Source organism: Chitinophaga arvensicola (assembly GCF_900110835.1).
In the GTDB taxonomy this organism is placed as follows: Bacteria; Bacteroidota; Bacteroidia; order Chitinophagales; family Chitinophagaceae; genus Chitinophaga; species Chitinophaga arvensicola.
The window spans coordinates 115,344-576,716 of record NZ_FOJG01000001.1; the positions used below are offsets into that span (position 1 = coordinate 115,344).

394 protein-coding genes and 2 tRNA genes (2 of these 396 running past the window's edge) are annotated in these 461,373 nt (G+C 45.9%); 157 read left to right on the plus strand and 239 right to left on the minus strand.

The features are described 5' to 3' along the window. On the plus strand, positions 1–187 hold the 3' portion of the coding sequence (gene leuS, locus BMW79_RS00510) for a leucine--tRNA ligase (protein WP_089889100.1). 2,579 nt of this gene lie to the left of the window's left edge; 187 of the gene's 2,766 nt are visible here — the last part of the coding sequence; its start codon lies beyond the left edge, outside the window; its stop codon occupies positions 185–187. A 55-nt stretch (positions 188–242) separates the two neighbouring features. Here the strand turns inward: leuS and BMW79_RS00515 are convergent, their stop codons facing one another. Further along, complete coding sequence (locus tag BMW79_RS00515) at positions 243–1,049, minus strand: sugar phosphate isomerase/epimerase family protein (RefSeq protein WP_177191998.1); 807 nt, start codon at positions 1,047–1,049, stop codon at positions 243–245. A gap of 19 nt (positions 1,050–1,068) precedes the next feature. Further along, positions 1,069–3,231, minus strand: a complete 2,163-nt coding sequence (locus tag BMW79_RS00520; protein WP_089889104.1) for an outer membrane protein assembly factor BamB family protein — start codon at positions 3,229–3,231, stop codon at positions 1,069–1,071. A gap of 153 nt (positions 3,232–3,384) precedes the next feature. Between BMW79_RS00520 and BMW79_RS00525 the strand changes: the two genes are divergently transcribed. Continuing rightward, a complete protein-coding gene (locus tag BMW79_RS00525) occupies positions 3,385–4,251 on the plus strand; it encodes an AraC family transcriptional regulator (RefSeq protein ID WP_089889106.1) in 867 nt (288 codons plus the stop codon). A 3-nt stretch (positions 4,252–4,254) separates the two neighbouring features. Here the strand turns inward: BMW79_RS00525 and BMW79_RS00530 are convergent, their stop codons facing one another. The 4 genes from BMW79_RS00530 to BMW79_RS00545 form a co-directional block, all read right to left on the minus strand. Next, on the minus strand, positions 4,255–4,515 hold the full coding sequence (locus tag BMW79_RS00530; protein ID WP_143059037.1) for a hypothetical protein: 261 nt from the start codon (positions 4,513–4,515) through the stop codon (positions 4,255–4,257). Between the two features lie 75 nt (positions 4,516–4,590). Then, on the minus strand, positions 4,591–4,857 hold the full coding sequence (locus BMW79_RS00535; protein ID WP_089889112.1) for a hypothetical protein: 267 nt from the start codon (positions 4,855–4,857) through the stop codon (positions 4,591–4,593). A gap of 9 nt (positions 4,858–4,866) precedes the next feature. After that, positions 4,867–6,276 (minus strand): radical SAM protein, encoded by a 1,410-nt coding sequence (locus tag BMW79_RS00540; RefSeq protein WP_089889115.1) that lies wholly within the window; start codon positions 6,274–6,276, stop codon positions 4,867–4,869. Continuing rightward, positions 6,269–7,027 (minus strand): prolipoprotein diacylglyceryl transferase, encoded by a 759-nt coding sequence (locus BMW79_RS00545; protein ID WP_089889118.1) that lies wholly within the window; start codon positions 7,025–7,027, stop codon positions 6,269–6,271. Before BMW79_RS00545 ends, BMW79_RS00540 begins: the two co-directional genes overlap by 8 nt. Before the next feature lie 66 nt (positions 7,028–7,093). On the opposite strand from BMW79_RS00545, the gene BMW79_RS00550 reads away from it, so the two are divergent. After that, positions 7,094–7,780, plus strand: coding sequence for a peptidoglycan DD-metalloendopeptidase family protein (locus BMW79_RS00550; protein ID WP_089889121.1), 687 nt, complete (start codon positions 7,094–7,096; stop codon positions 7,778–7,780). A gap of 59 nt (positions 7,781–7,839) precedes the next feature. Here BMW79_RS00550 and BMW79_RS00555 read toward each other — a convergent pair whose 3' ends face one another. From BMW79_RS00555 to BMW79_RS00565, 3 genes are read right to left on the minus strand one after another with little or no spacing between them, the layout of a single operon-like run. Then, a complete protein-coding gene (locus tag BMW79_RS00555; protein WP_089889123.1) occupies positions 7,840–9,234 on the minus strand; it encodes a RagB/SusD family nutrient uptake outer membrane protein in 1,395 nt (464 codons plus the stop codon). A 25-nt stretch (positions 9,235–9,259) separates the two neighbouring features. Then, positions 9,260–12,844 carry a SusC/RagA family TonB-linked outer membrane protein gene (locus BMW79_RS00560; protein ID WP_089889127.1) on the minus strand — a complete coding sequence of 1,195 codons (3,585 nt, stop codon included), beginning with the start codon at positions 12,842–12,844 and terminating at the stop codon, positions 9,260–9,262. Between the two features lie 26 nt (positions 12,845–12,870). After that, positions 12,871–13,875 (minus strand): FecR family protein, encoded by a 1,005-nt coding sequence (locus BMW79_RS00565; protein ID WP_089889131.1) that lies wholly within the window; start codon positions 13,873–13,875, stop codon positions 12,871–12,873. Between the two features lie 261 nt (positions 13,876–14,136). On the opposite strand from BMW79_RS00565, the gene BMW79_RS00570 reads away from it, so the two are divergent. Both BMW79_RS00570 and BMW79_RS00575 read left to right on the plus strand, forming a co-directional pair. Further along, complete coding sequence (locus BMW79_RS00570) at positions 14,137–14,751, plus strand: RNA polymerase sigma factor (protein WP_089889133.1); 615 nt, start codon at positions 14,137–14,139, stop codon at positions 14,749–14,751. Between the two features lie 65 nt (positions 14,752–14,816). Next, complete coding sequence (locus BMW79_RS00575) at positions 14,817–15,668, plus strand: endonuclease/exonuclease/phosphatase family protein (protein WP_177191999.1); 852 nt, start codon at positions 14,817–14,819, stop codon at positions 15,666–15,668. Positions 15,669–15,747: 79 nt separating this feature from the next. Here BMW79_RS00575 and BMW79_RS00580 read toward each other — a convergent pair whose 3' ends face one another. The 3 genes from BMW79_RS00580 to BMW79_RS00590 all read right to left on the minus strand — a co-directional run bounded on the left by BMW79_RS00580 (position 15,748) and on the right by BMW79_RS00590 (position 20,331). Continuing rightward, on the minus strand, positions 15,748–16,506 hold the full coding sequence (locus tag BMW79_RS00580; protein ID WP_089889139.1) for a hypothetical protein: 759 nt from the start codon (positions 16,504–16,506) through the stop codon (positions 15,748–15,750). Positions 16,507–16,651: 145 nt separating this feature from the next. Next, positions 16,652–17,962 carry a M20/M25/M40 family metallo-hydrolase gene (locus BMW79_RS00585; protein WP_089889141.1) on the minus strand — a complete coding sequence of 437 codons (1,311 nt, stop codon included), beginning with the start codon at positions 17,960–17,962 and terminating at the stop codon, positions 16,652–16,654. An 8-nt stretch (positions 17,963–17,970) separates the two neighbouring features. Next, the gene (locus BMW79_RS00590) at positions 17,971–20,331 is read right to left on the minus strand and encodes a TlpA family protein disulfide reductase (protein WP_089889144.1); all 2,361 of its coding nucleotides are present in this window, start codon (positions 20,329–20,331) and stop codon (positions 17,971–17,973) included. A gap of 87 nt (positions 20,332–20,418) precedes the next feature. Here BMW79_RS00590 and ruvB point away from each other — a divergent pair, with 87 nt between their 5' ends. Continuing rightward, positions 20,419–21,462 (plus strand): Holliday junction branch migration DNA helicase RuvB, encoded by a 1,044-nt coding sequence (gene ruvB, locus BMW79_RS00595; protein ID WP_317042863.1) that lies wholly within the window; start codon positions 20,419–20,421, stop codon positions 21,460–21,462. 75 nt (positions 21,463–21,537) lie between these two features. On the opposite strand, the gene BMW79_RS00600 is transcribed toward ruvB, so the two are convergent. From BMW79_RS00600 to BMW79_RS00610, 3 genes are all read right to left on the minus strand, one after another. Continuing rightward, positions 21,538–22,239, minus strand: a complete 702-nt coding sequence (locus BMW79_RS00600; RefSeq protein WP_089896729.1) for a response regulator transcription factor — start codon at positions 22,237–22,239, stop codon at positions 21,538–21,540. Positions 22,240–22,362: 123 nt separating this feature from the next. After that, positions 22,363–23,154 (minus strand): DUF3108 domain-containing protein, encoded by a 792-nt coding sequence (locus BMW79_RS00605; protein WP_089889147.1) that lies wholly within the window; start codon positions 23,152–23,154, stop codon positions 22,363–22,365. 9 nt (positions 23,155–23,163) lie between these two features. Then, complete coding sequence (locus BMW79_RS00610) at positions 23,164–24,171, minus strand: lysylphosphatidylglycerol synthase domain-containing protein (protein WP_177192000.1); 1,008 nt, start codon at positions 24,169–24,171, stop codon at positions 23,164–23,166. 13 nt (positions 24,172–24,184) lie between these two features. Between BMW79_RS00610 and ruvC the strand changes: the two genes are divergently transcribed. Both ruvC and BMW79_RS00620 read left to right on the plus strand, forming a co-directional pair. Next, on the plus strand, positions 24,185–24,745 hold the full coding sequence (ruvC, locus tag BMW79_RS00615; RefSeq protein ID WP_089889152.1) for a crossover junction endodeoxyribonuclease RuvC: 561 nt from the start codon (positions 24,185–24,187) through the stop codon (positions 24,743–24,745). A gap of 187 nt (positions 24,746–24,932) precedes the next feature. Further along, positions 24,933–25,628, plus strand: coding sequence for a response regulator transcription factor (locus BMW79_RS00620; RefSeq protein ID WP_089896730.1), 696 nt, complete (start codon positions 24,933–24,935; stop codon positions 25,626–25,628). 3 nt (positions 25,629–25,631) lie between these two features. Here BMW79_RS00620 and BMW79_RS00625 read toward each other — a convergent pair whose 3' ends face one another. The 4 genes from BMW79_RS00625 to rsmA all read right to left on the minus strand — a co-directional run bounded on the left by BMW79_RS00625 (position 25,632) and on the right by rsmA (position 28,453). Further along, the gene (locus BMW79_RS00625) at positions 25,632–26,021 is read right to left on the minus strand and encodes an HIT family protein (RefSeq protein ID WP_089889154.1); all 390 of its coding nucleotides are present in this window, start codon (positions 26,019–26,021) and stop codon (positions 25,632–25,634) included. A gap of 91 nt (positions 26,022–26,112) precedes the next feature. Further along, positions 26,113–26,586 carry a transcription elongation factor GreA gene (greA, locus tag BMW79_RS00630; RefSeq protein ID WP_089889157.1) on the minus strand — a complete coding sequence of 158 codons (474 nt, stop codon included), beginning with the start codon at positions 26,584–26,586 and terminating at the stop codon, positions 26,113–26,115. A 185-nt stretch (positions 26,587–26,771) separates the two neighbouring features. Continuing rightward, a complete protein-coding gene (locus BMW79_RS00635) occupies positions 26,772–27,701 on the minus strand; it encodes an NAD(P)-dependent oxidoreductase (protein ID WP_089889160.1) in 930 nt (309 codons plus the stop codon). After that, positions 27,698–28,453, minus strand: a complete 756-nt coding sequence (gene rsmA, locus BMW79_RS00640) for a 16S rRNA (adenine(1518)-N(6)/adenine(1519)-N(6))-dimethyltransferase RsmA (protein WP_089889163.1) — start codon at positions 28,451–28,453, stop codon at positions 27,698–27,700. The genes BMW79_RS00635 and rsmA overlap by 4 nt, the downstream gene beginning before the upstream one ends. A gap of 114 nt (positions 28,454–28,567) precedes the next feature. Here rsmA and pdxA point away from each other — a divergent pair, with 114 nt between their 5' ends. Further along, positions 28,568–29,644 carry a 4-hydroxythreonine-4-phosphate dehydrogenase PdxA gene (pdxA, locus tag BMW79_RS00645; protein WP_245752340.1) on the plus strand — a complete coding sequence of 359 codons (1,077 nt, stop codon included), beginning with the start codon at positions 28,568–28,570 and terminating at the stop codon, positions 29,642–29,644. Between the two features lie 2 nt (positions 29,645–29,646). Here the strand turns inward: pdxA and BMW79_RS00650 are convergent, their stop codons facing one another. The 10 genes from BMW79_RS00650 to BMW79_RS00695 form a co-directional block, all read right to left on the minus strand. Further along, positions 29,647–29,943, minus strand: coding sequence for a winged helix-turn-helix domain-containing protein (locus BMW79_RS00650; RefSeq protein ID WP_089889170.1), 297 nt, complete (start codon positions 29,941–29,943; stop codon positions 29,647–29,649). 106 nt (positions 29,944–30,049) lie between these two features. Continuing rightward, a complete protein-coding gene (locus tag BMW79_RS00655) occupies positions 30,050–30,700 on the minus strand; it encodes a hypothetical protein (protein WP_089889173.1) in 651 nt (216 codons plus the stop codon). Positions 30,701–30,711: 11 nt separating this feature from the next. Then, positions 30,712–32,868, minus strand: a complete 2,157-nt coding sequence (locus BMW79_RS00660) for a TonB-dependent receptor (protein ID WP_089889176.1) — start codon at positions 32,866–32,868, stop codon at positions 30,712–30,714. Positions 32,869–33,130: 262 nt separating this feature from the next. Beyond that, positions 33,131–34,708, minus strand: coding sequence for a F0F1 ATP synthase subunit alpha (atpA, locus tag BMW79_RS00665; protein ID WP_089889179.1), 1,578 nt, complete (start codon positions 34,706–34,708; stop codon positions 33,131–33,133). Between the two features lie 83 nt (positions 34,709–34,791). After that, the gene (gene atpH, locus BMW79_RS00670) at positions 34,792–35,352 is read right to left on the minus strand and encodes an ATP synthase F1 subunit delta (protein WP_089889182.1); all 561 of its coding nucleotides are present in this window, start codon (positions 35,350–35,352) and stop codon (positions 34,792–34,794) included. A gap of 67 nt (positions 35,353–35,419) precedes the next feature. Further along, positions 35,420–35,914 (minus strand): F0F1 ATP synthase subunit B, encoded by a 495-nt coding sequence (atpF, locus tag BMW79_RS00675; protein WP_089889186.1) that lies wholly within the window; start codon positions 35,912–35,914, stop codon positions 35,420–35,422. A 125-nt stretch (positions 35,915–36,039) separates the two neighbouring features. After that, entirely contained in the window at positions 36,040–36,297 is a 258-nt protein-coding gene (gene atpE / locus BMW79_RS00680) for an ATP synthase F0 subunit C (protein ID WP_079471016.1), read from the minus strand. Between the two features lie 90 nt (positions 36,298–36,387). After that, complete coding sequence (gene atpB / locus BMW79_RS00685; RefSeq protein WP_245752341.1) at positions 36,388–37,533, minus strand: F0F1 ATP synthase subunit A; 1,146 nt, start codon at positions 37,531–37,533, stop codon at positions 36,388–36,390. Positions 37,534–37,899: 366 nt separating this feature from the next. Beyond that, the gene (locus BMW79_RS00690) at positions 37,900–39,660 is read right to left on the minus strand and encodes an ABC transporter ATP-binding protein (RefSeq protein ID WP_089889191.1); all 1,761 of its coding nucleotides are present in this window, start codon (positions 39,658–39,660) and stop codon (positions 37,900–37,902) included. Between the two features lie 127 nt (positions 39,661–39,787). Then, positions 39,788–41,986, minus strand: coding sequence for a hypothetical protein (locus BMW79_RS00695; RefSeq protein ID WP_143059038.1), 2,199 nt, complete (start codon positions 41,984–41,986; stop codon positions 39,788–39,790). Positions 41,987–42,365: 379 nt separating this feature from the next. Between BMW79_RS00695 and BMW79_RS00700 the strand changes: the two genes are divergently transcribed. Both BMW79_RS00700 and BMW79_RS00705 read left to right on the plus strand, forming a co-directional pair. Then, entirely contained in the window at positions 42,366–43,049 is a 684-nt protein-coding gene (locus BMW79_RS00700) for a response regulator transcription factor (protein ID WP_079471020.1), read from the plus strand. Between the two features lie 208 nt (positions 43,050–43,257). Continuing rightward, positions 43,258–44,307 carry a sensor histidine kinase gene (locus BMW79_RS00705; RefSeq protein WP_177192001.1) on the plus strand — a complete coding sequence of 350 codons (1,050 nt, stop codon included), beginning with the start codon at positions 43,258–43,260 and terminating at the stop codon, positions 44,305–44,307. Between the two features lie 74 nt (positions 44,308–44,381). Here the strand turns inward: BMW79_RS00705 and BMW79_RS00710 are convergent, their stop codons facing one another. Continuing rightward, positions 44,382–45,710: a porin gene (locus tag BMW79_RS00710; protein ID WP_218150262.1), complete on the minus strand. Its 1,329-nt coding sequence runs from the start codon at positions 45,708–45,710 to the stop codon at positions 44,382–44,384. Between the two features lie 173 nt (positions 45,711–45,883). On the opposite strand from BMW79_RS00710, the gene BMW79_RS00715 reads away from it, so the two are divergent. Continuing rightward, the gene (locus tag BMW79_RS00715) at positions 45,884–46,804 is read left to right on the plus strand and encodes a helix-turn-helix transcriptional regulator (protein ID WP_089889198.1); all 921 of its coding nucleotides are present in this window, start codon (positions 45,884–45,886) and stop codon (positions 46,802–46,804) included. Here BMW79_RS00715 and BMW79_RS00720 read toward each other — a convergent pair. The 12 genes from BMW79_RS00720 to BMW79_RS00775 form a co-directional block, all read right to left on the minus strand. After that, complete coding sequence (locus BMW79_RS00720) at positions 46,801–48,285, minus strand: MBOAT family O-acyltransferase (protein WP_089889201.1); 1,485 nt, start codon at positions 48,283–48,285, stop codon at positions 46,801–46,803. The two genes, BMW79_RS00715 and BMW79_RS00720, sit on opposite strands and share 4 nt — an antisense overlap. After that, complete coding sequence (locus tag BMW79_RS00725; protein WP_089889204.1) at positions 48,272–49,561, minus strand: GDSL-type esterase/lipase family protein; 1,290 nt, start codon at positions 49,559–49,561, stop codon at positions 48,272–48,274. Before BMW79_RS00725 ends, BMW79_RS00720 begins: the two co-directional genes overlap by 14 nt. Next, the gene (locus tag BMW79_RS00730; RefSeq protein WP_089889207.1) at positions 49,533–50,942 is read right to left on the minus strand and encodes an SGNH/GDSL hydrolase family protein; all 1,410 of its coding nucleotides are present in this window, start codon (positions 50,940–50,942) and stop codon (positions 49,533–49,535) included. Before BMW79_RS00730 ends, BMW79_RS00725 begins: the two co-directional genes overlap by 29 nt. Positions 50,943–50,963: 21 nt before the next feature. After that, complete coding sequence (locus BMW79_RS00735) at positions 50,964–51,434, minus strand: glucosaminidase domain-containing protein (protein WP_177192002.1); 471 nt, start codon at positions 51,432–51,434, stop codon at positions 50,964–50,966. A gap of 435 nt (positions 51,435–51,869) precedes the next feature. Beyond that, positions 51,870–53,618, minus strand: coding sequence for an aspartate--tRNA ligase (gene aspS, locus BMW79_RS00740; protein ID WP_089889212.1), 1,749 nt, complete (start codon positions 53,616–53,618; stop codon positions 51,870–51,872). A 144-nt stretch (positions 53,619–53,762) separates the two neighbouring features. Further along, positions 53,763–54,797, minus strand: coding sequence for an NAD(P)/FAD-dependent oxidoreductase (locus BMW79_RS00745; protein ID WP_089889215.1), 1,035 nt, complete (start codon positions 54,795–54,797; stop codon positions 53,763–53,765). 177 nt (positions 54,798–54,974) lie between these two features. Next, positions 54,975–60,995, minus strand: a complete 6,021-nt coding sequence (locus BMW79_RS00750; RefSeq protein ID WP_089889217.1) for an alpha-2-macroglobulin family protein — start codon at positions 60,993–60,995, stop codon at positions 54,975–54,977. Positions 60,996–61,144: 149 nt separating this feature from the next. After that, positions 61,145–62,032 (minus strand): succinate--CoA ligase subunit alpha, encoded by an 888-nt coding sequence (gene sucD / locus BMW79_RS00755; RefSeq protein WP_089889220.1) that lies wholly within the window; start codon positions 62,030–62,032, stop codon positions 61,145–61,147. A 294-nt stretch (positions 62,033–62,326) separates the two neighbouring features. Next, a complete protein-coding gene (locus BMW79_RS00760; protein ID WP_089889223.1) occupies positions 62,327–63,142 on the minus strand; it encodes an ABC transporter ATP-binding protein in 816 nt (271 codons plus the stop codon). A gap of 2 nt (positions 63,143–63,144) precedes the next feature. Further along, positions 63,145–63,888, minus strand: coding sequence for an MlaE family ABC transporter permease (locus BMW79_RS00765; protein WP_089889226.1), 744 nt, complete (start codon positions 63,886–63,888; stop codon positions 63,145–63,147). Positions 63,889–63,950: 62 nt separating this feature from the next. After that, positions 63,951–64,982 (minus strand): hypothetical protein, encoded by a 1,032-nt coding sequence (locus BMW79_RS00770; protein ID WP_089889228.1) that lies wholly within the window; start codon positions 64,980–64,982, stop codon positions 63,951–63,953. 90 nt (positions 64,983–65,072) lie between these two features. Further along, entirely contained in the window at positions 65,073–67,388 is a 2,316-nt protein-coding gene (locus tag BMW79_RS00775) for an NADP-dependent malic enzyme (RefSeq protein ID WP_089889233.1), read from the minus strand. A gap of 145 nt (positions 67,389–67,533) precedes the next feature. Here BMW79_RS00775 and BMW79_RS00780 point away from each other — a divergent pair, with 145 nt between their 5' ends. After that, the gene (locus tag BMW79_RS00780) at positions 67,534–67,974 is read left to right on the plus strand and encodes a DUF4293 domain-containing protein (protein ID WP_089889235.1); all 441 of its coding nucleotides are present in this window, start codon (positions 67,534–67,536) and stop codon (positions 67,972–67,974) included. An 83-nt stretch (positions 67,975–68,057) separates the two neighbouring features. On the opposite strand, the gene uvrA is transcribed toward BMW79_RS00780, so the two are convergent. Further along, on the minus strand, positions 68,058–70,874 hold the full coding sequence (gene uvrA, locus BMW79_RS00785; protein WP_177192003.1) for an excinuclease ABC subunit UvrA: 2,817 nt from the start codon (positions 70,872–70,874) through the stop codon (positions 68,058–68,060). A 286-nt stretch (positions 70,875–71,160) separates the two neighbouring features. On the opposite strand from uvrA, the gene BMW79_RS00790 reads away from it, so the two are divergent. Next, positions 71,161–71,742 (plus strand): RNA polymerase sigma factor, encoded by a 582-nt coding sequence (locus tag BMW79_RS00790; RefSeq protein ID WP_235015960.1) that lies wholly within the window; start codon positions 71,161–71,163, stop codon positions 71,740–71,742. Between the two features lie 95 nt (positions 71,743–71,837). Here the strand turns inward: BMW79_RS00790 and BMW79_RS00795 are convergent, their stop codons facing one another. Next, a complete protein-coding gene (locus tag BMW79_RS00795) occupies positions 71,838–73,040 on the minus strand; it encodes a thiolase family protein (RefSeq protein WP_089889238.1) in 1,203 nt (400 codons plus the stop codon). 207 nt (positions 73,041–73,247) lie between these two features. Between BMW79_RS00795 and BMW79_RS00800 the strand changes: the two genes are divergently transcribed. Then, the gene (locus BMW79_RS00800) at positions 73,248–75,173 is read left to right on the plus strand and encodes a M23 family metallopeptidase (protein WP_089889241.1); all 1,926 of its coding nucleotides are present in this window, start codon (positions 73,248–73,250) and stop codon (positions 75,171–75,173) included. A 14-nt stretch (positions 75,174–75,187) separates the two neighbouring features. Here the strand turns inward: BMW79_RS00800 and BMW79_RS00805 are convergent, their stop codons facing one another. Then, on the minus strand, positions 75,188–75,418 hold the full coding sequence (locus tag BMW79_RS00805) for a hypothetical protein (RefSeq protein WP_089889243.1): 231 nt from the start codon (positions 75,416–75,418) through the stop codon (positions 75,188–75,190). A 13-nt stretch (positions 75,419–75,431) separates the two neighbouring features. Here BMW79_RS00805 and rlmN point away from each other — a divergent pair, with 13 nt between their 5' ends. Genes rlmN through BMW79_RS00820 form a run of 3 tightly spaced genes read left to right on the plus strand, consistent with a single transcriptional unit; the run spans position 75,432 to position 78,983 of the window. Beyond that, positions 75,432–76,475 (plus strand): 23S rRNA (adenine(2503)-C(2))-methyltransferase RlmN, encoded by a 1,044-nt coding sequence (rlmN, locus tag BMW79_RS00810; protein ID WP_089889246.1) that lies wholly within the window; start codon positions 75,432–75,434, stop codon positions 76,473–76,475. A 57-nt stretch (positions 76,476–76,532) separates the two neighbouring features. Further along, positions 76,533–78,224 (plus strand): pseudouridine synthase, encoded by a 1,692-nt coding sequence (locus BMW79_RS34195; protein WP_245752342.1) that lies wholly within the window; start codon positions 76,533–76,535, stop codon positions 78,222–78,224. A 15-nt stretch (positions 78,225–78,239) separates the two neighbouring features. Next, on the plus strand, positions 78,240–78,983 hold the full coding sequence (locus tag BMW79_RS00820) for an RluA family pseudouridine synthase (RefSeq protein ID WP_089889248.1): 744 nt from the start codon (positions 78,240–78,242) through the stop codon (positions 78,981–78,983). A gap of 177 nt (positions 78,984–79,160) precedes the next feature. On the opposite strand, the gene BMW79_RS00825 is transcribed toward BMW79_RS00820, so the two are convergent. Together BMW79_RS00825 and BMW79_RS00830 are read right to left on the minus strand one after the other, a co-directional pair. Next, on the minus strand, positions 79,161–79,796 hold the full coding sequence (locus tag BMW79_RS00825) for a peroxiredoxin (RefSeq protein WP_089889251.1): 636 nt from the start codon (positions 79,794–79,796) through the stop codon (positions 79,161–79,163). Between the two features lie 543 nt (positions 79,797–80,339). Then, on the minus strand, positions 80,340–80,960 hold the full coding sequence (locus tag BMW79_RS00830) for a hypothetical protein (RefSeq protein WP_089889254.1): 621 nt from the start codon (positions 80,958–80,960) through the stop codon (positions 80,340–80,342). A gap of 139 nt (positions 80,961–81,099) precedes the next feature. Between BMW79_RS00830 and BMW79_RS00835 the strand changes: the two genes are divergently transcribed. Next, complete coding sequence (locus tag BMW79_RS00835) at positions 81,100–82,104, plus strand: helix-turn-helix transcriptional regulator (protein ID WP_089889257.1); 1,005 nt, start codon at positions 81,100–81,102, stop codon at positions 82,102–82,104. A gap of 59 nt (positions 82,105–82,163) precedes the next feature. Here BMW79_RS00835 and BMW79_RS00840 read toward each other — a convergent pair whose 3' ends face one another. Further along, on the minus strand, positions 82,164–82,886 hold the full coding sequence (locus BMW79_RS00840) for a LolA family protein (RefSeq protein ID WP_089889260.1): 723 nt from the start codon (positions 82,884–82,886) through the stop codon (positions 82,164–82,166). A 107-nt stretch (positions 82,887–82,993) separates the two neighbouring features. Between BMW79_RS00840 and ade the strand changes: the two genes are divergently transcribed. Beyond that, positions 82,994–84,637, plus strand: coding sequence for an adenine deaminase (gene ade / locus BMW79_RS00845; protein ID WP_089889263.1), 1,644 nt, complete (start codon positions 82,994–82,996; stop codon positions 84,635–84,637). A gap of 59 nt (positions 84,638–84,696) precedes the next feature. On the opposite strand, the gene BMW79_RS00850 is transcribed toward ade, so the two are convergent. Continuing rightward, the gene (locus BMW79_RS00850; protein ID WP_245752343.1) at positions 84,697–85,806 is read right to left on the minus strand and encodes an anhydro-N-acetylmuramic acid kinase; all 1,110 of its coding nucleotides are present in this window, start codon (positions 85,804–85,806) and stop codon (positions 84,697–84,699) included. Between the two features lie 81 nt (positions 85,807–85,887). Between BMW79_RS00850 and BMW79_RS00855 the strand changes: the two genes are divergently transcribed. The 5 genes from BMW79_RS00855 to BMW79_RS00875 all read left to right on the plus strand — a co-directional run bounded on the left by BMW79_RS00855 (position 85,888) and on the right by BMW79_RS00875 (position 91,310). Further along, complete coding sequence (locus BMW79_RS00855; RefSeq protein WP_089889269.1) at positions 85,888–87,759, plus strand: vWA domain-containing protein; 1,872 nt, start codon at positions 85,888–85,890, stop codon at positions 87,757–87,759. A 42-nt stretch (positions 87,760–87,801) separates the two neighbouring features. Beyond that, a complete protein-coding gene (gene upp, locus BMW79_RS00860; protein ID WP_089889272.1) occupies positions 87,802–88,455 on the plus strand; it encodes a uracil phosphoribosyltransferase in 654 nt (217 codons plus the stop codon). 167 nt (positions 88,456–88,622) lie between these two features. Continuing rightward, the gene (locus BMW79_RS00865; RefSeq protein ID WP_089889275.1) at positions 88,623–89,636 is read left to right on the plus strand and encodes a PorP/SprF family type IX secretion system membrane protein; all 1,014 of its coding nucleotides are present in this window, start codon (positions 88,623–88,625) and stop codon (positions 89,634–89,636) included. A gap of 193 nt (positions 89,637–89,829) precedes the next feature. After that, the gene (locus tag BMW79_RS00870; RefSeq protein ID WP_089889278.1) at positions 89,830–90,594 is read left to right on the plus strand and encodes an EI24 domain-containing protein; all 765 of its coding nucleotides are present in this window, start codon (positions 89,830–89,832) and stop codon (positions 90,592–90,594) included. After that, positions 90,594–91,310, plus strand: a complete 717-nt coding sequence (locus tag BMW79_RS00875) for an SAM-dependent methyltransferase (protein ID WP_089889281.1) — start codon at positions 90,594–90,596, stop codon at positions 91,308–91,310. Before BMW79_RS00870 ends, BMW79_RS00875 begins: the two co-directional genes overlap by 1 nt. A 42-nt stretch (positions 91,311–91,352) precedes the next feature. On the opposite strand, the gene BMW79_RS00880 is transcribed toward BMW79_RS00875, so the two are convergent. Together BMW79_RS00880 and BMW79_RS00885 are read right to left on the minus strand one after the other, a co-directional pair. After that, positions 91,353–91,742 carry a hypothetical protein gene (locus tag BMW79_RS00880; RefSeq protein ID WP_089889284.1) on the minus strand — a complete coding sequence of 130 codons (390 nt, stop codon included), beginning with the start codon at positions 91,740–91,742 and terminating at the stop codon, positions 91,353–91,355. A gap of 23 nt (positions 91,743–91,765) precedes the next feature. Beyond that, positions 91,766–93,139, minus strand: coding sequence for a M20/M25/M40 family metallo-hydrolase (locus BMW79_RS00885; protein ID WP_089889287.1), 1,374 nt, complete (start codon positions 93,137–93,139; stop codon positions 91,766–91,768). A gap of 177 nt (positions 93,140–93,316) precedes the next feature. Between BMW79_RS00885 and bshA the strand changes: the two genes are divergently transcribed. Next, positions 93,317–94,456 (plus strand): N-acetyl-alpha-D-glucosaminyl L-malate synthase BshA, encoded by a 1,140-nt coding sequence (gene bshA / locus BMW79_RS00890; RefSeq protein WP_089889289.1) that lies wholly within the window; start codon positions 93,317–93,319, stop codon positions 94,454–94,456. Here the strand turns inward: bshA and BMW79_RS00895 are convergent. The 8 genes from BMW79_RS00895 to porU form a co-directional block, all read right to left on the minus strand. Beyond that, entirely contained in the window at positions 94,453–95,838 is a 1,386-nt protein-coding gene (locus tag BMW79_RS00895) for a murein hydrolase activator EnvC family protein (RefSeq protein ID WP_143059039.1), read from the minus strand. The two genes, bshA and BMW79_RS00895, sit on opposite strands and share 4 nt — an antisense overlap. An 86-nt stretch (positions 95,839–95,924) precedes the next feature. Then, complete coding sequence (locus BMW79_RS00900; RefSeq protein ID WP_177192004.1) at positions 95,925–97,382, minus strand: murein hydrolase activator EnvC family protein; 1,458 nt, start codon at positions 97,380–97,382, stop codon at positions 95,925–95,927. 90 nt (positions 97,383–97,472) lie between these two features. Beyond that, positions 97,473–98,309 carry a DUF4292 domain-containing protein gene (locus BMW79_RS00905; protein ID WP_089889298.1) on the minus strand — a complete coding sequence of 279 codons (837 nt, stop codon included), beginning with the start codon at positions 98,307–98,309 and terminating at the stop codon, positions 97,473–97,475. Between the two features lie 24 nt (positions 98,310–98,333). Continuing rightward, positions 98,334–100,070, minus strand: coding sequence for a tetratricopeptide repeat protein (locus BMW79_RS00910; protein ID WP_089889301.1), 1,737 nt, complete (start codon positions 100,068–100,070; stop codon positions 98,334–98,336). A 3-nt stretch (positions 100,071–100,073) separates the two neighbouring features. Continuing rightward, positions 100,074–100,517 carry a dUTP diphosphatase gene (gene dut, locus BMW79_RS00915; protein ID WP_089889304.1) on the minus strand — a complete coding sequence of 148 codons (444 nt, stop codon included), beginning with the start codon at positions 100,515–100,517 and terminating at the stop codon, positions 100,074–100,076. A 37-nt stretch (positions 100,518–100,554) separates the two neighbouring features. Continuing rightward, the gene (gene ispF, locus BMW79_RS00920; protein WP_089889307.1) at positions 100,555–101,043 is read right to left on the minus strand and encodes a 2-C-methyl-D-erythritol 2,4-cyclodiphosphate synthase; all 489 of its coding nucleotides are present in this window, start codon (positions 101,041–101,043) and stop codon (positions 100,555–100,557) included. A 138-nt stretch (positions 101,044–101,181) separates the two neighbouring features. Then, the gene (gene porV / locus BMW79_RS00925) at positions 101,182–102,357 is read right to left on the minus strand and encodes a type IX secretion system outer membrane channel protein PorV (protein ID WP_089889308.1); all 1,176 of its coding nucleotides are present in this window, start codon (positions 102,355–102,357) and stop codon (positions 101,182–101,184) included. 103 nt (positions 102,358–102,460) lie between these two features. After that, a complete protein-coding gene (gene porU / locus BMW79_RS00930; protein WP_089889311.1) occupies positions 102,461–105,871 on the minus strand; it encodes a type IX secretion system sortase PorU in 3,411 nt (1,136 codons plus the stop codon). Between the two features lie 155 nt (positions 105,872–106,026). Here porU and BMW79_RS00935 point away from each other — a divergent pair, with 155 nt between their 5' ends. Then, a complete protein-coding gene (locus tag BMW79_RS00935) occupies positions 106,027–107,577 on the plus strand; it encodes an SUMF1/EgtB/PvdO family nonheme iron enzyme (protein WP_089889314.1) in 1,551 nt (516 codons plus the stop codon). Positions 107,578–107,647: 70 nt separating this feature from the next. On the opposite strand, the gene bcp is transcribed toward BMW79_RS00935, so the two are convergent. Together bcp and BMW79_RS00945 are read right to left on the minus strand one after the other, a co-directional pair. Continuing rightward, complete coding sequence (bcp, locus tag BMW79_RS00940; protein ID WP_089889317.1) at positions 107,648–108,109, minus strand: thioredoxin-dependent thiol peroxidase; 462 nt, start codon at positions 108,107–108,109, stop codon at positions 107,648–107,650. Positions 108,110–108,141: 32 nt separating this feature from the next. After that, the gene (locus BMW79_RS00945) at positions 108,142–109,830 is read right to left on the minus strand and encodes a peptidoglycan DD-metalloendopeptidase family protein (protein WP_089889320.1); all 1,689 of its coding nucleotides are present in this window, start codon (positions 109,828–109,830) and stop codon (positions 108,142–108,144) included. Between the two features lie 312 nt (positions 109,831–110,142). Here BMW79_RS00945 and gldA point away from each other — a divergent pair, with 312 nt between their 5' ends. The 8 genes from gldA (at position 110,143) to BMW79_RS00985 (ending at position 117,103) form a co-directional block, all read left to right on the plus strand. After that, positions 110,143–111,063: a gliding motility-associated ABC transporter ATP-binding subunit GldA gene (gene gldA, locus BMW79_RS00950; RefSeq protein WP_089889324.1), complete on the plus strand. Its 921-nt coding sequence runs from the start codon at positions 110,143–110,145 to the stop codon at positions 111,061–111,063. 95 nt (positions 111,064–111,158) lie between these two features. Further along, positions 111,159–112,448: a phosphopyruvate hydratase gene (gene eno, locus BMW79_RS00955; protein WP_089889325.1), complete on the plus strand. Its 1,290-nt coding sequence runs from the start codon at positions 111,159–111,161 to the stop codon at positions 112,446–112,448. A 66-nt stretch (positions 112,449–112,514) separates the two neighbouring features. Further along, on the plus strand, positions 112,515–112,826 hold the full coding sequence (locus BMW79_RS00960; protein ID WP_089889328.1) for an FtsB family cell division protein: 312 nt from the start codon (positions 112,515–112,517) through the stop codon (positions 112,824–112,826). Positions 112,827–112,936: 110 nt separating this feature from the next. Next, positions 112,937–113,155, plus strand: coding sequence for a hypothetical protein (locus BMW79_RS00965; RefSeq protein WP_089889329.1), 219 nt, complete (start codon positions 112,937–112,939; stop codon positions 113,153–113,155). Between the two features lie 39 nt (positions 113,156–113,194). Then, positions 113,195–113,842: an endonuclease III gene (gene nth, locus BMW79_RS00970; RefSeq protein WP_089889332.1), complete on the plus strand. Its 648-nt coding sequence runs from the start codon at positions 113,195–113,197 to the stop codon at positions 113,840–113,842. Position 113,843: 1 nt separating this feature from the next. After that, on the plus strand, positions 113,844–114,572 hold the full coding sequence (locus tag BMW79_RS00975) for a YqjF family protein (protein ID WP_089889335.1): 729 nt from the start codon (positions 113,844–113,846) through the stop codon (positions 114,570–114,572). Positions 114,573–114,676: 104 nt separating this feature from the next. Further along, a complete protein-coding gene (locus BMW79_RS00980) occupies positions 114,677–115,891 on the plus strand; it encodes a nucleoside permease (protein ID WP_089889338.1) in 1,215 nt (404 codons plus the stop codon). A 21-nt stretch (positions 115,892–115,912) separates the two neighbouring features. Continuing rightward, positions 115,913–117,103 carry a Gfo/Idh/MocA family protein gene (locus BMW79_RS00985; RefSeq protein ID WP_089889342.1) on the plus strand — a complete coding sequence of 397 codons (1,191 nt, stop codon included), beginning with the start codon at positions 115,913–115,915 and terminating at the stop codon, positions 117,101–117,103. A gap of 82 nt (positions 117,104–117,185) precedes the next feature. On the opposite strand, the gene BMW79_RS00990 is transcribed toward BMW79_RS00985, so the two are convergent. Together BMW79_RS00990 and BMW79_RS00995 are read right to left on the minus strand one after the other, a co-directional pair. Further along, positions 117,186–117,776, minus strand: coding sequence for a DUF6134 family protein (locus tag BMW79_RS00990; protein ID WP_143059040.1), 591 nt, complete (start codon positions 117,774–117,776; stop codon positions 117,186–117,188). 141 nt (positions 117,777–117,917) lie between these two features. Then, positions 117,918–119,768, minus strand: a complete 1,851-nt coding sequence (locus BMW79_RS00995; protein WP_089889347.1) for a 2-oxoacid:acceptor oxidoreductase subunit alpha — start codon at positions 119,766–119,768, stop codon at positions 117,918–117,920. A gap of 281 nt (positions 119,769–120,049) precedes the next feature. On the opposite strand from BMW79_RS00995, the gene BMW79_RS01000 reads away from it, so the two are divergent. The 3 genes from BMW79_RS01000 (at position 120,050) to BMW79_RS01010 (ending at position 122,287) form a co-directional block, all read left to right on the plus strand. Beyond that, on the plus strand, positions 120,050–120,796 hold the full coding sequence (locus BMW79_RS01000) for a Bax inhibitor-1/YccA family protein (protein ID WP_089889350.1): 747 nt from the start codon (positions 120,050–120,052) through the stop codon (positions 120,794–120,796). A 252-nt stretch (positions 120,797–121,048) separates the two neighbouring features. After that, complete coding sequence (locus tag BMW79_RS01005; protein ID WP_089889354.1) at positions 121,049–121,366, plus strand: carboxypeptidase-like regulatory domain-containing protein; 318 nt, start codon at positions 121,049–121,051, stop codon at positions 121,364–121,366. A gap of 174 nt (positions 121,367–121,540) precedes the next feature. Further along, positions 121,541–122,287, plus strand: coding sequence for a head GIN domain-containing protein (locus tag BMW79_RS01010; protein WP_177192005.1), 747 nt, complete (start codon positions 121,541–121,543; stop codon positions 122,285–122,287). 108 nt (positions 122,288–122,395) lie between these two features. Here BMW79_RS01010 and BMW79_RS34200 read toward each other — a convergent pair whose 3' ends face one another. From BMW79_RS34200 to BMW79_RS01045, 6 genes are all read right to left on the minus strand, one after another. Then, positions 122,396–123,793: a 2'-5' RNA ligase family protein gene (locus BMW79_RS34200; RefSeq protein ID WP_245752344.1), complete on the minus strand. Its 1,398-nt coding sequence runs from the start codon at positions 123,791–123,793 to the stop codon at positions 122,396–122,398. 9 nt (positions 123,794–123,802) lie between these two features. Next, complete coding sequence (gene kynU, locus BMW79_RS01025; RefSeq protein ID WP_089889367.1) at positions 123,803–125,071, minus strand: kynureninase; 1,269 nt, start codon at positions 125,069–125,071, stop codon at positions 123,803–123,805. 385 nt (positions 125,072–125,456) lie between these two features. Then, a complete protein-coding gene (locus tag BMW79_RS01030) occupies positions 125,457–129,017 on the minus strand; it encodes an efflux RND transporter permease subunit (RefSeq protein ID WP_089889370.1) in 3,561 nt (1,186 codons plus the stop codon). A 27-nt stretch (positions 129,018–129,044) separates the two neighbouring features. Beyond that, positions 129,045–130,169, minus strand: coding sequence for an efflux RND transporter periplasmic adaptor subunit (locus BMW79_RS01035; protein ID WP_089889373.1), 1,125 nt, complete (start codon positions 130,167–130,169; stop codon positions 129,045–129,047). A gap of 36 nt (positions 130,170–130,205) precedes the next feature. Beyond that, positions 130,206–131,564, minus strand: a complete 1,359-nt coding sequence (locus BMW79_RS01040; RefSeq protein WP_089889376.1) for a TolC family protein — start codon at positions 131,562–131,564, stop codon at positions 130,206–130,208. 4 nt (positions 131,565–131,568) lie between these two features. Then, positions 131,569–132,180, minus strand: a complete 612-nt coding sequence (locus tag BMW79_RS01045) for a TetR/AcrR family transcriptional regulator (RefSeq protein ID WP_089889379.1) — start codon at positions 132,178–132,180, stop codon at positions 131,569–131,571. A 165-nt stretch (positions 132,181–132,345) separates the two neighbouring features. Here BMW79_RS01045 and BMW79_RS01050 point away from each other — a divergent pair, with 165 nt between their 5' ends. The 19 genes from BMW79_RS01050 (at position 132,346) to BMW79_RS01140 (ending at position 155,569) form a co-directional block, all read left to right on the plus strand. Next, entirely contained in the window at positions 132,346–132,954 is a 609-nt protein-coding gene (locus BMW79_RS01050) for a DUF502 domain-containing protein (RefSeq protein ID WP_089889381.1), read from the plus strand. Between the two features lie 239 nt (positions 132,955–133,193). Continuing rightward, positions 133,194–134,135: a zinc dependent phospholipase C family protein gene (locus BMW79_RS01055; protein WP_089896734.1), complete on the plus strand. Its 942-nt coding sequence runs from the start codon at positions 133,194–133,196 to the stop codon at positions 134,133–134,135. Between the two features lie 154 nt (positions 134,136–134,289). Continuing rightward, the gene (serC, locus tag BMW79_RS01060) at positions 134,290–135,399 is read left to right on the plus strand and encodes a 3-phosphoserine/phosphohydroxythreonine transaminase (RefSeq protein WP_245752345.1); all 1,110 of its coding nucleotides are present in this window, start codon (positions 134,290–134,292) and stop codon (positions 135,397–135,399) included. 340 nt (positions 135,400–135,739) lie between these two features. Further along, positions 135,740–136,336 (plus strand): RNA polymerase sigma-70 factor, encoded by a 597-nt coding sequence (locus tag BMW79_RS01065; protein WP_089889387.1) that lies wholly within the window; start codon positions 135,740–135,742, stop codon positions 136,334–136,336. A 57-nt stretch (positions 136,337–136,393) separates the two neighbouring features. Further along, the gene (locus tag BMW79_RS01070) at positions 136,394–137,614 is read left to right on the plus strand and encodes a FecR domain-containing protein (protein ID WP_089889390.1); all 1,221 of its coding nucleotides are present in this window, start codon (positions 136,394–136,396) and stop codon (positions 137,612–137,614) included. Positions 137,615–137,844: 230 nt separating this feature from the next. After that, positions 137,845–141,420, plus strand: a complete 3,576-nt coding sequence (locus BMW79_RS01075) for a SusC/RagA family TonB-linked outer membrane protein (RefSeq protein WP_177192006.1) — start codon at positions 137,845–137,847, stop codon at positions 141,418–141,420. Positions 141,421–141,430: 10 nt separating this feature from the next. Then, positions 141,431–142,765: a RagB/SusD family nutrient uptake outer membrane protein gene (locus BMW79_RS01080; protein ID WP_177192007.1), complete on the plus strand. Its 1,335-nt coding sequence runs from the start codon at positions 141,431–141,433 to the stop codon at positions 142,763–142,765. A 12-nt stretch (positions 142,766–142,777) separates the two neighbouring features. After that, positions 142,778–143,971 (plus strand): TlpA family protein disulfide reductase, encoded by a 1,194-nt coding sequence (locus BMW79_RS01085; RefSeq protein WP_218150263.1) that lies wholly within the window; start codon positions 142,778–142,780, stop codon positions 143,969–143,971. Between the two features lie 162 nt (positions 143,972–144,133). Beyond that, a complete protein-coding gene (locus tag BMW79_RS01090; RefSeq protein ID WP_089889398.1) occupies positions 144,134–145,378 on the plus strand; it encodes a DUF1015 domain-containing protein in 1,245 nt (414 codons plus the stop codon). A gap of 77 nt (positions 145,379–145,455) precedes the next feature. Then, positions 145,456–146,322 (plus strand): CPBP family intramembrane glutamic endopeptidase, encoded by an 867-nt coding sequence (locus tag BMW79_RS01095; protein ID WP_089889401.1) that lies wholly within the window; start codon positions 145,456–145,458, stop codon positions 146,320–146,322. Positions 146,323–146,417: 95 nt separating this feature from the next. Then, on the plus strand, positions 146,418–147,491 hold the full coding sequence (locus tag BMW79_RS01100; RefSeq protein ID WP_089889404.1) for a tetratricopeptide repeat protein: 1,074 nt from the start codon (positions 146,418–146,420) through the stop codon (positions 147,489–147,491). Between the two features lie 94 nt (positions 147,492–147,585). Then, the gene (gene paaN, locus BMW79_RS01105) at positions 147,586–149,241 is read left to right on the plus strand and encodes a phenylacetic acid degradation protein PaaN (protein WP_089889408.1); all 1,656 of its coding nucleotides are present in this window, start codon (positions 147,586–147,588) and stop codon (positions 149,239–149,241) included. A gap of 61 nt (positions 149,242–149,302) precedes the next feature. Beyond that, entirely contained in the window at positions 149,303–149,968 is a 666-nt protein-coding gene (locus BMW79_RS01110) for a YceI family protein (protein ID WP_089889411.1), read from the plus strand. Between the two features lie 84 nt (positions 149,969–150,052). Beyond that, positions 150,053–150,340: a 2TM domain-containing protein gene (locus BMW79_RS01115; protein ID WP_089889414.1), complete on the plus strand. Its 288-nt coding sequence runs from the start codon at positions 150,053–150,055 to the stop codon at positions 150,338–150,340. 31 nt (positions 150,341–150,371) lie between these two features. After that, positions 150,372–152,195: an AMP-dependent synthetase/ligase gene (locus BMW79_RS01120; protein ID WP_245752346.1), complete on the plus strand. Its 1,824-nt coding sequence runs from the start codon at positions 150,372–150,374 to the stop codon at positions 152,193–152,195. A gap of 60 nt (positions 152,196–152,255) precedes the next feature. After that, positions 152,256–152,327: transfer RNA gene (locus BMW79_RS01125), tRNA-Arg, on the plus strand. A 191-nt stretch (positions 152,328–152,518) separates the two neighbouring features. Further along, positions 152,519–153,421, plus strand: coding sequence for a hypothetical protein (locus BMW79_RS01130; RefSeq protein ID WP_089889417.1), 903 nt, complete (start codon positions 152,519–152,521; stop codon positions 153,419–153,421). 279 nt (positions 153,422–153,700) lie between these two features. Then, positions 153,701–154,549: a geranylgeranylglycerol-phosphate geranylgeranyltransferase gene (locus BMW79_RS01135; protein ID WP_177192008.1), complete on the plus strand. Its 849-nt coding sequence runs from the start codon at positions 153,701–153,703 to the stop codon at positions 154,547–154,549. Positions 154,550–154,567: 18 nt separating this feature from the next. Beyond that, a complete protein-coding gene (locus BMW79_RS01140) occupies positions 154,568–155,569 on the plus strand; it encodes a class 1 isoprenoid biosynthesis enzyme (RefSeq protein WP_143059041.1) in 1,002 nt (333 codons plus the stop codon). Here BMW79_RS01140 and BMW79_RS01145 read toward each other — a convergent pair whose 3' ends face one another. Then, positions 155,570–156,214, minus strand: coding sequence for an XAC2610-related protein (locus BMW79_RS01145; RefSeq protein WP_143059042.1), 645 nt, complete (start codon positions 156,212–156,214; stop codon positions 155,570–155,572). A 357-nt stretch (positions 156,215–156,571) separates the two neighbouring features. On the opposite strand from BMW79_RS01145, the gene BMW79_RS01150 reads away from it, so the two are divergent. From BMW79_RS01150 to BMW79_RS01195, 10 genes are all read left to right on the plus strand, one after another. Then, positions 156,572–157,156, plus strand: coding sequence for a 2'-5' RNA ligase family protein (locus BMW79_RS01150; protein WP_089889430.1), 585 nt, complete (start codon positions 156,572–156,574; stop codon positions 157,154–157,156). A 97-nt stretch (positions 157,157–157,253) separates the two neighbouring features. Next, entirely contained in the window at positions 157,254–157,868 is a 615-nt protein-coding gene (locus BMW79_RS01155) for an RNA polymerase sigma factor (RefSeq protein WP_089889434.1), read from the plus strand. Between the two features lie 54 nt (positions 157,869–157,922). After that, a complete protein-coding gene (locus BMW79_RS01160) occupies positions 157,923–159,107 on the plus strand; it encodes a FecR family protein (RefSeq protein WP_089889436.1) in 1,185 nt (394 codons plus the stop codon). A gap of 133 nt (positions 159,108–159,240) precedes the next feature. Then, on the plus strand, positions 159,241–162,744 hold the full coding sequence (locus BMW79_RS01165; protein WP_218150264.1) for a SusC/RagA family TonB-linked outer membrane protein: 3,504 nt from the start codon (positions 159,241–159,243) through the stop codon (positions 162,742–162,744). A 10-nt stretch (positions 162,745–162,754) separates the two neighbouring features. After that, positions 162,755–164,197, plus strand: coding sequence for a RagB/SusD family nutrient uptake outer membrane protein (locus BMW79_RS01170; RefSeq protein WP_089889438.1), 1,443 nt, complete (start codon positions 162,755–162,757; stop codon positions 164,195–164,197). Between the two features lie 28 nt (positions 164,198–164,225). Then, positions 164,226–164,930 (plus strand): DUF4843 domain-containing protein, encoded by a 705-nt coding sequence (locus BMW79_RS01175; protein ID WP_089889441.1) that lies wholly within the window; start codon positions 164,226–164,228, stop codon positions 164,928–164,930. Between the two features lie 33 nt (positions 164,931–164,963). Then, entirely contained in the window at positions 164,964–166,466 is a 1,503-nt protein-coding gene (locus BMW79_RS01180) for a PKD-like family lipoprotein (RefSeq protein ID WP_089889444.1), read from the plus strand. Positions 166,467–166,490: 24 nt separating this feature from the next. Next, positions 166,491–167,429, plus strand: coding sequence for an ABC transporter ATP-binding protein (locus BMW79_RS01185; protein WP_089889447.1), 939 nt, complete (start codon positions 166,491–166,493; stop codon positions 167,427–167,429). Between the two features lie 18 nt (positions 167,430–167,447). Next, on the plus strand, positions 167,448–169,733 hold the full coding sequence (locus BMW79_RS01190) for a Gldg family protein (RefSeq protein WP_089889449.1): 2,286 nt from the start codon (positions 167,448–167,450) through the stop codon (positions 169,731–169,733). A gap of 11 nt (positions 169,734–169,744) precedes the next feature. Further along, complete coding sequence (locus BMW79_RS01195; RefSeq protein ID WP_089889451.1) at positions 169,745–172,411, plus strand: MutS-related protein; 2,667 nt, start codon at positions 169,745–169,747, stop codon at positions 172,409–172,411. 34 nt (positions 172,412–172,445) lie between these two features. On the opposite strand, the gene BMW79_RS01200 is transcribed toward BMW79_RS01195, so the two are convergent. From BMW79_RS01200 to BMW79_RS01215, 4 genes are all read right to left on the minus strand, one after another. Then, the gene (locus BMW79_RS01200; protein ID WP_089889453.1) at positions 172,446–172,793 is read right to left on the minus strand and encodes a DoxX family protein; all 348 of its coding nucleotides are present in this window, start codon (positions 172,791–172,793) and stop codon (positions 172,446–172,448) included. A gap of 11 nt (positions 172,794–172,804) precedes the next feature. After that, positions 172,805–173,557, minus strand: a complete 753-nt coding sequence (locus BMW79_RS01205) for an SDR family oxidoreductase (RefSeq protein ID WP_089889456.1) — start codon at positions 173,555–173,557, stop codon at positions 172,805–172,807. Positions 173,558–173,604: 47 nt separating this feature from the next. Continuing rightward, positions 173,605–174,345, minus strand: coding sequence for an SDR family oxidoreductase (locus BMW79_RS01210; protein WP_089889459.1), 741 nt, complete (start codon positions 174,343–174,345; stop codon positions 173,605–173,607). Between the two features lie 86 nt (positions 174,346–174,431). Beyond that, complete coding sequence (locus BMW79_RS01215) at positions 174,432–175,364, minus strand: helix-turn-helix domain-containing protein (RefSeq protein WP_089889462.1); 933 nt, start codon at positions 175,362–175,364, stop codon at positions 174,432–174,434. 82 nt (positions 175,365–175,446) lie between these two features. Here BMW79_RS01215 and BMW79_RS01220 point away from each other — a divergent pair, with 82 nt between their 5' ends. Next, positions 175,447–176,301, plus strand: a complete 855-nt coding sequence (locus tag BMW79_RS01220; RefSeq protein ID WP_089889464.1) for an alpha/beta fold hydrolase — start codon at positions 175,447–175,449, stop codon at positions 176,299–176,301. 70 nt (positions 176,302–176,371) lie between these two features. Here BMW79_RS01220 and BMW79_RS01225 read toward each other — a convergent pair whose 3' ends face one another. Both BMW79_RS01225 and BMW79_RS01230 read right to left on the minus strand, forming a co-directional pair. Further along, on the minus strand, positions 176,372–177,313 hold the full coding sequence (locus BMW79_RS01225; protein WP_089889467.1) for a polysaccharide deacetylase family protein: 942 nt from the start codon (positions 177,311–177,313) through the stop codon (positions 176,372–176,374). Next, positions 177,313–177,711 carry a DoxX family membrane protein gene (locus tag BMW79_RS01230; protein WP_089889470.1) on the minus strand — a complete coding sequence of 133 codons (399 nt, stop codon included), beginning with the start codon at positions 177,709–177,711 and terminating at the stop codon, positions 177,313–177,315. The genes BMW79_RS01225 and BMW79_RS01230 overlap by 1 nt, the downstream gene beginning before the upstream one ends. An 85-nt stretch (positions 177,712–177,796) precedes the next feature. On the opposite strand from BMW79_RS01230, the gene BMW79_RS01235 reads away from it, so the two are divergent. Next, positions 177,797–178,642, plus strand: a complete 846-nt coding sequence (locus BMW79_RS01235; protein WP_089896738.1) for an AraC family transcriptional regulator — start codon at positions 177,797–177,799, stop codon at positions 178,640–178,642. Positions 178,643–178,699: 57 nt separating this feature from the next. Here the strand turns inward: BMW79_RS01235 and BMW79_RS01240 are convergent, their stop codons facing one another. Then, entirely contained in the window at positions 178,700–178,981 is a 282-nt protein-coding gene (locus BMW79_RS01240) for a hypothetical protein (protein WP_089889473.1), read from the minus strand. Positions 178,982–179,127: 146 nt separating this feature from the next. Here BMW79_RS01240 and BMW79_RS01245 point away from each other — a divergent pair, with 146 nt between their 5' ends. Further along, positions 179,128–179,715, plus strand: a complete 588-nt coding sequence (locus BMW79_RS01245) for an SMI1/KNR4 family protein (RefSeq protein ID WP_089889476.1) — start codon at positions 179,128–179,130, stop codon at positions 179,713–179,715. On the opposite strand, the gene BMW79_RS01250 is transcribed toward BMW79_RS01245, so the two are convergent. After that, a complete protein-coding gene (locus BMW79_RS01250; RefSeq protein ID WP_089889479.1) occupies positions 179,703–180,698 on the minus strand; it encodes an AraC family transcriptional regulator in 996 nt (331 codons plus the stop codon). The genes BMW79_RS01245 and BMW79_RS01250 overlap by 13 nt on opposite strands. A gap of 142 nt (positions 180,699–180,840) precedes the next feature. On the opposite strand from BMW79_RS01250, the gene BMW79_RS34055 reads away from it, so the two are divergent. Both BMW79_RS34055 and BMW79_RS34060 read left to right on the plus strand, forming a co-directional pair. After that, positions 180,841–181,008, plus strand: coding sequence for a hypothetical protein (locus BMW79_RS34055; RefSeq protein ID WP_218150265.1), 168 nt, complete (start codon positions 180,841–180,843; stop codon positions 181,006–181,008). A 5-nt stretch (positions 181,009–181,013) separates the two neighbouring features. Beyond that, positions 181,014–181,235 carry a nuclear transport factor 2 family protein gene (locus BMW79_RS34060; protein ID WP_218150266.1) on the plus strand — a complete coding sequence of 74 codons (222 nt, stop codon included), beginning with the start codon at positions 181,014–181,016 and terminating at the stop codon, positions 181,233–181,235. A gap of 206 nt (positions 181,236–181,441) precedes the next feature. On the opposite strand, the gene BMW79_RS33670 is transcribed toward BMW79_RS34060, so the two are convergent. Continuing rightward, positions 181,442–181,798: a hypothetical protein gene (locus BMW79_RS33670; protein WP_143059043.1), complete on the minus strand. Its 357-nt coding sequence runs from the start codon at positions 181,796–181,798 to the stop codon at positions 181,442–181,444. Between the two features lie 448 nt (positions 181,799–182,246). Between BMW79_RS33670 and BMW79_RS01265 the strand changes: the two genes are divergently transcribed. Next, positions 182,247–182,540, plus strand: a complete 294-nt coding sequence (locus BMW79_RS01265; RefSeq protein WP_089889485.1) for a hypothetical protein — start codon at positions 182,247–182,249, stop codon at positions 182,538–182,540. 37 nt (positions 182,541–182,577) lie between these two features. On the opposite strand, the gene BMW79_RS01270 is transcribed toward BMW79_RS01265, so the two are convergent. Next, a complete protein-coding gene (locus BMW79_RS01270) occupies positions 182,578–183,114 on the minus strand; it encodes a GNAT family N-acetyltransferase (protein ID WP_089889487.1) in 537 nt (178 codons plus the stop codon). 54 nt (positions 183,115–183,168) lie between these two features. Here BMW79_RS01270 and BMW79_RS01275 point away from each other — a divergent pair, with 54 nt between their 5' ends. Continuing rightward, complete coding sequence (locus BMW79_RS01275) at positions 183,169–183,489, plus strand: hypothetical protein (protein WP_089889490.1); 321 nt, start codon at positions 183,169–183,171, stop codon at positions 183,487–183,489. Between the two features lie 20 nt (positions 183,490–183,509). Here BMW79_RS01275 and BMW79_RS01280 read toward each other — a convergent pair whose 3' ends face one another. From BMW79_RS01280 to BMW79_RS01315, 8 genes are all read right to left on the minus strand, one after another. Beyond that, the gene (locus tag BMW79_RS01280; protein WP_089889493.1) at positions 183,510–184,730 is read right to left on the minus strand and encodes an ABC transporter permease; all 1,221 of its coding nucleotides are present in this window, start codon (positions 184,728–184,730) and stop codon (positions 183,510–183,512) included. Between the two features lie 13 nt (positions 184,731–184,743). Further along, positions 184,744–185,496, minus strand: coding sequence for an ABC transporter ATP-binding protein (locus BMW79_RS01285; RefSeq protein WP_089889495.1), 753 nt, complete (start codon positions 185,494–185,496; stop codon positions 184,744–184,746). After that, on the minus strand, positions 185,493–186,728 hold the full coding sequence (locus BMW79_RS01290; protein ID WP_089889498.1) for an efflux RND transporter periplasmic adaptor subunit: 1,236 nt from the start codon (positions 186,726–186,728) through the stop codon (positions 185,493–185,495). Before BMW79_RS01290 ends, BMW79_RS01285 begins: the two co-directional genes overlap by 4 nt. 13 nt (positions 186,729–186,741) lie before the next feature. Beyond that, entirely contained in the window at positions 186,742–188,034 is a 1,293-nt protein-coding gene (locus tag BMW79_RS01295) for a TolC family protein (RefSeq protein WP_245752347.1), read from the minus strand. A gap of 130 nt (positions 188,035–188,164) precedes the next feature. After that, positions 188,165–188,950 carry a DUF2490 domain-containing protein gene (locus BMW79_RS01300; RefSeq protein WP_089889501.1) on the minus strand — a complete coding sequence of 262 codons (786 nt, stop codon included), beginning with the start codon at positions 188,948–188,950 and terminating at the stop codon, positions 188,165–188,167. Between the two features lie 102 nt (positions 188,951–189,052). Further along, the gene (locus tag BMW79_RS01305; RefSeq protein ID WP_089889504.1) at positions 189,053–189,514 is read right to left on the minus strand and encodes a DUF983 domain-containing protein; all 462 of its coding nucleotides are present in this window, start codon (positions 189,512–189,514) and stop codon (positions 189,053–189,055) included. Positions 189,515–189,528: 14 nt separating this feature from the next. Then, positions 189,529–190,407: a helix-turn-helix domain-containing protein gene (locus BMW79_RS01310; RefSeq protein WP_089889507.1), complete on the minus strand. Its 879-nt coding sequence runs from the start codon at positions 190,405–190,407 to the stop codon at positions 189,529–189,531. A gap of 131 nt (positions 190,408–190,538) precedes the next feature. Further along, positions 190,539–192,935, minus strand: a complete 2,397-nt coding sequence (locus BMW79_RS01315; protein ID WP_089889510.1) for a S9 family peptidase — start codon at positions 192,933–192,935, stop codon at positions 190,539–190,541. 212 nt (positions 192,936–193,147) lie between these two features. On the opposite strand from BMW79_RS01315, the gene BMW79_RS01320 reads away from it, so the two are divergent. The 12 genes from BMW79_RS01320 (at position 193,148) to tatA (ending at position 204,274) form a co-directional block, all read left to right on the plus strand. After that, positions 193,148–193,822, plus strand: coding sequence for a FadR/GntR family transcriptional regulator (locus BMW79_RS01320; RefSeq protein WP_089889513.1), 675 nt, complete (start codon positions 193,148–193,150; stop codon positions 193,820–193,822). A 47-nt stretch (positions 193,823–193,869) separates the two neighbouring features. Then, the gene (locus BMW79_RS01325) at positions 193,870–195,093 is read left to right on the plus strand and encodes an MFS transporter (protein ID WP_089889516.1); all 1,224 of its coding nucleotides are present in this window, start codon (positions 193,870–193,872) and stop codon (positions 195,091–195,093) included. A gap of 82 nt (positions 195,094–195,175) precedes the next feature. Next, positions 195,176–196,048, plus strand: a complete 873-nt coding sequence (locus tag BMW79_RS01330; RefSeq protein ID WP_089889519.1) for an EamA family transporter — start codon at positions 195,176–195,178, stop codon at positions 196,046–196,048. A gap of 67 nt (positions 196,049–196,115) precedes the next feature. Continuing rightward, the gene (locus tag BMW79_RS01335; RefSeq protein WP_089889521.1) at positions 196,116–196,766 is read left to right on the plus strand and encodes a tetratricopeptide repeat protein; all 651 of its coding nucleotides are present in this window, start codon (positions 196,116–196,118) and stop codon (positions 196,764–196,766) included. Between the two features lie 102 nt (positions 196,767–196,868). After that, on the plus strand, positions 196,869–198,827 hold the full coding sequence (locus BMW79_RS01340; protein ID WP_089889524.1) for a TonB-dependent receptor: 1,959 nt from the start codon (positions 196,869–196,871) through the stop codon (positions 198,825–198,827). A 17-nt stretch (positions 198,828–198,844) separates the two neighbouring features. Beyond that, positions 198,845–199,438 carry a DUF6580 family putative transport protein gene (locus tag BMW79_RS01345; RefSeq protein ID WP_089889527.1) on the plus strand — a complete coding sequence of 198 codons (594 nt, stop codon included), beginning with the start codon at positions 198,845–198,847 and terminating at the stop codon, positions 199,436–199,438. A 190-nt stretch (positions 199,439–199,628) separates the two neighbouring features. Beyond that, positions 199,629–200,957 (plus strand): DUF5074 domain-containing protein, encoded by a 1,329-nt coding sequence (locus tag BMW79_RS01350; protein WP_089889530.1) that lies wholly within the window; start codon positions 199,629–199,631, stop codon positions 200,955–200,957. A gap of 84 nt (positions 200,958–201,041) precedes the next feature. Then, complete coding sequence (gene cobU, locus BMW79_RS01355) at positions 201,042–201,554, plus strand: bifunctional adenosylcobinamide kinase/adenosylcobinamide-phosphate guanylyltransferase (RefSeq protein WP_089889533.1); 513 nt, start codon at positions 201,042–201,044, stop codon at positions 201,552–201,554. A gap of 13 nt (positions 201,555–201,567) precedes the next feature. After that, entirely contained in the window at positions 201,568–202,614 is a 1,047-nt protein-coding gene (cobT, locus tag BMW79_RS01360) for a nicotinate-nucleotide--dimethylbenzimidazole phosphoribosyltransferase (RefSeq protein ID WP_089889536.1), read from the plus strand. After that, a complete protein-coding gene (locus BMW79_RS01365) occupies positions 202,611–203,387 on the plus strand; it encodes an adenosylcobinamide-GDP ribazoletransferase (protein WP_089889541.1) in 777 nt (258 codons plus the stop codon). The genes cobT and BMW79_RS01365 overlap by 4 nt, the downstream gene beginning before the upstream one ends. Continuing rightward, a complete protein-coding gene (gene cobC / locus BMW79_RS01370; protein ID WP_177192009.1) occupies positions 203,372–203,929 on the plus strand; it encodes an alpha-ribazole phosphatase in 558 nt (185 codons plus the stop codon). The genes BMW79_RS01365 and cobC overlap by 16 nt, the downstream gene beginning before the upstream one ends. A 129-nt stretch (positions 203,930–204,058) precedes the next feature. Beyond that, complete coding sequence (gene tatA / locus BMW79_RS01375) at positions 204,059–204,274, plus strand: twin-arginine translocase TatA/TatE family subunit (protein WP_089889546.1); 216 nt, start codon at positions 204,059–204,061, stop codon at positions 204,272–204,274. A 79-nt stretch (positions 204,275–204,353) separates the two neighbouring features. On the opposite strand, the gene BMW79_RS01380 is transcribed toward tatA, so the two are convergent. The 4 genes from BMW79_RS01380 to BMW79_RS01395 all read right to left on the minus strand — a co-directional run bounded on the left by BMW79_RS01380 (position 204,354) and on the right by BMW79_RS01395 (position 211,352). After that, on the minus strand, positions 204,354–205,667 hold the full coding sequence (locus BMW79_RS01380) for a DUF5690 family protein (RefSeq protein WP_089889549.1): 1,314 nt from the start codon (positions 205,665–205,667) through the stop codon (positions 204,354–204,356). Between the two features lie 171 nt (positions 205,668–205,838). After that, on the minus strand, positions 205,839–207,425 hold the full coding sequence (locus BMW79_RS01385) for a SusD/RagB family nutrient-binding outer membrane lipoprotein (protein WP_089889552.1): 1,587 nt from the start codon (positions 207,423–207,425) through the stop codon (positions 205,839–205,841). Positions 207,426–207,452: 27 nt separating this feature from the next. Beyond that, the gene (locus BMW79_RS01390; RefSeq protein ID WP_089889554.1) at positions 207,453–210,665 is read right to left on the minus strand and encodes a SusC/RagA family TonB-linked outer membrane protein; all 3,213 of its coding nucleotides are present in this window, start codon (positions 210,663–210,665) and stop codon (positions 207,453–207,455) included. Between the two features lie 102 nt (positions 210,666–210,767). Continuing rightward, the gene (locus BMW79_RS01395; RefSeq protein WP_089889557.1) at positions 210,768–211,352 is read right to left on the minus strand and encodes a helix-turn-helix domain-containing protein; all 585 of its coding nucleotides are present in this window, start codon (positions 211,350–211,352) and stop codon (positions 210,768–210,770) included. Between the two features lie 63 nt (positions 211,353–211,415). On the opposite strand from BMW79_RS01395, the gene BMW79_RS01400 reads away from it, so the two are divergent. Continuing rightward, entirely contained in the window at positions 211,416–211,982 is a 567-nt protein-coding gene (locus BMW79_RS01400) for a MarC family protein (RefSeq protein WP_089889560.1), read from the plus strand. Positions 211,983–212,031: 49 nt separating this feature from the next. Next, a tRNA-Arg gene (locus BMW79_RS01405) sits at positions 212,032–212,106 on the plus strand. 306 nt (positions 212,107–212,412) lie between these two features. Here the strand turns inward: BMW79_RS01405 and BMW79_RS01410 are convergent. From BMW79_RS01410 to BMW79_RS01550, 29 genes are all read right to left on the minus strand, one after another. After that, positions 212,413–213,084, minus strand: coding sequence for an acyltransferase (locus tag BMW79_RS01410; RefSeq protein WP_089889563.1), 672 nt, complete (start codon positions 213,082–213,084; stop codon positions 212,413–212,415). Between the two features lie 63 nt (positions 213,085–213,147). Further along, a complete protein-coding gene (locus BMW79_RS01415) occupies positions 213,148–215,049 on the minus strand; it encodes an ABC-F family ATP-binding cassette domain-containing protein (RefSeq protein WP_089889565.1) in 1,902 nt (633 codons plus the stop codon). 205 nt (positions 215,050–215,254) lie between these two features. Continuing rightward, positions 215,255–216,841, minus strand: coding sequence for a hypothetical protein (locus BMW79_RS01420; RefSeq protein ID WP_089889568.1), 1,587 nt, complete (start codon positions 216,839–216,841; stop codon positions 215,255–215,257). Positions 216,842–217,034: 193 nt separating this feature from the next. Continuing rightward, positions 217,035–217,970, minus strand: a complete 936-nt coding sequence (gene fcl, locus BMW79_RS01425; RefSeq protein ID WP_089889571.1) for a GDP-L-fucose synthase — start codon at positions 217,968–217,970, stop codon at positions 217,035–217,037. Position 217,971: 1 nt separating this feature from the next. Continuing rightward, a complete protein-coding gene (gmd, locus tag BMW79_RS01430) occupies positions 217,972–219,084 on the minus strand; it encodes a GDP-mannose 4,6-dehydratase (RefSeq protein WP_089889574.1) in 1,113 nt (370 codons plus the stop codon). Between the two features lie 80 nt (positions 219,085–219,164). Further along, positions 219,165–219,827: a sugar transferase gene (locus tag BMW79_RS01435; protein WP_089889577.1), complete on the minus strand. Its 663-nt coding sequence runs from the start codon at positions 219,825–219,827 to the stop codon at positions 219,165–219,167. Positions 219,828–219,830: 3 nt separating this feature from the next. Further along, the gene (locus BMW79_RS01440) at positions 219,831–221,054 is read right to left on the minus strand and encodes a polysaccharide biosynthesis protein (RefSeq protein ID WP_218150267.1); all 1,224 of its coding nucleotides are present in this window, start codon (positions 221,052–221,054) and stop codon (positions 219,831–219,833) included. Between the two features lie 31 nt (positions 221,055–221,085). Further along, positions 221,086–221,982, minus strand: coding sequence for an NAD-dependent epimerase/dehydratase family protein (locus BMW79_RS01445; protein ID WP_089889580.1), 897 nt, complete (start codon positions 221,980–221,982; stop codon positions 221,086–221,088). 106 nt (positions 221,983–222,088) lie between these two features. Further along, positions 222,089–223,084: a CgeB family protein gene (locus BMW79_RS01450; RefSeq protein WP_089889582.1), complete on the minus strand. Its 996-nt coding sequence runs from the start codon at positions 223,082–223,084 to the stop codon at positions 222,089–222,091. A gap of 2 nt (positions 223,085–223,086) precedes the next feature. Then, on the minus strand, positions 223,087–224,226 hold the full coding sequence (locus BMW79_RS01455) for an NAD-dependent epimerase/dehydratase family protein (RefSeq protein WP_089896741.1): 1,140 nt from the start codon (positions 224,224–224,226) through the stop codon (positions 223,087–223,089). Further along, a complete protein-coding gene (locus BMW79_RS01460; RefSeq protein ID WP_089889586.1) occupies positions 224,223–224,774 on the minus strand; it encodes an LbetaH domain-containing protein in 552 nt (183 codons plus the stop codon). The genes BMW79_RS01455 and BMW79_RS01460 overlap by 4 nt, the downstream gene beginning before the upstream one ends. 58 nt (positions 224,775–224,832) lie before the next feature. After that, on the minus strand, positions 224,833–225,840 hold the full coding sequence (locus tag BMW79_RS01465; protein ID WP_089889590.1) for a glycosyltransferase family 2 protein: 1,008 nt from the start codon (positions 225,838–225,840) through the stop codon (positions 224,833–224,835). Then, positions 225,821–227,026, minus strand: a complete 1,206-nt coding sequence (locus BMW79_RS01470; RefSeq protein WP_089889592.1) for an O-antigen polymerase — start codon at positions 227,024–227,026, stop codon at positions 225,821–225,823. The genes BMW79_RS01465 and BMW79_RS01470 overlap by 20 nt, the downstream gene beginning before the upstream one ends. Then, complete coding sequence (locus BMW79_RS01475) at positions 227,027–228,019, minus strand: glycosyltransferase family protein (RefSeq protein ID WP_089889595.1); 993 nt, start codon at positions 228,017–228,019, stop codon at positions 227,027–227,029. A gap of 20 nt (positions 228,020–228,039) precedes the next feature. Next, positions 228,040–229,116, minus strand: a complete 1,077-nt coding sequence (locus BMW79_RS01480; protein WP_089889596.1) for a polysialyltransferase family glycosyltransferase — start codon at positions 229,114–229,116, stop codon at positions 228,040–228,042. A gap of 13 nt (positions 229,117–229,129) precedes the next feature. After that, a complete protein-coding gene (locus tag BMW79_RS01485; protein ID WP_089889599.1) occupies positions 229,130–230,551 on the minus strand; it encodes an oligosaccharide flippase family protein in 1,422 nt (473 codons plus the stop codon). Between the two features lie 13 nt (positions 230,552–230,564). Further along, positions 230,565–231,614, minus strand: a complete 1,050-nt coding sequence (locus BMW79_RS01490; protein ID WP_143059045.1) for a hypothetical protein — start codon at positions 231,612–231,614, stop codon at positions 230,565–230,567. 291 nt (positions 231,615–231,905) lie between these two features. Then, positions 231,906–232,958 (minus strand): pseudaminic acid synthase, encoded by a 1,053-nt coding sequence (gene pseI / locus BMW79_RS01495; RefSeq protein ID WP_089889604.1) that lies wholly within the window; start codon positions 232,956–232,958, stop codon positions 231,906–231,908. A gap of 26 nt (positions 232,959–232,984) precedes the next feature. Continuing rightward, complete coding sequence (locus BMW79_RS01500) at positions 232,985–233,695, minus strand: PIG-L deacetylase family protein (protein WP_089889606.1); 711 nt, start codon at positions 233,693–233,695, stop codon at positions 232,985–232,987. Continuing rightward, complete coding sequence (locus BMW79_RS01505; protein ID WP_089889609.1) at positions 233,673–234,335, minus strand: formyltransferase family protein; 663 nt, start codon at positions 234,333–234,335, stop codon at positions 233,673–233,675. Before BMW79_RS01505 ends, BMW79_RS01500 begins: the two co-directional genes overlap by 23 nt. 10 nt (positions 234,336–234,345) lie before the next feature. Then, positions 234,346–235,803, minus strand: a complete 1,458-nt coding sequence (gene pseG, locus BMW79_RS01510; protein ID WP_089889612.1) for a UDP-2,4-diacetamido-2,4,6-trideoxy-beta-L-altropyranose hydrolase — start codon at positions 235,801–235,803, stop codon at positions 234,346–234,348. 142 nt (positions 235,804–235,945) lie between these two features. Then, entirely contained in the window at positions 235,946–237,265 is a 1,320-nt protein-coding gene (locus BMW79_RS01515) for a glutamate-1-semialdehyde 2,1-aminomutase (RefSeq protein WP_089889615.1), read from the minus strand. Between the two features lie 3 nt (positions 237,266–237,268). Next, the gene (locus BMW79_RS01520; RefSeq protein WP_089889618.1) at positions 237,269–238,030 is read right to left on the minus strand and encodes a cytidylyltransferase domain-containing protein; all 762 of its coding nucleotides are present in this window, start codon (positions 238,028–238,030) and stop codon (positions 237,269–237,271) included. After that, on the minus strand, positions 238,027–238,899 hold the full coding sequence (locus BMW79_RS01525) for an aldo/keto reductase (protein ID WP_089889621.1): 873 nt from the start codon (positions 238,897–238,899) through the stop codon (positions 238,027–238,029). Before BMW79_RS01525 ends, BMW79_RS01520 begins: the two co-directional genes overlap by 4 nt. 93 nt (positions 238,900–238,992) lie before the next feature. Then, complete coding sequence (pseF, locus tag BMW79_RS01530; RefSeq protein WP_089889624.1) at positions 238,993–239,691, minus strand: pseudaminic acid cytidylyltransferase; 699 nt, start codon at positions 239,689–239,691, stop codon at positions 238,993–238,995. Between the two features lie 206 nt (positions 239,692–239,897). Continuing rightward, complete coding sequence (gene pseC, locus BMW79_RS01535; protein WP_089889626.1) at positions 239,898–241,106, minus strand: UDP-4-amino-4,6-dideoxy-N-acetyl-beta-L-altrosamine transaminase; 1,209 nt, start codon at positions 241,104–241,106, stop codon at positions 239,898–239,900. A gap of 9 nt (positions 241,107–241,115) precedes the next feature. Continuing rightward, complete coding sequence (pseB, locus tag BMW79_RS01540) at positions 241,116–242,132, minus strand: UDP-N-acetylglucosamine 4,6-dehydratase (inverting) (RefSeq protein ID WP_089889628.1); 1,017 nt, start codon at positions 242,130–242,132, stop codon at positions 241,116–241,118. Positions 242,133–242,181: 49 nt separating this feature from the next. Beyond that, positions 242,182–243,258, minus strand: a complete 1,077-nt coding sequence (locus tag BMW79_RS01545) for a hypothetical protein (RefSeq protein WP_089889631.1) — start codon at positions 243,256–243,258, stop codon at positions 242,182–242,184. 40 nt (positions 243,259–243,298) lie between these two features. Continuing rightward, a complete protein-coding gene (locus BMW79_RS01550; RefSeq protein ID WP_089889633.1) occupies positions 243,299–245,767 on the minus strand; it encodes an SLBB domain-containing protein in 2,469 nt (822 codons plus the stop codon). A 537-nt stretch (positions 245,768–246,304) separates the two neighbouring features. On the opposite strand from BMW79_RS01550, the gene BMW79_RS01555 reads away from it, so the two are divergent. Continuing rightward, complete coding sequence (locus BMW79_RS01555) at positions 246,305–246,805, plus strand: RNA polymerase sigma factor (RefSeq protein ID WP_089889635.1); 501 nt, start codon at positions 246,305–246,307, stop codon at positions 246,803–246,805. Between the two features lie 71 nt (positions 246,806–246,876). Here the strand turns inward: BMW79_RS01555 and BMW79_RS01560 are convergent, their stop codons facing one another. The 10 genes from BMW79_RS01560 to BMW79_RS01605 form a co-directional block, all read right to left on the minus strand. Next, on the minus strand, positions 246,877–248,094 hold the full coding sequence (locus tag BMW79_RS01560; RefSeq protein WP_089889636.1) for a sterol desaturase family protein: 1,218 nt from the start codon (positions 248,092–248,094) through the stop codon (positions 246,877–246,879). A gap of 223 nt (positions 248,095–248,317) precedes the next feature. Then, positions 248,318–249,730: an RtcB family protein gene (locus BMW79_RS01565; RefSeq protein WP_089889638.1), complete on the minus strand. Its 1,413-nt coding sequence runs from the start codon at positions 249,728–249,730 to the stop codon at positions 248,318–248,320. A 13-nt stretch (positions 249,731–249,743) separates the two neighbouring features. Next, complete coding sequence (locus BMW79_RS01570) at positions 249,744–250,481, minus strand: hypothetical protein (protein ID WP_089889641.1); 738 nt, start codon at positions 250,479–250,481, stop codon at positions 249,744–249,746. 123 nt (positions 250,482–250,604) lie between these two features. Continuing rightward, positions 250,605–251,669, minus strand: a complete 1,065-nt coding sequence (locus tag BMW79_RS01575) for an AAA family ATPase (protein ID WP_089889642.1) — start codon at positions 251,667–251,669, stop codon at positions 250,605–250,607. 868 nt (positions 251,670–252,537) lie between these two features. After that, the gene (locus BMW79_RS01580; protein ID WP_218150268.1) at positions 252,538–253,104 is read right to left on the minus strand and encodes a DinB family protein; all 567 of its coding nucleotides are present in this window, start codon (positions 253,102–253,104) and stop codon (positions 252,538–252,540) included. A 577-nt stretch (positions 253,105–253,681) separates the two neighbouring features. Further along, entirely contained in the window at positions 253,682–254,764 is a 1,083-nt protein-coding gene (locus BMW79_RS01585; protein ID WP_089889648.1) for a PA0069 family radical SAM protein, read from the minus strand. A gap of 40 nt (positions 254,765–254,804) precedes the next feature. After that, positions 254,805–256,586 (minus strand): MutS-related protein, encoded by a 1,782-nt coding sequence (locus BMW79_RS01590; protein WP_089889650.1) that lies wholly within the window; start codon positions 256,584–256,586, stop codon positions 254,805–254,807. Between the two features lie 106 nt (positions 256,587–256,692). Next, positions 256,693–258,123: a glycoside hydrolase family 125 protein gene (locus BMW79_RS01595; protein ID WP_089889653.1), complete on the minus strand. Its 1,431-nt coding sequence runs from the start codon at positions 258,121–258,123 to the stop codon at positions 256,693–256,695. Between the two features lie 185 nt (positions 258,124–258,308). After that, a complete protein-coding gene (locus tag BMW79_RS01600) occupies positions 258,309–261,710 on the minus strand; it encodes a methylmalonyl-CoA mutase family protein (protein ID WP_089889655.1) in 3,402 nt (1,133 codons plus the stop codon). 635 nt (positions 261,711–262,345) lie between these two features. Then, complete coding sequence (locus BMW79_RS01605) at positions 262,346–263,065, minus strand: NUDIX hydrolase (RefSeq protein WP_089889658.1); 720 nt, start codon at positions 263,063–263,065, stop codon at positions 262,346–262,348. Positions 263,066–263,230: 165 nt separating this feature from the next. Here BMW79_RS01605 and ligA point away from each other — a divergent pair, with 165 nt between their 5' ends. Further along, on the plus strand, positions 263,231–265,348 hold the full coding sequence (ligA, locus tag BMW79_RS01610; RefSeq protein ID WP_089889661.1) for an NAD-dependent DNA ligase LigA: 2,118 nt from the start codon (positions 263,231–263,233) through the stop codon (positions 265,346–265,348). Between the two features lie 104 nt (positions 265,349–265,452). After that, a complete protein-coding gene (locus tag BMW79_RS01615; RefSeq protein ID WP_089889663.1) occupies positions 265,453–265,890 on the plus strand; it encodes a nucleoside deaminase in 438 nt (145 codons plus the stop codon). Here BMW79_RS01615 and BMW79_RS01620 read toward each other — a convergent pair whose 3' ends face one another. The 3 genes from BMW79_RS01620 to BMW79_RS01630 all read right to left on the minus strand — a co-directional run bounded on the left by BMW79_RS01620 (position 265,891) and on the right by BMW79_RS01630 (position 268,226). Continuing rightward, positions 265,891–266,820 (minus strand): SPFH domain-containing protein, encoded by a 930-nt coding sequence (locus BMW79_RS01620; RefSeq protein ID WP_089889666.1) that lies wholly within the window; start codon positions 266,818–266,820, stop codon positions 265,891–265,893. Between the two features lie 198 nt (positions 266,821–267,018). Next, on the minus strand, positions 267,019–267,234 hold the full coding sequence (locus BMW79_RS01625; protein ID WP_089889668.1) for a hypothetical protein: 216 nt from the start codon (positions 267,232–267,234) through the stop codon (positions 267,019–267,021). Positions 267,235–267,521: 287 nt separating this feature from the next. Further along, positions 267,522–268,226 (minus strand): LuxR C-terminal-related transcriptional regulator, encoded by a 705-nt coding sequence (locus tag BMW79_RS01630; RefSeq protein ID WP_089889671.1) that lies wholly within the window; start codon positions 268,224–268,226, stop codon positions 267,522–267,524. Positions 268,227–268,525: 299 nt separating this feature from the next. On the opposite strand from BMW79_RS01630, the gene BMW79_RS01635 reads away from it, so the two are divergent. After that, positions 268,526–269,131, plus strand: a complete 606-nt coding sequence (locus BMW79_RS01635) for a superoxide dismutase (protein WP_089889674.1) — start codon at positions 268,526–268,528, stop codon at positions 269,129–269,131. Positions 269,132–269,209: 78 nt separating this feature from the next. On the opposite strand, the gene BMW79_RS01640 is transcribed toward BMW79_RS01635, so the two are convergent. The 22 genes from BMW79_RS01640 to BMW79_RS01745 form a co-directional block, all read right to left on the minus strand. Beyond that, complete coding sequence (locus BMW79_RS01640) at positions 269,210–270,598, minus strand: Gfo/Idh/MocA family protein (protein WP_089889677.1); 1,389 nt, start codon at positions 270,596–270,598, stop codon at positions 269,210–269,212. A 188-nt stretch (positions 270,599–270,786) separates the two neighbouring features. Then, positions 270,787–272,460, minus strand: coding sequence for a S41 family peptidase (locus BMW79_RS01645; protein ID WP_089889680.1), 1,674 nt, complete (start codon positions 272,458–272,460; stop codon positions 270,787–270,789). A 46-nt stretch (positions 272,461–272,506) separates the two neighbouring features. Continuing rightward, a complete protein-coding gene (gene yidD / locus BMW79_RS01650) occupies positions 272,507–272,737 on the minus strand; it encodes a membrane protein insertion efficiency factor YidD (RefSeq protein WP_089889683.1) in 231 nt (76 codons plus the stop codon). A 97-nt stretch (positions 272,738–272,834) separates the two neighbouring features. Next, on the minus strand, positions 272,835–273,227 hold the full coding sequence (locus BMW79_RS01655; protein ID WP_317042891.1) for a ribonuclease P protein component: 393 nt from the start codon (positions 273,225–273,227) through the stop codon (positions 272,835–272,837). A 13-nt stretch (positions 273,228–273,240) separates the two neighbouring features. Further along, complete coding sequence (rpmH, locus tag BMW79_RS01660; RefSeq protein ID WP_012788729.1) at positions 273,241–273,396, minus strand: 50S ribosomal protein L34; 156 nt, start codon at positions 273,394–273,396, stop codon at positions 273,241–273,243. Positions 273,397–273,577: 181 nt separating this feature from the next. Next, the gene (locus tag BMW79_RS01665; protein ID WP_089889689.1) at positions 273,578–274,087 is read right to left on the minus strand and encodes an OmpH family outer membrane protein; all 510 of its coding nucleotides are present in this window, start codon (positions 274,085–274,087) and stop codon (positions 273,578–273,580) included. A 57-nt stretch (positions 274,088–274,144) separates the two neighbouring features. Continuing rightward, complete coding sequence (locus tag BMW79_RS01670; RefSeq protein ID WP_089889692.1) at positions 274,145–274,660, minus strand: OmpH family outer membrane protein; 516 nt, start codon at positions 274,658–274,660, stop codon at positions 274,145–274,147. 65 nt (positions 274,661–274,725) lie between these two features. Then, positions 274,726–277,482, minus strand: a complete 2,757-nt coding sequence (locus BMW79_RS01675; RefSeq protein WP_089889695.1) for a BamA/OMP85 family outer membrane protein — start codon at positions 277,480–277,482, stop codon at positions 274,726–274,728. Beyond that, positions 277,463–278,224, minus strand: a complete 762-nt coding sequence (locus BMW79_RS01680) for an isoprenyl transferase (RefSeq protein ID WP_177192010.1) — start codon at positions 278,222–278,224, stop codon at positions 277,463–277,465. Before BMW79_RS01680 ends, BMW79_RS01675 begins: the two co-directional genes overlap by 20 nt. A 218-nt stretch (positions 278,225–278,442) precedes the next feature. After that, entirely contained in the window at positions 278,443–279,309 is an 867-nt protein-coding gene (gene porG, locus BMW79_RS01685; protein ID WP_089889697.1) for a type IX secretion system protein PorG, read from the minus strand. A gap of 156 nt (positions 279,310–279,465) precedes the next feature. Further along, positions 279,466–280,356 (minus strand): NAD kinase, encoded by an 891-nt coding sequence (locus BMW79_RS01690; protein WP_089889699.1) that lies wholly within the window; start codon positions 280,354–280,356, stop codon positions 279,466–279,468. A gap of 91 nt (positions 280,357–280,447) precedes the next feature. After that, positions 280,448–281,860 (minus strand): POTRA domain-containing protein, encoded by a 1,413-nt coding sequence (locus tag BMW79_RS01695; RefSeq protein WP_089889703.1) that lies wholly within the window; start codon positions 281,858–281,860, stop codon positions 280,448–280,450. Positions 281,861–281,943: 83 nt separating this feature from the next. Beyond that, positions 281,944–282,603 carry a CBS domain-containing protein gene (locus tag BMW79_RS01700; RefSeq protein ID WP_089889706.1) on the minus strand — a complete coding sequence of 220 codons (660 nt, stop codon included), beginning with the start codon at positions 282,601–282,603 and terminating at the stop codon, positions 281,944–281,946. Positions 282,604–282,720: 117 nt separating this feature from the next. After that, positions 282,721–283,497, minus strand: coding sequence for an alpha/beta fold hydrolase (locus tag BMW79_RS01705; protein WP_089889709.1), 777 nt, complete (start codon positions 283,495–283,497; stop codon positions 282,721–282,723). A gap of 71 nt (positions 283,498–283,568) precedes the next feature. Continuing rightward, complete coding sequence (locus BMW79_RS01710) at positions 283,569–284,111, minus strand: CvpA family protein (protein ID WP_089889711.1); 543 nt, start codon at positions 284,109–284,111, stop codon at positions 283,569–283,571. A 106-nt stretch (positions 284,112–284,217) separates the two neighbouring features. Further along, positions 284,218–284,670 carry a GatB/YqeY domain-containing protein gene (locus BMW79_RS01715; RefSeq protein ID WP_089889714.1) on the minus strand — a complete coding sequence of 151 codons (453 nt, stop codon included), beginning with the start codon at positions 284,668–284,670 and terminating at the stop codon, positions 284,218–284,220. 18 nt (positions 284,671–284,688) lie between these two features. Further along, positions 284,689–285,039 carry a gliding motility protein GldC gene (gldC, locus tag BMW79_RS01720; RefSeq protein ID WP_089889717.1) on the minus strand — a complete coding sequence of 117 codons (351 nt, stop codon included), beginning with the start codon at positions 285,037–285,039 and terminating at the stop codon, positions 284,689–284,691. Between the two features lie 29 nt (positions 285,040–285,068). Further along, complete coding sequence (locus tag BMW79_RS01725) at positions 285,069–286,208, minus strand: glycosyltransferase family 4 protein (RefSeq protein ID WP_089889720.1); 1,140 nt, start codon at positions 286,206–286,208, stop codon at positions 285,069–285,071. A gap of 76 nt (positions 286,209–286,284) precedes the next feature. After that, positions 286,285–286,716, minus strand: a complete 432-nt coding sequence (locus BMW79_RS01730) for a hypothetical protein (RefSeq protein ID WP_089889723.1) — start codon at positions 286,714–286,716, stop codon at positions 286,285–286,287. A 48-nt stretch (positions 286,717–286,764) separates the two neighbouring features. After that, the gene (locus BMW79_RS01735) at positions 286,765–287,883 is read right to left on the minus strand and encodes an ABC transporter permease (RefSeq protein WP_089889726.1); all 1,119 of its coding nucleotides are present in this window, start codon (positions 287,881–287,883) and stop codon (positions 286,765–286,767) included. Positions 287,884–287,903: 20 nt separating this feature from the next. After that, the gene (locus BMW79_RS01740; RefSeq protein ID WP_089889729.1) at positions 287,904–289,049 is read right to left on the minus strand and encodes a glycosyltransferase; all 1,146 of its coding nucleotides are present in this window, start codon (positions 289,047–289,049) and stop codon (positions 287,904–287,906) included. Positions 289,050–289,054: 5 nt separating this feature from the next. Continuing rightward, positions 289,055–289,855 (minus strand): alpha/beta fold hydrolase, encoded by an 801-nt coding sequence (locus BMW79_RS01745; RefSeq protein ID WP_143059046.1) that lies wholly within the window; start codon positions 289,853–289,855, stop codon positions 289,055–289,057. A gap of 454 nt (positions 289,856–290,309) precedes the next feature. Here BMW79_RS01745 and BMW79_RS01750 point away from each other — a divergent pair, with 454 nt between their 5' ends. Continuing rightward, positions 290,310–292,103 (plus strand): acyl-CoA dehydrogenase family protein, encoded by a 1,794-nt coding sequence (locus tag BMW79_RS01750; protein ID WP_089896743.1) that lies wholly within the window; start codon positions 290,310–290,312, stop codon positions 292,101–292,103. Positions 292,104–292,233: 130 nt separating this feature from the next. Then, the gene (locus BMW79_RS01755) at positions 292,234–293,982 is read left to right on the plus strand and encodes an N-acetylmuramoyl-L-alanine amidase (protein WP_089889734.1); all 1,749 of its coding nucleotides are present in this window, start codon (positions 292,234–292,236) and stop codon (positions 293,980–293,982) included. 259 nt (positions 293,983–294,241) lie between these two features. Here BMW79_RS01755 and BMW79_RS01760 read toward each other — a convergent pair whose 3' ends face one another. Further along, entirely contained in the window at positions 294,242–296,449 is a 2,208-nt protein-coding gene (locus BMW79_RS01760) for a transferrin receptor-like dimerization domain-containing protein (protein ID WP_089889736.1), read from the minus strand. A 237-nt stretch (positions 296,450–296,686) separates the two neighbouring features. On the opposite strand from BMW79_RS01760, the gene BMW79_RS01765 reads away from it, so the two are divergent. Both BMW79_RS01765 and BMW79_RS01770 read left to right on the plus strand, forming a co-directional pair. Further along, positions 296,687–297,031 carry a carboxymuconolactone decarboxylase family protein gene (locus BMW79_RS01765; RefSeq protein ID WP_089889739.1) on the plus strand — a complete coding sequence of 115 codons (345 nt, stop codon included), beginning with the start codon at positions 296,687–296,689 and terminating at the stop codon, positions 297,029–297,031. A gap of 67 nt (positions 297,032–297,098) precedes the next feature. Next, positions 297,099–298,139 carry a 2-oxoacid:ferredoxin oxidoreductase subunit beta gene (locus BMW79_RS01770; protein WP_089889740.1) on the plus strand — a complete coding sequence of 347 codons (1,041 nt, stop codon included), beginning with the start codon at positions 297,099–297,101 and terminating at the stop codon, positions 298,137–298,139. Positions 298,140–298,206: 67 nt separating this feature from the next. Here BMW79_RS01770 and BMW79_RS01775 read toward each other — a convergent pair whose 3' ends face one another. Both BMW79_RS01775 and BMW79_RS01780 read right to left on the minus strand, forming a co-directional pair. Then, a complete protein-coding gene (locus BMW79_RS01775) occupies positions 298,207–298,845 on the minus strand; it encodes a LysE family translocator (RefSeq protein ID WP_089889743.1) in 639 nt (212 codons plus the stop codon). Between the two features lie 29 nt (positions 298,846–298,874). Then, positions 298,875–300,413 (minus strand): GH3 family domain-containing protein, encoded by a 1,539-nt coding sequence (locus BMW79_RS01780; RefSeq protein WP_089889745.1) that lies wholly within the window; start codon positions 300,411–300,413, stop codon positions 298,875–298,877. A 180-nt stretch (positions 300,414–300,593) separates the two neighbouring features. Between BMW79_RS01780 and BMW79_RS01785 the strand changes: the two genes are divergently transcribed. Then, a complete protein-coding gene (locus BMW79_RS01785; protein ID WP_089889748.1) occupies positions 300,594–301,364 on the plus strand; it encodes an inositol monophosphatase family protein in 771 nt (256 codons plus the stop codon). Between the two features lie 12 nt (positions 301,365–301,376). After that, positions 301,377–302,411, plus strand: a complete 1,035-nt coding sequence (gene thiL / locus BMW79_RS01790; RefSeq protein WP_089889750.1) for a thiamine-phosphate kinase — start codon at positions 301,377–301,379, stop codon at positions 302,409–302,411. Between the two features lie 78 nt (positions 302,412–302,489). Here the strand turns inward: thiL and BMW79_RS01795 are convergent, their stop codons facing one another. The 16 genes from BMW79_RS01795 to BMW79_RS01870 all read right to left on the minus strand — a co-directional run bounded on the left by BMW79_RS01795 (position 302,490) and on the right by BMW79_RS01870 (position 320,633). Further along, positions 302,490–304,169, minus strand: coding sequence for an ArnT family glycosyltransferase (locus BMW79_RS01795; RefSeq protein ID WP_089889752.1), 1,680 nt, complete (start codon positions 304,167–304,169; stop codon positions 302,490–302,492). 41 nt (positions 304,170–304,210) lie between these two features. Then, a complete protein-coding gene (gene nagA / locus BMW79_RS01800) occupies positions 304,211–305,308 on the minus strand; it encodes an N-acetylglucosamine-6-phosphate deacetylase (RefSeq protein ID WP_089889754.1) in 1,098 nt (365 codons plus the stop codon). Between the two features lie 21 nt (positions 305,309–305,329). Beyond that, entirely contained in the window at positions 305,330–305,716 is a 387-nt protein-coding gene (locus tag BMW79_RS01805; RefSeq protein WP_089889757.1) for a VOC family protein, read from the minus strand. A 21-nt stretch (positions 305,717–305,737) separates the two neighbouring features. Next, positions 305,738–306,541 carry an amidohydrolase gene (locus BMW79_RS01810; RefSeq protein ID WP_089889759.1) on the minus strand — a complete coding sequence of 268 codons (804 nt, stop codon included), beginning with the start codon at positions 306,539–306,541 and terminating at the stop codon, positions 305,738–305,740. Positions 306,542–306,606: 65 nt separating this feature from the next. Then, positions 306,607–307,065, minus strand: coding sequence for a regulatory protein RecX (locus BMW79_RS01815; protein WP_089889761.1), 459 nt, complete (start codon positions 307,063–307,065; stop codon positions 306,607–306,609). A 5-nt stretch (positions 307,066–307,070) separates the two neighbouring features. Continuing rightward, complete coding sequence (locus BMW79_RS01820) at positions 307,071–309,407, minus strand: ATP-dependent helicase (protein WP_089889764.1); 2,337 nt, start codon at positions 309,405–309,407, stop codon at positions 307,071–307,073. A gap of 226 nt (positions 309,408–309,633) precedes the next feature. After that, positions 309,634–310,704, minus strand: a complete 1,071-nt coding sequence (locus BMW79_RS01825) for a fatty acid desaturase family protein (protein WP_089889767.1) — start codon at positions 310,702–310,704, stop codon at positions 309,634–309,636. Positions 310,705–311,122: 418 nt separating this feature from the next. After that, a complete protein-coding gene (locus tag BMW79_RS01830; protein ID WP_079471211.1) occupies positions 311,123–311,623 on the minus strand; it encodes an RNA polymerase sigma factor in 501 nt (166 codons plus the stop codon). A 301-nt stretch (positions 311,624–311,924) separates the two neighbouring features. Continuing rightward, positions 311,925–312,458 carry an HdeD family acid-resistance protein gene (locus tag BMW79_RS01835; RefSeq protein ID WP_089889770.1) on the minus strand — a complete coding sequence of 178 codons (534 nt, stop codon included), beginning with the start codon at positions 312,456–312,458 and terminating at the stop codon, positions 311,925–311,927. Between the two features lie 579 nt (positions 312,459–313,037). After that, positions 313,038–314,531, minus strand: a complete 1,494-nt coding sequence (locus tag BMW79_RS01840; protein ID WP_089889773.1) for a M28 family peptidase — start codon at positions 314,529–314,531, stop codon at positions 313,038–313,040. Positions 314,532–314,661: 130 nt separating this feature from the next. After that, entirely contained in the window at positions 314,662–315,123 is a 462-nt protein-coding gene (gene rpiB, locus BMW79_RS01845; RefSeq protein ID WP_089889776.1) for a ribose 5-phosphate isomerase B, read from the minus strand. Positions 315,124–315,154: 31 nt separating this feature from the next. Beyond that, positions 315,155–316,012, minus strand: coding sequence for a twin-arginine translocase subunit TatC (gene tatC / locus BMW79_RS01850; RefSeq protein WP_089889779.1), 858 nt, complete (start codon positions 316,010–316,012; stop codon positions 315,155–315,157). 603 nt (positions 316,013–316,615) lie between these two features. Further along, a complete protein-coding gene (locus tag BMW79_RS01855) occupies positions 316,616–317,887 on the minus strand; it encodes a hemolysin family protein (protein WP_089889781.1) in 1,272 nt (423 codons plus the stop codon). A 42-nt stretch (positions 317,888–317,929) separates the two neighbouring features. Then, entirely contained in the window at positions 317,930–318,499 is a 570-nt protein-coding gene (gene gmk / locus BMW79_RS01860; RefSeq protein ID WP_089889784.1) for a guanylate kinase, read from the minus strand. A 101-nt stretch (positions 318,500–318,600) separates the two neighbouring features. Further along, the gene (gene murA, locus BMW79_RS01865) at positions 318,601–319,911 is read right to left on the minus strand and encodes a UDP-N-acetylglucosamine 1-carboxyvinyltransferase (RefSeq protein WP_089889786.1); all 1,311 of its coding nucleotides are present in this window, start codon (positions 319,909–319,911) and stop codon (positions 318,601–318,603) included. Next, a complete protein-coding gene (locus tag BMW79_RS01870) occupies positions 319,908–320,633 on the minus strand; it encodes a DUF4290 domain-containing protein (RefSeq protein WP_089889788.1) in 726 nt (241 codons plus the stop codon). Before BMW79_RS01870 ends, murA begins: the two co-directional genes overlap by 4 nt. 143 nt (positions 320,634–320,776) lie before the next feature. On the opposite strand from BMW79_RS01870, the gene BMW79_RS01875 reads away from it, so the two are divergent. Together BMW79_RS01875 and BMW79_RS01880 are read left to right on the plus strand one after the other, a co-directional pair. Beyond that, complete coding sequence (locus BMW79_RS01875) at positions 320,777–321,529, plus strand: SDR family NAD(P)-dependent oxidoreductase (protein ID WP_089889790.1); 753 nt, start codon at positions 320,777–320,779, stop codon at positions 321,527–321,529. 108 nt (positions 321,530–321,637) lie between these two features. Continuing rightward, on the plus strand, positions 321,638–322,345 hold the full coding sequence (locus BMW79_RS01880; protein ID WP_089889793.1) for an alpha/beta fold hydrolase: 708 nt from the start codon (positions 321,638–321,640) through the stop codon (positions 322,343–322,345). 5 nt (positions 322,346–322,350) lie between these two features. On the opposite strand, the gene BMW79_RS01885 is transcribed toward BMW79_RS01880, so the two are convergent. Together BMW79_RS01885 and BMW79_RS01890 are read right to left on the minus strand one after the other, a co-directional pair. Further along, positions 322,351–323,280: a tryptophan 2,3-dioxygenase family protein gene (locus BMW79_RS01885; protein ID WP_089889794.1), complete on the minus strand. Its 930-nt coding sequence runs from the start codon at positions 323,278–323,280 to the stop codon at positions 322,351–322,353. Between the two features lie 64 nt (positions 323,281–323,344). After that, positions 323,345–323,812 carry an Lrp/AsnC ligand binding domain-containing protein gene (locus tag BMW79_RS01890; RefSeq protein ID WP_079471223.1) on the minus strand — a complete coding sequence of 156 codons (468 nt, stop codon included), beginning with the start codon at positions 323,810–323,812 and terminating at the stop codon, positions 323,345–323,347. Positions 323,813–324,235: 423 nt separating this feature from the next. On the opposite strand from BMW79_RS01890, the gene BMW79_RS01895 reads away from it, so the two are divergent. The 10 genes from BMW79_RS01895 to BMW79_RS01940 all read left to right on the plus strand — a co-directional run bounded on the left by BMW79_RS01895 (position 324,236) and on the right by BMW79_RS01940 (position 331,334). Beyond that, on the plus strand, positions 324,236–324,676 hold the full coding sequence (locus tag BMW79_RS01895) for a hypothetical protein (RefSeq protein ID WP_089889796.1): 441 nt from the start codon (positions 324,236–324,238) through the stop codon (positions 324,674–324,676). Between the two features lie 179 nt (positions 324,677–324,855). Continuing rightward, positions 324,856–325,563 (plus strand): tRNA (guanosine(46)-N7)-methyltransferase TrmB, encoded by a 708-nt coding sequence (gene trmB, locus BMW79_RS01900; RefSeq protein ID WP_089889799.1) that lies wholly within the window; start codon positions 324,856–324,858, stop codon positions 325,561–325,563. Further along, positions 325,535–325,735 carry a DUF5522 domain-containing protein gene (locus BMW79_RS01905; RefSeq protein ID WP_089889801.1) on the plus strand — a complete coding sequence of 67 codons (201 nt, stop codon included), beginning with the start codon at positions 325,535–325,537 and terminating at the stop codon, positions 325,733–325,735. The genes trmB and BMW79_RS01905 overlap by 29 nt, the downstream gene beginning before the upstream one ends. Continuing rightward, positions 325,665–326,087, plus strand: coding sequence for an MGMT family protein (locus BMW79_RS01910; RefSeq protein ID WP_089889803.1), 423 nt, complete (start codon positions 325,665–325,667; stop codon positions 326,085–326,087). The genes BMW79_RS01905 and BMW79_RS01910 overlap by 71 nt, the downstream gene beginning before the upstream one ends. Positions 326,088–326,132: 45 nt before the next feature. Beyond that, positions 326,133–326,576 (plus strand): IPExxxVDY family protein, encoded by a 444-nt coding sequence (locus BMW79_RS01915; RefSeq protein ID WP_089889805.1) that lies wholly within the window; start codon positions 326,133–326,135, stop codon positions 326,574–326,576. A gap of 88 nt (positions 326,577–326,664) precedes the next feature. Continuing rightward, complete coding sequence (locus BMW79_RS01920) at positions 326,665–326,895, plus strand: 4a-hydroxytetrahydrobiopterin dehydratase (protein WP_089889808.1); 231 nt, start codon at positions 326,665–326,667, stop codon at positions 326,893–326,895. A gap of 20 nt (positions 326,896–326,915) precedes the next feature. Then, entirely contained in the window at positions 326,916–329,000 is a 2,085-nt protein-coding gene (locus tag BMW79_RS01925; protein WP_143059047.1) for a histidine kinase, read from the plus strand. Positions 329,001–329,027: 27 nt separating this feature from the next. After that, positions 329,028–329,780 carry a LytR/AlgR family response regulator transcription factor gene (locus tag BMW79_RS01930; protein ID WP_089889813.1) on the plus strand — a complete coding sequence of 251 codons (753 nt, stop codon included), beginning with the start codon at positions 329,028–329,030 and terminating at the stop codon, positions 329,778–329,780. Positions 329,781–330,027: 247 nt separating this feature from the next. Then, the gene (locus tag BMW79_RS01935) at positions 330,028–330,663 is read left to right on the plus strand and encodes a TetR/AcrR family transcriptional regulator (protein ID WP_089889816.1); all 636 of its coding nucleotides are present in this window, start codon (positions 330,028–330,030) and stop codon (positions 330,661–330,663) included. Positions 330,664–330,725: 62 nt separating this feature from the next. Further along, a complete protein-coding gene (locus BMW79_RS01940) occupies positions 330,726–331,334 on the plus strand; it encodes an outer membrane beta-barrel protein (protein WP_089889818.1) in 609 nt (202 codons plus the stop codon). Positions 331,335–331,516: 182 nt separating this feature from the next. On the opposite strand, the gene rho is transcribed toward BMW79_RS01940, so the two are convergent. Further along, a complete protein-coding gene (gene rho, locus BMW79_RS01945) occupies positions 331,517–333,235 on the minus strand; it encodes a transcription termination factor Rho (protein WP_089896744.1) in 1,719 nt (572 codons plus the stop codon). 446 nt (positions 333,236–333,681) lie between these two features. On the opposite strand from rho, the gene asnS reads away from it, so the two are divergent. From asnS to chrA, 4 genes are all read left to right on the plus strand, one after another. After that, positions 333,682–335,121 carry an asparagine--tRNA ligase gene (gene asnS, locus BMW79_RS01950; RefSeq protein ID WP_177192011.1) on the plus strand — a complete coding sequence of 480 codons (1,440 nt, stop codon included), beginning with the start codon at positions 333,682–333,684 and terminating at the stop codon, positions 335,119–335,121. 171 nt (positions 335,122–335,292) lie between these two features. Next, positions 335,293–335,814 (plus strand): ExbD/TolR family protein, encoded by a 522-nt coding sequence (locus BMW79_RS01955; RefSeq protein WP_089889822.1) that lies wholly within the window; start codon positions 335,293–335,295, stop codon positions 335,812–335,814. 72 nt (positions 335,815–335,886) lie between these two features. Further along, complete coding sequence (locus BMW79_RS01960) at positions 335,887–336,843, plus strand: isopenicillin N synthase family dioxygenase (RefSeq protein ID WP_089889825.1); 957 nt, start codon at positions 335,887–335,889, stop codon at positions 336,841–336,843. A 325-nt stretch (positions 336,844–337,168) separates the two neighbouring features. Then, positions 337,169–338,362, plus strand: a complete 1,194-nt coding sequence (chrA, locus tag BMW79_RS01965; RefSeq protein WP_089889827.1) for a chromate efflux transporter — start codon at positions 337,169–337,171, stop codon at positions 338,360–338,362. Here the strand turns inward: chrA and BMW79_RS01970 are convergent. The 4 genes from BMW79_RS01970 to ku are packed head-to-tail and all read right to left on the minus strand — an operon-like array spanning position 338,357 to position 343,568. Beyond that, positions 338,357–339,700, minus strand: a complete 1,344-nt coding sequence (locus tag BMW79_RS01970) for a sigma-54-dependent transcriptional regulator (RefSeq protein ID WP_089889830.1) — start codon at positions 339,698–339,700, stop codon at positions 338,357–338,359. The genes chrA and BMW79_RS01970 overlap by 6 nt on opposite strands. A gap of 22 nt (positions 339,701–339,722) precedes the next feature. Beyond that, on the minus strand, positions 339,723–340,187 hold the full coding sequence (locus BMW79_RS01975; protein ID WP_089889833.1) for a DUF4199 domain-containing protein: 465 nt from the start codon (positions 340,185–340,187) through the stop codon (positions 339,723–339,725). Between the two features lie 28 nt (positions 340,188–340,215). After that, positions 340,216–342,786 carry a DNA ligase D gene (gene ligD, locus BMW79_RS01980; RefSeq protein WP_089889836.1) on the minus strand — a complete coding sequence of 857 codons (2,571 nt, stop codon included), beginning with the start codon at positions 342,784–342,786 and terminating at the stop codon, positions 340,216–340,218. Then, complete coding sequence (ku, locus tag BMW79_RS01985) at positions 342,783–343,568, minus strand: non-homologous end joining protein Ku (protein ID WP_089889838.1); 786 nt, start codon at positions 343,566–343,568, stop codon at positions 342,783–342,785. The genes ligD and ku overlap by 4 nt, the downstream gene beginning before the upstream one ends. A 108-nt stretch (positions 343,569–343,676) precedes the next feature. Here ku and BMW79_RS01990 point away from each other — a divergent pair, with 108 nt between their 5' ends. Next, positions 343,677–344,024 carry a hypothetical protein gene (locus tag BMW79_RS01990; RefSeq protein WP_089889841.1) on the plus strand — a complete coding sequence of 116 codons (348 nt, stop codon included), beginning with the start codon at positions 343,677–343,679 and terminating at the stop codon, positions 344,022–344,024. Positions 344,025–344,051: 27 nt separating this feature from the next. Here BMW79_RS01990 and BMW79_RS01995 read toward each other — a convergent pair whose 3' ends face one another. The 4 genes from BMW79_RS01995 to BMW79_RS02010 form a co-directional block, all read right to left on the minus strand. Then, a complete protein-coding gene (locus tag BMW79_RS01995) occupies positions 344,052–345,113 on the minus strand; it encodes a DNA topoisomerase IB (RefSeq protein WP_089889844.1) in 1,062 nt (353 codons plus the stop codon). After that, positions 345,106–345,972, minus strand: a complete 867-nt coding sequence (locus BMW79_RS02000) for an SDR family oxidoreductase (protein ID WP_089889847.1) — start codon at positions 345,970–345,972, stop codon at positions 345,106–345,108. Before BMW79_RS02000 ends, BMW79_RS01995 begins: the two co-directional genes overlap by 8 nt. Positions 345,973–346,054: 82 nt before the next feature. Next, positions 346,055–346,609: a YciE/YciF ferroxidase family protein gene (locus tag BMW79_RS02005; protein WP_089889851.1), complete on the minus strand. Its 555-nt coding sequence runs from the start codon at positions 346,607–346,609 to the stop codon at positions 346,055–346,057. Positions 346,610–346,640: 31 nt separating this feature from the next. Continuing rightward, positions 346,641–346,868, minus strand: a complete 228-nt coding sequence (locus BMW79_RS02010) for a hypothetical protein (RefSeq protein WP_089889854.1) — start codon at positions 346,866–346,868, stop codon at positions 346,641–346,643. 307 nt (positions 346,869–347,175) lie between these two features. Here BMW79_RS02010 and BMW79_RS02015 point away from each other — a divergent pair, with 307 nt between their 5' ends. Both BMW79_RS02015 and BMW79_RS02020 read left to right on the plus strand, forming a co-directional pair. Continuing rightward, positions 347,176–348,615, plus strand: a complete 1,440-nt coding sequence (locus tag BMW79_RS02015; RefSeq protein WP_177192012.1) for a sensor histidine kinase — start codon at positions 347,176–347,178, stop codon at positions 348,613–348,615. An 88-nt stretch (positions 348,616–348,703) separates the two neighbouring features. After that, complete coding sequence (locus BMW79_RS02020) at positions 348,704–350,119, plus strand: hybrid sensor histidine kinase/response regulator (protein ID WP_177192013.1); 1,416 nt, start codon at positions 348,704–348,706, stop codon at positions 350,117–350,119. Positions 350,120–350,181: 62 nt separating this feature from the next. Here the strand turns inward: BMW79_RS02020 and BMW79_RS02025 are convergent, their stop codons facing one another. The 3 genes from BMW79_RS02025 to BMW79_RS02035 form a co-directional block, all read right to left on the minus strand. Further along, positions 350,182–351,615: a sigma-54-dependent transcriptional regulator gene (locus BMW79_RS02025; protein WP_089889861.1), complete on the minus strand. Its 1,434-nt coding sequence runs from the start codon at positions 351,613–351,615 to the stop codon at positions 350,182–350,184. Positions 351,616–351,686: 71 nt separating this feature from the next. Beyond that, positions 351,687–352,055, minus strand: a complete 369-nt coding sequence (locus tag BMW79_RS02030; protein ID WP_245752350.1) for a response regulator — start codon at positions 352,053–352,055, stop codon at positions 351,687–351,689. 7 nt (positions 352,056–352,062) lie between these two features. Continuing rightward, the gene (locus BMW79_RS02035) at positions 352,063–354,336 is read right to left on the minus strand and encodes a glycosyltransferase (protein WP_089889867.1); all 2,274 of its coding nucleotides are present in this window, start codon (positions 354,334–354,336) and stop codon (positions 352,063–352,065) included. A 421-nt stretch (positions 354,337–354,757) separates the two neighbouring features. Between BMW79_RS02035 and BMW79_RS02040 the strand changes: the two genes are divergently transcribed. Next, positions 354,758–355,036, plus strand: a complete 279-nt coding sequence (locus BMW79_RS02040) for a hypothetical protein (RefSeq protein WP_089889870.1) — start codon at positions 354,758–354,760, stop codon at positions 355,034–355,036. 56 nt (positions 355,037–355,092) lie between these two features. Here BMW79_RS02040 and BMW79_RS02045 read toward each other — a convergent pair whose 3' ends face one another. From BMW79_RS02045 to BMW79_RS02105, 13 genes are all read right to left on the minus strand, one after another. After that, the gene (locus tag BMW79_RS02045; protein WP_089889873.1) at positions 355,093–356,115 is read right to left on the minus strand and encodes an NAD(P)H-dependent glycerol-3-phosphate dehydrogenase; all 1,023 of its coding nucleotides are present in this window, start codon (positions 356,113–356,115) and stop codon (positions 355,093–355,095) included. A 118-nt stretch (positions 356,116–356,233) separates the two neighbouring features. Further along, complete coding sequence (locus BMW79_RS02050) at positions 356,234–357,616, minus strand: efflux RND transporter periplasmic adaptor subunit (RefSeq protein WP_089889875.1); 1,383 nt, start codon at positions 357,614–357,616, stop codon at positions 356,234–356,236. Positions 357,617–357,643: 27 nt separating this feature from the next. Next, complete coding sequence (locus BMW79_RS02055; protein WP_177192014.1) at positions 357,644–359,089, minus strand: TolC family protein; 1,446 nt, start codon at positions 359,087–359,089, stop codon at positions 357,644–357,646. Positions 359,090–359,238: 149 nt separating this feature from the next. Next, a complete protein-coding gene (locus BMW79_RS02060) occupies positions 359,239–359,904 on the minus strand; it encodes an ABC transporter ATP-binding protein (RefSeq protein ID WP_089889880.1) in 666 nt (221 codons plus the stop codon). 82 nt (positions 359,905–359,986) lie between these two features. Continuing rightward, positions 359,987–362,395, minus strand: a complete 2,409-nt coding sequence (locus tag BMW79_RS02065) for an ABC transporter permease (protein ID WP_089889884.1) — start codon at positions 362,393–362,395, stop codon at positions 359,987–359,989. 10 nt (positions 362,396–362,405) lie between these two features. Then, positions 362,406–364,787, minus strand: a complete 2,382-nt coding sequence (locus BMW79_RS02070; protein WP_089889887.1) for an ABC transporter permease — start codon at positions 364,785–364,787, stop codon at positions 362,406–362,408. A gap of 19 nt (positions 364,788–364,806) precedes the next feature. Then, entirely contained in the window at positions 364,807–367,209 is a 2,403-nt protein-coding gene (locus tag BMW79_RS02075) for an ABC transporter permease (protein ID WP_089889890.1), read from the minus strand. A gap of 72 nt (positions 367,210–367,281) precedes the next feature. Beyond that, the gene (locus tag BMW79_RS02080; protein WP_089889893.1) at positions 367,282–369,675 is read right to left on the minus strand and encodes an ABC transporter permease; all 2,394 of its coding nucleotides are present in this window, start codon (positions 369,673–369,675) and stop codon (positions 367,282–367,284) included. 4 nt (positions 369,676–369,679) lie between these two features. After that, entirely contained in the window at positions 369,680–372,067 is a 2,388-nt protein-coding gene (locus BMW79_RS02085) for an ABC transporter permease (protein ID WP_089889896.1), read from the minus strand. Positions 372,068–372,072: 5 nt separating this feature from the next. Continuing rightward, positions 372,073–374,430: an ABC transporter permease gene (locus tag BMW79_RS02090; protein ID WP_089889898.1), complete on the minus strand. Its 2,358-nt coding sequence runs from the start codon at positions 374,428–374,430 to the stop codon at positions 372,073–372,075. Positions 374,431–374,432: 2 nt separating this feature from the next. Beyond that, positions 374,433–376,838: an ABC transporter permease gene (locus BMW79_RS02095; RefSeq protein ID WP_089889901.1), complete on the minus strand. Its 2,406-nt coding sequence runs from the start codon at positions 376,836–376,838 to the stop codon at positions 374,433–374,435. Between the two features lie 29 nt (positions 376,839–376,867). Next, positions 376,868–377,557, minus strand: a complete 690-nt coding sequence (locus BMW79_RS02100) for an ABC transporter ATP-binding protein (protein WP_089889904.1) — start codon at positions 377,555–377,557, stop codon at positions 376,868–376,870. A 47-nt stretch (positions 377,558–377,604) separates the two neighbouring features. Next, positions 377,605–378,852 (minus strand): efflux RND transporter periplasmic adaptor subunit, encoded by a 1,248-nt coding sequence (locus BMW79_RS02105; protein ID WP_089889906.1) that lies wholly within the window; start codon positions 378,850–378,852, stop codon positions 377,605–377,607. Positions 378,853–379,078: 226 nt separating this feature from the next. Here BMW79_RS02105 and BMW79_RS02115 point away from each other — a divergent pair, with 226 nt between their 5' ends. Genes BMW79_RS02115 through BMW79_RS02135 form a run of 5 tightly spaced genes read left to right on the plus strand, consistent with a single transcriptional unit; the run spans position 379,079 to position 385,062 of the window. Beyond that, complete coding sequence (locus BMW79_RS02115) at positions 379,079–380,419, plus strand: sigma-54-dependent transcriptional regulator (RefSeq protein WP_177192015.1); 1,341 nt, start codon at positions 379,079–379,081, stop codon at positions 380,417–380,419. 51 nt (positions 380,420–380,470) lie between these two features. After that, the gene (locus tag BMW79_RS02120; RefSeq protein ID WP_089889915.1) at positions 380,471–381,811 is read left to right on the plus strand and encodes a sensor histidine kinase; all 1,341 of its coding nucleotides are present in this window, start codon (positions 380,471–380,473) and stop codon (positions 381,809–381,811) included. Between the two features lie 38 nt (positions 381,812–381,849). Beyond that, a complete protein-coding gene (locus BMW79_RS02125; protein ID WP_089889918.1) occupies positions 381,850–382,524 on the plus strand; it encodes a lysoplasmalogenase in 675 nt (224 codons plus the stop codon). A 19-nt stretch (positions 382,525–382,543) separates the two neighbouring features. After that, on the plus strand, positions 382,544–384,142 hold the full coding sequence (gene nadB / locus BMW79_RS02130; protein ID WP_089889921.1) for an L-aspartate oxidase: 1,599 nt from the start codon (positions 382,544–382,546) through the stop codon (positions 384,140–384,142). 53 nt (positions 384,143–384,195) lie between these two features. Continuing rightward, positions 384,196–385,062, plus strand: a complete 867-nt coding sequence (locus BMW79_RS02135) for a lysophospholipid acyltransferase family protein (protein ID WP_089889924.1) — start codon at positions 384,196–384,198, stop codon at positions 385,060–385,062. A 119-nt stretch (positions 385,063–385,181) separates the two neighbouring features. Here BMW79_RS02135 and BMW79_RS02140 read toward each other — a convergent pair whose 3' ends face one another. From BMW79_RS02140 to BMW79_RS02160, 5 genes are all read right to left on the minus strand, one after another. Next, on the minus strand, positions 385,182–385,670 hold the full coding sequence (locus BMW79_RS02140; protein WP_177192016.1) for a BON domain-containing protein: 489 nt from the start codon (positions 385,668–385,670) through the stop codon (positions 385,182–385,184). A gap of 132 nt (positions 385,671–385,802) precedes the next feature. Then, entirely contained in the window at positions 385,803–387,206 is a 1,404-nt protein-coding gene (locus BMW79_RS02145; protein ID WP_089889933.1) for an MBL fold metallo-hydrolase, read from the minus strand. 132 nt (positions 387,207–387,338) lie between these two features. After that, positions 387,339–387,698: an ArsR/SmtB family transcription factor gene (locus BMW79_RS02150; RefSeq protein ID WP_012788619.1), complete on the minus strand. Its 360-nt coding sequence runs from the start codon at positions 387,696–387,698 to the stop codon at positions 387,339–387,341. A gap of 213 nt (positions 387,699–387,911) precedes the next feature. Next, positions 387,912–388,589, minus strand: coding sequence for a tRNA (adenosine(37)-N6)-threonylcarbamoyltransferase complex dimerization subunit type 1 TsaB (gene tsaB / locus BMW79_RS02155; protein ID WP_089889936.1), 678 nt, complete (start codon positions 388,587–388,589; stop codon positions 387,912–387,914). Between the two features lie 3 nt (positions 388,590–388,592). Then, complete coding sequence (locus BMW79_RS02160; protein ID WP_218150269.1) at positions 388,593–389,258, minus strand: 3-hydroxyacyl-CoA dehydrogenase family protein; 666 nt, start codon at positions 389,256–389,258, stop codon at positions 388,593–388,595. Positions 389,259–389,357: 99 nt separating this feature from the next. Between BMW79_RS02160 and BMW79_RS02165 the strand changes: the two genes are divergently transcribed. Further along, the gene (locus tag BMW79_RS02165; protein ID WP_089889940.1) at positions 389,358–389,738 is read left to right on the plus strand and encodes a RidA family protein; all 381 of its coding nucleotides are present in this window, start codon (positions 389,358–389,360) and stop codon (positions 389,736–389,738) included. 147 nt (positions 389,739–389,885) lie between these two features. Here the strand turns inward: BMW79_RS02165 and BMW79_RS02170 are convergent, their stop codons facing one another. Next, positions 389,886–391,553: a L,D-transpeptidase family protein gene (locus tag BMW79_RS02170; RefSeq protein ID WP_089889943.1), complete on the minus strand. Its 1,668-nt coding sequence runs from the start codon at positions 391,551–391,553 to the stop codon at positions 389,886–389,888. 167 nt (positions 391,554–391,720) lie between these two features. On the opposite strand from BMW79_RS02170, the gene BMW79_RS02175 reads away from it, so the two are divergent. Further along, positions 391,721–392,047 (plus strand): cupin domain-containing protein, encoded by a 327-nt coding sequence (locus tag BMW79_RS02175; RefSeq protein WP_089889946.1) that lies wholly within the window; start codon positions 391,721–391,723, stop codon positions 392,045–392,047. Between the two features lie 154 nt (positions 392,048–392,201). Here BMW79_RS02175 and BMW79_RS02180 read toward each other — a convergent pair whose 3' ends face one another. The 3 genes from BMW79_RS02180 to BMW79_RS02190 all read right to left on the minus strand — a co-directional run bounded on the left by BMW79_RS02180 (position 392,202) and on the right by BMW79_RS02190 (position 395,362). Continuing rightward, positions 392,202–393,752, minus strand: coding sequence for an Rne/Rng family ribonuclease (locus BMW79_RS02180; protein WP_089889948.1), 1,551 nt, complete (start codon positions 393,750–393,752; stop codon positions 392,202–392,204). Between the two features lie 455 nt (positions 393,753–394,207). Further along, the gene (locus BMW79_RS02185) at positions 394,208–395,050 is read right to left on the minus strand and encodes a tetratricopeptide repeat protein (protein WP_089889951.1); all 843 of its coding nucleotides are present in this window, start codon (positions 395,048–395,050) and stop codon (positions 394,208–394,210) included. A 24-nt stretch (positions 395,051–395,074) separates the two neighbouring features. Beyond that, positions 395,075–395,362 (minus strand): HU family DNA-binding protein, encoded by a 288-nt coding sequence (locus tag BMW79_RS02190; protein WP_073084475.1) that lies wholly within the window; start codon positions 395,360–395,362, stop codon positions 395,075–395,077. Positions 395,363–395,582: 220 nt separating this feature from the next. Between BMW79_RS02190 and mutY the strand changes: the two genes are divergently transcribed. The 6 genes from mutY to BMW79_RS02220 all read left to right on the plus strand — a co-directional run bounded on the left by mutY (position 395,583) and on the right by BMW79_RS02220 (position 401,473). Next, entirely contained in the window at positions 395,583–396,656 is a 1,074-nt protein-coding gene (gene mutY, locus BMW79_RS02195) for an A/G-specific adenine glycosylase (RefSeq protein WP_089889954.1), read from the plus strand. Positions 396,657–396,854: 198 nt separating this feature from the next. Continuing rightward, complete coding sequence (locus tag BMW79_RS02200) at positions 396,855–397,313, plus strand: single-stranded DNA-binding protein (RefSeq protein WP_089889957.1); 459 nt, start codon at positions 396,855–396,857, stop codon at positions 397,311–397,313. 132 nt (positions 397,314–397,445) lie between these two features. Next, the gene (gene gldE / locus BMW79_RS02205) at positions 397,446–398,783 is read left to right on the plus strand and encodes a gliding motility-associated protein GldE (RefSeq protein ID WP_245752351.1); all 1,338 of its coding nucleotides are present in this window, start codon (positions 397,446–397,448) and stop codon (positions 398,781–398,783) included. A 28-nt stretch (positions 398,784–398,811) separates the two neighbouring features. Further along, positions 398,812–399,414, plus strand: a complete 603-nt coding sequence (gene gldD / locus BMW79_RS02210) for a gliding motility lipoprotein GldD (protein WP_089896746.1) — start codon at positions 398,812–398,814, stop codon at positions 399,412–399,414. Between the two features lie 71 nt (positions 399,415–399,485). Beyond that, positions 399,486–400,055 (plus strand): DUF3109 family protein, encoded by a 570-nt coding sequence (locus tag BMW79_RS02215; RefSeq protein ID WP_089889964.1) that lies wholly within the window; start codon positions 399,486–399,488, stop codon positions 400,053–400,055. A gap of 44 nt (positions 400,056–400,099) precedes the next feature. Then, complete coding sequence (locus BMW79_RS02220) at positions 400,100–401,473, plus strand: LutB/LldF family L-lactate oxidation iron-sulfur protein (RefSeq protein ID WP_089889967.1); 1,374 nt, start codon at positions 400,100–400,102, stop codon at positions 401,471–401,473. Here BMW79_RS02220 and BMW79_RS02225 read toward each other — a convergent pair whose 3' ends face one another. From BMW79_RS02225 to carB, 5 genes are all read right to left on the minus strand, one after another. Continuing rightward, positions 401,474–402,778, minus strand: a complete 1,305-nt coding sequence (locus BMW79_RS02225; RefSeq protein WP_089889970.1) for an energy transducer TonB — start codon at positions 402,776–402,778, stop codon at positions 401,474–401,476. Beyond that, positions 402,771–403,328: an RNA polymerase sigma factor gene (locus BMW79_RS02230; protein WP_245752352.1), complete on the minus strand. Its 558-nt coding sequence runs from the start codon at positions 403,326–403,328 to the stop codon at positions 402,771–402,773. The genes BMW79_RS02225 and BMW79_RS02230 overlap by 8 nt, the downstream gene beginning before the upstream one ends. A 174-nt stretch (positions 403,329–403,502) precedes the next feature. Next, on the minus strand, positions 403,503–405,017 hold the full coding sequence (gene purH, locus BMW79_RS02235) for a bifunctional phosphoribosylaminoimidazolecarboxamide formyltransferase/IMP cyclohydrolase (RefSeq protein WP_089889974.1): 1,515 nt from the start codon (positions 405,015–405,017) through the stop codon (positions 403,503–403,505). A 12-nt stretch (positions 405,018–405,029) separates the two neighbouring features. After that, the gene (locus BMW79_RS02240) at positions 405,030–407,126 is read right to left on the minus strand and encodes a ComEC/Rec2 family competence protein (RefSeq protein WP_089889977.1); all 2,097 of its coding nucleotides are present in this window, start codon (positions 407,124–407,126) and stop codon (positions 405,030–405,032) included. Positions 407,127–407,570: 444 nt separating this feature from the next. Beyond that, entirely contained in the window at positions 407,571–410,387 is a 2,817-nt protein-coding gene (gene carB / locus BMW79_RS02245) for a carbamoyl-phosphate synthase large subunit (RefSeq protein ID WP_089889979.1), read from the minus strand. Between the two features lie 199 nt (positions 410,388–410,586). Here carB and BMW79_RS02250 point away from each other — a divergent pair, with 199 nt between their 5' ends. The 4 genes from BMW79_RS02250 (at position 410,587) to BMW79_RS02265 (ending at position 413,298) form a co-directional block, all read left to right on the plus strand. Then, positions 410,587–411,198 (plus strand): hypothetical protein, encoded by a 612-nt coding sequence (locus BMW79_RS02250; protein WP_089889982.1) that lies wholly within the window; start codon positions 410,587–410,589, stop codon positions 411,196–411,198. 224 nt (positions 411,199–411,422) lie between these two features. Beyond that, positions 411,423–411,662: a hypothetical protein gene (locus BMW79_RS02255; RefSeq protein ID WP_089889984.1), complete on the plus strand. Its 240-nt coding sequence runs from the start codon at positions 411,423–411,425 to the stop codon at positions 411,660–411,662. A gap of 50 nt (positions 411,663–411,712) precedes the next feature. Further along, complete coding sequence (locus tag BMW79_RS02260; protein WP_089889986.1) at positions 411,713–412,639, plus strand: DUF692 domain-containing protein; 927 nt, start codon at positions 411,713–411,715, stop codon at positions 412,637–412,639. 5 nt (positions 412,640–412,644) lie between these two features. Next, positions 412,645–413,298, plus strand: coding sequence for a hypothetical protein (locus tag BMW79_RS02265; RefSeq protein WP_089889989.1), 654 nt, complete (start codon positions 412,645–412,647; stop codon positions 413,296–413,298). 3 nt (positions 413,299–413,301) lie between these two features. On the opposite strand, the gene BMW79_RS02270 is transcribed toward BMW79_RS02265, so the two are convergent. Beyond that, positions 413,302–414,459 carry an MFS transporter gene (locus tag BMW79_RS02270; protein ID WP_089889992.1) on the minus strand — a complete coding sequence of 386 codons (1,158 nt, stop codon included), beginning with the start codon at positions 414,457–414,459 and terminating at the stop codon, positions 413,302–413,304. Positions 414,460–414,485: 26 nt separating this feature from the next. Further along, on the minus strand, positions 414,486–415,232 hold the full coding sequence (locus BMW79_RS02275; RefSeq protein ID WP_089889995.1) for a DeoR/GlpR family DNA-binding transcription regulator: 747 nt from the start codon (positions 415,230–415,232) through the stop codon (positions 414,486–414,488). 83 nt (positions 415,233–415,315) lie between these two features. Here BMW79_RS02275 and BMW79_RS02280 point away from each other — a divergent pair, with 83 nt between their 5' ends. Further along, the gene (locus BMW79_RS02280; RefSeq protein ID WP_089889998.1) at positions 415,316–415,873 is read left to right on the plus strand and encodes a 5' nucleotidase, NT5C type; all 558 of its coding nucleotides are present in this window, start codon (positions 415,316–415,318) and stop codon (positions 415,871–415,873) included. 13 nt (positions 415,874–415,886) lie between these two features. Here the strand turns inward: BMW79_RS02280 and BMW79_RS02285 are convergent, their stop codons facing one another. Both BMW79_RS02285 and BMW79_RS02290 read right to left on the minus strand, forming a co-directional pair. After that, positions 415,887–416,426, minus strand: a complete 540-nt coding sequence (locus tag BMW79_RS02285; protein ID WP_089890001.1) for a helix-turn-helix domain-containing protein — start codon at positions 416,424–416,426, stop codon at positions 415,887–415,889. Positions 416,427–416,572: 146 nt separating this feature from the next. After that, positions 416,573–417,172 carry a helix-turn-helix domain-containing protein gene (locus tag BMW79_RS02290; protein ID WP_089890003.1) on the minus strand — a complete coding sequence of 200 codons (600 nt, stop codon included), beginning with the start codon at positions 417,170–417,172 and terminating at the stop codon, positions 416,573–416,575. 481 nt (positions 417,173–417,653) lie between these two features. On the opposite strand from BMW79_RS02290, the gene BMW79_RS02295 reads away from it, so the two are divergent. The 4 genes from BMW79_RS02295 to BMW79_RS02310 all read left to right on the plus strand — a co-directional run bounded on the left by BMW79_RS02295 (position 417,654) and on the right by BMW79_RS02310 (position 422,423). Next, positions 417,654–417,929: a hypothetical protein gene (locus tag BMW79_RS02295; protein ID WP_089890006.1), complete on the plus strand. Its 276-nt coding sequence runs from the start codon at positions 417,654–417,656 to the stop codon at positions 417,927–417,929. 304 nt (positions 417,930–418,233) lie between these two features. Next, on the plus strand, positions 418,234–419,373 hold the full coding sequence (locus BMW79_RS02300; protein WP_089890009.1) for a tetratricopeptide repeat protein: 1,140 nt from the start codon (positions 418,234–418,236) through the stop codon (positions 419,371–419,373). Between the two features lie 112 nt (positions 419,374–419,485). Next, positions 419,486–421,399, plus strand: coding sequence for an acetate--CoA ligase (acs, locus tag BMW79_RS02305; RefSeq protein ID WP_089890012.1), 1,914 nt, complete (start codon positions 419,486–419,488; stop codon positions 421,397–421,399). 79 nt (positions 421,400–421,478) lie between these two features. After that, on the plus strand, positions 421,479–422,423 hold the full coding sequence (locus BMW79_RS02310; RefSeq protein WP_177192017.1) for an alpha/beta hydrolase: 945 nt from the start codon (positions 421,479–421,481) through the stop codon (positions 422,421–422,423). 201 nt (positions 422,424–422,624) lie between these two features. Here BMW79_RS02310 and BMW79_RS02315 read toward each other — a convergent pair whose 3' ends face one another. From BMW79_RS02315 to BMW79_RS02335, 6 genes are all read right to left on the minus strand, one after another. Continuing rightward, on the minus strand, positions 422,625–423,191 hold the full coding sequence (locus BMW79_RS02315; RefSeq protein ID WP_089890018.1) for a L,D-transpeptidase family protein: 567 nt from the start codon (positions 423,189–423,191) through the stop codon (positions 422,625–422,627). Between the two features lie 129 nt (positions 423,192–423,320). After that, positions 423,321–426,260: a M16 family metallopeptidase gene (locus tag BMW79_RS02320; protein WP_089890020.1), complete on the minus strand. Its 2,940-nt coding sequence runs from the start codon at positions 426,258–426,260 to the stop codon at positions 423,321–423,323. Between the two features lie 158 nt (positions 426,261–426,418). Then, positions 426,419–426,757 (minus strand): hypothetical protein, encoded by a 339-nt coding sequence (locus BMW79_RS33675; RefSeq protein WP_143059048.1) that lies wholly within the window; start codon positions 426,755–426,757, stop codon positions 426,419–426,421. Between the two features lie 28 nt (positions 426,758–426,785). After that, positions 426,786–427,733, minus strand: coding sequence for an outer membrane beta-barrel protein (locus tag BMW79_RS02325; RefSeq protein ID WP_089890023.1), 948 nt, complete (start codon positions 427,731–427,733; stop codon positions 426,786–426,788). Positions 427,734–427,752: 19 nt separating this feature from the next. Beyond that, positions 427,753–428,826 carry a hypothetical protein gene (locus BMW79_RS02330; RefSeq protein WP_089890025.1) on the minus strand — a complete coding sequence of 358 codons (1,074 nt, stop codon included), beginning with the start codon at positions 428,824–428,826 and terminating at the stop codon, positions 427,753–427,755. Positions 428,827–428,867: 41 nt separating this feature from the next. Then, positions 428,868–429,353 (minus strand): RNA polymerase sigma factor, encoded by a 486-nt coding sequence (locus BMW79_RS02335; RefSeq protein WP_089890027.1) that lies wholly within the window; start codon positions 429,351–429,353, stop codon positions 428,868–428,870. A gap of 380 nt (positions 429,354–429,733) precedes the next feature. Between BMW79_RS02335 and kbl the strand changes: the two genes are divergently transcribed. The 4 genes from kbl (at position 429,734) to BMW79_RS02355 (ending at position 434,028) form a co-directional block, all read left to right on the plus strand. Continuing rightward, positions 429,734–430,921, plus strand: coding sequence for a glycine C-acetyltransferase (gene kbl / locus BMW79_RS02340; RefSeq protein ID WP_089890030.1), 1,188 nt, complete (start codon positions 429,734–429,736; stop codon positions 430,919–430,921). Between the two features lie 164 nt (positions 430,922–431,085). Further along, the gene (locus BMW79_RS02345; protein ID WP_245752353.1) at positions 431,086–431,895 is read left to right on the plus strand and encodes a penicillin-binding transpeptidase domain-containing protein; all 810 of its coding nucleotides are present in this window, start codon (positions 431,086–431,088) and stop codon (positions 431,893–431,895) included. Positions 431,896–432,195: 300 nt separating this feature from the next. Beyond that, positions 432,196–433,215, plus strand: a complete 1,020-nt coding sequence (locus tag BMW79_RS02350; RefSeq protein ID WP_089890033.1) for a VWA domain-containing protein — start codon at positions 432,196–432,198, stop codon at positions 433,213–433,215. Between the two features lie 12 nt (positions 433,216–433,227). Continuing rightward, on the plus strand, positions 433,228–434,028 hold the full coding sequence (locus tag BMW79_RS02355) for a tetratricopeptide repeat protein (RefSeq protein ID WP_089890036.1): 801 nt from the start codon (positions 433,228–433,230) through the stop codon (positions 434,026–434,028). A gap of 383 nt (positions 434,029–434,411) precedes the next feature. On the opposite strand, the gene BMW79_RS02360 is transcribed toward BMW79_RS02355, so the two are convergent. The 4 genes from BMW79_RS02360 to BMW79_RS02375 all read right to left on the minus strand — a co-directional run bounded on the left by BMW79_RS02360 (position 434,412) and on the right by BMW79_RS02375 (position 441,244). Then, positions 434,412–435,536: an efflux RND transporter periplasmic adaptor subunit gene (locus BMW79_RS02360; RefSeq protein WP_177192018.1), complete on the minus strand. Its 1,125-nt coding sequence runs from the start codon at positions 435,534–435,536 to the stop codon at positions 434,412–434,414. Positions 435,537–435,576: 40 nt separating this feature from the next. After that, positions 435,577–438,819, minus strand: coding sequence for an efflux RND transporter permease subunit (locus BMW79_RS02365; protein ID WP_089890042.1), 3,243 nt, complete (start codon positions 438,817–438,819; stop codon positions 435,577–435,579). 35 nt (positions 438,820–438,854) lie between these two features. Further along, positions 438,855–440,267, minus strand: a complete 1,413-nt coding sequence (locus tag BMW79_RS02370; protein WP_089890045.1) for a TolC family protein — start codon at positions 440,265–440,267, stop codon at positions 438,855–438,857. 113 nt (positions 440,268–440,380) lie between these two features. Then, the gene (locus BMW79_RS02375) at positions 440,381–441,244 is read right to left on the minus strand and encodes a helix-turn-helix domain-containing protein (RefSeq protein ID WP_089890048.1); all 864 of its coding nucleotides are present in this window, start codon (positions 441,242–441,244) and stop codon (positions 440,381–440,383) included. A gap of 144 nt (positions 441,245–441,388) precedes the next feature. Between BMW79_RS02375 and ispG the strand changes: the two genes are divergently transcribed. The 6 genes from ispG to BMW79_RS02405 all read left to right on the plus strand — a co-directional run bounded on the left by ispG (position 441,389) and on the right by BMW79_RS02405 (position 447,322). After that, positions 441,389–443,350 (plus strand): (E)-4-hydroxy-3-methylbut-2-enyl-diphosphate synthase, encoded by a 1,962-nt coding sequence (gene ispG, locus BMW79_RS02380; RefSeq protein WP_089890051.1) that lies wholly within the window; start codon positions 441,389–441,391, stop codon positions 443,348–443,350. Positions 443,351–443,432: 82 nt separating this feature from the next. Continuing rightward, on the plus strand, positions 443,433–443,738 hold the full coding sequence (locus BMW79_RS02385; RefSeq protein ID WP_089890054.1) for a hypothetical protein: 306 nt from the start codon (positions 443,433–443,435) through the stop codon (positions 443,736–443,738). A gap of 310 nt (positions 443,739–444,048) precedes the next feature. Beyond that, positions 444,049–445,050 (plus strand): c-type cytochrome, encoded by a 1,002-nt coding sequence (locus BMW79_RS02390; RefSeq protein WP_089890057.1) that lies wholly within the window; start codon positions 444,049–444,051, stop codon positions 445,048–445,050. Between the two features lie 11 nt (positions 445,051–445,061). Beyond that, positions 445,062–445,481 (plus strand): DsrE family protein, encoded by a 420-nt coding sequence (locus BMW79_RS02395; RefSeq protein ID WP_089890060.1) that lies wholly within the window; start codon positions 445,062–445,064, stop codon positions 445,479–445,481. A gap of 10 nt (positions 445,482–445,491) precedes the next feature. Beyond that, the gene (locus BMW79_RS02400) at positions 445,492–446,406 is read left to right on the plus strand and encodes a molybdate ABC transporter substrate-binding protein (protein ID WP_089890063.1); all 915 of its coding nucleotides are present in this window, start codon (positions 445,492–445,494) and stop codon (positions 446,404–446,406) included. A 22-nt stretch (positions 446,407–446,428) separates the two neighbouring features. Beyond that, positions 446,429–447,322, plus strand: coding sequence for a LysR family transcriptional regulator (locus BMW79_RS02405; protein ID WP_089890066.1), 894 nt, complete (start codon positions 446,429–446,431; stop codon positions 447,320–447,322). A 58-nt stretch (positions 447,323–447,380) separates the two neighbouring features. Here BMW79_RS02405 and BMW79_RS02410 read toward each other — a convergent pair whose 3' ends face one another. From BMW79_RS02410 to BMW79_RS02440, 7 genes are all read right to left on the minus strand, one after another. Continuing rightward, positions 447,381–447,887, minus strand: coding sequence for a GNAT family N-acetyltransferase (locus BMW79_RS02410; protein WP_089890069.1), 507 nt, complete (start codon positions 447,885–447,887; stop codon positions 447,381–447,383). 32 nt (positions 447,888–447,919) lie between these two features. After that, entirely contained in the window at positions 447,920–448,669 is a 750-nt protein-coding gene (locus BMW79_RS02415; protein WP_089890072.1) for a metal-dependent hydrolase, read from the minus strand. A gap of 127 nt (positions 448,670–448,796) precedes the next feature. Next, positions 448,797–449,288 (minus strand): lipocalin family protein, encoded by a 492-nt coding sequence (locus BMW79_RS02420; RefSeq protein ID WP_089890075.1) that lies wholly within the window; start codon positions 449,286–449,288, stop codon positions 448,797–448,799. 128 nt (positions 449,289–449,416) lie between these two features. Beyond that, complete coding sequence (locus BMW79_RS02425) at positions 449,417–449,908, minus strand: hypothetical protein (RefSeq protein WP_089890078.1); 492 nt, start codon at positions 449,906–449,908, stop codon at positions 449,417–449,419. 127 nt (positions 449,909–450,035) lie between these two features. After that, positions 450,036–450,506, minus strand: coding sequence for a hypothetical protein (locus BMW79_RS02430; RefSeq protein ID WP_089890081.1), 471 nt, complete (start codon positions 450,504–450,506; stop codon positions 450,036–450,038). Continuing rightward, complete coding sequence (locus tag BMW79_RS02435) at positions 450,497–450,976, minus strand: RNA polymerase sigma factor (protein WP_143059049.1); 480 nt, start codon at positions 450,974–450,976, stop codon at positions 450,497–450,499. The genes BMW79_RS02430 and BMW79_RS02435 overlap by 10 nt, the downstream gene beginning before the upstream one ends. A gap of 138 nt (positions 450,977–451,114) precedes the next feature. Beyond that, complete coding sequence (locus BMW79_RS02440) at positions 451,115–451,621, minus strand: GNAT family N-acetyltransferase (protein ID WP_089890086.1); 507 nt, start codon at positions 451,619–451,621, stop codon at positions 451,115–451,117. A 147-nt stretch (positions 451,622–451,768) separates the two neighbouring features. On the opposite strand from BMW79_RS02440, the gene BMW79_RS02445 reads away from it, so the two are divergent. From BMW79_RS02445 to BMW79_RS02455, 3 genes are read left to right on the plus strand one after another with little or no spacing between them, the layout of a single operon-like run. Continuing rightward, positions 451,769–453,040, plus strand: a complete 1,272-nt coding sequence (locus BMW79_RS02445) for an acetyl-CoA hydrolase/transferase family protein (RefSeq protein WP_089890089.1) — start codon at positions 451,769–451,771, stop codon at positions 453,038–453,040. Between the two features lie 16 nt (positions 453,041–453,056). Beyond that, the gene (locus tag BMW79_RS02450; protein WP_089890092.1) at positions 453,057–454,064 is read left to right on the plus strand and encodes a lipid A deacylase LpxR family protein; all 1,008 of its coding nucleotides are present in this window, start codon (positions 453,057–453,059) and stop codon (positions 454,062–454,064) included. Positions 454,065–454,089: 25 nt separating this feature from the next. Beyond that, entirely contained in the window at positions 454,090–454,638 is a 549-nt protein-coding gene (locus BMW79_RS02455) for a hypothetical protein (RefSeq protein ID WP_089890094.1), read from the plus strand. A gap of 27 nt (positions 454,639–454,665) precedes the next feature. On the opposite strand, the gene BMW79_RS02460 is transcribed toward BMW79_RS02455, so the two are convergent. Continuing rightward, positions 454,666–455,136 carry an SRPBCC family protein gene (locus tag BMW79_RS02460; RefSeq protein ID WP_089890095.1) on the minus strand — a complete coding sequence of 157 codons (471 nt, stop codon included), beginning with the start codon at positions 455,134–455,136 and terminating at the stop codon, positions 454,666–454,668. Between the two features lie 95 nt (positions 455,137–455,231). On the opposite strand from BMW79_RS02460, the gene BMW79_RS02465 reads away from it, so the two are divergent. Then, positions 455,232–456,689, plus strand: a complete 1,458-nt coding sequence (locus BMW79_RS02465; protein ID WP_089890097.1) for an Ig-like domain-containing protein — start codon at positions 455,232–455,234, stop codon at positions 456,687–456,689. Positions 456,690–456,747: 58 nt separating this feature from the next. Next, positions 456,748–457,368: a recombination mediator RecR gene (gene recR / locus BMW79_RS02470; RefSeq protein ID WP_089890099.1), complete on the plus strand. Its 621-nt coding sequence runs from the start codon at positions 456,748–456,750 to the stop codon at positions 457,366–457,368. 90 nt (positions 457,369–457,458) lie between these two features. Here recR and BMW79_RS02475 read toward each other — a convergent pair whose 3' ends face one another. Next, positions 457,459–457,680, minus strand: a complete 222-nt coding sequence (locus tag BMW79_RS02475) for a hypothetical protein (protein ID WP_089890101.1) — start codon at positions 457,678–457,680, stop codon at positions 457,459–457,461. A 412-nt stretch (positions 457,681–458,092) separates the two neighbouring features. Here BMW79_RS02475 and BMW79_RS02480 point away from each other — a divergent pair, with 412 nt between their 5' ends. Together BMW79_RS02480 and metH are read left to right on the plus strand one after the other, a co-directional pair. Further along, positions 458,093–459,109: a homocysteine S-methyltransferase family protein gene (locus BMW79_RS02480; RefSeq protein WP_089890104.1), complete on the plus strand. Its 1,017-nt coding sequence runs from the start codon at positions 458,093–458,095 to the stop codon at positions 459,107–459,109. 44 nt (positions 459,110–459,153) lie between these two features. Continuing rightward, positions 459,154–461,373, plus strand: partial view of a methionine synthase gene (gene metH / locus BMW79_RS02485; RefSeq protein ID WP_089890105.1) — the 5' portion only. Its footprint extends 546 nt past the window's final position; the window shows 2,220 of its 2,766 coding nt (coding positions 1–2,220); it begins with the start codon at positions 459,154–459,156; its stop codon lies off the right edge, out of view.

A 461,373-nucleotide genomic window follows, 5' to 3' on the forward strand; every position in this document is an offset into this window, starting at 1 on the left:
CGCGTTCAATTACCCGATTGCGATCAATGGTAAAACCCGCTCTGAAATGGGCTTCTCACTGGATGCCGCTATTCCGGACATCGAGAAGGAAGTACTGGCCAGTGAAGTAGTGCAGAAATGGCTGGAAGGGAAAGCACCGAAGAAAGTGATTATCGTAAAGGGAAAGATGATTAATGTAGTGATTTAACATCTCACCAAAGATAAAAAAAGGGCCACCGGAATATCCTGGTGGCCCTTTTACATTATTTGATCTTATTGAAATCGTTCAGTTCTTTTTTCACGCCTTGCACATTATTCTCAAAATCATGCTCGTATTCCACGTAGATCCTGCCGTTGAATCCCTGGCGCTTTAACTCTTTCACTACTGCCGGGTAATCGATGATCCCCTCTCCTACATTCACATCTTCACCTGCCGCATTAATATCTTTCAGGTGAATTTCCAGGATATGTCCCTGCAGCTTTTTGAGGCAGTCTACTACATCAAGACCGCTTCTGGCCCAATGTCCCAGATCTGCACAGGCGCCGATATTGCGGTGGCCTTTAATGGCCGCCAGCACACTATCCGGATGCCAGTAAATGCTTTCGCCTTTTTTATGTTCGTGGATCGCCACCTTCATCTGATGTCTGCCTGCTACGCTATCGATGGTATGCCACTGATCTTTGGCAGGTTCACAAGTGATAATGCTGCCGCCCAATGCTTTTGCCAGTAAAAAGCGCTGTTCCCATGCTTTGGGATCATCTGCATTTCCCACAAAAAGGGAGGTCATTTTAATGCCTTTTGCATCCAGCAGTTTCCTTGTGCCTTTTATTTCTTCGGGAGATAAGGCATCCAGGTTCTTTGCGTATTTGGCAACCGGCTGCCAGGCAAAGCCCTGTACGTCACGGCATCCGGCGCTATCCGTTTTCGCCAGTGCGGTTTCAAGCGGAAAGAGGTGGAAAGAATACAGGGCAATCCCCATCTTCCAGACGGGCGCCACGGCACTTTTGCCGAAGCATAACAGACTGCAGGCAAGAATAACCGGCAAACAGTAGTAACTGATCTTTTTCATACGTTGTTGTTTTTCCGTGTTAATGTTTTTCAGGGAGTGCAAATGCGACATAGGCATCTCCGTTCTGACCACCCCATTTCGAACCGCCACAGGCGATCACGATGTATTGTTTTCCGTTTAACGAGTATACAGCAGGTGTAGCTACGCCCGGCGCAGGCAGATCTGTTTCCCATAAGACCTTTCCATTGCGCTTGTTAATAGCCCTGAATTTACCATCGGCGGTGGCGCCAATGAAGAGCAGTCCTCCGGCTGTAACTACCGGACCGCCGTAATTTTCCCTGCCGGTTACAGGAATGCCTTTGGCGGTTAATTCCTTGAATTCTCCAAAAGGTATCTGCCATTCGAACTGGCCCGTGTTCAGGTTAATGGCGCTGAGTGTGCCCCATGGCGGCTTTATACCGGGGTATCCCTCTCTCGTTAAAAATTTATTATACCCGGTAAACCCATATAACTCCGGTGGCGCAGCGCTGGTATCGGTTACTTTAAAGGCTGTTTGCTGCTCTGATTTGAGATTCAGGATAAAAGAGGCCAGCGCATCTTTCTGCTCTTTGTTAAACTGGTTAAAACCGGGCATCATCCTTCTGCCGGTAGTTACCAGTTCCAGGAACTTCTGTTTATTATACTTCGTATCCACATTTACAATCGACGGATAATCGCCGCCACCTTTTCTATCGGGTCCATGACAAGCCATGCAATGCTGTGTATAGATCGCTTTACCGGCTTCCATATTGGTAGTGTTCACCTGTGGTTTGGGTTTGTTCTTCACCATGGTAAGCACCCAGGCCATTTCATTGGCGTTGACATACATCATACCCGTTGCCGGATCAAATGCAGGACCACCCCATTCTCCGCCGCCATCATAACCCGGAAGTACCAACGTACCTTCTTCTGAAGGCGGTGTAAATGGCGTACCGGAACGCATCTTCGCAAACCGGGCTTTCAATTCCAGTTGCTCGCTGTCGCTCACTAAATTATTCAGTTCATCGGCTGTTACTGATTGACGGGCAAACGGCTTTGGCAAAGAAGGCACTGGTTGTGTTTCCCATAGTTTTTCCCCTTCTAAAGCGGTATTGGTAGGAAAAGGCGTTTCGTTTATTTCGTATACCGGCTTTCCGGTAGTTCTTTCAAATACAAAAATGAATCCCTGCTTTGTAGTTTGCGCCACCGCTTCTATTTTCTTTCCATCTTTCTCTATCGTTACCAATGCCGGCGGCGTAGGCAGATCGCGGTCCCACACATCATGATGAACCAGTTGATGATGCCATATCTTTTTCCCGGTAAGCGCCTCGAAAGCTATGATACAATTGCCGTACAACCCTGCTCCCAGCCTGCCACCACCATAGAAATCATTCGTTGGATTACCCGTCACTGCAAAGAGAATTCCTCTTTTTTCATCCATACTGAATCCTGCCCAACCATTGGTAGATCCCATGAATTTATAGGCGTTCTTATCTTCCCAGGTTTCATATCCCGGCTCACCCGGATGAGGAATGGTATGAAAAATCCATTGCTGCTTTCCTGTTTTTACATCAAAAGCCATAATATGGCCCGGTGTATTTTCTCCCACCAGTCCACTTACAAAAAACAGGTTTTTATATACCATCACCGGAGATGTGGGCGCAATAAACATCTCTTCTGGTTTATCCTTGCCCAGTTCATACCTCAGATCAATACCCCCATCTTTTCCAAAGGAAGATTCCAGTTTGCCGGTAACGGCATTAACGGAAAACACGATAGGCCCTACGGTGTAGATAATGCGCTTATCTGCTCCTTCTGCCCAGTAAGCAACGCCACGGTTCATGTTCACACTGTTGCGGTGCCATGTTTTATTCATCAAGGAATCTGCCGGATCAAAGCTCCACTTCTCCTGCCCGGTTGCTGCATCAATAGCAAATAATTTGAGCTTTGGGGAAACCCCGTATAAAGTACCGTCAATAATCACCGGATTACACTCCATCGGCCCGAAACGGGTGGCATCGCCTTTTTCTGCATGATATACCCAGGCCACCTGAAGCTGGCTTACATTGGAAGTATCTATCTCCGTAAGACTTGAATAACGGTTATTCATTTTACTCCCCCCGGTTACTTCCCAGGTGGTGCCAGCACTGGGACCGCTGTTGCAGGCTGCCATACCCGCTAACGCATGCGCGATAACGACAACGTGGAATCTGATTGCTTTCATAAATATATATCTCCTAAAGACAATTTAGCTATCCGCAAACTTATTTAACCTTTCCCTTGCATAAAAGAACATGATTTGCCATATTTGATACAATATTTACATTTTTCCATCACTATGCACACTGAAAAAGAATAGCGTATTAATTACACCAGCATGAAAAGTGCCTACCAACAGCTCAATATCCCTGCTGACAGGAGTTTTATCATAAAATCTTACTATCAGCCACAGTTTACGGCGTCGTTCCATTTCCATCATGCGTATGAAGTGATCCTGATCGTTAAAAGCTATGGTAAAATCTATGGGGGTAATAAGATCATGAACTTCCGGGAAGGGGATATTTATTTATTTGGCCCAGGGCTCGGGCACTGCTTCTACAACGACAAATCATTTATAGACACCGGTGAAATGGCACATGCCATCGTGATCCAGTTTACCGAAGACTTTATAGGGAAAGACTTCTTCGATAAACCAGAACTACGGAAAATAAAGAAAATGCTGCAACTGTCGCCGGCAGGCATAAAATTCGATGCCGCTTCTGCTGCCGTAAAAGCATTGTTTTTCCAGTTCCGCGAAAAACAACCCATGCCCAATCTCATCCTGCTTTTACAACTGATGGACGGACTTTCCAGGCAACGGAAAGAAGATCTGCTGTTACTCAATGATACCCCTGGAAAAATCTATTACCATCAACAGGACTCTTCACGGATCGAACTGGTGTTCAAGTATGTGATAGAAAATTTCAAAACGGCGGTCAACAGCAGAACTGCGGCTGCATTGGTTTTCCTCAACGAAGCTGCATTCTGCCGCTATTTTAAAAGACGCACCCGCAAAACATTTTCACAGTTTGTAAATGATGTCAGGATCACACATGCTACCAAATTGCTCCGGGAAAAAGAACACAGCATTGCCGCCATCTGCTATGCCTGCGGCTACAGTAACGTTTCTTATTTCAACCGGCAGTTCAGGCTGCTGCAAGGGAAAACGCCCAAAGCATTCAGGGATGAATTCGCAGAAGGATAAAGCTCAACAAGGGATGTTTCTCATCGCGATGAGAAATGTAATCAACGTAAAAAACATCACGATCCCTGTAGCCATCAGTAAAATTTTGCCCGCCTGCTGATATTTTGTAAAAAGCAGGATCACGCCTGTTACAACAAAACTTCCCGGCATTATCATCAGCACATTTTTTAAATCCAGTGATCCTTCCGGGAAATAGTGAACCGTCAGGCCCAGGCTGGTGAACATGAGAACGGCAATAAGAAGGGCATAAAGAAAAGGTTTCATGGTATATAGTCAAAGGAATAAATAGTAAGTCGCTTATCAGCACATCATGTTATCAACATTTTTTTATCGCAAAGTTCAATGAAAATTCATTCCATTCATCATCATGCCACAGGTAGACAATCCCACCAGTAAAATAATCCCGGACGATAATAACAGCACCTTTCCGAGATGCGCATTATTTGCCACCAGCAGTACAAGTCCCAGGATAAAATATACCGCCACCAGCAGTAACAGGAGGATACCTGCACCTAAAATGCCTTCATCTCCCGTGAGACAGATCAGGAGAAATATCCCCAGGGGAATCAATGTGTACAGCAATACTTCTTTAAATGTTTTATTCATAACAAAGCATTAAACAATGGGCGTAAAAGTACGTTCTTCCTGCAATTGTTTCAGGTAAGCTTCTTTATCATCCCGGTAAAACAGGTTCATGGTTTCGAACGGAATAATGCGCCCATCTTTATGAACAATATGCACGCAGGATTTCTTGATGGCGCGTACGTCGAAATCGTATGCATCGAGGAAGCGCATGATCACGATGCGGAACAGGTTCGTATAGTCGAGACCGGGCGCCTGTACCTGCGGCAGGCAGCAGAGGAGCGATTGCATATCATTCACAGCAGCATCTGTGGAGATACCGGTACTGAATATTTTCAGGATGTGCTGATGCAGTCTTTCGTCCTGCTCATATACGATGGTATTCTTTGAGTTATTCAGTAATACCGCCGGATCTACATAGCGGGTCAGCGGATACACCTGTCCTTCTATTTTCAGGGCGTAAGCCATGGCCAGCGCATCCGGATTACAGGGTACTGGAATAATATCGTTGGCGTTCCAGATAGGTGATTGCTCCAGGATACGCTGACGTACTTCCGTTAACGTGATACGATCTGTTGCCGGATCAAAATCATCGGTTCTGCCGGCCACCTGTACCGGCTGAAAAGTAACGCCTCTTACACAGGGTTGCTGGAGTGCATAGTCGATGATGGCGCCCATTTCATCTTCGTTTATACCGCGTTGCAGGGTTACCACCAGGGTGGTACTGAGATTCACTTCATTCAGGTTTTCAAGTGCCTGCTTTCTTGTATCCGTAAGATCCTTACCCCGCATACGTTCCAGCGCTTCCGGCTTGAAGCTGTCGAACTGAAGATATACTTCAAAATCGGGCATATAGGTGGCGAGGCGGGCAGTAAATTCTTTGTCCTTTGCAATGCGGATACCATTGGTATTGATCATGAGATGCCGGATCGGCTTTGTTTTAGCGATGTCCAGTATTTCAAAGAACTGTGGATGAATAGTAGGTTCTCCGCCGCTGAGTTGAACTACATCCGGCTGACCTTCATTTTCCACGATGATATCCAGCATCTGTTCTATTTCTTCGAGCGTGCGGTGCCGGCCGTAATGTGGCGACGACATCGCATAACAGGTGGGACAGGTCAGGTTGCAGCGGTCTGTTACTTCGATCACACTCAAACAGGAATGTTGTTCATGATCTGCACAGAGGCCACAATCGTAAGGGCAACCGTAATGGGTGCTGGTATTCGTTTTCAGTGGCGCTTCTGAAGGTTTGTTATAGTTGCGGGTATTCTTGTAGTAGTCGATATCTGTGGCGATCAGCACTTTTTCTTTTCCGTGATGCGGGCAATGCTTGATCATGAAAACCTTTTCATCTTCGAAGATCACTTTCGCGTCTACCCGGCGCAGGCAGGTACTACAAATGCTCAGCGTGAAATCGTAATAGGTGTAATTCTTTTCAGGCATATTGTTTTTGAGTTAGTCGTGACGGAAACAAAATAACGGGTGAATAATAGAGCAATCCGGCCAGGCAGGCCAGCTGTATAGATCCCAGCCCAAAGGCGTACCGGTATCCGGGTTTGATAAAATCGAGCCCGAAGCGGAACAACAGGTAGGCAATCATGAAAAGTTTAAACCTCGCCCCGTTGACCAGCGCATAGCGGCGGCCAATGAAAACCAGCATCTGCCATAATAATATTAAAAAAATAATTTCATAGAGAGATACCGGGTGACGGGGAATACCGTCGCCCAGGTTTAAGCCCCATGGCAATGAAGTGGGTAATCCGTAGGTTTCTTCATAAATCCCCATGGAGAAACAGCCGATTCTTCCGATCATCATGGCCAGGATGAGGGGGTAAACGAACAGGTCGCCGGTAGAATGGGTTTCCCCGATCACTTTTTTGATGAGTTCTACGCCTATCAGTCCACCCAGCAAGCCTCCTACAATGGTTTTATTCTGGTAGATGTAAAACAAGAGGTTATCTGCCTGAAAAAGCCCGGGAGGGTTCTCGATGGCACCCAACAGCCGGCTGCCGAACAAAGCGCCGAAAATAGCGCCTATAATGGCCCATATGCGGTTATTACTCTCTATCCGGTCGCCCTGCCGCTTACGCAGGTATAAAAAATAACGGAAGCCGATAAACATACCCAGGGTTTCCGTAACGGCGTGTAGCGGAAGATGTAAGGAAAACAAATCGATATAGACGGGGAACTGCAAAGTACCAGCATTATTGAATACACAAATTAATATTTATATTTAGACGAAAGTCAAGCACTACAAAATATGTTACAGGAGGTATTAAAGAAATATCAGTCCACCTTTAAGCCGGTGATACCGCTTTTGGGCGATCATGAATCCCTGCTGGTAATGGATTTTACGGCTAACAATACGACCCTTACTAAAAACGTACTGCAGGATATCAACCGTTTTTCCAGGTATATCGATAATACCCTGGAGCAGAGCGGTTGCCGGCTGGGCATCGGCGGTTATGCGGAGCACCGTACCATTTACGCGGTCAGCCCTCATTTCGATGCCGGAGAAGAGCCCCGGCGTTTACACCTGGGCATCGACGTATGGGGAGAAACCGGTACGAAGATCTATGCACCGATGAATGCACATGTACACAGCTTCCGCTTCAATGATCATTTCGGTGATTATGGCGCGACCATCATTTTGCAGCATCAACTGGACGGCTATACGTTTTATACGCTGTACGGTCACCTGAGCATTTCCAATCTCCAGGGATTATATGAGAATATGCCCATCACCGCCGGGCAGGCACTGGCGCACTTCGGCACACCCGCTGAAAACGGCGGCTGGCCGCCGCATCTGCACTTTCAGCTGATTGAGGATATGCAGGGCTTCCGGGGCGATTATCCCGGCGTATGCCGCTACAGCGAAAAAGAAAAATACCTGCAAAACTGTCCTGATCCTGATCTGATTCTTCAACTTAACCAGTATACCCACTAAAATAAAAAAGGCTGCCGGCATGCACCGGCAACCCCAGGGTTAATGATTGGTCTTAATGGTTATTTGGAATTCTGTATTAATCCTTCGCTATGCGCCATCGCATTCAATGAAAATGGCATGATCCAGATATGCGATTCCGGCGTAATGGAATAAGTAACTTCTCCTTCCTTCTTGGTAACAGTCGCCTTAAACTGCAGGTCATTATTGAACCTGCGTAAATCCAGGTATACCATACCTGTACCACGGTATTCACATTTAAACTCGCGGCGGATCAATGCAATGGCATCATTCAGATTGGAAGCCGTAACATCCGTATAAAAAGCCGGAATAATACGTTTTCTACGTACGGTGTTTAATGCGCTCATCGCATCGGCGTACTTACCGGCACGGGCCAGGCATTCCGCCTTGATGTAATACATTTCAGGGGTGCGGATACCTGCTGCGTTCACATCGTCCAACCTGCGGTAAGCCCATATTTTTTCTATTCCAAACATCACATTCACATAATTCACTTTCAGGCGGGCATCTCCTTTATCGTACTGTGTAGAGTCGCTATTCCGCAACATCGACAGATACATGCCCTGACTACGCATATACTGACTACCATAATTGAAATTATAGTTTTCCGGATTTTTAAATTCATATCTCGGAATATTAATGGAAGTAGCGCTACCATCCGCTAATACTTTATTCTCATTATAATAATTCACATAGTCGAACAAGGCACTATTCTGTTTCAGCGCTTCTTCTGCAAAGGTGGCAGCGGAAGCATAGTCTTTCATAAATAAGTGTACCCTCGACAACAAAGCATACCCTGCTCCTTTCCCTGCAAAAAACGCATCTACGGGCTTCTCAGGCAGGAAAGGCAACGCCTCATTCAGGTCATTCAGGATAAAGTCATACATCTCTTTTACAGATACCTGTTTCATGGTGGCTTCCATATTATCGGAAGTATTTAAAAACACACCGGGATCGGTAGCTGCCGTAGCCGGGTCGTACATTTTCGCATAGCTGGTAATCAGATAGAAGTACAACATACTTCTGCCTACTTTCGCCTGGGCAATCAAACGATCTTTGTCTGCCTGTGTACCGGTAGTGGCATTCTTTACATTGTTCACCAATACATTGTAAACAAAGATGCCTTTGTAGGCGGCGTTATAACCACCATCATCCACAGTATACTGCACTCTGTCGGATGCTTCCTTCCAGTTAAAATTAATGCTGCTCAGGTTTACCGTGATCTGGGCGCTGGCGAGCAGATAGAAATCGTTGGCGATCATATTCTGCTTATCGTAGTCAAAAACATGTGCATCACTACTTTCTACCAATGCCTGATAGTCTTCAAAAGTTTGCGGGATTTTTTGCCCTTTCGGTACTATTTCCAGGTACTTCTTACAGCTGACAGTGCCTGTTATCACCAATCCGCATAATATAAAATGAATCAATCTTTTCATATACAAATCTTTACAACCAGGTGAATTAAAGTGAAATATTAAATCCAAGATTATAGGTAGGCATAATCGGTAACGTACGACCTGTTCCCATAAGTGAAGTAGCTTCCGGATCAATACCCTGTCCGTTGAATCCTATATAGAACAGGTTATCTGCCTGTAAGCGAATCCTGGCATCAGCAATTTTTACACGCTGTAACCAGCTTTTAGGAAGAGAATAGCTCACTGCCAGGTTTCTTGCTTTGATATAGGAAGCGCTGACAATGTTCTGGCTTCCGTACTGGTAATAACTGTTTCTATAATTGTTGTTGTTCTTGTCGTAGTCCCATGCAATACGTGGTACATTGGTAAACAGTTCGTCACCCGGCTTCTTCCAGGCATTGTTGTTACCAGCTGGCATCACAATATTCGCAAAACCGCTTGTGATATAAGGTACATCCATCCGCATCACATGACCTGCGTTGTAAACAAACAGGAAGGAAAACTGGAATTGCTTATACCTGAAATCATTGATCAACGCACCACTGAATTTAGGTACATAAGTACCGCTGTAATGCACTACATCCGGGGTGCTGATCAGTTTATCTGTCAATTCGCCTTTCTGATTGTAGATCTGGGGATCTCCTTTACTGTTCAATCCTCCGAAATCAAAGCTGTACAAGCTCTTATAAGGATCGCCCTGTAAAAAGTAGCCGCTTACGTTATTCACCAGTTCACCTGTAGTTTTTGGTGAGTAATCTACCCGCGTTACTTTATTTTTATTGAAAGATGAATTGACGGTCACACTCCAGTCAAAATCCCGCTGACGAATCACCTGTCCTTTTAACATCAGTTCGATCCCGGTATTCAGCATAGCGCCGTTATTCACATACGCATTGGTAAAGCCCAATGCAGGGTTGATGGTTACACTGCTTAACAGGTCGTTGCTTAACTTGTGGTACGCATCTACTGAACCGGATAACCTGCTTTTTAATATGCTGAAATCAACACCCACGTTCGTGGTGGTCGTTTTTTCCCAGCGCAGGTTGGGATTTGGAGGATTGCTGATGCCACCGGTTGTATTACCGGTCAGCGTGCTCAGTCCGTAAGAAGCCACCATAAATGGTCCCGCATTCTTTGCCACATTTCCGTTAATACCATACGAAGCCCGGAGTTTCAGGATATCCAGCCAGGAAATATCTTCCATAAACTGCTCTCTGCTCATGATCCAGCTGGCGCCAGCAGACCATAAAGGCCGGTACTGGTAGGTAGGATTAGTCCCAAACAGGTTAGAGAGATCATACCGGATACTTCCATTCAGCATATACTTATTGTTGTAGGTATATGCAGCATTACCGTAAAAGGAAAAATAACGGTTGGTTACCTCCTGCAGGTAAGCCAGTTCTGAGGGAGATAAAGAAGTTGTTTTCCTGTTCAGACCTGTAAAGCGGTTACTGAGTTCCAGCGCGTTTACCGGCATGTAATTCATTGTTAACGGATCATAGCCAAACATCGCCATGTAATCACGGTTGTTTTTCACTTCCCTTGTTTCAGATCCCGCAATAGCTACTACTTCATGCTGTTCGTTAAATGTTTTGCTAAAGTTCAACTGGTTGCGGAACGTATAGGCGCGCAGGTAATCACTGGTATTACGGAGAGAGTTGCCCACAGGCAGTTTATAAACGGTATTGCCTTTGGTATCCAGGGCAGAGAAGGTGTTAAATTTATCACGCATGTAAAACGATGCGGCATCCATTAGCTGTTCTGTTTTCCCACTGTTCTTTTCGTACTGAAACATCACATCGTAGTTCAGCCAGGAAGTGATTTTCGCATTTACCTTTGCATAGGCACGTGTTTTCAGGGAACGTGTATAAATCAGGTTCATGTTCAATTCCTGTTCCGGAATTTTATCGTAGGAAAAGAGTTTGTATTTTTCATACAGGGCTTTGTCATCCGGTGTCTGGCGATTCCTTATTGGCAGGGCATTTCCCTGATCATCATAAATAGATTCAAAAGGCAGCGCTGCATTGATCATATCGCTGGCGGACATTCCCTGGCCACTCGCACCAGGACGGGTAACATCTCCATAATTCAGGTACACTCCTGTAGTCGCCGTCAGCCATTTATTGATGGTTAAAGCGTTGGACAGATTTAAACCAAGCGATTTATTCACATCTTTTTTATCGTATCCCTGTTGGTTAATGAAGGTGGCAGAGAAGTTAAAAGCATTGCCCGCAGTAGCTTTGGCAACAGAGAGATTATACTGCTGATTGGATTTCACCCGCATCAGGTGATCCAGTATCTGTTGGTTGTATATATTCTGATGACGCAACACGTTCAGTTTGGCATCTGCATCTGCCCGTGTCATTTTTCCTTCTGCCACCTGCAACAGGTACTCCATGGCAGGCGTTACCAGGCCGGCGCCTGAACGTATACGTGCGGCTTCCGTCAGGGGCGCGGTTTTAAATGCAGGATCGTTGTCGAAATAATCATAGGTAAGATCCACCATTTCATTGGCGTCTGCCTTATTCAGATAAGACAGATCATATTTCGGTGTGAGGGAAAAGTCACCGGAAAAGGTAACCCTGGCTGGACCTGATTTTGCTTTTTTAGTCGTAATAACGATCACCCCATTTGCCGCCCTGGCACCATAGATAGAGGCGGCTGCTGCATCTTTCAGCACAGTAATATTTTCAATGTCTTCCGGGTTTATATTCGGTACATAATCTCTCAGGTAACCGTTATCATCAAAAGCCGTATTTTCTACCGGGAACCCATCAATAACATACAATGGTGCGCTGGTAGCGTTAAAGGTGCTGGTACCTCTTACATTGATACTGCCTTTGTAGCTTACTACACCAGGCAGTGTACCTTCCAATACCTGCGACAGGCTGGAGATACGGCGCTTTTCGAGATCTGCTGCCTTTACCGTGGAGAAGGCTCCGGTAGCGCGTTCTTTGGATAGGGTCTGGTAACCGGTTACCACTACTTCGCTCAACACTTTGTTCTCCATGACCACCTGCAGCGTATTGCTTTTGCCAAGCGTCATTTTCTTTACTTCCATACCGGAGTAAGAAAATAACAGGGTACCTGTTTCCGCAGGAACGGTGATGATAAAGTATCCGTTATTATCTGTTATGGCCCATTTCTTTTGTCCTTCCAGTTGGATGGTAACGCCCGGAAGAGCGCTACCACTCTGGTCTTTCACTGTTCCATTCACCGTACGGATATCTGTTTCCACGGTGGAAACCCCGCTGGCCGCCGGTGACGACGGTACCAGGTTACTGGCTGGCATATCTTTTTTCTGACGGGCGACAATGGTATAGTGATTTTTATCTACATACAGGAACAACAGTTCACCGGGATACAGGATACTCTTCAGTACATCCTCTACCGGCTTATCTTTCATGGCCTCTACATTAACAGTAGTGGTTTTATTTTTCAATAACACCCCTTCATACATAAAGGTGGTGCCATACAACGCCGTTACTTTATCCAACGCCTCTTTCACCGTAATAGTGGAGGAACGTTTGCCGGCAGTTTGTTTTTGCTGCGCTACAGTACGGGAACTACCCAGTAACAGCACGCATAGGTACAGGAAGCCACACAGGCTTTGTCTGATACAAATCCTCATTGATCTTGGTTTTTGATAATATGTGTTTAATAACCCTGCTGACCGGTACTCTTAAAAGTCAGCGTATCATTACTCTTTTCAATTTTTACATTCAGGATGGCAGATAATTCAAACAGTACATTGTTCACATTTTTCAATGGCAGTACACCATCTATTGTACGGTTGGCGATAGCTGTGTCTTCCAGCATAATGGTAAATCCATATATATCATGCAGTGTATTGATAATGTCTTTTACAGCGGTATGTTGCAATTGCATTTTATGTGCTGTCCATGCCAGCACCATTTCTTTTTTAGCCGGCACTTTTTGTAATCCGCCTACCCCGTCATACACCGCCTGTTCTTCCGGTTGCAGCACCAGCGCGCTTTTCGCTGTAGTTACCTTTACCTTACCTTCTTTCAGGTAGATGACTACCTGCTCTCTTCTTTCCTTTACGTTAAACGTGGTACCCAGTACCTCTATCTGCACTTTCCCTGCGTGTACCGTGAAATGGCCCGCAACGGGCGTTATCCGGTGATGTACGTCGAACAGCGCTTCTCCCTGTAGCCACACTTCTCTTTTTCCATCTTTCCAGTTGTTATAACGTAATTCAGAATGTGCATTCAATACCACCACCGAGGAATCAGGTAAAAGTACCCGGACCTGTTGTCCGTAACCACTAATAACTGTATTCATGCGCTCCGGCCGGAACAGCCACCAGGCGCTGATTGCTATCAGGGGTACTAATACAGCAGCCACCTTATACCAGCGTCTGTTTCGTGTAAGCGGCACCACTCGCGCGGCCTGCAACTCTTCCTGGATCTTTTGCCATACCAACGCTTTCATACCTGCGGGCGGCGTAATCCGTTCCAGGCTGAGAATAGCCTCCAGCGCCGCAATCGCCTGCTGAAATGCTTCTATATTTGGAGGCACACTATCCCTGTAGCCAGTCCAGAATGCCGTGGCAGCTGGCGTGGCATACTTCACCCACTCCTGAAAGAACGCATCTTCCAGGAATTCCTCCTTCGTAAATAAATGATAGTTGCTCTCCAATTATATGTCCATTAGCTCCTCAAAAATCATCACAGGAAAGTAAAAAGGACTTTGCTGCTCCCATACAGAACACAAAGAATTTGCAAAACACCCCACTTTTTTTCAATTATTTTATAATTTTTTAATTAAAACTTATAGAACCATTGATTCTATTGATTTTATATGCAGATAAATTTTTCATATTTAATAAGGAGGCATCATTAAAGCAGTTTGTCCGGGCAGCTATACTATTTTTTGTACATTTAGCCAATCAACTGGGAGATGGATTTTTCTGCAACTACCGACGCCACACTCTGGGAAGCACTACAACAAGGCAGTCAACAAGCCTTTGCTGCTATTTATGATCGTTACTTTCAACGGTTATATGAGTATGGCATGCGCCTTCATCCTGATGAAGACCTGGTGAAAGACGCCATACAGGAGCTTTTCATTAAACTATGGACTAATAAAGAAACTCTCAGCACCAGTGTAAACCCGCGCCCATACCTGCTGGTGGCTTTGCGCAGCACTATTTATAACCGGCTGCGTCCACGAAAAAACACCGTGGTCATTTCTTTCGACCAGGAGCAGCACGATTTCCTGGCAAACTTCTCTGCAGAATCGGCGTATATAAAAAAGGAACAACTACAGGCACAACATCAGCAATTATTGCATGCACTCAACCAGCTCAATGCAAGACAAAAGGAAATACTGTACCTCCGCTTTTTTGAAGAACTTGACTACGACAGCATCGCTGCCATCATGAACCTCTCCGTGAAAGGCGCGTATAAACTCTCTGCCCGCGCCTTACAGAATATGCGGGATATCCTGCAGGTGTCTTCTGCGGTGCTCATTACGCTCCTCACCAATTTCCGCATGGAAATGATGAAATCATAAATTATTCCGGCTTCCGTAGGATTTGTCCGCCACCGTACTATTTTTACAGACTAAAATGAATGGATATGAGACATCTATGGCTAACTGCTGTTTGCTGCCTGCTGGTAAGCGCCCTGGCCGCACAGGTACCGTTGAAGGTAATGAGCTTCAACATCCGCTACAATAATCCGGATGATAGTTTAAATGCATGGCCACTGCGTAAAGACAAAGCCGCCTCCGAAATTCAGTTTCTCGGCGCACATACACTTGGTGTGCAGGAAGCACTGTACGACCAGATGCAGGACCTGCAACAACGGCTACCACAATATAAAAGCATTGGCGTAGGCAGAGACGATGGTAAAACCAAAGGAGAGTTTTCGGCCATATTTTACGATACCACCCGCCTGCAATTATTGAACAGTCAGACTTTCTGGTTATCTGAAACACCCACCGTAGCCGGGCATATCGGATGGGATGGCGCCTGCACACGCATCGTCACCTGGGGAAAATTCAAGGATAAAAAAACGAACAAAGTGTTTTATCATTTCAATACACACTTTGACCACATGGGCAAAATTGCCCGCAGGGAAAGTGCGAAGTTCCTGCTGCAACAGGTACATCAGATTGCCGGTCAGCAGCCCGCCATTATCACGGGCGATTTCAACGCCATACCAACCGATGAACCCATACAGATCATCATGAACCCTAATGATCCATTGCACTTAACAGATAGCAAAGCAATCAGTCAAACGCCACATTTCGGGCCCACCGGCACTTTCAACGGATGGAATATCGCAGAAGTGGATGATCAGCCGATCGACTATATTTTTCTGAAAGGAAAGTTCGACATCTTAAAACATGCCAGCATTTCTGAAACATGGGGAGGAAGATATGCTTCAGATCATTTTGCAGTATACGCTGAGATACAGCTAAAATAAAAAACGAATGACGGATCTGCGGAGAGAAACTTACCCCTAAGCCCTCCTCAAATCCGTCATCGCCATTGTCTTTTACAGATTAGTCGTGGGTATGTTCCACAGACATGCTGTTTTCCAATGCATCCACCACTTTATTATGGAGATTGCCATTGATGTCTACGCTGATCTGTAATTTACCATTTGCGAAAGAGCCGGTAAAGTCACCGATCTGCAGTTTGGTAAGAATCAGGTCCATGGAGATTTTCAGCGAACCTTTCCAATCGATCTTGGTATCTGTTACCACCACGTCTTTTCCTTTTGCCTGCAGTTCAATTTTACCGGAGAGCAGAATTTCAACGGGAATTTTTTTGCTGTCCCAGGTAATAAAGCCTTTCAGTCTTACTGCGGGATCCTTCTTATCGCCTTCTACACGGGCGTAAACTTTTACCTGCTGATAAGTACCTTTTGGAATTTTGATAGCACCCAATGCGGCGGGTACTTGTTTCAGATCTACCTGTCTGTCTGTTTTCAGTTTAAACTCCATTTCATCTTTGCCGCGTTTTGCATCGAAGCGGATTTCTCTTAAACGGGCGGTCGCAGTGTCCCAGGTGATGTCGAAACCACCAGACGCTGCTTTAGCCATAGCCGCATCTCCGGTGATAGCGGATAAGCGTCCTGAAGCATCAGGTGATAAAGTGGAGGTTGGATTGACTGCTGAGATTTCGTAATTCACACTCGCGGTTTGTGAATCGTCGATTGGTTGATTGGTATCTGGCTTCGCCATGTCCGTAGAACAGGAGGATAGCAAGATGCTCGCAATGCCTACAGCACCGCAGAATTGAAGGATTCCGGTTTTCATTATCGATATGGTTTTAAATGACTAATTGGGGAAATTCGTGTGGTAAATTTAACAAAGAATTTGGGAAAACAAATAGGTTCACTGTTAATTAAAAAAGAATGATCCGGTAGCACTGCGCGCCACCGGATCATTTTTTATGAGTCCGCTATTTCAGTAAAGCTTTTTCTATTCGTGTAGGCGTGTCCGTTCCATTCACAATGGTACCGGCGCTGATGGCAATCGCCTTAATAATATCTGTAATATTTTTCACATCCAAAGTCGACAGTTCATCTTTCACGGTGTGATAATACTGGTCTTTATCGATCTGGGTGGTAGAAATGGTATGTGCCGGAACTCCTTGTCTGGCGAGGGTGGCATTGTCTGACCGGTAAAAAAGATCCTGCTCCGGATAAGGGTCAGGGTGGAAGCTGAAGGTAGACCCTTTCAGGTTGCGTTGCAGGATAGGTCCGAAGTCGGAACGTTCAAAGCCGGTAATAAAGGCGCTGTTCTTTCCAAATTTGGATTCCTTACCGATCATCTCAATATTGAACATCGCCACTACTTTATCAGGATCCTGGTGCTCGGAGAAATAGCGGGAGCCATGACCGCCGGATTCCTCTGCGGTGAAAGCCACAAAAATCAGGGAGCGCACCGGTGGATGCTTTTTGAAATATTTCGACAGCATGATCACAGCGGTGGTACCGGAGGCATCATCATCTGCACCATTGGCGATGCTGTCGCCCGCCTGTGCAGGCAATATACCCAGGTGATCATAGTGCCCGGAAAACACCACATACTCATCCGGTTTGGCGCTGCCTTTGATCATACAGGCCACATTGGCAAAATGCTGTGTGTTTACTTCCCGGCGCACATGCAAACTCCAGGAGGCGGTATCCGGTACTGCCTGTTTTTCAAATACCAGGACAATCTGTTTTGCGGGAACAGGTGTTGCATCCAGTTCTTCCCGCGTATCATAACTACGTTCGGAAAACGAAGTGGAGATATGCATAATATATGGAGATAGTGAAGCGCTGATCCATACCAGTGTATTTTTCTCTACTGCACCGGGATTACGTAACAGCTTCATCAGCGTACCCGGATCTCCGATATGCAATACGTTATAACTGCTGTCTTTTTCCCAGTCAAAATTTTTGCCGGTCCCCACCGGCAACACGGGCCAGTCTTTCTCTTCCCCACTAACAGTCAGGGATACACTGGTAGTTTGCATACGGTATTTACCGAATTCCTGCAGGAAGTTTTTTTCACCAGGCAATGGCTGCAGACCAGCTTTGGCAAACTCTTTACTGATAAAGGCGGCGGCTTTCTCGATGCCGGGAGTGCCGGGATAGCGGCCCTGCATATCATCTGCAGCCAATGTGCCTACAATGCGTGCTACTTCTTTTTCTTTAATCTCCTGTGCATAGCCGGTCACAGAAAGGCTGCCGGCAGCCAGGAATAATAACAGTGATTTCTTCATATAAGCGGTTAATCCTTTTTGTTGTTTGCTTTAACGGATGGCATTTGCTCCGGGGCCTGCCTGAAATACATAGCGGTATATGCCTGGAGAATAGCGGAATAATCTGCACCAAACTGCAATGCTAGCATTTTCCCCTCAGGTGAAACTAACACTTTGGTAGGATACCCCCTTATTTTGTAGGATTTTTCTATTTCTCCATCAGAGTGAGCCGTTGCAAAAACATACTTGTTATCGGCCACAAAATCACGGGCTGTTTCCAGTGGCTCCAGACAGGAAACAGCCAGGATGGCGTTTCCCGGGTGCTGTCCCGCATTCATTTCCACGGCTAGTTTATTCAGATGCGGCAGATCAGCCCGGCAGGGACTGCACCAGGTACCCCAGAAATCCATCAGCAACCATTTTCCTTTATAATCGGCCAAACGGATCGTTTCTTTATTCATACCTGTTACGGTGAAATCGGGCGCTTGCTCCCATCCGTTCAACAATACCTCACGGAAGTACCGGGGAAATGATTTACCGGGAAAATGCGCTTCAAAATAGGCCTTTGTGCTATCAAGCATCTCCGGTTGCACCAGCAATTGTTTTGACAATACTTTCATCGCTTCTTCCGGCTGGCCCAATGCCTCCAGTTCCTGTGCCAACCGGCCGCTGTAAGTCTCTTTCGCCTGAAGCATGTGCTGATCCGTTCTGCTTTCAAACACTTTCTCCGCATTGGTTTTCGGGCTGCTGCCGGCAGCCAGTGCCAGGTAGTGCAGGGCTGCCTTTTTATCATGTGGCAAAGTGCGCTGGTATTGGAGAAACCAGGCATGTGCAAGCAGGTATTTATTGGCCAGCTTCCTCTTTTTCAACTCCGGGTGCACGCCCCAAAAGGTCGTGTCATTCAGGTTGGCATCCAGGTCTGATACGGTTTTAGCCAATAGGCTGTCTGCAGAGGCATTCATGCCGGCTTTGCGGAGAATACCTACAGTAAGTAATTCATACCTGGCAGCTTTCCCCCAGGTCATCTCTTCCGTGCTTACCTGCTGAAATGCAGCAGCGATTTTTTTTAGTATAGCCGTATCCGTTGTGTGCAGTGCTTTAGTCCACAGGAACATAGGTCTCACGGATGCCTGTATCAGGGAGTCTTTCTCCAGCATCAATCTTCTTAAAAGCTCCAGGTTATTGTCCGGTTCTTTCCGGCTGTCTGCCAGCATCTCCTCCAGAACGGCATCGCTGACACCTTGCTGCTTCAATAATTTCAAAGTAGCTGCCGTATCTATTACAATATCCTGTAATTGCGGAGCGAAGATATCGTCCAGCCAGTAATTGAGCGTCATTGGACTACCAGTCATAATTTTCGCTACAGCTACCATCGAATCTACGTTATCCAGGACGCCGAGTTGTAACTTATTAATCAGATGACTGGAATAGGGAGGCAATAAATTGGCAGGCACCTCCTTTAGTGCTTTTTGATATTGCAAACTCATAAATTCTGACCCGAAACCATACACGTCGAGCCGCGCCAGTTCAAAGGCTGCACGGTCGCCGTACCTTGGCATATTTTCAGCCAGGAAGGACATCACCCTGGCTGAATCAGGTTCTTTATTGATCCTAAGGTAACTGCTCGTGCGGCTCATGCGCACCAGCGTATGATAATAGGCGGTATCTGCTGCAGGGCCTTCTTCTTCTGGCGCCAGCACATTGACAAACCCTATTCTGGTACCTTTCTCCGATTTAAGCATCATCACATTTCCTGATTCATGGTACAGGAAATAGGTGACTTCTCCTTTATCGTCGGAACGGCCAACAATGGCGATTACTTCTTTCTGGCGCATTCCTACACGATACTGCCCGTGACTTGTTCTCCACATATACCCTGCCTTGAATTTTTCCGGGACGGCGGGAAAAAGATATTTCAACTCTACGGCCAACGCATTCCAGTTGGTGATCAGCAGCGATTTCATGTCTTCCTGCAAACCGAGGGAAGCAGCCACAGTATCGGCAATGGCTGCTGCGTTGGTGGGATTACCGATGCTGTCGTTAGGAAAAATCCGGAATGCCAGCGGGTGATGTAACAGGAGCATACAGCTCATGGATCCCAGGTCTGGTGTATAGGTAGCAGGATCTTTTGAATTGAGGAAAATGCCCGTTCTCTTCACTTTCGCGCTTTCCAGTATGCTTACTGCATCGGCGCTGCCATCGGGATTAACAGCGGTAATAGTGATGCGCATTACCTTATCGGTGATTTGCACATCTGTTGTTGATGTACTGTCTTTTACCTCCAGGTGATACCTCCAGGTATCATCTTTTTTAAATTTCAGCTGGGCGAAGGTTTTATAGGGGCTGCAACAAATGATGATCAGGGCAAGCAGCAACAGGCGCTTATGCATATAGGGTAATGATTTTGGTCTATTAAAATAATCATATAAACAAGAAGAAACAATAGCTGCCTGCTACCTTTGAATATTTGTGTATTTTTGGCCTATACAATTATGTCCAATCAGCCTTTAAGACCAGAAGAGAATAAGCTCAGCGCCGCTGAGAAAGAGTTCGAGAATAGCATCCGGCCCCGGGAGATCGTTGACTTTTCCGGCCAGGATCAAATTATCGAGAACCTGAAAATATTCATCAAAGCGGCCAAAATGCGTGGGGAAGCGCTGGATCACGTGCTGTTCCATGGTCCTCCGGGCCTTGGCAAAACGACACTGTCGCGCATTGTAGCCAATGAACTGGGCGTGAATATCCGGGAAACTTCCGGGCCGGTGATCGAAAAACCGGGCGATCTGGCCGGGTTGCTCACCAACCTGGAAGATAAAGATGTGTTGTTCATTGATGAAATTCACCGGCTGAGCACCGTAGTGGAAGAGTACCTGTATTCCGCGATGGAAGACTACCGTATCGATATTATGATTGATACAGGTCCCAGTGCCAGAGCCATCCAGATTAACCTGCTTCCGTTTACGCTGATCGGCGCTACTACGCGTTCCGGGTTGCTTACGGCTCCCCTGTTATCACGTTTCGGGATTAAGTCAAGACTGGAATACTATAACTCCGCTACCCTGTATAAGATCATCTGGCGTGCCGCCGGACTGCTGCATACAAAGATCACTTCCGATGCTGCCAATGAAATAGCCAGGCGTTCCCGTGGTACACCGCGTATCGCGAACGGATTGCTGCGCCGGGTGCGCGACTTTGCCCAGGTAGTAGGCAATGGCGTGATAGACATGGAAATAGCGCTGTTAAGCCTGAAAGCATTGAATGTAGATGAATATGGGCTGGACGAAATGGATAACCGTATCCTCAACGTCATCATAGAAAATTTTAAAGGAGGCCCGGTAGGTATCACTACCATTGCCACCGCAGTGGGAGAAGAAGCCGGTACGCTCGAAGAGGTATATGAGCCTTTCCTGATCCAGGAAGGATTTATCAAGCGTACTCCGAGAGGAAGGGAAGTAACCGAGAAAGCGTATGTTCATCTGGGGAAGACTTCCTACAGAGGCGGTTCCAACCTGTTGTTTTAACGGAGTATGCTATAAAAAAGCAGCGGAGATCATTACGATCTCCGCTGCTTTTTTATGTCAGATAAGTTTGGGCTGTTATTCTTTCACCACCAGTCTGAAGCCGTTACCGTGAATATTCACGATTTCGATATTGGCATCGTCTTTCAGGTACTTGCGCAGTTTCGCAATGTAAACGTCCATACTGCGGCCATTGAAGTAGGTATCGCTACCCCATATTTTTTTCAGGGCCAGTTCCCTTGGTAAGAGATCGTTTTTATGTTCACACAGCATGTGCAGTAACTCGTTTTCCTTTGGCGATAAGGTGTGCGTATCGCCACCATGCGCCAGCGTACGCAGGCGGGAGTTAAAGCTATAGGAGCCGATCACGAATTCGTGTACTTCTTCCTCCTTGCTGTTAAGTTCCTGGTTACGTTTCAGGATGGCTTTGATTTTCAGCAGCAGCAGTTCGCTGTCGAAAGGCTTGGAGATGTAATCGTCTGCACCGAGTTTATACCCCTGGATGATATCTTCCTTCATGGTTTTGGCAGAGAGGAAGAACAGTGGAATATCGGGGTCTACGTCCCTGATTTCTTCTGCCAGTTTAAATCCGTCCATATTGGGCATCATAATGTCCAGCAGACAGATGTCAAATTTTTCGCGGCGGAAGGCTGCCAGGGCCAGGATACCATCGCGGCATAATTCCACATCATAGTCGTTCAGCTCCAGGTAGTTTTTAAGTACCATACCAAGATTGGTATCATCTTCTGCCAGTAATATTTTCGGTTTACGTTCTTCCATAATCATAAAAGATTGATTATAACAAATATAAAGTTTTCTGAGGCACGAAAGGTCGGTAAAATTTGGGCGCCAGCCCTGAAATAAATTGTTAAAACTAGGGCAATGGGGGCGGCGATAGCCGCATTACTTCTTACTTAACAGCGAAGTGAAGGGGTAACGGAGGTTACTGTAATTGACCATGTCTACCACAATATTCCCTACGGAGATGGGGCTTTCGATCCTCAACGGCACTTTGTTGGCATCGTCGCTGACCCATACGGTCATCTTTTCCCCGCCTTCAAAGATAGTCCCCTTAATGAGGAGGGGCTTGAATTTGATAGCCCTGAACTTGCCGAATTTGGTGTTAATTTCTTCCTTGCCCATATACCGGATGTAGATGTTGTATACCTGGTCGTCCAGGAACATGGCAAAAGGTATTTTATCTCCGGAGTTGTATTTGTTGAAGTCGATGTTACGGGCATAATAGATAGCGCTGATCACATCCTGTACACAGGGAGGCACGGTAAAGGTACCATTGGTACTGATGGCCTGATGACCCGCCTGGTTAAAGATCACGTTGTTATAGATCTTATAGCCGCCTTCATTTACATTACGGATAAACTTGAGAGGTTGAAGGGTGGCAGTATCTATGTAGCTTTCGTATTTATCGCGTACTTTAAAGATCCAGTCGTATGCCCTGTAAGTTTTGCCATCGCCTACCACATGATAAACATCGCGGTTGGCGAATCGTTCGAGGCCTACATTAAATGTAGCTTCCCCGGCGCCAACATACATTTTGCCGAGGTTGTAGAATACTTTCAGGGTAATGCTTTCGCCGGTATTGAAACTGGAGTTACGGATGGAGCAGAAATCGGCTTGCGCTTCAACGGGTTGAATACAGGAAAGTCCTAAAATTATGAGTAGCAAATACTTCATTGATGGAAGCTATTTTTCCTTAAAAATTTTTACTCCTAACAACAGCACACTTCCTAAAACGGCCGGTATTACCAGGTTTATCAGCCATATACCTACAGTGGCAGCTATGATAGCCATTGTATTGGAGCTAAGCAACCCAAGAAAAAAGATACTTACTTTTCCCCGAACACCCAGTTCTGCAATAGCAATGGTGGGTACGCCAGCCATTACGAGATAGATGACACTGTTTAGTAAAAAGGCCTGCCACCACAGAAATTCCATGCCAAGTGCGTCCAACAAAATCAAATACTGTGCCGAGAAGACGATGTACCGGAGGGCTGAAAGCAGCAACAGGTAACGTAAATCGCCGGATGAGTATTTAACGATGATCTGCACAAATACCTTCGCTTTACGAAGGAACGGTATCTTTTCAAATACAGACAGAATTATTTGTAACCGAAAATATAACAATATCGTCAGGCCACAAATTACTATACCGGCAATCAGCAGTATTTTCTGCCAGACAGAAGGGGTGAGAAACGCGCTTTCTTTTGCCAGCGCGTAGTTGTTGATATAATAGAGCAAACCAATTAACCCAAAAATAATAGTGACGATCAGCTGGCTGAAGCTCCCTACAATAGTCGCCGCAATGGCTTTCAGCTTGTTATGGTTTTTCAGGTAAAGGATGCGTCCACCGTATTCGCCTACACGATTTGGGGTGTTGATGGAGAGCGATACACCGGAAAGGATGGCACTGAATGACCGCAGAAAAGATACTTCTTCCAATGGTTTCACCAGTTTCTGCCACTTCCGGGCTTCCAGTCCCCAGTTAAAAAGCATCAGTACCATAACGAGGAAGATGCCCACCCAGCCTTTCTCCTGAAGGGTACCCCACATGTGTTGTACCGACTCCTGCAGATTGTCGCGATGGATCAACTGTGAGTAAATAGAGTATGCCAGCCATGTAAAAAGCCCCGCCCCTAGTAAGTAATTGAGAATTATTTTGGTACTTTTGTTCAGATAGTCAAATTTTGGCAAAAATAAACTGTGGTTGGCAAACAAGTCAAAAATAATTCTCGGCATTGACCCCGGTACCCTCGTAATGGGCTATGGGCTTATACTTATCGAAGGAAAAAAAGCCAGTCTCCTGGAGATGGATGTCCTGAAGCTATCCAAATTGAAAGACCACTACGACAGACTACAGCTGATTCACTGCAGGGTGCAGGAACTCATTCAGCAGCATAAGCCCACCAGTTTTGCTATTGAAGCGCCCTTTTTTGGTAAGAACGTACAGAGTATGCTGAAGCTGGGCCGCGCCCAGGGAGTGGCCATTGCAGCCGCTATACAGGGAGGTCTGGCAGTAACGGAATATTCCCCGAAAAAAGTAAAACAATCTGTTACGGGTAATGGTAATGCAGACAAAGAGCAGGTATGGCTGATGCTGCAACGCATACTCAGTATAGCTGAACGTCCTGATTACCTTGATGCTACAGATGCCCTTGCTGTGGCAGTGTGTCACTTTTACCAGGAAAGTAATCCGCTTGCGGGAATCAGTAAGGCAAAAGGCTGGGACAAGTTCCTACAGCAGCACCCCGACAGGATTTCCAGATAAAAAATACCGGACACAAAGGTTATTTTATAAATCCGTAAATTGTAGTTACTTTGGTTGAAATTCAACAACCCATTTAAAAAGCTAACGGCTATATGTCCGTACAAAGGCTAACTATGAAAAGTGACCATCATTTGTTATACAGGACATGTATAACAAGCTTTTTTATATTAATCAGCATCAGGCAGATATGAAAGCAAGAATCCTATTGGTGGAAGATGATCAAAATATTGGTGCGGTTACGAAGAAACGATTGGAAGAAGCGGGCTATGATGTAGTGCACAGTATAGACGGCCAGGCAGCGTGGGAGCAGTTCCAGTTACGCTCATTCGATATCTGCTTACTGGACGTGGTAATGCCCAAAAAAGACGGCCTACAACTCGCACAACAGATCCGCGAACTCAATGACCACGTTCCTATATTATTCCTCACTTCTAAAAATGAAAAAGAAGACCGGATAGCCGGACTCCGAACCGGTGCAGACGATTACATCAGCAAACCTTTCAGCATGCAGGAACTCATCCTGCGCATTGAAGTTTTCCTGAAACGCACCATGAGTCGCGGGAAAGATAAGTCAAACCTGTTCACCATCGGACAGCTGACCTTCGATTATGAAGACCTTCGTCTCTATACTTCCAATGGCGACGTATCTATCTCTGTTACCCAAAAAGAAGCAGACCTCCTGAAATATTTCTGTAATAATCCCAATAAAACACTGAAAAGAGAAGACATCCTTTCCAATGTATGGGGGAAAGATGACTATTTCCTCGGACGCAGCATGGATGTATTCATTACCAAGCTGCGGAAACACTTCAAATCAGATCCGCAAATCAAACTGGAAACAGTACATGGCGTAGGATTCCGGTTTAACATCCCTTCGAAGTAGCGATTACAATGCAGCAACAATCTCCGCCTGTATTGCTTTAAACTCTTCTACAGACAGCTTTAGCTTACTGCGGGAAAAATTCATATCATCTGCCGAGTTAATCGGGATCAGATGCATATGTGCGTGCGGCACTTCCAGCCCCACCACACTAACGCCTATACGATTACATGGAATAACTTTTTCTATCGCCTGCGCTATCGGCTTGGCAAACAACAGCCACTCCTGCAGCAGGTTGTCTGCTACATCAAAAAATTTATCTGTTTCATTTTTACAGATAACCAGGGTATGCCCTTTTACCAGCGGGAAAATATCCAGGAAAGCATAAAAATGTTCGTTCTCCGCTATCTTATAGCTCGGAATCTCACCATTGATAATTTTCGTGAAGATGGTCATAGTATGTGGTTCTTAATAGCAAGATAAAAAATAAAAAAGGGTTGCAACTCAATGCAACCCTGCAAATATCATTAAAAAGTGCCAGCGGCCCTTACGCAGTTATATTGTCAATCTTGAATTTGATCTGTCCGTTAGGCGCCTGCACCTCTGCTACCTCGCCTACTGCCTTACCCAGCAACCCTTTACCGATCGGGGAAGTCACCGATATTTTGCCCGCCTTCAGATCCGCTTCTGTTTCAGAAACAATCTGATAGGTAACCGTCTTCTTATTCGCTACATTCGTAATAGTTACCTTACAAAGGATGGATACTTTAGAAGTATCAATAGCATCTGCACTCACAATACGGGAAACCGCAATCGCATTTTCCAGTATGGCAATCTTCGCTTCATGTAACCCCTGCGCTTCTTTGGCGGCATCATATTCGGCATTTTCCTTTAAGTCACCCTTTTCCCTGGCTTCTGAAATAGCACGCGCAATCTCTGCCCTTCCTTTCGTTTTAAGTAAGGTCAGCTCGTTCATCATTTGATCAAGGGTTTCTTTCGTAACGTAATTTATGCCAGACATAACCTGTTGTGTTTTTTTGGTTATAAGAAAAAAAAATCAACGCCTCCATTTGCACGGAAGCGTTGTTTACTGGTATTATCGCAAATATAGTGAAATTTGTATAAAGAAAAAACACCCTTATTTCGGGGGTAAATAAATTGATAATCAATCATTTACCCCCGAAACACGTCCCTGATGGGATCCGTTTAAAGAATATTTAATTTCTCTAATACAATCCTCGCCATCTTGATGCTGGCCTGATGAGAGTACCCTGCAATATGCGGGGTTACCACTACATTATCAGCCTTCAGCAACCAGGCCAGTTGTTCTTTTTCTTCTTCGTTATAACTAGCTAACTTTTCATTCTCCAGCACATCCAGGCAGGCACCCGCCAATACACCACTATCCAACGCTGCAATCAGGTCCCGGTTATTCACCAGCTTGCCCCTCGCCACATTCATAAACCACACCGGCCGCGCGAAAGACGCAAAGAAAGCGCTGCTGCCCAGGTGTTTCGTTTCCGCCGTCAGCGGCAGGTGTAAACTCACCACATCCGCTTCTCTGAAAATCTCTTCCATCGTGGATTCTTTCACTGCATCAGTGCCAAAACCCGTTTTATATTTATCGTACGCCAGGATATTAACGTCGAACCCCTGCAGCTTATGCGCAAAGGTGCTACCCGTATTACCATAGCCGATAATAGCCACTGTTTTGCCATTCAGCTCGTATCCACGGTTACCGTCCCGCTCCCAGATGCCTTGTCTCAGCTCCAGGCTGCTCTTCAGCACATTGTTCAACAGGCACAGCAACATACCCACGGCCTGCTCTCCCACTGCATCCCGGTTACCTTCCGGACTGCTTACACAACGGATGCCCTTACTCTCTGCATAAGGCACATCTATCAGCTCCATTCCGGAACCCAGGCGGCCAATCCATTGCAGTTGTTTCGCCTGGTCAATCAGGCGCTTGTCCACATGGATCCTGGTGGTCACAATGAGTCCGGTACAATCCCCGATCTCACGATATACTTCATCATAGGTAACAGCTGGCAGGTACGTCACTTCATAACCTTTGCTTTCCAACTGTTCCACTAAATACGGATGTGTTTTTGCCGTAACTAATACTTTCCTGCTCATATCATCTTATGGGATAATGCTGCAAAATCAGCCACACTCAACTCTTCAGCTCTTTTTGTAAAGATGGGATCCTGCGCAAGCAGTTCCTTGTCGAACATCGTCTTCAGCGGATTACGCAATTGCTTGCGCCGCTGTCCGAAGGCGGTTTTCACCAGTACAAAAAATTTGCGCTCAGAGGCAATATCTACGGGGTGTTCCAGCCGGGTGAGGCGGATCACGGCAGATTTCACTTTGGGCGGCGGATTGAAGCAGTTTTCATGTACTTCAAACAAATATTCGATCTTATAATAGGCCTGCAGCAATACGCTGAGGATACCATATTCCTTGTTGCCATGCGGGGCTGCAATACGCTGCGCCACTTCCTTCTGGAACATTCCTACTACCACATCCACCTGCTGGCGCCAGTCGAGCACCTTAAACATGATCTGGGTAGAAATATTATAGGGAAAATTGCCGATCAGGCGGAAAGGCCCTTCAAAAGGGAGTGCCGCATCGAGGATGCTCTCATTGATCAGCTTACCCTGAATAGCCGGGTAGGTCTTTTCAAGAAACTGCACCTTTTCAGTATCCAGCTCTATCGCCTTAAATTGAATGCCTGGCAACTGCAACAGGTATTTCGTGATGGCGCCCCCGCCGGGACCCACCTCCAGCACTTGCTGGCCTTCGTTTACAGGTATCGACTCCACAATTTTCCTGGAGATGTTTTCATCTGTCAGGAAATGCTGGCCGAGTGATTTTTTTAGTGTATACATTGTGAAGCGCAAATATACGCTTTTACCTTTTAGCCATGCGCTTTTAGGAATGCTCCCCTGCCCCGGACCTAAAAGCTGAAAGCAAACCACTAAATACTTTATATTTGCCTTTCATTGAGGCAATTCAGCATGAGTACTACCCAGATCAACAAACCGGTAATCGGCATCACCATAGGTGATATCAACAGTATTGGCGCAGAAATTATCATCAAAACGTTTATGGACACACGTATGATGGAATTTTGCACGCCGGTGATTTTTGCATCCAACAAAACCATCAACTTTTACCGGAAGCTGATGAATGAAAACAACTTCAACTACCAGAGCATCAAAGACTTCACCCGCCTTAATCATAAGCAGGTGAACGTTTACAATTGCTGGGAAGAAGAAGTACAGATCACTCCCGGAGTACTGAATGAAACCGGCGGTAAATACGCTGCCCGGGCACTGGAAGTAGCCATTAAATGCCTGAAAGACGGGTATATCACCGGTCTGGTGACTGCCCCCATCCATAAAAACAATATCCAGAGCGCTAATTTCAATTATACCGGTCATACCCCTTATCTGAGAGATTCCTTCAATGCCAAAGATGTACTGATGTTTATGACTGCCGATAACATGCGCGTAGGTCTGCTCACAGAACATGTGCCCCTGGCAGATGTAGCAAAATATGTGACCAAGGATAATATCCTCGGTAAACTGCACATGATGAGAGATAGCTTAGTGAAGGACTTTGGTATCGACCAGCCACGTATCGCTGTATTGGGTCTCAATCCACATGCAGGCGATGAAGGCCTGATCGGCCGCGAAGAAATTGAACAGATCGCACCCGCCATCAGACATGCCAAAGGCAATGGTATCCTCTGCTTTGGTCCTTACAGCGCAGATGCCTTCTTTGCCCGTGAAATGTTTAAACAATTCGACGGCGTACTCGCCATGTATCATGATCAGGGCCTGATCCCCTTTAAATCACTGGCCAGCGGCAACGGTATTAACTATACCGCCGGACTGGGCATCGTACGCACCTCTCCCGACCATGGCACCGCATTCGATATTGCCGGTAAAAATGTGGCTGATCCTGATTCTTTCAGACAAGCCATCTTTACCTGTCTCGAAATACTCGAACAACGGGAACGCTATGCCGATAACACCCGGAACCCATTAAAGAAAACAGAACTGGCGTCGGAATAGCCTTATGGCTTGCCGGCTTTCAGGTATGATTGTATCGAAGTAACGTAATTCTCAAAGGCTTTTTTGCCGGTAGGGGTTATTTTGCAGATGGTTTGCGGATAGTTTTCCTTGAACTGTTTCACTACGGATATATATTCCGCGTCCCGGAGTTTATTGATCTGTACACTCAGATTACCAGCGGTAGCATTTGTTTTCTCCTTCAGCAGCGTAAATTCTGCTTCCTCTTCACTGATCAATACTGACATAACAGCCAACCTCAACTGTGAATGTAATACCGGATCCAGATCTTTAAAGTCCATGGGCTTGATTTTCGTATAACGCTATTGATATTTAGCTATTCTGTTTCTATGATTTAATAACCAGGGAAACAAAATAACTAAATATCTGAATAATATAACTATCTGATTATTTCTGACTTGCCTGCAGCATCATGCGGGTATACCCTTCACCCCAATGAGGCGCAATGGTACTTTCCGGCTTAAAGGCTGCAAACTTTGCAAGTGCCAGTTCAAGTGTAGTTTTTGCCTGCGACTTGCTACCACCGAACTGCTCCGGCGTATACAATAATGATTGTCCCTGTAACATGTAAACGCGCGGATTCTCCGGGTTCAATGCCTTCGCCTGTTGCAGCTGTGCAGCAGCATCTGCGCCGTACTTCTGACCACGGGTCATCGGATCTACCGTTAACCTGGCAGTAGCAATCAATGATCGGATGCAGGCTATTTCTGAATTCTTCGGGCTCAACGCTTCTGCCTTGTCCAGGTTGGCTTCCGACCTGTCGGCAATCGGGTCTACCTGGCTCTTATCTTTCAGCATCAGCGCCTGCATCACCTGTGTGTAGGCAGCATAATAGTAAGGCAGCCATTGGCTTTTCTCTGCGTCTGCAATGCGTTCAAATGTATTCCCTTTCTGTTGCAGCGCATCCGGGTTGAAGGTGCTGCTGCTGTCCAGGTCGGAAGTTTGTTTGGTCATAGCGTCCGTGTACTGGGCACTCTGCGCCATGGCTGCGGTAGCCATTGTACCGGTTAATAAAAAGGCAAGAAAGAAACGTTTCATATTTATTGTGATTAGAGGTTATTAATAACATCCTGTCTTCTGTCGATACCAAAGTTCATGAACATACCCAGGTAAATAAATCTCGGTACATTCGGTACCACCTCATCCCTGCGTAAGCCATCCGTAGAATAGTGATAGCCAAATACCTGTTTATTTCCCAACGCATTGCTTACTGACAACACAAAGATGGTAAACGCTTTACGGATACTGGTCAGGTAACTGGCGCTCACACCTACCGCATTGTAAGTGATGGTACGGTCGCTCATAAATTTATCAGCAGGCTGATTTGGATTATAGTAAGGACGACCGGAGGCAAAGGAATATGTTAAGCCGAGATTGGTGGTGATCTTTGGCAGATAGTGCTTGTAAACGATGCTGGCCGTATGATTGGCAGCAAAGTCCGGTTGCACCCGGTAGGGATAATTCAGGTAATCGCGTTTGGTATCCAGGTAAGAGTAGGAAATCCAATAGTCCACGTTCTTAAAGGTTTTCCGGTCGCGCCAGAATAATTCCACTCCCTGCGCATAGCCATCACCGTTATTGTTATAATAAGGCACCGTCTTTACCAGGTCTTTATACTTCTTGTAAAACAGTTCTGTACGGAACGTATAATCGGCGGCTACCCGTTGATAGCTGACGATGTAGTGCGTGGCTTTCATATAGCCCAGGTTGCGGTCGAAACGGATATACTGCGGCTCCGGCTTCTGATAATAATCGCCATAGGCCACGGAAAACTGGCTGTAGTTGTTCAACTTATACGCCAGGGATACCCGGGGTGCAAAGTCCATTTTTGCCAACACAGAACTGTATTCCGCGCGGCCTCCTACCCTTCCTACAAAGCTGGGTGTAAAGTAAATATCGCCTTCTGCAAAAGCGGCGGTATAGTTATCTGAATAGTTGGCTTTATTCTGATTAAAAGCAGATTTCTCTTCCACATACTGATACTCTCCGCCTAAGCGCAATACGGAAAAGCGACCCAGGTTTTTATAAAACATCACCCGGCTCTGGCTCAGATTGGAAGTCACTTTAATCAGGCTGGGCGCGGGATTCTTTAGTAATGTATCTGCATCAATGTTATCGGTATTGGAACTGAAAGATGCGCCGAGGTACAGGTGCCAGTCGTGCCCTATATTTTCCCGGTAAGTCAGGTTCGTGTATACGTTATTGTTACGCAGTTTAAATGACTCTGTATATCCCGGATATTCCAGGCTGTTGGAGTTAAAGCCCATCTTTGTCCAGTTGCCATAGCCGTAAAATTTGAGCATACCGGTACGGGAAGTTTTATGGCGGAAATTGGCGGAAGTTCCAATGATTTCTGGTCCCAGGTTAGGCGAATTCTTTGGCTTCACGATATTAAAATAAGGAGCCAGGTTCGTATAGTCGGCCTCGATACCATAGGACGTTTTCTTATCCTTGGAAAGATTGTCTACGCCTGCGTTTACACCTATTACAGATACCCCCACAGAAGAAGAAGATCTTTCTGGCAGGTCAATGGATTCCAGGATGAGTGCAGACGATAGTCCTTGTCCGTATTGGGCGGAATAGCCACCGCTGCTGAAAGTGGTTCCTTTAAACAGGAACGGGGAGAAGCGGCCGCGTCCCGGGATATCCGGCAGGCTGCTATAGAAAGGATTCCTTACAAGCATCCCATCGATCAGGGTTTGTGTTTCGTAGCCGGTGCCGCCGCGTACAAACAGGCCTTCGCGGTCGTTGGTTTGTTGGGCGCCGGGTAAGGTTTTGATGGCGTTGGCAATATCTGCTCCGGCGCCAGCAGTGGTAACGATATCGAGCGGTTTAAGTACCGTTCCTTTTTTATCATCGCTGGCTTCAAAGCTGCCGGCGGAAATGGTGACTACCCGCAGTGCATTCACTGCGTTTTTCAGTACGATGTTGAGCTGTTCGCCGGAGCCGGTGTTGATCTTCAGTTCCAGTGGCTGGTAGTTGGTCAGTGTAGCGGATAACACCTGGTCGCCGGTGGCGCTGGTGGTAAAAGAAAAGGAACCATCTGCGGTAGTGGTAGCTCCATCGTAGGAGCCTTTCAGGGCGATATTTACACCGGGTAAAGGATGCTTTTTGGAATCCGTTACTTTTCCACTGATTTTACTCTGTGCCAGGGAGAATAACGGGGTGAACATTAAAAGACATAGATAGCGGCTGATGCTGGACATATAAGGGGATTAATTGACAGAACAAACCTAAACTAGTTTATACTATAAACCAAACAATATGTTAAAAAACTCGGTGAAATACCCTGTTTTTTCCGGTAAACGTGGTTATTAATATCTCCTGTGAGGGGAAATACAAGTTTAAAAATAGATGGGCTTCTCTTTCCGTACCGCCTGTACAGTTATTTAATGATATATCTCCAGAGAAAAAAAACGCCCTTTGCCGGATGGCAAAGGGCGTCTATATGTTAGGCGTTTAAAACGCCTATGCGAATCTTGGTTTCAGTTCGTTCGCCAGGGTCACCATTTTCTTGATGCCATCTTCCGGCAGGTTACCTTTTTTGAACTCAGCCAGTACTTCTGGTAAACGTACCTGCATTTCATTCAGGAACGCTTCTTCGAAAGCACGAACTTGTTTAACAGGCACATCACGCAGCAAACCGTTGGTACCCAGGTAAATCATTGCTACCTGTTTTTCCACGGCGTACGGGCTGAACTGTGCTTGTTTCAGGATTTCCACGTTACGGGCACCTTTGTCGATAACTGCTTTGGTAGCAGCATCCAGGTCACCACCGAATTTGGAGAAGGCCTCCATTTCACGGTATTGTGCCTGATCGAGTTTCAGGGTACCAGATACTTTCTTCATGGATTTGATCTGAGCGTTACCACCTACGCGGCTTACAGAGATACCTACGTTGATCGCAGGACGGATACCGGCGTTGAACAGGTTACCTTCCAGGAAGATCTGACCATCGGTGATGGAGATTACGTTGGTAGGGATGTAGGCAGATACGTCACTCGCCTGTGTTTCGATGATAGGCAATGCTGTCAGGGAACCACCACCTTTTACCAGGTGTCTGATAGATTCAGGTAAGTCGTTCATCTGTTGTGCGATCGCATCGTTGTTGATGATTTTCGCAGCACGCTCAAGCAAACGGCTATGCAGGTAGAATACGTCACCTGGATAAGCTTCACGGCCTGGAGGACGTTTCAGCAGCAGGGATACTTCACGGTAAGCAACGGCCTGTTTGGACAGATCATCATAAACGATCAGTGCAGGACGACCTGAGTCACGGAAGAATTCACCGATAGCAGCGCCGGCAAACGGAGCGTAGAACTGCAGCGGAGCAGGATCAGCAGCGTTTGCAGCTACGATGGTAGTGTAAGCCATAGCACCTGCTTCCTGTAATGTTTTCATTACACCGGCAACAGTGGATGCTTTCTGACCAATCGCTACGTATATGCAATAAACAGGTTTACCTGCTTCATAAAATTCTTTCTGGTTGATGATGGTATCAATACAGATAGCTGTTTTACCTGTCTGACGGTCACCAATTACCAGCTCACGCTGACCACGACCAACAGGAATCATCGCATCAATTGCTTTTACACCTGTTTGCAGTGGTTCTTTTACCGGCTCACGATACAACACACCTGGTGCTTTACGCTCCAGTGGCATTTCGTACAGTTCACCTTTCAGCGGGCCTTTACCATCGATAGGCTCGCCCAGTGTATTGATAACGCGACCAACCACACCTTCACCCACTTTAATGGAAGCGATCTGTTTGGTACGACGTACTTTATCACCTTCTTTAATACCTGCTGACTGACCCATCAATACCACACCCACGTTGTCTTCTTCCAGGTTCAGTGCAATTGCTTTTACGCCATTGCTGAATTCTACCAGTTCACCGTAACCTACGTTACCTAAACCGTATATGCGGGCAATACCATCACCCACCGATAATACAGTACCTACCTCTTCCAGGTCGGCAGAAGCATTGAAGTTGCTCAACTGCTGGCGTAATATCGCCGAAATTTCATCAGGTTTAATATCAACCATAATTATGATTTTAAAAAAAAGTCGTTAAAGAAAATTAGTATAACGACAACAGCTTTGCGTGTACGCAGCGGCTGCTGTATAGATTAACGTAAGTCAGATACGTAAACGTTCTTGTTAAACTGTTGTTTGATATCTTTCAGATCACGCAGGATAGAAGCATCGAACAACTGATCATTTGCTTCCAGTACAAAGCCACCGATCAGTTCAGCATCTACGGCTGTTTCCAGCTGGATCTGCTGAGTTGTTTCGCTGGCAATTTTCTGTTTGATCACGTCCAGTGTGGCAGCATCAAGCGCAACAGCCGTGGTGATTTTCACCGGGCTGATGTTTTTCAGCACCATATACTGACGGGTAAATTCAGTGGTCATTTCAGCGAGTGCGCTTTCACGTCCTTTGCTTACCAGCAGGTTTATAAAGGAAATGGTAGTTGCACTGACACGGCCTTCCAGTATGGCGGCCAGTATCTTCTGCTTTTTATCGGCCTTTATGATCGGGCTTTTAAGCAAACTCACCACATCGGGGTTGCTTTTCATCACCTGTTGTAAGAGCAGCATGTCAGTATGCACCACTTCCAGCTGGTTCAGTTCCTGAGCCAGGCTTATCAATGATTTTGCATACCGGGATGCTAAACGGGGATTCTGCATATTAAAAAGCTTTTAGCTTTTAGCATAAGCTCCCGACTGAAGACAGCCAGGAGCCCGCGCTAATATCTTAGTTCAATTTGATTTCTCCTGCCAGTTGTTTTACGTAGCCTTCCTGCGCTGTTTTATCAGCCAGTTCTCTTCTCAGTACTTTCTCTGCTACTTCAATCACGAGGTTACCCACCTGATTTTTTACATCCGTTAACGCAGCCATTTTCTGGTTTTCGATAGCGGTGTAAGCTTCACTGATGATCTTCTTTGCTTCTGCCTGAGCCTGTGTTTTGGCTTCGCTGATGATCATGTCTTTCGCGTCTTTCGCTTCTTTCAGGATCTTGCTTCTTTCAGCTTTAGCTTCCGCCAGCACATGTTCATGTTCTGCTTTCATCTGGGCCATTTCTTCCTTCACTCTTTCTGCAGTAGCGATAGAGTCAGTGATAGAACCTTCTCTTTCTTTCAGGGTAGCGAGGATGGGAGTCCAGGCAAATTTTTTCAGTATCCAGAATACAATGAGGAAAATAAATAATGAAATAAGAAACAAGCCTAACGCGGGTTGCAACAGATCCATATAATTAGAATTTTATTATTTTTTTGATATGATATTTTTCTGATTCAGGTAGTGTGGTGGTTTGTCTGTAACAAAAGATTACTGCATCCATTGCCCTGTGCGCCGGATGCAGTAAAAAGTTTGGCTTACAGAACTACCGCCAACAGACCAGCGATTACACCGAAGAGAGCAACACCCTCAACCAGCGCAGCAGCCAGGATCATGTTTGCACGGATGTCGTTCGCAGCTTCTGGCTGACGAGCGATAGACTCCAGCGCGCTCTTACCGATGTTACCAACACCAATACCAGCAGCGATAGCCGCGATACCAGCACCAACAGCACCACCAGCTTTAGCCAGACCAGATGCAGCAGCAGCCTGCAATAAAATAGACAAAAGTGCCATAATGAATATGTATTTGAATTATAAAAAATTTCGATTTAATAACGCCGTCAGCCTGTTCACTTTCAGCTGAAAAACAATTCCCTTCCGGAATTAGTGATGCGCCTCATCATGTGCACCTTCCATCGCCTGACCGATAAATACCGCTGTCAGGTTAGCAAAGATGAACGCCTGGATAAATGCTACCAGCAGTTCCAGCATCATCATGACAATGTTAAAGGCTACAGTAATAGGCAGGAAGCCATAACCAGCTACCTTATTCAATGACCCGAATATGAACACCAGGGAGATAATACTCAGGATGATAATGTGACCTGCCAGGATGTTGGCAAACAACCTGATCATCAACGATACCGGTTTGGTAAATACACCGATCAGCTCCACAGGCGCCAGGATGAACTTCACACCAAAAGGAACCGGAGGATTGAAAATGTGACCCCAGAAATGTTTGTTGGTGCTGAACATGGTAGCAATAAAGCTGATGATAGCCAGCGCTGCTGTTACCGCCAGGTTACCCGTTACGTTGGCAGAGCCAGGTAACAGACCAAACAGGTTGTTGATAAGGATAAAAAAGAATATAGTCAGAATGAAAGGCGTAAACCTTTCTGCATGTTTACCGGGAATATTAGGCTTTACCACCTCGTCACGCATAAAAATGATTACCGGCTCCACCAGTCCCTGGAAACCTTTAGGCGCTTTCTTGGAGCCACGTACTTTGTACGCCTTGGCCACATTCAGCATCAGGATCACCAGCAATGCAGAGGCAACGATCATGAAGGTGATGTTCTTGGTGATGGAGAAGTCGTAGATCTTCTCATCGGTTGGATTACCGTCTCCGTCAACAGCAATTACTTTACCGTCTACATATTTAGCCGGGTCCAGTCCTTTTTCATGCAGGTAATGTGCATTCACCAGCTGATAACCTTCGTAAGCCTTATGGCCGTGTTCGAATTTAGCAGAGGAAAATACAGATGTACCACGGGCAGGATTGTAAATGATCACAGGCAACGGCACTGTGTAATGGCTTTCACCAATACTGAAAATGTGCCAGTCATGCGCATCTTTTACGTGTCCAAGAATTACTTCCTTAGCATCAAATTTTTTAGGCTCAGCCGCTTCTCCCCCATGTCCTTCTTCGCCACCAGCAACAACCTTAGCTGTTTCTTCGTGATGAGCTTCCTGTGCAAAGGAAAAATTACTAAAACTGTGAAGGCCTAAAACCATCACAAGTGCTACCATTCTATGTTTGAACCAATTGAAAGAAATCACCGTTTTCTGAAATTTTGCGCAAAGATACTCGTTTTTATCTTCAAAATTAAGCGACTACGGAAAAAAAGTAGTATATATTGCAATTATATTGATAACCAGCGCATTGTGTTTAAAAAATAAGCCGCTTTTTTTGGGCAAAACAACTTCAAAATTAAACCACCTGGAAAAGTATTTCATATTATCTTTTTTCTCATTTATCTACCGGTAGATGAACACGCCCGAAGGTAAAAGCACCTGCCATTGCATAGCAAAGGCAACCATAATGGCTGCCCCTGAAAAAATATGCCGGGAGATAGATCCGTAGTTAGTCCACCATATTGACGAACTCATCCCGATTTACACCTTGCTCACATTAAACTGCATACTGTGCAACTTGAAGTAAAAACCTTCCAGCTTTAATAACTCCTCATGCGTACCCATCTCCTTGATCTCCCCTTTATCCAGCACGATAATTTTATCGGCCTTGCTGATGGTCGACAGGCGGTGAGCGATAATAATCGCCGTACGATCGGCAATGAGCTTATCAATCGCCCGCTGGATCATCATTTCAGATTCTGTATCCACTGAAGAAGTAGCCTCATCCAGCACCAGGATAGCCGGATCATACAGCAGCGCCCTCACAAATGAAATCAGCTGTCGCTGACCGAGCGACAAGGTACTACCCCGCTCCATCACCTGGTAATCGTAGCCGCCGGGCAATTGCATGATAAAATCGTGGATCCCGATCAAACGGGAAGCCTCTTCCACCTTTGCCCGGCTGATATTGGAATTGTGCAGCGTAATGTTATCGTAAATAGAGCCGGCAAACAGGAACACATCCTGCAACACCACACCAATTTTACTGCGCAACGATTCCAGCGAATATGCCGGCAGCTCAATATCATCGATCTTAATGCTTCCTTTCTGAATTTCGTATAACCGGTTCAGGATACTGATGATGGTGGTTTTGCCGGAGCCGGTATGCCCCACAATAGCCACTGTATCTCCGGGCTTTGCATGAAAACTGATGTTTTTCAGTACATAACGGTCATCTACATACGCGAAGCTCACATTCTCAAAGGTAATAGCCCCCTTCATCCCTGCGGCACTCTGATGCCCCCTGTCCGGGATATAATCCTGGTTATCCAGCACTTTGAAAACGCGCTCACTCGCCACCATTCCCATCTGCAGGGTATTAAACTTATCTGCCAGCATACGGAGCGGGCGAAACAGCATATTCAGGTACATGATAAAGGCAATCATCACCCCTTGCGTCACTTCGTAATTCAATACCTTGTTGGCGCCCCACCATACCATCAGTCCCAGCGATATTGCCAGGATAATTTCCACTACCGGGAAAAAGACGGAATACGCAAAGATGGCGTCGATATTGGCCTTGCGGTGTTCCTTGTTGATATGCTTGAAACGGGCAAACTCCCTTTTTTCAGCAGTAAAGGCCTGTACTACTACCATTCCCGTGAGATGCTCCTGCACAAAGGCATTCAGGGCAGAAACAGCGTTACGTACCCGGTAAAAGGATTTATTGACGCTCTCCTTGAAAATATAAGTGGCAAAAATCAGGATAGGAAAGGGCGACAGGCTGATCAGCGTAAGCCGCCAGTCTTCCATAAACATCACCACCAGGATGGCAATGATCATCAACAGATCCGCCACAATAGAAATAATCCCTTCTGAAAACACATCGTTGATGGCTTCAATGTCGTTGATGGTGCGGGTTGTAAGCGTACCGATCGGGGTTTTATCAAAAAAAGCCAGGTTCAGGTGTACAATCTTCTTGTACACTGTTACACGCAGGTCTTTCACCACCGACTGCCCCAGCCAGTTGGTCAGGTACGAAAAGAAGAACCGCACCACCGTTTCCAGCAGCAATAATCCTATCTGCACAACCGTCACCAGGATCAGCATCTGTACCAGCTGATTGGCAATATACTTATCTACAGTGACCTGGATCAGGTATGGACGCAAAGGGGAAATAGCGGCCAATATCACCGTTAATATCATCGAGATGTAGAAGGATCGTTTGTAAGGGGCCGCGAATGAGAATATGCGCCGTAATAAACTAAAATCAAATACTTTCTTTACCGCAAGATTTTCCAATGTGCCAGGTTTAAACTACACAACAAACCTACGATAAAAAATATTCAGGGGGATATTTCCGGCACTACCTGCCTGCTAATAAACGAAGAAGGCGTCCCGTAGAGACGCCTTCCGCATTTATACCTAATTATTTCTTTTCGTCTTTCATGATCTGCTTGTAAGCCTTGATGAAAATGGCGCCGAGATTTTTGTGAGGCGGCACATAATCACTGAACAGATCTTTGTTCCGGGCATCACCTGCAAACCGTTTGGTCAGCTGCGCCCACATAATCACCCAGTCTACATTTTTACCGGACCTAACCTGGTCTTCCAGGCTATGAATAATCGGTTCATTTACGAAACGGGTACCTACCTGTTTGGAAGAAATGATATGCGCTTCCGGTGATTTTTCCAGTACAGTAGCCAGGTTATGATAACCGCCACAGGAGCCCAGCACCACTATTTTAGCAGAGCTTTGCAGATTCTCCAGGGTAGTATTGATATGATAACTGTGACCACGGTGAATAAAGATCGTCGGGTGAATATCGTTTTCATCCAGGTAATCAGACAGTTTGGAAATGGCTTCTTTATCGCCCGGCTCATCTACCGGCAGGTTCGCATAAATAGTAGTGGGTTTACCTTTCACCGAAGTGATGGTGGCCCAGTATTTATTTTTGCTTACTCTCCAGTCGGACGAAGGGAAATTGGTCATGAAGCTGGCGAAAGACTCCTGGCCATCCTTATCTCCGTAAAAGAATACCTGTTGGTATACCCTGCCACTGTCACTTTCCAGTGTATTGAAAGTAACGAAATTAATAGGCGGCAGTTGCAATTTGGCAGCCATATCGGAAGCTTTGGAAGAATCATTTTCGGCTTTCGATTCTGTTTCAAACAGGCTGCTCAGCAACTGGTAGATAACAGTACCCCGTGTATCATTGTGTTTCCTGACATAGGCCAGGTTCTTTTTTACTTCTGCCCGCAGGAAGTCCAGCAGTTTTTCATCACGGATGCTACCAAAGGAGTTGGCCACGTCTACTGCATCTTCCAGGTCTTCCGTTTTTTCCAGGTTCTGCACATACTTCTGCATGAGATAATTGGAATTTTCCGGCGCCATGGATTTCAGGAAATGATCCAGGGTATTGAAACCGGCAGCCATGGCGATAAACTTCTTGAAGCGGTCAAAATTTACCATCATCAGTAAGCTATCCCCGCGCGGAGGTTTCATCCGGAGCATCATCTGGTCATATAAACCTGCGTTGTTATGGTTGGTATAACTGGAAGTATACAGTTCTTCCTGACCGTTTATGATGAGGTAGTAAAGTTCTTCCGGTGTAAAATTCTTCACGATGGCAAAGCGGACAGGCGCTGGTTCTTCATGCAGATCGTTCACCGTGCGGATATACAGCAGTGATTTTGCCAGCATATTTTCCATCATGGCTTTGAGGCCAAAAGGATTTTGTCCGTCATTTTTCATCTTTTGCAGGGCGATGGTGGACTTCACCATCTGTTTGTAGTACTGGTAGTCGTTATCTACGATAGGTTCCAGTTTATCTACGGTGGTGGTACCTGCAATCAGTTCGTCTATAAAAGGCAATATCTTGGTGCTTTGCGGCGATTGGCCGATGCGTACAATCTGCTGTACGATCGGGTCCTGGTTGCGCTTGATGGCATTGGCCATCGGCGTATAGGAAGTAGCGTAGGTTAATACCTGGTTGGGGTATTTCCGGGCTACGGCGGCTACGATAGAATCGGTACCAGGGTAGTTGAGATAGTCACCCAGTTTGGGCATTACTGTTTCCAGGTTGTTGAAGGCAAATTTTGTAAACACCTGTCCACGGGCTTCTTTATAACCGGGATTATCCTGGAATGATTCAATCAGTCTTTCAGAGGCTTCGTAAGAAAGATTCTGGATATAGGGCAGAATGCTCTGGCCTTTGATATCGGCGTGCATCATATTGCGGAAAGCAGCTACAATAGCGGGTGCTTCTTCCGGATCAATATTGTGATGGGCGCGTTTCTGGTTATAGTCTTTCAGCATCACATAGATGGCGGAGAGGTATTTTACCTTTAACCGGTGATCCAGTGCGTCGTTATCCTCAATTTCCTGCTGCATATCATCCACTTCCTTGATCAGGGCGTTTGTCACCTGCAGATTGGTAGTCTGGTCATCAGACACCTTCACAAGGTCATCCGCCTTGCCGTCGAATTTGGCGGCAGCGGCCTGTTCTTTATCAATATTGTCATGAAATCCCTGTCTGCTGATTGGAATTGGATGGTGGCTGCTTTGTGCCTGCATTCCACTAACGGCAAACACCGTCAGCGATAATATTATTAGAAATCTTCTCATACTAAAGTGATCTTTTCCCGAGGACCAGATAGCAAATTTACAACCAAAATACAGAGTTTGCCAGCACCTGGTTACTATCTTTTGTTTTTTAAGATGAAATATATATAATTATTCCATCTATAACTCAAACTGTCATTCGAAAGCCGCCAGTGCATCAAAATGGCAGCGCTCCCGTGGAGTTTCCTTCAGTTAGATAATAATCACTCCTCTATGGATGCCGAATAATTTACATATCGCAAGCGCATTGTTATTTGATGTAACTTGCTGAAGTAGGCGGAAAACCAGTCTGATATTGAATTAACAATTTCATAATGTTAATTTTCCATTAATCACGGGGTTGGCTTTATAATTTTGTCCCGTCTTTTTAAAAGCAAAATTTATGATAGACCAAGCGGTTGCAGGAAAAATACTGGTAGTAGATGACGAATTGGATATTCTGGAAATTATCAGCTACAATCTAAAAACAGCGGGTTATGATACCGTAACCGCGAAAGACGGCAGCGAGGCTATCCAGAAAGCAAAAATATTCAGACCGGATCTGATTATGCTGGATATCATGATGCCGAATAAGAACGGAATCGATACCTGCCGCGAAATCAGGAAAATCCCTGAATTCAAAGACACCATGGTATTATTTTTAACCGCGCTGAATGATGAGAAATCAGAAGTGGACGGTTTAAACATGGGCGCCGACGATTACATTGCAAAGCCTATCAAACCCAAATTACTGGTAAGCAGAATCAATGCGTTGTTCCGCCGCTTACACAAACCGGAAGAAACCCGCGTTACCCTGGGCGACCTGATCATTGACCGCGAAAAGTTCACGGTTACCTACAAAGGTCAGGAAATCATTCTCGCTAAGAAAGAGTTTGAATTACTGCAGTTACTGGCATCCAAACCCGGCCGTGTATTTCTGCGGAATGAAATCCTCAACCAGGTTTGGGGTACAGAAGTGATTGTAGGAGACCGTACGATTGACGTGCATATCCGTAAAATCCGTCAGAAAATAGGCATCGACTTAATTACCACTGTAAAAGGCGTAGGCTACAAGTTCGAGATGTAGTAGCCCTGCCGGATTTATAGCTTGCGGCATTTCGCCGTTAGCTATCTGCCGGGCGGACAACAACTTCCGTGTTGTCATTTTCTTATTCAAATCCCACCAAAACACCCGTCGCTAACAGCTAAAGGCTAGCGGATAAAAGCTATTACTGTTGTCAAGTAAAAAATTTAAAGTAATTTCCCATTATTACATCAATTACTCACTTTGGAGTATGTTTAAAGCTAAAAATCTATCCCCGCAAAAATTAGCGGGTTTTACAGCCCTGGTTATATCAGCCATCATCGCATTGGGCAGCTTCGTGGTGGATGGTAACTGGAAAGTAGTGGTGGGAGCCTTTGTACTGACTTTCCTGGTATCTTACTACCTGTACCTTTATACCCTGCAGAATTTTATTTACAGGAAAATAAAGCTGATCTATAAATTCATTTACCAGACCAAAGCGTCCAAGCGGGAAGAGTTTTTTCAGAAAAATATCCTTCCCCTGAAAACCATTGAAGAGGTAAGTGAAGATGTGGAAAAATGGGCCAGCCAGAAGAAAGAAGAACTGGAAAACCTACGCCGGAACGAAGAGTTCCGCAAAGAATTCCTGCTCAACCTTTCCCATGAACTGAAAACACCCATTTTCGCAGTACAGGGCTATATCCACACCCTGCTGGATGGCGCCCTGGAAGATCCTAACGTCAATAAACTATTCCTGAAAAACGCTACCAAGAACATCGACCGGCTTTGCCGCCTGATCGATGACCTGGATGAAATTTCCAAACTGGAAAGCGGGGAAATGACGGTCAACGCAGAAGTATTTGTGATCCAGGATCTCATCAAGGATGTATTTGATACCCTCTCCCTGAAAGCCAATACAAAAGGCATCAAGTTCAGCATCAAGAAAGGCTGCGAAGCGCCCCAGCCGGTGCATGCCGACAAGGAAAAAATCCGCCAGGTACTCATTAACCTGGTAGACAATTCCATCAAATACGGCAAACCAGACGGCCACACCATCGCCAGCATTTACAGCATGGACGGGAAACGCGTACTGGTGGAAATTTCAGATGATGGTATCGGTATGGCGGAAGAACACCTGCCAAGGGTATTCGAACGCTTTTACCGCACCGACCGGGCCCGCAGCCGCGATATCGGCGGAACAGGACTCGGCCTCGCCATCGTGAAACATATCGTGGAAGCACACGATCAATCCATCACCGTACGGAGCAAGCCTGAAATAGGCAGTACGTTTGGATTTACCATGGAATCAGGAAGAGAATAAAATAATTGTATAAAAGAGAAAGGGTAAACGGGAGATATCTCCTGTTTACCCTTTCTCTTTTATAGGCTGTATTGTTAAAAGCGATACTGCATCCGGCAGGTAAGCACATTGTCTTTCAGGTCGTCCTTATAGCCATCCAGGTCTGTTTTCTCATTGGTTACCCAGTCGTAATACACCATGAACTTCAGGTGTTCATTGGCATAATACAGGTAGCCGATACCCAGGGTATTGTAACGTATATCCGCCGGGGTGAGTCCTGCACCCGGAGCGCCGATATCCTTTCCTTTCACTTTTGTATTCGGATCGTACCAATCGTATTTCAATACGGCCTGGTGTTTGACGCTGCCCAGGTTCTGGATATAATACAGATAGGCCCCATCGAAATTACGGATATAAAGGGGCTGCAGGCCGCCCTGAGCAGTTACCGGAATGATGCCAGGGGTTTCGGTGCTGAGAGCCGTAGCTGTTTGCTGACCACGGATATATTCCGCCCGGAACTGCGTGTAGCCTTTCCCTTTACCATTGGAGATCTTCCATTGTACATCCGCCCCGTAGTAATGCCGGGGAGCTATCTTTCCCACATTCTTCAGCGCTGAATCCTCGCGGAAAACGGGTTTCCCGTTTTCGAAGCCCATGGTGTTAATTTCCTTTGTAAACTGCTGCATACCACCGTATAACACAGATACGCCTCCCGACAACTGGCTGAGCGTGCCCTTTATTTTCTGTGGCTTTACAGCTACACGGGCAATAATATCTTTATGGCTATCGAAATCGGTGGTGGCTGTGAGCCCCTGGCCGTTGAATGCGCCGACGTCTATCTTAAGAAAACGCAGCGGATGGTCCTTCCGGCGTGGCTCAAAAGAAAACATGGCACCCAGATCCCGCTCTGTTTTCATCAGGATCTGCGACATCCTTCCCCGCTCCGGTGTTTCACGATCGGCGGACGAAAAGTTCACTTCATACCCGAAAGGACGGGCAAACATCCCTCCCACCAGTGAAAACAGGTTGAATTTCGTCTCAAAAAAACGACCATAGAAATCCCTGATAAATACGCCTCTTTCGGTACCATCAAACTGGAAGGCAAACTGCACGATGGGCATATCGTCCTTATTATAACGCTCATAATCCACCCGGATGCGACCCCGGCGCAGGGTAAAGCGATTGTCTACCGCAGCAGGGAAATTTCCCGCCGCATAGCTTTGGGCGCCTCTCGACTGCGCCATCTGGAATTCGGGCTGGATATAGCCGCTAAAACGCAGAGCATCGTACTTCATGTACATGGAGATCATCCCCTTTCCCATCTCCGTGGTGGTATCAATCATATCCATGAGGAACTGCGCACGGGCGGTTACCGTTAAACACAACATCAAAATAACAAGCGGGAAAATTCTGGTAACGCGCATCAGGTGGTGAAATTATTGCGCAAAAGTATTGAATTAGCATTTATTTAATACAGAGATTCCTCCGGAGAAGGAAGGATTCGTTAACCGCTTGTTAATCCGTAGCTATTCAGGTCAACCTGGTGGACCTCATTCTCATTTTGATTAGATTAGGATCATCTCCAAAACCTGCCTTCATGAAAACTTCAACTATTAACCATTGGGAGAAAAAGATACAACTGGCCATTTCATTATCCCATGACGATCCATACGGGGAGCGTGACCTTAAAGCCGTAGCTGCGATGATCGGCTCTTCTGTCGATAACTTCTCCCATAAGTTTGCACAATTCTATGGGATGTCGTACAAGCATTTCACCAAAAGAAGAAGACTGGAAGCGGGGGCCGGGTATCTGCGCCACAGCGATTTCAACGTCGCCCAGATCAGTGAAATGTGCGGATACACGCAGTCCAGCTTTACCAAGGCATTCCGGGAAATGTATGACGAAGCGCCACTGACCTTTCGCAACAAACTGTATCTGCCCAACGAAATCAACACCCTGGCAAGAACCAAAATTGCTTCCAATCCGCACGATGATCCGCATCATCTCATCTTCACTCCTGACCGGACAGAGGACGTAAGGCTAACGGATTACACGTTGTATTACAATATCCTTCCCCGCAACAATGACCCGGTAAGAAGTATGGTGGAGTATATGAGTATTTACCAGCAACAGTTGTACGCCATCAAGGCCTGCCTGTCGCTGCCGGGCGCAATGATCATTACCGGTACCCTCGATGTGGTACCCGTAACAGATTATTCCAGGATGCTGATGTATGTGGGAATTATGGTGCCGGAACTCCGGGCTTATGACATGGCGCATCTGCAGATCCGCCTGTCGTTCCAGGAACCGTTTGGCCTTTTTACCAAACAGGTTCCCGGAGGCTATTACAAAAAGCTGCCGGTGCCGATGAGTTTCGCTGCAGCCGGACTGCCCATGTATGAATTTATTAACCAGAGTTGCCGCGCAGGTTATTTTAAAATGAGCGGCAACCATTTCTTTATTTCACTGACCGGGGAAAATGATTCGGAAATCTTTATCCCCTGGCAAAGACGCTAAAACTGGAAGTAGATAGGAATCATCGGCTGGGTGCTTTTTACCTGTATCAGCAACCAGATGAAAGCTACCATGATGGCTACACTGCCGGCTACCGGAACGCGTCCCAGTATTTTCTCCATAGAGAACTCAAATTTAGACGGCAGGAAGTGTAAGATGAAACCCAGTACCATTACCCAGAACACAGCGGTATAACCGTTGTACAGTTCCATGGCAATTTCAGGCTGGAAGTCGTACACTACCTGGTGAATCAGCGACCATGCGTCGTGGAAAGTGGATGCCTTGAAGAACACCCAGCAGAAACATACAAAGTGGAAGGTGATCAGTACGCCCAGCACTTTCAGGACAGTCGCTTTCCAGCCGGTGATCACCACTTTGCTTTGTTTGAGCCAGTCGATCCGTACCTTATCCAGGGCCAGCGCGCCTCCGTGCATGGCTCCCCAGAAAATAAAGTTCCAGCTGGCGCCGTGCCAGAAACCGCCTATCAGCATGGTGAGCGCCAGGTTGATATATTGACGCACCTTGCCTTTACGGTTACCACCCAGGGGAATATACAGGTAATCTCTCAACCAGCTGGACAGGGAAATATGCCAGCGGCGCCAGAACTCCGTAATAGAGGAACTCTGGTACGGAGAATCGAAGTTCGGCGGAATCTTGAAGCCGGTCCACCGGGCAATACCCAGCGCCATATCGGAATAACCGGAGAAATCGCAATAGATCACCAGCGCATAGCCATACACCCCGATCAGGCATTCCAGCCCGGTGTGTTTGCTGGGATCATCGAAAATATATTGAACAAAGTTCTGATAGATGAAATCCGAGATCACGATCTTCTTAAACAATCCCCCCATGATCAGGTACATCCCTTTGCCAATGTCTTCGGAACTCAGGCGGTAAGGGGCAGAAATCTGCGGGATAAAATCCGCCGCACGCACAATAGGCCCCATCATCAGCTTCGGGAAGAACGACAGGAAGAAGAGGTAGTCCATGAAATTATCGACTGGCTTAATCTCATCCCGGTACACATCTATCGTATAACTCAGGTTCTCGAAAGTATAGAAAGAGATCCCGATGGGGAGCATGATCTTTAACGCAAAAATATGCCCGGCAGACAGATCATTGATAATACCTATAAAGAAGTTGGTGTATTTGAAGTAGAACAACAGTCCGATGTTCAGGAATATACTGAGGATCAGCAACGACTTTTTCTTCGTTTTATCAGGACTTTCATGAATCCATCGCGAGAGGTTGAAATCCACGATAGCCGAAAGTATGACCAGTCCTACGTAATAGCCGCAGGCCTTGTAAAAGAAATACAATGAAAATAACGTGTATACCCATACCCTGCCGGTTTTGCTTTTGCTCACCAGCAGATAGCACATCAGGAAAAGGGCAAAGTAATAAAAGAAGAAGCCACTGTTAAAAAGGACCGGGTCTGACTCATGGTACGACAGCTCGTATAACAGTTTATTAATGTCGATCATTGGAGGTTACTGGATTTTTCTTTGTTTGCTGTAAGTAGTGTGTATATGAACGTTCCAGGGCTTCGTACAGTAGTTGTCCCTGTACCTGGTATCCTCTCACGTTAAAATGAATATGGTCGGGCGCCCATGCCCCTGCAAATTTACTGCTCTGTGTTTTATTCACGAGATTAAAATTCCAGCAGGCAATACCGTGTTGTCTGGCATATCCCATGATCTGCTGTGTGACCATAGAGATATACGGGTTTGGATAATAGGCGGTATGATAGATAGTTTTGTATTTCTTCTTACCGACTTTTTTCCGGGTAGCTTTCCGCACAGCCCGCATACAATCGGGTGGTGTGGTCAACAGGATATTTACGGAAGGATTTTGTTCCCGGATGAGGGTTACTGCTTTATCTATTTCATCCCGGAAAGCCAGTGGGTCCATTCTACCGCCATAGGCTTCGTTGGTACCCAGGGAGATGATAACGAGTTGTGGCTTCATCGTTTCCATCTCTGCCAGCAGGATATTACTGAATTCATTGTACTGCTGATACATGGCGCCGTTAATACCAACGCTATGGTACAACACCCCATTGCGGCTGTTTTCCATGATGGCGCCGTAAAAACGGAAAGGTCCGTTACCAGTGCCTTCCCATCTGGCCTGGAAGGATTGGGAAGTCTGTAAAAAATCGAGGGTAGCTTTGCTCAGGGTGGGTGAACCCGGAAATGGCGCCGGTGTAACCGTTACCGTAGCATCGGGTACTACCAGTGTATTATTGCTGTTGCCGGCATCGTAGAACAGGGTCACCTTGCGGAAGTTGTTGTCCATGCTGCCATCGGGCTTACCGGCGAAAGACAGGGTGGGCGCATCGTTCTGCGAACTGATCACAATAGCACCGGGGCCCAGTACATCGGATTTATTACGATCTACTACCCTTTCAGACGACCACCTGGTAGTGCTGTTCCAACGATAATCTTCCGGACCGTTGGTACCGGCCAGGTTATACGGAAAAACATATCCTCTGCCGGCATATCCAAACTGGTTTTGCAGCAGGGACGCGGTGGTCATAGAGAAGTAACCGGCCTGTATATGGGAATCGCCCAGATGCAGGATAGAAACCACGTTACTATCAGCAGCAGCTAAAGAATTAAATACACGATACAAGGCAGTGTCCTGTTGAATACTGTTGGCATCGGACGGCTGTTGTTGTGCATAGGTGCTAAATCCGCTGAGTACCAGTAAAAGCACTGTCACCCATTTACGGCTAAGGTTGTTGTGCCTGACTGTATTCATTCATAATAGCTTTATAAAGCAGCGCTCCTACTTTGGCTGCTCCCGTTCTGTTAAAGTGCGTATAGTCTTTGTTAGCCATCACGGTATCTCCTTCTACCCACTTTACCATAGAGCCTTCGCCACCCATGGCAGCAAAAAGGTTCCAGTAGGCGGTACCATGACCAGCGGCCAGATCGTGCTGTACTTTCAGCAATGCTTCCACACCGGGTGCGGTAATATATTTGTCGGCTTTTCTGTAAGATTTATCTGCGGTACCGATGATCAGGAAGGAAGTCGCCGGCAGGTCCTGGCGAAGTGAATCCATTACTTTTTTCATCGGGCGTTCGTACCAGCTATAGTCGGTCAGTTCCGGGCGGAACAACACATTGGCGCCATAGTGCATCACCACCAGGTCGTAAGGACGTTCCTGCTGCATGCGATGTATCATATCGGCAGACAAGTGGCCTAGTTCCACGCCGCTGATCCCTCTGAAAGAGTAGTTATCTACATAAATACCATTGCCGTTTTCAAAGCAAACACCATAGAAAGGCATAGCGCTGCCGGAATACCGCAGTGTTACGGAAGCCTGACCGGTATCCTGCTGCAGATCGAGCCGGTTTACCGGTTCGCTGCCTGAAAGCGTATATGCTTTATCGTTAATGGTTACGGAGCCGGAAGCGGCAGGTCCGTATAATACAGACACCTCCTGGAACTTATCCAGCAGTGGCTTCTTCACCGGAGAATACTTTACCCAGCTGTTGCCGCCAGGATAAAAAGTATGACCGGATAAACCCAGTGTTACGCTGGACGGGGGCGAGTTTTTATAATGATAATCTTTCCAGTCGGTGGAAAAAGTATGTGTGATCGTTGTTCTGAAAGACGCTACCACGGAGGTTACAGGAACAAATCCCACGCCTGCGCCACCAAAGTAATGCTGTAAGCTGTCGCGCAGATCACCGGTAATCAGGTCTCCTTCAATCATGGAATCACCGAAATAGGCGATCCTTACTTTGCGGCGTTTACCTGCTTTCAGTTCCCGGAGGGCGGCGAAGAATTGTTTCATCCCAACGATGGTATCACCGGGAACGGGAGAAGCATATTCCAGGATGCCGGTATACGACATATAATCGTGTGCATGATCGGGATTGGGCACAGCGGGGTTGTTCACCACGGCGCCGGTGCTGTCTAAAACAGAAAGCTTACTGCTGTCCTTGCCGGCAGCGGTAAGCTTTTGTTGGTCCGGGGAAGTGGACGATGTTCTCAGATCTGACAACATATCCAGCTTCCGGAATTGAAAGTCTTTGTATGAAAAGGAGTAATTGAGCTGTGACAGCCCTACTACACAAACTAAAGTTCCAAGAATAATGTAGAACGGATAGGCAGACTTATTTTTGCCGGACATAGTTTAATATCGGTTAGCACATCACTGGTCACTTGCCGGCGGCATGCCCACGGTCAACCATTTTTCAGATTCCGTTGCCACGCTATCCATACTTGCATCCAGCTTATACAATTTATAGCGGTTAATAATATTTGTCACTCTTTTAATCCACTCATGTCCGGCAGATGAATAACCACTATGGTTCATTTTTTTGAGCCATACTGTAAATTCAGGATTGCCTTTCATTTCGCCGAACCATTTCTTACGTGCCAGCAGCTCCACAAAATGCTCATAGGAAGCCATGTCTGTTACGTATTGTTTATAAACGGAACGGTGTCCCGGTTTAATCTGGGACATGTTATTTTTGCCCACAATACCAAAGTGGTTGTGTAGCAGTTTTGCATTTCTACTGGTGCCGGTGCCCGATTCCAGCATCGCTATCCCCAGGATAACACTGGCTGGAATACCGGTTTCCTGCATTAATTCTACAGATACCGGTTTAAATTTCTTCAAATAACTGTTTGTGGATTGTTGTGCAAACCCAACATTGCTGAGCATTAGCAATAATAACACCGCACTAGTCCATACTGTCCTCTTAAAGAATGTTGAAATTCTCATGGTAGTATTGTTTGATACAGGTGATAGTTTTCTCTTTGTTTTCAGCATCATTTTCTTACCTCACATATCAACGATGATCACACCGCAATATTACTTTAAAAATTTAAATAATACGTCTCCTCTGTTTCTTATCTAACCCGTTAATCTCTTGTTAAAAAAAATTGTACCTTATAATTGTGGCAATCCCCTTTGATGCGGCACTTTACCATATCAAAGGGGATTTTTAGCTACAAAAGCCTTGCTACTTGCAAAGACTATGCCGGTAAGTTCGGTTCAGCTTGCTCCGGGTGTCAGGCATTCGTCAAAGAATACGCTGTTACCGGTGCTGCCTTACTTTACCAGGCTGATCTTCAACTCATCCAGCTGTTTCTGGTCGATTGGACTTGGAGCATCCATCATGACATCGCGACCTGAATTATTTTTCGGGAAAGCGATAAAATCACGGATACTCTCACTGCCACCTAACAGCGAACACAGGCGGTCAAATCCGAAGGCAATACCTCCATGTGGCGGTGCACCATATTCAAATGCACCCAACAGGAAGCCAAATTTACGTTCTGCCTCTTCCTTAGTCATTCCCAGGGCTGCAAACATCTTCTGCTGCAGATCACGCTGGAAAATACGGATAGAACCACCGCCGACTTCTGTGCCGTTTAATACTATATCGTAGGCGTTTGCCTTAATGTTAGCGTATTGTGAGGTATCGTCCATCAGAGCTATCTGCTCTGGCTTTGGTGATGTAAACGGATGGTGACGGGCCACCCAGCGCTTTTCTTCTTCGGCGTACTCAAATAACGGAAAGTCTATTACCCACAACGGTTTAAACTCGTTTTTGTTGCGTAAACCAAGGCGTTCGCCCATTTCCAGGCGGAGTTCGCTGGCAGCTTTGCGGGTCCGCTCTTCCTTGCCAGCCAGCACCAGGATAAGGTCTCCGGGTTGCGCCTGACATTTTTGCGCCCACAGCTTCAGTTGTTCCTCGTCAAAAAACTTATCCACAGAGCTTTTCAGGGTGCCATCTGCGTTGTAACGCACATAGATCAGACCTGTCATGCCGATTTGCGGACGTTTTACCCAATCGGTCAGCTCATCCAGCTGTTTACGGGTGTATTCTGCACAACCTTTAGCAGTAACAGAAATGACCAGATCAGCCTCATCAAATACCTTAAAGCCTTTTCCTTTGGCCACATCGCCCAGGTTTACCAGTTTCATATCGAAACGGATATCCGGTTTGTCGTTGCCATAAAACTCCATCGCATCGTCGAAAGTCATGCGTGGGAAAGCTTCCGGAAACTCGATTCCTTTTATTTCTCTGAAGATATGCTTCAGCATATGCTCAAAAGTGCTCAGAATATCTTCCTGGTCTACAAAGCTCATTTCACAGTCGATCTGCGTGAACTCCGGCTGACGATCTGCGCGCAGATCCTCATCGCGGAAGCACTTTACAATCTGGTAGTAGCGGTCAAATCCACTCACCATCAGCAACTGCTTGAAGGTTTGCGGCGACTGTGGCAGACCATAGAACTCATTGGGGTTCATACGGCTTGGCACTACGAAGTCGCGGGCGCCTTCAGGAGTAGAGTTGATCAGGAAAGGCGTTTCTATATCAACGAAACCGGCAGTATGCAGATAATTACGTGCTGCACGGCCTACCTGGTAGCGCAGTTCCAGATTTTGTCTTACCGCATTACGACGCAGATCGAGAAAACGGTATTTCATACGCAATTCATCGCCACCATCGGTATCATCCTGGATGGTAAACGGCGGTGTTTTCGCCACATTGAGGATGGTAAAATCGCTCACGGTAATTTCAATATCACCGGTGGGAATATTTTTATTCTTATTGGAACGCTCGGTTACGGTACCTTTTACCTGGATAACAAACTCACGGCCCAGGGGCTGTGCATCCAGCTTGGCATTCAGGCTTTCCCCGAACAACAATTGCGTAATACCATAGCGGTCTCGCAGATCAAAAAAGTTGATGCTGCCAAACTTTCTTACTGTCTGTATCCATCCGGCCAAAGTTACTTCCTGGCCCACCTGTTCCATTCGTAATTCCCCGCAAGTGTGCGTCCTGTACATGCGTAAATAATTGATTTAGTTAGTCTTATGGTTGAAATATGGAATAAGTAATCATCAATTGGCGACCACCCTCCAGCTGTTCACTTATACCCATAAGGGGGGCAAAGATACGGTTTGGATCGGGCATTTTATGCCCGTCGTATGTTAAAAATATCGTTGCAGGTCTATTTCCGGCATCAGTGGGGCGTTAGCAACAAGCACATCCCTGAAATGAGCCGCCATAAAAGGCGCCAGCGAACATCCTTTGGTACCAAGCCCGTTGAACAGGCCTATCGCCGGGAACTCCGGATGAAAGCCAGCCATCGGACGACGGTCATTTCCCGAAGGCCTCACCGCCGATAACTGTTCTACTACCTCATAAGGTACCGTTAGCAGCTGTGCGAGGCTCTTTTCCAGCACTTCCCTTTGTTTGGCTGTAGGATGGTCGTTTTCATAGTCCCAGACAAAAGAAGACCCCGCCCAGTACAATCCATTCTCCTGGGGCACCAGGGTAATTCCCTTCTTGATTATATCCGCCGTTTCGAGTCCGGGTATTTTCACCAGCAATACTTCCCCCTTGTTGGGCAGGAATTTTATCTCCTTAAAATAAGGAAGGCGCGTGGTACCTACGCCATCACAAAAAATGATCTTATCCGCAGTAATATCTTTATAAATTATTTTCTCGGGTGTTACTTCCAATGCGTTGGCATCAAGATGTATTTCTTCCAATGCCTCCAGCGATTGCAGGTACCGGCGATAAGCCGGCAACAGGGATCGCAGGTTCACCGTAGCGCCATGCACAACGGCCGCTCCAAAAGGCTGATCCAGGAAAGCTTCATATTTCAGCGCCGCCGGTAATTCCGTATATTCATTACCGGTAGTTTTCGCCAGAAAAGCATCGCGCATCTGGGCAGAAGGGAAAACTGTCCAGAGGTCTCGCTCGGTAAAAACAGGTACCTGCAACAACTCTGACAGCTGCCTGTAGGCATTTCTTGCAAAAGGATAAATCGTCTCATACATCCAGGCTGGTTCAAACCGCCGCCCCGACACCGGGTTAATAATGCCCGCTGCCACCCGGGAAGCGCTGTTGGATTTAGCGTCATCGATCACGATCACTTTTTTCCCGGCCTGTAATAAGTACCAACTCAGCATAGTGCCTGCAATGCCCTGGCCAACGATCAGGTAGTCTACTTTCCTCATGGCGTCAAAAATAGGGAATTTCCGGAGGGGGTATAAGTATAAGAACAGTATCAGCGATTATTAACAATTTCATTTATATAGTCAATCCCAAAGGGTCGTATGACATTTCTTTAAAAAGTAAAAGGCTGACCAATTTTCACATTGGTCAGCCTTTATATTAAATCTATCCGGCAATAATTACTCGGTCACTTTCACATTCAATCCAGCACTATGTGCCGAAAATTCCGGCGCATACATACACTCTGCAATACTGATACCATTGGAGAATTTCCCCTGATGGGTCACAAACAGCGTGTATTCAAACACGTGCGTTCCTTTGGGCAGATAGCTGAAAAAGAAATCGGTAGAAGCATCGCGTGTGCTTTCGTAATAGCTGAGACCATCCTGCCATTTGCTGGAACTGATCACGTTGGTCGGCTCAAAACAAGCCGCCCGCATATCTTTCAGGTGAATGTATTCCATGGGCCTGTCGGCTTTCAATACTACTCTTACTTTTACCTTATCTCCTACTTTCAGTTCGTTGCCATCGTTAATTCTCGTCAGTACCGGACCTTTATCGCTGTTTACTTCTTTAAACAGTTCTTTTTCCAGCACCAGTGGTGTAGCGGCGGCAGTTATTTTATCGAGATCTTCGAAATACTGCCAGTAAACAGCGCCCCAGGAAGGCTGCCCTTTACTACCGGTCACGGTTACACTGATATTACCCATATCCGCTTTCACTGCCTTGGCAGCTATCTTCTCTTTGAAATAACCGGTGCCGGCTTCTGTGGTGGCTGGTTTTATAGTGGTGCTACCTAACTGCACCACTACTTCAGGTGTAGCGGCCAGCCAGTTACTACCCTGGAGCAACATGGCGTAGCATGCGTCTGCAGTGGATTTGGTGGTATGCCAGTTGTTGGTTTGCTTATTTTTCAGCAACCAGGTTTTCATCCCTGCTACAGCATCGGCGTCTTTACCTACAACCTGAAAGGCTTCTATCAGCAAGGCCTGGGTTTCAATAGGCGCCTGGTACCAGCTGTAACCGGATGTTACATCTTTCCAGTACATGCCCATTTCCTTGGTGTTCATGGCATTTTCTTTCAGAGATTTCAGGATAGCCACGGGGGTTATCTTATCTCCTTTTTTGAACAACGACAGCGCGATCATGCCTTGCGCATATTTGCTTTGTTTGGTCCAGTATTTCTGTTGCTGCGCCAGGAAGTAATCAAATGATTTTTTCATGGCAGTAGGTACCGGCCGGTTAAAGAAACTACGCGCATAGAGGTAATGGATCTGGATCTGACTGATCTGTTGTGCTTTCAGATCGGCTTTCGCCTTTACCAATGCGTGATAGTCTTTGTCCAGTTGAATATCCAGGTAGTCCATGGCACGGTTAGCCATTGCAGTAGCGGTAACATCGTCTTCCCCTGTCAGCTGTTGCAGATGGCCTAAGCCGGCTACTATGTATTGTGTCAGGAAACGATCTTCCCACATACCGGTAAACCAGGGGAAAGCGCCATTCGGCAGTTGTTTATCCCCCAGTTGCAGCAAGGCGGCATTTCTTTCCTTCTGCATCCGTTTCAGATCAAACAACAACGCGATATTCTTTTTCTGCTCTGCTTCATCCTTTGCCTCCATCACCCAGGGGGTTTGCTGGAGCAATACGGATTTCAGCTCTTCATTTTTTTGCAGGTTACTTTGCAGTGCGGTGGTATCGGAGATCTTCCATTTTTCGAAGATGGCTTTCAGTCCGGGTGTTACATTGGTAATATGCGATGCCAGTGCATTGGCATAAAAGCGGTTAAACACCTGCTCAGCACACTCATACGGGAACTCCATCAGGTAAGGCAATGCCTGCACCGCGTACCAGGCCGGGTTGCTTGTGTATTCTACCGTAACACCATGTTGTACCAATGTCTGCGAAGAATCACTGTGCAATAATTTTCCGAAGCTGAAGTCATTTTTACCATCTCCGCGAACCGGTAATGGCAGTGATTCCGTAACCAGCATTCTGTTGGTAAGTACAGGCAGTGCATTTTCTTCCCCATCGCTGAAGTTGCCTGCCTGCGCAGTAACACGATATATCAGCACGCTCTGGAAGCCATGCGGAATCTGGATCGGGAAACTCACCAGGGCGCTTTGTCCTGCCTGTGCAGTGAAATGCTGTACCGGGAAAATATTCTGGAACCAGCCATCTACCGGTTGCAGCGTAACTGCATCCAGCAATTCGAGGTGTGCCTGGCCTATCAGCTGTGAATCAGACAGGTTGCTCACTTTGGCGGTGAATTCCATTTTATCTCCTTCGCGTACAAAGCGGGGCGTATTGGGCTGCACCATCAGTGGTTTCTGCGTTACAATACTTGCGCTGGTATAGCCGAAAGAGAGATCCTTTGTGTGTGCCAGTCCCTGGAAGTTCCATTTGGTGAGGGCTTCCGGGATGGTGAATTCAAAGGTGATGTTACCATCTTTATCAGTACGGAGATCCGGGAGGAAGAAAGCGGTTTCCTGGAAGTTTTTACGGATAGAGGGAGCAGATCCTTCATTCGGAGCCGCAGGTGGATGCATTTCATCTGCGCGGGTTGAGTCAAAAAGTCCCACCGTCATCACTTCCTTATTGTCCATCATAGCAGGGGCCGGAGCAGCTTCGTACATCACATCCGCTCTCGCCTGCGCCATCGCTACTACTCCTTTTTTTCGCATTAAGCCACCAGCGGCCATTGGGCGGCCCATCCAGTTGCCATCACTCATATTCCAGTCGAACAGATCCAGCCCTTCATATGATTTATCCACCGTAATGTGGCTTTTACCTTCTTCATCATACCATAACCGGGATTCTTCCATTTTAAAGTTATCTCTTCCGCCAAAAGCAGTAACGGCGTAGGTAGACGGGTAAATATAAGGTAGTGCCCAATTGTGCGTTACAAATTCATCCAGGGATGCATCATACATGGATGCCAGCATTTCCGCCGCTACCTTTTCATTTTTGTAGCCTGAAATCTGCGCTGTCCACTTTTCTTTTTCTCCTGGTAAGAGTTTGTCGCGGTGCGTACCCAGCTTCACTTGCAGCTCTTTATTATCCCAGGCTACCGTAATGTTGGCATTAGCAGTGAAAATCCGGTTATCTTTTACAAATACATAATTTACACCAATACCACCTCTTTCGCTTTCTGTAATGGGGAATTCCATTTTTTTCACGCCGTTCAGTTCCAGTGAAGACAATGTTTCCTTTACAGGCACCGTTTTCTTCGTTTGTATTACATGAACATCGTTTGCGGACGTACCCAGTAAAACAGTGCTCGTTTTACCCGGTTCGCCGATAGTTCCTTCCGTTGACAACCAGATGTATGCTGGTGCAGCCAGTGTTTTAGCGTTTACATCTATTAATTCGAACGTAGATTTCTGTACTACCGGTTCGTTGTTTTTATCTTTCGCGCTCACTTCCAGCTCATAAAATCCGGCCGGCAGTTTCTTCAGATCGAGGGCTACCTTGCCTTCCGGGTTCCCCTGCACGGTTTCCTTCAGCACAGCAGTTTGACGGGGCCATGTAAGGCGATCATCTTCATCCTTGTAGATATCTACCGGAAACGCCCGTATGTAGCTGGCTTCGTCCATCACAAACTGATCCGGCTTGTCCCAGTAACGCGGACGCAATAACCTTTTATTCGGCGTCAGTGGTTTTATCTGAACCGTAAGAGTGGCCGGTTCAAAGGCTCCGTTGAGATTACGGGTGGTGATACCGATGTATTTTACTTGTTCCTTATCTACCCGGTCTGCTATATCTATCCCGATTTCCAGCAGCTGGTAGCCAACACTGATACTTTGATCGCTGCTGCGGGTTTCTCCGTTCAGGTCCGTAACATCTGCATGAACCACATAGGTAAACACCGGTTTGCTGGCAGGATCTACTGTTTTATCATTTAAAGCCGGGAACTTCACCTGGAAGTTTCCGTTGGCGTCGGTAATGGTTTCGCCATGGCTTATTTCACGGGAAGTACCGCGTGGAACACCTATCTTATAAAATAACCACGAATAAGGGTAGCGTACCTGGCGTTCTACCCGGTAAACTACTTTGGCGCCGTCGATATTATTACCGGCAAATGCCAGTGCCTTTCCATTGGCAGTAACGGTATCCCCTATACGATAGCTGTTTTTCACTGTATCAAAGGTCACCTGGAATTTAGGACGTTTATATTCCTCTACCTGCAAAGACAGGTAACCGTTTCCTGGCTCATCCCGCAGACTGTAAGTTCCGTTCATACGGCCTTCCGGCAAAGTAAATTTCCCGGAATAGCTACCGAATTCATTGGTAGTGATTTTGATCGAATCTACTTTTTCTCCATTGGTATCATATAAAGACAAAGTCGATTTGTGATTAACCAGCAGATCGCTTTGTGTGCCTTCCGTACGTTTCTTTAATACAATACCTTTATAATATACTATTTGTCCGGGGCGGTAAATACTCCTGTCGGTAAACAGAAAGGTTTGTGTTTCCGGTGGGGTTTCCCGGTTATAGTTATAGTAGTAGCGGTAATCATCTTTATAAAGTTCATCTTTCCCATCTTTCCAGTATAACCGCAGGTAATTATTCTGCTTCATTTTCGGCACTTTCACGCTACCATCTTTCCCGGTATTCAATGATTGTGCGAGTACCCATTCCTCCCGGTTATTATTATTTTTCATTACCTGCACGGTGATACCAGCCAGCGGCTGCCCCGTGCTGCGGTTGAGGGCATAATAAAGTGTGTCGTTCTGGATATAACTGATATTGGAAACCCAGGTGAGCTGCATGGCTACCGGGTTATTTTTAAGCGAAAAACCGGGATCTACACTGGACAACAGCATATAATGACCTACCGGTAATGCGTCTATTTTTATTTCTGCTTTGTGATCGATATAGTCCTGCGGATCCGGTAATACCTGTTCCCAGGATTTAAGCGCCGGGCGGGACACGATCATCTTCCAGTAGGTATTCTCGGAGTTGCTATAATTGCTTTGTGCTTTCTGTAATGCCTTTAAAAATGTTTCATCAACCGGCACGATGCGCAGGTATATCTTATTGACATTTTTATATTTCACCAGCGTGCGGAATGGCAGGGCAGGTACATTCACGGATTCTGTAAGCAGGGTCGTTGATTTATGCAGAATCTGGTCCAGCATATACGCACAGGATACGCCACCAGCAGAGGCTGGCGCCAGCGCCACCGCTTTTTCACAGATAGCCTTCGCCTTTTTCATCGCATCGCCTTTTTCTTCTCCGTTGGCGCTGCGTTGCTGCATGTAATGGGATGCCTGCAATGCCATCACGGAAGTAACCTCCGGTTGACCGGTATAAGCTGCTTCCATCTGGTTCAGTGCTTCCAGATACAATGTTTCCTTGTCCTCCATCACGGCTACCTGGTTTACGAAAGATATTCTTTCCAGGTCAATATCCAGCAGGGCGGCTTTATCGCCTTCGTGCAGGCGGATCAGTTCCTGCAGGATCAGTAATGCGTGGTATTGCAGTGAGGCAGAATCGGCCGTGGTAAAGTGGTGTGCTGCAAACCTGGCGGCAGGCGCAAATACAGCGGGATCCGTCAGTTCGAACTGGTTAACCGGGTTGGTCAGTGCGGCTTCTCCGGATTTAAAATACTCCAGTGCCCGATGGGCCAGCAGATCATACAGGGTAGGCCGCAGGGCGCGGGTGTTCCCTTTAATGATGATCGGGTCAAATGCCGTCAGGCTGGTCTTTTCAAGTAAAGATCTGTCAGATAACGACGCCTCGTAAGCAGCCGTAATTTCCTGGTGAAGGCGGTCGGAGCCCCAGGTGGTTACATCTGCGCCGTTATCGTTCGCAATGGCCGTGCGGTTATAGAATTTATACCGGTTGTTCTGAAAGTACCGGAGCAGCATTTCTGCCTTGATACTTTGCAGGATGGCTTTCTGAGCGCCGGTGGCGGCAGTTATCCGCTGGTCCATGGTAGCCATGTTCTGCAGGGAACTGCTGTCGTTGATCTGTGCATTGTACTTCATCTGGAAGATGAGAGCTTTGATCTGTTGTGCCGTTGCTTTGTCTTTTACCGCCTGTGCATACACTTCATTTGCTACTTCCAGTGCGGATTTCGGCAATCCTTTTTCTTCCAGGCTGGCGATTTTCTTCCAGGAGTTATCATAATTATACTGGGCCATCATCTTATTGCTACTAAAGATTAAAACAATGAATATTCCGATGAATAAACGCATATAGGATCTTATTTACCGTAAGTAAGTTAGTTCTTTTAGAGAGGATGCCATTACGGGTCTGGTTTCCATAAAGGGGGAACAAAAAAGGTGAAAAGCGCCGGAAAAAATCCCTGTCACTTTTCACCTTTATATTTTTTGCCGGCAGATAATTATGCCAGGGCAGCTGTTTTGCTCAGTACTTCGGCCATTGTTTTGCCAATGTTAGCCGGGCTTTCCACTACGTGAACACCGCATTCAGCCATGATCTTCATCTTTGCAGCAGCAGTATCTTCCGCACCACCGATGATAGCACCGGCGTGACCCATACGACGTCCCGGAGGAGCTGTCTGGCCAGCGATGAAACCAACTACAGGCTTAGTACCGTTTTCTTTGATCCACTGTGCAGCTTCCGCTTCCATGCTACCGCCAATTTCACCGATCATGATGATACCTTCTGTTTCCGGATCGTTCATCAGCAGTTCTACCGCATCTTTGGTAGGGGTTCCGATGATGGGATCTCCACCAATACCGATGGCAGTAGAAACACCTAAACCAGCTTTTACAACCTGGTCAGCTGCTTCGTAAGTTAAAGTACCGGATTTAGATACGATACCGATCTTACCTTTTTTGAAGATAAAGCCAGGCATGATACCCACTTTAGCTTCATCTGCGGTGATAACACCAGGGCAGTTGGGTCCGATGAGGCGGGTAGTTGTACCCTGCAGGAAATTTTTCGCCTTGATCATATCCTGTACAGGAATACCTTCTGTGATACATACCACCAGAGCAATACCAGCTTCGGTAGCTTCCATGATAGCGTCAGCTGCAAATGCAGGAGGTACGAAAATGATAGAAACATTGGCGCCGGTGGCCTTTACTGCATCAGCTACAGTATTAAATACCGGACGTTCCAGGTGTGTGCTGCCACCTTTACCGGGTGTAACACCACCCACTACCTGGGTACCATATTCGATCATCTGCGTAGCATGGAAAGTACCTTCAGTACCGGTAAATCCCTGAACAATCACTTTGCTATCCTTATTAACTAAAACACTCATCGCGCTTGTTTTATTGGTTTAATGTTATATGTCTGATTCTTCTGGAGGGCAAAAATAAGCCGATTTCCATAATTCTGCAATTTAGTGCCTTTAAGATAAAGCTACCAATTGCTTTGGAAAATAATTGGCGTAAAAAGGCATAAAATCCGCCTGTACTGTGCATATATATAAATAAAAAACAACTTTATACCTTTCGTTATTATTTGATAATCAACTACATAAAAGAATTCCCGGAGATCTGACAGGCGTCAGATCTCCGGGAATAAGATATTTAAAAAATAAGATGGTTATATTTTATTTTCCGTCCTGCTCCTTTTTCAACTGTTCCCGCCACTTTCCATCCTTAAACAACTCCAGCTGGCGCATTTCCTTTGCTTCGCGCAGGAACTCAGATGCAAAGATGAAGTCGTTCAGCTTCTGGTCTTTGCTGAATACAATCTCCTTGTTACTACCTTCCCATTGCTTCTGACCCTGGTACATATATACAATATGGTCGCCGCTTTCCATTACAGTATTCATATCGTGGGTATTGATCACGGTAGTAATATTGTATTCCTGGGTGAGTTCTGTAATGAGTTTATCTATGAGCAGGGATGTCTGCGGATCCAGGCCGGAATTGGGTTCATCACAGAAAAGGTACTTTGGATTCAGTACAATAGCGCGGGCAATACCCACTCTTTTCTTCATACCACCGCTGATTTCAGCCGGGAATTTCTTGGCGGCTTCCTTCAGTTGCACCCTTTCCAGGCATTCTGCTACCCTGCTTTTCTTTTCTTTCAGCGATCCTTTACCAAACATTTCCAGCGGAAACATCACGTTTTGTTCCACCGTCATACTATCGAAGAGGGCAGAGCCCTGAAACAGCATACCTATTTCCTGGCGTATTACTTTCTTTTCCTTTTCGTCCATGGCGGTAAAATCCTGCTTATCGTACAGTATTTTTCCGTTGTCCACGCCCATCAATCCCACAATACATTTCATCATCACAGTTTTACCGCTTCCGCTTGCACCGATGATGAGGTTTACCTTGCCGGGTTCCATAATGGTAGATACGCCCTTCAGTATTTCCTTTTCCCCAAAGCTCTTTCTTATGTCTTGCAGTTCAATCATGATTACAGTAATATAGCCGTTAATGCGTAGTCCATGAATAATATCAGCACGCAGCTTACCACCACGGCAGTAGTACTGGCCTTACCTATTTCCAACGCGCCGCCGTTAACATTATAGCCGTAATAGGCCGACACGCTGGCAATAATAAACCCGAACGTATAGGATTTGGCCATGGCAAAGAATACGTTATAAGCCTTGAATTCCTGCCGGAGTCCCTGCATAAATTGTTCTGAAGAGATAATACCGGACAATACACCGGCTTCTTTACCACCCCAAACACCGAGGAAGCCCGCAATAGCCACCAGCACCGGTATCATCAATACGGCCGCCATAATTTTGGGGGCAATCAGGTATCCTTTGGTATTGATTCCCATAATTTCAAGGGCATCAATCTGTTCTGATATCCGCATATTACCCAGCTCAGAAGCTATTTTAGAACCAACCACACCGGCCAGGACAATACAGGTCAGCGTTGGCGCAAATTCCAGGATAATAGTATCACGTACCACCTGCGCGATGGTACTCTTGGGAATGATAGGACTTACCAGCTGATAAGCTGTCTGCAAAGTAGTTACCCCTCCCATAAACAGGGAAATAATAAAGACTATCCCAAACGACCCTACGCCGATATCCACACATTGCTGCATAAATTGCTTCCAGTACATCTTCATGTTTTCCGGGCGGGAAAACATGCCTTTGAGCATGAGCAGGAAGTTTCCGAAATGATAGAAGAATTTGAACTCCATAACTGACCAAAGATAGGAAGGATTTTTTCAAACCTATCCGAATTTAAGATTAAATGCAGCGGCTACCGCAAACTGCTTACCAACAAACGCTTCAGGCTGCGCTCAATAATTTCCCCCATTGTTTTACAACGCGAGAAAACAGCATCATGATAATATTCCGCCAACTCATCCCCCAGCTGCTGGATTTTTTCAGGGAAAGAAACCCGGTCGGTCATGATCACATCCCGGAGGTCTTTAATGCGGTGACGCTGCACCTTGATACGACGGGCAATTACTGCCCGCTCTTCCTGCTGGTACTGTTTTACCACCTCCGCATTCAGATGTTTGATGGCCAGGTCCACAAATATCCGGTTCTCCTTAAAGTACTGCGGCATATATAAAGTACGTCTTCCTTCATAAAACTGCTGGTCAAAATCAATGGCCCGGATACGAAACTGCACATCATCAAAATCCGGGGTAATATCAAAAATGAAATTATAGGAACGCATATCCCCCAGCAGGCGAACGAAGCAACGCTCATTGAATTTTACAAACTCTTTGGCAATACGTTTAGGGTTAAATTCCGGCCGGTTCAGGTAATGCAGGATAAACTGATCTCCAGGTACTCCCGCAATATGTTCTTCCACCAGGGTATTGCCATCTACCATAAAGTTCATCCAGTAGGGAGATAGGATATGCTCCAGTTCCAGGCCGTAAATACGGGATGCATCGGCGATCTTGATATAAAAATAGTCGTATACTTCGTTGTAATTATTGACAATCTTGATCCGGAAAGGATGTGAATTACCAAAGGTGCAGTAATCAATCCGCTCAATGTGAAGATGCTCTTCTGCGGCCTGATCACCACCTGCTTTCAGAATAGAATAGATCCGTTTCAGTCCGGCATGAATAGGCCCCACCATGCTTTGGGGATAAAAGACAGTTTCCCATAAAGTATCTTTTCCCTCCTTGTCATATACTGATATCGCCTGATCATAGTACCGCAGCTCCTCGTAAGACAAAGGCAGCTTTACTTCCCGCTCATACATTTTAAGGTAATTACGGAAGGCGGAGTTGATCGGAAAAAATATCTTCTTTCGGGAAATAGTTTGCATAGGATAAATATAGCGGATTTTTAAAAAGAAGTGGGGAGATGGTAGCAATATCGCCGCTTCCATCTCCCCAAAAACTATAAAATATTTACCTTATTTCTTTTTCTTCTTTTTGCTTTTTTCTTCTTCGGCCAGGCGGCAGCATTTCTCCTGGGCGTCTACCACGGCGATGTTCACCATGTTCACGATTTGTCTTACCGTACTACCCAACTGAAGAATGTGTACCGGCTTTTTCATTCCCAACAGGATGGGACCGATGGCATCAAATCCGGCTACTTCCTGCAAAAGGTTGTAAGCGATATTACCGGCTGCCAGGTTAGGGAAGATCAACGTATTGACTTCTTCTTCCAGCAATTCGGTAAACGGATAATTATCTTTCAGAATTTCTTTGTTGAAAGCCATAGCAGCCTGTATTTCACCATCTACGATCAGGGAAGGATCACGCTGTTTTACAATTTCGCGGGCCTTGCTCATAGTTTGTGCTTCCGGCGTCTGGCTGCTGCCAAAGTTGGAATACGACAGCATCGCAATGCGCGGCGTAATATTAAAATGCTTCACTTCCTTGGCTACCATCAGGGTAATATCTGCAATTTCTTCCGCCGTTGGATTGAAGTTAACAGTAGTATCTGCAAGGAATAACGGACCACGTTTCGTCTGAATGATATACATACCAGCTACGCGTTTCACGCCATCTTCCATACCAATTACCTGCAAAGCAGGACGGATGGTATCCGGATATTTACGGGTCAGACCGGAAATCAGTGCATCTGCTTCTCCTGTTTCCACCATCATACAGCCGAAGTAGTTACGTTCACGCATAATCTTACGCGCTTCATACTGGTTCAGGCCTTTGCGCTGGCGTTTCTGGAAGAACAGATCTCCGAAGCGGTGACGCATTTCCTTCATCTGCTCACTCTTAGGATCGATGATCACAGCATCATCAATTTCAATGGCATTTTCCAGCATCAGTTCACGGATCCTCGCTTCGTTACCCAACAGGATCGGATGGGCGATACCTTCGTCGTTCACTACCTGCGCGGCTTTCAGTACTTTCAGGTTATCTGCTTCCGCAAATACCACCTTCCTTGGATCGCGGCGTGCTTTGGTACCGATGATGCGGAACAGCTGGTTATCCAGGCCCAGCCGGTGATTCAATTCATTTTTATACGCATCCCAATCGGTGATCGGATGATGTGCGACTCCGCTATCCATCGCTGCTTTAGCAACAGCAGGAGCTACTGTACTCAGCAAACGCGGATCCAGCGGTTTAGGGATAATATATTTAGGTCCGAAGAAAATGCTTCTTTCGTTATAGGCCAGGTTCACGATGTCTGGCACCGGCGACTTGGCCATATCCGCCAAAGCCCTTACGGCTGCCAGTTTCATGGCCTCATTGATCTGGGTAGCTCTCACATCGAGAGCGCCACGGAAAATGTAAGGGAAACCCAATACGTTGTTCACCTGGTTAGGGTAATCGGAACGACCGGTCGCCATAATAATGTCCGGACGTGCAGCAATCGCTGTTTCATACGCAATTTCCGGGTCCGGATTCGCCATCGCAAATACGATGGGATTTTTCGCCATACTCTTGATCATCTCTGTAGATACCACGTTACCTACAGACAATCCCAGGAATACGTCTGCACCTTTCATGGCTTCCGCCAGTGTAGTTATTTTCGTATTGGTAGTGAATTGTTTATGTCTGTCGGAAAGGTCCTGACGATCTTTATTTAATACGCCGTCCTTATCAAACATGATGAAGTTTTCCGGCTTGGCACCCAGTGCCACATATAATTTCACACAGGCCATGGCAGCGGCTCCCGCGCCATTTACCACGATCTTTACTTTCTCTATCTTTTTCTTTACCAGCTCCAGCGCATTCAGCAATGCTGCAGAGGAAATGATCGCCGTACCATGCTGATCATCGTGCATGATCGGAATTTTCAGTTCTTTTCTGAGCCTGTCCTCAATTTCAAAGCACTCCGGACTTTTAATATCTTCCAGGTTAATACCTCCGAAAGTAGGTTCCAATGCCTTTACTGCGGCCACAAAAGTATCCGGATCTTTTGCATCCAGTTCTATATCAAATACATCTATATCAGCGAATATTTTGAACAACACCGCTTTTCCTTCCATCACAGGCTTACCTGCTTCCGGACCTATATCGCCCAAACCTAAAACAGCGGTACCATTGCTGATAACACCCACCAGATTGCCTTTCGCGGTATATTTGTAAACGTTTTCTACGTCGTTGAAGATTTCTTTACAAGGTTCTGCTACTCCAGGAGAGTATGCAAGTGAGAGATCCCATTGTGATTTTGTGTCTTTCGTAGGTATGACTTCTATTTTGCCCGGCCTGCCCTTTGCATGATAATCCAATGCATCCTGCTTATTCAGTTTCTTTGCCATATAAATATAAGATTGTTATTGGGCGTGCAATATACGAAGTATTGCATTAAAGCCAGCCACCCAAATAGTGGGATACCCCGCTATAATTCCCCCCGCTAACCATTAAAATTACTTACTTTTACAACGTTAAACATTCGCAAATATCATGATACAACGCATCCAGAGTCTCTATCTGCTATTGGCTGCCGCCGCAGGCGCTGCTGCTTTATCTTTTAACCTGTGGAAAGCCACGCTTTCCAACAATACTGTAACGTACGTAAACGCCTCCAGCAACTATCTCCTGTTTGTGCTGTACATCATTATCATCCTGCTGGCGGCCGTTTCCATCTTTCTGTTCAAGAAGCGTAAGCTGCAGTTCCGGCTTACAATTTTTAACATTCTTTTTGGTTTTGGCGCCCTGGCTTATCAATATTATGTGGTGCAGCAAACCGCTAATAAACTAAGCACCGGCGGCATGGCTATTTCCTCCGCCTCTTACCTGCCCGCGTCTTTCCTACCTATCATCGTGATCATTCTTTTATTCCTGGCCGCAAGGGGAATTTATAAAGATGAGAAACTGATTAAGTCGCTCGACAGGCTGAGATAAGCAACCAGTAAATACTTTACAATATTATAAAAGCCAAAAGGCCAGGAGTAACTCCTGGCCTTTTGGCTTTTATAATGCTTTCCTTACAGGAATTTCCCTGTATAACTTTCTTTCACTTTCTTTAACCCTTCCGGCACACCGGCATACAGCAGATTACCGCCACCAGCGCCGCCTTCCGGCCCCAGATCAATGACCCAGTCGGCACTCCTGATCACATCCAGGTTATGCTCAATCACCAGCACTGTATGTCCCTGTTCTATCAGGGCATTAAAAGAGTCCAGTAATTTTTTGATATCGTGAAAATGTAAACCGGTAGTAGGCTCGTCAAAGATAAACATGATATGCCCCTGTGCTTTTCCTTTACCCAGGAAGGAAGCCAGTTTCACACGCTGCGCCTCTCCACCACTGAGGGTATCGCTGCTCTGCCCGAGTTTCACGTAGCCTAATCCCACACTGCTCAACGGACGGATTTTATTGCATACATCCTTTTCATCTTTGAAAAAGTCGAGCGCTTCATCCACACCCATTTCCAGCACTTCGTAAATATTCTTTCCTTTATAGGTTACTTCCAGTACTTCGTCTTTAAAACGTTTACCACCGCAGCTTTCGCAGGTGAGATGTACATCGGCCAGGAACTGCATTTCCACGATCACTTCTCCTTCCCCTTTACATGCATCACAGCGGCCACCGTCTACGTTAAAAGAAAAATGTTTTGGCTGGAAGCCGCGCATTTTACTCAGTGGCTGCCTGGAATACAGATCACGGATTTCATCATACGCTTTGATATAAGTAACCGGGTTGGAACGCGATGATTTACCAATAGGATTCTGGTCAATCATTTCTATCTGCGTCACCTCATCTACGGCGCCTTTCAGGGCTTTGTAATTACCTACTCTCTCTGCAAATTCGCCTTTCAGCTTCATCAGTGCAGGGTATAGAATTTGCTTTACCAGCGTGGTTTTACCGGATCCACTCACACCACTGATCACCGTTAATACGCCTAATGGGAAATCAACGGTAATATCTTTCAGATTATGCTGACGGGCACCTTCAATCGTGATGGCTTTTTTCCATTTACGCAATTTCGCAGGCGGATCGATCGTGAATTGTCCACTGAGATATTTACCCGTCAGGCTTTTACCATCTTTCAGGATCTGCGGATACGTACCGGCGAAGATCACTTCCCCACCGAGGTGACTGGCCAGTGGTCCCATATCAATAATGTAATCCGCTTCTTCCATCATCTGCTCGTCGTGTTCTACCACTACTACGGTGTTGCCGAGGTCGCGCAGTTCTTTCAGTACGGCGATGAGGCGGTGTGTATCACGTGCATGCAGGCCTATACTGGGTTCATCGAGGATGTACATGGAGTTGGTGAGGTTACTTCCCAGGGTACGGGTCAGTTGTATACGCTGACTTTCGCCACCACTCAGGGTATTAGCCACACGGTTCAGGGTAAGATAGCCCAAACCTACATCCAGTAATGTTTTAAGACGATGGTGAATTTCAATGAGAATGCGTTTGCCGATCTGTTGCTCATATTCATTGAGTTGCAGTTCGTCGAACCATTGTTTCAGGTTGGATACCGGCATATCTACCAGTTCCGCGATACTGCGGTCTCCTACCTTTATGTAGAGCGCTTCCTTGCGTAAGCGTCCGCCGCCACATTCAGGGCAAACGGTGCGTCCGCGATAGCGGGCCTGTAATACGCGGTATTGCACCTTATACAGGTTTTGCTCCACCATTTTGAAGAACTCGTTCAACCCATAGAAATGTTCGTTGCCGGTCCAGAGTAATTTCACCTGTTCATCCGTGAGTTCCGCAATAGGCTTATGTACCGGGAAACCGAATTTCCGCGCGGTTTTGATGAGCGCTTCTTTGTATTCGCCCATTTTCTCTCCACGCCACGGGGCAACAGCACCTTCAAAAACGCTTAAGCGTTTATCCGGTATCACCAGGTCGGCATCAATGCCCAGCGTTTGTCCGAAGCCTTCGCAGGTAGGACACGCGCCATATGGATTGTTGAAGGAGAAGAGATTAGGTACCGGCTCTTCAAACTGAATACCATCCAGTTCGAAACGGTTGGCGAAGTGCTGCATCTCTTTACCATCGATCTCCACATAGCAATCACCTTCGCTTTCGTAGAAGGCGGTTTGTACGCTATCAGCAATACGATGTTTATCATCTTCCTCAAAATCCTTTACTACCAAACGATCTATGAGCACCCACGCATCTGCGGCTACGGTGATTTTCTTCTGCTCCAGCAGTTCTTCTATGCGTACCAGTCCGGTGCCTTCGCTACCGGGTGTGTACAAACGGGAAAAGCCTTTCTGTACCAGGATATTCAGCTCTTCTTTTACCTCTCTTTTGGCATGCCGGCGGAAAGGGGCGAGCAGTAATACTTTCGTGCCATTTTTCAGTTTTGTGATATAATCTACCACATCGCTTACTTCATGTTTTTTTACCAGTTTTCCGGAGATGGGAGAATAGGTTTTACCCACTCTTCCAAACAATAACCGCAGATAATCGTAGATCTCCGTCATTGATCCCACGGTTGAGCGGGGAGTACGGGTAATCACTTTCTGCTCAATGGCTATCGCGGGACAAATTCCTTTGATATAATCCACATCTGGTTTATTCATCCGCATCAGGAACTGACGGGCATAAGAGCTTAAACTTTCGGCGTACCTGCGCTGTCCTTCCGCATACAAGGTATCCATGGTGAGGGAAGACTTCCCGGAACCGGACACACCAGTAACAACTACCAGCTTACTGCGGGGGATGGAGACGCTTACATTCTTAAGATTATGTACCCTGGCTCCTTTTATGAAAATCTGGTCCTGTGGGCTAACTTCCTGAGGATCAATTATGCTTGTTTCTTTTTTTACTTTTGTTGCCATGACAGAACAAATTTAAGGGAAAAGATGTTAGTTCAGCCGCCTGGATTTTACATGCGTCCACAATACGCTAAAAGCTAATACCTAAGGGCCGAAAGCTATTTTTATTATTTGTTTTATTGAACTAATCTTTTATATTTGCATAGGACCAGATCTATCTCGCTGGATTTTCCGTAAATCATCTTTAACTAAAACTGTTCAATATCGCCTAAACTCTACTTAATTAAAACAACCAAACTGGCTGTAAAGTCTGTAATTTATTTACTAACCCGCCTAGTTGTAGAAGTTTATGCAAGTAATGTACAAATTGTGCGATGAGCAGTTGATTACCCTCTTTAAGAAGGGGCATTCTTCCGCATTAGAAGAGTTGGTTCACCGTCATAAGGACAAGGTGTTCACCTCTATCCTGTTACTGGTTAAAGATTCATTCCTCGCAGAGGACATTTTCCAGGACACCTTTATTAAGATTATTGATACTATCAGAGCTGAACGTTATACTGAAAAGGGAAAGTTTTTACCCTGGGCGATGCGTATTGCGCATAACCTCTGTGTAGATCATTTCCGGAAGATCAAGCGCACGCCGATGATCAGGACCGGTGATGATAAAGACATCTTCGATGTTCTTGGTTTCAGCGATAGTTGTGCAGAAGAAAAGCTTATTACCCGTCAGAGTCATGACCGCGTTCGCAGAATGCTGGACATGCTGCCGGAAGAGCAGCGCGAAGTGATTATTCTGCGTCATTACGCAGAGTTGAGTTTTAAAGAAATTGCCGATCTCACGCAAGTGAGTATCAATACCGCTTTAGGTCGGATGCGTTATGGTCTGATCAATCTCCGGAAAATGATGACGGAGAAACAAATCTGTCTATGAGGAACCCTTTTTTTTGCTTGCCAGCAACGAGCGGCCGGATGTAATGTCCGACCGCTCGCTATTTTAGGGCAATCCTGTTTATAATATCTCCGGAATTACAACCGCTCAAATACCATTGCCGCACCCTGGCCTACCCCTACACACATCGTTGCCAGGCCATATTTAGCAGCTGCTCCTTTCCGTTTCATTTCATGCAATAAAGTAGCTGTAATGCGCGCACCGCTGCATCCCAGCGGATGACCGATTGCAATAGCACCGCCGTTTACATTTACAATATCCGGATTCAGCGCCAGGTCGCGCATACAGGCGATGGATTGAGCAGCAAAAGCTTCATTCAATTCTGCCAGGTGCAGTTGATCTGTGGTAAGCCCTGCACGCAGCAAAGCCTTCCTGGATGCAGGTACCGGCCCGATACCCATAATAGCGGGATCCACACCGGCAACAGCCATGCTTTTGATCTGTGCCAGCGGTTGCAGGTTAAACGCCTTCAGCGCTTTTTCAGAAACAATCAATACCGCTGCTGCACCATCATTGATACCGGAAGAATTACCTGCCGTAACAGATCCGTTTTTTGCAAAAGCAGGGCGTAGTCCGGCCAGCTTTTCCAGCGTGGTTTCACGGGGATGTTCATCTTTTGAAAAGATAACCTGCTCTTCTTTATTGGGCGTAATGGCTACCGGTACTATTTCATCCTGCCACTTACCGGCATCCAATGCCTGCTTGTACAACGTTTGACTGCGCAACGCAAAAATATCCTGTTCTTCTCTTCCTATATGCCATTGATTCGCCACATTTTCTGCGGTTTCTCCCATGGAAAAAGGGTGATACATTTCTGATAGTTTTGGGTTGGTAAAACGCCAGCCGATAGTAGTATCATACATCTCCGCCTTACGGCTGAAAGCCCCATCGGATTTACCTACCACAAAAGGTGCGCGGGTCATGCTTTCCACGCCTCCGGCGAGATACACCTCTCCTTCTCCGCACATCACCGCACGGGCGGCATCCATGATGGCCTGCATACCGGAAGCGCATAAACGATTTACGGTATTACCCGCTACTGTTACCGGCAAACCTGCCAGTAGCGCAGCCATACGGGCTACATTCCGGTTGTCTTCTCCCGCCTGATTAGCAGCGCCGGCAATCACATCTTCTATCACAGCAGGATCAAGAGAAGGATTTCTATTCAGCAGGGCTTTGAGAACATGTGCCAGCAGATCATCCGGGCGGATGGTGCTTAAAGCGCCGCCATAGCGCCCGATAGGCGTGCGTACCGCATCTACAATGTATGCAACTTGCATTTGGTTGTTTTGGTTTATATGCAAATAAAACACATCCACTTAACTCAACCAATAAAACATCCATACCCGGTAATCACGGAAATTCTGAAAAACCGCCAGATACCCGCAGATTTCCGCCTTCCAGGAATTATAGCTTGACCGGAACGGCTGACGGACATAGTTTCGCCCTCATTAATTATTATTTCTATCAAAAAATAACCCCAAAAAATGAAACACCGTTGTAGCCTGGTGTGGCTGGCAGCATGTCTGCTCAGCATTACACCTGTAATTGTAAAAGCCCAGCAACCGGCTGGAGAAAATGATGCAAATCTTTCTGAATTATTATACCGACCCATCAAACCCACCGCCAAAATTATGGAAGGTGCAGAGCCCTCCCGGCAGGTATCTGCTACCCGTTCATCGGTAAATGTCAGAAGTCTCCGGGCTGCCCCGAAATGGAACCTGGCTGCGGAAAATGTCGCATCGCCTATTCATATCGACAACCTGCAATTATTACCCGAAAAAGTAACCGTAAAAAAGGCCGATGCCACCTTATACTGTACACCTCCAACCGTTACCATCGGTTGTTGCAGTTACAACATCAAAGACGAAGCTGCGAATAAAAATTTGCTCTATGCCTCACCGGCAGCCGTGTTCAGCAACGAAGCGGATGCGCGCACTTTTGCACAGAGCCTTACCCCCAAAGTTCCCTTCTTCCTTCCGTATACGAACAGTAAAGTATATCCGGCGGGCGCCTGGAAATATGATGACGGCAGCGGACATGGCTCGGTAGATTTTCTCAAAACCGCCGATGCCTATGGCCCTGGCATTGATCCTACTTTTGGCGTATATGCCTCAGCTGCCGGAAAAGTAGTAACCGCCATGTGGGACAACTTCTTTGGAAACGTAGTGATCATTGAACACAAAGCAACAGACGGCACACTTTATCGCACCGGCTATTTCCACCTCCGTGGCGGATTTGATCACGATCTGGCCAGGGCAAAAGTGATCCCGGTGAGTGATCCCACCAATAAAGACGCCCGCGATACCAAGTATAAAAAATTTGCTAACCTGCCCAATCCCTCCACCCAGCTTTGGGGCACCAACGCACAACAATTAAAAGTGAAAGTGGGCGATGAGGTATATGCCGGCCAGCAGATCGCATGGGCGGGTAACACCGGCTTTGGTGGTGCCGGCTGGGGATTGAACCAGGACGGCACTCCTTCAAATCCCAACACCGGCAATAATCACCTGCATTTTATGCTCTGGGTGAAAAGTCCGGGCGCAGGCGCCGACTGGATGGAGGTAGATGCCTATGGCGTGTATGCCACTTCAGACAACAGTAACAGTTCCTGCTATGAAGTAGGCGCCAGCGGTGGTTTTAACCGCTTCTTCGCCCCCTTCTACCCCTCTTTCCACAATGTACCGGTGCAGTATATTACCCGTTACTGGGGTTACTATACCGGCATGGGTATGTCATTGCAAACGCTGAGTGTTCATAAATCCGGCAATCAGTACCTGGCCTCCGGGTCTTTTCAATATGGCCTTCCTACTGCCTGGTATTGCCGCATCAATATGAATGGCACCCAGTATCAGCAATACTTCGATGAATACTACGGAAAAGGATATATTCCCCGCCAGATTTCCGTTACCAACGACAATGCCGGCAATCCACTGTTTACCGTGATCTGGCAGCAAAAAGGGAACGAAAATTTCGCAGCCGTTCACAATGCTACCGATGAAGTATATGCGGCTAAATGGAAAACCTATGTGGAGCAACAGAAAATGCGGGTAACAGAGCATGTGGTATACTATGTGGGAGGCAAACGCTATCATGCCGGCGTATTCGGCAGCAGCAATCCTGGTGGCTTTTACATGTATTACGGTCTGAATACCACCGACTTTACCAAAAAATTCGATGAATTGAACAAAGCCGGTTTAATGACAGTAAATGTGAATATCGAGGAAAACGGGAACCAGAATAATGTAGGTGGGCTCTGGTGGCCGCGTAACAAGGCTTATTATTCGTATATGAATATGAGCCCGGCCGATTACCAGGCCAAATTCACCGATCTCACAGCCCAGGGCTTCCGGCTGTTCAGAGTCCAGGGATACGACAACTCTTCCCGGTTTGCCGCTATCTGGATGAAATAACCCGCACCGGAAGACTATTTCCGGGGGCAGCTATTGGCCGCTACCCGGATGAGTAACCCAAACAGGATAGCGCCGGAATACTTTTTGGCACCATCCGTACGAAATAACCGCTTACCCCTGCAAAAGCGAATGCCACGGCTGGAAACGGCCGTGGCATTCGTTTTAAAAGGACATTCTGTCAGTACACCAATATTACGTATCTTTGCCGTTACTTTCCGACTGCCGTAAGGCAGCCATTTGCTCAATTAATGGTCAATAATGAAGTCTGACAATAAAAACATCCGGCATTTAAGTTTACCGGCCTTACAAGAATATTTCGGTTCCATAGGCGAAAAGCCTTTTCGTGCAAAACAGGTATATGAGTGGCTCTGGCTGCGGCATGCCGATAGTTTTGAAGCGATGACCAACCTCTCCAAAGAATTAAGACAAAAATTAACGGAGCATTTTTCTCTTCCTGCTGTTAAGGTAGATACTGTACAGCAAAGCAATGATGGCACTATTAAGAGCCGTTTCCGCCTGCACGACAATCACCTGGTAGAAGGTGTGCTGATCCCTACAGACAGCCGCCAGACCGCCTGCGTATCCTCACAGGTGGGTTGCAGCCTGAGCTGCAAGTTCTGCGCCACCGGTTACATGGATCGTAAGCGTAACCTCGATTACGATGAAATTTATGATGAAGTAGCGCTGATTAATCAGCAGGCACAGGAAACATATGGCAAAAAACTGAGCAATATTGTATTCATGGGCATGGGTGAACCCCTGCTTAACTATAAAAACGTACTGGCAGCGATTGAGCGCATTACGGCCCCGGATGGTCTGGGTATGTCGCCTAAACGTATCACCGTTTCCACTGCCGGCGTGGCCAAAATGATCCGTCAGCTGGGTGATGACAAGGTACGTTTTAACCTGGCCCTGTCTTTACACGCGGCGAACGATAAAAAACGCAGCGAGATCATGCCGATCAACGATTCCAACAACCTGAAGGAACTGATCGCTGCACTCAACTACTTTTACAAGGCTACTGAAAACGAAATCTCTTTCGAATATATTCTCTTCAAAGACTTTAACGACTCCAAAGAGGATGCAGATGAGTTGATTAAAATTTACCGGCAGGTACCCGCCGACCTGGTAAATATCATCGAATACAATCCTATTGATATGGCCCGTTTCCAGAAACCCGAAGCTAAAACAGCGGAAGAATTCATGGAATATCTTGCCAAAAACCGCGTGAATGCCAGATTACGCCGCAGCCGTGGTAAGGATATCGATGCAGCATGCGGACAACTGGCCAATAAAGGCTGATAAAATAATAATATTCCTATTGATCATGTGCGCATGATCATCAATCAATAATAATTTATGAAGAAAAAACAACCTGCTAAAAAAGGGTTTAGTCAGTCCAGGGATAACAAATTTGGTAAAAGCGACAAACCAGCAGGCACCCGCAACCGCTCCTCCGCTGATGGCGAAAGGCCAGGAAGAGCATCTGCAAAAGATAACCGCAGCGAAGAAGATAGCTCCTCCCGTAAATCCCGCTTCGGTGGCGAGAGTTCCGGCGATGATAAACCTTCTTTCCGCAAACGGACCTTCGACAGCACCGGCAGACCTGCCCGCAAAAAAGGCCCGGCTACCGATAGCTTAGGCAACGATAAACCACAACGCGGCAAACGTAGCAGCTTTGGCAGCAGTGAAGATAAACCCGCATTCAAACGCAGCTTTGGCGAGAAAAGCGATGACAAACGCTCTTTCGGCAAAAGTGAAGACAAACGTTCTTTTGGCAAAAGCGACGACAGACGTTCTTTTGGTAAAAGTGATGAGAAACGCTCTTTTGGCAAAAGTGACGACAAACGTTCCTTTGGTAAAAGCGATGACAAACGTTCTTTCGGTCGTGATGAAAAACCAGGCGCCCGTAAACGCTTCGACAGCGACGAAAAACCTGCGCACAAACGCAGCTTTGGCAACGACTTCAAAGACAAAAAAGATAAGCCAGATGGAGAACGCGCATTCAGCGCATTCAGAAAAGATGGCGAACGCCCGGAACGTACCCGCAGCTTCGATAAAGAAGAAAGCAGCGAAAGACCTCCACGTAAACGCACCTACGGTGCCGGAGCAGGCAAAAAAAGCGACGACAGCGCCTTTCATTTCCACGGAGATACTAAAAAAGGCGGAAGAGAAACCCCCAGTGGCTTCAACCGCAAAAAGTTCTTCGACAAAACCAACGAACGTTTTGCTGATAAGCAGGACAGAAAAAAAGGTGGAAAAGTAAGAGACACTAACGACCGCGAATCAACGAAAGAAAGCAGGGAAAGCAAAGAAAGCATTTTTGGTCCTGGTGAAATGCCACTGAACAAATTTGTAGCCCATTGCGGTCTTTGCTCCCGCAGAAAAGCGGTTGATCTGATCAAAGAAGGTAAAGTAACTGTGAACGGTAAAGTTGTCACTGAACCGGCTACCAAAGTTACCAGCAGCGATGTTGTTACCATGCAGGATAAGAAGATTACACCAACCAAAAACCTGGTGTACATCCTCCTTAATAAACCAAAAGGCTACATCACTACTACCGACGATCCGGAAGGGCGTAAAACGGTGATGGACCTGATCCAGGATGCTGCTGAAAATGAAAGGGTGTATCCTGTGGGCCGCCTGGACCGCAATACCTCCGGTTTGCTGCTGCTTACCAATGATGGTGAACTGGCACAACGCCTGGCTCATCCGAAGCACAATATCAAAAAGATTTACCAGGTAGAACTGGACAAACCACTCACCAAAACCGACTTCGACCAGATCATTGCAGGGGTTACCCTGGAAGATGGCGTAGCACTGGTGGATGCACTGGGCTATGTAGATCCAAAAGATAAAAAACAGGTAGGCATCGAAATCCACAGCGGTAAAAACCGTATTGTGCGCCGTATTTTCGAACACCTGGAATATACAGTAGAGAAACTGGACCGCGTTATGTATGCCGGTCTTACCAAGAAAACATTGAACCGTGGCCAATGGCGCTTCCTCAATGAAAAAGAGGTAATCCTGCTGAAACACTTTAAAAAATAACTGCCGAATTACGGAATGCGATTAACAGATCATATTATACTCGAAACGCCTGATTTTGTTGTGGTAAACAAGCCTTCAGGAATGCTTACCCTGCCAGACCGTCATGATAATGAGCTTACCTCACTGATAGCCATCATGAAAAAGGCTTACGGGGAAATATTTACGGTTCACCGGCTCGACCGCGAAACCAGTGGAATTATCCTGTTTGCACGTAATGAGGCAGCGCATAAATATTTCTCACAGCTTTTTGAAAGCAGAGATGTAAAGAAGTTTTACCTGGGACTGGTAAGTGGCCAACCGATGACCAAACAAGGCAATGTGAGTGAAGGGATAATGGAACACCCGGTACAAAAAGGTAAAATGGTTACCAACCGCAAGGGTAAGCCGTCTTCCACAGATTATGAAGTCCTGGAAGAATTTGGGCTTTACAGCCTGGTAAGGATGCAGATCCATACTGGTCGTACCCACCAGATCAGAGTGCATATGAAGTTTCTGGGGCATCCTATTGCCGTAGATGAATTTTACGGCAGTGCTCAACCCATATTGTTATCTACTATCAAGAAGAAATTCAAGCTGGGAAAACATACGGAAGAAGAGCGACCATTGCTGAGCAGGCTGGCCCTGCATGCCTCTATGCTTACATTCAAAGACCCGACTGGTAAAGAATATACGGTAGAAGCGCCTCTTCCGAAAGATATGAGCGCTTTGCTGACACAGTTGCGGAAGCATCGCGGCAAGCAACCCGCCGGAGAAGAATAAAATCATTGCTGAAAATAGTAAGAGCGAAGACTGCTGCGGGTATTCCGCATTTGTCTTCGCTCTTTTTTTGCCCATATACAGGGCACAAAAAAAACGGGGAGAAATCCCCGTTTCGTAAAAATCAAAAACCAACCATTAAAAAGTCTTTATATAAGCAGCCTTTCGGCTCTTCAAGTATTATTTGTTGGGCTGTGGTGTTGTTCTCAGGTAAGGCTTGATAATTTTATGGCCTTTAGGAAAACGTGCAGGGATATCTGCTGTAGGCACCGCTGCGGTAACAATTACATCTTCCCCGTCTTTCCAGTCTGCTGGTGTTGCAACGCTGTATTTAGCAGTCAGCTGCAGGGAATCCAGTACACGGAGCACTTCTACGAAGTTTCTGCCGGTAGAAGCAGGGTAAGTGATAATGAGCTTTATTTTCTTGTCTGGTCCTATGATAAACAAAGATCTGACAGTAAATGTTTCAGAGGCGTTTGGATGAATCATATCATACAGGTTCGCCACTGTTCTGTTCTCATCTGCAATAATAGGAAAAGTTACGTCAGTCTGTTGTGTTTCGTTGATATCATTTATCCAGCTCAGGTGTTTATCCACCGGATCCACACTGACAGCCAGCACTTTAGTATTACGTTTTGCGAACTCATCTTTTAATTGAGCAGTTCTGCCTAACTCTGTAGTACATACCGGGGTAAAATCTGCAGGATGCGAAAATAAAATACCCCAACCCTCACCGAGGAAATCGTAAAAATCTATTTCCCCTAAAGAAGTATTGGCTTTGAAGTTAGGAGCAGCATCTCCCAGTCTTAAACTCATAGTTTTACGATTTAATTGACCAAAAATAGCATTTCCCTACAAAATTTATAGACTTTAAAGGATTTTTTTCAGAATTTTGCCGATTTTTTTTCCGGGGCAAGGGTTTTAGGGGTTAACAAACAATGTGATTTGGGGGTTTTCTACAAACGGGCGCCAGGGAGGTACATCACTGGTACCAGGGGTTCACGTATCAATGGACACCGGAATGAACCTACATGGATGTCCGGGGATTAACTTCAATGGGGGTATCCGATTAAATGGAAAAGGATACCAGGATTTAACATACATGGATCATTCCGGGGTTCTTACAAATGGGCGTCCTGGGGTTTACCCGAATGGACGCCTGGGGTTAACAGAAACGGATCATTGCGGGGTTCTCACAAATGGACGTCCTGGGGTTAACCTTAATGGACGCCTGGGGTTAACAAAAACGGATGTCAGGCGGCTAACATTCATGGATTTCAGGGTCAACTTAAATGGATACTTCATCTTAAAAGAGGGTTCAGGGTCAACTTAAACGGATAAATATTACGGCTGATATTTTCACTTGTTGGAGGTATGCAGCTGCCAGGCGTAATATGCCATACTGAATTTGTTATCGTCTTCCAGTGCGGCCATCACCCGGGCAGCGTCCTCCTCCAGTTCTAATTCGATACAACCAAGGTATAAGCTATAGGCATCGTGCAGCATTTGTATGCAATACTCCATTTTGCTACTGGCATCGTTACTGTCATAACGCGCAGCAGGGGGCAAAGGAGGGTCTACAGGGAGTTCAATCACACGTTCTATGTAATAGCATTCCTCGTCCGCATATGCCTCCCAATTGTCTTCCTGTTGCAAACAGGGCCTTCTCATATGAAACAACACGTGATCGAATACCACTGCAGCACCCAGTTCTGCTTCCAGGTCAATCATATCGGGAGTACGCCACATATCTTCCAGCTTTTTCACAATCGTCATCTGCACCGCATCGTGTTTGTCCTGGCTGAAGCGAAGAAGGGTATTCATTACTTCATAGGTAGTTACAAAATCACAGGGATACCACACCTCATCCAGTAATGCCTGGCCCCAGAGTGTCAGGTAATTGGAATCATCCATAATGATCTGTCCAACTGAAATGGCCTGCACGGCTGTAATGGCTGTTGTTGTATTTACCTTGTTCATAACTGTCAGGTTTTAATAACAATACAAATTTAGCCGCGCAAAACGCAAGGGATTTGCGTAGTGATCTTTTGATGATAATTTTTTTATTACTGGTTGCAAAAGCGGGAATTGTTTATTTTTATTATCTAAATTTTATCTTTTGCCAAAGAATAAAGACGCGGTGTCGCGCTACCGCTGGATCGACGAGCGGTTGCGCAGTAAACAGAAGCCCAAACCTACCCTGGACAACCTGATTGAATATGTATCTGATAAGATGGGAACAGCGATTTCTACCCGCACTATCCAGAAAGATATACAGGATATGCGCCAGGACCCTGAATTGAACTACATGGCGCCTATCGTATACGAACGCAGCAGCGGTACCTACCGCTACTCGGACGATAGTTTTTCCATTGGTAACTCCCCTATTGAAGAAGCAGATCTCCAAGGGCTGGAAATTGCTATCGGCATACTCGAACAATTCCGCAGCCTGCCTGTAGTACAGCAGTTTGAAGACGCCATCCTGAAAATCGCTGCCAGCCTCAAAATGAACCGGGAAGCCCTGCAACACAAAGGATTGATCAAATTTACCCGCGCCTCCCATTACAAAGGCGCAGAACATATCCCCGAAATTGTAGACGCCATCAAAAACCTGGAGGTAATCCGCATCGCCTACCAGAGCTTTGACCGCGACGAGCCAAAGGAACACTGGGTAGAACCCTATCACCTCCGCGAATACCAGCATCGCTTTTACCTCATCGGGAAAAGCCAGCAAACACGCGGCGGCGCTGTGATCACTTTTGCACTCGACCGTGTGGTGAAACTATGGCCAACCAATAAACATTTTGATGAAAAGAATTTTGATGAAGCCAGTTACTTCCAGCATGCAGTAGGTATCACTGTACATGACGGAGAACCCGAACATGTATTGCTGAGCTTCGCTCCCAGACAGGGAAAATATGTGAAATCACAACCCATTCATGCCTCACAGAAAATAGTGGAAGATAACAGTACTGAATGTCGTATATCCCTCAACGTTGTTATCAATCCGGAACTGACCATGACATTACTCAGCTACGGCGCCCAGGTAAAAGTACTTCAGCCAAAACACCTTGCCGAAAAAATGGCGGAAGAAGCCAAAGCCATGGCCGTTCTGTATAAGTAATCGCAGCTTCCGCTATTACCACCGGCCAGGTAATAGCGGAAATTCTATCCGCTGAAAAATTATTCCTTTGGTTTGGAAAACAAACTATCTGACACCGGCTCATTCGTCTGCACCTTCAACACGCTAATCTTTACCCCTCCCGGCTGTTGCTCTGTTACTCCCGGATAAGCCAATCCTTCCGGCGTTTTCTTATAATCCGATAGAGTCGTAACAAGATCTGTTTCCCGGCCTTCAATACTGGTATGATTGGTTGTTTTCACCAACAGGTAAGTCTGCGCATCCAGGTAAGCAATACCATTCGTTCCGTCTGCTGTTGTGATTTTCAGCTTCCAGGCCGGCGCACCGTTCACATCCTCTTTTCCCAATACTTCTACCTTTCTTCCTTTACTCTTGTAATCGTACAACTCGCCCCGCAGATCCAGCTGGCTCTTCATCAGTTTTACCAGCGCCGGTTCCATATCCTGCGGCGTTGTTTGCTGCATTACCGGCATCAGTGTCCATCCTCTATTGCGCGTGATCACCTGCACGTTGCTACTGTTGTTCACTACAAACTCCAGGCGCATCGCCTCATCCTGCTTTACCCAGCGCTTGATAGGAATCGACTGCCCCTGTGCCTGCATAGTGCCCTCCATATACTGCGACTTTATTCCTTTCAATTTCTCTTCTCCTCCCATCGCCGCAATATTCTTCGCAATCAGCTCATCCGCTGTTTGTGCGCTGGTGCAATAACCTGCTACCAGCAAACCTGCCAGCAGCGTATAAAATCTCGTTTGTATTTTCATAAAATGTTAATTTCCTTTAACAAATAAATTACCCCTTAATAACCCCGGCACCTCTCCCAAAAAATACGCCAGCATTAAAAATACAGCCTATTCCTTAGCTTTGCAGCATGAATACATTCCAGATCTCAGGCAACCTGGTAGACATACTGCAACAGGAAATATATCCGGCCACTGTTCACGTAACAGATGGGCGTATCAGCAATATTGAACGTAACAATAATACCTACACCACTTACCTGCTTCCCGGCTTTACCGATGCACATGTGCATATTGAAAGCTCTATGCTGATTCCTTCGGAATTTGCCAGGCTGGCGGTAGTACATGGTACTATCGCGACTGTGAGCGACCCGCATGAAATCGCCAATGTAATGGGTGTAAAAGGCGTGGAATACATGCTGGAAAATGGGAAAAAAGTGCCTTTCCGTTTTAACTTCGGCGCCCCTTCCTGCGTGCCCGCTACCGTTTTTGAAACTGCCGGTGCTGTGGTCAGCGTGGCAGATATTGAAGCGCTGCTCCAACGCGATGATATCCGCTATCTCACGGAAATGATGAACTTCCCCGGTGTACTGAACAATGATCCGGAAGTACTCGCGAAAATAGCCGCAGCAAAAAAAGCAGGAAAACCTGTAGATGGCCATGCTCCGGGCTTACGCGGCGAAACAGCGGGACAATACATCGCTGCCGGTATCAGCACCGATCACGAATGCTTCACCATAGAGGAAGCACTGGATAAATTACACTATGGCATGCATATCCTGATCCGGGAAGGCAGCGCTGCCAAAAACTTTGAAGCCCTCTATCCCCTGCTGCATGATCACGCAGAAAAGATCATGTTCTGCAGCGATGATAAACATCCGGATAACCTGGAAGAAGGACATATCAACCTGCTGGTGAAACGTGCGCTGGCTTATGGTATCGATCTCTTCAAAGTGTTGAAGGCCGCCTGTATCAATCCCGTACTGCACTACAAACTGGACAATGGTTTGCTGCGCATAAATGATCCTGCGGATTTTATTGTGGTAGATAACCTGCAACACTTTAATATTCTTGCCACGTATATCGATGGTGCAAAAGTGGCAGAGAACGGACAAACGCTGATTCCATCCATTACCACATCTCCCGTAAATAATTTCATAGCCGACCCGGTAAACGCTACTGATTTTCGTATACCCGTTAGTGATAGTAATGCTAAAGAGATGGCAGTGAAAGTAATAGGTGCGATGGATGGCCAACTCATCACCAATGCTATTAGCAGCACCTTACCGGTGCACAACGGCGTGATAGATAGCAATACAGAAAAAGATATCCTGAAACTGGTAGTCGTAAATCGTTACAAAAAAGCACCGCCTGCCGTGGCCCTTATTCATGGCTTTGGACTGAAACACGGCGCCATCGCCTCTTCTGTGGCACACGACAGCCATAATATCATTGCGGTGGGTACCGATGACGAAAGCCTCGCAAGAGCCATCAATACCGTGATCGCAGAACAGGGCGGCATCAGTGCGGTAAGCGAAGCAGCCGTACATGGGCTTCCCTTGCCGGTAGCCGGCCTGATGAGTAACCTCGACGGATATACGATAGCAGCACAGTACAGCGCGCTGGATAAAGCGGCCAAAGAACTTGGCTCTACACTCGCCTCCCCCTTCATGACCTTATCGTTTATGGCATTGCTGGTGATCCCGCATCTGAAACTCAGCGACCTGGGGCTGTTTGATGGAGATAGCTTTCAGTTTACTACCGTAAATAATTAAAAAAAATGCAGCGGATCTATCAGGTCCGCTGCATCATCTTCTATAAGGATGTTAAAAAATTAGTGACTGGTCCACAATGCGCCATTAATCGAATCACGGGATGCGCCCGTAACCCCGCTCAACACATTCTCTTCCTGTCTCCAGCGTAAAGTGCCTATCAGCGCCATAATCAGTGCTTCTTTGAAACTTACCGTCTGCTCATCCGGTACTTCTACTATAACATCCAACAGCACCAGTTGCTGACGGATCGTTTCTACCAGGAAGGTATTGAAAGCGCCACCACCAGTGATCAGCATCTTTGCAGGGCCTTCCGGCTGCTGTGCTTTCAGCGCTTTTACCGCATTCGTAATTTGTGCAGCTATATGCTCTACATAAGTGCGGAGTTTTCCCTGTACAGAAATACGTAAGGGAGATATCATCGGCAAAATGGTATCTGTACCAAAATCGTTGGCCAGTGATTTTGGCCATGGTCTGGTGTAATAATCCAGCTGGTTCAGTTGCTCCAGTAAACTGTTGTCTGCCACGCCACCTGCTGCCAGTGCACCGCCATCATCATAAGGTTTATGGAGTGCCGCTGCGAGGGCATTCAATACCCGGTTAGCCGGACAGATATCAAATGCCACAAACTGCTCCGGCAGCTGTGCAGAAATGTTGGCGATACCACCAAGATTCAGCCAGTACTGGTATCCGGGCAACAAATATTTTTCACCGATGGGAACAATTGGCGCACCCTGCCCACCCAATGCCACATCTACCGCACGGAGATCGGTGATAACCGGTAAACTGGTCACAGCAGCAATAGCTGCACCATCGCCCAATTGTGCCGTCATTTTTTCGGCGGGTATATGAAATGTGGTATGACCATGCGAAGCTATAAAGTGAATTTTATGATCCAGCTGGTTCTTTTCTATAAATGACATAATGCGCTGACCGGTATAATGCCCGTAGGCAGTATGCAGCAACAGGTAATCCCTGGCTGGCAGCGAGGTAGCCTGTGACAGCTTTGCTACCCATTCCGGCTCATATGGCAGGCTTTCGGATGCTTTGATCACATAGGTCCATTGCCCGCGTATCTCCGTCAGTTCTGCAAAAACTATATCTAATCCGTCTAATGAGCTACCAGACATGGTGCCAATCACGTTATATACCATCGACAAAAATTTCAGCAAAGGTAGTTTTAAAATATTTTTTTTACGACTTATGGAAATAGGGGCAACAGCAACATCCTACAGGCAGAAAACTATAACGCCATGAAAAAACATATTGCTTTACTGCTGCTCGTCTGCATGGTGGCCGCTACGGCTTCCGCCCAACAGGTAAGGATTATCACCGGTACCGTCATAGATAGTCTGCTGAAAAGTCCGCTGGCCCGTGTAGCGGTCCGGGTAAAAGGGACCAATATCTCCACAGTCACCGATAAAAAAGGATATTTCAGCCTGAAAGCCTCCACAGGAGCGGCCATAATAACAATTAACGCTACTGGTTATCCAATAACGGAAATAGCCGTTGCTGCCGGGCAAAATACAGTGAATGTGAAACTGAGCCAATTACAGGCGCTCAACAAAAACAAAAATCAATATATCATGGAGGACCGGGTGGGCAGAGAAACTTCTGCCCTCAGTGAAGTAGTGGTAGCCGGCTATGGTACCAGTAAAAAGAGAGCGCTTACCAGTGCTATGATCCGGGGAAATTACGCTCCAGCCCCGGCCCCCATGAATACAGAAGATTACAGTCCGATCAGTGAAAACATTTTCCATGCCGCTACCGATCAGCCACTCAGTACCCTCAGTATTGATGTGGACCGTGCTTCCTACAGCAATGTGCGCCGCTTTTTGAACCAGGGTCTGATGCCACAGGCGGATGCAGTTCGTGTGGAAGAAATGATCAATTATTTTGATTATCACTACAAGGCGCCTACCGGGAAAGATCCGGTAGCCATTTATACAGACATGGCCATCTGTCCCTGGAATACGGCGAATCAACTGGTAAGAATTGCGCTGAAAAGCAAACAGGTAGATACCCGGGAGCTGCCTCCCTCCAACCTGGTGTTCCTGGTAGATGTATCCGGCTCAATGTCTGATGAAAATAAACTGCCACTGGTTAAACGCGCATTTGCTGTGCTGACAGAACAGCTCCGCCCACAGGATAAAGTAGCCATCGTAGTGTATGCCGGCGCCGCAGGTGTAGTACTTCCTGCAACCAGCGGTAGTGATAAGAAAAAGATCCTTGCCGCCCTCGAAGAACTATCTGCCGGCGGCTCCACTGCCGGAGGAGAAGGCATTCAGCTGGCTTACCAGATTGCCGGTGAACTGCATACAAAAAACAGCAATACCCGCGTGATCCTGGCTACTGATGGCGATTTCAATGTAGGCGTGTCCAGTGATGGTGAACTGACCCGTATCATTGAAAGTGAAAGACAGAAAGGTGTATTCCTTTCCGTACTGGGCTTTGGTATGGGAAACTATAAAGACAATAAATTAGAATTGCTGGCAGATAAAGGCAATGGTAATTATGCCTATATCGATAACTTCGAAGAAGCCCGCAGAACCTTTGTTACAGAGTTTGGAGGCACCCTTTTCACCGTAGCAAAAGATGTAAAATTACAGGTGGAATTCAACCCGCAATTCGTGCAGTCGTACCGGTTAGTGGGCTATGAAAACCGCCTGTTAAACAATGAAGATTTCAACAATGACAAAAAAGACGCCGGTGATATGGGTGTAGGCCATACCGTTACCGCCCTATACGAAATAGTACCTTCCGGTAAAAAGGCCACCAGCTGGGTAGATCCGCTGAAATACCAGAAAGGCACCATTATCGGCAATTCATCGGAGGTATTAACGGTAAAAATGCGCTACAAACAGCCATCAGCTGATAACAGCCAGTTGATAGAAAAAGTATTACCCTATAGCAACCAGGACATCAGCGCTGCGCCGGAAGATTTCCGCATGGCCGCTTCTGTAGCCGCTTTCGGGCAACTGTTGCGTCATTCCGCCTTCAAGGGCACGGCTACCTACGACCAGGTATTGTCCTGGGCAGGCAATGCCAGAGGAGATGATGCAGAGGGATACCGGGCAGAATTCATCCAGCTGGTAAAAAAAGCCAGGCTGCTGGACAAAGAGTAGTTCACTATTTTTCGGTAATTTGCGGCCTCAAAGGGATAGCTCATGATTATCAATTTAAGTGAAACCAATTCATTGGTGGGAGAATGGTTAAGCGAAATCAGGAATATAGAAGTTCAACAGGACCGTATGCGCTTCCGGCGTAATATGGAACGGCTGGGCGAAGTGGCCGCTTACGAGATCAGCAAAACGTTGGATTACGAAGAAAAGGAAATTACTACCCCCATGGGTATTGCCAATTGCCGGGTACTGAAATCGCAGCCTGTACTGGCTACCATTTTACGTGCAGGGCTGGCATTGCATCAGGGACTGCTGCATTATTTCGACAAAGCAGATCATGCGTTTATTTCCGCTTACCGCAAGCATAATCATGACGGTTCTTTCGATATCAGCCTGGAATATGTTAGTACCCCTTCCATCGACGGACAGGTACTGATCCTTTCCGATCCGATGCTGGCGACCGGTTCTTCATTGGTAAAAACTATAGAACACCTGGAAGAAATAGGCAAGCCCAGTCATATTCACCTGGTAGTAGCTATTGCCTGTACGGTAGGTATCGAATACGTATTACGCAATACCAAAGCGAATCTCACCATCTGGGCAGGAGACATCGATGATGAGCTGACCGCCAAAGGTTACATAGTACCTGGCCTCGGAGATGCAGGTGATCTGGCTTTTGGAAATAAATTACAACAATAGTTAAGAATAATCGTTTTACGAATAGCAGTTTTGTATCTTTAAACAGATCAAAGCTGCTATTCGTTTTTAAGAAATCGGATTTTAATACATGGATTTAATTTGAAATATGATTTAAATAGTGTACCTTCACCCGTATTGCATAAACCCTATGCTTTAAGCTTAATAACATGAAAAGAGCTTTACTATTCCTGGCCATATTACTTTATTTGAATCCTTTGCGGGCGCAGGACCCGCACTTTTCGCAGTTTTTCGCGTCACCGCTCACCCTTAACCCGGCTTATACAGGTTTATTTTCAGGAGATTATCGTTTATCAGGAAACTATCGTTCACAATGGAGAAGCATCGCTACCCCCTTTGTTACCGGTACTGCTGCGATCGACTTCGGTATCTTAAAAAATGTAATATCCTATACAGATATATGGGGAGTAGGTATCATGGCGATGTATGACAGAAGCGGCGGCGGAGCCCTTACTTCCAGTTATATTTCCTTCAGCACTGCCTACCACAAAGGCTTGGACCCGGAAGGCAATCATACACTTGCGATCGGCTTACAAGGAACACTGGTGCAGAAAAGACTCGATAACAGTAAGCTGCAATTTGAAAACCAGATAGATAATAACGGTTACAATCCAATGATTCCCAGTAATGAAACCCTGGTGAATCCTAAGATTTCTTACTTCGATCCCAACATCGGTATTTTATATAATGGCCTCGTCGGAGAGTCTTCCAACATTTACCTGGGAGCCTCTTACTACCATATTACCCAACCCACCGAATCATTTATGAACCTTACCCAGAACCGGCTCAGCTACCGCTGGACGGTGCATGGTGGTGGTTCCGTTCCGGTAAACGGGAAAGACCGCTTTCATGGCAGCATCCTTTACATGAAACAAAGCACCGCTTCCGAACTCACTTTTGGCGGAGCCTACGGTTTTGCGCTCAGCGATATGGACGATAATCCCACTACCTTTTACCTGGGTAGCTGGTACCGTCTGAAAGATGCCGTTATTCCTTATGTAGGCGTAGAATTCAAAGGCTTCCAGGTGGGCCTTACCTACGATACCAACGTATCTACACTGAATCCAGCTTCCCATTACCGTGGTGGCGTGGAAATTTCACTGATCTATATTCATACCCGGAACCAGAACAATAAATACAAAACCCTCTGTCCACGCTTCTAGGACATTGATCATAAAGATTTTAATAAGTATCCTGATTTGAGAAGATCGTAGCAAAGATGATCCGCTATGTCTTCCTCAAATCAGGATATTCGTTAAAATGATGGTAATCATAGAAATTTTGCCTTAGTTTCGTTGCTCTTTCATAAAAACAGGAACAAACACAAATTCAGTCATACTTAAAAATAATCAGGCGTTGTTTTCATTCAGAGAGGTACTGTCGGCTGTTCAGTCTTACGGAAAAGCCCACCAATTTATACTACAGCATAAATTATGGAAATGGATCCTGATTCCGGGAGTCATTTATTGCCTGCTTTTTTTTACAGGCTTTTATTTCGTTTGGGGCTACTCCGGTGATTTTGTGGAATACCTCACCCGGCTGATGCACATCACCGAATGGGTACAGGACCTGGAAAGCAGCTGGCTAAGCTTCCTTTTTATACTGGTTGCTTTTTCGATCCGCATTGTATTTGTTTTCTGGTACTTCTCTTACTTTAAATACCTGTTCCTCATCGTAGCATCTCCCGTATTTTCCTATTTATCGGAGAAAACGGAAGCGATCCTCGATCATAAAGAATTTCCTTTCAGCTGGTCCCAACTCGGACAGGATATCCTGAGAGGAATAAAAATGTCCTGCCGTAATATCGTTTACCAGACCGCTGCAATACTTGTATTGCTGCTGGTATCTTTCATACCCGTTGTAGGCTGGCTCACGCCCATGCTGGGCTTCTTTATTGAGTCGTACTTTTATGGATTTTCCATGATGGATTATAGCTGCGAACGGCACCGTTTAAACATGTCACAGAGCATTGATTTTATCCGTCAGCACCGGGGCATGGCCATCGGCAACGGCATGGTGTTCTACCTGTTTATGCTCATTCCCGTACTGGGCTGGATGCTGGCCCCTTCGTATGCGGTGATTGCGGCCACTATTGACTTACAAACAAAAAGACTGAAATAATGAATACTCCCGGCAAAGTGTATCTGGTTCCGACGGTATTGAGCGCCGATGCCCTGTTCAGCATTCCTGCATATGTTACCGCTATCGTGCAGCAACTGTCTGTTTTTTATGTAGAAAATGAAAGAACTGCCCGCCGCTACTTAAAGTCGCTGGACAGAAATATCAATATAGATAACCTGCAGCTGCTGGTGATGAATGAAAATCAACCGCCAGACCTGGTGATCGCCAAAAAACTATTGCTGGAAGGAAAAGATATAGGTATCCTGAGTGAAGCCGGCTGCCCTGCTATTGCCGATCCAGGCCACCTGGTAGTGAAGCTGGCGCACAGCATCGACGCCCGCGTGATTCCTATGATTGGCCCCAATTCCATGCTGCTGGCCCTCATGGGCTCCGGTATGAACGGGCAGAATTTCCAGTTTGTAGGCTACCTCCCTATCAAACCACCGGAAAGAACTAAAATGATAAGGGAACTGGAACAAGAATCAGAAAAGAAAAAGCAAACCCAGCTTTTCATTGAAACACCCTACCGGAATAACCAGCTGCTAAAGGACATCCTTGATAACTGTAAAGACTATACGCAGGTTTGTATTGCAGCAGATATTACGGCGCCCACAGAATATATAAAAACAAAAACGGTAAAGGAGTGGAAGAAACAATTACCTGATCTTCACAAAAGACCGGCTATATTCCTCCTCTACGCCGCAGGAAAGGAATAAAATGAAACGGGGATTTTGCTATATGGCAAAATCCCCGTTTCATTAAGGCAGATCCTGTCTCGCAGGATCTTTGATAGAAATGATACTGTCTACAATAAAGGGACTGTATCCTCTCCAGGGAATTGCTCCCAGATATTCTTTATAATGAAGCTCCACTATTTTTCCGCTCGCCGTCATTAATTGCTGTGCAATCCTTTCGCTGCTTACAGAAAACTGGAATTCGTTCGACTGGATAGTACCGGCTACCTTTCCCCGGTAACCCGACTGGATCAATTTGCCTTCATAGGTTTTAAAGACGTACCCCTTCTGCACAAAATAATTCAGCTCCCCGGCCTTCACGCCTTGTCCGAAAACAAAATAGTATTTGTAGAAGAAAATACCTCCCAGAACCAGTATGATAATAGATACAACGATAAAGACAAACCTGCCCATATGTAAAGTTTAGTGATGGATGATCAGAAATTCTTATCTACAAGATAAATGAAAGCTGCCATACCAAAAGCACCCAATTCAAGTTCTCTTTTATTTACTGCCTCAAACACATCATTGCCTGCATGGTGGATGTCGAAATAACGTTGCGAATCCGGATAAAGTTCAGCCATTGGCGTACCAATGGCGGCATTTAACTGACCTACATCTACCCCACCACCTGGTTCATCAAAATCGTGTAAGCCATACGGCTCCAGCAGTGGCTTCCAGCTATTGACTTTCGCTTTCAGTGTTGCATTCATCGTAGTGGTAAAGCCTCGTGGAGTAAAGCCACCCGCATCGCTTTCCAATGCAAAAATATGCTTCTCACCAAGTGCTTTAGCCACTTCGGCGTACTTCTTACCGCCACGGGTACCGTTTTCCTCGTTGGCAAACAATACCACGCGCAGGGTATGTTCGGGGCGCATGTTCAGCGCTTTAAAGGCACGTAATACTTCGATAGATTGTACACAACCGGCGCCATCATCATGCGCCCCTTCCGCCACATCCCAGGAATCGAGGTGGCCGCCCACCGTAATGTACTGATCAGGGTATTTACTGCCTTTAAATTCCGCTATTACATTATGACCAATAGTATCCTGTTTCATTTCACAATTGGTGCGGAGGAATACGCTGGCACTGTTATCGTCTTTGATGCGGTCACTCAGGCGGTCCGCATCTTCCAGACCAATGGCCACCGCAGGAATCAGCGGGTAGGCGCTATCGTATTGCATAGCACCTGTATGCGGGAAGTTGTTGGCGCCATGCGACATAGACCTTACAATCACGGCCAATGCGCCATATTTCGCAGCTCTGCTGGCTCCCTGGCCACGGTACTTCACCGCATCGCCATAGGAATGGAACGTTTTGATAAACGTAGGATTGAAATGGTAGTTATAAAAAACGATCTTTCCTTTCACCTGGTCTTTCTTCGCCTCCAGGTCTTCAAAGGAAGATACCTCCAGTACCGGTGCAGTAACCCCATCCGGGCCACTGCCTACTGAGTTACCCAGGGCCAGTATTTCCAGGGGGGGCATGAAATCACGTCTTTTTGAGATGATACGGGCTTCTTCCTTTGCGCCTCTCACCCAATGCGGCACCATACATTCCTGCAGGTAAACCGTATCGGCACCGGCGGCCTTTAACGCATTTACACCCCATTGCTCGGCTTTGGGCATTTGCGGAGACCCCGCCAAACGACCACCAATCTGCTTGGTGAGCACCCGTAAATTCTCGTAGGCACTACTATGGGTCAACACTTCATCAGCAAGTTTTCTCAAGGTCACTGAATCACTCTCCTGCGCCACTGCCACGGCCGGCAGCGCACAGGCTAACAAAATTGGCACAACATATTTTCTCATTGCAGCAGGTTAATTTATGGTTAAAACTACTAAAAAAGCCGAACCGGGAAAGTAGAAAGGTACCTGCGGTAGTTATGTGCCAGCCAATACCCCGGTACCGCTCATCCCACCAGACCTGTACATGATGCAATATCCCTATGGTTTTTAGTACCTTTGCAGAATGCAAAAAAATAACTCATGCGCATAGGAATAGTATGTTACCCTACCTACGGTGGTAGTGGGGTGTTGGCCACAGAGCTGGGAAAGGCCCTGGCAGATAAAGGCCATATGGTTCACTTTATTACATATCAACAGCCGGTAAGGCTCAACGCGTTTCACGCTAATATATATTATCACGAAGTTCAGGTCCCTACATATCCGCTTTTTGATTTCCCTCCCTATGAGTCCGCTCTCAGCAGCACCATGGTGGATGTGATCATTAACCAGAAACTGGACCTCCTGCACGTTCACTACGCCATTCCGCACGCTTCTACCGCCTATATGGCCAAGCAGATCGTGAAGAAACACGGCAGAACAGTGCCTTTTATCACCACCCTGCACGGTACAGATATTACCCTGGTAGGTAAGGACAAAACCTACGAACCGGTGGTTACCTTCTCTATCAATGAATCAGATGCTATTACAGCGGTTTCTGAAAACCTGCGGGATGAGACCTATAAATCGTTCCCGATAGAAAAGGATATCTCGGTGATCTACAACTTTGTGGATACCCAGCGTTTCAGCCGCCGGGAACTGCCTCATTTCAGAAAGGCGATTGCCCCGAACGGCGAAAAGATCCTGTTACACGTATCCAACTTCCGTAAAGTAAAACGCGTACCGGATGTGGTAAAGATCTTTGCCCTAGTGCGTAAGGAAATTCCTGCAAAACTGCTGCTGGTAGGTGATGGTCCGGACAGGCCTTCCATTGAATGCCTCTGCCGCGAATTAGGAATCTGTGAAGATGTAAGGTTTGTTGGTAAACAGGAACAACTGGAAGATGTGATGTCGATTAGTGATTTATTCCTGCTGCCATCAGAATATGAAAGCTTTGGATTAGCCGCACTGGAAGCCATGGCTGCCCAGGTACCGGTTATTTCCTCCAATGCAGGTGGTTTACCGGAAATCAACATTCCCGGCGAAACCGGCTACATGAGTAATGTAGGTGATGTGGAAGGCATGGCAGCTCATGCTATTAAACTGTTGCAGGATGAAACCTTGCTGGCAAAAGTAAGAAAGGGTGCATGGGAACAGGCACAACGCTTCCATATTGATAACATCATCCCGCAATACGAAGCATTATATGAAGAAGTGTTGCTGAAACAGGTGCAATTGCTTTAACGGCTGCGGATCCATCGTTCGGGATTCTGTTTCACCATATTCCGGTATATCTGTAATTCTATCTCGCCTGTATTACTACCAGGACCAGATGCGGCCACGCCCAGTATTTGCCCGCGCTTTACAGAAGCCCCTTTGCTGACACGAACATCGAGCAACCGCACATAGTTGGTAAAATATTTTCCATGGCGCAGGGTAACCATATATCCTGCGCCTGGTACCATAAATACCATAATTACTTCCCCGTCGAAAATGGCTTTTACAGCCGCTCCTTTTCCAGTGGCAATGATAATACCATTGTGATCCACATCAATTTTGCCCACTTTTCCAGCCCCGAAATGCCCGGTGATGCGGCCTGCTTCCACCGGCCACGGTAAACGACCACGATTGGCTTCAAAATCACGTGACAGCGTTAATGCTTCCGGTGTGGCAGCCAATACATCTTCATTGGACGTTTTGGCCACCGGCATATCTTCCTCTTCTTCTTTTTCTTCCTTTTCTACTTTTACCGGCACTTTCTTACCAGCTTTCTTTGCGGCGTTGGCAGCTGCCAGCGCCGCTCTTTTCCGGGCAGCAGCCTGTTCCCGCCTCTTTGCATCGGCGGCTTTCCTGCGTGCCAGCGCCTGTGCGGCCGCTTTCTTCTGTGCGGCAGCGATCTCCCGCCGGATAGCATCCTGGATAGCATTATCTACCTGCCGGGCTTCGGCCTGATTTTTCCGGATCCGTTGCTGTAACTCCTGTTCCTGGTCTTTCAGCTGGGCAATTGCTTTATCTGCCTCTTTCTTATCCGCCATCAGGTCTACCTTGTAACGCTGTTCTGTTTTTAGGGCGCCGGTTTTCTGCGCCCGCTGCTGTTGCAGGGCCACCAGCTTCTCCGTTAACAGTGCGCGGGTAGATAACAGGCTTTCTGCCTCCTTACGCCGGTGTTCCCGGTATTGCTGCAGGTATTGGTACCGGCGGAGTGCATCATTAAAACTGGTAGCGGAAAAAAAGAAATTCAATACCCCGTAGGAGTCACGCGTTTTGTAAGCGTATACGACCAGTTGTGCATACCGGGCCCGGAGCGAATCTACTTCCCGCTCCAGCGTTTGTACGTTACTGTTAGTATTGTTAATATCTCCTTCTATGGAGCTGATTTCATTGTTGATAGAAAGGATCTGTGCATTACGGCTGGAGATTTTCTGCAGCAGTTCCTTTTGCAGCGCTACGTTCTGCCGGGTAGATTTCTTCGTTTGCGCCAGTTCCTTATTTGCTGCTGCTATTTCTTTCAATAGCTCCTGCTTGCGGTTTTCAAGTGCCGCGCGCGAGGGATTACCGCCCCGCTGTGCAAACGCCAGCGCAGGCAATAGCCATAGAGCCATCAAAAGAGGGATCAACTTTCTCAAAAAAAATGCATTTGGTTAGTAAGCGCAAAGCTGAAAGCACCCTTAAATGCTTTCAGCTTTATCTCGTATAGTTTCAGTTATTTAAATTATCTCCTGCGGATCCACTGCTCCGGGTTCTGCTTGGTAATGCCTTTCCAGATCTGCAGTTCCACTTCACCGGTATTTTCAATATCGTTGGTGCTGGCAGTACCTATCACCTGCCCGGTTTTCACATTATCGCCTTTCTTCACGCGGGTAGTTTGCAAACGTACATATGTGGTGAAGTATTGTCCGTGACGGATAATAATTACATATCCGGAGCCCGGCATTACTACCACCGATTTTACTTCTCCTTCGAAGATGGATTTCACGGCGCCGCCTTTGTTGGTGGCAATCACGATTCCATCTGAAGGCACCTGGATGTGTTCCATCACGGCATGCTGGTGGATACCAAAGTGCTCAATGATATTACCGGCATCTACCGGCCATGGCAGTTTTCCACGGTTGGCTTCAAAGCTTTCAGACAGGGCCAGTGCTTCCGGGGTAGCTTCCAGTACGTTTTCTGTACGTGTAGCTGGTTTTTCCGGTTCAGGCGTTGGTTCCGGTACTTTAGCAGGAGCAGGCGCCGGTTTTTCCGGTGCCGGTGTATTATTGGCGGCGGTATTATTGTTACTGTTATTAGCAGCAGCGGCGGCAGCGGCAGCTTTTGCTTTTTCAGCGGCGGCCAGTGCAGCGGCCTTACGGGCTTCTTCATCCCTTCTGCGTTTTTCTTCCGCAGCCTTACGACGGGCGGTTTCTTCCTCGATGGCTTTACGGCGGGCCTCCTCTATCTCCCGGCGAATAACCGCTCTGATAGCTGCCTGCACCTTCTGGGCATCTTTATTTCGTTGATTGATATCTGCCACCAGTTCTTTCTCACGGCCTTTCAGCTTACTCAGTACTTCATCTTTCTCCTTCTTATCCACTTCCAGGGTATTCCGTTGCTCCTGCTCTGTTTTAAGTGCATCTGAACGTTTTACACGCTGTGATTCGAGGCTTTCAATCTTATGGTTTAGCTGCTCCTGGGTAGATACAATGTTATCTGCCTGTCTGCGGCGGTATTCACGGTATTGCTTTAAATATTGGAAACGTTTTACGGCATCGTTGAAGCTCTGTGCAGAAAATACGAAATTCAGCATGTCGTAGGAAGAGCGGTTCTTATAGGCATATATCACCAGTTGTGCATACTGTGCCTTCAGCGTATCCAGATCTTTCTGCAGCGTTTTCACATCCCGCGAAGCGGTATTGATATCCCCGTTAATAAAATTGATTTCTTCGTTGATATTGTTGATCAGCCGGCTGCGTAAGGTAATTTTATCGCGCAATGCACGAAGCTGACCGAGGCTCTCCTTGGTGGATTTCTTGGTTTCCTTCAGCTGTTCGTTGGCTTCATCTATTTCTCTTTGCAGATCCTTCTTCCTTCGCTCCAGTTCTTCCCGCGATTGCTGCTGCTGCCCATTATTCTGGGCAACCAGCATGGCTGGCATTAACCATAGCATCAACATGAACGGGATAATCTTCTTCAAATACAACATGACTGATTTTAGTAACTGCAAATTAAATAAATATACGACGTTTATTAGTTTAATGAAGATGACATTTACGCAATTAACATTTTACATACGCTTATAGCTGGCTGGCTGGCTGAATGGAAAAGTGAGCGGTACATCAAAATCATAACGTGTAAAGTCCAGTGCTACTTTAGTCACATTTTTCTCTTCCACATAAATGCGGCGGGTGGTAGGAAACTTACGGCCGGCCACTTTTGCATAGTCGCCATAAGTCAGTTCACAGGAACGCTTTGCCACGCCAGTACTGTCTTTATCCATTACTTTACTCTGCTGTAATCCGTAATCATCGGCAAATACGTTAAACAGGCTTACAAACTTTGCATGATCACAACTGAACGAAATAATGGCAGGTGTTTTCACTACCTGGTATACCGAATCTGTGAGATATACCGGATTACCGATCAGCATATCCTGCAGGGTTTTGAAATCAAATGGTATATTCAGCAGCTCTTCCGCATCCGACATCTTCCGGAGAAATAATTGCTTGTCGAGCTTATTATACATTTTAAGACTATCCGGCGTTATCACGGCCCGTATAACTTCATCTACAATCGGCGCCGAAATAGACACCCAGATGATACTGTCCTTTTTAATACGGAAAGTAGCATTCAGATTATTATGGCTTTTTTTATCGGTTTCAAAAGCCAGCTTCATTTTACCGGAGAAGGTATTAAACTCAATATGATTGGCATGAATACCTTTCAGCATCTCACTGGTAAAGCGGGCCAGTTCCTCGTTCGACGAACTATCTCCCGCTACTTTTACCTTATTGGTATCTGCAGCCGGAAATGAGGTACGCGCGAGCTTTTTGGGATGGCGGCAAGCCATCATTCCAAGACCTACCGTTATGATTAAAAGTGCGACTTCTATTTTTCTCTTCATTGAGCGATGACTTATAGCAAATGCTTATTGAATATATCTTTTTTCAGCGATCTTTCGGGCCAGGTCAACAGAGGAGGCTCCCTTGTCTTTAGCCATCTGCCAGTATTCCACCGCTTTTGTAACTTCTTTCAGATTAAACAGGATATCACCGTAGTGTTCCAGCACATTCGGATTTTTTTGTGCTTCCGGGTATGATAAAGCTTTCTCAATCCATTCTTTTGCTTCCGCAAATTTCTCCTGACGGAAAAGGATCCAGGCGTAGGTGTCCATGTAGGTAGGACTTTCCGGTTCCAGTTCCAGTGATAGTTTTGATAATTCTGCTGCTCTTTCCAGGTGCTCTCCTCTGAGCGACAGGTAATAGCTGTAGTTATTCATGATCAGTGCATCTTTCGGACGAAGCAGTAAAGCTTGCTCGTAGCTACTATCTGATTGTCTGTGCTGGCCGGTAGCATGATAGGAATCTCCCAGCAGAGAGTAAATATCCCCAAGGAATTTCTTCTCTCCGTTACCTATTTCCAATGCTGTATTCAATGAATTAATCGCATTGGGATATTGTTGCAACAGGAAGCTGGCTACTCCTTTGAAATAGTAGCCCATAAATTCTTTAGGAAACTTACCGGTAACATTATTGCTGAGCGCAAGCAAGGCAGTAGGATCATCCTTACGGGAGTAGATCCACATCAGCTGATACCATACTGAAAAGCGGGTATCATCCAGGCTCAGAGCCTTTTTATAATTGGTTTCCGCGCTGTCGATCATGTCTGCCTGGGAAAACATATCTCCACGCAGTGCAAAGGCTTTGGCATCTTTGGGATGCGCTTTGATGATCAGGGAGGTGAGTTGCAGTCCCTCTTCCAGTTTGGTAGTGTCCATGTTCATCATCTGCAGATAGGGATATACATATGCCACTTTCTCATCGATGCTGTAGCCCGGATTGGCAAAGGCTTTCGTCAGATTGTGCCAGTAGGTAACGGTATCATTATTCTTTTTTGCGTAAGAAGCCAGTGCTATCAAAGCCCGGGGGTTATCCGGATCTTTGGTCAGGATGGTATGATACACCTCAGCAGCATCTGTTACATGATCATTGGCATCATATATTTCTGCCAGCAGGTAATAGTAGCGGATTTCATCCGGTTCCTGGCTGATGAGTTTTTTAATTTCAGCGGCTGCTTCATCCACCATACTCATTTTCAGCAACAGCTTCTGCTTCTGGTAAATGAGTTCTTCCACCACGCCTACTTTATTTTCCAGCTGGTTAAAGGCTGCCAGCGCAGAGGCGGGCTTGTTGGCTTTTGCCAGTAAAATACCTTTGTTATAGAGATAGTCTTCGTTATCGGGATACCTGCTGGTCAAACCTTCAAACACATAAGCCGCGCTATCGAATTTCTCATTCACGGCATAGGCGTCGGCCAGTGTTACCTGGAACCAGTGGTTCTGGGGATCCAGCGCAGCTGCACGACGCGCGAAGATGAGTGCGTTGCCGGCATTCTGTACTTCAATAAAAAGCCTGGCTAATTCGTAATTAACAGTAGGATTGTTTTTATTCAGCCGCAGATAGTCTGCATACTGGGTAATAGCCGTACGATAGTCGCCCAGCATCTTGGAACGCTGAGCGGCAAAAAAAAGGCTATCTGCCCGCTGTGACAGTACAGCGGCATTATAAACAGTGGCATTTTTACGTGATGCCGATGACCTGGCACCACTACAAGCCCCCATCAATAATATCCCAGCCAGTCCTATAACGGTGAAGTATATCCGCATTTATCAGGATTTACCGGTATGTCCAAATCCTCCTACACCTCTAACGGTTTCTGTCAGCACGGTTACCGGTTCTATGACTGCCTGTACAAAAGGAGCAATCACCATCTGGGCAATACGATCACCCGGTTGTATGGTTTGCGGTTCGTTGGATAAGTTGATCATAATTATCTTAATCTCCCCACGGTAATCCGCATCTATCGTGCCAGGCGTATTCAGCAGGGTTAAGCCCTGTTTGATAGCCAGGCCGCTCCGGGGGCGGATTTGCGCCTCATAGCCTGCCGGAAGTTCCATGAATAAGCCGGTCGGAATCAGCATTCTTTCCAGTGACTGCAGTGTAACTGCTGTTTCCAGGTGTGCACGGAGGTCCATTCCTGCCGCATCTGCCGTTGCATAAGCCGGTAATTCATTACCTGACTTATTGATTATTTTCACAATGATATCCGCCATTGAACAAAGATATTTTAAAATAATTATGATTGGTGAATTACTGGGTGATATGCTCCAGCAATACCACCGCATGGGCGGTAACGCCTTCCTCACGGCCTACAAAGCCCAGTTTTTCAGTAGTAGTGGCCTTCACGGATACATCTTCCACACTGATATGCAGGATCTCTGCAATCACTGCCTGCATGGTAGGTACATACGCCTTGATTTTGGGTGCCTGTAAACATAAAGTGCTATCCACATTTACTACCTGGTATCCCTTCTCACCAATCAGCTGTGCGCAGCGCGCCAATAATATTTTACTGTCGATATTTTTGTAGGTATTGTCGGTATCAGGAAAATGCACACCGATATCTCCCAGCGACAGTGCTCCCAGCATTGCATCACAGATGGCATGTAACAATACATCCGCGTCGCTGTGTCCCAGCGCACCTTTATGATGAGGCACCAATACACCTCCCAGCCAGAATTCGCGGCCTTCTGTCAACTGATGGAAATCTACTCCTAATCCTATACGTATCCTACTCATAGTGGTAATAATTTAATCATTTTGCCAATCCGCAAGGTAAGTCAATAAATATAAAAATCCCCCCGTTTTGCGGAGGGATTCAACCAAAGAATTATTTAACAGGTCAATTACTTATATAAACAAATGACTGAATATGTGTTACCATCCGGTACGGCTTTCTTCATCTCTCGGACCCAGATCAAATGTCAGGGTAAACCGCAGGGTATTGGAAAGCGGGTTACGCTGTATACCTGATCCGGAAGGTACCAGGTAAGAAAAATTCAGACCGAAAATATCATACTTCACACCGATACCTGCTGTGAAATATTTACGGTTACCCTTGTTTTTGTTTTCGTTGAAATAACCGGCCCTAACTGCAAACTGCTGATTATACCAGTATTCCATTCCCACAGAGTACATCAGTTCCTGCATCTCTTCTTTGAAACCACCGGGAGCATCTCCAAAAGAGCTGAAGATACCCTGTAACGTTCCTTTCTCTTTATACAGGCCGGCAGAATCCGGAGTAGGTACGAGCAATTTATTGATATCCAGCGCAAATGTCAGCTGATTGGATTCATCCAGCGCCAGTGTGTAGGCTGCACCCAGACCCAGGTTAGTGGGTAAAAAGTCTTTATTGGTGGCGGAACTGGTATAAGAAATCTTTGTACCAATGTTGGTAATGGCAGCTCCTATGTTGAGTTTATTTACCAGGCCGTCATCTTTCTCAAAATCCTTGGTATAAAACCCGGATAAATCGGCGGCAAAAGCTTTACCTGGTTTAATGCTCACACTTCCATTGCTCTGACCACCAGCCAGGTTCGAGTAAATATACCGGGCGGTTAAGCCGATACCGAAATGGTCGGATAATTTACGGGCGTAACCCGCGTCCAGTGCGAATTCCCGTGGACGGAAATCGCCCGTAGCCACCCCGGTCATATCGGTGAAGTTGATAGTACCCAGGGAAAAATACCTCAGGGAACCAGAAATTGCCTGCTGCTCATCCAGTTTGGTATAACCGGATACGGTGGCAAGAAATACGTCATTGACCAGTTCTTTTAACCAGGGGGTATAAGTAACAGACAACCCGCCATTCTTGTCCGCAAAAGGCAGCTTGGAAAGATTGTTATAAATAGACGATGCGTCCGGTGATAGCGCCACTCCCACGTCTCCCATTGCTCCACTACGTGCATCCGGTGTAATTCTCAGAAAAGGAACTGCAGTATTTATAGTATTGGTACGACCGTCTCTCTCATCAGATGGGATTTGAGCGGAGGCTCTCAGACTTATGAAAGTGCCGTAAATGAACACAAGGCCCATTGTTACCTTTCGGATCATGCAGATTTTGTATTTGATAAGGATGTAAAAATAATCTAATTTATTAAATAAATATAGAAAGGGGTTTATATGGGATAATGGCAAAATTATTGTCCTGCATAGGCTATAAAAACACCAGCTTGCCGCCCTTGATTTTTGTTCCTGTAGAAGTACTGATTGTCAGTCTGTAAAAGTACAATCCCGCAGACAGCTTTGCTCCCGAATCACTACGACCATCCCAGGGCATGCCATCAAAACGACCGTTGGTGGAAATTATTGTGCTACGCATAGTTTTTACCAGTCTCCCAGCTATTGTAAACACCTCCAAAGTCAATCTCAACTCTTCTCCCTGCTGATTATGAACAAAAGAAAACCGTGTTATGTCTGAAAAAGGATTGGGATAATTCCTCACCTCATCCACTGCCAGTACGCCCTGTTCTGCCACTTTGAAATACAGCGTCGTGGTAGCGCCATTATTGTAGGTATCCCAGGCTTTAATCGTAATCTTATGTTCTCCTGTAGACAATCCCCTTAGCGGAAAAAGTACACTTCCTTTTTTATAGCTATCCAAAGATGCCCCAAAATAATCATTTAATACAATATAATTGGTACTATCCACAATTGCCGTCAGCTGATAAATGGGGTTGTTACCAGAAACATTGATCCCGCTGCTATCTGCCAGATCTACTATCAGTAACGCATCCGGTCCTGTAATATCGCCATTTCTGAAACGGCGGTTATCAAGCCACGCATTCACTGTTGGTCCTGTCACATCTGCTACCGGTGCGGCAACCTGACCTCCGGTCGCAAAATTATCAAAATATCCGCTACCATCCTGCTTTTCATTAGTGGTATAATAACTGATCTTCCCATGGCCACTTCCTTCCCGGATATCCTTTGGGGCTACAAAAGTAAGGGAAAACCTGCCATTTGCCACTGTCTGAGTTCCCTGAAAAAGTACATTGCGCTGCAGCAGAAAATTTGCCACCTGGCTGCCGGCGTCATTACCTCTCGTCTTTAGTACTGCCGGCTGATCATATACCGTTGTGTATAGCAGACCATTGTACCCCGGGACCAGGTTGCCTTGTAGATCTTCGATATGTCCTTTCACAGTATAGATCCCCAGTCCCTTTATCGTATCGGGACCGGCTGTAACCGCCCGGCCATTAATGGAGTCGGTCAACACCCGGTAGCCGGGAAACGCCAGCGTCAACGCCGGATCCCCGAGCAATTGAAACTTCCGGTTATTTACCGCATCGCCGGAACTGCTGTAAGTAAGGTTCTTGGCCAGCATAGCTGCTGTTCCCAACGCAGGCATACTTCCATCCGCCTGGGGAGTAAACGCGACCTTCAGATAATTGGCATTCATCAACTGGTTGGAAGCCGCAAATACAGCCCTGGTAGTGGTCATCAGGGCAATGGCCCCACCTGTGTGCTGCAAAAGTATCTTATGCCCTAAAGAAGTGATTCCCGGATCATCAAATGGGGCAAAGTCGCAGGTAGCAGTAATAAAGAGCGGTAGCTTATTATCATTATGCCAGTCTGTAATACTGCCTGCATCCATAATATTTTCAGCGGCCAGCCGCGAATTGCTGCCATGCCCGGTATAGTTGAATATCAATGTGCCGTTATTGATCCGGCTGGCTACCGCCTTATTCACTTCGGGATAAGTAGCGCCCCCATTGCCGCTCTCCTGCGGATAAGCATCCAGGTATATTTTATCGATATTCAGCTGACGCACGTCCTTCGTCAGGATAGCCCCCATTTTCTCTGCATCATCAAAGTGCAGGTTATCATCTTCGTCATCTGCCAAAAGAGTGGCCTGGTTGCGCCAGGGGCCGAAGGCGGCCGGCTCTCTGTAGTGCTGAATCTTATCCACCGCCAGCCTGGCCTCCGCTACATTCCGGGCAGGAATACGCCCGATCCCTATATCCAGCAGGTCTGGTTTATCCGTCCGCGTAATATCGCCGGCATCTTTGAGGATACCGAAATAATCGTCTGATACATAGGAGCGTATGGCATCCAGGGAAGCATCGCTTTCCCAGGAAGGAATATCGTTGCTATTATTTTTAATCCGCTGCCGGTAATCATAGGAAGCTGCCCCAAACAACAACAGGTAGCGGGGCGCTGGTCCCCGGTCGTAAAACATCTTCACATAATCCCTGATAGCAGTGGGATCAGGTGTACCTGAAGCAAACTCCTGGTATACCTGGTCGATAGGGGTTACCTGCACCGACAGCTGATCTGCAGCGCGATGCAGTGTTGCCAGTCTTTCAGCCTGCGCCTGCAAGGCCCGTGTGGTAATAATAATCATATCGGCCGGACCGCTGCCATGCAGGTCCTGGTTAGGCACCATCCCGGCGAAACCCGGCTCCGCGGCGTCGGCGGGGCGGAAAGCCATGTATTCCCGGAGCCCGTCATTTCTGCCGGCAAAAAGCAGGGAATCCCCCTGCAGCGTTGTATTGATGAGGATCGGGTGCAACGGGTCCGTTACATCCCAGACTTTCGTCTGTGCGTCTGCATGATGCAGCGCAAACCGGCTCCATTGCCCGCTGCCGGCATAAAGGGTACTCCGGAAGTCGATCATACCGGAAGAAGGTAATACCAGCGGACATCGAGCCTGCACTTCAAGATAATCCAGCCAGCCCCGGTCGTTGATACTGCCTGGTACAAACTCCACTCCCACCTCCAGCTGCGCCTGTGTAACCGCAGCACTACCAGTACCGGTAGCGGCGGTGGCTACGCCTTCAAAAATATTATCGGTCACCGGCAACAGGTACAGGTTACTGACAGCGGCCGCTTTGTTTACGGTGGCATTGAAATTACTGCCGCTGCCACTGCGGGCTGCCGCGCGTATATTAATGGCGACGGCTCCCACCGGGGGGGCGGGCAGATCAAACCGGTAACTGCGCGATAACCCCACTACCTTGCTGAACTCCTGCCCCCACCATTGTTTGCCGGTATTGAGAAAATTAATGCTGTCCCGTTCATAAAAGGCATGATAATCAACTGCATATTCCGGGAGTGCCCCGGTAAGTGGGTTATTGGCGATGGTGGTCCTCAGACCACTGCCACCGGTAGTAATATAATACCAGGCCGTATCTGCATACAGATTTAACTGGTGACCAAAGGTTTTCAGACTGGCATTATAACGCCACCGGTGAGGACCGGGCGCATAAAACAAGACGTAGTCATTACCATCCAGTACGCCATCGCCGCCGTCTTCCACATACAGGGCGGTTTCCGGCACATCGTCGTACCGGGGCTCCGCATTGGCTTCCCCCAGCATCTGTCCGCCACTGCCAAATATCCGCAGGGAAGCGGACGACAGCTGCTGATCGCTGAGCCCCATACTTTTCAGAAAAGGAACATCTATCTTATAGATCCCCGGAGTCGCAATCGCCACTTTATACCAGCTGCCGGTAGCCAGTACAGAATTTTTTTTATAGGTCCGGACGCTGCTTTGGGCATATATTTCAGTCCCGCCACCCAAAAAAAACAATAATATCCAGATAAAAATATAATTGAGTTTCATTACCTTAATCGCAGTTTTTCGACCGGTTGATGTAGAAAAGACCCTGTATCAGCGGGAACGATTGGCAGCAAATTACAAATTAATTTTTTTCGCCATAAAATAAAAAGAAGTACATTTGCGTTTACTGTAAATATACTAGACTAAAGCTGTATCGCATGCGTAGATTAACCTCTTTATCATTGCTCGTAGGTACCAGCGTAATGCTATCCATGAGTGCCTGTCATAAGGACGGCGGGGGACTTTTCGGTAAGAAGAAGGAATCTTCTTCCGCTACGGGCTGGAACTATAACGACCAGAAAATGGGCGGTTTCAGCGTAGCTAAAAACGTGAACCAGCAAACTGGTCCGGGCCTTGTTTTCGTTCAGGGCGGTACATTCGCGATGGGAGCAACCGAGCAGGATGTAATGGGCGACTGGAATAACATTCCACGCCGTATTACTGTTTCCTCCTTCTACATCGACGAATCTGAAGTAGCCAACGTACATTATCGTGAATATCTCTACTGGTTGAACCGTGTGTATGGTGAGTCATTCCCGGATGTATACCGCAACGCAATGCCGGACACCCTGGTATGGCGTAGTGAACTGGCCTACAATGAACCACTGGTAGAATATTATTTCCGTCACCCGGCCTACAACGACTATCCGGTAGTAGGTGTTACCTGGAAACAGGCAACCGACTATTGTAAATGGCGCTCCAACCGTGTAAACGAAAAGTTGCTGATGGACAAAGGCCTGCTTTCCAAAGCAGATGTAGGCAACCAGTCTGATGACAATACCTTTGACACGAAATCTTACACCGCCGGCCTGTATGAAGGTACGCCAGGTAAAATGTCAAAGTCTGCCAAATCACAATTCAAAAACTCCGACGGTACACCCCGTAACGCTGCTTTCGAAGATGGTATCATGTTACCCAACTACCGTCTCCCGACAGAAGCTGAATGGGAATATGCTGCACTGGGTTATATAGGTCAGAACCCCGGCCCTTCCAAAAAAGAAGGCAAACACGGGGAAGAGCTGATCATGAACAAACAGGTGTACTCCTGGGGAACAAATACCAGCGGTTTACGTGACATCCGTCGCGGTACCATGCAGGGACAGTTCCTGGCCAACTTCAAACGTGGTTCCGGTGATAACATGGGTGTGGCCGGTGGTTTGAACGACCGTGCTTCCATTCCGGGTCCTATCCGCTCCTTCTATCCTAACACGTTCGGCATCTACAACATGTCAGGTAACGTAGCAGAATGGGTACTGGACGTATACAGACCACTGAACCCGATTGATGGGGAAGACTTCAACTACTTCCGTGGTAACAAATTCCAGACTGTTTATCAGAACGAAAACAAAGAGTTCGAAAAAGATAGTCTCGGTCACCTGAAAATGCGTGATGTAACCGATGAAGAAAGTGCTAACCGTCTTAACTACCAGAAAGGAGATGTAATCAACTACCTGGATGGTGACTCCCTCTCACAGGTGGAATATGGTTACGGTATCACTACCCTCATCAACGACAAATCACACGTGATCAAAGGTGGTAGCTGGAACGACCGTGCTTACTGGCTTTCACCAGGTACCCGCCGTTACATGCAGGAAGATATGGCCACAAACACCGTTGGTTTCCGTTGCGCTATGGACCGTGTAGGTAGCCCTGAAGGTAACAAGTTCAAAACAGGTAACCTCTTTAAGAAACAACGTCAGAAGAGATAATCTGATATCACATAAAAGAAGAAGGGAGATAGTTTCGCAACTATCTCCCTTCTTCTTTTCAAGCAGTATACTATTTCCACAATTCCAGGATCTCTTCTGTGTGATTTTTAGTATCCGGCTTTTTAATGATATGCGCAATCACACCTTTCTCATCGATAAGGAAAGTAGTGCGATGAATACCATCGTAGGTTTTACCCATCATCTGTTTTTCACCATACACGCCGTATTGATTTACGATCGCTTTATCTTCATCTGCCAGTAAAGTAAACGGCAGTTCATATTTCTCAATAAATTTCTGGTGACTCTGTTCACTGTCGGTGCTTACGCCTACTACTACATATCCTTTCTTCAGCAGATCGGAGTAGTTGTCGCGCAGGTTGCAGGCCTGTGCAGTACAGCCCGGGGTATTATCTTTCGGATAAAAATACAGCACCACCCTTTTTCCTTTAAAATCGGTCAGGGATACGGTTTTACCATGCTGGTCTTTTCCTTTGAAAACAGGGGCTTTATCGCCTTCATTTAAGTTTCCCATATTGATAGTTTTAGCTGTTTGAGATGAATGTATTAACGTTTGAAAGATAATCTGTAGCTGCCTTCATTGCCTGCCACATCCGTCACTTTTACGACCAGCACGTGATTACCCGGAGCGCAGTGTTCATCAAACGTATAGGTAAGTACGTTACCTCTCCGGGAGAACAGCAACCATTTGCCATCTAGTTCTGCCCGGTAGCTTTTAATACCACTGGCATCGCTCATGGCGAAAGATATTTTACCGGCCTTTGACAGCACGGCGCCTGGTTTTACGCCCACCGGTGTTACTTTTGGCGCGACTGTATCCACTTCAAGATGGAAGTTACCAAAGTCTCGGAACGTGCCTTTGTACCAGCCGTTTTCCAATGTGGTGGCGGATACACTGCTGCCCTGGCCTTCTCTGACCATCACTATTTTTGGCTGCAGGTATTCCGGTACATTCCGGGATGCGCGGAGGCGAACATCAAAGAAATCGTGTACCGGTATCAGCGCGTTGTGCAGGTGATAAACATTGGAGTAGGCCTTTGTGTTCACCGAAGCTGTTTCCAGGTAATTAAAACAGATCTTGTCGTACAGTGCCTGTTCATCCAGGTAAAATTCTACCTGGTTATTTTCAAAGATATTGCGGGAGTCGGGATACATGGTATTGGCACAAGCTTTTTCCTGTACATCCATCTTGGACCGCTGCAATGCCAGTTTCACAGTAGAAGTATTACCATAGGCATCCTTCACCAGCAGCTTCACTTCATGTACCAGGTTATCAGACAGGTGAATGGTACCATCTCCTTTAAGGTCATGATAGATATCGAGTTTGTTGCCGGGGAGAGAGAACACCAGCTGATAATAAGGGCCGCCGCCTTTCTTTGTTTTATAATCAATATGCGCATTCAGGTAACGGGTTTCATCGTAACCGATGTTATCCAGCTGAAAGTCGATATCCGGCTCGTTATTCTGCAACAGCGTCACTTCATAGATCCCATAAATATTACCGGTATTCATGCGGTCAATGGCGCTCACGCCAATACCTGCCTGATCTGCATTTACTTTAATGACAGGTTGGGTAGTCACGTATTCGTTACCCACTTTCTTTACTGGCAGCATAATGGGTTGCTGTTCGTAGATACTCTTTTCGCGGTCATAGATCGCGATGCGGTATACATCCGGGGCATGGGTATCGGCGATGTCAAAACCAAACAGCAGGGGGTTGAGTGGTTTCTCCGTTTGCGTATTCCTGATTTCAAAGTGCAGGTGCGGACCGGCAGAACCGCCGGTATTACCGCTCCAGGCTACGAAGTCGCCCTTCTTCACCGGGAACAGGCCTGCGGGAATCGACAGGTCACTGGCCCAGCTTTCAGCCTGGTACTGTTGCTTCTTCACGTATTGTTGCAAAGCAGGGAAAAAAGCGTTCAGATGTGCATATACTGTCGTATAGCCGTTGGGGTGAGTAATGTACAATACATTCCCAAAGCCGGTATGCGATACACCAATGCGGCTCACATAACCATCTGCGGCGGCGTGTACCGGCAGGTTTTCCTGTTGCTGGGTTTTAATATCCATTCCCGAATGAAAATGGTTAGGGCGCAACTCTCCGAAATTACCGGCCAGTATGATCGGAATATTCAGCGGATTCCTGAAATAGCCTTGCGGATAGTCCTTTACCGGAATGGATTGTGCCTGTAACAATTGTGGTAATAAGCAAAGTAAACCGATGACTCTCTTCATAATATGCAAATGTAGGGAAAAGCAGATTTGGTGTTACCCAGATCAGACTGATTATGTGGATTTTACTGATTTTTTAATTTTTGCGGGAAGATGGGAACAAGTTATGTGCCAGTGATTCCACCTCATTTTTCGTATATACCTGTACGTATTATGTATACATGTTGAAAGGCTTACTAACCGTTGTACACACATCCGGCATCCATCTCCCGGAAAAATAAACAGGATACCTGTGGGGCGGATCCCGGGCAAGACAAAATCCGCATAAATCGGCTTTTTTAAGTACATTAGTTCCCGCAAAACGTGCAAGCATACATGTCTATCCAGGTATCAGAACTCAGTAAAGTATATGGCGAACAACGGGCTGTGGATGCTATTTCCTTTGAATTAAGAAAGGGGGAGATCACTGGTTTTCTGGGGCCTAACGGCGCGGGAAAATCCACCACCATGAAAATGATCACCGGCTTTTTACCGCCTACCAGCGGGAAGGCCAGTGTATGCGGCTTCGACGTGGTGTCCCAGTCGCTGGAAGTACGCAAAAGGGTAGGCTACCTGCCGGAGTCCAACCCGTTGTATTACGACATGTATATCCGGGAGTTCCTGGAGTTTATTGCAGGTATTCACCAACTGGGAAAGGCAGGTGCAGAGCGGATCAACACTGTTATAAAACTCACCGGGCTGCAACCGGAGCGGCACAAGAAAATCGGGGCTTTATCCAATGGGTATAAACAACGTGTTGGCCTGGCACAGGCGCTGCTGCACGATCCGGAAGTGCTGATCCTCGACGAACCTACTACCGGCCTGGATCCTAACCAGCTGGCCGATATCCGGCAACTGATCAGGGAGCTGGGCGCCAATAAAACCGTGATCCTGTCTACCCATATCATGCAGGAGGTAGAAGCCTTGTGCGACCGGGTGATCATCATTAACAAGGGAAAAATCATTGCAGACGATAAATTATCGTTAATACAGCAGAACAGCAGCGGGAATGGTTATTTACAGGTTACCTTTGCGGAGCCGGTAACCGACACCGAACTCCTGTCTATTCCCGGCATTACCCGTGTGGTGGCCCAGAAAGACGGCAGCTGGCAGTTATTTACCAGTCAGGTAGATGAGGTACGAAAAAACCTGTTACAATTTGCTTTGATTAATAACAGGAACATACTTTCTTTGCAGAGCAATTCACAAAGCCTGGAAACAATTTTCCGGGAATTGACAAAAGCTTCGGGCAATTAACTGACAGCCTTAGCACCCGAGAGTGGTGAGGGACTAACGGCCAAAGCGAACACCAGTCGCTAAATAAATAGCTAACAATAATAACTTTTCGAATTATGAGTACTATTTCAGAAATCCATGCCAGGCAGATCCTCGACAGCCGTGGTAATCCAACAATTGAGGTTGATGTAACCACAGAAGACGGTCACTTTGGCCGTGCAGCAGTTCCATCCGGTGCTTCTACCGGTAAACACGAAGCCGTAGAGCTGCGTGACAACGATAAAAGTGTTTACATGGGCAAAGGCGTACTGCAGGCCGTAAACAATGTAAACGATATCATCGCCGAAGAACTGATTGGTTGGGAAGTAACGGATCAGGCCGGTATTGATAAGTTCCTGATTCAATTGGATGGTACTCCTAATAAAGCCAAACTGGGTGCTAACGCTACCCTCGCAGTGAGCATGGCTGTAGCCAAAGCTGCTGCTGAAGAAAGCAACCAGCCACTGTACCGCTACCTCGGCGGTGTAAACGCTTTCACCCTCCCTATTCCTTTAATGAACATCATCAACGGTGGTGCGCACGCGGATAATAAAATCGATTTCCAGGAATTCATGATCGTACCGGTAGGTGCACCTTCTTTCTCTGAAGGTTTGCGCTGGGGCGTGGAAATTTTCCACCACCTGAAATCCGTACTGAAAAAGAAAGGTTACAGCACCAACGTAGGTGACGAAGGCGGCTTTGCTCCTGAAATCCAGAGCAACGAAGAAGCTATCGAAACCGTGCTGGAAGCTATCAAAGCAGCAGGTTACGAACCAGGCACCCAGGTAGCTATTGCCCTGGATGCCGCCAGCAGCGAAATGTGGGATGATGCTACTAAAAGCTACAAATTCTACAAGAGCTCCCAGAAAGTGATCAGCAGCGACGAAATGGTGGCTTACTGGACTGAATGGGTAAACAAATATCCTATCGTTTCTATCGAAGACGGTATGGCAGAAGATGACTGGGCTGGTTGGAAAAAACTGACCGAATCAGTAGGCGACCGCGTACAGCTGGTAGGCGACGATCTGTTCGTTACCAACGTACTCCGTCTGAAAGAAGGTATCGATAAAGGTATCGCTAACAGTATCCTGGTAAAAGTAAACCAGATCGGTACCGTTACTGAAACCATCGATGCAGTAAACATGGCACACAAAGCCGGTTACACTTCTATCATGAGCCACCGTTCCGGCGAAACTGAAGATACTACCATCGCTGACCTCGCCGTAGCCCTGAACTGCGGTCAGATCAAAACCGGTTCCGCTTCCCGTACAGACCGTATGGCGAAATACAACCAGTTACTGCGTATTGAAGAAGCACTGGGTGAAGTTGCGGTATATCCTACCAACTCCATCAGCGTGAAAAAATAAATACCTCAGCTACCCGGTTCCCGTAACCGGGTAGCTGAATTTCAGAAATGATTTGTAAATTGCTGTATGCCCGGATTAAAATCGATAAAAGTGCCGAAGTTCCTGAAGAATAAATTCTTCATAGCTTTTGCTGCCTTTATCATCTGGATCGCATTCCTCGACAAAACCAACCTCATGTACCAGTATCAGTTCCAATCGGAAGTGAATAAGCTGGAAAACCAGAAAGAATTCTTTATCCAGGAAATCAAACAAACCCGCGAAGAACAACAGGAACTCCTGTCCAGCCCGGAAAAACTGGAGAAATTTGCCCGCGAGAAATACTATATGAAGAAAGATAATGAAGACCTTTTCATTATCACCCCAGCCCCCGCCCAATAACTCACCCCTTTCTCCTTGCGCATCTTAAAAATTTATCTTAAATTAACAATAGATTCCGCGCTAAATCCGTTATAAAACAGAACCTATTTATAGTATTAAAATAATAATGCATGAGTAATTTTACACTTTCTGTACTTTCAACCCTGTGTCTTGTTACCAAAAGCGATATAAAACATCACCAGGAGGAACTTTCTTTAACCCAGGAAGAGCAAGCCTGTTTTGAAGATACCAAAGCCGCCCTCAACACCGTGCATTATGCACCAAGAGTGGCCACGCTGCAGCTGATTTTTGACTACGCTGCCAATAAACAAACCGCTGAAGAAAAGTAACAGCACCCTTACTTTTTTCATTTTTCCTATCTTTATGGCATGACTCAAAAAGAGCGTTATGCATTTGTTCTCAAGTACTTTGAGGAACATGCTCCCAATGCCGAAACGGAACTCATCTACGACAATCCATACCAACTGCTGGTAGCTGTTATCCTGTCTGCGCAATGCACCGATAAACGCGTAAACATGACCACGCCTGCGATCTTTGCGCAGTACCCGGATGTATATGCACTCAGTAGGGCCACCTTCGATGACCTGTTTCCTCTGATCCGTAGTATCAGCTATCCCAACAATAAAACGAAACACCTGATCGGGATGGCACAGATGGTGGTAGAAGACTTCAACGGTGAAATACCCGCCACTGTCCCTGAACTTATCAAACTACCAGGCGTAGGCCGTAAAACAGCCAACGTCATCACATCTGTGGTGCATCATCAGCCCAATATGGCGGTAGATACCCACGTATTCAGGGTATCCGCCAGGATAGGACTTACCACCAATGCCAAAACACCGTTGCAGACAGAACTGCAGCTGCTCAAACATATTCCGAAAGAAAAAGTACACGTTGCCCATCACTGGCTCATCCTGCATGGCCGTTATATTTGCGTGGCACGTAGCCCCAAATGCGGCGAATGCGGGCTCAGACCAGCCTGTAAATATTACGCCAAACTGATAAAAGCCAGCTGATATGCGCCCATTCCTGACTGCCGCCTGGAGAAACCTGCTGATGATCAACTTTGAAGCTGATCCTGCGGTACTAAAAGCATATCTTCCTGCTCACACAGAACTGGATACCTGGAACAATATCCACTATGTAAGCCTGGTAGGCTTCCTCTTCCAGGATACCAGGGTAAAGGGATTCCCGTTTCCAGGTCATCGTACTTTCGAAGAAGTAAACCTACGCTTTTACGTGCGCTACAAAGAAGATGGCAGCTGGAAACGCGGCGTGGTATTCGTAAAGGAACTGGTGCCCAAAGCACTCATCACCTTCGTAGCCAACACTATCTACAAGGAGAAATACGCCACACATACCATGGCGCACAGCTGGGAATACCCGGACAACAACACCCTCAGCGTGAGCTATCGATGGAAAGTGGCCAACGACTGGAATCACTTGTCCGCCACCGCCCTGCAAGCCAGACATGCCATTCTGCCCGGCAGCGAAGCGGAATTTATTACAGAACATTACTGGGGCTATACCCGGCTGGACCATCAAACCACCGGCGAATACCAGGTGACACACCCGCAATGGGAAATTCATCCGGTCACCGGATTTGATTATCATTGCAGTACCCGCGCGCTGTACGGCGCCGCGTTTGAAAACATCTTACAACAAGCGCCCAAAAGCACCCTGCTGGCAGCCGGCTCAGATATCGCCGTAATGCCGGGTAAAAAGATCAGGCACAATACTTTGTGAACCGTTGTAGTTTCTGCTATCCATCAATAATTTCATTTGACACTAATGAAATTTTATTAACTTAAGCGGTTCATCAAGATTCAATCAATAAAGCTTTAGTTGTTATGAGATCAGCTGTTAGGGTTCAATTATCGTTTATGATGTTCCTGGAGTTTTTTATCTGGGGAGCATGGTTTGTGACGTTAGGCACCTTCGTATTAAAAAATCTGCAGAACACCACCGATAGCCAGGTGGGCGTCGCTTTCCTTACACAGTCTATCGGTGCAGTCATTGCACCTTTCATCGTGGGCATCATTGCAGACCGCTTCGTTTCTGCACAGATCATCCTCGGCATTATTCACCTGATAGGCGCTGCACTGCTGTGGACCTGCTCCGGCATGACCAGCTTCGACAGCTTCTACCCGGTATTACTGGTGTACATGATCCTCTATATGCCTACACTGGCGTTGGTTAACTCTATCTCTTTCCGTCAGATGACTGATCCGAGCAAAGAGTTTTCCTTTATCCGCGTATTTGGTACCGTGGGCTGGATCCTGGCCGGTTTACTGATCGGATGGTTACAATGGGAGAAAACCAATTCACTGGACCTGACCTTTAAAATGGCAGCCGGTGCATCGCTCCTGCTGGGCCTCTTCAGCTTCACCCTTCCTAAAACACCACCTGCCAAAAAGGGCACCGAGATTTCTGTGAAAGAAATCCTTGGTCTCGACGCCATCCGTATGCTGAAAAACCGCTCTTACCTGCTGTTTTTCCTGGCCTCTATCGCTATCTGTATTCCACTCGCATTCTACTATAATTTCACCAATCCATTCCTGAATGAAATTGGTATGAACGCCGCTGCCGGCAAGCAATCTATGGGACAAATGTCTGAGTTCCTGTTTATGCTGGTAATGCCGCTGTTCTTTGCGCGTTTGGGTGTCAAGAAGATGTTGGCGCTCGGTATGCTCGCATGGGTAGTACGTTATACCCTCTTCTCTTTTGGCGACATCGATGCCAACTACTGGATGCTGATTGTAGGAATCATTTTGCACGGTATCTGCTACGACTTCTTCTTTGTTACCGGTCAGATTTACACCGATAAAATTGCCGGGGAGGAATTCAAAAGTTCTGCCCAAGGCTTTGTAACACTGGCTACCTATGGCGTGGGTATGTTAATCGGGTTTGTGATTTCCGGTCCTATTGTGGAGGCCTACAAAACCGGCGCAGGGCACGACTGGCACACTATCTGGCTCATTCCTGCCGGCATTGCAGCAGTAGTACTGGTGCTCTTTATGTTGTTTTTCAGAGATACGAATAAGGATACGGTTGTTAAACATTAATCATCGGCAAAAACGATTATTATGGCAAATATAGCAATGCTTGGCTCAGGCTTTATTGCACGGTTTTATGCAGACTCCCTGCTGGGACAGCGTAGCCGCGATAAAATTGTAAGCGTATATTCCCGCCGCGAAGAAAGCGCGCAGAAATTCGCTACAGACTACAACGTCGCCTTTCAGACTACGGAAATGGAAGCTGCCATTGCCCGTCCGGAAGTAGAAGTGGTATGCGTATCGCTTCCCAACAATCTGCATGAAGCAGCCGTGAACCTCTGTTGCAAACACAAGAAAGCGGTGATCTGTACAAAGCCACTGGGCCGCAATGCACAGGAGGCAAAGCGGATGCTGGAAGCAGTAGAAAAAGCCGGCATCTTCCATGGCTACCTGGAAGACCTGGTATACACGCCCAAATTCCTGAAGGCGCTGAAAAGCGTGAAAGATGGCGCACTGGGGAGAATTCTCTGGGCAAAATCCAGGGAAACACACCCTGGCCCACACAGCGAATGGTTCTGGGATAAAGAACAGGCCGGGGGCGGTTGTATCCTTGACCTGGGCTGCCATTGCGTGGAAATTGGCCGCAACTTCATCGGGAAAGATATTAAACCCGTAGAAGTAATGTGCTGGGCAGATACACAGGTAAAACCTATTGATGCAGAAGATCATGCTATTGGCCTGGTAAAATATGAAAACGGCGCTATCGGGCAGTTTGAAGTAAGCTGGACTTTTCGCGGTGGCCTCGATCTGCGCGATGAAGTAATGGGTACAGAAGGTACCATCTGGCTCAATAGCTTTTTACGCACCGGCTTTGACATGTTCACCACCGGTAAAGGTGCCGACTACGTAGCAGAGAAAGCCGAAAGCAACTCCGGCTGGCTGTTTCCCGTGGGCGATGAACTGAATGAACTGGGTTACAATCACATGTTCACCAATATGTTCGACGCCATGGAAGCTGGTAAGGAAGCCAATGAAACCTTCTATGATGGCTATGTGGTAAATGCGATCCTGGATGCCGCCTATAAAAGTGCGGCCACCAAACAGTGGGAACCGGTACAACTGGAAATATGGCGCGGACAGGAAGGCCTCACCAAGGCAAAAACACTGACAGAGTATAACGAACAATACTACCTGGTAAAAGAAGAAATGACGCATTTCGGGGCCAAAAAACTGATCCTGAAAGACAAAGTAAGCGGACAGATTATTGAACAGGTATTATAAGGGGTTGTAAATATATTGGGGAGATGAAAGCAATGTATCGCTTCCATCTCCCCAAATTTTTTTAAGACTACCTTCTTATTGGCTAACTTATTTTTACAAAAACGGCTTTGCCCAGTGTATGGTTTACTTCCACCTGTACCAGTGTTCCGTTTTCGTATTTAAACACGTTCTTTTTCCCCTCCGGCAGGATCAGCTCATATACACCTCCTCCCAATGATTTTACAGGCAGGAAACGGCCCAGCGTTTCGGAAAATACCCGGTTGATCTGCTTGGGTTCAGCAAAATAAAGATCGGCCACACACTCCTCTATCTCTGCATTATCAATCACCGATTTCTCCCCGTTTACCATTATCGTATATTCTTTACCGTTACGACGCGTCGTCGTTTGTTTATCCTCTCCTGTTTTACCGGAAATACGGGAAGATTTGGCGTTGGTCAACACATTATTACTGTATTCATTGATAATGTCACTGTTGATTTTAGACAGCATTATCTGGATACGTGTTTTAATAATGATGCTTTTGGCGCCACCATTGAGTTTGCGGTTAGCTTCAATGGTTCCTACAGCATGGTTGGCAATGCGCACTTCAAATGTATTGGTTTGGGCATTGGCCTGCAAATACAATACAGCTACTGTTATCGTGCTAAACAGTACTCTTAAAAGACTATTCATACCAGTTGACTTAAACAAAAAATATTTTCCATGGGAAGTAGTAGCTGTAAATAGTCTCCCCATACAGGAAAATACAAAAAATCCTGTCACGACGGACAGGATTTTTTATTGTGTGCATTAAAATAATATGTAGCGGATAGCCTAAGCCAGCATTTCCTTGATCTTTGTGATCAGTTCACCTTTGGTAATAGGTACGCCCATAATTTTATGATAGCCCTGTGCATCAATGAGGAACTGGTCGCGGATAATCTTAATCAGTTGACCGTTATTGATTTCAGGAATCAGTACTTTATCATAGCTGTGCAGTATTTCGCCCAGATTTTTAGGGAAGGGGCGGATGTAGCGGATGTGTGCGTGTGCCACTTCGTGACCTTCTGCCAACAGATCCAGTACAGCGCTTTTGATGGCACCGTAGGTAGATCCCCAGCCCAGCACCAGCACCTTACCTTTTTCCGGACCGAGTTCAATTTTCTGTAAAGGAATGTAATCGGCGATCTTATCTACCTTCTCCTGGCGGATCTTCACCATCAGCTGGTGGTTTTCCGGATCGTAGCTGACGTTACCGGTGATGTTCTGTTTTTCCAGGCCACCAATACGGTGTTCCAGTCCGGGTGTACCAGGTACTGCCCATGGGCGAACCAGTTTCTCATCGCGGTGATAAGGCAGGAACTGTTCTTCACCTTCTTCCAGCCCTTTCTTGAATTTCACTTCAATCTTAGGCAGGTCTGCGGCTTTGGGGAAGCGCCATGGTTCGGAACCGTTGGCGATATAACCATCGCTGAGGAATATTACTGGTGTCATATGCTGCACAGAAATGCGGAAGGCTTCAAATACGGCATCAAAGCAATCTGCCGGCGTGGAAGCCGAAACTACCGGCATCGGGCATTCGCCGTTACGGCCGTAGTAGGCTTGTAACAAGTCGGACTGCTCGGTTTTGGTAGGTAACCCTGTGGAAGGTCCACCACGTTGAATATCAACGATAATCAAAGGTATTTCCAGCATTACGGCCAGTCCCATGGCTTCGCCTTTCAGGGCCATACCCGGGCCGGAAGTAGTGGTAATACCCATGTGACCACCATAGGAAGCACCAATGGCAGAGGTGATCCCTGCAATTTCGTCTTCTGCCTGGAAGGTACGGATACCAAAATTCTTGAAGCGGCTCAGTTCATGCAGGATATCGGAAGCCGGTGTAATCGGATAAGTACCCAGGAACAGGGGCAGGTTGGATTGCTGACCAGCTGCTACCAGGCCATAAGCCAGGGCGGTGTTACCGGTGATACTGCGGTAAGTACCTGGTTCCATGCGGGCTTTCTCTACGCGGTAACGGGTGGTAAAGGCTTCTACGGTATCGGCGAAGTTGTAGCCGGCGTGCAGTACTTTCAGGTTACTGTCGAGGATTTCCGGCTTTTTACCGAACTTATCTTTCAGGAACACTTCTGTATTTTCCATGTCACGGTCATACAGCCAGTAGAGGAATCCGAGCACAAACATGTTTTTGGCGCGATCTTTCTCTTTCATACCCAGGGTGGTATCTTTCAGCGCTTCGCGCGTCATTTTGGTCACATCCATGGTATGCAGCTGGTAAGGAGCCAGGGAACCATCTTCCAGCGGATTTATACCTTCCGGATAATTGGCCAGTCGTAAGTTCTTGGCATCAAAACCATCTGTGTTGGCGATGATGATACCACCTTTCTTAAGCCCTTTCAGGTTAGCCTTCAGTGCAGCGGCATTCATTACTACCAGTACATCACAGGCATCACCCGGGGTAAATATTCTGTTAGAAGAAAAGTGTAGCTGGAAACCGCTCACGCCGGGTAAAGTACCTATCGGGGCACGGATCTCCGCCGGAAAATCCGGGAAGGTGCTCAGGTCATTCCCGAACAGTGCGGTGTTGTTAGAAAACTGGGTACCTGTTAACTGCATCCCGTCTCCACTGTCGCCTGCAAATTTTATCACTACATCCTCCAGCTGTTGAATCGAAGTATTAGGCATCTATTTATTCTTTTTAAGGTATTCTTTTTAAAGATGTAAATTTAGGTAATCGGGCGGTAGGAATACACTGCCATGCAATATTATTCCCGATCCGATCACAAAAGTACACAACTTTAGTAGACTATTACGGCCAGATTAAAGCATTCCCATTACTTCTGGTTATGGGTGATAACGGGAAGTTATCGTTACAGAAATGCTAATTTTAGTGCAAATAACGGGGCTGGCTGCTCCTCTTATCAAATCAAATCGTATTTTTAACCCATAAATTTAAACTATACTTTATGGCACTATTTGAATCGAACAACCCTGTACTGAATGAAGAGGTATACAGTCGCGCAACGCCTGTCCAGGGCGAATCCATGACTATACGTGGCACAGTTAACAAAATGTCTTTCCTGTTTGCGTTATTGCTCGCAGCAGCAATATACAGCTGGGGTCTGATCACTAAAGGAGAAATGGGCCAGGCCGGCATGTTGGCTATTGGTGGCGCCATTACCGGTACCATCCTGGCTTTCATCATGATCTTCAAGAAAACATGGTCACCATATATTGCACCGGCCTATGCTTTGGCAGAAGGCTTGTTCCTGGGTTCCGTCACTGCTTTGTTTAATGCCAAATACCAGGGCATTGCGTTCCAGGCCATCGGACTTACCATGGGTACCTTCATTGCTATGCTGATCTTATACCGCACTGGTGTGATAAAGGCTACAGCAAAGCTCCGGGCTATTATTTTCACCGCCATGCTGGGTATCCTGGTTTTCTACCTGGCTACTTTTGTATTGGGGCTGTTTAATGTAAGCATCCCTGCACTGGCGCCAGGCAGTCCGCTGAGCATCGGTATTTCCCTTTTCATTGTAGCTATCGCTGCGCTGAGATTGATCCTGAACTTTGATGAAATTGAAACGGGCGCCGCGATGGGTGCACCTAAATATTTCGAGTGGTATGCGTCCTTTTCCCTGCTCCTGGCATTGATCTGGTTGTATCTCGAAATACTGCGTTTGTTAATGAACCTGAACAGCAGAAGATAACTTTATCATCAATGATATATGAGCCCTGTCCGCATGGACGGGGCTTTTTTTGTTTCATATGATGAACGCCGGTTTGTTAACGTCTTCCAAAAGATATGTTAAATGGCACAGGGTCAAAATATTATGGCACCGTGTTTGCAAAATCAGTTACAACAACAAGTTCTTTTACTATCTAAAAACAGTTTATAAAACATGCTTTAATCTTTACTTACCATGTAACCTTTATTGTTAAACCGTTTAAAATTGTAAGCTATGAAGAAGATAAAAGTAAGCATGTTAGCACTTGCAGCTGTAGCGTTTGGAGCCTTTGCTTTTAAAGGCGTTGATGGAGGAACCATAGCAGGTAAAGTAACACCGGCAGAAGGAGCTACAGAAGCCTGGGCCATTCAGGGAACAGATACATTAACATCAGCTGTTACGGATGGCGCCTTTAATTTTCAAAATGCGAAAGCAGGAGCATATACCGTTATTATAGGAGCGAAAGCACCATTTAAACCTGCAACTGTTACAGATGTTAAAGTGGACAATGGAAAGTCCACTGATCTGGGAGAAATTAAATTAGCACATTAAACAAGAGCAATAGTTTGTTTTCATAGGGGTTAATCAAAAAGCCGGTTCCGTACGTCTGTACGGCCGGCTTCTTTCATTATAGCCCTCTCTTTATTTAATCTTTCATACCCCGCGTAGGGGTAAGGGTTTTAATAAACGTCATTTCTTAAAGTAACCCCTTTAAAAATGATGTTTATGAAAAGACAATTTATAATTACATATACCAGTCTTAGCATTGGATGGTTACTGCTGATGATTGCCATCTTCAGTATTATTTTATCCAGCTGTACCAAAGACAACGTTTCCGGTTCCGGCAATGTGGTAACGGAAACCCGTAGCACCGGCCCTTTCACAGATGTGGAAATATCAGGCCCTTTTGAGGTGCACCTGGTACAGGAGCAAAATGCTGCAGTGAAAATCAAGGCAGAAGATAACATTATAAGCGTAATAGAAACCGGTATGCGTAGTACAACCCTCTTTGTACGTATAAAAAACCGGGTGAGTATCAAGCACCATCAGCCTATTCACATCTATGTACACAACCCGCTTTTTCAACGGATTAAATTTGACGGTTCCGGTTCACTGGATAATCAGGATACCATACATACTTCCCTCTTCAAATATGAATTAAATGGCAGTGCCAATGCAGCATTGATACTGGATGCTTCGAACCTGAACACCACCATCAACGGCTCCGGCAATATCAATATGCGTGGGTTTGCCAATACTTTCATCAGTGATATCAATGGCAGTGGAAATGTATCTGCGATGAACCTGGAAGTACAAACGGCTACCGTCACGATCCGGGGTTCCGGCGAGCATGCATTGTATGTGCGTAAAAACCTGGATGCCAGAATATTCGGCAGCGGCAATATTTTTTATACCGGTGAGGCCAGGGTAATATCCTCGGTAAAAGGATCCGGTAAGATAGTAAAACAGTAAAATGATATAAACTTCGTATATCCTACACTGTTATACTGTCTGTGTTTAAAAACGAAAAAGGCCCCCGCACTTGCGGAGGCCTTTCGTTATTTTACAGATGGGCATTTATCACGCGCCACCTAATTTGCATTTCTGCAGCACTTCCCATGATTTACCGTTGTGACGGAGGAAGTAGAGGTTGTTCACCTTAAAGGTGGCCTCGTATTCCTTGTTCTCATATTCAGGCCATGCTTTGTTAAACTGATCATCTTCCAGGTCTTTGAAGGCCACGGTAACGTGTGGTGTAAATCCTGTACGTGCCAGCATCGTACTGAATCCAAATTCCTTACGCAGGAAGTTGATCAGCTGACGGTGCATTGCAGACATGGTTTCACTTTTCTCCACGTTGATGAACAGTACACGGTTCTGTTTATTCGGGAATGTACCAAAGCCTTTCAGGGAAACTTCGAAAGGAGCCTGTGTTTTGGCAAACTCTGTCAGTTCATCGCAGAAAGCTTTTTCCAGTGCCGGATCAGCCGTGAAAGGTACCTGCAGGGTAATATGCGGAAGCACTTTCAGTGCGTACATAGGACCATATTGTTCTGCAAATTCCTGTTTGATTTTTATGATTTCTTTACCTACTTCTGCAGTTGGCAGCAGTGCGATAAAGTATATTTTATTGTCAGGTTTTGGTTCAAAGCGCTGAGGTCTTCCACCCTGTCTTGGGTTTCCGCCGCCACGGTATCCACCACCGCCGCCACCGCCGCGATTGTATCCACCACCGCCGCCGCCGCGATCGTAACCACCGCCGCCACCGCCGCGATTGTAACCACCGCCACCGCCGCCGCGATCGTAACCACCGCCGCCACCGCCGCGATTGTAACCACCGCCGCCACCGCCGCGACCATAACCACCGCCGCCACCGCCGCGATCGTAACCACCGCCGCCACCGCCGCGATTGTAACCACCGCCGCCACCGCCGCGATCGTAGCCACCGCCGCCGCTTCCGCCGCGATCGTAGCCACCACCACCGCCGCCGCGATCGTAGCCGCCACCACCACCACGGTTGTAGCCACCACCACCACCGCCATCACGGTTGTAGCCACCGCCGCCGCCGTAACCACCACCACCGCGATTGTAGCCACCACCGCCGCTTCCGCCGCGATCGTATCCACCACCACCGTTGTAGCCGCCACCTGCGCCATCACGGTTGTAATTATTGCCACCACCATCACGGTTGTAGCCACCACCACCGCCATCACGGTTGTAACCACCACCACCGCCTTCACGGTTGTAGCCGCCACCTGAGCCGCCATCACGATTGTAGTCAGTACGCGGACGATATCCGCCTTCTCGATTGTAGCCAGTGCGCCCTTCTGAGCCTCCACTGTTGTAGTCGGGTTTGCCGCCTTCCCGCTCGTTATTTAAATTGGGTTTGTCATCGCCTTTCTCCTTATTGGGATCATTCTCTTTGTTGGTATCAGAAGAATAAGGCCTGCGGGGGCGTTCGTTTCTCTCAAAAGTCATCTTACTTAATTAAGCGTTTGAAGCAATATTAGCTATGATTTCATAAAAATGAAATACGTCCTGATAGGAGTTATATAAGGGTGCCGGTGATACCCTGATAACTCCGGGCTCTCTCCAGTCAACGATTATACCGGCATCGGTCATCCGTTGATGTATCTCTTTACCTTTGTCTAGGAACAACAAAGATAACTGAGCGCCACGTTCATTACAATTTTTCGGTGTTATAATCTGGAAATTTATGCCGTTTAACTGTTGCAAAAGGAATTCAAGATAATTGGTCACTCCTTCGCTTTTGCTACGCAAAGCGCCGATACCGGCCGCTTCAAATAATTCCAGGGAGGCTTTCAGGCTAACCATATTAAACACCTGAGCGGTGCTCTGTTGCCATCCTTCAGCTTCTTTTTTTGGCACAAACCCTTTCTCCATTTTAAAACGTGCACTCTCTTCATTGCCCCACCAACCCCCTAATCTTACAAAATCTCGGTTGCTGGCGTGTTTCTCATGCACAAATGCGCCTCCTACTGCGCCGGGTCCACCATTCAGGTACTTATAAGAGCACCAAACGGCAAAATCTACTTCCCAATTGTGCAACTCTACCGGAATATTTCCTGCTACATGTGCCAGGTCGAAACCTGCGTAAGCGCCGGCCTTATGCGCGGCTGCTGTTATAGCGGGTATATCAAAAAACTGTCCGGTATAATAATTTATACCTCCAAATAAAACCAATGCTAAGCTATCACTTTCCTTGGTAATAATCTCCAAAATATCTTCTAATCTTATCAAATGTTCTCCGGGTCGGGGGGAAACTTCGATGATCGCACTCTCCGGATCAAATCCGTGAAACTTCACCTGCGTCTCCACTGCATACTGGTCGCTCGGAAAAGCGCCTGCTTCCATTAACACTTTAAACCGCTGTTTGTTTGGCCGGTAAAAACTAAGCATCATCAGATGCAGATTCACCGTCAGCGTATTCATCACCGTCAGCTCCTGCTGACTCGCACCCAGTATAGCCCCTAGTGGCTTACTGCAATATTGCTGATAATATAACCATGGATTCTTCGCCGCCCAATAGCCCTCAACCGCACATTGTTGCCAATCTGTCAACTCCTGCTCTATGGCTGCCTTCACATTCTTTGGCTGTAGTCCGAGTGAGTTACCGCATAAATAAATAGCATCCTTTCCGTTACGTTGTGGAAAATAAAAATGTTCTCTGAATTTATTTAAGGGATCCTGTTGGTCCTTCTCCTTAGCAAACGCTAATGATGCTACGTACTCCATGGTCTTCCAATCTTACGCCTTAGTATTCTTTTAATGGCGGTTCGCTATTGTCAAGAAAGCTGTGCTATTATCTTATTTCTCTGCTTAGTTCTATCTATTATTACAGGCTGATTGGCCTAACTGTTCAAAAGATTGTCTTTTAATATCTTATTTCTTACTTATCATATGGCATATAAGGCTAAGGCTGTATATGGCTAGTAACGTGTCAACTGTCTGAGGGGTCAAAAGTAATAAAGGGTTTTCAATTGCCGCTCATTCCAAATGTTAAAATTTGTTAATGAAAGAAAAAATGTCGTTCCGGCTGTAATATACAAAAAAAATCCGTCCCGAAGAATCGGGACGGAGACTGTTAACCTACAACTGTTACACTGTATTGAAAAAAAACTTAATTAACGGAAATACCATCTACCTTCTTCTTCCCTATCAACGGCTCCTCCTCTGCTACTTCAGGTTCCGGGAAGAAATGATAAGGCTTGTCCGACACATATGCCGGGTCATGCAACTTCCTCACATCTGCCTTTTTCATGAATATCGACTTGATAATCAATACCAGGAAAGGAATATACTTCATCCAACGCGGCAGATTGTACCTGTCTAACACATCTATTGAGCGTTTATTCATCGCATACATCACCGGTACCAGTACCAACGTGAGGAAAGTGGCAAAAATGAGCCCGTATACCATGGTCCAGGCCAAAGGTCCCCAGAACGCTACGTTATCTCCCCCAAAGAAAATATGCGGTTTAAACTCACTGAATAAAGCAGCAAAGTCAATATTAAAGCCCACTGCCAGCGGAATCAGCCCCAAAATAGCAGCAATCGCCGTCAGGATTACCGGTGTCATACGGGTACGACCCGCTTCCACCACCGCCTCATATACCGGCATATTTTGCTGGATCAGCAGATCCGTAAACTCCACCAACACAATACCATTACGCACTACGATACCCGCCAGCGCCATAATACCTACCCCCGTCATTACAATGGAAATGTCCATTTTAAAGATCGAGAAGCCCAGGAACACCCCGATAATACTAAACAGGATCTCCATAAAGATGATCAACGGACGACCGATCGAGTTAAACTGGGTCACCATAATCATCAGGATCAACCCGAAAGCCCCCAGCATGGCCATCATCAGGAAGTTCATCGTTTCCATCTGGTCTTCCTGCTCACCGGTCATTTTAATCAGCACAGAATTCGGATGACTGAAATCCTTCAGCGAGGTTTGGATATTCTGTACCACCTCATTCGCATTCGCACCCGTTAAAATGTTGGAATACAAGGTGATTACCCGCTTCTGGTCTATACGGCGGATCCCTGCATACGTATTGGAATAATGGATATCCGCTACGGCCGACAACGGCACCTGCCGGATGGCTCCGCCCATATTCATGTCCCTGTACACCAGGTTCAGGTTCATCAGGTTATTGATATTATTACGCTGCTCCTCATTTAATCTTACCATGATCTTATACTCATCCTTCGCATCACGGATCTTGGAGGCCTCCGCTCCAAACAGCGCCGTACGCAGGGTACCACCAATCTGTTTGGTAGAAATTCCTTCTGCATTCGCCCGCTCCCGGTCAATGTTCACCACGATCTCCGGCTTGTTCGCCTCAAAATCGCTCTTCAGTTCTTCTACACCGGCAATCTGCAAAGAGTCGAGATAACGCTTAAGTCTGAACGAAGTATTGGTCAGCTCATCAAAATTATCTCCGGAGATTTCTATATTGATAGGCTTACCTGTTGGCGGACCGCCCTGCTCCTGCTCTACCGTGATATTGGTACCCGGGATGCCTTTTACGGCGTCGCGGATCTTATCAAGGTATTGCACCGTAGATTGGCCGTTTCTCGCGCCAAACTCCACAAAAGCCACCGTTACCTTGCCCTTCTGTGGCTGCACACTCATATCCATCTGCGACGGATCTCCTGCGCCCTTCGCCACATTGGAGATAATGGATTCCACGATCGGATTCTTCGTTCCCACTACTTTGGTAATCCGGTTTTCCACCAGGTGTGTGATAGAGTCGGTATACTTCTGGTCTGTACCATTCGGCAGTTCTATATAGGTATAGATAAAGTTCGGATCAGCCTGCGGGAAGAACACCACTTTCGGGTTCCGGATGCCGGTTAATACAATACTGAAGATGAGTAACACAAAGGTGGCCACTACAATCCATACCGGGCGCCATCCCAGCAAACACCATTGCAGTATCCGCTTGTAACGCTCCTGTACTTTGGGCCAGAACCCATGCTGGAAGCGGCGTGCCACGCCACCCAGCCAGAAACGTTCCAGCACAATCATCAGGTAAAGGAAGATCACGAAGTTGCCCACACCTACGCTGCCATTGGCATAACCTACCAGCGCAATCAACGCGAATACCCCGGAAAGAATGGAGAATTTCTTATCGAACTTCGGTTTAGGATGGTTCTCTCCTTCGTGACGGTCCATGAAATCTACTGCGAACACAGGGTTAATGATGTACGCTACTATCAGTGATGCACCCAGTGTGGTAATCAGTGTTACCGGCAGGAAGAACATGAACTTACCGATTACGCCAGGCCAGAACAGCAAAGGCACAAACGGCGCCAACACTGTCAGCGTACCGGAGAATACCGGCAGGAATACTTCTCCCGCCGCAATCTTGGCCGCTTTCACAATTCCCAGATCCTTTCGCTGATTATAAATACGGTGCACGTTTTCTATCACCACAATCGCATCATCCACCACAATACCCAAAGCCAGCAGGAACGAAAACAGCACCATCATATTCAATGTGAACCCATATATCGGCATCAGCAAAAATGCGATGAACATAGAGATCGGTACTGACAATGCCACAAAGATCGCATTCACCGCACCCATGAAGAACATGAGGATAACCGTCACCAGCAGGAAGCCGATGATAATGGTGTTGATCAGGTCATGCAGCGTTACACGGGTCGATTTTGACTGATCTGCCGTGATGGTTACTTCCAGGTTTTTCGGGAAGTAATTTGCCTTCATATCTTTCGTAATCTCCTGGATCTTATCAGATGCATCGATCAGGTTTTTACCACTCTGCTTGATAACGTTCAGTGTGATTACATTCTTACCTCCCAGGCGTGCATAGCTTTCCTGTTCGAGGAACCCGTCTACTACATTCGCGATATCACGCAGGTATACGGTAGCGCCGGACTGTCCGCGTACAATGATGTTCGCAATCCTGGCCGGATCTTTATATTCTCCTTTTACACTGAGGGTACGCTTTTGTCCGTCCATCGGCACCAGACCACCAGAGATGGTAATGTTCTCTCCCTGAATAGCGCCAATGATATCCTCGAAACTGATTTTCGCCGCATCCATCTTGTATTTATCCACGTTGATCTGGATTTCGCGTTCCAGCTCACCAACCAGTTCCACCCGGGTAATTTCATTCAGTGCTTCGATGCGGTCTTTCATATCATCCGCATATTTCTTCAGCGTTTGCAGATCGAAGTCACCAGAAAGATTCACGTTCATGATAGGAATCTGCGATACATCCATCTTGATGATCTGCGGTTCCTGGGTGAGGTTCTGCGGCAGGTCTTTCTTTGCATCATCTACTTTTTCACGCACCTGCTGACGCGCGGCTTCAATATCTTCATTGGCATTGAACTCGATGGTGATCGCCGAGAAATCCTGCATGGAGGTACTCTTGATCTTCTTCACACCGGAGATACCGTTGAGTTGTTTTTCTATGGGTTTGGTCACCGTTGTTTCCATATCTTCCGGAGAAGTACCGGCATTAATGGTATTGATATAGAACTGCGGGAACACTACTTCCGGAAACTGTTCCTTCGGCAGGGTATTATAGGAAAGGATACCGGCTAACGCAATGATAATGGTGGCGACGTATACGCTCACCTTATTATCAATAGACCAGCTGGTAGGCTTAAATTCTTTATGGAGATTGTCTTGCATACACTTGGTTTTAGCTGTTTAGCCAGCTTATAATTTAATCAGGTCGTTATCATTCAACCCCTGAAAACCGGTGGTGATAATTTTATCACCCGTTGTCAAGCCACTTTTTATTTCTGCTTTATCATTGTAAGTGCGGCCCAGTTCAATGGTTTTGCGTTGTGCTACCATTTTGCCATTGGCGTTCTGTGCAATGAGTACATAAGGTTTACCGGCGGTATACTGGATTACGCTTACAGGAATCACTACCGCATTTTTGGCGGTATAATCCACGATCCGGATGTGTGCGATCATGTTCGGACGCAGTACATTATCCGGTTTCAGCGGCACTTCAATTTTGATGGTGCGGCTCAGCGGATCGATGGTCCGGGAAGCGAAGCTGATATTGGTGCGGATCTCGCGGTTAATATCCGGGAAAGATAAGATCACGTCGTCGCCTGTTTTCAGCAACCCGGCATAGGCTTCTGCTACATTGGCTGTTACTTTCAGGTTATTGGCGTTTACCACGCGGAAGGCTGGTGCGCCCGGAGCGGCGTTGTCACCCACTTTGGCAATCACGGCATCCACGGTGCCGCTGATAGGAGCAATGATGCGGGTTTGCGCTTGCTGATCCTGCAGGGTAGCCATCTTTCTTTCGAGGCTTTCCTTCTGGTTTTTGGCGTTGAGGTATTGTACTTCAGAGCCTATTTTCTGTGCCCAGAGATTCTTCTGCTTTTCAAACAGGGTATTCGCCAGTTCCATCTGGGTGCGGAGTTCGGCCATATTGGCTCTCAGTACCTGGTCATCTACCTGTGCCAGTGTTTGTCCCTGGCTTACGTTTTGTCCTTCTCTTACCAGGATGCTGGTGATTACACCGGGTACGCGGGCAGACACGTTTACGTTTTCACGGGCGTCCACACTTCCCTGAACATCGATGTAATGTTCAAACAGGGTATCTGTTACAGCGGTCACGCTAACGTCTTTCATTTTCTGTGCGCTGGAATCTTTTACGCCTACTTCTTTTTCCAGAGCAGCTATTTTCTTATCGATACCTTCATTATACTTTACTTTCTCTTGTTTTAACTGCTGGAGTTTTGCCGCTTTATCGCCACCGCCGCCGCAGGCAGCCAGCACCAGTGTGAGGGAAGCGATCAGGAAAGCATATTTCTTAGTCATATAGTTAGTAGTGAAATGGTGATTGAATGATTAAGCTTATAGTTTGCCGTATGATTTCAGCAGGTCTATTTTAGCCACAATTGCATTGAACAATGCGGTGAAATAGTTGTTCTGCGCGGTGAGCAGGTCGTTTTCCGCCGTTGTCATCTCCAGGCTGGAACCTACGCCCTCCCTGTATTTGATCTGGGTGGTATGATATACGTCCTGTGCCAGTTCCATATTCTTTTCCTGTGCTTCCAGCGTGAGTACGTTGTTTCGGAAAGTAGAGGACGATTGTTCTCTTTCGAGATCTATTCCCAGCTTCGCATCTTCAATCGCTATTTCACTTTTCTTTACAGTGAGCCATGCCTGGTCTACCTGCCGTTTGCGCTGTAGTCCGGTAAAAATGGGGACAGACAGGTTAAGACCGGTGTTTACATAGCCGTACCACATCTGGTTCTGGAAGTAGTCGAACTTATCACTTCCCCTCAGCGCGCCGGTAGAACCGAACAGCTGGAGGGATGGCAGGCCTTTCATCTTATATCTTTTCAGATCATATTCATTCGCTTTCTTCTGTGTTTGCAGTAACTGGTATTCGATCCTTTGGGAGTAATCGAATTTATCCATATCGAGTACATCTGCCACGATACGTTCGGTAGACAGTGTATCCGTTAACGTGATAGACTGCTTCAAAGGCATGCCCATCTGGTATTTCAGCGAGGCGGTACCCAGTTCGATCAGGTTACGGAGTTTGGTTTGTTCTGTCTGCAGGTTGGTAAACTGAACGATCAGGCGATCTACGTCCAGCTTTTCTGCGAGTCCGTTTTTATAGATCTCTTTTGTTTCACCGAGAATCTTTTCCAGGGAACTGATGTTTTCGGAAAGAATGGTCAGTGCTTTATTGGCCGACAGTACATTATAATAAGCTTTGTACACATTTTCCTTTACATCGATCTCTGTTTTGGTAACGTTCTGTGCTACCAGGTCTTCCAGTGTTTTACGTGCCTGGAGGGCAACGAGTACGCTCGGATCAAAGAGTACCTGGGTGAGTTTCACTTCTCCCAGCAGGTTATGCGGCAGCTGGAAGGAAACAACGGTAAAGGAATCTTTGGGTAACCCAAAGTTCCTCATATTAAACATTTGTTTCTGCGTGATGGGGTTGTACTGGTAAGAACCGGTACCAGCGATGTTTGGCAGGGCCATACCGCTGACTTCCTTATTCTTGGCCAGCTGGATGAGTTCATCCAGTTTAGCGGTTTTAACAGTGTTTTTATTAGCCAGTGCATAGTCCACCGCTTCTTTGGCAGTCAGGCGGATAGGTTCCGGCGTAATCTGCTGCTGGGCAACGGCGACGGTGGCCATTATCAGCAGCCACACTACAAAAGCCATACTGGTGAGCCTTTTGATTGATAGCATAGTGTTATTTATTTTGCGATAGTTGTTTATATTCTTCAATCAGCTGGTATCCTTTTACAGAAGCCACCCCATATAAAAAATTCTCCAGCAACACTTTCTGCACTTTGTTCATATCATTTACACCTGTAAAAACTTCCGGCTGAAAACAGATCATACACCCATGTATGCGGTATTGTGTTAATATTTTAATGTCGATATCGGGTCTGTACACACCTTCCTGGATACCTCTTTCCATATTTTCCCGGATCATGGTAGCCAGGGTATTATTCTGATAATCGAGGAAAGCCTGGTAGGCTTTTGAATGAACTTTCTGCAGATCCAGTATAATAACAGGGTTCATATTTCGCAGGCGGCGGTCTAACATGTCCATTACGAGGAACAATTCATCAATAGCGTCTTTAGATTTTTTCCGGTCTTCAATACATTCTTCCGTCACGATATGAATGAAACGGCTGATGGTCTGACACACCATGTCATCCTTATCAGTGAAATGGGCATACAATGTTTTCTTGGAGATGCCCATTCTTTCAGCGATGTCATCCATGGTAATCGAGCGGGTACCAAACTGACGAAACAGGCCGAAAGCCGTGTCCATAATACGTTCCTGTACTTCCATAATTTACAGCATTAACCCTGGTGTTATGCGGAACAAAACTATGGAAACTTTCCAAACTTCCAAAGTTTCCAGTAATATTTTTTTGAATGTGGCAACATTCATTTAAGTGACAGCCGCTTCCTGCTTTAAGCTTTATTGTCTAATTTGCAGCCCTAATCACGAACCATGTCGCCAAAGCTTAGATTAAAAGTATTTGCATCCAGACTGTTGCGTTACTTCTTCCAGGGACTGCTGATATTGGCGCCCATTGGCATTACTGCGCTGACTTTGTACTGGGCTTTTGTTACCATCGACAATATTATCCCGAAGGAGTTGATTCCGGAGGGGGCAGCCTATGCGTTTTTGAAGTATAAGGGGGTAGGATTTGCGGCGGTACTGATACTGATCGTTGCCGTGGGTTATCTCAGCTCCTCCTTTATTATCGGCCGTATCTTCGACCTGTTTGATCACCTGCTGGAGCGTACGCCTTTTATCAAGTACATCTATTCATCTATCAAAGATGTTTTTGATGCGTTTGTAGGTGAAAAGAAGAAGTTTGATCATCCGGTGCTGGTCCAGATTTACGGAGTGGATGTATGGGAGATGGGATTTATTACGCAGACAGAGCTGACCAATTTAGGCCTCGAGGGTTATATGGCGGTATATGTACCACATGCTTACGCCATAACGGGTAAGGTGTTTATGGTGCCGAAAGACCGGGTGAAGCCGCTGACCAACGTATCTGCGGGAGAGGCGATGAAGTTTGCCGTAAGTGGTGGTGTAACCCATATCTGACGTGGGTTTCGCGATCAGGTACATTTCACGTGCAGGTCAGAGGCAGGTCCATGGCTAAGCTGCGGTTATCTACAAATCACCTGTAAGTAACTCAGATATAAATTTATTCAAATAATAATGCTGATATTTTATTATCCCTGGAGATAAAATATCAGCATCTTTTTTTTCGCTATATTCGTCTTCCCAAAAAATATAGTGACATGTTAACCCACACCTGGATACGAATTTCCGTATGCTTTATGGCTATGATATTATCATGTACGGCTTGCTGTGCATGGGGATTTTTTGCGCATCAGCGGATCAACCGGCTGGCGGTATTCTGTTTACCGCCGGAGATGATAGTGCTCTATAAGCCGCAACTGGAGTACATTACCGTGCATGCCACCGATCCTGACAAGCGCAGGTACGCGGTGGCAGCGGAAGCGCCCCGGCATTACATTGACATTGATCTGTTTGACAAGCCGCCCTATGCGCAGATTCCCCGCAACTGGAAAGATGCCGTGGCAAAGTATACGGCCGACTCGTTGCAACGCAACGGTATCCTGCCCTGGCACCTTGAAAAGATGCTGGCTATGCTCACGCAGGCTTTCCGGGAAAAAGACCAGCAGCGCATATTACGGCTCTCCGCAGAGCTGGGGCATTATATAGCGGATGCACATGTACCGCTGCACGCCTGCTCCAATCACAACGGGCAGTTCACGGGGCAGCAGGGCATCCATGGGCTGTGGGAGTCGCGTATACCGGAGCTGCTGGCGGATAAGGAATTCGATTACTGGGCAGGGAAAGCGGTCTATATCCCGGAGCCCCGCAAGTATATCTGGGATATTATCCGGGTGAGCGGAATGGCCGCAGATACAGTATTGCGCTTTGAAAAGCGGTTAAGCGAACAGTTTCCTGCTGGCAGGCGTTATGCATATGAAAACCGCAACGGGATACTGATACGTACTTACGCTGAAGACTATACGAAAGCGTATGCACTTTCGATGGGCGACATGGTAGAACGCCGCATGAAGAACGCAATAGCAGCTGTAGCTGCCGCCTGGTACACTGCCTGGGTAAATGCGGGGCAGCCTTCTTTACAGGACCTGACCCATACAAGCCTGACGCCGGTGGAGTTACAGGAGGTAGAGCAATTGCAGCAGCAATGGCTGGAAGGCAGGCTACCCGTACGGGAGGAGTGAATTGGTTAAAATATTTATGGTAATACTTAATAATTAGAAAAGAAATTTTATCTTTGCCTATACCATCTTTTAGCCTATCCTACACCACGCGCCTTACTGGTTTTAAAACACCCGTGCCGTTTTTTTTCCGTTTCCTTAGAAAAACCAAAACAAAGTGGAAAGATCAAAAAATGAATTTAATCTGAATCGCAACATGAAGGTGCATAATTTTAACGCAGGTCCTTCTGTATTACCCAACGAGGTATTGTACAAGGCCAGTAAAGCTCTGATTGACTTTGAAGGGTCTGGCATGTCTATACTGGAAATTGGCCACAGAACGCAACCGTTTATCGCGGTAATGGACGAGGCGCGCAACCTGGTGAGGGAACTGATGCAGCTTGATGACGACTTTGAAGTACTCTTTTTACATGGCGGAGCCACCACGCAATTTATGCAGGTGCCAATGAACCTGCTGGAGAGCAGTGAATCTGCCGCTTATGTGGATACCGGGGTATGGTCCAACAAGGCCATCAAAGAAGCAAAATTGTTTGGCTTCGCCGACGTTGTGGCGAGCTCCAAAGAAAGCAACTACAATCATATTCCCAAACAGTTCACCATTCCGCCACAGGCAAGCTATCTGCACATTACCACCAATAATACCATTTATGGTACACAGTGGCAAATGACGCCTGTTACCGACGTTCCCCTGGTAGCAGATATGAGCAGTGATATCATGAGCCGCAGCATGGACTTTAACAAGTACTCGCTGATCTATGCAGGTGTACAGAAGAACATGGGCGCCGCCGGTGCTACCATGGTCGCTATACGCAAAAGCATCCTGGGCAAGATAACGCGCAAAATACCCGCCATACTCGATTACAGGAATCATATTGATAATGGCTCTATGCTGAATACGCCTCCTGTTTTCGCTGTCTACATTTCCATGCTTACCCTGCGCTGGCTGAAAGAACAGGGTGGTATTCCTGCCATTGAGAAAATCAATGACAAAAAAGCAGCACTCCTCTACGATGAAATTGATCACAACCCTTTATTCCGAGGCACTGTGGTGAAAGAAGACCGTAGTAAAATGAACGCCTGCTTTATCATGGATAAGCCGGAAATGGAAGAGGAATTCCTGAAATTCTGTAAAAAAGAAGATATCATTGGCATCAAAGGACACCGTCTCTCCGGCGGATTCCGTGTATCTATGTATAACGCATTACCTTATGAAAGTGTGGAAGTAATGGTGGAAGCCATGAAATACTTCTCCCTGAAAAAAGCATAAGAAAACATTCATATAAGTGAGGCTGCCTCCAAAAGGTTAGCTTCTCGAGAACAGAAAAATATACGGCCCGCCCTCGCGGGCCGTATATTTTTTATATGGTTCCGATTTTTTTAATGGTTGTAATCTTTTGCATTGGCCGGAGAAAACGCGACTCATCACTAATCACGAAAATGTGCAGTATGCAGGCTAAACAACACCCAAGGCGTCTTTTTTTACCTGTTCTTTTAAGTAACTTTTACAATGCGTTCAGGAATAAAGAACCGCACCGTCGAATATCATTTCCCGATTTTATTATATGTTTACAACACATTTCCAACACTAACTGTTGATTTTCAAATAATTGAACCAAGACAGCACTAATAGGGACAGGTCTTTATTTTCACGCATTTCACAAAGCGATGATGCCGCTTACGCTGAAGTTTTCAACCAATATTTTGATCGGCTGAAATGGTATGCAGCCAAACTCCTCAAATCTGAGTTTTGGGCTGATGAAGTAGTTCAGGAAGTTTTTATTCATCTATGGGTGATTCGTGAGAAGATCGCCGCTGTAGAAAATCCCTCGGCATATTTGTACAAAATGACCGGTAACCGGTGTTTGGACAAGATCAGACGGCAGGAAACCGAAATTGAAATGCAATACGTCGCCAGCGCTATCATGCATGGAACCCAGGTCAGTTTCCAGGAAGGACAATATGATCTCCGCAAGATCGAAGGCTATATCCGGGAAGCGGTGTCCCTGTTACCGGAACAACGGCGCATAATTTATAAGCTGCAGCAGGAACAACGATTAAGTTACCAGGAAATCGCAGATCAATTATCAATTAGCCGTCATACAGTCCGCAATCAAATGGCTAAATCACTTCAGAGTATCCGAAACCATCTACTCGACAAAGGCCTGCTTTATCTCATTTTATTCAATTACTTATTTTTTTTCTGAAAATTTCACATGCCGATAGTACTGGGCCTTTAGTTATACGTCACACTTTTATACGACATGGATCACTCAGAACAAAACATACAACGTTTGTGGGAGCGCTATATCTCCGAAACCGCTTCAAAAGCTGAATTGCAGGAGCTTTTCGAATATATCAGGAATGCAGAGAATGATGCTTTAAACCAGGCAATTTCCGAGCAGGTTGTAAAGTCATACGCATCGGAGAGCATTACCTCTCATCCTGAAGATGTAGCCGGTGTCTGGCAAGCTATTCTCGCTGCCCGGTATACAGCTGCTAATGCGGAGTCTGGAAAAAATACGATCACACCAACCTATCGTGTACATTTCCTTCGCGGTTTGTGGTGGGCTGCGGCCGCCATCGTCGTGATTGGAACAACCGTTGCAGTTATGCTGTTTTCCGGCCATCAACCTAAATCCCCCGGAACGGACAACCAGGTTGCGGCTACGTCTGAAATTCTTCCCGGTATCAACCGGGCCGTGTTAACAGTTGGAAACAACCAACCCATCAACCTTTCAAATGATAAACAGGGAATATCGGTAGGAGCCACTATTGCCTACAACGATGGAGAACGCATTGCAGACATTGGTAAAACATTGCAACTCGCCACACCCCGTGGAGGCCAGTACCAGGCGGTTCTTCCCGATGGCACCAAAGTTTGGCTGAATGCAGCGAGCAGTATTAAATTTCCTTCAAAATTCCCGGTGGATAAAAGAGAAGTAGAAGTGAGCGGAGAAGTTTATATGGAAGTGGCGCAAAACAGTAAACAACCTTTTGTAGTAAAGACAGGTAGCACAGAGATCCAGGTACTTGGAACCAGCTTCAATATTAATGCTTATCCGAATGAAGAAGTGCAAAGAACAACATTAATAAGTGGCGCTGTAAAGGTTGTAGCAACTGCCCGCGATGAGAATGCCGGTAATAGTGACCAATATCGCGAGAGCGTCATATTACAGCCCGGCAAACAAGCATTTTACAATCCTGCCAAACAACAAATGGAAGTACAGCCCGCAGACATAGACCAGGCAATCGCCTGGAAAAACGGGATTATCTATTTTGATGGAGCAACGTTGCAGGAGATCATGCGTCAGCTTGAGAGATGGTATGATATTAAAGTAGTATATGAGAATAACACAATTCCCTCCAGGCGGTTGGCAGGCAAAATGACAAGGGATGTTCCGTTCACAGGGCTATTAAAAAACTTAGAAAAATTAGGTATTCACTACAAATTACAAGACAGAACGTTAATTGTATCGCCATAAGGAAATAAAGTCTGAACCTGACGGTACTTTATACACCAGGGGTCTGCCATTAAAAACAAACCGGAAGTGTTGTAGCACTCCCGGCGATGTAGGCTGATCCAAAAGAAGGAATCCATTTTCTCAACCAAACATTGCAAATTATGCAAAAAATTGCTATTGGCAATTCGTGTCTGCATGCCCCGTTTTTCTTCCGGCATGTTAACTGGCTGCCAACTCAAATGATTCGAGTTATGAGACTACTCATGCTTTTTCTTTTCGTTGTCAGTCTGTCCGCTTATACCTCAGGTACAGCCCAAACCATCACACTTTCAGGCAAGCATCTTCCTTTTAAAAAGGTTTTTACCGCAATCGAAAAGCAGACCAGTTATGTAGTGGCGTATGACCCCGAATTGATTCCTGCCAACCAAACTGTTTCCGTTTCTGTGAACGATTCACCGCTTCCTGATTTTTTGAAGATGATTTTAAAAGATCTGCCAATTGAATATGATATCCAGGGCAAAACCATTTTTCTTACCAAAAAAAATGATAAAAAAACATCCTCACTATCTTCTTCCGATCAATTAACATCGGAAATTCCTGTACCGGTCAGGTTTCAAATTCTTGACTCCTTTGGCCGGCCACTTGCAGGCGCATCTGTTGCCGTAAAAAACAATAAGCAATCAGGCATAACGAATACAGAAGGAACACTCAGTTTGCATGTCAACAAAGGCAATATTGTTACGGTGTCTTTTGTCGGATATCAAACGTATACCATTACTATTACAGCATCTATTCTTGACAATGGCGCTATCAGCATTACGCTAAAACCGGCAGAGGCAGTATTAGGTGCAGTAGAAGTTTCCACTATTTCAACTGGGTATCAAAAAATAAAAAAGGAACAGCTTACAGGTGCCGCTTCCGTAATGTCTGAAAAAGAATACCAGCAACGCACAGCGGTAACGGGCAATTTTTTGGAAAGCCTGGAGGGTAAAGTGCCGGGACTGGTGTATAACGGTCAAACCGGTGAACTGACCATTAGAGGGGTGTCTACTTTCGATGCGGTGAAAAAACCATTGATTGTGCTGGATGGCTTTCCTACGGAGATTGATCTGCGCACTATTAATCCGCTGGATATCGTATCAGTCAGCGTGCTGCGCGATGCGGCAGCAGCTTCCATTTACGGTGTCCGCGCTTCCAATGGTGTAATAGTAGTGGAAACACGCAGGGGGAAATCGGGTAAGCCAGTCTTCAATGCGCGCGTTGTACAGGCATTTCAGCCCAAGCCGGATTTCAGCTATCTGCAATATGCACCTGCCAGCGAGTTTGTTCAACTGCAAAAAGATAAATTCAATATTGAACAAACATCCTTTCAGAACTACGAATTGGGCTATTACAAAATGAACCCGGTAGAAGAGATCCTGTTCGGTAAAACACAGCTGTCTGTTTCCAATCCTCTCCTTACAGATGATCAGGTGAATCAAAAACTGGCCGCTCTTGGCTCCTATGATAATCTGAAAGATTATGAACGGTTGTTCTACCAGCATCGCCAGACCACCAACCTCAATTTAGATGTAAGCGGTGGCACGGATAGAAGTACCTACATGATGGGCGTAAATTATATTGCAGAAACAGGGGTGAACCGGAGATCTGAAAACAAACAGATCATTCTCAACCTCGCCAATACATTTAAATTCACTGATTGGCTGAAATTCGATTTCAGGGGAACTTACCTCAGCCTCAAAGATTTGAGCGGCAATACACCAGCCTATTCCGACTTCCTCCCTTATGAACGGCTCACCGATGAAAATGGGAATGCCCTTGCGGTGTCCCTGGATCCCGGCCGCGATTATATGTCCCGCGCCATCACCAAAAAACGGAATGATGCACTGCAGGCCGCAGGCCTGTATGATCAGTGGTATTATCCTTACAAAGAATTGTATGGAAACACCAATACAAGCAAAGGGTCTGGAGCCCGCTTCCAGGGTAGATTTAATGTGAAGGTCACCAACTGGTTAAACATGGACCTTGGCGGCAACTATGAAAACCAGAGTACAATACTGGATCAGCTGCAAACAGAAGACACTTACAAAACCCGCACATTGGTATCTGCCATGGCGAAGAAAGATCCGGTTACAGGCCAGGCTCTCTTCATCAATATGCCCAAAGGGGATATCCTGATGAAGACCAATCAGCGCATAACCAACTATACCGCACGTCTGCAGCTGAACCTCAACCATAGGTCCGGTGATCACGATATCTCCGGTATCCTTGGACTGGAAAGAAAACAAACACTCACCGAATCTTACAAAACTTCCTTCTTCGGATACAACGGGCAAACCCTTATCAGCAAGCCTATCAATATGTCTGCGCTGAACGCCACTTCCAACTCTCCTTATGAAGAACTTGGCATCCGGCGTTTCAAAAGCACAGATTATTTCAATCAAAAGGAAATAGATAACAGGTTCATGTCTTATTACGGGCAGGGAACTTATATCTATCGCGACAAATACATTCTGACCGGTAGTTTCCGTATTGACCAGTCGAACCTGTTTGGTGTAGATCCAAAGTATAAATATAAACCGCTCTGGTCTGCCGGAGTAAACTGGCGTTTGAGCGAAGAGGAATTTGCGGAAAACTGGAGCTGGGCAAAGAACCTGCAGGTGCGTGCAGCCACCGGGTTCAACGGGAATGTGCCAAACAGCAACAACGGCGCCTTCCTGATCCTTTCATCAGGGTTGAACACAAAGCTTAATTCACCGCTTGAATACAATGACGTGCTCTCTCCGGAAAATCAATCCCTGCGCTGGGAAACCACGCAGAACTACAATTTCGGTGTCGACTACACCTTGTGGAACAACAGGATCTCCGGCTCAGTGGATTATTACATAAAGAAAAGCACAGACGTTTTCGGTAACCTCGACGCAGATCCTACAACAGGATTTAACCAGTACAATGCCAATACTGCGTCTATCCGTAACAGTGGTCTCGAATTCCAGGTCAACAGCCAACTGGTTATGAAAAAACGCTTTGCCTGGCGATTGCAGGTAACCAGCTCCTTCAACAACAATAAGGTGCTGGCCATAAAAGCCACTGAATTTGCGCACTCCGATTTGATCACCAGCGGCGCACTGTTTGTACAGGGGCTTCCAATGAATGCGCTGTACAGCTACAATTATGGCGGTCTGAATGCAATGGGGCAACCCTTTGTATATGACAGGAAGGGTAATCAGAATGTTCTTAAGTTCTATGATTTTTTTGGTAATGCAACAGTGGACGTAACCCGGGAAGACCTGATCTATAACGGCACCACGACTCCTAAATATGTATTGGGACTGAATAATCAGTTCAGCATCGGCGCCTTTGATCTCTCGTTTTTGTTCATGTATTACGGAGGTCACGTAATGAGAGTGGAACAACCCAATCCCTATAATATCCGTATGTCCGCCAATAATCCACTGAAGGGTTCTGCTGATTTCTGGCGGAAACCGGGCGATGAGAAATTCACCAATATCCCCGGTTATGTAAACGACGCCGCTCCCGGCTACTATCAAACCACCGCCTTGTCTGGCTACGAATATGCGTCACAGTTTGTGCGTAAAGCGGACTATATCCGCTTGAGGGACCTCATCGTTACTTACAATGTGAGGGGAAGATATTTCAAAAAGATGGGATTGATTAATCCGCAGGTGCGTCTCCAGGTACAGAATCTTTTCCGCTACACATTCAGCGGCAATGATATCGATCCTGATGCGATTGATCGCGTGTCGGGGGTGCGTACATTGGAAACTCAACCTTTTTACAGCCTTACGCTTTCCACTTCTTTCTAAAACGAACTACATGAAGAACTATCTTTTCATATTGATATTTTTTTCGGCGGTATCTTTTACTGCCTGTAATAAATACCTGGATGTAAAACCAAAGGGACTGGTGATCCCCGAAAAACTGGCGGACTATGAAAGTATGCTGAACTCACCTACCATGGTCCAGACATTTCCTATCAATCTGCTCGATTTTACGGATGATGTTTTCATTGCAACCGATGCAGCGAGCCAGTCGCCCTCAAACAACGGCTATTGCTGGAAGCGGGTACTTACCGTCGATGAAAAGGCGAGTCCTGATGTTTGGGGACCGATTTATCGCTGTATCTATGATGCCAACGTGATCATCAACGGTGTGCCTGCTGCTCCTGATGGGACCAAAGAAGAAAAAGATAAAGTGATAGCCGAAGCAAAGGTGATCCGCGCAAACAATTACCTGGAATTATTGACCGTTTTTGCCAAGGCCTATTATCCTGCTACGGCGGCCACTGATCCAGGTATGCCGATGGTAACGAGCACTAATGTAACAGACGCCGCGCCTGCCCGCTCCAGCTTAAAAGCAACGCTGGACGCCATCATTGCCGATGTAAAGGCGGCTATTGAAGTACTGCCTGCCTCCAATCTGAACAGGTACAGGTTAACGAAATATGCCGCCGCCGGTTTGCTCAGCCGTATCTATCTGTATATGGGCGATTTTCCCAATGCTGCAATTTATACCGACAAGGCGCTGGAAGCCACGCATACACTCCTGGATTACAACTCGTATGCCAGCTCATACGACGTGCCGGTGTATGATCTCAACCCGGAAGTACTCTGGCAGCGGGCTTCAACCGGCACTCCCATCTTTATGGTCTATTCGGAGGATCTCAACACTTATTTCAACAGTTCTGATCTCCGTTACAGTTTCCTGGCCATTTCCTTCGGCAATGGCAAAATTATCCGTCTTTCTTTCCCCGGCGAGTACAGTTTCGGTATCAGTTTCCCTGAAATGTACCTGACAAAAGCAGAACTGCTGGCCAGGAACAATCATCCCAATGAAGCGATGGACATCGTGAACATGATCAGGAAGAAGCGAATCATAACTGACGATTATGCAGATCAAACTGCAACTTCCGCAGAAGATGCCCTGGCAAAAGTATTTGCAGAACGCAGAAGGGAACTGGCTTTCAGCGGTCTCAGGTGGTTCGATATGAAAAGGCTGGACCGTGAAGGACGGATGCCTGAAGTGCAAAGAATCAATAAAGAAACAAACAAGGTGGAAGCCCGATTGGCGTCCCATAGTCCTAATTATACATTCGAGATTCCTGTGCGGGTACAAATGTTCAATCCCGGAATGGAATTGAATCACAAATAAAATAATATACTCATGAAACAAACACTGATCGCCTTACTACTCCTGGCGACTGGCAGTCTTTTTGCGCAAAAAAGTCCCTACAGCGCTGCCGTTTCCGATGATCTGCTGAACAACAAAGGAGCAACATTATCCAGGTATCTTCCGATGGCGGATAGCAATACATTCTGGGCAGCTGCATTCTTCGTTGGGCCGGACGAGTTCCTAGGAAAACTGGAAGCCTTCAAAAAAGAAATGCTGGCTCCGATTGATAAAGAGCAGGATGCTACGCTCAAAGAACTGAAAGTAAAAGACCTGGATTATTATACCCGCAACCTGGTCAATGTTTACATTATTAGTTATGGATGGGATTCCCTTCCTGGTGCGGATGGTGAAACAAAACATCTGAAAAGATTATCACCCGAAGAAAGAGCAAAACTGGATAAAAAAACATTTGAAGGAGGAAATCCAGGCGAACCAGTGGCATTGTTCAAACGTTCTGGTGCTTATCGTCAATGGCTGGAAGACTATCTCACACAAGAATTCTTCAAGAGACAACGTGACGGCAAATACCAGGGTGATACCACCCTGCGCGATGGCGGTATGTATGTGGCAAAGCTCCGTATAGTACAACAAGAGGTCACTGATCCCTTCATCAAAGAATATCTCAGCTATAACCCGGCCGCTTTCCTGATGACAACAGCAAAGAACGAAACAACACGTCATGAAGCGTATAATACTTTTATGAAAGTTGCTTCCAATGTGGAAGCAAAAAATGAACTGAAACAACTACTGGGGTTGATGACTTCCAATGCGATGGCCCCTGAATTCAACTATGCAAACGTAGACAACCGGAAAGTGGCGCTAAAAAACCTTCGTGGCAAGTATGTGTACATCGATGTTTGGGCAACCTGGTGCTCCCCCTGCAAAGCAGAAATCCCCTTCCTGCAGCAGGTGGAAAAAGATTACCATGGTAAAAATATTGAGTTCGTGAGCATTTCAATAGATGCCGATAAAGGAGAATGGGAAAAATATGTTCGCAACAATAAACTGGGAGGAATCCAGTTGATCACCGACAAAAAAAACTTTGAATCGGAATTCATCCGAAAACTATACGTCGCGGCCGTTCCCCGTTTCATACTGGTAGATCCGAAAGGCAGGCTTGTTTCCGCCAATGCGCCAAGACCTTCAGACCCTGAGCTGAGGGTAATGCTGGATAAGCATTTGTAAGCATGCTGCCGCCGGCAATCTTCTTCTCAGTAGTTCCCCGATTATCTATTGTTACATTTATTCCTGACGAGCAGGGGCTGACCAAAAGGTCAGCCCCTGCTCTGTGAGTGGCGATCCGTAATTTTTTTATCATTACATTTACTATTCACATATCTCTACATTATGGCTATTATCAAACCTTTCAACGGATTAAGGCCTAAAGAAGATTTAGCAGCAAAAGTAGCTGCAAGGCCCTACGACGTACTCAGTTCAGAAGAAGCAAAAGCAGCGGCTGCCGGTAACCCTTACTCATTTTATCATGTTTCAAAATCTGAAATAGATCTCCCCGAAGGCACGGATACACACAGTCAGCCGGTATACGACAAAGCCGCAGAAAACCTGCGCCGCTTCGTCGATGAAGGCACGCTCTTCCTCGACCCTCAGGCTGCCTATTATATCTATAAACTGGTTATGAACGAACGTGCCCAGACAGGCCTGGTATGCGTATCTGCCATATCAGACTATAATAACGGCATCATTAAAAAACATGAATTCACCCGGCCCGATAAAGAACTGGACCGGATTAATCATATTAAAACCACGAAAGCCCAGACCGGCAACGTATTCCTCGCCTACAACGATGTACCGGAAGTTAACGCCCTCATCGATCAATGGCAGGAAAACAACCAACCGGTATATGATTTCACTGCGGAAGATGGTATACAGCATACCATCTGGGTAGTTAATACCCCTTCCGCCATCGAGAGCATTACCTCCCTGTTTGCGGAAAAAGTACCGGCTACCTATATTGCCGACGGCCACCACCGTGCCGCCTCAGCCAGTCTCGTGCAAGCTGCCCTGAGCAAGGAAGGAAAGATCACCTCAGTGGAAAACCCGGCTAACTATTTCCTGACTACCATTTTCCCTGCCAGTCAGCTCGCCATCCTGGATTATAACCGCGTAGTGAAAGACCTCAACGGCCTTAGCAAAGAGGAACTCCTCTCCCGCCTGGATTATGATTTCACTGTGGAAGATGTGGGCCACCTACCACAGCAGCCCGCGATGCTCCACGAATTCAGTATGTACCTTGAAGGCAGATGGTATCGCCTGGTAGCAAAGGAAGGCACCTACACCACCGATCCAATCGGCATCCTGGATGTTACTATACTTTCCAATAACATCCTCGACAAAATACTGGGCATCAAAGACCAGCGCACTGATAAGCGGATCGACTTTGTAGGCGGTATCCGTGGCCTCGGGGAACTGGTAAAACGGGTAGACAGCGGTGAAATGAAAGTAGCCTTTGCCATGTATCCCGTTACCATCCAGCAATTGTTTGATATTGCAGATAGCGGAGAGGTAATGCCACCAAAGAGTACGTGGTTTGAACCGAAACTGCGGGATGGATTGATTACACATATTATTTAAATACAATTATTACTTCCCCGGCTGCTAAGAGCCGGGGAGCTTTCCCTATATTCATTTCCCCCTATACCCAACTACGTATGAAAACAACCGAATCAACCCGGTCTATTTTTGATGATGATCCTTTACTCGTTACAGAGAAAAAGAAGTACTTCCCTACAATCGGCCAGGCATGGCTGATACCGGTTTTCAACTTCGCCCTGATAGCTGCTTTCTCCCTGTTGTGTGGTGCAATAGGAAATTTGATGAACCGCTCCTTTATCGAAGACAACCTGCTGATGGCTACATGGATGATTATCTTATTCTGTTGCATGATGCTAACCTCGCTGGTTTACACCTACCACCGTAAGACAAAAGTGGAACCTGATTATAAGTTCCGTATCGAAATACCATCCCCCGCCATATTATTCACAGGCCCATTCCTGATGCTTGTTCATTATATAGTTACTTTCGGCATACAGGAATGGCTCCATCTTAGCTTAATTGATTCCTGGGAGCCCATATTCGGTATTATCCTGGAAAGACCTGTATTCTATTGCTGCATATACTTTCTCATTGACCCTGTTATCCAGGAATGCCTGATGAGAGGTGTATTGCTGGATAGCTTTCTCAAAAGCCATTCTCCGGTCAAGTCTTTCTTAAATGTTGCAGGTATTGCACTGGCTTTCAGTTTATCGCCTCATTCTTTTTTCTATTCTATCACTTTTTCCGTGCTTATGTGCTGGATATATATGAAAACCAGGAATCTGGGTAACACCATTTATCTTCAGCTTGTATGCAGCATCATTCCGGCGGTATTTGTATATTTCGTGAAGGATCAACCACAAAATATGCTAATGGAGGTGCTGAATAACCCTGCCCTGGTAGGTATAGGCGCTATTGTGGGCATTGTCTGTATCATTATACTGCAAAACAGCTTCCTGTCAACAAATAAAGCAATAAAGTAATATAACGACCAGCATTCCTCCATCTCCCTGCTCACAGATTGATCTGTGGCACATTACCCCATTTTCCTTACTTTTACAACAAACGACAGACAGGGATGAACATACGGTCTTCTTTATTGAAAGCACTTTTTGTTGCGGGAGTTTTATTTTCACAAGTAGCGGTTGCACAGGATGCCAAAGAGTTGTACAATACGGCCACCGGCTTTATTCGTACCGGTGATTATTCTAATGCCATCCTGGTATTGAACCAGGCATTGCAATTGGAGCCGGATAACTTTGAATTAAAAAAACAACTTGGTTTTACCTATTATCTGAAAGGGGATCTCATAAAAGCAAAGAGTGTTGTAGAGCCGCTATTAAGCAGCAAGGAAGCGGATGTACAGGTATTCCAGATTGCCGGGAATATTTATGTGGGCAGGGAGGAGTGGAAAACAGCACAGCGCATGTACGAACGCGGTCTTAAGAAATTCCCCAACAGCGGCGAGTTATACAATGATAACGGCACCCTGCTGATGAACTTCAAAATGTACGATGGTGCCTTGCGCAGCTGGATCAAAGGCATTGAACAGGATCCCACGTTCCCGGGCAACTATTATAATGCTACCAAAACTTATGATTTCAGTAACAACCCGCTGTGGTGCATCTTATACGGCGAAACCTTCATGAATATGGAAAGTTTCACCACCCGCACGGCTGAAGTAAGGAATATTGTGCTGGAATCTTACAAGAAATTATTCAATGATCCTTCCCTGTTTGAAAGCGCCATTACGGACGACAGGAAGGGCAAAAAAGGCAGCAACGACTTTGTGGAGGCCTATAAAGCCTGCATGGGCAAGCAAGCAAGTGTGGTGACAGGAGGAATAGATCCGGATGTTTTAATCATGGTGCGTACCCGCTTTATATTGGACTGGTATAATTTTTATGGTATGAAATACCCCTTTGCCCTCTTCGATTATCAGCGAAGCCTGTTACGGGAAGGGATGTTTGAATCTTATAACCAGTGGTTGTTTGGCCCGGCTGCCAACCAGGCCAATTACAAAGCATGGGTAGGATTACATAAATCCGATTATGATGCTTTCCTGAAATTTCAACGTAGCAATCCGTTAAAGCCGAAACCGGATGAATATTACAACGATGGACGGTTTACGCTGATCAATTCCGGGTATTAGTATTTAGATATTTTTTGATTTACAGGTTTAGTCATTTAGTTGCTGTAGCAACTGAATGACTAAATCCGTAAATTGTAAATCTCAAAATCTGAATATGCTCGTTAACAAACACCAAAACATTATCGACAATGCTGTAAAGGCAAACCACGAACGAACTTTCTATTCGCAATACCCGGAGCATCCTAAAGCTTACGGTGAAGATGCTCATGCAAAAGGCGTACAGAGCTATCAGCAACTATTGGGGAAGCCTTTCAAACAGTTATTGCAAACAGGGGAAACCGGCTGGGGTGGTGAAGAAGTATCTCCTTACACCCGTGAAGTACTGGGTGTCACCTATCCCATCTTTCCAGTAGCTGATCTGCTGAAGAAAGCAGCAGCGGCCGCTCAGAGCTGGGGAAAACTGCCCGCCTCCGAAAGGGCCAATGTACTCACCGAAACATTGGAAAGCGTTAAAGATTACTTCTTTGATATTGCCAACGCCACCATGCATACCACCGGCCAGAGCTTTATGATGAGCTTCCAGGCTTCCGGTCCACATGCCAACGACCGTGCATTGGAAGCGATTGCCACCGGCTACCAGGAATTGCAGCGTTATCCGCCTTCCCTCACCTGGGAAAAGCCCATGGGCAAAACCAGCATCAAATTATATAAAACATTCAAACCCATACCCAAAGGTACCGGTGTAGTCATTGGCTGCTCCACTTTCCCGGTATGGAATACCCTCCCGGGTGTATATGCCGACCTGATTACCGGCAACCCGGTGATCGTGAAACCGCATCCCAAAGCAATATTGCCGATAGCCATTGCCGTAGCTGCTATACAGCAGTCGCTCCAGGCCAACGGGTACGACCCCAACCTTTGCCAGCTGGCCGCAGATACCTCTGCACACCTGATTACAAAGGAATTGTGCGAACATCCCGATGTAAAACTGATCGATTACACTGGTGGCAATGCTTTTGGTAATTATGTGGAATCGCTCCCCGGCAAAACCGTATTCACCGAAAAAGCAGGCGTCAATTCTGTTATACTCGACAGCGCCAACGATCTCGATGCCGTTATCCAGAACCTGGCTTTTTCCGTTAGCTTGTATTCCGGGCAGATGTGTACCGCGCCGCAAAACTTCTTTATACCCGAACAAGGCGTCAATACCGCCGCTGGCCAGGTTTCTTTCAATGAAGTGGTGCAAAAGTTCAAAGATGCCGTAGTAGGCCTGGTGAACCATCCTAAGATGGGTGCCGGCACACTGGGCGCCATTCAGAATGACAGCACCCTGAACCGGGCCAAAGAGGCCCGTCACATGGGCGGAAAGGTAATCCTGGAAGGCACTCCTGTCGCGAATGAAGAGTTTTCCAATGCACGGGTATGCGCCCCCACCATCCTGGAAGTGACCAGCGCCGACACCAGCATCTACGAAAAAGAGCTTTTCGGACCAGTGATCCTGATCATCAAAACAAGAGATACCAACCATAGTATACAACTGGCCAGGCAAATGGCGCAGAAATATGGTGCCATTACCTGCGGGGCATATACCACAGATACCGCCACCAAAGAAAAGATCGAAACCGAAATGAACAGTGTGTTCACACCGGTATCTTTTAACCTGACGGGCTTCATCTGGGTAAACCAGCATGCCGCTTTCTCCGACTTCCATGTAACCGGTGGTAACCCTGCGGGCAACGCCAGCTTTACCAACCAGGAATTTATCGTGAAAAGATTTGTGTGGGTAGGCAACCGGGAGCTGGCTGAATAAAGAAACTCCGGAACAGGCGTTCTGCTAATGGAACGCCTGTTCTTAAAGCATATTAGCATTTATGAAAAAACATTTTTATGTAATACCCGTAGTTTTCTGTAGCATCCTGGCTTGCGAACAGGCGCCCAAAGCCGATAAAGCCCGCATTACGGAAGCCCAGACCGTACAGGCAGGCACCGGCAACGCCTATTTGCCTGATACGGCCGCAAGTATGGTTACCTGGATCGGAACCAAACCTACCGGCAAACACCAGGGTACCCTGAAACTGGCCGGCGGCGCACTGTATGTAAAAGACAGCATTATTACCGGCGGACAGTTTATCATTAATATGAAATCGTTACAGGACCTGGATCTCGCAGCTGATTCCGCCATGAAACGTAAACTGGAAAATGAACTCCAGGGAGAAATGTTTTTCGATGTAAAAAAATATCCTGTTGCCACCTTCGAAATTACCGATGTTACCGCCTTCCACCCATCTGTGGGCGACGAGCTGACATTAAAAGACGCCACACATATTATTAAAGGGAATTTCACCCTGAAATCCATTACTAAAAACATCTCCTTCCCGGCAAAGATCACTTATGCCGATCACAGCATACATGCCATTGCTAACTTTAACCTGGACAGGACGCAATGGGGCATCAGCTATCGGGCAGATAAGTCACTGCAGGATAAACTGATCAATTCGCAGGTAAATATTTCTTTCGATATAAAAGCGACCCGATAAGGTCGCTTTTTCGTTTTTTTTCTACGTGAAGCCAATAAAATATTTTAAATTTAGTACAACCACTATTACCTAAAATATACTTCCATGGAAACAACGCAAGAAAGAGATAACAGACTTTGGCGCATCGCAAAAGCAAGGGCCGCATTCAAATCTCATCTTATCATCTACCTGGTCCTGAACTCAGGACTATGGGCAGTGTGGTTTCTGACGGACAGTAATAAAACAGGTGGCACACCATGGCCGGTTTGGCCGGCATTGGCATGGGGTATAGCACTCGCTTTTCAATATTTCAATGCATATCATAAAGATCAGTTCGGAGATGCTTTACAGGAATATGAAAAGCTAAAAGAGCAACAACACACGCGCATTTGACATATTTGAGCCAAAACAAAATTACAGCAGCATGATGGACCAACCGCAACGACTATTTGACGTGATCGCTTACCAATTAGCAAAATATCCCAAAGAGGATATGTTAGTCGGAAAAGACAAAGAAAAGGGACAATGGAAGAAGTATAGCACCAAAGAAGTGGCGGACATTAGCCTGAAATTCAGTTCCGGCTTACTCAAGCTGGGTATCAGGGCTGGTATCAAAAAAAATGAGGAAAAAGATAAAATAGCTGTCATTTCACCTAACCGGCCAGAATGGATCATCACCGACCTCGCCGTACAGCAACTCGGCGCCGTGCTGACCCCCATTTACCCGACCATCAGTGAAAACGAACTGGCCTACGTACTCAATGATGCAGAAGCACGCATCCTCTTTGTAGCCGATAAAGACCTGCTGGACAAAGTAACCGCCATGCGGGATAAGTTTCCCACCATCCGCGAAATATTCACCTTTAATAAAGTAGAAGGCGCCCGTCACTGGACAGAAATCGTTGATCTCGGCCAGGAAAGTGACTTCCCACAGATTGAAGAAGTAAAGAAAAATGTAGATCCGGAAGAACTGGTTACAATCATCTACACTTCCGGTACTACGGGCACACCCAAAGGTGTGATGCTCAGTCACCATAACATCATGAGCAATGTGCTGGCCTGCCAGCCCTATCTGCCGGTAAATAACAATGCCAAAGCACTCAGCTTCCTGCCACTGAACCATATATTTGAGAGAATGGTCACTTACCTGTATCTCATCTCCGGCGTACCTATCTATTACGCTGAAAGTATGGATACCATCGGCGACAACCTGAAAGAGGTGAAACCTACCATCTTCACCACCGTACCACGGCTACTGGAGAAGGTTTACGAGCGAATCATGGCCACCGGCCTGGAACTGAAAGGCATTAAAAGAGCCCTGTTTTTCTGGGCAGTGGATATAGGCAAGAAATATGAAATCAATCAGAATCAGGGATGGTGGTACAATGTACAACTCAAACTGGCTAACAAACTGATATTCAGCAAATGGCGCGCTGCTCTGGGGGGTAATATCCAGTGTATCGTAAACGGCGCCGCCGCCTGCCAGGTGCGTTTACTCAAGATCTTTACAGCCGGCGGCATTCCTATCATGGAAGGTTATGGTCTCACCGAAACCTCTCCCGTGATCAGTGTAAACCGCTACAATGTGGAAGACCGCATGTTTGGTACGGTGGGCCCCGTTATCAGCAACGTGGAAGTAAAGCTGGCGGAAGATGGGGAAATTCTCTGTAAAGGTCCAAGCATCACGATCGGCTATTACAAACGCCCGGACCTCACCGCCGACGCTATCCAGGACGGCTGGTTCCATACCGGAGATATAGGGGTGATGATAGATAACAAATTCCTGAAAATAACAGACCGGAAAAAGGAACTTTTTAAAACCTCCGGCGGAAAATTTGTGGCGCCACAACCCATCGAAAATAAGTTTAAGGAATCACCTTATATCGAACAGATCATGATCGTGGGCGAAGACCGCAAATTTACAGCAGCCCTCATAGTCCCATCCTTCAATAACCTGCGCAACTGGGCGCAGAAACGTGGTATCAGCGCTACTTCCAACGAAGAACTGGTGAAAAACCCGGATGTACTGGACCTCTACAAACAGGCAGTAGATAAATACAACCAGTTTTTCAGTCATATTGAACAGGTGAAAAAATACGTGCTGCTCCCGAAAGAATGGACGGTAGACGCCGGGGAACTGACCCCCACCCTGAAGGCCAAACGGAAAGTGATCCTGGAGAAATTCAAGAAAGAGATCGACGGCATCTATGCTCCTGCCGGTGGGAAAGTAGATATAGAAAGTCTTTAAATATTAATTTAAAACCCTTACTTTTGCAACCCGATCCCAGGATGGGGGTTAAAAAGTGATGGCCTCATAGTTCAATGGATAGAATAGAAGTTTCCTAAACTTTAGATACAGGTTCGATCCCTGTTGAGGCTACAGATACGCTCAATTTCAAATTGCAGAAATTGAGCGTTTTTATTGCCCGTTTGAAGAAAAAAAGAGGGTTTTGCCCATGCCATTCCCACAGGCATATCGCATTCTCAAATAGCTGCTGCAGTATATTTATTGACATTAACCTATAAAATAATATCTCAATACCGTTCCCTTTTTTTAAACTCCTATGTATTATGAACAAAATATCCCGTGCATTTATAGCTTTATTTTTCACGTCAATAGCCGCTAAAAGTCAAACACTGCAAAATGTATATGATAATGGCAATACCATAAATGGTAATAACAGACCTATCTTCCTAAACAGATCTGCAAACAATTTTCATTTTGGTATTCAATGGCAAACCAATAATGCGAATGATTTCTTTATAGGGCTTAGAGAAATAGGAGATAAAAATCTGCATATTTTCAACTATGGAGTTGCCGCCGATGCTATTACGATCAAAAGAGATAATAGTTACGTAGGCATTGGAACGATGGACCCGAAATATAATCTACAAGTTCAAAAAACATCCTCTCTGCCTGCTATTATGATCGGCGGAGCATATAGCCAAAGTCCACGCTTACAGATTTATGGCCTGGATAGCGATCCCCAGGCGTGGATGGGCCTGGGAACAGATATGAACAATGGACCTTATGAACATAGCATTTATTTTCCCAGCGTAACAAGTGGCAGGCTGACTATCGGCGACTACAATGGTACAAGTTACAATGTAAGAATGTCCATTTTAAATAGTGGCAATGTAGGTATCGGGACAACCAATCCACAATCAAAATTGGCAGTAGCCGGCACTATTACGGCACAAAGGGTTAAAGTAACACAAACCGGCTGGGCTGATTATGTTTTCCATAACGACTATCCCCTGCCTCCTTTATCATCAGTAGAAAAATATGTGACTACCCACCAGCACCTGGAAGGAATTCCATCGGCAGCAGAAGTAGAAAAAGAGGGCATCGACGTAGGCGAAATGAATAAAAAGCTGCTGGCCAAAATAGAAGAGTTAACACTATATCTTATCGGGCAAGATAAGAAAATAACAGCGTTGGAAGAATGGAAATCGAAGCAGGAAAAAAAGTAACCCACTTAACCTGGCATTACATATAAAAGATACCGGCAGCCGGTATCTTTTTTTTTAACATCTACTAACTATCCGGATTTTCCTTGTAATTTATGCCCCGTTAATTTTAGAGGCTGTGTGAATGGCTGCCTCCAATGATCTACCTATACCTAGTAAAAGATTGTCCCTACATCAATGAAACCAATGTCACTATTTTTGAAACTGGTCAGATGGCCAAATTTAGTATTTATTCTACTTACCCAGATCTTATTCGAGTTTTGTATTCTCCGGCCCTTGCTCATGAAAACCACTGCGCTGGTAAGCGGGCACGCGTATGCCTTTATATTGGTGGCTGTAGCATACGTTCTTATTGCTGCCGCCGGGTATATCATCAATGATTATTTCGACATTCCGATAGATATTATCAACAAGCCCGATAAGGTATTTATCACCAATGGTATGAGTAAAGAAACCGCGCTTGGTATTTACGGCGCAATGAACCTCCTGGCAATTACACTTGGATGGTTGGCCAGTAACTTATTACATAATCATAGTCCTCTCATTTTTATTACTACCTGCGTAATATTACTGTTCCTTTATTCTGCCATCATGAAAAAACAGTTCCTGATCGGCAATGTGATGGTATCCGCTATTGTTGCATCTGCCATGCCTGTATTATTCTGTATGGAAATGAATATGGACTTGCTATTACCTGCTGCCGACAGTCATCCTGCAATAATGCTACTTTCAGGGATCACCTATTCCTATACCGGCTTTGCCTTTATCATTTCCTTTTCCAGAGAGATGATCAAAGACCTGGAAGATATTGAAGGCGACAAACAATTTGGTGGCCGCACGGTGCCCATTGTGCTTGGAGCGTCTTCGGCCCATCGTATTGTAGGAGGAACATTGCTTATCCTTATTTTCGTCCTGATATATTTACTGTCGGCTGTCTGGCTGAAAATATCGGGTAGCCTGATACTAACGCTCTATACCATTCTGCTTGTCATAATTCCATTGACACTTATTCTCTGGAAACTTTTCAATGCCAGACAAAAAATAGACTACCAGCAACTAAGCAGCCTTATAAAAAAAGTAATGCTGTCCGGCATTCTTTCCATGCTGCTTTACAAGTTTTTCACGCTTTGATCTGATCATATGTATCTGTTGAAATTTGCAACAAGTATTTCCTATCGTATTTACCGCATTATTGCTGTCCGTAAACGGGAAAGCAAAAGGGCTACACTTTACCTAAACAAGCTCCTTGCCCAGTTTGACGGATCGCTGCAACCCGCCACCTATAAAAAAATTATTACCAGCTATAGTATTTATATCCCTATGATCTGCGATGTTTTCGCTTCCCTTCGCGGGAAGAAAACATCAGATGCTGAGAAGGAAAGATTTATACTTTATTTTATCTGCAGTTCACTCTTTGATGACTTTTGTGACCAGAAGCAATTGACACACGAACAACTTTACCAGATTTCCTTTGCATCTGATAAGTACGCAGCAAAAAACGTAGAAGAAAAGCTGTTTCTCCATGCACATCTTGCGCTTGCGCACATTGTCCGGGATACCTCATATTACAGCGAAGTAACGGATAAACTGTTCCGATCGCAGGTGGATTCAGACCAACAGTTCGATCCCTCCATCAGCAATGAGGAATTAAAACGTATCACGCAGGAGAAAGGAGGCTACGCCGTATTGTTATGCCACTTTTATATGGAAGATGATATTTCCGAAACAGAAAAGAATTGCTGGTTCCTGATTGGTGGAATCATCCAACTGACCAACGATCTCTTTGATATTTACAAGGACCTGCAGGAGCATTCCCAGACATTGCCTAACAGGATGAGCGATGCCCATTCCTTCCAGCAATACTTCTCGCAACAGGTAGCATCCCTTGAAAAAGAAATCAGTCAATTGCCGTTTTCCCGCGAACGAAAACTTGATTTCCTGATCGGTATGATGGCCATCTGTTCATTTGGAAATATGGCGCTGCATCAGCTTAAAAAGCTGCAACATGAAAACGGTCTTTTCCCGGATCTGAATTCACTGCCGAGAAAAAGCCTGATTATTGATATGGAAAAGCCTGGTAATATTTTCTATTGCTTTAGGTATACTTATCAACAAACACTACAATGGTGGGAAAAAAGCAGGGGGATATAATTACTGCCCACTCGTTATTCTCAGCTTTTCTTTTACTGCCCCGGCATAAAAAGCAGGCACATGTTTATATGCTGATTCATATGGAACAGCATATGGGGCTTGGCCAAATACATTGATATAACAACTATCATCGCGTGTACAACAGTCGCAACTCAATTCACGGACCGTCTTCACCTGGTTTCCCTGTATGCTGAAAACCCCAAAGTACATCGCCATATCTGCGCAACCTGCACTCTGATAGGAATAGATCAGGTGGGTGCCTTTGTCATAGGTGGCACTAACGATCTTATCAAATCCTTCCACTTTTGTAAAACGGTCATTAATGTAGAGCCATAGGTCGGCATTCTCACCATAATGGATGTCCCAAAAACGTCTTATAATTTTTAAATCCGGGATATCATCTCCATTGAAGTCACTGATAGCAATCTTTTCGTCGAAAGACCCCGTTTCTACAGGACAAACTTTCGTAGAAAAAATCGTATCCCAGCTTTCTCCTGATTGCCTCAATACGATCACATTAGCTACGGAGTCATTATCATTATACCTGAGTACGGCGTCCTTTTCATGCGGACTGAATAAATGACCGATCAGTAAGGAGGTCCACATATCCTGCGCGCTAAATGCCGACGAATCCCTGTGTTCCAAAAACAGTTGATTCAGAGCTGCTTTCTTTTCGGCGAAAAGGGCAGCCTCATTGTCTATTAGAGTATCCTGGTTCGCGTGGTAATCTTTTACAGCTACTTTAGGTTGCCCGCAAGACAGTATGCAAACTGTCAGAAAAAGGATGATCCGGTACATATTGAAATCAGGTTCAGGTATTTAAAAATTCTTTCCTGGCGCCACTTCCCGATCTTATCTCAGAAGGTGAACCGGATCAGCGGTTGCGAGGAAATATAATTAATAAAGATAATAATTCGTACCTACAACTCCTGTTAAACAAACCCACTTCCCCGCAACCATTTCCTCCCTTCGGTTGTTATTACTACCTCAATACCCTTTTATATGCGTCGCGTGAATCCTAACCAACTTAGTCTGTTCCACTGCGAAATGACGCCCGCCAGGGGCGCCTCTTACTTTATCATCCTTTCTCCCATCGAGAGGGTGAAAGAGGTGGTAAAGTCTGCCAAAGAAATGCTGGGCAGCCAGATTCCGTTGTCCGGCACTAATATGAAGGCCGTTGCGCATATCTCCCTGATGAAGTTTACTGCTGCCGATGACGATGAACGTATCATTAAACAAATAGTAAGTGTATTATCTTCTTTTCCCTGTTTCGATGTAATAGTAGCAGGAAATATCACCTTCAAACATGGGGAAGAGTCCAGGTCACTGGTACTGAAAATCGATAACCCTGGTCCTATTCAATGGCTGCACATGTTGCTGTTGTCGGCCTTTAGCCCAAGGTCGTCCAAAAAAATCACGCCACATATTACCATTGCCCGGTCTATCCCTACCGCCGATTTTGAAAAGATAGACTTGTCTGCCTTTAACTATCATGACTCCTTTCTATGTCAGGAAATCACCGTGCTGAAGAAGGCCCCGGGCGACCGGAAATATAAAATCTGCTTTGTAATGCCATTATGTAAATGACACTTACCACCCTACCCTATAAATCTCCACTAATAAAACATTCAAAAAAAATATCCGCTTTTTTGCTAGTTTAGGCCCAATCAACCAACAGTAATCATTGCCTGGCCATCCTTCTCATTTCAATCAAAATGAACGTATTCTGCTGTTCCAGGACGGCAGCCAGCTTGCATTTGAACAATGCTATGAGGAAAATATCATGGCGCTCTGTTATTTCACTGAAAAAATAGTAGACGACCGCACGGTGGCAGAAGACATAGCCACAGAGTGTTTCATCAAATTACTGGACCGACTGCAGTCGTTTGAAAACAGCCAGAAAGTAAAGTCCTTTCTTTTTGTGACCGCCAACAATGCCGCACTGGATCATCTCCGGATGAAGAAGCGGCACCAGGTATCGCATGAAGAAATTGCGTATATCAATAACCGGTCGCAGGAGGATATTGAGCGCGACTTTATCCGGGCAGAAGCGCTGCAGGCTATTTACCAGGAAATAGACCGCCTGCCTGAAAAGAGCCGACAGGTGGTGTTTATGTCGGTTATTGAAGGACTGTCGCTCGATGAAATAGCAGAAAAACTGGATATGGCTTACAAAACCGTACAGCATTATAAAACCCAGGGGCTGAAATTGCTGCGGGTAGCACTATTAAAAAATAAGTATCTGCCGGTAGGCCTATTACCTGTGGTATTAGACATTCTTTCCTCCCGTTATAAATAATTTAAAAAATCCTTCAGACAAATCACGTTCTGATTCGTTCTTATACTGTACACTATGAATGAACGCGCGCAATATATCAGCCAACTGGTGCAAAAAAGCCTTCGCGAATCGCTGGAAACGAAGGAACAGCTTGCATTGGGGCGATGGCTCGGCGAATCGGCCGGGAACCGGGACATGTACCGGCAATTGCAGGATGAGGAGATGACCGCGCAGGAACTCAAAAAAATATTTGCCTACGATAAGGCGGCGCTCCTGGAAAAGATCCTGGCGTCACCGGAAACCATGCCTGTTACACAACGTCGGATCATCCCCATAGCTACCCGCTGGTGGGCCGCCGCCGCTGTATTTCTTTTAATGGGTGTAGGCGCCTGGTATTTTACCCAACGCCCGCAACCGGTTACACCACAAATCTCAAAAACCAACCCATCCCCGGATGTTGATCCGGGCCGCGAAGGCGCCATCCTGACTCTTTCTGATGGCTCCCAGTTAACGATCGATAGTCTTGGTAACGGCCTCGTTACTACGCAAAACGGCGTAAAAGTCATCCTGCAAAATGGGCAATTGTCTTACCAGGATGGCAACGACAAAACCGACCGGGACCTCGTTTACAACATCATGTCAACCCCCAGAGGCAGGTCTTTCCAGCTTAAATTGCCCGATGGTACTGAAGTATGGCTCAATGCCCTCAGTTCCATCCGCTACCCCACTGCTTTCAGCGGAAAAGAGAGAAAGGTGGAAATTACCGGCGAAGTGTATTTCGAAATTGTACCTGATGCCAGTAGTCCTTTCTATGTAAATATTAATAACAAAGCCACGTTACAGGTACTGGGCACTCACTTCAATGTGAATGCCTATGAAAATGAAAAAACAATGAACACCACACTGCTGGAAGGCGCTGTCCGTATTCAACGGAACAATGGCGAAGCAGTACAGCTGAAACCAGGCCAACAGGCGCAGTTATCAGACAAAATTAAAGTGGTGCCGGTGGAAGACGCAGACAAAATAATGGCCTGGAAAAACGGGCTGTTCAACTTTGAAGGCGCTCACCTCGACCAGGTAATGCGACAACTGGAACGCTGGTATGATATACAGGTGGTCTATGAAAAATCAGTTCCGGATATACAATTTTTTGGGGAAATAAGCAGAAATCTAAAGCTATCAGAAGTAATCGATGCGTTAAAAATGTCTGACGTCCATTTCAGGATTGAGAAAGACAGGAAGTTGATTGTCCTTCCATAACAGGGAATTTATTCTCAACAATAAATTGAATCGCTAAAAAAAACCGTTGCAGGTGGCACCCCGCAACGGCAAACATTTAGCTGATCAAGTTTCGTATTGCGTACAATTTTTATCAACCAAACACGTGCAATTTATGCAAAAAACTGCTCTTTGGTTAAGGGAACCTGTTGCCGTCAACTTCGCAACCGGATCCTCTGCCAAACCACCTGGATTCCTCAACATGCGGCCTATCGCCAAAATCATGCTAGTGATGAGATTGACGTTTATTTTACTTTTCACATCGTTCATGGCCGTATCCGCCACCGGTGTATCACAAACCATTACTTTCTCGGGAAAGTCGGTCCCGCTGCCAAAAGTATTTTCCGTAATCAAAACACAAACCGGCTTCGTGGTATTCGGCAATTCCAGTCTGCTTAAAGAAGCAGCACCGGTATCGCTCGACACCCGCGATATGCCACTGGCGGAGTTCCTGGACCTGGTACTGAAGCAACGCGCACTGAGTTACAAAATCTCGGGCAAAACCATAATCCTCTCGCATCAGGCTACACCTGAAATACCCGCCGCTACGCCGGATCCTCAACAGGTAGTCATTGTGATTACCGGCCGTATTGTATCGCCCGACGGCACGCCGATGCAGGGCGTCAGCGTTCGCGTAAAAGGTGCTGCCAGCGGTAGCGTCACAGATGCCAAAGGTACCTTCACCATCAACGCGGAACCCGGACAGGTACTGGTATTCACGCACGTGGGTATGGAATCACAGGAAAGCAAAGTCACGAAAAACTCCACCACTTTCACCATTGTGATGAAAGCCGCCGAAACCGCTATCAAAGATGTGATCATCACCGGGTATAACAATAATATCCGTAAAGAAAGCTTCACTGGCAACGCCATTAAAGTAACACAGGAACAACTGACCAAAGTGGGCAACCGTAATGTGATCAGTATCCTGCAGGTATTTGACCCCTCCTTCCGCCTGGAGAAAAATAACCTGAGAGGCTCCGACCCCAACACCATGCCTGAATTCTATGTAAGAGGACGTTCCGGTATCGGGGTAAAAGAACTGGATAAAAGCGGTACGGACCTGTCTCAGGCCGCGCTTACCAACAATCCTAACCTCCCCATCTTTATCATGGACGGTTATGAGGTAACTGCGCAAAAAGTATATGATTATGATATCAACATGATCAAGAGTATTACTATTCTGAAAGATGCCGCCGCCACGGCTGTTTACGGTTCCCGCGCTGCCAACGGTGTGATCGTAATTGAAACACTGCCACCTATGCCGGGCAAATTACGCGTTAACTATACCGGTTCTGCTACCGTTACAGCACCGGATCTTTCTGACTACAACCTGATGAATGCCGCTGAAAAGCTCGAAGCAGAAAGACTTTCAGGCGCATACAATATCGCCGGTCTGCTACCCACCAATGCCGCTTACCTGACCGATGAATATATCAAAAAAACAGCACAGGTAGCAAAAGGGGTGAATACCGACTGGATCAGCCAACCCCTCACCAATGAAGTAAACCAGAAACACTCCGTATACATCGATGGAGGTAGCCAGCAGATACGTTTTGGCGTGTCACTGAAATATGATAACCAGAACGGTGTCATGAAAAAATCTGGCCGTAACCGCGAAGGCGCCGGGCTTACACTCGACTACCGCGGCAAAAAGATACAGGTAAGAAACGATGTGAGTTATGATGTAGTAAAAGCACAGAATTCTCCTTACGGCAATTTTGTGGACTATACCTGGAAATCGCCCTACGACCGCATCTACGACGACAACGGGCAGGTATTAAAAAATACCAACAACTGGCATGGCGGTGTAACATCTGAACTGAACCTGGTAAACCCTTTGTATGAAGCACTGAAAACAAAGAACTACAGTCGTACCGGAACAAATACACTGGCCAACAACCTGGCGGTGAACTGGAACGTGGCGTCGCACCTGCAGTTCCGCGGACAGGTATCTGTTACCAAAACAGACAATACCAGCGAAAGTTATATAGATCCTGCCTCCGGCAGATATGATATCAGAGCTGGTGCCGATTACAGCCTTATCGGGCAATTGAACCAGGGCAACAGTAATATGCTCAGTATCAATACCAATGCATTTGCCAACTACGTAAACACCATACAGGATCATAACATCAACGTATCGGCAGGTATTAATACCCTGCAAACGGAAGGAAGCTCCAGCACGGCTGTTTACACCGGCTTCTCTTCCGGTGATCAGCATACACCGAACCTGGCAGCGAAGATATCCGGTAAGCCAAGCTATGCACAGAACCAGACCCGTATGTTCGGTTCTTTCCTTACGTTGAACTATTCCTTTAAAGATATTTACCTGTTAGACATCTCCTCCCGCCTGGACGGATCTTCTGAATTCGGCAACGAGCGCAAGTTTGCACCGTTCTGGTCTATCGGAACAGGGGTAAACCTGCATAAGTATGAATTCCTGCGCGGCAGCAACGTGATCAGCCGTGCACGTATCACCGCCAATATGGGGCAACTGGGTAAAACCAACTTCCCACCTTATGCAGCAAAAGACAATTATAACCTGTCATCCAACTGGTACAGCACCGGCCCTGGTGTATCGCTGTATGCAATGGGTAATACCGGGCTTACCTGGGAAAAAACCAATACCTATGACCTGATCTTTGACCTCGGATTACTGAAAGATCGTATCAGCGTAAACGTTAACCTGTACCGCAAACTGACGCGCGATCTGGTAAACGATGTAAACCTGCCACTGTCGTCTGGTTTTACGCAATACAAGGATAACATCGGGGAAGTAGAAAACAAAGGTTTTGAAATACAATTCCGGGCAGATGTAATCAAGAAAAAAGACCTCCTGATCGCCGTTTACGGCAACTTTGCCGCCAACAGGAACAGGCTGGTGAATATCTCCAACGCACTCAAGGAATATAACCAACGCGTGGATGATGAATACAAGAATTACACTACCGCTTCCAGCGATAAAGGACCAGCCAATAAAATAAAATTCTCTACCCCGCATATTAAATATGTAGAAGGCGGTTCCCTTACTTCTGTATTCGGTATGAGATCCCTGGGCATCAACCCGATGGATGGAAGGGAAGTATTCATGCGTAAAGATGGTACCATTACTTACGATTGGAACGCATTCGACCAGGTGATCATCGGCGATATGAGCCCTAAAGGACAGGGTGCTTTCGGTATCAATGGTAACTACAAAGGCATCACGCTTTTTGCGTCTTTCCTCTATGAATTTGGTGGAGATGAATATAACAATACGCTACTGAGTAAAGTAGAAAACGTAGACATCTACAACCGCAATGCAGACAGGCGCTTACTCACCGACCGCTGGAAACAACCCGGCGACCTCATGCAGTTCAAGAACATTGCCGACAGATCGCAAACTACCCGCCCTACTTCCCGCTTTATGCAACGGTACAACGCGGTATCTTTTAACTCACTGAGTCTGGGTTATGCTTTCAACCAGGCCACGCTCAGAAAACTAGGCGGCCTGAATATGCTGCGGTTCCAGTTTACCACCAATAACCTGGCGAAGATTACGACGGTGAAACAGGAAAGAGGATTGGACTATCCTTTTGCAAGAACCTTTGACTTCTCCATCAACCTTGGCTTTTAAATCACCGGATATGAAAAAGTATTTGCTGAATATATCGATGGCTGTGCTCTCCATCACCCTGATCTCCTCCTGTAGTAAATGGCTGGATGTACAACCTATTGACAGAGTGAGTGATGAAACACTGTTTGAAACACCGGGCGGTTTCAGAAGCGCGTTGAATGGTATTTACCAGACCCTCGCCAAGCCCGAACTCTACGGACGCCAGCTTACCTGGGGTACTCTGAGTGCAATGGGACAGGATTACACTATCAATACCAAAATCCCTACGGATTACCAGATGGCTGCCAACAGCGACTTCACCAACGTGGATCTGAAAACATCGGTGTCCAATACCTGGGGTACTGCCTATAACGCTATTGCCAATTGCAATAAACTGTTGAATGAACTGGCTAAGAAAGAGGATGGCTTTTTCCTTTCCGGCAGATCGGAACGCAACCTTATCAAAGGAGAGGCACTCGCCATCAGGGCGCTGCTGCATTTCGACATGGTACGCATTTTCAGTGTATCACCCGCAAAGAACAGCCAGGAACCCATTGTACCTTATCAGGATGTTTATCCCGCACACTTTGCAATGGCATTACCACCGGCAGAAATTATCAAACGCATCACAGATGATCTGAACGAGGCGCAAAACCTGGTGGCTGAAAATGATACGTTGGTAAACAAGGGATTACTCAGCGGAGGACTCAATACATTGATGGGTGGCTCCAGCAATGCCAGCGGCATTTTCTTTACCTTCCGCATGAACCGCCTCAATTATGTAGCTATCCATGGATTGCTGGCAAGGGTATACCTGTATGCAGGAGATATCCCCAATGCAAAGAAAGAAGCGGAATATGTATACACCCGGTTCGGCCCTGCCGGACAAAGGTGGTGGACATTCACACCGGAATATAATACCAACAGCATACTCCGTTACCAGAAGCTGGCCGATGACCTGATACTGGCTTTTTATGATCCACAGCTCATAACCAATATCAACAACTTCAAAGGTGTTAATTATTCCTTCCCGCTGAATGATGCGACCAGTATATTCCCTGCCACCGAACGTGATTACCGCCGTAACCTGGTTTCTCCGGACAATACTTCCTACAAATGGATAGAGGCCAACGGCAGTGCGTATCAGACGCAGCAAAACACGATTCTACCCGTGCTGCGCCTCAGTGAAATTTACCTGATTTACAGTGAGTGTCTCTATCGTCAAGGCAATACCAGCGACGCATTGAAAGTATTCAATGCCCTGCGGAATGCACGCGGTAAATCCACCACGTTTACCGACGTTTCTGAGAATGGCTACTACGGCGAATTGCTGATGGAATACAGAAGAGAGTTTATAACAGAAGGGCAAACCATCCTGGCACATAAACGCCTCAACCGCCCAATGCTGATCGGAACTAAAAGAATAGAGGTAGAAAACAGGTATACCCCTGTAGTACCAGAAGGAGAAAGATAACTATTATCCAATCGTCCAATTTTTCAACATGCAACAAATAAAAAGATACCTCATCGCTCTCCTGATCATCCCGGCACTGATGATCGGTTGTAAAAAGCAGGATCTCACTACGTATACAGGTGGCCGTTATATCCAGTTCTCTCAGAACTACCAGGATACCATTGCATTGTCGTTCTTCCTTTTCCCGGCATTGAATGAATTCAAGGTAGCCCTGCCGGTAGAACTTACCGGAAAAATGACAGACCAGGACCTTCCTTATATTCTGAAAGCAGACACCGCTACCTCGGCTCCGGCATCGTCCTACATTATCGCAGACGGATATACGATAAAGAAAGGGCTTGCGAAAGACACAGCCCGTATTACGATTAAAAAACAGGCGGAGTTGAAAGGGAAAGAAGTACTGCTGGTCATCAATATGGCAGGCAGCAGCGACCTGCTCCCCGGCCAAACCATCTACACACGGCGTGTACTCCGCATCAGCGATAAGATCAGTAAACCAACCTGGTGGGATACACAGATGGACAATTTCTACCTGGGCAAATATTCCGATAAAAAGTTCAGCACTTTCATCCAGGTTACAGGTGTAGGTGATCTGAACCCCTACGGTACGGAACAGAAAAGGGATCTGATGCTGCAATTCAAATACTACCTGATCAGGATGCGGGATGCCGGCACACCTGTACTGGAAGACAACGGAACAGATATGTTATCTACCGTACCGCTTATCGGATAATGGCTATTGATTACTCATCGAAAATCCAACAACATGAAATTAAACCGCAATTATATATGGCTGCTGTCGGGTGCACTTTTCTTAAACGGCTGTATCAAAGATAAAGGCAACTATGACCTCCTGACCGGCAATAAGGTGGATGTTAAATATGCCAATCCATCTGTAGTCCTTTACGTAGGAGATACCCTGCGACTGGATCCCGTACGTACTTTTTCCAACCCGGCCGACACCGCCGACTTCGATCATAAATGGTATGCAAATGGCAAGTTTTATTCAGACAAGCCACGGCTGGAACTGGCTGCAACGGAAACTGCCGGGTATACTTTTGCCTATTATATGACCGACCGTAAGTCTGGTATCACCTATTCTCCTGCCGTTTATCTGACCGTAAGCATCTCTTCCCGTTATATCCAGAACTGGGGGATTCTATACCAGGATGCCAATGGGAATACGGAACTGGCACACGTAAATCCGGATGCTAACGGCACCACCTACACGAACTATACCGGGCTGTATCAGAAAGCCAACGGTGTACCCGCTGGTACACAACCCGTTAAAATGAGGTACTACAATATGCGCGGTACCCCCTGCCTGTTCGTTATCCAGAAAGGAGCGCCCGGCGCCCTCGACCTCAGTGCCGCCGATATGAAAAAGAAACTGGTAGTATCCCAGTCCTTTACGCAAGGCAATGCGCCGGCAGATTTTGAAGCGGTAGATATGGCTTTTTATAACACCGCCGATATGGTAGTCACAAAAAGCGGCGATGTATATGGCCGTTTCTTTAACGGCGCCGCCGTATTTACCATTCCCTGGATGAGCACTCCCATGAGCGTAGCCAGGGGATGCAAGATCACCGACATATGGGACTCCTGGTATAAAACCACCCTCATTGCATTTATGTACGACCGCCTGAATAAGCGGGTATTACAATCGAACCTGGCTGGATACACCCCCAATGGCGGCGTGACGATCGATTCATTACCACTGCCTGTTACACCTTACCCGGCAGACTATACGTCGCTACATAACCTGGGCGACTGGGAGTACATCTGGGGCGGTACTTTCCACGACAGCTACGGGTTTGCAAATGGCGCCCTGCTGATCAGGAACCCGGCAGACGGGCAGGTTTATTATGAAGACTTCGCCTATAAAAACGGTATGGGCCAACCCAATATACTCACACCAGGAAAACGTATACTCTTTCCCGGTAGCTCCCTGATAAACAGCAAAACCCGGTATGCACCTATAAAAAACAGGGATTACCTGTTCTACTCCGGTGGAGCAGACAATAAACAACTGTATTATTTTGATGCACTTTCCGGAACACAAAAAACCTATATCACGCTACCCAGCCCGATTACGTCTGTTACAGCACACGACAACTTACCACAGATGGCCGTAGGCCTGGAAGATGGCACTTTTCTCCTCTATGATGTATCTAACGAGGTAATGCTATCCGGTCAGCCGAAGGAACTCTACCGCCTGAGTGGTTTAGGCAAAGTGGTTGACATTGTTTTCAAAAGTTATTCTTACTAATTCATCTTACGGAAATCAATAAAAATGAAAGAACCAATCATTAAAGTGAGTAACCTCTCGCACCGGTACAATGTGCAGTGGGCGGTGAAGGACATCAGTTTTGAATTCAATACCAAAGGTATTTACGGATTGCTCGGCGCCAATGGCGCCGGCAAATCCACCCTCATGAACATCATGTGTGGTGTACTGAATCAAACCCATGGCGAAATCCACATCAACGGTATCAGCCTGCGCGACAACCCGGTAGAAGCCAAGAAACATATCGGCTTCCTGCCACAGCAACCACCACTGCAACCCGAACTCACCATCGAAGAGTACCTGACCTATTGTGCCCACCTGCGCCTGATGCCTGAAGCATCCATCAAAACGGCGGTGCAGGAAGTCATGGAAAAATGCAAAATCAGTCACTTCGCCAAACGTATCATCAAAAACCTGTCTGGTGGTTACCAGCAGAGAGTAGGTATTGCACAGGCGATCATTCACCGGCCCGATTTCATTGTACTCGATGAACCAACAAACGGTCTCGATCCCAACCAGATCCTGGAAGTAAGATCTCTCATCAAGGAAATTGCAGAAGAAAGAACGGTATTGCTATCTACCCATATCCTGCAGGAAGTACAAGCCTTATGCGATGATATCTGGATGATCAACGAAGGACATATCATCTTCTCCGGATCACTGGATGAATTTGATAACTACATTATGCCCAGTATGTTTAATGTAACCCTGCTGGCAGGCCCGTCTACAGAAGAACTGGCCGCTATTCCCGGTATCGTGGGCGTAGAAACCGTAGGAAATACCAAATACCGTTTACAGTTTGATAATAACCGCGACATTATCGAAAACTTCGTAAAAATAAGCGTAGCCAGAGATTGGCGGCTTGTTGAAATCTCTCTCGAAAAAAATTCACTGAATACTGTTTTTGCGGAATTAAGCCGGAAAAAAACGAAACAACTTAACTGAGCGCTTTAACCATTAGCAATGAAAGTCATATACAAGATAGCGAAAGCCGAACTACAGGTTCTGTTCTTTTCACCGGTGGCCTGGCTGGTACTGGTCATCTTCACTTTTCAGTCGGCCATCATCTACAACGATATTTTTGCCAACCTGGTACGTGCGCAGGCCATGGGCAGAGACCTGAACAGCGCTACCCTCGGGGTATTCAGCGGTATGTTCGGTTTTTATACCGGTATCAGCAAGTACCTGTTCCTCTATATCCCGCTGCTCACCATGGGCGTAATGAGCCGGGAATACAACAACGGTTCCATTAAACTGCTGTTTTCCTCCCCGGTAACGAGCAATCAGATCATCCTCGGCAAATACCTCTCACTGATGATCTACGGCCTCGTATTAACGGCTATAACGGCCATTTTCGCGCTGTTTGCCATCAGCACCATCAATCACGTAGATGCACCGGTGGTGCTCAGCGGCCTGCTGGGTGTTTACCTGCTGATCTGCGGATACGCTGCCATCGGGCTTTTCATGTCTTCCATTACTTCCTATACGGTGGTATCCGCTATCGGCACCCTCGCCATACTGGCCTTCCTGGGTTATATCAGCGGTGTAGCACAGGATGTACCACTGGTGCGGGACATCACCTACTGGCTGTCTATCTCCGGCAGAACGGATACCTTTTTTTCCGGTTTACTGACGGTAGAAGACATTCTTTACTTCCTGCTGGTCATCGGGTTATTCCTGGGCTTTGCCATCCTCCGCCTGCAACTCAACAAACAGAAAACATCCTGGGTAATGGCTACCGGTAAATACATGGCTGTATTCCTCGCGGCTGCACTGATCGGTTATATAAGCACCCGGCCTAAAATGATGGCAGTACTGGATGTAACCCGTAACAAAACCAACACCCTTTCCAAAAACAGCCAGCAGGTGATGGCGCATCTGAACGATAAACTCACCATTAATACCTTCAGCAACATGCTGGCGCAGGATAACTACCTCGCCCTGCCTATCGGCCAGAAGATAGATATTGACCGTTTCAAAAGATACCTGCGCTTCAAACCGGACATAGAACTGAATTACTACTACTATCACCACAAAGCAGATAATCCTTTCCTCGATAAAAAATACCCGGGCGTTCCTGACGCACAACGCTTCGACTCCCTGAAACGTATCTACGACTGGAACTTCGACGCCGTGCCATTTGAAAAACTCACCAAAAAAGCAGACCTGGCCTCAGAAGATTTCCAGTTTGTCCGTGAACTGGAACTGGGCAACGGCAGAAAAACATTCCTGCGTGTATACGACGATATGATGCGTTATCCGTCTGAAGCAGAGATCACCGCCGCCATCAAACGCTTAACCATGGACCTGCCCGTAGTAGGCTTCCTCACCGGTCATGCAGAACGCAGCAGCACCTCCATGAGCGACCGCAGCTACAAAATGTTTGCACAGGATAAGCGCTTCCGCTATGCACTGATCAACCAGGGCTTCGACTTCCAGAACGTTACACTGGAACAACCTATTCCGGATAAAATCAAAATACTGATCATTGCAGAACCGCGCAAACCATTAACAGAAGCCGAACTGGCGCTGTTACAGCAATACATCAACAAAGGCGGTAACCTCGTAATTTCCGGCGAACCGGATAAAGTGGAAAACATCAACCCCGTAGCAGGCCTCGTAGGCGTGCAATTCCTGCCGGGATTACTGGTAAATCCGCTACCGGAGTTTGCACCCGATCTGATGATGATGCGTCCTGATTCCAATGCGCGCAAATTCTCCCACTACCTCGAAGCACAGGGTAAAAACAACCTGCCGCTGACCATGCCGGGCGCAGCAGGCCTGTCGTACACCGATATGGGCTATCAGGTAACCACCCTCTTCCGCTCCGATTCCAGCAGCTGGAACGAAATGGAAACCACCAATTTCATCGACGACAGCGTGATCTGTAATCCTAAAGCCGGTGAAATACAACGCAGCTACCCTACCGTACTTGCCCTGTCCAGGAAAGTAAATGGCAAAGAACAAAAGATCATGGTAACCGGTGACGCCGACTGGCTGAGCAACGGAGAGTTATCTACACGCCGCCCGAAAGTGATGTCCAGCAACTATTCCCTGATCAATGCCGCCTTCTTCTGGTTATCAGATGAAGAAGTTCCGATCGACACCAGGAGAGATCCATCCATTGACACCTCCCTCAGCATCGGAGAGAAAGGCTGGCGCGTGGCTGCCTTTACGTTCAAATGGATCATGCCTGTACTCCTCATCATCGGCGGACTGGTTATCTGGATCCGTCGTCGTGGAAAATAACCCGTTCAATCATGAAGACTTTTATAACAGATAAACAAACCCTGGAAGACTTAAACATCTTCGGGAAAAAAGCGGGAAACTCCGTGTATGCGTTGTTCAATCAAACGCATACGCGGGGTGGTGCAGAGGCCCTGGAACAATTGTTCCAGGTGCCCCTCGCCGACAAAGAAGCTATTAACCGGAGAAGCGCCACCTTCCGGCATTTCCAGTCGGCACAAACGCCTTTCCCATTTGCAGGTGAATGGCTGGATGTAGCAGAAAAATACCTGGAAGATACCGATGAACGCAGTAAACTCTCATCGCAGGATAATACCCTCGGCAGAAAGTTTAACCAGCTGTTGGGCGCCGACAATCCGTTTCAGCTGCTTTCAAAAGGGGTAACCGCCACCCTATCGATACTGACTACGCTGAAAACATATATCCACACAGCAGGCGCTTCTCCTTTAGACACCGACACCAATCGCATAAAACCAATCCTTGCCGGAATTTCCTACGAAGCGATCCTTGCCGGCCAAAACCCCGGCAAGCTTAGCTTTGAACAGATTGCCGCGTTGGATCAACTGTTCCGTTTTACACATGGCCCGCAGTTGAAGCAACTGCTTCAATACATTTACCAGCTGGATGTATACCTCACCGTTGCCAATGTAGCCGCCAAACGAAACTTCGTATACGCCACTGCGTTAGATCAGCACAGCGCTTCCGCCCAGGTGGAAGGCGTGTATCATCCACTGGTCGACAAAGCCAAAGGCAATACCATCCGGCTGAATGGGGAACAGAATGTGTTTTTCCTTACCGGTGCTAATATGGCGGGCAAATCTACCCTGATGAAATCACTGGGTATTGCAGTATACCTGGCCCACATGGGCTTCCCCGTGCCCGCTGTTAAAATGGAATTTGCCGTAATGGATGGTATGTTTACCACCATCAACCTGGCCGATAACCTGGATATGGGCTACAGCCATTTTTATGCAGAAGTGAACCGGGTAAAAAAAGTAGCGCAGTTACTGGCGCAAAAGAAAAAGCTGTTCGTTATTTTTGATGAACTGTTCCGTGGCACCAACGTAAAAGATGCCTACGAAGCAACCGTGGCCGTCACAGAAGCCTTTGCTACCAGACATTCCAGCCTGTTCATGATTTCCTCGCATATCCTGGAAGCCGGCGAAACACTGAAACGATCACCTGCGATCCAGTTTGCATGTCTCACTACAGAACTGCGCGACAATAAACCCGTATATACGTACCTGTTACGGCCTGGTTTATCTGCCGACAGGCACGGTATGATCATTGTACGCGAAGAAGGTATTCTGGATCTGCTGCAATATCCTCAAAAAAGCACTTCTCAAAAAGGATTTGTTACTGACAAACAAACACTCGATGACCTCAACCTGTTAGGCAAATACAAGCATACATCAGTATTCAGTATCTTCAACAGAACACAGACCTCCGGCGGTGAAAAGCTGCTGGAACAGTTGTTCCGGGAGCCACTCACAGATGCCACCGCGATCAATGAACGCAGTAACATCCTGTTTCATTTCAGCAAGTTGTCGCTCGCTTTTCCGGTAGATGCCGACCTGCTGAACGAAGCAGAGGATTTCCTGAAGATGGGAAACACAGGTTCCCGCCTGCAAACACTGCTGCAGCGTTCCCGCAACCTGGCGATGAAATATATGGGACTGCCCAAAGAACTGGAACAGGTAAAAAAAGGACTCGCTGCATTATGCGCCGTGATAAAGGACCTGCGCGATTTTCATCTCCGGTTAAAATTACAGGCGCCGGAACACCCCTTCCTCAAAGCGTTTGCGCCAGCCGCCGCTGTACTCGAAGACGCACGCATCACCGGCATACTGGAAAAAAATGCGACAGGTAATCTGCTGGAGATAGCCGGCTATGACCACTTATTCCGCAATGTACTCGCCAATGATATCAAAGCCCTGTTTCACATTGCCTACCAGCTGGATGTATACCTCAGTGTAGCAGCCGTGGGCAAGGAAAAGAAATGGCATTATGCACAGGCACTACCGGCAGCAGCAAAAGAAATCAGGCTCCTTGATTTTCATCATCCGGCTATTCAGAATGGTATTACGAATAGTCTTACTGCCAACGGAGACCAGCCACTGGTGTTCCTTACCGGGGCTAACATGGCCGGTAAATCCACCCTCATGAAAGCCTATGGCATTGCGGTATACCTGGCGCATATGGGCTTCCCGGTAGCAGCGAAAGAAATGATTTTTTCCGTAAAAGATGGTATGTATACTTCCATCAACGTACCGGATAACCTGAAAGAAGGCTACAGCCATTTTTATGCAGAAGTATTGCGGGTGAAAATGATTGCCGCAGAAGTGAGCCGCTCCGGCAACCTGTTGATCATCTTCGACGAGCTATTTAAAGGCACCAACGTGAAAGATGCTTACGACGCCACCCTGGCGGTTACCAGTGCCCTGGCAGGTCATCGTGGCTGCGTATTCATGATTTCCACACATATCACGGAAGTAGGTGCATCCTTAAAAACGGACCTCGAAAAAGAAGTACAGTTTGTGTTCCTGCCTACTGTCATGAACGGCCACGTACCTACGTATCCGCGCAAGCTGGCCACGGGCATCTCCGCCGATCGCCACGGTATGATGATTATAGAAAACGAAGGCATACTGGATATTATCCGGCCGGTAGCTACGGCATAACAGCAACGGGGTCTGCGTACAGATCCCGTTGTAATTATTTTGCGAGTGGGTGATGCAGATAGATCACCAGCAGGTTGAGCAGGAAGAAGGGTACTTCAATAGCAGCGCCTTTTACATCACGGCTGTATAGAGAAAAGCAGATGATCATCAGTATAGTGGCTGCCATGAGGAAGTTGCCCAATAAAAATGTTCTGGGAAAGAGGATCAGCAAAGCACTCAATACCGTCACCACACCATTGATCATAATCGCTGTTTTAGAGAAGTGCCAGCGGCTGAACATCGCCACCATCTCAGGTTTCTGTCCCATCATCGCCAGGCCTTGTTTGAGCCCCATAAATACCGTAAAAACGATGAGCACAGCATTGAGTACTTTAAATATCATATCGTTTACATTTAATTAGTGGCACCGCCGTTTACCAGCAGGTGCTGACCCGAAACAAAGGAAGATAAGTCGCTGGCAAAAAATTCCGCCAGGTTGGCCACATCCTCTACTTCTGCCAACCGGCCCATGGGACAGCTGTCGAGCAATTGCTTTCTCAGTTCCGGATACGCTGCAGGATCTGCAAAGATGCCGGAATGATCTACGGCGAAAGGAATAATTGAATTTACGGTAATTCCTTTATGACCGATCTCTTTCGACAAAATATCCACCAGGTATCTTGGCGTGGTTTTACTGCCGCCATACACGGCCATACCGGGAACGGGGAAAGACGTGGTACTGGAGGCGATGTAAATGATCCGGCCATTATTCTCTACATGTTTTGCCGCCTGTTGCAGGGTAAAGTAGGTACCTTTTGTGTTGATGGAAAACACCCTGTCAAATTGTTCTTCGGTAAAGTCTGTTACCGGTACTTCCACCATTTCAATTCCCGCATTGGCCACCACAATATCTATTTTGCCAAAAGCTGTTTTGGCAGCAATGAATAATTGTTCCAGGTCTGCCACTTTACTTACGTCCGCCTGCACAGCGATCACCCTGGCGCCCATGGCCGTAATATTGCTCACTACTTCATCGGCAGAAGCTTTATCGCGGGAATAGTTGATAACGATGTCTGCACCGAGGGCAGCGTACCTTTCTGCGATCGCTTTACCCAATCCTCTGGCAGACCCTGTAACCAGGGCCACTTTATTTTTTAAGCTGTTCATGATTTTTAATTTTTACGGGAGATGTTTATAAAAGCCTGCACTTATGCTCAGGCCATACCACCATTTGCACCAATATTCTGTGCGTTGATCCATTTAGCATCATCGCTGGCCAGGAATACCACCAGTTTAGCAATATCATCCGGTTCGCCGATACGGTTGAAAGCAGAGAGAGAAGCCAGGCGGGCAATCAGTTCGGCCGATTTACCATTGGTAAACAATTCCGTGTTGGTGGGACCAGGAGATACGGAGTTAACATTGATACCTCTTGCACCCACTTCTTTGGAGAACACGCGGGTAAGCTGTTCTACAGCAGCCTTGGTAGCTACATAGGTAGCATAACCCGGCAGCATGATCCGGTTTACGGAAGTAGAGAAGTTAATCACGCTGCCGTTATCCGCCAGGCGGGTAGCGGCTTCGCGCATGGTATTAAAAGTTCCTTTTACATTGATATCAAACTGGCGGTTAAACTCTTCGTCGGTGGTATCTTTGATCTGTTTGGTGATCATGATACCCGCGTTGTTTACCAGTACATCGATGCGGCCGTAATGGGCGATGGCGGCATCAAACAGGATTTTCACATCTTCGCTCTTACTTACGTCCGCCTGCAAAGCAATGGCGTCGCCACCTTGCTGCTGAATATCAGCTACTACCTGCAGGGCAGCATCTTTACCACCGGCATAATTAACAATCACCTTTGCGCCTGCTGTGGCCAGCTGGGTGGCAATAGTAGCGCCAATACCTCTGGATGAACCAGTTACCAGGATGACCTTATCTTTTAAAGTGCTCATGTTTTTTTGTTTTTGTTTTGATAACACAAAGGTGAAACATTCACCACCCCAAAAAGTATAAGAATTACACTAATAGTTACAAATATCTAAGATGTTTGTTGTTTACGGTATAAAGCCGGTGTAATACCTGTTTGTTTTTTGAAGTAGTTACTGAAATGCGTGGCTTCCGTAAAGCCAAGCTGCGACGCTACCTCCTTGATGGATGCCGTGGAATGTTGCAACAGGATGCGCGCTTCTGTAATGGTTTTCTCGGAAATCCAGGTAGCTATAGGTTTCCCTGTTTTGCTTTTGATCACATTACTGAGATAGTTGGGATGCAGGTGCTGGGCATCGGCATAATCCGTTACCCGGAATACCTTTTCCGCTTTACCACTCACGAGGTCCCGGTAATGCTGTTCCAGGTTTCTTTTAAACTGTTTTACGATCTGGGAACTGCGGTTTCCCTCGTAGATAGGATTATAGTCTTCCCAGAAGTATGCTTTGATCTTCAGGAGCAGCACCACAAATAAACTCCCGATGATCCGGGTTCTGTACGGAGAGGTCGCAAAATACTCTTTTGAAATCTGCTGGTATAACTGTTCAAACTCCGCAAAGGCTTCCGGTTGCAGCGTTCTGGGCGGCACCGTTTCTGCCAGCAGGAAAGGAAATTCCTCAAATACTTTTGGATGCACATTCTCTTTCAGGAAAGATTCGCTCAATGTGATCAGGTGAACATCATTGATCTGCTGCCACTCATAAGATTTAAAATGCCCCGGATTGGTGAAATAGATAGTGCCGGGAGCTGTGTTAAATGTTTGTTCATCGGTAGTATACTTGCCAATGGCATCTTTCACAAAAACAAATGAAAAGAAATTAGTACGGTAAACGATGGAAGTATAGGGCAATTCCGCGTGAATGTCTTTCAGGTTGTGGATGGTAAAAGCAGTCGTTTCATCTATACTATCTACCGGCAATCCCTGGTAGTGGTACTGGTCCAGCAGGCTGTTAAAAATCATTCTGTTTGCATTCTTCTCTGACATCCGGTATGGCTTTCCATGAAATTAAGATTTACTGTTTATTCTTTCTAATTAAGCAGTAAATTACCTGCTATAAAACCCAGACATGCCACTCCCCAGCGCATTTAAAAACAACTCCGTAACCTCTGAAGACGGAACGCATATTGGCTACAGACAAACAGGAGCCGGTGAAGGAATTATCCTCGTACACGGCGGTATGATGGCATCGCAGAATTTCACTGCCCTGGCAGAGGAACTGGCGAATGAATACACGGTGTATATCCCGGACAGGCGCGGACGTGGTTTAAGCAATGACCATGTGAACAACAGAGGATTGCCATTTGAAGGGCAGGATCTCCAGGCAATAATAAATCAAACCGGTGCCGAAAGGATTTTCGGACTTAGCTCCGGTGCAGTTTGTACGTTGCAGGCGGTATTCGATGGCGCCCGGGTTAAAAAGGTGGCTTTATATGAACCACTCATGTCCAATCAGGGCAGTAATCCCCTGGTGAATACCCAAAAATATGACCAGGCCATCATGAAAGGAAACTATGGTAAGGCGTTTATCAGTATTATCAAAGCGACGGATGGTTCTTCTTTTTTTGCTAAGCTGCCGGGGTTTATAACGGTTCCGCTAATGAATCTCGCTATAAAATCAGAAGGAAAAAAAGACAACGGCGACAAAGTACCACTGCAAAAACTGATTGCAGAATGGGGCTACGACCGGGATCTTACCCTTGCTTCGGCCGGGATGATGGAAAGATGCAAAAACATCACACAGCCCGTGCTCCTGATGGGAGGTGCCAAAAGCCAGGCGTTTTTTAAAACGGCTCTTGGCGGCTTAGCTGCTGCCTTCCCCCATTGCAGCCGCATTGAATTTCCCGGCCTCGGTCATCTGGGCCCTGATAATTCAGAACAGCCAAAAGTGATAGCGGATGCGCTCCGGCAATTTTTCAAATAACAAATCTTTCTGTTTATCCGCCAGGTATACCCTCTCTTCCTTGTTCCGGCGGACAAAATAATAATGTTACTTATGCTTGCTCCCTGATGGTATTCTTATCGGCCAACGACATTTTTGCGATCTCGTCTTTTCTTTTGAACACCACACCGGCGTGCTTTTGCATATAGGCAAACAGTTCACTGGTGGCCTTTACCAGCTGTGGCGTACCGCCTATGCGGTCGTGGAAGCTGATAGACATCATCCGTTTGCGACGGGCAGACTCTTCATACAGCTGGTCGAATTCCATTTTGATCTGTTGGAGGAACTGGTCGGTAGAAAACCACTGACCGGCTACCAGTTGAATATCGTTACAGCGCAAGGTGTAGGGTACTACCACAAAGTCGCCCCCATTCAATTTAATAATAAACGGTTCGTCCCTGCTCAGGTCATCGATATGATACAGGAAGCCCAGTTCCTGGAGAATATTGAGGGTATTATCGCCCCGGCGCAGCCAGTTGGCATTATATCCCACCGGTGTAACGCCCGTAGCCTTCCTGATGGCTTCCATACCATCTTTGATAAATTGCTTTTCCTCCTCATAGGGCAGCATGTATTGTGATGACCAGTCGCGGCCATGAGCGGCTGCTTCGTGTCCGCGTTGCACGATTTCTTTAGCCAGGCCCGGATGTTTTTCCACGGCGCTGCCAACCATATGGGAAGTCACTTTCACACCGAGCCGGTCCCAGTTATCCAGCATACGGGGAATCCCTTCCTTAAAACCATACTCATACCAGGTGGTAGCGGGAAGATCCTTGTATCCTTTGAGCAGGTTTTGCGGAAACGGGCTTTCGGGCCTGTCCGGCTGGCCACCGGCTTCAAATTGCATAGATACGGATACAACCAGGCGGGAGCCGTCGGCCCAACCAGGGCTTTGCTTTGGAGCTGCTGTTTGCGCCAGCACAGTGCCGGGGCGTACCATACCAGCCAGGCCTACCAGGCCTGCTGTTTTCAGAAATTCTTTTCTTGTAGCCATTATTTTTTTATGAGATGATCAACAGAGAGGGTGTTATACTGGATAAAGACCAGCAGCAAGCCGAAAAAGGCGGCATGAATCAACTGGGAAGGAATGGGATCCCAGTTTTCTATCATGGCAGAACCAAAAATCAGTAATACCATTACAACTCCGCCACCGATCAGGGATACACGGGTAAATAAACCCAGTAACAGCAATAGCCCGATAACAAATTCAGCGATTGGCAAAGCATAGCTGAAAGGCACTACCATCAGGTCGGGCAGCATGGACTTTTCAAAGCTTTTCACCATCCAGGCGCTGAAGCCGTTGAGTTTGGGCAGTCGTACCAGGCCGTGGCCAAACATACTGGCAGCTACGGCCAGGCGGAGTAAAAGGAATACGATGGCGTTATTTTCCATTTGAGTGAATTTTGTAAAGCAAAGATCAACCGGCAGCCGGCAAATAATTTGTACTTTTTTAGGATCATTCTGTACTTTTGCAGGTATGTTGCAAGAGAACTTATATCAGCCTTTTGAGATAGAATACCGGGAATGCACGGAGTGCCCGATAGATCCGCATAAACACAATTTCTTTGAACTTGTGTATGTCGTGGAAGGCACTGGCATGCAGTGTGTAAACAAAAACCAACTGCCCTACAGCCCGGGGAAACTGTTCCTGGTGATGCCACAGGACTGCCACTCGTTTGATGTGAAGGAATCCACCAAGTTCTTCTTTATCCGCTTCAATAACATCTACCTTCAAAATCAGCAAAAAGACTGGATCCAGCAACTGGAATTCATTTTTCAGAATACCAACCATATGCCCGGTTGTATCCTGAAGAACAAAAACGACAAACCGCTGGTAAAAGCACTGATAGAAGCATTGATCCGCGAGCTGGTCAATCAGCAGGCATATCACCGGGAAATGGCCCAGCAGATCGTAAATACGATTATCATGGTGATTGCCCGGAATATATTGCTGCAAATGCCGGAGCAACCCAAACACCCCGCGAAGCAGGATGCTTCCCTGAATATACTGCATTACATACATGAAAATATCTACACGCCGGAGAAACTGCGTGCAGAGCAGATTGCAACGCATTTTAATATTTCACCAACTTATCTCAGCGAGTATTTCAAGCGTAATAACGGGGATAGTTTACAGCAATATATCACCCAGTATAAACTGAAACTGGTGGAAACAAGGTTACAATATAGTAGTATGCGGGTAGGGGAAATAGCCGATGAGCTGGGCTTTACGGACGAAAGCCACCTGAACAGGATGTTCAAGAAATACAAAGGGGTAAATCCGTCTGCTTACCGGAAAGAATTACAACTCCAGGATAATTAAACGCATAAAAAAATCGCCTGCATGATGCAGGCGATTTTCTAATAATTTGATGAGGGACTATTCTTCGTCCTCTTCTTCTTCTCCATCGTCTTCCAGCCACTCCATGTAAGAGTAGTACCAGTCTTCCAGCTGCTCCAGCAGTTCCTGTTTCTTCTCCGGTGTATTTTTATAGAATTCTTCTACGTTATCGATTTCATGAACGATATCGATGTAGGCAGTTTCTTCATCTTCTTCTACCCGTTTGGCAAAGAAGCGGGGTTTCTCGGTATGAAAAATATATTCATTTTCCGGATCTGTTACAGGATCGTCTGCAATCAGAAATTTAGGTAACTGTGCCATAAAGGAGTTATTTACTTTTAATGATGTTGTACTCTTTCCAAGAGCTACAAAATTATTGATAATTAGCTTATAAAAAACATGCAGTGGGAATGAATAAATTTATTGATTAAATTTCACATCTTTATAGTCGTTAAAACCCATACCATATGCAGCAATATTGGCTCAGATGGGAGAACTGGATGAAACAGCATGCCCCCCGACTGCTGAACATCCTCCATCCCGGCGTTACTTTTGAAGCGGTGGAATCTCTTGAAAAACTGATCGGAACGGCCATGCCGGACTCTTTCAAAGCATTTTATGCCATTCACAACGGACAACAGAAAGCCAGGGCCGGGCTCGTAGATGCTGATCAGTTACTGAGTGTGGAAGATATTATCACCCAGTGGCATCACTGGAAAGACCTGCTGGACGCAGGCACCTTCAATTATCATGACGAACCCGTATTATCCACACCAGACACCGGTATCCGGCACGACTGGTGGAATCCTTTGTGGATCCCCTTTACCAGCGATGGCTTTGGTAACCACCTGTGTATAGACCTGGATCCGGCACCCGAGGGCAAACACGGACAAATCGTTACCCTCTGGCACGACGACAGCCACCGCGCCATTGTAGCCGCGTCTTTCGAAGAATGGCTGCAAGACTATCTCAGTGCCCTGGATAAGGGAGAATATATTTTTGTAAAGAAATGGGGAATCGTACATAAAGATACCTTCCTGAACTACAATGACTGATACTGTAACGGCGAACTACCTGTCCAACGCTTAAAAGCCCTTGTAAACGCACTCAACTCGTTATAACCAAGCATCCAGGAAATATCTTTTAACGCATAATTACCAGCACCGATATAATACACCGCCAGTGAATGCCGCACCGCATCCGCAATATCCTGGTATTTTACCCCTTCTTCCTTTAGCTTTCGTTGCAGACTACGTGGACTTATATTGAAATTGGCCGCTATATCGTCCAATGAGGATACACCCAGGTAAGAGTTAGCCAGCAGGTAGTTGTAAATCCGGGTTTGCAGGGTTTGTGGCTGATCGGAAGTTTTGGGTAAACTGCTCACTTTTTGCAGCAACAGGTTCTGCAGCTCATAATTGGCCGTTAAAAGCGGTTCTTCCCAATACCTGTTGTCAAATACCAGCACATATTCTCCGGCCCGTTTTGAGGGCTTACAACGAAAAACGCGCTCATATTCGGCGGGATCAGGCACGGTGTAGGCTAATCGTACCGCCTGCGGCACAATTTTTTGCAACAGCAGGCCGTCCAGTTCATGGATCACCATTACCATCAACACCTCTATCAATTGACGGAAAGCATACGGAGGCGTGGCGCCATGATCTGTTGCGGGTAACAGTCGTACCATAAATGTTTTCGCACTGCGTGCTATTTCCATCCGGCACTGATCCGTTACCAGGTGCGTTAATGCGGCAGCATGGGTGAGCGCTTCCCCTACTGTAGCGCTGCTTTGTATAATTTCCCCCACAATGCCCAGCGCTGCGGGCTGCAGGGATTCGCCAAAATGTAATCCAAACAGTGGGTCGTTCGTGAGGCGACCGGCATTGAGCCAGAGATCCTGCAACTGCTGTGCGGTTACAGGCGCTGCGTGCGACTTCCGTAACGCCGCCAGGTCAATTCCTGCCAGTTTGCAAAGCTGAGCTGCATTTACATCCCGCTGTACCGCGTAAGCGATCATACTTAAGATGAGCTGTTTCATATGATAAAGATATCCCGGCTTCCGGATATAAAAATGAGCCTGTCGTCAAATGGTAAGCAATTGTCGTGTAAAGGTAAATGATAAAGGTATGTGCCGGAGTAGCTTTGCATTATCAATTCATCAACAACTAAAAATGATAAAAATGGAACAGCACACATTACAGGTAGTGACCGAATTCGTAAACGCAGTACAACAGGTAAACCTCGAAAAATTAGGCGTCCTGTTACATCCCGAAATCACCTGGGACCAACCGGCAGCAACCGGTTTTCCGGAACAAAAAAATCAAGCGGAGAAGTATTCCAGATGGTAGGCGGCATGTTCGAAGTATCACAGAATAGCATGACCTTATCTGATATTAAAACCATCGCGGTAAACGGAGATCAGGCATCTGTAGCACTCACCTGGAAAGCATCCAGACCTGGTGCAGAATTACATACAGATAACGTAGACGTATACACGGTGAAGGATGGTAAAATCGTTGCAGCAAAAATATATGCGGCGGATATACATCAGGAGAATACGTTCTGGGGAAACTGATTATTTATTTACACGGGCGCAACTTCCGGACTACGGGCAGTCCGGAAGTTGTTTTTATAAAGCCGGTTATTGTTTTAGGAAGAAATTTACCGGGAGAAGCGTTCAGACACAGGCAGGCCGGAAGCTATTTATAGGGAAAATGACGGCTTAACCGCCGAAGTTTGTAAAGAGGTATACTCAAGAATGCGGCGGCCAAAAAAGTTTATTTACAACGAAGAACGCTTCTTTTTCCGCAGGAGTTTATTCATCAGGTGCCGACCGGAATAATACATAGGTTCATAATCGCGGTAGAATACTTTCTGAGAGGAAATCCCTACGCATATGGCCCCGGTAACCATTTCCGTTCTCTTCGTCCCCCCCGTTACGACCAGTTCCGGAAGCTGAACAACCGTGTCAGGTGTAACTGTAGCGCTTGCGGGTATAGACAATGGCAGGCTGGGATCATCCGCAGAAACAGGCTGCGCCATGGAAACCGTTTCTATTTCCTTCCGCTCCCGGTCTCTTGCCTGCGAAAAACCATGTTCAGCTAATCCAACAGTCAGCCCCGCCGTGATAAGTGCCACGGGCAACAATTGCGACCGGGGAGCTACCGGCTCCGGTATACATCTCCCTAATTGATCTACGCTAAAATGACCACAAACACTACCCCTACTGTTACGGATAACAGTAAAAATTTCCGTGTCTGTTAATAAGGAGAAATCAACTACCGTTTTATTGCAGTTAACACAGTACTTCCCTGTCGCTGTGGGCGACATGTTTTGCCAATTCTCCTCACAAGGTGTAGGAACAGATAGATACAGACCTTTCGTTGACTTCATAGGCAGAGGGTTACCGGACATGAATATACGAAAATAAAATGACCCAAAGAGGGGAAAATCCCCGGTATGCTCCCCCATAGTGACGCTTATAGCTATTTATAAGCACTTGTATTTCAATAACAAAACCAATGGCATTATTGTTGAATTATCAAGTTCACAAAGCAATCATTTTTTAAATTAAAAAAGTAGTGATATGAAAACTCCAAAATTTTTAATAGCTGCCGCCATCGGCGTAGCAGCAACACTGGCCGGCCAACATTTGTTTGCACAAGGCATTGACAGTACCGCTAAAAAAGTAGGTAATAAAACTGCCTCCATTGCCGTAAAAGGAGCCTCCACCATTACAGATAAAACCTTTAAAGGTAAAGAAGGTCCAAATGGAGAAACTGTTTACATCGACAAAAAAGACAGGAAATATATTGTAGATGAAAAAGGAAAGAAAGTATATCTGAAGAAAACGCAGATACACGACAAGAAAAAGGATTAATATCTAAACCGTTATAACGAAAGCCGGCCAGGGAAACCTACCGGCTTTTTGCTTGCTGGTAATCACCGGATAAAATACCATACATAAAATTGTCTACCCAGGCACCACGTATAGGAAGTACCTCACGCTTGCGCCCCTCCAGCTGAAAACCGCATTTTTCCAGCACCCGCGCAGAAGCAGTATTTTCAACAGCACACCCCGCCTCCATGCGGTGCAACCGCAGTGTATCAAAGGCATATGACAGCAATTCCCCTACTAATTCAGTTGCGTAACCATTTCCCCAATGTGCCACATCCAGTTTATACCATATTTCCGCACTATTGAAGCGGACTGGTTTAAACACCATACCGGCCAGACCGATAAATTCACGTGTATCCTTCAACGTTATGCACCATACCTGCTGGCCTTCCTCTTTCAACCAACCATTTACAATGCTGGTGGTGACGCCGATATCTGCAGGCAGTCCCAACGTGTTAAACCTGTCTGTTTCCGGCAAACTATGCAGCCGGTGTATAGCAGGTATATCTTTTGCTGTAGCAGGTATAAGGCACAATTTATCAGACGAAAGTTCCATGATGTTAAGATAGTAATTGTTCTGTATATTTATTTATGCGCTAAATATCTGATTATGCAACTGAAACCAGGCACCTGTTATAAGATCAAAACCAGCGGTATTGCAGCATTGCAGCAGTTTGGCGACTATGAATTTATAGTAGCCGTTATTCATGCAAACGACACCTCAGACAGTGCCGTTTTCGAATTCAAAAAAATCATCGGTCATTATAGCACGGAGCAGGAAATAGCGACCCGGCAAGCCGTAGAAACACATGCCGACGGATTTTCACTGGAAGATATTACCGGACACCAGCTAAACCTGGTGCAATTCGAGCGGGAAAGTGAATTTCTGAAATGGGTAGCGATAGGAATTGCCGTTCCCATTAATTGTTAAATGGATCCGTGTATGCTCTCCTATTCATACCGCAGCGCTTCGATAGGATCGAGCCTGGATGCCGCCTGCGCGGGATAATACCCGAAGAAAACACCTGTAAAGGCGCATACCACGAAAGAAAGAATAATGGAAGATTCAGATACCAGCGTAGGCCATCCAAGCGTAAGGGTAATTACCTTCGCAGAAGTGACACCAAGTATTACCCCGATAATCCCACCCGTTACGCTGATAATAATAGCTTCCACAAGAAACTGCAGCAGAATATCAATACCGCGCGCACCAATCGACATCCGCAATCCGATTTCCCGGGTACGTTCTGTAACTGATACATACATGATATTCATAATGCCGATACCGCCAATCACCAGGGAAATACCTGCAATAGCGGTGAGCAGGATAGTAAGCAGACTGGTAGTGGAACTCAACGTTTTGATCAGTTCTTCCATGGTTCTTACCTGGAAATTATTTTCATCTGCCGGCCTTAACCGGTGAGTGGTTCTCAGGATATCAATAATTTCGTTGGTAGCCTTTTCAGAAGCACCTTCACTAATAGCGGATGCATAAATACTCTGAAAATAGATCGTGGCCAGGATGCGCTTCTGCACAGTAGTGTAGGGCGTCAGGATAATATCATCCTGGTCCTGACCGAAGGAGCTTTGCCCCTTTGCTTCAAGCGTACCTATCACCTGTAAAGGAATAGAGCCGAGGCGGATCACCTTCCCTACCGGGCTTTCGCCGCTGGGAAACAGGTTCTTGATCACTGTCTGCCCCAGTACACATACTTTAGCCGCAGTGGCCACATCCGCATCGGAGAAGCTAACCCCATCCAGGATAGTGAGCTTACGGATATCGAAATAAGAAGGCGCTACGCCCTGGAGCGAAGTAGGCCAGTTCAGCGCACCATAAATAGCCTGTCCTTTAGTAGAGGCCACGGGCGATACAGCGCTTACATACTCCGCGTTCCGCTGGATAGCCTGTACATCCACTATGGTAAGCGATTGAAAGCTTTCGCCGCCAATCCTTACGCCACCTGCCACGTTACTACTGGGGAGAATGGTAATCATATTGGACCCCATGCTGCTGAGCTGCGACTGGATACTCTCTTTGGAGCCCTGCCCGATAGCCACCATGGCGATCACGGCAGCCACGCCGATAATAATTCCCAGCATGGTCAGGAATGCCCGCAGCTTATTGCGCTGCAGGGCCTTTAACGCTATCATGATGAGATTGATCGCACTCATTGTATCGGGTTGATTAATAATCTTCGGCCGGAGGCAATGCTGCCAGTGCCTCTTTGGCCGAGCGTACGTTTTCGTTTTTACTATCTTTCACTACTTTGCCATCGCGCAGCATCACCGTTCTGCTGCTGAAAGCCGCGATATCCGGTTCATGCGTTACAAACACAATGGTTTTTCCTTCCTGCTGATTCAGTTCCTGCATAAGCGCCATAATTTCGTAGGAAGTGCGGGTATCGAGGTTACCGGTGGCTTCGTCTGCCAGGATCATCACGGGCTGGTTCACCAGTGCCCTGGCAATGGCTACGCGTTGTTGCTGTCCGCCGGAAAGCTGGCTGGGCGTATGATCTTCGCGATCGCCCAGTTTCACCGCCTGCAAAGCCCCTAATGCCCGGTCGCGGCGCTCTTTCACCGTTAGTTCCGGATTGTAAAACAGTGGCAATTCCACGTTCTCCAATGCAGAGGTACGCGGTAGCAGGTTATATGCCTGGAATACAAATCCGATTTTGTGATTGCGTAATCTCGCCAGTTCATTGCGCGAGAGGTTGCTCACATTCACTCCATCCAGCAGGTAGTTACCGGAGGTCGGTTTATCGAGGCAGCCGAGAATATTCAGCAGCGTGGTTTTGCCGGAACCGCTGCTGCCCATGATCGTTACAAATTCGCCTGCAAACACATCGAAGGATACGCCTTTCAATGCACGCACTGTTTCGGTGCCCATTACAAACTCACGCTTGATCTGCTGTAATTCCAATATCTTGTTGCTGCTCATCGTCTTCGCCCTCCCATTTTTGGTAAAAACGGACTGGAATTTCCACCAGCGGCGGCTACAGCGCCACCACTGCTGATCCCCAGCACCACCACATCATTTTCGTTTAGTCCTGAGAGTACTTCTATATGCGTATTGTCATTCAGTCCGGTTCTGACATGCTTCTGCACCAGCGTATCACCACGCAATACCCAAACGTAATTGGAGGAACCAATACGCCTGGTACTCTTGAATTTCCCACCGGTAGTATCTTTTGTCTGTGCATTATTATCGTGTGTTCTGCGTACGGCGCTCTCTATCACATAATCTTTCAGCTGCATCGAATCAGGGATAAACTTCAACGCCTTTACCGGTAACAGCAGTGCGGTATCTTTCTCTGCAGTATAAATGGTCACATTCGCCGTCATACCAGGTTTCAGCTTCTTGTTATCATTGGGTGCATTGATAATGGTATTATAGGTAACTACGTTAGAAGAAACAGAGGGTTGCAGCCTGATTTCCTGTACATGGCCACTGAATACATCTTCCAGGTAAGCATCAACGGTAAAGGTTACACGAAGTGAGTCTTTTACGTTACCAATATCGGCTTCGTCTACGCTGGCCTCTACCTGCATTTTGGTAATATCTTTTGCGATCACAAACAGCGTGGGCGTATTGAAACTGGCTGCCACCGTTTGTCCAACGCTTACATTCCTGTTGAGCACCACCCCATCTATCGGCGAATGTATTTCTGTAAAAGAGAAATTCTTTAATGCGGATGACAACTGAGCATTCACGCTGGCCACGTTGGCTTTTGCCTGACCTATCTGGTTGGCTGCAATATCATAATCCGCTTTGCTGATGGCGCCGGTTTTATAAAGGAGTTCCTGCCGCTGGAAATTATTTTTCTGGTATTCCAGGTTGGTTTGTGCTACCAGTAAGTTAGCCCGCAGCTGATCTACCTGTGCCTGGAAAAGATCCTTATCCAGCTCCGCCAGGAGCTGTCCTTTCTTTACCTGGCTGTTAAAATCCACATAGAGATACTTCAACGTACCGGATACCTGTGTACCTACCGCAACGGTATCTACAGGTTGTATGGTTCCTGTAGCCGTAACGGTGGTGGCTATATGTCCATATTCCGGTCTTGCGGTTTCAAACCGCACCGGCTCTGCTTTCTTCCTGATAAAGAAAAACCAGATCGCCACCAGCAGCAGTATAATCACCACCGTTATGATAACACCTTTATACTTCTTCATACCTCAATTGCATTTATAGTTTTACCGGTATGCCCCTGTAGAAATCATAGATCCTGATATTCAGAGCAGCATTGTATTTCGCCTGTATATAAGATTGTAACGCCTGTACATATAAATTCTTCTGCTGCAGGAATACCACAATATTGGCTGCACCCACTTTCAACTGTTCGCTGGCAATCCGGTAGCCTTCCTGTGAATATTTAAGTTGTTCCACCGCCGCATCGTACTGCGATTGCGCGTTCAGCACATTGATGTAAGACTGTTCAATAGTTTGTGTAAGATTCGTTTTTGTATCCTGTAGCACCAGTTTCGACTGATCCACTTCTATCTTCGCTTTTTCCACATTTGTTTTCACGACCCGACGGGTGAAAATAGGCACCGACAATGTGAGTCCTATCTGCTGATAAAAACTATTATCCAGTTGCTTGAAATAAGCCGTATTGGAGTTTCCGCTATTATAAGCAGCCCCCAGTGCGCCGCCGGCGGACAATGTAGGCAGGTAGCCGGTTTTGGCCTTCGCCAGGTCCAGGTTGGATACCTGGATACCCAGTTCGCTGCTTTTTATTTCCGGTCTGTTAGCCAGTGCAGAATCCTGTACTTCCTGCAATGCATACAAACGGGTATTGGTAATAAGTGTATCCGGTTCCAGTATTTCAAAGTCGTAGCTGCTGGGGAGCTGTAACAATTGTTTCAGTACCAGTTTATTCTGCCGGTGCTGATTTTCCGCAGTAATGAGCTGATACCGGTCGTTCGACAGTTGCGACTGCAGTTGTACCAGGCTAATAAGTGCGATGCTGCCTACATCATATTGTTGCTGTCCTTGTTTTACCTGTGCTTCGGAGGTGGCCACCACATCTTTCACATACACAATATTTTCACGGGCCAGCAGGATGTTCAGATAGGCCTGGGTAATCGATACGGTGATATCATTCACCTGTTGCGCGATATTGAGGCCAGCCACCTGTGTGAGCAGGTTCTTTTGTTTAATATCGTAGTTGAGATAGCCTCCCTGGAAAAGGGTAACATTGGAGTTAACGGAGTAGTTACCGTTCGTATTGACATTGTAAGGGTAGTTACCGGCTGCGTTCACTGTTTTACCACCATCCAGGTTCTGGGAAACGGTTCCATTCAGATTGGGCAGCTTCGCGGCTTTCGACAGCAGCAGGTCTTGCTCTGTGCTCAGGCGGCTCAGGCGCAAGCTGTTTAACTGGATATTATTTTTCAGGGCATAATCAAAACATTGCTGCAATGTCCACTGCACCGGTAATGTGGCGGCAATACTATCCTGCGCCCATATATCGGACATCCTTAACAACAACACCATAAAGCAAAGTAAAAATTTCCCGGGCTGTCTGAAAAACATCATCGTATAATCATTGATGTTAGTAAAAGCTACAAACGGAACAAGGGGCTAAATAGTTATACAATATAACGATTTATTCATCTTCATACATCAGGGGCACTACCTTATTCCTGTTTTTCGTTCCCCTGTCGAGGTTATAATAGAAAAATAGTCTGATCGTATGGTTCCGGTCGTACTGGTAACCGGAAGCTTTCTGCTGATAAAGCAGCATATACCCGAAATCGTAAGCAAATCCGCTGCCAATGCTCTGACGGATACCGGCAAACAGGCGGATCTGATCGAAGGTATTGTTAACAATTGCTTTGCCAAACTGCACGGCCAGTTCATTGGCGATACTGATCTGGGGTACCCATTTGTTGGAAGACACGGGGATACCAAGACTGATCAGGTACCGCAGCCGGTTGCTGAAGGCGTAGTCGCCCGTAGATTTATCGTTCGTAACCACTTCCCGCCACCGGTGTTCATCGCGGAAACGGTTCAGTATACTCACCTTTCCTATTTTACTGGCGTAGGCAATCTGTTCGTATAACCGGTTTTCATTGGACCAGGTGCTACCACCAGGTGCCGACGGCGCCAGCCACATATGGCCATAGCCCACAATAAAAGAAAGATTGTCGTTAAGCCAGTAACCACCACCGGCTCTCAGGAAATAGAAGTTAGGATCCGATACAAAATTATTCCGCCGGATATGGATATCCGCGATAGCGCCCCAGTGATCACTGAGACGGAAAGTACTGTTCATGGATATCCACGACTGACATTGATCGTTGATCTCTTTTTTGGGGGCGGTTGTTTGTGCCTGCAAAGAAACAATAGGAAGCGGGCACAATAACCAAAAGACAACCATGCGCTTACTCATACCTTACAAATGTTAATGACGGATCTCAGAGATTATAACGGATAACTATTCCGTTTGTTCTCTCTGCTGATCCGTCATTAACACTATTTAACGCGAAACGTCCTATATGGCATTCTTAAAAGTAGGATTAGACCTTCCGGTGCCTTCCGGAGGACCCTGGTGCCAGTTTTCATCGTAATACACGAAAAAGGCCATCCAGATGGTACGGGACCAGCGCATCAGCAAGGGTTGCATTATTACCAGCAGCAGCGCATTCACACCCAGCCACCAGAAGATCCGGTTATCGTAGATAGAGAAGCCGATAAACAGCCACCAGGCAATCAACGTAGCCACACACACCGCGATAGACAGCGCATAGCTCACATAACCGGTTCCATAGTAAAATCCAACCTCCACTTCCACCTGCTGACCGCAAACAGGGCACTTTTCGGGCATTTTCAGGCAGTTCTTCAGATCGTAGGGGTTCTTAGTGGTGTAAATAGAACCACGTCTGCAACGGGCGCATTTGTTTCCCAACAGGCTTTTCAGCAGGCTGGGTTTTACATTACTTTTATCTGCACACATATAATGAAGATTTATCAGGATATATTTTTCCGGAATTCTTCCGGTGTCGTTCCTGCGTATTTTTTAAAAAACTTGGTGAAGTAAGAGTTGTCTGCAAAATTGAGCTGATAGGCAATAGCCGCGATACTCATATCTGCATTGATCAATAACCTTTTTGCTTCCAGCAGGATCCGGTCACGGATAATTTCTCCGGCTGATTTTCCCAGCATATGCCGGCAGAATGCGTTGAGGTAATTGGGCGTCACGTACAAAAGGGCGGCATATTCCTTTGGTAACCGTAGCTGCATGTAATGCTGTTCTACCAGTTTGCGGAAATTGCGCAGCAATACATAGTTGTGCGGCGGTTCCTGTTTAGCCGCTTCCTGCCTGCTGGCACGGCTTACCTGGATAAACATCTCCAGCACCTTCAAACGTAACATATCCTGGCTGTATGCTTCTTCCCCGTTCATTTCCTGGAGCATACCTTCAAACTGTGCGGTAACCACCGGGGTAGCGGCTTTCGGGAGCTGTACCACTCCTTCTGCACTCACTCCGCTGAAAAAAGGAAATCTTTCCACATAGTCGGCATCCTGGAGGAAGGCATTAAAGAATCCGGCGGATACATTCATCACATAACCTTCTACTTTACCGGTAAAGAACCAGCTATGTACCTGACCCGGTACCATGAAGTACAACTGGCCTGGTTTTACCGGGAATCTTTCAAAGTCGATCGTATGACTTCCACCGCCGGCAGTAAAAAACGCCAGATGGTAAAAAGAATGCCGGTGCGGAAAATGAATGTCTTTATGAGCCGCCAGGTATTCAGAAAACCGGGCTACCAGTATATCTTCAGATGCCGGCTTTCCCATAGCCAGAGAACAGATATCGTATGTTGGAATGAGCGCCTTTGACATGATAACACAAAGGTACAAAGGAAGGGCGAAGCGGGGTTGTGGTATTAGGGGGTTTAATGGTACTTTTTACTTATGATGAAAATTTATGTGATGATCCGGGATAGATCATCACATAAATTTTCAGAACAATCTTATTGTTTTACGTACTTCATCAGCCACTCGTCCATTTCCCACAGCATGTGCAGGATACTTTCCTTTGCAGCATAGCCATGGCTTTCCTGTGGCAGGAACACCAGGCGCGCGGTACCGCCATTGCCTTTAATGGCGTTGTACAGTCTTTCGCTTTGAATGGGAAAAGTACCGGAATTATTATCGGCCTCGCCATGGATCAGGAGAATCGGCGTTTTCAGCTTATCCGCATAAGAAAACGGTGACATTTTGTAATATACATCCGGTACCTGCCAGTAGGTACGTTGTTCGTTCTGGAAACCAAAAGGTGTTAACGTACGGTTATAAGCACCACTACGGGAGATACCGGCTTTAAACAGATTCGTATGTGCCAGCAGGTTAGACGTCATAAAAGCGCCATAAGAGTGGCCACCCACTGCAATACGGTCTTTATCGCCGATCCCCATGTCGGTGATCTTGCCAACGGCGGCTTCCGCGTTCATCACCAGTTGTTCAATAAAAGTATCATTCGGCTCTTTATCACCTTCTCCAACGATAGGCATTTCGGTGGCATCCATCACCGCAAAACCACGGGTGACCCAGAAAATCGGGGAGCCATAGTTTACACGGGTGAATTTATAGGCGGAACCGCGTACCTGTGCGGCATCGCTGGCAGATTTGTATTCGCGGGGATATGCCCACATCAGTACCGGCAGGCGGCCATCTTTAGCAGGATCGTAACCCTCCGGCAGATACAGCATGGCGGTGAGGTCTACCCCATCTTTGCGCTTGTATTTCAGCAGTTGTTTCCGGACACCCTTCAATTGTGGTTGTGGATGCGGAAACGCCGTGAGTGCCACGGATGTTTTCTTTTTCAGGTCCTGCAGGTAGTAGTTTACGGGAGATGTTACCGATTCACGTGCCACCACCACTACGAGCTTAGCAGGATCGATTACATCGGCCACCTGCTCATAGAAAGGAGCAGCGGAGCGCCAGAGAATGCGTTGTTTACTGTCTTTTAAACTAAAGGCAGACAGGAAAGGACGATCGCCTTCCGGAGAAGCACCGGGAGCCGTCATCAGTAATTCCTGCGAGGGCGACACGTATAACACGGAGCGGTTGTACTGGTTTTTCACCATTACCGGAGTACCCGGATCATTATAGCGGTCATTTTCAGAGCGGTCTATCAGTGTAATAGGCGCCTGTGCAGGATTTGCAGGATTGATCCGGCTGAGTCTAATTTTTTGTTGAGAACTGTTCGCGTCTGATACCAGCGCCAGTTGGGCGTTTGCCCAGGTGATATTATCAAAACGGTTCACTGTTTTCACCAATTCCTGCGATGCTGCAGTGAAAGGTGCGGCGAGGATATTGACCACATCGCGGAAAGGCACGTCTTTCTTAGGATCGCCGCCGTCCAGGGCCTGCACCCACCAGATAGTAGCTGGTGCGTCGTGGCGCCATGCGAAACGGCGCGGATAATTGCTGGTAGCGTCAAAGCCTTTAGGACGCACTTCATCCAGCGGATTGCTGGCCATTTTCTTCACCAGTTCTCCGTTGGTTTTCCATATCTCCACTTCTGTAGGGAAGCGGCCGGCACCTACAAGATAGGAATAAGGCCGGTGAAGACTTTGCACCAGCAGGTATTGGTTATCGGGTGACGGAGTGATGTTAACATAGATCGCCGGCTTACCAATGACCTGCTCATCTTTACCAGTGATGATAACAGGTTCTGACTGAAAGTAGTAATCAAACAGTTTTTCATCGTAAGGATTTTTCAGCATATCCTGGTAAGTAGCAGCTGGTGCTGCTTTTCCGGTTGTCTGCTGTACCGTGGGACCTTCCGGCGCCAGTGGCTTTTCCGGTGCGCTGCCTATCGCTGCAGGCACTGCCAGCGCGAGGATACGGTTATCATCGATCCAGGTGAACGCGGAATTCGTGATATCGTTGAGCCGGCGGGTACTCAGTTGAGTTGCTACACCGCTGGCTACATCTGCTTTCCATAAAGTAATGTGTTCCTTATCAGTGATGGTAAAAGCGATGCTTTTTTGCGAAGGCGACCAGCTGATATTGCCGATACGTGCGTTGGCAGGGATACCGGTAACCGGGTATTCCTTATTGCCTTTGATGTTTTTAATCCGGATGGCAGTGACGTAACCCGCGCGGCTTGGGCCGAAGTTGGCCGGATTAATACGGCTGCCTGCGAGGCGGTATTCCGGTTGTGACAATTCCTCAATCGTTGGATAACTGGTGCGTTCCATCACAAGCATCACGTCTCCTATACTATTAAAGTCCGTTGATGGTGAAGGCGCGGCCATAGCCAGTTCCAGGATGCTCTTTGGAGGGGTCTGGTATGGCAATGCGTCCTGGGCCCAGGCGCGGAAAGTAATGAATAAGGATAATGATAAAATCAATTTTCTCATATAGCAGTTGATATTAATAAGCAATCTGGCAAAATAAACTTATTGCCACAGTCGGCAAAGCAGAAAATGATGAGCGTGTTAAAAAAAGTAATCCGCGCATAAATCCGCTACGATGCGCGTTTACGATGCGATGAAGTCACCACGCGTGCCACATCCTCCGAAAAAAAATAAAAAAGTGTAAAAATCTATTACCTTTGCAAACATCAGATGATATGATGAATACAAATACTTCTCCCTTAAAACGTCTCAGTCTTGCTGAGGAAGTGGCAGACCGTCTGCAGGAATTGATTGCGTCGGGTAAATACGCGGTAGGACAACAGCTTCCGACAGAGCCGGAGTTAATGAGCCAGTTTGCCGTAGGGCGGTCCAGTGTACGGGAAGCCGTGAAAATACTGGCACACCGGGGGCTGGTACGGGTACAGCAGGGACTTGGCACGTTTGTACAGTCGCTCTCCGGCACCGGTGAGGCATTGTCGCAGCGGTTGCAACGGGCCGACTTTGAGGATCTCAACGAGGTACGTTTCCTGCTGGAAGTAAAGATTGCAGAGAAAGCCGCGCTTCACCGCAATAACAAGGACATTGAAAAAATGAAGGGGTTTCTGAAGAAGCGTTTTGCATATGCCTGCAATAACCAGTTCGAACTCTGTGTTCAGGCTGATATCAATTTCCACAATGCCCTGGCGGAAGCCGGCAAAAATGAAATTATGCGGGACCTCTACAAAACGGTGGCAGAACACCTGAAAAAGTCCTTCCTGCAACGTTTTGGAAACACTGATACATTTATCGCCACGCAGCATTATCATGATGCATTGTTACAGGCGGTGATTGATAAAGATCCGAAAAAAGCATTGGTTTGGGCAACCAGAATCAGTGAGCACAACAGATAATTTTTTTACCCTTAAACATCAGATGATCTGATCTTAAAAGAACAGAAATGGAAACAACATTACAAGAACAGCCCAAAGCCGCCGCACATCAGGCAGCACAACAAACGGTGCTGTCCATCCTATTGGCTTTAAGTTTCACCCACTTCCTGAATGATACCTTACAATCGCTCATTCCGGCGATGTACCCGGTATTAAAGGATTCCCTCAGACTGAATTTCACACAGGTAGGTTTAATTACCCTCACCTTCCAGATGTCGGCTTCGCTGTTGCAGCCACTGGTAGGCCTGTACACCGATAAAAGACCGCAGCCTTATTCGCTGGCAATCGGTATGGGTTTCACATTGATTGGACTGATCAGTTTATCGATGTCGCACAACTTCCCGATGGTACTGGTATCTGTGGCACTGGTAGGCATTGGCTCTGCAGTGTTTCATCCGGAAGCATCGCGGTTGGCGCACATGGCCTCCGGTGGTAAACACGGGATGGCGCAATCGCTGTTCCAGGTAGGTGGTAATGCCGGCAGCTCCCTCGGCCCGTTGCTGGCCGCTATGGTGATTGTTCCTTTCGGACAGTTTCATGTAATCTGGTTCTCCGTAGCAGCGCTACTGGCCATTTTTGTGATGCTGAATATCAGCAAATGGTATCTGAGCAACACCGACCGGATTAAGCCTAAAAAAGCTGCCGCACACCTGGAAAAACATACGTTATCCACCCCTATGGTAGTGTTCTCACTGGGTATCCTGCTGGTGCTGATCTTCTCCAAGTATTTCTATATGGCCAGTATGACCAGCTACTATACTTTTTACCTGATGGATCGCTTCCATATTTCTACACAGGCTTCACAGGTATACCTGTTTATTTTCCTGTTTGCCGTAGCTGCGGGTACTTTCATCGGTGGTCCTGTGGGCGACCGGATCGGACGTAAATATGTGATCTGGATTTCTATACTCGGTGTAGCGCCATTTTCTTTGTTGCTGCCTCATGCCACACTTTTCTGGACCGCCATACTCAGTGTATTCATTGGTGTTATTCTCTCCTCCGCCTTTTCCGCTATCCTGGTGTATGCACAGGAACTGGTACCCGGTAAAGTGGGCATGATTGCAGGTTTGTTCTTTGGACTGGCCTTTGGTATGGCCGGTGTGGGTTCTGCCCTGCTGGGCCGCCTGGCAGATGCCACCAGCATCAATTATGTATATGAAGTGTGTGCTTACCTGCCTTTAATAGGTATCCTCACCGCCTTCCTTCCGAACCTGGAAAAGAAAAAGAAGTAGCCGCTGTTTTTTGTCTTACGCAGGATGAACCTGCGTAAGACAAAATTCGCCTACATTCGCACTCACACTAAAACAATTGGTTATGTGGAAAGGCATACTGCTTGTGCTGCTCGGCGCATGCAGCTTTGGGATATTATCAACGATCGTTAAATCAGGTTACCAGGAAGGCTATACATTAGGCGAGTTATGCAGCGTACAGGCCGGTTTCGGCATGGTGGCGCTATGGATCATCCAGTTGATTTCCGGCAGAAAGATGGTGGGCTTAACCAATAAGGAAGCCCGTACTTGTTTTATCCTGGGCAGTTCCACAGGCCTGGTGAGCATTACTTATTATCAGAGTGTACAATATATCCCGGCCAGTGTGGCCATTATATTACTGATGCAGTTTACCTGGATGAGTATGCTGGCAGAATGGGTGATCTATAAAAAGCGTCCATCTCCGGTACAATGGCTGGCAGTATTCTTTATTCTGGGCGGTACCCTGCTGGCCGGAGGTGTTTTCAACGCAGGTCATACGGAACTGAACTGGAAAGGAATAGGCTTTGGCCTGCTGGCAGCCATGTGTTATACCGTATTTATTGTAGTGAGCGGCCGTATCGGTGCTTCCCTGGGACCAGTGCTGAAAAGTGCCTGGATTGTTACCGGCGCCTTTGTACTCATTACCCTGATATTTCCTCCTCTGTACCTGTTTAATGGCCGTTTTACGGGCACCAGTCTCTGGATCTGGGGAATTCCGCTGGCCCTTTTCGGGACCGTGCTCCCTCCTTTTCTATTTTCAAAGGGGATGCCCCAAACAGGCGTATCGCTGGGCGCTATCCTGAGCGCCGCCGAACTTCCCGTGGCCATGCTGGCGGCGACCATTTTCCTGCACGAAGCCGTGTCCCCCCTGCAGATATTGGGTGTAGCGATCATATTAAGCGCTATTGCCATGGCGAATCTGAAACGACGGAAATGAAAACCCATGAGGTGTTTTTTTTATTTATCTTTGCACCCTCTATTAGTGATTTACGAACCGTTTTTTCATGAAAGCATTTAATTTTTTTATTCTATATCGCCTCCCGATAGGTATCCTGTTGTTAGCAGGTGGTATTGCACTGGGCTTAACTGTAGGCTGGTGGGAAGCTACCATTGTGCTGGTGCTGGCACTGGTATGTTTGGTAACACACGTGATGTTTGGTCCCATGAGAATGGTACAGGAAGCCGTGGAAGCCGGTGATATTGAAAGGGCCAGTGCCCTGATGAACCAGGTGAAGTTCCCTAAACTGCTGTACAAACCAATCCGTTCTGTATACTATTTTATGCAGAGCAATATGGCCATGTACTCCAACGACCTCGATAAAGCTGAATCCACTATCCGCCAGAGTATTAACTCCGGTAGCCCGATGAAGGAATACGAGGGGATGCAGTATTTCCAGCTGGGTACTATCGCCTATCAGAAAAATGACCTGAAAACGGCTGATCAGAACCTCAAAATTGCGATGCGTAAAGGTTTACCGGACAAGGAAAACACGGCTGCCGCCCTGTTAACCCTTGCTTCCATTGCCATGAGCCGCCGCGACTTCAAATCTGCCAAGGAATATTTCCGCCGGGCAAAGGCGCAAAAGCCTACTACTGCGCAGATTGTAAGCCAGATCAAAGAAATGGATAAATATATTTCCCGCATGCCGGGATAAGCTATACCAGCTTAACTTTTTTAGAAATGCAGCGGAGATAAAGTAACCCAAACCTTTGTCTCCGCTGCATTTTTTTTGACGGAACCACAATCATATTCCAGGATGCAACCGAAACTATACACTACACTTTTATTATCAGCGGCTTTGTATTCCACTGCCATTGCGCAGGATACCAGCCACATCAGCCAGCTCAACGAAATTACCGTGACCGCCACCAAAGGCCCCCAGAAAGCCAGCGAAACCGGTAAGGTAGTTACTATCCTGTCGCATGAATACCTGCAACAGAACAGCGGAAAGAGCATTGCCAGTATTCTCAACCAGCAAACCGGGCTTGTGATCAACGGCGCAGAAAACAACCGTGGCACTGTTCCCAATGTATACATGCGGGGCGCTTCCAGTGGCAACACCCTGATCCTGATAGACGGGCTTCCCGTCAACGACGCCTCCCAGATTAATAATACGTTTAACCTGAACTTTATAACGCCCGACCTGGTAGAACGAATTGAAATACTCCGTGGCAGCCAGTCGACCCTCTATGGCTCCAATGCCGTAGCTGGTGTAATCAATATCATTACCCGTAAAAACAGCGACAAAAAATTCGGGATCGGCGCCAACGCCAGTTATGGCAGCTACCGCGACTTCCAGGGGAATGTGAATATACACGGCAATATCCAACGCTTCTCCTACCTGGTGAATTACCAGCGTGAAAAAGCCCGTGGCTTCTCGGATGCCTACGATTCCAGCCGTAATCAGACAAAAGATTTCGACAGGGATGGTTTCCGGCAGAACACCATCTTCGCTAAACTGGGGCTCACCGCCGGTAAACGCTGGAACTTCGGGTACCTGTTCAACTGGAGCAATATCCACCAGGATCTCGACGAGGGCGGTTATGTAGACGACCGGGATTATACCGGCAAATCAAAATACCTGCTCAACGCCTTCAGCAGTGAGTACAAGTTTAAAAAAGGCTCCTGGCATGTGTTGTATAGTTACCAGCGCAACAAGCGGGATATTGTGAACGACTCCGGCTACCTGGGTGTGGGCGGAAACTACTATGCCCGCTACGATAGTTCTCTTTTCAGCTCCAACACGCACCAGGTGGAGAGCTATGTAAACTGGGAAGCGAGCAACAACATCCGGCTGATCGGCGGTGCGGCCTTTACCACCTCGAATACAGATCAAAAAGACTACCTGCAGGGCTTATCGGGTCCTGATATATATACCACTTTCCTCTCGCCTGACAGTGCACATACCAACCAGACCAGCGTGTACGCGTCTTTGCTGCTGCACAACCTGGGAGGCTTCAATATGGAACTGGGTGGCCGGTTGAACTACCATAGCCTTTATGGTAACAACCAAACGTTTTCCTTCAACCCTTCCTACCTGATTAATCCGAATCACAAGGTATTTGTGAATATTTCTTCCGCCTACATGGTACCGAGCCTGTCGCAGCTATATCCCGCCGGATACGGCAACCGGGACCTGAAGCCGGAGAGTACAATCAGTTATGAAGCCGGCTATCAGGCTACGTTGGCCCATGAACGGGTAGACGTCCGGGTAACCGGGTTTGCCCGAAATACCCATGACCTGATCATTTTTTATAGTGATCCTGTTACCTACCTGGGCCAGTTCCGGAATGCCAATAAGCAACAGGCTTATGGCGTGGAAGTGGAAGGTTCCTGGAGGCTGACCAACACCCTCCGGCTAACCGCCAACTATACCTATACCGATGGACAGCTGACAGTACCTCAAAATGGTAAAGATTCGTCCTACTACAATCTGTATAGAGTACCTAAACACGCTGTGAATGCAACTTTAGGCTACCAGGCTACCCCGGCATTATTTGTATCTGTAACCGGCAAATATGTGGGTCAGCGGTTTGAGCAGGCGAAGCCCATGGGCGATTATTATACCCTGGATTTATACGGTGAATATAAATTTGGTAACTTGCTCAAAATTTTCGCCGGTTTCAGAAACATTACAGATTATCAATATTTTGATATTTTGGGATATAATTCACGCCGGTTCAATTTCAACACCGGTGTTATATTTAATTTGTAAACATTAAAACCAACATAATGTCTTTAAAGAATCTTGATCCGCGATTTGGTGTATTGCTGCTTTTCATTGTCGCAGCAGGTATAATACGCGTCGTGTTGGGAGCTGATGCGAATATGCAACCTATTGCTATGTTCACGCCAGTGGGTGCAATGGCTTTATTCGGTGGCGCATCTTTTTCCCAGAAGTGGAAATCATATGCTTTCCCTTTATTAACCCTGTTTATCAGTGATGTTATCCTGATGCAGGTATTCCACAGACAATATGCGGAAGGTTTATTATACAGAGGCTGGGTATGGAACTATGCCAGCTTTGTACTGATCGTGTTACTGGGTCAGCTTTTAATCAAGAAAGCGAGTGTGGCCAATATCCTGATGGGATCTGTAGGCGCGGCACTCCTTCATTTCCTGGTATCCAACTTCGGTGTGTGGATCAGCGGTTCTACCAACATGCTCACCGGTTTACCTTACACGAAAGATGCAGCAGGTCTGATCAGTTGCTATGTACAGGCTATTCCTTACATGTGGTATGTCCTGGTAGGTAACGTCATCTATTGCAGCATTTTCTTTGGCAGCTTTGAACTGGTAAAACGCAGAATGCGTTTTGCTCAATAATATTTTTATAGCTTTTAGAGATTTGGCGCTTGGGCAGATGCACACATTTGCCTGACGCTAAATCTCTAAATTATTATAGGGGATATCATTTCCCCTCTCCCGCATAGCACCTCTGTACAGCACCCTTGCAAACGGTTACTCACGGCAGTACCCATACGAAAACAAGACATACGAAAATAAATCACGACACATGCGCAGCATTTCACGCAAATTTCAACTTTCCTTTATTGTAGCAGTATTCGCTATTGCGGGATTAGCCTCCTGTTCTAAAGATAACCAGGCCGAAATCGTTGTACCACAGATTGTAAATCCGGGTTTAAAGAATGGTCAGGACACTATTTATATCGGCGACACCCGGGTATTAAGCCCCCAACTGGCAGAAGTTAAGAACCCTGAGTTTCTCTGGCTGGTAAATGGCGTAAAAGTAAGCACCGATTCTACCTATACCTTCACCGCCAAAGAAAGAGGTGATTACACCATTTCCTATAAAATTATTTCCGGCAATTCGCTGGCCACTTATTACTACCGCATCAAGGTACTGGGTAAGTTTGAAAATGGTTTCTTCCTGGTAAATGAAGGCTGGTTCAACCATGAACCAGGCGATGTAAACTTCTACCGTAATGGAGAGGATTCCGTTTACCAGTATGTATTTAAGCGTACCAATCCCGGACAAACCCTGGGTAAAACCACCCAATTTGGCGCCATCTACAACAATAAAATGTACCTGGTATCCAAAGAGGGCGCCTTTGTGGTAGCTGATGCCGGTACATTGAAAGAAACCGGACGTATCAATCAACTTCCCGCTACCGGCAATGCCTTTTGTGCGGTGAATACCAATACCGGCCTGGTATCTACTACTGATGGTGTGTACCCGGTAAATCTGCAGACATTGGCTTTGGGTAGCAAAATAGCAGGAGTAACCGGTGAAGTAGGCGGCATGATTGCAGCAGAAGGGTATGTGCTGGTGATGTCCCAATCACAGGGTATCGTTGCATTGAACAAAACTGACTTCAGTGTAGCAAAAGTACTGGGACTGGCGGATGTAGGCTTTACCCGTACCACAGACGGTACCGTTTGGGCAGCACGCGATAACATGCTGTTTGCCATCAATGCCAACACCCTGAAAATTGATACCGTGTCCATGCCTTTCGCAGTGTATGGCACCTGGGGCTATTGGAACGCAGGCAAACTGACCGCTTCTACCAGTGAAAATGCGGTGTTTATTGGTAAAACCAATAGCTGGGGCGAAGAAGGAAGAGAAGTATATAAATATGCGGTGGGTAATGCAGCTTCCCTGCAAACACCATTTGCTACTATTCCGGCCGGCCGCGAAATGTATGCTGCAGGCGTGAGATACAATCCTAATAACAATACCATCGTAGTAACAGATGTAAAATCCGGCTACGGTGATAACTATAAAGACAATGCCCTGTATATTTATGATGCAGGTAATGGCAGTCTGAAGAAAACAGTGAATTTCACCGGCTTCTTCTTCCCGGCCATGCCGTTGTTTAACTAAGTCAACAGCTTTTGGCACTTAGCTTTCAGTCACTCGTACCGCGTTTATGCTAAGTGCTGAAAGCTAAGCGTTAAAAGCTTTTTTATGCTTCATTTAATTACAGGTGGGGCCCGCTCGGGCAAAAGCAGGTATGCGCAGGAATGGGCGTTATCGCAAAGTGCACAACCCGTATATGTGGCCACCGCCAGAGTATGGGATACCGATTTTGCGGAGCGCATACAACGCCACAAAAGTGAAAGAGGCCCGGTATGGGTGAACTATGAAACCGAACTACACGTAAGCCAGCTCCCGCTGGATAACCGTACCGTTGTCATCGATTGTGTTACCTTGTGGCTGACGAATTTCTTTGAAGCACATCAATATCATACGAACAATACCCTGCAGGCAATTCAGGCAGAAATAGACACCCTGCATCAGAAGGCGGGGACCTTTATATTGGTCACCAACGAAATAGGTATGGGTGTACACGCCGAAACAGAAGCAGGACGCAAGTTTACAGATCTGCAGGGCTGGGTAAACCAATACATTGCACGTATAGCCGGTACCGTTACATTAATGGTATCTGGCATCCCGGTTGTAATAAAAAAGGACGCGTAAAAACTATTCCCTCATGACGAGCAATTTCACGATCACACCGCTGTCAACAGCACTGAGAACGGCCTTACAGGACAAGATAGACCAGAAAACCAAGCCACCAGGATCATTGGGCCGGCTGGAAGCAGTAGCCCTTCAGGCAGGTTTGGTACAAAATACCCTTACACCAACAGTCAGCAAACCCGCTATCATTGTGTTTGCGGGTGACCATGGCATTGCTGCCGACGGATTGGTAAATCCTTTCCCGCAGGCAGTAACCGCGCAGATGGTGTATAATTTTCTACAGGGTGGCGCAGCTATCAATGTATTTTGCCGGCAGCATCAGCTACAGCTGACGGTAGTAGATGCCGGTGTGAACCATGATTTTGCGCCACATCCGTTGTTGAAAGACCGGAAGATGGGCATGGGAACGCAGAACTTCCTGCATATGCCGGCTATGTCGCTGGATCAGTGCAAACTGGCGATGCAGGCAGGCGCAGAGGAAGTAAAACTGCTGCATGAAAACGGCTGTAATGTGATCGGCTTCGGGGAAATGGGAATTGGCAATACTTCCGCAGCCGCGCTGCTGATGAGCCATTTTACCCGGCTTCCAGTGGCAGAATGTACCGGCGCGGGCACGGGCAGTAATGCACAGCAACTGGTACAGAAACAAGCTATCCTGCAGCAGGTGGTAGCCAAACATGCATCACCGGCATCACCGGAGCAGGCACTGGCTACGTTTGGTGGTTTCGAGATCGCCATGATCTGCGGCGCTATACAACAGGCGGCTGCACTGCAGATGCTTATTGTGATTGATGGATTCATTGTGACGGCGGCCTTACTCGCTGCGGTAAACATGCAACCAGCGGTAAAGGATTACTGTGTATTTGCACATTGCTCCGAAGAAAAGGGACATAAAGCCATGCTGGAGCACCTCGGTGTAACACCATTATTACAGATAGATATGCGCCTCGGAGAAGGAACCGGCGCGGCATTGGCCATTCCGCTTATTCAGAGTGCGGTGGCATTCCTGGAAGAAATGGCCAGCTTCAACAGTGCACAGGTATCAAATCGTACGATATGAGGAAACAGTGGCAGCTATTGCTCACCGCTATCATGTTTTATACGCGTTTGCCCGTCCCCGTTAGTACGCCCTACTCTCCGGAGATGCTGAATAAAGCCACCCGTTTTCTTCCTTTAGTGGGATGGATAACAGGAGGTATCATGATAGGCGTGCTGTATATACTCGGGGAAATTGCACCTCCGATGGTAACGATCCTGCTGGCCATCATTACCGGCGTATGGGTAACCGGCGCCTTCCATGAAGATGGATTTGCGGATATGTGTGATGGCTTTGGTGGCGGATGGACCAAAGAAAAGATCCTGGATATCATGAAAGACAGCCGTATCGGCACTTACGGGATGCTGGGATTGTTGTTGATCATGACCCTGAAATTTCTGTCGCTCCGGGAACTGGCCTTATACAAAGTAATGCTGGCAATTATCAGCGCTCAGCCGCTGAGCCGTTTTGTAGCAGTAACGGTGGTGTATACACACAGCTATGTGCGTGAAAACGAGGACAGCAAAGCAAAGCCCATTGCCCAGGGTATTAGTTTACGTGACCTGGGAATTGCTGCGATCAGTGGTTGTATACCCTTTATTGCCGTGATGATTTTCCTGCACAACTACACGTTACTGCTCACCATCCCCGCGTTGCTGCTGGCCCGCTGGTATATGGTGCGACTGATGCAGAAATGGATAGGCGGCTATACCGGCGATTGCCTGGGTGCTGTGCAGCAGATTTCGGAAACGGTTATTTATTTATGCTTTTGTATTCTCACATGGAAATATATCTGATCCGGCATACTACACCGGCCATAGAAAGTGGTATTTGTTATGGCGCATCCGATGTGGATGTGGCCGAGGGTTTCGATACAGAGGTGGCCCGTTTAAAGCCCCTTCTCCCGACTCAACCTGTACAGGTGATCACCAGTCCCCTGCAACGCTGCGAAAAGCTGGCAGCCGCCTTATATGGCGCTGCATACACCACAGACGACCGGTTGAAGGAAATGAACTTCGGTAAATGGGAAATGCTGCCCTGGGATAGCATCAGTAAAAATGCCCTGAGCAAATGGGCGGATAACGTGGTGTTTGAGCATATTCCTGGTGGAGAAAGCTATGAAGAGCTCTATAACCGGAGCATTTCATTACTGGAAGAAGTAATCGCCAGCCAGAAGGATACCGTATTAGTGACTCATGGCGGAGTGATCCGCTGTATTTTGGCGCATGTGACCGATACTCCTCTCGTGGATGCGTTCGATATTTCGGTGAATTATGGTCATATCTCTCATTTACAGGAAGAAAACGGCGAAATAAAAGTGATATTTTCTAATCTGTAAGTAATTGCCTTCAAAGTAGTTATGTTAAAATTTCTAAATATCTTGCTAAAAAACAAAAAAACTGGTAATTCGTGCTAACTTTATGTTTGCATATACCGTATATAAAAGAACACAATAAAATCTGTTATAATGACAACATCTTTTCTGAATATCCCGCTTTTGTTTTTGCAGGAAATAGGTATCAAAGAATTGCTGCTGATAGCATTAGTAGTACTGTTATTGTTTGGTGGTAAGAAGATACCTGAGCTGATGCGTGGTTTGGGTAGCGGCATTCGTGAATTTAAAGATGCCAAAGATGAACCAACAAAGAAAGGAACAAGTGCTGATGCTGACGCAAAAAGCTAACTAAATTCCTCGTATAAAAAACAAAAGGCAAATCGCTCATATAGCATGAACGATTTGCCTTTTTTATGCCCGGAATCTATCAGGCAACCAGCTGTACTTCTCCAACACTTTTACTGTTCACTGATTCATATCTTTTTTTAAAATACACCGCAGATATCACCATCATCACTATACCGGTAGCGGATACACTGAATACTGCATTCATAAAGAACTGGCTCCACGACAGCGTCATGCCGCTGAAATTCTTGAACAGCATCACCATCACACTGCCAAGATACCCGAACGAATCTGCCAGGTAAATCACAAACCCAACATTGCTCACGTATTTAAATACAGCAATCAATCGTTCAAAGAAAATACAGTTGAACGGGATGTAACCCATATATAGTCCAAGGCCGGTTAAAGTCATCCACCATACCGGATCCAGCCGGTGCTCTTTAAATAACCAGGTGCTGATCAGCGCCATCAGGAATCCCATGATCACAATGAAATGGTTCAGCATGAAAGCGTGAAAATTATTCTTCACAAATACCAGTAATCCCATGATGACGATGATAGCCAGGGAGATGGGAATCTCTGTTTGCGTAAAGATGCCGGCCTGTGCGCCATACCCAAGATCTTTCCAGATATCTGCCGCAAAGTTGTCGCGCATATCCCTTAAAACAGTCAGCAATACGTAACTGGCAATGAGTAATATCAGTCCGGGTAAAAAGCTGTGCAGGAAAGCCTTTCTTTCCGATTTATTCATAGGTGCACGGCGGGTTCGCAACTGCTCATCTTTGGCAGTAGGTGGTGGAATCTGCTCCAGTAAACCAATGAAGATCAACATCGGTACAAGAAAAACCAGGCCGGTGACAAAGGGCATCCAGTACTCCGTTACGTGCCAGTTTACCACGGTCATCTTTCCTACAGACTTTACAAAACCCGAAGAAAAGATAAAGCTGATAGACAACACCGCGCCCATAAACTCCGTACTGCGACGGCCTTCAAGGTAGCTGAATACCAGCCCCCAGATCATACCGAGCGGAAATCCATTTACAAAAAGGAAGATAATATTATAAGGCGCCGGCACCAATGCAAAGCCAAACAATGCCACCCAGGAAATCAGGATCAGGAACATGATGCTCCGTGCACGCTTATTGCCTTTCATTTCTGAGATAAACCGAATACCATAGAACTTACTGGCAGCGTAACCGATCGTTTGGGTGATCACCAGCCAGATCTTATAGTCAATTCCAAGGAAAGTAACGCCTTCGAAAATGCCGGCCGTAAAGGGCTTACGGAAGGCATACATACACGAGTAAGTACCAAAAGCCACCAGGGCGGCATATAATGAAAAAACCAGGGGATTAGCCTGCTGCAACCGCTTCTGTATCCAGGGAATATTCAACATCGTAACTAATGGTTTGGGACAAAGGTGGGGATCCAATGTAAACGCAATGTTAACAAATGCTGAACTTAATGTTAAGTATTATTAAACAAGTATACATAAAGAACCGGCCACCCCTGGCCTCTTCCGGAGAAGAGAACAGGCGTGGCCGGCTGCCATTTTATTATTTGTTGCTTACTTCAGCAACCACATATCTGCATTGATATCATCGGTAGTACCTCCAAACTGGCTCTTCAGGGAAGCAGTCCAGTTGATGGTATTGGAAGACCGGTCTGCATCCGGGTACTTGAAGCGTTTTGGAATAATACCGCTGTTACCGGTACCGGCACCTGTGCTAAAGGCAGGAATATTGGTTCTTCTCCAGTTGATATAAGCCTGCCAACCGGAATTCTCAAAGAAGGCCAAATACTTCTGCGTCAGGATCTGTGCCAGTCCCTGTGCATTGTTACCTTTATATTTTACGCTTATCTGCTGGTAATAGCTGTTTTCAAAATCGAATGGTATTTCATAACGTTTACCACCATACGTTTTTATGATCGATCCGGCCGATTCTGCGGGAATACCATAAAAACCGAGAGACGCCTTGATGCCTTTTTTATACCAGGTTTCTGCGCTACCGTCGATCCAGCCACGATTAGCCGCTTCGGCCAGGTTGAAACACAGTTCAGGGAAACCTAGCAACAGACCGGGTTCAGCCGCGTAGCTGCTGTAATAACGGGTACGGCTGCGAACGGAATATACGGCCGTATCCACGTTTGACATTTTGGACGACATATTATCCAGGCTTTCCCCAGAGGCGGCACCTACATAAGCAGTAATATCTGCGGGTGTTTTATGCAGTTTATTTAACTGTTCAGTGGCCGGTTCTGCGGTTACATAAGCGCGCGGATCGTTCAGCGATACCAGGGTATTCAGGTATGTAGCCGACATATTATACCGGGTAGCATCAAAACCAAGGTTATCAGGGTTAGATGGATACTTATTGATATTGTTATAAATAAATTGCAGATTCTGATCCATCGACTCTATCAGCGGATATTTAGAAGGATTGCTAACAATATCCTTAAACTGCTGTGCTACTTTCAGATCTGCATCCGCAGTTTTGTTACTCAGTGTGATGAGCACACGTAAGCGGAAAGTATTTACTGCACGCTGCCATTTAGTGAGATCATTCCCAAAGTAAAAATCTCCTTTCAACAGCTGACCTTCGGCTGTATTACTTTTATCAGGATTGGCGATCTGCTGACCCAACTGTATGTTGGCATCTTCCAGCCATTGCAGGATCTGTACAAATACCTGTTTCTGCTGATCATAAGCTGGCGTCAGGTTAGCCTTTCCCTGCAGCGCATCTTTCATCGGCAGATCCCCTACCAGGTTGGTCATGCGATAAAAAAACCATGCGCGGAAAAATTTGCCAAGTGCATTGTAAGGATTCAGTGCCTGTCCACCCAAACGGGTTGCTTCCTGCTCCATCTTCTGTACATTAGTCAGGCTGTAATAACTGGCCAGGTCCGCTCCGCCCCAATCGTAACGCTGATCGCCGTAGTAGTTATAGTTACAGCAATCGAACTGGTTCCACCGCATTACATTACTCCAGGGTTTATCTGCATTCATATCGGCCAGCACACCGCCTAAAACCAGGCTGGGAGGCGTTTGTGACGGCTTATTTTCGTTGACGGCATAATCATCATACTTTTTATTGCAGCTGCTGAGTACAGCACCTGTTAAAGCTATGATGGTAAATATTTTGAATGATTTCATACAATACATTGTTTAATAAGTAACAGATCAGAAGGACAGGTTAATGTTGAAGCCATATCTTTTGGTAGTAGGCGTTTGCAGTGTTGATGAACCCTGGTCGGCACCCGGATACTGATCCAGATCCACATCTTTATTCTTCGCAAAATAGAGCAGGTTCCTGCCTACAAAAGATATATTGGCAGATCTGATAAAAGTGCCTCTCAGCAAGGTTTGCGGCAGCGCATAACCAATAGTTACTTCGCGCAGTTTTGCAAACGTTTTGCTGATCAGGTTCGCCTCATTGGTTCTGTAATAAACACTGATATAATCCTGCAGGAATGTTTTAGTAGTATTAGGTGCGTATTGCAGTTTGTCGTAGTTGGTTACATTACCATTATTGTCATACTGTATAGGCACGTTGTTGCTCACTACCACACCTTGTCCGAGATAAGATTTCACCCCTTTGTAATCCTGGAAACGGGCTTCTCCCATGGCACCTTCGGTGGTCAGGATATTACGTCCGCCGCGGAAAGTCTGTTGCTGGATGTAATCGATCATATTTCCACCTACGCGACCGTCAAACTGGAAGCTGAGACTGATCCCTTTGTAGCTGAAATTATTATTGATACCCCATACCCAGTCGGCACTGGCATTACCGAGGAATTGTTGTGTAGGATTGATCACCGGGCGGCCATCGCTGCCATTGATGATCTGTCCGTCGGCAGATCTCACGAATTTAGTACCATAGATCTTATCCACCCTGTCGCCCACGCCTACAAAGGCATTCAGCTTATCTTCGCCATCATATATTTTGGTATACTTCTCCTGGAAAGTAGACCAGTTGGCCGTTACATTCCAGTTAAATCCATTTGGATTACGGATAGGTGAACCGTTGAGTGATACTTCGTAACCTGTTTTCTTTGTGTTTACACCATTGATACGGTTCAGTGCATAACCGGTAGCACTCGGAATAATCACATCATAGATCTGCGGACCGTTCTGGCTCGTGAAGTAAGTTGCATCGATACCGATCCTGTTCTTTAAAAACCGGATGTCTAACCCTGTTTCCACTACTTTACTGGCGAAAGGCTTCAGGTCAGGATTAGCGATAGTCTGAGAAATATAGGCGGCAGCCTGGTTCTGATAAACCGGCGTCACGTTATAGAAAGAAGTGTTATAAATAGGACCATCATAAGATGATTTATATTCCGATCCATACCCCAGGGGGTACGTAGCCAGCGGCGTAGCGCCAATGGTAGCCTGTGTAAAGCCTCCTTTCACATTCGCGTAAGATGCTCTCAGCTTCAGGAAAGACACCACTTCGGGCAGTTGTACATAATCTGATACAACGGTACTCAAAGCTACAGACGGATAGGAATATACGTTGTTTTGAATGGGCAGGTTGGATGCTTTATCGATACGGTCTGTCAGGGAGATCGTCGCATACTTTCCAAGGTCAATATCTACATAACCATATGCGCTCAATACCAGCATCGGTGCATAGTAGTTGGTAGCGAACAACGGATCACGCGAATTGCCAAAGCCATACCATCCTGGTGCATTCAGGTAACCGGTAGACACATAGCTGGAGTTATAGCGGAAGGAACGTGCATTTCCGCCCACAGATGCGTGGATACCAATTTTATTGGCGAAAGTGTTGGTATAAGACAGTAATACGTCGGTGTTGTTTTCAAACATAGAGCGCTTGTCTTCGCGATAGTCGCCCTTTCCTTCTTCACGGCCATAAGGGTGTGCGGAAAAAGGCACTTTTTCATTTCTCATCAGGTCGTAGCTGGTGATCTGTGTACGTGCCAGTAATTCCAGTTTATCATTGAACTTGTAGTTCAGTTTTGCATACCCGTTGATATCTGTCTTGTAGTGACCGCGTAACCATTCGTAAGTCATGAACCAGGGGTTATGATAACGTTGGTATTCGGCGTAAATGGATTGAATACCTTCTTTGCCTGGTTGCCAGTAATTGCGCATATCATCCATGCTCCAATCAGCACCAGCCCAGATCAGGGTATTGTAGATGATACTGTTCGGACCATAGGTAACATCCGGGAAATTGTTGGAGTACTGGCGGTTGTAGTTCATGTATGCATCCAGTCGCAGGCGGGAATTAAAATTATAGCCTGCGGAGATGTTGAAGTTGGTGATATTCAGCGATGTATTCGGTACAATTCCTTTCTGATAGGAATGCGACAGGGAGAAGCGCAGATCGGCTTTTTCCGTATGCGAGGATACCGCAATATTGTTAGTGCTGAGTAAACCGGTTTGCAGGAATCGCTGCAGGTTATTTTTACCGCGTGCGATCCACGGAGTGCCGGTGCGTTTGCCGGTGGCAGGGTCTACGGGGCTATCGTACTGAGGGATGAGTTGTCCTTCGAATTTAGGGCCCCATACATCATAATCCCCATCGTTTGTTCCACCACCTTTACCATCTACAAAAGCATATTTACCATGATCGCCGGGACCATACTCATCCTGTACTTTAGGGATGGCATTAAATCCTTTTTCGAACATGGTGCTGGAGTTAAAATCAATGGACAGGCCGCGCTTATCTTTTGTTCCTTTTTTGGTAGTGATCATAATGGCGCCATTCAGGCCACGGGAGCCGTATAACGCGGAAGCAGTAACACCTTTCAGGACGGTATAGCTTTCGATATCATCCGGGGAGATATTCCAGGTATCTGAGTTAATAGGTACGCCATCTACCACATACAACCCGATATTATTACCACGGAGTAATACGAGCGGGGCAGACAGTAGTTCCGCAGACGCGCCAACGGTAAGGCCGGCCACCTTACCTACCAGGCCGTTTACCGGATTGGGTTCTCTCGCCTTGATAAGGTCGGCGCCTTTTACTTCCTGTACGGAGTAGCCTACTTTTTTTACTTCTTTCCGTATACCCAGGGCCGTTACTACCACCTCATCGAGCGCTTTTTTATCAGGTTGCAGATTGATCACCAGATCTGTAGCGCCATTCAGGGCATATGTTGCCGGGAGAAAGCCAATAAAACTTACCTGGAGGATATCAGTGCCTGCGGCAGAAAGGGTGAAGCTTCCGGTGGCATCTGTGACGGCACCGCGATTAGCGCCTTTTACTTTGACAGTGGCGCCGATGACTGGCTGATGGTCGTCGGCGGCGATAACTTTTCCTGTAATCGCCAGCTGGGCATGTACAGATATAGCTATCAGTAGCAGCAATAGGGTGGCGCATGACTGCCTTTTGAGCGCCCGAAGTAGATTTGATTGCATGTAAATGTAGGTTTGGGTAATTATTTACATGCAAAGGTTGAGTTCCTATGTGACCGGAATGTTAACCTATACTAAATTTAATGTTAAGTATTTGTATATACCCTATTTATCGTTGTCCATGAAGAAATAGACGACGAGGATTTGCGCATTGTCGGCGCCGATGTTACTGGGTTTGTGTCCGAGGCGGCCGTCGAAGAAGAGGGAATCGCCTTCTTCGAGAATATATTTTTCGCCGTCGATGAGGTATTCTACGGTGCCTTTGATGATATATTTATATTCGTAAGCGTCTGTTTTCACGGTCTGGGAGCGGTGGGCTCCTTTCTTCAGTTCCAATAGTACGATATCTACGGGAAGGTTCTTTACATTCCTGGTAAGTACTCTTTTATATATAAAGCCTTTGGTGGGTTCTTTTTCAAACTCCTGGTAGGAGGCTTTTTGTTTAATGATCACCTTGGCGCTCTGGGTTTGCTGATCAATTTCATTAAAGAACTCGTTCATATCCAGCTGCAGGGCTTTGATGATATTGATCAATACCAGCAGGGAAGGTACGGTTCTGTTGTTTTCTATCTGGGATATCAGCCCTTTACTCACCTGCGCCCTGTCTGCCAGTTCCTGGATGGTAATCCCTTTTCCCTTTCTTTTTTCCTTGATCTTGTTGCTGATTTGTATGATGATATCCTCTGTCATATAAGTAGTACTTGTAACAAATATAGGTAGCAATCTCCCTATATTTACACAAAAAAAGCATTCATGTTCAGTTTCGACCAAATTCTGGCAGTTACCTTCACTTTGTTTGCGGTCATTGATATTGTGGGTTCTATACCGGTATTGGTTTCACTGAAAGAAAAGCTGGGGCATATAGATGCCGGCAAAGCCACCCTGGCATCGGGTTTCCTGATGATCCTGTTCCTGCTGGTGGGTGAGCCCTTTCTGAAACTCTTGAGTGTAGATGTCCATTCCTTTGCAGTAGCGGGTTCCATTGTTATTTTTGTGATCGGGCTGGAAATGATCCTGGGATTGGAGTTTTTCAAGACAGACCAGGACGCCAAGGCAGGTAGTATCGTACCTATCGCCTTTCCCCTGATAGCCGGTTCGGGTACACTGACCACGATTATGTCGCTCAAGGCCAACTTTGGGGAGTATAACATCCTGGCGGGCATCTGTTTGAACCTGGCCATCATATACACGGTATTACGCTGCTTAAATTTCATAGAACGTGTACTGGGTAAGGCCGGACTGATGGTATTGCGTAAATTTTTCGGGGTGATCCTGCTGGCTATTGCGGTAAAAATCTTTAAAAGTAATATCAATCTGTAATGTGATTTGGGATTGTACATTAGAAAATGTAGATTTGCGCCAGTTTTATGGCCTCGTAGTACAATGGATAGTATAAGAGTTTCCGAAGCTCCAGATTCAAGTTCGATTCTTGACGAGGCTACCACCTGATATCCGCAGATAGATTATCTGCGGATATTTTTTTTGTATCTTATCAATTGAAACCATCTTTGTACTTATGGCTCCGCTTCAACTATAAAAAGAAAAATCTCTTTTTGTTTATATGTTTCCAGAGGCATGTTAGCCATACCTCTGGAAACAGCTGCATCTGCCAGCATTACAAACCAGATAACGTACAGCCGGGCAATGCATGTGTATACTCCTTACTCCTCCTCAGTGGAACAAGCAACACTTAAAAAGTGTAATACCCCATTGAAATACTTCCCATTACAATCGTTTTGCAAATAATATTTCAGGGCTCCCAGGTAACATCACTTTTCAAGACCCCTACAGGGTTTCCACCAAAAATATTATACTCTCCCTCCAGTGACCTGGCTATTAATGAATTTGCAGCTATAATTGAGTTGTCCGGGATACTTGCGCCCTTCAATATCACGGTTCGGCAACCGATCCATACTTTATTTCCGATTTTTACTTCTGCGGCTTTATTGATTACAACACCATTTTTATCTTTTATTTGATGCAAGTCTGAGTCCATGATAAGGATATCCCATGACAAAAGACTATCATCTCCTATCTCCACTTTTTTAGTAACCACTAGCGCACTTTCAGCAGTTAATATAAAGTTCCTGCCAAGAATAAGTTCCGCATCTTTTCCTACTACTACCTTAGACCCATGTCCTATATTTGCAGACCCTTTAAAGAAAATAGTACCTGATAGTTTGAGGATGGTTCTTGATAATTTTTTATCAAAAATACCCACATCTCCAAAACCAATTTTAACAATCCCTGTTTTTAAAGGCCCCGTAATGATTACTTTGCCAATGTTTTTGGATATCACTACCCTATTGGATAACAGAACTGGAAATTTAATAGCGTCTTTGAACGGAAAATGTTTAAAATTGAAGTAAACAGTCTTATAGTTAATCGCTCTTAGAATTTTCTTTAACGTCGCTAGTGTCATCTGGATATAGATTATAGTTATCAGGGATGTTTATAGACATTCTTTTATGTCATCGGACATGGATCAACTCAATTCACTTAGTTCCAGCCACCGCATCCCCTTTTCATCCAGCAACTCAATTATTTCACCAATCCGGTGTGTCATTGGCTCCATCTTATCAAAAGCCAGTTCTCCACTTGACAAAGAGGCTTCAATATTTTTCTTTTCTGTTTCCAGTTTCTCTATCTCTTTCTCCAATAACTCGAGCTCGCGTTTCTCTTTAAAAGACATTTTCTTGCCTTTATTTTCAGCTGCGGGCACTGCTACTGTCACAACAGGTTCTGGCGCAATTTCCTTTTTGGGAGTAGCGCTTTTCTTTTTATCTTCTTCTTTTTGCCATTCCCTATACTGGGTATAATTACCTGGGTAGTCACGAATTTCGCCATCGCCTTCAAAAACAAACAGGTGTTCTACCAGTTTGTCCATGAAATAGCGGTCATGGCTTACAATGATAACGCAGCCCTGGAAGTCCTGTAAAAAGCTTTCCAGTATACTAAGTGTTGGCAGATCCAGGTCGTTGGTAGGTTCATCCAGTACGAGGAAGTTGGGATTACGGAACAGGATAGACAGCAGGTGTAATCTTCTTTTTTCACCACCGCTCAATTTTGAAATATAGGTATATTGCTTTTCAGCGGGAAAGAGAAACAATTCCAGGAATTGTGCAGCACTTACTTTAGTGCCATCTGCCAGCGGAAAATTCTCTGCGATATTTTTCACAAACTCAATCACCCGCATATCTTCTTTTACCACCAGGCCCGTTTGGGAATAGTTACCAAAAACGATGGTTTCACCGACATTGATCTTTCCGGAATCAGGTTGTTCGGAGCCTAATAACATATTGAGAAATGTGGATTTACCAACTCCATTTTTTCCTACAATTCCAACACGTTCTCCTTTTTTGAAGGTATAATCCATTCCTTTCAGGATTTTCAGGTCGCCGAAAGATTTATATACTTTTTTTAATTCGAGAATCTTTCCACCCAGGCGGGTCATTTTCACGTTCAGCTCCAGTTGTTGCTCAGCTACACGGGTACTGGCTTTCTCCTTTACTTCATAGAAGGCGTCTTGCCTGGATTTAGATTTGGTAGTACGGGCTTTGGGCTGCTTACGCATCCATTCCAGTTCTTTCCTGTAAAGGTTACGGGCTTTATCTACACTGGATTTTTCACTCTCTTCCCTGGCTGCTTTCTTCTCCAGGTAATTTTCGTAGTCGCCTTTATAAATAAACAGCTGTTCCTGGTCCAGCTCCATTACTTCATTACAAACGCTGTCGAGGAAGTATCGATCGTGGGTAACCAGTAAAAGTGTTACTCTTTCCTGGTCCAGGTAATTTTCCAGCCATTCGATCATGGATACGTCGAGATGGTTGGTGGGCTCATCCATGATCAGCAACACATGTTTATGTTCAAAGCCGATTTCGATCAGTACTTTGGCCAGTGCCACTCTTTTCTGTTGGCCCCCGGATAAAGAACCAACCGGCTGATCCAGATTATGTATATTAAGTTTTCCTAATATTTGTTTCACTTTAGTATCGAAATGCCATGCATTTAGTTCGTCCATTTTGGCGATGGCGTCTGTCAACTTATCCAAATCAGGCTCATGTCCTTCTTCGGTTAGTAATTCATACTCCTTGATCGCGTTCAGAACAGGGTTATTGTGATTAAAGATGTTTTCAATCACGGTTTTTGACAGGTCAAAGTCCGCCTGCTGCTCCAGCATCACTACCGTTACATCTTTATGAATCCAGACTTTACCGCTGTCAGGCACATCTTTTCCGCACAAAATGCGGAGCAGGGTGGATTTACCTGTTCCGTTAAGCGCTACCAGCGCTATTTTATCCCCTTCTTCGATGTGAAAAGAAATATCTCTGAATAATGGTTTGGTCCCAAAAGATTTGGTAAGCCCTTCTACTGTAACGTAATGCATGCTGCGAAGTTATAAATTATCGGCAACACTGGGATTATGATAATTTTCGTATCCGGGAGAGACTACTGGTTCCCTTTGCATGATACCTCCCCAGGGAAATAGCTATTTCAGCCCTTTGCCCTATTATTCTTCGTTCTTATCATCTTTAAATAAAAAGCCCTTACGCTGAAAGCGTAAGGGCTTGCATATGTTTAAGCATTACTGATTAAAAATCGTAATAGAACTGACGGAAGGTGCTGCGTAAACCAATACTGAATATCAGGTCGGTGGTTTTGGTAATATCGTTGCTTACCCTTCTGGCTGCCAATGAGGTTTCCAGCCGGAGATTGTACTTGGGATTAAGCACATAGGCAATAGTTCCCTGTGCATATAATAAATTAGTTTTAACTCCCTGGCCAATCCAGTTGCCGTAATTGCTGACGTGTGTGGTATATGGCTTAGAAATGTCATGCCCGTAATTGGTTGCGGCGTCAGGATCATCACCATACTGGGAATACATCAGTTCTCCCCGGCCATACCAGCGTTTGATGCGGTAAGTAGCTATACCGAGCACTTCCCAGAAATTCGCTCCCAGCGGATGGGCTAATGACTGGTTATAATGTTCATAATTAATGAGTGTGCTCTTGTAAGAATATGTATAAGGGCGAACGACATTCAACTCACCCTGCAAGTCAAGTTTATTCACCTTAAACAGGTCAAAAGACCTGAAACCTAGTTGGGCAGATTGCTTGTTTGCCCACCAGCCTTTTCCTCCGAACACTTCTTTCAGCTTAAATTCATCCAACACCAGCTGTCCGTATATAGTGGTTTTGGGAAATAGTTTAAACTTAGCATTTAAACCGACCAGCGCGTTATCTGATGAGCCTTCGGAAAACTCAGCCGAACGAAGGAAGATAATCGGGTTCATATAACTCCAGTCAAATCCACGTTTCCTCCCTGAAGAGTCCGCATCCGGCCATATCACGGCATCAAAGAAGCCAATGGTGAGCCGTTTGCTTACATTCCAGTCAAGGAAGTGAAATACGCCCCATTTCTTATAGTATCCCAGATCATCATATGCTGTTGCGAAGCTTTGACTGTGTTTATCCATAAACTGCGCCCACATAGCTGTGTATTGCACATTCCCCAACGTTCCTGTAAGCTTCAGATAAGGGTAACTGAACTGGATATCAGACAGTATCAGGGAACGATATCCGTCTCCTATGAAGTTTTGTCCGTATCCTGCTGTTACATTAAGATACTTGTTAGGGGTATAGCTTAACAATGCGCTGGCATAATTATAATCAAACGCTTTCCCATCGCTGTAATCCTTGATTCCTCCCTGGCCGGGTACAATCTGATTTTTACGAATATATTGATCAAGATAATAAGGAAACTTTCCCTGGTTTTCGAAAAAGTAAGATTCAAAGTAAAATTTAGTGCCAATATTCGCCTGAATGCTGGCTCCTCTTGTATTTAACCAATTCGTTCTGCTTCCGTCACGTGATTTGCCTATCTGGAAATCCGGCAGGAAGTCAATAAAAACATTATAATCCTTATTTCTGTATTCCAACAGGTGTTCGTTAAACAATTTCCGGTGGAACAAGCTACGTTTAGTCGTATCCGGATTAGTGTACATGGCGCTCGTGTCTTCATGTAAAATGGGCTTAAACGCCGTGTGATGATTGCTGCTATCAAGGTAAAGGTCCCGGATATCCAAAGGGTTATAAGGTACAATTACGGGCAACTTTTCCTGCGCATTAGCTGCACCAAATAGTAACAAAGCTGTTACCATCCAAATGAGGTGTTTCATTAACTCTTTTTTGTTTGCTTAAAAATGTACACGGAATCAGGCTTCACAAACATCCTGACAAACCTTTGTGGTATACTGATAGGAACAACCACGGCTTATCAAGACGCAAAGATAATGTTTTCAATACATTAAGGTGACAGATGGGGATTAGTACAAAAATAGAAAAACCGGGGGTTTCTGCATCACAGCAGCATCATTTTCCCCAATTTTCCTTTTTTACTTCTTCATAAACTTTAGTAATACCTTCTTCAAGACTGAGACTCGCTTTCCAACCTAAACTATGCAATTTACTTACATCCATTAATTTTCTGGGGGTACCATCAGGCTTGCTTGTATCGAATATGAGGTTGCCTTCGAAACCTACAATTCTCTTTATTAACTGCGCAAGATCCCCTATACTTATATCTTCTCCAACACCAATATTTACGAGTCCTTTTTCATTATAGTTTTGCATGAGATAAAAACAGGCATCCGCCATATCGTCGGCATGCAGAAATTCCCGTTTAGGGGTTCCCGTTCCCCAGATAATAACATCCGCTTGGTTTTTGACTTTAGCCTCATACATTTTACGAAGCATTGCTGGTAATACATGAGAAGTAGCCAGGTCATAATTATCATTGGGGCCATACAGATTGGTTGGCATCACGGAAATAAAATTACTTCCATATTGTGCCCGGTATGCATCGCACATCTCAATACCTGCAATTTTGGCTATAGCATAAGGTTCATTGGTGGGTTCGAGCGGGCCGGTGAGCAAGTATTCCTCTTTCAGTGGCTGTGGCGCCAATTTGGGATAAATACAGGATGAACCAAGAAACATCAGCTTTTTAGTATCATTCAGATGTGCATGATGAATGACATTGTTCTGAATCATCAGATTTTCGTAGATAAACTGTCCGCGATAAGTATTGTTAGCCATTATCCCACCGACTTTGGCGGCAGCAAGAAATACGTAATCGGGCTTTGTTTCAGCAAAAAAAGAGGCTACTGACAATTGATCACGCAGATCCAACTCGTTAGAGGTACGGGTAATAATATTATTAAAGCCATCCTTCTGCAAACGTCTCACTATAGCCGAGCCAACCATTCCTCTATGACCTGCAACATATATTTTGTCCTGCGTGTTCATGCTATTCAAATTGATTCAATACTTTGTAACCGGCGTCTTTCAGTAATTTCTCCCGCTGAAAAAGTTCAAGGTCAGCGGCTACCATTTCCTTTACCAGTGCAGGCAGATCGTATTTTGGCTTCCAGCCAAGCTGTGTATTCGCCTTTGTGGGATCTCCAATCAACAACTCAACTTCTGTTGGTCTGAAATACCGGGGATCTATTGCAACGATCTCCTGACCAGGTTGCAGGGCTCCGTCTTTTCCCGTACAACTTTTCACATATCCCGTTTCTTCTATTCCTTCGCCTTTAAACGCTATCTCTACCCCAACCTCAGCAAATGCCATTGTGATAAAATCCCTTACAGTAGTGGTAATACCAGTAGCAATTACATAGTCTTCCGGCTTATCCTGCTGTAATATCAGCCACATTGCCTCTACATAATCCTTTGCATGGCCCCAATCACGTTTTGCATCGAGGTTACCCATAAAGAGCTTATCCTGCATACCTAACGACAACTTCGCTACTGCACGGGTAATTTTCCTGGTCACAAAAGTCTCGCCACGGAGCGGGCTCTCATGATTAAATAAAATACCATTGCAGGCAAACATATTGTAGGCTTCCCTATAATTTACAGTAATCCAGTATGCATACATCTTGGCCACAGCATAAGGAGACCGTGGATAAAATGGAGTTCTTTCTGATTGTGGCACCTCCTGCACAAGTCCATATAATTCGGAGGTGGAAGCCTGGTATATCTTTGTTTTCTGGGCTAATCCTAATAATCTCACTGCTTCAAGAATCCGCAAAGTACCTACACCATCAACATCTGCGGTATATTCAGGCGCCTCGAAGCTCACCTGCACATGGCTCATGGCACCCAGGTTATATATTTCGTCTGGCTGTACCTCCTGGATAATGCGAATTAAATTCGTACTATCTGTCAGATCACCATAATGCAATTTGAAATGCACATTCTTTTCATGGGGATCCTGATACAAATGATCAATGCGATCAGTATTGAACAAGGAAGATCGGCGCTTTATACCATGCACCTCATAGTTTTTCCTTAATAAAAGATCGGCCAGGTATGCTCCATCCTGACCGGTAATACCCGTAATTAAGGCCTTTTTCATCTACTTCTTTTTATAATCTTTGCCAAAAATAAATAATAATCTCAGTCATGCCTAAAAATGTACCTGGGTAATGAGGTTATTTAAAATTTTCGCCTGGGAAGATCTTTGAAAAAAGTGTCCATTAACCTTGAGGAAGGAAATACGATGACCCAGGCTGTCAGGAATATAATTTGAAAGTCGACCAACAAACTCCTTCTGGCATTATACCAGATTTCAAGTTCCCCTTTATAGGGAGCTATCACAGTATCATAATATTCCTGCGGCGGTATTGTACAGGTAGATAACAGTTTCTCCTCATCCCGGAACACGATAGATCCAATCCCAGTAATCCCAGGCTTTGAGTCATACACTTTATAGCGTATATCTTCCGGATAAGCATTAAATGTTTTGTCGACCAACGGCCGTGGCCCTACTATGCTCATATCACCTTTTAGAACATTAATAATCTGAGGCAACTCATTCAACTTGGTCATGCGCAGGAAACCACCCATCGGTGTAACTCTCGAATCATTTCTGAGTGTTATCATGCCTGTTCCCATATTAGGACTGTTTTTCAACATCGTTGCAAACTTCCATATATCGAAGTATTCATTCTTGTACCCAATCCTTCTCTGAAAATAAAAAATCTCTCCTTCGCCGGTCAGCTTCAGTAAAATAACCAGGGGTATTAAAACAGGCAACAATATTGTTAATACTACCAGAGACAGTATGATGTCGAATAGTCTTTTTATGAACTTGTACATATGTTACATTCTTTGATCTAACCCTTTGCCTTTTTCGATGTGGTCAAAATTTGGAAGATACTCTTTCAATATCAACACAATCTCACTTTTATCAACCAGGTTCTGACTTTCAAACTTATCTGTCAGATTTTTAATTATCGATTGAATATCCTTTGTCTTCAACTGAGGTGCCTTCTTAATTACCCCCAGATTTGAAAACAATTGCAGATCAAGTTCTTCGCTATCCGTATAAAACTCTTCGTATGGCTTTTCTCCGGATGTATCAGAATCGAAAAAATAAACCGGGTAGCTGGTAGAATCTTTCGACAAATGTTTTGCTTTCTCAATAGCTTCGCCCTCGCTTGAACAGATATCCGGTTCATAGCCAAGTGCCTTGATGAATGCCAGTGCTATATCAGAGAAAGATACCAGGTCTTTCTCCATATCCAGCTTAGGGAAGAAAATATCTCCGGATTCACCTAAAATGGAGGCGATGAGACAAATCTGGCCTGATTCCTCTGGCGATACAAAGAAACGCTTAATACCAAGTGGGCAGGAAAGGGGCTGTTTCCGGGAAATACGTTCAAGAAATCCAAACAACAAACTCCCATTCGAAAATGCAACATTAGCAAACCTGGCAGTTTTAATCGGGATTGCATCAGCGTAGGATAAAATAACATCCTCCATCAATTTCTTACTGGCCCCCATGATATTAACCGGGTTCGCTGCTTTGTCTGTTGAAACGCAGAAAAAATGCTGTGGTGGTTTCTTTTTCAGCAACTCCAGTAATTGATTGGCCTTAAAGACATTATTATCGATCATAGCTTCAATCGAAAAACTGTCTTTCTCACTCCTTACATGCTTATGTGCTGCAAAGTTTGCTACTACATCAAATGGCCCTTCATGATTAAATATCTTTTCAAATACCCTGTCACCAAAATTTACAGGGTATGTTTTTATAATCTCCGGAACAATTACATCATCAGAGCTCCGGATATTCCTGATTAATTCAGTTAAACCGTTTTCATTGATATCAATAACAATCAGCTTCTCAATTCTGAATTTGAGCAAAGCCATTATATAGGATGTTCCTATAGTGCCTGCTCCGCCGATCACGAGGCAACTTTTACCTGTAAGTGCGTCGTCCAGCTGTTGATGAAAAGTCTCCAGATCCTTCTTAAGAAGACTCTCCCGCCTTTCAGTTATTGATTGAGAAATAAACTCTTTTAAATCAAAAATTGGGTTCATATAGTATCAATAATTTAAATGCGCTTACCTGCTAATTTATTTTAAATCCTTCCAATACTTTGGTAGGATTCCAATTTATCTTTTCTCTTGCCTGTTTATCATCGAAAGTCAGGTTCAGTTTTATTTTGTTTAACTTTCTTGAATTAACAGGAAAACGGCTACCCAGTATATCTCCCGCCAGCGCAAGCAAAGAAGCCATCCATGCAGGAATATTCAACACCTTATTTACGCCGGCCTGTATTGCTATCAGCTGGCTTAATTCCTTAAATGAAGGATGATAACCATCCGTTAAATTATAGACACCACCAATACCTGCAGCCACTGGTATAATCTTTCCAATATCCTCAGCCAGTACTATGCTCTTACGCGCTTTCCCGCCTGCAATATTGGCGTATCGTTTATTTTTTATACCGGCAACCATAGCTCCCAGGTTTCCCGGAGGATTAGGACCGGCAATCAGAGGCAATCTGAAAATGGTACAAATCACTTTATGTTTTTCGCACCAATCCTTCACTGCACTTTCTGCAAGGATTTTGCTCTTTCCATACGGATCGTTCGCTTCCAATCCCTCATCTTCACCAATAAGATCACCGCTTTCTTTCCCATACACAGCAACCGTACTTATTAATATAAATGACTTTGGAGGAAAGCTTTCAAGTGCCTGTAAAAGATGAAGCGTTCCCTGATGGTTTACATTAAAAAAATCAAGGGCTTCACTTTCATTCTCAGGAACAATGTGCGCCTTACCTGCTGCATGTATAACGATATCAAACCGCTCATTCAATACAGGTATTTCTTTGGATAGATCATATCTGTAACGGGAATCACTATTCCTTCCCAATGTGCTGATATTATCACCGGACAGTGTACGTCCGATAATTTTTCCCAGAAAACCGCCCGCACCCGTTAGTAATATATTTTTACTCATTTGCTTCTAATTCGCAGATTAAGCTATTCGAATTCCATCTGCTTATTACCTAAAAGTTCATCCAAAATGGAAATTTGCACAAATACTTCGAGATAATCAAACTTTTTTAGTTCTCAAATATCTCACTGATCCAGCATCCTATTGAATATTTCCTATAAATCGCCTCGTCTATCGACTGATAAGGCGTATCAAAAAAAGCGATGTCAACAACCGGCTTTTTCCTGTCGATGATCATAATATTAGCAGGGGAAAAAAAATCATATTCCCGAATACGTTCATTGGTAGTAATAATTTTCTTCTTCGCTCCAATTGCTTCAATAGTGCGCATTGTCAAACCTGTCTGATTAGGGTGATGTATATCAATAACGCACTTGCTTTCGTCAAATACTTTAAAGATGTCTTTTTTAGGCATGGGAGCAAAGGAGATATCTGATTTCTTAACGCCTTTAAAATTTTTATCTGTTAGCCTTCTGAAATAGAAATACAGGATACTTTGACAATAAAAGAAGAGATACTTTCTCAAAGGCTTTTGCAGCTTACGTTCAATTTCCTCTACCAGGTTGTTGACAGTGTGATACCTGTCTGAATGAACTGTACCAATAAAAGAAACATCAAATTTTGCGTCAGATTTACTTTCCTTCGCGTATTCATCCAGGTAGAACAGGGGCCGGAATTTTAGCCCCTCTATAAAAGAAGTATCATGATCATCGAAAGAGTAGCTGACGTCAAAATAACGAAGGTTGGAAACGGCGTTTGTATTATTGGCTACAGAATCATAAGAATAATAAATAAAGCGTGTCCGGGTATTAATATCTCTGAATTGTTGTAAAAAATAAGCTGGGGTAGCCTCTCCTTTTATCAGGAAGAAAAAATCATATTCTTTATCTTTTATTTCATTAAAAATATGATCATAATGCTTTTTAATAGAAGACCGGACAAACTTCTTACTTACACGTAACAGTGCCTTTGACAGCACCTCATTGGAAGGGCGTTCATCATAAAAATCCACCTTAGCGCCAAATGACTCCAGCTTATTCTTAATATCTTTCTCATAATTAAAGAAAGCCGGAGAAATAAAAAGTATTTTCTTACCCTCTAACATATCTATTTATATAAGCCTCGTGACTTCATCTCTTCAATTGATTTGGAATATTTATCTTCCATAATCTCTTGCTGCATTACCCATTCCGCGAATTTTTTGACACCGGCATCAAAGTTAAACGCAGGAGAAAAATCAAGGAGCTTCTTAATCTTTGTAAGATCTGCGAAATTATGCCTGATATCACCAAGACGATAGTTTCCAGAAACCTTTACCGGCACTTCAATACCATAGTATTTAATCAGCGTTTTGGCCACTGTTAACACATCCGTAGCTTCACCAAACCCAACGTTAAAAACTTCGCCGTTTGCACTATCTTTCTCAATACCCAGGATAGTTGCACTCACCACATCATCGATAAAAACAAAGTCACGGCTCTCCAGTCCATCCTCAAAAATATTTATGTCATTGCCATTCCTGATTCTTGTAGAAAAAATAGACAAGATACCTGTATATGGGTTAGATAAGGACTGGCCAGGACCATAAACATTCTGGTACCTGAAGGCAACCGGGGCGATACCAATAGTCGGACAAACCGTCATAATCATTTGTTCCTGGTTCTGTTTGGTAATCCCATATACAGACGACGGATGTATTTTAGACGTCTCATCAGTAGGAAGCAGTGTAAGTGGGGCATCGCAGCCAGGATACTTCACCTCAAAGTCTCCCTTAAGCATATAATCATCAGTACGATGTCCCGGGTAAACCACTCCAAGTTCTTTACTCATATATTTACCTTCTCCATAAATGGAACGGGAAGAAGCTACTACCACCTTACTGATTGTATGCGGATGATTTGCCAGTAAATCGAGCATGATAGCAGTACCATTAATATTAACATCCACATACTTCTGGATCTCATACATGGACTGACCTGTACCGGTTTCAGCTGCATAATGCACGATAATGTGCTGGCCTGCAATTGCTTTTTTCCAGTCTTCCCTGGAAGTAACGGTACCATGAATAAAGGTTACTTTATCTTTTATCTGCTTGAATAAAGGAGAAGTAGATTCCGGGGTCTCACCATGTATCTGGGGTGATAAACTATCAAGGACGGTGATCTGATATCCTTTATCAATAAGTTTTAGCGCCAGATTGCTTCCAATAAAACCAGCTCCTCCCGTAATTAATACTTTTTTACTCATATTTTTTGCCATTGTTGAGATTCGAAATTAAACTTCTTTATCACTTTTGCGGGGCTACCTACCGCAATGGTATAGGCTGGAATGTCTTTGGTCACTACCGACATAGTGCCAATTATAGCTCCCTTTCCGATTGTAACCCCGGGTAATACGCTTACAAATTCTCCTATCCACACATTATCTTCAATAACCACCGGCTTGTGCCCCAACGGCCTGTCTTTTGGGATACTTTCCGGGGAATCATGTATGCCGGCTCCACTGTAATTACCATGGTTCAGATCGGAAATAAATATTTTACTTGCCAGCAACACGTTATTCCCAATTGTGACCCCTACACTTCCTACAATGTGTACAGCGTCATTTATCTGCACATTGTCTCCAATAGTAATACAGGCTGACTGAGAGGCTGATAACGGATGTGCTTCAAGCCTGCAATACCTGCCGGTAGTAAGGCCTTTACCAATTTTGATATAACGTTTGTTACGGATCTCAAAAGGAAAACGGATCAGCCTTGCCGGTCGATAAAATGCTCTGGTTCTTATAATTGACATCAACAGTCTATAAGAACCTAGTATACCATATTTTGTAAAAAGAGTCAAATGAAATCAATTATTTTAAAATCAAGCTTGCCGTTCTTAATGTAAAACCGTTGACGATCTTATACTTTATCAATCTGTATAAAATCTTCTCCTGTTTTTTTAAAAAATGTTCTTCCTTTAGTCCACTGCCGGTTATTTCTCTGAAATAAGGATCGTCAAGTACCTCTTTAATAATCCCCATCGACAGCTCCCTATCCTTCATATTTTTATACGAAGAATATAGGACCGACAATGACATTTTTACGTAAAGAAGATTATACCAGGATTCGTATTGCCGGAACTTTCCTTCTTCTTTCAGATAGGTTCCAAGCTTACGCATCACATCAATTTTATCCAAAATTTTTCGAGAAATACTTTTCATGATGGATCCTGGCCTTTGCCTGTAGCCATAAAGCAATTCGTTTACTTTTATTACTTTTCCTGCCTTATAAAAGGCCCGGAAAATAAAATCAAGATCCTCAAACCAATACCCTTTCAGGAAAGTAAGGCCATTGGAAAGAAGAAAACTACGCTTATACAGCTTATTCCAAATGGCATAAGATATCTCCACTTTGAAGAGCGGAATCAGTCTCTTTTCCTCGCTCACCAGCGGCTCATCAAATGCCGCCATATCATGCCGGTATCTTTTTTGCTCACTGCCATCTTCAAATTCATAATAATCGGCTACTGCTATGTCTGCCCCTGACTCCACGGCTGCGTGAAGCATTTTATTAATAACGCCGGGCATAACAAGATCATCGCTGTCAAAAAACATAATGTATTCACCCCTTGCCTCTGCAAGGCCGAAATTCCTCGCATCACTCATTCCCCCCTGTTCTTTATTTACAACTTTTATTTTATCCGGATAACGCTGCTGGAAAGCTGTTGCTATTTCAAAGGACCGATCAGTTGATCCGTCATTTACAACAATTATTTCGGAATCTTCAATACTGGCATCGATAACGCTGCTAAGACAGGCATCCAGGTACTTCTCCACATTATAAAAGGCAACTACAATACTAAGTCTTGGATTGTTCATTCTTTTTTAACTTGTATTTCTCGAAAATAGCAAAAATTAGAGGCCAAATCAAATTTGTGCCTGCAGCATGCCACATATTACTGAATATATTCATCAAAACAATAGTCACCATCATAGTCCATGCGGTAACGTAATACTTTGACTTGCGTCCAACTAAAAAAGGATAAAACAGCATTATAAGGACTGAATGTCCAAATATAAGCCATGCTCCCAACCACCCCAGCAAGCTATAAGACTGAAAGTAAACGGAAGGTGCATTCAGCGCCTCGATAACAAGATAGTTAGGACTGGAGTCTCCAGGATCATCCAACTTAAAAATGCTGACAAGCCGCTTTGATATAAATTCCGGGAAAGGCTCTGTTAGTGCGAAAAAGGGAATATTATCATATTTAACGGGCACATCATCCTTCGCAGAAACAATATTTTGAAAATTGCCGATAGGAGTCGCTATATATAAATATCCCCAATAGTACTCAGCAGGAACATTGTTATTGATAAATTCTTCAGATGCTCCACCAATCCTTAATATATATGTTTTGTCTTCCTGGCTTACCGAATATCGCATGTTCCCGATCACGCCAAAAAGAAATATCAACAATAGAAATCCGGTAGGTATAGCAATAAGAGTGGTAATTTTCAGTCTTTTTAGCTTCATTAAGTAAACAAAAAAACTGGAGCCGAGTGTAAGAACGATGGAGCCCCTATTCAATACCAACAGCATCGGTAATACCGATAAAATATACATCCACAATAGTCCTCGACGGGGTCCGGTGGTAGATGTATACTGATGGAATATGTAAGTGGAATAAAAAATATTAAAGGTGGCCAGCAATACGTGGAATGTGGGTATGCCTGTAAAGTCTTTATAGCTATATCCCCCCCTTATTGCTAATAAGAGTGGCACGCCACCTGAATAAGCGAACTCCAGAAAATAACCGAAATAAAGAGCTCCAACACCAACCTTCAGATACTTGCTCACTGGAATTGCCTGGAAAACATTCATCCTGGTTTTTTCCAGGATAAACGCAAGAAAAAAAGAGATGATAAATGTGGCGAACAAAAAGAGCTTAATCGTCAGCGAAACAGGAGGATATTGTTTCGACCATCCAAGACTATAGACAAGAAAAACCAGCAGGAAACTGATAATGTAAACGAAAAAAGGATTAGTCAGCCACTTAGTTTTCATTTATACGCAGTTTTTTTCCTGATTTGCAAATATCAAATTTAACCATTCCTTAATAGAAAGAACTCCTGGCTTAGCTGATTCAACAGCATTCTCCACAAATTCCCGATTAACGGAAGGTGCTTTATCATCAAAAAAATCTACATAACCCGGAGTATAAAAAGAGTCGTTTTCCAATCTTCTATTGTTGGTAAGTACTTTGGTTCCACAGGCGAACGACTCAATGATCCGCATAGCAAGCCCCGTCTGCCCGGGATTACTCACATCAACCATAACCCTGGAAGCATTGAGTATTTGCAGGTACTCCTGTCTGCTCATTCTTTCCTTAGAAACAATTGTTCTGTCAAGTTTCCTACCTTTTAATTGCTCCTTAAGATAAGAGGTGGAAGGAATGAATAGAAAGGCTTTCAGTCGATAATTATTCAGCTCGCAGTACTTTTTAAATTCCACAACAGCAGCATATCTCTCCGGGAAAAACCATCCCATAAAGAAAAAGTCATATTCCTTAACAGATGACCTGTTAATAAAATGAGTGATGTCGTCTGTATAAAAAAGTGGCAGATAATCAACAGACTTATTCACCTCGCAGTCCTCAAAATCAAATGATAATACCCTGTCGAAGGCTGGAATCAGATGAACAAACGGGTTAGTTCTGTTTGAATCCCACTGGTACATAATTGTAATAGCGCCGGGATGATTTTTCCTGAAACCTTCCATAAATTCTTGTGGCAGCATATATCCCCTGATCACAAAGAGATAATCAATCTCTTCGTTCTCTACAGACTTCAATATTTTGTGATAGTGCTTAGCCTGAAAAGCCGCCAGTCTGCTATGAGCAAAGTTATTGATAAGCTTAAAGGAAAGCCCGTATTCTCTTTCCGGGAAAAAAAGTACAGTAGCTCCCATCTCCTGCAGTTTTTCAGTAATTGCCGCATGGTAATTATGAAAAATAGGGCATATAAATAATATTTTCTTATTTAATAAGGGCAGTGACATAGTGATTTTCAAATTTAAGGCTACAATTTTTTAACTTTCTCCCAGTAAAAATCCATATTTCTTCCCTCAAGCGGCTTACTATATTCACTGCTGATATAATCAAATATGGAGGTGGACCGATGCCCCATTACTGCTGCATAGTATAACAAACTGGAGTATACACCACAAAGGTTTACATTTTTGGCACTGGCTAATTCCAATTCCATAATAATATCACCTGGTATGATAGTAATTTCAATACCATTCTTACTAAACAGCATTTCCTGCATTTTTTGCATCTGCAGACTCTCTCCTCTATGGAATTTCACAAAAATTTTCTTTATTCCCCTTTCTTTCAGATAGCAGATCAGTCCGTCTTCAATCCCTTTGCAATACATCTGACTGCTATATCCGTAGAAATCCACCCCATTATCCCCTATCCAGATCACACTGTTGTCCAGTAATCCACCATAAGTAACAGCACCTCCACTATCCGGGAATGAAATAATTTGTTTCCGCGCAGGATTTGCCAGGGGAAATGCTGATTCGGTAAACGCAAAAAAGTGGACGTCTTTCACGCCGGTATAACACGAATAGGAAAAAGGCAGCGCCTGTAACCTGGCATTATAGCCTCTCAGCAACAGACCTGTTTCATAAACCATTTTTCTCCAATCACGGGGGTGTTGCAAACTCGATCTCCACGCATCTTTCCCGTTTGGAACTGTTATGCTGGAAATAGTTTCTTCTTCAAAGTAATGCACAAGCCCTTCTTCAAAGAAATGGAATCCCACACAGTCTTCATTTGAAACCAATATTTTCTCCCATTGCCTTAAAACGGCCACGTATGCTTGAAAGGGGTGTCCTTTTGTAAAATTATATATGACCTTATCCAATAAAGCAGGTTTATTGAAATGCTTTATTAACTTAAGCGTTCTGGTAAAACGATTCTTTCCACTATAAAAATAATTCAGATCAACAACGGTAAATTCATCATTATTGGGACCATTAAACCCATCACAGATAAAGAGCACATCTTCCTTAGTAAGAGAGAGATGCCTTGCTATTGCAACAGCTGAAAGATAAGTTATTGGTGAATGTATATAAAAAATATGCCTCATTAAAAGATACTCCTTAGAACGTTTTTCTGAATTTTCTTATTCCTGTCAACAAAATCAATATCCCCGAAAATCCAAATATAATAAGCATTTTTATTATAATGGAGCTTAATCCTGGTTTAAAATGATAATAGTAAACAGAAAGCGCCACCACGCAGATCCATAAGAGAATTGCCAAAAGTTCCTTAAAACTCAGAAAACGGAAATTACTTTTGTAAACAGATAACCCCAGGATAATCCCAAAGGCTAGCATAAAGGCTATAGCTGCCCCCATAACACCGATATGGGGTACTAACAGAAAGTTTAAGGGAATACTGACAACACAGCCTATTATTATATTAAGCGAATTTGTTTTTGTATGGCCGCTGGCAGTTATCAGCGTGGAATACAGCATATTTATCCCTGCCATTATACCCCCCAGCAGCAAAATGGGCAAATAGATATAAGCGTGGTGGAAGCTGGGCGCAGACATAAAAAACAAGAACTCCTGCGAATACAATGCGATTCCCATTGCCGTCACGAGTAAAACAACAAGCATCATTTTCCTGATACGTATAAATTCTTGCTTGAAACCGCTCTCTGAATATTTTTTAAATATCAGAGGCTCTAAAGCCTGATAAAACCCGGTAGACACAATATTAATCAGCAAACCTAAAGTAGCCGCAGTTCCATATATCCCTAAATCACTTAAAGAAAGGTATCGTGCAATAATTACCCTGTCCAGTAAATTGATAAGCAAATAGGCCAGCGTTCCGGGTACCAGTGGCAGAGAAAAAAGCAACGCAGACTTTATCTGCTGATAATTAAAGATAAAGTCTGCGTTATTTAGCGTATAATAAACATAATAAAAGAAAAACACGATAGCCGCAATCAGGATACTGTACAAAACACCGAGGGCCAACATCTTGTAAACAATAACCAGTAATACAGTAATCAATAACTGCAATACATTTTTCGATATACTCATCCCGGCAAACATAAGCGGTTGCTTTTTCACCCTGAAAGAAGCCAAAGGGAGTATAGAAAACACGTTAAAGAAATTAGCCAGAACCCCTAAAAAAATGTAGGGAAAGAAAGCAATCTTAGCATTAAAGTTCTGATCAAATATATAACCCGCAATTATAAAAAATGCCAGTATCGCCAGGTTAAACAAGGAAATAAATATAGTCAGGTTTCCTAAGAGTTGCTTCTGATCCTTTACTGTTTCACATTTGAAATAGTGAATAATATAAAAAGTATTCAGGTTCAAAATATTAAACACAATAAGAAACATCGAAATAGAATTGATATAATTTACAATTCCATAATCTTCTGTGCTTAAATAACTAGTCAGTATCGGAAAAGATATAAATGCTAATATTTTAGGTATGATATCACCAATCGCATAAATAACTGTACTCTTTAGATAGCCCTCGCTTGCTTTATTTTCCTTATTCACAAATTTTAATTGATTACTTATTTAGCGTTAACCTTGTTTTAGCCAGATAAACTTTTGTAGAAACATTATCTGTTGAGTAGTAGCTTATCCATAAATTGTTCTTATTGAGATAGAGTCCGGGATAAGAGGTATCTCCCCACGTAGGCAGGGTTAATACACGGGTTGTTTTATTCTCTTTAATTCTATAAACAAACAACGATGTTCTCATACTGCCATAGCTGTAGTCACCTGGTGAAGTATAGTCACGGCCACAAATCAGCAATGTATTATCATCGTAGAAAATAAAGTTGGGGCCGCCCAAACCAAACATCGGCAACTCCGTCCATTTAAAATCTGAAAGGTTATTGGCATCTGCAACACCAAGCAGGGTTGGACCATTACGTCTGATCAGAACATAGCACTTCCCTTTATAAAACCTGATAGTAGACTCTGAGGCTGCCATGGAGATGGTACTTAAATCATGTACATCTTCCACTGTCTTCAGATCTTTACTTTTTATGAGTTTAAATACATGTGGATTTTGATTATAGGCAATTGCATAAAATGCATTGTTATACTTAGTGAATCGCCATGGCCAGAAAACCTGATTTTCCGGAAAGTTCATAAATGTAGGCTGGCTGCTTTCAAAAAGAGGTTTGGTTGCTTCTACAATTAACCCACGCTGTGTCTTTAGAGATTTGTCGGTGTTGTACTGTACTCCCTGCGTGTAAAACACCAAATGGTTGTTATTGGTAATGTTGAACTTAGGATCCCTGAGATCAAGACCAGGTTCGGAGAAATCCACTTCCTGCGTCCAGTCCTTTCCGTTCGGACTTTTGAGTACAATAACGTGCCCATCTTTCCCATACACATGCGCATCTGAGACCCTGAAAGTCAAGTAATAATTATTCTCAAATTTTATCAAATCCGTAAACGCGCAATGTTTCTGCTTATCATAAATCAATTGTATGGTATCCACGTCGCACGCTGCAGTGTCTGTTGCAATTAAAGCTGGCTTAACAACTGAGTCTTTTGAACATGAAACAGACATAGAAAAAAGTGACAAAACCAATGCTGCAAACATAAATCTAGTTTTATGTGATTGAAAAACTTGATTACTTTCCATAGTGTGCGGGAGATAAATAGCTTGTATACAAATTTGTAAAGGAGATATATTTATATAGTCAAATTATTCTTTGATCCGAATCTTTACAACTTATTTAAAATTTATTTAACAAATCAACTAAGTAGTTAATTATTATTATGCTAAGACAATCCAGAATTGGTTAAGTTTAATTAAGTAGCACACTTATCAAAGGTACAGCATAAGGTTGTTTTATGCAGTCAGCTTACAATTTAGCTGACTGCAGATTTCCTAGTAACTATTATCCCAGGTAAAAGGTTCACCTCTTTTTAAATTTCTGTTGCTTTTACTGCCGATCAGCTGTTCGTAAAATTTGGGGTGTAATCCGTCTCCCGGTCTTATTATTCTGATATTTTCTTTAGTAAATATTTCGCCGGCAGCGATATCCTTCACTACATACACAGAGCGTTTAAAATTCAGACTTTTTCTTTCTGCATTCTGAATACCATACTGTATATTTCCAATAGCCAGAAACGCTCTCTCGGCCTCTATTACCAGGGATTTAAACTCATCAGGCTCCAAAGAGAATGCACTATCCACGCCACCTTCGGCTCTGCTAAGACAAAAATGCTTTTCTATTACCCTTGCTCCGAGCGCTACAGACGCCACAGCAGCACCCACTCCCATCGTATGATCTGAAAGGCCGACGTGACAGTTGAAGAGCTGTTTCATGTGGGGAATAGTCGCCAGATTAGTATTTTCAGGAGATGATGGGTATGAGCTGGTACATTTAAGCAGTACAAGATCCTTACAACCATTATCCCTTAAAACAGATACTCCTTCATCCAAACCTGCCAGTGTAGAAACTCCACTGGACATGATCACTGGCTTATTGGACTTTGCTATCTTTCTGAGCAGGGGATGATCGTTATTTTCAAATGAAGCTACCTTATGACAAGGAACACCCAGCTCATCCAGCATATCTACCGCATGTTCATCAAAGGGTGTAGAAAAACAAATAATACCAAGTTCTTTCGCATAATCGAAAATGGGCTTATGCCATTCATAGGGGGTCATGGCTTCCTGATATAATTCATATAGGTTTCTTCCTTTCCACAGAGAGTTCTCATCTTTAATCTCAAACAAACCTCCTCTATGATCAATAGTCATTGTATCTGGTGTGTATGTTTGTAGCTTAATAGCATGAGCGCCTGCTTCCTTGGCCGCCTTTACTATCGCGAATGCCCTGTCTATTGAGCGATTATGATTACCACTCATCTCGGCTATCACAAATGGAGGATGATTATCTCCTATGATTCTATTGGCAATTTGAATATCTTCCATATAGTTATTATTACTGGTAGTAATGATTAAGCAATACTGCGTATTATTGCAAAGGCTTCAGCGTATTCACATCCCACTGCAACACCCCAACGCTGCGCTAAAATTTTCAATGCCAAAGGTGAGCGCGGATGAGGATATGCTCTCTTTTCAAATTCATAAGCCTCCATGCCCTTCACCTTAGCTTGTAAATCCTCTTCGCTTATTTGCAAAAACATGTTTGGTATAAAATGCCTTGGATCTGTAGAAGCGCGCCATTCTGTTCCGGAAGGCGTTTCAAAAGTTATAATCGTTCTCACCGGTTCATTTTCCATCGGTCTGCACGCCGTAATTACAGCTTCAAATGTTCGCTGATGATCAACATTCAGATCTCCTCCATGATGAGTGAAAATTACCTGAGCTGCTGTATTTTTCTTTTCCTGTTCCACAACTTTAACAATATCAAGAAGTGCAACAGTATCAAAGCGATTATCGGGAAAATCATAGGTTTTTACACTATGGAAACCTATGGCCTCTTTTGCCTTCAGGATATTTGCCTGATGAATTTCGAGTTCTTTTTTCCATAGTTCGCGATCTCTCAGATCAGATCTGGAAGTAATTCCTTCTCCCAATATTATCACATTAACAATACATCCAAACTCTTTTATCAACCGGTGCATGGAACCACCCACGCCCAGTAATTCATCATCCGGATGAGCAACTACCAATAATATTTTCTTATTTCTTAATGATTCTAACATCTGCTATAATTGATTCACTTTTTAACGAGGCTCTGGTAAACTCAAATCTGAAATATTCGTTCTCAATAAAAGCGTGAGGATAGCCTTCCGCATCAAGCATTCTGATAAAGTCATATGCATTTTCCAGCGTATTTACCTCCTTCAGATTACTCTCGGCGGGCGTTCTTCTCTTGAAAAGCAGCGGCTCCCCTTGTTGTTTCTTTAGAGCAGGGCGGGTTTCCAGTATCTCCTTCATCATTTCATATATCACTTTCCCGGCGCGCATAAATATCTCTTCAGCCGTTCCTGCCAGCGACAACTCTTTCTTTAGGTAAATATCTCCTGTATCAATGCCCTTCTCTACTTTGAGGGCAGAAATCATCGTCTTTGTTTTCCCTCTTACAATAAGGTTCTGAAGAGGGCTGCCACCTCTGCCATAAGGCAGATCCGTCATATGAAATACGACACAATTAAAATGGTCATAAATATCAGATGGGATAATAGAAGACCAATGTGGAAAAAAAATAAACTCAGGGGAAAGGGTTTCTAAATTCTTAAACACCAGTTCTTCTTTCGAACTTATTATTATGGCATCCAACTCCATTTTGCTCTTTTCTTCAAGCCATTTATGGACAGGATTTGAATTCGCGACAATAATCATTTATTTTATTTTAATCGCTTATTACCTGTTTATAGGTCTTAAACAAGTTTCCGTTAGAGTGATCGTTTTCTTCCAATTCAAATCCCAGTTTCTCAAATATTCTGCAAGAAGGAATATTCATCTCATTCACCAATGCTATTAACGTAAGTTTATCCGCTTTGTCAGCAGATAACTTTTGAATCGCAACGCGCAACATCTTTTTCCCAATACCTTTTCCCCGATAGTTTGTCGAAACAGAATAATCAATTACAGCTTCCCCTGTTAGTTTGTCAATATCAAATCTGACTTGACCAACCGGTTTATGGTTTTGTTCTATTACATACAGATATGCTGTATCACTTTTTAATTTCTCATGAAACCACCCATAATGATTTTCAAAAATTATTGGTTGGGTGTTGATCGCAAACTCTCTGACTAACGGATCATTTACCCAATCAAAATAAAGCTGTACATCATCCGCATCTGCTTTCCTTATAGCTAAATCCATTGCAGATAAATTTTCAAGAATATCTCTTATCCTTCTGTCGGATTGGCCATCAAAATATTCTTGCTGTAGCATACGACTTTTCGACTGCAGCTTTTTATCTGCAACCGGAAAATCTTCCAATGAAAAAGCCAAATTTGTCTGTAGAAAGAACCTGTTAATATCTTTCTGATTATCAGCTGTCATGTGAAGATATAATTCGCCTCCCACTGTGAGGTATTCATACGATACAGAACTGGGTGGGCAAATACCAAACCTGCACATCTTCATAAGCTTCACCATGTCCGTTGCCGACAAGTTCTTATATATACTGACATCCAACCGCGTTTCTTTCAGGAAAGCTGACAGTGAGAGTTCATGTTTATAAGCGGATCCTATGACCAAATGACATTTCTGACGCACCATTTTTTCTTCCAGCAACGCTAATACCTTGATAATATCATTATTTATATCCGCTCCACCGAGGGAGATAAAGATATCGTCCTTTCTACCCTCTTCTCCGATATTTGCTGAACTCAGAAATTCCTTCCTTAGTAAGGCATATTTTGTTCCCAGAAAAAATTCTGTGTATGGCTCAGCAGAATAATCGTGATAAGTCAGGCCTTCGGCATGATTAATCACGGCATCTGCTACAAAATGGTATGCATGTATATCATCTATACATACTAATTTATGTATGGCGGTTTTTATGGTCTTTTGATAAGCTGTATCAAAATGATACCCATCCAATATAACTATTTCATTCCCCGTTAACGACTTTTTCCAGGTTTCAGCTTCCTCTATATAATCTATACTATCTGGTAATTCATGAATGAACGAACAAGTCTGAAGAATTTCCTGCCTTAATGAAGGCAAAGGATTACGGATAAAAAAATGGCACTCGAATTCTTCTTTTAACATATGTGCCATAGCACAACTGCGAATTACATGTCCCAAACCAATTTTATCATTCCCATCTGCCCTGAAAAAGACCTTACGCTTCATTAAGGGTGTTATTTATTTAATTTTATCCTGAATAATTATATTTCAAACTCCAAAATACATTAATTTTCAACCAATTAATGCCCATTTCTCTCAAAATTAGTCCAAATTTCGTATTTGCAAATATATTTAGAATAAAATAAAATTAAATATACTTCCGAAACACCGGTGCCACAGGTGAACCTGTCAAAAATCGTTCATATCCTGCAGTTAGGGCTTCTGTATAAATTTTTACCGCATCCCTGAAGCTGGCGACAAAATAATCAACGTCTTCAATTGTATGGCTGAAACAAGGCACAAAGATTCCTTGAAACAATACCCCCCGGGCGATCATTTCCTGCAAAAATAAGGACCTCATTCCCAGGCAGGGCTGACCAGTTGAATTCCTGAAGATAAAAACCGGCATCCAGTTACAATCTGCAATCTGAATATATTCACCCAGATTGTATTCAGCTATCACACTTTTGATCTGCCGGATAAGGTAATCTCCCAGCCGGTGATTATGTCCTATAACGTCCTTCTCCTGAAATTCTTTGATAGTGGCAAGTCCGGCTGCAATAGCATGTGTTTCGCCACCATGTGTGGTCGAGATCAGAAACAGCTTCTTTTCGCCCTTTTGTTTAATTCCCCCTATCTCCATTATCTCTTTCTTACCTGTCAGGGCACAAAAAGAAAAGCCGTTGGCAATTCCTTTTCCCCAGGTAGCCATGTCAGGCTCAATGCCATACTTCTTAATAGACCCGGGAAAATCAGTCTTAAATCCCGTAATCATTTCATCTACAATATATAAGGCGCCGTTTTTATGTGCCAGGGCAATAGCATCCTTCAGATAATTTTCCGGGATACCGAAATTTTTCTCCGGCTCTGAGATAACACAGGCTATCTGTCCGGGATATTTATCAAACAAGGCAGTAAGTGACTCCAGATTGTCTGACGCATAACTTACAGATAATGCACTCATTTCACCAGGCACACCAAAATCGCAGGCGCTTTTACCAATAAACCAATCATCATAAGAATAAAAAGGGTGGTCTGAGGGAAATGCTACTAATTTTCTGCCTGTAAAAGCCCTGGCTAGCTTTACTGCAGCAGTAGTAACTGTAGAGCCATTTTTGGAGAATTTTATCATCTGATGACACGGAACCAGAGACAGGAATTTTTCCGCCATTTCCATTTCAATATAGGACGGTCGTTGAAAATTAACACCTTTATCCAGTTCTTCCCTTACCCTTTCCAAAACAGGTTCATAAGCGTGCCCAAGGCTCACAGAAGTTAACCCCATGGAACAATCCAGAAACTTATTGTCATCAATGTCCCAAACATAGGCGCCTTTTCCATGATCAATCGCAGCTGGAGCCAGATCAGGAAACTGATCGTCTCCTTTGGTATATGTATGCGCGCCACCAGGAATTAACTGGTGTATCCGCGATCTGTAAAAATTTGAATTCTTGAATTGCAGACTCATGTATTATATGTTATCGTTGTGTAGTGATTTGAGATACCCTTCATTGGGCGTAATGTGTTCATTAATTTGTCTTAAGGTGGGCTCCTGGGAAACAAATCGGGCATAAGTTTTCCAGGACGCGCGTGTACCAAATGACGCGATTAGTCTGGTAATCAATTCAAAATCAGCAGGTTCGTCTACTGTTAATCTCAGGCTACCGTAGCCGAGATCACTTTGTACGTTATCTGAGCGAAACAGTTGGCCTCCTTTAAAAGTAGAGTTGCGCCAGATATAAGGTGTTACATGCTCTTTGTCGGACGACAGGACCGCTTCAAGCCAGGCTTTTTCCAGTGCTTTAAAGGTAAACACCTCCACATCCATTCCATCCGGGTAAGTAGCAAGTAACGTATTGGACGCATAGTCGAGCTTATTGACAGTGGCAAAATGAATCACATCATCCACTATTTCCGGATCAATAAGCGGGCAATCTGACGTAACACGCACCACGTAATCTGGCTTAATATCTTTTACCGACTGATAAAAGCGATCCAGCACGTTATTGGTGTCGCCACAATAAGTATCAGCATTAAGATTATGAGCTATACGGCAAATTTCCTCAACGCCTGATTCGTGAGTGGTGGCAACAATCAGCTTATTAATTAGTTTGGAGCGTAATACTCTTTCCAGGTGTATTTGCAATAAAGAAACATCTCCTATAGTCTTTAACACCTTTCCGGGAAGCCTCGTAGAACCAATACGCGCTTGGGTTACAGCAATTATTTTCATTTCCAGTTCACAGGATTTAATAACCAGGTTTCCTTTACTTTAATTTTATTAACTTCATTAAATACCATGCTGTCCATAGGACTGTTGAGCGCATCAATATTATTCGAAAGGTGTTCGAGAGAATCAACACCAATCAACACTTTATCAACTAACGGGTTATTGTAAATGTATTGTAAAGCCAGGCTTGCCAGGTTTATAGAAGCCTCATCGGCCAGGCTCCTGATTTGGTGTAAGTATGGCTTTAACTGGTAAAGATTGCCTGGAATGGCTTCGGCAGACATGAAAAACAACCCCTGTAAATAAACTGATCTTACATGGATCTCTTTACCGGCAAATTTTGCCTTTTGTAACAACTCCCCCTTTTGAAATGAATTGTCCAGCAGATTCATGGGTAATTGTATGATATCGCAACGATCATCCTTAATTATCTCCAATAACTCTTCATTGGTATAAATAGATACACCAACTTTTTGTAACAATCCTTTATACTTCAGGGTGGTAAGCTCATCCAGAAGTTCTGGCGAACTTTTGTACATCGAAAAATTATGAAACAGATACCCTTCCAAAGATGAAACTTGAAGTATATCAAGGCTATCCTTCAAATGCTCTGAAACAAATTCTTGCTTTTTATAATTGTGGGAAATTTTCGATATTACTTTAAACCGGCGATCTTCTGTGTACTGACTATGGAAATCACCTATTAACCTGGGCGCGACACCATAGTCTTCAGCGGTATCCAAACAGGTTATCCCCATTTTGTTGGCATAGGCCAAAATTTCAAAAACTTCCGTTACTGGAGGTTGGCCTAGTTGGTTATTAATTCCATAGTTGAGACCGAATTGAACTGTCCCTAAAATTAACTTTTTCATTGGGTTAATACGTTTTCAATTACCGTAAGTCATACTTATTACGGTGAAATGAAGTATTACCCCCTATTTATAAAATTAATTTAACATTTCAACCTATCTTGTCTGAAACATCCGGAACTTAACCTCTGCCAATTGCCAGTCTTCTTCGCTATCGATGTCCTGGTATTCAAGTGCGCCTAATTCCAGGGTGCCGGTTTCCGGTGTAAAAAACGTATTAAACTTATTAAACTTCTGAATATCAGCCCAGTAAAACTGTCCACAATCATGATAAGCATCTGGTATGTCCTGGCTGCGTGAGTTCAAATATTCGGGCCAGATCATAGAAACATAATTTGTCTGATCATCTATTTTCAATGCACGCATGATGGGATAAGAAAAACGGGCAACAGGGAAAACGGAAGCATAGCGTTGCGCTATCAGAAGCTCATGTGCTTCCTTTATTCGCTGACTGGTAACAAAAGGTGCAGTAGCAAAAATGCAACATACATTATCAAATACTTCTCCTCTGACCGACTGATACTGCTGTAATACTTCAGCCACCACATCTGTAATAGTAGCAAAATCATTGGCCGTTTCGGCTGTCCTGAGAAAGGGCACTTTAGCTCCGGCTGCAATGGCTATGCTGGCAATTTCTTCATCATCAGTGGAGACCATAACTTCATCAAATAACCCAGACTGTATGGCCGTTTCTATTGAGTATTGAATAATGGGCTTCCCAAAAAAATATCTAATATTTTTCTTATATATACGCTTGCTCCCTCCTCTTGCTGGAATTATGGCTATATTTTTCATAACTTTTCAATGATTTTTCAGGATATCGTGCTGCTCGCTTTTTGCTCTCGAATAGGGTTTTATCAATAAATTATTAAAGCTATTTTTCAGGAAAACTCAACTTGAACAGTTTCCTTAAAAATAGCTTTAATTATCAAACGTAGCTAATAATATACAATTTTTTCAAAGCAGATTAACACTGTTTAACGTTAACTACCTTTCCATATTTAAAGATTGAGAAATTCATTGATCTGATCAATGACAAATTGCTGTTGCGCATGATCCAGTGTTGGATACATCGGCAAACTTAAGCATTCACTGTAATATGCCTCTGCCATTGGAAAGTCTCCCTGCTTCCAGCCGAATTGCTGATAATATGGCATCAGGTGTGTTGGAAAGTAGTGAACTTGTGCAAATATGTTTTTGGTCCGCAAATAATTGTACAGCCCAAGCCTGTCTGCAACTTTAATTATGTACAGATGATACGCATGTTCAAAGTCGCCTGCTTCCAGTTGTAAGCCTTGTACCTTTATTTTGCTGTTATCTATAAATGCTTCGTCGTAAGTTTTTGCTATTTCCAGTCTACGCTTTAGACCGGCATCCGCTCTCTTCAGCTGGCTTAAACCAAGAGCTGCCTGGAAATCTGTAAGCCGGTAATTATAGCCCAGTGATTGCATTTCCATATACCAACCCGGAAAGGTACCTTCTTCCAATCCTGTTACTCCTGCAGCAACAGAGAGTGGATTGATGAACTCAGTTGGAGTTTTAGTAATGCCATGAGTTCTCAACGCCAATAACTTTTTATATAACTCTTCGTTATTTGTCGTTATCATTCCTCCTTCTCCCGCAGCAATGTGTTTAACCGGGTGAAATGAGTAGATTGCGAGATCCGAGTATACACCGTTTCCACAATTCTGTTTAACTCCTTTCGTATCAGTAAACCAGGCACCGGGGGCATGACATGCATCCTCTATAATCCATAGATTATATTCATCGGCCAGTTTCCTGAAAGCCTCCATGTTTGCGGGGTAGCCTGCGAAATCAACAGGCACAATGCCTTTATAGGTACCTTTGGGGGAGGTTTCAAGTAATACCCTTACCTTATCGATATCGAGGAGAAAGGTATCTGGATCAATATCTGCAAAAACAACATCACCGCCGCAGTATTTGATACAGTTAGCGGAGGCAGCAAAAGTAATTGGTGTGGTTATTACCTTATCTCCCGGCTGCACATCCACTGCCATAGCGGCCAGATGTAAAGCGGCGGTACCATTGGATACTGCTACAGCATATTTTGCACCTATGTATGATGCAAAAGCGTCTTCGAATTCCTTGATATTTGGTCCTTGTGTAAGATAGTCAGATTTTAAAACGGATACTACAGCGTCTATATCTTCTTGCGTGATATCCTGCCTGCCATACGGTATTACATTCATTTTCTGCTATTAAAAAGTAAAAGTTGGATCAACATGATCTTTAATTAACTGACGGATTTCGTCAACGGAAACCCACTGGTCATTTTCACCGGAATTATACCTGAATCCCTGGGGTACGGGTTTGGCATTCAATTGTTCCACAAAATCCTTTAATTTGAAATTGAGATTCTGGGGCAGAATTGCATAGTAAGGTCCAAGATCATAAGTAGAGAATGAATCTGAAGAAGTTATCATTTCTTCATGAATTTTCTCTCCCGGGCGAATTCCGACAACTCTGTGCTCACAATCCGGTCCTATCGCTGTTGCTACGTCTGTAATTTTATAAGAGGCTATCTTCGGAACAAAAATTTCTCCTCCCCATGCAGAATCCAGTGCATGTAACACCATTTCCACACCTTCAGAAAGTGTGATATTGAAACGTGTCATTGTTGCATCGGTAATCGGCAATATGCCTTCCTTTCTTTTGTTCAAAAAGAAAGGAATAACAGACCCGTTTGAGCCCATTACGTTTCCATATCTTACTACAGAAAAATTGATTGGGTTTGTACCTTTGATATTGTTGGCAGCTACAAATAATTTATCTGAAGCCAGTTTGGTAGCACCATACAAGTTTATAGGTGCGGCAGCTTTATCTGTTGACAACGCAACTACCTTTTGTACACCGGTTTCCAGGCAAGCGTTGATTACATTTTCAGCACCTATAATATTAGTTTTTATACATTCACTCGGATTGTATTCCGCAATGGGCACATGTTTCATTGCTGCAGCGTGAATAACATAATCTATCCCTTTTAAAGCTCTGCGTAACCTGTCATAATCACGTACATCGCCGATAAAAAATCTGATCTGCGGATATTTAGACTCCGGGTACTCCATCGCCATCTGGAACTGCTTCTGTTCATCTCTTGAATAAATGACAAGGCGCTTAATCTGCGGCCAACGCTCCAAAATAATTTTAGTAAATGCTTTACCAAAGGAGCCCGTTCCCCCGGTGATAAATATGCTTTTGTTATTCAGATCTAACATAATGTATGAAACCCTTTACTATTAAAAAATGTAGTACTTATTTACAATCTTAGCTTAGAATGAACTTATATAATTTACCTGTGAGTAATGCCCCTATGGCCAGAAAACCTCCTATAATCCCTCCTAAAATCAATCCTTTTAGTTTGCCAAGCTTATCCTGGGGAAGGGGTAAAATAGGTTTATCCACAATTTGTATTACGGGTGTTTCCTGCGCCATAGTAATTTTGCTCAATTCAAGGTTTTTAACTACTTCCGTATACATGGTCTGAAGAATCAACTTATCCCTTGAAGCCAGTTCTGTGGCAACATTTGCTTGTTGCCTGGCCGCATTGAAATTTAAATCCTGCACTACAGCTGCCGCTCTCGTTTTACGATTTAACAGTAACTCTATAGAGTCTGCCTGCAGTTGTAAACGATCTACGTTACCCTTTATCCGCTTGGTTTTTGTATCAATATAAAAGGAAACAGCTTCGTTCACCAAACGCTCTACAAATACTTTAGAGAACACTTCATCTTTGGATAAACATTTTACCAGGATAAAATTGAGCTTTTTATCTGGTCGCTCTATTTTCAGATTATTATCGGTTATCTTACGAAAAACAACATCCAGAATACTATCTTGTTGTAACGTAAATTTTGACCGGTCTAAATTCAATGGAAAATGTATATTCTGTAATTCTGCTTTCTTTTTCCAACCATCCCTCAACTTGTTAAACTCTATGTACCATTCCACCTGTGTCATTCTCTTACCTTCAATATTAATTTCAGATAACAGTGATTTTTGAATAATTAACCTGGACTTTAAAAACTCCATGATGTTATCTCCCTGAAAAATGCCACTTGAATTACCACTTCCAAAGTCAAAACCAAGTTGGCTGGCAAGACCTAAATAAGAGCCAAGCGATCCGGAGTTACTTTCCTCAAGGACAAAAGTTAATTCCGCTTTGTATTTTGTCTTTATAATAAATGCCAATCCCAAACCAATACCTGCTCCTAAAAAACCCAATAGAAAAATCACCTTCCACTTACTCAGGAGATATTTAGTAAATCCTACCGAATTCTTTAGGATTATCTTCAATGAAATATCGTCATTGACATCTTTTAGGCTATTAATATTTTCTTCCATGCAAGAAGCCTTTGTGCGCTTTAGGTTATATAATACTTATTTAACAGTATTCAATATGGTAACAATAATTAATGCTACAGATGCCAAACCACTGGCCAGGCCAATAGCTTCCCCCTCCTGTCAGTCCCCTATGTTCCTTTTTCGTAGGTACATAAATTTCCGATCCTGGTCTTACTTTAGGGTAAGAATTAAAAAAGAAAACCTTCCTTGTATTTTTTACTTCTCCGTTGGCATAAATAATATAGCTTCTCCTCTTCAGTGCCTGCGAGGTGAAACCACCTGCTCCAGTTATGTAATCCCGGAACCTGTATTTTTTGTCAAACCTGACTTTTTTAGGGAAATATACTTCGCCATACAACTGTACAGTCTGTAATAGCTTTGGAACTTTGATCACATCACCTTCTTCCAGTAATAAGTCATACTTGGATCCAGGTGCTTTCATAATCTGATCCAGCTTAATGCCAAGCAACTGCTCATACCTACCTACCGCAGTCTTCACCTTATTAATGTCCGTACTATCCTGTAACTTATTGTAAAAAACTTCGAGCTTATTTGCCATTAAGGCGCTATCCGCCTCATTAACATACGTTTTTCTTATTAATACAGCACCTTCAGGATATGCTTCCGGCCGTAAACCACCTGTACGCTTTACAAGGTCTGAAATTCTTTCAGATCTGTTAACGATTGTATAATCACCCGGGTATACTACCTCTCCTGTGATCTGAACATTTGCCTGCGTTGAATAACTCGGCGCGCGTCGAACCAGTACCTCATCAAATGGTTGAAGTGTAAATGACTTTATCTGTGGATTACTACTGAGATCGGCATTAATATCAAATTGTTCTATGATCGATTTTGTGCTGTCTTTCGGGTCATATGTATTATTCCTTATCCTGCGGGAAACTTCCACCCTGTTTACGGAAGCTGCATATTTTAACCCACCTGCCAGGAGTATAAGATCTTCCAGGTGCATACTGTCTGCATATGGAAAATAACCTGGAGTGTTAACCTGACCGCCTATTCTAACTTCGTAAGCTTCCTTTAGTTCCAGTTTTGAATAGATGATAACGCTGTCTTCTTTCAACAAGGGCACCGTAGTTTTTCCAGTTAAAACGTCCTGCACATTAAAATTAATCAGTATAGGAGTAAAGTCTTCTTTATACCTGCGGATTAATCCCCTTGCCAAAGCTGCCTGCTCTTTTACACCATCTGCCCTTTTAATAAGGTCGGCTATGGTCATACCACTTTCCAACGCATAGTTCCCGGGATGGAAAACAGCCCCTGTGATAGCCACCCTGTTACTGAATCTGTTCAGAATTGAATCGATAAAAAACTGGTCGCCAGACTTCATTTTGAATGAAGCAACCTGGTCATATGGAATATTTACCAATTCCCGCTCCTTATTGTTAATTCTGTACGCGCGTATATTATTTTTGAACGAGTTATCTGTATATCCACCTGCATAGTCTATAATTTGCTGCAATGTTTCATTATCCTTCGCCTCAAATATGGCAGGTCGTTTCACTTCACCAGATAACTCTACCCTGGTTTTATAAGGGTTAACTTTTACGATGTCCTGATCCTGAAGTATTATATTATTGGAAAGATCTCCATTAGCGAGAAAGTCATATAAATCGAAAGTTGCTACAGACTGACCATTACGAATTACCTGGATACTACGGAATGATCCATTTTCATTTGGACCTCCGGAAACATAAAGCGCATTGGCTACTGAGGCTAGTGAAGGGATTGTGTATGATCCCGGTTTTTCAATTTCTCCTATCATCAGTACGCGGATACTACGTATTGTTCCAAGAGTTAACTGCACTGAGGTATTCCCGTTTTTTATCCCACCATAAATACTGGATAATTGTTTCGTAACACGAATCCGGGCTTCTTCTATCGTAAGCCCGCTTACATAAACAGGACCAAGGTTGGGAATACGGATAAATCCATCAGGCGTTACTTTAAGGCGATGCTGCACTTCTGAATAGCCATACACATCTATAAGTACTTCATCATCTGCTGCTAGCCTGTAGTTTGGCGGGGTTGGCATTCTGAGATTAGGCTCAAAAGTAAGGTTCCTATTGGAAAAAAGCTCTGACCCGAAAACTCTGTTAGCTCTTTTCCTGATGTCGCCTGATACTTTTTCATCAGTGTTCAAGGATTCCAGCGGTGTGTCTATCTTTCGGGTGCCTAGTTGGTCCTCTTCCTTACTATCCTGTCGCTGTTTACGGCTTAATTCTTTGTCAAGCCCAAGAAGTTGAATCCGCTCTTTTAATTTTATTACCTCCGTATCCGGCACTCCTTTCTGCTGCGCGTAAGTATCGATGTCATCCATAGACATGTTATTCTTTTTCATCTCAGATACAAAGCGCCTTATCTGATCATCTGTAAGATTCTCTACTTTAACCTGGGACGCCTGATCTTTTGAAAAAGACGGTACTTGTGCCATCACACACAAACCTATAAACAGGAACAGTTGGACCAGCAGTAATTTTCTTAACATGTATAATAGGATCTAAAACTTTCTCGAATACCTTTTGGAAAACAATTCTAAGGGCAAAATCTGACAGACTTTGCCAAATAAGGTGCAAATCTATTAAAAATAACATATAAATGTTAGTTTCACCCGAAATCCTAACACTTTTAACCTGAAATCCTTACGAGCTATCTGATGAAGGTTTAAACATGCTTTTTTGTGAATGGTTTGTCTAATGCAAATTTGTTTCCAGTTATCCGATTCTTTCTAACTTTAAGTTGCTTATAATAAATAAATATTATTAATGCAAATAGAGAAATCCATTTCCCCCTCTTTTACGTTAATTTATTAAGAGAGTCGCCTGTATTTACCTGTTCAGAAAATTCTATTTCACTACTTAAACTACCACCTGTTTTACCGATCTAAGTATTGGAAGAAGATAAATTGATTGAAAATCAATTCAATAACTAAAAAAATTCATGTATTAACCGCCCCCTGGCATCCTTAGGAAACATCTTTTACCCCTTTTTTTGTTTAAATTAGTTAAGGCAAAACTTAAACATTATGTCGTCTGTTGAATTTAACACCTTGCTTATTGGAAACGCTGATTTCCTGAAACCCTTCGCTTTTACCCTCACCAAAGATGCCGAGCAGGCAAAAGATCTTTACCAGGAAACCCTTTTCAGAGCCCTGTCCAACCAGGAAAAATACCTGGAAGGCACTAACATCCGCGCCTGGCTGTTCACCATCATGCGAAACATCTTTATCAATCACTACCGGAAAAAGCTGAAACATCGCACTGTCGCAGAACCCAGCGCAAGCGAGTTTTTTATAAACCATCAGCAGAATATAGTCAGCAATAAAGCGGCCTCTAACTTACAGATGAAAGATATTCACGTGGCAGTATATCACCTGCCCAATATCTTCAAAAAGCCGTTTATGCTCTACTATGAGGGGTACAAATATTTTGAGATTGCAAACATGTTGAAAGAACCGTTAGGAACCATCAAAAGCAGAATACACTTCGCCCGGAAAATCCTTAAATCACAAGTCCCCAGGCAATAATCCCGCTATCAGTTACTTGTGAATGTCCGCCCGCCCTGCCCGAAACCAGCTTTCAGGCAGGAACAGTATTGCTATGAACGGTAGTAACCATACACCAGGCGCAGGTAATGCTCCTTCAGGTGAGACTGGAAGTAAAATGCGGTGATCATAATCAAGGCAGCCGCGCATGGCAAGGCCGGATGGGGCCAGCAATAGTAACCCGCCACACACAGCACCAGGTATCGTGCATATTCCAGGTAAAATACCCAGTTCTTCTGCTCCATAATGGCTCCGCAGTTAATCAGCGTCAGCAGGATCAGCAAAGTGACACATACTTGTATGAACACAGGCACATAATGCTCCAGCAACAGGAAAGAAAATAACACCATCAACGTAGCTACAATCTGCCATAACACATAGTTAAACAACTTAGGCGTTTCCGTTGCATGGGGATTACGCAGCAGGAATTTATCTTCAAGAATCTTACGCGCTTCCGGATCTACATTGTCGGGCTTTCCGAAAACAACACGCAGCTTATTCCGCCAACCTTTAGCCTGCCGGGCAGAATACAACATCTCCAGAATAAAATGAAAATGCTGCCACAGAAAACTGTTACTCTCCAAAGGCTTGGTCAAACCGTATACCGGCTCTTCTTCCTCCTTAACAAAAGTGCCAAACAACTTATCCCATATAATAAAAACATCTCCGTAATTCTTATCGAGATATTGCGGATTGCTGGCGTGGTGTACGCGGTGATGCGAAGGAGTGACCAATATATATTCCAGTATTCCCAGTTTACCAATGGTGCGCGTGTGAATAAAAAATGGATACAACCCATGTACCAGCAGCATACTGGTAATCATGGCCGGCGGAAAACCTATCACCGGCAAGATGGCCCAGAAACCTGTACGGATAAACGCCTGGAACACTGTAATACGGGCCGAAACCGTGTAATTAAACTCCTCACTCTGATGATGCACCACATGCGCACACCAGAACACCGTCACTTCATGCGCCAGGCGATGATACCAATACCAGATAAAATCTGTACAGATCAATAATGCCACCCATAGCAATACACTCGATTTAATATCAAAAATGGCGAAATGCCGGTACAAATAGTCGTATACGAAGTAAAAAATACCCACTGTAAACATATCCAGTAAGCGCTCAGCGATACCCACACTCAGGTTGGTAATAGAATCATTAAACTTGAAATAAGTCTTCCCGTTTTTTCGTGCCACCAGGTATTCTAACCCGATAAAAGTCAGGAAAAAAGGAACTGCCAATGCCAGGTAGTTTAAATGCACTTGATATAATTTTAAATCCGGAAATCCAAATAGTAGACATAGGCTAATACACGGTGCCAGCCCATGTATAGGTATCATTAACAAAAACTTGGTGGTGGTAAATTACCACAATGATAAGTAATAAAATTTAATTATCCTACTATTTTGATAGACTAATAAAAACGAAAGGCGAAAAAGAGCTTTCGCCCGTTTTCCGCCTTCGCCACATTGCATATGTTTTTATTTAGTCTTCCGGTGGCCCTCCATCCGCCATTCTTACTACTTTAGGCAGGAACTGACCGATTACTTCTACCAGGTTTGTCTGGGCAGCCATTACCGTATCAATATTCTTGTAAGCGCCGGGCGCTTCATCCAGTCCGCCACCTATCAGGGTTACACCGTGTTCCTCCAGCTGCTGCTTCAATGTTTGTGTAGTGATAGCAGCTTTTGCCTGTGTACGGGACATCAGTCGGCCGGCTCCATGTGAAGCCGATTGCAAACTATCCGTTTCCCCTTTTCCACGCACAATAAATCCAGGCGCGGTCATAGATCCGGGAATCACCCCTAACACACCTTTACCGGCAGGTGTAGCACCTTTCCGGTGTACAATCACTTCTTTACCCTGGTGTATTTCTTTCCACGCAAAATTATGGTGGTTCTCCACTCTCGCCAGTAATGCAGCGCCACTTGCTTCAATCAGGCGTTTGTGGATCAGGTGATGACAGGCAGACGCATAGTCACCAGCCAGGTTCATTGCCAGCCAGTACTCCTGCCCTGCTTCACTATTCAGATCCAGATAGGCCAGGTGTTTTGCGTGATCCGGCAATACGCACAATTCCTTTGCCAGCTGGGTATAATGCCCGGCTATCTGAGCGCCGAGTCCACGGGAACCAGAATGCGATAACAAGGCCACATAGCTTCCTGCGGGCAGCTGCCATTCATTACCGGGGTCGGTAATCGTTGCAATCCCCCATTCCACAAAATGGTTACCGGAACCGGAAGTACCTAATTGTCCGGCGGCTTTATCAAACAGATTTTTTACAAACCTGATGTCTTTAAACTCACTTCTTTCCAGTACCGGATCTGCTTCTCTTTTCTTCCACTCCGCACCGGCGCCGAATTTGGTAAACTTCATCAGTTGTTGTGTATAGGAAGTTTCATTGATCAGCAAAGATTGTACAGGCAAATCCAGGATGCTCAAACACATACGGCAACCGATATCCACACCAACCCCGTAAGGGATCACGGCGTTATCAGCGGCTAATACGCCACCTATCGGCAATCCATATCCCTGGTGTGCATCCGGCATCAAAGCACCTGATACGGCCACGGGTAAACGAACAGCGTTATTCAACTGCCGCACTGCACCCGGATCGATATAGGATTCACCATAAATTGCGTAAGGCACCGGCGTTTCACGCAACGCAATAACGTCCGGTACAGCAGGTTGCAACAACCCTGCAGCGATTTCACCCAATATAGCGTTATCAGCATATGCGGCAGGATCTGCCAGCACTTTGGTTAACAATTCAATTACTTCTTCTTCTGTATAATGACTATAATGCTGTTCTACAACATTCATCGCTATACGAAAAACAGGACTTTGGGGGTAACCAATTTTCAATAAGGTTTTACCATTGATTTTTAAATTTGACATACAGGGTTAATTTTTATTCATACCATTCTTCCTGCAATATCTGCAGGAGGGTATATTTTTTTATCTGATCTTTCTTTTTATCGGCCAACTCCCATCTTCTGCGGCCGGCAGATTTACTCCTGGTAAGCCACGAGATCCGGTGCTGCAACTGATTCCGGTCCAGGTAATTTTGCAACTGATCAATAGCTGAGGATACTTCCGGCAATACGATCCGTTTCCTGGTAATCATATTGGGTCTTATCTGCAACACAAATCTCCAGGGTTCCTTTACTACAAATTCCTTTATGGGCTGTATGGAGTTCTTAACATACCGGATTCTCTCCACAAAGCAATTGATCTCTTTGTCTGTGAGTTTGAGCTTCTTCAAATGATCTGCCGATGGTTGTAACAGGTGCTGTTCCCTCAATACATATTTCTTCCTTCCATGGGATCGCTTTTTTACTTTAAAGTCTTTTCGGTGGCTGTAATCGTATGTATTGATCTTGTTGAGCAACTCCTGGAAAAAAGCGCCATGTTTGCCCCTTGCTACATCGTCGCGTAACACAAAATAGCGCTTGTAACCTATCATCACCGGGGGATCCATCACTACATATCCTCTTTTGTACCAGGCATCCCATAGTTCGTTTCTCTCTCTATCCAGCTGCAACAATTGCTTGTCGTATTGCTTGCGTGCATCGCGCTTTCTCCGCCTGGCTGTTCTCATTCCTGAGGCGGCGATATAATTTTCAATGTCGGATATCTGATTGTCCATAACCAGTTATTATTCATTCGCTTAATGGCTTCCACGGGTGGGTGGAAACTGTTTACTGTACGGTTGTATATGGACAATTGATTTTTTTTCATGTTGTTAATTTTTAGGGCTAATAAATAATGTTTACGCAATTTCTTCCATCACTTCTCTCCTGAATCCGATCACATGCTGCTTCGTTTCAAAAGATGGTTCATGTTGATTGGCGATTTCTGCTATCGTCATTGCTTTATTGATCACCGTATCAAAACCCATGTGTTTTGATAGTTGCTGCGCTTTGGCTACAGCCAGGCGTTTGAACTCATACTTCGCTATCAGTCTTCCTTTACGTAACAATGCACTATCAATGGCAGACAGGTCGCTGTTGAAGGAGCATACCAGTTGAATATTCAGGCAATCTGCCAGCAAACCATCCGACAAATTCAAGAGGTTGGATACAGAAGAGTTACCTGAAAACTTACGATCCATGATCACGTTTTCTGCATCTTCGATAATTACCACGCAATTGGGATTATCTATCAGCAACTCCATGAATTCCGGATTCATAATGTTATTGGCCAGATCCGGCGATACAAACAGTACACGCTTTTTGATCCGGCCGATCAGGTAACGCAGATAAGTAGTTTTGCCGGTACCCGGAAGTCCATGCAGCAACACAATACCTTTGTCTTTATCCTTCTTCAGCCTTTGCTGTATTACTTTGTCTATCTCTTTAAAATCATCTTCATAAAACATTCCGATATCCAGCTTGGTACGCTTTATTTCCAGGCTCTTCAGTTCCAGCCCTTTGCGTCCACTGGTGATCAGGTTAATTTCATGTGGTTCTCTGCGCTGCTTTTCCTTATAACGTGTAACCATGTCCGTTACCTCCGTTACAAAATCAGGAATAGAACCATTGTGCAGGATTTCGCACCAGGATTGCCAGAATGCGACTACACAATTATTGTTCAGCACCATCAATGTCTGATTATGTTTATACTTCTTTTTCTTGTTGTCATAATCTGTATATCGATGTGTGTGCACAATGACATCTGCGTACTTTTTAGAAAAAGCAGCGGCGGCTTTATCGCCGTCTACTTCATAAATATTATTGATATCGGGAATGGCATTAAAATTAATGGTATACACCCCCTTCGGATCAAAATGCTCACCATCTGTGATATCTATGTTGTTATGAACGATATGCTTCATGTTTCTGAATCTCTTTTATGTGATTGCCCAATCGTGATAAAGATTTACCAGGGCCAGGCCGGCCCTGGGTAAATCATATTTATCAAGGGGTAAATTACAGGTTATCCTTCTGATAACCTGATGGTTGGGGTTAAAATGCAAACAGAGACGAAAAAAATATCTTAAAAAGGAGATGAAAGCGGAGCAGGATTACTCCGCCTGCCTGTTTTTTATGTACCTCCTCAAATCATCTTTTTGTTCTACCGCACAAAAAAACCCGGTCTGTTAAAAACGGACCGGGTTCTATAACGTTAACGCATATACTACGTTAAGACATACCTCGTCCGTTTAGCATTAATTGAATTAATGCTATCACTAAACCATTTACTGTGGCGGGTTTCAACCCTTTCTGTCATTGCCGGTAAATTCATTCTCACAAAAATCGATAACAAAAAAGCCCGGATCCAAGGACCCGGGCTTCTGTTATATTTACAAATATTTTAAATCTACCTGTAATCATAAAACGCCCGGAACCCGCCACTGCCTTGCTCTGAGCAAGGTGCTGTGCTGTCCATATTTAGATAAATGCGTTTCATGTTTATAAGTTTTCTTTATTATCAATTTTAACGATGCAAAGATAACAGGATATATTTTGAATATGCAAATTTTTAACAAAATATTTTCAATTATTTTCTTTATGCTTTCTTGAACGTCATTTTTTATTACTTGCCGTTGTCGGCTGTATCTATTGCTGGCAAAGGGTTTCAAGATATCACTCCAACAACGGAACTATTCTTGTCTAAGGGCAATAAAAAAGCCGGAAGTGTTAAGACTTCCGGCTGTAGTAATCATCAGGATTAACAAAAACAGATGGTGGTGGTCGACCAAGTTATATTAACACCGCACTTTCTTCGTACTCCTTACGAAGCCGTTGCATCTGACGGATATGCCGTTCGATGTGTTTGGTGAGGAAATAGATGTATTGGTATATATCCAGCTTACCTAATTGATTAACAGACATGTTGGTAAATACCAGCACTCCTTCTCCGTTTTTCAGTAAAGACAGGTTATACATACACTGTGCATACTGTTGTTTCAGGAGGGCTTTCACTTCCTGCATATTTTTAAGTCCGGTAGGCTCCATGTGCTCGGGTCTTACCCAGCCAAAGGACTTACTGCCTATGACATCTATCTGTTCTAACTTATTGGCATAATCCGCAGGGAGTACCACAGTATGGCCAGTTTTCTTACGTTCCAGCGCACGGCGGGTACTTTTGTTAATGATCAGGAGGAGAAAATAATTGGTGAGCGTAATATGCTCCAATACTTCCCGTATACTCCATTGATCGCGGTCTGGTTTGAAGTCCAGTAATGCCGGTTCTTTTTCAAACCACTGATCCAACTCCCTGAAATTGGTGAGTAAGGCCTCTCTTACTACTTGAATAACGTTTCTCATCATCTAACGTTTTTGGGATTATGCACTTTACTTTTTGCTAATCAAACGGGTTAGCGCATAACATCATTGAATAAATATTTTGTTTGCCATTTTTATGCCGGATTTGGCCACAAAAAAACCCGGCCGTATTTACGGACCGGGAGAAATAATGTAGAGGGGTTATCTCACATTACCGCATACCTTGTCCGTATGGCTTTTTTAAGGCAAAGCCATCCCATTTACACCGCGAGGTGTATTTTTTTTGCATTACAGTTATCGCTTGAAATTCTTTCAATGTCGTCATTTCACTACTGCTTCAAAAGCAAAAAGTCCCACACTTTACTTAGTGCGGGACTTTTGTTTATATCGTTTGATAACTTTACTATCGTTAACAATCGGTGCAACACGCCCGCATTCTGGCCTTGACCTGCTTTTGTTGGCAGGCCATCGCTGAAATCTCGTATGTTGATATAAGTTGCACAGTTTATTTTATTCTTGAAGCAAAGGTAATTTTTATTTTTTTTATTACACAAAAAAACACCCTACTTTTTTCGTAGACTTAACAATTAGTTTAAACTGCAACTAAATATCCTGGTTTTTAAAACAGACTTAACTGGGCATTGGGCCGCCGGAACGCATCGGTATTGAATTCGAAACGCTCCAGGTTCAAGCCATTCTTTTTCGTGTGAATCTTAAACTGCTGCTTGATAAGGTCCGCGATGTTACCATCTCCCCTCATCCGGCGCCCCCATTCACTATCATTGACTTTTCCCCCATGCATACTTTCCACGTGGTGCCACACTTTATCCGCCCGGTCGGGGAAGTTTTTATACAGCCAGTCGTTGAAAATGATCTTTACGGCATCGTTGAGCCTTACCACCGTATACCCCGCATACTTTGCCCCATTGGCCGCTGCAGCCTCCAGCAGGCGGGGGATTTCGTGGTCGTTCAGTCCCGGAATAATCGGGGCTGTCATAACTCCAACGGGTATACCGAGTTCGCTCAGTTCCTTTACCACCTTTAGCCGTTGCGCAGCGGTGGCTGTGCGGGGCTCCATTTTCTGCCGCAGGTCTTCCTGCAGGGTGGTCACCGACAGGTACACACAAACCAGGTTCTCCTGCGCCAGCTGCTGTAACAGGTAACGGTCCCTGAGTACCAGTGAGTTCTTGGTGATGATGCCCACCGGCTGTTTGTATTCCAACGCCACTTCCAGCAACTGTCGGGTGAGCCACATCTTACGCTCTACCGGCTGATAGCAGTCCGTATTCCCGGAAAGGGAAATCGGCTTGGGTACCCAGTTCTTGTTGTCCAGGAACTTACGGAGCAATTCCGGGGCATTATGCTTTACAATAATCTTTCTTTCAAAATCAAGACCGGCACTAAGCCCCCAGTATTGATGCGAGTTACGGGCGTAGCAATAAATACAGCCATGCTCACAGCCCTGGTAAGGGTTCATGGAAAACCACATCCCTACATCCGGGCTATCCACCTTGTTCACGAGCGTTTTAGCATGTTCTTCAAACACCTGGGTCGGTACATCCGCCTGCCACCATTCATCAATACCTTCGGCATGTTCCTGCGCGTACTCGTCGGTCAGGTACTTGTTTTTAGGATTGATCTGTGCTCCACGCCCTTTGTAGTACGGGTCTTCCGGTTGGCCTTCCTGGAATGGCAAAGTCATAGACTAAATATTTTAGTAAAAATACTAAAATATTTAGGATTTAAATAATTTCCATTTGTTTCATGAGGAAGGTGGCATTTTTATTCCGGGCAATACCTTCCCGGATGCTGTAATCAAAGAACAGGTGATTATCCTGGATCGTGCTTTCAAAGCAGTAATTGCGGATCTTTCCGGGATGTGCTTCTTCCAGCTGACCAAGTTCCAGGTCGTGTGTAGCGATCATACCCAGACAGTTATATTGCAGGAAATGCTCTATCAGGCTGCGGGAGCCCGAGAGCTTATCTTCTGAGTTGGTACCTTTCAGAATTTCATCTAACAAAATAAATACCCGGGTACCGGTTTTCAATTCCCGGATAATATGCTGTAAACGGAGTAGCTCCGCCTGAAAGTAAGAAGTATGGCTGGCAATGGAATCCTTAATGCGCATGGATGTCATGATGCGCATAGGACTAAATATAAACCTGCTTGCGCATACCGGCGCTCCACACGTTGCCAGCAGCAGGTTGGCGCCTACACTACGCAGGAAGGTACTCTTACCCGACATATTGGACCCTGTGATGATCAGGAAACTGTCGTTACGGCCGGCGGAGCCATCATTCCTCACGCATTCCGCCGCCGGGATTAACGGATGCCCCAATGCAGTGGCTTCAAGGATCTTGCCTTCCCCCTGCGGTTCCGGCCATGAAAACTCCGGATGATTAAAGGCGAAAGTAGCCAGGCTATTCCAGACTTCCAGCTGGGAAACCACCTCAAACCATCCATTGATACGTTGTTTATGCTCCTTCTTCCAGCGCTCCAGGCGCAGGATACAATGCAGATCATACAATATCACCGAGTTCAATGCCACACCTACCAGCACATTCAGCCGCTGGTCAAATGCACCGCTGATCTTTGATAAGTGCTTTAATGCCACATCTGCTTCTTTGGCAATATCCTGTTGCTCCTGCAACAGCTTAGACTTTTTGAAGGCGCCACTTTTTATCAGATGTAAAAGAACGGAGAACTTATCCAGTATGCGTTCCTTATGCGAAATCAATCCATATTGTGCCATGATCTCTTTCTGACTCACACCCAGTAACACCCAGTTCAGCATAATCATAATAATCAGCGGATAATAGTGCCCGGTGAGCACATTCAGCACAATGGCACCTACCACCAGCAACGGGCTGAGATACACTATTATGTTTATAAACCGGCGATGCAGAAAATGAAAGGGCATATCCAGCCAGGCTGTGATTTCCCGGCGATCGCTTTCTTCCTCCTTTGCCAGTGTGGCATTGGCGGTCAATAGCTGCCGGAACTCCAGCTCCGGGGTAAGTACCTGTAACGCCTCCTGTGTAGCCAGAATCTCCGTTATCTGTTCCATTGGATTGCGCAACGCCCCTGCCAGCTTATGTCTGCCGGATAAGGTACCCGTGCGGTTAATATGTTGAAATATAGAAGAGGGGCCGAAAACATCCAGATCGCTGCTGTAGTTGTGCCGGTCATCCACAAATTCATTACCATCCCAAAAAGCCGCCTGCCCGGTGGTAACCAGTAACAATTCTTTCTCATTCAACTCCAGCATGGCTTTAAAGAGCTGTAATTTCTGTAACGCTTTTGAATACGCCATCAGTAAAGCGCCAAATGCCACGATACCTGCTACTATCAACGCCAGCCAGGGCAATTGCCAGCCGCTTCTGATGAAAAACACAATACCGGTAACGATGGCAAAGAAACTGATCAACCGGGCCCACGACAGGCTGGATGTTAACCGTTTCTCCTTCCTTATTGCTTCCTGGAATTGTCCGATGCGTTGCTGGTAAGTATTTGCTGGCGTCATTTATCTGGTGATGTTTATAGCTAAAAAAATCAGGGATTTCATGATGTATGTTCACAATATATTGAACATAAATCACAAAATCCCTGGTAGTAAAATTTCGGATTGCTTACGCGTATTGTCTTTTCAGCAGATCAGGGTACTCCTGACTTACCTTCAGGATCAGTTCACCGAACAAGGTATTCACCCATGCAAACCATGGACGGGTGTATTTAGACGGATCATCTTTATGATAGGACTCATGAATAAAGCCGGTCTCCCCATCTGTATTGCGCAATGTTTTAATACAGGAAGCAATTTCCTCTTTATCATGACTGGTCAATGCCCGCATGATGATGCTCATCGGCCAGATATAATCGTTGCCGGTATGCGGACTACCTACGCCATCACCGTATTTGCCCCTGTAAAACCAGGGTTGGAAATTACTCCATACAAAATGGCGGGAAGCCTGGTACAATGGATCATCGATACCGGTGTATCCCAGGTAAGGGATAGACAACAGGCTTGGTACATTGGTGTCGTCGAGGAACAGGCGATTGCCGAAACCATCCACTTCAAAACCATACATCATGCCCAGCTTTGGATGCTCCACAATAGCGTAGGCTTTGATGGCGCGATCTACCTCATCTGCCAGCGCCATACACTCATGGGCAAAGGCGGTGTCTTTATAAATAGTTTCACTGATTTCCGCCAGCTGGCGCAGGGATACTACGGCAAACATATTGGAAGGAATCAGGAAAGGAAATACCGTAGCATCGTCGGAAGGACGGAAAATAGAAACGATCAGTCCAACCGGGGAGATAGGATTACCCCAACCGCCATTCGCTACCGTGTCTGACTGGATCGGCGAGTTACGTTGAAATTTATATGGGCCATGACCATCTTTACGCTGCTGCTCTTTAAATGTTTTCACAATCAACTGGGCCGCCTGTTTGTAACGGGCATCAAACGGGGTGTTGTCGCCGCTGATCTTCCAGTAATTGTAAGACAAACGTACCGGGTAGCAAAGGGAATCGATTTCCCATTTGCGCTCGTGCAACTCCGGTTTCATGGTAGTCAGATCTTTATCCCATTCGCTGCCGGTAGGCCCTTCGTTGAAGGCGTTGGCATATGGATCGATGAGGATACAGCTGGTCTGTCGATTGATCACCCCAACCACCATTTCTTTCAGCTTCGCATCATCCTTTACCAGGGGCAGATACGGCCAAACCTGCGCAGAGGAATCACGCAACCACATGGCGTTGATATCTCCGGTGATAACAAACGTATCGGGTCTGCCATCTACTTTCTTAAAATTAACGGTTGTATCAAGTGTATTAGGGAAGCAGTTTTCAAACAGCCAACCCAGTTTGGTGTCGGCGATCTGAGATTTCACTTTCACAATTGTCTTTTCCACTGCATCGCTGGTGAACTTCCGCTTTGCCAGGGGCGGTCTCTGGGAGGTATACCCATTCCAGCCGAATACTGTTTTGGGCAGTCCAAGCCCAACAACGCCTGCTACCAGGGCGCTGTTCTTAAGAAAATCTCTCCTTGCAACCATAACGTTTTTTGAATTTAGGAAACCCTAAAATAGAAAAGTTTTGTGGATTTGCTCAATCGATTTATCAAACATCCTCCTTTTCCCTTGCAGAGTAGCCAAAAAGGCGGGTGCCGATAGCCTGTCACCAAAGGCTTAATCACCTTTATCCCCAGTCCACGGCACCCGCCCTGAATGATATTTTAAGACTACATATTTCTCCTATACTGTCCGCCTACTTCATACAGCGCATGTGTGATCTGGCCCAGTGAGCAATGCTTCACTGTGTCCATCAGTTCTGCGAAGAGGTTCCCGTTACTCACCGCTACCTGCTGCAGTTGTTTCAGTGCTGTAGCGCTTTTATGTTGATGCCGTTGCTGGAAAGCCTCCAGGGTGTGGATCTGGAACTCTTTTTCTTCGGTAGTAGAGCGGATCACCTCTGCCGGGATAATGGTGGGTGAACCATTCTTATTCAGGAAAGTATTAACGCCTACTATCGGGAATTCACCGGTATGTTTCAGCGATTCATAATACAGGCTTTCTTCCTGGATTTTGTTACGCTGATACATTCTTTCCATAGCGCCTAACACGCCACCACGCTCGGTGATGCGGTTAAACTCTGTGAGTACGGCTTCTTCCACCAGGTCTGTCAGTTCTTCGATAAAGAAGGCGCCCTGTACCGGATTTTCGTTTTTAGCGGTACCCAGTTCACGGTTAATGATCAACTGTATGGCCATGGCCCTTCTAACACTTTCTTCTGTAGGCGTGGTAATGGCTTCGTCGTATGCGTTTGTATGTAAAGAGTTACAGTTATCGTAGATCGCATACAACGCCTGTAGCGTGGTACGGATATCGTTGAAATCAATTTCCTGTGCGTGCAGACTACGCCCGGAAGTCTGGATATGATATTTCAGTTTTTGTGAACGATCATTTCCTTTGTACTTGTATTTGATCGCCTTCGCCCAGATACGACGGGCTACGCGGCCAATCACCGCATATTCAGGATCCATTCCATTGCTGAAAAAGAACGAGAGATTAGGCGCAAAGTCATCAATGTTCATACCGCGACTCAGGTAATACTCCACATAGGTAAAACCGTTGGCCAGCGTGAACGCCAGCTGCGTAATAGGATTGGCGCCTGCTTCTGCGATATGATAACCGGAGATGCTGACAGAGTAGAAGTTGCGGACTTTCTGCGTGATGAAATATTCCTGCACATCGCCCATCAGTTTCAATGCAAATTCTGTAGAGAAGATGCAGGTGTTCTGTGCCTGGTCTTCCTTCAGGATATCTGCCTGTACTGTACCACGTACCGTGCTGAGGGCATGTGCTTTGATTTTCTCATACACCTCCCTGTCCAGTACTTCTTCTCCCGAAATACCCAACAGCTGTAAACCCAGACCATCGTTACCTGCGGGCAGGTCGCCGGCGTAGTGTGGCAGCGGATGGTCTTTGAATTTATTCTTGATGAGGGCCTGTACTTTTTCAGTCAGTCCCTGCTCTTTGATATATTTTTCACATTGCTGATCAATGGCGGCATTCATAAAAAACGCCAGCAGTATAGGCGCCGGGCCATTGATGGTCATTGATACGGAAGTTTTTGGATCACAGAGATCAAAACCGCTGTATAATTTCTTTGCATCATCCACGGTGGCGATGCTTACACCTGAGTTACCTACTTTACCGTAAATATCCGGTCTTACTGCCGGGTCTTCACCGTATAGCGTAACGCTGTCGAATGCAGTAGACAAGCGCTTTGCCGGCTGATCGAGCGATACATAGTGAAAACGTTTATTGGTTCTTTCCGGTCCGCCTTCGCCGGCGAACATACGGGTTGGATCCTCACCTTCGCGTTTTAGTGGGAATACACCCGCAGCATATGGAAACTCACCGGGCAGGTTTTCCGTAAGCTGCCAACGGAGAATATCGCCCCAGTCTTTGTATTTCGGCAACGATACTTTGGGTATGCGGCTATGGCTCAGACTTTCGCTGAACAGCGGCAGTTTGATCACTTTATCACGAACCTGGAATTCGTAGAAGTCGGCGGTATATTTCTTTACCAGTGCCGGCCATTCTTCCACAAGTTTTTTGCATTCAGGATGCAGTGATTTTTCCAGGTGTGCTTTAATATCGGCCAGTGCAGCGGCGGTTGCCGGTTGCAATGCCATTACGCCTTCTATTTGATATAACTGTGTAGCCAGTTTGCATTGTTCATCTACCCATTTGCTGTAATCACCAATGGCTTCGGTGATTTCAGCGAGGTAGCGCACACGGGCAGGAGGAATGATCTGAGATTTGGTAGAGGTAGACTTGATGGTTTCATGCGCCATGGGACCAAAGCTGGCGCCGGTTTTTTCTTCTACTTTCTCCATCACTTTTTCAAAAAGCAGGTTGATGCCTGCATCGTTGAACTGGGAAGCGATAGAACCTACCACCGGTAATTCTTCCTCTTTCGCATTCCAGAGGTTGTGATTCCGCTTGTATTGTTTACGTACATCGTGCAAAGCATCGAGTGCGCCGGCCTTATCGAATTTATTAATGGCAATTACATCTGCATAATCCAGCATGTTGATTTTCTCCAGCTGGGAGGCCGCGCCGTATTCCGGTGTCATCACATAAAGCGATACATCACAGTAATCGGTGATGGCAGTGTCGCTCTGGCCTATACCGGATGTTTCCAGGATGATAAAATCATATGCAGCGAGTTTGCAGATATCGATGGCTTCCTGGATATGTTCGCTGATAGCTTTATCACTTTCGCGGGTAGCCAGGGAGCGCATGTAGGCGCGGGGGTGATGGATGGAGTTCATCCTGATCCTGTCGCCCAGTAAAGCGCCGCCGGTTTTCTTCTTGGACGGATCCACGGAGATAACGGCAACGGTTTTATCGGAGGTATGATTGAGGTAGCGGCGTACCAGTTCATCGGTAACACTGCTTTTACCGGCGCCACCGGTGCCGGTGATACCCAATACCGGCGATTTATCTGCATCGGCGGTGGTGTGGGTGATGTGTGCGCCCGCTGTATCATCTACGGTAACGGCGGTTCTGGCTTTTTGCCCGTTGAGCAAGGCCACCGGCATATCGTTTTCTGCCAGGCTGATGGCCCTGGCAATAATTTTCGGATTCTTATCTGCCTGTAATTGCGGGATGTCTTCCACGTTGCTGCCGCTGGTCAGCGGCTTGATGGCAATATCACATTGATTGATCAGGTCTTCAATCATGCCTTCCAATCCCATCTGCCGACCATCATCGGGCGAGTAAAGACGTGCAATGCCATATGCATGCAGCTCCGCTATTTCCACCGGCAGGATGGTACCACCACCACCACCGAAGATCTTGATGTGACCGCAGCCTTTCTGCTGCAGCAGGTCGTACATGTATTTGAAGAACTCTACGTGTCCTCCCTGGTAAGAAGTAACCGCTATTCCCTGCGCGTCTTCCTGGATGGCACAGTCTACAATTTCTGCTGCGGAGCGGTTATGCCCCAGGTGAATGACTTCGGCTCCCTTTGCCTGCATAATGCGCCGCATAATATTGATGGCCGCATCATGACCGTCGAATAAAGCTGCTGCAGTTACAATGCGAACCTTATGTTGTGGTGTATAAGACATATCAATTACCGGATTTTTGACCATGGCCACCTGCTTCCTGCAGGGAACCAGCGAAGAATGCAAGTTACGGAAAATGCAGCTGAAATGCTGGCATAGCGCGGGTTTAAACAGAATTAGAATTGATTGAACAGCTTCCTGATCTTGTTGCAAATTTTTTAACTGATCGGGAATTAGGTTAGTATTTCCCTAAAACAACTTTCCCTTGTACAAGTCTGCACAAGGGAAAGCGTAAAATAAAGACACAAGGCAGTAATGCTTAGCAGTCTTATGTTTCATAACGTGGAACTATAAAATCAAACTAGTGATAATGATTTATAGTCTTTCAATCTTATTAAATGGAATTTTTCTACATACGATAAACAAAACGAAAACACTTCTGGCGAATAGTTAAATTTTGGTTTTACTTCTGATAAAATGTCTGCTTCTTAGGATGTGTATATCTTACACAATCTTACTTAAAGTTTTGTTAAAAACAAAACTTTTTTTCCATTTCGATAGAAAATTAACCCTGCAAATTTTTTGCAAAGGATGCAGGTCTCAAATCCTTTATAGCAAAGGATTTTCGCCACATTAAAATTAACCAAAATGAGGAATTACCGGAAAGTGAGGGCTAAAAAAGTACCATACCTGCGCGATTAGAAGCCAATACCGAGGTAACGCTTCTTCCGCTGGTCATATTTGTCGAAATTAAATTTGTAGAGCTTCGCAGGGCGATGTGGTACATCTTCTTCTTCTTCATTCAAATCCATCAGCAGATCCATCGATAAAAACTTCTTCCGGAAGTTGCGACGGTCCAGTTCCATATCAAGAATAGCTTCATAAAGATTCTGCAGTTCGCGAAGGGAAAACTTACGGGGCAAGAGATTAAAGCCGATGGGCTGTACCAGTACCTGCTGTTTCAACCGCTCATGACAGGTATCCAGGATCTGTTTATGGTCAAACGCCATATCGTGCAGGTCTTTCACGCTATGCCAGTGCAGTTCATTGTTACTCATCTTCAATTCCACATGCTCAATATTCACGAGGGAATAATAAGCCACGGTGATGACCCTCCCGGCGGGATGACGCTCAACCGCACCAAAAGTCTGCACCTGTTCCATGTACACGTTTTCCAGGCCGGTACGGGCTTTCAGTACCCGGTAGGCGGCTTCGTCTAATTCCTCGTCCGGCCGCACAATGTCGCCCAGCAAAGACCACTTCCCTTTGTATTCTTTGAGATCAGACTCTATCAGTAAAACTTTCAGCTCATCATTATTGAAGCCGAAAATGACACAGTCTACCGAAATGGCCACGTTGAAATAATCCTTTATTTCAACAAGGTGCGTGTTGATGTTCTTGGTGTACATAGACATCATAAAGACGTGGAATTACAGATAAACTCAGTTATTCGATAACGCGCGGAACTATATCCAAATGAAAGAAAAAAATGTCACATTTAAAACAAAAGTGCCCGGATTTTTTTGAACAGATATCCCTAACCTGAAAGATAAGTTTAAATTTACGGTTCAGTTATATCAATTATGTACACAAAGGAGATAGAAATAACCCTGACGCAGCTGGCAAAAGATCTGCTCAGTCACTTACAGCAGCAGCAACTGCTGCAATCCATTGATGAAACCCTGGATGCCCTTCGTCGCGTTATCAGCTATAATGACTGGCGCTACTACGTACAAAGTGAACCGGTAATCAGTGACTATGAATACGACCAGTTGTTTGCCTGGCTGAAAAAACTGGAAGGAGAGCACCCGGAGCTGATTACGGCCGACTCCCCTACCCAGCGCGTGGCACAGGGACTTACCAAAGAATTTATCACCGTACCGCACCTGGTACCCATGCTCAGCCTGGAAAATTCCTACAATGCAGACGACCTGCTCGATTGGGACCGGAAGGCACGTGAGAGTACAGGTCTCCCTGAAATAGAATACTGCATCGAACCGAAGTTCGATGGCGCCAGCATTTCACTGATATATGAAGATGATCGCCTGTCGCGCGGCGCCACCCGTGGCGATGGCGTTGCAGGAGAAGATATTACCACCAACATCAAACAGATCCGCTCCATCCCGCTGTCTGCCAGCTTTTCCAAATATGGTATTCACCAGATAGAAATACGCGGAGAAGTGCTGATCAATAAAAACACCTTCAAAGCTTTCAACGATAAACGCATTGCTGACAACCAGCCACCACTGGCCAATCCGCGTAACGCTGCCTCCGGCTCGCTGCGGATGGTAGATCCCAATGAGGTAGCCAAACGCGGACTCGAAGCCTTTCTGTATCACATGAGCTACCACAACATGAACCGGGGACAAACCGAACCTGATGCGCTCAAAACGCATAGCGGTACGCTGGACCTGTTATCTACGCTGGGTTTCCGCAGTCCGGCGAAAGAGAAGAAAGTGGTGAAGGGCATCGACAAAGTAATTGACTATGTACTGCAATTCGAAACGGAACGTGATAACCTTCCCTACGAAATTGACGGCATGGTGATCAAGGTAAATGACTACGACCTGCAGGACCGGCTGGGTATGACCACCCACCATCCACGCTGGGCCATCGCCTATAAATTTAAAGCCCGGCAGGCTACCAGTAAACTCCGCAGCGTAGAGTTCCAGGTGGGCCGTACCGGCTCTATCACGCCAGTAGCAAAGATTGACCCGGTGCCTATTGGTGGCGTAACCGTAGGCTCTATCTCTCTTTTCAACGAAGAAGTGATCAAAGAAAAAGACCTGAAACTGGGCGATACCGTACTGGTAGAAAGAGCAGGAGATGTGATCCCCTACATCGTGAAATCGGTCGCCGATCTGCGCGATGGCAGCGAAACAGACATCGTGTTCCCCACAAACTGCCCGGTGTGCCACGATAAACTGGTAAAACCGGAAGGCGAAAGCGTATGGCGTTGTACCAACATCAACTGCGAAGCACAGGTAGTGGAAAGGATGATCCACTTCGTGAGCAAGGATGCCATGGACATCAAAAGCTTTGGTGAAAGCAATGTGCGCAAGTTCTTTTTATTAGGACTGCTAAAAGATATACCCGGCATTTATGAGCTGGATTTCGAAAAGATAGGCGCGCTCGAAGGCTTTGGTAAAAAATCACTGACCAATCTGCAGGCAGCGATTGAGCAATCCAAAACGCAGCCGCTGCACCGCCTGATCTTCGGATTAGGGATCCGGTATGTAGGTGAAACCACCGCCAAAACCCTGGCCAACGCCGTACATCATATCATGGACCTGCAGAACTGGACAGAAGAACAGATCCTGGCGCTGGAAGATATCGGACCAAAAGTAGCAGGCTCTATCCGCCTGTTCTTCGCCAACAACGACAACATCGAGATGTTGAATAAACTGGCTGCGCTGGGCATCAACATGGAAAATACAAAAAGATCCACTTCCGAAGCGTCAGGTAACCTGAACGGACAAACGTTTTTATTCACCGGTACTTTGCATAAACTGAAACGCAGTGATGCAGAAGAAATGGTAGAAAAAGAAGGTGGTAAAATTGTGAGTGGGGTGAGCAGCAAACTCAACTACCTGGTAGTTGGCGACGATGCCGGCAGTAAACTGGAAAAAGCCAAGAAGATCAATACCATCAAGATCCTGTCGGAAGATGAATTCCTGCAGCTACTGGCGGTGAATAGTTAAAGGATTGATTTTCCTTTTTTCTTACAACTACACAACATCATTTGACAGCGGTTGGCTATCAGCTTTTGCAGCTAATAGTTAACCGCTAAAAGTTAACAGCTATTATGACGGACGAACATTTTATGCGGCAGGCCATGCAGGAAGCACGCAAGGCCTTTGAAGACGGAGAAGTACCTATCGGGGCGGTAGTAGTATTGAACAACCGCATTATAGGCCGTGGTTATAACCATGTGGAAAGATTAAACGACTGTACGGCACATGCGGAAATGATAGCTTTAACAGCCGCATTCAATACATTGGGCAGTAAATACCTGATGGAAGCTACGTTATATGTAACGGTGGAGCCTTGCCTGATGTGCGCGGGAGCGCTTTACTGGAGTAAGATCGGCAGGATTGTATATGCAGTGGCAGATGATAAGAACAGCTACCGGAGAGCTACCGGAGACCGGTCCCCGTTTCATCCGAAAACAAAACTGGAAGCCGGTCCGTGCAGCGAAGAAAGTTTACAACTAATGAAAACTTTCTTTGAACAAAGAAGATAATTATTTCTTGCTGGAATCCATGAGTTTATTCATGCCCATCATCTGTTTCATGGTATGATCCATTCCTTCAGAAGAACCATCCAGGAAGATGACGTTTCCTTTTGAATTTTCAGCAAAGTGCTTGATCGCTTCTGTCCACATGGAGAACAGGATCACAGAAGTATCCAGGTTGGCCTGCTGCATTTCTTTGGCAGCCATGCTCATACCCTTGGCCACTTCTTCCCGGAACAGGGCCACACCCATACCTCGCAGCTGAGCGGCCTGGCGCTCTGCTTCTGCGGCGATCTTAATCGCGTTACCATCTGCTTCCGCTGCTTTTGTTTTAGTGATCAGTAATGCCTGACCTTCGTTTTCAGCTGCTGCTTTCAGGTTATTGGAGGCTACTACCTGTGCCATGGATTTCATGATAACTTCATCGAAAGTGATATCGTTCATCTGGAGATCCAACAGATGGAAGCCCCATTCTTCCAGGGTTTTATCGATCTGTTCTTTTACGTGTTCTGTGATGTCTTTACGCAGACCCAGCACTTCCGCCTGTCTTTTTGTAGCTACGAATCCACGGATAGATCCTTCAATGGTACGCACGAGCGCCTGCATGAAGCTTCTTTCATCCATAAATTTAAAGGCAACATTTTTCAGCGTTTCTTCTTCCTGGTTCCATACGGCATACAGGAGCATCGCTTTGAAATACACATTGGCCTGATCGATAGTGATCGCCTGGAATTCCAGTTCCACAGAGCGGTTCTGGATAGATACCCGTTTGAAAACTTTTTCAATAATGGGTATTTTCCAGTTCAGCCCTGGAAAGAGTACACGGTTGTATTTACCGAAGATGGTAGTCACAGCAATGTTTCCCTGCTGCACTGTAACAAACGATGATAGTATGACGACTAAAGCCAGCACTACTAACACGATCCAGATAACATTCATAGCTCGATTGTTTTAGGTAGGGTTTAAGCTAGTAAATATAATGAAATAAAGCCAACAGGCAGAGTCGGGCATAGTAATCCCTTCGGATATGTAATCGAAGCGTACCGGTGTGGAGAAAAAAGAAATAGAACAATGGATGAAAACTGAGCTTAAAAACACAACGAATGAATACTAAAAAAAGTTTAAGTCAGTAATCCTCTATATTCTTTGTTTTCTTCTGAAATATATAAATACGTCGTCCAGTTCAATCTGTTTCAATTGGTAGGCTAGCCGGGTTCTCAGATCTTCGGTTTCATCTTTTATTTTTCTATACTGATCTTTCAGAATTTCGTAGCGGGCCACAATTTCTTCTGCAGTAGCAGAGTCTTCCAATTGCAGAATATCAAATGCTCTTTCCTCGGTTATCATAGTCATAGGGGTATTTCAGCTAATAATCATATCGGATGTTTAAAAAACATACGTAGTATTTAATTCACTAAATTAGTGGAGTTTCAAAAACGAGCAAATACCCAATCTTGGGTATTTTTGAAATATTTAGCAATTTTTAGCAAATCTGTTTTAACAAACTTTTTCCTTTCTTTATTGGTTCTCAGGAAAATACAATTTAAAATTATGATTCCTATGCATATATGCTAAAAAAAACGTCTGCAGGCAGCAGGGGGTTATAATGTTACCTGCTGATACTTTCTTCTCCTTTATATTTATTCGAAGCCTATCTTCCTTGCAATCGCTACCAGTTCAGAAGTGTTACGCACCTTCAATTTCAACCGTATGTTTTTACGGTGGGTTTCAACAGTATAACGGCTAAGGTTCAACGATTGTGCAATCTCCTTGTTGTTCAATCCTTTGACAGCCATGCCCAGTACATCTTTTTCCCGTGGAGTGAGTTTATTGAAAAGGGTTTCATTCTGCCGGCGCAGTATCGCACTCAGTGCTTCCGACAATTGCGCATTGGTATCAATGGCATTGGTCAGATCGAGGAAAGCGCAGATAATTTCCACTACTCTTCCGTTCTTATCATGTGTAAAAGGCACTTCCAGACCGAGCAGCCAGCGGTAATCAATTTCTCCTTTTTTCCGGATCCGTGCAAGACCGCCAAACTGCGCCTTGTTATTGATAAAGGATTGCTGTGCTACTGCTGCGAGTTTGAAGTCGTCCGGATGCATAATATTCCGGAAGAATTCCATGCCCATTCCGGTCATCTCATCAGAAGAGAAGCCCACTGTTTCTGCCAGGCGTTCATTACACCAGGTAACAGCTTTATTATTGTTATCATAACTGTAGATCATGGCGGGTACATGATGTAAAACGCTCTCCAACCAATGGATACGATTTTTTAAATGCTCATTTTCCTTCTGTAAGGCATTGAGGGAAAAATGTAGCCCCGAGTCCGAGCCTGTCTGCATACTATAAGTTTTAAACAAACAATAGGTAAACAACAACCAAGCACACGTGAAATATGCCTAATGTTACGTCCTGTTAAACCGAGTATCCGTAAATATAAAATAATTTTCCATATGATCAAGCCCAGGCATTGGCTGATTTCACTTAATTGTGTATATAGAAAATGGTTTCATCGCCCGGAAGGTCTATGAAATCAATTATCTAAGTGATCAAATAATTAAATCGCTAAATTTTAACGGATTGGCAGTAAATTTGGCGACTATCAAGAAATCATATTTTAAAACCCATAAAAATCTGAGTTATGGCATTTACACTTCCAAGCTTACCATACGCAACTGACGCGTTAGAACCGAATTTCGATAAACTGACAATGGAAATTCATCACGGTAAGCACCACCAGGCTTATGTAGACAATCTGAACAAGGCAGTAGCAGGCACAGAAAACGAGAACAAATCGCTGGAAGAACTGGTAGCTAATGCCGGTAAAATCAGCCCGGCTGTAAGAAACAACGGCGGTGGCCACTGGAATCACAGTTTCTTCTGGACCAGCCTCGCACCTAACGCAGGCGGTACTCCAAGTGGCAAACTGGGCGATGCTATCAACAGCACTTTTGGTTCTTTCGAAGCATTCCAGGAAAAATTCAATAACGCAGGCGCTACCCGCTTCGGCTCCGGCTGGGCATGGTTAACCGTAAAGGATGGCAAACTGGAAGTTTCCTCCACACCTAACCAGGATAACCCGCTGATGGATGTTGCCGAAGTAAAAGGCACGCCAATCCTGGGTGTAGACGTATGGGAACACGCTTACTACCTGAAATATCAAAACCGTCGTCCGGAATACCTGAAAGCTTTCTGGAACGTGGTTGACTGGAGCGCGATCAGCAAACGCTACGAAGCTGCTATCTAAGCGAAACCGCTTTAAAATAAGAATCCCGTCAGGCAAGCCTTGACGGGATTTTTTTTATATGCTTAACCAATTGTTTGATCAGCTGACTACTTTCAGATTTTTAGGATCCCAGTGGATGATCTTATTATTGAAGTAGCTTTCGTTGCACAACAGCGCCGGTGCAGCAGCACGGAATCCGAAGGTAGGATCTTCCGCTACTTTGCCATTGGTACGCATGGCATTGAACAGGTTATAGAAGTGATCAAAGTGAGCGCCTTTATAGCCTTTCTCTGCTTCATAAATCATCTTCTCCGGATCCAGCATGTTCGCACGGTGATAGGTATACGATTTTCCGTTGTTGGCTGCTGCCGCATTGGCCGCCGCCAGCGGATCGTTTTCATCTACCTGTACATCGTTGCGGAACAGGGTCACTTTGTCCCATTCTACGGTCATAGAGCCTTCGCTACCCACCATACGGAGGTAGTTGGTACCACCGGTACCATCTACAAAGTTTACGCGGAGAGACAGGTTAAACGCAGGGTGTATTTCAGTTTCAGGATAATCGAACATACCCAGCATAATGTCTGGTACTTCCCTGCCATCTTTCCAGTAACGCAATCCACCGGTAGCCATGATTTTATTTGGACCGAGAGAACCGGTTACCAGGTGAAGACTGGAAAACAGGTGAACGAACAGATCTCCGGATACGCCGGTACCATAGTCTTTGTAATTACGCCAGCGGAAGAAGCGTAACGGGTCAAAATCGCGCTTTGGTGCGTTTTTGAGGTAAGTGGTCCAATCCACTGTTTTGGTGGAAGCATCGGCAGGAATCGGGTACTGCCATGCACCGGTAGGCGACATACGTGCCCAGAAACCTTCTGCATAGTTCAGTTTACCGATAGCACCGTCTTTCAGCAGCTGACGGGCTTTCTCATTTCCGAGAGAGCTCATCCCCTGGCTACCTACCTGGTATACTACCTTGCCGTTGCGTTTTTGCGCTTCCACTACTGCAGGACCTTCGGTGATATCGTGTACCATTGGTTTCTCGCAGTAAACGGATTTACCCGCATTCATAGCAGCTACGGAAATATCCTTATGCCAGAAGTCGGGCACCGCGATGATCACGGCATCAATATCTTTTCTATCCAGGATATCCTGGTAACTGCGGGTGGTGTAAATATCGTTGCCCCATTTCTTTTTAGCATCTGCCAAACGACCATCATACAGGTCACAGGCTGCAATCAATTTCACACCAGGCACCGTGATAGCTGTATTGGCATCTGCGGTACCCATGCCACCGGCACCTATCAGTGCTATCTGGATCTGATCGTTGGGACTGTATTTTTCTTTCAGGCGGGAAAGAGATTCAATGTTCCTTTTCTTGTCTGCTGCGGTCAGGATACTGGGCAGCAGCGACGCTCCTACTACTCCTTTGGCAAATTTACTGATGAAACTCCGGCGAGAGTCTTCATTGGAATTTACTGGCATGATTACACCTGTTTAGGTTGAAAAAATGATAACTGTTTATTATTCACTGAGACACTCAAAATATAATTATTCTCCCGGAATTCATAATTTATATGAGAATCGGGGAGATGGGAAACAAAGAAGCCTGCAAATAAGCACGCTGATAGCGATACTCACCTGCAGGCCTGCTTATACCGGCTGCTGAAAGATTATTTCGCAGCCATCAGCAACTGCTTATATTTTGCGGGGCTATGCAGGATATCGGCTGCTGTATTCACCTCGTTATCCCAATCCAGGGATTTGATGATCCGGCCTCTCTGCAGGTAATAACGGTTTACTATCTCTTCTTCCAGCAAGCGTTTTATTTCTGTTTTATTTTTCAGCAGGTCCTGCTTTTTATCATGTTTCATTTTCGCTTCCAGCGTTTCCAGTTCTTTAGCTACCGCTTCATAGTATTTCTCTTTCTTAGCGGTGCTTTTAAAGGAGTCGAGCGCTTCTTCACTGCGGGTTTTGTAGCTATAGTCCTTGTTATCAAGATAGCGTTCAAAATCGGCGAAGTCATTTTCCGACAGGGAGAATGAGCCGGCAGCAGCTATTTTCGGGTGACTGTAATAATAATTAGTAGCATAATCGAAGATAAACTGCTTGCGGATGAGGGTAATAGCTACCTGGCTGATATAAGTAGGGTCTACTTTTGCATCCGGTTCAATACCGCCGCCATCTTTTACAGAACGGCCACCAGCCGTGGTAAATGATTTACGCAGGGAGTCCGGCACATAATCTACGCTGCCATCATCGTTGCGATGGGAGTAGTCGATCGCCTGGATACAGCGCCCGCTGGGCGTATAGTACTTCGCTGTGGTAACTTTCAGTTTGGTATTATAAGGCAGTTGCCGGGTAGTTTGCACCAGGCCTTTGCCATAGGAGCGCTGACCGATTACCAGGCCGCGATCGAGGTCCTGTATGCTGCCGGCCACTATTTCAGAAGCAGAAGCGGAAGAATGATTGGTAAGTACCGTCAGTGGCAGGTGTACATCTACCGGCTGTTCGGAGGTTTCGTAATTACGGTCCCAGTTTTTTACTTTTCCTTTGGTACTAACAATCAGTTTATTTTTATCTACAAAGATATTGGCTACGATCACTGCTTCATCGAGCAGGCCGCCGGGATTGCCGCGCAGATCGAGGATCAGTCCTTTCATAGCGGGGTTGGCCTGTTTCAGTTGTTCTACCGCTTTACGCACCATGCTACCGCTGTTTTCGGTGAACTGGGTCATCTTAATATAGCCGATGTCATTTTTTACGATGCCGGCATAGCTGACTGATTTTACATTGATTTCTTCGCGGATGATCTTTTTAGGAGTTTCCACGCCGGTGGCCGGATTACGGAATACCATGTCCAGCGGGGTGCCGGCAGCGCCTTTGAGTTGCCTGCTGATCTCTTCCTGTGCTACGTTTTTGCTGGATTTACCATCCATACTCACGATGATATCACCGGGTTTTACGCCGGCTTTGTCCATGGGGCTGCCTTCGTATACGTCGGTGATAGCGGTCCATTCGCCATTGGTATTGATAGAAGCGCCTACGCCGCCATATTTACCGGTAGCCATAAATTTGAGGTCATCAAGATTTTCTTCGGAAACAAAGTCGGTGAAGGGATCTGTTTCTTCGAGCATGGCCTCAATGCCTTTGCGCATCACTTTTTCGGGCGGCAGATCATCTACGTAGTAAGTGTTCAGTTCACGGTAGAAAGCCGCGAAAATGTCCAGGTTTTTAGCAATCTGGAAGTATTTATCGTTTTCATTGAAAGCAAAAATGCCTGCTGTGGTAATCAGCAAAAGCAGTGCTGCTGTCAGTTTCTTTCTTTTATTAAAAAACGCACGCATGCAACGGGTATATAAGATGAACGATTAAAAAGCTGGCTACCGGTGATTATGGTACCGGGTCATATCCATGGCCACCCCAGGGATGGCAAGACAATATACGCTTTATGGTGAGATAGCCGCCCTTGAAGGGGCCATATTTTTTAAAGGCTTCCAGCCCGTATTGCGAGCAGGTGGGGGTATAACGGCATTTACTGCCCAGGAAGGGCGAGATAAACCATTGGTAGATCTTTATCAGGAAAATAAAAGGATAACTCAGCCAACGCACAACACGATTCATAAAACAACTTTTAGCTTTTAGCAGTCAGGCTCGGGTAAAGTAAACCAACTCCGTTGGTTGGGCTGCAATCCGCTCTATGCTCACCGCTAATACTAAGCTAAGTGCTGGTTTGCAGCTTTTTTAAAATTACCGAAATTTTGTCTTGCAGGGTAGAAAAATCAGCGATTTTTTTGTCGGTGTAGATGAGGAAAACCGCGAGGTTCCGGGATTGGGTGCGGAGGTGGTCATAGAGTTCCTGCTTTTGCAGGCGCCAGGCTTCGCGGCCGAGGCGTTTAATGCGGTTACGGTCTACCGCATGAGGGAATTTGCGGGTAGCAGCGCTAAAACCTACCTGCACAGGGTATTTACCCGGTTCTTTCAACGGCATGTAAACTACCCGGTACGGAAAAACAGAAAACGCTTTTCCTTCACGAAAAAGCGTTTCAATAAGTTTTCTGCTTTTTAACCTTTCTTCCTTAGTAAAAGAATAAGTTTTTATGGCAAATAGTATTTAGCTACTATAATTATTTCAGCTTACGCTCGTCAGAAACAGTCAGCTTCTTACGACCTTTTGCTCTACGGGAAGCCAATACCTTACGGCCATTAGCAGTTTCCATTCTCTTTCTGAAGCCGTGAACGCTCTTTCTGCGTCTGTTATGCGGTTGAAAAGTACGTTTCATTTCTTTTTTTTGTTTTTACCTGTACTATACTAAAACTCCCGGATTAAAGTATTGTGTTTTTTAAAACGGAAGGCAAAGGTAGCAGAAAATATTTGAAAAGTAAAATTAAAATGAGAATTCTTAAATGTAAAGGTGGAATGCAGTTTTCACCACATTCCACCTTCTGTATTAAGAATATTAATTATTTAATACCCAGTTTGGTTTTAACAGCTGCCAGGATATCGTCTGCAGCAGGAGAAACCAGCAGCATACCAGCAGAGCTGTCGATTACATAACCGTAACCTTTTTCTTTGGCTACATCTTCGATGGCCTTACGGGCTTTATCGTAGATAGGTTTCAGCAGTTCCTGCTGTTTAGCCTGTACTTTCTGTTCAGCGCCTTCACGGTAGTCCTGGATACGTTTCTGAGCATCCTGGATTTCACGGCCTTTGATTTCTTTCATGTTGTCGGTCATAGTGGCCGCTTTATCATCGAATTCCTTCATTTTCTTCGTATACTCATCTACCAGTGCTTTTCCATCACCTTCCAGTCCTTGTGCAAAAGTCTGCAGATCAGTTTCTGCCTTCTTAGCTTCCGGCATGCTGGCTACCAGTGCCTGTGCATTGATATGCGCTACTTTGGATTGTGCCATTGCATTCACGCTGAACAAACCGGTAACCGCCACAAAAGCAATAATTACGTACTTCTTCATGATGTTGTCTGTGTTTAAAAAAATTTAAATACTTATAGTTAAAAAATAGGTACGGGTTTACTTCTTCACTCCCAATGACTTCAGAATTTCTTCGCTTTTGTCGAGTTTGGGATCAGAAAATATAACGGTGGCACCTGCGGCCTTGTCCAGCACAAAGTCGTACATCCTGCCGGCAGAAAGCTTCTGCACTGCATTGTAGATCTTATCCTGGATCGGCTTTACCAGTTCTTCCCTCTTTTTGAAAAGATCGCCTTCGTAACCGAAACGCTTCTTCTGCAAATCCTTTGCCTCTTTTTCACGGGCAACGATCTCATCTTCACGCTTGCGCTTCAGTTCTTCGGTGAGCATTACCTGTTCTGCCTGGTAAGACTTATACATCTTATCCACTTCCTGGAATTTGGCGTCAATTTCCTTCTGCCACTGTTCAGCAACGGCATCCAGTTTTTTCTGTGACTCCTTGTACTCCGGAATGCTTTCCAGGATATATTTTGTATCTATCACGCAATAGCGCTGTGCACTTGCTGCACTGCCCATCGCCAGAACAATAGCGGCTGTAATAAATAATTTCTTCATGCTACAATAGATTTTTCGCAAAACCAAATGACGGTTAAACTTGCAATATATAATTTATTTTCACATTATTCTGGTTCAAACCCGAGCATAAATGTAAACTTGGCCGCGTCTTTCAGACCACCACCTGGCTGCAGACGATCAAACCCGATACCATAGTCAAATCCGAGCAAACCAAACATCGGCAGATAGAAGCGCATACCGATACCGGCAGAACGACGTAATCTGAAAGGGTTGTACTCATTCAGATCCTTGTAACCATTGGCAGCTTCCAGGAAGGCCAGACCAAAGATCGTGGAACTTGGATTCAGACTGAACGGATACCGCAGTTCCATCACATACTTATTGAAGACAGTAAAGCCGGAATAGTTGGCAGGCTGACCGTTTTCAGGATTGATGCTCGGATCGGAAGTATAATACACCGGATAACCTCTCTGGGAGATGATATCACGATCGTAGATAGCGAAGTTACTCAAACCATCACCACCCATTTCAAACCGGCCGAATGGCGACAGGGTTGTACGGTTGTTGTAACGGCCGATGTAACCAAACTTCGCGGCTACTTTTAATACAAAGGTCTTGTTATCGCTACCCATCGGACGGCTCAAAGGCACGTACCATTCTGCGTTGAAGCGGTATTTCTGGTACTCGATAAAATTAAACTGCTGTGAAGCCGGTTCCTTGGAGTAATCCTTGTCAGGATTAAACAGGGAGTATGGCGGCGTATACTGCGCAGATACCATGAAGTTGGAACCACTACGCGGGAAAATCTGCTGATCCACAGAAGAACGGGACAGCGTCAGTTTAATGTTGACGTTATTGGAAGTACCGTTTTCAAAACCGGCAATACCAAAGTAGTTATAGTTCTTCAGCTTGTACTGCTGATAGTTCACGGAGTAGATCAGGGTGAAATAGTCATCCGGCCATTTCAGCTGTTTACCCAATGAAACGGAAGCACCTAATACTTTGAAGTGACCATCAGTAGAAGTGGTAGTATCTCCGGGCAGTTTATAATAGTTGCTGTATGCGTAAGGATTCTGGTAGCTGCTGTAGAAGCTCACGGAAAACTGGTTCCTTTTCTTACCTCCCAGCCATGGCTCAGTGAAGGAGAAGTTATAGGAACGGTATGCTTTACCATTGGAAGATACACGTACAGATAATTTCTGTCCGTCTCCACTTGGTAACGGATCCCAGGTTTCTTTTCTGAAGATATTACGCAGGGAGAAGTTATTGAACGTAACACCGAGGGTACCGGTTAACCCGATATAACCACCCCAACCTGCAGACAGCTCCAGCTGGTCATTGGCTTTTTCTTCTACGGTATAGTCAATATCCACTGTACCATCCTGTACGTTTGGTACGGGGTTCATCCCGATCTTTTCCGGGTTGAAGAAGCCGAGGTTGGCGATTTCACGGTTGGAACGGATCAGATCCTGGCGGCTGAATTTTTCACCCGGAATGGTGCGCAGCTCACGGCGGATCACGTGTTCATTGGTTTTTTCGTTACCTGCAATACGTACTTCCTTGATAGTAGCCTGTGGTCCTTCTCTCAAACGGATTTCGTAGTCGATGGTATCGCCACGGATGCCGATTTCCACCGGATCGATCTGGAAGAACAGGTAGCCATAGTCCATGTAGTAGCCGCTGATATCGCCGCCTTCCTGTGACATTTGTTTACCGATTCTTTTTTCCAGGAGTTCCAGGTTATAGATATCTCCCTTCTTAATACCCAGGATACGGGTCAGCACGGAGTCGGAGTAACGGGTATTGCCTTTCCAGGTAATATCACCGAAGTAATATTTTTTACCCTCAGAGATCTGCATGTCAACATTCAGATTCTGGGAATGGGTTTTATAGGTGGTATCTCTTACGATAACGGCATCGCGGTAACCTTTGGAGTTATAGAGGCCAATTACCTTGCCTTTATCTTCCAGGTACTTGTTTTCGTTGAACTTGGCAGAGCTGAACAGCTTAAAGCGGAAATACGGATCCAGTTTGTCCAGTGCGCGGGTAGGCTGCAGGAAGCCATAGGTTTGCCAGAACTCATCCGGTTGTGCCAGGGAATCCACGTAAACCTGTTCCAGATCAGGGTGAAGGGTGAAACGGGAACGTTCTTTTGTTCCTTTCATTTTCTTCTTGATCTTGTTATCAGCGAGGTTGTAGTTGCCCACGATATTGATATCCTGGATACGTACCTTACTGCCTTTGCTTACGTTAAAAATGACGTGTTTGGAATTTACCTGGCCGGTATCTCCTCTTTCCTCGATTTTAACGCTGGCGTTACCAAATCCTTTATCAGCATAAAATTTATGAACCACTCCGATAACGTTTTGCTTCATGGCTTGTGTGATCACACTTCCTTTACGCAAACCGGCTTTGGTGGTAATATCGTCCGCTTCGGTTTTTTTGATTCCCCTGAAAATGAAGGAGGACATGCGGGGCATTTCCGTTAATCCTATTTCCAGCCAGATCTTATTGTCTTCGATTTTGGTCACATAAATGGTCACATCAGCAAACAGTCTTTGTGACCAGAGGCTTTGGATAGCCTTGGTAAACTGATCACCACCCGGATAGGTTACCTTATCACCGACACTGAGGCCGGAAAGCGACAGCAGCAATGATTTATCCAGGTATTGGGTACCGGCAACGGTGATCTCGGCAATTTCGTACTGTTGCGGACTCCCAATATTGATAGGAGAAACGGCCGGCGGGTTAGCAGGGGGCTGCGTGGGGGGCACGGTATCTTTTTGCTGAGCGGATACACGAATGCCTGCACTGCAACATAATGCTATAGCCAGAAGGCCCTTAGGAAATAATTTCTTCATTCTGCTGAATTTGTTCGCTTGTTTTGCCAAAGCGCCGTTCTCTGGTTTGGTAATTTAAGATGGCTTGGTAAAGATGTTCATTGCGGAAGTCCGGCCAGCGGGTATCTGTAAAATACAGTTCCGCGTAGGCCAGTTGATATAGTAGGAAGTTACTGATCCTGCATTCTCCACTGGTACGAATCATTAATTCAGGGTCCGGCAGGCCGGCGGTACAGAGATATTTTTCCCATACCTCTGGCGTCACAGCTATCGGGTCCAGGGCTCCATTTTTCACATCCAGGGCTATTTTCCTGGCTGCATTCACGATTTCCCACCTTGCACTGTAGCTAAGAGCCATAATGAGATTGAGGCCGGTATTCTGGCTGGTAAGGGCAATGGCCTCTTCCATTTCCCGCTGGCATTGGGGAGGTAACATTTCCATGTCGCCTATGACGCTCAGCCGGATATTATTTTTTGATAACGTATTCACTTCCATACGGATAGTGTTTACGAGCAGTTCCATGATGCCATTAACTTCGTAAACCGGGCGGTCCCAGTTTTCGGTAGAAAACGCGTATAGGGTCAGATAGCCTATCCCCAGTTCTGCACAGGTCGTCACTATATTACGCACACTTTCTACCCCTTCGTGGTGCCCGTACAGCCTGTCTTGTCCCCGCTCCTTTGCCCAACGGCCGTTCCCGTCCATAATAATGGCTATATGGCGCGGTAACCGTTGTAAGTCCAATTTATCCTTCAAGCTCATTTGTGTCAGGCGTATTAAAACAGATTTAACAGATTTACTAAAAGGGTGCAAAGATACAAAAATAGAGTAATGACTTTTTTGGCAAAGCCCAAGAAGGTGTTTTAACGTAGTTTTAACAGCGAATTCAATACCAGTGGGGATTTAAGCAAATTCGGAGACTTATCATGGCGGTTCGCAGGTATGGAAAGCCCGCCCGTAGAAAGTATTTTTGCCGTAAATTAAAATTTACAGTTGTAAGAAGTAAAAAGAATACTGATCGTTAATTCAATCGTAACGAACTGATCTTTATCCCGGCTATTGCCCCTTTGCCGGCCTGTTACCCCGATAGGCGTGCCTTTCACGCCGGACCGGTCCTGCAATTGCCCTGCCACCGTGGGCTGGCCGTTTGAGAATGTCGGAAACGCGCCAGGGCCGGCATAAGTGGTACTCACATCATCCAGGTAGTCGGTTTGAGTGAAGCGGTACAACGCTTCCAGTCCAACATTCACTTTCTTGGAAATATTATATTTGAACCCGCCGCCGATCAGCCAGGCGTAAGAAACCAGGCTGTAAGGCTTCCGGTCCGGATACAGGGGCGATCCCTGCCCTTCCGTACGCATGGGTTGCAAAAAATATTTCTGCCCGTTCAGGTAGGCGTAAGGATTAAAATAAAAAATACTCGCCCCTCCCGTCAGATAGGGGGAAAAACGCTCATATAAACTCCCCGGCTCAAACCGGAAGAAGTTAAAATCGCCCTGGACAGACAATTCCCATAAGTTAGTATTGAAACTGAGGTTCCTGCGGTTCTGAAACTCATTTTTATTGTAGGTATCAGAATACCCCAGCTGCATATAACGGCCGTGCAAACGGATACCGACATAATCATTCATGTACTTGCGGTAATAAATACCCACCGCAGGTTTCAGGGTATTTAAAGCCCCACGGGTGTTCAGATCCCCGAAATATTGCGCGCCTCCCACAGACAAACCCAACTCCCCCACATATTCCAGCTCATTTTGCGCAGCAGCACGTTCTGCATACAGACAGCCTGCTGACACCAGCAATATTAAAACGATGTATTTAGGATATAGAAGTGGTTTCAGCATAAATCAGTTCTACTTAAACGCTAAAATGCCGGATTTATTTAATGTATGGCTGACGATTATGCTAACTTATCTGGCGCTTGCATCCTCCACGGGGCATAATTTATATTACAATCAGCGGGCAATATATTTGTAAATGTAACAATATATTTTACAATTCTATATTTTAATAGCGTTTCGCGCGTCAATTCCCCACAGCAGTTTATTTCGCAGGGTATGCAGGAAATTACTGTCGTCCAGGCGCAGTAAACTCAGTTTGAACGCTTCTTTCTTGATGGCCAGCTGTACGCGGTTATCAATGGTTTCCATACGGCTGTCGAGCGTACAGAGGAACTGATCGCTGCGGCCTTCTACCTCAAAGGAAATAATATTATCGTTGGGCACAATGATAGGCCTTACGTTCAGGTTGTGAGGAGCCACCGGGGTGATCACAAAATTACCGGCATCGGGGAATACGATAGGCCCCCCGCAACTCAGGGAATATCCCGTAGAACCCGTAGGAGTGGCCACAATGAGGCCATCTGCCCAGTAAGTATTTAGAAATTCTCCGTTCAGATAAGTGTGGATTTTTACCATTGCAGAAGTATCTTTCTTGTGGATGGTAAATTCATTCAGGGCGTACGGCACATCCCCGAATAAGGGAATGTTCGCGTCGAGATGGAGGAGCGACCGCTGATCTACCACGTAAGTGCGGTTCAGGAGCGCCTGTACCAGCGCATAGATTTCTTCCTTACCAATGCTGGCCAGGAAGCCCAGGCGGCCAAAATTGATCCCTATCACGGGAATATTGGTATCACGTACATAACAAACGGTATCCAGGAGGGTGCCGTCTCCACCAAGGCTCACCAGGAAATCTATTTTACCCGGCAGATCCTCTGCTGCGGAAAACAGGGTGGGTGTTTCTTCAAAAGAAATGTGCTGCTGAAGGGTCCGGAAAAAAGGTTCGTAAATGATGGCGGTAATTTCGGCCCGCTTTAACTCCTCCAGTAACAGGCGGATGTTTGAAATATCTTCTGTAATAAATCCCCTGCTATATAGTGCTACCTGCATAATTATTTAAGCTTTTAGCGGTTCGCTTCCGCCTTTAGCGGCACTGTTTATGACGGCTTTTACAAGTCAACAGTTAACAACTAAAGGCAGCTCACATATCCACGCTCGTGTGTAAAAATAGGCCTTTTTGCCCTAACTGGTTAAAGCTGTACTCAATCCGCAGGCAGGTATCATAGAAAGAAACGATGTCGAGTCCGAAGCCGCCGGTGTACAGGAAGCGGTTATTCAGGAAGCTGTTGCCCGGAAATCTGTTATTGGCATAACCACCATCACCAAAGGCTTTAGCGAAAATGCGCACGGGAACTGTATTAAATTTCTTGGGTACAATTGGTAGTTTCACCTTGAAAGACACCAGTTCCTGGCGAAGAGTGGATTTCAGGATCGCAAAGCTGGTTCCGTCGATCACATAATATTCGAGACCGCGCAGGTAATCATCGTGGTAGCCCAGCGCCTGCTGGTTGATGTAGGGTTGTTCGTTTGAGAATTTGGCCATGCTGCGGATGCCCAGCGCCAGGAAGGTTTTGGGCTTTAGCTGCCAGTATTTTGCCATGTTCAGTTTGAAATGCACATCATCGATGTCATCGAACGGAGGCACGCCACGTTTACCCACTTCGGCCTGTATACTGATTCCTTTCAGCGGGTATACCCAGCTATCGGCTTTGATATAGGTAAGCCGGTAGGTGATATCGAGGAAACGGATGCGGGTGCGGCCTTTACCCAGGTAGTTGGGATTGATGATGGCGACCGAATCTGCCACTTTCTCGTAGTTATAGTTCACGAGTACCTGGTGACGGGTATTAATAGCGCGGCGGTAGCTATAACTGAGACCTACGGTATATACCTGGCGCAGGAATTCATCTTTCCGGAAAAACTGTTGTTTGTTGTTGCTGGTGCTATCGTTTACCTCACGGTTACGGTTATAGGAAGCGATAATACCGAGGCCATGGCGGAAATGCTTATCGATATAGGGAATGTTGTATTGTAAGGCGAAGCGTTGGGTATAACCGAACTGCAGGGCGGCATTCAACGCGTCGTTGCGGCCGGTGAGATTTTCCTGGGTACCGCTTACCCCTATATTCACGCGGCTCAGGCTATGGTTCTTTTCTACCCACCACTGATTAAAGTTACGATCTGCCAGTTTGAAGATGGGATAGGCGAAAGTGTACCAGCGCTCCCAGACTTCAAACACGATGTCGGCTTCGTTATTGTTCCAGTTCTTCACATTGGCGGTAACGTTGAGGAACAGAGAGGTATTGAGTAATTGCTTGCGTCTTTCTTCGAGGGTGTTAGCCAGGTCGTGAAGGTAAATGGTATCGCCGGGAACGGTGCTTATTTCCCGGAGGATGATGGAGGTGCGGGTTTGTTTGTTACCCGCAACGATGATATTGCGCACTACAAGGTAACTGCTATCCTTTGCAGGTACAGACTGTCCTTCCGCATTCTCCGGTATCACGAATCCCAACAGGCAGACTATCGCCAGCAGGTAGAAACAGCATTTCAGCATGTAGGTCCTTAAAACAGTTTAAAAGTGTTGACAATATCCAAATATAATAAAAACCGATTATGGAAATTGTCTTTCTCAGGATTTTACATACTGATATAATTCATCAGCAGGTCGTAGTTTTTCTTCAGCAGTTCTTCTTCGGGTTCTTCTGCGAAGACGTACTTGATGACATAGTTAAAGCGTTCGAAAGTAGCGAGCAGGCCTTGTAGTTCCTGGCGGTTTGTTTTGAGTACTACTTCGAGTTTGCCGGTTTCCGGGTTAGTGATGGTGTTGACACTCAGGAGGGTCACATCATTTGATTCGGCGATGCGGGCAATTTCGCTGAGTGCGTAATCGCGGGGATCGACTTCAAAAGCGATGATACCACCGGGTTCCTTTACGCCGTTGTACCTGGCCAGCGCTGCCAGCAGGTTATCTTTGGTAATGATGCCGAGGCATTCATTTTCCTTGGTAACTACCGGGAGGGCAGATAATTTAAAGTCGTAAAAGAGTTTGAGTGCTTCAAAGAGATGAGCATATTCCATGACAGCCGGGCGGGTACTGCTGTACTCCATAGATTCCAGGGGTACATCCGGATCTTCGAGATCCATGATATCGTCTTCTTCCACCAGGGCCAGGTATTTGCTATCTACTACCATCGGCAGCTGCGTCAGATGATATTCGTTCATCAGGCGCAGTGCCTTTGCTCCTGAATCCGAAGGATGCAGAACAGGTACTGAAGATATGAGTTCTCTGGCGATCATGTTAGCGTATTCTGATACAATAATAGTAAAGAATATGCCAACAGAAAAAGAAATTACATGTACGCGAAGTCACTGCACCTGTTGGTGTAGTCATTTTGCTGCCGGGAAAGTACCGGTTTAACTGGCAGGTTGAAACTTCAGTTTCTCCAGGAAAGCGTGCAGAATTTTGTTGAATTCTTCCGGCACCTCCATCATCGGAGCATGGCCGCATTTATCAATCAACTGCAGTTCAGAATTAGGTATCAGCTTTTTAAATTCTTCTCCGACCATGGGTGGCGTAACGGTATCATTCTGTCCCCAGATCAGTAAAGTTGGTTGCTGAATATCTTTCAGTTCATCGCCCAGATTGTGGCGGATGGCTGATTTTGCCAGGGTAATGATCTTGATCACCTTCAGGCGGTTGTTCACTATCTCAAACATTTCGTCTACCAGTTCTTTGGTAGCAATTTTCGGATCGTAGAAAGTAAGTTCTGCTTTCTTGCGGATATACTCGTAGTCGCCGCGTTTAGGATAGGTTTCACCCATTCCATTCTCGAACAAGCCGGAGCTGCCGGTAAGGATCAGTGATTTAATAGGAGCTTCAGGGTGTTTCAGCAGGTAAACCAATGCCACATGACCTCCCAGTGAGTTGCCCAGCAGGTGCACATTTTTGTATCCCCTGGCCTCAATAAACTTGTGCACATATTTGGCCAGTCCGCCTACCGATGTTTCCAGGATGTTTAAATCGTACAGGGGTAACATCGGAATCACAACCTTGTTATACTGCCGGAAATATTCGATCATGTGCGAGAAATTGCTCAAAGCACCAAACAGTCCATGCAATAATACCAGTGGTTCTCCTTCTCCTTCTTCTATAAAATTAAACTTACCCTGTGTTTTGATTTCGTAATCCATTGCCAAATCTTGAAAGTCAATTTTACGCTAAAATAATTCTTTTTATTAATCTAAATAATCTTTGGAACGAGTTAACCAGGTTGAATATGCCGGGCAGCCTGCTCAAAAAATGCCTGCAGCTGGGCGAACATATTCTTAAAAACCGGGATCACGCTTCCCATATGATCCAATACCCACGGGCCAATATTCTCGATATAAGGATATACTACAGATTGCAGCTTTGTTTCGGGGCTCAGCCAGTACACCTGATTGGCCATCCAAAGCACTACACTGTAAATTATTATAAATATAACGCTATACAACAGTATTCCCCCCAGTTTATTGAGCCAGCCCAACATTACCAGTTCTACCAGCTTCTGCAACGCCCCTGCTCCCAGTCTTACCAGTAAAATAACACCCAAAAAAAGGCAGATGAAGCAGATGACAGGCACCCACCGGGTATGCATTTCCCAATGTTCCTGCACATATAAAGCGGTAACAGTTGTTAGTTTCAGCGCTGCGGCCAGGCCGAATATGGCTGCCACAAAGGAAAATAAGGCTACTATCAATCCCCGGGTGTATCCCCGGTAAATGGCAAATACCATGATGATAGCAAAAATAATGTCTATAGGCATGATAGAAATATAGGGAATCTGATATTTAACCTACTGATTTTTTTGTTTTCCGGGAGATGGTTATCTATCGAATATCCCATATCAGGCGGTTAAATATCAGACCTCGCTATTTGGTAAGCAGTTCCTTCACCAGGGCGGAAATAGCTTTTCCGTCCGCTTTACCGGCCAGTTGTTTGGTGGCAACGCCCATTACTTTACCCATATCTGCGGGAGAGCTGGCGCCGGTGGTGGCAATAATATCAGTGATGGCTGTACGTAATTCTGCCTCGCTCATCTGTTTGGGGAGGAAACGTTCTATTACTACCAGTTCTTCTTCTTCTTTTACGGCCAGGTCTTCACGGTTCTGTGCCCGGAAAATTTCCAGGGAATCTTTTCTCTGTTTGGCCAGTTTCTGCAACAACTTCGACTCGTCCGCTTCGGTGAGGTCTCCGCTGGCGCCTTCTGCTGTTTTAGCTACGAGGATAGCCGCCTTGATAGCACGGAGTGCACGCAGGTCTGCTTCCTTTTTGCCCAGCATTGCAGCTTTGATCTCTGCGTTGATAGTTAATTCTAATGACATATCGTAAGGTTTAATGGATTATTTTCCTTCTTCGGCAGCCTGTTTTGCCTGGAACTTCTTTAAGAAGTCTTTCGCGAAAACACGTATATCGTCTGCCTGGTCTTTGTAAGGAGTCGCTCTTCCATAGGTATCGGCCATGGTCATCATGGTCTGGAAAAAGAAGTCCGCCATTTCATCCACCATCATGTCTTTTGTCCACAGATCGATGCGCAGGGCCGCCTTCTCTGCTGAATCCCAGAAAGACACCATCATGCCCTTGGCCTTCAACATCCGCTCATCTTTGTTATCGGTAGCGCTCCATTCTATTGACTCGGGCACTTTCTGATCGTCCAGTCCAACCTGGATCTTTATGGTAGATACTTTACTCATGATTTTCAATTAAAGCGCAAAAATAGCCATCATTTAGTGATTTTGGAAAAACCGCTTCCTGTGAGCTGCAACCACCACTGCTCCGCAGCATATTCCCAACTACTGAAAGGCTTTGCCGGAGGCGCCTTTGCAAGCAAACGGGCCCTCAGTTGTTCATCTTTATATAAAAGACTCATCTTCTCAGACAGGTCGTCCAGGCTGGCCGGATCAGCGTATAATACTGCATCTCCGCCGGCTTCCCTTGCTGCCGGACTATCCAGGGCTATTACCGGCACTTCACAACGCTGCGCTGCATAGATAGGTAACGCAAGCCCCTCAAACCTCGACGGATATACGAGTGCATAAGCCCCTCCCGTAAGCCGGGCGAGGGTATCTTCATCGGCGTTTTCTATACAAACCACATCCTGGCGGAACTTATAGCTTTGTAAAGCAGTGGCAATATCAGCGCCCGCCTGGGTAATCCGCCCGGCCAGTACCAGTTTGATATTACTCCGTTGCCTTTTCTTCAGGGCCGAAAATGCTTTCAGCACCGGCAGTATATTGTTCCGTGGATGCATACTGCCTGTTACCAGGAAATATTCTGCCCCACCGGCAAATGCTTTCTTTACCGCTTCCCGCTGCTCCCATTCCAGGGGTTTGTACCCGGAAGCGATACCCGTATCCAGGCGCACCAGCTTATCTTTCACGCCGGGTGCATACCGAAGCAGTTCTTCTTTACCGGTATCCGATAATACCGCCACCCTCCTGGCACGCTCCAGGTATTTGGTGATATTATTTTTCAGGGAACGTTGCTGTACACCGGGTTGTAAACCGGCGTCCCGTAAAAAAGATAAATCCCGCAATAATAAGCCCGCAGGCACCTTACTACGCAAGGGCAATGCACCATCCAGCCCGAGAAACAGATCCGGCCGGAAAGGCTTCATCGCCCGCACCAGCTGCCATTCCTGCCACCAATACAGATGCCAGGGCTTATTGCCTTTCAGTGGCAACAACACCTTGGTTACATTGGCCGGAAAGTCCAGTCCGGTGGGTATCTCCCCATCAAAAAAAAAGGTAAACTGATGGGCTGGCTGTTGCCGGCACATCGCCAGTATTATTTCCGTTGCCACACTCCCCGTATCGGCAGGCATGTCCTGTCGTAAACAAGCGGCATTAACAGCAATTTGCATAAACGATTCCTTTGTCTGCGAGCATGCAAACCTACACAATTTTAGATTCGGGAGAGGTGGATTTTGTTGGCCCCCGTTATTCAGCAGACTTATTGGTCAGATAAAATACCTGTGGGGCGGTTACATTCCCGGTATTACCCAGTGAAGCAAGCTTAACAGTTACTTCATATGTTTTTAATGGTTTCAGGTGACGAAGTGTAATAGTAACCGGAGTTGCTTTAATATCCGCTATATCATCCTGCCCTAAAGGAATGTTGCCTGTTTCCGTAGCCACATTCAGTGTTACTTTGACACCTTTTTCCGGCAGTTTGGAAGTAATATTCAGCTTTAACGCATAGGTGCTGTCCTGGGCAATATTATATTTCCCTAATTGCACATCCGGTAACACAAAAGCCAATGTTTCTTCCTGAGTACTGGGAGCGGGATTATCGCTTTTCTTCTTTTTACAGGAAGAAAAAGTAAGCAACGCAACGGCTAAAAATGCAGGGAAACAAGTCTTCAGTAGCATATTTCGAGTTATATAGGAATATGAAATTAGCTTTTTTTTATATGCAAATCAAATTTTACTTCTTACATCCAGGGCATCCCGTAATCCGTTGCCTAACAAATTGAACGCCAGTACCAGCAACATGATGGCCATTCCGGGCGCCAGCGCCAGCAAGGGGTTATGGGTAATAATGAAGTTGTAGTTTTCTTTGATCATCAGCCCCCAGGAAGGTTGCGGCGGTTGTACTCCCACCCCCAGGAAACTCAGTCCTGCTTCCACCACAATTGCTGTGGCAAAGTTGCCCGCAGCCACCACCATCACCGGCCCCAGGATATTTGGCAGGATATGTTTTGTGATAATCCGTACATGTCCGTATCCCAGTGCCCTCGCGGCTTCTATGTATTCCAACTCCCGGATGGCCAGTACCTGTCCACGGATAATACGGGCCACTCCCACCCACATGGTAAGTCCCACAGCAATAAATACCTGCCAGAAGCCTTTTCCCAGCGCCAGCGTCAGCGCAAATACCAATAACAGCGTGGGCATAGCCCATACTACGTTTACCAGCCACATCACCACATCATCGGTCCGGCCTTTGAAATATCCTGCCACCGCGCCAAGCAACACACCGATACTCAGGGATATCACCACAGCAATACAGCCCACACCCAGGCTTACGCGGGTACCTATCAGGAGGCGGCTTAAAATGTCGCGGCCAAATTTGTCGGTGCCCAGCCAGTAAGTACGGGTAAAAATTCTTCCCTGTAAGTTTTGCTGTAACTGCGCTGATGTAAGAGCGCCGTGCGGTTCATCGCCATACCAGAGCTTCGCCAAAGAATAGGTTTCCTCCCGGCTGGTAGATTCGTCTACGTAACGTTGTACCACCAATACACTATCGCGGAATTGCCAGGAACGGATGGGGATCCAGGTCATAGATGCCTCACGGCCACTAAAAATCTTTTGAAAAAGAGAGGAAGAAGGAGGCTGCTGTTCTTTATTTACAGCCAGCATGTGAATACGGAAACCGGGATGCTGCCCTTCTATTTCCAATACCATCCGGTTGGCATTGGGCGTATTATCCGGTGCTATTACGTATGCAAAAATGCTGATCAGCACCGCTGCGGCAATGACCACTAAACCGGCCACCGCTCCCTTATTGCGGTACAATCTTTTCCAGTAAGGTTGCATATCTGACAAAGGCGGCGATTTTAGTTAACCTGCCGGCCCTTCCACTGATAACTCCCAAACTTTCCCAGCCAGCCGGCAACAACAATATAAGGAATATGAAATATCTGCCCCGGAATAAACCATAGCAGCAATTCTGTTTTATTGAAAAACTTCGCCACCGGCAGAAGGAAATAGAGTTCCAGGGTGACTTTAAACAGCAGAATAATCAGGAACCATGGCCACCACACCGGCAGGAACAGCGCCATTACAGCAAATGCCAGCATACCGGCGTTGAACAGATATACCAGCAGCAATACCCAGGTAAGGCGCTTATCTTCGTACTTATCGGCTTTGGACGACCAGCGGATACGCTGGTTCATAAAGTCTTTCAGCGTATCTACCGCCAGCGTGCGCACCACGGCTTCCTCGCATTTCAGGTAGGCTACTTTATCAGGATAAGCACTGTAAATTTTATACATGAGCAGCATGTCATCGCCGGAAGCAATGTTATCGATCCCGGAGAAACCGCCTACCTCGTGAAAGGCCTGTTTTTCGTAAGCCAGGTTGGCGCCATTGCACATGGTACCGGAGGCCAGTTCGGCGGCGGCTCCGGTGATACCCTGCATGGTCATGAAATCGAGTGATTGCAGTCTTTTAAAGAAGTTGTGCTCTTTGTAAAAGCTAACCGGTGCGGCAATGAATTTCGGGCGATGTTGTTCGTAAAACTGTACCACTGTTTCGATCCAGCGCGGTCCCATCACACAATCTGCGTCTGTGGTTACAATCAGATCACCTTTTGCCTGTGAAATGGCTATTTCTATGGCTTTTTTCTTGAATGAATTCAGTCTTTCCTCCAGGTTGAGATGTTCCCTTAATTCCAGCAGACGAATATTGGCAGCGGGGAAATTACGCACTACGGCTGCGGTATCATCCGTGGAAAAATCATCAATCACGATGACCTCCAATAAAGCGGCGGAATAAGTTTGCTTCTGTAAAGCCTCCAGTAGTGCCGGAAGATTATCCGCTTCATTCCTGGCCGGTATGATCACTGTAACTGCCGTATGGCCCCCCGATTTCTGGGTGACAGGTGAAAAATTCTTCAGGCGCTTCCAGCCCAGGCTATACCACAGCATCAGTATGCCATAACCCAAAGCCAGCACCATTAATATCATTACGAAAAGATACATTCAGATTACAGATTTGTTTTGATGATAAGTCCCAGCTGTGTGGAAATCAGCTGATGTCCTTTGTCCAGTACCAGTATCTTACATGGAAAAGAGCCATCTGCGAAGCGGGTACCCAGCACAGGTGGAATTACACGGTCATATTTCCCGAATATCAGGAGAGTTAGAACGTTATATCTGGCTAATAATTGTTTACATCGTTTTTTATCAGGCATCATGTGACGGAGATTTGTCCATACATTGTACACCAGGGCCCGTTTCTCCGGTTCATTCATGCGGTGCAAGGCAAACTTATACACGCTCTGGTTGAGCAGTCCCAGTTTCCGCCAGGTATGCAACAATGTAAAAAACAACCGGGGATGGCCGGTATTGTATTTAAACAGGCTATTACCCACCGTGGTTTGTGTAACGAACATATGCCATGGATTATTCCTAAGGCCGTCTCCTGCGGCAAGCATCAGCCGGTTGATACGATCGGCCATCTTTTCCACCAGGCATAGCGCCAGCCGGCCGCCCATGCTGTACCCCAGCAGGGAAAAGCGTTGTTTGCCCTGCTGTTGCAGGATCATTTCCACCAGCGCCACGAGATCCTCTTTTTCGAATACCCGGTTTTCCTGCCATTGTGTATCGCCGTGCAAAGGCATATCCAACGCTACCAGGGTGAAAGTATCGCCGAGAATGGCGGTTAGCGGTTGAAAATGAGCAGCACTTTCGCCAAAGCCATGTAAGCAGATCAATAGTTCCTCTCCGGCACCTTCACAGGTGCCGTGAAACCGGCTTTTCAGATATGACAGATAAAAATCAGGCATAAAGGGGAACAATGATACAGAATAAAGCGCAGAGGAGAAAGAGAAAGGTTGTAATACAGGAGGAAAACGGATCTCACTTGATCATTACCTGCGGTGAAGGTGCTGTTAACCTGACGATGAGGTGGACTTGATACGCTTAAGCACTGCTTATTCAGCGCTGCAAAGGTGGATTTGACCAGCCCCCGACGCGGAGTAAAAATGGACTTGCTGCGGTCTGTCTCCCGGGAGAGCGCCTGCCGCCGGGCCTGAACCCGGGAAAGCCACCTGCAGGAAAACATCTGCCGGGTTTATTTTTTGTTAAAAAACAAGTGCACTTTCATAGGTCTGGCCCATTTAGTTTACATTCAGTAAGTTAAAATGGAAGCTACCAGGGAAATCAGTTAAACCCTCCCTTTGACCGGTTTTGCTTAATGCTTTTTTCAGTAAATTACAGAACTACCAAAAATACAGTAACATGGACGCAACAGTTGAAAATAAGACTGCGTTGAAAGGCGCAGAATTTCTGGTTAAGGAAAGTGCTCCTGAGGAAGTGTTTACTCCCGAAGATTTTTCGGAAGAGCAGCTGATGATCAAGGACATGGCAGATCAGTTTATCAGCAAAGAGGTAACACCGATTGTGGAGCGGATTGACAAGCAGGAAGAAGGATTGATGCAATCGCTTTTAGAAAAAGCAGGAGAACAAGGTTTGTTAGGTGCATCTTTTCCTGAGGAATATGGTGGCCTGGGTAAAGACTTTGTCACAGCAACGATCATCAACGAAGGACTGGGTGCCGGGCACTCCTTCTCCGTTGCCATGGCGGCTCATACGGGTATCGGCTCCTTACCGATCCTCTACTTTGGTACAGAAGAACAGAAACAAAAATATATACCCAAACTGGCCACCGGAGAGATGAAAGGCGCATATGCCCTCACTGAACCGGATTCCGGGTCGGATGCATTGGGCGCCAAAACCACCGCTAAATTAACGGAGGATGGCAAATTCTATCTCCTCAACGGGCAGAAAAGCTGGATTACCAATTCCGGCTTTGCTGATGTATTTACCGTATTCGCAAAGATCGACGGTGATAAGTTTACCGCATTCATCGTAGATAAAGGCACCCCGGGATTTACGCTGGGCGCAGAAGAACATAAAATGGGAATCAAGGGTTCCTCTACCCGCCAGATCTACTTCCAGGACGCCAAAGTACCTGCAGAAAATGTATTGGGCGTTATAGGAAAGGGTCACCTGATAGCCTTTAACATCCTGAACATTGGCCGGTTGAAACTCTGTGCTGCTGCATTGGGCGCCGCCAAAAAATGTATCAATACGTCCGTACAATACGCCAATACCCGCACCCAGTTTAAACAACCGATCGCCAATTTCGGCGCTATCAAACATAAGCTGGCGGAAATGGCGATCCGTACCTGGACATCAGAATCGGCGCTGTTCCGTACTGCACAACTGATTGATGACAAAGAAAAAGAACTGCTGGCCGCAGGCAAACCGTTCAACGAAGCCTTACTGGGCGCCGCTGAAGAGTATGCCGTAGAATGCGCCATCCTGAAAGTAAACGGCTCCGAAGTACTGGACTACGTAGTGGATGAAGGGGTGCAGATTCATGGTGGTAACGGTTTCAGTGATGAGTACATCATTTCGAAAGCCTACCGCGATTCCCGCATCAACCGCATCTTTGAAGGTACCAACGAAATTAACCGGTTGCTGACCCTCGACATGACACTGAAACGTGCATTGAAAGGGAAACTGGACCTGATGACACCAGCCATGAACGTGATGAAGGAACTGATGAGCATTCCTGATTTCGGCGATGATGATGAAAGTGCTTTCAGCAAAGAAAGGAAGATGATTACCAACTTCAAGAAAGCCATCCTCATGGCTGCCGGAGCTGCTGCGCAAAAGCTGATGGTAAAGCTGGAAAATGAACAGGAAATACTGATGGATATCGCCGATATGGCCATCGAAACATTTGTTGCGGAAAGCGCCCTGCTGCGTTTAATAAAATTGAACGCCAGCAAAGGTGAAAGCGCGTCATCGCTGCAAACAGATATTGTACGCACCTTTATCTATGATGCGGCAGACCGTATCAATAAATCAGGTAAAGACGCCATCAATGCCTTTGCAGAAGGCGACGAACAACGTATGATGCTGCTCGGCCTCAAACGCTTCACAAAAGCAGAACCATTTAATGCAAAAGATGCCCGCAGAAGAATAGCGGACAAACTCATTGCAGATAATAAATACAGCTGGTAATCACTGGCTCACAGCATTTAGCATCCGGGAACTTCTTTTCCCGGATGCTAAATGCTAAATACCAAAACCTTTTCTCCTATTCCCCTCACCTGCTTATCTTTACCATCTTTCAAGATATTGATGACAGGGTATGATGCTATCAGCAAAGTTTTTTTCTCCGTTTTTTATAATTATCTGTATCCCCTTTTTTGCAAGCAGCCAGGCTACACTGCGTCTCAGTCAGCCTTCCAGGGATCAAAGTAATGTAAGCACCGCCAAACAATTCATCGCAGGGCGTACCTGCGCCGGTTGTACCGTGAAGATCAACAGCGATACCGTACACGTATATACGACGGGCACCTTCGCCGCAAAGTATGAACTGTCTGCCGGCAGAAACGCGTTTACCGTTACTACTACTGCTCCTAACGGAGAAACCTCAACGAAAAATATTGTCTTTTACTTCAGCACGCCACCTGCACCATCTGCCACTTCCATTTTCAGGATCGATTATATGGAGATCTCACCCAGTGGTAACCTCCAGCTCATGGAAGGAGATACCCTGCGTATAAAAATGAAAGGCTACCCCGGCGAAAGTGCCAGCTGGTTTAATGATGTACCATTAAAGGAATTGCCTACCTCCCAAACCGGTGGTGTACCGGGCATCTACAGTGGTAGCTATATACTGCAAGCCAAAGATTCCCTGCTGAATGGGAAAATCATCGGTCGGTTGCGTAAACGCAGTGGGGAAACTGCCATCCTGGGCAGCACTTACCGCTACAGCATGATGCGCAACGAAATACCTCTCACCGGCCGCACCATCGATAACATGACCTATCTCACGGCCAGTCCGCATGGGGACCGCCTCGGACCTGATAAGATCGGCTACCTGGATAAGGATGTATTACTACATATCGTGGGCAGGCAGGGTGATTACTACAAAGTGAAGCTGTCGTCCCGTACCACTGCCTTCATACCAGAGCCACTGGTAGACACGGAGATTCCCCAGGAGCAGCTGCCCGTGAGCATTGCAGACGACGCCAAAATATGGGGCGATGAAAAATACGACTATGTATCCGTTGCCTTGTCTGATAAATTGCCTTATACCTCCACCCAGCTGGTATCTTCCAAAAAAATTATTGTTGATATACACGGCGCCTATGCGGAAAAGGGCCTGAACACGGTATTGCAAAATACCAAAGAAATTACCTCTGTTGGCTGGGGACAGCCCACGCCTGATGTATGCCGCATGGTGATTTCCCTTCAACATGCCCCCTGGGGCTACCAGGTGTATTATGAAAATAACCGCATTGTTGTAAAGGTAAAACGCCCACCGCAGACCCCATCTCTCAGAAATATGGTCATTGGCCTGGATGCCGGCCATGGTGGTAGTAATCCGGGGGCTACCGGTCTTACCGGCGCTGTGGAAAAAAACCTGACACTGGTGCTTTCGTTACAACTGAAAGCATTGCTGGAAAGAGAAGGCGCAACGGTGATCATGACGCGCACTACAGAGAAATTTGTTGCCAATGAAGACCGGCTGTCCCTGTTCCGCCGGACTAACCCCGACCTGCTGTTGAGTATTCACCTGAATTCTTCTGCGAACCCGGTAGATGCCTATGGCACCGCCACCTACTATAAACAACCTTTTTGTGAACCACTCAATGCCGCTATACATGAGCGTTTACTGCAAACAGGACTGTATGATTTCGGGAATAACGCCGGATTTAATTTTATTCTCAATAATCCTACAGAGTTTCCGGATGCGTTGGTGGAAACGCTTTTTCTCAGCAATCCGGGCGATGAAGAAAAGATACTGGATCCGGCTTTTCAGCGGCAGGTGGTAACGGCGATTGTGGAGGGAATGAAGGATTATCTGAAGGAAGCGGTGAAGTCGAGGTAAGGCTGCTTTTGTCTTTCTCCCGATTAGGCTGATTTTACTGATTTGATTTTAGGGATTTAAAATGATTTGGGGGGAGATAGAAGCGAATGCTTTTATCTCCCCCCAAATCATTTTAAATAGATATTTTCCTGATTCTATTCAGTTCAATTAGATACTACAGCAAATCCGTTTGGGTTTACCGCTTTTATATTTCAATTCCATCATTTCAATACTATCAGGTTCAATTAATCTTCCAAATCTACCTGAAATCAGTGCAATATCAATGAATTCCTCCCAGATATGCAGACAGCCTGTTAATCGCTGCGGCTACTACACCGATCTGCTCCTGTGCTTCTTTCCATCTGCGTTGTTCAATCGCCTCCCTTACTCCCGGAATGGTTTTAACACCATAGCCAGTATAGAAACCGGGGGCGTATAAGGTGTGTTTATACCAGGTGCGGGCTGGTAATCCTGCGTCGTTAAGGAGTTGTTGCTCCGCCTGGTACAGAGCTTTATTCACGGTAGCGCCGGTGAGCGTTTTCCGGGCGGCGAGTGCTATGGTAGCGGTATCCAGGCCGGTGAGCGCATTTTGCAAAGGAGAGAAATCGAGATAGGGCACTTCCGATTTCGGTAATGGAGCTGTTAAGTGTTTGGTAGTATCTGTAACCTGCTGGTATTTATTATCTCTTATCAATTGATTTTCGATGGCAGTAGATTCCCTGAGATTAGTGGTCAGGTCTGTTAATTCATTCACGTAGCCATTAACCGTTTCATAGAGTTTACGAAAATCGAAAGGCAATGTAACAGTATTGGCTAAACGCAATACGGTATGTCCTGCGGTTTGCGACAATGCCACGCCGTATTGAAAACCGGGATCTTTAAACCGGGTGTAATCGTCGTAGGAATCGTAGATGGAGTGATATTCCCCGCCGGCATCTTCTCCCGAAAAACCATAGTCGAGCGCCGGCACGCCCAGGTGTTGCAGAAAGGAAGAGTAATCAGAACCTGAGCCCATAGCCCCGATGGCGAAGCCTTGTTTGGAAAGTTTTTCTTTTTTCTGTTTCGGCGTAGCTGCTTTTACCGCTTCTGCAGCCTGTTTACGGGCCTGGAGGCTGATAGCTGTTTGCGGATCTTTTATATCGCGGGCTACTTCATTCACCAGTGTTTCCAGTGCATGGGAACCGCTGGCGTTCAGGAAACCCCGGCCATTGTTATCTGAATTGATGTACACCACCGCTTTGTCTTTGAGTTCGGCGGCATGATCTTCTACCCATTCAGTAGAACCGAGTAAACCGGGTTCTTCTCCATCCCACGCGCAATAAACCAGGGTGCGTTTGGGCTGATAACCCTGTTTCTTTAACTCACCGATGGCTTTTGCTTCTTCCAGCAAAGCTGCCAGTCCGCTGATGGGATCAGCGGCGCCGTTTACCCAGGCGTCGTGGTGATTGCCACGGATAATCCACTGATCTGGCTGTTCGCTGCCTTTCAGTTTGGCCACTACATTATAGCAGGGGCGTATCTGCCAGTCGAACGACAGCTTCAGATGCACTTTTGCGCTGCCGCCGCCGATGTGATAGGTAAAGGGCAGGGCGCCTCTCCATTCTTCCGGTGCTACCGGCCCTTCCAGGGCTTTCAGCAAAGGAGTGGCATCATGATAACTGATCGGGAGTACGGGTATCTTTAGGAGATTGGGTGCTTGCAGGCGGTCCAGCCGTTTGGCATTGGCGGTAGCGCCGATATCGGGGGTCAGCGGATCACCGGGATAGATGACGATATCCATTACGGAGCCACGCTGAACACCGTATTCATTCTTGAAAGCGCCTTTAGGGTATACATCGCCGGCATAGTAGCCATCATCGCGGGGATCGGAGTAGATGATGCAACCAATGGCGCCGTGTTCCTGGGCCACCTTAGGTTTACTGCCCCGCCAGGAGCGGCCGTATTTGGCAATGACGATCTTGCCTTTTACGTTGATACCAGCACGGTCCAGGTATTCATAATCTTCCGGAAGACCATAATTTACATATACCAGGGAGCCTTCCACATCGCCATCGGCACTCCAGGCGTTGTAGGTAGGCAGTTGTCCTGCCTGACCGGAGGTAGCGTCTTCTTTCAGGGCGGGTTCTTTAAGCAGTGCTTTGTAGGAGGTTGGCCCTTTCAGTTCCACCAGGCGTTCCTTTGGGGTGGGGAACAACACCTGGTAGGTAACAATTTCTGCGTCCCAGCCATAGCTTTTAAAGCGTTGGAGGATATCTTCGGCCACGGCTTTGCCACGGGCGGAGCCAATATGATGCGGTTGTGAGGATAGTTCCCTGATCGTTTCGCCGATGTGACTACTACTTAACTGTTTATCGAAGCGGCTTTCCAGTTCCAGTTGACGGGTAGCAGCGGTGTCGGCATAACCGGTGAGTTTTTTGTCCTGCGTCCGGGCGACCCCGCCGGTGCACAGGAGAAGTGCCAGCAGCAGGGAGAAGTTGGTTGTTGTCATAATAAAGATGCAGATCTTGTTGAAAAAGAGGGTTTATTGGCTCAATATACAAATAGTCTACCATATCAATAGGGTAATTTACTACGTCCTTTCTACGCAATAACTTTTGGTTATGATCCATAAATATAGGTTATAGCCGAAATAGTCTACTTAACCAGTAGATTAATCTATATTTGTAAATCCTTTCATAGCTTTATTGGGTGAAACGATAAACATAACATCATAAACAGCAGTTATATGGCCAATGCGATTCAGGAGTTTAACGACTACCGGGCTAAAATGAATGAGGTAATACTGGGCAAGCAGAACAAGGTAATTAACCGGTTATTCAACCTGGATACCAATACGTATGCAGAAGGGGCGCTGAGCACTAAAACCAAGGAGATGCTTGGGTTGGTGGCTTCTATGGTATTACGTTGCGACGATTGTATTAAGTATCACCTGGAAAAGGCATATGAGCAGGGTGTTACCACCGAGGAAATGTATGAGATCTTTGCTGTTGCCAACATTGTGGGCGGTACTATTGTGATTCCGCATACACGGCGGGCCGCTGAATTTTGGGAAGAATTACAGGCACAGTGAGCAGGTATTTACAGCTATCTATCGTAACTTTACAGACTCTATAATATATTATATTTAACTCATACTAATGTCAACAGCAACTATAGCTCCGCAGGCGCCCCTTACGTCGAAAGACTTTGCAACGGACCAGGAAGTACGCTGGTGCCCAGGCTGCGGCGACTACTCTATACTTAAACAGGTACAGACTATTATGCCCACGCTGGGCGTTCCCCGTGAGAACATTGTGATTGTTTCCGGTATCGGTTGTTCCTCGCGTTTTCCATACTATATGAATACTTATGGTATGCACTCTATCCATGGCCGTGCTACGGCGATCGCTTCCGGTTTGAAAGCGGCCCGTCCTGAACTGAGCGTATGGATTGTAACCGGAGATGGAGATGGTTTATCCATTGGTGGTAACCATACCATTCACCTGTTGCGTCGTAACTTTGATGTGAACATTATGCTGTTCAACAACCAGATTTACGGTTTAACAAAAGGACAGTACTCTCCTACTTCAGAAGAAAATAAAGTGACCAAGTCTACCCCGATGGGTAGTATTGACCATCCGTTTAACCCAATGGCGCTGGCCCTGGGTGCAGATGCTACTTTTATTGCCCGCAGTATGGACCGCGATCCGAAACACCTGCAGGAGTTGCTGAAACGCAGCCATGCACATAAAGGCGCTTCTTTCCTGGAAATATACCAGAACTGTAACATCTTCAACGATGGCGCATTTGAGGCGTTTACCGAGAAAAGCAGCAAGGCAGATGAAACCATCTTTGTAGAACAGGGCAAACCACTGGTGTTTGGCGCTGCAAAAAACAAAGGAATCCGCCTGGATGGCTTAAGACCGGTAGTAGTGGAACTTGGTGGCGAGTATTCAGAAAGTGATCTGTGGATACATGATGAGAATGATTTCTACAAGGCACAACTGCTGACCCGTATGTTCGATGATGTACGTGTAGAAGGTCATCTGCCCCGTCCTTTCGGTATCTTCTATGAGGCTTTCCGCCCTACCTATGAAGATATCATGGGCTTCCAGCTGACCGAAGCACTGGCTAAAAAAGGTCCTGGTGATCTGGATAAGTTACTGGCAGGCAGCGAAACCTGGACTATCAAAGAATAACTATAACACCTCCAATAAAGCAAAAAACCTTCCGTGATACACGGAAGGCTTTTTTGTTTCGAATATCTTAGTGTCCCATGGAACCTACGTCGAACAATACTTTATACAACAGTACCAGCCCGAAGATGATCATGCTCACGCCAGCAATGCGGTTCAGCCACTCTACGTTTTTAAGCGTGAGTTTATGACGGAGCTTATCTGATACAAACACTTTCATGATATCAGCGGACAACACCATGCTTAAACAAACCCCATACATTACTATCCGGTGGCTTATCGAAGTAGCACTGTAGCCAATACACACTGGTAGCCAGAAAATAACTACTCCCGGGTTGAGGGTATTCATTAAAAAGCCGGCCAGCCATATCTTGAGATAATCATGCGTACCAAACATTTCCGGCTTCTCCTCTCCTGTACTGATCTTCACCTTTTTAAACAACAGGCCGTATATGCCCATGCCTATCAGTAATACACCACCAACAACGCCGATAGTGCGGTTATACCCTTCCAGGCCACTGATAAACGCGGTGGAGATATTACCGATCAGTACAAACATGATATCGCTGAAAGACACGCCCAGTGCGAAACTAATGCCTGCCTTAAAGCCATTATTAACACTGTACTTTATAATTGCGAATATAACCGGGCCTACCGATACAGATAAAACCAATCCCAGTCCCAGTCCCGCTACAATTGCTGCTATCATGCGTATAATTTCCGTGTCACAGGTGCTACTTAACTCTTAACGGTTTTTCCAGCAAGAAATTTCTCCCAGTCCTTCAGTTTCTCACCTTTCATTACACGAGGAAACTTATTCATGGCTCCTTCCTTGCCTTTGCAACGGAGATAATCAATGAATGCGTCGTTTGGTAATATTTCTACAAATACTTCCTTCAGGGCGGCGGAACGTTCCACGGCGTAGTCATCGTTTACCTCTGCGAGGGTCTGGTCAATGATTTCGCGTACTTTCTCCGCATCCACACCCGGTGTATCTGTACCCACATACCAGCGATGAGCAAACAGGTTCTGATAAGGGAACCCGGCTACCGTAAATTCACGGACAACAATGCCCAGCTTTTTCTGCACATTATCTATGGCCTTGTTCATGTTGTCGATACTCATATGCTCCCCGCAAAGACTGAGGAACTGCTTGGTACGGCCAACAATCACAATTTCATGTTCCTTTACAGAAGTAAATTTCACCACGTCACCGATCAGGTAACGCCATGCGCCTGCACAGGTAGAGAGCATCACCGCGTATTCAACATCTTCCACTACCTCATGGATCATGTAAGATTTAGGATTCGGCTTTACTTCTCCCTCTGCATCAAAGTTTTCTTCATTGAACGGAATAAATTCGTAGAAGATACCGGCATTCAATACCAGTTTGATGCCCCGGGTACCCGGACGGGCCTGGAATCCGAAAGATCCCTCAGAAGCCATATAAGTTTCAATGAACGCAATAGGCTTTCCGAGCAGCTTCTGAAAGTGATCGCGGTAAGGTTCAAAAGATACCCCGCCATGAATATACACCGCCAGATTAGGCCAGATTTCATGAATATTCTTAACCCCGTGGTATTTGATAATTTCTTCGAGTACAATCTGTACCCAGGCAGGTACGCCACAAACAGTACCTACGTCCCATTCTTTGGCTTTGCGCACGATTAACTTGATACGCTGTTCCCAATTGGGTTTCCGGGATATTTTGCCTCCCGGCTTATAAAAACGGCGGAACCATTTCGGGATATTCTTGGCCTGAATGCCACTCATATCGCCTTCGTAATAATCGCCTTTCTCGAATAAGGAAGTAGTTCCACCCAGCATCAGGATGCCCTTTTCAAAGGAACGGGGTGGAATATTAAAGTTGGCCATGGAATACAGCTGCTTCACACCCACTTTCTTCACCGTTTTCAACATGGCTTTGGTAACAGGTATGTGCTTGCTGGCAGATTCTGATGTACCGGAACTGAGCGCAAAGTATTTGATCTTCTCCGGCCAGCTTACGTTCGCTTCTCCTTCCAGGCAGCGGTACCACCATTCTGCGTGCATCTTGGTGTAGTTATGCACAGGTATTCTTTCGCGGTATTGCCCTATAAAATTGGCACTATCGAGTACTTCCTGAAATTGATAGTGACGGCCAAACTCCGTCTCCTTGGCCTTCTCCAGCAAACGATGCAGTACCTGCAGCTGGTATTGGCGAGGCGTTCCTAACTTAAACGTGAACTTCTTCCTGATGCGTAGTGACCTGGAAATAAGATTACCTATGATGGCCATTAACTTTCCCTCTCTTTAATTGAACTACAAAAATAAGTGGAATATTGAATATAAGTTGACTGATAATTAGGAATTACAGATTATATGTTAACATTAAGTCTTCTATACATACAAAATATCCAAAAGATGTAGGCTATAATTCGCAATTCATAATTCGCAATTCGTAATTACCTTTGCGGCATGTTAAAAACAACTTTACTCAAAGCTACTGAAGCCAGCGGAAAAATACTGCAACAATATTTCAATGGTCCATTCGAGGTGAGCAGTAAAAGTACGGTGAACGACCTGGTAACAGAAGTAGATAAAAAAGCCGAAACGGCGATTATTAACGTTATCAGGGAAACTTATCCAGATCATTTTATTTTGAGTGAAGAAGCAGGCGAAATGAAGACAGCGTCTTCTGTGAAGTGGATTATCGACCCCATTGATGGCACCGTGAATTTCGCCAACGGCATCCCCCTCTGTTGCGTATCCATAGGAGTGGAACAGGATGGCGAAATGATACTGGGCGCAGTATATAACCCTTTTATGAACGAGCTTTTTGTGGCAGAAAAAGGAAAAGGCGCTACCCTCAACGGCAACCCCATCCACGTTTCTACCAAAACAGACGTGTCCACCTCCTTCCTGGTAACAGGTTTCGCCTACAAATGGGAAGATGCTGCCAATAATCCCTTACAAGTTCTGGAACGCGTGATCAAACAAGGCATTCCCTTGCGCAGACTCGGTTCTGCTGCCATTGATCTCTGCTGGGTAGCCTGCGGCCGTTTTGATGGATTCTATGAACATCATCTCCAGGCCTGGGATTCTGCCGCCGGCTTCTTAATAGTAGAAGAAGCAGGAGGAAAAGTAACAGACTTTTCCGGCAACCGCTACTCCCCTTATCAAAAAGAAATACTGGCCACCAACGGTCATATCCATAGTGCATTACAAGATCTTATTAACGGTAAATAAGTAACTGGGAAGATGGAACAGGAAAGAACAGAAATACAGGACCTGGGAGAATTCGGATTAATCGAGTATCTCACCAGGAACATAGAAATACAAAACGCCAGCACCGTATTGGGTGTAGGTGATGATGCTGCGGTGATTGACCACTTCGGCAAACAAACGGTGATCAGCACCGATATGCTGGTGGAAGGCATTCACTTCGATCTGATGTATACGCCCCTGAAACACCTGGGGTATAAATCAGTAGTGGTGAACCTGTCGGACATCTACGCGATGAACGCCATTCCCACCCAGATCACGATCAGTATTGCCTTCTCTAACCGCTTCTCCCTGGAGGCGCTCAACGAATTCTATGAAGGCGTGTACGCTGCCTGTGAGAAATACGGCGTAGACCTGGTAGGTGGCGATACCAGCAACTCCCAGAAAGGCTTTGTCATCAGCGTTACTGCCATCGGAGAAGTAACCCCCGACCAGTTCGTAAAACGGTCTACCGCCGAAAAGGGCGACCTGCTCTGCGTTACCGGCGATCTTGGTGCAGCCTACCTGGGCCTTACCCTCCTTGAAAGAGAGAAAAAGATCTACCTGGAAAGTCCGGAAGTAAAACCCGACCTGGAAGATCAGACCTATATTATTGGCCGCCAGCTGAAACCGGAAGCCCGCAAGGACATTATCGAATTCCTGCAGGAAGCCGATATTAAACCTTCTGCCATGATGGATGTAAGCGACGGACTCAGTTCTGAAATTCTGCATATCGCCAAACAGAGCAACCTCGGTGTGGTACTGTATGAAGAAAAGATCCCTATTGCCCAGGAAAGTAAGGAAATAGCCATGAAATTCGGCCTGGATCCAACTGCCTGCGCACTGAGCGGCGGAGAAGATTATGAGCTGCTGTTCACCATGAAACAGGCAGATTACGACAAGATTGTGCTGAACGAACAAATCAGTGTGATCGGCTACATGACCGATATATCAGAAGGCGCACATATCCATACCAAAGGTGGCAACAAGTTTAAACTGGTTGCCCAGGGTTGGAACGCATTTCAACAGTAGCAATACTGGAAAAAAGATTGGGGAGATAGAAGTGACAACGCCACTTTTATCTCCCCAAAATATTATACGCCCGTACTATTACTTCTCCACAATCACCGGTATCACGGGGCTGTTATGCGTAGGCGGTAAATCGCCCGCAAATACAGAGAACTTCAACTGATATTTCCCTGGTTGCTCCGGCATTACTACTTCCAGGTTGATCAAACGGCGCAGTACCGCCCTTTCCAGGGTCATGGTTGACTTCACCGGTGGGAAATATGCTTCTTTTGCTGTAAAGCCGTAACCTAATACCGGTTCATTGGTCCGGTCTAACCGGATAGGCTGATGATAGTCATTGATAGGCTGCAGGATGACATTTACATGTTCTCCACGTTTAGCCCGTATGGTTTTCAGCGCTGGTTTCAGTTGTATCAGCGAATAAGAATAATAATCGGATTGCAGGTAATAATCCCAGGTACCATGTACCGTTTTCAAACTATCTGTAACAGGAATGCCTGTACCAGGATCAAATACCACCATCACGGGTTTACCCCACAGTTCCGTTTCTGTATCCCAGAAATTATACTGACTACGGCGGGCGTAGCGGCTGTTCAGGCTATAGGAAAGCTGGCCGGTATAAAACATATACTTAGATGGCCGTTGATAACTGTTTACAAACACCACCGGCCGGCCCTGTGCACGGGCAGCCACCTGTGAAGTCCATTCCCGGTTATCGTGTATTTCCGGTCTGATTTCCACTCCCGGCAGGAAGTTCCAGACCATATACACCCTTACTACCAGCACCAGTAACAAAGTAACCGGCAAGGTATAGATCAGCCATTTCTGGGTCCAGCCTTTTCTTACAATCGCCTGATGTGCGAGTATCACTACCGGTGTAAAGAGCATCACCGTCCAGTTGGCCTCTACCCTGCCTTTGAAGGTACTGAGCAGGAAGAACGACAACACGCCTATCACACAGAACTTCAACGCACGTTCAAAAGAGTTGGTAATAGGACTACGGAATGCATAATACAAAATCAGCCAGCCCAGCAAAGGTCCGAATAATAAGAGTTGTCCGCCTAGATAATCCAGCGAGTAGCTGATATCATAGGAAGATGCGTTCCTGTCGACCAGGTGATATTGCAGCGAAGGGAAACCATGGGTGTATTGCCAGTAGATATGCGGGAAGAACAACACCGTAGTGATGATACAGGCTACATAAAACTTGAATACCTTGAGCAGGTTCACGTTTGACAATAAAGTAAAGAATACCAGCAGCACGCCGTGGTACTTGCTGTAAAACATTAATGCCATGGAAAGGCCCAGCAGTAAGGTATTCTTCCATGTTTGTTCATTTACAAAATTGCGGTACACCCAGAAGTAAACGGCTGCAAAAAAGATCAGGGGAACATCCGGTACTGCCAGGATCCCCCCTATTTGCATGGCGCCCATGGAGCCTATCAGGAGATAAAAAAGTTTGTTGTCTTTTGAAGCGATGAGTTTTGCTGTAATCCACAGGGTGAGTGTGTTTACCAAAACGATGAGCAGCCTTACTCCCAGTTCGTTATGAAAAATACTGTATCCTATTTTGATCAGCAGCGCGATCATGGGTGGGTGGTCAAAGTATCCCCAATCCATATGCCGTGAATACACCCAGTAGTAGGCTTCGTCGTCCCATAACTCAGAGAAGCAGGCTTGTAATAGTCCAAGCACCAGCCAGGTGAGCAGGAACAGATTTTTGTAACGGTCCTTTTTTAAGAAGCGAGTTAGTGCACTCATGCGGATATACAGTAATGATTAATCCTGCGAAGATAGCGCTATTAACAGTATACTGTAGTTTCCCAATTAGAGTCGATGGCTACCAGGGCTGCATCGTAGCCTACCATAATACGGCCCAATGCCTGCTCACGGCCAATTGCGCGGGCCGGATACAGCGATGCCATACGCAAAGCTTCTTCCAGGGGAATACCTACCTGTTCCACACAATTACGTACTGCTTTGGTCATGGTCAGGCGGGAACCGGATAATACGCCGGTAGCGCTTACGTAGCGGTCTTCCTCTTTAATATACACGTAGCCACCTTCTTTATTCTCATCTACTGCATCTGTAATGAGGAACAGGCGTTCCTTCATGATCTTTTTACTGATGCGGATGGAGGCGAAGTCGACGTGCACGCCGTCTGCTACCACGCTGGCGCACACCTGCGGATGATCATAGATAGCGCCCACCAGGCCGGGGGCACGGCTTTCCAGCGGCGACATGGCGTTAAACAGGTGCGTCGCGTGGTGAATGCCTCTATCGAATGCGGCGTATGCCTGTGTATAGGTAGCGTTGCTATGCCCGGCAAAGATGACGATACCCGCTGCTTCCAGCTGTCTTACCAGTTCAGTATCGCAGCATTCCGGCGCCAGGGTCATGATCTTCACCACATCGCGGCCCTTCTCCAGGATCCAGTTGATGTCTTCCTGCGTGGGCGCATGAATGTATTGTTCGAGGTGGGCGCCTTTTTTCTTAGGATTGATAAAAGGGCCTTCGAGATGTAATCCCAATACGCCTTGTCCGCCTTGCTCCCAGTAAGCCCTCACCGCTTTCATGGCCTCCAGCATAATTTCCGGGCTGATAGTAGCTACGGTGGGCATAATCCAGGCAGCGCCGCCGCCTTTGCTGTAAGCTACCGTAGCCGCCAGCGAAGTCACCGAGGGATACATAGAAAACACCTGACCATTGCCCCCATAGATCTGCAGATCTATGAAAGCCGGCGCCAGCAGGGCCCCTTTCAGGTCTGTTTCACTACCGTCAGTTTTCCATTCGGAGGCAGGCACAATGCTGGTAATTTTCCCTCCCTGGGTAATTACTGCATGATCGTCCAATATCTCTTCACCGGTAAAGATCCGGGCATTGATGTAGGTAACAGACATAACAATAAAATTTTACGGCTACTAATTGACTTCGTATAACTCTAAAGGCAACCCATCCGGGTCTGCAAAAAAGGTAAAGCGTTGTTGGGTATGGGGATCTATGCGGACAGGTTCGGTAATCACCCCTTTTTGCGCCAGTTGGGTCACCGCAGCATCGATATCGGCCACAGCGAAGGCAAGGTGGCGGAGGCCGCAGGCTTCCGGGCGACTGGTACGCGGAGGTGGGTCCGGAAAAGAAAACAACTCGATGATATACTGGTTCCCCAGTGCCAGGTCCAGTTTCCAGGAATCCCTTTCTTCCCGGTATACTTCCCTGATTACCCGGAGGCCCAGCACATCGGTATAAAATGTTTTACTCCGGGAGTAATCAGCACAGATAACAGCGATGTGATGGACGGCCAGTAACATATAAAAAAGTTTGAAAAGAGACTATGCTTTGGGCAGGATAGTGAATGCGTCAGCATCTTTCAGGAAAGGAATGTTTTTCCTTACTTCATCGAGCCGCTCACGTTGAAGGGTATACGTAAATACGTCTTCATCGTGTGATTTGCGGTAGATGATTTCTCCCATGGGATCAATGAGACTGGATTCGCCGCTGTGGTAAATGTTATTACCGTCGTTCCCTACGCGGTTCACTCCGATCACAAACGACTGGTTTTCAATAGCGCGTGCCTGTAACAGCGTCGTCCAGGCGGTTTTGCGTCTTTCCGGCCAGTTGGCAACATTTACCAGTATATCATATGCCGGTTCGTTGGTATCGGGTTGTATGTTATTCCGCGCCCATACCGGGAAGCGGAGGTCATAACAGATGCTCAGATTGATTTTCCAGCCTTTTACCTGGGCAATGAGGCGCTTATCGCCGGGTTGGTAATGATCCTGCTCACCTGCATAACCAAACAGGTGGCGCTTATCATAGGTGCCATAAGTGCCGTTGGGCAGCATCCAGATCAAGCGGTTGAGATATTGTCCGTTTTCTTCAATGATCACGCTGCCGGTGAGAATAATATTCTTCTCTGCGGCTTTCTTCTTCATCCACTGTACAGTAGTGCCATCCATGGTTTCGGCCAGTTGGGCCGACTTCATGCTGAAGCCGGTGCTGAACATCTCCGGTAAAATGACTACCTCTGTTCTTTCCTGTATGCTGTTGATTTTTTCATCAAACATGCGGAGGTTGGCGGCTGAATCTTCCCAATTTAACTGGGTCTGTACGAGTGTTACTTTCAGATCTGACATTGTCGGTTATTGTGTTCACAAAATTACGGTCTGACGGCTTAGAAACTTTTCAAATTATGGCCGTCTTATGCCTCATTATTTGCGATTTGTTCAAGTGCTTCCTGGATTAATTCAGATTCATAACCTCTCTGCAACAGGTATTGCATGGTTTTGTACTTGCGTTTCATACCTGTTTCACCACGGAGCGACTGGTATTTCTTCTCTGCCAGCTTATGCAACACCGCGATGTAGTCGTCTTCATCAATTTCGGCCATTCCTTTTTTGATGCAGTAGGCAGATACCTGTTTCTGTTTCAGCTCCATCATTATTTTCTTCCGGCCCCATTGCTTGATCCGGAACTTACCGCCGGCGTATGCTTTGGCAAAGCGTTCTTCGTTGAGGAAGTTTTCAGCGATAAGTTCTGCAATGGCCTGATCTACTTCTTCTCCCCTCAACCCCAGTTCCAGGCACTTGTACTTCGTTTCCTGGTGGCTCCGCTCCTGGTAGGCACAAAACTGCCGGAGTTTTAGTATCTCGGTTTTCATCTCCCTTATCTTATGATTCTCAGCTTGGCGTAGTTAAGCATAATTTTCTTTTCACCGCCGCCTTTCGGGAAGTTGATGGTAGCGATCCTGTTGTTGGGAGCGCCTTCCATGGCAGCGATGGTACCAAAGCCAAATTTCTGGTGTTCCACCTGCATGCCTGGTTCCATACCTGCCGGATCATCCGGGGTAAAATCGGCGGAGGGCACATGGGTAGTTGCCGGTGAGAAAGTTGGTTTGGCTGCAGGCTTCTGCGTTACCGGTTGTGATGGTTGCTGACCAGGTGTTTTCTTTTGCATCCTGTCGAACATATTGTTGCTATTGCTCCATCCGGAGGTATTACCGCCGCCGAAAGCATTACGTACACTACCACCGCCGGCATAGCTGCGGTCAATGAATTTCTCCGGCATTTCCTCCAGGAAACGGCTCGGTTCATTCTGTACCAGGTTACCGAAACGGTAACGGCTATTAGCGTAAGTAAGCCATAAGCGTGCTTTTGCACGGGTAATAGCTACGTAGAACAGGCGTCTTTCTTCCTCCAGTTCTTCACGGGTATTGATAGACATACCGCTTGGGAACAGCGTTTCTTCCAGTCCTACGGTAAATACAACCGGGAACTCCAGTCCTTTTGCTGCGTGGATGGTCATCAGTTTCACCACGTCGCTGTTTTCATCGGTCCCCTGATCCGCATCTGTGAGGAGGGTAATCTGCTGGAGATAGGAGCCCATGCTTTTATCGAGCAGTTCTCCTTCTTCATCGGGGGTTTCTGTGAATTCCTTGATAGAGTTCAACAGTTCCTGCACGTTCTCATAACGGGCAAGCCCCTCCGTAGTTTTATCGTTAAACAGTTCTTTGACGAGATTGGTAGATTTACCTACGGCTACGGCCACATCGTATGCGTTGTGAGTAGAGAGTAAAGCCTGGAAACTCTTGATCATGACCACGAAAGCTTCAATTGCTTCCACAGTGCCGCCTTTGAAGCCCAGTTCCCTGGCCCTTTCCAGCACCTGCCACATGGTGATATTGTGTTCATTGGCGAGCACAATGGTTTTTTCCATGGTGGTTTTACCGATACCGCGAACGGGATAGTTGATGATCCTTTTCAGGCTCTCTTCATCGCGCGTATTCATGGTAACGCGGAGGTAAGCCACGTAGTCTTTGATTTCCTTGCGCTGGTAGAACGACAGTCCCCCGAAAATGCGGTAAGGAATGGCTTTCCGGCGAAGACTTTCTTCAAAAGAACGGCTCTGGGCGTTGGTACGGTACAGGATCACGAAATCGCGGTTATCGTAATGATTCCGGAGTTTCTGTTCTGAGATCGTATCTGCAACAAACTTACCTTCTTCGTTATCGGTCATGGTGCGTACCAGTTTGATGGTATCGCCTTCGGTATTATCTGTCCAGAGATTTTTTTCTATCTGTCCTTTGTTGTGTGCAATCACTTCGTTGGCCACATTGAGGATAGATTTGGTACTGCGGTAGTTCTGTTCCAATTTCACCACTTTCACATCATCATAATCCTTTTCAAACTGGAGGATGTTTTCGATGGTAGCGCCGCGGAAGGAGTAGATACTTTGAGCATCATCTCCCACTACACAGATATTTTCATTGACAGCACCGAGTAATTTGATGATTTCGTACTGGGCAGGGTTGGTATCCTGGTACTCATCGATCATGATATACTTGAACTTGTGCTGGTATTTATGCAATACTTCCGGAAATGTTTTAAGTAGAATGTACATTTTAAACAGCAGGTCATCGAAGTCCATGGCGCCGTTTTTAAAGGTACGTTTGGCGTACATGTCGTAGATCTTACCGATGAGCGGCCTGTTGGCGCGCATATCTTCCTGTTGTACGAGATGATCCAGCTGGTATTCTTCCGGTCCCATAAGGCTGTTTTTGGCGGCAGAGATGCGGTTGTATACGAAGTTGGGCTTATAGTGTTTATCGTCGAGATTCAGTTCGTTGATGATCGTTTTGATCACGCTTTTGGCGTCGTCTGTATCGTAGATGGTAAAATCGTTCGGGTATCCGAGCCGGTGTGCTTCAGCGCGAAGGAGGCGGGCAAAAACGGAGTGAAAGGTACCGATGTAAAGGTTACGTGCTTCGCTGCCGCCGAGGATCTTTTCCACACGTTCCTTCATTTCACGTGCCGCCTTGTTGGTAAACGTGAGGGATAAAATATTAAACGCATCCACGCCGTTCCGCATCAGGTGGGCAATACGGGTGGTAAGCACCTTGGTTTTCCCGGAACCGGCGCCTGCTACAATCATTATAGGGCCGTTGATATGTATTACTGCTTCCCGCTGTTGTTCGTTAAGCTCGTCTAAATAATTTGCCTTCATCACGACTGCTGTTTATATTTTATATGTAGAAAAGATATAGTATTTCAGAAGGGTGTAAAAGTACGAAAAAGGCGGAAATAATGCGGAGAGGATCGCCTCCGGAGATTGTCTTTTCCGGGATTAGCAGGATACTGCTGATTTTATCTTTTGGGGATTTTAAAAAATTTGGGGAGATAGAAGCAAATGATGTCGCTTTTATCTCCCCGGAATATCATTGATTTCTTTCCTATGGTTTCGCTCCCAGTGCTTTCATAAAGCGGAAGTGGGATACAACCGCCCCCTGCATGGTAGGGATACAGTTATAGGTAAGATTATGTTCTGCGCATTTAGCCGCCACAATTTTGCTGAGGGCAGGATAGTGTACATGACTGATTCTTGGAAACAGGTGATGTTCTACCTGGTAATTCAGACCGCCTACAAACCAGGAAATAATTTTATGTCCTGGTGCGAAGTTAGCGGTGGTTTTGATCTGATGGATGGCCCATTCGTTTTCTATCAGTTTAGCGTCGTCACCTACTGCTTCAAATTCTGTTTCTTCCACTACGTGTGCCAGCTGGAATACGATAGCGAGGGTGAAGCCCATTACCACGTGCATCACGGCGAAGCCGATGGCCCAGGCCTGCCAGCCTACCAGTACAACCGGCAGTGCAATATAGAAGGCGAGGTACAGCACTTTACTGCCCCAGAACACCATATGATCTGTCAGTTTCATAGGTTGAAGCGGAGTAGTATATACTTTCCGGCTCAGGTATTTTACAAAATCCATGATGAATACCCAGGCGAAGGAAGAAATAGCGTACACCAGTACTACGTAGATGTGCTGGATACGGTGCATAGGCACCCATTTCTGGGAACTGCACTGTCTCATGAGCGGGCTTTTGGCGATATCATCGTCGAGGCCGTCTACGTTGGTATAGGTATGGTGAATGATATTGTGTTTTTGTTTCCAGATGAAAGCGTTGCCACCTAAAGCGTTCAATGTGAGGCCGAGGGTATCGTTTACTTTACTGTTAGTAGAATAGCTGCCGTGGCAGGCATCGTGCATCACATTGAAGCCGATACTGGCCAGTACAAATCCCAGCAGGGCACATAAAGTTACCGAGAGGGCAGCTGGCATGGAGATGACTAATACAGAAATATATAAGGCAACAGCCACCGGAATGAGGATGGCAGTTTTAAGATACAGTTTCCAGTTCCCGGTTTTTTGAATGTTGTTTGACTTAAAATATTCTTCCACTGCGGATTTCAGCGCAGGGAAAAACAAAGCATTCTTGTTGTTAAAGGTCACTTTTGGCATAAAAAGATAAGCATTGTGATTGCCGGTGTACAGTTATAAGTTGTAGGAATACCGGAAAAAGTTAAAAAGTCTACGCTAATAAACGCTATTAAACCGGTTTTTATATGTTTTGCCCAATAATAAGTGGTTATTTAACAAAGATTTGTGCTTATAAGCGGATTGAGGGGGAATGAAATATGATATTTCCGTAGAAAAGGGGAAGAAAGCGGGATAACCGAAGTCTGCAAACGAGCATACAGCCAAATTACCGTTCAGCTGTCTGATGAGGACAGTCAATACAGTAAAAAAACAAACAACAATTAGCCTACTACCGGGTGATCATAGTCCTTTTAGCAGCGGCTTACAATGGCCTTGCTGAGGGTTTGCAGACTTCTGCTATCCAAAAGTCTGAATAGTATTTTGTACAGTTATAGTCAGATTAATGCCTGGTGATACGGGTTTTCAGCATTTTCCGGGCAAAGTGGATACGACTTTTCACGGTTCCTAAAGGTTCGTTGAGTATAGCTGCAATTTCATAATACTTATATCCTTCAAAGTACAACAGGAAAGGTTGTTTAAAAATGACAGGTAAATTGTATACGGCCATTTGTACATCTTTCACCCGCAGGTCGGATTCTGCAAAGTTACCTATAGCAGAGGGTTGGTGGCTTAACAGGTAATCTCCTACTGCGTTATCGAGCAACCGGTATTGGCGGTTGCCACGGCGGTAGTTGTTGATAAAGATGTTCCTCATGATGGTATACAGCCAGGCCCTGATATTGGTTCCGGCGAGGTATTTATCACGGTTGGATAACGCCCTGAATAGTGTTTCCTGGTAAAGGTCTTTTGCAGATTCGGAATCTTTGGTTAAGGTAACTGCATACGGCCGCAGGAAGTCGGCGTTTCCAAGTAATAAGTTATTAAATTCGGTGGATGACATAACGGTTAACTTTAAATTATTCACAATTAGCTAGAGCAACGGCCGTAAACGGCCGGGAGAAATGGTTTGAGGCAGTAATGGTAAGCCGCCGGTCTCCGTCCGGTGAGTACTGCCGGCACCTGCAGCGTTGTTTACAAGGGAGGTATCAACACCCTGATAAACGACAGCAACAGGTGCCTTAATCAGGTGTTGTGGTGATCATGAGGATTAGTTTTAGTTAAAGAATAAGCTTGCATATGGGGTACTTTAAAAATAGTAAACAGGGTACCGTCGTCGTCAGTATATCAGTTATAGCTATCGTTTAATGCCTGCTGCGCAGTCTGAATGAAAGTGATATCAGCATGATTCCCGTGAAGATGGCATAAATGCCAAAGATCCAGGTGAGCGTAACTGCGGCTGCCACAGGGTTTGCAACCAGCAATACACCAAAAAGAATAGTCAGCAAACCACCCACCATGTACCAACCTTCACCAGTGATTACCTTTCTTAGCCGGATGGCAATAATCAGTTCCAATAAGCCCGCCAGCATAGCCCAGAATGCCACGAGGTAAATGAGTGCTGCACCTGTTGCAAACGGATTGTATAAAGTAAGGATACCTAATATAACGCCAAATAGCCCGGAGATCAGGAAAAGGCCCCAGTTTTCATTGGATTTCCGCGCTGCTATCGCACCGGCAATGGCAAAAAGACCGGCCATAAAAAGATAAGCACCTAAGAAAACGATCAATGTGGTAAAAGTAGCACCAGGCCAGCCAACAGCCAGTACACCCAATACCAGGGCGAAAATTCCTCTCAACAAAAAAAGCCACCAATAAGCGTTATAAAAATCATGCATGCATTCTCAGTTTAAGGTTTCATAATGAGTGCTGTTATGGCAGGGTATACCATTGCGTGCAATAAGCGTTTCCGTTCTCTATATCTGAACAATCAGGATTTCTAATAACAATAACCAACATGCATGTCTCTATGTATTTCCGTCGCGACATCGATCAATAGGGCACGAGATTGCTCGCCTCGTGGGATAGCATTTTTTAAAATCAGAAAAGGTGGCAGGTGTTTTCATACTGGTAAGTTTATATGGTTACAGATAGCAGAGGACAGGCACGGCAAATCCTTGCCAGTCAAATCCGCTTGATCCTATAAATACCGATTGAACAACAACAGCTTAGTTAAAAATGTTTAATGGGGAGGCCTACTCTCTCAAAAAAATAATGGCCAGATAACACTTACTAACTAATCTTAACATTCACCAATTCACTCAAATACAAAAAAAGGATTATGTATTTATTGATTCTTTAAAAAAAAGGACTCTATACACAATTTAAAAAAAAATGTTAAAAAAAACAAAAAGGATTTGGCCGGCAGGTAAATACCGGAAAGGAGGTTTTTTCGGAAGATTCAGACTTTTCGGCGGCTATCTGTCGTGACGATCTACTACCAGTTTCTCATCGCGGTTGGCAATATCCCAGGCCGTGTAAAAAACCAGGCGCGCTCTTTTGGCCAGCAGCTCAAAATTTATTTTGTCTACTGAATCTGTTGCTGCGTGATAGTCGGCATGCGTGCCATTGAAATAAAAAATGATAGGAATACCATGTTGTGCAAACATGTAGTGATCGGAGCGGTAATAAAAACCTTCCGGATCATTGGGATCATTGTATTTATAGTCCAGTTTGAGATGGGTATAAGTATCGTTGGCTTTTTCGTTGATCGGACGCAACTCAGAACTGAGCTTATTGTCACCTATAATGTAGAGGTAGTTGGTATCTTTTTCGTGGGCGGGGTCTATCCGTCCGATCATATCGATATTCAGATCAGTAACCGTATTGACCAATGGATACACTGGGTGCTCTGTATAATACTGAGAGCCAAGTAAGCCTTTCTCTTCTCCCGATACTGTCATAAACACCATACTTCTGCGGGGGCCGTTACCTGCCTTTTTTGCACGGGCAAAAGCAGCAGCTATTTCTATCACGGCACTGGTGCCGGAACCATCATCGTCTGCTCCATAAAAAATCTCGTTATCTTTTTTGCCGAGATGATCATAGTGCGCGGTCACAAAAACAATTTCATTTTTCTTATCGGTCCCTTCCAGGTATGCCAGCACATTGGAAGGTTGCAATATTGTGGCGGCTTTATTGAACAACAGGCGAACAGCCGTATTGCTGACAACAGGTGGTTTCCAGCCCCTGTCTATTTCTTCGAGGAGATTATCTGCCTTGTCAGTGTTGAGAATATCTGCAGCAAGAGCGGGCGTGATGTAGTAAATATTCGGATTGGCAGTGGTATCCTTCTGCCAGTACATACCAGTGCTGCGGAGCTTTTGTTGCTCCAGCGATTTATACCTGCCAGCGGCAGGTGAAATTACCAGTACTGCAGCAGCTCCTTTTTCTTTTGCTATGCTGATACGTTCTTCCAGGTTGCCTTTACTACGATACAAACCCCGTTTCACGCCATCCCTGATCATCACTACCTGTCCTTTTACATCCAGGCGGGCGTAATCAGCTACTGTTTCTGCATAGTAAACACGCGAAACTTTCAGGTCCTGGTTATTTCCGGCCCTGAGATCGGCCAGAAAATCACGCGCGAACTGATAGGTATTTTTCCCAACGGTGATGGTGCTGTTTAACAGGCTATCTGAATAAAGCGGGTAATGTTGTTCCCATTTTCCATTCACACCGGGTTGCAAACCAGCGGCGGAAAACTGGCTGATAATGTAAGCGGCAGCCCTCTCCTGCCCGCGTGTAGCAGTTTCCCTTCCTTCCATTTCCGGTCCGGCAATTACATGCAATTGCCGGCTAAGACCGGCAGCAGTAATAGTTTCACCATACTTTGCAGCATGCGTATTATTCACCTGAGCGTGCAGCCTGGTAACCAGGAAAAGACAAATGACAACGAAGGAAACTCTCATGGAGTGGTTTTTTTATACATCCGATTTGCTACACTATCCAACAAAAAGAGCCGGTATGAAGCCGGCTCTTTAATATTACTACAATTTCGTGTATTCGTTAGCGTAAAAAATGATATGTGGTGGTAAACCGTTACAGGCAAACCATTTTACGTACCCTATCCTGGTGACGGCCACCTTCAAAAGGTGTTCCTATGAATACTTCCACCATCTGGTTGGCCACCGGAATATCTACAAAGCGGGCAGGAATACACAACACATTTGCGTTGTTATGCGAACGTGCCAGTCTTGCCAGCTCTTCTCCCCAGCAGATAGCAGCGCGGATGCCCTGGTGTTTATTGGCGGTGATAGCCACCCCATTTGCACTGCCGCAGATCAGGATACCAAAGGCGGCCTGTTCTCTTTCTACTGCTGTAGATACCGGATGCGCATAATCCGGATAGTCCACTGAGTCTTTGGAATAAGTGCCATAATCCTTTACCTGTAAGCCTTTCGATTCCAGGAAAGAAATTACTTCTTCTTTATATTCAAAACCTGCATGATCAGAACCGATAGCTACAGGCAAGGTCAGGTTAAATATGGTGGTATTTTCCATTTCAAATTGCGTGTTTACTGTTAGAGATAAATTAAGACCACTCTTCTACATCTGTTTTGGCCATTTTGTCTTCACGATCTTTCAGTGCCTTTTTCGATATAAAGATACTGATTTCGTACAGACAGTATAAAGGCACGAACACGATCAGCTGATCTACCAGGTCCGGAGGCGTGATAATAGCTGCGAGGATCAGGATCACCACGATGGCATGGCGTCTGTAGGCCTTCAGGAAGTCTGGAGTAAGAATACCCAGTTTGGTCAGGAAAAATACGAGGATAGGCAGTTCAAAGAGAATACCCATACCTAATACGATCTGTGTCATCAGATCGAAATAATCATCTATAAAGAACTGATTTACGGCTTTGGTAGTTACTGTATAGGAAGCGAGGAAGTTGATGGTAAATGGCGCCATCAGGAAGTAGGCGAAGCATATTCCGAGGAAGAACTGGAAAGATACCCAGAAGATAACGCCTCTGGCTCCTTTGAGTTCTCTTTCTTTCAGTGCGGGCTTAACGAAGCGCCAGAATTCCCAGAAAATGTACGGGAAGGCGCAAATAAAGCCGATAATGAAGGCCAGTTTAAATTGCAGCATGATCTGCCCTACCATCTTATAATTCAGAAACTGCACCTTCACGGGCGTAATACAGAGCTGATCTCCGAGTCCTACCCAGTGACCTAATTTACATAACACGATATAAGAAGGGAAATCGGCATTGGTGGGTCCAAAGATGACGTTATCCAGAATCTCCTGTGTGTATACGAAGCCAAATACGCTAAATGCAACAAGGGCAAGGGCTGATCTGACAAGGTGCCACCGGAGGTCTTCCAGGTGGTCGAAAAAAGACATCTCTGCTTTGTCCTCGCTATTTGAGAAAAGTTTCTTTAACATACTTTATACGGTCGAACGATGTTGAATACAGTTTCGTTTAAGGATCACAAATATAGCTGTTGCATACTACAAATTACAGTGCACGGCGTATAAAGTACCCTATTTTAATATTGCTTTAAGCAATGATAACAACATGTACGTAAAAAGAGAAAATGTGGGAAGAAGAAAAAAAAGAAAGTGGAGAGTTGGGAGAAAAAAAAGAGCCAGCCCGAGAAGAATCAAGAGCCGGCCTTTCATCCATTGTTTGTTAACCCCAAAAAAGTTGAATTCGAGAATGTCTTTAGCTTCCAGTTAAACTACTTACCTAATTGATGGCAAGCGTTCAGTATAAGTAAGAATCCCTGGTTGCGTTTTATATTGTAATACAAAAATAACAAGAATTATTTTATTATCAATGTTGGAACACTTTTTTTACAACCTTTTAACAAAAATCAAATCATTGTGTTACATCATCTGAAGCAAATGTATACAATCCGTGTTAAATTCCTACTACTTTTTTTAAAAACGTTTTAGCAAAATTGTTATTGTCTCGTTAACCGTTACATTATGAAAATAATTATATCATATTATTATCCGATAAGTCAACGAAATTAACGGTGATGTCTATATCAGCATCTTCATCTTCACCATTTCGATGCGGGTATCCGTAACATTCAGAATATCAAACTCATAATCATCGATTATAATGCGTTCCTTGATCTTTGGAATCGTTTCGTGATGGTTGATTATGTATCCTGATAATGTTTCACTTTCATCTTCCGGAAAATCCAGACCATATCTTTCATTCAAGTAATCGAGCTCTAATCTTCCTGAAAAAATATATTCTTTTTCGGCAATCTGCTTTTCTACAAACTCTTCTTCGTCGTGTTCATCTTTAATTTCTCCGAAAATTTCCTCCAGTACATCTTCGATCGTCACGATTCCTGCTGTTCCTCCGAATTCGTCTACTACCCATGCGATGCTCTTGCGTTCTTTATTGAACTTGCTGAGCAGATCTATGGCACTCATAGTTTCAGGCACGGCCAGTATAGGATGTATGATGCTTTTGATCTCCGACGGATTCTTGAACATATCCAACTGATGGATATATCCCAGGATATTATCGATGGTACCTTCGTAAATAATAATCTTAGATAGTTTGGTATCCATAAATTTCTTCCGGGCATCACTGATAGGCCTTTGCATTTCCAGTGCTTCTATTTCCTTGCGGGGAATAAGACAGCCACGGATTTTTACATGAGCCAGCGACAGTGCGTTTTCAAACAGCTCTGTATTCAGGTCCTGGTTGTTCTCGCCAAAGTGTTGCTGCGACTGACGGATAAAGTGTTCCACATCTACGCGGGTAAATGATTCTCCGCTTTCCACAAGTCGTACATTGAACAGGTATTTCAGCATCCATTCAGAAATGGAGGCCAGCACATTACCGATCACATAGAGTGGTTTGGCCACTATAGAAACGGGCAATGCAAAAAAGCTGAGCAAGGCTTCCGGTCTGGATCTGAAGATGGCTCTGGGGATAAAAAAGCCCAGGAACAATACGAACAGGGTGGCCAGTATTATTTCAATAAAAATAATAAAAGGCTGAATACCGGCTGATTCCGGCTTCCGCATAATGGTATCCAGCGCAGGCTGAAATACGCCCGCCACGAGGATGCCATAGATCACTATGGTAATCGTGAATCCTACCAGGCTGGTAGCCAGGAAGCGACTGGGATTTTCATTCAGACTGGCCAATATTTTGCCAGTGGCCCGGCCTTGCTTCTTTTTGAGTTCAATGCTAAGTTTATTAACATTGGCAAAGGCAGCTTCGATACCAGAAAAGAAGCCTGCCAGCAATACCAGGAAAACCAAAATAATTATTGTGTATCCGTCCATCCTAACAAAAATAACGAATTAGGAAAACCAACAATCACGCCGCTACTTTATATTTAAAAAATCTGTTACCAGCTTTTTTACTTCTTCATAGGCTTTTTCCAGTTCATCATTTACCACAATCTGATCAAATTCATGGGCAAACGACAGTTCATAGCGGGCTTTTGCCAGGCGTTCGTCGAGGGAGGCCTGTGTTTCGGTGCCCCTTTCGCTGAGTCTTACGCGCAGGGCATCTAACGACGGAGGCTGTATGAAAATAGTCAGTGCGTGCTGGTGGTACTTTTCTTTAATGGATAAAGCCCCTTTGACGTCAATATCTACCATCGGGATCTGTTCGTTGTTCCAGATACGCTCCAGCTCACTTTTCAGGGTACCGTAATATTTGCCTGCGTATACCATTTCGTATTCTGCGAACGCATTTTCCTCAATCTGCTGATGGAATTCATCGGCAGACAGGAAGTAATAATCTTTTCCGTGTACTTCGCTGGCTCTCGGTGTGCGGGTGCTGGCGGAGATGGAAAAAGACAGTACCGGCATATTGGCCAGTAATTTTTTTACGATGGTGGTTTTACCGGCGCCGGAAGGTGCGGTAACGATGATGATCTTTTTTTCCATTATTAATTACAATCAAGGTAGCGGTTACTTCAAATGCAAAACCCAAAAACCAGTAAAATGTTTTGCTGGAATTTGGGTTTTGATGAAGTATGAACAACTGTTTATACTCTCTTTATGTCTGCGCCCAGTTTTCTCAACCTTTCGTCGATGTACTGGTAGCCACGGTCTATCTGGTCTATATTCTGAATGGTGCTCTTGCCTTCTGCGCTGAGGGCGGCGATCAGCAGGGATACGCCGGCGCGGATATCGGGCGACGACATGGTGATACCGCGCAGCGGGTGCTGGCGGCCCAAACCGATAACAACGGCACGGTGCGGATCGCACAATACGATCTGTGCGCCCATATCAATCAGTTTGTCTACGAAAAACAGGCGGCTTTCAAACATTTTCTGGTGGATCATCACACTGCCTTTTGCCTGTGTGGCTACTACCAGCACAATGCTCAGCAGGTCCGGTGTGAATCCGGGCCATGGATGATCTGAAATGGTCAGGATGGAACCATCCAGGAACGTCTGTATTTCGTAGGAATCCTGTGAAGGAATGTAAATATCGTTGCCCCTGATTTCCAGCTGAATACCTAACTGCCGGAATTTTTCGGGAATAATGCCCAGGTTGTCGACCCCGGCATTCTTGATGGTGATTTCGCTTTGCGTCATGGCGGCCAGTCCGATGAAGGAGCCGATTTCGATCATATCCGGGAGCATGCTGTGTTCGCAGCCTCCCAGGTATTTTACGCCTTCGATAGTGAGGAGGTTGGAACCTACTCCGCTGATACGGGCGCCCATGCGGTTGAGCATTTTACAAAGCTGCTGCAGGTAAGGTTCGCAGGCGGCATTGTAGATAGTGGTGGTTCCTTCGGCCATTACCGCTGCCATCACAATGTTGGCGGTACCGGTAACACTGGGCTCATCCAGCAGCATGTAAGTGCCTTTGAGGCCTCCGGTGGTTTCGAGACGGAAGTAGTTATCATCCGCATCGTATACAAATCTGGCTCCCAGCTTTTCAAAACCGATAATATGGGTATCCAGTCTGCGACGACCTATTTTATCACCGCCGGGTTTTGGGATGAAAGCGCGTCCGAACCTGGCAAGCAGTGGACCGGCAATCATTACAGAACCACGTAAACGGCCTGATTTCTTTTTAAATTCGGGACTTTCCAGGTATTTCAGATCTACTGCATCTGCCTGAAATTCGCAGGTATCCCTGCTGATACGGTTCAATTTTACGCCAGCATCTCCTAACAACTCTATCAGCAGATTTACATCTACTATATCCGGGATATTGGTGATGGTTACCTTTTCGGGGGTTAGCATCACGGCACTGATGATCTGTAAAGCTTCGTTTTTGGCACCCTGGGGTATAATTTCCCCCTTTAAGCGGTTGCCGCCTCTGACTTCAAAAGCACTACTCACTTGTTCCTGTTTTTGTTGTATTTGTTATTGTGCTTATTGTTATTATCCCTGTTCTTGCTGCCGCCGCCACTGTTGTTGCTGTTGCTGCTTTTGAACTTATTTTGCTGGAAGCTTTTCCGTTTGTTGGTACGGAACTGATCTGCGCCACCGGCTACATTGCCGCTGAAGCCCGGGTTTACAGGACTTGGCACATGAGGGGTATGACCCGGATGGTATTCCAGCTGGTTATCGGTAATGGCCAGTAATTCTGCCTTGATGGCGTCATCGTGAACACTTTCCTTGTGCCAGTTGGTATAGGCCAGTTTCATATAGTTACCGATACACTGGGTAAATCCTTCTTTTTTCTCCGGATTATCTTCGTGAACGGCTTTATCTATGATCATTTCCAGGTTTTTGCCGAAGTGGCGGTTCCTGGGATATTTTTTTGGATAAGGGAGTCTGTCTGGTTTTGCTCTCAGCTTTTCGATAGTGGGGATAGGATAAGGTGATTCCACTTTCAGGGTAAAGCCGGAGATATTAAAGATATGGTCCCATAATTTATGCCTGAAGTCTTCTACATTACGTAAATGTGGATTCAGCGTACCCATCAGTTCTATCACTGCCATAGCATTACGCTGGCGCTCATCGTCGTCTTCTATGGTTACCAGGTACTCCACCATTTTCTGGATATTCCTGCCATACTCCTTCATTATCAGGTAATTACGCGTGGTATTGTATTCCATTACTAGTATTTAAAAAAATATGATTTGATGATGGGACATCTTAAGTGAAGAAAATTAATCGGCAACATCTATGCAAACATAATAAAAAAATGTGAGGAACATTTCATTGGGCTACATTGTTTATAAGAGCAAAAATCATTGTTATGGAGCTATTGAAAAACAAGGTGGCGCTAGTTACAGGCGCGGGTTCCGGCATTGGCAAATGTGTGGCCGAATTGTATGCAGGGAACGGTGCCAGTGTAGTCATCAGCGATATTGACGAAAAGAGCGGAAAGGCGGTGGCAGACGGCATCAACAGCAAAGGCGGCAAGGCTGTTTTTGTTAAGTCGGACACCAGCAATGCGACCGACTGTGAGCGGTTGGTGGCAGAAACGCTGGCGGCATTCAACCAGTTGGATATTGCGTGCAACAATGCCGGTATAGGCGGTGTTGCGTCTCCTACGGGCGCTTACCCGCTGGAAGAATGGCAGAAAGTGATCAACATCAATCTCAACGGCGTTTTTTACGGTATGCGTTACCAGTTGCCCGTCATGGAAAAGGCCGGCAGCGGTGTAATTGTGAATATGGCATCGATACTGGGCGCGGTTGGTTTTGCCGGTTCATGCGCCTACGTAGCCGCCAAACACGGTGTGGTAGGGCTTACCCAGGCGGCGGCAGTGGAGTATTCTGCCAAAGGTATCCGGGTAAATGCTGTAGGACCGGGATTTATTGAAACACCCTTATTAACCAAACATCTGAGCCAGCAAGAGATGCAGGCACTGGTTAGCCTGCATCCTATAGGCCGGTTAGGCAAGCCGGAGGAGGTAGCAGAACTGGTGCTGTGGCTCAGTTCTCCGCAATCCTCTTTCGTAACCGGGGGCTACTATCCTATCGATGGCGCCTACCTGGCCAGATGATTTGGTGTTGTTGTTTTCCGGATATTTCGGGGAGATGAAAATGGTCATCTCCCCAAAATATTCAAACAATCAAATCATCAAATCCAAAATGTTTGCTAGTTTTAGTCAATGCAAACGAATAAACTCCCCATACTTTTTCTACATGGCGCATTAGGCGCTGCTTCTCAATTTGAACCACTGGCGGCAGCCATGTCGGAGCATTACGAAGTACATCAGATCAACTTCAGCGGGCATGGCGATGTACCGTTTTCAGAGCAGGGTTTCAGTATCCAGGTGTTTGCGGCAGAGGTGTTATCCTATCTTGAAGCCCACCAGCTTGACTTTGTACACATTTTCGGGTATAGTATGGGGGGTTATGTGGCTATGTACCTGGCCCGGCACTACCCTGAGAAAACAGGCAGGGTGATTACGCTGGCGACCAAATTCAACTGGAACGAGGCTACTGCGGGCAAAGAGGTAAGGCAACTGAACCCCGATCTGATAGAGGAGAAAGTACCGGCGTTTGCCCGTGTGCTGGAAGCACGGCATACGGCGGGCGACTGGAAAACAGTGGTGAACCGTACAGCACAACTGATAGCGGAACTGGGGCATCAGTCGTTACTGAAGCCGGCAGATTATGCGCAGATCGTAACACCCTGTATGCTGATGATGGGCGACCGCGACAACATGGTGTCTTTCCAGGAAACCATCGAAGTATATAAAACCCTGCCGTTGGCCCAGTTTACGGTGATGCCGGATACAGCACATCCGCTGGAAAAGGCAGATGTACCATTGCTGGCTTATTATTTAAGAAGATTTACGACACAGGATATTTAATGGCTTTACTCACCCATGGCCATTTTGCCCCAGTTGTTGAGTTCTTCTTCCGTCCATAGTTCCGGGAAAAAGACAATCCGCTTATTCTTTGGGGGCAGGAATTGCTGCCAGTTGGTACCACCGGTAGCAGCGATATCTTCCGGTTTTTTGTGGAGATATCTTACAGCGGATTTATAGTGCATAAAAGGCCAGCGCACGTTCACATTAAGGTCATATTCCTTTAGCAGCGGGGTTAATTCCGCCTGTTCGCCTGGCGTCAGTTTTTTAAAGCTGCTCAGGAGGTTCCTATCCTGGTACTGGGTGGCCAGGGTCAGGAAGGTATCCATATATTTTAATTCAAACTGGCGCAGGGTAAGGGTTTTCTTACCGGTAGCCAATTCGGTGGCGCCGCTTCTCCAATAGATTTTTTCCAGTATTTCTTTCAGTTGCAGGCCTTCCACTTCCGGGCGCTGGGGTTCGTACACCAGGTTGTTCAGCCGGGTAGAGCAGATTTCGATCATGCGGAATTGTCCGCTCTGGAAGCCACTGGCAGGTAACAGTGCCATGCGGAATTGCAGGAACTGTTCCTTATCCATCCCATCTACCATTATTTCGAATGAGTTGATGAGACTGTGGAAATAATTATTGATCCTTTTAAGCTGGGTTTTGAAAATCTCAGCTGACAGTACGGGTGCAAAGCTGACTTGTTCGATAGCCTGCAATGACAATTTTAAATACAATTCCGTTATCTGGTGATAAATGATGAAAATTCTTTCATCTGGAATCGGCGTGCGCGGATGTTGCAGGTTAAGCAGTACATCCAGTTGAATATAATCCCAATATGTGAGGTAGTCCGCGTACAGAAGGCCATCCAGGTAAGACGACAGGTTCTGACCCATGGCGGCATACTTTTCTTCGAGCCGTTGGATTTTTTCGGCAATTTCTGTTGTAACCATGGTGAAAATTACTCATTAAGAATGAAATAGCAACCGGGTCCAACCGTCCATTCTTAACAACCAATTATTCTACCACGTTAATGGTTCTGTAAAAGCTTTCTTCGAGGGAAATCAGGGTTTCAGTTCTCTCAATTCCTTTGATTTTCTGCAGTTCATCATGCAGGATCCGGCGAAGCTGGGTAATGTCTTTACAGATAATTTCCGCAAACATGCTGTAACTGCCGGTAGTATAATTGAGTCGGACCATTTCGGGGATCTTTCTCAGTTCTTTGGCGACCGTGTCATACATGGAGCTTTTTTCAAGATAAATCCCAATAAAAGCGATTACATCGTAGCCGATCATTTTTAAATCTACATGTAATTTAGTACCTTTAACTACACCCAGTTCTTGTAATTTCTTCATTCTCACGTGGATAGTCCCGCCGGAAACGAATAATTTCTTCCCCAGGTCGGCGTAGGAGATCTCAGCATTAGACATCATCTCGCTGATAATCTGCAAATCTAGTTTGTCAATATTCAAATTGTGGCTCATTTTTACAATTTGTTTTTGAATGTTTTAAAGTTATATGCAAATATTTAAAAAATATCGAAAATTCCAAAATTCTTATTAAAAAATTTGCAAGAAAGTTACCTTCTCTTTAGATTTGCATCATAATCATTACAAAAACGGCTAACGAAAAGCAACAGCTGGTAAGGGTTAAAACACATTGTGGGATGATGAAATTGGCAGACATGCCCTCTTGTCTCGAGGGTGGGGATTACAGGATAAACGTAGTATAATTGGGTTGACCACTAATCTTACTTGTGCTACAGCTAACTGCCCCGTGGAGGTTCGACTCCTCCTCCTACAGCTTAATTGGTTTAAAGAGCTCGTAAGTTATCATGCTTACGGGCTTTTTTTATTTTGTATCATGATGTTTTATATTTGGGAATAACCTATATATTATAAATACTCATGAAAAAATTACTGTTAGGAACCATTGCACTGCTGGCATTTAATGCAGCCGTTATCATCACCCAGATGAGTTGTAAGAAAGAGGCACAGGCAGAAACACCGGTTGTCCGTCCTTCCCTGGTACTGTATATCAATTCCATTGAATCGGCCGACAGAAGCGTTGTATCTGAGCTCTGGATCGCCAAACTGGATGGCACCAACAAAACCAAGCTGAACATTACCCTGCCTGCCAACACTGTCATCGCAGGACATGCTTCCCTGTCGCCCGATGGCCAGACAGTAGTATTCAGTGCCAATGAAATAGTAAGCACCTCCCCTTACGTGATCAAAGATGGCGGTATTTACTCCGCACCGTTGAACGGTACTACTGCGCGTACTCCCAAAAGGATTATAGAACCCAGCACCACCGGCCACTTCAGCGACCTGCAAGGCGTTTACTAGATTGTAATATGTTATATAGCAGCGGGTACACCTGTTTTAATAAACAGCGGGTACCCTTTCTTATTTAAGGGAACAATACCCCGGTGAATTAAAAACCGGATGATCAGGCCGCCTCTCCGGGTCTTTTACTTTGTATTATCCCTCCCCCATTCAAAAAAATCCCAGTATTTTTGCCGCAAATGGGACAAAAAAAATTAGAACGATTTGCTGAAATCGAAACCTTCCCCAATGTATTGATATACCCGGAAGGTATGCAGGGAAAATGGAACGAATTCTTCAAGAACAGCCACCCGGTTACTTTAGAGCTGGCGTGTGGCAAAGGAGATTACACCCTGGGCATGGCCCGGCTGTTTCCCGATCAGAACTTTTTAGGTGTAGATCTGAAGGGTAACCGGATCTGGAGAGGAGCTAAAACCGCTATGGAAGAACCGCTGCCCAATGCCGGATTTCTGCGTACACAGATAGATAAACTCAACAACTACTTTGCACCGGGAGAGATAAAGGACATCTGGATTACGTTTCCGGATCCTTTCCTGCGCAATTCCAAATCAAAGAAAAGGTTAACACATCCAAAGTTCCTGCAGTTGTTTCAGCCTTTGCTGGCGCCGGGCGCTACCATTAACCTGAAAACAGATTCCCCGCAGCTGTATGCGTTCACGCAGGAAGTGATTGCTGCGGCCGGATGTACGCTGATAGAAGATATTCCGGACGTATATGCATTACCGGAAGTGCCGCCTTTACTGAAAATCCAGACTTTCTATGAAGGGATGCACCTGGCTGATGGCAGAACGATCCGTTACCTTAAATTTCAATTGCCTGCTGCTCCGTTGAACTGGCAAAGCATTAAACTGCCTTCCGATGAAGCAACCGTTGGTGGAGAAGATTGATTTCTACTATAACGCCCAGGGCTATATGGTGTTTACAGAAAAGTTCCACCTGGACCGGGGTTTCTGTTGTGGCAATGGCTGCAGGCACTGTCCTTTTGATTATGAAAAAGTACCCGAACCCAAAAGAGCTGCCCTCCTCGCCGAGCGCAGGAACCAGCGAAAAGAAGAATAAGGAAACGGATTCTTTCTTTAAAACCGTTTTTAAAATAGCACGTACCATACCGCGCGGCCGGGTGACCTCCTATGGAGCCATCGCGGATGCTTCCGGGTTAAAGATCACCGGCCGCATGGTGGGCTGGGCCATGAATGCAGCTGGCAGTGCTAAACCGGCAGTGCCCGCGCACCGGGTGGTAAACAGCAAAGGCGAACTGAGTGGAAGAAGCCATTTTGCCACTCCTACCCTCATGCAGGAGTTGCTGGAACAGGAAGGGGTGGAAGTAAAAGAAGATAAAATACAAAATTTTAAAGCTGTATTTTGGGATCCGGGACAGCCCTCCAAAAAGGGAGTTAAAAAGAAAGGATAAAACATTCATTCAACATCCGGGCAGGGTGTAGCGTTACTTTTCTATATGACAATACTCAAGCTAAAACTGGACAATGACCAATTGGTGGAGGATTTTTTTGAAAGCACCTACGTCATCGGCATCGCTTCCACAGCGCGGGATTATCAATTAGGCTGGCATATCAACCGGCAACTGCACACCAATTTCCGGGTCAATAATCACCTGGAGATCACCCTTTCCAAAAAAAACAGGTCCTTTCATTTTCCCGTATTTGAATTTCACGAACCTACCAATTCTGTTGCACACTATCTTTATAACAACCGTTGCCAGGCAGAGTACCTGCTGCCGGAGCTAAAACAGATCAGTTTTCTGTGGATGATCAAGGGTGATTACTATCAACCCAATGACGTAAAAAAATTATTAGAAGAATTACGCCTTGTTCCGCTTGTACAATTAGTATCTTTACTTGATATCAGGGATATAAAGAATAAGATGAACCTGATATTTTAGGCCAGGCACTACGCACCAGCACCAGTATATTTTGACCAGATCCCATGACAGACCCCGAGGTTTTACTTTTTTAAATTCCTGATTTACTATGTGGGAAGAAAGAAATAAACAGCTTTACCGGGCTTTTGAATTCAAAGATTTTCGGGATGCATTTGCGTTTATGACCAAAGTTGCGCTGATCGCGGAGAAAATGGACCACCATCCCAACTGGAGCAACGTTTATAATAAAGTGGAAATATTCCTGAGTACGCATGATGCCGGTGATACCATCACCGCGAAGGATGAGGCAATGGCAAAAGCTATTGACAAATTGCAATAACCAAACTTATATTACACTTTGTGAAGCGCATTTTCCTAATGCTGCTGTTGTACTGTTACACTGCAGAATCCTTTGCCACCGCTGATCGTACCCCAGTAGACACACTGATCACCGATAACTCGTTCGCCTCTGCGGAGCTGGACCTGCGTCCGTATATCCAGGTGCTGACAGATGATCAGCAACACGGTAGCCTGGCCCAGATAGTGGCCATGCCATTTACTCACCAACCTGGCATTTTTCACCCCAATCCAAAAAATAACGGCCGGGTTAATAACTGCTGGCTGAGACTTACCATCAGTAATAAAAGCAATAAGGCGTTGTCGGCCTACCTGTTTTCCGGCTGGCACGATTTCATGTACTGGTATGTACAGGCCCCGCAGGATGCCCCCCGGCTATTGATGCAAACAGGCCTGATGCTGGATGATGGCGGAGAAGAAAGGTGGAGCCATTACGCTTTTCATGCACAGGTGCCGCCAGGAGAGGTTCGTACCTTTTATCTCCATATTATCAATAAGTCATACAACGAAAATGCCCTGATGCCCACGCTCTTCTCCACAGAGGGTTACAGCGCTTTCCGGGATCAGCAGTTGAATGGCTACCGGCAGGAAGCTGTAGTCATCCAGGTATTGTTAGGCATGCTGCTGGTATTTTTCAGCATCTCCGTCATCAATTATATCCAGTTACCCGACCGGTCTTACATTTATTTTGCAGCCTATGTACTTGGTCTGATCCTTTTCTTTGCCCTCCGCCTGGAAGATAAGCCCTACCAGTTGTCTTTCTTCCATCGCTGGCCGATGCTGAAATACTACTGGGATATCCCGGGATTACTGTTTTGTTTCTATCTCATGTACCTGTTGTTCGGTAATGCTTTTCTGAACCTGACCGAGCGTTATCCTTTTATGGAGCGGGTGTTTACCTGGGTAGCCGCCGTGGTAGGCGGACTGATCATCCTGTGTATGTACCTCATTGCCATTGAGCAATACCATATGCCCACTATTATCTACAGCTATGTATACTTTGTAACATTGGTGCCATTGCTGGCGGTATTTGTAGCACTGGCGCGGCGTTCCCGGCATCATCCGCTGGTGAGGTTTTTCCTGTATGGATCTGTATGCCTTTACCTGGCCTGTTTCGGTTCCTTCCTCATGCATGTGCGGCCCCTGGGGTTACTCAGCGCGCTGGGAGAACTGGCAGCACCCACCATCCTGCTGATTGGCGGAGTGATGCTACAGGCGATGTTCTTCCTCGCAGGCTTAAGCTACCGGAACAAACTGGTACACCTGGAAAGAACCCGTACCCAGGAGTTGCTGATCAAACAGCTGAACAAGAACAAGGAACTACAACGGAAACTGAACGAGCAGCTGGAAGAACTGGTAAAAGAGCAAACCACCGAGATCCTGCGTAAAAAGCAGGAACTGGAAGAACAACGGAAAAAGCAACTGGAAACAGAATACGATAAAAAACTGACAGAGATTGAGTTAAAGGCGATCCGCGCGCAGATCAATCCACATTTTATATTCAACTGCCTGAATTCCATTCAGCTATTCGTGATGCAACGGGATTACGAATATGCGCAGAAATATCTTTCGGATTTCTCCTACCTGATCCGTAAAACGCTGGATTTCTCCCGACGGAATTTTATTTCCCTGGCAGATGAAATTACCTATCTGAATACTTATCTTGGGTTGGAGAAAATGCGGTTTGAAAACAGGATGGAGTATGAAATAGTAGTAGATCCTGTGATCGCTACTGCCGAACTGGAGATACCGGCGATGTTGTTACAGCCATACGTAGAAAATGCCGTAAAGCATGGCATGACGAACCCCAAACAGCCAACAGGAAAGCTTTCTATTTACTTTAACCAGGTAGCATCAGATATGCTGGAGTGTGTGATTGCAGATAATGGTATTGGCATTGCGCGTTCAAAATCCTTACGGATGCTGCCAAAGCATCACCAGTCGTCAGGCATGGAAATAAGCCAGAACCGCGCAGAGTTACTGAACAAAATGTATAACACGGAAATCCATATAGAAATTATAGACCGGTCATCTGAGGATGAATCGGATAGCGGTACGATAGTAAAAATACTGATCCCTCAGTTGTAATTTAGTGTATCCGTTAATGTTACTCTTATGATAAAGGCCATTATAATAGATGATGAAAGAAACAGCCGGGATATAATCGCGTTGATGCTCGGCAAATACTGCCCTGAAATAACTATTGCCGACACGGCCACCGATTGTGCGGATGGCATCGAAAAGATAAAACAACATCTTCCGCAACTGGTGTTCCTGGACCTTGAAATGCCCGATGGAACCGGATTTGATGTACTTGCCGGCACCCTGCCGGAGATTCCTTTTGAAGCGGTATTTGTAACGGCTTTTGAGAAAAAGTTCCTTCATGTGATCCGTTTCAGCGATGTAGAACTGATATTAAAACCGATCGATAAAGAAAGTTTATTACAGGCCGTAGCGCTGGTAACAGAGCGGATCAACACTGGCAGCAGTAAAGACCGTTACCGGGTGTTGCTGGAAAATTTCAATAACAGCAGGCCGGCAGCGTGGCAGCTGTTGATTCCTGCTACTAACGGGCAGGCATATACTATTAATATCCCCGCCATTGAATACCTGGAAACACAGGCCGACAACTGTATCTTTCATCTGAATACCGGTAAGCATATTACGGCGGTAGCTTCTTTCCGATATTATGCGGATCTCTTTACCTCTCTTCAATTCTACCAGATCAATAATAACCAGATGATACAGATCTCCAATATCAGCCATATGGATGGCAGCGCCGGCAAAGTGGTGCTGAAAGGCGGTTCTGTACTGGATATTACGGAAAGACGGCAACGCGACTTGTTGCAGCGGATGACACATCATTAGCGTATAGTCTTTACCGGTATTTATATAATTTCAATTTTTCCGGTGTCTTCTTTCAGATTCGTTTAACGATCTGCCTTCGTTTTTGCGAACGGATATTTATTTCTATGCCTTTTCTTTCTTTTTAAGTGGTTGCGCGAAGAGTACGTAACAATTTCTTAACAAAAAAATTTGGTGGAAATACTTTTGGTTGTACATTTGACCCGCGAAACAAAATAGTCAAACAGTCAGTTTTGTTAGCAACTATACTATGGCAGAACAGGACCAGAAACGAACTATGATTCTGGAAGCGGCTTTGAAGCGCTTCAAGCGGTTTGGCTTGTCAAAAACTACCATGGAGGAGATCGCCAGGGATCTGGAAATTTCCAAAGGCTCTTTGTATTATTATTTTTCGGATAAAGAATCCATCTATGTGGCGGTAGTGGAGCGGATGATTGCTGATTGTTTTTTTGACATGTCGGCATATGTGGAAGAAGCCCGGTGTACCGGGGATATCATGGACCGCTACCTGGAGCTGAAAGAGAAGATGCTGTTGGAGTATCATTTTCTTTTCGGCGTAAACGAATGGATCAAAGACGTTCCTTCCAGCCTGATGCGGCAAACGATCGAGTTGTTGCAGCAGGTAGAAATTTCTTTTCTTTCTGCCACCATCTCAAAAGGGGTGAACAGCGGGGAACTGAACAAGGATACGGATACGGAACTTACGGCGCAACTGCTGGTAAATGTATTATTCGGGTTATGGGTAATATGGTGCAAGTGGCAGGCGGCAGGCTTCGATCCGCACGACCGGAAAGCGCTGAAATGCTTTATGGACCGGGAGAAACAAGTATTGACTATTTTTTTTAATGGATTAAGATATCGACCAGACATCAACCAGGATTGCTAAGATTAATGTAGAAGAATCAGTACACAGGAATAGTTTTAATGAATATTTAAATTTAACGACAGATGAAAAAGTTGATTGTATTGGCCGCAGTAGCACTGTTCGGCACACAAGTAGCAAAGGCTCAGTTTTCGAAAGGCGATGTAATTTTAGGTGGTACGCTGAATGTTAGCACAGCAAGCCAGAAACAGAAAGATGTTGATAACAGCAAAACCACCAGCACAAGCTTTGGTATCAGCCCTAAAGTGGGTGTAGCACTGACTCCTAACTGGGTAATCGGTGTATTTGCAGAAAGCGCATTTACCAATAGCAAAAACGTAAGCGATAAGAAAAGCACCAGCTACCTCATTACTCCTGGTATTTTTGTACGTAACTACCACATGATCGGTGAAAGCAAATTTGCATTCTTCGCAGAAGCAAACGCTGGCTACCAGTTTGGTCAGGCAAAATTTGATGGTAACAAAACAAATACTTACAACGGTTTCTCCGTTAACGTATTACCTGGTATCACTTACTTCGTAACCAAACATTTCATGCTGGAAGGTGCTTTCGGTGGTCTGGGTTACAACTATACTCAGGACAAGGCAGAAGCAACTGGTATCAAAACCAACACCAGTGCATTTGCTTTCAATTTCCCGAAAGAATTCAAAATCGGTGTTAACTGGATATTCTAATCATCGGACATGTTTTATGTAAGATAGTTATAAGGTTAAATAGATTGGACAATCCGATTATAAAGAAAAGGCTTCACAATATGTGAAGCCTTTTCTTTTATGTGCTAATTACATTCATCTCAAAATAAAAAACCCGTTACGGCTATCCGTAACGGGTTTTTTATTTTATCATTTTACTGATCCTAGCTGTTCATAGAAATCAGGAATTCTTCGTTGTTCTTAGTTCCACGCATATGCTGCAGCATGAAGTGCATAGACTCATCTGTGTTCATATCACCGAGGTGGTTACGCAGGATGTGAATACGTTTCAGGGAATCTTTATCCAGCAACAGATCATCACGACGGGTAGAAGATGCAGATACATCGATCGCCGGGAAGATACGTTTGTTAGCCAGTTTACGATCCAGCAGCAATTCCATGTTACCGGTACCTTTAAATTCTTCGAAGATCACCTCATCCATTTTGGAACCGGTATCGATCAATGCAGTAGCGAGGATGGTCAGTGAACCACCGTGCTCAATTTTACGGGCCGCACCAAAGAATTGTTTAGGTTTCTGCATGGCGTTTGCTTCCACACCACCGCTGAGTACTTTACCGGAAGCAGGTGCCACGGTATTGTGTGCTCTGGCGAGACGGGTAATGGAATCCAGCAGGATTACCACATCATGACCGCATTCTACCAGGCGTTTTGCTTTTTGCAGGGCGATGGCAGAAACTTTCACGTGTTTTTCAGCTGGTTCATCGAAGGTAGAAGCGATCACTTCTGCCTTTACGCTACGTTCCATATCAGTTACCTCTTCCGGACGTTCATCGATCAGTACCACCATCAGGTAAATTTCCGGGTGGTTGGTAGCGATGGCGTTGGCTACTTCTTTCAGTAACATGGTTTTACCTACCTTAGGCTGCGCTACGATCAGTCCGCGTTGTCCTTTACCGATAGGCGTAAACATATCCATGATACGCGTAGAGTAGTTATTGGAAGTGGTAGTTAATCTAAGTTTTTCAAATGGAAACAGTGGTGTCAGGTAATCGAAAGGTACGCGGTCACGTACTTCTTCCGGTGACTTATTATTAATAGTTTCCACTTTCAGCAAAGCAAAGTACTTCTCTCCTTCTTTAGGCGGACGTACAGAGCCTTTTACAGTATCACCTGTTTTGAGACCGAAGAGTTTAATCTGTGATGGAGATACATAAATATCATCCGGTGAACTGAGGTAGTTATAATCGGAAGAGCGGAGGAAACCATAGCCATCAGGCATCATTTCCAGTACGCCTTCACTCACAATAACACCATCAAATTCTATATTGAAAACAGGTTCTTTCTTGTTGGGGAAGCGATTTTTCTGGGCAGCAGGTGCAATTGGAATTTCGCCTGGTACAACAAAATCATCGTCTTCATCGAGTTCTTCTTCCGTAGGAGGAATCACTACTACTTCTTCTTCCTCTTCTTCGGGTTCTTCATCTTCTGTAAAAGAAGGGATGATAATATCATCATCATCATCGAAGGTGAGAGAAGGAATGCTATCGAGATCTATTTCGAAATCTTTTATTTTAGGTTTAGCAGAATTGGCCGGTGTTTCATCCGCGTCATGATCTTTTGATTTTGTACCGGTGGCTTTCTTTGCAGCTGCAGGTTTTTTAGCAGCGGGTTTTTCTTCAGCGTGAGCAGGTTCTTCAGCAGCGTGGTTAGCTTCGTCTTTCTTTACAGGTTTGCGTTTACGTGCTTTTTTTTCGTCTCCGTTGGCTTGGTTATCTTCTGAGGCAAGTACAGCTTGTTTATCAAGAATTTTGTAGATGAGGTCCTGTTTGTTCAGTTTTTTCGCGTTGGGAACGTCCAGTTTCTCTGCAATATCAAGCAGCTCAGGAACGAGCATGTCGTTCAGTTGTAAGATGTCGTACATCATCTGTGTTGTCAAATTTTAGAAGTGTTGTGAGGCGGGTACCACTGCATACCAACATACACCAATTACAAATAATTGTTTTTGAGTCAATAAATTTAATTAGCTTATTAAATTTGATAGGGAATGATTGAGTTTAGGAACTGCCGATGAAGATGGAAAAATGAACTTAATCAGGCAGAATATACCGCAAGATTAAAACAAGTTTTACTATTATCCAAAAATATTTAAGGGCAAATTGCCCCAAACCAGGCCCTGAAAAGGGCTGTTTCCGGGCTGTATCCGACTATTGACCGGGCGCGCAAACCCTTGCTTGTGCTGGGGTCCGGCTTGTTTAACGGCTCATTTTTAACATTTCCTTGGCGACCCGGCCCGGGAAAAAGCCGGGAACCCGGACTATATACTATGAAGTTTTCCACTTATTTTTGCAGTCCTAAATTTTATATATTATGAGCCAAAGGGTGAAAGTCAAACAAATCTTGTCGGACGACAAGACAAACTACGAAGTTACAGTTAAGGGTTGGGTGCGTTCATTCCGCAACAATCAGTTTATAGCTTTGAACGATGGCTCCACCAATAATAATTTACAGATAGTAATCAATACCGAAAATACAGATGCAGCGCTGCTGAAGCGCATCACTACCGGTGCTGCTATCAGCGCTACCGGCGAAATTATTCCTTCTCTCGGTAAAGGCCAGAAAGTAGAACTGAAGGCCGTTACACTGGAAATACTGGGCGACTGTGATCCGGAGAAATATCCGTTGCAGCTGAAAAACAAGCCCAGCCTGGAATACCTGCGTGAAATAGCACATCTGCGTTTCCGTACCAATACTTTCGGCGCCATTTTCCGCGTACGTCATGCACTGGCATTTGCAGTACACCGCTTCTTCAACGAACGCGGCTTCGTATACCTGCATACGCCTATCATTACTGCATCTGACGCGGAAGGTGCAGGTGAAATGTTCCGTGTTACCACACTGGACATGAAGAAGCCACCACTGACCGAAAACGGCGATATCGATTACAAAGAGGATTTCTTTGGTAAATCCACCAACCTCACTGTTTCCGGGCAACTGGAAGGAGAACTCGGCGCCATGGCCTTTGGTGATATCTACACCTTTGGTCCTACTTTCCGTGCAGAAAATTCCAACACCGCCCGTCACCTGGCGGAGTTCTGGATGATTGAGCCGGAAATGGCCTTTTATGAACTGGCTGACAACATGGACCTGGCGGAAGCCTTCATCAAATCAGTAGTTGGCTATATACTGGACAACAACCGCGATGACCTTGACTTCCTGGCCAGCCGCCTCGTGGAAGAAGATAAACAAAAACCCCAGAATGAGCGCAGTGAAATGGGCCTCATCGAAAAACTGGAGTTTGTACTGAACAACGAATTTGTACGTATCACGTATACAGAAGCAATCGACATCCTGAAGAACAGCAAGCATAATAAAAACAAGAAGTTCCAGTACCTGATTGAAGACTGGGGCGCTGATCTGCAGAGTGAACACGAACGTTACCTGGTAGAAAAACACTTTAAGAAACCGGTGATCTTAACCGATTATCCTAAAGAAATCAAGTCGTTCTACATGAAGCTCAACGAGGATAACAAAACCGTAAGGGCAATGGATATCCTGTTCCCTGGCATCGGTGAAATGGTAGGCGGTTCCCAGCGTGAAGAGAACTACGACAAACTGGTAAAACGCATGGAAGAAATGCATGTACCGGTAGAAGAACTGAGCTGGTACCTGGATACCCGCCGCTTTGGTACCGCACCGCACGCTGGCTTTGGTCTTGGCTTCGAACGCCTCATGCTGTTTGTTACCGGTATGACCAACATCCGTGACGTGATTCCATTCCCAAGAACACCGAAGAGCGCAGAGTTTTAGTCCGCAGCTTTATTTTAAAATTTTATACCCGGAGGGAGATAGCGATGCTGTCTCCCTTCTTTTTTTATCTCCCCAAAAAATAAAAACATCCGCGTATGGAAATATACGCCGGCTGCATCTATACTATTGAAAGCGCTTTCAACCATTTTCGTTTAACCTAAACCGTTATATATGGCTGAAATGAATACTGCTCCCGAAGGAGGCAAAAGAGGTACCCGCAGCAATAAGAAATCAACACGTGTAGATATGACACCTATGGTAGATCTGGGATTTCTGCTGATCACATTCTTTATGCTCACTACTACCATGGCCAAACCTAAAACCATGGATCTGGTGATGCCCAGGGAAGATGGCCCACCGATGTCGTTGCCAGCTAAAAAGGCGCTGACAGTAATTCTGGGTCCTAACAATCGTATTGCCTGGTACGAAGGCATGGGCGACGATCCGGCAACACCGCCACAGGTGCACTATAGCAGCTATGCCAACCAGCACGGCATCCGGGATGTGATCATGGAGAAAAAAGCAGCCGTATACCAGGCCTTCAATAAAAACGACCTCATGGTGCTGGTAAAAGCAGACAAAGGTTCTAACTATAAAAATGTGGTGGATATCATGGATGAATTGCTCATCAGTAAAATAGACCGCTACGCTGTGGTGGATATCAATGATAAAGAGGCGGCCTATTTTAAATAGTAGTAGCGGTTAGCTGGGGGGCTAACCGCTATTTTTCGCTACCTTTATTGCTCCAAAACAATATATTAAGATATGGCAACTACCCACTCAATCCCCTCAGTGGACCTTGCAGACTTCACTTCCGGAGATGCAGGACGAAAAGCAGCCTTTGTGCAGCAGTTAGGTAAAGCTTATGAAGAAGTTGGTTTTGTAGCGGTAAAGAATCACGGAATTCCTGATGAGCTGATTGCGGACCTCTACAAATATGTGCAGGAATTTTTCAAGCTTCCCTTTGATACAAAACACCAATACGAAATTCCGGAACTGGCCGGCCAGCGCGGCTATACCTCTTTTGGTAAAGAACACGCCAAAGGCTACGAAGCACCGGATCTGAAAGAGTTCTTCCAGTTTGGCCAGACAGTGGAAGACAATGATCCCATCAGTTCCGAATACCCTGAGAATGTACAGGTAGCAGAAGTACCGGCCTTTACGCCTACTTTCTTTAAAGCTTACCGGGGATTTGAAAAATCCGGTAAATACCTGTTGCAGGCTATTGCCCTGTTCCTCGGACTGGATGAGTTCTTTTTTGACGACAAAATACATAACGGTAATTCCATCCTGAGAGCGATTCACTATCCTCCCATTACGCAGGAGCCTAAATCGGCGATCCGGGCAGAGCAGCACGAGGATATCAACCTCATCACTTTGCTGGTAGGCGCGTCTGCAGATGGTTTACAGATCCTGGATAAACAAAATAACTGGGTACCGGTTACTTCCTTACCGGAACAGATTGTGGTAAATGTGGGCGATATGCTACAGCGTTTGACCAACGATCGTTTAAAATCTACCACTCACCGCGTGGTGAATCCTCCCCGCGAAATGTGGAATACTTCCCGCTATTCGATTCCCTTCTTCCTGCACCCGAAATCAAATATGAAACTGGATTGCCTGGAAAGCTGTGTGACTGCAGAACATCCGCTGGCGTATGAGCCTATTACTGCCGGTGAATACCTGGACGAACGTTTACGTGAGATAGGATTGAAAAAGTAATTATTACGCATAGCAAAGTCCCGGCGCTATCAACCGGGACTTTGTAAATATCCTGCGTATAAGCAAGTCTCTTCTTTAACGGTTTTTCTCAATATGGTTATTCTTTAGATCCGAACATTCATCGATGTTGGTGGGTAATTAACCTATCTAGTAACAAAACTGATCACAACGGACAAAAGGCCATATTCGTTATAATGTTCACCGATATTACAAGTATTGTGCCTTTATTGTTTCCGGAATTTCCAATTATAGCAACACGGTTGTATTTTGTCCGGATATTTGATTACCTTATAACTTGTCCATTCGGCATACACTAAAATAAACTGTGCTTCTACGTCATATTCCTTTTCTAAAAGCAGTGCTACTACATAGCATCACCGCCTACGGAGGCCCGCAAGGTCACCTGGCTATGATGATGAAAACTTTTGTACAGCAACGCAAGGATGTAACGGAACAGGAGCTGATGGAATACAACGCTTTCTGCCAGCTGCTTCCCGGCGCCTCTTCTTCCCAGACCCTTACCTTAATAGGCTATAAACGTGGCGGGGCTTTACTCGCCATTGTTACGCTGCTGATCTGGATTTCACCGGCCTGCCTGATCATGGGCTCCCTGAGTTTCCTGCTGCAGTATTTTGGCGCCAATGCGCTGCACACGGATATTTTCAAATACGTGCAGCCCATGGCCGTAGGATTCCTGGCCTATGGCGGGATCCGGGCTTTCAAGATCAGTATCAACAGCATGGCCACCTTTGCCATCATGGTGGTGTCGATGTTCACTGCTTTTTACCTGAAATCGCCCTGGACCTTCCCGGCACTCATTATTTTGGGGGGCATTGTCTCCAATTTCAGTAACAAACGTATTCCAGGTGTGGCGGAAAAGCCACGGAAAATCCAATGGGGTAATATCTGGCTGTTTGTATTGCTTTTTATCCTGGCGGGATTCTTTTCGGAGCTGGCGCGTACCCATGAATGGATTACCCGCCGCCCGTTTAACCTCTTCGAAAACTTTTACCGTTTCGGCAGCCTCGTTTTTGGCGGTGGTGATATTCTGATAGCCATGATGCTGGAACAGTATGTTACCCGCGCCAAATCGCAGTACCTGTCTGCCGAAGAACTGCTGACAGGAGCCGGTATCATGCGGGCGCTCCCTGGTCCTACCTTCTCCATATCCGCGTATGTAGGCGGCATGGCCATGCGTAACCTGGGAATGGGCTACCAGTTCCTGGGCTGTATCATAGCGCCTATCGCTATTTTTCTGCCCAGTTTGCTGCTGGTGCTGTTCTTTTTCCCGATCTGGAATAACCTGAAAAAATATGTGGTGATTTACCGCGCCCTGGAAGGGATCAACGCGGTAGTGGTGGGGATTATGTGGGCGGCCACCTTTATTCTCTTCTTTGTGATACCGATCAACTGGTACAACCTGCTGATTATGGCCAGTACGCTGGCATTGCTATGCCTTACAAGAGTGCCTTCTCCCTTTATCGTACTGGCGTGCCTGTTATTGGGCTGGCTATTATGATGCGTTGATATTGTATTCTTTAATTTTATTGTACAGGGTGGTTAAGCCGATGCCCATGAGTTCTGCGGCCCTGGTTTTATTGCCCTTGGCGTGCGCCAGTACCCGGATAATATGAGCCTTTTCCATATCTGCCAGCTTTAAGGAAGATGCGTCTGCAGCGGTTCCCTGCTGAAAATCGAACGGCAGCACGGGGGTATCCAGGATATCCGTGTCCGTTAGAATAGCGGCTCTTTCAATCACATTACGCAATTCCCTGATATTCCCTTTCCAGCTGTGCTGCTGCAGCGCCTGTAGAAAGGCCGGTGTGATACCGGTAATACGTTTGTTCATTTTGGGAGAAATCTGCTGCAGGAACCAGGAAGCCAGCACGGGGATGTCTTTCCTTCTTTCGTTCAGCGAGGGCAGGGAAATCTGGAAAGCCGACAGGCGGTAATACAGGTCGGCGCGGAAATGTCCTGACGCAATTTCCTGTTCCAGCTGTCGGTTGGTAGCCGCAATGATGCGTACATCCGTTTTAGTGGGTTTGGTTTCCCCTACTTTGTAGAACTCCTGGGTTTCCAGTACCCGGAGCATCTTTGCCTGTAATTCGATGGCCATCTCCCCTATTTCATCCAGGAAAATGGTACCACCCCGGGCTTCTTCAAAAAAACCTTTTTTATCTTTTACCGCGCCGGTAAAGGCGCCTGCCACGTGTCCGAATAATTCACTTTCGAGGATTTCTTTTCCGAAGGCGCTGCAGTTAACCGCTACAAAGGGTTGCTGGCGGCGCTGGCTGCCCTGGTGAATCGCCTGGGCAAATACCTCTTTACCGGCACCGGTTTCGCCGAGTAACAACACCGTCATTTCCGAAGGCGCCACCTTTTCTGCCAGGGCAATAGCGGCTTGTATTTCAGGAGACTCGCCCAGGATACTGCCAAAGTTATATTTCCCACCTATTTTCTTTTCCAGGTCGCGGATACGGAATTGCAGATGCGCCTTATCCATAGCTTTACTCACCAGGGGGAGAATGCGGTTGTTGTCGTCGCCTTTGGTGATATAGTCGAATGCCCCGTTTTTGATGGCCTGTACCCCATCGGCGATGTTCCCGTAGGCTGTCAGCACAATAGTCTCCGTTTCAGGATGCCTGGCACGTATCTGCTGCACCAGTTCCACCCCGTTGCCGTCGGGTAGTTTTACATCGGACAGGATCACCTGTATTTCTTCCTTTTCCAGGAGCTTCAGGGCAGACCTGACATTAGCCGCTTCATAGAGCGTATATCCTTCCAGGGCCAGCAGGCGGCTCAAAAGCTTGCGCAGCTGGTCTTCGTCATCGATTATTAAAATATGGCCTTTAGACATAGCCCTGCAAAGATAATAGTTCCTATGCCGCTTTTGATTTATCGGTCTTCTGATTTGATTTAAAAACCATCGCCCCGAGTACGGCAGCTACTACCCCCACCAGGAGATTCACGAAAATTGCATTGCCCAGGAAGTAAATCCAGAAGTTATCTTTCACGGTATCTTCTTCCTGCAAACCCTGGGAAGGCGTACCTCCCACTACCAGGTGAAAGATCAGCAGGAAAGCCGCATATAAAATGGTAGCAATGATAGTGGTTCGCAGGCCCATAGAAAAGGCAGACATTGCAGAAGTTTTGTCCTTATGGATCCGGTTATAATGAATAATGGAGATCAGTACACCCAGGAACATAATGAGGTTACCGAAATAACCCATCCACAAATTCCCGTACAGCTTTGTTACATAAAAGATCAGGGTAAAAACAATGGCAATTACGCCGAGAATGAACCCATACGCCGGTAGTGCTTTTGAAGATAAAGGCTTTTCCATAACATCAGTATTTAAATGAACAAAAAGATCATGCGCCGGTATTACTTTCAATTTCACGGATTACTTTGCGCAAGTCATTTTTAACACTTTTAATATCGTGCCATAAGTCGCCCTTTTCGTTTATACGTTCAAGTGAGTTATGGATATTAAAATCACTGATCTTCAGCTTTTCATTCACTTCTTTCCAGTCGAGTGGCATAGACACGGTAGCACCAGGCTTGGGCCTCACGGAATAAGGAGACGCCACCGTTTGACCGCGACTGTTCTGCAGGAAGTCGATATATACTTTTTTATTTCTGGCAGATTTAGCACGTACTACACTGGTACTTTTCGGCAACTCTTCATTTACATGCCGTGCAATATATTCCGCAAAAAGACGGGTAGCATCATAAGGATATTTTGCGCCCGTAGGCACATAAATATGCAGCCCGGTAGAGCCGGAAGTTTTACAGAAAGATGTCATCTTGAAACTGTCGAGCAGATCTTTGATATGTAAGGCGGTTTCCACCACATACTTAAAATCAATATTCTCCGGATCCAGGTCCAGCACCATAAAATCTGGCTTATCCAGGCTGCTCAGCCGCGACAACCAGGGATTGATTTCTATACAGCCCAGGTTCACCATATAAGCCAGGGTAGCTTCGTTGTTGCATACCAGGTAGTCTACCTCCTTACCCGTGGAATCGGCCAGCAGGGGCACGCTTTTTATCCATGCCGGGGCATGTTCCAGATCCAGGTCCTTCTGATAAAAAGAGGGGCCTTTAATCCCATTGGGAAAGCGATGCAGGGAAAGTGGCCGGTCTTTCAGGTGTGGTAAAATATATTGTGCGGCGGCCAGGTAGTAATCGATCAGTTCCCCCTTGCTGATCTTCTCGTCCGGCCAGTAAATTTTAGACTGATTGGTCAGTGGTACTTTCTTGCTGTTGAGCGTAAGGGTGCGTTCTTTTTCAATAGTAGTAGCCATGGTTAAATTTTTTGCTTTTTCAGGACGTACTTCTTTCGCAGGCTTATCTTCCCGCAGGCCCAGGAATATAGGCTGGCGCAGATGTCCGTCGCCGGTCCATTCCTGGAATTTCACCTGGCAAACCAGTGATGGCTTTACCCAGGTAACGGGCATATTGGTGGTCACTTTTTCTGAGAAAGGAGATGTTTTTGTGATCAGCGGTTGCAGACGGTCGTAGAGTTCCGTAATGAGCGCTTCGTTGAGTCCGCCGCCGCAATGGCCTATGTATTTCAACTTTTTATTTTCGTAGATGCCCAGTACCAATGCGCCTATTTTCTTCCTGCTGCCGCGCGGTGCCGTGTAGCCGCAGATCAGTGCTTCCTGTTCATTGAGTATCTTTATTTTCAGCCAGGAGAGACCTCTCCTGCCCTCCTCATAGATACTGTCTGCTTTCTTGGCGATGATACCCTCCCATTGCTGCTTCCTGGCCTTTTCAAAAAAGGCGGTTCCCTTTTTCAGTACATGTGTGGAAAAGCGGATAGCGGGATCATCCAGGGATGCTACCAGGTCTTTCAACAAGCTTTTCCTTTCCAGCAGAGGCAATTGCTGCAATTCATGCCCGTCGAGGTGCAACAGGTCAAATACAGCGTAAATGAGTTTTCCCTTGCCGGTGGTTTTATAGTTCTGCAGCGACTGAAAATCAGCATGTCCTTTATTATCAAGTACAATAACTTCGCCATCCAGTACCACGTTATGCGAAATTTTCTCCACGGCAGCCACTATCGGCGGATAATCTTTGTTAAAGGATTTTTCATTCCTGGAATATAAAGTAGCCTTGTTCTTCTCTACACTGGCAATAGCACGATATCCATCCCACTTGGTTTCAAAAAGCCAGTTATCGCCATCAAAAGCTTCACGGACGAGGGTAGTGAGCATGGGTTTATATACTTTCTTTATTGCGCTCTTCTTAGCGGGGCGGGCAGCCTTTTTTGCAGATGCGGGTGTAGCGGGTGAAGATTTTTCCTTAGTGTTTTTTTTTGCATCCGCGCTTCTAACCACGGCTACTGATTTTTTTTTTGCCACCTTGGCGGCGGCCTTTTCTTTTTCTCCCTGCGCCTTTACTCTTTCTGGCGTATAGTCTTCACTGTTATATTCGTCTACCGCGTATTTATCTTTGTGTTTGATCAGCAGCCAGGCGTTGTCTTCCTTTCCCTTCATCTTCACCAATGCAAATTCTCCCTTTAGCTTTTTTCCTTTCATCACTATTTTCAGATCGCCGGATTTCAGCTCCCTGAGTGCTTCTTTATCGAAACTTTTGCCATCCGGATTCATCAGTTCAAAAGTGCCTTTATCCCAGATGTACACAGTGCCAGCGCCGTAATTGCCTGCGGGGATGGTACCTTCAAAATCTTTATAATCATAAGGATGATCTTCAACTTCCATAGCCAGGCGTTTATCTGCCGGGTTCATGGAAGGCCCTTTCGGCACTGCCCAACTTTTCAGTACGCCATCTACTTCCAGCCTGAAATCATAATGCAGCCGGGAAGCGTGGTGACGTTGCACTACAAAGATATGCTTCCCTGTTTCCGGCTTGCCGGCAACGGGTTCTGTAGTTTCTTTGAAGTTCCTTTTCTGCTTATATTTCGACAGGGTCATGATGCACGTTTTTTAGTGGTGGGCTTACTTCCCAGGCTTGCTTTCAGCTGATCGAAGAGGTTATCGCTCTTGGTATGCACTACACGCATTTTCTTCACCACGGTTTTCTTGCCACCGGCTTTGGCTTTGATGATCTTAAGCAGCTCTGCTTTATATTCATCTTTATACTGACTGATATCAAATTCGGTGGTATACTGTTTCACCAGTTCTATGGCCATATCCAACTCTTTCTTGGCAATTTTCACATGTGAAGGCAGGGTAAGATCGCTGGCGGAGCGTATTTCTTCCGCAAAACGGAGTTGCTGGAGCAACAGGTAATTTTCCCGTGGCCTTACTACTGCCAGGTGTTCCTGGGTGCGCAGTACAAAGCGGCTGATGCCTGCCTTTCCTGTTTTCTCCAGGGTTTGCTGTAGCAAAGCGTATGCTTTTTCCCCTCCTTTCGCGGGTTCAATAAAATAAGGGGATTCAAAATAGATATCATCAATGGCGGTTTCTTCCACAAAAGATTCTATTTCAATGATTTTGCTTTTCTTGGGGCTGGCGGCTTCAAAGTCTTCTTCTTCGAGTATAACATACTCATCTTTATATAAATACCCTTTCACAATTTGTTCCCAGGGTACTTCTTTACCTGTATTTTCATTGATGCGCTGGTATTTAATATGTGCCCCGTTTTTACTATCCAGCATATCCAGGTCCAGACGGCTGTCCTGGGTAGCGCTGAAGAGTTTCACCGGAATATTTACCAACCCGAATCCTATGGATCCTGACCAAATAGCTCGCATGATATGATAGTTTTGGTATTAAATAAAAGTTAACACAAATGGTACCATGATCTTCAAACAACGCGGCATAACTTTTGGTTTTTCGATCAGTAACTAAAACCTTATTTTATGGAAAAGCCAGGTGAAATGACAACTTTATCACGGGTATTGGAAAAGCTTCATGAGAAAGGATTTGATCATGAGTTAAAGATGAGCGATCACGGAAGATTACAAAATACAGACGAGCAGAAGATCTATAACCCGGAAGACCTGACTATCATTAAAACCTATCGTTTTGAGGGAGAGTCAGATCCATCAGATTCCTCTATTTTATATGTAATGGAAGACCAGCAAGGGATCAAGGGCTATGTACTGGACGCTTATGGCGCTTACAGTTCACACGAAGAGGCCGGCTTTGACGAATTCATTCAGAAAATAAAAGTAGAAGACAGGGAAGACCAGATCCTCTTTGGATAACAGGCTGGCAGCAGACGCCTTTATCTGCTACCCTGCCTCTTCAAGAAATTGCATCAGCACTTTTTCATCCGCATGTAACCCGCCACTGGCGGGTTTACTGCGTTTAGCCCTCAGCAGTTGCAACCATGGCTCCAGGTCGCCTTTTTCGTAGCTATCGAGGATCTGTGGATGTACATAATATTTCTTGCACACGGCGCGGGTATTCCCCAGTTTGCCCGCCACACCGTCGATAATTGCTACGATATTCCTGCGGCACTCCGTTACGGATTCATAGGGGGTAAGATCTGCCAGCAGATTTAACGCATTCACCGTTCCAGCCCAGGTGCGGAAGTCCTTACAGGTAAATTCATTTTCAGTACAGCACTGTTTGATATAATCGTTCACTTCTCCTGAGTCCAGTCCTTTATGTTCCCCGCTTTCATCGTAATATTGAAACAGCACCTGGCCGGGAATATCCTGTACTTTCTTCAACAGCTTTGCCAGTGAGGCATCGCGGAGTTCTATTTTATGTTCTACGCCTTTTTTGCCCCGGAAACGGAAAAAGGCTTTGCCGCCGCTGATCTTCACATGTTTATCCCGCAGGGTAGTGAGGCCATGCGATCCGTATAAACGTTCGTAAGAAGCGTTCCCAACGCGGATAAGGGTTTCTTCCATTACGGATAAGGCAATGGCAATTACTTTGTCTTTATCGAGCGTAGGATGTTTCAAATCTTCGTTTATGCGTTTCCGTATGTCCGGCAATTTCTGGCCAAACTGCCGCAGTCGATAATATTTTGTTTCATTGCGGGCCTTGCCCCAATCGGCATGATAGCGGTATTGTTTGCGGCCTTTGGTATCGATACCGGTGGCCTGTAAATGGCCATTGGCCCAGGTGGAAATCCATACGTCTTCCCATGCGGGTGGTAGTACCAGGCTGCGGATGCGGTGCAATATTTCCTCGTCTTTGATGGTTTTTCCGTCTTTATCGAGGTAAATAAACGCTTTCCCTTTGCGTTTGCGGGCATAGCCGGGCGAATCAGCCTTTACATAGCGTAGTTTGGCGGATCTGGCGATGGCCACGGGGTCGGTGATCTGATCTATGTTAACCATTGACGATCTCCCCTCCATTGGGATGCAGAATCTGACCGGTGAGATAACTGGCCTCGTCGCTGGCAAGGAATACGTAACAGGGCGCCACTTCCACTGGCTGGCCGGCACGTTTCAGCGGCACATCAGTCCCGAATTTGGCTACTTCTTCCGGGGTAAAGGTAGCGGGGATCAGTGGCGTCCAGATGGGCCCGGGCGCTACGCCATTTACACGGATACCTTTATCGGACAGGGAAGCAGATAAAGATCTGACGAAGGAGACGATGGCGCCTTTTGTGGCGCTATAGTCGATCAGGTGGCTGCTACCGCGGTATGCTGTAACAGATGTGGTGCAGATGATACTGCCTCCTTCGGAGAAATGCGGGAGGGCGGCCTTGGTGAGGTAAAAGTGTGGATAGATATTGGTTTCAAAGGTTTTCTGCAACTGTGCAGCACTGATATCCTCGATTCCTTTCTGCGGGTATTGTACCGCTGCATTATTGACCAGTATATCTATCTTACCAAATTTCTTAATTACTTTCTTTATAATATCATTACAATGCTTCTCATTACTGATATCGCCGGCAATCAGCATACACCCGCGGCCGGCGAGGGTAATATGCTCGCAGGTGGTTTCAGCGTCTGTATGCTCATTAAAATAGGCAATGGCTACATCGGCGCCTTCTTTGGCAAATGCTACAGCAACTGCCCGGCCTATGCCGCTGTCGCCGCCGGTAATGAGGGCTACTTTATCGAGCAGTTTACCTTTTCTGGCACTGCTCCTTTCAAACACCGGGGAGGGGTTCATATCTTCTTCCAGCCCGGGTTGAACGGCTTGTTTCCGTGCGGGTCTTACGGTTTTTTTGGGATTTGTTTTTTGCATAAGATCTGATTAAAAAAAGTCCCTGTGCACACAGGGACCCTTGCAGTTTTTCATTTAACAATTATACAAAACCAACCTTCACCTACTCGGCTGCAGCTTCCTCATTAACAGTAGATTCAGCTACTTCTGTGAGTAAGCTGTCGGCATTCTTTTCTTCATTTAAAGTTTGCTCCAGTAATTTTGCTACTTCATTATGGCCCATTACATTGGCTAGCGTGCGTAAACTGCCATAGGCGGATATCTCGTAGTGCTCAATTTTCTGGGAGGCAATGATAATACCGGCGTCTCTTACGGCGGTATCGGCATCTGTATCTGCTACTACTTCCTGACCTTCTGCAATCAGCCCTTCCATGGCTTCACATTTTTTCGCCTGCGGTTTTTTGCCGAGTAATTCAAATACCTGTTCCAGTCTGGATACATGGCCTTTTGTTTCTTCCAGGTGATTACCGATACAGGTACTCAACTCGTCCGATGTGGCAGCCTTCTGCATTTTAGGCAGGGCCTTCACCAGGTTTTTTTCTGCCCAATAGATGTCCTTTAATTCTTCCATAAACAGTTCATGGAATTTGGAGTTGGCCATCTTCTCGCTGCCGGCTTTTTTTGTTGTGCCGTTGGTGGCTGATTTAGTGGTAGGCATGATAACAGTAATTTTTTAGATGAAAGAATGGTTAAAGCTTTTCGGGTGATTGTCTTTTAAAGGCTTCTTCTTTTTCCTGTATAGCCTGCGGATCCGCAGGTGTATGAGGCGTGTCCCTGTCCGGAATCTCCTGTGGAATGGGTTCAACTTCCGGTTTATTTGGAGGGGGTTGAACCGGTGTTGGCGGCTCTTTTCCAGGCTGTTGTTTATCAGGAGTAGGATCTGGGGCAGGCTGTTGATTTCTATCTGGATTATTCATAACTCACAATTTTTATTATTGGTAAAGAACTATTGTTAGTTATCCAAAGTTCATTCCACGAGTGAAGCAGCGAGCATTTGTTGCACACCACATCTCCCGAAACCTAATACAGAAAACAGTTACAGGAATTTTCTATCTCAGCAGTAAGTTGTAGCGTGCCTCTTCCGGAAGCCTTGTAGAATTATACGTCATACTGTGGAATATGTTGCTCAGAAAGCCCTTACCGGAAAAAAAGCAAATTTTTAATCCTAAAATTTCAGACATAAATAGTAACTTGAAATGCTTACACAACTTCCCATACATACAGATGCATTTTTCAGTACACAAAAAAATAAGACTCGGTTTTTTCATTGCATTTACGGTGATCGTCGCAGCATCGGTATTCTCTTACCTGGTTGCTAAAAACCTGCTGGACAATGCCGGCAGGCTGAATCACGCCATTGAGGTTTCTAAAAGACTGGAGGTAATTACCCGTCAACTGAAGGAGGCCGAAGCCGCCGTCAGGGGGTATGCGTTGACAAACGACTCTTCTTTTCTTGATCCCAGCATGCAGGTACGCAGTAACAGAATTGAACGGGAATACCTGTTATTACGGAAAATAACCGCCGAAAGCCCCAGGCAGCAAAAACATCTTGATACCCTTCGTGAACTGCTGGCCGTTAAGTACCAGCAGTTACAACTGGGAGCAGAGAGCGCCACCCGGTTAAAGCAGCTCTCTAATGTTAAGGAGGGAGAAAAGTCGATGGACCTTATTGATAATAAGGTGCGGGATATGTTAAAGATTGAGGAAACCCTGGTACAGGAAAAATCGGAACTGTTTCATTTCTTCGCGGTGATGTGGGTGCCGATGATCTTCATTTCTTCACTGGTGGCTATTCTGATAGGCATTTATTCCTATATTACCTTAACCAGGGAATTCAAACTGCAGTTACATATAGAAAGCCGGATGAAATCCTATCAGCGTGATCTGCAACAGAATATCTCCCTGTTGAATAAAACCAACCAGGAGCTGGAACAGTTTGCCTATGTAGCCTCCCATGACCTGCAGGAGCCATTAAGAAAGATTTCAACTTTCAGCGACCGGCTGCAAATGAAATATAAGGACCAGCTGCCTCCGGATGCCACACAGCTGATCGACCGTATGGTGTCGGCCGTATCCAGGATGCGGGTGCTTATCAACGATCTGCTTATTTTTTCCAGGGCAGGCCGGCTTACCCCTGAAAGTATTACCCCGGTAGATATGAACAAGCTGCTGACGGAAGTACTGAGCGACCTGGAAGTAACACTGGAAGAAAAAAATGTACAGATTAAATATGATCAGCTACCAGTGATAGAAGGCAGTGATACTTCTTTCCATCAGCTGTTTCAGAACCTGCTGGCCAATTCTATCAAATTTGCCAGCCCGGACAGGCGCCTGGAAATTAATATTCACCACCAGTTAATGCTGGGAAAAGAACTGGGGGTAACCAAAGAAAGCCGGTGGAATGATACCTATTGCCGTATCAGCCTGGATGACAATGGGATCGGTTTTGAACAAACGTATGCCGATCGCATCTTCCTGATTTTCCAGCGATTACATGGCATCAGCGAGTATTCCGGCACCGGGATAGGACTGGCGATTTGTAAAAAGATCGTAGACAGCCACAATGGCTTTATCCAGGCTTATGGAGAGCCGGGTAAAGGCGCTACCTTTGTGATCATTCTGCCGTTAAAACAACGCCCCCGGATGGATGCACTTACAGATTAAGAAAAGGCTAGCACCTTTATTGCTGTGAATTTATTTTTGCCAAAACTTCCAATCTTTTGCGATGAGTGAGCGCCCGATACACATTTTAATGATAGATGATGACGAAGATGATTTCTTTCTCGTAACAGAATTGCTGCATGATATATCACCGGGGCAATATGTACTGGAATGGGCATCTACCTATCAGAAAGGAATGGCGGCTATTGAAAACAATACGCATGATGTATTCCTGGTAGATTACCGCCTCGGTCCCAATACGGGGATCGATATCCTGCACCGGCTCCATAAACTGCGTCATCAGCCACCGGTAATCATGCTTACCGGTAAAGGCGATTATAATATTGACCGCGAAGCCATGCAGGCCGGCGCTTACGATTACCTGGTAAAAGGCGAAATGACTGCCGATCTGCTGGAAAGGTCGATCCGCTACGCCCTGGATGAATACAATCACCGCCGGTCTATCGAGGAAAGCGAGAAAAAATATTATGGCATCTTCGAAAAAGCACACGACCTGATCGTGCTGGCCGATTGCGACAGGAATATCATTGACGCCAATCCTGCTGCACTCAGGATATTACGATACGACCGGGAACAGATTCTACGGTTGCATCTTCGTGATCTTTTTATCTCCAGGGAACAAAGTGAAAACTTCCTCGATAATATTTGTAATAATGGCATTGCCAATACAGAAGAATACGATTTCAAAACGGCTGACAATAAAAAACTGGTCGTTCTCATTAATGCGGTAATGCTGGATGAAGCATCCCAGATTTTCCTTTGTGTAATCCAGGATATTACCGATAAGAAAAGAGAAGAACAGGAGAAACAACACCAGGAAAAATTCGTGATCACCGGACGTATTGCCAGGGTCATTGCCCATGAAGTAAGAAATCCGCTTACGAATATTTTACTGGCAGTAAGTCAGTTTAAAGAAGAAGAGGAAGTGGTGGCAAATGAAGATACACTGCTATACACAGATATCATAGAGCGGAACTGTACGCGCATTAACCAGTTGATCACCGAGTTGCTGCACAGCACCCGCATGATTGAACTGCATATGTCGCCACAAGGGATCAACGACCTGATAGAAAAGGCGTTGGTATTGTCGCAGGACCGGCTGCAACTCAATGAAATCAAGGTAGAACGGACCCTTGTATCGCCGGATGTCATGATCAATGCCGACGAAGAAAAAGTAGTGATTGCTTTTCTGAATATTATTATCAATGCGATAGAAGCAATGGTGCCAGGTAAAGGCGTGCTTACCATCACCACAGAACGCCAGCTGGATAAAGTAAAATTAATGATCCGCGACAATGGCTCCGGTATTCCGGAAGAGAAGCTGGCGAGATTGTTTGATCCTTTCTATACGAGTAAAGCCAAAGGAACCGGTCTTGGGTTAACCAGCACACAAAATATACTATTAAATCACAAAGGAACGATACATGTGGACAGTGAGCAGGGAAAGGGGTCGATCTTTACGATTGCCATGCCTGTAAGCTCATGACATAAAAAAATTTACCTGGTGACGGGTGTCACCAGGTAAATCAAATCACTGCTCTCAATAATTTAGTAATTTATATTCAGCAACCTTAACTTATTGTATAAGGTTTTACGATCGATATTGAGTACCTGCGCTGCTTTTGTTTTATTGTACTTCACTTCTTTCAGCACATTGATAATCTTGTTGTATTCCGCCTGCAGGGCAACGGTTTTCAGGTCGTTGTCGTTAGACATCATGGCCAGTTCACCGGAGATATGTACTTCTTCCGGCAGCTGATTAAATGATTCTTTCATTTCCAATGGCAATGCAATCATGGTAATATCTTCCATTTCAGGTGTCAGCAGACAAGCCCTTCTGATCACGTTTTTCAGTTCACGGATATTACCAGGCCAGCTGTATTGCTGGAAGCAATCCCACACTTCGGAAGATATCTTTCCACAGGATTTATCGAGTTCGCGTTCCACCTGGTTTACAAAGGCGGTAGTGAACAATGGCAAATCTTCGCGGCGTTCCCTTAATGGTGGGATATAGATGGTAAATTCATTCAGACGATGGAAGAGATCTTCTCTGAATTTGCCGCGCTGTACGGATTCAGAGAGCTTTTCATTGGAAGCAACGATGATGCGTACATCAATCGGAATTTCTTTCAGGCTACCTACGCGGCGGATTACTTTTTCCTGTAAAACGCGGAGTAAAGCTACCTGTATATCATAAGACAGATTGGAAATTTCATCCAGGAAAAGGGTACCACCCTGGGCCTGTTCGAAAGCGCCAATCTTGGTATTGATAGCACCGGTGAAGGAGCCTTTTTCGTGACCAAACAGCTCACTGGCGGCGAGTTCCTTGGAAAGACTACCACAGTCGAGCGCCACAAACGGCTGTTGATTTCTTTTGCTGTGATGGTGAATCAGATGGGCAACAGATTCTTTACCGGTTCCGGTTTCACCAAAGATGATGACGCTGTAATCAGTAGGCGCTACCAGTTTAATCTGGCGGATTAATTCTTTTGCGCCTTCACTTTCACCATATACGTATTTATTATTTTTATCGTCCTGGTTGCGCGATAACAATGTTTCTCTTACTTCAGGTTCACTGCCTGATTCCACGGGTCTGGAAGCCCTTCTCTCCTGCTCTGCATCTTTGTGCGCAAATGCTTTGTGTACGAGGTTGAGGATCTCGTCCGGGTACAAAGGTTTGGAAAGATAATCGTAAGCGCCATTTTTCACCATTTCTACGGCTACTCTTACATCGGTATAGCCGGTAATAATAATTACAATGGTGGCAGGATTAATCTGGTGAATATCCTGCAGCAACTGTGCGCCATCCGTGTCTTTCAGTCTATAGTCACATAATACCAGGTCATAAGTTTTTTCTTTCATCATTTTCAATGCAGCGTTACCAGTCATGGTGGTATCTACATCAAAACCATGTTTACCGAGGAATTTGCTCAGAAGCGTACAGATGTTAATTTCGTCGTCTATGATTAGAATATTTTTCATACTTCTTTAATATGTGGTAATTGGCAAGAGATGGCTTATCAAAATTACAATTTATAACTAAGAGACGTTGGTCAGCTTTTTATTTTCATGCTATCGATCAATTCATCTACATTCTTGAGGCTGAATGGTTTAGCCAGAAAAAAAGCCGCTCCTGCCTTTAAGGCCGTTTGCTTTTCCAGCGCATTATCGTATGCACTGATGGTAATTACCGGTAAGGTGGGACAACGTTCCTTTATTACCGGTAATGCTTCCAGGCCGGAGCCGTCTGGCAGGTGTATGTCCAGGAAAAGGAGATCAGGTTGATGTTTAAAGATCGCCTTCATTCCTTCTCCCAATTCATGAACGTATTTTACTTCAAATCCGTGACGGACCAGTGTAAGTTGCAGTAACCTGCATATATCCGGTTCATCATCTATGATCAGAATACTGGGATATTTCATGTCTTTTTCAGTTGAAGCCAAGTCGGACTGGTTCCAGGCTATTTTGTTTCGGTGTAACATACTTGTGTTTATTCCATTGTTCCATTAATAGTCTGGCAATCAGGTAACATACAGTCGATTCAGCCCCCTGGTTCTGGTTAATATTATTTTTTTCCAGGCCATCGTAGCAACCGTAAGTTAATGGATTATAAACAAGCTGTTTCAGGTGATTATTTCCTAAATACCAACTGAATGCCAAACGCATCTTTTCCAGGTATGAATTATTTTTTGTGGTGTTGTAGAACGTATTCAATGCCAGCATGGTATAAGCCACTTCTATGGATTGTTCGCCGCCATCTTCCGATTGCTGCGTGGTATGTCTGTGGTACCATGTTTTATTACTGATCACTTTCATATGACTGTCGGTGAACGTTTTGCTACAAAGAAACGCCAGTGTATTTTCTGCGGTAGTGCGGTAAGCAGGTGTACCAGTTACCTGGTATGCCATCATCATGGCTTCCGGCAGTACGGCATTACCATAAGTCAGGTAAGATTCATACCAATGCCAGGTATCATCTGCTTCCTGTTTGTAATGGTCATACAATTTTGCGGCCAGACGTTGCAATATCTCTGCTGCTTTTCCTCCTGGTTTGTAACTGAGGAAGTAGAACAGTCCTTTGATGGTAAATGCCATCGCTCTGGGGGAATTCAGTGATTCCATCCAGTTGAAGCACTGGCGGAACATGGACAATACTTCCTGTACAGCGTCAAAGGGGAGGTTTCTGTGGGAGGCGAGTGTATAGCCTAACGCCCATACGGCGCGGCCATTGGCGTCTTCCAGGTTTACCTCATCATTCATTTTATTGAAGGCTCCATCGATATCCACATAGTTGAGGAATTTGCCGGAAGGTTTCTGGCAGTAGCCGATGAAGTTGATGTATTTGCGGGCCAGTGAATTAACGAAGCTACTTGATTTCAATTCGGCGCTGTACATGCAGGTAGCAATGAGTGCTCTGGCATTGTCGTCCAGAGTATATCCGAATGCGGGATCCGGTATATCGTGTTTGGAGAACTGCAGCATACCAAATTCGTCGGTCATACGATCTATATGATCCAGGTATGGTGGTGGCAGATTAGGCAGTATCCTGTCTTCTGCCAGCGCATCGCTGATCACGCTCATATGTGCGATGGCCACGTTTTCCCAGATGGAGCTGCGTGTTTTTTCGATAGCCAGCTGGCTCATCTGTCCGCGCAGTTCCGGATCGCTGAGCAGGCGGATGGCATTTTCGGCCAGTTGATCCGGATTGTTGAAATCTATCAGGCAACCGGCACCGTCTTCCAGCATTTCGCGTGCCTGCACGAAGGAAGTGGAGATGACAGCACAACCTGCGCTCATGGCATATACGAAAGTTCCGCTTACCGCCTGATGTGGATCTTTGGAAGTAAAGAGGTAGATATCTGTCAATGATAAATAATCCAGTAATGTTCTCAGGGACAGGTAGTTGTTTACAAACCGCACGTTATTCTCCAGTCCCAGTTCTCTTACGAGTTGTTCGAGCGACTCCCGGTATTTCTCTCCTTCCCTGGAATATACTACCGGGTGGGTTTTTCCCAGTACCAGGTAGATAGCGTCCGGATATTGTTTTACAATATCTTTCATGGCTTTGATGCCGGTTTCGACGCCTTTATTTTCGCTGAGGAGGCCGAAGGTGCTGAGTACCATTCTTCCTTCCACATTATATTGTTTTTTCAGAGCAGGTACATCTTCCACGATATGCGCATGTGTGCCATGTGGTATATGTACAATTTTTTCTGCTGGTACGCGGTATACGTTGGTCAGTAATTCAGCAGATGAGCGGGTCATGACAATCACTTTGGCTGCCAGTGCGCTGATCAGGCTTACAACCTTGGTACATTTAATATCGGGGTAAGGTAATACGGTATGGAAACGAACAACAAAAGGTTTGTCCAGTAACGAGAGCATAGCCAGGAGGTTGTGACCATATTCGCCGCCATAGAGGCCGAATTCATGTTCAAAACAAACCAGGTCTATTTTATCATTCTCATTTATTTTCTGTGCGAAATCAATGCAATTGTCAATATCAAATGGATTTACCGAATAGGTAACTGGTGATTCTTTGATGTTGGCAGGTTTCCCTGATTCTTCCAGGGCAGCTATCTCTATGTTCAGATTACCGGCAAAATTCTTATTCATTGCGTTTACCAGGTCCTGTGCAAAAGTAGCGATGCCGCACTCGCGGGGCGGATATGATGTAACAAAAAGCAAGGTTCTAATCTTCATGGTAAAAATTTTATACTACGCAGTTAACAAGTAACCAGGTCCTCAATTCCGGATCGGGACCTAGCATATTTCAAATATCAATCCAATGCCAGCAGCAAGGGATTTCAGGGGTTTTGGCTGCGCGATAGTGTGGAAATATCTCCACACATCTTGTCCCGTATCCACAGCTAAAACGGGAATGTATCAAATGCCGGGTATTTACATTCTATTAACAGTCTATATAAACACAATTATTTATAATTGTAATGTAATTGCTGGTTAATTGGTATTAACAGGCACAAATGACATTATTATTAACGCTATTAACAGGCAATAATGTTTTTTTGTCCGTTTCAGCTTATTTTAGCCGAAGTAAGCACCCATGCAACCATGTGACACACAACTCACCATTCCATTATCTCAATTAAACCCAATTGGCGTTATGCGAAACATTGCATGTACATTTAATGTAGATGGAGTTCCGACCAAGATCAATTTGCGGAAATTACCCCGTCAGAGGCGCTTTCAGGCCATTATTGACCGCAATATCACAGAGTATATCATCTCAGACGAAACCAACGAGATTGAATATTATGAGGGACCGGTATTGAACGAGTATCTTTTTTCCAGGATTGCTACACTGATCAAGCAATATTTCCCGAATGTGCGGGCGATCATGAAGATCGGGGAGGATAATTACGAGGATTACGATGATTTTTAGTCAACAAACGCGGTTAGCTTTTAGCAGGAGCCCCACTAAAAGCTAACCGCCCATGGTTATATAAACCCTTTTTCCAGGGAGAGGAATGCCTCTGAGGGGTGTACCTGCTGCCATAAAATAGCATATACCGCCTGTGCAACCGGCATATAAGCGCCAATGCTGCGATTCATTTCATACATGCATTTGCTGGCATAATAGCCTTCTGCAATCATGTTCAGCTCCAGTTGCGCCGCCTTTACACTGTATCCCTTCCCTATCATATTACCGAAGGTACGGTTACGGCTATGCAAAGAATAGCAGGTGACCAGCAGATCGCCCAGGTAAGCGCTCGCACTGTAATTATGTACTACCGGCTCCGTACCGGCTACAGACGCCTTTTGTTCTTCATACTTCTCCAGGAAGCTTTGCATTTCACGGAAGCAATTGGTGATAAATACACTGAGGAAGTTATCGCCATACTCCTGCCCATGTGCAATACCTGCACCCAATGCATAAATATTTTTCAGTACTGCCGCCAGCTGCACACCAATAACATCTGTATTGACAATGGTTTGAAGGTAGCTACTGGTAAACTTATCCGCAATGGCCTGCGTAGCCGCCAGGTTTGTACCGGAAAAAGTGAGGTACGACAGCTTTTCGTTGGCTACTTCTTCCGCATGACAGGGACCGGTGATGGTGAAGTAATGGTTTGCCGGGAAATTGAACTGTTTTAACAGGAACTCTCCTATCAGGTCGTTTGTGCTTGGAACCAGCCCTTTAATGGCGGATACAATCTTTTTGTTGTCCAGCGCATCCGCCGGGAGCATGCCTAATACATCTTCCAGGAAAGCACTGGGAACGGCCAGTACCAGTTCATCGCAGGCTTCCACTACAGCTTTTACATCGCTGCTGAGGGAGAGCAGGCTGGTATCAAAGTATACAGACGTGAGATAATGCTTGTTGTGATGACGTAACTGCATATGCCGGATGGTATCTTCATTCCGTATCCACCAATGTATATGATGTCCGTTATCTGTCAGGATTTTAGCCAGGGCAGTAGCCCAGCTGCCACTGCCTATAATTCCAATGCTCTTGCTCACAATGCAAATTTTTATGCAATGTAATTAAAAAGCAATAAAGCGGATTTGGGTATCACTGATAAAAGCAAGCGGGAAGGCCATAGACCTTCCCGCTTGCTTTTATCAGTGATGAACTAGATTATTTCTTTGCCTGGCCTTCAAATAGCTCTGCTTTCGGCACAACTTTTACTTTCTTGTTGTTTTCCAGTGTGCGGGAAATAGCCGTGTAAGGCGCGCTGATCACCTGGTCACCGGGATTAAGGCCGCTGGTGATCTGGATCCAGGCGTCGTCCTGAACACCGGTTTTAACGGGTACCATTTTCACGGTGCCGTCTTTCTGCAGGATGAATACCACTTCGTTTAAAACAGGTTTGGTATCAGCAGAAGAGCCTGGGGTGGTGTTATCCTGCCCCTCATCTTTTTTATCGCCATGTGTTTTGGTCGAATCCGCATCACGGGTAGTAACCGCATTGATCGGGATGGCCAGTACATTATTAACATGCCTGGTCTGAATCTCCACGCTGGCGCTCATACCCGGACGGAAAGGGAAAGAGCGTTTGGCGTTATTCAGCAGGTCCTGGTAGCTTTCCGGCAAGATGCGGATGTGTACAATATAGCTGGTTACCTGTTCTGCAGAGGAAGCGGTGCTCACAGTAGCCGTGGCGGCGCCTTTGCTGGAGCTGGCAATCTGTGTTACAATACCTTTGAACTGGCGGCTGTTATAAGCATCCACTTCTATGACAGCAGTATCGCCGTATTTCACTTTGGGAATATCATTTTCACCTACGTCCACCTGCACTTCCATGGTATTCATGTCTGCGATACGCAGCATTTCAGTACCGGTCATCTGTGCGGTACCCACCACGCGTTCCCCTTTCTTTACAGACAGGAGGGAAATGATACCTCCCATGGGAGCGGAAATGGTAGTACGACCGAGATTTTTATTGGCTTCGTTCAAGTTCGCCTGTGCGCTTTGTACGGCAAATTTATTACCATTGATCTGCTGCACGGCGGCATTGTAATCTGCCAGGGCGGCGAGATACGTAGCTTCTGAAGTTTCGAATTCTGATTTGGAGATCACTTTCTGGCCGAGGAGTTCTTTATTCCTGTTGTAGGCGGCCTTGTTCTGATCCAGGCGGGCTTTAAAGGAATTGAGGGCGGCGGCGGAATTGGCTAACTGGGCCTGGCTCTGGCTTACGGAGGCCGCAGCCTTGTCTACCATAGAGCCATAAATATCCGCGTATATCCGTGCGAGTATCTGTCCTTTTTTTACGGAGTCCCCTTCCAGCACCAGCAGGTCAGTGATTTCCCCGGAAACGTCGGAGCTTACTTTTACTTCAATTTCGGGATAAATCTTACCGCTGGCGGTAACCACTTCTATAATATTTCTATTAGAAGCTTTGTCTACAGCAACTTTAATTCCTTCTTCCTTACCAATAACCCCGGCCGCTTTCAGCACCGAGTACAAAATAACGAGTGAACCAAGTATGCCTATAATCCAAAAAAGTGTCTTTCTCTTCATAAAGCAATTTAATGTACCGGGATAGCGCTACAGCGATATCTTCTGATCTCTGTAGAACTCCAGCAATTTCATTTTAAATATGTAATCGTATTGAGCAGACACCTTGTCTATCTGCGCTCTGAATAATTTACTTTGCGTTGTGATATAATCAATGGTATTCATTAACCCAAGGTTAAAGCGTTTGGTAGCAAAATCGTATGCTTTCTGTGCGGCCGACACTCCTTTTGTGGAGGCATTGAATTTTTGCAATGCGGCTACAGCGTTCGCATGTGCGGTATAGATATCCTGTTTCAGCTTCTGGTTATCCAGATCGCGGGTCAGTTCCATACTCTGCACGTTTATTTTTGCTTTGGCGGTAGCAGCGCGGGCCGACCAGCCATTAAAGATAGGCACCCGTAACGTTAAAGAGATATACTGTTGCTGTGTATTATCCAGCTGATCCCGGAAAGAAACGCGGCGTTGTCCGAGTACATTCTGATGAATAGTGGTATCTACTACTTTCACGTTGCTGTTGGCTACCCGTCCGATAGTATCTACTGTATAGTAAGGGGTACCCAATACCGGGAGTTTACTATTGTCGGCATACTGCGCTCCTATTCCTGCTCCCATAGTCAGTTTCGGGTACATCTGTGCGCGGGTGGATTTAAATGCTTTATCAGCTGATGCGATTCTCAGTTCATCTGCTTTCAGGAGCGGATAGCTGGTAGTGGCCTTGCTGTAAACCATTTCCGGCGCCATTTCTGTGAGCGGTGTGCTGTTGATGGTAGCAATATTTTCAGGTACTTCCGGTGTAAAAGGTATATCAAAACCCAGGTTCAAATAAGCTTTCATCTGCAAAGTAGACAGGATCACATCATTTTTCGCGGTTACCAGGTTAGTGCTGTCCTGTGCGAGCTGTGCTTCCAGGTCGGCCTGGTTGCTTTCCGGTACGGAGCCGGCGATCACCAGTTTTTTGGTATTTTCCAGGTTGGAATTGGTCAGGGTTACCTGTACTTCATTCACTTTCACCTGTTCCATATTCAGCAGGATCTGCAAAAACGCTGTTGCCACATTAAATGCGAGATCATTGCGGGCTTTCTCCAGCAGGAAGCTGTTGGCTTGCGCGTCAAACCGGTTTGCCTTTACCTGGTTGATCTTGGAAAACCAGTTAAACAGATCGGCACTTACATCCAGTCCGCCATTGGCAGAAAAGAAAGAGGTAAAGATGTAGGTATTGGTTTGGGGGCTTGCGCTACGTCCTTTGCTCCAGTTTCCACCCACGTTACCGTTAAGGTTAGGCAGCAGGCCCAGTTGACTTTGTTTCAGCGTCAGGTCTGCCAGTCTTTTCTGAATGACTTGTTGCTTTACAGTCAGGTTATTTTGCAATGCATAATCCACACAACGTTGTAAACTCCACGTATCCTGCGCTTCAGCGGATGTTATGTTAGCAAACAATAAAATCAGGATTGCTCCTGCTATTCGGGATATTCTCATAACATTCCAAAAATATAATAATTGTGATGATACTTTTCCACCGTTCTTGATAGAAGGCAAAAATTTAGTAGGTATGGCAGTATACCTCACTAATTGAGTGTACAACATAGTCTTTTTTTTACAAAATTCTTAAAACTGCTCCGCCTTTCTTATTCATGGATATGCCCGTCACGTATCTGGATAACACGGTTGCCATAGGTGGCATTCAGGTCGGAGTGGGTTACCTGTATGATCGTAATTTTATCCTGTTCATTCAGGTGTTTAAACAGCTGCATGATCACCTTGGCCTGATCAGAATGGAGGTTACCGGTAGGTTCATCCGCAAGGATTACCCGGGGTTCTCCCACAATGGCGCGGGCAATACCTACTAATTGTTGCTGTCCGCCGGACAACTGATTAGGGAACAGGTCTTTTTTAGCCACCATGTTAAAACGGTCCAGCACATCTGCCACACGGCTTTTCCTTTCTGATGCCGGTATATTCTTATACAGTAAAGGGGTTTCAATATTTTCGTATACTGTCAGTTCATCTATCAGGTGATAGGCCTGGAATACAAACCCGATAGAGCCCCGGTGCAACTGGGTGCGTTTTTTCTCATTCATCTTGTCTACACGCTCTCCTTCAAACAGGTATTGTCCTTCTGACGGCTCTTCCAGCAAGCCCAGAATATGCAGCAAAGTAGATTTCCCGGAACCGGAAGGCCCCATGATGGATACGAATTCGCCTTCATTAATGGTAAGGTCGATATCTTTCAGGATATAATTTTTTCCGAATCCAACCGGGTAATGCCTGGAAATTTTCTGCAATTGTATCATGATCAGTTATTTTGTTTTTGATTTTATGTTGATATTTTCTGCATATCGGCTCAGCAAGATAATTAAAACTTGGTGCCTGCCATTATTCAGATTTTAAAGCGTTGACCGGGTTGCTCCATGCCGCCCGGATTGTTTTTATACTCATAGTGGCCAGTGCCAGCAGGGCCATTAGTCCACCGCCGATAGCAAAGATCCACCAGCTCATGGAAGTACGGTATACATAAGACGACAGCCAATGCTGCATAGCCCACCAGGATAACGGAATAGCCAACACGAAAGCGATGCCTACCAGCTTCATAAAATCGGTAGTCAGTAACGCTACCACCTGCCATACCGTTGCACCCAGTACCTTCCGGATACCGATTTCCCGGGTACGCTGATTTGTGGTAAAAATCACCAGTCCGAGCAGCCCGAGTGCACTGATAAAGAAAGCCAGTCCGGCGCACCAGTTCAGCAGCTGTACCGTGCGTTGTTCCTCGCTGTATAATTTAGCAATGCTTTTATCAAGAAAATCATAGCTGAACGTTTCCCTGGGATACACCTCTTTCCAGGCTTTCTCCATCTTTTCCAGGGCATGCTTCCAGACGATCCCGTTTTCGCCGGAAGGCCTTAACAACACATGCATGGTACGGTGTTGCCACAGTGCAGCACTGGACAGGGCCAGCGCAGGTATTTCCTTGCGGGTACTGCTGGTAACGAAATCTTTTACCACGCCTACCACAGGATGGTTTTCAACAACAACACCGATTATATCCTGGGGATGCCGGAAACCAAGTGAGGTCACCGCCTTTTCATTCAGTACCCATTCTGCAATGGTATCGGTGCTCCTGATGTTTCTACCGGCAATAATTTTCAGGTTATACAGCTTCGCATATAAACTATCGCCGTACCGTAACTCCATGTTTTGCGCAATCTCCTTTTCCCCCTGCTGATAACGGAACGTCATACTCATAAAGCCTCCAAACAGCGGAGGCGTTCCCCCCTGGCTAACCATCGCTATCTCCGGGATAGCAGCCAGCTTCTCTTGGAAAGTATTCCGCTCACCAGGACCGAGTTCCCGCTGCGGAGTTCTTACCGTTACGATTGCATCTTTCCGGAAACCGGGATCCCTGCTCAGTGAATAATGTACCTGTTTGCTCACGATCAGGGTAGCAATAATAAAGAACTGGGCCACCACAAACTGAGACACGGTGAGTGTTTTGCGTAGCCATACCTTTCCTCCTGCCGCCTGCACCTGCGTTTTCAACACCACCACCGGCTGAAATCTGGCCAGCACCAGGGCTGGATAAATACCTGCCAGAAGTGTGATACCCAAACAAAGGCCTAACAGGAAAAGTGCTGTTTGCCAGTCGTAAAGCATCTCTGTTGTTAAACCCTTAGGTAAAAAAGACTGGAAAAAGACCAGGAACAAGGGCGTCAATAACACCGACAATACACCCGCGAGGAAAGTAAGTAGCAAGGTTTCACTGAGGAACTGCAACAGTAATTGTGGAAAACTGCTTCCCAACGATTTACGGATACCCGTTTCCCTGGCCCTTCGGGCCGCCTGGGCAGTAGTAAGATTCACAAAATTGATCCCAGCCAGCAGCAATAATAAACAGGCCACCAGACTTAGGGCATATAACCTGGTAACGGCAGCCGGCGTACCTTCCGCCGTATAATCCCGGTTAAAGTGGATATCTCCGAAGGGCTGCAGCTGCAGCACATTCTTTGTCTGATCTTCGATCTTGTTTGTTTCTCTCAACTTCGCAAGTTCTCCTGTTACATCTTTCGCTGATGCCGAGGCATGTAGCCGGATCAGTAACTGCGATGCCGCATTCGTATTATTCCAGTAATCCAGCGCATACATCTCCCTTAATCCACTACTTTGTAAGGTAGACAAGGAAATGAATTCCATGTATTTAAAGTCTGTAGGCTGTTTTAAATCAGCCACTACGCCGCTAACGGTAGCCCGGATAGAATCGTCGTAGATGATTTCCTTTCCCAGCACAGCTGCGGGAGATAAACCCGGGAAATATTTTTCTGCACGACCGGCGGTTAATACCACTGTAAAAGGCTCCCGCAAAGAACTTGCAGCAGTACCTGATAACCATTGATATGGAAAAATATCAAAGTAGTTTTTATCAGCGTATACAACATCTCTTCCATTCTTAAAATCTTTCCCGTTAGCGGTAATCCGGCGTGTAATGTCGTTGATAAAGAAAGGCGCCACCGTTTCTACAGCCGGCATCCGGTCTTTTATTACACCGGCTACCGGTGCAGCAACGCCGTCGTTTTTTATCACTGTTCCATTGAAATCTACATCGGTCACCACCCTGTAAATACGGTCACTGTTCTTCTCAAATTTATCAAAGCTATTCTCGTAACGTATTACCTGGTATATCATCAGCGCGGCACTGATGCCAACCACCAATCCCATGATATTGATCACAGAAAAGGCTTTATTGCGCCAGATGCTTCTGAAAGAAACCAGTAGAAAATTCTTTAGCATAGTGAATATTTTATTCTGACCTCAGGCTCTTAACCGGGTCCATTAATGCTGCTTTTACGGATTGCAGACTAACAGTGAGCAAAGCGATCATAATCGCGATAGCGCCTGCCAGCAGGAATGTCCATACACTCAGGCCAGCGTGATAAGCAAAGCCTTCCAGCCACTGATGCATCGCATACCAGGCCAATGGCGATGCGATACAAAGCGCAATCAGCACCAGTCGGATAAAATCTTTCGATAACAGGGCTACCAGGCTGGCAGCAGAAGCACCGAGTACTTTGCGGATACCCACTTCGCGGGTACGCTGTTCTGCAGTGAAAGCTGCCAGACCCAATAATCCAAGGCAGGATACGCCGATAATAACAATAGAAAAGGTTGATAAAATGGTACTGGTTCTAAATTCTGATTGATATAATTCGTTAAAGTCTTCGTCCATAAAATGGTAATTGAAAGGCACTGCCGGCAGAAAATCTTTCCAGATACCTTCTATACCGGCGATCACCTGCCGGTCGTTTTTACCGGAAGTTTTCACCAGGATCTGTCCAAACCAGTTGTATTCCGGGAACACAACGATAGGCGTAATCTTACTTTTCATGGAAGCAAAGTGGAAATCTTTCATGACGCCTTTGATAGTACCTGCGCGACCATTCATCACCATTCTTTTTCCAAGAGCGGCTTCAGGTGTCCATCCCAGGTATTTTACAGCGGTTTCATTCAGGAAGAAATGAAATACCTGGTCTTTCTCCGGCTTCAGCACATCCTGGATATCTGCATCGGTTAAATCAGATCCGGCCAGCAAGGAAATACCCATGGTGCGGAGATAATCTTTTTCTACCGGAATAGCAGTGATATTAATACTATAATCGGCTGGCTTACCTTCCAGGTTGCTAATGGAATAACCACCACCCACAGCAACCGGGGAGTCGTAGGAAGCACTGACCATCTGCACACCAGACTGCTGCTGCAGCCGGCTCTTAAAGGATGCCAGCATCTGTGAATTAAAGTTCTCCCCTGATAACACCAACACCTGCGACCGGTCCATTCCCAGTTTTTTATGCTGGATATAACGTAACTGATTCCCTACCACCAACGTGCAGATAATAAAGAATACAGAAGCGGCGAACTGGAATACCACAAGGCCTTTGCGGATGTTACCACCTGACATATGTAACACCCGCCCTTTCAGCACCTGCACCGGTTTGAAGCCAGACAGGAATAAAGCCGGGTAAGTACCTGCGAGGAAAGTGGTACAAAAAAACACTGCGGCCAGCCAGGTATAAATCCGGGCATTGCCCAATCCCATTGAAAGACGGGTAGCCGCCAGGCTGTTAAATGCCGGCAACAACACCAGCGCCAGCAATACTCCCAGCACCATTGCACAAAATGTGATCAGGGTAGATTCTGCAATGAACTGCCAGAACAGCTGTCCCCTGATTGCACCCATGGCCTTGCGCACACCTATTTCCCGGCTTCTTTCCGCAGAGCGGGCCGTAGCCAGGTTCATAAAATTGATGCAGGCGATCAGTAATAATAGTATAGCCACCACCGTGAGAATGCGGTTGTAACGGATATCACCGCCCTGTTCTGTTGAATTCTGGGCAATGGAATGAAGATGGATATCCTGCAACTGTTCTGGTGTAAAACCGAGCGTTACCCCACTTCTGAGGGCACTCCCCATCTGTTCTTTTATCAGGTTGGTTAATCTTACCTGCAAGCCGGCGGCCGTCCCTTTGTCGGCCAGTTGCGCGTAAGTATAGTAGTTGGCTGCGTCCCATCCGTCTTTCTTTCCCAGCGAAGCATAGCTGGCCACAAAATCAAATTTCAGGTGGGTGTTAGATGGCGGATCCAGGGCTACACCGGTTACCTGGTATTCCTTGTTATCCACCTTTACCAGTTTACCTACAATATCTGTGGTGCCGAAATACTTCCGGGCCATAGACTCAGACAACACCACCATATTGGGGCCATTCAGTACAGTAGCCGCATTCCCTGACAACAGTGGAAAAGAAAACATGCTGAAAAAAGCAGGATCAGAATAGATAAAACGTTTTTCATTGGCCGCCTTATCTCCATACCTCACGGTAGATGTGGCAGGATAGATCCTGACAACCGATTTTACTTCCGGAAAGTCTTTCATTACCGGCGCCAGTCCGTTAGGCGTAAGAGCGGTATGAGTAACCGGCTGATCTTTTTCCCCGTAGTCCAGGCGGATCCGGTACAATTCAGCCGCATTTGCATGGAATTTATCGTAAGTCCATTCATTTTGCAGGTACAGGGCCAGCAATATAAAACAGGCGATACCGGCAGCCAGTCCGGTGATATTGATTACGGAATAAAGCTTACGCTTCATCAGGTTTCTTACCGCCGTTTTCAGATAATTACGCCACATCATAAAAGTTATTTTTAAAAAATTAGTCTCTGTTCAAACTGTCTACCGGATTAGCCAGTGCGGCTTTCACCGACTGCAGGCTCACTGTTAAAAAAGCAATGCCTACTGCTATTAATCCGGCCAATGCAAATACCCACCAATGAATACTGGTATGGTATTCAAAGCCCTGTAACCAGCGCCGCATAAAATACCAGGCGGCCGGTGTAGCAATCACGATCGCTACCACTACCAGGCGCAGGAAGTCTTTCGACAACAACAATACAATTCCACTTACAGAAGCACCCAGCACCTTGCGGATACCGATTTCCTTTTTACGGTGCGCCATTACCAATACCGCTATGGCAAATAATCCCATTCCGGAAATAATCACTGCCAGCACGGCGCCACTCATAAAGATCTTCGAAAACCTTTGCTCCTGGCGGTACAGCCGCTGCGCATTTTCATCCAGGAAAGAAGGGTCACTTTCTGCCAGGCTGTTGATGCTTTTCCAGAGGGTGGTGATCTTTTTCAGCGATGCCACTGCATTCGGTGATTCTACTTTTACGAAAATATAATTCAGCGGTGCATTGATAACCATCACCAATGGCTCCATCTTGTTGTGTAACGATTCAAAATGAAAGTCTTTTACTACTCCTATGACGTGTACCGGGAACGCATCCCCCATCTTGAAGTATAATCCTACCGGATCTTTCTCGCCCAATTGTTTAGCCATCAGCTCATTGATCACGATGGCATTACTATCTGTTCCATATTCCCGGGAAAAATCACGACCCGCTACTATTTTTAAATCCAGGGTTTGTGCATAGTTGTAATCCACTGCTACGCATTTGGTAGCCACGTGCCGATCTTTATAGGTAAAGCCACGGGTCCAGTTGCCGGAAGAGCCATCATTGCCCAGACCCAGGTTAAGCATGCTGCCGGATACGCTTCTCACTTCTGCCATTTCCCCCAGCCGTTGCTTCATGGTACTTATATCGGAAGGAGTGGCATTGTCAAGAGGAATACTGATTACTTGTGATGTATTGTAACCTAACGGGGCCGATTGTATGAAATTAAGTTGCTGCCATATGATACACGTGCAGCTGATGAGTACTACGGCTACTATAAACTGTACAACGATGAGGCCGTTGCGTACACCACTGCTCTTCCCCAGTCCCAGTTTACCTTTCAGCACCTGCAGGATGTTGAGGCGCGCTACTTTCCATGCCGGGTAACCACCTGCCAGCAACGTGATAATAAAGAAACCAATTACTACGCCCGATACCACCCATACATTACGGAATACACTCAGTGCCAGCCGGTGCCCGAATGCCTGGTTATAATAAGGCATCAGGAAGGCCGTCAGCGCGAGGCTTACTATCAGCGCAAAGCAGCATAAAAGAAATGCTTCGGCCCAGAACTGTATCATCAGCTGGTTGTCCTGCGCCCCCAGGGATTTGCGTAACCCGATTTCGCCGCTGCGGCCGAATGATCTGGCGATGGAGAGATTAATAAAGTTGATAGCGGCTATAGCAATGATCAACCCGGAAAGGATGATCATCAACCAGGGGTAGAAGCTGTTTAGACCACTGTAGAAAGTGCTGCCTTCGGTCAGATGGAAATCTTTCAGTCCAAGCGCGCTGATGTAAAATACATCCTTTCCATGTGCACCGGCACCACCATTCTTCTGCAGGTCTTCTATCTTTCCTTTATAATATTTCTTTACAATGATATTCAGATTTTTCTCAAAAGCTGCGGGCGTAACACCTGGCTCCAGCTCTACAAACAAAGGAAAATTGGCAGCGCCCCAGTCATTCCTGGTGGTATTGAAGTCCGGATCATTCTCCAGACGGGTAAGCAATTGAAATTCTATTCCTGAGTTATCAGGTACATCAGCCGCAACAGCACTCACAATATATGGCTGCCATTGTCCACTCAGGTTCAATTCCACTGTTTTACCAACAGGTTCAGCATCTTTAAACAACGAAGTGGCGGCCTGTTGTGTCAGCACTACCTGGTTCAGTTGTGATAGCGCCTCTTTTTTATTTCCCTTTATCAATGGGAAAGTAAACATATCCAGAAAATCACGGTCCACCAGTTGTGTGCTGAGGTAGTAATGATTAGCGCCATATCTCACGGGAGTATTATTCCCGGCAATAAAGGAAGTATGTTTAACGCCCGGTACTTCTTTCTGTATAGCTACTGCCAGTGGCTTCGCCATACTGGATCCGGTTCTGAGTTGTGATCCCGTATGCTCTTCACTGATCAGCTGATAAATATTTTTCCCGTTCTCATGAAAATTATCATAAGTCCATTCCCGGTATGCGGTGAGTGATAAAAGTAAAGCTGCACATAATGCGGTGCTCATCCCAATGATATTCACCGCAGCAAACACTTTTTGCTTACGCAAATTCCTCCAGGCAATCTTTAAATAACTCTTTAACATAGTGGTCTGTTTATATTGAAAAAAAATAAAAGCAGGGCACGTAGAGACGCGCTCTGATTTGCTGTTCACTTGTTATTCTACTTTTAAGGCCGTTACCGGGTTCCTGACAGCCGCTCTCACGGTTTGCAGTCCTATAGCCATAGCAGCCGTGGCGACTGCAATAAAGGCCGACAATACAAACATCCAGGGTTGCAGGTGAATGCGGTAAGCAAACTGCTGCAACCATCCGCGCATCAGGTACCATGCAATTGGTGAAGCAATCACCAATGCCATAAAGACCAGTCTGATAAATTCTTTGGACAACAGTGTGGTGATCTGTACCACGCTCGCGCCCAATACTTTGCGTACACCGATTTCGCGGGTACGTTGTTCCGCTGAAAAAGCTGCGAGTCCCAGTAAACCCAGGGCAGATATCAATACGGTTAAAGCGGTAAATCCTCCAAATATCCCGGCCAGCCGGTCTTCTGCGGTATACATCTTCGCAAAAGCATCGTCCAGGAAGGTATATTGAAAAGGCGTCTGCGTATCATATACGCTGTATATCTTACTGATCTGCGCAATTAACGCAGGTATATTCTGCCTGGGTGCAATTTTAACAAACAGGCATCCGGGGCTACCTGCACCCCATAAGGCCGAATTATCTTTCTCTACTTTCAGTGCGAGTGGCGTAATCGCTGCATGCAATGATTTAAAATGAAAGTTTTTAAGTACGCCTATTACTTTCGCTTCTGCTGGTCCCATCCTGAACTGCTTTCCTATGGGAGATCCTGGAAAGCCAAAGCCTTTCACTGCTTCCTCATTTAAAACAATTGTTCCCGGTGTGCCCAGTTGTGCCATATCAGCAGGTGGTATCTTCCATTGTAATCCCATCATGCCCAACAGCGAAGTATCTACACTGAGTACGTTGAGAGAGAACATAGGCTGATGTACATCTTCCCGGGGAACAAACCATATATCATAATCACCGAATAAGGAATAACGCCCTGTGCCTGTTTGTGTAACACCATTCAATGCCGCTACCTGCTGGCGGTAAGACTGGTAATGACCTGCTATTGAACTGCGGAAGGGCAACATCAGCACATTTTCTTTATTGATACCGGTATCTGTATGCCGGAAGAAAAATAGCTGACGGTTAATAACAATACTGCAGATAATCAGTACTGCCGCTGTGGCAAACTGCAGTACCGTCAATACTTTCCTCACTGTAGCACCGCCATTTCCCTTACTCATTTTACCGGATAATACCGTCACGGGATTATAACGGGAAAGCACAAACGAAGGATAACTACCGGCAATCAATATGGTAATCAGCAACAGGGCCGAATAAATACCCAGTACCACCGGATGATACAGGAAAGTCATATCCACTTTCAGTTGCAACAGATTAAAAAACCACGGCCGTAAAATGAAACACAACAAAAGGCCCAGGCAGAAAGCCAGGAAGGCATACAATGCAGATTCTACATAAAATTGCTGTGCAATATGTTTATGATCAGCACCCAATGCTTTTCTGACGCCTATTTCACGGGCCCGTACAGTAGCCCGGGCGGTAGACAGGCTCATATAGTTGATAAGGGCCATCAGCAGTATCAGCGTGGCCACCAACGGGAACAAGCTGAGGTAGCGCAAATTAAAACCGGCACTAAACCGCGATTCGCGGTGCATGCTGGCCAGGGGCATTAATACGCTTTTTCCGGGATCCTGCTGTGCCACCAGCAACTGGTCAATATTCCGTGTTACCTGGTCCTGGTGACTGGCATCATCCAGCTTCAGAAACGTTAAGAATGCACCCGCAAAGCCACCGGCCGTGGTCACCAGTTCTTTCATGGAAGTCATGCTACTCATACTGGCACCCGATAACAGGAAGTCTGCTTTCAGGCTGGAGTTGGACGGGGTATTGGCCATAACGCCAGTAATCTGAAAAAGATATTCTCCATTAAAACGTAATTGTTTTCCAACTACATCTGTGTTGCCAAAATATTTCTTAGCCATATCTACCGACAACACCATAGTAAAAGGTTGTTTCAGCACCTCATCCGGCTGTCCTTGCAGTAAAGGAAAAGAGAAGAAGCGGAAATAATTGGCATCTGTAAACCAGACAGCAGCTTCTTCATCGCGGATAGATGGATTATCGACGCGTTGTAATACGGTGGTTTCCTGCAGCAGGCTACCCATGCGGAGAAAACTTTCCACGCCAGGGCTCTGTTGCCTGACAGCAGGTGCGCTGGCATAGTTAAAGCGATCCATCTGGATAGTATCGTTCTCCATTTTTATTCTTTCCAGCAGAGAAAAAATACGGGCACTGTCTTTATGGAAACGGTCATAACTCAGTTCATGTGCTACATACAACATAATGAGCATGCACACACAAAGACCGGCCGCCAGCCCACCAATGTTGATGAAACTGTACAGCTTTCTTTTACCAAGATTGCGCCATGCAAGTTTTATGTAGTTCAGTAATAGCATAAGTCTAGTCGTTTCGCAGGTTATCCGCCGGATTCACATCAATTGCTCTCCAGGTTTGTGAAAGAATCGTAATTAAAGCCAGCATTAACAGTAGGAAAAAGCTTCCCAACATAGGAAGAATACCGATGCTGACCCGGTAAGCAAAGATCTGGAGGAAGAAAGTACTGCCGATATAACCCAATGGCAGCGCAATACAACCGGCAATCAGGATTAACCGCACATAATTTTTTGAAAGAAGTATCAATAACCCGGGAGCCGTGGCGCCCAATACCTTACGGATACTGATTTCTTTTTTCCGGGTGAAAGAAGTGTAGGCCACAATGCCCAGCAGGCCCAATGCGGCGATCATAGTGGTAATGAACACCAGGAAGCCCAGCATGGATACTACTTCACGGCCATCGCGGCTCAGCAGCTGTTCATCCATCCATTCAGCGTTAAATGTTTCTCCCGGATGCAATTCCAGCCATATCTTCTTCACGTCTGCCAGTTGTGCTGTTTTATCGCCATTGTTCATGGTCAGTTGCAGCTGATGGAATTCACCCGGTATAAAACGGATCGCCATCGGGCGGATATTTACTTCTATGGGTTGGTAATTAAAATCTTTTACTACGCCTACAATGCTTAGTGGCAAGGAGTCTGACAGGAACAGCGTTTTACCGATAGCATCTGCCGGTGATTTCACCCCCATGATGCTCAGCGCCTTTTCATTCACTACCAGGTATTGTTCCTTTTCCCTGGAAGCTGCAGCCGGAAAGGTAGTACCAGCCAGCAGTTTCAGGTGCATTACGTTGAGGAAATCCATATCACCGGCATAGTAGCCAAACTCAATGGTGTTTTTGCTGTCGCCTGTGCGCAGGTTGCAGAAGCTGCTATGCCTTGGCATTCCCAGTGTACCTGAACTGGCGGTGGCAGATTCCACCTCTTTCAGTTGCAGCATCCTTTCTTTCATCCTTTGGTAATCAACACCTTCCAGCGGCACATTCAGGATATCCCTGCGGGCGAAGCCCATGTCTTTTACAGATTTATAATGAAACTGGCGATACACCGTTACCAGGAAAATGATGGCCGTAATAGACAGGGAAAACTGTATCACGATCAGCGTTTTTCTTAAACCGATACCACCAAACAGTTTGATGTCGATCATATTCTTCAGCACCTTAGCAGGCTGAAAAGCAGATAAAGCCCAGGCGGGAATAGCACCGGCAATCAAGCCAATGATCACGCTGAACAGCAGGAACCAGCCAAGTATGGCAGGTGTCAGCAGGTTGATATCCGGCACCGGCAAGCCGCTGAAATGGGAGGCCTGCATAGTTAATAACAGCAATACCGCCATCACCAGCGACAAAAGACACATCAACACCGACTCTGTGATGAATTGCATAAATATCTGCCAGCGATGTGCGCCATTTACTTTTCGTACGCCGACTTCTTTGGCCCGTTGTAAAGCACGTACTATAGACAGGTTGGTGTAATTAAAACAGGCGCAGAGAATTAGCCCGAAAGCCACTCCCATTTCTGTAAGTACTTTACCCCAGGAGGGAGTGTTACCGATGTCGTCGAATAAATCCCAGGAGGGAGATATTTTGCTGAAAGCCTGTGCCTCAAAAGCCATAGTACCCCAGCCTTTCTGAGTAAAGCCGTCGTACCGGTGTCCGAGGTCTGTTAAGGCAGATGTCAATGCAGACACACTTTCTCCTTTACGTAACACTACATAGGTGTAGCTACTTTTTACGATATCCCAGTTATTCAGCTGATCAGGCAATACCTTGCTTTGTTCCAGCGCCGGTACAGAAGACATCGCCGCAAAAGCTTCAAAATCGAGATGCGACCTGGAAGGATTAGGCTGTAATACCCCGCTCACAATGAAGCTGCCGAACCGGTCCATCTGGATTACCTTTCCCATGGGATCATTCGTGCCAAAGAAACGTTTCGCCGTTTCTGCCGATAATACAATACTGTTGGGCGTGGTTAAAGCCATGCGGGGATTCCCGGCTGCCAGCTTAAAACCAAATACATCAAAAAAAGAGGGTGTAGCAAAAGCGCCACGGATATTGATCTTCTTGTCATTTATCTTTCCTTCACCAGACAACGCGCCATACACGGTCGCTTCATTTTCTACTGCCGCATAGTTGCTCTTTAACGCAGTTCCCATCGGCATGGGCACACTCGCTACATGATACTTCCTGCCGTCAGGGGTTTGTGCATGAGTAGTGATTCGCCAGATACGGCTCGCCAGCGGATGAAAATTATCGTAGGAAAAGCTCTCCCGTACGGATAACAGTACCACCAGGCACACGGTCATACTCACTGCCAGCCCGGCAATGTTGATAAAGGTAAATAACCTTTGCCGCTGCAGATTTCTGAATGCTATGACGAGATAACGTTTAAACATGTTGTTTACTCCGCTTTTAAAGCTGTAACAGGATTACTCAATGCCGCCTTTATTGACTGATAACTCACAGTGGCCAGCGCAATCAGCACTGCCAGCACACCGGCGATGATAAAGATCCAGGCTGATAAGTCAGTATGATAGGCAAATCCGGACAACCAGTTATTCATCATATACCAGCTGACAGGCGTAGCCAGTAAAATACCGATGATCACCAGTGTGAGGAATTCTCTTGAAAGCAGGCTGGTAACATTCATCACCGATGCGCCCAATATCTTCCGGATACCAATTTCTTTCTTCCGTTGCTCCGCAGTGAAAACAGACAATCCGAATAAACCAAGACACGAAATCAGCACCGCTACAACAGCGAATACCTGTGCCAGCTTGCGGAGCATCGTTTCCGACTGGTACATATTATCGAAGGTTTCATCCAGGAAATGGTAATCTACCGGATAACCAGGATTCAATGTGGTAAATATTTTTTCTACAGCGGCCACCTGGCCGGCGACCTCTCCTTTGCCCAACCGCAGCATCATGTAGCTACTTTCCTTTGGCTGTAACATGATCACCATAGGCGTGATATTTTCCCGCAGGGAATTAAAATGATAATCTTTTACCACACCAATAATGGTCCCCTTTCCACGCCAGAAACTAATCTGTTTTCCTATGGGATGTGCCATTCCCATTACGCGGGCGGCTGTTTCGTTGATGATATAAGCGGCAGAATCAGAAGCAAAGTCGCGTGAAAAATCTCTTCCTTCTTTCATACTGATACCCATCGTCGTAGCATAGTCATATCCTACCATCTGAGGGGCGGTATTCAGTATCAGTTTTTCCGGTTTTCCTTCCCAGGACAAATCCGCACTGCTACCGCTGCCAGACAATGGCAAAAAGCTGTTGTAGGTGAAGGATTTTACCTGTGGCAACTGTGCCAGCGACTGCTCCACTGCTGTCCGTTTAGATTCAAAATGATCATCGAGGGACACATACATGATATTCTCCCGGTCAATGCCGAGGTTACGATGATAGATGTATTGCATCTGGCTGTAGATCACTACACTACCTACAATGAAGATAAAAGAAAGTACAAACTGCAGCACCACCAGGTTTTTCCTGAAAATTGATGCGCCGCTGCCACTGCTCAGGTCTCCTTTCAGCACTTTCACAGGCAAAAAGCGCGACAGTACAAATGCAGGATAACTACCCGCCAGTAAGCCTGTTACCAGGATCACGGCTAACACGCCCAGCAAATATTTCCCTATCACCGGCAGGGTGAAAGCAATGTGTTTTCCGGTAAAATTATTAAACACCGGCATCAGGAAATACACAACTACGGCAGCCGATAAAGCAGCGATAGCACACATTAATATCGCTTCGCCGGTAAACTGCCCGATCAGTGACATCCGTGATGCCCCCATCGCTTTACGTACTCCTACTTCCCTTGCCCTTTTGGACGCCTGGGCCGTAGAAAGATTCATGAAGTTGATACACGCGATAGCCAGCACAATGAGCGCAGTGATAAAGAATAAACGTACATACTCAATTCTTCCACCTGCAACTTTACCATTCTCATATTTTTCATGCAGATATACGTCCTCAAAGGGTTGCAGCCATACCTGATCTTTTCTGTCGGGATATTGCTGATGGAAATATCGTTGCATTTTTGTGGTTAACGCCGGTATATCTGTACCTGCTTTTACCACCATGTAATTAGTAACACTATAGCTTCCCGGCCGCAGTAACCAGGAATCTTCCTGCAAGGTTCTTGCAAAGGGCAGAATGAAATCAAATTGCATAGAAGATGCGGCAGGCACATCTTTCGCAATGCCGGTTACCTGTAGCGACTGGTTATCATTGATAGTAACGATCTTTCCGATGATGTCGGTGCTACCGTAAATTTTCTTTGCAAATGATGCTGTCAGCACAATAGCATCAGGCTGGGTTAAGGCGGTATGCTTGTTTCCCGCCAGTAAAGGAAAGTCCATTTCCTCCAGTATATTGGGAGAAGCGAATACATATTTATTCTCCAGGTACATCTGTTGCGCAGTTCTGAACACCACATTATTTCCTGTACTCCGGATGTTTACATTAGCCGTTATTTCCGGGAAACTGCTTTTTATCTGCTCTCCCATAATGTAGGGAGTAACGCCCATAGTGCGTATACCACCCCAGTCCACATTCACTTGCAGTCGATAAATATTTTTTCCGTTCGTATGAAATTTATCTACATTATACTCGTCCAAAACCCAGCATAAAATAAACATACAGATAGCCATACCAAACGCCAGTCCTGCAATATTTATCGCAGCAAAGAAGCGGCTTCTTTTCAGATTCCTCCAGGCAATACGGAAATAGTTCTTAATCATGTTTATTCGGATCTAAGTGATTTAACCGGATTGATTAATGCCGATCTGATGGATTGTAAGCTGATGGTACAGAGAGCAATCACTGTCACCACTGCTGCGGTGAGTACAAATACCCACCATTCTACGTGTATCCTGAAAGCAAAATGTTGCAACCATTTTTCCATGCCGTACCAGGCTATGGGAGAAGCAATACAAATGCCTATCAGTACCAGTTTAAGAAAGTCTTTGGATAACAACAGCGAGATATTCGCGACAGAAGCACCCAATACTTTCCGGATACCGATTTCCTTGGTGCGTTGCCGGGCAATGAGCATAGACAATCCCAGCAAGCCCATACAGGCAATAAAGATCGCAAGACCGGAGAATATTCCAAACAGCTTACCGAGTGTACGTTCAGACGCATACTGCTGCTGTATATCATTCTCCACGAAAGAAAAATTAAAAGGTGTTTCCGGTATAATGCTGTTCCATGTTTCTTCTACCCGTTTCATCAGCGCTTTGTGATCGCCGGGAGCCAGCCGAAGTGTAATGATGCCAACTTCCTCGGACCGCACCAGGTAAATGATCGGCTCTACCGGCAGTTGCAGGGAGCGGAGGTTAAAGTCTTCCACCACACCTACAATGGTGCCATGCCTGCTCATGTATCCGGGTCTCCATTCAATTCTTTTTCCCACTGCATCATCCTTGTAGCCAAGTTGACGGGCGGCTGCCTGGTTGATGATAAATGCGTCGGAAGAATCTGTGGCCAGTGCTGGGTTAAAATCCCGGCCGGATACCAGCTTGATACCTGTTGTTTTGAGCAGGTCAAAATCTGACTGTATGATACCCGCTACGAAGCCATCTTTGTCTTCCGCCCCTTCCCGCATCACCGGGTTGTTGCTAAACACGCCGCTTCCCATCAGAAAGTTGTGCATGGACGCATGTTTCACGCCAGACAAGTTTAAAAAAGAAGTCTTCAGCAGGGCTGCTTTACTATTATTGGAAACGTATACATTGACCAGGTGTTCTTTATCAAAACCAAGGTTCTTGGTTTGCCAGTAGCGCAGCTGGGAGAATACCACGACCGTGGAAATAATCAATGCCACGGCTACGGCGAATTGCGCCACCACCAATCCCTGACGGACCAGCACCCGGGAACCGGAAGTAATAAAATTTCCTTTCAGCACCCGTACCGGTATTAATCCGGAGAGATAAAGCGCCGGGTAGCTGCCGGCAATCAGTCCTACTCCCAATACCAGCAATAGTATGCTGGTATACAGGAAAGCATCGGCGAATGACAACAGGTGTAATTCTTTGCCTGTAATAGTATTGAACGTTGGTAATAATGCCACTACCAGCACTATCGCCAACAGGAAAGATGCAATGCTGATCACCAGTGATTCTGTGAGAAACTGTAGAATAAGGCTTTTCCTTTCGGCGCCTAATACTTTTCTTAAACCCACTTCTTTCGCTCTCTCCTGTGCTCTTGCTGTGGTGAGGTTCATGAAATTGATGCACGCGATCAGGATCAGGAAGGCCGCAATGGCGATATATAACCAGATCATCGGGGAATTATCTACCCCCTTATCGCCCTGCGGGTGCAGGTGTACATTGCCAACCGGTTGTAGTTCCAGCGAAAACTGGATATTAAGTCTTTTAAGTATCCCGCCAATGTGCGTGGATACAAAGGTGTTTAATGCTTTGGTAAGATGGGCAGGTGTCTGGTGTTCTTCCAGCTGCACATAGGTAACGTTGTTGCCAAACAGGAACCATTGTTGTTCCAGCCGGTTGTCTGTTTTAAGGTTCTGGGTGATCAGCGTGGCGTACGACTGAATCATCGTAAGGCGCAGATCTGTATTGGCGGGAAAATCTTTTGCGATACCGGTCACCGTGCAACTGTAATCATTGCCTACCTTGATCATTTTCCCCATCGCCGGTTCATTGCCGAAATATCTTTTTGCAGCCGATTCCGTTAATACGATAGAATAAGGTTCTTTTAAAACAGTAGCGGGATTTCCTTCCAGCAACGGAAAATTAAATACCTGGAAAAACGGGGCATCGGCGTAGCCGGTATGGGCATCCCAGATTTTCTTATCTCCCACTGTAAAAAGGGTATTATCAGGAGCATAGATACGAACGGCTTCTTTAATACCGCTGATATCCTTTTTTAGATTGGGGCCTATGGGAAACTGTGTAGCAGCATCGTGCTCAGTGGTGTTGGAAGACCCACGGGTAGACGATGTAGTAACCCGGTAGAGATGATCTGCGTGAGGATGGAATTTATCAAAACTTAACTCATCGCGCACATACAGCACAATCAGCATACAGCAGGCCATGCCTACTGCCAGTCCGGAGATATTGATCACCGTAATAAACTTATGTCGCTGCAGATGGCGAATGGCAACTTTGAAATAATTCCGAAACATCATGATGTGGTTTTAGAATGGCGGTAAAAAAATCACACATGAAACTGTTCCTTGATATTCTCTGTCACCACACGTCCATCAAACAGGTTGATAATACGGTGGGCAAAGCCGGCATCATAGGGTGAGTGCGTCACCATGATCAGTGTGGTACCTGCATTGTTCAGTTCCTGTAACAGCTTCATTACTTCTTCTCCGTTAGTGGAATCCAGGTTACCTGTGGGCTCATCCGCCAGGATCAGGTTAGGCTTGGCTACCACGGCACGTGCAATGGCTACCCTTTGCTGCTGACCACCGGACAACTGCTGCGGGAAGTGATTGCGGCGGTGCATGATGTTCATACGTTCCAGTACTTCTTCTACTTTCACCTTTCTCTCTGCAGCAGGTACTTTCAGGTACAGTAATGGTAATTCCACGTTCTCGAAAACAGTGAGTTCATCGATCAGGTTAAAGCTCTGGAATACAAAGCCAATAGAGCCTTTACGAAGCTGCGCTCTTTGTCTTTCACTCATACGCGCTACCTCTTTATCCCAGAAGTGGTACTCGCCATGGCTCGGATTATCCAGCAGCCCCAATATGTTCAGCAAAGTAGATTTGCCGCAACCGGAGGGGCCCATGATGGCTACAAACTCGCCATCCTGCACTTCCATGTTAATACCATTGAGAGCAGTGGTTTCTACCTCTTCTGTTGTAAACAGCTTCTGTAAGTTAACAGTGCGTATCATAAGTGTTTGTTATTTTAAATGCTAGTTTATAAAAAAATGGATGAATACTAAAAGGATAAAACATCTTTATTCCCGAAATTCTCATAAGAAGAAGTAATCACCTGGTCTCCGGGCTGTAAGCCTTCCAGTACTTCAAAATATAAAGGATTTTTACGGCCCAGCGAAATATTACGTTTTACTGCACGGTTGCCGTTTTTGTCTACAACATACACCCAGTTACCACCGGTATCGGAGAAAAAGCCACCGAGTGGTAAGAGGATGGCTTCGGCGGACTTACCCAATACAAGGCGGATAGGAGAGGATTGTCCACGACGGATGCCTTCCGGCATATTCTTTTCGAAAGTCATATCGGCCTGAAAACGACCGCTTTTTACTTCCGGGTATACTTTGGTAACGATCATATCGTAGGATTTGCCGTCGAATTCGAAAGTTGCTTTCAATCCGGCAAATACCTGGGAAACGTAGTGTTCATCGATATCGGCACGTAATTTAAACCCGTTCAGGTCATCAATCTGGCCAATGTTCTGACCGGCGGTGATGCTGGATCCCACTTCCACATCTATGGAAGAAAGCTGTCCGGATACCGGGGCCCGTACAATCAGGCTGTTGAGGTTTTCCCGCATCAGTTCCAGGTTACGCTGGGTTCTGGCCAGGGTACCTTCCAACTGGGTAATCTGCATTTTAGCGTTATCCTGCTGGTATTTCTGGGATTGTAGCTGGATGTCTTTCTGGCGGAGTAAACCTTCCAGCTCAAATTTGTTCTTATTAAAATCCTGGCGGGCTACTATCTTCTCTTCTACCAGTTGCTTGTTGCGGTCGTACAGGTCTTGTGCAGCCTCAATCTTGGCGTCTATATCGGAGATATTTTGTTGCATGGTAAACTCCTGCTGACGGATGCTCAGACGGGTATTCTGCAATTCATTGCGTAACCGGTAGATCTCTGTTTCATGATTCACGAAATCCATCATCATGTGCTGGTTATCCAAGCGGAGGATGGAATCCCCTTCTTTTACCATGCTGCCACCGTCGAGATACTTACGGCTTACATAGCCACCTTCAATGGCATCGAGGCGGATGGTCTTCAAAGGCATTACCACGGCGGTAACGGCGATATATACATCAAAAGTGCCTTTCTTTACTGTAGAGATAGTGATTTTGTCTTTTTCTACATTCAGGGTGGCCCGGTGATCTGCAAAGACCAGCATATACAGTAGCAGCATTGCTACCACACCACCACCCCCTATCATCAGGATGCGCTTTTTATTCCAAAACTTCTTTTCTAATTTTCTGTCCATGTTTTTTAGCGAAAAGTTTGCTGACCGGAGAAAGTCAATCCACATGCCAAAGCTAAAAACAATCTACCAGCAAGGGTTTCAGAGAAAAACCGTTCAAAAAAACGTCCTTTGCCGGACAAGCGATGTCCATAATCGGACACTTTTAAAAGTTCCTGAAATTAGCTGTGGCTTTGAAAGAATCTTTGTTTAATATTGTCACCTATTCACCCATTCGCATATGACTACCATGCAACCAGCAAAGATTTTAATTGTAGATGATGATGTAGATGTTTTACGTGCGGCACGCCTGTTACTCAAAAGGCATTTTGAACAAGTTGATTTTGAGAAGAATCCGCAAAAAATACCCTATCTCGTATCCAACTTTGATTACGATGTAATCCTGCTGGATATGAACTTTACCCGCGACCTTAGCAGTGGTAAAGAAGGCTTTGAATGGCTGGACCGTATCCTGGATATCAAACCGGAAACGGCCGTCGTATTATTTACGGCCTATGGCGACGTGGAAATGGCCGTAAGAGCCATCAAAGCGGGTGCGGTAGATTTTGTACTCAAACCCTGGGAAAACGAAAAACTGCTGGCCACCATCCAGACAGCCTATAACAAACGCGCCGCCCAACAGGATAAACCACCCGCTGCGGTACATCATCCCAGCAACCAGGTAATAGGTAAAAGCCCTGGTATGCTGGCCGTTTTTGATACCGTATCCAAAGTAGCCGCCACCGACGCCAATATCCTGATCCTCGGAGAAAATGGCACCGGTAAAGATATGCTGGCCAGACAAATACACGCCCAGTCGAACCGCAGCGCCAAACCCTTCGTCAGCGTAGATCTTGGCGCCATCAGTGAAACCCTTTTTGAAAGTGAACTGTTCGGCCACGTAAAAGGCGCCTTCACCGATGCCCGCGAAGACCGCCCCGGACGCTTTGAAGAAGCCAACGGCGGCACCATCTTCCTGGACGAAATAGGCAATATCTCTATCCCCTTCCAGGCCAAACTGCTCACCGTTCTGCAAAACAGACAGGTAACCCGCGTCGGTTCCAATAAAAGTATACCCATCGACGTTAGACTGATCTGCGCTACCAACCGCAATATCCAGCACATGGCAACGCAACACCTGTTCAGACAGGATCTGCTCTACCGTATCAATACCATCGAAATAAACCTGCCACCACTGCGCGAACGCGTGGAAGATATTATTCCACTCGCAGAACATTTCTTGCAATTGTACCGGGATAAATATAAACGCCCGGTCAACAGTATGCACGAATCGCTCATCACACAACTGCAGCGCTACGACTGGCCCGGTAATATCCGCGAACTGCAACATGCACTGGAAAGAGCCGTGATCCTTTCACAAGGAAAAACGCTGCAACCAAAAGATGTGTTTGTGAAAAATAATAACAACGCAGATCAGTCCATGGATACCGGTTACAACCTGGAAGAAATGGAACGCAATATCATTTCCCAGGCCATGAAAAAGTGCAATGGCAACATCACCGAAGCCGCAAAAGAATTAGGCCTCAGCAGAGCCGCACTCTACAGACGACTGGAAAAATATAACATATAGCCCTGTCAGCGGTGAGCGATATGGCTCACCCTTGCCGGCTAAAATCTCCGCATGAATCGTTTCAGCATTAATATCAGTTTAAGGGTCATCCTCCTGGCCATTACCCTTACAGCAGCCATCTGGTTGTACATGCATGGCATGCAGCCGCTGGCATTCCTGCTGCTTCCGCTGATACTGCTGCAGTTATACGGGATCTACTATTATCTGAACAGGATCAACCGCAAACTGACCCTCTTCCTGGAGTCTATCCGTTACGAAGATTTTTCTATACGGTTCAGCGCCGACAATAAACTGGGCAAAAGCTTCAGTATGCTCAATCACCAGTTCAACGAAGTACTGGAGGCCTTCCGGCAAACACGCGCAGAAAAAGAAGCCAACCTGAAATACATCGACACGATTGTACAACATATCAGCATCGGGGTACTGTCTTTCGATACAGAAGGGAAAATTGAGCTGATCAATCCTGCAGCCTTCCGGCTGATGGGTATTTACCGCCTGCGTAATATCCACGAGCTGAAAACCGTACACCCCGGACTGGCAGAACTGTTGATGGAATTATCTTCCGGGAATAAAACCCTGTATGCCACCAGGCAGGAACAACAGCTGTCGATCCATGCCGCTACAGTTCGCTTGCAGGGGCGGCTCATCAAACTGATTTCTATCCAGAATATTCACTCAGAACTCCAGAAAAAAGAACTGGAAGCTTGGCAGAACCTGACGAAAATACTCCGCCACGAAATCATGAATTCCGTGACCCCGATTGTATCACTGATCGGTACCATGCAGGAAATCGTGGACATGGATATTGCTCCCGGAGCCCAGCACCAGGAAGGTATCAGCGACCTGCGCGAAGCCCTGCAAACCGTGGAAAGTCGTAGTAAAGGCATCATGAACTTTGTAAATGCCTACCGCGATTACACCACCCTCCCACAACCACAATTCACCAGCGTTAATGTAAGATCGCTGGTTACTTCTGTTGGCAGCCTCTTCCAGGCCGATATGAAACAGGCAGGCATCCAGTTTACCCTGGAAACAGATGCCGAAAACATGGAGATCCACGCCGATATATCACAACTCCAGATGGTATTGATCAACCTGGTGAAAAATGCCATGGATGCGCTGGAGCAAACACAACATGCCGCCATTAGTATAAAGCTGTATCTCAACAACATACAACAGATCTGCATAGAAGTAACGGACAATGGCCCGGGTATCGATCACGATGCGATGAACAAAATCTTTATTCCCTTTTTCACCACCAAGAAGAAAGGCTCTGGTATTGGTCTGAGCTTGTCACAACAGATCATACAAATGCATGGCGGCCAACTCAAGGTAATGAGCCCGGGCGTTAACGGCAACGGTACTACGTTTTATATTTTGCTGAATACCTGACAGAATATTTGTAAATTGATAATATAATCCCTTTCCGTATGCTTCGTTTAATGGGCCTTATCATTTACTTTATTGTATTACTGGCCGATATCCTCCTGATAGCCATTGGTAAAGAAAACTACCGGTTCTGTACCAAGCCGCTGCTCATGATTCTACTGGCAGTTTATGTATTGTATGCCAATGTAAAAATGCCGGTCACCTTTCGCGCATTTCTGCTCCTGGCCTTGTTTTTTTCCTCCTTCGGAGATGACCTCCTGCTGTTCGACAGCCTCTTCCTTCCCGGACTGGGCAGCTTTTTCATAGCACATATCATGTACAGCATCTTTTTCCTGAAAATCAGGTACAGCAACCTGCCCGTACCCAACTGCCGGTATGTTTACATTTTTCTCAACGCTGCGGCGGTGATTGCCTTCATCATGTTTTTGCTGCCTTACCTGGGTAGTTTAGCCATGCCCGTTATACTGTATGCGATCGTTATTTCTATTATGCTGCAAAGCGCTATCCACGCCTTTCATTTCGAACGGCAACCCGCCGGATGGTATTGCGTTATTGGCGCCCTGCTGTTCATCATTTCCGATGGCCTCATTGCCACCGGAAAATTTTACCATCCGCTGCCCGGTGGCGACATCCTGGTGATGCTCACCTACGGTTTTGCACAATGGGCGCTGGTAGTGGGAAGCACCGCGTATTTCCGGGTAAAAATTAGCCGGTAATTCTTACTTTTGTCTAACTATGCAGCAAACAGACTTTCTTGTCATCGGTTCAGGAATTGCAGGGCTCACTTACGCGCTCAAGGTATCACAACAATGCCCGGATAAAAAGATTACCATCATCACCAAAAGCCGGGAAGATGAAACCAATACCAAATATGCCCAGGGTGGTGTAGCAGTAGTAAATGACCTGGAGAACGACAGCTTCGAAAAACATATAGAAGATACACTCATTGCCGGCGACGGACTCTGTAACGAGCAGATAGTAAAAATTGTAGTCACCGAAGGGCCGGAAAGAGTCAACGAAATAATAGAATGGGGCGCCAACTTCGATAAAAATGAAGATGGTGATTTTTCCCTCGGCCGTGAAGGCGGACACTCCGTTTTCAGAGTCATTCATCACAAAGATATTACCGGCAAAGAAATAGAACGTGCCCTCCTGGAAGCCATTCACCGCCGCCCTAATATAGAACTGGTCACCCACTGCTTTGTAGTAGACCTTATCACCCAGCATCACCTGGGTTACCTGGTCACCAAATCCACGCCCGATATAGAATGCTTTGGCGTATACGTACTCAATCTCAGCACCAATAAAATAGAAAAGATCCTTTCCAAAATCACCCTGCTGGCTACCGGCGGAAATGGACAGGTATACCGCAGTACTACTAATCCCAATATCGCTACCGGCGATGGCGTGGCCATGGTGTACCGTGCAAAAGGCCGTATCGAAAACATGGAGTTCATCCAGTTTCACCCTACTGCCTTGTATCAGCCAGGTGTAAGCCCTTCCTTCCTTATTACAGAGGCAGTAAGAGGAGATGGTGGTATTCTGAGGAATATCCACGGAGAGGACTTCATGCATAAATATGATCCACGCCTTTCGCTGGCGCCCCGTGATATTGTTGCCCGCGCCATCGATAGCGAAATGAAGATCACCGGTACGGAACATGTGTACCTGGATTGCCGCCACATGGACCTGGAGAAATTTATCCATCATTTCCCCAATATCTATGAAACCTGTAAAGCAGCCGGTATAGATGTAGCTACCCAAATGATTCCCGTAACTCCAGCAGCACATTACAGCTGTGGTGGTATCAAAACCAATGAATGGGGACTCACCTCTGTCCGTAACCTGTATGCCTGCGGCGAATGCGCCAGCACAGGCCTTCACGGTGCTAACCGGCTTGCCTCCAACTCCCTGCTGGAAGCCATGGTATTTGCACACCGCTGCTTTATGGACGCCACCAGCAAAATCGATTCGCTGGAATTCAGGGACAATGTACCCGACTGGGATGCCACCGGAACTTCCGTTCCCAAAGAAATGATCCTCATTACGCAAAGTCTGAAAGAACTGAAACAGATCATGAGTGATTATGTGGGTATCGTAAGAACCGATGTACGTTTACAACGTGCCTTACGCCGCCTGGATATTTTACATGAAGAAACAGAAAGTCTTTACGAAAAAACCATGGTGTCGCCCCAGTTGTGTGAACTGCGCAACCTCATTACCACAGGATACCTGATCGTAAAAGGCGCGGCCTTCCGCAAAGAAAGCAGGGGACTTCATTTCAATACCGATTATCCGTTTAAGAGCGAGCTTATTCAAAACATCGTCTTGTAAGGTAAACGGCTGTCTTTCATTACCTTTGCGTTGGATTTACAACAATCAGGAATATGTATTATCTGCTGCTTGCTTTTTGTTATAGCCTTTCCATATTGCCGTTTCCGGTACTATACTTCATCAGCGATCTGCTGTATGTGCTGGTATACTACGTGATCGGGTACCGCAGGAAAGTAGTGATGGAGAACCTCGCCCAGGCCTTTCCGGATAAGTCGAAGGAAGAACTGACCGTTATCGCTAAAAAATATTATCACAATCTTACCGATATGATGGTGGAAACCATCAAACTGCTCACCATGAGTAAAGCACAGCTGCAAAAGCGCTTCCAGTGCGATCTCACAGTGCTGCATGAATTATATGCACAGGGAAAAAGCTGCCAGCTGCACCTGGGCCATAATTTCAACTGGGAATGGGCAAACCTGTTTTGTATGCAGGGCGTTCAGTTTCCTTTCCTGGTGGTATACATGCCGCTCACCAGCAAGCCGGCCGACCGGATGTTCCGGCACTTCCGGGAGAAATTCGGCACCATCCTCATTCCTGCCAATGATATGGGCAACAGCATGCGTGCATGGGCCAATAAACAATATTTAATTGCACTGGTAGCGGACCAGAATCCCGGAAACCCGCGCAGTTGCTACTGGTACCCGTTCCTGAACAAAATGACGCCTTTTTACAAAGGCCCGGAAATGGGCGCTAAAAGAAGCAATATTCCGGTGGTATTTGTGGACATCCGCAAAGTAAAAAGAGGTTATTATCATGCTTCGCTGAAACTTGCTTTTGAAAATCCACAGCAGGAAGCAGATGGTGTGATTACCGAAGCCTTTGTCAATTACCTGGAGAAAAATATTTACGAACAACCCGAAGTGTGGGTGTGGAGCCACCGGCGCTGGAAGCATGAATATAAAGGGAATAGTAAATAGTTTTCCGGGAGATGTGTAACACATTATCTTCAACAACGCCTCACACTATGGTCGTTTAGTACCGGTATTTTTTCCGGGAGATATATACCTTTTTATCGCCTCTATACTTCATTCCAGGCTCATTTTATCTGGATATTATTCGTCACTTTCTTTGTACCGGATTGCTGTGCGAGTTGCACAATTTTGCGCAGTTGTTTCCGCTTCGCCGTTCCGTCCAGTGTAACTTCTCCCGCCGAAATAGTAACCGTGATATTATTAAAGCCGTTGGCAGCGTAAACAGAATCCAGTGATTTTTTGAGGAGCTCGTCGGGGTTGGGGACTGCGGGCGCTGGCGCCGCTATTACAGGCGCTTTTACCGTAATGCTATCCTGGACAGCCCTCACTCCTTTCAGGTCTTTCAGCGCGTCTTCGGCGGCAGATTTGGCCACTTCATCACTCACTTCTCCGGTGAGTATCACCACACCATTTTTCACATCCGCAGTAATACCGGGAATAAGACTCAGCTTTTCATTCACTTCTTTTTTCAACTCCGTATCGGAAGGTCTGCAGGCAAACAACAATGTGCTCATAAAGATCAATGAGGCGATTGCCAGGGTTTTTGTAGTCATGCCCGAACAATTTTGTAGGAAGAAGTTAACAAATACGCGGGGAACGGCCAAAAGATATGACATGAAAAACGGGAGTGATAAGAAGAGGAAGGTTCCTCTTTTCATCACTCCCGCTTATAAAAACAGTTATAATTAGTTCAGTACGGTCTTTTCCTGTACTACGGTTAAACCTTTCTGGTCTTTCATTTTAGCGAAGCCACCGTCTACATTGCGCAGGTTGTGGATACCTTCTCTTTTCATGATAGAGCAGGCAATGATACTGCGGTAACCACCCTGACAGTGTACGTACAGGTTATGATTATCTTCCAGGTCGGCTAATTTTCCGGGATCCATCATATCACCCAGGGTGATGTTGAGGGCGTTTTTAATATGCCCATCAGCATACTCCATCTGTTTGCGTACATCGATGATCACCAGGTTGGGATCATGTGGTACATCCATGGCCAGTTCATCTGCTTCTACAGTGATGATCATATCGATTGCTTCACCGGAAGCCTGCCATGCAGGGTAGCCGCCATTCAGATAACCAACTACGTTGTCGAAACCAACGCGGGCCATTCTTACTACGGTTTCTTCTTCTTTGCCGATCGGAGTTACCAGGATAATATCCTGATCAAAAGGCAGAAGACTGCCGGCCCATTCTGCAAAGCGTCCTTCCAGACCAATGCTGATTGCTCCTGGTACGAATCCGTCGCCAAATTCAGTAGCAGGGCGGGTATCGAGGATCAATGCACCTGCTTTACCTTTTGCTTTGAATTCAGCAGGAGTAAGCGGTTGCATCGCCTTTTCCATCACCGCTTTCAGGGCATCGTAGCCTTCCTTGTTTATTTTCGCGTTGATCGGGAAATAAGAAGGAGGTGTAGTCAGACCGCTGGTTACTTCTTCAATGAATTTATCTTTATCCGTAGCGAGTAAAGCGTAGTTGGTGGCTTTTTCTTCACCGATGGTGCTGAAGGTGTTCGGACCTAGGTTTTTACCACAGGCAGAGCCGGGGCCGTGCGCAGGGTATACCAGCACTGAATCGGGTAATGTTTTAATGCGGGTGTTGAGAGAGTCGAACAGGTAGCCTGCTAACTCTTCTTTAGTCATGTCTCCGCTGAAAAGATCCGGGCGGCCTACATCTCCCACGAATAAGGTATCTCCCGTAAAAACGGCATAAGGTTGTTCTTTCTCATCGAGCAGCAGGTAGCAGGATGATTCCAGGGTGTGACCAGGTGTGTGCAGTACTTTTATAGATACTGCTCCGATCTGGAATACTTCATTGTCTTTCGCGATGTAAGATTCGAAGTTGGTGTGAGCGTCCGGGCCATAAACGATTTTGGCGCCGGTTACTGCTTCCAGCTCAACGTGTCCGGAAACAAAGTCGGCGTGGAAATGTGTTTCAAAAATGTATTTAATGGTGGCGTTGCGTTCTTTTGCCAGTTCCAGGTATACCTCGATATCACGTAACGGGTCAATCACTACCGCGATCCCGTCAGATTCTATGAAGTATGCCGCTTCCGACAAACAGCTGGTGTACAATTGCTTTACGAACATGGTTTTTGATTTTTACAAATTTACAACTTCTGTAGCTGTACACTTATGGATAAAATCTATACCAAAATAAAAAAGTAGCCGTATGGCTACTTTTTTATATAATACTTTCCGTAGTGATACGGATCAATGCTTTTAACCAACAAGTTCTTCCACAAACTTAGCCACTTCAGCAATACGTTGCTTGTTGATGGTGTAGTGAATAAACTTACCATCTCTTTCTGTAATTACAATGCCAGCACGCCTTAAAATGGCGAGATGTTGCGATGCTACCGATTGTTCCAGACGCAATTTCACATAAATCTCTGTCACGGTCATTTTCTTGTGATCTTCCAGCAGCTTAATCATCTGCTGGCGCAGCTTATGGTTGATAGCACGTAAAACCATAGCAGCTTTCTTTACGGCAATGTAATCCAATTTGATCTGGTCTTTTTCATTGGTACCTCTAGAAATAATAAGAGTATTAGAAGAGGTAGTTAATAATGTTTTTTCCATCGCATAATAGTTTTAAAAAAATGATGAAATGAAAGGGATCAACGGACAGTACTCGCAAATAGTTAGACAACAATTGCGGTAATCGATTTATACAAAAATATAATATCTATCACAATAAAAAAAATTTCCATACCTTAATTTATCATATATATGCCCCGGATACTTGCAAATTAGATGTAATTTGACTCTTCTATGACAAAACTTGGATATATGTCAGGGCTTTTGAGGAGAATAAAAAGGCTTGAGGTAAAATGGGCTGAAATAAGCGAGGTCAACAAACTGTTTTTTATCAAAGGCATCCGCAGAAAGTGGCGCCATATGCGCAGCATTTATCACATATTCAGCAAAAATAGCATTTTTATGTGAAGATACCATCAGTTGCCATTTGGGGCTGCCATCCCCAAAAAAGTAAATTTTATGTGCGTCTAACTGAACGTCAAGAGAAGTTGGCTCTAAGATCATTGCCTGTGGCGGCATTACCTCGTTTAAACCAGCATCATACAAGCCCATAAACACTTCCTGACGACGTGCATCCAGCATCGGGCAATACAATGCAGTCGCATCTTTCACGGTGGCCACTAAACCCTGCGCCATCATCTTCAACGTGGAAATGGCCAGCAGTGGCTTATCCCACGCATAACACAATCCTTTGGCAGTAGCCACACCCACCCGTAACCCTGTATAGGAGCCCGGTCCGGCGCTTACTGCCACTGCATCCAGTTGTGAAGGCGTTATAGCTTGCTCCTTCAATATCTGCTGTACAAACAGCGTCATGGTAGCCGCATGATCCTGTTGTTTTTCATTTACGAGTGTCTGCAACACTTGCCCATCGCGGGAAAGGCTCACTGAGCCGGTAGTAGTTGCCGTATCTATATTCAGTATAAGTGCCATAAGTTAAATCGCTTCGTAGGCTGTTTGTAAAGAAGAAGCCACCTCATAACGGTCGTCGCCGGTGGCATCGTGTACTGCCTTTAAAACTTCGTACACATGCTTGATACCGATGCGCTCACTCCATTCAAAAGGACCATAAGGATAATTAGTGCCCAGCCGCATCGAAGTATCAATATCCTCCGGAGAAGCAGTGCCTTCCTGCGCCGTAAGATACGCTTCATTGATGATCATACAAATCACACGCGGAGTGACTAACCCCGTAGCATCCGCTACCAGTAAGTATTCCCAGCCCAGTTGATACATCACGGTATCCAGTGTTTCTTTTTGTCCTTCATCCAGCACCGTCACTTCCAACACAGGCCTGTTCACCATACCCGGCAGAAAATTACAACCCATAATATTGAATCCCTGCTCAAAAGCATATTGCCCGATGATCTCGGTGAGAGATGTTTTCACAATCCCCGCCAACACCGGGATACCCGGATTTTTTGCATACACCAGGGCATGCTCCGGCCGGTCGTCGAAAATAAGATCCAGCACCAGGTCAAATGCTTTGAGCGACAAAACCTCCTCCAGGCTTGTCTTCCATTGTACATCGTGATGCTTCGCCATTCCCTTCTCCTGCAATTCATCAAAGCGCTGTGCATCTGCTATTACCAGGATATTCATGCGTTAAATTTCGGCAAACCTAATAAAGAATCATTAATTATAACACATCTGCCTCCACAGACATTTGTACGTTCTCAATTATTATTTACTTTCGTTTTCATGGAAAAGCAAATCATTAACACCAATAATGCGCCCGCTCCTATCGGGCCATATAACCAGTCCGTGAAAGCAGGAAATACCCTCTATGTATCCGGACAGATAGCCCTGGACCCTGTTTCAGGCGAATTGATCAAATCCGGTATCGTGGATGAAACTCACCAGGTGATGAAAAATATTCAGGCCATCCTCACTGCAGCCGGTATTGGTTTCGAAAACGTGGTAAAGAGTACCATCTTCTTAACAGATTTGAAAACTTTCCCACAAGTAAATGAGGTATACGGTAGCTATTTCAGCAGCGACTTTCCTGCCCGTGAAACCGTGCAGGTATCGGGCTTGCCTAAGGGCGTGGATGTAGAGATTTCTGTGATTGCAGCGGTATAATACTTTATCCTGAACAAGGTCCTGCCTTTTATTTTAAAATATTTCAGGGAGATAAAAGCGCATTGTTTAAATATTTTGGGGAGATAGCAGCGACGTACGCGCTTATCTCCCCAAATCTTTTAAAGTATTATTCAATACTACATGCAATTATTTACCAAACAGTGAAGTCGCCAGCTTCTGGTCGTGTCCATACACATCGTCGCGGAAATTCAGTTTACCATCGCTGTCTACAAACGCGGTAAAATACACAATGAACACCGGCACTTTGTCTTTTACAGTAACGTATTTTTCTTTTCCTGCATTCATGGCTTCATCGATTTTCTTTTCCGTCCAGGTAGAATCATCGCGTAGCAGCCACTCTGCCAGATGCTTGGGTTCTGCAATCCTGATACAACCATGGCTGAAAGAACGTTTGTTCTCTCCAAACAGGTAGCGGGCCGGTGTATCATGCAGATAAATATTATACTCATTCGGGAAAAGGAACTTCACTTTACCGAGTGAGTTTTTGCCACCGGGTTTCTGTCTTACTACATAAGGGAAATTACTTCCATACTTGCTGAAGTTAATGGAGCCGGGAGGAATCACTTTTCCGCTGGCGCCTACAATTTCCATATTCTGACGTGCAAGATAGCCGGCACCACTGCGTTTCAGCCCGGGCAATACTTCGCCTTTCAAAATACCGGGAGGCACATTCCAATAAGGACTAAACACTATATAGCGCAGGTCTTTGGTGAAGATCACCGTGCTGGCGCCCGGTTTACCCACCACTACGTTGCTGCTCCACGCTAACTTTCCCTTGTCATATACGTGCATTTTAAATTGCGGGATATTCACGAGGATATAGTCGGTGGTAGGCTCTATCGGTACCCAGCGTAAACGCTCCATATTGAGCAGTATTTTTTTGATACGATCCTGTACAGGTGTATTCAGTGCATCGAGTACGCTTTTGTTGATAGTGCCATCTTCTTTGATACCCATGCGCAACTGGAAAGAGCGTACCGCTGTGTCGAGGGCAGCATTGAAACGTTGGCTGCTATCCTTTCCAGGCAAGTCGCCGAAAGCTTCCAGGCGATATTTCACCTGCGCAATCACAGCGGCGGAATCTCCTTTCTTAAAACTTTTCTGGGTGGTGCGAATAGAATCCCAGTTACCAGCGGCTTCCAGCTGCGCCAGCTTCTTCAGTTGCTGACGGAGCAGGATGTATTGTCTGTTAACCGGTTCATCATCTTCAAAAGCATTGCCTTTTTTATTCACCATAGAATCCAGCAGGCTGGCCATATCTATTTTCTTACGGGGAATATACCATTCCAGGTCTTTCGCAGAATCGGCTGTCAGGCCGCCCCATACCTTGTTGCCATAGGCAAAGAACTGGGCGGTGAGCATCATTTCCACACGGGGAATGGAGGTATCGCCGGGTTTCAGTCCTACGTCGCTGACCAACAGTGTGTCTGTAAGCTGCTGCAGATCGGGGTTCATAAGACTGCTGTCTTTGATCCCATAGGCTGCATCATTCTTCATCATATTAATGAAGTTGCTGGCTTGCTCTGTGAGTCCATCCTTATTGATCCACGCGAAATGGAAGTCGCGTTTGCGGTAAAAGTTCAGGATGTATTCGTCATAGGCATCATAAGACGTATGTGCCTGCAGGAATTTATTCACATAATTGCTGTCGATGGTCTGTTCAATATACGCCTGTTTGGTATAGTGAGTAGTATCTCTTGCTTTAGTTTTCTTCCTGGAGCCGGTCTGTTGCTGACAGGCAGCAAAGATGATCAGTGTCAGTAAAGCCAGTGAGGAGTAAAAACGTATAGTCATAAGCGTAATGGATGTTAAATATTTACTTAAAAACAAACATGACAATCAACTGTTGGGGGCATAAAGGGTATTATGCCGGTAAATGTATGAAATATATGCACTTATAGCTTCAGGTCGTTGTTAAAATCTGATTGATCTGCTATATTTAATAATTAAACAATGTAAATATGAACAAACCTGTTCCTTTGGAGAGCATTCCTGTAAAAAATACGATTGCCGGGCATTATGGCCGGTTTGTGCATGGCAGCAGGAGTACGCTGGCATTCTGGGAAATTACCGCAGGATCGGAGTCGCCTGTGCATCAGCATCCGCATGAGCAGATAACTTATGTGGCGGAGGGTGTGTTTGAGATGGTGGTAAACGGTCACAAATATACGCTGAGGCAGCATGATACGCTGGTGATTCCGCCGGATACGCCGCATGGTGGCCGTGCGTTGGAAGATTGTAAGCTGATCGACAGCTTCTGCCCTGCGCGGGAAGACTATAAGTTCTGAGAAAATGAGTGAACCCGCAAGCAGCTGCCTGACTCCCGGGATTATCGGCCCAAGGTGGATGCGGGACGATTCAACATGATAAAATGCGCTGAAAAAGCAAATGCCGCAGAAACATATCTGCGGCATTTGCTTTTATAAGTTGATTAGCCTTAGGCTAAAGTTTTATTTCTTCATCGTTCGCATCAAAGAAGCGATATTCTGTAAGGTGGTAGTTGGAGTCAGCTTTGAGTTTGATCCATTTCTTATAGTGGAAATACCATTTCCATTGTTTGGATGCCAGGAATCCTTTAGTCAGGTAAGCATGCAATATAGGGTGGATGCGGATGGTCAGTCCTTTGTGTTGATGATTCAGCAGGTATTGCAGGTTTTTCTCGATGTCTTCGAGGATCAGCATGGATGCCCCGATTTTGCCGGTTCCTCTGCAGGTAGGACAATCTTCTGCTACGGAAATAGTGATCTCAGGTTTTACCCTTTGGCGGGTAATCTGCATGAGTCCAAATTTCGAGATAGGCAGGATGGTGTGTTTCGCCCGGTCTTGCGCCATGAATTTCTCCATTGCTTCGAAGATGGCTTTCTTATTTTCCGGCAGTTTCATATCAATGAAGTCAATGATAATGATACCGCCCAGATCGCGCAGTCTTAGTTGCCGGGCAATTTCCGCAGCTGCTTCCAGGTTGGAGGCAAGTGCATTCTGTTCCTGGTTGTTGCTGGAGCTTTTATATCCGCTGTTTACGTCTACAACGTGTAAAGCTTCGGTGGCTTCAATGATGAGATAAACGCCACTGTCGAGGTTAACGGTTTTACCGAAGGAGGCTTTCACCTGCCGGGTAATACCGAAGTTATCGAAGATGGGAGAACCGTTGTTGTAATAGTTGACTATATCAGACTTTTCCGGCGCAATCTTCTGGATATACGTTTTGGTGTCTGTATAGATATTTTTATCGTTTACAACGATGCGGTTAAAGCTCTCATTGAGCAGATCACGGAGGATGCTGGCAGTTTTTGTTTGTTCGCTCAGGATCTTTTGTGGGGCTACGCCGCCATTAAGATTCGCCTGGATATTTTTCCAGGTTTGCACGAGCGTGGTAAGATCTTCGTGTAATTCTGCTGTTTTCTTTCCTTCAGCGGCGGTGCGTACAATAACGCCAAAGTTGGGCGTTTTGATGGCTTCCACGATTTTCTGCAATCTTTTTCTTTCTTCGGAGGAGTGGATTTTTTTAGAAACCGCAACAATATCATTAAAGGGTGTTAACACTATAAATCTTCCGGGTAAAGAGATTTCGCAGCTAAGGCGTGGGCCTTTAGAAGAAATGGGTTCTTTCAGAATTTGTACGAGGATATTGGGTTTGCCTCCCAGTACGTCCGTAATTTTACCGGTCTTAACTATTTCCGGTTCATTTTTAAATTTCGTGAAATCAAATCCATCGGGCGTTTTATCGCTGATGGCGGTTGCCGTAAATTTAAGAATGGAGCGGATATAGGGGCTGAGATCCGTGTAATGTAAAAAGGCATCTTTTTCAAAGCCTACGTCAACAAATGCGGCATTTAAGCCGGGTATCAGCTTTTTCACCTTACCCAGGTACAAATCGCCTACTGAGAAGTTAGGATTGCCACTTTCGTGATGTAACTCCACTAGCTTCTTATCTTCCAGTAACGCAATTTCCACCCCTGTGGGAGCCGCATTTATAATAAGTTCCTTATTCAAGCGTCCAAAATTTTAACCTTTAAAACTTCACCTTTATGCTATGCACACGGCTATTTAAGAACAGCTTACTGCATACCAAAACAATAGCTCACCATAAAGTTAGCGTATTTCTTCACGTTCGTGACGAATGGATTGCTTAAGGGTTCAGCGATCACTGCAGGTAATGTCCGGAGAATTCAATTGCGGGATCTATGGAAACAACCTGCATGACTATAGCAATTTAAGAAGTAAATGCTAGAATCATGCAGGATATATGAAAATTTTTATCCGACCACCGCGCCGGGAGAATACCTTAGTAGTATAAATGGCGGGAAACTGGAGTAATTATTTCTTCTTACTTTTATGCCGGTTCTTTCTCAGTCTTTTTTTACGCTTGTGAGTGGCAATTTTATGTCTTTTTCTTTTCTTACCGCAAGGCATACGCTGATACGTTTTTAAATGATTGAAAAATAATATTATTGAATACTTTTAATGTAACTATCTACTTCCTTCTTCAATTCCGGATCGGTCATGAGTTGTTTGCTTTTTTCAAACAGTTCAATCGCTTTCTTCTTATCTCCTTTGCTCCTGTACGATTCTGCCAGTACAAACAACACTTTCGCGTTATCAGGATGACTCTTCGCAACTCCTTCCAGTCTTTCGATAGCTTTATCGTACTGACCTGATGTAATCGCGAGGTTCGCTAAAGTAACCTGTGCGTCAATATTATCAGGATGTGCAGCCACTACTTCTCTCAGCTTGGCAACGCCTGTCATTGGTTCCCCGGTGTTCATGTACACCATGGCCTGTGATATTTTCAGTGTGTCGTTAGCCGGATTCAATTGTATTGCCTGGTCAAACAAAGTGATTGCTTGCTGGGCTTCCCATTTTGCTACACGTGGATCTTCTGCATGTTGCAAGTGGGCCAAAAATAAATTGGCTGCAAAGGTGAGGCTTTTTTCGGAATTTTCCAACTTAGCGGCTTCTCCGAGATAATAAGCGGCTACGGGCAGCTGGTTGAGGCTGTCCCAGGTGTTGTACAATTGGTGGTACGCGGCTATCTGTTGGGTCTTCACATCCCCGCGGACAACATTTGTCTCAATAGTATTTACCTGTAAAAGTTTCTCAGCAGGAATTTTCCCCTTTGCTGTTTCCAGCAGTTCAGAGAAGGCAATAGGTTCCACATCCTGTCCGCCCTTCATAGGGGCGCCAGATGACATAGGTTTCTTTTCCGACCGGGGCACAGTACGGCCAAAGGCGAATAATATCACCAATAGTGCTACCGCAGCACCCACCAGAAGAACTTGTGATTTTTGCATCGCCTAAATTATTAGGCTGCAAAATTAAGAACTTTTGAGCTTCTTTACCTCAGCAACAAATTCTTTCGAAGGTTTAAATGCCGGAATAAAGTGCTCGGGGATCTCCACAGCTACGTTCTTCTTGATGTTACGCCCAATCTTGGCGGCTCGTTTTTTTGTGATAAAACTTCCAAACCCACGGATATAAATGTGTTCTCCGTTAGCAAGAGCTTCTTTCACCTCTTTAAACATAGCCTCAAGTGTGACTAAAACATCTACTTTGGGGATGCCGGTTTTTTCAGCAATGTTGTTAATTAAATCAGCTTTTCTCATATGAAAGCGAGAGGATTACTTTACTCTCAAAGTTAATTTAAAAATTCTAATTGCTGAATTTTAAGCAAATAAATTTTATCATTTTTTCTTATAACTGGTATTGGCGATAATTTATATTTATTTGCAGGCCCGGAAATGGGTATCCGTTGTACCTTATAGGGTTTTTGTACAGCATTTGCCATATCAATATACTAAATAATTTTATTAAAATAATATATAAATGATCTCAGGGCGACAATTTTTTACCGAAAAATTACTGGAATGGAACCGGGACACCAACACCCGCAACATGCCCTGGAAGGGTGAAAAAAATCCATACCGGATCTGGTTATCTGAAATCATTCTCCAGCAAACCCGCGTGGAGCAAGGCTGGCCATACTACGAACGATTTATTCAGCACTACCCTACAGTAGACAAACTGGCCGCCGCACCAGAGGAAGAAGTGTTCCGTTTATGGCAGGGATTAGGCTATTATGCCCGCTGTAAAAATATGTTGGCCGCCGCCCGTGAAATTACCAATACCTATCAAGGTAAGTTCCCGAACCAATACGAACAGATCAAAGCACTTAAAGGAATTGGTCCCTATACTGCGGCAGCGATCGCTTCGTTTGCCTTTAATCTCCCCCACGCCGTACTCGATGGCAACGTATTCCGGGTCCTCTCCCGCTTTTTCGGGATCGAAACACCGATAGACAGCACCGCCGGCAAAAAACAATTTGATACACTCGCCCAGGAATTACTACCAGCCGGCCAATCGGCCGAATATAACCAGAGCATCATGGACTTTGGTGCAGTTGTATGCAAACCACAGCAGCCACTTTGCGGAGAATGTATACTCCGCAAGAAATGCGTAGCCCTGCATGAACAACTCGTTCCTCTTCTCCCGATAAAAACAAAAAAACTCAAAATCAAAAAAAGATACTTCAATTACCTGCTGGTACACCATAAAGAAGACATCTATATCCGGAAAAGAACAGACAGCGACATCTGGCAGAACCTCCACGAGTTTATTCTCATTGAAACGGCAGGCCCCTCAGATATCACCGCGTTACAATCCTCCGAAGACTTCAACCGGCTGCTGGGAAAAACAGCCTTCGAAATTGACCGGGTGTCCAAACCTTTCAAACAACAACTCACCCATCAAACCATTCACAGCCAGTTCATCAGCATCACCGTAAAGAAAGCGCCGGCCATCCCGGGATACACACTGGTACCGCGAAACAGCCTGAATAACTATGCTTTCCCGAAAACAATCACCACGTTCCTGGAAAGCAATCACCTGCAATTATTTTGAGATATCACGCATAGAGATAAAAAATATACATTAAGTGCTAAGCCACTTCTGTAATAGTGAGTCACTGCGAAATCCGGCTCAACCGGCTGCCAGTAAGAAATTTTTCACTATCGATTGGAAAAAAATATTAACTTTAAGAAGGTTGTTTATTTATTAAAAGAAGAACTTTTTAACAATAGACTAAAAAAACCTACAACTATGAGAGGTGTTAATAAAGTAATCCTGATAGGCAATTTGGGCAGAGATCCGGATGTACAGTTTCTGGAAGGGAATATTGCAGTAGCCAAATTTTCACTGGCCACCACTGAAACGTTCAAAGACAGAGCCGGCAAGCTCATTTCACAAACAGAATGGCATACAGTAGTGCTATGGCGGGGACTGGCCGAACTGGCGCAGAAATACCTGCACAAGGGCAGTCTTGTTTACATTGAAGGCCGCCTGCGCACACGCAGCTGGGAAGACAAGGAAGGCAATAAGAAATTTGCCACTGAAGTTGTAGGAGACAACCTGGTAATGCTGGATAAACGCATGGACCTCAACAACCAAGATCACCCCATACCTCACCATAGCAGTTCAGGTTCAGGCAGTGGAGAAAATTTTCCGGGACTGGAAATACCCCCTTCATTGAACGAACCCGCAGACGATCTGCCTTTTTAGTTGCAAAAAAATATTAAGTTTTGAACGTACGTAATCCCATATAGGGACATTACTTATATTTGCGTGCAGGGAAAGCAATTCCATGAATTACTTTCCCCTTATTTTTGATTATTTACATCAAAGTTGAACATCTTGGGTATCCTTTCGGCAAGCAACGTATCCTATTTTTTACAAGCCAGCGCACCAATTGGCACCCCTAATGTGGTGGTATTCCTGCTTGTTATATTTATTCTACTACTGCTTACCTTCATTGTTTCCGGTGCAGAGGTGGCTTTCTTTTCCCTGAATCACAAGGACCTGAATATGCTCAAAACCCGGCAGAATGCCTCCGGGAAACTGATCACCAGACTATTGGAAAAGCCGAAATCACTCCTGGCATCCTTACAGATAGCAGGTATTCTGCTCATGATTGCCTTTATCATGATCACCAATTACCTGGTTACCCAGATGGAAGACCTGCAAACGCTGCCGGTAATATCCCTCCTTGTAAGGATTTCAGCCATCTGTCTCATTTTACTTTTCTTCGGACAAATATTACCAAGGGTTTGGGCCGCGCAAAACAATATCCGTTTTGCCACCTATTTCGCCTGGTTTGTGAGCGGTGTACATGCCACCATGGAACCCATCAGCGATTTCTTTGTAGGCCTCAGCAGCAGCATTGAAGACCGCTTCTTCCACCGTGGCAGCGGCCCGGTAAACTACCAGGAAATTGACCAGGCCATCGAAATGAGCGTGGACCCCACCGCCTCCCAGGAAGAGAAAAACATCCTGAAAGGCATCCTCAAATTCGGTAACATCACCGTAAAACAGATCATGCGCGGCCGCCTGGACGTAAATGGCGTGGAATACGACAGCTCCTTCGGAGATATCGTGAAAAGCGTAGCCGATCTGCATTATTCCCGTTTACCTGTATATAAGGACAACCTCGACAATATCGTGGGCGTTATCCATACCAAAGACCTCCTGCCTCACCTCGATAAAGGCAATACATTCGACTGGCACGAAGTAATGCGCCAGCCCTTCTTCGTACATGGTCATAAACTGATCGAAGACCTGCTCTCCGAATTCCAGAGCAGACGCATGCACTTCGCCGTGGTAGTAGACGAATTTGGCGGAACCTCAGGTATTGTTACCCTGGAAGATATTATGGAAGAGGTAATCGGCGATATCAAAGACGAATTTGACGAGGAAGAATTTAACTACAGCAAAGTAGACAACTTCACCTACGTGTTTGAAGGTAAAACCATGCTGAACGACGTTTGCCGCATCATGAACATCTCCCCTGAAACCTTTGAAACCGTAAAAGGTGAAAGCGATTCCCTGGGTGGTCTTATACTGGAACTGGCCGGAAAATTTCCGGAAGAAAACAGCGTTATTAACTACAATAACTTTGATTTTACTGTACTGGAGGTCAATAAAATGAGGATCCAGAAAGTACAGGTAACCATCAGGCCAGATGCCGCTGAATAAGTATAACCGCCTGTTAAACAAGCACAAAATGCCAGCTATTAAAGGAAAGATACTCGCCCTGCTCACCGGGCTGATACTCATATTTGCCGCCTGTGAAAACGTTTCTACACCAAAACCAAGAGGCTATTTCCATATAAAGTTTCCCGAAAGGAAATATCGCACCTTTGATTCGCCCGGATATCCTTACACATTTGAATATCCTGCATACGCCAATATCGTAAAGGATACTTCCTTCTTTGGCGCCGCTCCCGAAAATCCTTATTGGATCAATATCGACTTCCCTTCGCTGAACGGCAAGATCTATATGAGCTACAAAATCATCGGGCCAGGTAACAACAGCTTCCAGAAACTGGTGGATGATGCCTTTAAAATGACTTATAAACATACCTATAAAGCCGAATACATCGACGAAAACGTGATCCATACACCCAATCACGTCAGTGGCACTTTCTATGAAGTAGGTGGTAACGCCGCCTCCTCCAAGCAATTCTTTGCCACAGACTCCGTCAACCACTTCCTCCGGGGCGCGCTTTACTTTGATGTTACCCCCAACGCAGACTCCCTCGCACCCGTTTATAAATTCCTGGAACAGGATATGTGGCATATGGTGGAAACCCTCCGCTGGAGATAAGCCATGAATGCCGTAACTTTGTGGTCTTAAAGAAGGTCTGTGTACCAACACAGACAAAAGACCGATTCCAGATGATCATCATTGACGATAAATACATAAGTGACGAAATAATTGAAGAGCAGTTCGTATGCAATCTGTCTGCCTGCAAAGGCGCCTGTTGTGTTGCAGGTGACTGCGGCGCCCCCCTGGATAAAACAGAAGTTAAAACCCTGAAGAAAATTTATCCGAAAATTAAGTCTTACCTGCGGGAAGATGGTATCAAAGAAATAGAACACACTGGCACCAATACCATCGACGATGAATACGGATATGTAACGCCCATCGTTAACAAAGGCATTTGTGCCTATGCTACGATCGACGATCACGGCATAGTAGGCTGTGGTATTGAAAAGGCTTACAACGACGGCGTGGTTGATTTCAAAAAACCCGTTTCCTGTCACCTCTATCCTATCCGTATCAAAAAATACGAAACCTTTGAAGCAGTAAATTACGACCGTTGGGATGTTTGTAAACCTGCCTGTAAAAATGGAAAAACGCTGCAGGTTCCTGTATATCGTTTTCTAAAAGATGCACTGATCAGAAAATACGGCACGGAATTTTATGAAGTGCTGGATGAAATTGCACGCAAAGAACACCAGTAATCAATTTCGGATAACTATCTTTAATCAGGAATACTCCTCGGCTTATGCATCAAATAGCATCCAATTTTCTGGAAGAAAGTGAAAAAAAGGCGGCTGATCTGGGTCACCGGCAGACGATCAACTTCAATATAGGCAAGTATAATACAGCCGTAAAAGCAGGTAAACAGCAGTTCAACGATCTGGCTGGCGCCCGGGAGAGAGCTAAAAACATTAAGTGGAGAGCTATTGAGCACCTGGATAATCACCTGGAAGAATTTGAACAAAACTTTACCCGTCGCGGTGGAAAGGTCATCTGGGCCGAAACAGCCGAACAGGTACAACAGGAAATACTGGCCATCTGCCGCGCCAAACAATGCAAAAGCATTGTAAAGAGCAAATCAATGGCCACAGAAGAAGTACATCTCAATGCCTTTATGGAAAGTAATGGCATTGAATGCGTGGAAACTGATCTTGGAGAGTATATACAACAACTGGATGGCGAACCACCCTATCATATTGTAACACCAGCGATGCATAAGAGTAAGGAAGATGTAGCCCGCCTGTTTGCCGAAAAACTTGGTACAGATCCCGGTCTTACTCCTGAACAACTTACGCTCGTGGCCCGCGAAAAATTACGTCATAAATACCTCGAAGCAGAAATAGGCATCACCGGAGCGAACTTTATCCTGGCAGATACCGGCTCTGTGGCGGTAACAGAAAATGAAGGCAATGCACGGTTAACCACTGCTTTTCCAAAAACACATATTGTACTGGTGGGTATTGAAAAGGTACTCCCTTCCATTGCAGACCTGGGCCTGTTCTGGCCTTTGCTGGCTACCTATGGTACCGGTCAGCAGGTAACTGCCTACAATAGTGTATTCAGTGGTCCCCGCCAGGAAGGAGAAGTAGATGGTCCGGAAGAGATGTATGTGATCCTGATGGACAACGGCCGCACTAATATTCTCCAGGATACTACTGCACGTGAAAGTTTATACTGCATCCGTTGCGGCTCCTGCCTCAACGCCTGCCCCGTTTATAAGAATATTGGCGGGCATACTTATGCCGCCACCTACAGTGGTCCTATCGGCTCGGTGATTACTCCCCACCTGAAAGGAATGGATTCGTATATGCACCTGAGCTTCGCTTCTTCCCTCTGTGGTAATTGCACCGAAGTATGCCCCGTACGCATTAACCTGCATGAACTGCTGCTCCATAACCGCCAGAAAGCAGTGGAAGAAAATTACACTTCCGGTGGAGAGAAATTTGCCTGGTTTATGTGGAAACAGGGTTCTACCAGCCGCAAGATGATGAACATGGCCAGTGGCAAAATGAAAAATTTCCTGCTGCGACGCTTCTTCACAAAAAGCTGGGGCGACAACCGTGAATTACCGGTATTTGCTGCTAAGTCTTTTAACCAGCAATGGAAGGAGAGGAAATAACTACTTATTTTTTTCTACTGTAAACTTTACCCTGACTTTTACCCTGGTGGGTTTCCTGTCTGAAGCAGGGCTCCATGCCGGTCCATGCTGGATGACCCGGATAGCTTCTGCATCACAGGCATCATTCAGATGACGGAGAATGCGGAAATCTTCCAGGCTGCCATCCGGCATAACGACAAAGGATACACGTACAGTACCATTGTATTTATTATCCGGGTTAATGGTCTTGGTTTTAAGATAGTTTTCAAAGGCGGTAAAACCATTTACCGGCGCGGGTTCCCGGTAAGCCATATCTTCACTGACATTCGCATTTCCAGACGATGTTTCAACAGCTACACCTGCTACCCTGCCCTGCAACAAACTGTCAAGCTGTGTAACAGGTTTATTGGAAAAGGCCTTGTCACGCACTGTTGTTACAGCTCCCGTCACATCCTTTCTCTTCTTTGCACCGTATCCTACTATCACTACTTCGCTAAGGGCACTATGCTGGCTATCCGGTGGATTCAAAGAAAAACTGTTTTTTCCTCTTATGACCAGCTTCGGTGAGGCGTTATTGGCGGCGGGAGTTGGCGAAGACACTACCACCGGAGATTCTTCACGCAATGGTGGTCTTGCCGGTATTGGTATGGCAGGGGATAAATTGTCTTGTGCCGTCTTTTCATCCGACGTTGTTTTATCAGCAGCCAGCGCTTTATTCTGCAAAACCGTTTTCTCAGCGGAAGGTTCTTTGTCGTCAGAAAGCGCGTTATCCGTGCGAGCCCTCCTGTTATCGGCAGGTGTTTTGTCCGCTGCTTCTCCGGATAACGCGAAGGAGTTGATCTTACGTGCCTTTTTAGCAGCATCTTGCTCCTGCTCTGTATCTGCTACAGGAGCAGTTTCCGCGAATTGGTTATTTTTTGTTTGGGGAGTGGCAGTATCTCCATGTTCGGAGAACACAGGCGCCGCTTCCGGCGTTTTCTGTACCCCTGCAATAGGCGTCTTTTGTTGCTGTTCCCACAGGAACCAGCCTGCAGAAAACATCAGCAACAGGATAGCTGCAGCAGCGGCCCAACGGTAATACATGGGCCGGATACGGGCCGGGCGGGTAGCAATACGATCCGAGAGTCTGGAAGCAAGTTCCTGCTGATGAACGGTTTGATCCGGCGTACGCACTGCATATCCTTCGATCGCATCAGCCAGGAACGGATCGTTCAGGGCCTGGCGCTCCAGGTCATGCATGGCTTTATCGTCCAGCTCTCCGGCCAGGTATTGGCGGATGAGCCCGGCGAGTTCTTCCGGTTTAATATGTGGCCGTTTATCAGTCATCTTGTTGCTCCATACATATTTTCAGGTTACGCTTTCCGTTCTGGATATAGCTTTTGACCTTATTCATTTCATACCCCGTAATAACACTCACTTCCCGGTAGCTTTTTTCCTGTAGATAGAAAAGATCTACACTACGTTTTTGCTCCTCCGGCAAGGTTTCCATGCATTTCTCCATGCTTTGGAGGTTATCTTCCAGGGATACTCCATTTTCATGATGCCCTATTTCTCCGTTTTCCACAACGGGGTGATCCTCATCAATAGATACCTGTCTGGATTCCTTATTTTTCATGGCCCGCAGCTTCATTAAGCAGTGATTGCGGGTCAGCACATGCAGCCAGCTCTTGAAATTCTGGACTTCATGTTGTTGCAGCTTGGTAATTAACTCCTCAAAGATCTGCATTACTGCATCTTTACTGGCTTCCTCATCAAAATATTTCAGGCACACACCATATACCAGGTTCATATAGCGCTGGTAGAGGGCCGCAAGAAAATCCAGTTTGCCGGTAGCTTTAAACTCTCCGATTAACCAGGCATCATCTGCGTCGGGCATGATATTTTGTTGGATAAAAGACATCGGGTCGTTACCTGGGTAACCATTAAGCTTTTAGGATGATGTTGATTTACAAGTCAACAATACTATTATTTTTTTTCGAATATTATACGGCTAAAATAAGAAAGCACCGGAAATTCCGGTGCTTTCTCTATAATATTCAGGAAACAACGATTAGTGTCTGAAATGACGCATACCGGTCATTACCATTACCATGTCATGTGTTTTGCAGAATTCGATGGAGTCGTTATCTCTCATGGAGCCACCTGGCTGGATCACAGCGATGATACCGTGTTCGTGTGCAATGCTTACACAGTCATTGAAAGGGAAGAAAGCATCAGAAGCCATGGCTGCGCCTTTGAGGTCGAAGCTGAACTGGCCGGCTTTCTCAATAGCATGACGCAACGCATCGATGCGGGAGGTTTGTCCGCAACCTTTACCGATCAGTTGTTTGTCTTTCACCAGTGCAATCGCATTTGATTTCAGGTGTTTACAAACGATGTTGGCAAATTCCAGGTCAGATTTTTCTGCTGGTGTGGCGGGGCGGGCGCCTGCTTCCGTCCATTCTTTGTAGCTACCGTTATCGCTGTCCTGCAGTAATACACCGTTTAATACATTTTTGAACATGTATTTGCTCTTTACGGGTTGTTTCTGTTCCAGGAGGATACGGTTTTTCTTTGCCTGCAGCACGGTCAGTGCATCAGCATCGAAGCCTGGTGCTATCAGGATTTCGAAGAAGATTTCGCTGATAGATGCTGCTGTTGTTTTATCGATCACTTTGTTGGTTACCAGTACACCACCGAAAGCGCTTTCTTTGTCGCCGGCGAGTGCAGCTTCCCAGGCTTCTTTCAGCGTAGCGCGGGAGGCGATACCGCAAACGTTGGTATGTTTGATAACGGCAAAGGTAGTTTCTTCAAACTCCTGGATCAGCTGGCAGGCAGCATCTACATCCACCAGGTTGTTGAACGACAATTCCTTACCGTGTAATTTGTTGAAAACTTCGTCGAGGTTACCGTAGAAAACACCACGCTGATGCGGGTTTTCACCATAACGGTTTACCTGACCTTCCGGAACAGAGAGTTGGAAATTAACGCCAGGCTCGTTGTTCAGGAAGTATTGTGAGATGGCTACATCATAGTGTGCACAAACTTCAAATGCTTTGGCAGCGAAGCCTCTGCGATCTTCAATGGTAGTAGCGCCATTGTTATCGGTCAGCACTTTTTCGAGGTCGGCGTACTGATCTTTGGAAGCTACAATCACCACATCCTTGTAGTTTTTGCCGGCTGCACGGATCAGGGAAACACCGCCAATATCAATTTTCTCAATAATGGTTTGTTCTACAGTGGTGCTCTTTACTGTTTCTTCAAACGGATAGAGGTCTACGATTACCAGGTCAATTTCCGGGATCTGGTATTCTTTCAGTTGTTCCAGGTCCTGCGGATTATCGCGGCGGGCCAGAATACCACCAAATACTTTAGGATGCAGGGTTTTAACACGTCCGCCCAGAATGGAAGGGTAAGCAGTCAGGTCTTCCACCGCTACACATTTCACACCAAGGTCCTCAATAAATTTTTGGGTACCGCCGGTGGAATAGATGGTAACACCCTGTTCACCTAACTTTTTAACAATGTTCTCCAGGTTATCTTTATAGAAAACGGAGATCAGCGCTGATTTAATTTGCTTTTGCATGAATGGAAAACATTAGAAATTAATAACATAGGCTCCCTGGTCCGGAACCGAAAAGAAGCGCAAAGTTAACACGTAACAATCACTTTTCCATTGTTCAATCCTCCGGGAGGAGTTAGAGGCGGCAAAAATCAGGGTATCAAACGTATAAAAATCGCCCAGTCGGCTGATATCCACGGGGGGATTACGTGTTAATAAAATATAATTTGTATGAAACTTTTCCGGCGGCGCCCTTTCCGGTAATGCGCTATCGATCACCAGCAACCGCTTCCCTTCAAAGCTCAGACAATGACCATATTGCCGGAAAGACGCGGGTATTCCTTCCCTGGCTCCGAGTTGCCGCCTTGCATTCATCAACTGGGCCGCCACCGGTAGCTGCCAGATGGTATCGCTGCCGGTAAAGCGTACCCGCCTCCCCGCTATACAGTCTACCGCCGTATAGCCGGGCACGTTATAAATTATCATTTTGCGTTGCGCACGGCAGTTTACCACCCAGTTTACATGCGCCAGCAATACACCCCAGCTGCAACACAGTGCCAGCCACAAACCTGGCCGGTACTTTACCAGCAGCCAGGCTGCCAGTCCAGCAATGAGCAGGTAAAGCAATATCGTTTGCAGCAGGGAGCAGTGAATATCCCGGATCATGGCGCCGGGCAAGTCGCCGAGCCAGGCAACAGCGGTATTCATCCAGCAGATGAGGTATTTTAATCCACGGCCCAGCCATACTGCAGGAAGACCCAGTGGCGCTACCAGCAAGAGGATCACTTCTCCGTAAATAATAACGGTGGATAGCGGCACCGCTATCAGATTGGCCGGCAGGAAATAATTAGGAAACTGATGAAAGTAAAATAAACTTACCGGCGTTGTGATCAGTTGAGCCGCCAGCGATAACGTTACCATTTGCCAGAGCAGATCGGCCCATTTGCTTTTCCGTTCACGCAGTTTGTAAAGCGGCTGATAAAAAAGCAGAATGCTGAGTACGGCCAGGTAAGACAATTGGAATCCTGCATCTATAGCCAGGTAAGGATTAAAGCAAAGTAAGAGCGTAGCAGATGCGGCCAGTGTGTTATAAATGCTGCTATACCGGCTTAATACAAAACGCCCGATAGTAATTCCTGAAAACATCACCGCAGAGCGGAGTACAGAGGCAGACGCCCCGGTGAGCAAAGCAAAAGCCCATAACACAAACAGGATCACCACTGCTTTCCCTTTATCTGCCCACCGCCAGGGCGGCATCCATTTCAGCAACCATAGCAGCACTCCATACAATAGGGCCAGGTGCATGCCCGAGATGGCAATTACATGCACAATACCGGTATTACTGTAATCCTGTACCACCTCCTTATCGAGGTCCTGCCGGTAGCCTATCAGTAATGCTTCCGCCATACCAGCTTCCCGCCCTTCACCGATATATTTCTTCAGGTTATTCAGGCAATAATCTCTCGCCCGCAACAACAGGTGCTGCCCTGCAGCCCCGCCCCGATGTGGCAAAAGATAAAAATCTGTCTTCCGCAGATACAACTGCTCATAGATCTGTTGCGTTACCAGGTAACGCTGGTAATTGAATGCACCAGGGTTGCCATTGAACCGGATGATTTCAGGCGTTTTACGGACCAGTAATTCCTCTCCGTAGCTAAGGGCAGGCCCCAAGGAATCTTTGGCCAGATAAAGCATTAAATAGCCCTTTACGGGGATCCAGTGAGTAGACTGATACACGGCCAGCACCCGCGCCGTCGTTTTGTAGGAACGCGCCTTTTCTTCTGGTGGCTCATTGATCCGTAGCAAATAAAGAGGAGTATCAGTAAGCTGCTGCCTGTAAAACCCAGACCTGTGGCGGAGATCCGCATGGTACAACAACAACTGGCCACAAGTGCCCACCAAAATAAAAAGCAGTATACCCGGCGCCCAGACGGCTGCAAACCGCCAGGATAAAGGCAAAAAACGGAATACCAGGATACCGGTGAATGCTATCCCTAAAACAACCAGCAATAAAACAGGCGGTAAAGGGTAATTCAACTGCCAGATGATACCTGTCAGCAGGGGAATAACGATACGCAGAAATGGCGCACGTTTCCAATACATCACTACAAAGGTGCTTGACTCAAAATGCATGTCCGGGTTAACTTTACGGGTAAAACAAACTTCCGTTTTTACGCATTTAAAAGTGTTTCAGAAATGTTAAATGGACACCTAATATCTGTATATGATAGCTAGAGAACTTTCACTTTCTTCCAAAAAACAGCTATAAAATAGCGCAGTTTAACATCTATTTAACACTTTAAAAATCAATGTAAAATATATTATATACTATTTCATCTGTTATTGATTAGTTAACATCTCTTTTAAATATAATATTATTTGTAAACTGCATTACCGGTCACGCTATATGAATTGTATCAAGATTCAATAGTCGTGTCTTTAATGGTTATTTTGAGGGAAAAGAAGGAGCCTGATTTTTATCAGGCTCTGTTCATTTTAAGATAAATCGATTTTACATAAAAAGCCCTTCCAGTGTATACTGGAAGGGCTTCTCTTTATATTATTTCCCGAAGGAAATTATTTGCTCAGATACATGCTCTTTTCTTTGAACAGTTGTCTGAAGTAAGGATCACGCAGATCTTTGATAAAGCGGATGGCTTCACCGGTAGATTTCATTTCAGGTCCGAGTTCTTTATTCACACCCGGGAACTTATTGAAAGAGAACACCGGCTCCTTGATTGCAAAACCAGTCAGTTTCTTTTCAATAGTGAAATCTTTCAGCTTATTGGCGCCAATCATTACTTTGGTAGCAATGTTCAGGTAAGGTACCTGGTAAGCTTTCGCGATGAAAGGAGTAGTACGGGATGCACGTGGATTGGCTTCAATCACAAACACATTACCGTCTTTAATGGCAAACTGGATGTTGATCAGCCCTTTGATATTCAGTGCCCGTGCAATCTTCTCCGCATAGTATTCCATGGTGGTTACTTCGATCGGCGACAGGTTGAAAGCCGGCAGCAACGCATGGCTGTCGCCACTGTGGATACCCGCTGGTTCAATATGTTCCATCACACCCATTACATGGAAATCGGTACCATCAAAAATACCATCTATCTCGGCCTCCTGGCAACGATCCAGGAAGTGGTCAATCAATATCTTGTTACCTGGCAGATGTCTGAGCAGGCTCAGTACTGATTCTTCCAGTTCTTCCTCATTGATCACGATACGCATACGCTGTCCGCCCAATACATAGGAAGGACGCACCAGTACCGGGTAACCCACTTCTTTCGCTACTTCTATCGCGTCGTCTGTATTCCAGGCAGTACCATACTTAGGATAAGGAATACCCAGTTCTTTCAGCATGTCGGAGAAACGACCGCGATCTTCTGCGATATCCATGTTATCGAAGGAAGTACCGATGATTTTCACACCATTTGCTTCCAGGCGCTTAGCCAGTTTCAGGGCAGTCTGACCACCCAGCTGAACAATCACGCCTTCTGGTTTTTCCAGTTCAATGATTTCCCAGAGATTTTCCCAGAACACCGGCTCGAAGTAAAGCTTATCTGCCATATCGAAGTCGGTAGATACCGTTTCAGGGTTACAGTTCACCATGATCGCTTCATATCCGCAATCCTGGATTGCCTGTAAGCCGTGAGTACAGCAGTAATCGAACTCAATACCCTGACCAATCCTGTTCGGACCGGAACCGAGTACGATAATCTTCTTCTTATCGGTAGGAATACTTTCGTTTTCGGTATCGAATGTAGAATAGAAGTATGGTGTTTTTGCCTCAAACTCCGCGCTGCAGGTATCTACCATTTTGAAAGTACGGCGGATGCCGAGTTCTTTACGTCTGGCATATACTTCATCTTCATCACAGTTTCCAAACAGGATCGCCAGCTGTGCATCGGAGAAGCCCATCTTCTTGGCATCTCTCAGCATATCTTCGGTTACTGTTTCCAGGTCGAGTTCCAGCAATTGTTTCTCCATAGTCACGATATCCTGGATCTGATTCAGGAACCAACGGTCAATGTAAGTCAGCTGATGGATATGTTTTACGGATACTCCCGCCATCAAAGCATCTTTGATGCGGAAGATACGGTCCCAGGTAGGACGCTTTAATTTTTCGATGAGTTGCTCACTCTTCATCAGTGATTTACCGTAGTAACCTAATCCCAATGCATCGTTTTCGAGACTCTGACAGGCTTTCTGCAGCGCTTCAGGGAAAGTACGTCCAATAGACATTACCTCTCCTACTGATTTCATCTGCAGTCCCAGGGTATCATCTGCTCCTTTGAATTTATCAAAGTTCCAGCGTGGCATTTTTACGATCACGTAATCCAGTGCCGGTTCGAAGAAAGCGGAAGTGGTTCTGGTGATCTGGTTTTCCAGTTCATCCAGTGTATAACCGATGGCCAGTTTCGCAGCAATTTTTGCGATAGGATAACCGGTTGCTTTGGAAGCCAGTGCAGAAGAGCGGCTTACGCGCGGATTGATTTCAATCGCGATCAGCTCTTCATTTTCCGGGTTGAGGGAGAACTGTACGTTACAACCACCGGCAAAGTTGCCGAGGTCGCGCATCATCATCATCGCTTTGTTACGCATGTCCTGGAAAGCAGTATCGCTCAGGGTCATGGCAGGAGCTACGGTGATGGAATCTCCGGTATGGATACCCATCGGATCCAGGTTTTCTACGGTACAGATGATAACTACGTTATCATTTTTATCACGCAGAAGTTCCAGTTCGTATTCTTTCCATCCGAGTACGGCTTTTTCAACCAGTACTTCGTGGATCGGAGAAGCTTTCAAACCACGGTCCAGTGCTTCGTCCAGGTCGTCTTTGCTGTGTACGAAACCACCACCGGTACCACCCAGGGTGAAAGACGGACGGATTACCAGCGGAAATCCTATTTCCTGTGCAAACTCTTTCCCTTCCAGGTAGGAGTTGGCTGTTCTGGCAGGAGCTACCGGGATACCCAGTTGGATCATCCACTGACGGAACTGTTCACGGTCTTCCGCTTTGTCAATGGCTTTGATGTCTACTCCAATCAGGCGAACATTGTTCTTTTCCCAAATTCCCAGTTCGTCTACTTCCTTACAAAGGTTCAGCGCAGTTTGGCCGCCCATAGTGGGTAATACGGCATCTATCTGGTTTTCTTCCAGAATCTGCTCAATGCTCTCCACGGTCAGTGGCAGCAAATAAACCTTATCGGCCATCATAGGATCCGTCATGATGGTAGCCGGGTTGGAATTAATCAAAATCACTTTAATCCCTTCTTCCCGCAGCGAACGTGCTGCCTGGGAACCGGAATAGTCAAATTCGCAAGCCTGACCAATAATAATGGGTCCAGAACCGATAATGAGTACAGATTTGATAGATGAGTCTTTTGGCATTTGTGTAATCTATTGAAAATGAAAAACCAAATTGATTTTCCTGCCGTATGAGGGAACAAAAAAATCGTGCAAAGTTACGGGATTTGCAAATTATAAACGGAATTAATTTTTCTTAAACCCTAATTTTTTTTCTGCGGATGATTAAATACATATAGTTTTATATAAAAAAAATGCTTCATTCATCTATATCTTACTTCGCATGAAACAAGAGCAACTCCCGTTGTCCTGGAAGGCTATTCTTCATAAATATGGCTCTAATGCACTATACATTGAGGGAACGATATCACAGCCCAATTACAGACTCAGCTTTGATCTCAACTATCAGGGAATAACCGGCAGCCTTGCATTCTCATGGAAAAACACGGAAAATGATTACAGTTTAAACCTGCAGGACATCTGGACAACAAGTAACAATGCCAAACAAACAGAAATTTTCTATTATAATGCACAAACCACCCTATTACTGGAACTTCCGTCGCAACAGAACAAATTGAAAATATTTCACAATGGAAAAGTAATTAGCTTATTGAGTAAACTTCATCCCAACTTCGTCAAAACAGGACATGAAGATTTTGATACGGCTTTCATTACCATCGCAAAACCCAGGAGCATCATATCTGACCTTATACCCCATCTTCGTTTTCTTCTCCATCCTTCTCTGGGTGGTTCCCTCGCTCTCGATACAGATTGGCAGGATGCTGTTACCACTAAATTTTACCTGAGACTCCAACTTAATAAACTCATATTACAGGAAAAAGAAATTGAAGAACTGCTTGCCGCCATATATAAACTAACAAAACAACTCGCCTGAACTGAACCGGAAGCCTCATTTATATAACGTACAAAACGCCACACCATTTTCCGTATAAATACTTATCATGATCTCACCTTATTCCCCTAACTTTACTTTCCGCAGCTAAATACACCTGCGCAACAACCCCAAAACGACTGGCACTAAATGCTACAGCCCTGCATGCAGGGAGTAATTCCAATCTGTTTATTATCTCAATTAAACACCCCCAAAATTCAAACGTCATGCGTACAGCTGAAATTCATTACGGCGACAATGGTCACGTGGATCTTGCCGTTCCCAAAGGCACCAAACTGGAAGACATCACCAAACTTCAATCTATGGTGATCAAACAAATCAACCCCCGCGGTTGCCAAGCCTGCTTATCCGGCGTACACTTCAATATCCGGGAAAAACTGGAAGAAGTGATCAAGGTAGACCTGGATAAAATGGCTGTTATCAAAGATGTTGCAGCACATCGTTAAAGCACTCCTACCGTCCCGGTGATGCCGGGACGGTTATAAAACTTTATCACATGTCACAAGTATCAACTACTCCCCGGCAAGGTCATCTTTATCAGCAAACGATACAGCAGCTGGGCGTGGGTCTGCTCTATAATCCCTCCCTGGAACTATACCTGGACGCCTGCCCCGGCATTTGTGATTACGTGGAAATCATTCCGGATATGTTCTGGACAGACCAGGGCCGCCAAGCCCCCAAGCGGTTTGAGGAAATTGAATCCTGGATGAAAGTACTCGACAAAATAGCCACGCAATACCCGCTCACCTCACACAATATTTCCTACTCCCTCGGCAGCGCCGGTATCTTCGATAAATCCTATCTCCATAAAATGAAAGAATGGCACAACCGCTACCAGTTTAAATGGCATAGCGATCACCTCTCTTTCGTAAAAGTACATAACGAACAACAGGAGGAACACAACGCCGGATTAGCCGTTCCCGTTCCCTACGACTACGAAGTACTGGACATGATAGGCGGCCGGATCAATGCCATCAAACGTTCTATCAGCACGCCTTTCCTCGTGGAAAACAACGTGTACTTCATCGATCTGCCCGAACAGGAATTAAGTGAAACGGCTTTTCTCAATGAATTATCACATGATACTTCCTGCGGGTTACTGCTCGATATCCACAACGTATATACGAACGCGGTCAATCATCACTTCGATGCCCGGGATTTCATCCGGCAACTGGACCTGGATAAAGTCATTGAAATACATATTGCCGGCGGCAATGAAATGGCCGGCATGTATACCGATTCACATGCAGGTCCTTGTCCGCCCGAAGTATGGGAACTGCTCGATTATACGTTACCGTTAGTCCCCAATTTATGTGGTATCACCTTTGAGTTTCACGAATCCTACTTCCACCTGCTGCAGTTCGATGGTATTAACCAGGAACTCCACAGGGCAAAGACTTCCTGGAACCGTTATCATACCTGAACACCATGTCACTCTTATCTTTTCAGAAAGCATTGACAGACCTGATTGCTTCCCCGCAATTATGTTTGCAGCTGCGGCATGATCCGGCAGCCATCTTATCCCGTTATGATCTTACTTCCCGCGAGCGGGTGAGATTACAGGCAGTAGTGCGCCAGAAAGGGATGTCCGTCAGTTGTACTTTGTACCGGGTAAACAGGATCACACCCATTTATACCATGCTCCCGTATACCTGCTTCTTACTGGGGCCACAACTGATCCCGCTGGTAGAAGCATTCTGGGCCATAGATAACCGCTCTGACCTGCAGTTTAAGCGGGAGATCACCATCTTCGGGGAATTTATTCTCGGCAAATTAATGGTGGGAGATATTGAAAATCCTTACCTGCGGGAGATAACAACTATGGAGCTAGCCATGAATGAACTGAAATTTCTGCCACGGGCATTATTGCTGGAAGAAGAGACACCGGAAGATGGTTTGCATCCACTGGTAAGACTGGTACGGTTTGATCATCCGCCGGAGGCGCTACTCACCGCACTGGCAGGTATGCAATTGCCGGATAGAGACTTACCTACCGGTGAATACTGGCTGATGCTGGACCAGCGGGAAGAAGAATTATCTTTCAGCACACTGCTCCGTAAAAACGGAGCAGCGGCTGTATAGTATTTATAATTTTTTTATCCTGGAAGACATCACGGCAATAGCTGCGCCCATTACGGCAATCATGGTGAAAGCCACACCAAGACTGGTAGCCTGCGCCACAAATCCGATCAGCGGCGGACCAAAGAGGAAGCCGAAATAACCAATGGTGGATACCGTAGCCAGCGCCATTCCCGGCGATAATACGGTAGACTTGCCAGCAGCGCTGTACACCAGCGGTACCACGGCAGATACGCCTGCACCCACCAACATAAAGCCCAGCATGGCCGGAACGAAATAAGGGAAGATAACGGCCACCAGTAAGCCGCTCGCGGTAAGGCCGCCACTGATCAGCAACATCTTTTTAACACCTAAATGGGTGGTAAGATAATCGGCTATAAAACGGCCGGAGGCCATGGTACTCATAAACGCAGCATAACCAGCGCCAGACAAGCCTTCTCTCACCGCTATCACTCTTCTGAAATACACTCCGCTCCAGTCAAACATCGTTCCTTCACAGATCATGGAACACATGGCAATAATTCCCAGCGTAAATAAAAACTTATCCGGCTTCCCAAATAACGATGGCGCATGGTTTTCGTTGGGCACCTGCGCTACCAGGCGGTTCATGGTAAGTATGATCAGCAACCACGCCACAGCAGTAACAATTAAAAAATGATATACCGGCGCCAGTTGTAATCCTGTCATCCAGGTACCAAAAGCGGCCCCGGTAAAACCTGCCACACTCCATAACCCATGAAAGGAGGCCATGATAGACCGGCCATACATGGCTTCCACACCCACCGCCTGCGTATTCACGGCAATGTTGGCAAGGTTACCGCAAAAGCCAAAGAACACGAGGCAGATGCTCAGTTCCCAGGAAGTATGCGCCAGGCCCAGCACCGGCAGCACTGCCGCATAGGCTACGGCCGCCAGCAATAACACCTGCCGGCTGCCAAACCGGGACACCAGTATTCCTGCAATAGGCAGGGAAATAATGGACCCCACCGGTAACGCCAGCAACACGCTTCCCAGCCCAGCATCATTTAATTTCAGCGCTTGTTGTATATCCGGAATACGGGAAGCCCAGCTGGAAAAGCAGAGTCCCGTTAAAAAAAATAAGGCGCTCACCGCAATACGGGTGGCTCTTTTATTAATCACTACCATCGATAAATCCTGTAACATCTCGGTCAGATAAAAGTTAAGTTTGATCAGATTACCTGTATTCCCAGGTTAATATATGGTTTCAAAGAAGGCAGGTCCGGATCATCTGTAATGATGGTATCCAGTCCGGTGATATCGCATACTTTGAACGGCTCCGCAGTGCCCATTTTGTCACTGGTAGCGAGGGCAATGGTTTTATTAGCCGATTCCACCATCACGCTTTTCACATCTGCCTCTCCAAGATCAAGGCCGGTTACGCCGGCATCGGGATGCAGACTGCAAATACCAAGAAAACAGATATCAGCATGCATTTTTTCCAGCATACGGATGGTATCCATTCCTCCGGCTGTTTGGGAATCCTTACCAATCAGGCCACCCGTAAAGATCACCTCAATCACGGGATGTTCTATCAGTTGTGCTACAATGGGTACACTGTTGGTAATTACCGTGATATGCAGATTGGGTGGAAATAATTTTGCCAGTGTTAAGGTAGAAGTTCCCCCATCCAGGATGATGGTTTGTCCATTGTGCAGATAGGACAACGCTTTATGAGCAATGCGCTTTTTATCATCTTCATGATATACGATGCGTTCCTTAAAAGAATAGGGATTCGGGGAATGGGGAATGGCCCCTCCCCTGACTTTGATCAGTTGTCCGTTCTGCGCCAGGGATTCGAGGTCCCGGCGAACGGTATCTTCTGATACCTGCAAGTCACTGCTCAGCTCTGCCTGCAATACTTTATGATCGGTCTGAAGCTTTTTCAGGATATAATCCAGGCGTTCCTCTTTCAACATGCTCATGCCATTTTATGCAATATTATGAAAGATTATGCAATAATCTGCGAATTATCGCATAACTTTGCACAAAACAGCAAAATATGGCAAAAATTGCAATCGACATGGACAATGTAATGGCAGACCTCACACAGCACCTGCTGGATGTATATGCAAGGGAATACGGAGAGGTAATAGATCCGGTGCGCCTGAATAATATCCCGGAGGGTAGTGCTTTTCCGGAAGGTGTAGCGATGAAGATCCTCAGTGCACCTGGCTTTTTCAGGGGTATTCCTGTAATGGCAGGTAGTCAGGAAGTAGTGAAAGCGCTGGCGGCGCAGCATGAAGTATTTGTGGTATCAGCGGCGATGGAGTTCCCTTTGTCACTGGCGGAAAAACACGCCTGGCTGGAAGAACATTTTCCTTTCATCAGTTGGAAAAACATTGTATTCTGCGGCTCCAAAACCATTGTGGAAGCGGATTACATGATCGACGACCACGATAAAAACCTAAGCACCTTTAAAGGCACACCATTACTGTTTACTGCGCCACATAATTTACCACTGCAGGACTATACCCGGGTCAATAGCTGGGAAGAAGTAGCTGCATACTTTGAATTGAACGCTGTAGAAAGCGGAGCATCCCTGCAAACTGTTGCATAACAACCGGCCGGGCTTACCTGGTTTCCAGGGTACTGATCTTTTTTTCGAGGGTATTTACTTTACGGACGTACTGTTGTATTTCCATGCACTTATCCAGGTAAGCCTCTACCCAGTTCACATCCTGTCGTAAGGAATGGGGATCCGTAAAATATTCGGGGACAATTCCCAACAGCTCTTCGAGCTTACGCAATTGCACCTGGCTGAATTGTGTGCAGTCCAGCCAATCCTGCAGTTCACCTTCTGATAATTGCAGCTGCGCGGCGAGTTGCTTCGTTTTAATTTTTTGCTTCGCGAGATACAACAGCAGCAGTTCACCCTGGTGCCAGGTATTGGCATCCAGTGAATCCCAATGATAAAAATCTTCCAGGGTAACGGGAACGGCTTCCAGTAATACCTCCAGCTTTTCTCTTTTAATAGTTGCCTGGGAAAAATACCGATACAAACCTTGTGGTGTTAAACCGGCTTTTTTTGCGTAACGAAGAATGACTATTTCCTGTTGTCTTAATATACGCCGTAACCTGGAGCCGGCATGCACATAATACGGAACTGACATGAATAGTATCTCTGTTTTGGTGAATAATGGGGTGTATACAAATATAACACTTTTATGTTCTCAAAATAACCGCCGGGGTATTATATTTTAAGGGATCTTGAAGAAATACTATCAACAAATATCATTATAATAAAGAGTACTTATTTTTAATCTTTCTGTTTGCGGACCGCTGCCAGTTCCTTTTTAATCTGGAGTAATTCATCTTTCATCGCAGCATGGCTTTTCAGCAGCTGTGTATATTCTTCCAGTTGCTTATAATATTTCTCTCTTAACAACATCATTTCTTCACTGTCGGTGTTCCTGGCTTCCTGTGCTGCGCCGGGGTTCAGGAAGGCATCCGAAGTCATGTCCAGCCCTTTGGATACCCGATCCAGTTCGTCTGGTGAAAAGCTTTCCTTTTCAAAAAGATTGTACATGGTACGGCGGCTCATATCGAGGCGACCGGCCAGCTTACTTTTATTCAGTCCTTTTTCAGCAATGACGTGTTGCAGGCGTTCGCCATGGTGTATACTTTTTCCATTGCTCAGTTGCATGGCCCCATTCCACCGCATAAATTCTTCCGGAGTAATACCGATGAGCGTACAAAAACGCTCCATGGTAGCCCGTTTCATATCATTCTTCCGCAAATGGTAGTGCGCTATCTGGTTGGTAAAACCAGCCATGGCAGCGAAATCAACAATCTTTATCTTCTTCTGTTTCAAGATCTGTTTCAACCGGTGTCCCATGTGTATCAGGCTCGACTGCATCCCGTTTCAATTTAAATGATGATGCTACATACAGGATCATGCCTGTCGTATTATCGTATAATTTAACAATTAATATTTCATTTTGTAAATAAAAATATCAATTTAACGAAAAAAATATACGCCTGTAAACAGCACTGCATCCGATATCACTGCACTAACTGCAAAGGTTATACGCAAAAAAATACCAAGAAAGAATTATCTATTTGAGAGGGCGAAAATCATAATGATACAGAGCGGATTTATTGTGTAAATCATACACAGCAAATAATGATAAACAAAAGCATACAAAACCTTCCAAAACAGCTTCCACAGGCAGTTATAGCTGCATGCATTTTTTTTAAAGAAAGTCATGTTTTATCATTATAAATTGCGCGATTATAAATATATTTGCTTACACCTTAAAGTAACGTTACATCATGTTTTATTATAACGAGAATCTTTTTGTTAACCATATCCAAAATTCTGAAAAATAATACCCGCTATGACCAAAGAAACAATAAACGTGTTGCTCGACATCCACACCAAACTTTCGAGTCTTCCCATAACGTTCAGGGAAAAAGTATGCGAAGAATGTAACTGGAGTACCCCTACATTCTATCGCAAGATGCGCGGAAGAGATAAGCCCAATCCAAATGAGAAAGGAAAAATCATTCCTGCACTGAGTAATGCGGAAAAACAAAGGATTATTGAAATAATGGTGGAAGTATTTGCTATTGGTGAAGAAGACCTGGAGAAATACCGTAAAACCTCTAAATGATCGCTCCTTTTTTTCATCCACCGTTTTGTCAAAACATCTTCCGGAAAATTCATTATTCATTTCTTTTGTAAGGCCTTGTTCCCCTGCCCTGGGTGCAAGGCTTTACTGTATTGTAAATGGTAGCCTAGAGCAACACAAATACCTGTTTGTGATCAACCAAGCCGGACATTACAGTCTTTTATAATCCTGGCAACCTTACTTAGCACGCTCACTCCCACATTATACCATCTCCCCAAAACACCATCAACTAAGTTTTTCTATTTAAAACTAAATACTTAGTTTTAAAATTATAAAACGCCTTCTTATGATTTATATCCGCGCATGGTTCATCAGTCTGCTACTTCTTTTTACCGCCGCCGCAAACGCTCAGGAACCCATAGACCGCTCCCTGCTGATGGAATACCTGCAAAACCAACAGTTTGAAACCGCTATTAATTACCTGCAGCCCAGGGTACAGGAAAATAATATCGGGCAACAGGCCCTGCTGGCCTATACCTTTTACCAGGCCGGTAAAACAAAAGATGCTATCACCCAATATGAAAAAGTGCTTACACTGGACAGCAATAATATTACTGCCCATCAATACCTCGCCAGCATCAGCATGCAAATGGAAAGCCCACTTCCTGCTATCTTTCATTACCGCCAGATCATCCGGCTTCAACCCGCCAACGCCACTGCCTGGAAGCAACTCAGCTTTGCCTGCTTCGCCGCACAACAACCGGATACCGCCTTTGTATATCTTCAACAGGCCTACACCCTCAATCCCAACGATCCTAAAGTGACCGCCCGCCTGGGGGAGGAATTGATCGAAAAACAGCAGTATCTACTGGCAGACAGTATCCTGCGTAACTTCCTGCGCACAGACTCCACGCAACCGGCAGTCATCATGACCGCAGTGAGATCTGCCTGGTTCCTGAAAAAATATACCCGCTGCACCGATCTGGGCAACCAACTGATGCGCATGAACATCGTATCTCCCAATACTTTCGCCATCGTGGCCGCCGCCTGGTACACCCTCAAACAGTATCCCCAGTGTATAGGCATTTACGAATACCTGGTGGCCAACAAAGGACAATCTGAAACCATTATGTACTACGCTGCCCTCGCCTACACGGAACTAAAAAATTATACCGCCAGCAACGAACTGCTGCAAACCTGCATCGATATGGCTACCTCCAAAAGCCTGGATAGTTATTACAGCGGCAAATCTGCCAATTACGAAGGGCTTCGGGAGTACAAAGCCGCCGTGGCCAACCTGGATACTGCCTACTATCTTTTTCATCAACCCTTGCGCCAGTACAGCATTGGCCGCATCTATGAAGTTCACCTGCGCAACAAGCCAATGGCTACCCGCTACTATAAACGCTACCTGCAACAGGGTAACCCTGCCAATCCCCAGGAAGCAACAGTTTACAAATACCTCCGGTCATATGTTGAAAAATAATCTGCTTTTAATATGATTTTTTAGATTATTTCTACCAAACCATCTGGTTTTTCTTAAATTTAAAGCCCGTTAGGAAAATGCTTGTACTTAACCAATAAACAATTACGGTGCTATGTCGTACCCATACCAGATCAAGAGTATCGAAGATTATCAGCAGGCTTATCAACAAAGTGTAATTGACCCGGAAGGTTTCTGGGCAAATGTAGCAGACCATTTTTACTGGCGTCGCAAATGGGACAAGGTATTGGACTGGAATTTCAAGGATCCGGAAATCAAATGGTTCACCGGCGCCAAACTGAACATCACTGAAAACTGCCTGGATCGTCACCTGGGCACATTGGGCAACACTCCCGCCATCATCTGGGAGCCAAATGATCCCGAAGAACATCACCGCATTATTACTTACCGCGACTTATACAACAAGGTTTGCCAGTTTGCGAATGTGCTGAAAAACAATGGTGTTAAAAAAGGCGACCGCGTCTGCATCTACATGGGAATGATCCCGGAACTGGCCATCTCCATCCTGGCCTGCGCCCGCATCGGTGCGGTGCACTCCGTGGTATTCGGTGGGTTCAGCGCCCAATCCATTGCCGACAGGATCCAGGATGCACAGTGCAGTCTCGTGATCACCTGCGACGGCGCCTACCGTGGTGCAAAGGATATCCCGCTGAAATCTGTTATGGACGATGCGCTGATGGCTTGCCCATCTGTGAAAAAAGTAATTGTATGTACCCGCACCCGCACACCGGTAAGCATGCTGAAAGGCAGAGACCTGTGGTGGGAAGATGAAATAAAACAAGTGGAAACCATGGGCAACCCGCCCTGCCCGGCAGAAGAAATGGATGCGGAAGATCTCCTGTTCATCCTCTATACTTCCGGCTCCACCGGCAAACCCAAAGGCGTGGTGCACACCTGCGCCGGATATATGGTTTATGCCAACTACACCTTCGTTAATACCTTCCAGTACCAGCCCGGCGAAGTATACTTCTGTACTGCCGATATCGGCTGGATCACCGGTCATAGCTATATCGCATACGGTCCGCTCAGCGCAGGCGCCACCACCCTCATGTTTGAAGGGGTGCCTACCTATCCGGATGCCGGCCGCCTCTGGGAAATCGTCGATAAATTCCGTGTAAATACTTTGTACACGGCTCCTACCGCCATCCGCAGCCTCATGAGCTATGGCCTGGGTCCTGTGAATCACAAAGACCTCAGCTCCCTGAAAAAGCTCGGTAGCGTAGGCGAACCGATCAACGAAGAAGCATGGCACTGGTTTAAAGATAATATCGGTAAAGGCAAATGCCCCATCGTAGATACCTGGTGGCAAACCGAAACCGGTGGTATCATGATCACACCCATTGCCGGTATCACCCCGGAAAAACCAGGATACGCCACCCTGCCACTGCCGGGTGTACAACCTATCCTGGTAGATGAAAACGGGAAAGAACTCAAAGGCAACGGTGTAAGCGGTAACCTCTGTATCAAGTTCCCATGGCCTGGTATGCTCCGCAGCACCTACGGCGATCATGAACGTTTCCGCAAAACTTATTTCTCTACCTACGAAAATCTCTACTTCACCGGCGACGGCTGTTTAAGAGATGAAGACGGCTACTACAAAATCACCGGCCGCGTAGATGACGTACTCAACGTAAGCGGTCACCGTATCGGTACCGCCGAAGTGGAAAACGCTATCAACATGCACGCAGGTGTAGTAGAAAGCGCCGTAGTTGGGTATCCTCACGATATTAAAGGACAGGGTATTTATGCGTATGTGATCACTGAAAGACTCACACATGACCCTGAACTCACCAAGAAAGATATTGCTCAGACAGTGGCCCGTATTATCGGTCCTATCGCCAAACCCGATAAGATCCAGATTGTAAGCGGTTTGCCTAAAACCCGTTCCGGTAAAATCATGCGCCGTATCCTGCGCAAGATTGCCGAAAACGATATGGACAATCTAGGCGATATCTCGACCCTGCTCGATCCGGGAGTGGTAGATGAAATCAAAAAAGGAAAACTGTAATACATTATTCCGGATTTTTTGAATGGAGGGATGCAGGAATCAAACCCTGCATCCCTTCTTCATACACGAATCATTACTTATGAAGCGCTTCTTCAAAAGACTGGCCTGGGTGGTCTTATCATTGTTTGTTGTACTCAATATCGTGATTGCTTTTCACGCCTGGAAGTTCACCCATTTTTACGACGAAGGTGGCCGGAGAAATAAACTTCCCGAACAAATGAGTACCGGCGAAAAAATGAAGATCATCTTCTTTGGCGTCCGTATTGCCAAATCTGTGATCAGGAACCATCCCACGGTGCCTTACGAAACAGTATCCCTCCGCACAGCCGCGGGTCTGAAACTGGAAGGATGGTGGATACCCGCGCCTTCGGCCGTAGGCACAGTGATCCTGTTTCATGGCTACAATGGCAATAAAGGTTCGCTTTTCCCGGAAGCCGGCCGCTTCCGCCAGTTGGGTTACAATACTTTCCTGCTGGATTTCCGCGCACATGGCAACAGTGAAGGCTTCACCTGCAGCGTAGGATACAAGGAAGCAGAAGATGTGAAACTCGCCTGGGATTATATAAAAAAGAAGGGAAACCAACCCGTGATCCTCTGGGGCGTGAGTATGGGCGCTGCCGCCATTTTAAAAGCCGTTCCGGAGTATGGGCTCACCCCGCAAAAGCTGATACTCCAATGCCCCTTTGCCACCCTTACAGATGCCGTTAAAAGCAGGATGCGCGCCGTTCACCTGCCGCCAACGCCGCTTTCACAGCTGGTCGCCTTCTGGGGCGGCGTGGAACAGGGCTTCCCGGCACACCGCTTCAAACCGGAAAACTACGCCCGGCAAATACATATGCCGGTACTTTATTTCTATGGGCAACAAGATATCCGGGTAACGCCCGCCGAAACACAACAGGTGTTTTCCCACCTGGCCAGCGCGCAAAAGAAACTGTATATCTTCCCGAATGCAGGTCACCAATCGTTCTGCGGAAAAGATGCTGATGCCTGGATGAAGGAAGTCACTGCTTTTTTGCAGCATTAAAGCAGCCGGATAAATGCATTCTTTCTACAATATTAAAAAAGCGCGCACCATACGAGTGGAGCGCGCTCTTCACAGGATCTGACCCGCCATTTTATATTTGAGTCATGGTGCAGTATCACTGCGCCACTAGATGCCGTACGATCACTAAATTACAAGGACTAACTGCCAATGGGAATCACTGGAAAATAATCTGCAAAAATCTTACCGGCGTATTACTACCGGCGTGCCTACTTTGATAACATCATACAATTCGTTGACATCCGTATTTTTCATACTGATACAACCGAGCGTCCAGTTGATCCGGCCCTCTACATAATTATCCCGAATACCGGAGTTATACTCCACCCCATGAATGCCAATTGCCCCGCCAATACTGGCGTTTGCAGATACTACCCCCTGCGATTGACGGTCATGGAATTTCTGCCAGGATGTTTCGTTGGGATAATCCAGCAACATAAACCGGCTCCAGCTTTTATCCACTCTTTTACTTAAAATATGGAAGGTCCCTTCCGGTGTTCTCCGGTCTCCTTCTACTTGTTTATCGGTTTGATCGCGGTTACCAAATACCACCTTGTAGATTTTTTTCAACGTTACATCTTCATACACGTATAAACGGTAATCGCTTTTATCTATCAGCAGGAAAATTTTCTCAGGATCAATGTTGGCAGCATTTAACCTTACACTATACAAATCAGATTCGTTGATAAATCCACTTAGTGGCAGCAGCAACAGGACCGCTACCAACCAGTAATGACAGCACTTCTTCATAGGAGTAATAAATATGCAGATAACGCGGAGTAATCGTTTTTTATTGTCCGGGAGATGGATACCAACAACAAAGGCACAAAGCGTAATGCTTTGTGCCTTTGCCTGTAAATTAATTTTCGTTTATACGGATTAGTAACCGAAGATCTGTTCCAGGGTGAGTTTTTTCACATCTCCCAGTTTCTTCAGGTCGTCCAGGCTGATCTTCTTTTCAGAAGCCACAATGCAATAAGTATATAGTTTCTTAGCCAGGTTCTGATCATGGAATTTCTTCACTTCGTCGAAATTCATTTTATCAATTGACTCATACACCTGTTTGCGGATATCTGTACTTAAGCCCAGTTTCTGAGCAGCCAGGTAACTGAAAATAATACCGTCATTGGTAATACGTTCTGTTTCAATATCCTGTTTCATGCCTTCTTTTGCAGTTTCCAGCAATTTATCGGCACGTGGAATATCATTCAGCAGTTCGTTCATACCTGCAATGGCATCATTCATTTTATCGGCCTGGCTACCTACGTAAGCCAGCACGGAATAGCGTTCGTTCTTTTTATCAGGAGGCGCATAGAAAGCATAGGTAGAATAAGCCAGTGCTTTGGATTCACGGATGGTCTGGAATACTACAGAACCCATACCACCACCAAAGTAACTGTTAAACAGCGTAACGATACCGGTTTTAGCAGGATCGTATTCACCCGCATTTCTTAACCAGTTTACTTCTGTTTGTACCATGTCGTAATCTGCAAACAGCACCTGGTTTTTATCCTGGTTATCTTTCACAAATTTTATGGCGTCCGGTGCAGTTTTAAAGCTTGCTGGTAAAGTGTGCAGCTTTTTCACATCCGCAGCAGCGGTAGCGAGTGGCTGAGGACCCCAGTAAATAATGGTGTGCTTGTAGGTAGGCAGCTCATGTAAGATGTTGGTGAGCTCTGCAGCTGAAACACTATTCAGTTCTGCTTCGCTTAACTGGTTGTTAAACGGATTTTTAGCACCGTACATCGCGTAGTTTACCACGCCTTTCATGATGGCGCCTTTATTCAGTTTGCTGTCGGAACGGGCTTTCTGCATACGGCCTTTCAGCGCTGTCAGGGCTTCTTCGTTAGGCTTGCAATTGGCAATCACATGCTCAAACAAGGTAACTGCCTTATCGAAATTCTCCTGTAAACCACTGATGGTAACGGTTGTATTTTCGGAAGTAGCAGCTACGCTGAAATTACAGGCGATGTTGTAGAACTCTTTGCTGATCTGCTCAGAGGTATACTTATCGGTGCTCAGGTATTGCAGGTATTGTGCAGCGAGTGCGAGTTTTTTATCGTTCCAGGTACCCATGTCAAAACGGTAGTAGAGGCGGAAAAGACCGTTGTCCTTGTTTTGTACATACATCATATCGGTATTGCCGACGGTAGTTTTCTGGATGTCTTTTTCATAATCCAGCCACTGTGGTTTTACCGGAGTAGCAGGCATCGCAGCGATCTGTTGCAGGAAAGAAGATTGCGCTTCCCTGTTTACTTCTACCGGTGTAATAGCTGGTTTTTCTACTTTCTCTATGTTCTTATCTTCTCCTTTACGTTTGTAGATAATAGCATAGTTGTCGTTGAGGAATTTATTGGCATAATCAACGATCTGTTTTTTGGTAACAGTGCCCATATCATCTACATAGGCAACGTCGTATGACCAGTTTTTACCCCTGCTCTTGATGAAACCATCCATCAGCGCGGTAGCGCGGTTGTTATTGCTTTCCAGGCCCTGCAGTTCGCTCAGCTTGGAGTTATTTACAATCGCTTTAACCAGTGTTTCATCGAAGTCTCCTTTTTTCAGGATCTCCAGCTGACCCAGTAAAATTGCTTTCACTTCTTCCAGGGTCTGGCCTTGTTTGGCTTTACCGCTCAGAGAGAAGATTGAGTAATCTTTCAGGTTCAGTACGCTTACGCTGGCGTTCAGTACTTTTTGTTGTTTATTGATATTCAGGTCCATTAAGCCTGCTTTACCATTTTGCAGGATAGCAGACAGTACGCCCAGTACCAGGTTCGATTTGGTATCGAGCGCACCTGGCATTCTGAAAGCGATATCAACGCTTTCTGCATCAGGGCCCAGTACTTCTTTCACTACGGGTGATTTGATCGGTGCTTCAGGTGCAGGTTTGTATTCCTTCACCGGTTTGGCTTTCATGTAGCTGAACTTCTGATCAATAGATTTGATCACATAATCCGGGTCGAAGTCACCTGCCATTACAATGGCCATGTTATTAGGCACATAGAATTCGTTGTAAAACTCGCGGATTACTTTCAGGTTTGGATTTTTGAGGTGTTCTACGGTACCGATGGTAGATTGCTGACCATAGTTATGGGTAGGAAACAGTGCAGCGAGCATCGTTTCGTACACTTTACGGCCATCGTTATCCAGTCCGCGGTTCTTTTCTTCGTACACAGCTTCCAGTTCTGTGTGGAAGAGGCGGAAAACGGGGTCACGGAAGCGTTCTGCCTGAACGGTCAGGTACTTATCGATGGCATTGGAAGGAATGTCTTCTTCATAGATGGTTTCTTCCACCCAGGTATGCGCATTGGTACCTTGCGCGCCCATGCCCGACATCATTTTGTCGTACTCATTGGCAATCGCGTATTTGGCGGCTATTCCGGAAACGCTGTCTATTTCGTGGTAAACGGCTTTACGGGCAGCGGGATCTACTGTTTTATTGTATTTGTCATACAGGTTAGAGATCTGGTCTATCAAAGGTTTTTCCTTTGCCCAATCGAGGGAACCATACTTTTCGGTGCCTTTAAACAGGAGATGTTCCAGGTAGTGTGCCAGACCGGTGTGGTCTTTCGGATCATTATCGCTACCGGCGCGGGTGCCGATGAGTGTCTGGATGCGGGGATCTTTTTTATTGACACTCAGAATTACAGTAAGGCCATTTTTCAACGTGTAGAAGCGGGCCTTCATGGGATCATCGGAAACGTACTTATAGGGATATCCGCCTGAAGTAGCCTCCTTCCATTGATATTTACCCTGGGCTTCCGCTGTGTGCAGCGAGCAGGCAAACAGGAATACTAATACGACTCTTTTAAGACTCATACAAATAGTTGGTTTTTTTGATTAGTCTGTCAAATATACCGGAAGTGGAAATTATAAATAGGGAAAAATCGGGAGAATTGTATGAGCGGTAGACGCACGGGAGTTGCAACCGGTTGCCGGACCGGCCATTAACTTAACAAGTGCAGCGGGAAATATGATCAGGGAGTTGAATTCTTATAGATGGTGTATTGCCCTTTCACCAACGCCTGGTTAAACAATGCGGAATCGGATCCGGGATAGCGGCCGGAAGGCTGCTTCTTTGTACGGGGCCGGGTTCTGCTATGGCTAACAGGAGGATTAATGGTATGCGGCGTTGAGCTTACCAGGGAAATATAATTAGCTGGTAAAGCTGCTGGTAAAACCGCAACAGGCAGCTGTTGTGGTTGGTCGATAGGGGAAAGGTTTTTTTCGAGTCTAACGCCTAACAAACGTTTCTCACAGGAATGAATCCATGCAATGCAACCAACACATGTCATCAAAGCAACAAAAGAACGCATAAACACAATTTAGGACTGGCTAATAATCTCAGAATCCGTTTAACCGGATACCGATCGAAAATGGATACTGTTGTAACCCGTAGTCATGTAACGCCGTAAGGGCAAAATTTGCATACAACTTCACAGGTCCATAGCCTAGTTCACTGGTAAGTCCAAAACGCCACTTATTAAGATTAAAGTCGTCCGTTTTTCTCACTTTACCTCTTTCTTCACTCACCTGCTTAGTTCTGGATTTGAGGAGATAACCACCGGAGACACCAAGACTCGCCTGGAACGCGCGGTTCGGGCGGGCGGGGTTAGAATTGAAATTAAGCATAACCGGTACTGATATGTATTCGGCAAAAAGCTTGTTCTTCGAAAATTCTACGGAATCTCTGATTATTTGTGTAGGATAACCCGGTAAATAAGTGATATTCCGGGCATACCTATAGTTATTCATCTCTAATCCTAAAGCATATAACAAGTTAAGTTTGTGTTTTGTTATATTAAGTCGTTGTTGAAATAGCCAAATATTAAAATTGATTGATTTTCCTGTGATCAGTCTGAACTCAGAGGGCGTCAGTGGCTCACTGGCATCCCTTGGGGCAAAGGTAGCCAACCCTTTGGCGGAGTAATCGTATGAGGTATTTCCTACCGTATTATAGGCAACAGCACCATTATAGTAAGAAGATCCATTAGGATAATAGTTGACGAAACTTGCGCCGTTATAGTCGCTGCGGTCAATATAGTTATTAAAGCCAAGGTCAAAAACGAACCATTTTGTCTGCAGGTTTCTTTTAAGCTTCTGACGGGCATAGGAGGTATCATTGTAGAACTTGTAGCTGGTACGGCCTTTATCGTTCTTCCCTTTTATGATGACCAATCCTTTGATCTGTATGGTGTCCGGTGGAGCCGGTGTATTTTTATCTGCCTTTTGCGCATGAGCCCACCCGCCACATAATACCAGTAACAAAATGAGTAAAAATTTATGCTTCATATGCTATGACCATGATTTATTATTTGTTCCTTTTCCGGGAAAAAAACTTAGCTACGTTGGTTACTTTATCGAGGATCTTACTGTCGCTGCCACTTACAGACATGATCAGCTCTCCGGGAACACCCTGCGCTTCTGTAACTGGGGTAATTTTATTTGTTGAATGATCGGTTACCTGGTTGGTAGAGGCCAATACCGGTTCTTTTACTTCCGGCCGGGCGGCTGCGATAGTCACATTTGACTGCTGCAGGTGTTGCTCTACCACTTCGCTCATTGAATTACGCTGTGGTGGCAACTGTGAAATAACCGGTGCATCTGCTTTCGGAGTGGTGGCGGCCAGTGCAGGTTCCGGTTCGGGGGTTGCAGCTGGTTTCTTCACCCGGGTGGCGGCAGCTTTATTGTTTTTAGCCAGCAGAGGAGCGTCCGCAACTGGTGTAGCTGCCGGAGCTGCATCGGCGGCGGCAGTTGTAACCGGCGCTTTTGTTCCGGCCAGATCCGGCGCTGTTTCCGGCGACACGGTTGTGTTGGCTGGTGCGGTAACCACCGGTTTGGTGGCACTTGCTATAGCAGGAGGTTGCGTTACCTGCTGACCTGCCGGCATCAGCCAGATGATCAGTCCCGCTACCACTGCAGCAGCGGCCGCGCCCCATCCTATGCGGCGGTAAATGGGCGATACCCGGCGTTTACTGCTTCTGTACAACGAGGCTTTATCCGCAAATACCAGGGAAGTATCGGGAGTCAGCTTCACGGCCTGTAGCTGTTTCAGTTCCTGCTGAGCAGCGGGATGCTGCTCCAGGTAGGCCTGTAACGTTTTTTCTTCTGCCGGCGTCAGTTCCCCGTCGATATATCCCAGCATCAACTCTTCATAATCCACCTGTGCAGGCGAAGATGATCTGTACAATGCTGCCTTATTATCAAAAACAAGTTTGGTGTCCGGCACCAGGCGCGTTCCTTCCAGCAACTCCAGCTCCTGACGGAACTGGGGATGCTTTTGCAGGAAAAGCTCCAGTGCAGCCTGTTCTGCCTCATTCAGCTCACCATCGATGTAGCTGAGGAGGTAAGACTCATAGTTTGATATGTTAATTTCTATTGACAAAAACTGTATTTATTATTAATCGCTTAGCAATTATAAAAATATTATATAACATTTTCCATTTTCACCAGGTAGTTCTTCAGATGAATCCTGGCGCGATGCAGGTAAACCTTTACCTGGGAAGGGTTCAGGTTCATCATCTCCCCTATTTCTTCATAAGAATACCCTTCGTAATCTTTCAGCATAATCAGCGAGCGTTGTACTTCACTCAATCTGGCCAATGCCTTTTCGATGATTTCCTTTGCGTTATGTACCTTATGATCTGCTACTTTATCTTCTTCTTTAAACTGTTCCACCAGGGTGATCCGCTTTACCTTACGCACATGGTCAATCATATTGTGGTAGCCAACTGTAAACAGGTATGACTTTGCCTTTTCAAAAGGCACGTCCTGGCAGTGCTTCCACAATATCTCGAATGAATTCTGTACTACGTCTCTGGCGTCTTCCGCATGCTCCAGATTTTTAACGATAAAGCGGAACAGATTGTCCGAATACAGATCCACACATTTATTGTACTCCTTTTCCGTCATTCCGGTGGTGCGGGATTTTAGTGCTAAGTTCCGACAAATACTTCAATACCTATCATTGACCAAGTCCATACTTGTTACCCACACCTACTCTAAAGTCGTACGATCTTCCCCACAGTTGTAGTAACAGTTCCTTTCAAACTGAGCATCAGCCTCTTATCCAGTATACTCTTTTAGCATCTTTTCAACAAGGGGCGATTTATCAGTTTTTCACTTCATGGCAGTTATAATCATGATAGTACTATGACGGAGGGCGGCGACTAAATGTTACACCTGGGTCAAACTTTTTGCATATCCTGCCGTTACTCATTCGGGCCATAAATAATCGTAATACATTTATTGCCCATAACTTTGGTAGATCCACTTTAAATATTGCAATTTATATGAATGAGAAGTTTATAACCCGGTTGCGGGAAGAACTCGGCGATATCAATAAAGCCGGCCTGTATAAGAGAGAGCGCATTATTACATCGGAGCAGGGAGCTGAAATACAGGTGGGTGGCAAAACCGTCCTTAATTTCTGTGCAAATAATTACCTGGGTCTGTCATCTCACCCGGCTGTAGTAAAAGCAGCCAAAGATGCCATCGACACACATGGCTATGGTATGAGCAGTGTGCGCTTTATCTGTGGTACACAGGATATTCACCGGGAACTGGAAGAAAAGATCTCCAAATTCCTGGGTACAGAAGATACTATTCTCTATGTAGCGGCCTTCGATGCCAATGGTGGCGTATTTGAGCCATTATTCAACGAACAGGACGCCATCATCTCCGATGCACTGAATCACGCCTCCATCATTGACGGGGTACGTTTGTGCAAGGCACAGCGTTTCCGCTATGAACATAATAACATGGCCGACCTGGAAGCAAAGCTGCAGGAAGCGAAAGACTGCCGCAGCCGCATTATCGTAACAGACGGCTCTTTCAGTATGGACGGTACCATAGCTCAGCTGGATAAGATCTGTGACCTGGCCGATAAATACAATGCCATCGTAATGTCCGACGAAAGCCATTCCTCCGGATTCCTGGGCAAAACCGGTCGCGGTACCCATGAATACCGTGGCGTAATGGGCCGGGTAGATATCATCACCGGCACCCTGGGTAAAGCCCTGGGCGGCGCTTCCGGCGGATTTACCAGCGGACCTAAAGAAGTAATCGACATCCTGCGCCAGCGCAGCCGTCCTTACCTCTTCTCCAACTCCGTGGCTCCCAGCATTGTAGGCGCTTCTATCGCCGTACTGGACATGCTGAGCGAAACCACCGAGCTGCGTGATAAACTGGAATACAACACGAAATATTTCCGGACCAAAATGACGGAAGCCGGCTTCGATATTAAACCCGGCGACCACCCGATCGTTCCCGTAATGCTGTACGACGCTGTACTCGCTGCCCAGTTTGCAGACAAACTGCTGCAGGAAGGCATCTACGTGATCGGCTTCTTCTTCCCGGTAGTACCGAAAGGACAAGCCCGTATCCGCGTTCAGCTGAGCGCCGGACACGAACAGGCACACCTCGACAAGGCCATCGCCGCCTTTACCAAAATTGGTAAGGAACTGGGCGTGATCAAATAAATTTGTACCCCACCCGGGTACATAAAGTTGAGTATGATTGAATGAGATTTGCGGGTTAGTGGGGAGATAATAACGGCCGGAAACCGTTGCTATCTCCCTGCTAACCCGTAATTCGTTATTCTTACTCCGTAATTGTTACTTTTGCACCTCATAACTCAATCATTATGCAGATGAAACGATTTGGCTGGATGTTACTGGCGATGGGCCTGTTCCTCGCAGCCTGCGCGCCGAATAATGTAAAGGAAGAGAAAGACTGGGAAAAGTATTTCGCCCAATACAAAGTAGAAGGCACCTTCATGCTGTTCAATAACAGCCAGGGAGAATTTAAAGTGTATAACCTGGAAAGGGCTAAAAAACGCTTTCAGCCTGCATCTACTTTCAATATATTCAGTTCCCTGGTAGGAATTCATACCGGCGCTATCAAAGACACCAGCATGGTGATTCCCTGGGATGGCATTACCCGTCAGTTCCCCGAATGGAACAAAGACCTCACCATGGCGCAGGCTTTCAAAACAGGCGCCGAACCGTATTTCCAGGAAATAGCACGCCGCATCGGTCAGCCCACCATGCAACTGTGGCTCGACTCCGTAAAATACGGCAACATGAAAATCAGCCGTATTGATACCTTCTGGCTTGATAATTCCCTGCTGGTTTCACCGGATGAAGAGCTTGGCCTGGCAAAAAAACTCTACTTCGATCAACTGCCGTTTGCAAAAACAACCATGAAAACCGTTCGCGATGTGATGCTCATGGAAAAAACGCCAAAGTATGAACTCTCCTACAAAACCGGAGGAGACTACAACGATGCGAAAAAACTGGGCTGGATTGTAGGATGGATCGAAGAAAACAGACACCCGACTTTCTTTGTGCTGAATATAGAATCGGAAGATCCGAAACTGGATATTCCGAAAGTACGGATGGAAATCCTGCGCGGCATACTCACAGAAGCCGGCTACTTCAAAGGCGAAATGTAGTATTACTCTATAATACCGGACGCTGGTGATTCCCGACGGAGTCTCCAGCTTTTTTGTTTTCCGGAGATGACTAACGGGTAATCTCCATCAGGCTACAGCCCGTTTCCCCAGCCCGCTGCTTTTCAGGCACTTACCCCGGCGAAAACATCGCCCGCCCTGCTTTTCCGGCTCCCCAACTTTTCACCGGATCGTTAAAAAAACGATAAAACCCCTTCCCAACGGCTTGCAATACGTGACAAAAAAATTATTTTTGATATCTTACCTGGTTTACTACCGGTAACGGATATCTTAAAATCGAATATGTTACGATTTCAGCATAGTGAATATTTATGGGCATTGGTGCTCCTGTTGGTTTTACAGGTGGCCTTTCTGGGTGTGTCCTGGTGGAAACGCCGTTCTATACGTCGTATCGGGGATCAGGCGCTGGTAGAAAAATTGTTTACCGGCTACTCCCGTAAACTGTTTGTATTAAAGTTCCTGCTTATTTTCCTGGCCTTCTTCTTTGGCGTAGTAGGGCTGGCCAACCTGCAAAAGGGAAGCCGCATGGAAAAGATCACCCGCAAGGGAGTCGATGTGATGATTGCCCTGGACGTGAGTAAAAGTATGCTGGCCACGGATGTGCAACCCGATCGTCTTACCCGCGCCCGTCAGCTGATCAGTAAACTGATGGATAAACTGGATAACGACCGCGTAGGCCTTGTGGTTTTTGCCGGGAATGCTTATCTCCAGATGCCGCTGACGGTTGATTATTCTGCTGCAAAAATGTATCTCAGCACTGTATCTCCCGATATGATACCTACACAGGGTACCGCTATCGGGCAAGCCATACAGGTATCTGATGAAGCTTTCAATAAAAAAGAACGCAAACATAAAGCCCTCATCATCATTTCCGACGGGGAAGACCATGATGAAACGGCTATACAGCGCACCAAAGCGGCTTTCGAAAACGGCGCAGTGACCAATACTATCGGTATCGGTTCCGCTGCCGGCTCTCCCCTGCCCGATCCGGAAACCGGCGGCATGAAAAAAGACCGTGAAGGAAATACCGTTATTTCCAAGCTGAATGAAGAAGAACTTAAATCTATTGCAGCTGCCGGTAAAGGCATTTACCAGCACCTTGATAATAATACCGATGATGTAGTGAATACACTCGTTGCCAAAATAGATGGCATGGAGCAGAAAGAATTCGGGGAGAATGTATTCACAGATTACAACAGTTATTTTCAATATTTCCTGGGCATATGCCTGGCATTACTGCTGATCGAATTCTTTATTCCTGAAGTCCGTTACAAACGTACTCCGGATTCACCGGCAGTTTAATTACATTGGCTCATGAAGATTACTTTTATAAAATATTGTCTTTTTACCACAGCGGTTCTACTGAGCAGCCTCGGCAGCTTTGCGCAGAACGGTTCCAATAAGTTTATCCGCAAAGGCAACGAACTGTATCAGAAACAACAGTACACCGACGCCGAAGCCAGCTACAAAAAAGCCCTGGAGCAGAACGCACAATCTGCAGAAGGTAGCTATAACCTTGGTAACTCACTGTACCAGCAAAAGCGCTACGACGACGCCCGGGCACAATATGCCAATAGCCTGAAACTAAGCGGTAAACCCGCTGTTAAATCAGACGCTGACTACAACATCGGCAATACTTTCATGGAAGGTAAAAAGTGGGAAGAAAGCATTAAATCGTATAAACAGGCATTGAAAATCAACCCGTCTGACGAAGATGCCCGCTATAACCTCGCCTATGCACAGGCCATGCTGAAAAAACAACAGCAAGGCGGCGGTGGCGACGACAAAAAAGATAACAAAGACAAAAATAAAGACAAGAACAAAAACGATAAGAACAAGGACCAGGACAAAAACAAAGACCAGGACAAGGACAAATCCGATAAAGACAAGGACAAGGATAAAAACAAAGATCAGAACAAAGACCAGCAGAATAAGGACCAGGATAAAGGCGACAAAGACAAGGAAGATCAGCAGAAACCTGAACCACAACCCAGCAAAATGAGCAAACAGGAAGCAGAACGCTTGCTGCAGGCACTATCGCAGGAAGAGAAGAAGTTGCAGGATAAAGCAAAGAAAGTGAAGGGACAGATAGTACCGAAAGACAAAGACTGGTAGTACTTCATCCACTCTATCAATACCACATCCCGGAGCAGGCCATCCCGCTTCGGGATGTTTTATTTTGCAGTAAACGCTGCTTGGCCGGCAGGGCATAAAAAAACCGGAATAAGAATATTCCGGCCGTTTTACCTAAACCTACAACTGTTACGCGGCGGTAACAATTCTCTTTCGTGTTTTAAAGCAACAGCGCCTCCTTTGCAGAAGCGCTGTATTGCCTGATTCATCGGGGAAGTATGTTTGCCTGCTACTCGTCACTCTTTACTTTAACGTTTACAGTCCGGTTAATTGGTCCTTTGCTTGTTTGATTCGTGTAGTCGTGCTATTGATTCATCTACCGGTTGATTCCTTTTTCGCAAACATCTTCCCGCCTTAAACACACATTATTTTGCCACCGCCTGTAAGGTGGTGCCTTCTTTAATTTCATCGCTGCCATTCTGCACCAGCTGATCGTTGTCTGACAGATCGCCGAATACTTCTACCTGTCCGTTGGATTCATTCCCACATTTCACCGGCGTCCATACCGCCTTGTTATTCACGGATTTGATCACAAATACCTTCTCTGAATTAGCGACGATCGCGGATTTAGGCACGATGTACACATCTTTCTTGCCTGGCATCGGCATCTGTACTTCTGCATACATTCCTGGCAGCAGGCGGGCCGCTTTGTTGGCCACATCCATTTCCAATATTTCAGAACGGAGTTTTACATCCAGGCTTCCGGCGATACGATTTACTTTCGCGGTGAAAGTATCTCCCGGCAGGGATTTCACGGTAAAACGCACATCATTGGCATGATGGGCTTCATCGGTATAGATCTCCGGAACGGCTACGGATAAACGTAATTTCTGTTGCTCTTCCAGGCGGAACAAAGGCCTGTCAGAACCCTTTCCAGCAGGGCCTACGTAGGTACCCGGATGCACATTACGCTGACTGATCACACCACTGAACGGTGCGCGGATCACCAGGTAGCCCAGCATCTGCTGTACTTCGTGGTAGGAAGAACGGGAGGATAACAACTCCGCACTGTCGGCGCTCATTTTCTCAAAGGCCATATCGAGGTCGTTGGGAGAAATGGTACCGGGTACCTTGCTGGTTTTCAGCAAACGCTCATACGTAGCGCGGCTGGCGCGGAACATGGCTTCCTTTGTATGGAGCCTGGACTGCGCTTCCAGCAATTGTGTATTCATTTCCGGTGCATCCAGGGTGGCTAACACCTGACCGGCGGTTACCTGGCTACCCAGATCCACATTCACATTTTTTACATAGCTGTTCACTTTTGCATAAAGATCTGCAAACTGAAACGGCTTGATTTCTCCGGGTAATTTCAGGGAGGCATCCAGCTGGCTCTTCTGCAGGTGAATGATCTTCACCTGCACACGCTGGTTGTCTGTTTCTTTTTCATCGTCTGCCCGGGAGCTATGGCAGGAGGTAAATAACAAACCTATTGGCAATAACGCAGCAGCCGTCATGACCCGATACGACAGGCTGTATTTATTTATATTCATGATATTGATATGTCGTTTAGTCATTATAGTGATACTTGAATTAAACACGTGGTGCACCCGGAACGTAATACTGGCTGTTTTCATCTTCTGGATCCAGGGATACCGATTTTACGGTAGATTTCTGCTGTACCCAGGAGAAGATCAACGGTAAAATGAACAGGGAAGCGAAAGTGCTGGCAATCAATCCGCCGATTACCGCGCGGCCCAGCGGAGCCGTCTGATCGCCCGCTTCACCGAGGCCGGAAGCCATCGGAATCATACCCGCCACCATGGCTATGCTCGTCATCAGGATAGGACGCAGACGGATGGAAGTACCTTCCAGCGCCGACCTCGTCGAATCATGATTTTCCAGTCGCAGTTTTTCTGCATTCGTAATCAGCAGGATCGCATTCGCTACCGATACCCCCACCGACATAATAATACCCATGTAAGATTGCAGATTCAGTGTAGATCCCGTGAGCAGCAACATGATCAACGAGCCCGCCAATACCGCAGGGATCGTAGAAATTACCACCAGCGCTACTTTGAACGACTGGAAATTAGCTGCCAGCAACAGCAGGATCACAATAATCGCTACCAGCAGTCCGGATTGCAGGCTGTCCAGTGTTTCATTCAGCAGGTTCATTAAACCGCGCTTTTCTACTGTAATACCACGGGGCGGCTCACCGGCACGTTTAATCGCTTCTGCCACTGCCGCAGATGCATTGCCCAGGTCTTTCTTATAAATGTTGGCGCCAATGGATACAATCCTTACTGCACCAATACGATCGTATTCTCCTACCACAGTATCCGGCTGTAACGTAGCTACATCTCCCAGTGAAGGACGGGTACTGTTTTTACTGATCGGAATAGCCGCCATATCATTGATGCTGGACATCTCATTTTCCGGTACAGAAATCTGCACAAAATAAGAAGTAGCATTCCGTTCGTCGAGCCAGTTATTTTTTTCCGTGAAACGGCTGGAGGAAGTAGAGGCGGTGAGCGATTTCGAAATGTCTGTAATACTCACGCCTAGTTGTCCGGCCCTTTCCCGGTCAATGTTTACACGGATCGCCGGATAGTCCATCGGCTGGTTAATCTGTACATCACGGAGGTAAGGGATTTTCTTCATTTCTTCCAACACCTTCTTCGCATAAGGCACGCTCTCTTTCAGATTCTTACCCATCACGGCAATCTCAATCGGTGTAGAAGCGCCCTGGCTCATCACTTTATCGGTCAGGTCGATAGGTTCAAAACTCATCTTCACTTCCGGCATCTGTTCATGGATCCGTTTGCGGAACTTCTCCTTGAATTCGTCCATATTGATCTTGAAGTCTTCTTTCATATTTACCTGTAACACCGCCTCATTAGGTGTGGCCATAAACAGATAAATGGGGTTGGTAGAATAGGACGATGGATGAGTACCGATGAAGGAAGAAGTGATGTCGATATTTTTCGCACCAACAATTTCCTTCAGGATATCTGTGGACTTAATAAGCATGGTTTCCGTCCGTTCCAAACGCGTTCCGGTGGGCTCTTTGAGCCTTAACTGGAACTGGCCGTTATTCAGTTTAGGTAAAATATCACGGCCTATGATACTCATACACAATGCTACTATACCAATAACCCCAATAAAGTAAGCGCCGATAACCAGCTTGCGTCTTTTCAACAGGTTTTCCAACCAGCTGATGAAGCGCAGCTTAAAGCGATCGAAGCCGGAAATAGTTTTAACATGTTGTTTTTCGTCGGCAATTTCTGTTTCAATATATCCGGCTGTTTTATGCGCATCGCCGGTGTGTACATGCGGGTGACCATGATGTTTGAACTTGTTGGCATCGAGCATCCAGTTAGCCAGGATCGGCACCAGTGTTTGTGACAGCAGGTAAGACGCGATCATGGAAAAACCAATCGCCAGCGACAATGGCATAAACATCGCACGGGGTACCCCTTTCATGGTAAAGGAAGGTGCGAATACGGCCAGGATACACAAGAGGATCAGCAGTTTTGGAAACGCTATTTCCTGGCAGGCATGCCACACGGCCTGGGCTTTGGGTTTCCCCATCTCCAGGTGCTGGTGGATGTTTTCAATGGTAACAGTAGATTCATCTACCAGGATACCAATGGCCAGCGCCAATCCGCTCAGCGTCATGATGTTGATGGTTTGCCCGAAAAGTTTCAGCAACATCACGCCTATGATGATAGACACCGGGATGGTGATGATGACGATGTAGGCACTGCGGCGATCCCCCAGGAACAGCAATACCATCAATGCAGTGAGCACCGCACCGATCACACCTTCACTGATCAGGCTTTTCACGGCATTGATCACATACACGCTCTGGTCAAATACAAAAGATATTTTGACATCTTCCGGCAGTAATTTCTGAATGTTCGGCAACGCTGCTTTCAGGTTGTTCACTACGGTCCAGGTGGAGGCGTCGGCTGTTTTGATGATAGGCAGGTATACGGAACGTTTTCCATCAATCACCGCGTAGCTGCTGGTTACGTCGGCGGCGTCTTCCACTTTCGCCACATCTCTAACAAACACAGTAGGTCCATCACCCATAATCAATGGAATATTTTCAAATTCCTTTACGGTACGGATCACAGTGTTGGCCGGTGTGAGATAGGTGATATCACCAATACGTACGTTACCGGCCGGCGATATCTGGTTATTGTCTTTGATGGCGGCTACTACCTGATCGGCGGACAGATGATGGCTTCGCATCAGTTCGGGATCCACATGGATCACGATGGTGCGGGAGTTACCACCAAATGGTGCAGGTGAGGTTAACCCGGCAATACGGCTGAAAGACGGCCGTACCACAGTCATGGCCAGATCCTGCAGTTCGTTGTTGGAACGGGTAGGACTGCTCAGTGCCAGCTGTCCGATGGGTAAAGTAGATGCATCAAAGCGAATAATAAAAGGCGGTTGCGTACCAGACGGCATCGAGGAAAATGCACGATTGGCCATGGCTGTCACTTCCGCCGCGGCTTGCGCCATATTCGTTCCTTCGTAAAAAGAGATCTTCATCATCGTGAGACCCTGGATATTCTTGGCCTCAATATCTTTTACGCCTGTTACATACAGGAAAAGGTTCTGATAGTTGGTGGCAATAAATCCTTCCATCTGCTGTGGCGACATACCGCCATAAGGCTGCGATACGTAGATCGCAGGCAGATTGAGATCAGGAAAGATATCTATCTTAATATCCCGCGTAGCCTGGATACCAAAAAACAACAGGCCTACCACCATAACGATGATGGCTATTGGTTTTTGCAGTGCGGTTTTAATCAGGTTCATACAAATATATTCAGAGAATGAAAGCCTATCGTTAATTACAGTTGATTCAAAAACAATTGCAGATCGCCTACTGTGGCCGACTTATAAAGAATGGCCTGCCAAACGCCGTTATAAGCAATGTCTCTGTCGGTTTCTGCCCGGTTAATATTATACAGTGCCTGGGCCAGATCAGCGATATTGGATAATCCGTTTTCATACAGGGTGCTTTTCTGTAAAAAGGCGTCACTGGCGGCTTTCAGGCCGATGGGCGCTTCCCGGTATTTCTTCACGGCATTATCTATCTGTTGCTCCGACAATTGCAGTTGATGTTGCAGGCGGTTGTATGTTTGATTGTATTCGTTCTTTAATCCTTCTGTGGTGTAGTGCTGACGTGTAACCTGCGAATGCGTACGCCAGATATCCGTTACGGTCCAGGAGAGATTCAGTCCTACCAGGTAGTTCGAAATCTGCGGCTTCACGCCCGACCAGTAAGCCTGGCTGTAGTGGCTCAGGTTAGCGGCACTGTAGTCGTTGTCAAATCCGGATCCGCGCGTTTGCATCACACCCATAAACGACAGGCGGGGCATAGCGTTTTTGCTGGTGAGCCGTTCATTGGCATCGCTCAGTGTTACCCGGGAGCTGAATAGTTTCAGCAGGGGTTGATTCTTCAGTGATAGAGAATCCTGTGCGGAAATAGTTTCCAGTAACTGGTTCGGTATTTTGGTGATGAAAGTAGTGTCGAGGATAAAATCCTGCGGCGGTACGTCCATCATTTCTGCCAGCTTGTTGCTCTGTGAATTTTCATAATTCACCGCGTCTACCAGTGTGAGTTTGGCCTTGGATACTTCTGCGTTGGCGATAGAGCTGTCTACCCCGGCTGTGAGGCCGTTCAGCGCCCGGGAAACGATGATCTGTTTCAGGTCTTCCGCGCGTTTCAGGTTAGATTCCATGGAACCTCTGAGTCGTTGTGCGGCCAGCAGGTTCAGGTAAGCGCCGGCAACGCGCACCTGTTGTTCAAATTTCTCCTGTTCCAGGTCGGCCTGGTTGGTGTAAAGTTGTTCTTTGGCGGCTTGAACTTTAGCGTGCTGGCGGCCAAAGGTTACTACATCCCAACTGATGTTGGCGAGGTAAAGTCCCCCGAAAGCGGCATTCCAGTTCTGCGAAGGCAGCACGGGCCCGGAGGCGCCGGTGGTCCAGCCTTTGTATCCCCACATCGGACCGTTTTCTCCGTTTACGGTACCATAACTATTTTGAGCGGCGAGGTTAAGATCAGGTAAGTATTCTCTTCTTACTGCACTGATATTTGCGTTTGCTGCTTTAGCATAGTTTTCTTTTGCCTTGATGGACTGATAATTTTTCAGTCCGGTTTCTAATGCATCCTGCAGCGTGAGCGGGCGGGTCTGACCCATCACAACGGCGGAACTACAGCCTGCAATGACCAGCAGGCAAAGTGGTTTCCAGATGTTCATATATTAATCTATAGCGTCTAAAAAAAGCCGTTTGGTAAGGGCTGGCAAATTGAAATGCAAATATAGACCGGGGTAAGTGGTGGGTGTTAGGACAAATCAGCTATTGACTTGTACTATTTGAACATCATGTCTCTGAAATCCTGGGGGGAGATGCCGGTATTATTTTTAAAAAAGCGGCTAAAGTAAGCAGGGTCCTCGAATCCAAGCTCATAGCAGATCTCCTTGACACTTTTATGACTAAAAGCAAGGCTTCTTTTTGACTCGAGTACGATCCTGTCGTGCAGTAATTCGGTCACCGTGCGGCCGGTGGTGTCTTTGGTAATTTCGTTCAATCTTTTTGGTGTCAGTGCAAAAGCGCTGGCATAAAATGCTACCTGGTGTTCGGTGCGGTAATGCTGTTCCAGCAAACGGCGAAGCTGTACTACGCGTGCGTCGTGTGTCAGCGGCATCATGGTTTCCGCAGCATTGCGTTTCTTTTCCCGTTCTACCAGGAGCAGGAAGGCATTCAGGTAATGCTTCACAATGCCCCGGCTACAGTTGGGCGCGCAGGATTTCTCCTTGCTCATCAGCTGGATTAATCCCAGGAGAGACTCCGTGGTATTGCCGCTTGTGCTGATGGGGCCGTATCCGTGCCAGTTATCGAAAAGCGAGGTAAAGTCGTAAAGGGTTTCCTTATCGTTTTTATTGGTAAAGTAAAATTGCTCAGTGAAATATAAAAAGTAGCCTTCCCGTTCACAGTCCAGCTGGTGCACCTGCCCGGGGCGCAGCAGGAAGATCATGTCATCTTCCACTTCATACCATACGAAATCCACCATGTGCCGGCCTTTTCCCTTTGTAATCCATATAATCTGGAAATGATCATGACGGTGGGGTTGCTCGGTCAGTTCATTACGGAATACTCCCAGGGGGGCCACGTTGAACTGCCCCGAAAAAGGCAATTGCTGGTAAGGTATATCTATGCTTTTATTCAGTAACATAAAGTGGCTCAAAAATACGCCTTTATCCCCTATTTGCGTCCTTTCCGGTACCTCCGTTCATGGAATTTAATGTAGCTTTAAGCTGACTCTGTATATCAAGTCACTTTTACTAACTTTGCTTCCGCAGGAAAACAAAAACAACGTATGCAGCTTTATTGCAACTCTCTGACAGAATACAAGCGACTGGCCACACTGGAAGTAAAGGTGGGAGATCTTATCATCGGAAACTTTAACCCCGTCCGTATTCAGACCATGACCACTACCGATACCATGGATACCGCCGCCACCGTGGCGCAGACCATCCGTTGTATCGAAGCCGGCGCCGAACTGGTGCGCATTACCGCCCCCAGTAAAAAGGAAGCCGACAACCTGCTGGTCATCAAAAATGAACTACGCAAACAAGGATATACTACTCCCCTGGTGGCCGATATCCACTTTACCCCCAATGCCGCCGAAATAGCCGCCCGCATCGTGGAAAAAGTAAGGGTGAACCCGGGGAATTATGTAGATAAAAAGAAATTTGAACAGATCGACTATACCGACAGCGAATACCTGGAGGAAATAGACCGCATCCGCGAGCGCTTTTCCCCACTGGTAAAGATCTGCAAGGAATATGGCACCGCCATGCGGATAGGTACCAATCACGGCTCCCTGAGCGACCGGATCATGAGCCGCTACGGCGATACCCCCATGGGAATGGTGGAGAGCGCCATGGAATTCCTCCGGATAGCAGAAGATCTGCAATACCGCAATATTGTACTGAGCATGAAAGCCAGCAATCCGCAGGTAATGGTGCAGGCCTACCGCCTCCTGGTACAAACCATGGAACAGGAACTGGGCCATTGCTACCCGCTGCACCTGGGCGTTACAGAAGCCGGCGACGGCGAAGATGGCCGTATTAAATCGGCCATCGGCATCGGTGCCCTGCTCGAAGACGGCGTGGGCGATACCATCCGCGTCTCCCTGACAGAAGATCCTGAATTTGAACTGCCCGTATGTAAAGATATTGTGAAGCGGTATACTAACCGGAACGACTATACGGCTATTCCACCGGTAAGTAACGTGCCCTACTCTCCTTTCGAATACAAACGCAGGGAAAGCAGCGCTGTGGAAAACACCGGCGAAAAACAGGTACCTGTAGTAGTAGCAGATTACAGCCGCGCGGAAAACATCCGTCCGGAAGATCTGAACGCTATCGGTTACCACTACGATGAACCCAGCGACAAATGGAATATCGGCGATGCTGCCGCAGATTATATTTATACCGGTAAACAACTGCCGGCCTTCGGATTGCCGGGCACACTGCGGATGGTGATAGATGCAGATTATTGGCAAAGCCTGACCGATAAACATGAACTGGTGCCCTATTTCGACGCCAGACATTATGTAACGGCCTGTGAGCAAAAGGAAACCGGCCGGATCAACTTTGTACAGTTCGATGGCAACCACCTCGATACCGAAGCCCACGAACAATTGCTGCTGCAACTGGCCAACCCGGCTACTGCCGCCAGCACTGTGCTCATAGCCACTGCCACCGGCAGCAACGCCATGGCAGCCATCCGCCGCCTGTTTATCCTGCTGCTGGAAAAAAACATCCAGGTACCGGTCATTATCCACAGTGTCAGTAACCAGCCTTCGGCAGATGAACACCTGATCCATCATGCCACCGAAGCCGGCGCCCTGCTCCTCGATGGGTTTGGAGACGGGATATGGCTTACCAATGAAGAAGCGACCGGTAACCAATACAATACCCTGAATAACATTGCCTTCGGCATTTTACAGGCTACCCGTACCCGTATTTCCAAAACAGAATATATTTCGTGTCCTTCCTGCGGCCGCACCCTGTTCGACCTCCAGGAAACCACTGCCCGCATCCGGGCCGTAACCCATCACCTGAAAGGCGTGAAAATCGCCATCATGGGCTGTATCGTAAACGGTCCCGGTGAAATGGCCGATGCCGATTTCGGTTACGTAGGCAGCGGTGTAGGAAAGATTACGCTATATCGTGGTAAAGAAATCGTAAAACGAGGCCTGAACAGTGATGTAGCTGTAAATGAGCTGATAAACCTGATCCGGGAAAACGGTATGTGGGTAGAGAAAAACTGATTTATTAAATCTTCCTTAAAAACAATCATAGCGGATACAGCAATGACGGAAAAAGCTTAAATTTTCATAAAACATACTTGATATGAAAAAGCTCCTCACCGGATTGTTGGCCATGTTTATGGGTTTAACCGTAACAATGGCGCAAACACCTGCCACCGCCAAAAAAGAAGCTAAATCCAAAGCTAAAACAGAAAAAGCAGAAAAGGCTACACCGGCAGCACCAGCTACCGCTTCCGCCGCTCCTAAAACAAAAAAAGACGGTACGCCTGATAAAAGATTCAAGGAAAATAAAGCAGCCGCACCTGCAGCAGGACCTACCAAGAAAGATGGCACTCCTGACATGCGCTACAAAGCAAACAACAAAAGCGCAGGTAAGAAAAAGGCCTGATAACAGTCGCCTGAAAGGTTAGCCCGAGAGGGATCAACGGACCACTACAGGATATCTGCTACTGCATAAAATTTTAGAAAGGGGCTGACCGCGAAACACCGGTCAGCCCCTTTCTTACTTCATATCCGCCGCTTATACCTCCTCTTTTTTCAAGCGTCATTTTAAGCGCTGATCACGATTATATTTTTCTACTTTTATTTTTTTAGTTGGTTGTCTATAACGTATAGTTATCACTGATAGTTATTAGTTATTTGACTTCGCACAGGTGGGCGGCTACTTTTGTAGCGTAATCCACCAACCTGTAATTTGAATGGAAACCAGAAAGATTCAACGTTATAAGCGGATCCTCGCCGGGTCCTTTGCATGCCTGTTGCTTTTAGTACTGCTCGTAGGCTTTGAGACATTTTATCTCTGCACACGTCAGCTAACCCACCCGGAAACAACGCCTCCACCGGCGGTGCAGGGGAATGCTATTGCATACTGGCAGCCACCGCCCATCTCCACGCTGCCGCCAGGCGAAAAAGGAGCTGCCATTGTGTATGGTCAGACGCTGATCCGGGAAACAGCACGTTACCTCGGTCCCAAAGGAAGTGTACTCCAGATCACCAACGGCATGAATTGCCAGAACTGCCATCTCCAGGCCGGGACCAAACCTTTTGGCAACAACTACAGTGCCGTGGCCGCCACTTACCCTAAGTTCAGGGCGCGGTCCAACAGCGCAGAAACACTGAATAAACGGATCAGCGACTGCTTTGAACGGAGCCTCAATGGCGCCGCACCAGATAGTAACAGCAAGGAAATGACCGCTATCAAGGCTTATATCGAATGGCTGGGCAGTGAAGTACCACCACATGAAAAGCCCAACGGCAGCGGCCTCCGGAAGCCGCCCTACTTATCACGGGCCGCCGATCCCGTAAAAGGCGCCAAAGTATATACACAACAATGCCAGCAATGCCACGGGGCCAATGGAGAAGGAGTAAAAGATCCGGAAGGCATCGTCTTTACTTACCCGCCGCTATGGGGGCCGCAAAGTTATAACGACGCCGCCGGCCTTTATCGCCTCTCTAACTTTGCCGGCTATGTGAAAAACAACATGCCTTTCGGCGTTGATTTTAATTCCACGCAGCTCTCTGATGAAGATGCCTGGGATATAGCGGCCTTCATCAATTCACAGCCAAGGCCACATAAAGATCAATCGGCCGACTGGAAGGATATTGAAAAGAAACCGATCGATTTTCCTTTCGGTCCTTATGCAGACGCATTCTCCGCAGAACAACATAAATACGGACCTTTTAAACCCATGCAACACTAAAAACGGACATCATGAAAAAAATAATGCTATTGCTCTGTCTCTTTACGCTGTTAGGCTCCCAGTATGCCATGAGTCAGCGCAAAACGAAGTACCGGGCTATCTATCAGCTCAACAGTGACGACGATAAAGTTATCCGCAATACCCTCCGTAATATCAAAAATGCGCTGGAAGATCCAAGATTGCAGGGCAAAGTTACCATTGAACTGGTGGCCCACGGCGGCGGCGTAACCGCGTATAAAAAAGATCAACCTTACGAATCACTCTTACAGGAATTACAAGACAAAGGCGTGCTGCTGGTGGAGTGTGAAAACACTCTGCGGGAAAGGAAGATCTCCAAAGAAGAATTGTTTCCCTTCATTCATTACACCCCCAGCGGTAATGGTGAACTGATCATCAAACAGAAAGAAGGCTGGTCATACATACACCCGTAAACAAATCATCATGAAATACATTACTACAACGCTGATAGCCTTGCTATTGGCAGGGGCGCTTCATGCCCAGGACCATCGCTTTGATCCTCCCTGGAATACGCCACCCACCGGCGGCGTAGCCTTCACCGTACCCGGCATAGACAATATTCCTGATCTTTACGGTGATATGGCAGATCCACAACTGGTCATCTTCTTTGCCGGTAACCAGTTTATGGTGATCGATTCCCTGATCACGGATTTCAAAAAAGCCTATCCGCAATACCAACGGATCTTTGCAGAAACGCTGCCGCCGGGCATCCTGGCACAACAGATTATCAGCGGCTCGCTGGTAATGGGCAATCTTCGTATAGCCGTGAAACCGGATATCTATACCGCAGGAAAAAGCCGGATAGATCAATTAAGGGATAGCTTCTCGGTCGTAAAAAATTATGCGGGCAATACCCTCGCTATTATGGTGCAACCGGGCAATCCGAAAAAGATCAGAGGACTGGCAGATCTGGGTCGTAAAGACGTGCAGGTGAGCATGCCCAACCCTGCCTGGGAAGGCATCGGCAAACGCATAGAAGAAGCATATGTGAAAGCAGGCGGCCCGGCATTGCAACAGGCCATTATGGTGAACAAGGTAGCCAAAGGCAGTACTTATCTCACCAAAATCCATCACCGGGAAACGCCCATGCGCATTCTTTACAAACAGGCAGATGCAGGCCCGGTTTGGTTTACAGAAGTTTATTACCAGCAAATGATCCATCACCCGGTAAGCATGATTACCATCCCGGAGAAAGAAAATATCCATGCTTCTTACTGGGCCGGCGTGCTGAAAAGTGCGCCGCATCCACAGGCGGCAGCCGACTTCATGGCCTTTCTGCTGGGACCCGGCGGACAAGGTATTTATAAACACTTCGGCTTTACGCCGCCTGAGTTGTAAGGTATTTTTGTATTTTTAGTGCATGTTCGATTTCAGACTAAGGGTTTTTCATACTGTTGCCAAACGCCTCAGCTTCACCAAAGCTGCAGAGGAATTGTATATTTCACAACCAGCTGTTACCAAGCATATACATGAATTGGAGCAACAACTGGGCATGGCACTGTTTGAAAGAATCGGTAATAAAATAAAACTAACCCGTGCAGGTATGCTGGTGATGCACCATGCAGAAATTATTTTCACGGATTACCGTAACCTGGAGTACGATGTAAATCAGCTGAAACATATGCAGGGCGGACTGTTGCCCATTGGGGCCAGTACCACCATCGCGCAATACCTGATACCACCCTTGCTGGCTAAATTCAACCAGCGCTACCCCGATGTGAAAACATCGCTGACCAATGGCAACACCGAGCAGATAGAACAGGCCCTGTTTGAAAAAACCATCCAGTTAGGGATCATAGAAGGCAGTTCAAAAAATCCGCTGCTGAAATATGTGGAGTTTGCGAAAGATGAAATTGTGCTGGTCGGCAATGTGAAACATCAGTATGGCAACGGGGAACCACTTACCGCCGCCGACCTCAAAACTATACCGCTGCTGATGCGGGAACATGGTTCGGGTACGCTGGAAGTGATTACCGAAGAACTGAAACGACTAAAGCTAAAGATCACTGACCTGAATGTAGCCATGTATATGGGCAGTACGGAAAGTATCAAATCATATCTCCACCATTCGCCCTGTGCAGCTTTTATTTCCTTACAGGCTGTACAGCGCGAACTGGAGTTGGGAGAATTCACCATTTTGCCCGTAAAGAATTTCAAACTGGTGCGAAAGCTGCACTTTACCTATCTGCAAGGCTTGCAGGATAAGCTTTGCCAGCTCTTTATCCGTTTTGCCAAACAGAATATGGTGGAGTAGTCCCCGTTACACAGATCGGATTGTAATGGCAAACCCTTGCAGGAAATCATCTCCCGAATTATTTATTCAACAACTGCCAGTGCAGCATTTCCCCGGAGGAACTCACTTCTTCCATACCCAGGTGTTGTAAAACGCGCATAGATGCCGTGTTCGTTACATCACATTCTGCAATCAGCTTCCGGACATGCGGTTGTTGAAATGCCCATTTTACAAGACTGGTAGCAGCTTCCCGCATATATCCTTTTCTGCGATAGTCGGGCAACAGGGTATAACCGATTTCCACCACGCCGTTTTTATCCGGTCTTCCTTTAAAACCGATATCGCCGATGACGGTACCAGCTTCTTTACTCACAATGATCCAGAGCATCCAGGGAAAAGACCGGGGGTCATGTTGCAGCAATTCAATAAAATGGGGCAGTTGTTCTTTGAGATCCGGTTGGGGCCAGTTCTCCGGAATATGCGCCTGCAATGCTTCCCGGGCATGGGGATGCCTCAGATATATCTCCGTTAGCAAAGGTAAACGGCAGGGATATATGAATAAGCGTGCAGTCTGTAGGGGCAACATGTTACGGGATTTATGGCAAATGCGATTGTTCACTAATGATTCCGGGCCTTCACAATAGCGGTATCGAACGTTTCGCCGGCTTTCAGCACATGGATCTGCAGGCGGTCAAGATCTTCCGTTAAAGCTTTCAATCGTTCCGGCGTTCCCGTGAGCGTAGGCATGGTACCATAGTGACAGGGGATGACATGCTTTACTTTCAGCAAACGCGCAGCAAAGGCGGCTTCCAGCGGTCCCATGGTAAAGCGGTCACCGATAGGCAGGATGGCGATGTCCGGCTCATATATTTCGCCGATCAGTTCCATATCGCCAAATACGGATGTATCGCCGGAGTAGTACACGGAAATATCATCACTGGTCCAAACGATGAAGCCATTAGTGGCGTGCGGATACCCGATCTTACCATCCGGCAGGTTGATATGCGCAAAATGGAAGGCGTTGGTCATCGTTACCTTTACATCCAGGATAGACACGGTACCGCCGGCATTGAGCGGTTCAAACGCATGATCGGGCACCCCCTGTTCCTGTAAATAGAACCGTACAATCGGGTTGGCGATCACCTTGGGCGACCGGGTGCGGATGATGTCTACTATTTTACTGTCGAGATGATCCCGGTGACCGTGCGTGATAAGGATCAGATCTACCTGTTCCGGGATGGTGATATCGGCTGGTAGTGCAGGGTTGTTGGTGTACCAGGGATCTATCAGAATAACGTGACCCTCGGGGGTAGTAATCCTGAAGCTTGCATGCGCCAGGAACTGAATTTGGGAATGCTGCGTGCTCATAGTACTGGTGCTTGATTATGGTAACTAAATATACGGCTTTTACCCTTTAGCATTTTAGCCCATAAAAAAAATGCAGCGGAGATGAGTCCCGCTGCATTTTTCCTATATTGAAATCACTTCGCCGCTGCTATTTACGTTGCAGGGTGTAGATGATCGCTGCATTTTTATTCTCAAAATTTACGTTTGCTCTCCAGGTCATTACGCTACCTGCGCCGGTTACTTCCACGCGGTAACCTTCTGTTACATTTTTTGCTTTATCGCCGCTGTACAGCTTTTTGAAGCCGAACATGCTTACGCCGCCGCTTTTAGTCAGGGACCAGGCAATATTCTGGGTAACAGCGCTGCAGCCATTTTCGGTGGAGCTGAGGGTATAAGAGCCCATGGCGTAGTTATCCGGCAGGATCCACTGGCTACCGATGAAGCATTTGGCATTCGCTTCATCAAACACAGTTACTTTCGCATTATCAGGAATTCCTTCATATTTTATATCTGTCAGCACCCAGTTACCTTTTACGGCGCTTTTATTGATGTCTTGGGTAACGCCTTGTTTTGGGGAGCAGGAAGATGCAAAAACGGCCACTATAGCCATCAGTAACGCTGCAAATGAAAATTTTCTCATGGGAAATTAGTTTGTGTGTTTAAATGCCAATGTATTCAACACGCAGTTATCAAATAAGGTTTTATAACAGCCAGAATACGGAGGCAATTTCAGCATTTGCAAGAAACGTACCAAATGAAAATAGCGCGTTAGCGGGCGTTTGGAGCGGGGTGGTCGATGGTAGGGACTTTCAGCCGGATGAGGATATCTTCCAGCATGTCGGCGCGGTGATAGAAATGCCAGGTACTGGCGGCCAGCGACATGGTGAGTACGGTCATGGCAATAAAAGCACAGCGCCACCACATGCTCACGCTGATACGACGGTTCCAGAAAGGCTCTATCGGAATGTAGGTGTGATGTGTATTCGTGTGTTCATGGGAGTTATAACCTGTCCAGGAGCGGTTATCCCATTCTTTATCCGGCCGGATCTGCTGGAGAATAGCTTCTTTCAGCACTGCAGGCGGCATAGTGCCTTCTTCCATCAGTTTATCTTCTATCCGGAGCTCTGCGGCCGTTACTTCCAGATCGAGAAGTGGATAAATACGGCGCAGTTGCAGTAACTCTTCTTCCTGTTCAGGAGAAGTGAGGCCAAGCAGATATCGCTCAATGATGCCACTTTCAATATAGTTACTGATGTTCAAAGCGTCCTTAAATTGACTCAATAAAGATATAAATAATAAATACTATATCTATAGATACGTTAAATCACTGTCCGGTGGATTGTCAAAATGGTAAAATCTTTAAAATAACGATAATCCGGATGAAAAATTACAACAGTGGGGACTGTGTTTGTTCCTGCCGGATCATCTGGTGCAGGTTGTCGCTGCGTTGCTCCTGTGAGAGGCGGTATTTGAGGTAGTAAAAGATCGCCAGGAAAAGGAACACCTTCGACATAATAAAGAAGATGATAAAAAAGACCTTCCACCAGCGGTGAACGGTGATATGGTCGCCGTCTTTCGGCTGAATGTTGATGAAGGTATAGTTTGAAGACGGATCTGAATAGGCATGCCCCTGCTCCCATCTTATTTTCTGGAGCACCCGGTCGCGTATTTCAACGGGCGGCATGGCGGGCTCATCAAACGCTGCTCTTTCCAGGCGACGTTCAACGAATTCGACTTCTGTATCCAGTTCAGGATACAGCTTCCTCATATGTTGCAACTCTGCTACTTCTTCATCAGAAGCCAGGCCCAACACGAAGGACTCGATAATACCGCTTTCTATGTAAAATTTTAGTTCCAAGTCTCTTTTAAGAATTGTCTGAAAGACTTCATCGCATCTTTCAGGATGTCATTTATTTGCTCTTCCGGCAAAGCCAGCAATCGAGCGATCGTTGTGATTGATAATCCTTTAAAATAACTAAGCCGGAACACTTGCTGCTGATCGGCCGGCAGGATCATATAGAACTGCTGCAATACGCCTTCTTCCTGTTTCATCAGTTCCTTACCGGTTAATGCTGTTTCCGGCAAGGCTTCCTTAATGGCGAATTCTCTCGTTTTTCGTAATAACCAGGCAAACAATGTACGATGACCTGAGGTTTGAAAAGCTGCAATGTGATGAAAGGCCCAGAAAAATACTTTCACGATCACTTCATCCGCCCTTTCTTTTACGGGAACCAGTTGCAATACAATACCATAAAGAGCTCCCGCGTAGCGGTCGTACAACAACTCCTTAGCCGCAGGATCTCCTATCACTAATCGCTCAATGAGCATTTGCTCACTTATATGTGCCAAATCTCTCCGCAAAGAAGTTGTGTACCAGGTTTAGAATGCTAATATATAAAAATAAAACGCTCTTAATGTCATAACACCTAATATCAATTTATCAACACATTTAGCTAAAATGGATAACTACCCGATCAAATTGAGCCTGTATAGCCAATATTGCTGCCCCAGCAGCGGTTCCAGTTCCCGCTCCAGCACAAATCCAAGCCCCTCGTAGATATGCCGGGCATCCGGCATGATGGTACTTGTATGCAGTCCCAGTACCTGCTCACCCTGCTTCCGGGCTTCCTCAATACACAAGGCCGTTAACCGGCGGCCAATGCCCCGGCCCCTGAAATCGGGATGTACTCCCAGTCGGCGCACATTCGCCCATTCTGCCGGACAGGTAGGCGTTGGATGCCCGGATGGTACCAGGAACACGGCCCCCGCCAGGCGGCCACCCTCTTCGCAGATAAAAGTGACGGATATTTCCATCAATTCCTGCAACACCGTCTCATTGCTCATACTCTGCTCCATCCGCCCCCAGTGTTCCGGTGTGAGCACACGCTCAAACTGTCCGTAGCTGTGCATTAATACCTCCCGTACGGCCTCCGCATCAGCAGGTATGGCTTTCCGGTAATTTAGTGTATCCATAACCGTTATTTAAACCCTTCCCGTCCAACAATTTCTGATCTCCGGTTGTTGAAAGTAATCGGGCACGGGAATACTTAAAATTACAATATGATAATACTCATATTTCTTTTTTCTGCCGCACGATAATTTTGGAGAAAATAATCACGCATGTCTTACACGTCCATCACAGCCGCCGTACAACTGATCCAATCCGGGCATACCGTTTTCATACATACCGCCGCCGCTACCCCGCGCGAACTGGTGAACGCGATGACCGCCCGCAGCAACGAATTAAAGCAAGTGCGCCTTGTCAGCATACACACCGAATGGGAAGCGCCCTACGCAGAAATGCAGCATGTACACGCCTTCCAGATAGATGCCTTCTTTGTAGGGAAAAATATCCGGAAAGCCGTCAATGAAGGCAGGGCCAACTATGTACCCATGTTCCTCAGTGAAATTCCCCGGTATTTCCGGACCCTTGAACATCCCATAGACGTGGCGCTCATCTCCGTTTCACCTCCGGATAAAAACGGCTATTGTACGCTCGGCGTGTCCTGCGATGTATCCAAAGCAGCCGTAGATACCGCGAAGATCATTATCGCAGAAATAAACCCCCGCATGCCGCGCGTACTGGGCGATGGCGTGATTCATATCTCAAAGATCGATGCCGCTGTAGAAGTGGATTATCCCATTTACGCCCAAACCATCAAACCACCCAGCGATACAGAACTTTCCATAGGCCGGCATGTGGCCTCGCTGATAGATGACCGCGCCACCCTGCAGATGGGCATCGGTGGTATTCCTAACGCCGTTCTGCAATGCCTGACCAACCACAAAGACCTGGGCATCCACACGGAAATGTTTTCCGATGGGATCATCGACCTGGTGCAGAAAGGCGTTATTACCGGCAAGTACAAAACCGTACATCCTGGCCTGCTCATCTCCAGCTTTGCCATCGGCAGCCAGCGCCTGTACGACTTTATGGATACCAATCTCATTATGCGCCTCATGGACGTGGAATATGTAAATAACCCCACCACCATCCGCAAAAATCCAAGGGTCACTGCTATCAACAGTGCGATTGAAATAGATATATTCGGCCAGGTATGCGCTGACTCAATCGGGTTCAGACAATACAGCGGTGTAGGCGGACAAATGGATTTTATGCGCGGCGCAGCGCTTTCCGAAAACGGGAAACCCATTATCGCTATCCCCTCCACCACTTCGAAAGGCATTTCCCGTATTGTATCCCAGCTGCAACCCGGTGCCAGCGTGGTAACCACCCGGGCACACGTGCATTATGTGGTAACGGAATACGGCATCGCCTACCTGAGAGGCAAAAACCTCCGGCAAAGAGCCCAGGCCCTCATCGATATTGCGCACCCTGACCACCGCGAAAAACTGGAGAAAGACGCATTTGAGATATTCAAAGTTTTCTGATCCTAAGACCATTCGTATGAAGAGATGGCTACCCTTGTTTTTTCTTTGCCTACTGGCAATGACCGCATCCGCGCAAATCACACAGGATGCTACCAAACAACTAAGGATATACGAAGACGACGACTTCTTCAATATCTGGGGACGCGGCACCGATCGTGGCTACAGTAACGGCAGCAGCATTGGCTATCTCTATATGAAAAAAAAGAAATCGGTATTCCTGGATAAATGGATCCTGCCTGTAGCAGGTCCTCATGCCATTAACGTATTTGAATGGGATGGCATGCAGATCATGATTACCCCCAACCAGATTGCCGATACCAGCTATATTCCAAAAGACTTTTACTACGCCGGCGCGTTATATGCCACCCACGGGCTTACTTCCTATAACCCGGAGAGAAAATACAGTTTCCATTCGGAGTTTGTGTTTGGAGTACTGGGCCCATGGGCATTTGCCAAAGAAACCCAGACTTTTTTCCATAACCTCATCGGCTACCAGCCACCCAGAGGATGGGAATACCAGGTACCCAACGCCCCTTTGATCAATTATAACTTTACCTATGAAATTATGCTCTGGAATCCTGTGGATTACCTGGAAATTGTAGGGAGCGCCAATGGCAAAATCGGTACGATGACCACCAGCGCCAGCGCCCTTACTTATATCCGGGCCGGACTCTTCAATCCTTACTTCGGCCACCGCGACCTCGCAGTAGCTACCAAACGACGATTCCAGCTATATGCCATGGCCCGGCCACAATTCAGCATGATAGGCTATAACGCGCTGCTGCAGGGTGGCATTTTCAGGTCAAGGAACAGCAACTTCGAAGAACTCAACAATTACCAGGAAACACATATGCGGCATTGGACTATCGGCATGGATTATGGCATCGGTATTGTTATTAACCGGGCTTCCATTAACTACACCCAGAAAACACGTACAGAGTGGATGAGCGGCACGGGGAAACATTCGGTGGGTAATATTACCCTCCTCATTCCCATCTCCCGTAAAACTATTCCCGGCGATTAACGTTATGTATCAAAACTCATTTCCTATGTATTTTAAAAGGCTCCTCCTCGCTGTTGGCACGCTGGCAGCTATTTCCTGTAATAACGGTACCCCGAAGGCACCGGTAGACAGTACTGATACCAATACAGATACTGACACTGCGCTCAACGTGTCTCCCAATCCCAGCAGCCAGCTGGAAGTAAAACCTATTTCCGGCTACTTTCTGAAAAATACGATCCAGGTAAACGATAGCCTTACTTTCTGGATTGTTGATAATCAGAAGTCGTTCGACAGCCTGTTTGGAGCAGCTAAAACCATGAACAATACCATCGACAAGCCTGATTTCGGCACCCAGATTGTAATCGCCGCCACCATGCCGCCCACGTTCTATGGTACACAGATCCAACTGGCATCTGCCTTGTCCGACAACGCAAATAACAATGCCATCCTGCATTTTGCAGCTACGTCGAACCCGGATAAAAGCACAGCCAGCACGGCTCCCCTATGGCTGGGCGCAGTACCCAAAACCGGTAAAAGCACCTTCCAGCTGTATACAGGCGATCAGTTAACCAAAACCATTACTACGCAGCAATAGCTAACCGATAAAGGCATATTAACCGGACTATCCTGCGGTACCAAAGATTTTTTCTATGGCCTGATGACGGTAGATAAACAGTTCATCCAGCTGCTTTTTCACAAACAGCCAGTGCGCCAGTTTGCCCAGGAGGCCAAATGGTAGCCGGTAATGAACCATGTCTGTCATTTTAACGCCTTCCGGCACCATCTGGAAATGATGTTCGTGGTGCCAGATGTGGTAAGGGCCCACACGTTGCTCATCAACAAAATAATTCAGGTATTCCACGTGGGTGATCTCTGTCATCCACTCCAGCGGTATTCCCAGCACCGGCGATACCAGGTAGGTAATAATCTGCCCCGGGTATACCTGTCCGGTATAGGGCGGAGAAGTGACCGTAAACCGCATGGCGGGAGGCGTAATATGCGCCAGGTTGCCAGGGCTGGAAAAATAGTTCCAGACCTCTTCCGGTGTGGCCGGGATGACCTGGGTATGTTGTAATAAGTAGATACTGGGCATACCTAAAATTACGGATATGTGGACAAGCGCGGGCCAAATTCGTAATTCTTTAAATGAGTTCGTAAGTTTGTAGCCTACTTAATCCGATCAGGTACATGAATCAATATATCAGGAGCTGGGTTTTCTGGCTGATGTTTATAATCGTTTCCATTTCATTTACGCGGTGCGCCAACATTGTACCACCCAGCGGTGGCCCGAGGGACAGTGTTCCACCCGTACTGCTCCAGGTGACGCCCAGGGACTCTTCCCTGCACTTCAAAAGCAAAAAGGTATCGTTTATCTTTGATGAATACGTGGAACTGGACAATGTGAACGATAAACTGATTGTATCGCCGACCCTGAAAAGGCTCCCTATTGTAACGGCCAAACTGCACACCGTTACCCTGGAAATCAAAGACACCCTTCAACCCAATACTACCTACACATTCAACTTCGCCGATGCCATCCGCGATATCAACGAACGCAATATCACGGCGGATTTCCAGTATGTGGTATCTACCGGCGATTACCTGGACAGCCTCCAGGTGACCGGACACCTGATAGATGCGGAGAACGGACGGGTAGATAGTAACGTGGCTGTAATGCTGTACCGCGATCTCACGGACTCCATTGTGGCCAAAGAGAAGCCCGTGTATTATGCGAAAACCAAAGGAGATGGCTCTTTCCGGTTTAAAAACATCGCCCCGGGGTCCTATAAAATGTTTGCGCTCAAAGAAGAAGACCGGGACTTGCAGTATAATCAGCCTACTGAGATGATCGCTTTCCTGGAAGCGCCTATCGTTTTAACCGAAAAGAACCTGTCCGACGTAAACCTGTTGCTGTTCATGGAAACAGACAGCACCATCAAACCGCCGGCAGAGCCAATAGACTCGTCCCTGATTGACCAGGAAGAAGAGGAAAAGAAAAAGAAGAAACTGCCTAAATTAACCGCTTCCGCTACGCTGGATGGTGGGCAGCAGGAATTACCAGCCCCGCTGCGGATCACGTTTTCCCTGCCGCTGCGTAACCTGGACAGTGCCAGAACCATTCTCGGGGAAGACAGTTCCTATACACCGGTTACGTTTACCAGCACCATGGATTCTACCAAAACGAAGTTAACGATCGGGTATCCGTGGAAAGAGGGTACGCCCTACCGGTTTATTTTGCCAAAAGATGCGCCTACGGATACGGCCGGACAAACACTGGCCAGGGCTGATACCATTAATTTCAGGAGCAAGAAGGTAGCCGATTACGCCATTTTCACCGTTACAGAGTTCAATATCAGCGATAGTACCCGGGATGCCATCAATGATACTGCTATGCACTATGTAGTGCAATTGGTGCAGGATAAGACGATCAAGTATTCGGGGACCATTGTAAACGGCAAGTGGAGCCAGCGGTTTATCACGCCGGGTGAGTACGAAATCCGGATACTGCTCGATACCAATGGTAACGGGAAATGGGACCGGGGTAATTATTTCACTCATCCGAAGAAACAGCCGGAGCGGGTGATCAACATTGAAAAGGTGAACCTGAAGGCGTACTGGACGGTCCCCAAGAAAATATCTATCTAAATCACGATAGCGGAGGGGGCTGCAGTTCCCTCCGCTGCAATATTCCTAACTTTGCACTATGATATTTTCGTCTGCACTGATAGAAAACGCGGTAAATGAATTTGCCAAATTGCCGGGGATCGGTAAAAAAACCGCCCTGCGCCTGGTGTTGCACCTCCTGAAACAGGAAACGGCCCAGGTAGAACAGTTTGGTGATGTGATAAGCAGAATGCGTCAGCAGATACAGTTCTGCCAGGTTTGTCACAATGTATCCGATGCGCCTGTATGCAGTATTTGCAGCAGCCATTCCCGGCAAAAGCAGGTAGTATGTGTGGTAGAAAGCATCCGGGATGTGATGGCCATTGAAAATACGCAGCAGTTCAATGGTTTGTACCATGTGCTGGGAGGCATTATTTCCCCGATCGATGGGATTGGTCCTGATCAGTTGAATATTCATTCGCTGGTGGAAAGGGTACAGCACCAGGGCGTAGAAGAGGTGATTATGGCGGTAAGTCCTACGATTGAAGGCGATACGACTATCTACTATCTCTCTAAAAGATTAAAAGATTTCCCGGTAAAGATTACCACTATTGCCCGGGGTATTGCCTTTGGGGGTGAATTGGAGTATGCCGATGAAATGACGCTGGCCAGATCTATCAGCAACCGGTTACCGCTGGAGAGTTATGTGCAGAATAAATAAGCAGGTTATCCATATGTTATATAAAAAAATACGGGTGCTCAATAGCACCCGTCTTCGTTTAACCTGTAATTCCACGTTATGAAAAGTTGTTCAGACAGCATCCTTCAAGGGATGGTCTGGAAATATTGTATGATTGGTTTCTGATTCCTGTTGTTGTGCCTGCAGCTCTTTCCACCGCTGCATTTCATATTTATTTAAGAAGCATACCTTGAATACTTCCGGCTGGTTAGCGTCGCCTGTTTGCGGCACTGGTTGTAAACCAAGGCTGGCCAGGTGTTGATGCAGGGTATGGATATGTTCTGAAATGGTCATGACTGACGTAGTTTTTGTTGTAATAAAATATTGAGAAGAACTAATGACGAATCTCTTAATTGCAGCAAGAGCAACTACAGGGAGTGCAGGCAGAGGGCTGGTGGGGGGCCATTTCCGGGTAAATCACTATATTTCTATCATTTTGTTGCATGGTGTCTTTCTATTACCCTACAAATATAGTAGACTTTGTAGACTACTTCCAAATTAAATTTACAAGTATAAGTAAAATCTATATTTAACAGTCTAGTTATAAGTCTGCAAAAAATCGCAGGAGATCCCCGGCAGCAGGCAAATCACAAAACAATAAAATACCTGGGAAAAGGTTATATTTGTGGACTCTTACGGGGTGGATTTGTTTATTGTTCGACCCCGTTACATTTCTTAACTGTAACTAATAAACGCCTTGATAAATATGAAATCTTTACAGGACTGCGCCAACGAGCGCATACTTATCATTGACGGTGCCATGGGCACCATGATTCAACGATATCAACTCCAGGAATCCGACTACAGGGGCACCCGCTTTGCTAACTATCCCAGCGATCTTAAAGGCAACAACGACCTCCTGAATCTTACACAGCCACATATCATTGAAGCCATCCATAAAGAGTACCTGGAAGCAGGCGCTGACATTATTGAAACCAATACTTTCAGCAGCACCTCTATTGCGATGGCCGACTACGACATGCAGGAACTGGCCTATGAGCTGAACGTTGAAGCCGCAAAAATTGCGAAAAGAGCCACTGCGGAGTATACTGCCAAAACACCGGACAAGCCGCGCTTTGTAGCTGGCGCCATCGGCCCCATGAACAAAACGCTGTCGCTGTCGCCCGATGTAAACAACCCCGGGTTCCGCTCTGTATACTTCGACGAGGTGGCAAACGCCTACGAAGAACAGATCCGTGGCCTCGTGGAAGGCGGTGTAGACATCCTGCTGATAGAAACCATTTTTGATACCCTGAACTGTAAGGCGGCTATCTATGCCATCAAAAAGTATTTCCGCCTGTCAGGAAAACCGGAAATACCGGTAATGATCTCCGGTACTATCACAGATGCCTCCGGCAGAACGCTCAGCGGACAAACACTGGAAGCCTTCTATATCTCCGTCATGCACGCCAATCCGTTTTCCATCGGCCTCAACTGCGCCCTCGGCGGCCAACAGATGCGACCTTATGTAGAGGAGCTGTCCAACATAGCCAGCTGCTATGTAAGCTGCTACCCCAACGCAGGCCTGCCGAATGCCTTTGGTGAATACGATGAGGAACCGGAAGACACTGCCTGTATCATTGAAGACTTTGCCGCCTCCGGCTTTGTTAACGTGGTAGGTGGCTGTTGCGGTACTACCCCCGATCATATACGCCATATTGCGGAACATGTGAAACATATCAAACCACGCCTTAAACCCGTATTAGCCGAAACACTGGCCTGATCAACCGTGGCAGGTTTACTATTTAAACATCACTTACAGCAGAAATGAGCGAAACAATCATCAACAATACAGATACTGTCATAACACCGGATGTCAACGAAGAACGCAGGGTCATCAAGCCGTATATGCGGCTGGCCGGCCTCGAACCTTTGGTGGTACGACCTGAAACCAACTTCATCAACGTAGGGGAACGTACCAACGTAACCGGTTCAAAAAAGTTTGCCCGCCTTATCCGCGAAGGACACTTTGAAGAAGCCCTGTCTGTTGCCCGTCAACAGGTGGAAAGCGGCGCCCAGATCCTCGATGTAAACATGGACGACGCCCTCCTCGACGGGGAAGCTGCCATGTCTACCTACCTGAACCTCCTGGCCGCAGAACCGGATATTTCGCGTATCCCGATCATGATCGACTCCAGTAAGTTCTCCGTGATTGAAGCCGGATTGAAGTGTGTACAGGGTAAATGTATTGTAAACTCCATCTCCCTAAAAGAAGGAGAAGCCAAGTTTATTGAACAGGCACATATCTGCAAAAGCTATGGCGCTGCCGTAGTGGTGATGGCATTTGATGAACACGGACAGGCCGACACCGAAGAAAAAAGGGTCACCTTCAGCCACCGTGCCTATAAAATACTGACCGAGGTAGTAGGATTTGATCCACAGGATATCATCTTCGATCCCAATATCTTCGCTATTGCTACCGGTATTGAAGAACATAATAATTACGCGGTAGAATTCATCAACGCTACCCGTCGCATTAAGGAACTCATGCCACTCGCCAAAATCAGCGGTGGGGTGAGTAACGTATCGTTCTCCTTCCGTGGAAATGAAACAGTAAGGGAAGCCATGCACTCCGTATTCCTGTATCATACCATCAGAGCGGGTATGGACATGGGTATTGTGAATGCCGGTATGCTACAGATATACGATGACATTGAACCAACCCTCCGCGATCTTTGTGAGGATGCCATACTAAACAGAAGAGAAGACGCTACCGAACGACTGATCCAGTTTGCCGAAACAGTAAAGGCCAAAGGAAAGGTTATTGAGAAAGATGAAACCTGGAGACTTGGTACTGTGGAAGAACGCTTAAGCCACGCCCTCGTAAACGGTATCACCGATTATATAGATGGAGACACCGAAGAAGCCCGTGTAAAATACCCACGTCCGCTGGACGTGATCGAAGGCCCGCTGATGGCCGGTATGAACATCGTAGGCGACCTCTTTGGCAGTGGTAAAATGTTCCTTCCCCAGGTAGTGAAGAGTGCCCGTGTCATGAAAAAGTCCGTGGCCATTCTTACTCCTTATATAGAAGAAGAAAAATTACGTCTCCAGGCAGAATTTGGCGGAGAAATCAAAGCCGCCGGTAAAATCCTGCTGGCAACTGTAAAAGGAGATGTACACGATATCGGTAAAAACATTGTAGGCGTGGTACTGGCCTGTAACGGCTATGATATCGTAGACCTTGGCGTAATGGTGCCTGCGGAGAAAATCCTGCAGACCGCCCGTCAGGAAAAGGTGGATATTATTGGTCTCAGTGGCCTGATCACCCCCAGTCTCGATGAAATGGTACATGTGGCCCGCGAACTGAAAAGACAGGATTTCAATATCCCCCTGATCATCGGAGGCGCTACCACCAGCCGTACCCACACTGCTGTTAAAATAGCGCAGGAATATGCACATGGTGTGGTACACGTATTGGACGCGTCCCGCAGCGTAACCGTTACCGGCAGTCTCCTCAACAAAGCGCTGAAACCTGATTTCCTCGCGGGTATCCAACAGGAATACCAGAAACTCAACGACGCTTTCAAGAATAAGAAACAAACCAAACAATTCCTCTCGATCGAAGCGGCGCAAGCCAATCCAACTGTAATCAACTGGGATAACTTTACTCCGGTAAAGCCTAAGATGACCGGTGTGATGAAGTTTGAGAACTATGACCTGGGAGAAATTGCGAAATATATCGACTGGCAGCCATTCTTCATCGCGTGGGAACTGCATGGTAAATTCCCTGCAATCCTTACGGATGAAGTAGTAGGCGTAGAAGCCACCCGCCTGTTTAATGATGCGAAAGAATTATTAAACAAGGTGATTGAAGAAAAATGGCTGGGCGCCAATGCCGTTATTGGCCTCTTCCCCGCCAACAGAGTGGCTCCAGACTCCGTGAAGGTGACACCTGAGCAAGCAGAGATCGATCCTGTACAGCTGGAGTTCCTGCGTCAGCAGGTAAAGAAGGCACCGGGCCAGCCCAACCTGTCGCTCGCCGAT

Excerpts from the sequence above, each read along its gene's own strand:
- BMW79_RS00515 (WP_177191998.1), bottom strand. The coding sequence starts at position 1,049 with ATGAAAAAGATCAGTTACTACTGTTTGCCGGTTATTCTTGCCTGCAGT.
- BMW79_RS00520 (WP_089889104.1), bottom strand. The coding sequence starts at position 3,231 with ATGAAAGCAATCAGATTCCACGTTGTCGTTATCGCGCATGCGTTAGCG.
- BMW79_RS00525 (WP_089889106.1), top strand. The coding sequence starts at position 3,385 with ATGAAAAGTGCCTACCAACAGCTCAATATCCCTGCTGACAGGAGTTTT.
- BMW79_RS00530 (WP_143059037.1), bottom strand. The coding sequence starts at position 4,515 with ATGAAACCTTTTCTTTATGCCCTTCTTATTGCCGTTCTCATGTTCACC.
- BMW79_RS00535 (WP_089889112.1), bottom strand. The coding sequence starts at position 4,857 with ATGAATAAAACATTTAAAGAAGTATTGCTGTACACATTGATTCCCCTG.
- BMW79_RS00540 (WP_089889115.1), bottom strand. The coding sequence starts at position 6,276 with ATGCCTGAAAAGAATTACACCTATTACGATTTCACGCTGAGCATTTGT.
- BMW79_RS00550 (WP_089889121.1), top strand. The coding sequence starts at position 7,094 with ATGTTACAGGAGGTATTAAAGAAATATCAGTCCACCTTTAAGCCGGTG.
- BMW79_RS00555 (WP_089889123.1), bottom strand. The coding sequence starts at position 9,234 with ATGAAAAGATTGATTCATTTTATATTATGCGGATTGGTGATAACAGGC.
- BMW79_RS00560 (WP_089889127.1), bottom strand. The coding sequence starts at position 12,844 with ATGAGGATTTGTATCAGACAAAGCCTGTGTGGCTTCCTGTACCTATGC.
- BMW79_RS00570 (WP_089889133.1), top strand. The coding sequence starts at position 14,137 with ATGGATTTTTCTGCAACTACCGACGCCACACTCTGGGAAGCACTACAA.
- BMW79_RS00575 (WP_177191999.1), top strand. The coding sequence starts at position 14,817 with ATGAGACATCTATGGCTAACTGCTGTTTGCTGCCTGCTGGTAAGCGCC.
- BMW79_RS00580 (WP_089889139.1), bottom strand. The coding sequence starts at position 16,506 with ATGAAAACCGGAATCCTTCAATTCTGCGGTGCTGTAGGCATTGCGAGC.
- BMW79_RS00585 (WP_089889141.1), bottom strand. The coding sequence starts at position 17,962 with ATGAAGAAATCACTGTTATTATTCCTGGCTGCCGGCAGCCTTTCTGTG.
- BMW79_RS00590 (WP_089889144.1), bottom strand. The coding sequence starts at position 20,331 with ATGCATAAGCGCCTGTTGCTGCTTGCCCTGATCATCATTTGTTGCAGC.
- BMW79_RS00600 (WP_089896729.1), bottom strand. The coding sequence starts at position 22,239 with ATGGAAGAACGTAAACCGAAAATATTACTGGCAGAAGATGATACCAAT.
- BMW79_RS00605 (WP_089889147.1), bottom strand. The coding sequence starts at position 23,154 with ATGAAGTATTTGCTACTCATAATTTTAGGACTTTCCTGTATTCAACCC.
- BMW79_RS00620 (WP_089896730.1), top strand. The coding sequence starts at position 24,933 with ATGAAAGCAAGAATCCTATTGGTGGAAGATGATCAAAATATTGGTGCG.
- BMW79_RS00625 (WP_089889154.1), bottom strand. The coding sequence starts at position 26,021 with ATGACCATCTTCACGAAAATTATCAATGGTGAGATTCCGAGCTATAAG.
- greA (WP_089889157.1), bottom strand. The coding sequence starts at position 26,586 with ATGTCTGGCATAAATTACGTTACGAAAGAAACCCTTGATCAAATGATG.
- BMW79_RS00635 (WP_089889160.1), bottom strand. The coding sequence starts at position 27,701 with ATGAGCAGGAAAGTATTAGTTACGGCAAAAACACATCCGTATTTAGTG.
- rsmA (WP_089889163.1), bottom strand. The coding sequence starts at position 28,453 with ATGTATACACTAAAAAAATCACTCGGCCAGCATTTCCTGACAGATGAA.
- BMW79_RS00650 (WP_089889170.1), bottom strand. The coding sequence starts at position 29,943 with ATGGACTTTAAAGATCTGGATCCGGTATTACATTCACAGTTGAGGTTG.
- BMW79_RS00655 (WP_089889173.1), bottom strand. The coding sequence starts at position 30,700 with ATGAAACGTTTCTTTCTTGCCTTTTTATTAACCGGTACAATGGCTACC.
- BMW79_RS00660 (WP_089889176.1), bottom strand. The coding sequence starts at position 32,868 with ATGTCCAGCATCAGCCGCTATCTATGTCTTTTAATGTTCACCCCGTTA.
- atpA (WP_089889179.1), bottom strand. The coding sequence starts at position 34,708 with ATGGTTGATATTAAACCTGATGAAATTTCGGCGATATTACGCCAGCAG.
- atpH (WP_089889182.1), bottom strand. The coding sequence starts at position 35,352 with ATGCAGAATCCCCGTTTAGCATCCCGGTATGCAAAATCATTGATAAGC.
- atpF (WP_089889186.1), bottom strand. The coding sequence starts at position 35,914 with ATGGATCTGTTGCAACCCGCGTTAGGCTTGTTTCTTATTTCATTATTT.
- atpE (WP_079471016.1), bottom strand. The coding sequence starts at position 36,297 with ATGGCACTTTTGTCTATTTTATTGCAGGCTGCTGCTGCATCTGGTCTG.
- atpB (WP_245752341.1), bottom strand. The coding sequence starts at position 37,533 with ATGGTAGCACTTGTGATGGTTTTAGGCCTTCACAGTTTTAGTAATTTT.
- BMW79_RS00695 (WP_143059038.1), bottom strand. The coding sequence starts at position 41,986 with ATGAGAAGATTTCTAATAATATTATCGCTGACGGTGTTTGCCGTTAGT.
- BMW79_RS00700 (WP_079471020.1), top strand. The coding sequence starts at position 42,366 with ATGATAGACCAAGCGGTTGCAGGAAAAATACTGGTAGTAGATGACGAA.
- BMW79_RS00705 (WP_177192001.1), top strand. The coding sequence starts at position 43,258 with ATGTTTAAAGCTAAAAATCTATCCCCGCAAAAATTAGCGGGTTTTACA.
- BMW79_RS00710 (WP_218150262.1), bottom strand. The coding sequence starts at position 45,710 with ATGCGCGTTACCAGAATTTTCCCGCTTGTTATTTTGATGTTGTGTTTA.
- BMW79_RS00715 (WP_089889198.1), top strand. The coding sequence starts at position 45,884 with ATGAAAACTTCAACTATTAACCATTGGGAGAAAAAGATACAACTGGCC.
- BMW79_RS00720 (WP_089889201.1), bottom strand. The coding sequence starts at position 48,285 with ATGATCGACATTAATAAACTGTTATACGAGCTGTCGTACCATGAGTCA.
- BMW79_RS00725 (WP_089889204.1), bottom strand. The coding sequence starts at position 49,561 with ATGAATACAGTCAGGCACAACAACCTTAGCCGTAAATGGGTGACAGTG.
- BMW79_RS00730 (WP_089889207.1), bottom strand. The coding sequence starts at position 50,942 with ATGTCCGGCAAAAATAAGTCTGCCTATCCGTTCTACATTATTCTTGGA.
- aspS (WP_089889212.1), bottom strand. The coding sequence starts at position 53,618 with ATGTACAGGACGCACACTTGCGGGGAATTACGAATGGAACAGGTGGGC.
- BMW79_RS00745 (WP_089889215.1), bottom strand. The coding sequence starts at position 54,797 with ATGAGGAAAGTAGACTACCTGATCGTTGGCCAGGGCATTGCAGGCACT.
- BMW79_RS00750 (WP_089889217.1), bottom strand. The coding sequence starts at position 60,995 with ATGCGTTTATTCATCGGAATATTCATTGTTTTAATCTTTAGTAGCAAT.
- sucD (WP_089889220.1), bottom strand. The coding sequence starts at position 62,032 with ATGAGTGTTTTAGTTAATAAGGATAGCAAAGTGATTGTTCAGGGATTT.
- BMW79_RS00760 (WP_089889223.1), bottom strand. The coding sequence starts at position 63,142 with ATGATTGAACTGCAAGACATAAGAAAGAGCTTTGGGGAAAAGGAAATA.
- BMW79_RS00765 (WP_089889226.1), bottom strand. The coding sequence starts at position 63,888 with ATGGAGTTCAAATTCTTCTATCATTTCGGAAACTTCCTGCTCATGCTC.
- BMW79_RS00770 (WP_089889228.1), bottom strand. The coding sequence starts at position 64,982 with ATGCAAACTATTTCCCGAAAGAAGATATTTTTTCCGATCAACTCCGCC.
- BMW79_RS00775 (WP_089889233.1), bottom strand. The coding sequence starts at position 67,388 with ATGGCAAAGAAACTGAATAAGCAGGATGCATTGGATTATCATGCAAAG.
- BMW79_RS00780 (WP_089889235.1), top strand. The coding sequence starts at position 67,534 with ATGATACAACGCATCCAGAGTCTCTATCTGCTATTGGCTGCCGCCGCA.
- uvrA (WP_177192003.1), bottom strand. The coding sequence starts at position 70,874 with ATGGCAACAAAAGTAAAAAAAGAAACAAGCATAATTGATCCTCAGGAA.
- BMW79_RS00790 (WP_235015960.1), top strand. The coding sequence starts at position 71,161 with ATGCAAGTAATGTACAAATTGTGCGATGAGCAGTTGATTACCCTCTTT.
- BMW79_RS00795 (WP_089889238.1), bottom strand. The coding sequence starts at position 73,040 with ATGCAAGTTGCATACATTGTAGATGCGGTACGCACGCCTATCGGGCGC.
- BMW79_RS00800 (WP_089889241.1), top strand. The coding sequence starts at position 73,248 with ATGAAACACCGTTGTAGCCTGGTGTGGCTGGCAGCATGTCTGCTCAGC.
- rlmN (WP_089889246.1), top strand. The coding sequence starts at position 75,432 with ATGAAGTCTGACAATAAAAACATCCGGCATTTAAGTTTACCGGCCTTA.
- BMW79_RS34195 (WP_245752342.1), top strand. The coding sequence starts at position 76,533 with ATGAAGAAAAAACAACCTGCTAAAAAAGGGTTTAGTCAGTCCAGGGAT.
- BMW79_RS00820 (WP_089889248.1), top strand. The coding sequence starts at position 78,240 with ATGCGATTAACAGATCATATTATACTCGAAACGCCTGATTTTGTTGTG.
- BMW79_RS00825 (WP_089889251.1), bottom strand. The coding sequence starts at position 79,796 with ATGAGTTTAAGACTGGGAGATGCTGCTCCTAACTTCAAAGCCAATACT.
- BMW79_RS00830 (WP_089889254.1), bottom strand. The coding sequence starts at position 80,960 with ATGAACAAGGTAAATACAACAACAGCCATTACAGCCGTGCAGGCCATT.
- BMW79_RS00840 (WP_089889260.1), bottom strand. The coding sequence starts at position 82,886 with ATGAAAATACAAACGAGATTTTATACGCTGCTGGCAGGTTTGCTGGTA.
- ade (WP_089889263.1), top strand. The coding sequence starts at position 82,994 with ATGAATACATTCCAGATCTCAGGCAACCTGGTAGACATACTGCAACAG.
- BMW79_RS00855 (WP_089889269.1), top strand. The coding sequence starts at position 85,888 with ATGAAAAAACATATTGCTTTACTGCTGCTCGTCTGCATGGTGGCCGCT.
- upp (WP_089889272.1), top strand. The coding sequence starts at position 87,802 with ATGATTATCAATTTAAGTGAAACCAATTCATTGGTGGGAGAATGGTTA.
- BMW79_RS00865 (WP_089889275.1), top strand. The coding sequence starts at position 88,623 with ATGAAAAGAGCTTTACTATTCCTGGCCATATTACTTTATTTGAATCCT.
- BMW79_RS00875 (WP_089889281.1), top strand. The coding sequence starts at position 90,594 with ATGAATACTCCCGGCAAAGTGTATCTGGTTCCGACGGTATTGAGCGCC.
- BMW79_RS00880 (WP_089889284.1), bottom strand. The coding sequence starts at position 91,742 with ATGGGCAGGTTTGTCTTTATCGTTGTATCTATTATCATACTGGTTCTG.
- BMW79_RS00885 (WP_089889287.1), bottom strand. The coding sequence starts at position 93,139 with ATGAGAAAATATGTTGTGCCAATTTTGTTAGCCTGTGCGCTGCCGGCC.
- bshA (WP_089889289.1), top strand. The coding sequence starts at position 93,317 with ATGCGCATAGGAATAGTATGTTACCCTACCTACGGTGGTAGTGGGGTG.
- BMW79_RS00905 (WP_089889298.1), bottom strand. The coding sequence starts at position 98,309 with ATGAAGAGAAAAATAGAAGTCGCACTTTTAATCATAACGGTAGGTCTT.
- BMW79_RS00910 (WP_089889301.1), bottom strand. The coding sequence starts at position 100,070 with ATGCGGATATACTTCACCGTTATAGGACTGGCTGGGATATTATTGATG.
- dut (WP_089889304.1), bottom strand. The coding sequence starts at position 100,517 with ATGGCGGATATCATTGTGAAAATAATCAATAAGTCAGGTAATGAATTA.
- ispF (WP_089889307.1), bottom strand. The coding sequence starts at position 101,043 with ATGAGTAGGATACGTATAGGATTAGGAGTAGATTTCCATCAGTTGACA.
- porV (WP_089889308.1), bottom strand. The coding sequence starts at position 102,357 with ATGATCCGAAAGGTAACAATGGGCCTTGTGTTCATTTACGGCACTTTC.
- porU (WP_089889311.1), bottom strand. The coding sequence starts at position 105,871 with ATGAAACTCAATTATATTTTTATCTGGATATTATTGTTTTTTTTGGGT.
- BMW79_RS00935 (WP_089889314.1), top strand. The coding sequence starts at position 106,027 with ATGCGTAGATTAACCTCTTTATCATTGCTCGTAGGTACCAGCGTAATG.
- bcp (WP_089889317.1), bottom strand. The coding sequence starts at position 108,109 with ATGGGAAACTTAAATGAAGGCGATAAAGCCCCTGTTTTCAAAGGAAAA.
- BMW79_RS00945 (WP_089889320.1), bottom strand. The coding sequence starts at position 109,830 with ATGAAGAGAGTCATCGGTTTACTTTGCTTATTACCACAATTGTTACAG.
- gldA (WP_089889324.1), top strand. The coding sequence starts at position 110,143 with ATGTCTATCCAGGTATCAGAACTCAGTAAAGTATATGGCGAACAACGG.
- eno (WP_089889325.1), top strand. The coding sequence starts at position 111,159 with ATGAGTACTATTTCAGAAATCCATGCCAGGCAGATCCTCGACAGCCGT.
- BMW79_RS00960 (WP_089889328.1), top strand. The coding sequence starts at position 112,515 with ATGCCCGGATTAAAATCGATAAAAGTGCCGAAGTTCCTGAAGAATAAA.
- BMW79_RS00965 (WP_089889329.1), top strand. The coding sequence starts at position 112,937 with ATGAGTAATTTTACACTTTCTGTACTTTCAACCCTGTGTCTTGTTACC.
- nth (WP_089889332.1), top strand. The coding sequence starts at position 113,195 with ATGACTCAAAAAGAGCGTTATGCATTTGTTCTCAAGTACTTTGAGGAA.
- BMW79_RS00975 (WP_089889335.1), top strand. The coding sequence starts at position 113,844 with ATGCGCCCATTCCTGACTGCCGCCTGGAGAAACCTGCTGATGATCAAC.
- BMW79_RS00980 (WP_089889338.1), top strand. The coding sequence starts at position 114,677 with ATGAGATCAGCTGTTAGGGTTCAATTATCGTTTATGATGTTCCTGGAG.
- BMW79_RS00985 (WP_089889342.1), top strand. The coding sequence starts at position 115,913 with ATGGCAAATATAGCAATGCTTGGCTCAGGCTTTATTGCACGGTTTTAT.
- BMW79_RS00990 (WP_143059040.1), bottom strand. The coding sequence starts at position 117,776 with ATGAATAGTCTTTTAAGAGTACTGTTTAGCACGATAACAGTAGCTGTA.
- BMW79_RS00995 (WP_089889347.1), bottom strand. The coding sequence starts at position 119,768 with ATGCCTAATACTTCGATTCAACAGCTGGAGGATGTAGTGATAAAATTT.
- BMW79_RS01000 (WP_089889350.1), top strand. The coding sequence starts at position 120,050 with ATGGCACTATTTGAATCGAACAACCCTGTACTGAATGAAGAGGTATAC.
- BMW79_RS01005 (WP_089889354.1), top strand. The coding sequence starts at position 121,049 with ATGAAGAAGATAAAAGTAAGCATGTTAGCACTTGCAGCTGTAGCGTTT.
- BMW79_RS01010 (WP_177192005.1), top strand. The coding sequence starts at position 121,541 with ATGAAAAGACAATTTATAATTACATATACCAGTCTTAGCATTGGATGG.
- BMW79_RS34200 (WP_245752344.1), bottom strand. The coding sequence starts at position 123,793 with ATGACTTTTGAGAGAAACGAACGCCCCCGCAGGCCTTATTCTTCTGAT.
- kynU (WP_089889367.1), bottom strand. The coding sequence starts at position 125,071 with ATGGAGTACGTAGCATCATTAGCGTTTGCTAAGGAGAAGGACCAACAG.
- BMW79_RS01030 (WP_089889370.1), bottom strand. The coding sequence starts at position 129,017 with ATGCAAGACAATCTCCATAAAGAATTTAAGCCTACCAGCTGGTCTATT.
- BMW79_RS01035 (WP_089889373.1), bottom strand. The coding sequence starts at position 130,169 with ATGACTAAGAAATATGCTTTCCTGATCGCTTCCCTCACACTGGTGCTG.
- BMW79_RS01040 (WP_089889376.1), bottom strand. The coding sequence starts at position 131,564 with ATGCTATCAATCAAAAGGCTCACCAGTATGGCTTTTGTAGTGTGGCTG.
- BMW79_RS01045 (WP_089889379.1), bottom strand. The coding sequence starts at position 132,180 with ATGGAAGTACAGGAACGTATTATGGACACGGCTTTCGGCCTGTTTCGT.
- BMW79_RS01050 (WP_089889381.1), top strand. The coding sequence starts at position 132,346 with ATGTCGCCAAAGCTTAGATTAAAAGTATTTGCATCCAGACTGTTGCGT.
- BMW79_RS01055 (WP_089896734.1), top strand. The coding sequence starts at position 133,194 with ATGGCTATGATATTATCATGTACGGCTTGCTGTGCATGGGGATTTTTT.
- BMW79_RS01070 (WP_089889390.1), top strand. The coding sequence starts at position 136,394 with ATGGATCACTCAGAACAAAACATACAACGTTTGTGGGAGCGCTATATC.
- BMW79_RS01075 (WP_177192006.1), top strand. The coding sequence starts at position 137,845 with ATGAGACTACTCATGCTTTTTCTTTTCGTTGTCAGTCTGTCCGCTTAT.
- BMW79_RS01080 (WP_177192007.1), top strand. The coding sequence starts at position 141,431 with ATGAAGAACTATCTTTTCATATTGATATTTTTTTCGGCGGTATCTTTT.
- BMW79_RS01085 (WP_218150263.1), top strand. The coding sequence starts at position 142,778 with ATGAAACAAACACTGATCGCCTTACTACTCCTGGCGACTGGCAGTCTT.
- BMW79_RS01090 (WP_089889398.1), top strand. The coding sequence starts at position 144,134 with ATGGCTATTATCAAACCTTTCAACGGATTAAGGCCTAAAGAAGATTTA.
- BMW79_RS01095 (WP_089889401.1), top strand. The coding sequence starts at position 145,456 with ATGAAAACAACCGAATCAACCCGGTCTATTTTTGATGATGATCCTTTA.
- BMW79_RS01100 (WP_089889404.1), top strand. The coding sequence starts at position 146,418 with ATGAACATACGGTCTTCTTTATTGAAAGCACTTTTTGTTGCGGGAGTT.
- paaN (WP_089889408.1), top strand. The coding sequence starts at position 147,586 with ATGCTCGTTAACAAACACCAAAACATTATCGACAATGCTGTAAAGGCA.
- BMW79_RS01110 (WP_089889411.1), top strand. The coding sequence starts at position 149,303 with ATGAAAAAACATTTTTATGTAATACCCGTAGTTTTCTGTAGCATCCTG.
- BMW79_RS01115 (WP_089889414.1), top strand. The coding sequence starts at position 150,053 with ATGGAAACAACGCAAGAAAGAGATAACAGACTTTGGCGCATCGCAAAA.
- BMW79_RS01120 (WP_245752346.1), top strand. The coding sequence starts at position 150,372 with ATGATGGACCAACCGCAACGACTATTTGACGTGATCGCTTACCAATTA.
- BMW79_RS01130 (WP_089889417.1), top strand. The coding sequence starts at position 152,519 with ATGAACAAAATATCCCGTGCATTTATAGCTTTATTTTTCACGTCAATA.
- BMW79_RS01135 (WP_177192008.1), top strand. The coding sequence starts at position 153,701 with ATGAAAACCACTGCGCTGGTAAGCGGGCACGCGTATGCCTTTATATTG.
- BMW79_RS01150 (WP_089889430.1), top strand. The coding sequence starts at position 156,572 with ATGCGTCGCGTGAATCCTAACCAACTTAGTCTGTTCCACTGCGAAATG.
- BMW79_RS01160 (WP_089889436.1), top strand. The coding sequence starts at position 157,923 with ATGAATGAACGCGCGCAATATATCAGCCAACTGGTGCAAAAAAGCCTT.
- BMW79_RS01165 (WP_218150264.1), top strand. The coding sequence starts at position 159,241 with ATGCAAAAAACTGCTCTTTGGTTAAGGGAACCTGTTGCCGTCAACTTC.
- BMW79_RS01170 (WP_089889438.1), top strand. The coding sequence starts at position 162,755 with ATGAAAAAGTATTTGCTGAATATATCGATGGCTGTGCTCTCCATCACC.
- BMW79_RS01175 (WP_089889441.1), top strand. The coding sequence starts at position 164,226 with ATGCAACAAATAAAAAGATACCTCATCGCTCTCCTGATCATCCCGGCA.
- BMW79_RS01180 (WP_089889444.1), top strand. The coding sequence starts at position 164,964 with ATGAAATTAAACCGCAATTATATATGGCTGCTGTCGGGTGCACTTTTC.
- BMW79_RS01185 (WP_089889447.1), top strand. The coding sequence starts at position 166,491 with ATGAAAGAACCAATCATTAAAGTGAGTAACCTCTCGCACCGGTACAAT.
- BMW79_RS01190 (WP_089889449.1), top strand. The coding sequence starts at position 167,448 with ATGAAAGTCATATACAAGATAGCGAAAGCCGAACTACAGGTTCTGTTC.
- BMW79_RS01195 (WP_089889451.1), top strand. The coding sequence starts at position 169,745 with ATGAAGACTTTTATAACAGATAAACAAACCCTGGAAGACTTAAACATC.
- BMW79_RS01200 (WP_089889453.1), bottom strand. The coding sequence starts at position 172,793 with ATGATATTTAAAGTACTCAATGCTGTGCTCATCGTTTTTACGGTATTT.
- BMW79_RS01205 (WP_089889456.1), bottom strand. The coding sequence starts at position 173,557 with ATGAACAGCTTAAAAAATAAAGTGGCCCTGGTTACAGGGTCTGCCAGA.
- BMW79_RS01210 (WP_089889459.1), bottom strand. The coding sequence starts at position 174,345 with ATGAGCACTTTAAAAGATAAGGTCATCCTGGTAACTGGTTCATCCAGA.
- BMW79_RS01215 (WP_089889462.1), bottom strand. The coding sequence starts at position 175,364 with ATGTCAGAGAAGAATGCAAACAGAATGATTTTTAACAGCCTGCTGGAC.
- BMW79_RS01220 (WP_089889464.1), top strand. The coding sequence starts at position 175,447 with ATGCCACTCCCCAGCGCATTTAAAAACAACTCCGTAACCTCTGAAGAC.
- BMW79_RS01225 (WP_089889467.1), bottom strand. The coding sequence starts at position 177,313 with ATGGCTACAAGAAAAGAATTTCTGAAAACAGCAGGCCTGGTAGGCCTG.
- BMW79_RS01230 (WP_089889470.1), bottom strand. The coding sequence starts at position 177,711 with ATGGAAAATAACGCCATCGTATTCCTTTTACTCCGCCTGGCCGTAGCT.
- BMW79_RS01235 (WP_089896738.1), top strand. The coding sequence starts at position 177,797 with ATGTTGCAAGAGAACTTATATCAGCCTTTTGAGATAGAATACCGGGAA.
- BMW79_RS01240 (WP_089889473.1), bottom strand. The coding sequence starts at position 178,981 with ATGGCACAGTTACCTAAATTTCTGATTGCAGACGATCCTGTAACAGAT.
- BMW79_RS01245 (WP_089889476.1), top strand. The coding sequence starts at position 179,128 with ATGCAGCAATATTGGCTCAGATGGGAGAACTGGATGAAACAGCATGCC.
- BMW79_RS01250 (WP_089889479.1), bottom strand. The coding sequence starts at position 180,698 with ATGAAACAGCTCATCTTAAGTATGATCGCTTACGCGGTACAGCGGGAT.
- BMW79_RS34055 (WP_218150265.1), top strand. The coding sequence starts at position 180,841 with ATGGAACAGCACACATTACAGGTAGTGACCGAATTCGTAAACGCAGTA.
- BMW79_RS34060 (WP_218150266.1), top strand. The coding sequence starts at position 181,014 with ATGTTCGAAGTATCACAGAATAGCATGACCTTATCTGATATTAAAACC.
- BMW79_RS01265 (WP_089889485.1), top strand. The coding sequence starts at position 182,247 with ATGAAAACTCCAAAATTTTTAATAGCTGCCGCCATCGGCGTAGCAGCA.
- BMW79_RS01270 (WP_089889487.1), bottom strand. The coding sequence starts at position 183,114 with ATGGAACTTTCGTCTGATAAATTGTGCCTTATACCTGCTACAGCAAAA.
- BMW79_RS01275 (WP_089889490.1), top strand. The coding sequence starts at position 183,169 with ATGCAACTGAAACCAGGCACCTGTTATAAGATCAAAACCAGCGGTATT.
- BMW79_RS01280 (WP_089889493.1), bottom strand. The coding sequence starts at position 184,730 with ATGAGTGCGATCAATCTCATCATGATAGCGTTAAAGGCCCTGCAGCGC.
- BMW79_RS01285 (WP_089889495.1), bottom strand. The coding sequence starts at position 185,496 with ATGAGCAGCAACAAGATATTGGAATTACAGCAGATCAAGCGTGAGTTT.
- BMW79_RS01290 (WP_089889498.1), bottom strand. The coding sequence starts at position 186,728 with ATGAAGAAGTATAAAGGTGTTATCATAACGGTGGTGATTATACTGCTG.
- BMW79_RS01295 (WP_245752347.1), bottom strand. The coding sequence starts at position 188,034 with ATGTCCGATATATGGGCGCAGGATAGTATTGCCGCCACATTACCGGTG.
- BMW79_RS01300 (WP_089889501.1), bottom strand. The coding sequence starts at position 188,950 with ATGAGTAAGCGCATGGTTGTCTTTTGGTTATTGTGCCCGCTTCCTATT.
- BMW79_RS01305 (WP_089889504.1), bottom strand. The coding sequence starts at position 189,514 with ATGTGTGCAGATAAAAGTAATGTAAAACCCAGCCTGCTGAAAAGCCTG.
- BMW79_RS01310 (WP_089889507.1), bottom strand. The coding sequence starts at position 190,407 with ATGTCAAAGGCGCTCATTCCAACATACGATATCTGTTCTCTGGCTATG.
- BMW79_RS01315 (WP_089889510.1), bottom strand. The coding sequence starts at position 192,935 with ATGAGAAAATTGATTTTATCATTATCCTTATTCATTACTTTCCGCGCC.
- BMW79_RS01320 (WP_089889513.1), top strand. The coding sequence starts at position 193,148 with ATGATGAATACAAATACTTCTCCCTTAAAACGTCTCAGTCTTGCTGAG.
- BMW79_RS01325 (WP_089889516.1), top strand. The coding sequence starts at position 193,870 with ATGGAAACAACATTACAAGAACAGCCCAAAGCCGCCGCACATCAGGCA.
- BMW79_RS01330 (WP_089889519.1), top strand. The coding sequence starts at position 195,176 with ATGTGGAAAGGCATACTGCTTGTGCTGCTCGGCGCATGCAGCTTTGGG.
- BMW79_RS01335 (WP_089889521.1), top strand. The coding sequence starts at position 196,116 with ATGAAAGCATTTAATTTTTTTATTCTATATCGCCTCCCGATAGGTATC.
- BMW79_RS01340 (WP_089889524.1), top strand. The coding sequence starts at position 196,869 with ATGCAACCGAAACTATACACTACACTTTTATTATCAGCGGCTTTGTAT.
- BMW79_RS01345 (WP_089889527.1), top strand. The coding sequence starts at position 198,845 with ATGTCTTTAAAGAATCTTGATCCGCGATTTGGTGTATTGCTGCTTTTC.
- BMW79_RS01350 (WP_089889530.1), top strand. The coding sequence starts at position 199,629 with ATGCGCAGCATTTCACGCAAATTTCAACTTTCCTTTATTGTAGCAGTA.
- cobU (WP_089889533.1), top strand. The coding sequence starts at position 201,042 with ATGCTTCATTTAATTACAGGTGGGGCCCGCTCGGGCAAAAGCAGGTAT.
- cobT (WP_089889536.1), top strand. The coding sequence starts at position 201,568 with ATGACGAGCAATTTCACGATCACACCGCTGTCAACAGCACTGAGAACG.
- BMW79_RS01365 (WP_089889541.1), top strand. The coding sequence starts at position 202,611 with ATGAGGAAACAGTGGCAGCTATTGCTCACCGCTATCATGTTTTATACG.
- cobC (WP_177192009.1), top strand. The coding sequence starts at position 203,372 with ATGGAAATATATCTGATCCGGCATACTACACCGGCCATAGAAAGTGGT.
- tatA (WP_089889546.1), top strand. The coding sequence starts at position 204,059 with ATGACAACATCTTTTCTGAATATCCCGCTTTTGTTTTTGCAGGAAATA.
- BMW79_RS01380 (WP_089889549.1), bottom strand. The coding sequence starts at position 205,667 with ATGTTGAATATTCCCTGGATACAGAAGCGGTTGCAGCAGGCTAATCCC.
- BMW79_RS01385 (WP_089889552.1), bottom strand. The coding sequence starts at position 207,425 with ATGAAATCATTCAAAATATTTACCATCATAGCTTTAACAGGTGCTGTA.
- BMW79_RS01390 (WP_089889554.1), bottom strand. The coding sequence starts at position 210,665 with ATGCAATCAAATCTACTTCGGGCGCTCAAAAGGCAGTCATGCGCCACC.
- BMW79_RS01395 (WP_089889557.1), bottom strand. The coding sequence starts at position 211,352 with ATGACAGAGGATATCATCATACAAATCAGCAACAAGATCAAGGAAAAA.
- BMW79_RS01400 (WP_089889560.1), top strand. The coding sequence starts at position 211,416 with ATGTTCAGTTTCGACCAAATTCTGGCAGTTACCTTCACTTTGTTTGCG.
- BMW79_RS01410 (WP_089889563.1), bottom strand. The coding sequence starts at position 213,084 with ATGACACTAGCGACGTTAAAGAAAATTCTAAGAGCGATTAACTATAAG.
- BMW79_RS01415 (WP_089889565.1), bottom strand. The coding sequence starts at position 215,049 with ATGCATTACGTTACAGTAGAAGGGCTTACCAAATCTTTTGGGACCAAA.
- BMW79_RS01420 (WP_089889568.1), bottom strand. The coding sequence starts at position 216,841 with ATGAAACACCTCATTTGGATGGTAACAGCTTTGTTACTATTTGGTGCA.
- fcl (WP_089889571.1), bottom strand. The coding sequence starts at position 217,970 with ATGAACACGCAGGACAAAATATATGTTGCAGGTCATAGAGGAATGGTT.
- gmd (WP_089889574.1), bottom strand. The coding sequence starts at position 219,084 with ATGAAAAAGGCCTTAATTACGGGTATTACCGGTCAGGATGGAGCATAC.
- BMW79_RS01435 (WP_089889577.1), bottom strand. The coding sequence starts at position 219,827 with ATGTACAAGTTCATAAAAAGACTATTCGACATCATACTGTCTCTGGTA.
- BMW79_RS01440 (WP_218150267.1), bottom strand. The coding sequence starts at position 221,054 with ATGAACCCAATTTTTGATTTAAAAGAGTTTATTTCTCAATCAATAACT.
- BMW79_RS01445 (WP_089889580.1), bottom strand. The coding sequence starts at position 221,982 with ATGAGTAAAAATATATTACTAACGGGTGCGGGCGGTTTTCTGGGAAAA.
- BMW79_RS01450 (WP_089889582.1), bottom strand. The coding sequence starts at position 223,084 with ATGTTAGAGGGTAAGAAAATACTTTTTATTTCTCCGGCTTTCTTTAAT.
- BMW79_RS01455 (WP_089896741.1), bottom strand. The coding sequence starts at position 224,226 with ATGAGTAAAAAAGTATTAATTACGGGAGGAGCTGGTTTTATTGGAAGC.
- BMW79_RS01460 (WP_089889586.1), bottom strand. The coding sequence starts at position 224,774 with ATGTCAATTATAAGAACCAGAGCATTTTATCGACCGGCAAGGCTGATC.
- BMW79_RS01465 (WP_089889590.1), bottom strand. The coding sequence starts at position 225,840 with ATGAACAATCCAAGACTTAGTATTGTAGTTGCCTTTTATAATGTGGAG.
- BMW79_RS01470 (WP_089889592.1), bottom strand. The coding sequence starts at position 227,026 with ATGAAAACTAAGTGGCTGACTAATCCTTTTTTCGTTTACATTATCAGT.
- BMW79_RS01475 (WP_089889595.1), bottom strand. The coding sequence starts at position 228,019 with ATGTCACTGCCCTTATTAAATAAGAAAATATTATTTATATGCCCTATT.
- BMW79_RS01480 (WP_089889596.1), bottom strand. The coding sequence starts at position 229,116 with ATGAGGCATATTTTTTATATACATTCACCAATAACTTATCTTTCAGCT.
- BMW79_RS01490 (WP_143059045.1), bottom strand. The coding sequence starts at position 231,614 with ATGTTTGCAGCATTGGTTTTGTCACTTTTTTCTATGTCTGTTTCATGT.
- pseI (WP_089889604.1), bottom strand. The coding sequence starts at position 232,958 with ATGGAAGATATTCAAATTGCCAATAGAATCATAGGAGATAATCATCCT.
- BMW79_RS01500 (WP_089889606.1), bottom strand. The coding sequence starts at position 233,695 with ATGTTAGAATCATTAAGAAATAAGAAAATATTATTGGTAGTTGCTCAT.
- BMW79_RS01505 (WP_089889609.1), bottom strand. The coding sequence starts at position 234,335 with ATGATTATTGTCGCGAATTCAAATCCTGTCCATAAATGGCTTGAAGAA.
- pseG (WP_089889612.1), bottom strand. The coding sequence starts at position 235,803 with ATGAAGCGTAAGGTCTTTTTCAGGGCAGATGGGAATGATAAAATTGGT.
- BMW79_RS01515 (WP_089889615.1), bottom strand. The coding sequence starts at position 237,265 with ATGAGTCTGCAATTCAAGAATTCAAATTTTTACAGATCGCGGATACAC.
- BMW79_RS01520 (WP_089889618.1), bottom strand. The coding sequence starts at position 238,030 with ATGAAAATAATTGCTGTAACCCAAGCGCGTATTGGTTCTACGAGGCTT.
- BMW79_RS01525 (WP_089889621.1), bottom strand. The coding sequence starts at position 238,899 with ATGAAAAAGTTAATTTTAGGGACAGTTCAATTCGGTCTCAACTATGGA.
- pseF (WP_089889624.1), bottom strand. The coding sequence starts at position 239,691 with ATGAAAAATATAGCCATAATTCCAGCAAGAGGAGGGAGCAAGCGTATA.
- pseC (WP_089889626.1), bottom strand. The coding sequence starts at position 241,106 with ATGAATGTAATACCGTATGGCAGGCAGGATATCACGCAAGAAGATATA.
- pseB (WP_089889628.1), bottom strand. The coding sequence starts at position 242,132 with ATGTTAGATCTGAATAACAAAAGCATATTTATCACCGGGGGAACGGGC.
- BMW79_RS01545 (WP_089889631.1), bottom strand. The coding sequence starts at position 243,258 with ATGGAAGAAAATATTAATAGCCTAAAAGATGTCAATGACGATATTTCA.
- BMW79_RS01550 (WP_089889633.1), bottom strand. The coding sequence starts at position 245,767 with ATGTTAAGAAAATTACTGCTGGTCCAACTGTTCCTGTTTATAGGTTTG.
- BMW79_RS01555 (WP_089889635.1), top strand. The coding sequence starts at position 246,305 with ATGTCGTCTGTTGAATTTAACACCTTGCTTATTGGAAACGCTGATTTC.
- BMW79_RS01565 (WP_089889638.1), bottom strand. The coding sequence starts at position 249,730 with ATGTCAAATTTAAAAATCAATGGTAAAACCTTATTGAAAATTGGTTAC.
- BMW79_RS01570 (WP_089889641.1), bottom strand. The coding sequence starts at position 250,481 with ATGGACAATCAGATATCCGACATTGAAAATTATATCGCCGCCTCAGGA.
- BMW79_RS01575 (WP_089889642.1), bottom strand. The coding sequence starts at position 251,669 with ATGAAGCATATCGTTCATAACAACATAGATATCACAGATGGTGAGCAT.
- BMW79_RS01580 (WP_218150268.1), bottom strand. The coding sequence starts at position 253,104 with ATGAGAAACGTTATTCAAGTAGTAAGAGAGGCCTTACTCACCAATTTC.
- BMW79_RS01585 (WP_089889648.1), bottom strand. The coding sequence starts at position 254,764 with ATGACTTTGCCATTCCAGGAAGGCCAACCGGAAGACCCGTACTACAAA.
- BMW79_RS01590 (WP_089889650.1), bottom strand. The coding sequence starts at position 256,586 with ATGACGCCAGCAAATACTTACCAGCAACGCATCGGACAATTCCAGGAA.
- BMW79_RS01595 (WP_089889653.1), bottom strand. The coding sequence starts at position 258,123 with ATGGTTGCAAGGAGAGATTTTCTTAAGAACAGCGCCCTGGTAGCAGGC.
- BMW79_RS01600 (WP_089889655.1), bottom strand. The coding sequence starts at position 261,710 with ATGTCTTATACACCACAACATAAGGTTCGCATTGTAACTGCAGCAGCT.
- BMW79_RS01605 (WP_089889658.1), bottom strand. The coding sequence starts at position 263,065 with ATGATGTCTATGTACACCAAGAACATCAACACGCACCTTGTTGAAATA.
- ligA (WP_089889661.1), top strand. The coding sequence starts at position 263,231 with ATGTACACAAAGGAGATAGAAATAACCCTGACGCAGCTGGCAAAAGAT.
- BMW79_RS01615 (WP_089889663.1), top strand. The coding sequence starts at position 265,453 with ATGACGGACGAACATTTTATGCGGCAGGCCATGCAGGAAGCACGCAAG.
- BMW79_RS01620 (WP_089889666.1), bottom strand. The coding sequence starts at position 266,820 with ATGAATGTTATCTGGATCGTGTTAGTAGTGCTGGCTTTAGTCGTCATA.
- BMW79_RS01625 (WP_089889668.1), bottom strand. The coding sequence starts at position 267,234 with ATGACTATGATAACCGAGGAAAGAGCATTTGATATTCTGCAATTGGAA.
- BMW79_RS01630 (WP_089889671.1), bottom strand. The coding sequence starts at position 268,226 with ATGCAGACAGGCTCGGACTCGGGGCTACATTTTTCCCTCAATGCCTTA.
- BMW79_RS01635 (WP_089889674.1), top strand. The coding sequence starts at position 268,526 with ATGGCATTTACACTTCCAAGCTTACCATACGCAACTGACGCGTTAGAA.
- BMW79_RS01640 (WP_089889677.1), bottom strand. The coding sequence starts at position 270,598 with ATGCCAGTAAATTCCAATGAAGACTCTCGCCGGAGTTTCATCAGTAAA.
- BMW79_RS01645 (WP_089889680.1), bottom strand. The coding sequence starts at position 272,460 with ATGCGTGCGTTTTTTAATAAAAGAAAGAAACTGACAGCAGCACTGCTT.
- yidD (WP_089889683.1), bottom strand. The coding sequence starts at position 272,737 with ATGAATCGTGTTGTGCGTTGGCTGAGTTATCCTTTTATTTTCCTGATA.
- rpmH (WP_012788729.1), bottom strand. The coding sequence starts at position 273,396 with ATGAAACGTACTTTTCAACCGCATAACAGACGCAGAAAGAGCGTTCAC.
- BMW79_RS01665 (WP_089889689.1), bottom strand. The coding sequence starts at position 274,087 with ATGAAGAAGTACGTAATTATTGCTTTTGTGGCGGTTACCGGTTTGTTC.
- BMW79_RS01670 (WP_089889692.1), bottom strand. The coding sequence starts at position 274,660 with ATGAAGAAATTATTTATTACAGCCGCTATTGTTCTGGCGATGGGCAGT.
- BMW79_RS01675 (WP_089889695.1), bottom strand. The coding sequence starts at position 277,482 with ATGAAGAAATTATTTCCTAAGGGCCTTCTGGCTATAGCATTATGTTGC.
- BMW79_RS01680 (WP_177192010.1), bottom strand. The coding sequence starts at position 278,224 with ATGAGCTTGAAGGATAAATTGGACTTACAACGGTTACCGCGCCATATA.
- porG (WP_089889697.1), bottom strand. The coding sequence starts at position 279,309 with ATGCTGAAACCACTTCTATATCCTAAATACATCGTTTTAATATTGCTG.
- BMW79_RS01690 (WP_089889699.1), bottom strand. The coding sequence starts at position 280,356 with ATGCAGGTAGCACTATATAGCAGGGGATTTATTACAGAAGATATTTCA.
- BMW79_RS01695 (WP_089889703.1), bottom strand. The coding sequence starts at position 281,860 with ATGCTGAAATGCTGTTTCTACCTGCTGGCGATAGTCTGCCTGTTGGGA.
- BMW79_RS01700 (WP_089889706.1), bottom strand. The coding sequence starts at position 282,603 with ATGATCGCCAGAGAACTCATATCTTCAGTACCTGTTCTGCATCCTTCG.
- BMW79_RS01705 (WP_089889709.1), bottom strand. The coding sequence starts at position 283,497 with ATGGATTACGAAATCAAAACACAGGGTAAGTTTAATTTTATAGAAGAA.
- BMW79_RS01710 (WP_089889711.1), bottom strand. The coding sequence starts at position 284,111 with ATGCCTATAGACATTATTTTTGCTATCATCATGGTATTTGCCATTTAC.
- BMW79_RS01715 (WP_089889714.1), bottom strand. The coding sequence starts at position 284,670 with ATGTCATTAGAATTAACTATCAACGCAGAGATCAAAGCTGCAATGCTG.
- gldC (WP_089889717.1), bottom strand. The coding sequence starts at position 285,039 with ATGAGTAAAGTATCTACCATAAAGATCCAGGTTGGACTGGACGATCAG.
- BMW79_RS01725 (WP_089889720.1), bottom strand. The coding sequence starts at position 286,208 with ATGCAAATTGCTGTTAATGCCGCTTGTTTACGACAGGACATGCCTGCC.
- BMW79_RS01730 (WP_089889723.1), bottom strand. The coding sequence starts at position 286,716 with ATGCTACTGAAGACTTGTTTCCCTGCATTTTTAGCCGTTGCGTTGCTT.
- BMW79_RS01735 (WP_089889726.1), bottom strand. The coding sequence starts at position 287,883 with ATGCAACCTTACTGGAAAAGATTGTACCGCAATAAGGGAGCGGTGGCC.
- BMW79_RS01740 (WP_089889729.1), bottom strand. The coding sequence starts at position 289,049 with ATGTATCTTTTCGTAATGATATTAATGGTGCTGGCTTTGGGTTATGGC.
- BMW79_RS01745 (WP_143059046.1), bottom strand. The coding sequence starts at position 289,855 with ATGCCTGATTTTTATCTGTCATATCTGAAAAGCCGGTTTCACGGCACC.
- BMW79_RS01750 (WP_089896743.1), top strand. The coding sequence starts at position 290,310 with ATGGACGCAACAGTTGAAAATAAGACTGCGTTGAAAGGCGCAGAATTT.
- BMW79_RS01755 (WP_089889734.1), top strand. The coding sequence starts at position 292,234 with ATGATGCTATCAGCAAAGTTTTTTTCTCCGTTTTTTATAATTATCTGT.
- BMW79_RS01760 (WP_089889736.1), bottom strand. The coding sequence starts at position 296,449 with ATGACAACAACCAACTTCTCCCTGCTGCTGGCACTTCTCCTGTGCACC.
- BMW79_RS01765 (WP_089889739.1), top strand. The coding sequence starts at position 296,687 with ATGGCCAATGCGATTCAGGAGTTTAACGACTACCGGGCTAAAATGAAT.
- BMW79_RS01770 (WP_089889740.1), top strand. The coding sequence starts at position 297,099 with ATGTCAACAGCAACTATAGCTCCGCAGGCGCCCCTTACGTCGAAAGAC.
- BMW79_RS01775 (WP_089889743.1), bottom strand. The coding sequence starts at position 298,845 with ATGATAGCAGCAATTGTAGCGGGACTGGGACTGGGATTGGTTTTATCT.
- BMW79_RS01780 (WP_089889745.1), bottom strand. The coding sequence starts at position 300,413 with ATGGCCATCATAGGTAATCTTATTTCCAGGTCACTACGCATCAGGAAG.
- BMW79_RS01785 (WP_089889748.1), top strand. The coding sequence starts at position 300,594 with ATGTTAAAAACAACTTTACTCAAAGCTACTGAAGCCAGCGGAAAAATA.
- thiL (WP_089889750.1), top strand. The coding sequence starts at position 301,377 with ATGGAACAGGAAAGAACAGAAATACAGGACCTGGGAGAATTCGGATTA.
- BMW79_RS01795 (WP_089889752.1), bottom strand. The coding sequence starts at position 304,169 with ATGAGTGCACTAACTCGCTTCTTAAAAAAGGACCGTTACAAAAATCTG.
- nagA (WP_089889754.1), bottom strand. The coding sequence starts at position 305,308 with ATGTCTGTTACCTACATCAATGCCCGGATCTTTACCGGTGAAGAGATA.
- BMW79_RS01805 (WP_089889757.1), bottom strand. The coding sequence starts at position 305,716 with ATGTTACTGGCCGTCCATCACATCGCTGTTATCTGTGCTGATTACTCC.
- BMW79_RS01810 (WP_089889759.1), bottom strand. The coding sequence starts at position 306,541 with ATGTCAGATCTGAAAGTAACACTCGTACAGACCCAGTTAAATTGGGAA.
- BMW79_RS01815 (WP_089889761.1), bottom strand. The coding sequence starts at position 307,065 with ATGAAAACCGAGATACTAAAACTCCGGCAGTTTTGTGCCTACCAGGAG.
- BMW79_RS01820 (WP_089889764.1), bottom strand. The coding sequence starts at position 309,407 with ATGAAGGCAAATTATTTAGACGAGCTTAACGAACAACAGCGGGAAGCA.
- BMW79_RS01825 (WP_089889767.1), bottom strand. The coding sequence starts at position 310,704 with ATGCCAAAAGTGACCTTTAACAACAAGAATGCTTTGTTTTTCCCTGCG.
- BMW79_RS01830 (WP_079471211.1), bottom strand. The coding sequence starts at position 311,623 with ATGTCATCCACCGAATTTAATAACTTATTACTTGGAAACGCCGACTTC.
- BMW79_RS01835 (WP_089889770.1), bottom strand. The coding sequence starts at position 312,458 with ATGCATGATTTTTATAACGCTTATTGGTGGCTTTTTTTGTTGAGAGGA.
- BMW79_RS01840 (WP_089889773.1), bottom strand. The coding sequence starts at position 314,531 with ATGAGAGTTTCCTTCGTTGTCATTTGTCTTTTCCTGGTTACCAGGCTG.
- rpiB (WP_089889776.1), bottom strand. The coding sequence starts at position 315,123 with ATGGAAAATACCACCATATTTAACCTGACCTTGCCTGTAGCTATCGGT.
- tatC (WP_089889779.1), bottom strand. The coding sequence starts at position 316,012 with ATGTTAAAGAAACTTTTCTCAAATAGCGAGGACAAAGCAGAGATGTCT.
- BMW79_RS01855 (WP_089889781.1), bottom strand. The coding sequence starts at position 317,887 with ATGGACGGATACACAATAATTATTTTGGTTTTCCTGGTATTGCTGGCA.
- gmk (WP_089889784.1), bottom strand. The coding sequence starts at position 318,499 with ATGGAAAAAAAGATCATCATCGTTACCGCACCTTCCGGCGCCGGTAAA.
- BMW79_RS01870 (WP_089889788.1), bottom strand. The coding sequence starts at position 320,633 with ATGGAATACAATACCACGCGTAATTACCTGATAATGAAGGAGTATGGC.
- BMW79_RS01875 (WP_089889790.1), top strand. The coding sequence starts at position 320,777 with ATGGAGCTATTGAAAAACAAGGTGGCGCTAGTTACAGGCGCGGGTTCC.
- BMW79_RS01880 (WP_089889793.1), top strand. The coding sequence starts at position 321,638 with ATGCAAACGAATAAACTCCCCATACTTTTTCTACATGGCGCATTAGGC.
- BMW79_RS01885 (WP_089889794.1), bottom strand. The coding sequence starts at position 323,280 with ATGGTTACAACAGAAATTGCCGAAAAAATCCAACGGCTCGAAGAAAAG.
- BMW79_RS01890 (WP_079471223.1), bottom strand. The coding sequence starts at position 323,812 with ATGAGCCACAATTTGAATATTGACAAACTAGATTTGCAGATTATCAGC.
- BMW79_RS01895 (WP_089889796.1), top strand. The coding sequence starts at position 324,236 with ATGAAAAAATTACTGTTAGGAACCATTGCACTGCTGGCATTTAATGCA.
- trmB (WP_089889799.1), top strand. The coding sequence starts at position 324,856 with ATGGGACAAAAAAAATTAGAACGATTTGCTGAAATCGAAACCTTCCCC.
- BMW79_RS01905 (WP_089889801.1), top strand. The coding sequence starts at position 325,535 with ATGAAGCAACCGTTGGTGGAGAAGATTGATTTCTACTATAACGCCCAG.
- BMW79_RS01910 (WP_089889803.1), top strand. The coding sequence starts at position 325,665 with ATGAAAAAGTACCCGAACCCAAAAGAGCTGCCCTCCTCGCCGAGCGCA.
- BMW79_RS01915 (WP_089889805.1), top strand. The coding sequence starts at position 326,133 with ATGACAATACTCAAGCTAAAACTGGACAATGACCAATTGGTGGAGGAT.
- BMW79_RS01920 (WP_089889808.1), top strand. The coding sequence starts at position 326,665 with ATGTGGGAAGAAAGAAATAAACAGCTTTACCGGGCTTTTGAATTCAAA.
- BMW79_RS01930 (WP_089889813.1), top strand. The coding sequence starts at position 329,028 with ATGATAAAGGCCATTATAATAGATGATGAAAGAAACAGCCGGGATATA.
- BMW79_RS01935 (WP_089889816.1), top strand. The coding sequence starts at position 330,028 with ATGGCAGAACAGGACCAGAAACGAACTATGATTCTGGAAGCGGCTTTG.
- BMW79_RS01940 (WP_089889818.1), top strand. The coding sequence starts at position 330,726 with ATGAAAAAGTTGATTGTATTGGCCGCAGTAGCACTGTTCGGCACACAA.
- rho (WP_089896744.1), bottom strand. The coding sequence starts at position 333,235 with ATGTACGACATCTTACAACTGAACGACATGCTCGTTCCTGAGCTGCTT.
- asnS (WP_177192011.1), top strand. The coding sequence starts at position 333,682 with ATGAGCCAAAGGGTGAAAGTCAAACAAATCTTGTCGGACGACAAGACA.
- BMW79_RS01955 (WP_089889822.1), top strand. The coding sequence starts at position 335,293 with ATGGCTGAAATGAATACTGCTCCCGAAGGAGGCAAAAGAGGTACCCGC.
- BMW79_RS01960 (WP_089889825.1), top strand. The coding sequence starts at position 335,887 with ATGGCAACTACCCACTCAATCCCCTCAGTGGACCTTGCAGACTTCACT.
- BMW79_RS01970 (WP_089889830.1), bottom strand. The coding sequence starts at position 339,700 with ATGTCTAAAGGCCATATTTTAATAATCGATGACGAAGACCAGCTGCGC.
- BMW79_RS01975 (WP_089889833.1), bottom strand. The coding sequence starts at position 340,187 with ATGGAAAAGCCTTTATCTTCAAAAGCACTACCGGCGTATGGGTTCATT.
- ligD (WP_089889836.1), bottom strand. The coding sequence starts at position 342,786 with ATGACCCTGTCGAAATATAAGCAGAAAAGGAACTTCAAAGAAACTACA.
- ku (WP_089889838.1), bottom strand. The coding sequence starts at position 343,568 with ATGCGAGCTATTTGGTCAGGATCCATAGGATTCGGGTTGGTAAATATT.
- BMW79_RS01990 (WP_089889841.1), top strand. The coding sequence starts at position 343,677 with ATGGAAAAGCCAGGTGAAATGACAACTTTATCACGGGTATTGGAAAAG.
- BMW79_RS01995 (WP_089889844.1), bottom strand. The coding sequence starts at position 345,113 with ATGGTTAACATAGATCAGATCACCGACCCCGTGGCCATCGCCAGATCC.
- BMW79_RS02000 (WP_089889847.1), bottom strand. The coding sequence starts at position 345,972 with ATGCAAAAAACAAATCCCAAAAAAACCGTAAGACCCGCACGGAAACAA.
- BMW79_RS02005 (WP_089889851.1), bottom strand. The coding sequence starts at position 346,609 with ATGCCTACCACTAAATCAGCCACCAACGGCACAACAAAAAAAGCCGGC.
- BMW79_RS02010 (WP_089889854.1), bottom strand. The coding sequence starts at position 346,868 with ATGAATAATCCAGATAGAAATCAACAGCCTGCCCCAGATCCTACTCCT.
- BMW79_RS02015 (WP_177192012.1), top strand. The coding sequence starts at position 347,176 with ATGCATTTTTCAGTACACAAAAAAATAAGACTCGGTTTTTTCATTGCA.
- BMW79_RS02020 (WP_177192013.1), top strand. The coding sequence starts at position 348,704 with ATGATAGATGATGACGAAGATGATTTCTTTCTCGTAACAGAATTGCTG.
- BMW79_RS02025 (WP_089889861.1), bottom strand. The coding sequence starts at position 351,615 with ATGAAAAATATTCTAATCATAGACGACGAAATTAACATCTGTACGCTT.
- BMW79_RS02030 (WP_245752350.1), bottom strand. The coding sequence starts at position 352,055 with ATGAAATATCCCAGTATTCTGATCATAGATGATGAACCGGATATATGC.
- BMW79_RS02035 (WP_089889867.1), bottom strand. The coding sequence starts at position 354,336 with ATGAAGATTAGAACCTTGCTTTTTGTTACATCATATCCGCCCCGCGAG.
- BMW79_RS02040 (WP_089889870.1), top strand. The coding sequence starts at position 354,758 with ATGCGAAACATTGCATGTACATTTAATGTAGATGGAGTTCCGACCAAG.
- BMW79_RS02050 (WP_089889875.1), bottom strand. The coding sequence starts at position 357,616 with ATGAAGAGAAAGACACTTTTTTGGATTATAGGCATACTTGGTTCACTC.
- BMW79_RS02055 (WP_177192014.1), bottom strand. The coding sequence starts at position 359,089 with ATGAGAATATCCCGAATAGCAGGAGCAATCCTGATTTTATTGTTTGCT.
- BMW79_RS02060 (WP_089889880.1), bottom strand. The coding sequence starts at position 359,904 with ATGATACAATTGCAGAAAATTTCCAGGCATTACCCGGTTGGATTCGGA.
- BMW79_RS02065 (WP_089889884.1), bottom strand. The coding sequence starts at position 362,395 with ATGCTAAAGAATTTTCTACTGGTTTCTTTCAGAAGCATCTGGCGCAAT.
- BMW79_RS02070 (WP_089889887.1), bottom strand. The coding sequence starts at position 364,787 with ATGATGTGGCGTAATTATCTGAAAACGGCGGTAAGAAACCTGATGAAG.
- BMW79_RS02075 (WP_089889890.1), bottom strand. The coding sequence starts at position 367,209 with ATGTTAAAGAGTTATTTAAAGATTGCCTGGAGGAATTTGCGTAAGCAA.
- BMW79_RS02080 (WP_089889893.1), bottom strand. The coding sequence starts at position 369,675 with ATGCTATTACTGAACTACATAAAACTTGCATGGCGCAATCTTGGTAAA.
- BMW79_RS02085 (WP_089889896.1), bottom strand. The coding sequence starts at position 372,067 with ATGTTTAAACGTTATCTCGTCATAGCATTCAGAAATCTGCAGCGGCAA.
- BMW79_RS02090 (WP_089889898.1), bottom strand. The coding sequence starts at position 374,430 with ATGATTAAGAACTATTTCCGTATTGCCTGGAGGAATCTGAAAAGAAGC.
- BMW79_RS02095 (WP_089889901.1), bottom strand. The coding sequence starts at position 376,838 with ATGATGTTTCGGAATTATTTCAAAGTTGCCATTCGCCATCTGCAGCGA.
- BMW79_RS02100 (WP_089889904.1), bottom strand. The coding sequence starts at position 377,557 with ATGATACGCACTGTTAACTTACAGAAGCTGTTTACAACAGAAGAGGTA.
- BMW79_RS02105 (WP_089889906.1), bottom strand. The coding sequence starts at position 378,852 with ATGGACAGAAAATTAGAAAAGAAGTTTTGGAATAAAAAGCGCATCCTG.
- BMW79_RS02115 (WP_177192015.1), top strand. The coding sequence starts at position 379,079 with ATGCAACCAGCAAAGATTTTAATTGTAGATGATGATGTAGATGTTTTA.
- BMW79_RS02120 (WP_089889915.1), top strand. The coding sequence starts at position 380,471 with ATGAATCGTTTCAGCATTAATATCAGTTTAAGGGTCATCCTCCTGGCC.
- BMW79_RS02125 (WP_089889918.1), top strand. The coding sequence starts at position 381,850 with ATGCTTCGTTTAATGGGCCTTATCATTTACTTTATTGTATTACTGGCC.
- nadB (WP_089889921.1), top strand. The coding sequence starts at position 382,544 with ATGCAGCAAACAGACTTTCTTGTCATCGGTTCAGGAATTGCAGGGCTC.
- BMW79_RS02135 (WP_089889924.1), top strand. The coding sequence starts at position 384,196 with ATGTATTATCTGCTGCTTGCTTTTTGTTATAGCCTTTCCATATTGCCG.
- BMW79_RS02140 (WP_177192016.1), bottom strand. The coding sequence starts at position 385,670 with ATGACTACAAAAACCCTGGCAATCGCCTCATTGATCTTTATGAGCACA.
- BMW79_RS02145 (WP_089889933.1), bottom strand. The coding sequence starts at position 387,206 with ATGTTCGTAAAGCAATTGTACACCAGCTGTTTGTCGGAAGCGGCATAC.
- BMW79_RS02150 (WP_012788619.1), bottom strand. The coding sequence starts at position 387,698 with ATGGAAAAAACATTATTAACTACCTCTTCTAATACTCTTATTATTTCT.
- tsaB (WP_089889936.1), bottom strand. The coding sequence starts at position 388,589 with ATGGCACTTATACTGAATATAGATACGGCAACTACTACCGGCTCAGTG.
- BMW79_RS02160 (WP_218150269.1), bottom strand. The coding sequence starts at position 389,258 with ATGAATATCCTGGTAATAGCAGATGCACAGCGCTTTGATGAATTGCAG.
- BMW79_RS02165 (WP_089889940.1), top strand. The coding sequence starts at position 389,358 with ATGGAAAAGCAAATCATTAACACCAATAATGCGCCCGCTCCTATCGGG.
- BMW79_RS02170 (WP_089889943.1), bottom strand. The coding sequence starts at position 391,553 with ATGACTATACGTTTTTACTCCTCACTGGCTTTACTGACACTGATCATC.
- BMW79_RS02175 (WP_089889946.1), top strand. The coding sequence starts at position 391,721 with ATGAACAAACCTGTTCCTTTGGAGAGCATTCCTGTAAAAAATACGATT.
- BMW79_RS02185 (WP_089889951.1), bottom strand. The coding sequence starts at position 395,050 with ATGCAAAAATCACAAGTTCTTCTGGTGGGTGCTGCGGTAGCACTATTG.
- BMW79_RS02190 (WP_073084475.1), bottom strand. The coding sequence starts at position 395,362 with ATGAGAAAAGCTGATTTAATTAACAACATTGCTGAAAAAACCGGCATC.
- mutY (WP_089889954.1), top strand. The coding sequence starts at position 395,583 with ATGATCTCAGGGCGACAATTTTTTACCGAAAAATTACTGGAATGGAAC.
- BMW79_RS02200 (WP_089889957.1), top strand. The coding sequence starts at position 396,855 with ATGAGAGGTGTTAATAAAGTAATCCTGATAGGCAATTTGGGCAGAGAT.
- gldD (WP_089896746.1), top strand. The coding sequence starts at position 398,812 with ATGCCAGCTATTAAAGGAAAGATACTCGCCCTGCTCACCGGGCTGATA.
- BMW79_RS02215 (WP_089889964.1), top strand. The coding sequence starts at position 399,486 with ATGATCATCATTGACGATAAATACATAAGTGACGAAATAATTGAAGAG.
- BMW79_RS02220 (WP_089889967.1), top strand. The coding sequence starts at position 400,100 with ATGCATCAAATAGCATCCAATTTTCTGGAAGAAAGTGAAAAAAAGGCG.
- BMW79_RS02225 (WP_089889970.1), bottom strand. The coding sequence starts at position 402,778 with ATGACTGATAAACGGCCACATATTAAACCGGAAGAACTCGCCGGGCTC.
- BMW79_RS02230 (WP_245752352.1), bottom strand. The coding sequence starts at position 403,328 with ATGCCCGACGCAGATGATGCCTGGTTAATCGGAGAGTTTAAAGCTACC.
- purH (WP_089889974.1), bottom strand. The coding sequence starts at position 405,017 with ATGCAAAAGCAAATTAAATCAGCGCTGATCTCCGTTTTCTATAAAGAT.
- BMW79_RS02240 (WP_089889977.1), bottom strand. The coding sequence starts at position 407,126 with ATGCATTTTGAGTCAAGCACCTTTGTAGTGATGTATTGGAAACGTGCG.
- carB (WP_089889979.1), bottom strand. The coding sequence starts at position 410,387 with ATGCCAAAAGACTCATCTATCAAATCTGTACTCATTATCGGTTCTGGA.
- BMW79_RS02250 (WP_089889982.1), top strand. The coding sequence starts at position 410,587 with ATGAAACAAGAGCAACTCCCGTTGTCCTGGAAGGCTATTCTTCATAAA.
- BMW79_RS02255 (WP_089889984.1), top strand. The coding sequence starts at position 411,423 with ATGCGTACAGCTGAAATTCATTACGGCGACAATGGTCACGTGGATCTT.
- BMW79_RS02260 (WP_089889986.1), top strand. The coding sequence starts at position 411,713 with ATGTCACAAGTATCAACTACTCCCCGGCAAGGTCATCTTTATCAGCAA.
- BMW79_RS02265 (WP_089889989.1), top strand. The coding sequence starts at position 412,645 with ATGTCACTCTTATCTTTTCAGAAAGCATTGACAGACCTGATTGCTTCC.
- BMW79_RS02270 (WP_089889992.1), bottom strand. The coding sequence starts at position 414,459 with ATGTTACAGGATTTATCGATGGTAGTGATTAATAAAAGAGCCACCCGT.
- BMW79_RS02275 (WP_089889995.1), bottom strand. The coding sequence starts at position 415,232 with ATGTTGAAAGAGGAACGCCTGGATTATATCCTGAAAAAGCTTCAGACC.
- BMW79_RS02280 (WP_089889998.1), top strand. The coding sequence starts at position 415,316 with ATGGCAAAAATTGCAATCGACATGGACAATGTAATGGCAGACCTCACA.
- BMW79_RS02285 (WP_089890001.1), bottom strand. The coding sequence starts at position 416,426 with ATGTCAGTTCCGTATTATGTGCATGCCGGCTCCAGGTTACGGCGTATA.
- BMW79_RS02290 (WP_089890003.1), bottom strand. The coding sequence starts at position 417,172 with ATGCAGTCGAGCCTGATACACATGGGACACCGGTTGAAACAGATCTTG.
- BMW79_RS02295 (WP_089890006.1), top strand. The coding sequence starts at position 417,654 with ATGACCAAAGAAACAATAAACGTGTTGCTCGACATCCACACCAAACTT.
- BMW79_RS02300 (WP_089890009.1), top strand. The coding sequence starts at position 418,234 with ATGATTTATATCCGCGCATGGTTCATCAGTCTGCTACTTCTTTTTACC.
- acs (WP_089890012.1), top strand. The coding sequence starts at position 419,486 with ATGTCGTACCCATACCAGATCAAGAGTATCGAAGATTATCAGCAGGCT.
- BMW79_RS02310 (WP_177192017.1), top strand. The coding sequence starts at position 421,479 with ATGAAGCGCTTCTTCAAAAGACTGGCCTGGGTGGTCTTATCATTGTTT.
- BMW79_RS02315 (WP_089890018.1), bottom strand. The coding sequence starts at position 423,191 with ATGAAGAAGTGCTGTCATTACTGGTTGGTAGCGGTCCTGTTGCTGCTG.
- BMW79_RS02320 (WP_089890020.1), bottom strand. The coding sequence starts at position 426,260 with ATGAGTCTTAAAAGAGTCGTATTAGTATTCCTGTTTGCCTGCTCGCTG.
- BMW79_RS33675 (WP_143059048.1), bottom strand. The coding sequence starts at position 426,757 with ATGCGTTCTTTTGTTGCTTTGATGACATGTGTTGGTTGCATTGCATGG.
- BMW79_RS02325 (WP_089890023.1), bottom strand. The coding sequence starts at position 427,733 with ATGAAGCATAAATTTTTACTCATTTTGTTACTGGTATTATGTGGCGGG.
- BMW79_RS02335 (WP_089890027.1), bottom strand. The coding sequence starts at position 429,353 with ATGACGGAAAAGGAGTACAATAAATGTGTGGATCTGTATTCGGACAAT.
- kbl (WP_089890030.1), top strand. The coding sequence starts at position 429,734 with ATGAATGAGAAGTTTATAACCCGGTTGCGGGAAGAACTCGGCGATATC.
- BMW79_RS02345 (WP_245752353.1), top strand. The coding sequence starts at position 431,086 with ATGCAGATGAAACGATTTGGCTGGATGTTACTGGCGATGGGCCTGTTC.
- BMW79_RS02350 (WP_089890033.1), top strand. The coding sequence starts at position 432,196 with ATGTTACGATTTCAGCATAGTGAATATTTATGGGCATTGGTGCTCCTG.
- BMW79_RS02355 (WP_089890036.1), top strand. The coding sequence starts at position 433,228 with ATGAAGATTACTTTTATAAAATATTGTCTTTTTACCACAGCGGTTCTA.
- BMW79_RS02360 (WP_177192018.1), bottom strand. The coding sequence starts at position 435,536 with ATGAATATAAATAAATACAGCCTGTCGTATCGGGTCATGACGGCTGCT.
- BMW79_RS02365 (WP_089890042.1), bottom strand. The coding sequence starts at position 438,819 with ATGAACCTGATTAAAACCGCACTGCAAAAACCAATAGCCATCATCGTT.
- BMW79_RS02370 (WP_089890045.1), bottom strand. The coding sequence starts at position 440,267 with ATGAACATCTGGAAACCACTTTGCCTGCTGGTCATTGCAGGCTGTAGT.
- BMW79_RS02375 (WP_089890048.1), bottom strand. The coding sequence starts at position 441,244 with ATGTTACTGAATAAAAGCATAGATATACCTTACCAGCAATTGCCTTTT.
- ispG (WP_089890051.1), top strand. The coding sequence starts at position 441,389 with ATGCAGCTTTATTGCAACTCTCTGACAGAATACAAGCGACTGGCCACA.
- BMW79_RS02385 (WP_089890054.1), top strand. The coding sequence starts at position 443,433 with ATGAAAAAGCTCCTCACCGGATTGTTGGCCATGTTTATGGGTTTAACC.
- BMW79_RS02390 (WP_089890057.1), top strand. The coding sequence starts at position 444,049 with ATGGAAACCAGAAAGATTCAACGTTATAAGCGGATCCTCGCCGGGTCC.
- BMW79_RS02395 (WP_089890060.1), top strand. The coding sequence starts at position 445,062 with ATGAAAAAAATAATGCTATTGCTCTGTCTCTTTACGCTGTTAGGCTCC.
- BMW79_RS02400 (WP_089890063.1), top strand. The coding sequence starts at position 445,492 with ATGAAATACATTACTACAACGCTGATAGCCTTGCTATTGGCAGGGGCG.
- BMW79_RS02405 (WP_089890066.1), top strand. The coding sequence starts at position 446,429 with ATGTTCGATTTCAGACTAAGGGTTTTTCATACTGTTGCCAAACGCCTC.
- BMW79_RS02410 (WP_089890069.1), bottom strand. The coding sequence starts at position 447,887 with ATGTTGCCCCTACAGACTGCACGCTTATTCATATATCCCTGCCGTTTA.
- BMW79_RS02415 (WP_089890072.1), bottom strand. The coding sequence starts at position 448,669 with ATGAGCACGCAGCATTCCCAAATTCAGTTCCTGGCGCATGCAAGCTTC.
- BMW79_RS02420 (WP_089890075.1), bottom strand. The coding sequence starts at position 449,288 with ATGAGAAAATTTTCATTTGCAGCGTTACTGATGGCTATAGTGGCCGTT.
- BMW79_RS02435 (WP_143059049.1), bottom strand. The coding sequence starts at position 450,976 with ATGCTCATTGAGCGATTAGTGATAGGAGATCCTGCGGCTAAGGAGTTG.
- BMW79_RS02440 (WP_089890086.1), bottom strand. The coding sequence starts at position 451,621 with ATGGATACACTAAATTACCGGAAAGCCATACCTGCTGATGCGGAGGCC.
- BMW79_RS02445 (WP_089890089.1), top strand. The coding sequence starts at position 451,769 with ATGTCTTACACGTCCATCACAGCCGCCGTACAACTGATCCAATCCGGG.
- BMW79_RS02450 (WP_089890092.1), top strand. The coding sequence starts at position 453,057 with ATGAAGAGATGGCTACCCTTGTTTTTTCTTTGCCTACTGGCAATGACC.
- BMW79_RS02455 (WP_089890094.1), top strand. The coding sequence starts at position 454,090 with ATGTATTTTAAAAGGCTCCTCCTCGCTGTTGGCACGCTGGCAGCTATT.
- BMW79_RS02460 (WP_089890095.1), bottom strand. The coding sequence starts at position 455,136 with ATGCCCAGTATCTACTTATTACAACATACCCAGGTCATCCCGGCCACA.
- BMW79_RS02465 (WP_089890097.1), top strand. The coding sequence starts at position 455,232 with ATGAATCAATATATCAGGAGCTGGGTTTTCTGGCTGATGTTTATAATC.
- recR (WP_089890099.1), top strand. The coding sequence starts at position 456,748 with ATGATATTTTCGTCTGCACTGATAGAAAACGCGGTAAATGAATTTGCC.
- BMW79_RS02475 (WP_089890101.1), bottom strand. The coding sequence starts at position 457,680 with ATGACCATTTCAGAACATATCCATACCCTGCATCAACACCTGGCCAGC.
- BMW79_RS02480 (WP_089890104.1), top strand. The coding sequence starts at position 458,093 with ATGAAATCTTTACAGGACTGCGCCAACGAGCGCATACTTATCATTGAC.